Here is a 367,489-nt window from a genome sequence, read left to right as displayed (position 1 = left end):
TGCGCAAAAGTCAACATATTTTTGCAAAAAAGATAAAAAAGTTTCAGACACAGGCCGCGAAGGCGGTGGAGAAGACAGCGTCAGCAGATAGGAAGCCCAGGATTTCGCGGGGATAGGCGTTCAGCCAGTCTTCGACCTTCTGGATTTCCTGGACGCTGACTTTGCTGAAGTCCGTCCCCTTCGGGAACCAGCGGCGGATCAGGCCGTTCGTGTTTTCGTTGGTCCCGCGCTCCCAGGAAGAATAGGGGTGGCAGTAGTAGACCTTCGTCCGCGGCCCCTTCCGGCGACAGCTTCGTTCCATGCCGTCGACGTCGGCAAACTCGGAACCATTGTCGACGGTTATCGACTTGAAGGTGGCGCGGAAGGCCGGCGATCCCATCTTCCGTTCCAGGCGGTCCAGGGCGCGAACCACGCTGGCGGCGGTGTGATCCTGGACCTTGATGATCAGTTCCTTCCTGGACAGACGTTCAGACAGGACCAGAAGGGCCGGCTTCGTCTTCTTCTTTCCCAGAACGGAGTCCATTTCCCAATGACCGACGGTCGTCCTGGCGTTCACTTCCTCCGGCCGGTGTTCAATGCTGGTTCCGGCGGACGCCCTGGCGCCCTTCTTGTGGGTGCGGGTGTAGCCGCGCTTCTTCTTGCCGTGGCGGGGAAGGTCGCGCATTTCAAGCGACAGGAAGACGCCCTTCCGGATATAGGAATACAGGGTCGACTTACAGATCGACGTTTTGAACTTCAGGCCCTGGACCTGGATTTCACCCAGGACCGCCGCCGGCGAATATCCGTCGCCGGCGATCCGCTGTTCAATATAGGCCGCCAGTTCGTGATCGTTGCCGATCTTCAACTGGGGGCCTTTATTCGTGCCGTTGTACTTCTTGACCGCTTCGGCGACGTCACAGCTATAACGGATTTCCTCCGTCAGGTCGGAATTAGTGTGGACATACTGGCCCCGCTTCAGTTCATAATAGACCGTCCGAAGGCTGACACCCAGGGCGTCGGCGATGGCCTGTTTCGTCATGCCCTGGCGCATATACTTTTCGATGTTCAGGCGGTCTGTCCTGGTCAACTGCTTGAATCTGCGACGCTTCATGGTGTTTTCCTCCGTTCGGTAGAATAAAAGGCCCCGTCCTTTCGGACAGGGCCTTTCCGGTCACGCGTTCGACTTTGCGATCTGGGCGTCGATTGCTTCCTTGATGAAGGCGTTCACGCTCATTCCGGCCGCCGCCGCGGCCTGGGCGATGATCTCCCTGTTTCCCTTCGGGACCGTGATTTCGATTCTATCATACGCCTTCAGGTTATAGCGTTTGTTTGCGGCTGTCTGCGCCTTTGACATTGTGAATCACCTTCCTTCTGGTGCTTATTATATACTACCGGTAGTATATTGTCAAGCAGAAAAAAGCGGCCCTCCGGTTCTGGTCCGGAAGGCCGTTCATTCCTCGTCTTCGATCAGGTTTTCAAAGTCCACACCGAAGACCGCCGCGAAGGCGCGGACTTCGTAGTCCGTGACCAGGCGGTCGCCGGATTCAATCTTACTGACGACGTCCTGTTCCATGATCACGCCCTGGGTCTGCATTTTGGCGGCAAGGGCCGCCTGGGACCACCGTCGCGCCGTCCGAAGACAACGGACGCGATTTCCGCAGATATTCTTCCGGCCGTTGTAGTCGAACTTCTTCACGCCTGATCCTCCCGTTATGGTAATATCCCATATTCTAATTGACTTTAGCATAAGATTCCGATATTCTTATGGTAATATCCCATAACTTCGGGGTAAATATCAAAGGGAGGTTCTGGCATGGGTGCGAAGAACTGGGTCCTGGAGGGCGACTATAAACACAAAGCGGTCATTATGCAAGGCGGGAAGGCGGTTTTGAACGTCGGCCTGATGAAAAATCTGAAGCTGGACAGTTCCACGATCGACCAGATCGAAGTCGTGGACGAAGATTCCCAGAAAAGCATGGGTTCCGCCGTGGCGCGCGGCGCCGCCGGCGCTCTGCTTCTTGGTCCCCTGGGCGTCGTGGCGGCCGCGACCGCGAAGACGAAGGGGGTTCATGTGGTGGCGATTCAGTTCAAGGACGGGAAGCGGTCCCTTCTGGAACTGGACGACACACGGTTCAAGGCGATCAAACTCGCGATGTTCTGAAGAAAAAAACGCCCAGGGGTTCGTCCCCTGGGCGTCTTTCTATTTGAAATGCTTCATGTAGCCACGCTTCTTCAGTTCCTGTTCGAAGCGGCGCTGAAGGCGCGCGTTCTGGGTGCGCTTCGTGGCGTTGACGGCCCGTTCCAGGGTGTAGTGACCAGGAATCAGGGAATGGACGAACATTCCCCCTTGCGGGTCCTTCGGCTGGTAGACGAACGACTTCCCGTCCCAATGTCCAGGGACGAAGTGGCCGCGGAAGCCATATTCCAGGGGCTTCGCATAGTCCAGGTTGTTGAAGACGTCGATCTTGTAGGCCGTCCCGATCCGGATCGCCTTCGAACTGCTGTTGAAGTTCCGGCGATAGTCGCCGGTGTTGATGATGTTTTCTTCGGTGCAAATCTTCCTGGCCTGGTCACGGGCGAAGCGGCCTTCGCCGACGACCAGTTTGTCCATGATCTCCGGTATATCGGCCTGAAGGGCGACCAGGGCCTTCCCGAAGTTCGCCAGTCCGTCCAGCTTCATTCCCATCGTCAGACCTTCTTCGTATAGGACAGGCTGATCCAGCCGGCGCCGGACTTCAGGCGGCCCCAGTTGCCCTTCTGCTCGACGATGGTATAGACGCCGCGGTCCTTGATCTGGCCGGTGACGGCGTAGGTCGTGCCAGGGCCTTTTCGGATATTCAGGACGGACGCCGTGATCCGCACCAGGTAGGGGGTGAAGGTGGCGCCGCTGGGCGTCTGGCTGGGCTTCTTCTCCGGCTCCGCCGGCGCGGCCGCGCCCAGGCGTTCGTTCACCTGGGCCGCGATCTGGGGGTGGAGATTATAGAGATAGTCGCCAGGACAGGCCTTGTTCGCGAACCACCGGTGAACGGTCATGTTCTGCTTGTCCACCTGGCCGATCAGGGACTTGTCGCCCTTCCACAGAAGGGCCTTGATCCCATTCCGGCGGCAAATATCCACCAGAAGGTCGATCAGGGCGGCCAGGGCCTGGTCCGTCACCTTGTAGGGGTGCTTCGTGTCGGACGCGACTTCGATCGTGATCGCGCGGTGGTCGTTGGAGCGGGACGAACTGCACCAGGACCGGTCCTGTTCCTCCACGGACAGGCCGATCGAACCGTCCTTCCCGACGACGTAGTTCGCGGAACACTCGCGGCCGGTGGTGGCGAAGTAGTCACAGCCTTGCTTCGCCGTCCATTGTCCGACAATACAATGAATCGTGATGGTGTCGATCTTATGATTCCTGGGGCTGGTCCGGTTCGGGCTGATCCTGGAATACGTCACTAACGGGCTGTTGCTCATGCTCTTTTTCCTCCTTTGCGGGTACGGTGTCCGCCGGCGTGTTCAGGATCGCGACGAACTTTGTGAAGGCTTCCTTGATATACTTACAGGCGACCAGAAGGACCGCGCCGACGATGATCAAATCGGCGAACAGTTCCGCGTATTCGTCAGGAATCGTCCAGCCGACTTCCGTCGCGAAGATCGGAAGGGTGGTGATCGCGATACACAGAAGGGTCAGTCCGACGATGAACGTCAGCGCCTTCAGGCCGCCGGTCGCCAGCTTTTCGCGGCTGAAGGGTTCACAGTTGATCTTGATGTTGTACCACAGGGAGAACACGACGTTCGCCAGGTAGGCACACAGGAAGATCGCCATAGCATAGCCGATCTTGATCAGGTTTCCGATGATGATTTCAAACATGGGTTCATTCCTCCTTGTCGACCAGGTCGCCGTATTGCCGGCGAAGTTTGATCCTGTTTTCAGTTTTTGCCTTGCTGTAATAGAATCCGGTCGCCGTGGCGGCTTCCCCGAAGATGGCCGGTATCAGGTACGCCAGGGCTTCCGTGTTGCTGGTTCTCCACACCATGACACAGGTGAAGACCGTCACGGCGATCGTGACGGCCCCCACGGTGCAAACGATGATTTTGGAGAACTCGCGGCGGGGTTTACTGTGCCTTTTCAAGGTCTTCGATCCGGTGGTTCGCGACCTTGATCCGCTCTTCGATAAGGGCGGCCTGTTCTTCCAGCTTGAAGGTCCGTTCGATCACAGAATTATGCTTGTCGACCTTCTCTTCCAGCTTATCCAGGCGATAGGCAATCAGGGCGGAACTTTTCCGGTTCGCCAGGTAGGCACCGGCCAACGTGCCGACCATAGAAAGAACGGCGATGATGATCCCTTCGGTCATGCCGTCACCTCCGTCCAACCGTAGACGCCAGGTTCCCAGACGTTCGACGCGACGTCGGACGTCCAGTGCTTCCCGTTATGGGACACCTTCGCGCCGGCGTTATAGGCGTCATGGGCGCCGACCGGCTGGGACCATTCCGGCCATTCCTCCGTCGGGTCGCCGATCTTCGACCACAGGGACGCGGCGGCCGCGGGGGTCCAGTCGGCTTGCGAAGTGTGGTCCTGGTTGCACCGGTACAGGTCGGAACCGTAGCGGCGGATATTGCCCTTTTTGTAGGCGATCGGGTAGGCCCAGGGGGCGAACTGCTCGACGTTCTCCGTGGCGGTGACGTCGTCGATCTGGCCGCCCTCCGCCAGGACCACGAAGGCGATGGACGCCGCCGCGATCTGGGTGACGGGGTTGTTCTTTTCCTGTTCCTGGGCTTCCTTCATGCTGACGGTTTCGCAGTCGTGCGAGTTGAAAGACATTTTGCTTCCCTCCTTTCATCAGGCGAAACGGATCGTCGCCTGGGTGATCTCGATTTCCTCCGTTCCCTTCAGCAGATAGAACCGATAGCCCAGGCCATAGCCATTTGCGACGGTGCTGTTCGCGAAGGTGTGGACCAGGCGGTTCGCCTTCTCCGTGATGTCCTCCCAGACGGGGTTCGTGTCGAACGGGTTGTTCGTCACTTCCAGGTGGAGCGTGGAACCGGCCGGACGGTCGGACGGGTACAGGGAAACGAAGACCTTCGTGACCTTCGCGTCGGTGTTGAAGGCGCGGGCCGCGGCGATCCTGGTGACGGTTCGGCTAAAGGTGATGTTCCGGACAGCCGTTCCGCCGGCACCGTCGGACGCGGTGATCTTCAGGACGTGGGTCCCCGCGATCAACCTGATCCAGACGGACGACAGGTCGGCGGTGTTCTGGGCGCCGGCCATGGCCGTGTAGGTGCGAAGGGTGATCGTTTCGGCGCCGTTGGTCAGGGTTTCCGTCACGGTCAGGGCCTGGGTGGCGGACTGGGCGTCGGTGACGGTGTATTTGTAGGTGAAGGGGTCTGTCTTCGCGCCCATGTTCTGGTCGGAACCGCTGATCACGGGCGGGGTGTTGTAGGAAATGGCCTTTCCGGAACCGGTGCAATACGCCGATTCATTCCCGACCGCGTCAACGGCCTTCACGCGCGCGTAGTAGGTTGTTCCGCTGGACGGGACCGTGTCCTGGATCGTCTTCGCGGTGGTGATCCCGATCTGGGTCCAGACGCCGGAATCCACCTTCCGTTCCCAGACGTAGGAAATGGCGTCGCCCTCCGGATCGGTCGATCCGCCGGTCGACAGGGTCAGGTTCTGTCCCGCCTGGGGGGTGCCGTAGGTAATGGAAGACGGGGCTGTGGGCGGCTGGTTCCACAGAAGGATATAAGCGCCGTCTGTGTCGGTTGTATCGGATACCAGATTCGAAGATGCCAAATACAAAGCCGGCCGGACGCCGCGGTAGCCGTTGTACGCGATGTTGTAGTTCAGACTGCCGACCGTGTTGACAAAGCGCGCGTCGCCCGCGTAGCCGGCGAACGGGGTTCTTAACCACCACCACCAATATTGAGAAGCGGACAGGCCGGAATTGGTGTAGGTGGACTTGCTGACGGCTTCCGCCGTGGGGTAGCACTGGCGGCGCGACGCGGAATTGAAGTAGGACCACAGGGTCCCTTCGGCCACGCTGTTTTCGTTGGACAGGCCGACTTCGGTGTTCGACAGCAGAAAGACCTTCCGAACGATGTCTTCGTAGCCGCCGCCGTCGGTGACGGTGTTCTTCGCGACGCGGATCGTGGAATCCAGGATCGCGTTTCTGAAGTCGGCTTCGAAGTTTGCCAGGAAGCCGGCTTCGCTGTCGTAGGGGTTGTAGTTGTTCCAGCAGTTGGCGGACGTGGGCGGGGCGTCGGCGCTGTGCTGGGCGGAATACCAGGCGGAAGCCGCGCTGTTCAGCCACTGGTCGATGTTCGAAACGGAATAACGGTTATTGCCGTAGTTCCGGCGGTCGCTGTTGCTGTTGCCGGACTCCTTCGCGTCGAAGCATTTCAGGCTGATCATCTTTTCCGTCACCAGGCCCGTTCGGCCCTGGGACGTGTCCTGTGTGCCGACGATCCACCTGATCGCCTGTCCGTTGTACTTTGTGTTCGCCGACTTGACGACGCTTCCAACGGGCAAAGCGGATAGAGATTTCGCCATAGGGTTTTCCCTCCATTTCTTTCCTGAACAGGTTGAAGAACAGGTCGTCGATCTCGCTGATCAGGTGATAACTGTTGCCGTGTTCGGCGTGGCCGGTCCAGGAATTATAAGACTGAAGGACCGTGTCGAAGTCGACACGGCCTTCGTCTACCAGGTGGCGGAACTTCGTGATCTTCCGCCTGATCCGGTTCTTGCTCTCACGGCGTACCTTCCGGACGACCTTTCCGCTGTCCGTCAGGTAGGTCCGAAAGCCCAGGAAGTCGATCCCCTGGGATAACGGGAATATGGCCGTCTTCTGGTTCAGTTCCAGGCCCAGGGGGACCAGGAACCGGCGGATTTCTTCAAGGCAGAACTGCAAATAGGCCCTGTCCTCATGTATCAAATAGAAGTCGTCCATGTAGCGGCCATAATACTTGATTCCCAGACGTTCCTTGATCATGTGGTCCATGTCGGACAGGTAGAGGATCGCGAACCATTGTGAAGTGTGGTTCCCGATCGGAATCCCTGGTCCCTCCGTGGAGTCGATGATCATGTCCAGAAGCCACAGGACGTCGCGGTCCTTGATCAGCCGGCGAAGCTGGGTCTTCAGAACGTCGTGATTGATCCGATAGAAATACTTGCGGACGTCGCACTTCAGCACCCAGCCGCCGGCGCCGTTCTTGCGGTAGTAGGCCGCCATGAACGCCTTCAGTCGGTCAAGTCCGAAGTGGGTCCCTTTGCCCTTCTGACTCGCGTAGTTGTCATAGATGAATGTCTTCGAAAGAAGCGGTTCAAGGACCTGTTCACATAAACAATGCTGAACGATCTTGTCGCGGAAGCTGTTATACATGATCAGCCGTTCTTTCGGTTCATGCACGAAGAAGCAGTTGTACGGGGACAGGCGGTATTTGTGGCGCTGAAGCATGACCTGAATGAACAGAAGGTTTTCCAGGACGTTCGCTTCATACTTGCACACGGAATACTTCCACCGTTTCCCTTTGCGCGCTTCTGTAAACGATTGATATAAATTGTTGAAGTCCGTCACGGACGCGAAGTCATGGGCGGGCGTTCCCTGATCCTTCATAAAGAAAAATCCTCCTTGACGCTGATAGTCCGGCCGTCGCTGTTGAAGGCCTTTCGTCGTCAATCATGTATTTACCGAAGGGACTGTCGCGGCCCTTCGGAAGGAAACGATCTCCTTTGTTGGTGATACTCTGTTTTCAGGCTTTCCGCCCTAATCAGTCCCGTTTTCCACCAAATCCGGCCGGACGCCGTTGTTGCCGTTGTACGCGTTGTTGTTGTTCAGACTGCCGTCCGTGTTGACATTGCGCGCGTTGTTCGCGTTGCCGGCGTTCGGGGTGACAGATCGTTCCCTAATGATTTATGATCAGCCTTCAGGGATCGGGCCGGCCGGCTCGACGGGGATTCCCGTCTTCCGTTCGGCGTCGTACCATTTGGCGGTCATACATTTCACGTCGACCGTCAGCTTCGTCCAGTAGTCGAAGGTCCCGCTGTCGATATAGCCGCGGTCCTTCGAAAGCTGGATCATGTGCAAAAGTTTCTTGCACTCCGTCAGCACGGCGCGCTGAAGTTTCAGGCGGTCGGCCTTGTCCTGGTCGTCCATTATGGGGAAGATTTCGTTCGCTTCGACCAGGTAGTCATAGATCGCCAGGGCGTGGCCCTGGATTTTATTCGTCACGGAAAATCTGATCTTCTTCGGAAAACGCTTCGGGTTGTCGGTCGTCGACAAGGTGAAGCCGATCATTTTGTCCGCAACGGGCAGTATATGAAGCGGACTTTCACCCTTGCTGGGCTGGCTCCGCTGGTAGTTTCTTCGCGATCCCATTGATACACCTTCGATTCCGGATATTCTCGACCACAGCGGCGTCGCCGGTAAAGTCGAAGCCGTAGTCCCGAAGGACCACGGCTTCTTCCGTGCCGGCGTAGGTCATGCCGCAAAGAACCACGCTGTCGCCCTCACAGAAGCCGCACACGGGACGAAGTTCCGTGAACAGGTTCGATATAAGGCAAGAGGTTTCCGACGGCGTGGCGGCGATCCTGGTCACAGATACAGGCGGTTCCTTGTCTGGTCCAGAATCCCTTCGGGAACTCCGGTCCCGTCATAGCCCTTCCAGTAGGAAAGCTGCGCGGGGGCGAAGGTGTGGGTCACGGTGGTTCCGGTGAAGCCGGTGTTCAACTGCTCCTTGATCGCTTCGATGTCGCTGTCCTGGCGGCGCTGGACCTGTTCCGTGTTCTCTCCGGTGGTTTCGGTGACGGTGTCCGCGCCCTGGGTGTGGACCAGGGGCGCCGCGTAGGTGGTCATTTGCTCACGGGTGACATAGGAACCAGGGGCCACCTGTACGGACACGGACGCGGCTTCCTGGTTCGTCACGAAGACGGCCAGGTCGTGGATATGGACGGTGTCGGCGTCTTCCTCGAAGGACGTCGCCGGAAGGACGTTGTCGCTGTCGTCGCCGTCCAGCCAGCCATAGCAGAACATGACTTCCGTGTTGTCGATGGTGTTCCCGTAGACGGAGACTTCCCTGATCCAGACAGGGGCGTCCAGGGCTTCGTTCGTCACCTGGACGGGGATTCGCATGATCGCGGGGTCGCCCTCGACCAGGTCCTTTTCGCCCAGGCTCACGGCGACGTTCTCCGGCGTCACCAGGTCCGCCAGGGTGTTCGGGCTGACGGTGGCGACGCCGCTTCCGGCCGCCGCGCGGGTCAGGATCAGCGGCTTTCCGGCCGCGATCAGGGCAGTCAGGGCCGCCGCTCCGGCGTCCGTGACGATAGACTTAAATCTTGCCATGTGGTTTTCCTCCTTATGTGGCCGGTGTGTAGACGTGCCGGTTCATCGTGACCATAGCGGAACAGGCCGCCGTCTGGGCCGGTTCGTCCGCCTGGGGAATGTCCGCCTTCAGCCGAAGGACCAGGTTCGCGGGGATCATCTGGCCCAGGGTGGCGATCAGGGCGTCCCGCTGGGAATAGCCTTCCAGGCGGATTCGAATGAACAGGTCATAGGCGTTTTCGTCCAGGGTGACGGTGAAGTCGTCCGTGATGGTCTTCAGGTACTTCAGAAGGGTCCTGTATGTATAGGGAAGCTGGTCAAGGTATTTGATCAGAATCCGTTCGCGGCGCGCTTCCAGGGTGTCCCCGTCGGCCGCGTGAAGGCCCATGATAGCTTCCCAGCGTTGACACCCATATTCGGATAGGGTCGCCAGGAAGAAGTCGTCAGCGGCCGTCCTGACGTCGTCCAGGGCCGTTTCGAACTCCGGCTGTTCCGCGTTGGCGATCCGCTGGAACTCGACCAAGTCCTGAAGACAGCGCGGCCAGTAGTCTTTAAGTTTCATTCGTGATCCCTCCCATGACGGGGATCGCGTCGGACGCCAGGACGATATTCTGGGTTCCGCCGTTGATCGTCGTCCCCGTGATGTCGATCACGCCGTCCACGGACAGGACCTTCGTTTCCACCTGGGACACGCGGACGGTGATCCCCGACTGGTTCGCCCAGTCTTTCGCCAGGGCCACGAAGTAGTCCTGGATCGCCTTCGTGACGGCGGTCTTCACGGTGTCCCAGGTGTAGCCGGTGGCGAAGGTCAGCTTGAAGGACACGCTGATCGCCGTTCCGGTGACGCCGACGACGGTGACGACATGGCCGATCGGCGCGATCCCGACGCCTTCGCCCTGGTTCTGGGTGGGGTCGACGGCGGTCTGGACGGTGTCGACCAGGGTCGAAGACGGGACGCCCCAGTCGCTGTTCACGAAGACGATCTTCACGGTCCCGCCGCCGTTCCAGACAGGGAACACCTTCACGGCGCCCACGCCATGAAGCAGTTCGACCTTCGTCCGGTAGTCGGCGATATTGCCGCCGTATGCCTGGGATTCCAGGCTTTCCTTGTATCGGGCCAGAAGGTCGGCGTCGCTCTCTTCGTCTTCGCCGTTGATCAGAATGTCGGCCAGACGCGCCGCGCCCAGGCCTTCCACATAGTCGATCGGGAAAAGGTTCCCCTGGTACTGGTTGCCGGCGGCTCCGGCCGTTTCACACAGAAGTTTGAACTGGCCGGTGGCGATCTTCTCTGTCACGACGTAGTTCAGGGCGTCGCCGGAATAGCGGGAACCGATCGGGACGTCCATCGCCCCGCCGTCCCCGTCCTCGAAGTAGCCCTTCCGGACCGCGGCCGTGGCCGGCGTTCGGAAGACGCTTCGTTCCTGACACTTCAGGGTCAGGTCGTCGCCTTCCTCCGTATCGGGGAAGGCACGGTCCAGAAGATAGGCAAGTTCGATATACATGATCGCCAGTTCGGCGGCCGCCGGCGCGATCGCGTCGTAGACGACCGAACCTTCCCGCTTGTCGATGGACGCGGCCACGCGGGAAAGGCACCGGTCCATGATGTTTTCGAAGGTCATGTTCTCATACAGCATTGTCGCCGACCTCTCTTTCGATAGGGATTTCGCCGAAGATGGTTTCGGCGGTGAACTTCACGGACGCCGTCCGCTTGTCGATCTGGGTGACTTCGAAGTCGGTGACGTCGGTGATCCGGCTGTCTGCCAGAAGGGCTTCGGTGATCACGCGCTTGATTTCACTTTCAAACACCTGATAGCTTTTTCCGACGACTGCGTCCAGTTCAATTCCATAGTTCCAGGAATAGATCAGGTAGGCGAACCGCTCCGTCTGAAGGATTTTATAGATCGCTTGCTTCATGGCTTCCGTTTCATCGCAGAAGCCGCCGACACGGCCGGCGCCGAAGTCGATCTTGTAGGTCCGCGAAGGGGCTTCGGCGGCGGTCTGGACTTCCAGGTCTTCGCCGATCTTCACGGTGGTCGCGTTTGGAATCATAGGTCATACCCTCCCCAGGACAAGAAAGGCCTGTCCGCCCTGGTTTCGAAGAAGGATCACCTTGTCGCCGACGGCCAGTCCGTAATAGTATTCCGACGTTTTGTCGGTGTTGGTTTGGTAGTTGTTCTTCAGGACGTAGGAATGGGAAGCGAAGGCCGCTTCGCCGCTCCCGCCGCCCTTCTCTTCGGTGGAAGGGCCGCCCTTCATGCCGGTGTGGTAGTGCGTTGGATAGTAGCCGGCCTGAAGTTCCTTCGGAACGACGATCGCTTCGCCGGATATGTCGAAGCGGTTATCCACGCGGATCGTCAGGGGCGACGTCTTCGTCACCTTCCCGAAGAACCAGGCCGTCGGCGCGCCGGCGGCGTTGGTGTTCTCCGCGACTTTCTTCATCGTGTCTAAAAGGCCCATGTCACACCACCTTCAATTTCAGGGTCATTGTTTCCTTCAACAGGTCATGCGTGGCTTCCTCGATCAGGAAGAAGGACTTCACGCCCACGGCGCCAATCCCGATATACAGGACGCGGCCGGCACGGACGGACAGGTCCGCGATCGCGTTCAGGCTGAAGGACCGCGACGGCCGGTTGTAAAGTTCCAGCATTTTCGCGCCCCGCTCCTTGATCTGGGCTTCGTTCATGCTTTCGTCGACCGTTTCATAGTCCTGAAGGATTCCCCACAGGGTCATGTTCTTCGAATCCTGGTAGATGTAGACGTCGCGCTTGCCGGTGGTCTTATTGTCCTTGACCAGCTTGATTTTGTTGTAGGTGTCGGAGTCTATGTCCTGGTCGTAGGTGTAGCCGGTGGCAAGGCTCCCGTCGCCCACGAACAGGTCCAGCTTCGCCGTTTCGACGTCCGTGATCGCCAGGGAACCGAAGTCGTCCCACAGGACGAACATTTTCCCCGTGTTGATCAGGGTCAGGTCGATCGCCTTCAGGGCGATGTCGAAAAGCGTCTGGCCGTCCTCGATCATGGAGGGGATCGCGTAGCCGGTGTTCGCCAGGGTGCCGGTCTTTAGCTTGAAGTCTTCGGCGATCTGCTTCACGATCTGGTCGGCGCGCTTGCCGGTGAAGACATAGGTTTCCTTGTTCTTCTTCAAATACCAGGTCTGATCGTAGGCCGTGATCTGGACCTGGTCCTTTTCGCTCTGGCTGATCTTCACGACATAGCCATAGAAAAGGCCCGTGGAACCGTTCTTCAGGACCAGAATCCCGCCAGGGTTCCACACCACGGCGCCGTCGACGATCGCGGTCACGGTCAGGGAAGCGGGGGAACCGGACCTTTTTGTCGTCCACTTTGCCGCCGTGATCAGCGTCGTCACGTCATGCGCGGCGCCGGTCACGTTGTTCTGGTAAAGAATAGAGATAGCCATATCAGGGGATCGTGAACGTCTGTCCAGGGTAGATCAGGTTCGGATTTTTCCCGATCGTCCCCTTGTTGGCGTTGTAGATTTTCGTGTAGTCCGCCCCGTTGCCGTACAGCGCCTTCGCGATGTTCCACAGGCAATCCCCAGACTTCACGGTGTAGGTTTTCGGTTTGCTGGCCGGCTGGCCGGCCCTGGTCGGTTCCTGGGCCTTTGCCGGCTCCGACTTCTGGGCGGGAAGGGTGATCCGCTTCGCGGAATAGTCCCGCCATTCATACAGCTTGATCGAATAGTAGAAGTCCCCCAGTTCGCCGGACCGCTCTTCGTACTCGAAGGACTCCACGCCCATTTTGACGTTCATGTCCAGGTCCGTTCCGGTGATCAGGAAGCGAAGGGGCGTCCGGCTGTCCCTGGCGGACTGGATTGCCTGAATAATGGCGGTCGGGTTCCGGACCTGGCCCGTGGTATAGGGGGCGCTGGACTTCGGGAAGAAGCTGTCCCATTCGATAGTCCGAAGCCCCTTCTTCCGAAGAATCAGGACTTCGCCCAGTTCAAGGACGGTCGTCCGCTCGTTCTTGCCAGGGGAAGACACCTTCAGGGAAGCGGGAAGGACGGGAATGTTGATTTCCCGCCCCCCCGCGATCAGGGTCATTCTGTATCGGCTCATTAGTTATACACTCCTTCCGCGGCGGCGATGAACTCACCTTCCAGCTTCCGTTCGATCGCGCTGACGACGTCGTCCAGGTCCACACGTTCGCTGATCTGGGCGTCCATCGCGACGGTCGGGGTCAGGGTGACGAAGTTCTGGACATAGCGCATTTCAGCCACGTCGCGAAGGAACTTCAGGTCTTCGTCGGCGATATTGACGTCGCTGTCAATCTTGCCGACGGAACCGACGCTGTCCAGGTCCCCGCCGTTGATCGCGCCGGTGGCGCGGGACACGTCCCAGGAAGAAGTCAGGCTGTCCAGCTTGCCGGTGATCTGGGAAAGGTTGTTCGCGATCCCCTTCGCGCCGGTGGACCAGGCGGCCGCCGTGCTGGCCGTGTCGATCTTCTCCATACGGTCGTAGCGGACGGCGTTTTCTCCATAACTGGCTTCGATCTTCGCCTGAAGGCCGCTTCGCCAGTTGCCGACGGCGTCCGACAGGCTCGAACCGAAGACCGCGTCGATCGCGTTCGCTATGGTTTCCAGGACGCCCAGGACGGAATCCGCCAGTCCCAGGAACAGGCGTTCAATGGAACCGATCGGATCAACGAAGACGTTCGCGAAGAACTCCGCAAATGTGGCGATGAAGTTCCAAATGTCGGCGATCAGGTTGTAGCCGAAGGCATACAGGCCGCCCAGAAGGCCGCCCACGAAGCCCACGACGTCTTCAATGGTGACGCCGGCGTCCATCGCGGCGGAGATCAGAAGGGCGACCAGGGCGATCATCATAATAAGCGGCGCATTTGCAAGCGCCCAGGCCGCGGCCTGGGCCAGGACAGGCGCCACGGTAGCCCACAGGCGGGAGATCATGGCCGGAAGAAGAACGATCGCGATCGCCGTCAGGATTGCGGACACAGTAGGCCAGTTGTCGACGACCGTCTGGACGATCCAGGACACGCCGTTCGTGACCAGGCCCAGAAGGCCCATGACCACGTTCAGGGTGACACAGACCGCGTCGATCGCGCTGGTGCCGGACAGGGTGTCCAGAAGGCCGTTCACGGCCGTCAGAAGGCGAATGACGCCGCCGACCAGCTTCTGGCCGGCCACTTCATAGAGATCGCCGACCTTGTTTTTGAACTGCTCGATCTTGCCGGCGGGGGTGTTGGCGTAGGACTCGGCCAGTCCCTTCCAGGACTGATTGATCACGTCGTTGATCACAGCGACCTTTTCCATGTCGGTTCCGGTTTCTATGATCTTCTGCTGGGCTTCGGATAACTCGAAGCCCTTCTTCTTCAGACCGTCATAGGTGCCATCTAAGGCCTTGCCAAGCTGGGTCGCGTATTCGACCATCTGGGCCGTGTCGGCGGCTGGACCGCCCATTCCGGCGGCGTAGTTGGTCAGGGTCCCCATGACTTCCGAAAGGGCCTTCGGGTCCTTCAGGTAGGTTCCCAGTTCTGCCGCGCCGGCGATCAGGGCTTCGTCGCCGAAGGTCGTCGTCCCCTGAAGGCCGGACGCGCGCTTCCGGATCGCGTCGAAGGCCGTCTGGTCCATGCCGGCGTTCTTCATAACGACGCCCAGTTGGACTTCGGCGTTGTATTGTGTACTGAAATAGTCAAGGGCCTTTTCAATCTGCCCTTTGATCGCGGCGACCGAAAAGGCCGCCAGGGCTTTCTTGATCAGGCCTTCTGTTCGGGACCAGGCGTCGGAGACTTCTTCCGCCCCGTTGCCGGCGTCCCTCTGCCTGTTGATAAAGGCGTCCAGGCGCTTTCTGGCGCGGTCGATCAAAGACGCGCTGTTTTCCAGGGTCCGGCCAGGGTTCACGGCCTGGGTGGCCTTGTCCGCGGACCTGGCGGCGCGCTCCATCTTCTGAAAGGCGGACGTGATCCGCTTCAGCTTTGCGGACATACCGTCGCGGATCGTCATAGGTGTCGAAACACCAGGCACGGTTCTTCACCGTCCTTTCTTCCCCCGCCGCGCCGCGGCCCGTTTCTGTTCCTTCTTCTCCTTCTCGACCTGAAGGTCGATGGAAGCATAAATGAAGGCCCGTTCCCGAAGGGGAAGGGCCATCAGCGCGCCAGGGAGGATTTTCAGCCGGTGAAGGGCGTAGTGTGCATAGACGGCTTCGCCGTCCGCGTCTTCCTCACGCTCTCCACCGGTGATCAGTTTTTTGCTTCTTCGCGAAGGTCGTTCACGTCGTCGGTGAAGCCGTTGACGTCCTGGATCGCGACCAGAAGGTCGACGAACTGTCCAGGCTTCAGAAGGACGTCGATCAGGGCTTCGGCGCCCATGACGCCATACTTCGCCTGAAGGTCGGCGTCCTTGAAGTTCGGGTCCACACAACAGGCGATCACCAGGCGGTTATTGTAAAGGTCCATATCGGTTTCCGTGGTCTTCTGGTGGGTCTTCTTGTCGAAGTTCACCTTCTGACAGGTCTTCCGAAGGGCCTTGTTTTCGCCCTCTGTGATCGACTTGACGGTGAAGGGGACGGGGAAGCCGCTGATCGCGACTTCCTCCGTCACCTGTGCGCGCTCTTCGCTCTGCATAAGAAATTCCTGAAGTTTACCCATGTGTATTTCCTCCTTCTGAACGGTGGGTGGTTAAATCTGGTTGAAGGCCTTCAGAATGTCGAAGTCCTCGAAGGTGAAGTCGGCGTCTTCGTCCAGGGCGTCGTCGCTGTCGCCGTCCAGCTTCGCCAGGATCACGGAATCCAGGTTGCAGTCGATCAGAAGGACCGTCTGCTTGCCGGCGGCGGACTCTTCGTCGTCGTTCTCGACGACCATGTCGAAGTAGACGTCCACGCCGGTTTCCTTCCACTGGCGGATCAGTTCGCGGAACAGGGGCGTCATGTAGTAAAGGGTCATGGAGCCGGTCCCGTTGGCGCCGGTGGTCTTATGGCCCGTCATGCGCTTCCCGATCGCCTTCACTTCGGACTTGTTTTTCTCGACGGTGGCTTCGATGGTCTTCGCGAAGAACAGTTCTTCGTTGTTGCCGTTGATCTTTGCGTAGGCACGGCCGGCCTTGCCGGAAATGGTATCAGGTGCGTTCAAAGTCTTCATTCTGGGTCACTCCTTTCGTCAGTTCACGACGACGGTCATATACAGCTTTTCCATGCTGTCGTTCGGCTGAAGGGCGCAGTCGACCGCGACGTCGCGTTTGCCGTCGCCCTGCTGAACGGTGATGTCGTCGGACTTGAAGTTGCTGATCGCGTCGATGGACTGGTACTGAAGGGCCAGGGACACCAGGTCAGCCTTGAAAAGCTGGCGGCCGGTGTCGCTGTTCGTTACCAGGCCGATATAGGACTCGCCGAAGATACGGGCGACGTCGTTCGCCCAGCCGTCCATGACGCGGACGACGCGGTTCGACACCCAGTCGGAAGACATATTCTGGCCGATGGTGGTCAGGCTGTTGATGTCCGTCAGGACACGGGCCTTCCCGTAGTCGGCATAGAATACGAACTCGCCGGCCTTGATCGCGGCTTCGAACTGGGACTTCGTGTATTTGATGTCGACGTCCACGGCGTCGTCGTAGGCGGTGTTCGTCAGGGACTCGTTCACTTCCGCGCCGGCGGAAGCGCCAGTCACCCAGGCGACGGCCTTGTCGCCGGTGATGGTGGTCCCGTTGGTCAGGACGACGCCGTTCTTCACGTTGATCAGGCCCATATTGTCGCCGTCGTAGCCATACAGGACGCCGACGATCTTCTTCCCTTCGTCGTCGCGAAGGCGCTTGACGAAGGCCGCATACAGGGACTTGATGTCCTCCACGGTGCCAGGGTAGCCGATCACGTTGAAGGTTTCCACTTCGAAGGCGGTCAGGGCGGCGGTGTGCTTCGCGGCGTTGACCGTGGCGTTCGTGCCGCCGGTCAGGGGGGTCGCGGTGGCGGCCGCCAGGGTGGCGGCGGTGCCGAAGGTGACGAAGTCGTTCGCGGCCAGGGAAGCGGCGCCGCCGGACTTCGCGACGGTCTGGCTGTCCATGACCATATCGTCAAGATAGGTCACGACGTCCGCCTTCGTGGCGTCGTCGACGTTGGTGATCACGGCGACCTTGATCGCGTTTCCGCGGGTGCCGCCATACTTCGCGGTCACGGTCATTCCGCCGACGGTGGCGCTGGCCTTCGTGCCGCCGCCGTTCACGCGGTAGATCAGAAGGGTCTTCGCGCGCTTCATGGCTTCGCGGACCAGAAGGATATTCGCGTCGGTGGGGTCGTAGCCGAAGACCTTCAGACTGGTCGCGTTGAAGTCCGCGGCGTCCAGCTTGAAGACCTGGCCTTCAGGTCCCCAGTTCAGTTCCAGGGGAAGGGCCGCGACGCCGCGTTCCCCCATTTTGGCGTTGGTCCCCATGCTCACGAAGTTGATGTAAGCACCAGGAAGGACCTTGTTCTGTACGGTGAAAGAACCTCCACCAATAGGCATAGTTACACGCTCCTTTCAAGGAAGTCGGTCACAAGGCGGACCGCTTCTTCCCGTGTGTAGGTCTGGCCGTCCTTCAGGATCGCCGCGACGGCGTCCCTGGGGACGCCCAGGGTTTTAGACTTGACCATTTGTTCCTTTGTGAAGACCGGCGCTTCCTGGTCGACGGCGACGGTCTTTTTCTTCTGGGCCATTTGTCAGACCTCCGATTTGATCGTGTTGTTCTGATCCAGATAATACATGGACGGGATCACGTCGGGCGTGATCACGAAGTTCAGTCGGGCGTCGAAGCGGAAGGAAAAGAACCGTTCGTCGCCGTCCTGGTTTGCCGCGATGTTCGTCAGCCGAAGTGACCGGAAGACGTCCGTCCCGTCCTCGGTCTTCTCGAAGACGGAAAGGGTTTCGAAGTCGTCCAGCATAGCTTCCAGCCAGGTATTGAAGGACAGGTTGTCCCTGTCCGCCTGAAGATAACAGACTTCGAACCGCGTCGTCCTGACGCGGCGGCGGTCCAGCTTCTGTTCCTGGGTGGTTTCGATCACGCGGACATAGAAGTTCCCGTCAGCTTCGGCCGGAATCCGGTTGACGAAAACGTGACGGGCGGGCCACCTGGCGATCAGCTTCTTCGCGATCGCTTCCAGGAAGTCGTTCAAGGTCACGACAGATCACCGTCCTTTACTTTGATTTCCTGGTGGGTGGCATACACCGACGGGCGGCCGATCACTTCGAACGTCACTTCCTGGGTGCTGGAAGGGTCGTCGCGACCGAACCGCTTCACGACGATCATGTCGCCAGGAAGAACCTTCAGGTCCGGACCGGCAAAGACGACGGCGTCGTGGTCGATGTTCTGTTGTGCGTTTGTCTGCATACTGCTGTTTGTACCTGAATACGACAGCGCGCAAATGATACCAGAATACACCACGTCGGGGACGCTTGCGGACAGGCAGTTCGCGCCCCTTTTTGGTGCTGTCCGGTAGACGGTGGCGGTGTCTTCATAGGTGCTTTCGATCGCGGCGCGCTCCGCCGCGGGGCTTCCGAAGGCCATTCCGTCACCACCTTAACTTCCGGTATTCGTTCAGGACTGTCTTCCAGCCGAAGAAGTCCCCGTTGTCGTTCCCCAGGTTGAAGGTGCCGGCCGATCCGGAAGAACCGGAACCGACCGCGAAGGACGTCTGGACGTCGCCGCGCTTCACGGAAGACACGGCCCCAGGCGCCGCCGCGGTGGTTCCCAGTCCGGCGGCCTTGTAGTAGCTGACGCACATGACAGCCAGGACGTTTTCCAGTTCCAGGGGGAGTTCGTCCCAGTTGATATAGCGAAGGACCAGGGTCTGAACGGTCTGGATCACATATTCCAGAACGTCGTCCTGGTCCTCCGTGGTGATCCCCAGAAGGGTTTTGACCTTCTGAAGGACCGTCTGTCCGGACATAAGCGTCCGAAGGACTTCGGCCCTTTCAAGGTCGGTCAGGCCTTCCAGGGAAGCAAGGATTTCTTTCAGCATGATAGACCACCTTTCGGCGGCCCCGTCAGTTCTGCTTCAGGGCTTCGATCAGGTCGATGATCTCCGCCTTCTTCGCGCCGTCAGGGACCGCGATTCCGGCTTCCTGGGCCATTTCCAGAAGTTCGTCCTTCGTGAACTTCGACAGGGGCTTGTCGCCGTCGCCAGGGGCGGCGACAGGCTCCGGATCGTCGAAGGGGATCAGGTCAGGGGACTTCTGGAACTGTTCCAGAACGAAGTCGCTATGGGGTTCCAGGATCGCGCCGGTTCTAATGTGCTTGAACTTCACGTTCTGTTCCTCCTTTCAAACGGGCGTCACGCCGATCAGGTGGAAGTGACGCTGGTGGAGTAGGTGAAGATTAGGTCGGGGGTCAGGGCCTTCGTGCCGTAGTCGAAGAACATGGACACGCCGTAGTCGTTGGACAGGGGGATCTTCTCCGGCTCCTTGTAGGGGTAAATGACCGCCGGCTGTGCGATCGCGCCTTCGATCATGGCGACGCCGTGACAGGTGGTGGTCTTCGTCTTCGTGGTTTCCACGGTTTCAGTCTTCACGGGAAGATTGATGGAGGAATAGACGCGGACGCCGTGGAACATGGCGAAGTCCTCCGCCGCGGTGTCGACGTTGGCGTTGTTGGTGTTCTTGTCCAGGTAGTTTCTGGCCTTGCCGTAGGTGACGGGGTCCAGAACCAGGCGGATCAGGTTACGGGGAACGCCGCGGACGTAGTCGTTCTTCACGGTTTCCACGCTCTGGATCAGGCCTTCCAGGATTTCTTCGATCGTGGCGCTGGCGTCGGGGGTGTAGGCGGTGCCGGCGTCGAAGGCGGTCTGGAAGAAGGCGGCGTCGAACTCCGCGGCCACGGTGTCGACGTGGTTGTCGGCGCGGCGCGCCATGATGTTCGTCACGCCGAAGGTGTCCAGGTCGAACTTCGCGGCTTCCTCGACGATCTCGCGGTGGGTGTCCAGGTTGACAGGGGTCGGGGGAACGGTGATCGCGGTTCCCTTGTTCGCGGTGCGCGCGGTGCCGTAGGGCTGGGACGCGCTGTTCTTGAAACGCTTGAACTCGACGGAACCGCTGGCGGGGTTGCCGGTGTAGGCCTGGGACTTCAGGCCCTGGGCCAGGGTGTCCTTCTGAATGTTCGCGATCACCAGGCCGGACAGTTCGGCCAGGTCGGCCTTCGTGGAACCGCTCTGGATCAGGCTGATAGCTTTAGTTCTTGCCATTGTGTATCATTCCTTTCGTTTTTGGTGGTGTGGTTTACAGGCAGACGGGGCCGTCTACCTTGCCGGCCGCCGGCGGCGCCTTCGGGCCAGGATCGGCCGGCGTCGCGCCGTGGACGGGCGGGGTCTTTGCGGGGTCTTCCTTGAACAGGTACGCCTTCGACTCCTTGATCGGCTTCAGAAGGCCTTCCAGGTCGGTTTTCAGGCTTCCGTCGTCGCTGACTTCGATCTTGTCCATGTCCAGAAGGCCGATGATGTCGGAAGGGTCATAGACCTTCCCGTTCAAGGCCATCTGAAGGGCGGACCGCTTGCTGATCTTCGCAAGTTCGGCGGCGTGGGTCGTCTGAAGGGTGTCGAACTTCTCCTTCGCGACCTTGACGTCGTCCGCGATCTTTGCCGGATCGCCGGAACCGCCGACAGCCTTCAGGGCTTCCGCGGCCGCCTTCAGGGCGTTTTCCGCGCTGGCCTTCCCGCTGTTGGCGCCGTTGTACTTTTCGGCCGGAACGAAGGTCCCGTCGTTCCCAATCACCAGGTCGACGTCCTTTCCGTCCTTGCCCTTGCCCTTCAGCGCCGCTTCGACCTGCTTCGCCAGGTCTTCGCCCAGAAGATTTCTGATTCCTTCAATGATCATAGGTGTTCCTTTCTCCGCTGTTTATATGGCGGCTTCCACGCCCTTCGCGGTCCCGCCTGGTCGCCGGACGGGTGCGGCTTGTATTATGAAAAAGGCGCCGCCCGAAGGCGACACCTGTTCCACCTGGAAAAGGGTATAAGAAAACGCCGGCCAGTCGGCCGACGTTTACTTCTTCTTCAGTTGTGACGGAAGGAAGTCCTTGAACAGGGCGTCTTCGATCGTGTCCCCGTTTTCGTCGAAGAACTCGACGGTATAGGCTTCCCCGTTGCCCTGGATATAGACGACGGTCCCTTCCGTGCCGGCCTTGACGCCGGTTTCAGGGTCGTCTTCCAGAAGGACGACGGTGTCATATAATTCAAACATAGGCTGTCACTTCTTCCTTTCCGGCGTTGCCGTGATGAAATGCGGGGCCTTCCCGCCGGTGTCGATCTGCCAGACGGTGTTCAGACGAAGGAACCGGTCCTTCCGGCCATACAGGATCACGGGGACGGTGTATCGTTCACCGAACTGCGTGGACACGGTCTTCGTCACAGGGGACTTCTGGACCTCCGTCAGAAGTTTCTTCTGGAAGGTTTCCCAGTTTTCCACATTGTAGCCCAGGACATGGTTAATCACATGGGCTTTTTCCTTCCCGCGGGGGTGTTCGTGGTTCAGAAGATAGCCCTGAAGTTTGTCCTGGGGCGCCGACGCGGACGCCGCTTCGGGAAGGGTGCCGCGGATAGCGGCGCTGTTGTAAAGGCGGACCTTCGCCTTCATCTGGCGCCATTTCTCCGGATTCGTGTATTTCACGTTCTGGAAGGCGTCCAGGGTGGACGGGACTTCACCGTCCGGAAGGACGCCCAGGAAGGCGTCGAATTGCTCCTGGTCTGCCTTGATATTATACGCTTTCTTCCGTTCGACTTCAACCGAACCTTGACCGTTCGCGGCCGTCTGCCGGCTGTACCATTCCTGATAGGTGGTCCGCTTCGGCATAGGCTCCCCGCTGTTCAGCCAGTCCAGGGCCTCTTCGGGGTCATATTCGACCGTCGTACAGCGGCAGTTCGGGTGAATGGGCGGGTAGTTGACGCCAGGTTCCGCGTCGTCGACCTTGAAACGGCGGCCGTCCAGGGCGCCGCAAGTGTCACAGGTGCGTTCGTTGACCGCGGCCATATATTCATATTCCGCGACGCCGGCTTCCTTGTAGGCCCTTCTGTCGGCTTCTGCGTGGATATGGGCGGTTTCGGTGCGGATCAGGCGTTCGGCGTTTTTGTAGGACTGGCCCATTCGGGAGGAAAGGGCGGACGCCATGACGCCCACGCTTTTTCCCTGGATCAGGCCCTGGGTGATGATCTCCCTGGTGTTGAAGACCAGGGCCTGTTTCGACTGCCACAGGCGATCGGAGAACATGGCGCCGGACCAGGGATAGGACACGGCGTCTTCGACGGCGGAAGCGTCGATCTTCGCAATCTCATTGTAGAAGCCGGCGCGGCTTTGGAGGTCATAGGACTTCTTGTAGTAGCCTTCGACGAAGCCGTCGCCCAGTTCTTCCTTCATCTGCTCGACGCCGCGTTTCCACAGGTCGTTCAGGATCAGGTCGATTTGACCTTGAAGGGCTTCCAGGCGGGAAATGGAACTGTTCGCCGACAGGGCGTCCAGTTGCGCCTTCAGGACCGCCTTCACGCTGGGATCGGTCGTGGCTTCGATGGTGGCGACGTAGTCGCCCAGGGTGGCCTTCCACTCCTGGAACTCCTTCCTGGACAGAAGGCGGACCGCCTGGTCATAGGTCAGGCCGTACTTGCCGGCGTACTTCGAATAGAAGCTGTCGATCTGGCTTCGGATCGACTTCGCCGCGGCTTCGTACTCCCTGAACATTTTCCCCGACAGGTTCGCGCCGCGAAGATAGGCTTCGTTCTCGCGCGTCAGGGCGCGTTCGGCCCAGTAGTCACGGTTATTCGTTGCCATCGGCTCCACCGCCATTCACGGGGTCGCCCTGGCCGTTCTGGCCCTTGCCGGCGCCCAGGGCGTCGCCGAACAGGCCTTCGCCGTATTCCTCCATAGCGGCCTTCTTCTCCGCGTCGATTCGCTCCATTTCTTCGTCAGCGTCCGTCACCCAGGGGTGATTCTGAAGGATCGTCCGCTTCGACAGAAGGCTTTCGCTGGCGACGGCGTTCTGGATCACGTCGGTTTCGTTGACGGGAAGGTCCATGTTGAAGACGATGTCGAAAGTTTCCTTCGAAAAGTCGCCCTTGCCGGCGATCTGAAGGTAAACGTCGATGAACAGTTTCAGGCGCTGGAAGGTGTCCTTCAGTTCGGTCGCCAGGGAATCACAGTCGGACGACAGGTCCATATAGCGGAAATTGATCGCCGTTCCGGACGCGTTCCCCAGGTCAGGGTCCTTCGTGTCGACGGCCGCGGCGAAGTCGTAGACGTCGCGGCGCTGTTTATCCAGGAAGGCCATGACGGCGTCGATATTAAGGTCGGCCTGAAGTTTGTCCACACCGCCGTCGGTGGTGACTTTGATTGCCATGTGTTCCTTCAGGTCCTTGATGAACTCGCCCAAATCCTGGCCGCCGTAGTTCTTCAGGACATAGATGAACTTCGCCACGTCGCGGAGAACGTCGGCGGTCACGGACGTCTGCCAGTTGATGTCGTCGATCAGGTCCTTGATGAAGTAGCAAAGGGGAAGTTCCTCTTCGTTGTACTTCAGCCAGACGATCGGGACGGTGTCCCAGTTGTAGGCCTTGTTGCCGACGGTGAAATGGGGTTCGGTGTAGTCGTTGGCTTCGTCGCCGTGTTCGGTGTCGACGATAAAGTCGCCGGCGATGGTGCCGGCGAAGGCGTCGGTTTTGAAATATTTGACGCCGCCGGTCCACCACAGTTCGGCGTGGGTGATCGTGTGCTTCCTGGTGCCGATGTAGATCACCTGGTCATAGAAGCGAATGAAGGCGTCCAGCTTCGTTCGCTCCGCGTCGCGCCAGATCGGGACCAGTTCCGCGGACGGGATTCGCATGAAGGCCAGTTTCCCGTCGTCGAAGTAGGGCTGAAGCCATGCAATACCGGACTTCACGGCGCCCTTCCCCAGGGACTTGATCTTCCGGCGGAAGGTCTGGTCGAAGACGTCGTTCAGGGCGTCGCCGTAGGAACTGTTCTTCGTGTCCACGGTGAAGGGCTTTCCCAGAAGGTAGTTCGCCTTCTGGTCGACCAGCTTCTTCAGAATCGGGTGTTCGATCCTGGTATTCGACCGGTTCGCGACGTCGTTCGTCTTCCGCTGGACGTCGGTCCGGTTTCTGTAATAGGCTTCGGCCTGGATCATGTTCGCGTACTGCTCGGACGCCTTGAACTCCCTGATCTCTTCGGTCACGATCTGGGCCAGGGTCATTGTCGCGTGGTCCGGATCGGAAATAATCATGTTGATCCGGTCCATGACGGAATATTCGGCCATGTGGTGTCACTCCCTTATTTCAAAACTTCAATAGCGGAACCGCGGCGGAGTCGTTCGACGGAATAGCGAAGGGCCGCCATGGCGTCGTCCATGAACTCCACGGGTTCGTCGATGTAAAGGCCCGTGGTCGGGTCCTTTTTCCACTTCCATTGTTGAACTTCCTTCAGGACGTTCACACAGGAAGGGTGAATGTGGATTTTCCGGCCCTTCAGCCAGTCGATTTGTGCCTTCACGCTTCCAGGCTCTTTCTTCACGGGGTAGGCACGGAAGCCGGCCTTCTGCCAGGTCTTGATCCGGTCCGGCTCCGCAGAATCACAGAACATTTCCACACGCCGGTCGACCTTCGCCTGATTTGCAAGGCCGATGATCTCTTCGGTGTCCTTCTCGAAGACGTAGATTTCGGAACAGATATAGACTTCGCCGTCCTTCCAGCCGACGCCCAGGATCGCGTTCGCGTGGTTGTAGCCGAAGTCCTGGCCGTAGTAGAAGGCGTCGAAGGCGTCCCTGTTGACCTTGAAGTCGTGGACTTCGAAGTTCGTCAGGATCAGGCCGCCCAGTTCGCCCCATTCGCCCAGGCCGTAGACGCGATAGCCTTCAGGGTCTTCTTCCTTGCGGCGCTCCATGCGGCGATAATAGGCGGGGTCTATGAACCGGTTCGTCTTATAGGTGGAATGATGGGCCAGGACGTCCGGATCGGCCTTGTCGAAGTATCTGGCCTTGATCCAATGCGTCGCGCTGACGGGGTTGAAGGTCATTGTGATCTGGTAATACAGGTTCGGATTCATGCCGTCCAGCTTGCCGCGAAGACGGTCGTCCAGAATGTCGACGTCTTCGGAAAGAAGTTCCGTCGCTTCCTCGCACCATATCCAGACCAGTTTTCCGTTTTTGAAGGTGATGGACTTCACCTTCTCCCGCTGGCGCTGGTCCTTCACGCCGCGGAATATGATCCGGTTCCCTGTGATCTTACATTCCAGGGCCAGGGGGTTCAGGTTGACCTTCCAGAAACGTTCGGCATAGGGACCGAACATTCGGTAGATCGCGGCCTGAAGTTCCGCGAAGGTGGAATCGCGGTTCGTTTCCTCGATCTTCCGGACGACCAGAAGGTTCGCGCCGGTATAGGCGGGGTCGGACAGCTTCGCTATGTAGTCCTGGGCGATGTTCACGGACTTCCCAGAACCGGCCGATCCCTTCAAAATGCGGTAGCGGCCGCGCCATTCGTTGACGGGGCGGAAGACGGGGTTGAACTGGGCGGACGCCTTGAACTCAACCTTCGCCGCCGTAGTCATAGTTGATCACCACCGTCACAGGGGCGTTCGCTTCAGGATTGTCCTTGAACATTCCCAGGTGACGGCCGCACAGTTCCAGGGCCTTCAGCTTGTCGGCCATCTTCACTTCGCGTTCGACGCTCGTTCCTAACTCTGTCGGGGTCTGCTTCACCTTGACGCCGGCGATCACGGCCAGGTCGTCTTCGGTGGCGGTGTCCAGGACCTTCGCCGTGTCAAGGTCGATCACGTCCTTCGGGTTCAGGAAGGCAATCCGGCCCAGTTCGCGAAGGACGCGGTCGGCGTTGATCCCCGTCCGCTTCGACCTTTCGGCCATCGCCTGGTCAATGCGCGCGCGAATTTCAGGTTTCTTCAGCAATTCAAATCCAATACTTCCCGCGGAATCCGGAGAATATCCGGCGCGGATCGCGGCCTGGGTCGCGTTCAGGTCGATCAGATATTCTTCACAGAAGACTTCATTCTTCTTCGTGATCTTCGCCATGATTCACACCGTCCTTTCTTCGTGATCCTCTGAAAGCGGGTACAAAAAAGACGCCCCCGAAAGGACGTCTTTCTGTACCCTATTCAAAAGGAGGGGGAACACGCTGTTCCCGACTATAATTCTACCACATGGATTTGCAGATTGAAAGTCTCATGTGTATTCACCTGTATTCATCTTTCAGCGGAAGGAATCGGATTTATACATGGTGGCGAATAGGGAGTCCAGGGCCGTTTTCCTCTGGCGGTAGATCGTGGCCTTCGCCATGTGGAGGAAGTCGGCCGCTTCTTTGTAGGATCGGAAGGGGTAATACAGGGCCAGAAGGACACACTTCGACTGGCTGTCCATGTCCAGGATCGCGGACAGGACGTCTTCGATCTGCTGGGCCTGACGTTCCAGGGCGCCGATCCGGCGGTCGGCGGTGTTCCGGCGCTTCTCCGTCCGTGTGACCATGTTCACCATTCGGGCGTCTGAGTCTGGGGAGGACTGGACGCGGACGCCGGCGTCGGAAAGCTGGCCGGAAGGGAAGGCGGATTCCAGGATTTCCTTCAGGTCTTCGGCCAGGGCGGCCCGCTCCGCCGCGATCTGGGATTCTATGACGCGCGCTTCCTGGTCGTGGTTGCGAAGGACGTCCATGACGCGGAAGCGTACCCAGGCTTTCCGCTTCTCTTCCTTTTCATTCTGATCCATGCGTTTCACCGCCTTTCTTCTGGGGTGTGTCAGAACGGAAGTTCTCCGTCGTCGTCTTCGACCTCCGTGAACTGCTGGTCCGCGGCGGCGGCCATCTGGTCGGCGGCGTAGGAACCGGCGCCCTGGTCCTTGCCGTCGGCGAACTCCACGGAGTCGGCGACCACTTCGACCGTCTTCCGGTCGTTGCCTTCCTTGTCCTTCCACTTTCGGACCTGGATCGAACCGGTCAGGGCGACGCGCTTCCCCTTGCGGAAATACTTGTTCACGAACTCCGCCGTCCCGCGCCACGCCACGCAGTCCACAAAATCCACGGTGTCGCGCTGGAAGCGGCGGTCGACAGCCAGGGCGAAGGACACGACGGGCGTCCCCTTCTCCGTGCGCCTTAATTCCGGTTCACGGGCCATTCGGCCGATCAGTTGAACTTGATTCATGGTGTCGCCGCCTTTCAGAACCGTTTTCCGTGCTTATAGGGGCGGCCGGCGTTGTAGGCCATCTTCTCCGCGATCACGGCGTCCAGGTCGATTCCCAGGTGGCCGCACAGGTCCGCGATCCGGATCACGGCGTCGGCCAGTTCCACGGCCACGCCTTCGGGCTTCTGGTTCCTGTACTGACAGGCGTCTTCGTGGCCGTACTGGAAGCACTCGGTTTCGTCCGCGGGGTCACAGGGAAGGGACGGGTCGCCCTCCGTGCAATGATACCAGACCAGGGGCCGGCCGGCGCGTTCCTCTTCCAGGGCTTCGGAAAGTTCGCTATGGATCAGCGCGATCGCCGTCCCGAATGGAAGGGGCGGGTCCCAGAAGCCGTGCTTGACGGCGTTGTCGTGTGCCTTCTGAACGATGTCTTTGATCTCCATGTCTGTTCTGTTTCCTTTCTGCACGATAGCAAGTCGGACTTCGTCCGCTTGCCCGTGCTATCATTTGATTTCAGTTTCTTTCAGTCGTTCACTATGTAGAATCGGACATTCTGGCGGCCGAACTGAAGGGCGTCGTCGTGGCTCTCGAAGTAGACGTCGATCTTCTGGCCCTGGATCGCTCCGCCGCGGTCCTGGACGACCATTTCGCCCAGGTCTTCCACGAACAGGACGGTCCCTGGCGGGTAGATCGACCAGTCGGCGGCGATCGTCACGCCCTGGACAGCTTCGGCGCCGCTGGCGGTGTAGACGATCCCGTCCGGCCGGTTCAGCGCCCATTCTTCACAGCAGATTTCGCATGAACAGTACGCAGTCGCCACGGCTTCGATCCACTCCGGTTCCGGCTCTGGGTCAGGCTCCGGAACTGTTTCCATTTCGGAAAGGGTTCCAGAAGGCCCCTGGAAGGCCGCTGGCGGCGTTTCCTGGGCTGGGGGTCCGCTTACACTTCCGGCGTCTTCGGAACACGCACCGGCGAAGGACGTCAGCACCAGGGCCGTTCCCGCGACGATGGACAGGACGCCGGTCAGAAAACGCTTCATCATGTGTGTTCACCTTCTTTCTGTTCTTCCTCTTCAGGTTCGGGGATCGGCCGAAAGCAATCGCACCGGACGACGCGGTCGTCGTCGGCGTGGATCGGGTTCGGCCGCCCCTGGTCGAAGGCTTCCACACACGCCACGCAGTAGTCGCCCAGGCGGCCGCGCGCGGGGTCGTCGATGAACTGGATATTGTCGCACTTCCGACAGTTGAAGTCGTAGCGCCACTTCGGCAAGTTCTTACGCCTTCTTCCGATCATGGCTTTGCTTCCTTTCTATGGGTTGTCCGCACTCTGGACACTTGCGCGGGATTCCAGCTTCGGTCCGTGCAAGGTCGGCACAGCAGAAGGGGCAGACGAAGACATCGCCGCCTTCAAATATGGAATACTGGATCGCCGGCGGGACGCCCTGGCGCTTCTTCTGGGCCATTCAGGGCTTCCAGTCCGGACATGGCTTCTGTCCGAAGTAGGGCGGATAGTTCGGAAGGATCAGTTTGTCGTGGGCTACACAGCCGATCAGCGTCCCGCCTATGCGGACCAGGTTCCCGCACGTCACACACGCCTTTTCTTCCTTCTCGACCTTCCGGCGGACCTCTTCAAGGAATGTCATGGCCTTCGCCTCCTTCGTGGTATTTCTGATCGTGGCTCTTCATGGCGTCAGAATAGGGACAGGTTCTTCCCGAAGGCGATTTTTCCGTTCTGACAGGCGGTGTCGCCTTCCTTTCGGTATTCAGGCCAACCGTCACACAGGATCGAACCGTCCGTCATTTCACCGTGCTTTCGGTCGCAGTCGTGGCAATATTCCGGCCGCGTCCAGGTCTTCGGCTCGAAGTGTGGACAGGCCGGCACTTCCGCATAGACACGGGTCTTCGTTCCTGTCCGTGGGCGTTTACAAATCGCGCCGGCGGCTTCATCGAAGCCCAGAAGGGCGGTCCTATACTGCCGGCCGTTTGTCCCTGGGACAGGTTCCCAGGGACCGACGACCGCCTTGTCATAGTCGCCGAAGAACTCGCAGTCGCCGCACAGCGGACAGCGGTCGCGGGCTATTCCTTCCATGCTCCGTCGCCTTTCACAAGTCGGGCTTGCTCCCAGAAGCCACGTTCGCCCTTCGTCCTGGCCCGTGCGGTTTCCAGGGCCTTTTCATAGTCACGATACCGGCCGTGTTTTTCTGTGATGCCTTCCATGATGTCGGCGATCGCCTTGTCCACCATGTCGGGCGGATAATAAAAGCGGGGGTATTCTCCGGACGTTTCTATTCCCAGGCTCTTCAGGGTCGTGATGATATTGAAACGGTAGTTCAGACCGGCTTTCCCTGTATGGTCAGAAAGGCGAAGACTGTTCCCCAGGCCGTAGTCGAACTTCAAGTAGACGCTGTTCGTGGAATAGGCGTCATATCTATGAATCAGGACTTTTCCGGCCAGTTTGTCGCAGACATACGCGGCAATTTCCTTTACTGTTGCCATGCTCCGCCGCCTTCCAGGGCCGCTTCGGCCGCTTCCTTCGTCAGGAAGACCATCTTCCCGATGTCGTGTTCGGTGAACTGCTCGGACGACCAGGCCGTCGTCCCCAGGCGTCCGCGAAGGACGCTGAAGGACGTCAGGCCGTCCGCTCCCGCTCCGACGAACATGACGGTCGCCGACACGACGCGGCGGCGCCGGATCAGCCAGACCGTCCCGTTCGGCTTCACGGGGAGGATCACACCGCCGGCGTCACGGAAGTCGGCCAGAAGGTCCAGGACCAGGGGGTCCATGACGCCCTTCCCGATCTCGTAGGTGTGCCGGTGTTCGTTGGCGTGGAACGCGATCCGGTCCTTCAGGCGCTGGGCCAGGTCTGCGTTCTTGCCGAAAACGCCTTCACTCATGGTCATTATCTCCTTCCACTTCGTCGCCCCAGGCGTCCCAGCCAGGGGCGGTCTTTCTGGCGAAAAGTTCGATCATAGCGCCCCCCCCGCAAGCTGGACGATCCTGTCGCGGGTTTCCGCCGGCTTCTCGCTGTGCCGGCCGATCGGCGCGTCGATCACGCTATGGACGTGCGCGTCTGCGCGCTCCGGCTTCCCCCTGGTCGCCAGAAGGCACACTTCGGGGTTTGATCGCGTCCAGTTACCCAGGCCCCAGAACCAGGACGGGGTTTTCCGGTTTCGCTTTACCCAGACAAAGGCGGCGGTCTTATATCGGAAGCCCCAGCGCCGGATCGTTTCCAGGGCGACGTCCAGGTTCGGGAACGTGGCCCACAGGAACAGAAGGCAGTCGTCCGCGGCGATGTTCTGGACCGGAAGGGAATAGATGTCTTCCGGCTTCATGGTGTGGTAATGCCTTGTCACGTTCCGCGTAGCACCGCCGCCGGAGTAGGACCAGGGCGGGTCCGCGTAGATCACGGAATACTTCTTGTCGGGAAATGGGATCACGCCGTCGCCCTCCTTCCGTCATACCTGGCCGCCAGGGCCATTTCGCGGATCACGTCGGGGATCAGAAGTTCCAGGTATTCGTCGCCGCGGTCCAGGCCCAGGGCTTCGTTCTGGAAGGCCATCTTCCGTCTGGCGTATGCTTCCGCTTCGTCGAAGACCGCCTTCGGCACCTTCACGCCCAGGGTCCGGTCGACGGACGCCCGAAGGCGCCGCCGGCCGATCCACTCACGGGTCGTCACGGTATTATTCATGGCCTTCCACCGCTTCGCCGCCGTCGGATTCCAGAATGATTCCAGATTCCGCGAAGAAAGCCGGCCGGACGCCGTAGTAGCCGATGTACGCGTTGCTGTTGCTCAGACTGCCGCCCGTGTTGACATTGCGCGCGTTGCCCGCGTGGCCGGCGCGCGGGGTCGCAAGCCACCACCAGTCGTCCAGGGACAGAAGGGCCTTGTACTTCAGGAACAGGGCTTCAGGAAGAAGGCTGATCTTCGCCTTCATGTTACCGTAGCCGAAGCCGCCGCGGTGATCTGCCAGGGACCAGTTCGCTTCTACGATGTTCGCGGAACGGATCGGACCGCCGGCGGCGTCGAAGGCCGTCAGGAAGGGGCCGTTCAGTTCGTCCTTCAGATAGGACAGGCTGAAGTCGTTCGGGTAAGGGGTAGGGGCTTCCTCCGGACGGGTCTTCAGGGGTTCCAGGGAGAAGGGGCGCCATGCGGCCGACCTGTCGGCAACCAGAAGGGTCGTTCCGTTGGTCATGTGATCCAGGACGCGGACGTCGATCGGACCGGCGTCGAAGACGCTTCCAGGGGTCTTGTCCTTCAAAGTCTTAATATTTGCCATGTTGTTTTCCTCCTTCGAATATCTCGATAGTCACTTCCACACGGGGGTTCTTCGGGTCCACGGCGAAGTCGTCCGTGAAGCCCTCAATCTGGTTCCAGCCATCGTTCACCAGGACGCCGGCGTGGACCAGGCTGTCCTGAATGAACTTCTTCGCGAAGGCGACGTTGTCCTTGTCGCGGCGGCGGTTCGGCTCGATCCAGCGGTAATGAATGATCACCGGCCGGTCGAAGCGGACGCCGTGAAGCTGGGTCTTCACCATGAAGCCGATCACGTTTTCGGCCTGTTTCTTCATGGCGGCGGCCTTGTACTTGCCCTTGACGGCGCGTTCCGCGTCTATGTACTCATTCAGGCCAGGTAAAAGGCCAGGGATCGTCACTTTCCAGGTTTCCACTTGCGGCCCTCCTTCACATTCCCAGGATTTCCTTCGCCCTGTCGCGGCGCGCGGCCGCGTTGACGGTCCTTCGGGAGTCGCCGGCCAGTTTCAGCTTGATCGGACACATTTCCAGGACGCGGTCATAAATACGGGCGTAGCCCATAGACGACGGGTTCCGAAGGTCGTCCAGGGACAGGTTCGTCGTCACGATCAGGGGCTTCCCTGAACGGGACCTGGCGTCGACGACGTTGTAAATCTGCTCGACGGAATAGGACGTGTCCCGCTCGACGCCCAGGTCGTCGATCACCAGGCAGTCATAGCGGTTCAGCTTGTCCAGGAAGCCTTGCTTGTCCTCTCCGAAGCCCTGAAGGCGGTTCATAATGCGGGGGAAGTTCGTCACGCTGGCCTTCACACAGCGGTCGATCAGGGCGTTCGCGATACAACAGGCCAGGAAGGACTTTCCGGTCCCGACGCCGCCATAGAACAGGATTCCGATGTTGTCGGCCTTCATTTCCTCCCAATGGTCGACGTACTTCCGGCACACGTCCGAAACGGCGGGGTTCCGGTTGTCGTCCTGGGCGAAGGTGTTGACCAAATAGGACGGGTCTGTGATCCCGTCGCGGCGAAGCCGTTCGCAGTCCTGGCGGAACTTGATCCGCTCTTCTTCCTTGCGCTGGGCTTCCTGACGCTCTTCCTCGCACTTGCACATGACCGGCACCGTGACCACCTTCGGCGGGTCGGTGTCCAGTTCCAGGCGGTGTTCCTTCCTGGTGCGGCACCGGCCGCAATACAGAAGGCCGTCTTCGCCGCGGTAGTCGCCGGCGCGCTCATGGCCGCGTCTGGCGTTCTGGGCGATGGTTTCCAGAACGTCGGTAAAGTCATTCATGGTCGTCACCGCCCAGGAAGTCGTCGTCGCCGTAGTCCTTCGCCGCCGGCGGAACGGCGGCCGGCTTCACGCCGTCGGACTCGTTCCAGCGTTCGCCGCGAAGGAAGGTCGCGGGGTAGGGAATGAAGCGGCCTTCGTCCTTCGTCCATTGTTCGGACCGCTTCCAGCGTTCCACGCCGGCCACGATCCGGTCGACCAGGGCGTCGTCAGGACTGATCTTCTTCCAGACGGCCACGGCGTCCTTCTTCCCGACACGTCGGGGATAGGAAGCCCAGAACCGGTCAAAACCGTCCGCCGCCCCGCGCCCCGAATGGGCGCGCTTCTCGTTTTCGTTATCGTTTCCGTTTTCGTTCTCGTTTACGTTTACGGGGACATTTGCAAGCATTTGATTTCCATTCGCCTGTTTGCATTTGCTATCAAACGAAGACGGTTCAGGGTATTTGCTGGACTTCGCCCTGGTCTGTTGGCATTTGCCCCAGTTCAGAAGTTTCAGGTACTTCTTCCCGTCTTCGGGGGCCGTGTAGGTCCCCACCATGTCTTCCCGAACCAGTTCGTTCAGCCAGGACCGGATTTTCTGTTCGGAAGGGGGCTTCTGGGGGAAGCACAGGGAAGCCAGAATACGGGGGTCGCCATAGTACAGGCCGAAGTCGTCGGCCTTCACGACCAGGCGCCAGAAGAACCGTTCGGCTTCGGCGCTGATTGCGGTCAAAGACTCGCTGATGATGATCGTTTCCTTAATGATACGGCTGGGCATTGTCTACACCACCTTTCACGCGTTGCGCTGGCACTTGCGGCACAGTTCGCGGCCGTACTTCCGAAGGGAATAGTCGCGTTCGGCGTCGCTGATCGGGCCGCCGCACACGGGGCAGACAGCACCGCCGACGGGGATAGCGGGAGAAGGGGCGCCCTGTGGCGCTCTCTGGGCCGCCTGGGACGTCTGCGCCGCGGGGGGCGGGGTCTGTGCCTGTCGGCCGCTCTGCGCGCCCTGGCGGCTTCCCTGGCCGCCCTGGTTGACCTTCTTCTGGACACCGCCTTCGCACAGGAAGCGGACGTTCCCGAAGCGGTCGACGATCGTCAGGTCCACGATCTCGCGGCGGTCGTTGTAGCCGATCTTCGTGACGGAGAACTTGACATTCGGATAGGTGCGGTAGACATCGCGGCCCTGGACCTTCTCGACCTTCCATTCACCGTCGTTCAGTTCGACATAGGTGAAAGGGGCGGAATACAGTTCGCGGCCGATCCCGACGTTGAAGCCGGCACGTTTGAAGGCGTCGGACGCCTGTCCCTTTTCCTTCTCCGTGTTGCTCTCGACGCCGACGTCCTGTTTCTTCACCCAGGCCGCCTTTTCGTCGTCCCAGATTTCGATCGTACAGAACAGGTTCCCGTTGATCAGTTCGTGGGTCCTCTGCCAGTTGCCAGGGCCGAAGACCTGGTCCAGGATTCGCATATCGACACGGGCGTCCTTGTAGAGAAGAAGGACCGCGCCGACCGTGCCGTTCTTCGCCTTGCTGACGGACTGGACGCGACAGTCGATGTCTTCAGCCGTCAGAAGGGGAATGTTGAAGTCCTTCACGCTGATTCCTCCTTACTTGATCTGAAGGTTCTGGTTCTCGACCAGGACAGCGCCGGCGACGGCCTGTCCGGCCTGGATCGCCTTCTTGATCGCCGTTTTGTCCGGCTTCGTGGTGACGGTGGTCATCACGAAGTCAGGGGGAAGGGCGCCTTCGTCGTCGATCTGAACCTGGGTGGACTTGCGGAAGCCGATCTTCGTCCTGGCCGTTTCGACCTTGTCGCGGCCGACGGACAGCATGGAGGACGCCAGAAGGTCCTTCAGGCGCTCGACGCGCTTTTCGGCGGTCTTGCGGCGCTCCGCCAGGGCGGCTTCCTCCGCCTTTACGTTGCCGACGAAGGCGGTCAGGTTCTTGATGTAAAGGGCGGTCGCTTCGGCCTTTTCGTCGAAGGCGGCGGAAAGGGCGTCAAGCTGGTCGGCGTTCAGCAGTTCGCCGGTGTCGGGGTCGACCTCCATCGCGTCCAGGGCGGCCAGGAAGTCGGCGCTGATCTCGTACAGTGTGTTCGTCATTTCGTGGCGCCCCCTTCCGTCTTCAGGCTCCCAGTCAGAAGGGCCAGGGCGTCGGTGATCGCCTGGTCGACGTCTTCGGCGGTGACGGTGCCGGCGGAACGTGCGTCCAGGGTGACGGTCAGGGTGGACACCGCGGCGGCAATCTTCGCTTCAGCGGCTTCGGCGCGGCCCTTCTGGGCCTGATACTGGGTGAACCAGGTCTGGGACTGCCGGCGCTCGAAGTCGACGTCTTCGCGGACTTCCTTGTTCTCGACCAGGGTGTTCAGCAGAAACGCCTTCACGGCGTCCGTATCATAAAAATTCAATTTAGGCATTGAAAACCGTTCCTTTCCGTGATATGATTCACTTAACCTTTTTGGAATGGGCCGTTTCGGTTGTTGTGGTGACGACGAAACGGTCCTTTTCTGTTTCTTCGATCGTGATCTTCTTTTCGCCCAGAAGGACCAGGGCCTTCACGGCCTGTCCGACCTGAACGGGCGACAGGGTCGCCGTGTACTTCATCTTCTCCGTTCCCTCCTTCCTTCGGTGGTGTCGAAGGCTCCGGCGACGGCCAGAAGGCCGGCCCAGATCAGAAGGAAGCCGAACATTCGGATCGCGCCAGGGAGAAGGGGGACCAGGTCCTGTTCGACGGCTCCGACGCTTCCCAGAAGCGCCAGGAAGGCCACCAGGGAAAGAAGACTGGCCGCGTTTCGGATTCTCCGGCGCGTTCGCCGTTGCCTTGCTCTGGGGGTCATTCTGCCGGCCCTCCTTTCCTCCGGCCGCACCGGCGAAGGCTTTCCTGGGCGCGCTTCTGGGCCAGGTCCGCGTCGTAGGACGGCCGGAAGTTCTTGTCCAGCTTGTCCCCTTCGCGGCCGCGCTTCAGTTCGGCGTAGATGGTGCGGGGGGCGACGCCGATTTCCTTTGCGATCTGTCCAGCCTTCGCGCCGGCGGCGTAAAGGGCCGCGATCGCCTTTCGGTCCGGATATTCGATCCTTTTGTAACATTCAGCCACGTTTTCACCGTCCTTTCTCTGGGGAAAAATAAAAAAGTGTAACTGCAAAAAGCCTGTCGACTTAATGCAATTACACTATACACGGGGGCATTCTGAAAAAAGTGCTGATTTTGTATTGACTTCAGAAAAATCTTTGGTATAATTATCTCTGCTGCATCGAGCGCAAAGCCTTGGAGAGATGGCTGAGCTGGTCGAAGGCGCACGATTGGAAATCGTGTAGACCCTTAAAAGGTCTCAAGGGTTCGAATCCCTTTCTCTCCGCCAAACCGCCGCAAGCGAACTTACGCTTGCGGCGGTTTTTTTGCAAATGTGCGCTTTGGAGGGCGCTTCCCATATGGTAAGAAGTCGAAGACTGTGATAAACTGAACTTAATTCAACTGAACAGGAAGGGGGAGACGCTGTATGGCACAGCCAAGAAAATGGCGGGAGGAAATCATCGACGCGCTCTGTGAACTGGGGGGACAGGCGCACTACGATGAGATTTTTCAAAAGATTCAAGAGCGCCGGATTATGGATTTTGAAGAGAATCAAAATTGGACGGCAGCCGTAAGAAGTACCATTGAGCGCTTTTCCAGCGATTCGGATGCATTTGCGGGAAAAGAGGATATCTTCTATTCCGCGCAGGGCAAGGGCCGGGGGATCTGGGGGGTCCGGGAGCCCTACAGGCCCAGGGAAAGCCGCCCGCTTCCGCAGGATGTTCTAAGGAGAAAATACAGGGGCGACGAGCGTCGGACAAAGAACCTTTCCGATGCGCAGCTGAGGGAAAAGGCGCTCTCCAAACAGACGAAGCAGCCAAAGGGGCGGACCGTCAGCACCAATGCATACGACCGCAATGCCTTTGTATCAGAATATGCAAAGCGCAGGGCAAAGGGATGCTGTCAGCTCTGCGGAAAGGAAGCCCCTTTTACGGACAGGGAAGGCGCCCCCTATCTGGAGACCCACCATGTGGTATGGCTTTCAAGGGGCGGCAGCGACACGATTGACAACACGGTGGCCCTGTGTCCCAACTGCCACAGGAAAATGCATGTCCTGAACAGGGTGAAAGATCGGGAGGCGTTGAAGGCGGCGGCCGAATCGGGAGAATAGCGTCTGTGCGCATATGCTCCGGCCGCTTTGTGCACCTGACTGAAAAGCGGAGAAAAAACCAGATTGTTTTCTACAAGTTTCCGCAAGTTTTCCGCAAGAAAAGATTTTCCTTTTCCCCATTTTATCGTATAATAAATTTGTATGCGGTTTAACAGGAAATCAAACGGGATGTCCCGGAACAAATGAGAACGCGAGGAGAGCACATGGATATTTTCTCTATTTTTTCCCTCTGCGGAGGGCTGGCGTTTTTCCTGTACGGAATGAACACCATGTCCAACAGCCTGGAAAAAATGGCCGGCGGCCGGCTGGAGCGCACCTTGAAACAGATGACCTCCAACCCATTGAAAAGCCTGCTTTTAGGCGCGGGCATCACCATTGCCATCCAGTCCTCATCCGCCATGACGGTCATGCTGGTGGGTCTGGTCAACTCCGGCGTTATGGAGATAGGGCAGACCATCGGCGTTATCATGGGCTCCAACATCGGAACCACGCTGACGGCGTGGATTTTGTCCCTGACCGGCATCCAAAGTGAAAATATGCTGGTGGAAATGCTCAAGCCGGAGAATTTCTCACCGCTTGTGGCCCTGGCCGGCGTAATTTTGCTCATGTCCTCGAAACAGCAGCGGCGTCGGGACATCGGTCGGATCATGCTGGGCTTTGCCGTGCTCATGTACGGCATGGACCTGATGAAAAACGCGGTCAGCCCGCTGGCCGACATGCCGGAGTTTGCCAGCATCCTGACGGCCTTCCGCAACCCGCTGGTGGGTGTGCTGGTGGGCGCGGTTTTCACCGGCATCATTCAGAGCTCCGCGGCCTCTGTGGGCATTTTGCAGGCGCTGGCCCTGACCGGGAGCATTTCCTACGGCATGGCCATCCCCATTATCATGGGACAGAACATCGGCACCTGCGTCACCGCCCTGCTCTCCTCCATCGGCGTCAACCGCAACGCCCGCCGCGTGGCGGCGGTCCACATCTCCTTCAATGTGATCGGCACAGTGGTTTGTCTGGCGATCTTTTACATTGCCCACGGCATCGTCCGGTTTGAGTTTGTGGACGCGCCCATCGACGCGGTGGGTGTGGCCTTCTGCCACACGGTGTTTAATGTGGCGACGACCGCCATACTGCTGCCCTTTGCCCACCAGCTGGAAAAGCTGGCAACCATCCTGGTGCGCAGCGAGTCCGGCACCGACACGGTGGCCTTCCTGGATCCGCTGCTGATCCGCACTCCCGCCGTTGCCGTGGCCGAGTGCGGCAGCTTGGCCATTCAGATGGGGGAGCTGGCCCGGGACAATGTGCTGATGGCCATTGACCAGCTTTCTGACTATCAGAGTGCCCGGGACGCCACGATTACGGAAAACGAGGACAAATTAGATATCTACGAGGACCGGTTGGGCGGCTATCTGGTGGAGGCGTCCCGAAAGGGCATCTCCGCGGCCGACGGCCGCTCCGCCTCCAAGCTGCTCCATTCCATTGGGGATTTTGAGCGCATCGGCGACCACTCCCTCAACATCATGGAGGCGGGCAGGGAGCTCCATGAAAAGCAGCTCACCTTCTCCGATGAGGCCAACGCGGAGCTGAAGGTGCTCACCGACGCCTTGGTGGAGATTCTCAATTTGACGGTTAAGGCCTTTGAGACCAGCGACTGTGCCATGGCCTCCACAGTGGAGCCGCTGGAAGAGGTGATCGACCAGCTGATCGAGGAGATCCGGATGCGCCACATCAACCGACTCCAGCGGGGAAAATGCACCATACAGTTAGGATTTGTGCTCAACGACCTGCTGACCAATTACGAGCGCATCTCCGACCACTGTTCCAACCTGGCCATCTGTGTGTTGGAGACGGAGCAGACCGGGCTGAATCCCCACGCTTATCTTCAGGATATCAAGACCGGCGAGGAATTCACCACCAACGTCCAGAGCTATCTGAACAAATACAAGCTGCCGGAACTCCCGGCCGTGCACTGAGTGAAGAAAAAGGAGGCCGCGGCCTCCTTTTTTGTATGCATAATGCGGATTAATATTCAATAGATATTCATTTTTGCAGTATAAAACATGGGAAAATACAGAAAAACCCTTGGAATTTATATAGAATGCCACTGGAACGAACTGAATCGATGCAAATATTTATGCATCTTTTTCCGGCAAACTATTGACTTTGCAACCCCGGAATGCTATCCTTAGTTTTGCTCCTAAAGAAAGCGTTCCGACAAGGACGCTTCCTTTTTTAGGCGTACAAATTTGAGTTTTAAAGAAGGAAGATTGAGATGAAAAAGTTTCTTGCAGTTATGGTGGCCGTGCTGACGGTCCTGTCTTTGGCCGCCTGCGGCAGCAGCGGAAGCGGCTCCTCCAGCGCCGGCGGCTCCGCCTCCGGCAGCGGTTCCGCCTCCGGCAGCGGCTCCGCCTCCGGCAGCGGCTCCGCCTCCGGCGGAGCGTCCTTCACCACTGTGGAGTCCGGCAAGCTGATTATGTCCACCAACGCGGCGTTCCCTCCCTATGAGATGACCGACGACAACGGCCAGATCATCGGCATTGACCCGGAGATCGCCGGCGCCATCGCGGAGAAGTTAGGGCTGGAGCTGGTCATTGAGGACATGGAGTTCGATGCCTCTCAGACTGCTGTCCAGCAGGGCAAGAGCGACATCTGCATGGCCGGTCTGACCGTGGATGAGGACCGCTTGGCCGTTATGGACTTCTCCAATTCCTATGCCACCGGCATTCAGGTCATCATTGTCAAAGAGGGCTCCGATGTGACCCTGGACAACCTGGGCGATCAGCTCATCGGCACCCAGCGCGGCACCACCGGCGACATCTACTGCACCGACGACTACGGTGCCGACCATGTGGTGCCCTACGACAACGGCATCACCGCGGTCCAGGCCCTGATGAACGACCAGGTGGACTGCGTGGTCATCGACAACGCCCCCGCCAAGGAGTTTGTAGCCGCCAACGCCGGCCTGACCATTCTGGACACAGAGTACGCCCTTGAGGACTACGCCATCGGCTTCGCCAAGGGCAACACCGCTCTGGTGGAGGCTGTGAACGGCGCGCTGGCCGAGCTCATCGGGGACGGAACCGTCCAGGCCATCCTTGATAAGTACATCGCCGCGGAATAATCGCACCGTAAAAAGGGGCGGCAAAGCGCCGCCCTTTTTCCCATTCCACCAAGGAAAGGAGCAGCCTCATGGAGCAACTCTTCTCGCAGTATTCCGCCATTGCGGCCGGGGACCTCACCGCTTGGCAGGACTTCTTTTTGAAGTTCTACCGGGCCTTTTTGCAGGAGGACCGGTGGCAGCAGTACATAACCGGAGTGGGCACCACTCTCTTGGCCACCGCCCTGGCATTGCTGTTGGGCGTGGCGCTGGGGCTTTTGGTGGCGATCATCCGCACCGCCCATGATCAGCAGCGTCCCGGCCGGCGCAACCCTGTGTTGGGACTCTTTAACGCCGCGGCCAAGGTGTATGTCACGGTGATCCGGGGTACGCCCATGATGCTTCAGCTGATGATCTGGATGTTTGTGGTCTTCACCTGGAGCCGCAACGCCACCGCTGTGGGTGTGTTCGGCCTGGGCATCAACTCCGGCGCCTACGTCTCTGAGATCATCCGGGGCGGGCTGATGGCTGTGGACGGCGGACAGGCGGAGGCCAGCCGCTCCCTGGGGCTGAACTATTTTGACACCATGCGCTTTGTTGTCATTCCCCAGGCCGTCAAAGCCATTCTCCCCTCCTTAGGCAACGAGTTCATTATGCTGCTCAAGGATACCTCGCTGCTCACCGTCATCGGCGGCAAGGAGCTTCTATACGCCGCCAGGGGCATTGCCAACCGCAATTATGAGCAGATGTTCCCCCTCTTCGGGGCGGCCGCCATTTACCTGGTGCTGGTGATGATCTTCACCTACCTGTTGGGCAAGCTGGAAAGGAGGCTGCGTCAAAGTGATCGACGTTAAACACCTCTCCAAGTCCTTTGGGGACCACCTTGTGTTGGATGACATCTCCGAGCACATCGCACCTGGTGAAAAAGTGGTGATCATCGGCCCCTCCGGGTCCGGAAAGTCCACCTTCCTGCGGTGTCTGAACCTGCTGGAGACCCCTACCGCCGGCACCATCACCTTCGACGGCAGCGAGATTACGGATCCCAAGGTCAACATCGACGAAGTGCGCCGCCAGATGGGCATGGTGTTCCAACATTTCAATCTCTTCCCCAATATGACCATCCGGAAAAACATCACCCTGGCCCCGGTCCGTACCGGCCTGATGAAGCCGGAGGAGGCGGACGCCGAGGCGGTGGAACTGCTGGGCCGGGTGGGCCTGTCAGATAAGGCCGACGCCTATCCCAACCAGCTCTCCGGCGGGCAGAAGCAGCGCATCGCCATTGTCCGTGCCCTGGCCATGAAGCCCAAGCTCATGCTCTTTGACGAACCCACCTCGGCCCTTGACCCGGAGATGGTGGGCGAGGTGCTGGAGGTCATGAAGCAGCTGGCCAGGGAGGGCATGACCATGGTGGTGGTGACCCACGAGATGGGCTTTGCCCGCGAGGTGGGCAGCCGGGTCCTCTTTATGGATGAGGGCCACATCGTGGAGCAGAACGAGCCCCGCCAGCTCTTTGACCACCCTGAGAGCGAGCGGCTACGGAGCTTTCTTGCAAAAGTTTTGTAAGGCACATACGATGTATTCCCACGCATAGAATTTCATAAGCGACGCTCCCCTCCGCGCGGCAGCGCGAGGGGAGCGTTTCTCATCCGGACGAAAAATAGTATTCCATCTTTGTTGTTTGAGAGAGAAAATTGTTATATACTGAGCTGTAGTGTGGAGCGGCACAATGTGCTTAGCGGCAGGAGGGAAAGACCTTGGACAAACGGGAGCTGGAACACTTTATCGCCATTGCGGAGGAGGAGAACATCTCCAAGGCGGCGAAAAAGCTGAATATCGCGCAGCCGCACCTGAGCCGTCAGCTGCGGCAGCTGGAAGAGGAGTTGGGTGTGGACCTCTTTGAGCGGAGGAAGAAAAAGCTGTATCTCACCGACGCCGGCCGGTACCTTCTGAACCGGGGTTACGAGATCACCAGGCTTATGGATCAGACGGTGGGGGAGATGCGCCAGATCAGGAACGCCACCAGAGGGACCCTCAGCATCGGCATGCTGGAATCGGTCTCCGTCTCCTTTTTGCCGGGATGGATTGCAGAGTATCGCGGCGAGAACCCGGAGATCATGCTGCACACCTGGAGCGCCGGGACCTCGGCGGAGCTGCTGGAGCGGCTGAACAAGGGCCTTTTGGAGATCGCCTTTGTAAAGGAGCCGGTGTCCATGGCCCTCTACCAGCATGTGGTTTTGGACGCGGAGCCCTGGGTGGTGCTGTTTCCAAGGAGCAGCTCCCTGGCAGAGCGGACGGGGCCGGTCACCCAGGCGGAACTGGCGGACCTGCCATTGCTCCTTCCGGCCAACAACCTCCAGACAGGCGATATCATCCGCTGGCTCAACGCCTGGGGGGTGTCTCCCTGGCTCTCCGCCACCTGGACCACTCTGACCAGCGCCATCTTCCTCATGAGGGCGGCGCAGGGCGTGGTGGTCTGCCCCATATCGGGGATCCAGCTGATCGATCAGGAGGTTTTCAACTATCGGGAAATCCGGTTTGGCCAGGAGGACTACAAATGGGTGATGGTGTGGAACAAGTTTGACTCCTGTACGCCCAATATGGAGAAGTTCATCAATCTGGTGCGCCGGAAAGCCGGGGACGGGTAAGATGCGCCAATTGGAGGCAGGGACACGTGAACTCACGTGTCCCTGCCTCCAAGCACTTATGAGCTCCGGCTGCTGCCGCGCTCCGGCATGGTCAGCGCTGCTCCTTTTCGTTGACGGCAATCCAGATCTCGCAGGTGTAGTTGGGGTCCTGCACTTCGGCGGAAGGATAGACCTCCAGTTCGACTCCGTTGCCATAGACATAGTTGCTCTGGGGGAAAAACTCCGTGCAAATCCGCCGGTAGGCCTCTGTGAACGCGTCGGGCATCCTGCCTCTGCATTGAAAGACCGCATAGGTGTGGGCGGGGATGTCCAAAATGTCCAGCCCCTTGGCACTGGAGGGGACGCCGCCGTACTCCGCGCCAATGCCGTAGGGAAATCCGGACTCCGCCATCTCGCTGGAAAAACAGACTCCAAGAATCCCGCCGAAGGTGTCAAACCGGCCGCACCGGCAGAGCTCCTCGATGGTGCCGTCGGTTTGGCACTGGGCCCAGAAGGGCGAGATATCCGCTGCGGCGGTTTCCCCCTGGGGCTTTGTGACCTGCTTTTTTTTACAGATGAGCTGAAACGGCTCTTTTTTCTCAATTCTGTAGTCCATGGTGCTGCCTCCCGATAGAATTAATTTTACGGACAGCCTGGAAAAGGATTTGACAGTCCCGCCCCGCCGGGCGTCGGTGGGGGAGATGCCGTGGAAGCGCGTGAACGCCCGGGAAAAGCTCTCCGGGGTATCGTAGCCGTACTTGAGGGCGATGTCGACGACCTTGCCGCCGGTGCGTGTCAGCTCCTCCGCCGACAGGGACAGGCGGCGCATCCGGATATAGTCGCCAAGCGAAAACCCGCAGAGCATGGTGAACATCCGCTGGAAGTGAAATGTGGACGAGCAGGCCTGCCTCGCCACCGCGGTGTAGTCGATTTTTTCCGTCAGATGCGCCTCCGTGTAGTCCAGCGCCCGCTGGATCCCTGTAATCCAATCCATATTCCAAGTCCCTCCGTATCAATGAGTCTATCAGCTTCGGTGAAATTGCGCTTGACTTTTTGTGCGCTGTGGTGCGGGTCCGGACACTTGATCCAGCATACCAGGAAAGCTGAGAAAATGCCACCACTGCAGCGGGTGCGCACCAGGCAGGCGCGCCTTTGCGCTCAGTGTGTGAAAAAATTCCCGAATGCAGATGCATTCGGGAATTTTTTTGGAGGCCGCCCCTGAGAGACAAGGGGCGTGAGGGAGAGAGGAGGGGCGAGAGAGACAAGGGGTGTGAGGAAAAAAGAAATCAGTACGCCACAATTTCGACGGGATGCTTGAACCGCTCAATGCTGCAGAATTCCTCAGAGACACAGGTTATCTTCCCGTCCAGGATCAGCTCCGCCAGCGCCTGGCCGCCGATGGGGCCGTGCATAAAAGAGCAGCCCAGGCCCGCGTAGAAGCGATTGGAGCCGATCCGGGAGAGAATGGGCTCCCGGTCCGGCGTCACGTCGTAGAAGCCGGAGAAGTGACGGACAATGTTGACGTTTGCAAAGGAGGGGAAGGCCCGCACCAGGTTCCAGGCGTCGATTTGGGCGTAGGCCTGACTGGTGGTCATGTCATAGGTGGGACGGTCGTCGGTGGCAAACTGGGCGTGGCCCCAGCCGAAGATGACGCCGCCGTTGACGGTGGTCTGGGTCAGCCAGAAGTCGTTGTACCTTGGAGACTTCAGGTTCAGAAGGGGCTTGATAGAGTCCGGCTCCACCGGCTCGGTGACCATGACCTCCTCCACATAGGGGACCACGGGGATCTTTTCGCCCACCATGTCTCCGATCAGACAGCTCCAGGACCCGGAGGTGACGATCAAATTGGCAGCGGTGATCTGCCCCTTGCTGGTTTCAAGAAGCCAGTCCCCGCCCGGCAGCAGCCTGGCGCCTAAGAGCTGGGTGTACTGCATGTACTCCACGCCAAGGCGTCTGCCGCCGATCATATAGGCGCAGAGGGTGCCGAAGGGGTCGGCCTTGCCGTCGGTGGGGCAGTAGGTGGCGGCGATGACGCCCTCCGTGTTGAACAGGGGGACGATCTCCTTGAGATCCTGGGCGGAGATCACCTGGGTGGGAACGTCCAGGGAGCGGTGCATGGCGGCAAAGCCCTTGTAGCGGTCGATCCAGTCCTCATCATAGAGGGCGTAGGCGTATCCGCTCTGGACAAAGCCGCACTCGTGGCCCAGTTCCTCGCTGAGTCCGCACCAGAGCTTTACCGCCTCCCGGCCCATGACCACGCGCTCCGGCCGGCCGTACTGCTGGCGGATACCGGAGCCGTTGCGGCCGGAGGAGCCGTAGCCGATATACTTCTGCTCCAGCAGCACCACGTTTTTCGCGCCTTTTTTCGCCAGGTTGTAGGCAGTGGACATCCCCATGATGCCGCCGCCCACCACAACGTATTCCGCAGTCTTCACTTGGACACCTCCTCTTTGAATGCCAGCAGCTTTGCCGGCATATTGGAAATGGGAGGCCGGACAGTGGGGAAGCCGATCTGATCGATGGGCTTTCCGGTTTCCTCCTGTAAAATCCGCTGAACCATGCTGATGCAGACGCGGCCCTGGCAGGGCCCCATCCCCAGGTGGAGATAGCGGCGCAGAAGCTCCAGCTCGTCAAACCCGCCGCGGATGGCGTCCCGCACGTCCTGCTCGGTGATGTCGTGGCACCGGCAGATGATTACGTCTTTCGAATCCATATTCGCACTCCTTTCTCCGCATCAGGCGAAGGAGATGTCGCGGGCCTCGGCGGCCATGGCGGCATCGACCTCGAACGTGACCGTGGGGGTGTCTCCGATGGACTTCTCCCGGGAGATGGTGCGCAGCACGGTGCCCTTGCAGATTCTCCTGCCCTCGCGGTCCAGCACATCCACGGTGTCGCCTGGGCCGGGGAAGGGGAGAAATTCATAGGGGATGGTGATCTCAGCCTTATCGCCGCTGAGGCGCATCATATAGATGGCAAGGCCGGGACAGATCTGAACGCACATGCCGCAGCCTCTGCATTTTTCGTAGTCAATGACCGGGATGTCCTCCACGGACGCGGTGGTGATGGCGCCGAATTTGCAGACCGTGCTGCATGGATTGCAGGCAATGCAGTCCGGGCATTCCACAATGGCCACGGCGTGGGGGCCGCTCAGTGCATCGAGCGGGGGAAGCGTGCAGTTACTCATGGATGCTCACCTTCTCCAATCCTTTCAAGATGATGGCGCCTTTCTTTCCGGCGCTGCGGAACTCGTGGCCCACGGCGATGAGCTCCTCCTGGCGCGCTTTTGCCGCGTCGGTTCCAAAGCCCAGGGCAATGGCGGCTTGGAGTCCGGCCAGCTCGCCGTCGATCATGGCGGTGGTGGCCTCGCCGATGCCGGAACAGTCGCCGGCGGTGAGGATATCGCCCTTGCTGGTCTCCATCCAGCGGTTGCGCATGGGCACAAAGCCGCACAGCTCCCGGGCATAGGCCACGTCGCACCTGCCCTGGCTGCAGGGGCGGTAGTTGGGCTGAAGGCCAACGGCCAGCGCCACGGTGTCCACCTCAAGGGTCTGTTCCGTGCCGGGGATGGGCTGGAACTTCCCGTCCACTTTGGCGATGGTGGCGGAGCTGACCCGGTCCCCGCCCTTGATGGCCACCACGGAGTGGGAGGTGAGAACGGGGATGCCCCGGCGGCGGATCTTGTTGGCGTGGACGGTGAAGCCGCCGATCTGAGGCGCAGCCTCCACCACCGCCGCCACGTCGATGCCCGCCTGGAGCAGCTGGTAGGCCAGGATCAGTCCCACGTTGCCCGCGCCCACCACCAGCACCCGTTTGCCGATCCGGATGCCGTGGACGTTGACGATGGTCTGGATGGCGCCGGCTCCGTACACACCGGGCAGGTCATTTTTAGGTACGCCCAACATGACCTCGTTGGCGCCGCAGGCCACCACGGTCTTTTTGCAGGAGATGTTGAAGAGCTTGGTCCCGTGACCGGCGTTGACCTGGAGCAGATGGTCCTCAAGGAAGCCGGTGACGGTGCTGTTGAGCATGACCTGGATACGGGGATTCTCCTCCACCCGCTTGATCAGCTCTTTGGCGATATGTACGCCCCGAACCCCGGCGTAGTACTCCACCGAGCCAAAAAACTTGTGGGTCTGCTTGACCAGCTGGCCGCCTAACATGTAGTTTTGATCCACGATCACCACACTGGCCCCTAAGTCGGCGGCGGCAAGAGCCGCCTTCAGCCCGGCGGGCCCTCCGCCGATGACGGCAAGGTCGGCCTCGATGAGCCGGGGTGTGGGGATGGCGGTTTCCAAATCCCGCAGCTTTGTGTCGCCCACCATGGTGTTGACCACCATGCCGGGTTCCGCCGGGGTGATGCAGGTGCGCACGTTGCTGATTCCATTGACCTCCATGGCGCAGGACGAGCAGTCGCCGATGGCGCAGAAGAGCCCTCTGGGCCGGTTGGAGCGGGTGCTGTCGCGAAGCTTGGAAATCCCGGCCGCGCACAGCGCCGCGGCTACGGTCTCCCCCTCTTTGGCCTCGATTTCCCGGCCGTTGTATAAAAAGGTGAAGGACGGCCGCTGAGCGAAGTCCAGAACGGGGTGTGATTCAATTCGCATTGACACAATCAGTTCCTCCGTTGTCCGTTATGATTTGAGATTCGGGATGCTGCCGGCCGGCTGAAAGAACCGGCCGGCAGCTTGCTGTCAGGTGCTGCTTTGGGCGGGAGACTGGGCGGATTCCTTGGGAACGCCGGTGGAGATCATTTTGACGCCTGCAAACAGCACGATAAGGCCGATGACGATGCAGGCCCAGTTGACCCACATGCCGATGCCCACGGAGAGGATCAGGGCGCCGGCGCAGCCCACGATGCCGCCCAGCATGATCCAGGTGTCCTGCTTCAGGCCGCGGACAACCTTCACGTCCTTGCCGTCAAAGCCGGGCAGCAGGTCGCTGGTCTTGTTGCGGATGAGGGAGATGCCTGCGACCAGGATGAGGGAGAGGCCCACGCCCCAGAGGATGGGGAGGGTGAGGCCCATGACCTGAGCCACCACAAAGCCCAGGGCTCCGCCGACCTGACCGACGATCACGGCGTATTCGTCGGACTTTTTCCAGAAGAGGGTGGCCAGCACCGGCGCGCACTCCGCGGCGGCATAGATGCTCAGGCCCAGATTCAAAATGGCCACAATGCCCTGGGAGGTCAGCACCCAGATGACGCAGAACACGGCCAGCAGCAGGGTCATCAGACGGGAGAATTTGATGCTGCCGCCCAAATCCTTCTTTTTGAACAGGGCGGACATGTCGGTGGTGATGGCCACCACGCCCACGTGCAGGTAGGAGTCAAAGGTGGAGATGGTGGTGGCCAGCAGTGCGGCGGCAAAGAGGCCCATCAGGCCGGAGGGCAGAATCGTGTTCAAAAGGGTGTACATGACCTGATCGGTGCTGCTCACCATATCCGGGGTGACGATGATGGCCGCGGCAATGCCGAAGAAGACCACCAGGCCCGCCCAGATGGTGGTGTACAAAAACCCATAGGTGGAGCCGGTGACTGCGGTCCGCTCGTCCTTGGAGGTGATGAAGCGGGTCAGGTAGGTGATATCCACCGTGCAGGAGAGCACACCGGAGATCAGATACCCCAGCCAGGAGATGTCGGGGCGCAGGTCAAAAAACTGGGCTGTATCCAGCGTGGACCGAATGTTCTCCGGGGATGCGCCGTTGAGGACACAGAAGATGGGAATGATGATGAACACCATCGGAGTCATGACGAACCACTGGAAGGTATCCGTCCACACAACCGAGGTCAGGCCGCCGGCGATGGTGCAAAGGAGCACGGCAACGGTGCCGATCACGGCGCCCTGGCCGTAGGTGAGGCCGTATTTGCCGAATGCCATCTGCAGCAGCAGGGCGATGGCGGCGCACTGGCTGGCCATCAATGACAGCGCCAGCCACACGCTGGCAAGGCAGGTGAAGGGCCTGTTCTTCTGTGAATGATAGCGGTGATAGTAGATGTCGCCCAAGCTGGTGATGTGGATGGAGTCGGCGGCTTTTCTCAGCTTTCTGGCAAGACCCAGCAAAATGGCGACCCAGCCGCCGATGTTATAGCACTGGCTGGAAAAGAGCACGCCCACGCCGCTGGTCCAGGCACCGCCCATATAGCCGATCAGCGAGCCGGAGCCTTTCATGGAAGCGCCTTGGGTGGCCATAATGGCCAAGGTGCCGAACTTGTTGTGGCCCAGGTTGAAGTCCTCCGCGCTTTTCGCGCCCCGGGAGCTCAGATAGATGATGCCTGCAAGAATGAAAAAGTAAATACCAAGAACAACGATATCCAATGTAGTGAAATTCAGTGACATATTGCATCCTCACTTTCTGTATAACCACGATAGGAATGTGGATGAACATCGCAAAGATGGAAGCAGATGCAACGGCTATTTTCACTTTTTACGGCAATATGCCCGACAGGAGAAAAATAGAGGGATCATCTCACTTTCCTTTGCAATGTAAATGGGCCGGGTGCGATGGGGATGGAGCTGCCACGCTTGGATCGGATATTACTGATAGAGGTTTTTAAAGACAAGGGTCTTCACCTGAGAGCACTCCTCCAGGGTGATCTTGGCGCCCTCGCGGCCGATGCCCGTCATCTTGTAGCCGCCGAACTGCTGGTCAAAGGTGCGCATGTCGCTGTTGCCGTTGACGATGCACGCGCCGGCCTGAAGCCGTTTGGCCACGTAGAGCATCTCCTGAGGATTGCTGCCGATGACCCCGGAGCTGAGGCCGTAGCAGGTCTGATTGGCAATTTCCAGCGCCTCGTCCAGGGTATCGTAGCCGATGACCGTGTACACCGGGGCGAACAGCTCCAGGTCCTTTGCGGTGTCCGCCGTCTTGGGGACGTCCATGACGGTGACGTCCACGAACGCGCCGTTGCGCCCTCCGCCCAAGAGTAGCTTACCGCCCTGCTCCACAGTGTGCTGGATATGCCGGACCGCCTCTTCCGCCTTTGCCACGGAGATGACGGGGCCGACCTCTGTCTCCTCGCTGGCGGGGTCGCCCACCTTTTTGTCCCTGACCGCCGCAATCAGTTTGCGGAGGTACTCCTCCTTAAGCGTGTTGGGGACCACAAAGCGCTTGGTGGAGCAGCAGGCCTGGCCCGCGTTGATGAGGCTGCGGCCGGTGACGCTCTCCTCCACGGCATAGTCCAAATCGCACTCGGGCAGGATGACCAGAGGATCGTTGCCGCCCAACTCCAGCTGCACATGGGCCAGGTGTTTGGCCGCCTCCTTGGCAATCTCGATGCCCACCTCCGTGCTGCCGGTGAGGCTGACCATGGCCACCCGCGGATCGCCGGAGAGCCAGGGGCCGATCTTGGAACCGCTGCCGGTGACGATCTGGATGGCGTTGGCCGGCACGCCGGCCTCAAGGAACAGCTCCACCATGCGGATCTGGGCCAGAGGCGTCTCCGAGGAGGGCTTCAGGATGACGGAGTTGCCCATCAGCAGGGGGGCCATGGCCTTGTGGGGCACCTGGCTGGCAGGATAGTTGAAGGGTAAGAAGCCCACAAACACGCCAAGAGGCTCCCGAACGGTGGCGATCAGGTGGTTTTCCGTGTTGACCCGGTTGGCCACGGGAACGGTTTCGCCGCCTACAAAGCGGGCGGCCTCGATGTACTCCTCGAAGAACTGCTTGGTGTAGAATTCGATCTCCCGCTTGGAGGCCTTGTAGGGCTTGCCGCACTCGCGGATCAGGTAATCTGTCAGTTCATCCGCGTTTTCCACCCACAGATCCACGAACCTGCGGGCGATTTCGATCCGGCGCCACAGGGGAACCGCCGACCATTCGTGGAAGCCCCGCACGGCGTTGTCTATCGCGCGGTCCACGTCCTCCCGCGTGGCCATGGGAACCGTGTCAATCACCTCCTGCGTGGCGGGATTGATCACGTTCATAGTTTTGCCGTCAGAAGAATCCACCTTCTGGCCCCCGATGATCATTTTCATATGTTCTTCCTCCTTTTCGCTTGTCAGGGCTTGCAAGGCCCTTGCTAAACAGCTGTTTAAACAAATGGTTAATTCAAAATATGCAACTTTTAAAAATAAAATTATCTGGAAAATTAACTTTCCTATAGGATAGTGCAACTTTTTTTGCGTGTCCAATACTTGTTAGGAAGATGGTTCATACCTTTTCCGTATAAGAGGGGGCCGGACATCAAAAAACGCGCGGACCTGACTGAAATCAGGTCCGCGCGTTTTTTGATCGGTATGCCGCCGGCTTGTGACCAGGGGATCACACTGCGGCGCAAATGCTGAACAAGGTGAGTGGCCCAGCCGATTGGGAGCAACCCTGCCCGGCGGCCATGCGAAGTCCGGCCGCGCGGGAGGAAGGTCCCCCAAAACAGTGTATGCGGCGGCTGCAAAAAAAGCGCCTGCCAATTTCGGCGGGCGCTTTTACTGTTACGATTTTCCGTGGATTTTGGCGCCGCACTTGGGGCAGGTGATCTCAATTTTCCCTTTCCCCCTGGGGACACGGCAGATGGTTTTGCAGTTTTTGCAGACAAAATACTTGTGATCCTTGTCCTGGCGGCGCTCTTTTGCGCCACGGAGCGAGGACTTCATACCGAACCAGAAAGAGCACCATTTGCTGTTTTCCTCCTGCCGCTTGTAGACGTTTTTGGAAAACATACGAAAAATGGCAATGCACCAGAGCGCCATGCTGAAATAGTAGAGGATGCCGATGCGCAGCAAACTGGAGAGCAGGCTGGCAATCAGACACATCCACACCAGGGCCAGGTTCAAGTGATCCATGCCGTTGCGGCCATACATGAAGCGGGCGAAGCCGGCGCCGATTTTTTGCAGGAATTTCATGTAAAAAGACCCCTTTTCTCAATTACACCTATTCTACTTGAAAAAAGTTTTACAGTAAACAGCTTTCAGGGTAAATTTACAAATTGGACATTTATTTCGTTCCCCGGGGGTGCTATAATCCTCATTGAACAAAATAAAAGAGAAAAAAGGAGTGTCAATTCATGGCAAAAAGGCAGTTCAAGGCAGAGTCCAGGCGGCTGTTGGATCTGATGATCAACTCAATTTACACCCACAAGGAGATTTTCCTCCGGGAGATCATCTCCAACGCCAGCGACGCCTGTGACAAGCTGTGCTATCGCGGTCTGACCGACGATCAGGTGGGGATGAGCCGGGAGGATTTTCGAATTGAGCTGAGTGTGGACCCGGAGGCGCGCACCATCACCGTGTCGGATAACGGCATCGGCATGAACAAGGAGGACCTGGAGAACAATTTGGGCGTCATCGCCTCCTCCGGCTCCTTCCAGTTTAAGCAGGAGCTTGGAGAGGGCGCGGCGGATACCGATGTGATCGGCCAGTTCGGCGTGGGCTTCTACTCCGCCTTTATGGTAGCGGACCGTATCACAGTGGTCACCAGGAAGTTTGGCGAGGACACGGCTTACCGCTGGCAGTCCTCCGGCGCCGACGGCTATACGATCACCGAATGTGAAAAAGAGGGCCATGGCACCGACATCATTATGCACATCAAGCCCGACGCGGAGGAGGAGCGGTACAGCGAATTTTTGGACAGCTACCGACTCCAGGGCCTGGTGAAAAAGTATTCCGACTACATCCGCTTCCCCATCCGCATGGAAGTGTCCAAGAGTCGCCGCAAGGAGGGCTCCCCGGACGACAAGCCGGAGTATGAGACCTACCGGGAGGTGGAGACCCTCAACTCCATGGTGCCCCTGTGGCAGCGCGGCCGCTCCGAGGTGAGCGAGGAGGAGTACGCAAAGTTCTATCGGGACAAGTTTATGGACTACGCGCCGCCGCTGAAGGTCATCACCGCGGACCTGGAGGGCTCCGTGACCTATAAGGCGCTGCTGTTCATCCCCTCCGCCGCCCCCTACGACTTCTATTCCAAAGAGTTTGAAAAGGGACTGCAGCTCTATTCCAACGGCGTGCTGATTATGGACAAGTGCGCCGACCTGCTGCCGGAGCATTTCCGCTTTGTCCGGGGCGTGGTGGACTCCCCGGACCTGTCGCTGAACATCTCCCGGGAGCTTCTCCAGCATGACCGGCAGCTGAAGATCATTGCCCGGTCCCTGGAGAAGAAGATCCGTTCCGAGCTGGAGAAAATGCTGAAAAACGACCGGGAGGAGTATGAGAAGTTCTTCTCCGTCTTTGGCCGCCAGCTGAAATACGGCGTGGTGGCGGACTACGGCGCCAACAAGGAGAGCCTTCAGGACCTGCTGCTGTTCCACTCCTCCACCCGGGAAAAGCCAATCACTCTGGCTGAATATGTGGAGCGGATGGGAGAGGATCAGAAGCTGATCTACTATGCCGCCGGCGAAACGCTGTCCGCCGTGGACAAGCTGCCCCAGACGGAGCTTCTGAAGGAAAAGAGCTATGAGATGCTCTATTTTGTGGATGAGGTGGACGAGTTTGCCATTCAGATGATCGGCAAGTATCAGGACAAGGAGTTCCGCTCCGTGGTGGATGGTGATCTGGAGCTGGAAGGAGAGGACAAGGAGCCGGAGGATGACTCCGCCCACCGGGAGACCCTTGACTTTGTAAAAGAGGCCCTGGGTGACCGGGTGAAAGAGGTCAAGCTCTCCAAAAAGCTCAAGTCCCATCCTGTGTGTCTCACTGCCGGCCCGGGGCTGAGCTTTGAGATGGAGAAGTATTTTGCCGCCGTGCAGCCGGACCGGCCGCTGAAGGCCGACCGCATACTGGAGCTCAACGCCGCCCATCCCGCATTTGACGCTCTGGAGCAGGCGGTGTCCTCAGACCCGGAAAAAGGGAAAAAGTATGCAAGGCTCCTCTTTGACCAGGCACTGCTCATTGCGGGGCTTCCCCTGGAGGATGCCTCCGCCTATACGGACCTGGTCTGCGAATTGATGAAGTAATTCCTCCCATTTTGACTGCGCCTTCCTGCCGGAAGGCGCAGTTTTTTTCTCATCTCCCAAAATACGGCAGAGAAATAAGGGCTGTGCGGGTACGATAGCAGTATCCCCACAGCTCTTATTTGACGGAAAAAGCCGAATTTCCTGCGTAAATAATCGCTTTGCATCAAAAAATATCTGAAGATTCGCCTGATTTTTGAATGCGAAGAAAGAAAAAATGCAGCAGACAAACGGAATCCTGCATTTGGAGTATTTACTCCAGAATGATGGTCAAATTGCACAAGAAAATGCCGGATTAAACTGGTACATCTTTACAGAGAAGACGGTTTTACATGTCAAATTATACGGCTATGTAGAAAAAGATGGGTTTACTCCGTAAAATGCAAATATTCGGTTGAAAATCTCCAAAACGGCAGTATACTGAAGTTACAGTCGGCTGGAACAACCGACCAAGAAGAAGCAAAGGATGCAAGGAGGAGATACCGATGGAAGATAACAGAATCATTGAATGCGTGGAGCGCGCGGATTACCTGCTCTCAAATTTGATGGCGGTCAAACCCGGCGAGGAGGTTCTCATTGCCATTGATCCCGAAACCGACATGCGCATGGCCAACGCCATGGCGGCGGCCGCGCTGAAATGCGGGGCGGAGTACAACATCAGCATGATGCCCATCCGCGGGAAGGACAAGGCCACCATTTTCCCGAAGACGCTGGAAAAGGCCATGGAGGCCTGTGACGTATTCGTGGGCATGACCACGGCGTCCGGCGCCGCCATTTACAACAACCGCCTGAAGGAACTCATCAACGAAAAGAAACTGCGCGAGGTTTCCATCTGCCTGCGCAGCATCGATAACTTCACCCGAGGCGGCGCCCTGGCGGACTATGAGAAGGTATACGCCGACGGCCAGCGGCTCCAGGCCATCTGGCGTGGACATAAGAAGGCGCACATCACCACCCCGGCCGGCACGGATCTATACATGGAGATGAACGACATGGATCCCATCATCGAGTGCGGCATTGCCCGCAATCCCGGCGACGCCATGGCCTGGTCCGACGGCGAGGTCTCCTTAGGACCCGTGATCGGCACCACCCACGGCAAGCTGGTGATCGACGGCCCCATCTGCTACTACGGATGCCCCATCACGCCGGTGGAGCTGAAGGTTGAGAACGGCCGCATTGTGGAAGTGGTCGGCGGCGACGCCAAGATCTGCCGTGAAATCCGCCGCCAGATCAGCGAGGTCAAGGACTCCGACAACATCGCAGAGATCGGTATTGGCCTGAACCCGGCGTGTTTGTTCAACGGGGACTTTGAAGAGGAGAAAAAGGCCCGTGGCACCTGCCACATCGCAATGGGCAACGGGTTTTATTACGGACAGCCCGCCCGCTCCACGGTGCACATCGACATGGTGCAGTACAATCCCACCATTACCTTTGACGATGAGCTGATCGTGAAGGACGGCCGGATGGTCTGCCTGGGCGAGTAAGAAGCTCAGCGGATCACGCGGACCCTTCCTTGGGAAGGGGATCAGGACAAAGAGCAGTCCGGATTCCGGAACTGCGGGAGGGGGAGGCCATGCTGGCGGAAAAAATACCGATTTCACTGTGGATGCTGGGGTTCGCCCTGATCGGAAGCGGAATCGACTACATCCGGATCAAAAAGATTGACAGACTGGTCCTTTGCTTTTTTGCCCTTGCCGGCCTTGTGACCGGGGCGGTGTTTCATTACGCCGGCATGCGGTGGGGCGATCCGGCGGGAATCGCCGGGGCCCTGGCCGCCGTGGCGCTGATCGGACTGGGGTCCAAACGATTCATTGTGGAACACGTCATCAATCTCGATCGGAAGTCGATTTCCGATGAGGATAAAAAGTGGTATGAAGACTTTCAAAGGGAGGTCGAGGAAGAGAAGTCGACCATGGGAACCACGGAACCGCGCCGTCCGGGCGCGGGACTGAGCAGAAAACGGCGGAAAAAGCGGCCATGAATTAAGGATGCTTTGCAGCCCGCGGACCAAGGTATCTGAATATCAGTGGAGGTAATGTTCAAAGGAGGGAGTACCGATGAAAAATAAGCCCTTTGTCCACCCCTACATCCCAAACTCAGTGGAGGATGTCAGGGAGAGTATGCTGGACACCATTGGAATCAAAAACATTGAAGAGCTCTATGAGGATATTCCGGAGGAGGTCAAGTTCAAAAAGGAGCTGGACCTGCCCGAGCCCTTCCTCTCCGAGTGTGAGCTCAAGCAGCATGTGGAGAAAATCCTGGCAAAAAACAAGACCTGCGGAGAGAACCTAAACTTTTTGGGCGCAGGGTGCTATCAGCACCACGTGCCCGCGGTGTGCAACGAGATTGCCGGACGCGGCGAATTCGTCACCGCCTATGACGCCGGCTACTACGCCGACCAGGGCAAGTATCAGGCCATGTTCGAGTACATGAGCATGATGGCGGAGCTGCTGGACACGGATGTGGTCAGCATCACCTATGATGGCCTGGCTGCGGCAAGCAGCTCTTTGCTGATGGCATCCCGCATCACAGGGCGCAAAGAGGCTCTGATCGCCCGCAGCATCAGCGCTGACAAGCGCTCCCACATGCACAACTTCTGCCGTCCGGCCATGGACCTGAAGGATCTGGCCTATGATCGGGAGAGCGGGCTTCTGGACTTGGAGGACCTGAAATCCAAGCTCACCGGCGATACCGCCTGCGTGTACTTTGAGTGCCCGTCCTATTTCGGCGTCATCGAGACCCAGGGCGCGGAGATTGCCCGCCTGGCCCATGAGAAGGGCGCTCTTGTGGTGGTGGGCGTGAATCCCATCTCCTTGGGCGTGCTTGCAAGCCCCAAATCCTATCAGGCGGATATCATCTGCGGCGACGTGCAGCCGTTGGGCCTTCACATGAACTATGGCGGCGGCCTGTGCGGCTTTATCTCCACCAGCGACGACGAGTGCTTCCTGATTCAGCATCCCTCTCCTCCGCTGAGCGTGTTCCCGGAGGAGAACGGGGACCTCTATTTCGGAAAGCCCACCAAGCAGTTCAGCTCTTACATCAAGCGTGAGACCTCTCCGGACTTCACCGGTAGTCTCCAGACCCTCTCCAGCATCACCGCCGGTGTGTACCTGGCAACCATGGGCCCCCAGGGCATGTACGAGATCGGCAAGACCATGATGGAGCGTGCCCGCTACGGCAAGAAGCTGATCGGAGAGCTTCCCGGCGTGAAGGCAGACGTCTTCTCCGGCCCCATGTTCCACGAATTTGTCGTGGATTTCAACGCCACGGGGAAGAGCGTAAAGGAAATCAACCAGATCCTGTTGGAGCAGGGCGTATTCGGCGGCAAGGACCTGTCCGGCGACTTCCCCGAGTTGGGGCAGTCGGCGCTCTACTGCATCACTGAAGTTCACCGCGCAGCCGACCTGGAACAGCTGGCGGCCGCACTGAAGGAGGCTGTGAAATAAAATGATGTACAATACCAGAATCAATCGGGAGTTTCACGCCGCTTCCTGGCATGAGCCTGTGATCTTCGACCTGTCCTCCCCCGGCGAGCGGGGCATCCTGATCCCCCGGACGGAGGAGAAGGTGGCCCAGGCGGTGGGCGATGTGCTGGCGTCTTTGCCGGAGAACGTGGTGCGCAAGGAAGCGCCCCGCCTGCCGGAGATGTCCCAGCCCCAGGTGATCCGTCACTATATGCGCCTTTCCCAGATGTGCCTGGGCAACGACCTGAACATCGACCTGGGGCAGGGCACCTGCACCATGAAGTACAACCCCAAGATCGACGAGGAGCTGGCGAAGTCTCCCAAGGTCACGGAACTCCATCCCGCCCAGGATGAGTCCACGGTCCAGGGCATGCTGGAGATCGTCCACCGCTCCGAGGAGCTGTTCCACGCCATCTCCGGCATGGATGCCTTCTCCTTCCATCCCAGCGGCGGCACGGCTGGCATTTTCACAAACGCCTGCATCATCCGGGCCTACCATGAGTCAAGGGGCGAGGGCGAGCAGCGCGATGAGATCATCACCACCATCTTCTCCCACCCGGCCGACGCCGCCACGCCAAACGTGGCCGGCTTCAAGGTGATCACCCTGTACCCCGATGAAAACGGCTATCCCAGTGTGGAGGCCCTCAAGGCCGTGCTCTCCGAGCGCACCGCGGGTCTGATGATGACCAACCCGGAGGATACGGGCATTTATAACCCCCATATGAAGGAGTTCACGGACCTGGTCCACTCGGTGGGCGGCCTGTGCGCCTACGATCAGGCCAATACCAACGGCATTCTGGGCATTGCCCGGGCCAGAGAGGCGGGCTTTGATCTGTGTCACTTCAACCTGCACAAGACCTTCGCCGCCCCCCACGGCGGCTCCGGCCCCGCCTGCGGCGTCGTCGGCGTGAAAAAGGAGCTGGAGAAGTTCCTGCCCGCCCCCGTGGTCACCTTTGACGGAGAAAAGTACGGCCTGGACTACGACCGTCCCGACAGCATCGGCAAGATCAAGGGCTTTATGGGCAACGTCAACATCGTCCTCAAGTCCTATGCCTGGATTATGAACCTGGGCGCCGAGGGGATCAAGAAGGTGGGCGAGACCGCCACGCTGAACAACAACTACCTGATGACGCTGATCAGCAAAATCGACGGAGTCACCATTCCCTACTCCGAAGGCCACCACCGGGTGGAGCAGGTCCGCTACAGCATGCAGAAGCTGTTTGAGGAGACGGGTATCACCAGCGACGATCTTTCCCGGCGGATCGTGGACTACGGCGTCACCGATTTCTATACCAGCCACCATCCCTGGCTGGTGCCCCAGCCCTTTACGCTGGAGCCCTCGGAGACCTATTCCAAGCACGATCTGGATGAGTATGCCACCATCTTTGAGACACTCTTCCACGAAGCCCGCACCAATCCGGACATCATCCGCACCGCACCCCACAACAGCACCATCGCCCAGGGAGACGACAGCGGCATGAAGGACGAGAGCAAGTGGGCGTTCACCTGGAAAATGTATCAGAAGAAGGTTGCCAAGACCAGATAAGCAATGGACGAACAGGAGAAGAAAATCGGCGTTATTGTCAATCCCCTTGCCGGCATTGGGGGAAGGGTTGGACTCAAGGGCAGCGACGGCCCTGAAATCCAGCGCTTGGCCTGGGAGCGGGGCGCGAAGCAGGAGTCTCCGCGGCGGGCGCTGACGGCGCTTGAGGCGCTGGCGGCCGGAGCGCGGAAGGCACGGGTGATCACCTGTCCCGGACAGATGGGGCAGAGCGAGTGCCTGAGCGCGGGGCTGAGTCCGGAAGTGCTTCCCCTTTCGGTAAGCGAGCCCACCACGCCCCAGGATACGGAGGCGGCGGCCCGGGCAATGGTGGAGCAGGGCGTGGATTTGCTGCTGTTTGCCGGCGGAGACGGCACGGCCCGCAACATCTACCAGGCCACCGGCGGGAAGATTCCGGCCATCGGGATCCCCGCCGGGGTCAAGATTCACTCCGCCGTGTTTGCCAAAAACCCCCAGAGCGCCGGCCGCCTGGCCGCGCAGTTCATAGAGGGGCGCATCACCGCCCTCCGGGAGCTGGAGGTGATGGACATCGACGAGGAGGCCTACCGCAGCGGACATGTCAGCGCAAAGCTCTATGGATACCTCCCGGTGCCCTTTGCCGAGGAGATGGTGCAAAAGCTCAAGGCCGGCAGCTCCAACGAGCGCTCCGCCCTCAACGCCATCGCCACGGAGATCGTGGAGCACATGGAACCGGACTGCCTGTATATCCTGGGCGCCGGCACCACCACCCGGTGCGTCACCGACTATTTGGGTCTGGAGAAGACGCTTTTGGGCGTGGACGTGATCCAAAACCGAAAAATTGTGGCCCGGGATGTGGGCGAGGAGGAGCTGCTGCGCCTGATAGAGGGCAAGCGCTCTGAGCTGATCATCACTCCCATCGGCGGCCAGGGGTGCCTCTTTGGGCGGGGCAACCAGCAGCTGAGCAGCCGCGTCATTCAGATGGTGGGCCCTGAGCATATCACCGTCATCGCAACTTTGCAGAAAATAGTAGATTTAAACGGTTCGCCCTTTTTTGTCGACCTGGACGATGGGGCGACCAGCCAAAGACTTTCCGGCCATATCCGTGTCATCACGGGATACCGCCAGCAGCTGGTCTATCCCGTTAAGGCATAAGCAGATCCAATCAGATAAAGTGTGCTTTTAGAGGAGGAAAAGAACAATGGCGAAAGAAAAAAAGCAGCGAGTCCGAAGAGACCCAACCCTGCTGGAATCCACGATCGCAATGCTTGCAATGATGGTGATGGTCTCCTATGTCATCATGGCAGGCAAGGGAGACGCCCAGATGCCCTTCATCGCGGCCACGGCCATTGCGGCGATCATCGCCCTGAGAACCGGAATGACCTGGGCTGAGCTGGAGGCCGGCATTGTCAACACCATCTCCGCGGCACTTCAGTCCCTCATTGTCATCATGGTCATCGGCATGGTCATCGGCTCCTGGATTCAGGGCGGCGTTGTGCCCGCCATGATCTACTACGGGCTGAAGATCATCAATCCCAAGTTCTTCCTGCTGACCATCAACATCATCTGCATGATCACCGGCCTTTCCACCGGCAGCACCTACACCACCGCCGGAACCATGGGCATCGCGGCCATGGGCATGGGCTCCGTTTTGGGCATTCCTCCGGGAATGACAGCCGGCGCGGTTATCTGCGGCGCCTACTTCGGCGATAAGATGAGCCCTCTGTCCGACACCACCTGCCTGGCCTCCGGCGTCAACAAGGTCAATATCTTTGTCCATATCCGCCACATGGTCTGGACCGTCACTCCGGCCGTGGTGTTCACTTGGGTGATGTTCACTGTCCTTGGCCTCAGATACGCTCCCACCAGCGCGCTGGAGATGGGTGCCATCGACGCCATGCTGGACGGCATTGCGGGCAGCTTCCAGCTGTCCCCCTGGCTGCTTCTGCCCATGGCGCTGGTGATCCTGATGATCATCTTCCAGGTCCCCGCACTGCCCGGCATCCTGGGCGTCTCCATCCTGGGCGCCATCTGCTCCATCATTCAGGGCCATGGCCTGGCGGATATCATCGACGCGCTCCACTACGGCTATGTCAGCGAGACCGGCATTGAAGCCGTGGATCAGCTGCTGACCCGTGGCGGCATGGATTCCATGATGTGGACCGTGTCCTTCATCATCTGCGTGCTGGCCTTTGGCGGCGTTATGGATGTGTCCGGCATGCTGCGCACCATCATCAACGCGATTTTGAAGCGTGTGCGGCGCGACGGCACTGTGTACCTGTGCGCGGTCCTGACCTGCCTGCTGCTGAACATCGTGGCGGCCGACAACTATGTGGCCATCGTGATGACTGCCAGAATGTACCGCAGACCCTTTGCCGAGCGGGGCATGATGATGCAGAACCTCTCCCGGATCTGCGAGGATGTGGGTTCCATCACATCGCCGCTGGTGCCGTGGAATACCTGCGCCATCATCATGACCGGCTTCCTTGGCGTGGGACCGCTGGTCTACGGTCCATATTGCTTCCTCAACTGGTCCTGCGGAATCTTCTCAATCATCTACGGCTATACGGGCTTTACCATTGCCCGCAAGAATCCTGAGGAGCTGATGAAGGAGATCGACGACCCCGACTTTGTGGAGCCCAGGGAAATTCATAAGCCCTGGATCAGCAAGCCCATCCAGAGTCTGGAGAAGGTATAACAGGTTTCTTACCGGAATAAAAACTGCCCTCACTGGCGATACGGCCGTATCGCCAGTGAGGACTATCAGGGCAGTGCGGCGGCGCTCGAATCAGCCGGACTGGCCGCAAGTCATTGAATCGGGTATAGGAGGAATCGTTTATGTTTCAGGCAATCGTATTTCCCCCCAAGTATATCCAGGGCCAGGGCGCTCTGAAGGAAATTGGCCACTATGTGGAACAGATCGGCAAGCGGGCCCTGCTGGTGGGAGATGAGATTTCCTTCTCCCTGGGTGCCGATACCATCTGCCAGAGCCTGAGCGATCACGGAGTGGACTGCGTCAAAATGATGTTTGGCGGAGAGTGCACCCATCAAGAGATTGCCCGGATTGCCGAACAGGCCAAGGAGGAAAACCGGGACACCATCATCGGCCTGGGCGCCGGCAAAGTGGTGGACGCATCCCGTGCGGCGTCCTTCCAGTGTGACTGCAAGTTGGTGGTGGTGCCCACCGCGGTCAGTAGCACCGCGCCCATCTCCTCCTCCTCTGTGGTCTATACGGAACAGCATACCTTCGATGTGGAGCTGGAATTCCCCGCCAACCCCCATCTGACGCTGGTGGATACGGACCTGATCGTCACCGCGCCCCCGGCTCATCTGATGGCGGGCATCGGCGATGCGCTGGCGGCCTGGTATGAGGGCGAGGCCTGCGATAAGTCCAGAGCCAAGGTGGTGGACGGCGGCGCCCGTACCCATACCATCTCTGTCCTGACCAAGGCGTGCAAGGAAAACCTCTTTACATACAGCCTGGAGGCCCGCCGCTCCTGCGAGACCAAAGTGGTCACACCTGCCTTTGAGCGGGTGGTGGAGGCCATTTTGCTGATGGCCGGCCTGAGCTTTGAAGGTCCCTCCTGCGCAGCGGCTCATGCCATCGATACCGGCATGCTGAACACCTTTGAGGAGCTCCAGTCCTTCAAGCACGGCGAGATCGTGGCCTTTACCACCCTTGGAGAGATCGTTCTGGGTCAGTATCCGGCGGATGAGGTCAAGAACTATGTGGCGCTGACCAACGCGCTGGGCCTGCCTGTCTGCCTGAAGGACTTTGGCATCGACGCCAAGGCGGACCGCGACAGATTGATGCTGGCCGCCGAGCGTGCCTGCGGCCGCAAAATCATGTCCAACGAGCCTTTCAAGGCCACACCGGAACTGATCTATAACGCGATTCTGGCGGCGGATACCTTAGGCAGCTATTACGGCGGAAGAGACTGAGCCAAATAAACAAATCACCCCCTGCAAACAGCATTCAGATAGGCAGCAAAAGCCGGATTCTGCCAGAAACTGATTTTTCCTGTTAACACGATAGACAAAATAGGTATTTGGTGAAAAGAATAGGAGGATTATAAATGGTTAAGAAATACGAGGAATTAAAAGGGAAGAGAGTGGTTGTCACTGGCGGTGCCAGCGGCATCGGCAAGGCAACCGTACAACGCTTTGTGGATGAGGGGGCTAAAGTAGTTGCCTTTGATATCAATGCCAAGGCTCTGGAGACTCTCAAAACAGAAATTTCGGGTTTGGCTGGTACTGCTACTGTAGATGTCAGCAGTGAAGAAAGTGTTGTCAGAGGGTTTGAAACAGTGGATGCGCTGATCGGGGGCATTGATGTTCTGGTCTCCAATGCGGGAATCAGCATCCGCAAGGACTTTATGGAGACTGATTTTGCCCAGTGGCGCAAGGTCATGGGCATCAATTTGGATGGCATGTTCTTATGCTCGATGGAAGCCGCTAAGCGCATGCTGCCTCAGAAGTCCGGCGTTATCCTGATGACTGCCTCCACCAATGGCATGGAAGCCCATCGCTACTATGCAGATTATAACGCATCGAAAGCTGGAGTAATCTTATTCAGCCGTACTTTGGCGCTGGAATTTGCCCCTTACATCCGGGTCAACTCCGTTTGCCCCGGCTATGTGCTGACTCCTATGCAGCGTGCTGAGTACACTGAGGAAATGATGGCTGCGGTCAACGAGGCGATTCCCATGAAACGGCACGCTGCACCCGAGGAGGTGGCCGCGCTGTATGCTTTCCTGGCCTCTGACGAGGCAAAGTATATCACCGGACAGCACATTCCCATCGATGGTGGAGAAACCGCCTGATTGCCGGAATACTGATCTATTTGGGGAGCAATCACAACTGGTGATCTTCAAATTGCAGCAGTGAAAGGTTTTACACGATTTACCAAATACCTATTTCGATATGGCAAGCACTGATCTGAAATATAAAGCTGATACGTAACCCTCAGCAGGAATTGACTGGTTTGGCGTACTCTTGGCGTACACCTATAGATAAACCGTATATCTCTTGAAATCATTTACCAGAAATCACTGATTGAAGATAATGAGAAAAGGAGCGTTATTATGGAAGAAACTAAAACCTCGAATTCCGAGATGGTTAAAAGGCCACCGTTTTGGGTTAGCTTGGCAATTGTTATATTTCTTTCCGTTATTCTTGTGGCGCAGCTGATCGTATATGGATCCCCCGACGTTCATATGACGATGATTTTTGCCATAGTGTTTACTGCGGTAATCCTTATGGCAACAGGCACTAAGTGGGAGACGATTGAAGAGGGTATTGTCCATGGCTCTTCCATCGCGATCATACCGATGCTGATCTTGATGTTTATTGGCATGTTGATCTCAACCCTTATTGCCTGCGGTACAATTCCGACATTGATTTATTATGGTCTGAAAATTATTAATCCCAAATTTTTTCTGGTTACTGCCGCATTGGTTTGCTCTGTATGCTCAATTGTAACCGGATCCAGCTGGACAACAGGCGGTACATTTGGCGTAGCCTTTATGGCGATTGGAGAAGGACTGGGCATTCCGGCTCCTATTACGGCTGGTGCCGTGATTTCCGGTGCAGTAATTGGCGATAAAATGTCGCCCTGCTCTGATTCCACCAATCTTGCGCCGGCGGTTGCCGAATGCAATATTTTTGACCATATTAAGGCAATGATGGTCACAACGTTCCCGGCTTATATTGTGTGCATCATCATTTATTTCTTGATCGGAATGCGCTATTCAGCAGATTCTATCAATGAGGAGGCTTTTGACGCAATCCTGAAAGGCGTTTCTGCAAATTGGAGCGTTTCTGCTGGACATGTGCTTCTTTCATTGATTCCCCTTGCCGTCGTCCTGTTCTTGGCAATCAAAAAGAAAAGTGCCCTTGCGACTATGGTAATCGCGTCTATCGTTGCAATGATCATTGCCATGATTGTCAAGGGATACAGCTTTGGTGAAATGATGAGCACAATGAACTATGGATTCAGCATTGATACGGGAAATGAATTTTTGAATAGGCTGTTGAATCGCGGCGGTATTCAGAACATGCTGTGGACCTGCTCACTGGGGTACATTGCATTGCCCTTTGGCGGAATTCTTGAGAAAACAGGAGTTATGGAGTCTCTGCTTGAAAAACTCAAAAAATTTACGACCACGGCAAAAGGAGTCATTATTTCCCACAATATTTTTGGGATTATTGTGAACTTCCTCTCTGGATCCCAGATGGTTGCAATTCTTCTGCCTGGACGGCTGATGCTTCCTGCTTATAAAAAGCTTCATATCAAAAATCAAATCTGTTCTCGTGTATGTGAAGATGGCGCAACTTGTACAAGCCCGTTAGTGCCTTGGGGACTCTGTGGTGTAACATTTGCATCATGCCTTGGGGTTGCGACAGTTGAGTATATGCCATATGCATTTCTTTGCTATTTGGTTCCAGTTGTCTCTTGCCTCTGGGGATGCTTTGGAATTGGAACACAATATGAGGATGGCTATGGTCCTGTGAAAGGGCAAAAAAAGTAACGTCAATCCGGAATTAAATTCAAAGACACGGTTCAGCTTAATCGGCCCGTCAACAACAAACTGTCGGGCCGATTAAGCAGCAATTGAAAAGGCTGGGTTAGCCATTGTTTCAAATAACGGATAGACAGGGAAAAGGGGGTAAACTGCTAACAGATGGAGACAAAGGTTTTTGAGAGAAGCGCGGTAATAGAATTACTGTCTGACCTGGTAAAGATTCAAAGTCCATATTTTCAAGAGCACGAAGTGATGGAGTACACAAATAAGTGGTTTCAGCGCAATGGTATACCTTCGTCTATCCACAGCTATATAGAGGATAAAGTTACGCATTTTCGTGGTGAAAATGTGGTGACGCAAATACAAGGCAAACGCTTGGGCCCAAAGATTTGTTTTAATGGGCATTTAGATACTGTGGAACTTTGCAATGGGTGGACAAAAAATCCCTGGGGCGAATTAGATGGGGATAGATTTTATGGTGTGGGCTCCGTGGATATGACGGGTGGAGTAGTAGCCCAGATGCTGGCGATAAAAGCCTTTTACGAAAAACATAAAAACGATTTTTGCGGAGAGATTATTGGGACGTTTGTTTCCGACGAGGAAGGCCCATATGGATTGGGAACGGATGCTGTGCTCAACAGCGGCATACTTGACGGGACGGATGCTGTCATAATCTGTGAACCCAATGCCGCTTTTTGTGACGTGGATTTCCCCTCTGTCAGTTTGGGCTGTCACGGTATCTTTTCGCTCAATATTGAATTGCATGGAATGCCCGCACATGCATCGAAGCCCAATGAGGGAGTAAATGCAATAACTGATGCTGCTAAAGTAATTATAGAAATTGAAAAAATAAAGTATCGTATAGACCCACAAATGGGGAAAAGTGTGAGCTGCGTCTTGGGGATAGAAAATAATGGGGAGCCATGCAGCGTACCAGAATACGCAAAAATAAATATCATTCGGCACACAGTTCCGGGTGATACAAAAGAGACGGTTGAAAAAGAAATTGTGGATGCAATCAAATACGCCGATATCAAATGCAAATGGAAGATAAATTTCCGTGAAGCGCCAAGTAAAGATACAGACGGCTTTTTAGCTTACACAGTAGCTGAAGATAATGCTTACACAAAACAGCTGTTGACTTGCGTAAAAGATGGCTGTGGTATGGCTCCAAGCGTCACGTATTTTACAGGTTGCTGTGATGGGTGCTATCTAAGCGACCGTTTAAATGGAGTACCGGTATATCTGTTTGGCCCAACAGGAGAAAAATATCATGGAAGCGATGAATATGTCACCATTTCATCGATAATAGCGACGGCAAAAACCTTGTATGGTTTTTTGGAAAGAACTCTTTTGGCATAAGATAGTGAAGACTACGGCGGAAGAGGTTGAGCCAAATAAACAAATCACCCCCTGCAAACAGCATTCAGATAGGCAGCAAAAGCCGGATCCCGTTTTTGCGGGGTCCGGTTTTTGCTGCCTGCTTCCCAAAGGAAAACCGGCGCGTCCTCTCACAGGACGCGCCGGACGGAGCCACAGGCTCAGATATACATATCAAAGGACTTCCAGAGCTGCTCGTTGCGGGCCAGCATTTCATTGCTGGTGGGCTGGGTGGCCGCGCCGATGGCGTTGAGCAGGGCGGTGATGGTGCTGGCAATGGGGACAATGTTGTCCGAATAGGAGTAAATCTCACTGTTGGCCAGCAGGGAAACCTTGGCGTAGGGGATCAGAGGTGAGGTCTTGGTGTCGGTGATGACAATGGTGGGAATCTCCCGCTCCCATACGAACTGAACAACCTTGGTGGTGGCCTTCAGGTACCGGGGCAGGCTGATGGCCAGGAAAACGTCGTTTTTCGCAATGGTGGACAGGGCGTCCAACTCCTGGGCATGGCCGTTGATGATCACCACGTTGTCCCGGATCCAGCGCAGTTCCAGGCCAAGGAAGTAGACCAGGGCGTAAGAGCTGCGCTGGCCGTACAGAAAGACCCGGTCGGCATGGGCAAGGAGCTCCACCGCGGACTGAAAACTGCTCTCATCCAGGCTCATCATGGTCTCCCGGATGCTGCTGATGTTTTGCAGCATCACATTGTGCATGATGCTGTTGCTGTCGCTGTTGGTCTCCGTGGTCAGCTCCAGCCGCTGGCTCAGAGAGAGACGGCGCTTGAGGATCTCCTGCAGCTCACGCTGCATCTCCGAATAGCCGGAATACCCCAGGGCGGCGGAAAAGCGGATGACGCTGGATTCGCTGACGCCGCACTGCTGGCTCATTTTTGCGGAGGTCAGGAAGGTGGCTTTTTCGTAGTTCTCCAGGATAAAGCGTCCGATTTTTTTGTGGGTCTTACTCAATTGAGGGGTGTAAAAGCGGATGCGATCCAAAGGATTTAAGGAGGCCTCATATTCCGGGGGATAGGTGGGATTGTGATTCATGAACTCCTCCCCACAATGGTTCGACAACACATTGTGATTTTCTATATTTTTATCTCTATAGTAACATAATTTGACAGTTTTGCAAGCAAATTTCACTGCAAGCAGACCAGTTGGAAGCGGCTTTTTCTGCAATGCGGGTGGAATGATCCGGATGTATAACACATTGGGACACAGCGTGGCATTTTGGCCGGAAAACCGCTTTTATGATATGATGATATGAAGTACATGACATGCAAAAATAAGCAGGGATCTGCTTCATTGAAGCAGATCCCTGCTTTATCCAACGTATGAAAGGCTCGGGCTTTGATCCTTGAAATGCCCGTCCGGCCCCATTACAAAATAAGCTGGGACCGCCCGCACAGAATCGCTGTTGACTGCTCCGGTGAACTGGTGCGGGCTGAGCGATGCCGAATGCCTGAGGTCATGGAACCTGATGCGGGGCGGGCGCCCATAAAGTCTATTTTGCCTTCGCAGCCGCTGGGCAGGCAGACCTGCGCAGCAATATAAAGGCGGCAATGCACAAAATGATGCCAACCGCGGAAACCGCGATTGCGGGGATCAACTGACCGACCACGTCTGCGTATGACGCGGTTGAGAGGACCACCCATCCGCTTTCCAGGCCCACCGTTTCGAACGCATAGCAGGTCGGTATAAGCCCGTCAAGAAACCATATGGTTCCGCTGGTCTCGCTTTTAACCCGAAGCAAAGCGGACTCCAGACTTTCGCCTATGATCTTTTTGCCCTCCAGTCTGGACTCCAGGGTGGCGCCCAGGGAGTCTTCATCGTTGCCTGACATGCACTGCTGGCTTTTCCCCAGCAAAATCGTGTGCATCGGTTGGGATGCCAAAATGGCACGCATCTTGCTGTCGTAAATCGCGGCGAATACCGCGCCGTTGTTCTTCGCATCGCCATCAACCGCGACCGCAACCGTATAGTTGAGCGTGGTGCCGTCCGCGCCGGCCAGGAAAACATCTGTAATCTGCGGCTCATTGGTGACCCACAGGGCCTGAATGTATTCCCGGCTGTTCAGATTGGATACCGCCTCTTCGTGGTCGGCGCGGTAGACCCCGCCGCTCGTATCCACTGCCCGGATCATCTGATAGCCCCAGATCTCATTATAATGGTCCAGGTGTTCGGCCTTTTGCTGGTATGGGATGTCTCCTGGCAGCATCCACGGCTCCCCGGATATCACCTTGAGCAGATTCAGGGTGGATTCAAGGTTGTTTTGAATTTGCCCCTGCGCACTGATACAGCTGGACCTGGCCGCCATACTGCAATACCGGGCAAAGCCCGTGCAGGGGCCCAGGAATAAGCAGACCGCCGCACCAAGGCAAAGTATCCGGCTTACTTCCCTTTTCATCTTTCATTCCCCTTTGCATAGGTTTGAATGGTTTCATACAGCAGCTGAACGGAAAGAGGCTTGGAGAGCCGCCTGTTCATCCCGGCGTCTAAAATCTCTTTGTTGTCTCTCTCCAGTCCGTTTGCCGTGAGCGCCAGGATCGGGATGCTTTTGGCGCGTGGGTGGCCGGAGGCGCGTATACGGCGTGTCGCTTCCAATCCGTCCATTACCGGCATCCGGATATCCATCAAAATCAAATCAACAGGCTCGGAAGAGGGATCCAGGAAATAGTCCACCGCCAGCTGGCCGTTTTCCACCGTTTTCACGTCCGCGCCAGCCTGTGTCAACAGTTCCTCCGCGATCATCGAGTTGATTTCATTGTCCTCTGCCATAAGAATGTGAATCCCGGCAAGAGAAGCCTGCGGGGGCGCGGGCTTCGCCGTCTGCACGGTCTGATCGGGATCTGGGCGCAGGGGAAGCACTACCGTAAAAGTTGTCCCTTTGTCCGGCTCCGATTGAACTGAAATCGTGCCCTGCAAAAGGCAGACCAGTTGTGAAATAATCGCCATACCCAGCCCGGTTCCGGTCTGGGTCCGGCCATAGGTCGTATCCTCCTGCGTAAAGGGCTGGAACAGGATTTCCTGGAATTCTTTGGTCATGCCGCAGCCGGTGTCGGAGACAAGAATGCGGATTTCGCCGCTGCGGTCCTCTGACAGCGAAAGGGTAACGGAGCCCTGACTGGTAAACTTCACCGCGTTGGAGAGCAGATTGGTCAGAATCTGCTGAATCTTTCTTGCATCTCCCACATAAAAACGGTTCTCCAGCCCGGAGAGGTCCACATGAAGCGAGATCCCTTTCTCCTGAACGGCGGCGTCAAATATGTGTGATGTTTTCTCGCTCAGCTTGCGCAGGTCAAAGCGCTCCGGCCGCACATCCACACTGCCGTTTTCAATTTTCGCCATGTCCAGCACATCATTTACGATTTCCGTAAGCTGCTGCACCGAGTCCTCCATTCGGAGCAGATATTCCCTTTGTTTGGATGGGTCCGCCCCGCCGTTTTTCAGAAGATGGAGGGTTCCGGAGATGCCGTTGAGCGGTGTGCGGATCTCATGGGAGACATTCGAAAGGAACTGACCTTTGAAAATACTTTCCCGCTGCGCAACGGCCAGCGCCAGCTGCATTTTCCGGTTCTTATAAATGAACCACACGGCAGCGACCACAATGGCAAGGATCCCCGCGGTCAAAACAAGGATCATCTTAACCTCATTTTCCGTATTCAGCACAGAAGCGCGGGGGGTAATGGTCAGTAAAGTCCAGTAATTATAGCCCATCGGCTCGTAAAACATCACCCGCTCATCCCCATACGCCGTGTAGGTTACCAGGCCGGAAAGCTGAAGATTCAGCCGCGTGGCGACTTCCTGAGCCGTGGCGCCGCCAGTCAGATCGTAAACCTCCAGGTCCTGAATGACGTTGTGCCCCTCTTTATTCTCAAGCGTGTTGGAGCTGTTCCACAGATGGTTGCCCTCGTGGTCGACAATGGAGACAAAAGCGCCCGCGTTTCCGTATGTCGTATCTTTAAGAAGATCCGAAATCGTGCTCATCGGCAAATAGCCGTAAATGGCGACGGCGGAGGAATCCCCCTGCCGATCCCACAAGATGCGGAACAGCAGTTCATCCTCGCCGTTCACGGCATTTTGAGACAGCGTAACCGTATAGGGATAATTGTGTACGTCCAGAACATCGATGGGGTGGTCAAACACCTCCATTTCACCGGTATAAGAGCGGGCGGTGCCGTCGTCAAGCACGAAGCCGATTCCTTTCAGGGCGGAGTTGTCAATATAGCGCTGAAAAGTGTGATGAATCTCATCCAACTCCGTAACCTGGCGGTCAATGAGCTCGCTTTTCAGCAAAATCATCTGTTCGGTGTATTTGCTCAGGTGGTCGGAGACCCGATATGTGATCTGCTCTGAAAAACGCTCAAAAGCAAGCAGGCCGCGTTCGGTGGAATTGCTCATAAAATAGGAGACAGCATAGAAAATGCTGATTGTGACGGCTGTCACATAAAGCAACAGCAGCAAAATGGTATGCAGCTGCTTTTTGTTGATCGGTTTCAAGCGGTTCGACTCCTTTCCCGGAAGGGCTGTTCCGTTTCAATTTTATTTCCACAGCGCGCTTCCATCGTAGACCTGCATTGCGACCTCATAATAGCCGAGCCGCCTGCACTCCTCAATCGTCAGCCGGTAGATGCTCTCAAACGCCTGCGCGGTTTTCCGGGAGAAGAGCTCATGAGTGCCGGCGGAAAGAGCCTCAACCGCCTCCGCGCACTGCTCATGGATTTTGCAGTTCACCGGCGTCTTTTCCGTGGTCAGCAGCCCCGGGATGCTGCGGCCGATTCGGAGGTTTTTTTGCAGCAGAGCGTAGATGGTGCCCAAGGCTTTGATCCCAAGATGCTTGGTGATAAAATCCAGGAGGATGGCCGGCGTGCGACCGTACAGATACTCCTCATTCCACAGGCGGCTGATTTCGGCGCTTACCGCCCGGACCTCCGGCAGGGTGATGTTTGCGGCAGCGCAAACGGCGGCGCCCTCCACGGTCAGCGTCAACAATTCCAGCGTGTCCAGATACCGCCGGACATGGTAAGCGATCAAACGGGGCGGAACCTGCACCTTCTGGATATCGTTTTGGTCCATTTCAACATAGATGCCGTCGCCGCGAACCGCCTTTACGACGCCCCATTCCTTCAAGGTCTGTATTGCTTTGGCGGTGGTATCCGCGCTGACGCCATAGATTTTTTGGAGCTCTTTGTGATTTGGAAGCCGATCTCCCCGCCGATAGCGGCCGGCGGCAATCAGTCCGACAATATCCATATATACGGCGGAATATCTTACCTCAGAGGCTTCCATCAGCTTTTCAAGCCGCTTTCTGCCAAGGAGGACAGCGGAGTCGGGCGCAAGATTGAAAGTCGGGGCTGTGCCGTCCTCCATTCCGTACAAGCCGGACATATCGTCAAAATGAACGCTTTCCGGTGCGCCGCCCGCCTCAAGGACCCGCATAAACTCCCGCACCTGCATGCAGTACCTGCTTCTGAGTGCAATGTCGTCGTGCAGCGGCCCCAGGTCGGTAAGCCCCAGGCTGTCAACGGCCTGTAAAATTAAAGAATTCTCGTTTCGGGCGACAAAAAAACGGAAGAACCGCTTGGATAATTTCCAAAACTGCGGTGCGCTGGCGATTTCCATATTGTCCAGAATCCTGCGCGGGATTTTCAGGTCCTCCTGCTTACAAGCCGAGATTCCCTTTTTGATCACCGGATAGCACAGAAGAACACCTGTTTTCAAGACATCGTTTGTGACATCCCTGTCTATTTTTTCAAGAGCAAGCATGGTCGTCCTGTGGCCGGCGGTTCGGCTGGCTCTCACCACGGGGCGTTTCCGCTGAGATGTTTCAATGAGCCCCTCCTTCTCCAGCATGGACAACACCCGGCGGACCGTTTTTTCTGAAGTGCGAAACTTTAGGCACAAATCGGCGCGGGAGGGAAGGCTTGTTCCCTCTGGCAGCAGTCCGCTCTCAATTTTGTTTTTCAGAATCTGGAACACCCTTTCATACATCAGCATCAATGGATCTCCGCCTTTCTCCGCCGCACATTCTGTTGTTAATGCCCGTCACATGGGCAAGGACTTTGCCTGGGTTCTGCCGGCCTTTTCAAAACCGCTGCGTAAGTACCGGTAATGTCATTCATCACAAAGGGCTTTGCTATGTGCGCATTCATGCCGCTGTCCAGGCATTTCTGCACATCCTCATGGAAAGAGTTTGCCGTCATGGCAATAATGATGGTGCTTTTGGCATCGGAACGGGGAAGGGCGCGGATGGCCTGTGTCGCGCTGTAGCCATCCATTACCGGCATCTGGATATCCATCAGAATCAGATGGTAGAAGCCCTCCGGCGCTTCGGAAAACCGTGCGACGGCCTCCTGGCCATTCCGGGCCTTGGTGACAATGGCTCCGGCGTCTTGCAGCAGGGCATCGGTGATTTCCAGATTGATCTCGTTGTCTTCCGCCACCAAAACCTGTGCGCCGGCCAGTATGTCGGACTGCTCCGCCTGCGGCCGGTTATGGTCCTGCCCCGCCAGTTTCGCCATAACCTCCGCAATGCCGGAGTGAAATACGGGCAGACACAAAGTGGCGTCTGCGCCGCAGCCTTCTGCGGCGTCGTCCAGCTCCTCCTGATCCTGTCCCGCCAGAATGATCTTCAGGCCGCCGCTGCCTGTATTTTGCCGGATATTGGCGGTAAACTGCCGCATCTCCCGAAAGACATCCCACGTTACAAAACACAGTTCGTAAGGGGAGCCGCTTCGCGCGGCCGTCTGGACCGCCAGCAGGGCGGCCTCCTCCTCAGATGCACAATCCACCCGGAAGTTTTCTTTCTCCAGCACTTCGGCAAGATGTGCTTTCGGTTCCGCGGCCTGATTTACAACCAAAACACGCTGGCCGCTTCCGCAGCGCTCCGCGCGTTCCCCCGCGCCATCGGGCGCAAAAGGCAAATCGACGGTGAAGACGCTGCCCACACCCACTTCGCTTGTGACGACAATCGATCCGCCCATCAGCTCCGCGAAGCTTTTGGTGATGGGGAGTCCAAGGCCGGTGCCGCCGTATTGACGGACAATCCCGCTGTTTTCCTGGATGAAGGCCTCAAAGATGCGGTCCATATTCTCCGGGGCGATTCCGCGGCCGGTATCCTTGACCTCAAAGCGGAGCCATATCCTGTCCCCATCCCGCCGCAGCTCTTCCACGCACAAATTGACCCGCCCGTGTTCCGGCGTAAATTTCAAGGCATTTGAGATCAGATTGGTCAGGATCTGATTCAGCCGAAGCGAGTCGCCGACCAGGTGCTCTGCAATCTCGCCGCGAAGGAAAATTTTAAAATCAATTTGTTTTTTGACCGACTGTACGTAGAACACAGTGGTCAGCATCTTCAGAAGCTGGCCCAGGTCAAACCGCTCGGAATGCAGCTCAACCTTGCCGCTTTCAATTTTGGACATGTCAAGGATATCGTTGATCAGTGAGAGAAGGTGTTTTGACGAAAGAGTGATCTTGTCCAGGCAGTTGCGCATCCGGCCGGGTTCGTCGATATGGTTTTTCCCGATCTCCACCATCCCAAGAATGCCGTTGAGCGGAGTCCGGATCTCATGGGACATTTGGGACAAAAAGTCGCTTTTCGCCCGGCTTGCCGTCTCCGCCCGCTCCTTTTCCATCATCAGCAGCGCATGGCTGCGCTTTTCGCTGTTCCGCAGCGCGAAAAAGAAGACCAGTACTGTGACAAGCACGATGCAGAAGATTCCCACGCCTACAGCCGCCATGAATTGACTCAAATAGACAATTTGGCTGTTCACTGTCTCATACGCCATGCTGGTCACCATGTACCAATCCGTTCCGGGGATCGGCATATAATACAGGTATACATGATGGGTTCCGATGTTCAACAGCGTCATGCCGCTTTCCCCGGCGTCGATTGCAGCGCGGAAGGACTGCAAATCATAGCCCCTGTCAAAGCTTGCCTGCTGCTCATATATGGTGAACAAATTGGTCCCTTGCAAAACCTCTTCTGAAAAGGCGCTCTTGATCACAAAGTCTCCATCTGAGGTCACGATATTGGTATAGGAGTTTGTCTCTTTCCTGCTGTCCAGACCAAGTTTTAATCCGATATCGGAAGCGTGGATCCCAACGATTACGGCGACCAATTGACTGTCCTGGAACTGCACGGGAGTCAGGGAGGTCCCAAGCAGGATCGTACCGCTTTCCCAAATGGATTCATTGACAGAGATCAGTTCTCCGGAGCCCAGCAGCAATTTGTCAAGATCGGAGATTTTTGACATCGCGGGCACAGCCCCCTCCGGTGAATAGGCAATTCCCTTGTCGCTGATAAAGGCGATATGGGCAAAATCATTGTCTGTGCGCGCCTGTGCCAAGAATTCTCTCAGGCTTGCTTCATCCGCCAGGTCATCCTTTGCAATCGCGCCCGTGATGGTGCGAATCTGGGAAAACTGGCTGCCCAGATTGGTTTGGAAATGGCTGCTGATCTGCGTGGTCATTTCCTGCAGATAAACCCCGCTGATATTTGTCACCGTGCGGTCTGATACGCCCCTGTAAATCGCCGTCGCAAACACGCAAAGGATGGCGACGATCAGAAGCAGCGCGGCAATAAAAACCAGCATGCCGCGCTTTTGATTCTTTTCAGTAAGAGTCTTCAAGGCCCCCATCCTTTCGCGGTCAAGGTTTGATTAGTTTTCCTGTGCCAAATCGCTGATTCTGCCTTCCAGGGCTGCATCCACGGCGGTATCCCGATGCTGTTCAAAATACTGTGACAGGGCGTCCCGGTAATTCAGCCCGGTTTCCTTTACAAGCGTCACAGCGCCCTTCGGGGTGCCGTCGTCATAATAATTGAGCATCGTGTATCCGTCCCCGTTCCCTTCGGCATAGGTTTTGGCGCCTGCCATATAGTCTGTCACCGCGACCCGGTAGACTGCGTTTCGATCCAGGGCCACCCCATCCGGCGTTGTGACAGCTGTAAGCCGGCTGCCGGCCGGTTTGCGGCTGTCAAAGGTATAGCGAAGCCCTGACACCTGCAAAAACCGTCCTCCGGGAAACTCCTCGGTGCAGGTGGATACGCCGTTTTCTATCATATCCCACAGGGTTTGCCCCCTCATTTCCAGCACAATGATCTGGTTATCAAAGGGGCATACCACCGCGAGATCTCCGCCATAGACCACGCCCTGATAGAAGCTGGCCCGGATTCCTCCGCCATTGACCACTGCAATGGGGGCGCCGGAGACGTCGGCAACGCAGTCCGCTATAAAATTGCCAAGTTCAGTTTCTTTACGGCGAACATTGAAACTTTCAAGCAGCAGATCACGGCTCATCATTCCGATAACCGTAAAATCATACTCGGACTCGTCTGTGCCCGCAAGATAGAATTGATCAATTGCCTGCAAGGCCTCCTCCGCCGTACAGCTGCCGGCCATGACGTTTCTTGCATAGCCGCCCAGGTATTCCACGGTTTTGCTTGGAAATAAAACATTGTAAATATAACCCGACTCCACATGCTCCTCCACACCGTTTGGAATCAGCTCCCCCTGCTGCTGATAACCGGTGAGGCAGGACTTGCCCGCTCCCAGATCCGCAATCAGAGCGTCCTGGCCATCCTGCGTCGAAAGCAAATCCAGAATGCGTTTGCAAGCGTCCTGCTTTTCTTCGCTTATGGTCTTATTTACGCCCATAAGGGCGGACGGAGAAAAGAGAAACCATGACGCATTTCCCTTGTCGCTGAGAAGCGGGAGCATGCGGTAGGAATAGGGCGCCGCGGTGCCGGCCTCAGCGGCTTCCCGGTTGCCGGCAATGCTTGCGCAGTATAGGGTGGAATCACCAAAGGCGGCCGCAAGGGTCCCGGTGCTCAAGCGCTGCGGGCAGAGGACAGAATTGCGTTGGCGGGCGATTGCGGCTGGGTCCATCACACCCGCGTCCACAAGGGCGTCTGACAGGGTAAAGCTTTGCTCCCAGGTGCCGGTAAAGGAGGCCTGCTTGCTTTTTAAATCCGCCAGCCACTTTACCCCCTCGACCGTCCCAAGAAAATCAGGCACCATGCTTCCCACATAGAACAGGCCCACCGATGTGTTGTAATCGCTCATGATGGAGAAACTGACGCCGTCTTCCCCCACGCCAAGCCCTTTTTCCTTTAATTTGGAAAGCGAGGCAACCAGCTCCGTGTTATCGCTGGGCAAGGCCAGACCGGCCTGCCTGAACAGCGTCTCATTGACCACATATCCGCTGTACACACCGGGCAGCGGGATCATATACGTTTTTCCATCTATCTTTGCGGAGGACATAATCGTGCCGTCATAGGCCGCGCTGGCCTTTGTATCGCTGATATCCAGCAGATACTTCTGCACCAGATTGGAATCAGGCTGCGGCATGATCACCAGGTCCGGCCCCACGCCTCTGTTGAGGCGCCGGAGCTGCTCGCTGGAATAGGGTGTAATCTCCACTTGCAGGGCAATATCGTCATAGGTGGACTCCACCAGGGTTTTCAGCTGCTGAAAGCTATTGGAATAAAGGACTTTTATCACGGTTTTTCCCTCCGGCGCCTGCCGGCTGCAGCCCGCCAGGGCCAAAAGCAGCAGGGAGACGCTCAGGATAGAGGCGATTCCCCTAACTATACCGGCTTTCATACAGATTCCTCCTCTGCGGCTGCCCCGGAAGGCATCTGAGAATGGGACGACAGGATTCCCCGCATGGAGCCGTCATAAAACCGCCACCGATTCCTCCCGTCCTGCTTACAGGCATACAGCGCCTGGTCCGCACAGAGAAACAGCTCCTCATAGACCGTGCCGTTTTGGGGCGCCAGAGCGACGCCGATACTTACCGAAACCTCAAACCCGCCGTAAGTGCCGGACACCGTATGGAAAATGCGCTCCACCAGCTTTTCGACAGATTCCTTGTATTCCATATAGAGCAAAAATTCATCGCCGCCGATGCGGGCCACAAGATCCGAAGCGCGGACGCTGCTCTTCAGCCGCTCCGCGAAGGCCTTCAGCATTTGGTCCCCATAGGAGTGACCATAGTTGTCGTTCACATTTTTAAAAGTATCCAGATCCAAAACCATCAGGGCGCCGGATTCTGTCTCTTTCAAATTGGAGAGGCGCTGCGCAATCTCGTCGTGCGCATAATTCCTGTTCAAAAGTCCGGTCAGATCATCGTGCCGGGCTTGCAGTGTGAGCATCTCCAGCGCACTTTGCTCTTCCTCGTTATCAACAAATTTGCCAATGATCTGTGTGGGAGGGGCGTCCTCATCCAACCCCCAGATCGGGCGGGCCACCGCTTTGTACCATCTTGGCTCACCCCGGACCGTCAGGCGATAAACCTGGCTGACAATCGGAGACGAGGGAACAGCGGCTTTCAGCCGCTCACAAAGATCGCTGAAATCCTCTTTGGAAAAAATCCGCAGCAGAGCAGGACTGCTCCGCGGATGCGGGATGCTTTCCTTAATGCCAAGATGGGACGCTCCCCATTCTGAGAGGATCAGCACATCAGAACCATAGCTGTATTCGAATTGGATTTCCTTCGTCATCAAGGCATAGAATTGATACTTGGTTCGTTCCTGCTCCAGCAGGTCCAATGTCCGGTCTGAGACGTTATAGCTGTGAATCGCGTCATATGCCAGAGTGTGAATGGAATCCCGGGTTATTTTACCTGCCGAACGGACCCTCACCTCGCGCTTCAAATACTCTCCTGCCGCGTTCAGGCAGTTGAGCAGCAGCGGGTTGAACGCCCCGCATTCTCCGTTCAGGATCATGCACATTGCCTGCTCGTGGGAATAAGCCGGTTTGTACACCCGCCTGCTGGTCAGGGCGTCGTAAACATCCGCTATGGCAACCACCTGTGCTGAAATGGGGATTTCATCGCCTTTGAGCCCGTCGGGATACCCGCTTCCGTCATATCGCTCGTGGTGCCAGCGGCAGATATCCCTTGCCACCTGCACCAGCTCCTCCTCCTGATAATATGTAAGGCCCTCCAGCATCTGCGCACCCAGGGCGCTGTGCGTCTTGACGATTTCAAACTCCTGCTTTGTCAATTTCCCGGGTTTATTGAGAATGTCTTCTGGAATTGAGATTTTGCCGATGTCATGCAGGGAGGAAGCGTTGGTAATTAGGGCGATCCTTGCCGGAGTCAGCTCATACTGGCGGCAGGTTCTGCGCAGCTGCTTGAGCAGTATTTCGGTGACGGTGCGGATGTGGAGCACATGAAGGCCGCTCTCTCCATTGCGGAATTCCACAATGTGACTGAGAATGTCCACCATGACCATATTGCTTTTTTCCTTATCCAGTATCTGCTCGGCAACAATGTTTTCCAGATGCTTCTGCTTTGCGTGGAGCTTGATGGTGCTGTCGACCCGGTGTTGTATTGCGACTTTAAAAAACGGCCGGTTGATATATTCAGAGGCCCCCAGCTGATAGGCGTGGTCGATGTAGGAAGAGGAGGTTTCCGACGAGACAATGATGACGGGGATATTATTGACCCAGCCGTTTCGATTCATGACCGCCAGTACCTCAAAGCCGTCCATGTTGGGCATCACAATGTCCAATATGACAAGAGCGATTTCGCTGTGCCGCTGGTCCAGACAGGCCACGGCCTCTTCGCCGTCGGACGCTTCCAGCACCTCGTAGTCCGGGGCTAAAATGTCCGACAGCATTGCCCGGTTGATCTCAGAATCATCTGCGATAAGAATTTTTGGCTTCTTGTTCATTGCGCGTTGCCTCCCGATGAGACAAGTAATTGGGAAAAGACCGCCTGCATATCCTGATATGCTTGCTCAAATTCAGCAAATGCCGGCCCAATACCGGGGTTATCCCTCCGGCCGCGCAGGGCCTCTGTAAGGGCGCCGGCCTTTTCGGCCAAGGGAGTAAGGCTCATATTGAGCGCGACGCCTTTGATGGTATGCGCTCCCCGGAAAGCGGTTTCGTAATCACGCTGTTCAAGGGCCACGCGGAGGGCCGCATGGTTCGGGTCTCTCAACAGCATGCCGACCAGCCGCAGAATCATCTTTTCGTCAACCCGATAACGCATATCCTCATAATTTCCGCCCAGCGTTTCGTAAGCTTCCCTGACCGTCATAGCCATACCCCTCTCAATTCAGAACGCACCGCCTGGCGCATACAACCAACAGTTCCCGTATTGCTTTTCCTGCCGCTGTTTTCGCCGACGGCATCCGGGGAGGCTGTGCGTGCCCCCTGCAATCTTGGAACCTATGCAGAATATATTATAGCAGATGGGGGGAAGATAATCAATGTTGAATTACAGCTGTCGGGAACGGCAAAAAAATCACTCAAATGCCGGTCCTGAAGACCTGCGTTTGAGTGGTAAGACGAGATGGGTATCAGCTGCTAACAACAAGAGGCGCAGAGCCTTCGCCGGAGACAGAAAAATCGATATATGCTTCCCGTTCCGACCCAAAAGCAAAGAAATTGCCTGTCCAGCCAGGAACCCTTGCCGAAGGCGGGGACTGGTAATGAACAGGCAATTTCTGATATGGCACGCCCGAGAGGATTTGAACCTCCGGCCTACCGCTTAGGAGATATGTTTGTCGAATTGCCTGCGATGTCCTCACATATACCGCTGTGCATTTCGACCATGCTGCGGCTATTATCCATATCTCCTATTGTGCAATACAGTCAACTCTCAGAGCCTTTTATAACCAAAGTAATCGTTAGCAAGAAATTAGCTGCGATATTTCAAACTGCAAATTAGCAGGCCATTAGCAAAAAATGAGGCAGATTTTCCTTGCGCGTGTTCGAATCCGTCACTTATTCTAATGGCAAAAAAAGCATATCACATCATGTATGCAAAAGCAATCATGCTTAGCAAAGGAGGCCACCCATGGCAGACTATCAGCTTGAACTCAGGCAGGTTGTAGATTATCCACGATGCCGAATTTATCGAGAATTTATGCAAACTCTGATTGCAGACCGGAGCATTCGCACAGGCGGATGCTCCGGTCTTTTTTATTATGTCGTTCTTTGCTCCTATGCCAACTTCAGAACCTCTTACCGACGCATAGATGGAATTTCATATACGGTCTATCCTGGTGAATGGGTTTGCTCCATCACCGATGTTGCAGAATGGTTTCGTGTCCGTTTCCATTATCAGGCATTTGCAATTCTAAAATCTTTGCAGGATCGGCAGCTCATTACATTTACCCGCCTCGGCCGCGGGCATATCGTAAAGTTCTCCATTACGGACTGGCGGCGCAATAACACCGCGCTCGATTATAACTGCCCATGCCAAAAAGATTCCGGTTTTTTCTTCATTCCTGTTTCAACGGCAACGGAGTTGATCTCCGCGGGACGCGCATCCGAGATGGATGTCATTCTGGATCTTTGGATCTCTGCGATTTATAAGGATCAGCAAGTACGCGGCTCTGAGATCGGGCCAGTTGTGTATTTCAGAAACGGCACAGGGAATCCGCTCGTCAATTACAGCGAATTATCCGCGCGCTGGGGAATCTCCCGTTCCAGCGTGGGGCGGCTGCTCAAAAAACTGGCCGATTTTGATTATCTTTCTCTGCTGACTTTCCCAGGCCGCAGCGGAACGGTAATTTACCTAAAGAATTATCTCTCAACCATGTTCCAAATTTCGGATGTCATGATAGACAAAGAGGAGGTTGCTATGTGTCTGAACCTTCGCGTATCTGTGCCAGATACCATTTCGCCAGAGTCCGGCTCAATTTCTGATGAGCAGATCTGCGTTTCAACAGAGCTTCCCAGCGTTTCAAAACCTCACATGCTGTACTTCGTTCGGAAAGTGCTGCGAACCCTTGAAGCGCAAGGCATTTCCTGCCTTTCATGCCCAAAATCCAAATATATGTTATATCCATTATCCGACGACTGCACGGTAGGAATAGAGAAAGGCACTATCTCAGCGGGACTTGCGATCTGCTGCGGCGCCGGCAGTCCGTTGTATCGGTTTGAAATGACGATCATCCCAAATGCTGAAGCGGAAGGAGCGTGCGACAATGTCAGGAAAGATGTATGAAAAACGGCCGGAAGAGGATGCCCGCTATCACGACACATGGAGACTGCTCAAAAAATATCGAGATGTAACATGGAGCCTGGAACTGTCTATCCGACAGGTCAAAAATCAGTTTCGCATTGATTATGATTGCAGCATTGAAGATTTTTTGGAGTCCATCTATATGGCAGGCGCGGATCTCGGCGGCACGGACATCGAAAATCATGCCAGGTGCATTGAGCGCAGCTACAAAATGCTGACCCTGCTTGAAAATTCCGTCAACCTTCTCCGCACGCACCACCAGAGCGGAGAGGTGTACTACTGGATTTTGTATTACTCATTTTTATCCCCACAGAAGCTGAAAAATGTGGAGGAGATCATTGAAGCGCTCCACCCGCATATCAGGGACATTAGCTTCAGCACCTACTACCGCCTGCGCAAAGCTGCCGTGGAAGCGTTAAGCTCTGTCCTTTGGGGATTTTCCGCGCAGGACACTTTGAAAACGCTGGACTGCTTTTTCCCGCCAGATGTGTGAGAGTATTTTGAAAGAGAATTGGGAGGAAATTGGAAGGGTTTTGCTATTGAACGCAAAATCGCCGTATGTTAAACTAAGTATGCTCAAAACTATAAACAAACCAAAAGCAGCCGCAGGAGGACGCCATTTTTGATGTGCGTCTTTTTTTATGCCCTTCTGCGGTCAATGAAACAGCATCCGGCTTTCGCTGGGTGCTGTTTCCTGCTTTTGGGCAACACAAGGAGGTAATGCTTTTGAAGCACAAGTGTCCGTCTCCCCGTATTGGGAAAAAGCCGCGTGGCAATATCGGCCGTTGGCTGTATGCAGCGTTTCTGACCGCCACGCTATCCGCGTCTCTCTGTCAGCCGGCTTCTGCCGCAACCGTGTGGGAGAAGGCCAATGAGATCATGCGGGATGTCTATACGCAGATCCTCGGCATCTCCACGATTGCAGCCATCGTTACGGCCGCAGTCGCACTGCTGATGATGAATTTCTCCCGCAGCGGCCGAACCGTCGATGAAAGCCGGGCATGGCTCAAGCGAATCATTATCACTTGGGCCGTGCTGAATGGCCTTGGCTTCATTATGAGCTATGTTACGCCCTTCTTCAGCGGCGGGCAGTGGACCGCCCCGTAAAAGCCATGGGAATTTTAGACGGTATTGTAGAGTGGATCGCGGAGCAGATCATGTACGGTCTGGATATGATCAACACCTCTGTTTTGGGGGCATTGGGCTGTGACATGAACACATTTCTGCGATATTTTCCCGCAGCGGAAACCATGTATAGCCTTCTGGTGGCACTTGCCATCGGGCTGATCCTGTTGGGCTGGGTCTGGAATCTGTTCAAGAACTACGGACTGGGCTTGGGAATTGAAGCTGAAGATCCGGTTAGGCTGACAGCCAAAGCGATCTTGTTTATTGTACTTGCGTACTATGCGGATGAAATCGTAAACATTGCGCTGACGATAGGCGGAACGCCTTATGCGTGGATACTGTCCTCAGAGCTTCCTTCTTTGGACTTTGCCAGCTTCAATTCTGTTCTGCTGACCATCATCGGCGTCTGTGCCAACGGCGGCGTTGCGCTGATTGTTCTGATTCTGACACTGATTCTTGCGTGGAACTACATTAAGCTGCTGTTTGAAGCGGCAGAACGGTATGTGCTGCTTGGCGTCCTGGTCTATACCGCACCGGTAGCCTTTGCCATGGGCGCATCGCAATCCACCGCAAATATTTTTAAGAGCTGGTGCCGGATGTTCGGCGGGCAGATATTCCTGCTGCTGATGAACGCATGGTGTCTTCGGCTGTTTATCACGATGGTCGGCACATTCATCTCAAATCCGCTTTCCATGTAGGAGGTCATTACCACGAAGAAATATCATAGAATCATTCCGCTGCTGGGCACCGTTCTTTTGCTTGCGCTCACCTTGGCGGTACCTGCGTTTGCTCTGGAGGAAAGCGATGTTGAAGCCGCAGTCAGCAGTTCCAGCCGCGAGGCCGTGACGGGGAATGTTCTGGTCTGGTTTCTCTGTGCGGTTGGCTTTCTCAAAGTCTCGCAGAAAATCGACAGCTTCATGGCAAGCATCGGCGTCAACGTGGGGCATACCGGCGGTTCCATGCTGGGTGAGGCGATGGTCGCATTCAAGGGTGTCTCCCTCGCTGCCGGCACGGCTGGAAAAGTTGTCGGGAACTTTGCCGACAGAGCCTCCAGCCGTGCCGGCGCCGCCGCATCCGGATCTTCCAGCTTTCTGCAAGGTGGTCTGGCCGGCGTTGTCAGTCGGAAAATCACCAATGACGCCGTAAGAACTGCGACGCAAACAACACAGAAAGCGTCTTCCGCCACCATGTCCGCCGCGCATCAGGCCACGGAGCGTACTGTAAATGCCGAGCGGCAGGCAGCAAGCGTTGTTCATCAGGCAAAGCAGACGCGCAGAGAAAGCGCTTCTCAAAAGTCGCAGACGGGCGTGACCCATCAGCAAATCGCTTCCAGTACCCGAACTGCCTCGGTTTCCTCACTCCGCAGGGAGTCGCAGCATTCCGTTGGCCTCGGCGGACGTATTTTTACCAACTCCATGCTGGAGGGCGGACGTTTTGCCAACGATGTGATCGGTATGGTCGCAGCCGGAGACCTGCACTCCACCGGCTCCATCACCGGAGAGTTTGCGTCACAGGCGTTGTCCTCCTACATGGGCATTACCGCTCAGGGAGACACCGCACCGCAAATATCCTATTCCGGCATTGAGATCGGCGGTGGGCGCATCACCGGCACAGAGTATTCTCCGGAGCATCCGGAGGGTATTCCCTTTGGAATGTACCATACCGGGCAATATGCCGCGCCGGACGGTGAACACCAGAAGGTCTTCTCTGCCGATGGCGTCCAATGGTACAAGCAGTATGCCGTTGATACCGTAATCAAGAAGCCCTTTACCGCACCGGACGGCGAAATCGACTATCATAAGGAGATCGTCAAGAAGATGCCCGATCCGCCGAAGCGGAAAGACCGGATATAAGGGAGGCTGTCTATGAAACCGGAAGAATTTGAGGTGTATGTGATCCCTCCCAACTTTATGGAGGGCGGCACACTCTTCGGCGGGCTTTTGAAAACCCGCAATACGATTGAGGCGGTCATCCTTGGCCTCGCGGTTGGTGTGCCGGTTTTGCACCTTCCGTTTTCCCTCACCGTCCGCGTTGTGATTTTATGCCTGACAGCTCTTCCGCTGGTGCTTCTCGCTTTGATTGGCGTATCCGGCATGAGCCTGTCCGCTTTTATCCGCCTGTTCTTTTGCTTTCTGCACAACCGCAGAATCCTTTCACGCGATGGGACGCAGGGCGGCAAAAATGGAAAAACGCTGCTGCCCAGCTGGGCGCAGCAGCGGAAAAGCGACTGCGAAGCAGAAGATCCTCCGCTCCCCAAAAGCCGCAGCCGATTTTCTGTTGATCTGAAGCAGCGCAGCGTGACGCAGTTCAAGACCTTCTTGCAGGAGGAAGAAGCCGTTCAGCCGCTCAATGCCCTGGCGGACTATATCCCTATCGAGAAGATTGAGCACGGCGTCATTTATACAAGAGATCACCGCTATGTTAAGGTTGTAGAGGTGGTTCCCGTCAACTTCCTGCTGCGCAGCGCGAGAGAGCAGCGCAGCATCATTTACTCCTTCATTTCCTATCTGAAAATTGCCCCGGTCAAGGTGCAATTCAAGGCATTGACAAAGCGTGCGGACATTAACCGGCATCTGGATACCGTCCGCAGGGAGCTGGAGCATGAGCAGGATCCGCGCTGCCGTGTCCTGCAGGAAGACTACCTGAAGCTCATTCGGCAGCTTGGCTCCCGTGAGGCAATCACAAGGCGCTTTTTCCTTGTTTTCGAGTATGAGCCGCTGCCCGGCACCAAACGCGGCCACGAGGAAGAGGATGCAATCGCTTCTCTGCAAACGGCCGCACGCACGGCGGCAAATTATCTGCGGCAATGCGGCAACGAGGTCATTTCCCCTGAGAACGAGGACGACGCCACGGCAGAGATCCTTTATAACATTCTTTGTCGCAGGGCCAGCAGTGAGCCGTTCTATCAGCGGGTGAAGTCCGTTCTGGCGGACTACATGGCCGCCGGGCGGGACATCAACACTATTCCCGTCAACGAGTTCTATGCCCCTGACAGCATCGACCTTACCCATGGAAACTACCTCTGTGTAGATGGGCTGTATTATGCCTATCTTCTTGTCCCATCAGATGGTTATAAAGCGCGCGTTCCCGCCGGTTGGCTCAGCCTTTTGGTCAACGCCGGCGACGGGATCGATCTGGACGTCTTTCTCGCGCGGCAGCCAAAGGACCGCATGGTCAGAAAGCTGGGGCAGCAGCTCCGTATCAACCGCAGCAAAATCAAGGAAACCAGCGACACCAACACGGATTTTGACGATCTCGACGGTGCGATCCGCAGCGGCTATTTTCTAAAAGACGGTCTTTCCAACAATGAGGATTTTTATTATCTGAACCTGCTTATCACCGTCACAGCCGGCAGCGTGGATGACCTTGAATGGAAGGTCGCGGAAATGAAAAAACTCCTGCTTTCGCAGGACATGGATGTACAGACCTGTTCCTTTTGTCAGGAGCAGGCTTTTTTATCCTCTCTTCCTCTGGTTTCTCTGGAGCGCCAGCTCTATGAGCGGTCTAAGCGGAATGTTCTGACAACGGGAGCCGCCAGCTGTTATCCCTTCACCAGCTATGAGATGTGCGATGACAACGGTATTCTTCTCGGCGTCAATAAACACAACAATTCTCTCATCATCGTGGACATCTTCGATTCCCGCGTCTACAAGAATGCCAATATCGCCATTCTCGGAACCAGCGGAGCCGGAAAAACCTTTACACTTCAGCTGATGGCTCTGCGTATGCGCCGCAAGGGAATTCAGGTCTTTATCATCGCGCCGCTCAAAGGGCATGAGTTTCACCGGGCCTGTTCCAACATCGGCGGACAGTTTATCTCCATATCTCCGGCTTCTCAAAACTGCATCAACATCATGGAGATCCGCAAGGCAGATAAGTCCGTGGACGATCTGCTGGATGGCCCCGGCGCGGAAAAATCTCTGCTGGCAGCCAAAATTCAGCGGCTGCACACGTTTTTCAGTCTCTTAATTCCGGACATGTCCCACGAGGAGCGGCAGCTTCTGGATGATGCCATGATCTGCACCTACGGGGTCAAGGGCATCACACATGACAATGCTTCTCTGGAACAGCCGAAACATCCCGGGCGCTATAAAGAAATGCCGATCCTGGGCGACCTGTATGAAATTCTCGCCGCCTCTCCGGAAACAAAGCGCCTTGCCAACATCCTGAATCGGCTGGTCAACGGCTCTGCCCGCTCTTTCAATCAGCAAACCAATGTGGCGCTGGACAATAAGTACATTGTCCTTGATATTTCTGAGCTGACCGGTGATCTGCTGACGGTGGGGATGTTTGTTGCTCTCGACTTTGTATGGGACAAGGCCAAAGAGAACCGCACGGCGGAAAAAGCCATCTTCGTGGACGAGTGCTGGCAGCTCATCGGCGCCAGCAGCAACCGGCAGGCCGCCGAATCCGTTCTGGAGCTTGCCAAGACGATCCGCGGCTATGGCGGTAGCCTTGTCTGCGCCACACAGGATCTCAACGACTTTTTTGCGCTGGACGACGGTAAATACGGCAAGGGCATCATCAACAACAGCAAAACTAAGATCCTGCTGAATTTGGAGGAGGAAGAAGCCCAGCGTGTCCAAGGTGTCCTGCACCTTTCCGAAGCTGAGCTGATGGAAATTACGCACTTCGAACGCGGCAGCGCTCTCATCAGCACAAATAACAATAATATTGCCGTGGAGATCAAGTGCAGTCAAATGGAAAAGGAATTGATCACCACGGATCGCCGGGAGCTGGCCGAGCTTGCTCAGCGTGCTGCGCCAAAGCAGCATCCATGCTAATCCGTACACAATACGCATTTAGGACGTATAACGCTCCACAATCAACAGCAATACGGCGATTATACGGCTTCAATACGCATAACGAGGAGATGTTTCAATGAAAACGAGGGAACAGATCTATGGGCAGGAAGCAGCCGGTATTTTGCGGGATGTTTCCATGTACCGCGCTCTGACGGAGATGCAGCTTTTGAAGCTCTATCCGCACAAGGAAAGTAAAATCCGAAATCTGCTGTCCTACCTGCAAAAGCAGGGCCGCATTGTGCAGCGCGGCGAGTATTACCGCATTCCCGCTGAGGTGGAGGAAAGCATCGATCATGGGCTTTCAAAGGCTGTTTGGGTTCTTACCGACTTTATGGAGCAGGTGGAATATCATTCTGTCAGTGACTATCCCGCAAAAATCATCTTTTTTGCGGATGGTGAGGTTTACGAGATCATTTACGCGGAGCCGGGTAAAGAGCAGCTTATCAACCAAATGCTCTCCACAGTAAAAGAGGTTCCGCCCAAATACATCGTTCTGATTGAGCAGCCGGAGCAGATCGCCGAGATCCACACACCAAACACCAGCGGCTACTGTACCGTCTCTTCGGGCGGCGATGTGCAGTATTATCAAATCGAATAAGGAGTTTTTTCTTGAACAGGGCCATCATATCACAAAGAATTACATCTATTCTGGCTGAGATCGAACGGCTGAACAATGCGCTCTATGCCATGAACACGACGGATATTCAGCGTTATCCCGACAACTACGAGGTGTTGTCCACGGATGCGGCGCTGCGGGCCGAGCGGATCACCTGCCGGTTGCGCCACCTGATCTATGCCACTACCAGCATCAAAAAAGAGGAATATCTGCGGTCTGCTGAAACCATGCAGGGTATTGAGATCAGCGAAAATGACGGCATTCTGGAGATCAAGCTCCCGTGCCTTCTGCCAAAGCGCAGGCAGCGCCAAAGCACGGAGTTCCTGTTGGATCCGTTTACCTCCGCGCTCTCCGATTACGCCGCCCACCACACCATGCCGCAATTTCAGCATTGTGTGGTCTGTTTTTCCCATATCTATGCGCAGGAGCTGCCAGAGCGGCGTATCCGTGATTATGACAATCTGGAACTGAAGCAGTTTCTGGATGTTGCGGCCTCCTTCATCTTGACGGATGACAATGGGCTGCTGTGCGACGCCTACAACACCACGGAGCTGGGCGAAAAGGATTGCACACGGCTTTTTCTCATGGACAGCACGCAGTTTCCGGCCTGGCTTGCAGAGCGCCAGAATGGTGTAAAAAGCATATCGGATTTTTGACCTTTTATGGGCGCTTATTTTCCAAGGTACAAAAAGCGCCCTGAAAGCGCTGAAAATACTGCGTTTTTTCAAGGCGCTCCAGCCGCAAAATTACCCAAGCTATAAAGCCCTACGGTAAAATATCGTACAAGGAGGCAGCACGGTTTATGCCTCGAAAGCCCCGGCAGCTGCCAGCTCAAAATACGCTGCCCTATCTTCTTTTGACATTAACCGCCCTCTGCGGTGAATACCCCATCCGTCAAATCAGCCACCTGCCGGGTGGTTCCGCATACCTCGAAAATGTCGTTACCGCTCTCCGGCGAGATGGGCTGCTGCGTACCTTCTCCAAAGACGGCCTGCGTGGACTTCGGCTCACCTCGTCAGCCAAACGGCTGCTGTTGGCTGATGCTCCCGAATGGTTTTCAGCCTACCTGACCGGCAGCTCTGAGCCAAACAAGCTCAAAAGCGAAATTCCCAGACGGCTCCGGCTTCACCGGATGGCTGAGATCCTGACCATCATGCACAACGCTGGCATTCCGGCCTTTCCATGGGAAAAGGCTCCTTTTTCCGCTGCCAGCCAAAGTGCGGCAATCCCCGCCTATTACACCTCCAGAGAGGTCAAAGAGATCGGCCCGCAAGGGGTGAAAATCAAAAGTTCACGCGCAACCGGCATCCTGCTGACGGATGGCGGTATTTTTTTGACCTATAACACCGCCAAAGCGCAGATGAAATGGGAGTACAAGGCTGAACTGCGGTTCAAAGCTCTGCTGCAAACCGAAGGGGTCATGCCCGATGCGGAGATTTCCGGGATCGTGTTCGGCTCCACCATGGAACAACTTTCTATCCTGACGCAGCCGGACGCGCACAGCTATTTCCTGCTGGATGGCAGCTTTCCGCATTTCTACTATCTGACCAATGACCGTTATGGCGAAGCGATCCTTCGCCTCTTATGCGACACGCAGCAGCGCAGGACGCTCGATGCAATCCTTGCAGACGGGCTCCATGAGGGGATACCAAATTGGCGCGTCGAGAACGACGCCATTGACAGCGAGGGGAATCCTGTTCTATTCGCCTACACCTGTGATTTTCCTCGCATCCGGCGTTTCGATACCGCGCTGGAGCTGCACGGAATGACGGGGACATTGATCTGCTTCGATTACCAGGAAGAAGCCTTGCGGGAGATCTGCGGGCAGTGTGTGATGCTGCAAAGCATTGATTTTCAACAGTTTGAAAGGAGCGTGCTCTATTCCTAAAAAGAAGCTGATTCAGCTTTTTATTATCATTCCAATCGCTGCGCTGGCGCTGCTCTATGGGAGCGGCTACCTCTCGCAGCTTTTTTCCAATTACCGTGCATGGCAGGAGGCCGGCGCCGTGTTTGGGACGTCTCCCGCATTCCCGGACGCCGGATTCTTTCCCTGCCTTGCGGCAGCCTTCCACTTTCCGTATGGGCTGTATGGCCTCGGCCTCTGCATCGGTGCGCTGGCGCTGCTGATCCTCATGGTCATGCGGATGGGCTACAGCGAAGGCGGCGAATACGACCGGCGGCGCAACCTGGTCTATTCCAACAAGGGAACCTATGGCACCGCAGGGTTTATGTCCCGCAAGGAGCTGGCGGGGGTGCTTGACCTTGTTCCGGATATTCGCAAGCATTCCGGCACGATTCTCGGCGAGCTGGATCATCAGGTCATTTGTATTCCTCCAAAGACTCGATTTAACGGGAATCTTGCGGTTTACGGCGCCAGCGGCTCCAAGAAGACAAGAGCCTTTTGCGTCAACATGATTCTCCAATGCGCAGCGCGGAAGTCAAGCCTTGTGATCTGTGATCCAAAGTCCGAATTATACGAAAAGACCAGCGAATATCTGCGGGATCAGGGCTACACCGTCCGTGTGTTCAATCTGGTCACACCATCAGCCTCCGATTCATGGAATTGTCTTGCGGAGGTCGGCGGTCAGGAATTGATGGCCCAGCTTTTTTGTGACGTCATCATCAAGAATACCGGCGGCGAGGAACGCGACCACTTCTGGGACAGCGCAGAAATGAATCTGCTCAAAGCACTGGTCCTCTATGTTTCCATCAGCTACCCCAAGAAAAAGCAAAATATCGGCGAGGTGTATCAGTTGATTGCCGCCAGCTCCGAACAGGAGTTGAACGCGCTTTTTGGCGTTCTTCCGGTTACGCATCCTGCCAAAGCGCCATACAGCATTTTCAAGCAGGCGTCGGAGAGTGTGCGCGGCGGCGTTATCATCGGGCTCGGCTCCAGACTGCAGGTTTTCCAAAACCGGGATATTCGCAACATCACATCCTACAACGAGATCGATCTGGAACTCCCGGGAAAGCAGCCATGCGCGTATTACTGCATTACCAGCGATCAGGACAGCACTTTTGATTTCCTCTCCTCGCTGTTTCTTTCCTTTGTGTTTATCCGCCTGGTTCGCTATGCGGACGAACATTGTCCTGGCGGGGCGCTCCCGGTTCCTGTTCATGTACTTGGTGAAGAGCTGTGTGCCTGTGGAGTGATCCCAGATCTATCGAGAAAAATTTCGGTCATTCGTTCCAGAAACCTGTCCATGTCATGTGTGTTCCAGAACTTAGCTGGCCTTCAGAACCGCTATCCCTACAACCAGTGGCAGGAAATTCTGGGCAACTGCGATGTGCAGCTTTTTCTTGGCTGTACAGATGCTCTGACGGCGGAATTTATTTCTGACCGGACCGGCGAGGCCAGTATCTCTGTCACCAGTAAAGCCAAACAGCTCGGAACATGGCGTGTATCCAATTACACGCCTGAATACCGGGAAACCAGCGGTGTCGGCCGGCGCAAGCTGATGACCATGGACGAGGTGCTGCGTATGAATATTGATAAAGCCCTGATCCTCATTCGGGGCAAGAATGTACTGGAGGTGGATAAGTACGACTATTCCAAACATCCCGAGGCGAAGAAGCTGCGGTCGAGCAAGGCCGCCTCCCATGTCCCTGCATGGCGGGCAAATCAGCCGCAGGAAAAGCAAACTCCATCGGCGCAGCCATCTCAGGCAGCGGAAAAGAAGCCGGCGCAAAAGAAAAAGCCTGCGTCGGCTGAAAAAGTCGTTGCCGTAACCAAAGAATCCATTATGAAGAAAAAGGAGGATACTTAATGCCCAAGAAAAAAACGATCCCGCCCCCTGATGATTTCTCCTCAGAGTTCATGGAAACCGAATCCGCCAAAGAACTTTCTGAGCAGCAGGTGGAGGCCGCCGGCAGCGACAACACGGAAACTCCGCTGGCAGGACCCCCGGAAGTTGATCTCGGCTCCGGCGATGTGAGCGGCACAGCAGATGTTGAGGAAAACGAGCCGGATGCCGAAAACACCGCTGATGTCGCAGATACTGTCCCTGTTTCCGATGAAAAGGCTGAGGACCCGGAGTACGACAGCATTTTACAGGAGCTGAACAGCAGCACTCCGGCACCCCTTGACAGCAGCGGCGAAAATGCTCTGGATGCGCTTTTGCTGGAAGGAAATGCGGAAAATGCTCCGCTCACTGAAGATGAAACGGAATCCGCAGATGGTGAAGCTGCTCCGCAGTCCACTGCACCTCCCGCACCTGCCGGACGCCGTGACTCCTACATTCTGACCGTTGATGCAAAAGACCGTATCGAAACGGAAGAAGAACGCCGTGAGGTCATCTGGCATGAGATCAAGACCTCGCATATTGCCGGTCGTATTTTGACCGGAACGCTGGATGGCGTGGAGCAGCCCCCTTCCGGCCGTACTATCGTTGTCGTTGACTACAAGGGTTATCGCATTGCGATTCCGCTGAAAGAAATGATGCTCTATTCCGGGCCCGTTCCGTATGGGGCGAAATACAAGCCGTTTATGGAGCGGATGAACAGTATCCTTGCAACCATGCTCACCGCGGAGATTGATTTCATCGTCCGGGGTCTGGATAACACCGCCCGCAGCGTTGTGGCAAGCCGAAAGGCCGCCATGCTCCGTAAGCGTCAGACCTTCTATCTGGACACCAACGAAGATGGCGTCCCCATGATCTATGAAGGGCGCGTCGTACAGGCGCGCGTCATTGGCGTTGCGGAAAAAGTCCTGCGTGTGGAAGTGTTTGGCGTGGAGTGTACGATTTTCGCCCGTGATCTGTCTGCCGCATGGTTCGGTGACGCCCGCGAGTATTACAGCGTCGGCGACCGTGTTCTTGTCCGTGTGCTCACCATTGACCGCGACGACATCAACCATATTTCCATCACAGCAGATATCCGCAGCGTTTCGTCCGCCGCTAACCAGAGCAATCTGGATAAATGCGTCCTGCAGGGCAAATATGCCGGCAGAGTGACCGATGTGCGGCACGGCGTTGTGTTCATCCGGCTCAACAACGGTGTCAACGCGGTTGCCCACACCTGCTATGACCGGCGAATGCCTGGGAAAAAAGACGACGTCAGCTTTGCCGTTACCCGTCTGGATGAGGAACGCGGCATCGCCGTCGGCATCATCACCAGAATCATCAAACAGAATTTGTAAAAAAGGAGAGGCCACCATGAAGAGCTTATCAAAGCTGGCCCTTTGCCTGCTGCTTGCCATGTCGCTGACGGTCAGCGCCTTTGCCGCTCAGGTTCCCGATTCATTGGTAGCGGAAAACCTGAACGGCCAGCAGCGGCTTGTAAAAACCTACACGCTTTCCCCGGAGGTTGACCCAGATGAGCTGAAGGAAGAGGACTTTTCCTACGACGGCTATCTTTATACCTGGGCCTATACCACAAAGGTGGAACACCCGTATCTGGAAAGCAAAACTGTAACGGAAACCGTCACGGTCAACACCGCCAAAAATGACCTTGCGCAGATCCTCGCAGAGCTTTCGCCCAGTATGCCCTATGAAAAAGGCGGCTTCTCCGGCGAGTTGGCGCTGGATCATACCACGCTTTCCACAGAGGCGTCCGGCTACACCACCAAATACAGCAAAACCACCGAGACGAAGGTGATCGGCAATCTGGATCGCAACGATATGTCCTATGTGCCGGCCACGACCGTCAAAAACGGGAAAACGCTCACCCTTGCCAATGTGGAATGGCAGGTCACCGGCACGGCGCTCGTCGGCGAGGCGCTGGTTCCCGCCCAGTATCAGGCGGTCGCCACCTATTCCGCCTCCAGCAGTTATCAGGCCGCCACGGGTTATGTCACCACGGCAGAATATCGTGGGACCGTTACCGCCGAAGGTGTAGGCAGTATCACCTACACCGTGGTTTATACCGGAAGTGAGATCGTCCCCGAGAAAACACATATCTGGGATAACGGAAGCCTTTCCGCTCCGCTGCTGATCCTCACCGCCTTGCTGCTCTGCGCGGGCATCGCCGCCGCTGCACTCATCCTGCTGCGCCGCCGCAAAAATGTCTATGTGTATGTTCCGGACAGCAAGCCCCGAGAGTACCGGCTGATTGCAAAGTTCCGTGTGGAGCCTGACAGCGAGGTTCCCGCTATCGATGCAGGCGCTCTCACACTGAATCCGGGAGATACCGTCGCGGTTGAGGTGAAAAAATCCCTTGCCAGGCATCTGGCTGGGCGCGAGTTCACCGTTTCTTTCCCGCAGAGTGACCATACTTACACGATCCAAGCCAGCAAGCACAATGACTGGCATGAATTTACCGTTCCCGCTGAAGAAGAACAGGAGGCTCCCGTATGAAGAAGTTTTTCTCATTGACTTTGACTCTGGCTGCCATGCTTTCTGCGATGGCGGTCAGCGCACAGGCTGCCGATTATTCCTTTGAAACCGATGGCACCCCGGAATACTACCCCTCCTCTTCCTATGAGGACGTCTACGGCTCCCGCTACAATTACGGTGGAAAAAATGTGGTGGACTACCAGATCCCCGAGCTGGAGTACGGGCAGCTCAGCACCACCCAAACCGGGGTGATGGAGAAAATCATGCTGCATGGTCTTCAGGGCATCTCTGCATCCGGCAGCGGAATTTACGGAATTTCTCCCGGCGGCGGAACTGTCGAGATCCCCGGTTTTCTGCAGGGCGGCTCCACATCTACTCCTGCGATGCCCGCTTTCACAGAGCTGACACAGGATTTTCTGCTCTCCAACGGTGCCGTCGGAAAGATCTCCATTCCTGCCATCGGAGTTAAGAATTACTATCTCTGGGAAGGTGAAACGACTGCCAGCATGAAAAAGGGGCTGGGACATTTCACCAGTACCAGCGTCTGGAACGGCAATGTGGCTGTCTGCGGGCATAATCGCGGCGCCAAATATGTGATCGGCAGCATCAAGGATCTCGATGTGGGTGATAAAATCACCTATACCACATCCATGGGTACCCGCACCTATCTGGTGGAGACTGTGACCAAAATCAGCAGCAGCGATTGGAGCTATTTGTCCTCTACCACGGATAACCGAATGACTCTCCTTACCTGCGTTGCCGGAGATTCCAGTCAGCGCTGGTGTGTGCAGGCTGTTCAGGCCTCTTAAAAATCTTTTGTTGAAAAAGCCGCTTTATGATCGTAAAGGAATAGTAGATCAAAAATAAGGAGGCTTTTCCATGAAGAAGCAGATCCTCACGATGTTTACGGGTCTTTTTATCGGCGCTATTATCACAGGCGGAGCTTCCGCCTATGCTGCGGGAATCCTCGCTGAACGCAGCAACCATCGTATTTTTGTCGATGGGCAGGAGGTGCAAATGGAAGCGTATGGTATTGCTGGACACAACTATGTGAAACTCCGCGACATTGGCAAAGCGGTCGGCTTCAATGTGTTCTGGGATGTGGACAGCGGGTGTGTGCAAATTGAAACCGATGCGCCTTACACCGGCGAAGCCCCCGCGGCTGAATCTGTTCCGCCTGCTGCTGCGCCTTCTGATTTGGCTGCTGTAAAGCAGGATATTGTAGAACGTACCAACGCCCTCCGTGCGGAGCGCAGCATCGCAGCCCTGGCCGCCGACGATCAACTCATGCGGGCCGCACAGGTGCGGGCCGATGAAATGGCTGCCACAGGCACCTATTCTCATACCAGACCGGACGGCAGAAAGTATTACACCGTTACGGACTGTGGGCAGGTCGGGGAAAATATCCACCAGATCCCGCTGCTCTATCTTGCGCAGCAAAAAGCCGCGCTTGCGGAAACGCTCGTATATTCATGGTCAAAATCCGCAGGACACATGGAAAACATGACCGATAAAAGCTATGCGGCTATCGGCGTCGGCCTTGCACGAGGGACTGACGCCAACGGCTTGGAGTGCTGGTACTGTGTCCAACTATTTCTTCGCAGCGGATACAGCATTTCGGCGGTGGACAAGCCGGCAACAAAGTAAATCCTGTTATCCTATATCACAAAGCAGACCGGGGAGCCTCGGTCTGCTTTTTCTTGTGCAATTTTGCAAGGAGGTAGCTCATTGAAAAAATTAAGAACCAGGCTCGTCTCGGCGTTTCTCGTTATCATGACGCTGTTGACGCTGCTCCCGACTTCCGCGCTGGCCGCTTCCAGCACCGGAACAGGGATCAAGCCTACCAGCAACACAAACTACTGGACAACGCGGCTTCTCCATGACGGTACGCCTTACAGCTATAAGCCCCCGATGGCGGCAGGTAAAATGCTCTACTGCCTGGATCGCGGCTATGGCTACCGCTGGGGTACTCCGTCGTTCCTCAACTCTTACACCTATACCTCCGCCACCGGCGCGGACGCGGACGCTGTCCTGAAAACGGCGCTGGCGCAGAGCGGCATGGGTGAACTCGACGCCCAGCAGCTGGAGAACTTCAAATGGATGATGTCATTCATCGTGGACTATAAGGGTGACATCCCCGGCAGTCTTTTTATGGCCGCGCAGACGTATGTGTGGGATCACCAGACCTTCAAGGGTGAGGGCGATGGTGACATCGATGGCGGCGGCTACGCCAACGCCGATACCTACGAAATGTACCTGGGCTATATCGATTGGATGTTGAAAGAAAAGGCCAAGGAAGACGCAGAATTTCAGCGCCAAATTGAAGAATACGCAGAACAGGGCATCATCGCCACTGTGGTAGAAGATGAAGCTGCAAAATGGGCGGTCTACGCGAAATCCAGCGTTAAGGGGCGTCAGGCTTTCTTTAACTATTATGCGCCGAGAAAACTCGTCACCAATACATCCGAGCCGGGAAAGCCGCCAGCTGGGGACGCTGATATTACGCTGCGGAAGGTTGCCGCAGGAACGACCCGTGGTTTGGATGGCGCAAAATTTAATATTTACCGCGACGGTCAGATCGTCGGCAGCGATGTGACCCAAAATGGCGGAATCATTGAGGTCAAGGATGTCACCAAGGGCCTGTGGTCCTTCGTGGAAACCGAGGCCCCGGAGGGCTACTGCGCCGACTCTACGCCCATCAGCGTCTATGTCGATACCACCGATGGCGACAAGCAGTACACGGTCACTGCCGAAAATTACGCACTGCCCGATATGAAGATCACCAAGCGGGACGCCATGAGCGGCAAACCGATTTCCGGCACGGTGTTTTCCATTAAGTCCGTTACCGGCAGCTATTCCACCTCCGTCACGACCGGGACAGACGGCTCCGCAACGCTCTCGGCCATTCCTGCCGGTGTCTATGTTGTGCGTGAGGAATCCGTTCCCGAGCCGTACATCGTAACCAATACCGAGCAGACCGTGGCGCTGCGCCCCGGTAAAACCTCCGAGGTCACTTTCGTTGACTATGAAAAGCCCGGCCTTGAAATCATCAAGAAGAACATTGCCAACGGGGAACCCATCGAGGGCGTGACCTACCGCATCGAGCAGATCGACGGCAGCTATTCCACAACGGCCACCACCGACAGCCACGGCCGCATTTTCCTTGAAAGCATTCCTGTTGGCACTTATCAGGTGACGGAGATCAATGTCCCCAACCATGTCATTCTCAGCCCCATTCCGCAGGAAGTGGCGTTGAAGGCTGGCGAAACCTCTACCGTCACCTTCTTCAACGCCATCAAGCCCAGTCTGGAGATCCGCAAGTTGGATAGCGTCACCGGTGATCCCGTCAAGGGCGCTAAGTTCCAGATCTGGTATGGCAGCAACCATACCGACACCGGCGAGCTGAATGACCTCGGCACTTACTTTTCTGACGCGAGCGGAAAAATCATTCTCCCCGAGATCAAAGATGGCTGGTACAAAGTAACGGAATTGGAACCGGCGTCCGGGTACGCCATCAAGGAGCCTGCCACGCAGGAATGCTTCATCTCCGGTGGCGAGAGCAAGGTGCTGACCTTTGAAAATACGCCCCTTTCCGCCATCATCATCCGCAAGGTGGACAGTGAGAGCGGTCAGCCGTTGGAGGGTGCATGGTTCCGCATCCGCTACCTCGGCGGCACCTCCGGTACAGGCGGCGCTGTGGTTGGCGAGTACAAAACATCCAGCAATGGCACCATCGTTGCAACCGGCCTCAAGGCAGGCACTTATGTCTGCGAGGAGATCTCCGCGCCGGATGGGTACGTCATCACCGACGCCACGGAAACGGTCTATCTCTCCGGTAAGGATCAGGACGTCATTACCGTGACCTTCGGCAACGATAAGATGGGTTCCCTCCTCATCGTCAAAAAGGACGCCGTGACCGGCGCTCCCATTTCCGATGTGGAGTTCCTTGTGACCGACTCGGACGGAAGTGTGATCGGTACGGCGAATGGCCGCTACGTGACCGACAGCGCAGGTACTATCCGTATTGACGGCCTGACACCCGGCATGACGGTCATCGCAAAAGAAGTGCGTGCCAAGGATGGCTACATCCTCGACGATACCCCGCAGAGCATCAAAATCAAGCGCAATTCCGTGATGACGCTGGAGTTCCGCAACCAGCCCAGGGGCGGCGTTTTGGTGAAAAAGGTGGACGCTGTGACGAACGCTCCCATCTCTGACGTGGAGTTCCTTGTCACGGATTCCGACGGCAATCTCATCGGAAACTCCAACGGCAAGTTCGTGACGGACAGCGCAGGCACGTTCACCATTACGGACATCGCCCCCGGCACCACACTTGTCATCAAGGAAACCCGCACGAAGGAGGGGTACATTCTCGATGATACCCCGCAGACGGTTAAGGTCAAGTCCAATGAAGTTGTCACGGTGGAGTTCCGCAACGCCCCCAAGGGCAATCTCATCATCGTAAAGCAGGACTCCGTTACAAAGGAGCCGCTGGAAGGTGTTGAGTTTAAGATCACCTACGCAGATGGCTCGTATGTAGATGCCGAGGGCGGCACGTTGTCCTCCACCGGCCTGTACTGGACGGATAAGGAAGGCAAAATCACCATTTCCGGCATTTCCGGCACCGTGGTGGTCACAGAGGTTCAAACAATTCCCGGCTACACCATCGACGAAAATACCCGCACCCAGACTGTGGTGGTCAATCCCAACGACACACAGACTCTCCACTTCGTGCGCTTTGTTCCTTGACAATCTGCGTGGAAACACGCAACAAAACAAGGCAGATTCCGAAGAATCTGAACTCTATGCTTGATTCGGCAGGGGCAGAACCTGCCTGACCCAGTGTGACGGGTAACAAAAACTCTGAATCTCCGACGTGCAGATTTGTAGTGTCATGCAATCTGTACGAAGCTCGGTAAAGAGCGGTAGCATGGTCTGAGACGGCTATGCCCGCAGGAGGCTATAAATCGGTCATGTCCAGAATGTCTTGTTGCAACCGACAAAAGTCCCGAATGTACGGCTCGTAAAGGCGTAGGATGATTATACAGCCATCCGCTCCCATGTGGAGTGCTGTCGCCGTCGAAATCTGAAGTAGTGGAAAACGGCAGAAAACCAAAAAGGTCGAATGTCTTTGGCAGAATATCACACAGGCCAAAGACGGCAGCCGGGTCAAAGGGACGGGCTAAAACCGATATGTAAAGCTAAGGCATAGGGAACAAAGGAACCGTGGACGGACACATCCCAAGATGTAAACAGAATGACACTTCTGTCCGCACAGGTAGGAAATGACCTGTTAATCCGCGGGACAGCAGCCCGTAGTAGTGATGAAACTCCTGTAATGGGAGTGGAGCGAAGGGGCATAGTCAATGCAGATTTGTATGTGAACAGAAAGTCGAGGAAGCCGTAGGCATACCTGACTAAAACCAGAAACACCAATTCCAGAGAGGAGGCGGTGCGTATGGCACAACAATTCGACTACCCAAAAACCGAAACTCAATTACGCGAAATTCAAGATGCACTGTATCAGCACAGCAAAGAAGTCTATGAGGCTGGCGGCCGTCCGGCATTCAAAGGACTTCTGGAGATTATGTCAGCAGAGTCAACCATTATCACAGCAATCCATAATATCAAAGGCAATCATGGAAGCGAAACCCCTGGTGTAGATTCCAAAACCATGCGCAAAGATTATCTTCAAAAACCATTCCCGTGGGTTGTAGCAGATATTCAACGTGCATTTAAGTATTTTGAACCCCAGCAGATACGGAGAGTATATATCGACAAACCGGGAAAATCAGAAAAGCGGCCTCTGGGCATTCCTGCAATACGGGATAGAATCGTACAAGAATGTATGAGGATAGTGCTGGAACCTATATTAGAAGCACAATTCTTTGCACATTCCTATGGATTCCGCCCCATGCGAGATGCGGCTATGGCCTTGGAACGAGTTGACATTATAATGCACAACACGGGAAATTACTGGATTGTCGAAGGTGACATCAGCAAATGCTTTGACCGTATCGACCACAGCATACTCATAAAGCGGTTGTACCACATGGGTATCAAGGATAGGCGGGTCTTGCAGATTATCAAGGCCATGTTAAAAGCCGGGGTCATGGAAGAACGCGCCGTAAACGAAGAAGGAACACCGCAGGGCGGCCTAATCAGCCCACTACTCGCGAATGTTTATTTAGATATTATGGATGAATGGGTATCAAAACAATGGGAAAATAAACGAACCAGACATCAGTATGTACAGGACCAGAGCAGGTACGCGGTCATGCGCAAGAAAACCACTCTTGTTCCCGGATACCTTGTCAGATACGCGGATGACTTCATCATTGCAACAGACACCCGAGCACATGCGGAAGACTGGAAAGCTCGCTTGCAATCCTTTCTTCAGGAAAAAATGAAATTGACATTATCCCAAGAAAAAACACTGATAACAGACATCAGAAAGAAGTACATCAAATTCTTAGGCTACGAGTTCAAAATGGTTCGGGGGAAATCCCGCAGAGGCTACATCCCAAGAACGATTCCAGACCGTGAGCGATTAAAGCGCAGAGCTGACAAAATCGCGGAAGACATCAAAAAGATTCCCGGTAATTACAGCCGTGAGCAAATGGTTGGTGCAATAAACCGCATCAACAGTCAGATAAGAGGGATTATCCAATATTATCAATGCTGTACATGGGTAAATATTGCCATGCAAAAACACAGCAGAAAATTGCAACTTGCGGCAAGGCGCCGCTTGAAACAGTACAACGGGAAATGGATTCCAGCAAATCAAACCCGGAACCTTCCTCGAGTACACCAACAATACAAACAGAAAATTCCCTCTATCAAATACCGGGACATCTATGTAGGCTTTACAGCGCTTACCTTTTGCAGATGGGAAAGAACTCCACCTAAAAACCAAGCTGAGACACCATACACCGACACTGGGCGGCAGTTGTATTTTGAACGTACGAAAAAGAAGAAAATGCAGGCGCGTCTGGATGAAATGTATTCGGATAGGTCGGCACGGGCAATCAGCTATGGCAAATGGGGGAAGTTCAACAATTTCGAGTTTATTATGAACAGGGCTTACGCTCTCAACCGTGATAAACTCAGGTGCCGGGTCTGTGGAGGTTGGTTAATCGCTAATACGCCATGGGCACACCGGATAAATCCATACCTCCCATTGGATAAGGTGAACCGTGTCAACAATCTGATTTCGCTTCATAAGAAATGCTTCATCGCGGTTAATAATCCGAATCAGGACATTAGTGAGTTTGATGTCAAAGCACAAAAGAAAATTGTCGGTTATAGGGACAAACTGGTTATTTCACATACACGCAACAAATAATTTGCATTGATGGAGCGCCGTGTGCGGTGAAAGTCGCACGCACGGTGCGAAGCGGGGGAAAATCCACCCTGACTGTCCCAGTCCAACTGGGATAAAAGCGGTGGATTACCTATCGCTATTACAACACGCCTATTGGTGGCGTGGAGATCATCAAGGTCAACGAGGATAACCACAGTGAGCGCATCCCCAATACGACCTTTGAGATCCGCAAGGTGGACGATGCCTTGGTGGATACCGTTACGACGGACAAAAATGGCCGTGTGTTCGTGGCTCTGGAGGATGGCAGCTACTATGCAAAAGAGGTCACATCGAACAAATCGTTCCGGCTGGATGACACGCCCCACTATTTTGAGATCAAGGACGGCAAGCGTGTGACGCTTCAGGTGACCAACAAAAAGCTCAGCGGCATCGTCATCCACAAAATTGACAGCGCCACGGGAGAGGGAATCTATGGCGTAAAGTTTGTCCTCTATGATGCGAACAAGAAGCCCATCGGCGAGTACACCTCGGACGATGAGGGCTACATCTACATTGACGAGATCCCTGGCGGGCTGAGCGGCCGCTTTTATCTGAGAGAACTGGAAGCCGCCCCCGGCTACACGCTGGATAAGCAGTATAAGACCGTCTATGTCTCTCCGGGCAAGACCGTGGAGATCGAGTGGGAAAATACCGCTGTCACGGGCCAGATCCAGATTTATAAGTACGCCGCTGAGTATAACGAGGTCACCGGCACCGCCGCAGGCACCCCGCTCAAGGGCGCTGTTTATGAGATCGTCAATGCCCGCAGCGGCAAGGTGGTGGACTACATCACGACGGACGCCCGGGGCGTTGCGGCCAGCAAGCCGCTGCCCCTCACCCGCTATCAGATCCGAGAGGTCACAGCGCCCGCCTATTGGCAGCTCGACCCTACCGTGCATGATGTGACGCTGGAATATCCCGGTCAGATCATCAAGCTCTCTGCCTATGATAAGCCTGCCAGTCTCGGCGTTACCATCACCAAGCGCGGCAACGCACAGGTCATGGCAGGCCAGTCCATGCGCTACGATCTGACAGTGGCGAACACCTCCAACGTGCCGCTGGAATCCTTCTTCTGGCACGATAAAATTCCCTATGATGTGGCTCGTCCCACGACGCTGACCACCGGCACCTACAGCGCGCGGCTCAACTACCGCATCCTCTACAAAACCAACTGCAACACGAGCTATCAGGTGTTGGCGAGCAACCTGCTCACCAGCAACAACTACAGCTTCAGCCTCAACGCCATTCCCATGCAGGCCGGCGAAGTGGTGACCGACATCTATTTTGACTTCGGCAAGGTTCCTGTCGGCTTCCAAAGCGTTGTTAATCCCACGCTGAGCGTGATGGTGAACGGAAACGCGGTCAATGGCTATCAGATGGTCAACCGCGCCGATGTGGGCGGCAAATATCAGGGCACATGGCAGACCGCAACGGCAAGCTGGGTAACGATCATCCGCCGTCTCTGGAATACACCTACACTCCCCAAGACTGGCTACTAAATCCAATCCTTTTCAGGGAAAGCGCCCTATCCGGGGCGCTTTCCCAATTCTAATGTGAGGAGCTGAACTATGAAACACAAAAAAGGATTTGCTGCCGTCCTTTTGACGCTGATCATCAGCGCGCTGCTGTCCGTCTCCGCCTTTGCCGCCTCTGGCCGCTTTTCTGATGTGCCGGAGGCATCTCCGTTTTATGAAAGCGTCACTTACCTTGCTGGGCAGGGCATTACTTACGGTACGGGAAACGGCCGGTATGCACCGGACACACCGATTACGGTACGCCAATGGGCAACAATGATCTGCCGGGCCTTTGATAAAGAAGACGCCCTTTCGGATCCTGCCGGCTATGGCGGTGATGCCTGTATCAACCAGGGCTATGCGGATGGATGGCTGAATCTGCCGGCTATGGCGGCGCCGGACTCCCGCCTGTGCCGCTATGCCATCTATGAAAGCGGCTTTGCTGCCTTTGACATTGCCCTTTACAGTTCTCAGCTCTACCCGGATGGAGAAGCCCTGTCTTCGCAGGACAATGCTTTCCACGCTGCTGTAAGCTTTGGCTTATGCGAAGACACCTGTGCAGGGACGGACATCATCACACGGGGCGAGGCTGCGGATCTTCTCTATGCTCTTTTGACCGGGGAATTTACCGTTGCGCCGCCGCCCATTCTTGAGACGATCCCTCTGAACAATAAAGAGGGCGTCCATCTGAACAGTTATCTGCTGGAACTTCAAAAGATCCCAGAGCCGATCCGGCAGGCATTTGCGGAAAGAGGGTGGCAGTACACCATTGACTATGAATACCTCGCAAGGCTGAGTGAAGAGCGGAATATGAGCTGTATTGGGGCAACCAATTACGGAAGCCGCCAAATCACTGTATCCTCGGCGGGGGCCACCGTCCACGAGTTTGGTCACTTTCTCGATGAGCTGATGGGCTTCCCGTCTCAGACGGAAGGCTTTTATCAGGAGGAGTCCGGAACCGCAGCAGCCCTGCTCCGTCCGTATGCGCTTACCAACGAGCGGGAGTATTTTGCTGACTGCTTCGTGTACTGGCTCACTTACCGTGATAACAGCAAAAAAATGGCGGCGCTTTGCAGCGCCGCACCAAAAACATACGCATATCTTTTGGCATTGGAAAGTCAAAATTGGCAGCCGGCTGCATAGGCCTTCCTGCCTGGCTAGGGCTGTTTGAAACCCCACAACACTGTTATTATACTGTACCGTGTCCTGCATCGTCAATCAAATTAACGGCAATCCGTCTAAAATCAGATGGATGCACAGTTTGGATTATGACTATTTCGTACAATTTGCGGATTGCAAACCAATAGAAAATCTGCTATTTTATAAACACAGAAAGAAAGGTGAGTCCGATGTACCAGTAACCCTCAAATCTGTAGAAATCGGAGGTAACCAATGATGGTAGAGCCCAAGACTTACATAGAATGACCCTTGACTGCGGAACACGAAAGCAGTCAAGGGCCATTCTTATATGCTGGCTCCTGCGTGCAGCAGGGGCTTTTTTCATGTCTGCGGGAAACCTCATTCATCGGAGCGCAGAAGTGCCTGTGTCTTGAGCAGCGCACTCATCAAGGCACGGTGATCTTCCCACTCTTCCCACCAGAGCGGCTTTAGGGCAAGCAGCATTTGTTCGGCCCATTGCAGCTCCGATTTTTGCAAACAGCCCCGTTCCAATCCGACTTGAAACCGTGCGAACGCATCTCGGACATGGTCTGATGCAGAGTCACGATTCAAGTAGCTGCTGAGAAAGCCGCCTAAAACAGCGGATTCTTCCTGCGTATAAAACAATATTCTTCCCCTCCTATCGCACACGAGGGGTATTCTACCACAGACTGTTCGGATTGAGAAGTGTGGATTTTTGAAGGTTCCGATCTGCCACGCAAAAAAAGCCTGCCGCAAATGATGCAGGCGCCACCTTTAGACTGGAAAGGATACGACCATGAGCGAACATAACCATACCGGACTGGATGAGGCAGCTTCTGTTGCATCCAATACCATGCAGGCAGTACGAACCGGCAAGGCCATTTCCGCCGCGGCAAAGGGCGCTGCGGCAGGCGGGCCCTATGGAGCTGCCATAGGAGCAGCATTGTCCGCACGAAAGCATATCGGGAAAATAGCGGTGGCCGCGCTGGTGTTACTGGCGCTGCCGCTGCTTTTTATTTTGCTCCTGCCGGGGATTATCTTTGGAAGCCTGACGGACAGCGGAGTGTCCGGAGCAGCTGGGCAGCCGATCCTTAACGATAATGCGGCCATTACGGAAAATATGAATCAGGCTGCCTTTGCAATCAATCAGATTCTCGGAGAAGGCATTGAGAATGTGCAGGAGCGCATCGCCAACGATTTCGCCGGAACAGGCGGGGATCACTATGAAGTAGTCAATCCCTATGAGGGGGATCTCATCAGCAATGCCAACCTGTTTATCTCTCAATACTGTGCGGCGAAAAATCTGGACTTTGCCGCCATCTCCCTCACCGACATGGAGCAGATCCTGCGTGCGGGCCTCACGCACCTTTACAGCTTCAGCCGAACAATGGAGGTGCGTACTGTCCCTGCGGAGGAGGACGGCGAGGAAGATACGGCGGAGACATGGTACATCTACACGATCCGCTATAATGGTGAAGCCTATTTTGCGGACACCATTTTTGCATTGACTGACGAACAGAAAGGTCTGGCAGAAAATTATGCGGAAAATCTCAGCCTGTTTCTCGGCGACGGCCTGTTCCAATACGCTCCCTCCACCAACACCATTACAGCTCTTGGCGATGTGCGCTTTACCGATGGGGAAACGGAGGTCATCTACTTCAACCAGCTGGATGAACGCTATGCCAATCAGCCTTATGGCACTGACCATATTGGGGGGTATGGCTGCGGGCCAACTTCCATGGCTATTGTGGTTTCCTCGCTGACCAGTGAGACGGTTGACCCGGTCCAAATGGCACGGTGGGCCTATGAGCATGGCTATTGGTGCAGCAAAAGCGGCTCCTACCACACTTTGATCCCCGGCGCAGCACAGGCGTGGGGACTTTCCGTTGAAGGGTGTACCGCTTCGGAACCGCAGCGCATTCTGGATGCCCTGGCAGACGGAAAGCTGGTCGTGGCTCTGATGACCAAGGGGCATTTCACGAAGTCAGGGCATTTTATCGTGCTGCGGGGCGTGCAGGATGAAAAGATCCTCGTGGCCGATCCCGCCAGTTACCGGCGTAGTCAAAAAGTCTGGGAGCTGTCCATCATTCTGAACGAGGCCAGCAGACGTGCCGGCGCCGGCGGGCCGTTTTGGATCATCGGCTGAAACTGCTGACAAATATAGCAAGAGACACCTCATCTCTGAGGTGCCTCTCTAACAATGCCACGATGAAATAATCTAATCAGCGTTCATTTTCGTTCAGGATTTCCAGCATCTCTTTTGGTGTGACCACATAGGGCTTGACCGGGAAATGCTTGATGTTGCCGGTTACAAGATAAGCGTCGGTAGTTTCTCTTGCTTCCATAACCACCTCATAGAAAATTGCATCATCGGGGTCGGGGACATAGTCCTCAATCGTGGCAGCATCCAAAAAGATACCTCGCTTAATCAAGCCTGTCAGCGCAATTTCGATGTCCCGGCGGTCAAACTTAAATTTAGGGCGGTGCAGAACATCGTTGTATTCGTCCAGAATATCCTCATGCAGCAGAGGAATTACACGCCCCGCAAGAGCTTCTTGCAGAATAATACCGGGAACGGAGGAAATGTTAAACAGAGCGGAAACTACTACATTCGTATCAAGCACAACATAGTATTTCATGGTTATGCTCCGTTCCGAGCATTTCTTGACGCCCGGTCAGCCCGGGACGCTGCAATTTCAGCATTGATCTCATCCAGCGACATATCAGCCGTGCCGTTCTGCTGTGCGGCTTCACTCAGGCTTTGCACGGCGCGGATCGCCCGCTCAGCTCTGTATTCCTGCTTGGGCAGCGTCATGGAAAAGGGAACGCCATTTACCACGACAGAGCGTTTCAAAAACATTCGGATAGCGGTGGGAAGATCGATGCCGAGTTCATCGTAGACAGCGGCAGCCTTGGCGCGGAGATCATCGTCAACACGCACCTGCATAACACTTGTAGACATAAAAGCACTCCTTCCAAATATAATTGTATTGGTTTACAATGCAATTGTATTCTATTATACGCAAAAAGTCAAGCGTTAGTCCTTGCGTATTCCCTAATGCGTTTTAATGCGCACAAAAGAAGCAGACTATGCAGGGAAAGCCGTGTGCAGCCGCTTCGGCTATTTATAAAATGTGGTCTTCTTGAATCAGCAGAATATCATCCCGTCCTTCAGCCTGATCGAGCATCCGCTGCGTGAAGCCGCTCTTGGAAAACAGACCGTACAGTATCTTATACCCAGGGAAAGCCGTGCGCAACTCCGCAGACTTTTTTACCTTCTCCTCCAGTTCATAATAGACCGTCGCATCCACCGGCTTATTGTGGTACTTGCACTCCCCGGCGAATACCTGCTTCTTCTGGTGATCCACCGCCATCACATCGATCTCCGTATCGCCGTTGATGTCATTGAGCCAGTAGGAGCCGATGCGGGAGGGCACGAAGTCCACCGCCTTGCTCCGGCACAGGGAGGCAAAGATATCTTTGCAGACGTCCTCGTAGGAGAAGGCAACGAATTTCTGAATAAAGTCCTTCTCCAACTCGTCCAGAACGATCTGCTGATTGTCCAGTTCCAGCTCTCCCTTGTAGGGATAGACATAACGGAACCAGAAGCGGATGAAATTATCTGAAATGAAGTAGAGGCCCTTTCGGGACTTCTCCGGATTCTTCTCTGTGACCGGCGTCGCCTTTTTCAGAAAGTCCAGATCGATCAGCGTGGAGAGGTAGGGCGTCAGCGAAGATGTCTCCATGCTCAGGGCACCCGCGATCTTGCCCAGCTTGTGATTGCCGTCCGCAATAGCGCGAATGATGGAGAAATAGCTGTTGGCGGACTGTACCTCGTCTTTCAGTAGGAAGTTCGGCTCCTCATAGAGAAATCCGTTCTTGGACAGTACAACTTCCTGAATCTGACGGTAGAGGTCTTCCCCGGGCTCAAAAAACTCCAGATATTTCGGGACGCCGCCCGTTACGGAATACTGCTCCACCGCCTGAGAGAACGGCTGTCCCTGCACGGCATAGAGGTCTGTAAACGGCAGCGGCTTCAAGCGGATCTGCGCGCTGCGCCGGCCATAGAGCGGGCTGTCGTGAGAAAGGGCGTGCTTCTGCATCATGCTGATCAGCGACCCGCAGAGGATCAGCATAATATTACTGTCCTTCAGGATCTCGTCCCAGGCATTTTGCAGAATGGACGGAAAGGCCGCGTTCGTCTTAACCAAATACGGAAACTCGTCAATGACCAGCACCTTCTTTTCCTCCGGGCGATAGTTGGCGATCTCCCGGAACAGATCCAGCCAGTCTGTGAAAGTGACCCTCTGCAGCATGGAATTTCCAGTGACCCGGGCTACCACGCCGGCAAGACGCTTCATGCTCTGGGACTCCACTTCCTCCGTCGCAAGGAAATAAAATGCCTGCTTATCTTTGATGAATTCTTTGATCAGCGTTGTCTTTCCGATACGGCGCCGTCCGTAGATCACAACAAAGCTGCCATCCCGGCGGAATTCCTTTTCCAGCGTATTCAATTCTTCTTTTCGTCCGATAAAGTTCACCTGTGCCACCTCCAGCATCTGCGATCGATTTATGATAAATCATATTATGATAATCTTGTTTATATTATACGCAATTTTCTGATACTGTCAAGCGGTCTGCTATATGCGGGCCGCTTTTTCTATTCTTTACAAAAAGTTCAAATTTTAAGGGGACGATACCCCCCTTGAGCGGCGCGTAATACTACGAGGGATTTTTAAGGAGGCTCCCATGGATCAAATCAAACGAAACCTGTATGAACTGCTGTTCAGCTGCAAAGGAAACTGGCGTAACGCCATTTATGTCCCCTGTGGGCCGTGCCCACATCCCTGCAAGGTTGACCGTTCCGGTTGTCTCGCGGCGATCCGACAGGATGGCGCGCCGTTGCTTGTCGGCGTTCGGGAGTTTGAAGAGGAAACCGGGGAGCGGATCGATTCGGGCGATTGCATCGGAACGCTCAGCAAGGACGCCTTCTCATCCCTCTTTTCCAGATACCTGACCTGGGAAATGAGCAGTTCCGAGCAGTGTCCGATGGAATACCTTGCGAGTTCATCACTTTGCACCCTCATTTCCAAACACCAGAAACAGAAAGGAGATCTTGCATGAAACGAATCAATATTACCTGCCCTGCCTGTGGTTCCAGGGCGTATCTTCGCCCGGCCAGCGTGGTCTACGGTGACAAGGCCCCGGACCCCGATGCCAAATACTATGTCTGCGGGCGGTATCCCGCCTGTGACTGCTATGTGGCCGCGCACCGGAAAACGATGCTGCCCATGGGGACGCTGGCGGATAAGGCCCTGCGGAAAAAGCGGCACGATGCGCATGTGGCCCTGGACAGTCTCTGGAAGAATGGCATCATGAGCCGAAAAGAAGCCTACCGCCTGCTGCAGCTGTCTATGGGGCTTCCCGCCGAGGATGCGCATATCGCTAAATTCTCCGCTGCGCGCTGTGACGAGGTCATTGCGCTCAGCCGCAGGTTTCGCGCCGCCGCAGCAAGAGCGGCATAGCAAAATCAAACATAGAAAGAAGGGAAAACATGAGTATGGAATTTACCTTGAACGATCTCCAGCGCCGGAGAGTGGAAGAGCACCTTGCGCTGGTAGAACAGGTGCTTCGCCGCAGCATCAAGACCAATGAGACGGTGGACGGCATGGGACATGATGATCTGTACCAGGAAGGCTGTATCGCGCTTTGCCGCGCGGCGGTTTCTTACCGGGAGGAAATGGGAGCATTTCCCGCTTACGCCAGAACCGTTATCCGAAATTATTTGCTGGATCGCTGCCGTGAGATCCAATCCGCGCGAAAAAATCTGCCGTTGTTGTCGCTGGACGCTTTTGCCGAGATGGGAGCGCCGGAGCCGGTCAGCCCTTTTCATACAGAAGATCTGATCTCTGAGGTTTCCTCCGACGCCCTGCTCTCCCATTTCAGGAACCGCTACCACGGCACCGCCCGGCTTGGGATCGAAGCGATGGAGCTGCGGGTCAGAGGCTACAGCTGCGCGGACATTGCCAAACTGTATCAAAAGAAACCAAACTACATCGGAGCCTGTATCTCACGGGCGGCGGAAAAGCTGCGCCGGGAGCGGATCGTGCGGGAGTTCTATACCGCCTGCACGGAACAGGATATCAAGAGCGCATAAGGAGGAGTTCGTATGGCAGAAAAAACACTTTATACGGCACTGGGACATTTCCGCTGCCGAAACGATGGCGGGGGCCGGCGTTATCCGGTCATTCTCATGGATCACCGTGAGTTCGGAATGGATCCGCAGGAGATGACGCTTTGGACTGCGCTGTGCTGGCGGCTGACAGACCAGCAGCGTGCAGAGGACTTCTATGAACAGCTCTCCAACGGAATGGAGCTTTTCCCCCGGCGCAGCTTTTCAGACTGCCTTGACCGGCTCGTAACACGGGGGCTTGTTGCCAAGGGCAGCGGCACGACGGATTTTGACGCGCTCTATGACCTTCTCGGCGAGCTTTATGTTGTTCCCATCTCAAGCAGCTTTCCCCTGAAGGTGGTGACCTTTCTGAAACTGCTGTGCAGCGGAACGGCTCCTGGGTCGGCTTCAGCGCTCTTTCGGCGGGATCGGCGCACAGAGCCGGAACGGCACATTATGGCCCTCAGCCGCTGCGCGCCGCTTTCCACGGCGGAACTGATTCGATGCGCGGAACGCGATATTTCGGCTACCGTCGGCAGTCAGCAGACGCTTGCGCTGCTGTATGGAGATCAGGAGACGACCAGCGACAACATCGTATCGGAAATGCGGACTGCCGCAGCTTGTCAGTCTGTGACAGCGGCGGTTGCCAATCTCTATCTTCGCAAGCAGGTCATCTTTGAGAGGGCCTGTGCATGAGCGGGTTTGAAAACTGGCCTGCTCCGATCCTGCGGCGGTGGCTCTTATCCGCCGCCGCAGGGCCGGTCATTTTCCTGATAGGGCTGGCAGGCCGCATTGCCCTGCACGACCCAACGCTTCTGACGCTCAGCACCTTATTGGCATCCTGTATGGTCGTTCGATGTATTCTTCTGTTTCAAGCGATTCGTCATGGGGACTATGAAACGGTGGAGGGCGTGTGTGTCGCTATCAGGCGGGCGCCCCTGGGCGGTCACCAGCATATCCGGCTGATGGATGAATCCGGCACTGCGCATGACCTCCTGCTGGATCGTCGTCAAAGATTTCTGATTGGCAGCAGTTACCGCGTCTATCTTCAAAGCCCTCCCGGAGCCGCGCTGCCGGAAGCGAGGATCCCCCATGGCGCACTGTTGGGGCTGGAGGATCTTGGGGAGTGCCGAGTTGAATCGGAGATAGACGGTCAGGCTGCCGCACAGGGAGGCTCAGATATCATAAAAACGGAGAGATTCAATGAGTAAGCGTAAGAAAGTTCCGAATTCCCACGATGGATATGCTGTTGCCTGCAAAAAAACAGCGCACCGTTCCGTATTTACTAAGCAGAAAGGAATCTACAACAATGACTTTTGCAAAAACCTTTGGGCAGCGTCATGTACTCCGTTTTTTAAGCAGTCATATTGATCTTTCTGGCTGCCGTATTACCGCAGCTTCTCCTGTCGGTCTGCGGGTGACCGATGGTGTACACCAGCTCTGCCTGAAAAGCACAGACGGCTGCATTCAGCGTGAAGATAATCCGAACAGCGTAGCGCCGGAGGTCATTGAAGTCTACGGGAGCACAGCGCGCCGAACCGCTGTGACTAAACGCGGGGAATTGAGCCGAATGCCCCGCAGGCTTACGTTGCAGCAAACTGTGGAATTGCCGGAAAGCCTCTTGCGTCACTTTCTCTCACACCCGCAGCTCTCCGATGTTGATGTGCACCGCCTTGTGGATACCGGAAGTGTGGACGATGAAGCCTACACCAGCATACTCCTATGGTTTCTTGCGGCAGGCGGTGATGGGCACCGGCTCGTCTTCGGCGGCTGTGATGAAATAGGCGTCTATATGGAACTGACCCTCTGGCACAACACGCCACATGCGGAATTCTTCCAGTTCTACCTCAGCGATTACCCCTGTCCCGTCTGCACAGAATGAAAGGAGCTTGCTTATGAACACGGAAAAGTTGGGGCAAATTCAGCTGCCCGCCCCGGAGGACTTCGATCCTCACCCCCGTCTGCTGCTCAACGGCCGCGGCATCCACGCCGGTGAGACTTTCTGCGCGCTCTTTCCGGATGGATGGCGGAAGATCACCATAGAAATGAGCTGGGAACCGGAGGGGCCCGGCTGCTGGTACATCTCCACCCCCGGTTTTACCCACATCTGTCCCATCGGTCTGTTCGTAAAAGAATAGGCCGAGACACAATATCTATAAAATACGCCACGAATAAATGCTATATATTGTGTTTCTTGCTTGACACGAGCTATATCCTGTGGTACAATGCCCCTGTAAATGAGTTTTGCGCAATTTCCCTTATCGGGGCATGGACTTAGATCCGTGTGTGGAGCGATCCACCTGCGCACGCTGTCAGGTTTGTACGCAAGTGTCAGTAGGACGACTGTACCCTTATTGGGTATCTGCCGCTTTACTGGCACTTTTTATATATAAGTATTGCCCTCGCGGCAGAAAGGAGTTGTATGGCAGAAGTCCATGTTTTCGGTCGGGTGACCAATGACCTTCAGCTGAAAATGAGTCACAGGCAAGTCCCCTATGTGTCCTTCGGCCTGGTCGAATGGATCGGGCGCAGGGATGCCGGTAACAGACAGTATTTTGAGGTCTGGGCATGGGGAACGGCTGCGCTGTCGCTGGCGGATGCGGAGATTCACAAGGATTCCCGCATCTGGGTCCAAGGCTTTTTGGAGCTGGTGGACTGTACCAGAAACGGCGGAAGCGAAAAGGACAAGCGGCTGAAGCTCAGCCTGACGGGATGGCAGACAAAGCCTCCCCGTACAGCGCAGAGACCCGCACGAAAGCAAAGCCCCGGCGCTGCCCGGCCGCCGCTGCCTCCTGTGGAGGTCGTGGACGGAGATCGGGAACGCCTGCCGGAATAAGCGTATTCCGACAAAGTGAAAAAGAGGAACCGCGTGATGTGTTTTAAGAGATTCTGGACACATACGCGGTTCCTCTTTTTTTGTTTTCCAGATTATTTTTGAAAGGTGGCAACTGAAATGAAAAAAGAATCTCCCTTTTGGAGCAGTATCTCGCTTCTCATCGGTATCGTGATCGCCATTCTCGCGCTCGTCCGCGGGCGGATGCTTCTTCCCCTGCTGCTGGCGGTGTTTGCCCTTTGGCTGCTGTGGTGGCTTTTGACGCAGGCTCTTCCACTCTGGCGCAATAACCGTGCCTACCGCGCAAAAGAGGCTCGGCTCCGCGAGCAGACAGCGGCGGCAAATGGCGGCGGTCAACTGGCAGACGCGCTGCTGTGCCATATAAACTACCGGATCACCGCCATGCTCCACGCCGCATATCCCAACGCCCGTTGGGAATGGCTGGATGAGCCCTCCCGCTTTGCGGTGGAGGGCGGCACGGCCCGTATCCGCGTCTACGGTATTCCGGAGTATGACTACGCCGATGTGGAGCTGGATCGGAAAGCAAACCTCGGCTGTTCCCTCGTCAAGATCTCACCGCTGATGCCCGGCGTTCAGGAGGCCCTGCCGCCCAACCGGCAGCCGGTGAACCCCCGCGTATGGTTTGAGACACGTGGCCGCACCGTATTGGAGGCGCTGGTCACCGATTTGAACTCCAGAGGCCACAGCAGCCTGACCGTGCAGGAAAACGGTGAGGTTTTTGTGCAGGCCAAGGAAAACGAAGCGGAACCGGCAAAGGAAACCTTTCTGGACTTTCCTGAAAAGGTCTACTGGCCGCAGCTGGTCAAGGTTTTGGAGGAGGAAGGCTACGCTGCCGACGCAAGAGACGCGGATATCCTCGTCTCATGGTGAGCGGCGGAGAAAGGATGTGGAACAACAATGAAAACCGGACTTACCATTCAGCAGATGGCGCAGGAGCTTCTGCGTCAGAGCAAGGCCAAGCAGGACTATCTGGTGAACACCGGAAGCCTGTCCCTCTCGGTCACCTCGGACGCGCCGCAGCTCCGTGTCACGGAGAATGGGCTGGATAAGATCACGCCCCTGGATATTCGCCAGACGGCGCACCGCCAGCTGGGAACCTATCTCGGCATTCCGCAGAAGTATTATGAGTTGATGCGCACGGATGCGCCGGAGCTTTTGGCCTATAACGCCAACTACTGGTTCTCCCAGAAAAATGAGCTTCGGACGCTCCGCACGATGGATGGCTGCGCCCGCGCGTTTCTCAGCAACCGCTACCGCCGCATTGACAATCTGGACATTGCCAGTGTAACGCTGCCCGTCATTGGGGAGCTGCCGGAGGCACGGTTCGTCAGCACGCAGATCACCGACGATTTCATGTATATCAAGGTGGTCAATCCCCGCTTGCAGGCGGATGTTGTCCCGGGCGATGTGGTACAGGCCGGCGTCATCATCTCCAACAGTGAGACAGGGCTGGGCTCCGTTACCATCCAGCCGCTGATCTACCGTTTGGTGTGCTCCAATGGCATGGTGATCAACGACGCCAAAACCCGCCGCAATCATGTGGGGCGTGCCGCGACCAGCGAAGAGGACTTTTCCATCTATTCCAACGAAACGCTGTTGGCCGATGACCACGCCTTTGTGCTGAAGATCAAGGACACCGTCCGCGCCGCCATCTCTGAGGCAAGGTTTGCCCAGGTGGTGAGCCGGATGCGGGAGAGTACGGAGGCCATGCTGGATACCAAGCAGCTCCCTGCCATTGTCAAGCTGGCTTCTTCCAGCTTCGGCATTACGGAGGACGAGAGCAACGGCGTTCTGGAGCATCTGATCACCGGCGGCGATTTTTCCCTCTACGGGCTCGCCAATGCCGTGACCCGCTTCAGTCAGGATGTTGAGAGCTATGACCGGGCAACGAAGCTGGAGGAGATCGGGTACAGCGTTATGACGATGTCGCCCGCCCTCTTCCGGCAGATGAACCGAACGGAACTGCTGGCCGCCTGAGCGGTCGGAATATTTTTAAGGAGGATACGATTATGTACGAACAGACCAACACCATGATGGAGACCAAGACCCTTTTCCAGATCCCGCAGCTTCTTGACGGAGACGACTTCACCAGTGAAGACCTTGCGGACGATATGGAGGGCCTGCGCCTGAGCTTCACCCGCATCAAGATCCCCGGCGGCGGGCACCTGCAGTTTGAGATCCCGTCCGGAAACCCGGATGTGCCGGACTATGCGCCCTATCTGGAGGGTGTCATTCTCTACAGCCACAACTCCAACGCCTACTGGCCGGAGGGCAGCGAGTACGATGATGACCAGCCGCCCCTGTGCCAGTCCTTCGATGGGAAGGTCGGCTACGGTGAGCCCGGCGGCACCTGCGCGGACTGCGTTCTCAACCAGTTCGGCAGCGATGGGAACAACAAGGGGAAGGCGTGCAAGAACATGAGAATGCTCTATCTGCTGCGCAGCGGTGAGTATATGCCCATTCAGATCGCGCTGCCGCCTACCAGCCTGATGCCCTATACCCGCTTCGTCAATGAAGCGTTCCTCTCCCGCCGCCGCAAGGTTTGTACCGGCGTGGTGCGGATCGGGCTGAAGAAGGCCGTCAGCGGCAGCCACGAATACTGCGTCGCCACCTTTACTAAGATCGCCGATTTCGCCGGGGAAGACCTGGCGCATATCCGCGCTTATGCGGATGGCTTTGTGGCGCAGATCAAGGACATCAACGCGCAGAGGGCACAGGCGGGTGCCGCGGCCTCCAGCATCATCGGAGACGGCGATGCCTCGCATCTGGAGTTGCCTGACAACGGCGCGCACTTTGCGTTAGGGGCGGTCATTGATGGAGAACGGGAAGAACTTCCCGCCTGATACGATCCCCCGCATTGAGGAAGAAAAACGGGAAACAGGGCCTCCGCCGGAGGCCCCTGTTCCCGTCCCTTTGACCGAAGCGCAGCGCCGCTTTTCCGCTCAGTACCACGCCCTGATCTATGGATTTCTTCTGGAAAAGAAGCTGGAGATCCGGGAGTATTACGATATTGCGGCAATCGGCTATCTTCACGCTGTCCAACGCTATTTTACCGAAAAGAGTCTGCACAGATACCGCTTCTCCACGATTGCGTGGCGCTCCATGAACAGCAGCCTGAATACCTTCCGGCGTCAGGAGCAGCGGCGGCAAAGCCATGAGTTTTCCTATCAGGCTGCGCATCCGCCGCCTGACGACGCCTTTGATGCACTTCGGGCAAGATTGCTGCTGCACGATCTGTTTCTCCTTGCGGATGAAGAGCAGGCTCTTTTGATCCGCCACCGTCTGCACGGGTGCAGTCTGACGGAAACCGCGCGGGTGGAAGGCATGAGCGTCAAGCGGGTACGGCATCGGCTGAAAGCGTTGTACCGCGCCTATTTTGCGCAGAAAGAAACCAAACAGAAGGAGTTGTGACCCATGAAAAAAATCCGTATCGTTCACGGAACCCTGATGTATCCGCTGGAGGTCGGCAGCCGCGCCCTCATCTTTGAAGAGGGGCGGTATCTCCACACCTCTAAGGTAATCGCCATTCATGGCGTGACGCCGCAGCAGATCCGTTTTGAGACGATGAACTCCCATTACTGCCTGCTGGCTCCCTCCTCGCCGGTCGCGGCTGATGTGCCGGTGACGGTCGTGGAGCAGGCGGCGTAACATTTTGGTTGAAAGGCACAGTACCGTTGCGGTGCTGTGCCTTTTCACTTTATCCAAGGAACAGGAGGTCGAAAAATGTATGTGTTAGAGTTTCGGACTGCCAACCGACATCACACTTGGCTGCGCTGTGCGATCTGTGAAACGAAAGCTCCGCTTGAGCGTGTGCGCCGGGGGCAGCCGAATATGACGCGCTGGCGTATTCTGCGCCTTCCCGGAACGGTGCAGGCCGCCTGCGCAAAATGGAGAAGCGTACCGCTGATGCGGTACGGCCAAAAATCCGCATAGTGATTTGAAAGGAGTGTTTACCCAACATGAAATACTGCAATCCGGACACCTGCTCAGAATGCCTCTATATTGGGGAGGGCGACAGCATCTGCGAGATCTCCCATGAACTGGTGTTGGACAACTGGCAGAGCGTCCCCCATACCATTCCCCTGGAGTGTCCGTTTCGCCGGCAGATTATCCGGCAGCGCCGAAAAGCGGTGCGCAGAAGATGAATGAGCCCGCCAAGCAGCCGTTGGAGCTGCCATCTGCGACCTATGAGCCGCAGTTGTCCGCATCCATTGATCTGGAGCGGTGCCTTTCCAGAGAGGTGCTGCTGCATGTATTTGATCTCAGCGGCACCCACGAGGTAAAAACCTGTTACGGTGACATTGTAAAAATCGTCAACGCTCTGCGGGACTACGCAAAGCTGTTAGAGACGGTGTGCGACGAGTGGGAGCTCGGCGGATTTCACCGGGCAACCTATGAATATCAGGCAGAAAAGCTCCGCCAGATCGCGGACAAGTTTCAACGCGGCATCGGCTATGATTACGATGCTGCCGTGAGGAAGTGCCAAAAGCTGCGGGAGAAAAAGTCTCGCAACGCCGATGTGGGAGAGGAGGCAATGGTTCTTGCTGTCAAGCGCGGTTTTGAGCAGGCGCAGGCAAAAGCCAACAAGCCTTCTTCACCCGGTCAGAATGATGATAAGGAAGTGAACCGATATGAATGATATTTTATCCGGCACCTATAAAGGCAACACCTACCGCATTAAGGTGGAATGCTACCCGAATACCCCGGCGATCAAGGTGCAGCTTCTTCCGGTCAACGCCGGAGAGCGCATCACCATGACGCAGAACCTTGGTCAGCCGCTGCCCCGTTATCAGGCATTTCTCTGTGACGAGATGCTGGAGGTGGACAGCACCGCCTTCATGGACTATATGGAGGAAAATGATCTGGGCTACATCGTGGACTACAAGCGTTACGATGCCGATGTATTTACCGGAGTAAACCGCAGGACTGCCGCCGTTTTTCAGTTCCACTCCGCCGCGCTGCGCCGCCTGAACAAAGTCGGCTGCCAGCGTTACGAAGGGGACTATACGCGGCTCAAGCAGAAACACGCCGAGCGCAGAGCCCGGCGCATGGCCGGATAAGAGGTGGTTGTTTATGTCAAAGATTACGGAAAAGATCGCCAAACTCCTTGCGTTGGCGGAAAGCCCCTACGAGGAGGAAGCCAAAGCCGCGCTGCTGCAGGCCCGGCGTCTGATGGCGGAGCATAAGCTCATGCCGGAGGATATTGAGCCGCAGGAGAACAAGAAGGTGATTCAGGAGTGTGTGGGCGTCACCTGCACGAAGCTCTCTTCGCCGTGGACGGTTTACCTCTCCACGCTCATTGCCGCACATTACTGCTGCAGGCCCTATCGGAGTTCCGTACATGGCAGCAAGGTTTCGGAGATCGGATTTATCGGCATGGAGGATGACTTCAAGCTCTGCAAGCTGGCGTTTCTCTATGCCTACGAATGCATCGCAAGCCGATGCAGGCAGATCCGTACCCAAAAGGAATATCCCGCAAAGACGCTTCGGGAGATGTGCAATTCCTATGGCTGGGGCTTCTGCCGCGGGCTGTCTGCCGCTTTCCAAAAGCAGGAGGCCGAACACCAGGAATGGGGATTGGTCATGGTCGTGCCGCAGGCGGTCGAGGATGCCGTTTCCAAAATGAAGCGGAGCAGTTATAAGATCTCGCCCCAAAGCAGTATGAACCATCAATACGCAGCCATGGGCTATGCGGATGGGCAAGAGTTCGATATGCGCCGCCGGCTGGAGCCTTCGGCATAATCCTTTACTCCTGCCCTCACCAATAAAGGGTTTGCGGATGCGTGATCATTGTGGTACAGTAGCTTCGTGAAAGGAGCTGACATTTATGCCACATGTTATCTCTGACTGCGGCTTTGGCAAGCTGACAGAAGCCCATACAGGAAAGCCGCCTATGGAAGATGTCTATGCAAAGCTTGCAGAAGCGGAAACCGACATTCAAACGGGAATGGTGTCCGATGCCATGGAAGAGCTGCGTATGCTGCGGGAAAAATATGGCCTGTAAAACCGAAAATACTGTATATCTCTTACGGTTTTCTTCTATTAGGCAGAACTAAAAGGAACTAACATGAGCAGATAATAGCTTTGATTTGAAACCACTGAAGTAAGGAGAATCGCATCATGTATGTTCTCGATGGAATTGCGTATGCAGGAAAACTGAAACCTGGTATCAAGGTTTGTGGTGTCCGCCCATTAGTAGGTCACAAGCTATGGCTTCGCTTCACAACCGGAGAGGCAAAAGTGTTCGATTTCACACCGCTGCTAAAAGAGCCGGGATTTGCACCGCTGGCAAATGAACACACGTTTGCCGGTGTCTACATTGATTATGGTGTAACCGTCTGGAATGATGGCGATATTGACATTGCTCCGGAGTACCTCTACGAGCACGCAGTAACGAAAGGATCCTCATAACGGCAAAGTGAACGATACGGCGACGCACAGTATTGACATTGTAAATAAAAACGCATATAATGTCAACATAAAATAAAAAGGGGGGTTCGTTATGGCAAGTACGAATATCAATATCCGTATGGATAGTGATCTGAAAAAGCAGTTTGAGGCTTTTTGTGCTGATATGGGAATGACAATGACGACCGCTTTCAATATCTTTGCGAAAAAAGCGGTTCGGGAGTATCGGATTCCCTTTGAAATCGGTGCGGAAATCCCGAATGATGAAACAAAAGAGGCGATTCGGGAAGTGCAGGAAATGAAAGCCGATCCTACGCTTGGCAAAAGCTATACGGATGTGGATGCGATGATGAAGGATCTTCTGGCATGAAATATACCGTAAAGCCATCTACAAAGTTCCAGAAAGATGTAAAGCGCATACAACGCCGTGGGTATGATATTTCTCTGTTAACTGAAATTATCAAAAAACTGGCTAATGGAGAGACTCTGCCTGAGAAAAACAAGGATCACAACTTGGGTGGTGACTACGCTGGTTGCAGAGAATGTCATATTGCTCCGGATTGGCTGTTGATTTACGAAATATCTGGTGAGAGTCTGATTTTATATCTAACCAGGACGGGGACACACAGCGATTTGTTCTGAGGCAGGCAAATCCTATCCGACATGGATCGTGCCATAGTGCGGGACTCTTTGCACGGAGAAGCAAAATGCGACCTATTTTGGAGGCTTGGTATGCCATTACAGGGAGACCAGTTGAGCCGCATGACGATTCGCGGCTTCAAATCCATCAAAAGCTGCGATATTTCTTTTGGGAAAATCAATGTGCTCATTGGTTCTAACGGCGCGGGAAAGAGTAACTTTACTTCGGCCTTTTCCTTTCTCCAGAATATTCTGTCTAAAAATCTTCAGGTGTCTGTGGGACAGAGCGGCTTGAGTTCTCTTTTATATAATGGCCGGAAAGTAACCGATGAGATTGGCTTTGAGGTATTTTTCGGACAGAACTCTTATGGTTTCGTTCTGGTGCCAACCGATGATAACCGGTTGATCTTCCAAAAGGAATACTTCGGTTATCATGATGACTTGGATAATGAGAGCAATATCGGATGCGGGCATAGTGAATCCCAGTGGGAAAACAGCGTCCATAGCGGAATTGACGATTACGTTGTCCAAACCCTGCGCAAGCAAAATTGGCGGGTGTATCATTTCCATGACACAGGTAAGGGTGCCAGAGTCAAGCAGGAGCATAACATTTCCAATAATAAAATGCTGCTGTACGATGCGGCAAACCTTGCTGCATTCCTTTACCGGTTAAAAAACTTCTTCAAGTCGAGCTACGATGAAATTGTGGAATCGATCCGTCTGGTCGCACCTTACTTTGATGACTTCGTTTTGGAGCCCCAGGAGGGTAATGAAGAGCAGATCGTCCTACGGTGGCGTCAGGTCGGCTGCGAAGATGTTTTCAATGCTTCTCAGCTTTCGGATGGTACTCTTCGCTTTATCTGTCTGACAACACTTTTGCTGCAGCCCCATGAGCTGCAGCCGACTACCATCATTGTAGATGAGCCGGAGCTCGGCCTGCATCCCTATGCAATCACGATTTTCTCTGAGATCGTGCGGCAGCTTTCCAATGAAAAGCAGATCATTATATCTACGCAATCTGTAGAGTTGCTGAACGAGTTCGATGTGGAAGATGTCATTGTCGTTGACCGGAGTGATACCGGTTCTGAGTTCAGACGGTTAGATCCGGAGCAGCTCAAGCTGTGGCTGGATGGTGACTACACGCTGGGTGACCTTTGGAAGAAAAATGTTTTGGGAGGTAGACTCACGAAATGAACAAGGAAAATACGGTTCTGCCCGCACAGGAACTACGCCCACTGCCTCCTGAACAGTCCCTTTCCGCCAAATTGCTGGCGGCTCGGAATGACCGGAAGCGCGGTGTGCAATATCTGACGGCGGAACAGGTTCTAACCAGCATGGATCGTGCCGTAGCGCGGGGCTCCTTGCTCTGAGAACTCAGCCTCGTTTGGAAGGAAGCCATTCCTTTCAAACATTTGGGTCGCCTGACCCGTGCAAAAAGGAATCGCTGCCGCATGGCAGCATACTACGATGGACGTACAGACTTGTAAAAAGTCTGTGCGTCCTTTTTCATTTTCAGGAGGACGATATGAAACCCACCTATTCAGACGTCGGGAAACTGGCGTGGTATCCGGACATCGCCTGCCCTGTCTGCGGCGGTGATGTCAACTCATGGGATAAGCGATGCAGCCGTGCGCTGGGCTATCGGCAGATCGTATGCGAGGGCTGTATCTCGGAGGAGTACCAGGTCACGGTGGAAAATCTGCGCTATGTGATGGAAAACCACTTTGGGCTGGTTCCGTGTCCGGGGATATGAGCATGGAACAGAATCAACTGACCCGGGATCTCTACGCCGCAGGCTATACGCGGGAGAATCACCCATCCTTCGTGTATTGGAGTGACTGGCAGAATTTCGGCTATCTCTTTGAGGCTCTATTGAAGTTTACATGGGAAACACCGTGCGGTCTTCTGGTCGCGGGGGAAAGCTCTCTCGGGCGTGGCCTTGCCTGCAGCGACGCCTCGTTCCAAGGCATCGATTACTGCCCGGAAAATGACAACCCGCTGCTGCGCTGTCCCTATGAACGCAAGGACTGTCCACACAGCATCAGCTGCTTTCCTGTCCCTCTCTGCCCCTGCCACACCACCGGTAAGCGATATTCCTACGAGCAAAGCGCCGAGAAGGTGGAAACGGAGAGAAGCGAGAGACAGCACCGGCAATACATGGAGATCACCGGCGGGGCCTACTGCGCCTGCGTGGTAGACTGCAATGGCTATGAAGGTGGCCGTGTCGAAGTCAAATACGATGTGGAGCAGTGCATTCGCTGCCGCTGTCAGAATCCCGTCTGCGTCATTCGCAAGCAGGAGCGAGACTTGAGCCGTGCCAATATCTTTTATGATGTGCGCCGCACATGGATCACCCGCATCGGCTTTCTGGAGGAAAAGAAAGTACAGGTGACCAAGGGCGAGCGTGTGTTTCCCCATCCTGTGGCCCGAACGGACGCGGAGATCTGGCTGGAAATGAAAAAGGCGCGCTTCAACCCGCTTTGGGGCAGCTCTGTGATCGACTCCCCGCACCTGACACCAGAGGATCGGCGGCAGACATTTTTCAGCAAAATGCACCGTCGGTACGGGGAGTATGATTACTTTGAATTTCACTACGATGTGGAGAATATCCGCATTGCCAAAAGTGAGCAAAGAGATCTGCTGCAAGACCTGCGGGATGTGGCGGACGGTTTGGAAGTCATTCATGCAGTCGATCTCAAGAAGGAACAGGCTGCTAAAAAGCGGGAATCCCGGCGGCGGCGCAGGGAGCAAAAGGAGCGGCGGCTGAATAAGCAGCGCTCTCCGGCTCCACCCAAGGAGGAACAACTTACATTACTGACAGAGGAGGATCATTTCAACGATGGCAGTCAAACTGACTGAACAGACAAATGGGCCCCATATCTTTATGAGGCTCCGTCTGGACAGCGGCCGTGTCGAGGAAATTGACGCTTACATCACAGAGAAAGGCTGGCACTATGTCACCAGCGCAGACCGCACCCCGGAGGTGCGGCTGCGGATCATTGCGGCGTTTCATGCGCTGCATTGACCTGCTTTCTATACATTTCAGGGGAGGATGCCGGTTTTCGGCATCCTCCCTCCTATTTGCACAAAGGATGTGATTTGAACATGAAATACGAGTATCACCCACAAAGGCGGACGGAGCAGGAGCGCAGGAATCTGAATAAGCAGATCCTCCGTCTGCTGCAAAGCGGCGCCTGTGAGCAGGCCGGTGTGACCGACGAGGACATTTTCAATCGCTATACCGGCGATGGCGGCCTGCATGGGCTGCAGCGCAGTGACTATGAAAACTACAACGCATTCAGCGCGGCAAAAAAGGAACTGGAAAACGGCCAGTTTTTCACGCCGCCGCCTCTGTGCGAAATGATTGTTTCGGCTCTGCGCCTCTCCGACACGGATCTGGTGGCGGATCTCACCTGCGGCATGGGAAACTTTTTTAACTTCCTGCCAAACGAGAACAACGCCTACGGCTGTGAGGTCGATCCCAATGCTTGCGCCGTTGCCAAAAAGCTCTACCCGCAGGCCCGCATCGTACAGGGTGACATTCGGGACTATGAGCCCCAAACGCATTTTGATTTTGTTCTGGGCAATCCGCCCTTTCACCTGCGCTGGATCATGCCGGACGCCACCGTTATGACTTCCCATCAGTATTACTGCCTGAAGGCGGCAAAGCTGCTCAAGCCCCTCGGTATCCTGGCGGTTATTGTGCCGGCATCCTTTCTTGCTGACAGCTTCTCCGACAAAAGCGCCATCCGCATGATGGAGAGCCGATTCAGCTTCTTAGGGCAGGTGATGCTGCCGGAGCACGCCTTTTCAGACAGCGGCGTGGACGACTTTCCTACCAAGCTGCAATTCTGGCAGAAGAAAAGCACCGCGGTGGAGTGGGCACCCAAACGGTACTCGACGGACTGCGCGGATATCTATATTCCCTCCGGGTATCCGGTCATGGCAGCGACCGCGCTTTACGAGAAGCTTGTCATGGTCGCAAAGGCGGATCTGGCAGGCAATCGGAACAGAGTCTTTCTGGAACTGGCACAGCTCAAAACCACCAAGAGCACTTTTCTCTATCAGGTGAAGAAGTACCTGTATCAGATCCGAAGCCATCCGGCCACGCGGGAAAAATACGACGCCTGCTTTGCCTATGTCCATCGGTTTTATACCCAGCGGCAGCCGGCGGATATGCCCTATGAGGAGTGGCAGCGCGTGCAGCTTACCGAAGCAAAGGTGCTGGCGTATCTGAAGCAGGCGCTATGCCGCCAAAACGCCAAGCCGGAGCGGGACGAAATTCGTCTGGTCAAGCAGAAATACAGCTTTGTCTACAAGGCATACAGCCGGAAGATGGCAAAACTCCTGACGGACGAGATGCGCACGCCGGTGCCGATCCATCAGGCGGTGCTGAACGATGAGCCGGAACGGTTTCCGGGCTATGAGCGGCTGCTGCGCCGGAAACGCCGGGAGTATGACAATCAGGAGCAGCCCTTTTCCGAGATGGCCGAAAACGCGCAGCTTGCTGACTGGATCGACCGGTTTCAATATTGGGACGCCCAGAATCATGCTTACATCCACCTGAACCCGCTCCAGAGCCACGATGTCAACCTGACTCTCCAAAAGCGGTATGCCTTCCTGCAATGGGAGCAGGGCAGCGGCAAAACCCCCGCCGCCATCTTCACAGGGAAATATCGTTGGGACGCAGGACTGGTACACAGCATCTGGGTCATTTCCAGCGCCATATCCATTCGCAACAACTGGGATGTGATTTTGAAGGGCACAGGCTTTTCCTATGTGTTTGTGGAGCGGCTGGCTGATCTGCAGCGCATCCGACGGGGAGATTTTGTGATCCTGACACTGAACAAGGTCAGCCAGTATAAAAAGCAGATCGGACGCTATATCAAGCAGCTTGGCTATAAAATCCAGTTTATTTTTGATGAGAGCGACAACATCTCCAACCCCAGCTCCAAGCAGACGCTTTCCGTGCTGTCCTGCTTTCGCCGCTGCAAATATAAGCTCCTGACTACCGGCACCAGCACGCGGAACAACATCTCCGAATTTGCCCCGCAGTTGGAGCTGCTCTACAACAATTCCATCAATATGATCTCATGGTGTCGAACGCTTTACAGCTACGATAAGCGGTCTGAATATATGGAGCACAAGGAAAACCCCTATTATGGAATGCCGATCCCCGCTTATAAAAAGGGCTACCGCCTGTTCGCAAACTCCCATCTGCCGGAGAAAATCAGCGTCTTTGGCGTGGGACAGCGAAATCAGGACATCTACAACGCCGACGAATTGGATCGACTGTTGGGAAAGACGGTCATCACCCGCACCTTTGAAGAGGTCACGGGAAAGGACATCCGCCGTATCCATCAGATGCCGATTCCGTTTCTCCCGGAGGAGCGGGAGGTCTACAATATCGTGCTGAAGGAGTTTTACCGCATCCAGCGCGAGTATTACAGCTCGACCGGAAACAGCAGAAAGGACGCGCTGATGCGGCTCATTCAGCAGATCACCCTGCTTCTGCGCATCAGTGCCGCTCCGGACTGCATGAAGGAATATGAAGGCGAGACGCCGCTCAAGGAGATGGCCGTTGTGGAAGCCCTTGCCAGATGGCCGGAAGAAGTTGTAGCCATCGGCGTGCGGCATACAACGGTGTTGGACCGTTACGCCGCCGCCATCCGTGAATACCTTCCGGACCGGCCCCTTTTTGTGGTGACGGGCTCCACCGTCACCTTCGCCAAGCGGCGCGCTCTGCGGGATGTATTGCGGGACAGTCAGAACGGCATCCTGCTCTGCACGCAGCAGAGTCTTCCATCCAGCGTCAACTTCGAGTTTGTCAACAAGATCATCATTCCGGAGATGCACTACAACAACGCCGGCATGAGCCAGTTTTATATGCGCTTCGTCCGCTACACCTCCACAGAAAAAAAGGATCTGTATTTCCCCATCTACATTGGAAGTCTGGAATCCAACCTCATGCAGATGGTGCTGGCAAAGGAAAAGCTCACCATGTTTATGAAGGGGCAGGATGCGGATATGGACGAGATCTATGCCAAATTTGGTGTGGATTATGACCTGCTCTCCACGTTGATGACCCGTGAAACGGATGACGAGGGACACCTGCGTATCCGCTGGGGCGAACAGAAGATCGCCTGATTTCAGGAAAGGAACAAAAAATGGATAAGTTTTATATTGAGCTCTATCCAAAAGCTGATTTGGAAAACGAATGGGCAAAGAACAAGCACACGCCCGGCGCCATGCCCTGTATGCGCTGCGGCGGCCCCATGCGGAAATCTCTTGCCGAAAACGCTCTGAGCCGTGCGCTGAACATCTATGTCTGCCCTGCGTGCGGCATGGATGAGGCCCTGCGGGATGCCGCGGGGAAGGTACTCCCCATAAGCGAGTGGTACGCCGTGAAGCAGCACCGTTTTGCGGAGCATAAGGACCCGCAGGCAGTCAAGCTGACGCCTGCCTGTGCGTTCATGGAGATCTTCTCCGGAGTGCGGAAGACGCTGCCGTTGAGCAGCGCCCGGTATCCTGCTTCGCTGGTTGCCTATTCCCGCTCTGACTATGACGGGTGGCGATGGTGGACAACATGGTTCCCGGATGAAGAAATACGCCCAGCTCCGGAGCTTGGGCAGGAGATCGATGCCTTCCAGTCACAGCTTTTTGCCCTGCCGGAATTCAAAAACCTGTGGGCGATGGAGCGGATGTGCCGGCTGTATGCCCAGCCGACAAATGAGCCCACGGAATTTAATCTGTACGCAGAAACGGCGCATTTTCAAATCTGGCTCCGCTTGATTACACGGGAGCGGGACTATAATCTCTACACATATTTCTTTGCAAAATAACCCAGTTGTTCAGACGCAGAAAGCCGGGGCCGCATCGCGGCCTCCGGCTTTTTCTTTGTGTACAGGCATATTTTTTCCGGAACGATCCGATTTTTGTTGCTCTTATGCGTATTACATCCGTATAAGAGAAGTATAGGAGGTACATAGCCATGTTAATTGCTGTCGATCACGGGAACAAACAAATCAAAACCGTCCATACACCGCCGTTTACCTCCGGGCTTATCCAGAGCGACACGCCCGGCTTCGGAACGGACGCATTGGCCTATCGGGGGAAGTATTACACATTGACCGATCAGCGGATCCCCTACCGCAGAGATAAGACAGAGGATGAACGCTTCTTCATTCTGACGCTTTTTGCCATCGCGCATGAGATCGAAGCGATGGGACAGTACAGCGGCAGCCTCATGCGCGTGCAGCTGGCGGTCGGCCTTCCTCCCGCGCATTTTGGCGTGCAGGCAAAGCGGTTTATCAACTATTTCAACGGGCGGGGTGCAGTTGCTTTTCAGTTTAAGGGAAAGCCCTATGCCATTTTCATTGAAAACACAGCCTGTTTCCCGCAGTCCTTTTCTGCCGCTGCTGCCACGGTAAAAAACCTCGCCTCATTCCCCAGAGCGCTGGTGGTCGATATCGGCGGCTTTACGGCAGATTATGTGCGTTTGCGGAACGGCGTGCCGGACATGGCAGCCTGTGATTCTCTGGAAAACGGTGTGATCCTGCTCTATAACCGCATCTGCGCAAAAGCAAATGCCGAGCTGGACATTCTGCTGGAGGAAAGCGAGATCGACCGGATCCTGCGCGGCGAGGATCAGGACGCGGCGCCGGAGGTCATCGCTCTGGCAGAACGGGAGGCACAGGAATTTATCAACGACCTGCTCAGCGGCCTGCGGGAGCGGATGCTGGAACTCAAGTCCGGCAAAGTGATCTTCCTGGGCGGGGGCGCTACTCTGCTGCGCCGGCAGATCGAAGCGTCCGGAAAAATCGGGCAGGCGATTTTTGTGGAGGACATCAATGCCAATGCCAAGGGGTATGAGTATCTTTACCGGCTTCAGCACAGCGGGCGGTGAGTGCTATGACCGACAAGAAGGACCCCGGGAAATTCACGATCCGCTTCAACATCTGTGACCCACAGCATAAAGCGGTGATCGACCTGCTCAACCGGCAAGGCCGCAGCAAAGCGCAGTTTCTTGTCAGCGCTGTCCTGCACTATATCAACTGCAAGGAGACACCGGAGGTATCTGTTCCGGTTCCAAATCAGGCGGCACTGGAGGAGATGATCCTTGCCATCCTGACAAAGAACCAGAGCTACCTGAAAAAGCAGCCCGAGCCGAAGCCGGCCCCCGCACAGCAGGATGCGGCTATCTCCGCTGCGTCTGAACCTATGCCGCCCGCAGACGGAGCAGAATTGGAACAATGGTTTGGCGGGCAGGATGGTGTGACATCGATCCTGAACTCTCTGAAAATGTTCGAACAGGACTAAAAGCAAATGACCGGAGACGGTTTCCCATCTCCGGTCACAGTCCTTATGGTTCCGAATGCTCCAGGGCACTGCTGAGCATGGCGTATATCATGTTCAGCTGCTTCGGCGTTGCCTGCCTGCACAGGTTCATGATCGCGGCGATGTCCTGTGATTCCGCGTTCGGCAGCATATCCGCCAGCAGGTAGGAGGGCGATACGCCCAGCGCTTCGCAGATGGAGACGAACACAGGCAGGCTTGGCATCTTCGCGCCGGATTCGATTTGACGCAGATAAGTCGCGTTGATGCTGCAAGCCTCAGACAGACGCTCACTCGTCCAGTTCCGTTCCTTGCGTGCCATATTGATGCGCTTTCCGAGTGATTTTCTGTCCATGCTCTCGCCTCCGCTTGTATGCCTGCGGCATAGTTTTTGTACTCTATTAGCTTACATTCATGTTGACTTTCTCAAAAGCCGCTTTTAGAATACAAAATGTAAGCCAATGGACTACAAATGAAAGTGAGAGAAGAATGGAAAGACCGTATCGCTGTGCGATCTTCGGTCAGGCCCCCATGCGGTTCCCGTGGGGCTTTGACGAGGAGGACAGCTTCTGCCGGGAACTGAAAACCGAGCTGCTCCAGCAGATCATGGTTCTGCGGCAGCAGGGCGTAACACAGTTCCTTGTGGCGTGTGACTGCGGCATTGGGCTGTATGCCGCCGAGGGGATCAACCTGATGCGGGAAACGGATCCCGACCTGATGCTGCTTTGCACCGTTCCGCACGAGGAGCAGGCTACCAAATGGGCGCCCTATCTCCGGGAACGGTATTTTGATATGCTCACGAAATGCACCTGCATCGACCACGTCGCCAATCCGGGACAAGACCATGCACAGCTGCTGGCGTACCAGCACATCATTGACCTTGCGGATCTGGCGCTGACGGTCTTTGATGAAGCAGCGCTTCGCGCGGGGCGGGACGAGGATCAAGCCATGACCTATGCCATGAACTGCGGAAAGCCCGTTCTGAACATCGACCCTCACACCCTGAAGCTGTGTGTGCTGAAATAATGGAACTGGCAGGCGTAAATTCTGTTGCGGATCAGGGGGCGTATGCTATTCTTACTCAGCGGCCTGCGGGAGCGGATGCCGGAACTCAAGTCCGGCAAAGTGATCTTCCTGGGCGGGGGCGCTACTCTGCTGCGCCGGCAGATCGAAGCGTCCGGAAAAATCGGGCAGGCGATTTTTGTGGAGGACATCAATGCCAATGCCAAGGGGTATGAGTATCTTTACCGGCTTCAGCACAGCGGGCGGTGAGTGCTATGACCGACAAGAAGGACCCCGGGAAATTCACGATCCGCTTCAACATCTGTGACCCACAGCATAAAGCGGTGATCGACCTGCTCAACCGGCAAGGCCGCAGCAAAGCGCAGTTTCTTATCAGCGCTGTCCTGCACTATATCAACTGCAAGGAGACGCCGGAGGTGTCTGTTCCGGTTCCAAATCAGGCGGCGCTGGAGGAGTTGATCCTTGCCATCCTGGCAAAGAACCAGAGCCATTTGAAAAAGCAGCCCCTGTCAGGCTCAACGCTTGACAGGGGCGGATTGTTTCTTGTTCAGTTTTGTGCTTCTCGCTCCTGACGCAGAAGTGCAATGCAGATCTTGAGCTGATAGACTTTGTGGATGCCCAGCTTTCTGTAAATGTTTTTGCGGTGTGTGGCGATGGTGCTCTCCGAGCAGTTCCTTTGTTCGGAAAGCTCCCGGGGACTGCTGCCATCCGCCAGAGCCTCCAAAATCTCTCGTTCCGTCGGCGTCACGCCAAGGGGCAACTATACCTGTTTGCTGGACCGAGGAGGGGTTCAATATGGACCCACCGGAACAGCCCACTCTATCGGAGAATTAGGACAGAGAAAGAACAAGGACAGGAGCAGAAGTGGGGCGCGGGAAAAGTATGCGGCGGCACATCGTCTCGGGGGAGAGATGCGCCGCCGCCATTGCCGTCATGATTCTTTCTGTGTTTCCGACTCCTGCTGTTCCATCCGCATGAGCGCAACGCAGAGCTGCAGCTGCCGCACCCTGTGGATGCCGGTCTTTTCATAAACCCTCTTGCGGTATGTATCTACGGTGCTGGAGGCACAGCCGATCTGCTCCGCACATTGGCGGGTACTCAGGCCGCTGACAAGAGCCTCGCATATTTCGAGCTCCTTGGTGCTCAGCTTGGCGTAGCCCTTTAAGAATTTATCATAGTCAGCCGGTTTCAGCTCCTTCTTTCCGAGGTGAGCCAAACGACGGATCTCCGCAAGGGAATCGTCCAGCTGCCCCTGCATACCCTCTACCTGCTCTTCAAGCCCCAGCTTTTCGCCTAAAAGCTGCTCGGCTCTGTCCTGGGCATCCTGCCGTTCCGCCTTCAGAGCGGTCACAGCCTCCTCATGGGATCGCATCTTCTCGGAGATGGGCAGCAGCTCCTCAAAGATGGGCTTTCCCTTCTCGCCGCCCGCCACGGTGACATGATCAATGTCCTCCAGAATGGGTCTGAGATAGCGGCGGGTATAGAACAGGCAGCAGCCCACGGCAAAAAACACCAGCAGCGTCAGCAGGGCGGCGATCTCTATCCCGCTTTTCAGCATGGCGCGGTCATAGGTGGCTTTTGAAATCAGCACCGTCAGATCGTGAGGCACCTCATCCCCGACAGCCACTGTAAACGGCTCTGAAATGCCGACAAAGGAAAGCTCCGACCCTACAAAGGCGGTCAGCCCACCGCGCAGGCTCCTTTTTTCCAGCAGCTCATCCGGCACAAAACAGAAGTCGCCTGTGGGATAGGTCAGAAGCCCTCTTTGAACATCCAGCCCCTCCGCGGCATCCGACAGAACACAGGCAAGGCTGCCAATGCCGGTCGGCTGCGCGTGGTGCGCCAAGAAGTAGGTCTGATTGACGGAAAAGCCGCACAGACCGTATACCGTGCCATCCGCGCCGATCATGGGGACGGTCAGAAGGATCGCCTGCTCTGTGGTACCCGGCAGGGTGATGAACTTTGTGGTGCGGCAGCTATGCTCTATGGGTGCGGAGGCTTTTTCCAGATGCTCCGCAAAGCCGGGGAAGTTCGATAGGTCAAATTCCTGCGCCCACTTCCGGTGAGGCATTACCTTGTGCCGCCGCCCGATGTCCGCCATGCCGCGATAGAGCAGCAATTCGCCGGTGGTGTGCTCGGCGTTGCCGCGCTGCACATACAGTCCGGCATGGGAATCCACAGCGGGATCGGAGCTGAGTGAGGCGGCCAGCAGGATAAACGCGCCGGAGCAATCCGTCTGCCGCACATACTGGCACAGCGGCTCCAGCATGGCCTCCTGCAGGGCCTCCACGGCGGCCACATTCCCGTTCAGGGAGGAAAAGTCCGAGGTCTGCTCCTCAATGAGGGCTGTCATATCCTCCGAGAGATGTATGCCCATGACGGAGACGTTCCGCCACAGGGAGGCCATATCCGAGCGAAAGGCTCCCATCTGGAAGGTCAGAGCCTTTTCCGTTTCAGCCCGTGGGCTTTTGAGTTGCCCAAGCAGAAGCAGGGCGACCAACAGCACCGCCAGCAGCAGAGCCGCCAATGCGCCCATGTATAGAAACAGCCGACGTCGCATGGAGGGCTGCGCCTGTTTCAGTTTTGCGAGCAAAAAGCTGGGCATGGACCTTCACCCCCCCTTCCGATGTAGTCGTTTTTTTCAGCGAATGGAGCAGAACAACGCCCAAGTTTCCTCCGCCAGCGCGTCAATGTCCTCACCGGCTGCGGCACGCGCAGGCAACTCCTGCTGGAGCTGGCGCAGACCGTCATAGAGGACGCTGACCTTGCCGTAGTAGCCCTCGAAGCGCGGCTCGGACACGGGGACATAGTCCTCACGCATGGTCTTGAGTGCGGCATAGAGACTCTCATAAGCCGCCGCGGGTGCCGGGAAATTGTCGTAATCCGAGATGGCGTCAAAGGCACCGTTCCGCACCGGCATATAGCCGGTCTGCGCCACGAAGTCGAGGTTGCGCTCTGCCTCCGTCAGCCAGCGGACGAACAGCGCGGCGGCCTCCGCCTTCTGCTCGGTGGTCTTGTAGGCGCAAAGCCCCACGCCTGCCTGTGTCATCAGAGCGTCCGCTCCCGCCGTTTTCGGCATAGGCAGCACATGGAGATCCATGGGCTCCTGCGTGTTGTCCGGGTAGGTGACGGTATCATTATAATATAGAATCGCCGCGGAGGAGCCGAGGCCGCACACCACATCGCCGGTCATCACCTGGGTGTTGGAGTAGAGGTCAGAGACCACCACATGGCCCTGCGCGAGAGATCGGGCGAACTGCATCCAGCTCTCCTTAAATACGGCGTTGTCAGTATCGTACCAGCCGTTTTCCGTGTAGAAATCCCCGCTGCCGCGCTCCATGGCGCAGAGCTCCACGGCACGGATGGGATAATCCAGCGCGCAGAAGGGCTTGCCCGACCAGTCATAGAACTTGCCGGCAGCGTCGTAAAAGCCCTCCCATGTGGCGAGGTCATCGTAGCCGACGCCGGTGGCATCGGAAAAGCGGGCGAAGCCGCTGCCGTTGCACATCAGAAGCTGCGTGGACTTGGAAACGGGGAAGATCAGCAGCCGACCGTCCGCCATACCGTCGGAGAGAAAGCCGGGAACGAAGTCGGAGAGTTCCTCCTCCGTAAACCAGTCGTGCCAATCGACAAGGTTCTCCTCACCCAAGGCGGTGGCATCGGAAATGTGGCAGGTAAAGAGGTCGGGCATCTCCTGCACCTCCTGCCCACCGCTCTGCGCCTCCTTCAGGTAGCCGCCGATCTTGGATGCGCTGCTGGTGCCGGTGACCTTCACCTGCACGCCGCGCTCCTGTCCCACGGTGCGGTTGAACTCCTGCACCAAAAGATCCATGGGCGAGCCTGCCTGTTCGCCGTAGACATGCCAGATGGTCAGAGAGACCGGCTCCTTTTTATTCAGCAGGGACTTCTCTCCGCAGCCGGAGATGGTGAAAAGAAGGGCGGATAGCAGCAGAGCCGCCAGCATACGCTTTTTCATGAAACAGACCTCCAAAACAGAACGGGTGTTTGAAAAATCGGGCTGATTTTCGGATTTTTCAAAAATATTTTTTCGCTTTGTCCCCTAAATGAGGGATTTAGGGGACAGACAAAAGAATGAAAATATGGTACAAGAATAGTGTACGGAGCCGGACGCACCGTCCGGCGACCGTCAGGTGGACAGAGAATCGTTAAAGGGGTACCCCTTTAGGTTGGAGCGAAGCTCCAACCTAAAGATCGCTCGACGCTCTATATCCTGTCGAGCCGACCGCCTCTTTAGCCTTTCCATTGTAGCATATTCCACGACAGCTTTACAAGACGAAATTGGAAAAGAGAGGAGGAATGCGGATGGAGCAGGCGAAGAAAACGGCAGCCTATCGGGTCGTTGCCGACTCGGGAGGCAGCAGGGTCTTCCGTTTTTACTGCGACATCTCCGGCGAGCTGTGCTGCGTGACCAAGCCCATCCGGGCGGACACGGAGGAAGCCGCGCTGGAGATCGCGTGGGAGACGGAGGGCAGGTGGGAGTTCAACCATTGCCCCCAATGCGGGAAGTATGTATCCTCCGCTATGTTCAATGTCAACGCGGGGCTGTGTCTGGACTGCGCCCCGTGGGAGGACGAGTACCCCTCGTTCTGTCATCACTGTGGTGCGCGGCTCCGGGAACCGGACGCCTGCTTCTGCCCCACCTGCGGAGCGAAGCTGATAGCGGACGGTATGGACAGAAAGGAGGGGACGCCATGACCGAATACGATCTGCGGACAAGAAGAGCCCTGCGGCAGGTGACGCTGCTGGAATTCGGCTTCGGACCGGAAACCATGCGGCGATGTAAGCTCTGCCCGGAGTGCGGCAGGGCAAACCCCGCGCAGGACACGCACTGCGCCGACTGCGGCGCGGCGCTGCCGGAAAAGACCCTCTATGACTTCTACCTCTCCCGCCACCGCTGCTGCCCCGGCTGCGGTGTGGCTGTCACCGACTACGCGGTGTACTGCCCGGAGTGCGGGACGCGCTTGCCGAAGGCAGGCGTGACACGGAGAAAGGAGACCGCGGTATGAGCTTTTTCCGAAAGCGGGAGCCACCGGCCAGCGGTCCCGGAGCAGAACAGGTCCTGCCCAGAGCAGTAGCCTGCTTCATCACTCCCGCCATGACCCGCCGCGCGGCGGACTGGCTGGGTAATTTGGGCGGCTGCCGTCCGCTGGGTATTCTATCCGACGACTACGACGATGTGGTCTGGCAGTGTACGGCGGAGAGGGCGGATCTTCTGCTGCTGGAGCTGGACTTTTCAAACGGAGTGGAGGATAAGGACGTTTCCTCTCGCTGCGACATCGCCGTCGAGGTACGGCGGAAGCTGCCGGATTGCCGGGTCTACCTCATCTGCGAGGACGGACACCCGGAAAAGCTGGCCGCGCTGGAAAAGGCGGTGGAACTGAAGCTCATCGACGGCTACTGCATCGGAGACCTCGCCGCAGAGCAGATGCGAACGTGGCTCAGCGAAACGGCAGAAACCATCAGCGGGCGGAGCGCCCGATAAAATGGACCGGCGGCCGCGAGCCGGGGACAAAAACGCGGCGCACAACAAATTCTTTCTATGAAGGAGGAAGAAAAAACATGAGAAAACGAATAACCAGTCTGCTTCTGACGCTGGTGATGCTGCTCTCCCTCGTACCCGCCATGGGCGTGACGGCGCTGGCAGCAGGCGGCGACGGCACCGAAGGAAATCCCTTCGTGGTTACCACCTATGAGGACTTGAAGGAAAAGATGGAGCTAACCGGCGATAAATACATCCAGCTGGGCGATGACATCGACACCTCCACGATGTACGGCGGTTATGGATTGGGATCGACTGACTTTGTCAGTGCGATTGGCAGAAACTATCTTGACCTGAACGGCAAAAAACTGACCCTCAAGAAATCGATCATCGAATCCGATGGCGAAATCCAGTTTATCCGAGTTACTGCGGGCGAACTGATCATTAAGGATTCCCAGAGCGGCGGCGAGATCGTCGGCGTGAACAACGTGACGAGGCGCTATATGCGTTTGATCGATGTCGGGGATGGTGCCAAGCTGACACTGAACAGCGGCAAGCTGCATTTGAAATTCAATGCCGATGCCGATTTGGACAACACAACAATCTGGTCCACGGGAACGGTGGAGATCAACGGCGGCACTGTTGCCATTTCGTGCCCTAACACTTGGGATGAACGAGGAAGTAATCTTTATAATCAGGACTACGCACTGAGTTCGTCCGGCAAGGCCGTGATCAACGGCGGCACCCTTGATGGCCGCGTTTTGCTCGCCGTCGTTGCCAAGGCCTCCGGCGTTGCGGACAATGTGATCACCGGCGGCGACTTCAAGAAGTCGATCTATATCCATAAGGATAAAGACGTGACGGGGGATGTGCCTCTGAACGTATCCATTCAGGGCGGCACCTACTACTATACACCCGGGTATTTCACCCGCCCCGCCAATGCCCCGTACTTTCCGGGAAAGAAAGAAAGTGACCCCTCTGAACTATTCCAATTCGCTACGGGGGATTTTACAGAGAAGGATGTACCTCATGACGGCGCTGTTTATCCTGCATTTCCCGGCGAAAGTTCGGGTTTCAATGGTTCCAATTACGATGTGAAAGCATTTGCCTCCATGTTCCCCAAGAACGCGATCATCACTGCCGCGGGGCAGAAGTATGATTACTATGACGTGAGGGAAGATGAGCCGATGCACATCGTCGTTAACGATGCTGCGTTTACCGGCTCCAGCAGTGCCTTAGACCTTGCGCATCTGGTAAACAGCCACTATAAGACCATCACGGTCACAACGCTGCCCGAGGACGCGCTGAAGGACATGAAGCTGACCGTTGGCTCGGATGGCACGCCGCTTCCCGCCAAAGGCACCTCCACCGTTTCCGGCGATGTGACGCTTGGCAGCGACGGCAATCTGACAAAGGATGTCTATATCACCGCCCGCGGCAATCAGCAGCTGAAGGAAATGTATTACAGCAAACCCAGCAAGATCGACTTCGGCTACAGGCTGAATATCTTCAAGGACGGCGAGAGAGTAGACTACACGGGGGTTATTAGCCAGACCTATGCCGCCGTGGGTGACGAGATTTCTGTCAGCGTGCAGCTGCCGAACTTCAAGTTTGAGGAAGGCGTATATACCTTCCGCCTCGGTCTCTATGCCTACCTCCGCGGCTCGGAGGCGCAGATCGGTGAATACCTCGTTGGTCTTTGGAAGCTGACGGCGGAAAAGGAACCCCCCGCACCCGTGGCGCATAGCATCAAGATTGGAAACACCCACGGTACGGCAACCCCCTCCACGGCAATGGCCGGAGAAACCGTCACCGTGAAGGCGAAGGATCGCACCGCCGACAACATGATGTTTACCCAGTGGTATACGGAAACTGCCGGTGTGACTTTTGCGGATGCGACCAAGCAGGAAACAACCTTTGTTATGCCGGACTGCGATGTGGAAGTGAACCCCGGCTACCATGGGGTTTCGTTCACCAATCAGCCTACCGGCAGCTGGCTTTCTTCGGTTGATGACAGCAAGGTTTACTTTGCATTCAGCCAGCCCATCACAAGCTGGAAGCTGGTGAATGAAGATAATACAACGCTTGCCAGCGGCAACGCTGAAAGTGCGAATGCTCTTGTCGCGGCAACTCTGGGTCCAAAGCCTGATAAAACAGAGATGACCTGCCGGGTTATCGTTACCGCCAATGGTCAGAACTTTACAAGCAATGAGTTTACTTTGAAATGGTATAACGTCCCGGGCGCACCGGATGTAACGGTATATCCAGAAGGCGGCAAGTTCGTTGAGACGCTTGATGTAAACCTGGAAACGCCGAATACCTATTGGGAGATTCTCTATACCACGGACGGTTCTGACCCGTATGACAAGAGTGGAACGACCTGGACAAAGAATCCAGCCGCCACAGTATCAAACGATAGTACACAAGTAAAGATTAGCAAGGACACCACCATCAAGGCTTGCCTTTATAACTCTGAGGGTTACAGCAATATGGAGAAATTTGGCGACATCGCAACCTGTGACTTCACTAAGGTTGAACTCACGCCACCTGTTGCCGACCCTCCTTCCGGCACCAGCTTCTATGATAGCCTGAACGTCTCCCTGTCCACTGATATTGTCAATGCAAAGATCATGTTGTCTTATAATGATGGTGATGTAGATGATCTCAGCGATCCCAACCAGTGGAAGGAATATGAACCGGAGAAGGAGAGCATCACTCTTAGCGGTAGTTATGGTATGCACGGATTCGACGCACTCACCGGTATCCGTATGGAGCATCCCGATGGTTATACATATTGGGTGCATAGCGATAAGCAGGAATATTTATATCCTCGCATTTCCTATGCCACTATTGCCGACGCAAGCGTAGTCGGCAAGGTAAATGAAGAAATCAACCCTGTCAACGTAAGCATTACGCTGAGTGGTGACGTATTCGCGGAAGATCTTACGGCAGGCGTGGATGTTTCCAGCTGGTTTACCAATCTGCCCGCAGGTCTGACCGCCAAGGTCAAGGATCGAACCAACTATACAAAGACCTTGGTCATCACCATCAGCGGCACGCCTACGGCGACCTCCGCCGCGGCCATCAGCGTTGAAATGCCGAAGAGCGCGCTGCGTTATACCGGCACCGGCACTGCCATTGAACAGACCGTCCTTCCCAACTCCAAGGCGGTCTACAGCATCGTTGAGGGTGGCACCCATACGCATAACTATAGTGCGTGGGCAAAGCTGGACGACAACTGCCACTATCAGACCTGCTCCGTTGCCGGTTGCGATGAACCCACTAAGTTCGAAGACCACACCTTAGTCGGCAACTGGAAGCTCGACACGGCTGACAACACCAAGCACTACAAGGAGTGCGATGTCTGCAAGGGCAAGGTTGAAGCCCCCCATGTGGAGAGCAGCAAGATCACCGTTATCCCTGCTGGCATCGGCAAAGAGGGCACATGGAAGACAGAATGCGTTGACTGCGGCAAGCCGATGAATACCGGCACGTTCCCCGCGCTGACTGCCATTTCTGCGGTCAACGTGACCGTCACCGCTCCCGTCAAGGGTGAAACTCCGAAAGATGCAACGACGGCTGATGCCACCTACAGCGTCGCTAATACCGCTTGGGACCCCACTGTCAGCGGCACCTTCGCAGGCGGCACTAAGTACACCGTGACGGTTTCTCTGGAGGCCATCGGCAACAACCGTTTCACCAATGCTACCACCTTCCAGATCAACGGCAAAACGGCTGCGGTCGTCGGTACAAAGCCCACTGCCGCTGGTGCGGATAGCACCAAGATTACCCTTGAGTTCCCCGCAACCTCCAGCGGCTCCACCGGTGGCGGTGGCGGCGGCGGTGTCACCACCTATCCCATCACTGTGAAGAGCGCCAAGAACGGCGATGTGACCGCGAGCCACAAGTCCGCCTCCAAGGGCACTGCCGTCACCCTGACGGTCGATCCCGACAAGGGCTATGTGCTCGATACCCTCACCGTTCTGGACGGCAAGGACAAGGAGATCAAGCTGACCGAGAAGAACGGCAAGTATACCTTCACCATGCCCGCCAGCAAGGTCACCGTGGCGGCCACGTTTAAGGCTTCTGCCCCCACCGGCAAGAATCCCTTCATCGACGTGCCCGCTGGCTCCTACTATGAGGACGCTGTTGTCTGGGCGGTTGAGAAGGGCATCACCAGCGGCACCAGCGCTGTGACCTTCGACCCCAACGGCAACTGCACGAGAGCGCAGGCAGTCACCTTCCTGTGGCGTGCTGCCGGTTCCCCCGCCCCCAAGACCAAGGTCATGCCCTTTACTGACGTTCCCTCCGGCAGCTACTACTATGACGCTGTCCTGTGGGCGATGGAGCAGGGCATTACCAAGGGCACCAGCGACACCGCTTTCAGCCCCAATGCTTCCTGCACCCGCGCTCAGATCGTCACCTTCCTGTGGCGTGCCAACGGCAGCCCCGCTGTCAGCGGCAATTCTGCCTTCACCGATGTGGCGGCTGACGCTTACTACGCGGCGGCAGTCACCTGGGCGGAGAAGAACGGCGTCACCGGCGGTATCGGCGGCGGACTGTTCGGCTCCAACAACAACTGCACAAGAGCCCAGATCGTCACCTTCCTCTATCGCAGTGTGAAGTGATCCTCCGGGCATAACGCGCAAGCAAAGCACCGAAAGGCGCGGCGGCCATGCCGCCGCGCCTTTTCCCAAAAATCGAAAACGGGCGGGACCCTTTCCCACCGAGCGAGGAGGCATATCCATGAAAAAACGAATCTTCCTGCTGGCGGCGCTGGCCGCCGGTCTTGTGCTGTGCCTCGCCGCTTGCGGGGAAACCAACGGAGACCCCATCACCGTCACCCTCTGGCATGTTTACGGAGGTGAGGTAAACTCGCCCATGAACGCGCTGGTGGAAGAGTTCAACCGCACCGTCGGGCAGGAGCAGGGCATCCGGGTGCGGGTGGACAGCGTCAGCAACAGCGGCGTTATCCACGAGAGCGTGCTGGCCGCTGCCTACAAGGACCCCGGAGCGCCCGAGCTGCCGGACCTGTTCGTGTCTTACCCAAAGACCGTGCTGGCGCTGCCGGATGAGAACATTCTGGCGGACTACCGGGACTATTTCACCGACGAAGAGCTGGAGGGCTACCTCCCTGAATTTGTTGAGGAAGGAACGATCCATGACCGGCTGGTCATTCTGCCGCTGGCAAAATCCACGGAGATCCTCTTTGTGAACAAAACGGCCTTTGACCGTTTCGCCGCCGAAACCGGCGCAAGCCTGGGCGAACTGGCCACCTGGGAGGGGCTGTACGCCATGGCGGAGCGGTATGCGGACTGGTCGGGCGGCAAGTGCTTCTTCGTTCACGACTACCACTTCAACTATTTCCAGGTGGGGGTGGAGTCGCTGGGCGAGGACTTTTTCGACAAGAACGGCATTGCCTTCGGCCCCAAATTCGCCTACGCATGGGAGCCTTACGCCAGAGCTGCGCTGACCGGCGGGCTGTGGCTGGGCAGCGGCTATGCCACCGAGCCGCTGCGCACCGGCGACGTGATCGCGTCCGTCGCCTCATCCGCCAGCGTGCTGTACTATTCCGACGTTGTGACCTATGAGGACAACCGTACCGAGCAGGTGGAGATCGTCTCGCTGCCCTGTCCCATCTTCGAGGACGGAGAAAAGCTGGTCATGCAGCGGGGCGTGGGAGTCTGCACGGTAAAGTCCACGCCGGAGCGGGAAAAGGCCTGCATGACCTTCCTGAAGTGGCTGACCGAGCCGGAGCGGAATGCGGACTTCGTTACATCCCTTGGATACATGCCGGTGACGAAGGAGGGCTTTGACCGCTACCTGCCTGCCGCCATCGAGACGCTGAGCGATCCCATGTATGTTTCGCTCTATGAAGCCTTTCTGAAAACGCGGCAGGACTACACGTTCTATGTGCCGCCCCAGCGGGAGGATTATCTCAATCTTGAGACCCACTTTGAAAAGGCGGTGCGTCTGCGCCTGGCGGCCGGGCGAGCCCAGTACCTGGAGCAGGGCGCGGACGCACTGGAGCCGCTGCTTCGTACCGTGCGGGAAGAGCTCCAAAAAAGCTATGGCAAGTGACAAAAACGGGAAGGGAGGGATCTCCGTGTTGCTTTTGAGCAGGCGTCTGTCCAAAACTGACAGTTCAGCGGGCAACCGCAGCATCGGCGGCAGTCTGGTGCTGTACTGGCTGTGTATGGTGCTGGCGATGCTGGCTGCCGCGCTGCTACTGCTGAGCGTGACGGGGGTCCTCTCCCGCACAGCACGCCAATTCGGGGAGACGGCGGCTTTGCAGCAGAGCAACACCGCCGCACTTTTTACTGCCCAGATGGATGCCCTCGCCGCGCAGGGCATTGAGCTTTCCGAAACGGTCGGCGGAGAGCTGGAGCGCTTTCTTGCCCGCCGCGGTCTCTCCTTTGACGCGCTGAATGACGATCCGGCGCTTATCGCAGAGCTGGAATCCCTGATGATCCCCGCTCTGGAAACCACCATGGCGGGCAGCACCTGCAGCGGCGTATATTTCTGTCTGGATGCCACAGCCAATACAACGCTGCCGGAATCCAAAACCTCCCGCATGGGGGTGTATCTCCGCTATTCCGGTCTGCGCTCTGCCCATCCCAGCGGCATCACAGCCTATTTCCGGGGAGCGGTGGATGCCGCGCGGGAAAACGGCCTGCAGCTTCATAACCGCTGGAATCCGGAGCTGGACACGTCCCTGATCCCCGGCTACCGGCAGGTCATGGCGTGGGAGGGTGAGCGGCTCTCCGGCGGCTGCCTCTGGACGGGGCGGGTGCCGCTGCTGGATACCTGGGAGAGCGTGACGCTGCTGTGCGTTCCCGTGCGGGATGGGAGTGGAACGGTGCGGGGGGTCTGCGGCATGGAGCTCAGCGAGCTCTACTTTGGCCTCTCCCACAGCACGGTCCCCAGCTCCTACGGCAGCTTTCTGATGCTGCTGGCCCCTATGAACGGGGATACCCTCCTTCTGGATAAGGCCATGCTGGGCAGCACGGAGGGGACGGACCTGTCGGCCTCCGGCGAGATGAGAATCCGAAGCGGCCGGGACTACGATACCTTTATCTGGAACGATACGACCTATCTTGGAAAGTACCAGGTCATCCCCGGACGGCTGGCGGATGGCTATCCGCTGGCGGCGGTAACGCTGATACCGGAGAGCGGCTACCGCCACCGTGCCCAGACCGCCCGCATCAGCTGGATCCTTGGTTCCCTGGGCTTCCTTGCGGGGATGCTGGTGCTGGCCGCCGCCCTTTCCCGCCGCTTTGCCACGCCCATTGCCCAGGGCTTTGCGGCGGCCAGAAGCCAGGCGCAGGACTGGCAGCCCACGGGGATCCGGGAGATCGACGAGCTGACGGCCTACTTCCACAGCCGCCTGCGGGAAAGCCAGCCCGAGGCCGCCCTGCCCCGGCAGGTGGAAAGCCTTGTGTCCGAGCTGATCGACCGGGCAAAGGGACTGACCGGTACAGAGCGCGTGATCCTGCGCTACTATGCCGAGGGCTATGCTGTCAAGGACATCTCCGGCCTGCTGTTCATCAGCGTGGGGACGGTGAAGGGACACAACAGCCACATCTACAGCAAGCTGGGAGTGGATTCCTACGACAGCCTGAAAGCTTACCTGGATGTACTCCGGCGCTGTGATCGGCTGGAGGACCTGCTGCAGGGCGGCGGTAAATGATCGTACCGATGAAAAAGGCTGCCGGTTGGCAGCCTTTTTTCATATCGATAACGGACACAGGGGTGTTTTTCCCGTGCCGCAGTACCTGCCCAAAGGGCGAACATCCCCATCTCTGGACGGAGGACGGAAAAACCGTCCTCCATTTTTGGGTTGTCGAAAATATCCAACATATACCGCTTGCTTTTGTGCGTTTCGTCTATGACTGAGTCCTGTTTTTGCGGGTTTTGCCCCAAAACAGGACGTAGGCCTATATCATTTTACGGAAAGCTATGGTAGAAATAAGCTGAGACATCGGCATTCCCGCCGTCAGGCCGTCCCCCATTCCCGACGGCGGGAAAAGCAATTTTTTTCATGGTTCCGCAGGAACCGGAAAAGGAGGAGAAAAACAAGATGAAACAACGAAATCACGAAGAAGTGTACACTTCTTCCACGAGGAGTTCTCCTCGTGGAAAGAGGCTCCTGTCGTGGCTGCTGAGCATCGTGATGCTGCTCTCGCTGCTGCCGGGCATGGAGCTTCATGTCCACGCCGGCTACGAGGACGGCGCCGAGTGTCCCGCCTGCGGCCACTACCATTGGGACGACTATATGTGCGGCATCTGCGGCGCGTGCAGCGAAAACTGTACCCAGACAGACTGTTGGCTGGAAAACCACCCCTGTCCTTATTGCGACCGCTGTATCCTGGACTACGGCGACGACTTTTTCTGTGACAGCTGCGGCACCTGCTTCCACTGCGTCGACAGCAACGAGGACAGCGGCGAGCACTGCCAGATCTGCTTGGCGGAGGACGTATACTGCTCCGAATGCAGACTGTGTGAGAGTTGCGCGTCCGACCTGGATGGTCACTGCGTCGAGTGTGGGGATTGCTTCCTTCTGGGCGGCACGGCCCAATGCGAGATGGAGCACTCCGCGGATCCCGGCCCTCACTGCACCGGCGAGAGCCTTGTGTGCGAGGAGTGCGACGGGTGCTATTATGATGACGAAGATCTCTACTGCGAAGACTGTCAGAAGTGCATAGAGTGCGCCAAGGGCCAGAGCCACTGCATGGAGTGCGGCGAGTGCTTTGAATCGGAGGAGTACGAATGCGATGCCTCCATGGATGAGTTCACATTCAATGTCTGCCTGACCTGCTGCAAGTCCTACGGCTGGCACTGTGAGGAGTGCGAGGAGCATATCACCGGCGACCGCTGGTGCCCCACCGGCGGCGATGGCACCCACTGCGCCGAATGCGCCGAGGATTACCTCTGCCCCGAGTGCGGCGAGTGCGCTCTGTGCGACGACGACGGTCAGTGCGAGGACTGCGGCATGTGCGCCGATTGCTGCTCCGGCTATCTACGCGCCCAGTACGAGTGCGAATGCGAGGGCGAAAGCGGCTGCCACGACAGCATTGACGCCGATCACATCTGCTCATCGTGCGAGCTTGCCTTCTGCACCCGCGAGCAGTGCGAATACTGCCTTATGTGCACCGAATGCTGCGAGTCCGACAACCAGTGTGAGCACGGCGTCTGCTTCGACAACGAGGAAGAAATGGAAGCCCATACCTGCGTGGAGTGCAGTGAGTGCTTCGATGAAAGCGAGCTGTGCCCCGACTGCTGCGACACCGACGCGGTCCGCTGCTATGACTGCTGCCACAGCCTCAGCGAGAGCGAGGGCTGCGAGCACGAGGTCTGTATGAACGGCCCCGACTGGGAGGATCACTGGTGCGCGGACGGCGACCACTGCATCGAGGAATACTGCGACGTCTGCGGCGGCTGCAAGGCGTGCTGCGACGAGGAGCGCGGCGACTGCGACCACGACTTTACCTGTCCCAACGACGGCGGCTGGGACGACCACTTCTGCGAGGAGTGCGGCGAGTGCTACGATGATTTTGAGCGCTGTTCCGAATGCGGCCTGTGCGTGGTGTGCTGCGCGGCGGCGGCCGAAGAGATGGGCTGTGAGCACGAGATCTGCATCGGCAGCCCTGAATGGCAGGATCACTATTGCTATCAGCACGGCCAGTGCATTGAAGATTGCAATCACGGGCCTTGCCAGCATGAGACCATAAGCGACTGGAAGTCCGACAACAAGGGACACTGGCGTCAGTGCGCCCTCTGCGATGCGAGACTCTACAACTTCCCCAAGCAGGCACATCAGGGCCAGTACTGGACTGTTACCAAGCCTGCCACAACCACAGCCACAGGGGAACGCACACTCTACTGTGATTCCTGTAAGTACCCCATGAAAACGGAACCTATTCCCGTGGTTTCCTCGCACACCTGTGCAGGCACAGGCCCGTTTTTCTATGACGATGACCGCTATCATTTCAGATACTGCGATACCTGCGGCAAAAAAATAAATATTGCTATGCATGACATCAACAACCACTACTGCGCAGACTGCGGCTTCTGTGATGTTGATGCACCTGAAATTCTGGATTACAGCCGTAATCCCAAGGTTCATCCGACCGATTCCACAGCCCCTGTCTACATGAACCTTTATGTTACGGCGGCGGGCGAAAACCTGGAATATCAGTGGTATGAAGAAGCCATCGAAGAAGGCGACGGCGGTGTTCTGCTCACCGGTCAGACCAACGCCCGCCTGCGTATCAAGGTGCAGGACTACTTCGGCAATGACCTTACCACCTGCAAGGACGACAACAAGACATTAAGCCGTTTTGTCTGCGTGGTGAAAAACCCCGCCGGTGAAGTTCCTGTTACCATCGACGTGAACTTCGAGTGCGTCGATCTGTATTGGCAGGATATGGACGAGGGCACGGACACCAACAACGGCCATCTGCTCACCTGCCGCACCTGCGACAAAACCGAGGGTGATATTATTCCGCACCGCTACAACGGCACCCATAAGTGCGCCGACTGCGGCCACGTCAGGCCCCCCGTCATCAAGAGCCACCCCTATAAGACCTCTGTGAAGGTGCGGGACGACGAGCTCGGTCCCATCAAGATGAGCTTCAGCGTCACCGCCATGGGCGATGGCCTGACCTATCAGTGGTATTACGCCGCCTACAAGGACGGCGACCCCGAATCCATCCAGAACTTCTATCGGACGGTTTCTGATGAGGAGGGCGGAAAAACCTCCTCTATCTCCATTGAGATTTGGTCCAACGCCTGCGCCGAGGAGCCGCATTACAAGGTGTACTGCGTGGTCACCGACTCCCAGGGCAACACCAAAACCTCCAACACCGCTGCCGGCGAGGTGCTGCACACGCTGGCCAAGGGCTATACGGTGCAGACCTATCATCCGGACGGCACCCCTGCCAATGAGATCCCCCTTTATAATGACACCTACCACTGGCGCGTCTGTATCGGCAGCGCCCACTCCCTGATTTTTGACGACGATATCAACGTCTTTGAAAAGACCGAGCACAGCAAGGTGCCGCTGATCGTCACGGCCGCCACCACCAGCTCCAAGGCTGTTGTGAAGGACGTCTGCTCCATCTGCGGCTGGGCGAGCGAGGAATACGAGGTGGGCGACATCCTGCCCGAGTGCACCGGCACCGGCGGTGTGGACGGCATGGCAAGCCCTGACGGAAAACACAGATGGATAGACTATTGTCCCCTCTTACCGAAGGGCGCGGCTATGTTCACCATCCCCGAGGAGCTGCAGGCTCTGTATGGCGGCGAGACCGTCATCGACAACACCTATCCTGTGGGCACGTCCAGTCAGCACGCCGCTCAGTGCGGTTACTGCGGCGCAACGGATCTGACCGGCAATCTCAGCGGTGTCAAGCCCGGCCCGCACGAGTTTGACAAGGGCGACGGTTGGAAATATTACAAGGAAATTGAACCTACCGAAGAACACGGCGCTATTATGTACCGCTATGACCAATGCGAGGATTTCTACGAAGCCAAGGTGGTCTCCGCTCTGCCGCATGAGCACAAGGCAGGCGAGATGCAGCATGACAAGACCCAGCACTGGAATGCCTGCACCAAAGCAGAATGTGCAGAAAAGCTGAACACCAAGGGCCACACCTACACGGATTGGACTTGGGTGACTGAGCCTACCGAAACGGTGGAAGGTATCCGCACACGCAGCTGCACGGTTGCCGGCTGTGGCTACGTGCAGACGCAGAACGTGGGCGTAAAGACTTACAGTATCACTGTCAAGGACGGTAAGGCTGACAAGGTTTCTGCCAAGCAGGGCGAGAGCGTAAACATTACCGCTGACAGCCGCACCGATGCCCTTTTCAACGGCTGGGTTTCTGAGGATGTGACCATCAGCGATCCCTCGAAAGAGACCGCCAGCTTTGTGATGCCGGCGCACGCTGTCACCGTGACGGCCAAGTGGACGTATATCGGCGGTGGCTCCGGCGGAGGCGGCTACAGCTACTACACCATCAAGGCCACCGCAGGCGTGAACGGCTCCATCTCTCCCGCCGGCAGTGTCAGTGTCCGTGAGGGCAAGGATCAGACCTTCACCATCACCCCAGACAAGGGTTACGCCATTGCCAGAGTGCTGGTCGATGGCAAGGACGTGGGCGCGGTGACGTCCTATACATTCCAGAATGTGAAGGGGCCCCACAGCATCGAGTCCGTCTTCGTGAAGATGGACGGCAGCACCCAGAGCGGCGTGTTCACCGATGTTCCCGCAGGCTCCTACTATGAGGACGCCGTGATTTGGGCCGTGGAAAAGGGCATCACCACCGGCACTGATGCGACCCACTTCTCCCCCGATGGCATCTGCACCCGCGCGCAGGCCGTCACCTTCCTGTGGCGCGCAGCAGGCAGCCCCGCCGCCAAGTCCGCAGTCATGCCCTTTACCGATGTGAAGGCTGGCAGCTACTGCTATGACGCGGTGCTGTGGGCCGTGGAGCAGGGCATCACCAAGGGCACCAGCGATACCATGTTCAGCCCCGACGCCACCTGCTCCCGCGCGCAGATTGTCACCTTCCTGTGGCGCTCTCAGAAGTCTCCGGCAGCGGGCACGGCCAATCCCTTCACCGATGTGAAGGCAAGCGCCTACTACGCTGACGCGGTGCTGTGGGCCGTCAAGGAGGACGTCACCAAGGGCACCACCAACACCACGTTCAGCCCTGACGCCACCTGCACCCGCGCACAGATCGTCACCTTCATCTATCGCAGCGTGAAGTAAGCTTCATCAAAAGACGGAGGACGGAAAAACCGTCCTCCGTCTTTTGCTTGTTGAAAACGCCCAGCAGATGCCGATGGTTTTTGTATGTTCCGTCTATGACTAAGTCCTGTTTTTGCGGTTCCGCCCGAAAAACAGGACTTAGGCCTATATTTTTTTTCTGCGAAAACTGGTAGAGATAGAGTCAACAGAGCCGCAATCGGGAGAACTGCCGGAGAGGAGGGACTACACATGAAGCAGGTCATAAAGGAGGCGATGGGAGACTGCTCTACCATAGGGGAGTTTCGCTTTCTCCTTCACTGTCAGGAGTGCGGCAGAACATGGCACAGCAGCCCCGTCCGCTTTTCCAAGGCCGGCACAAAGCCGGAGACAGAGGGGATGCGCGCGGTGTTCCGGACGCTCTACGAGCGGGAACGGGCGGCTGCACGGGAAAAGGCCGCGGCGGAAGCCTCAGAGATCTTCAGCCAATGCCCTGTCTGCGGCAGACTGGTGTGCGACCGCTGCTTCCTGATCTGCGAGGATCTGGATCTATGCACTGCCTGCGCGGAAGCATTGCAGGTGCGCGGCGATGTTGTGGCAGGAGAAGCTTCCTCTCCGCGGGAGTTTCCTGCCGAAGCAGCCGGAAGAATTTCAACAGAAGGAGATGAAACGACATGAGAAAACGGAAAAACACTGGGAGGCTCCTGAGCATCCTGCTCTGTCTTGTGATGGTGCTGGGAACGCTTCCCACGACAGCGCTGGCGGATGAGCCGCAACTGGAGGGGGATCCGATACCGGAGTCCATTTCCTTCTCCGTGATCGTGATGAAGAAAGATGACAACGGCAGCCCGCTGAAAGGGGCACATTTTGAGCTGATCCCGATGCCGGGTACTAACGGCGAGGGCAAATTCGCCTACTCCGACGAAAACGGCATTGCCACCTTTGATACCAACATCACCCCCGGTACATACACGCTTGCCGAGACAGAGGCTCCTTTCGGCTATGTCGCAGCCGCGGACCGATACACTGTGGAGGTGTACGGGACGCCGGATGCCGAAGGAAATGTTCTCAGTGTCAAGCCGATCATTCCCAATTCTGTGTGGAACATTGTGGCAACGCCCCACAAGAACGGCGCGACCATCGCCACCTTCTTCAACAAGCCAGTGGAGAAGGTAGAAATCTCCCTTTCCATTGAAAAGACCGTCGTCCAGGGCGGCAATGTCGCCCCAGGCAGCGAGACCTTTACCTTTGAGCTGCTGATGGGCGACGGTGAGGATCAGGATACAACAACTCCCCTCTATCGGCTTCTTGACACTGCGGAGATCTCCACCAACGGCGCAGGGACTACGGAGCATACGCTGAAATTCAAAATTCCGGAGGACCTCAACAGCCAGGACGGCTTCGGGCGGAACGACATTTATCTGCGTGAACGGGCGGGCAGCGCCGCCGGCTGGACGTATGACGACGCGCTGTATCGTGTGAGCTACATGATGAACAATGACGACTCCCACAGTTATATCTTTCATGGCGTAGATCCCACAACGGGAAACTATCTGGAAAAAGCCCCCTTCACCAACATCTACAACGGCACGAGCTATAAGCTCCCCTTCACCAAGACGGTAAAGCTGGGCGGCAACACCGCTCCCGGCCGGGAGACCTTCGAGCTGGAGATCTTTAATGTAGGCAACAGTAATCTGACAAATTACGGCAATCTCTACACCGCCGACGTCACCACCAACGGCGTGGGCGATTACGATGGCAAACTGGTCATTTCCGGCCCGGCGGATCAGGTGCGGGAGCTGGTCTGCGAGGGCTTCTATGTCCGGGAAAAGAACGCCGGTACCGCCAACTGGAGCTACTCCGACGAGGTTTGGTTTGTCTCTCGCGAGCAGGTCCCTTCCGTGCCGGGTGACGGAACCGTTATTCTCCCGGGCGGTTTCCCCGGCAATATAACGCCGACTGATCCCGAGCGGGAGTATACCTTTAAGTTCTACCCCGCCACGGCAGAGGTCAGTGATAATGGCATCTTTTATGACTATAACAGGGAAGATCAGAGAGAGAAAATGACCTTCACCAACACCTATACCTACCATACCAGCGTCATTCCCACCGGCGCGGCCATCACGGCCAACAAGACCGACGCTCAGGGCAAGGCCCTTGCCGGGGCCACCTTTGTGCTGGAGGACAGCCGGGGCCGGGAGGCCTATCAGGCCACCTCCAACACCAGCGGCACTGTGCGCTTTACGGATGTTTCCAGCGGTACCTATACCCTGCTGGAAAAGAAAGCCCCGGAGGGCTATGTGCTCTCCAATGAAACCTACACCCTCACCGTCAGCGGTTCCCGCGTCACGATGAACGACAAGGCCTATTCTCCTGTGACCTTCGTCAACCGCAAGGCCGCGGAGTTGAACCGCACCGACCATTTCATCTTCCTGGTGGGCTACACCGACGGCACCTTCGGACCGGAGCGCGACATGACCCGCGCCGAAGTGACCACCATGTTCGCCCGCCTGCTCACCGAGCGGATCGAGGCGGATAAGACCGATTCCAACACCTTTTCCGATGTGCCGAAGGGCTACTGGGCGGCCAACTACATCGGCTATATGCGGCAGTTCGGCATCATCACCGGCTATTCGGACGGCAGCTTCCGCCCCGACGCCCCTGTGACCCGCGCCGAGTTCGCCGCCATTGCCAGCCGCTTTGAAAAGCTGACTCAGGGCAGCAAGAGCTTCACCGATGTGCCGGATACCTACTGGGCAGCCCGGTACATCAATTTCGCGGCCACCCGCGGCTGGGTCACCGGTTATTCCGACGGGACCTTCAAGCCGGAGAATCCCATCACCCGCGCCGAGGTGGCGGCGGTCACCTGCCGCCTGCTGGAACGCAGCGCGGATCAGAGCTATATCCGCAGCCATCTCAAAGAGCTTCGCACTTTCTCGGACGTGACTGAGAGCCACTGGGCATACTGGTACGCCATGGAAGCCGCCAACGGCCATGACTACACCAAGTCCGGCGGCAGCGAAAACTGGAGCCGCACCTATCGGTAACGGATCACCGGATCCCCCGGCCCCAAATGGGTCGGGGGATACTCTTCCCGCAAAGCAAACGCAAATTATGGGAGAAAGGAAAAGTATCATGCAAGTAACACTCACCCATCTGCCGGATACGGCGGCGGAATTTGAGGCCCTGCCCCGGCAGACGCCCGAGCAGGTCTGCGCATGCTTCCTGTGCGCATTGAACCTATACATAAAGGACAAGGACGCGGGTGTGGCCGCCATGGACATTCTGCGCGGACCGCGCCCCATGACGCCCTACGACACCCAATTCCTGCGGGACCGTCTGCGGGGCAAGGAGTATCTGCCTCTGGCCTACTTTGAGGGCGCAGCGCCGGAAAACAGCTATACCCCCGCGCAGCCCTATGTGCTGAACGTCCTGCCGGATCCCCGCCCCCAGGACATGGAGCCGGGCTATCTCCGGCTATTTCTCAGGACGGCAGGCGCGGATTCTCCCCGTCCCATCAAGCTGCGGCAGAAGCCCTCTACCGGGGAATGGTTTTTGTGGGAGTATTCCAGCCCCTTGAGCGGCATCCGCATCCCCGCCGCGCAGGACCCGTGGGCATGACGCGATGGGAAAGAGATGTTTGACGCTGGTGCTGGCGCTGCTGCTGGCACTCAGCCTGAGCGCCTGCGGCAGCCGGCCGGACCCCACCGATCCCACCTCCAGTGGGGGAGGCAGCAGCTCGCCGCCGATACCTGCGCCGCTTGACACCACTTATTGGACCGCCGTGCGGCACGAGTCCTACAACCCCTCCTTCGGCCGCACGGAGGTCAGCGCCATGCCCACTGAGAAATGGTGGGCGGACCTCTATCTCAATGAGGACGGAACCGCGCTGTTCCGGGAGGTGTTGGGCTTTGGCTACGCCTCCTACCTGATAAACGCCGAATGGTGGCTGGGGGCGGACAATGCCCTGCGGCTGACCGGAGAAGACCTTGACGGAAGCTTTATCTCCATGGACGGACGCAAGGAGAAGGATGGCTCCGTGATGCTGGAAACCCCTTACGGGAACCGCTTCTATTTTGAGCCGGCGGAACGGCCGGCTTCCGGCGGGGAGCTCTGTATGGCGGATCTGGAGGGAACCTGGCGGATGAGCGCCGGTGAAGTGGAGGGCGACGAGTTCAGCCCGGAGGAGATGCACATGGCCTCTTTGCTGGACATTGAGCGCTGGTGGTCCGACGATGAGGGCGGCTATACCCTGCATGCAGACTACCACAACGCCCGGCTTTTGGATACGGACGCTCCGGAATACGAGACAGAGAAGAACCTGCTGACGGAAAAGCTGGATGAGCCGCTGATGTACGGCCTTCCCAACGAGCTTTGGTCCGCTCGGCTCTACGCCGAAGACTCTGAGACGGAGTACTATGTCACCCTGACGGACCGGAACACCCTGTACCTCCGGCAATACTATGAGCTGGACAACGCGCCGGCAGCCCGCACCGCTATCTATACCCGCGAAGAGAGCCTCCTGCCGGAGACGCTGACGCTGGCCCTGGCGGACGAACCCGATAAGTCTCTGATGTTTTACTGGCGCGACCCGCCTGCGGAGGTGGCGCAGCCGCTTGCGGCGATCCCCATGACCGCGCTGGAGAAAGGCGGGCAGAACAAGCTGCTGCTGGTGGGACGCTGGTATGAGACGGATATCCAGTTCTGCACGGGCAGAGCCGAGCAGAATGAGGACGGCACACTGGGTGAGTGGATCACGGATACGGTACTGTATGAGGGAACGATCCGAATCAACGAACCCCAGTGGTTCTCTCTTACGATTCCGGAGGAAACGGCAAAGCTGTGTCTGTTCATGAAGCGGCCCTGGGACGAGAGCTGGTTTACCTGGCCCATTACGGATCAGGATCCGTTTTTTGTCAGCGGAGACACCTTCCTGACGGAGGCAGAATAGTGTCCCGCCGCCCTGACGGCGAAGCGGCAGTCATTGCAAGAAAACCATTTCAAACAAAACCAAACAGAAAAGGAGACAGGAACTATGGGACTCATTAAAGCGGCATTGGGCGCAGCCGGCGGCGTGCTGGCCGACCAGTGGAAAGAATACTTCTATTGCGAAGCCATCCCCTCGGATGTACTGGCGGTCAAGGGCAGGAAAAAGGTCACAGGCCGCTCCAGCAACACCAAGGGCGACGACAACATCATCACCAACGGCAGCGTGATCGCCATTGCGGACGGCCAGTGCATGCTCATCGTGGAGCAGGGCAAGGTGGTCGATGTGTGCGCAGAGCCCGGCGAATACACCTACGATATGTCCACCGAGCCGAGCATCTTCTCCGGTGATCTGGGCGATGGCGTCAAGGACGTGTTCGCCAACATCGGCAAGCGCTTCACCTTTGGCGGCGAAGCCCCCAAGGATCAGCGCATCTACTACTTCAACACCAAGGAGCTGACAGGCAACAAGTACGGCACGCCCAGTCCCGTACCCTTCCGCGTGGTGGACCAGCGCGCGGGCATCGATCTGGATATCGGCATCCGCTGCTTCGGCGAGTACAGCATCCGGCTGAAAAACCCGCTGCTGTTCTACACCAATGTCTGCGGCAACGTCAGCGAGGACTATAAGACCGAAAATATCGCGGGCCAGATGAAAACCGAGCTGCTGACCGCGCTTCAGCCCGCGTTTGCAAAGATCAGCGAAATGGGGATCCGCTACTCCGCCCTGCCCGGCCATACCCTGGAGCTGGCGGACGCCCTCAATGAGCAGCTTTCCGGAAAGTGGCGTGACCTCCGCGGCATGGAGATCGTTTCCTTCGGCGTTTCCAGTGTGAAGGCCAACGAGGAAGACGAGCAGATGATCAAGGAGCTGCAGCGCAACGCGGCCTTCATGGATCCCACCCGCGCGGCGGCGCACCTTGTCGGCTCGCAGGGCGACGCGATGAAAGCGGCAGCCGCCAACACAGGGGCAGGCCCCGCCATGGCCTTTATGGGCATGGGCATGGCAGGTCAGGCGGGCGGCATGAACGCACAGAACCTCTTCCAGATGGGTCAGCAGCAACAGATGCAGCAGCAACAGATGCAGATGCAGCAGCAGGCGGCGCAGCCCGCTCCCGCTCCGGCCCCCGCCGTACAGGGCTGGACTTGCAGCTGCGGCCAGAGCGGCATTACCGGCAACTTCTGCCCCAACTGCGGCAGCAAGAAGCCTGAGCCCAAGCCCGCGGGTGATAGCTGGAAGTGCGCCTGCGGTGCCACCGCCACCGGCAAGTTCTGCCCCGAGTGCGGCAGCCCCAAGCCCGCTGTCACGGACAACGGCTGGACGTGTGCCTGCGGCGCGGTGAACAAGGGCAAGTTCTGCTCTGAGTGCGGCGCGAAAAAGCCCGCCGGCGTCCCCCAGTATAAATGTGACAAGTGCGGCTGGGAGCCTGCCGACCCCAAGCATCCCCCCAAGTTCTGCCCCGAGTGCGGCGATCCCTTTGACGATGGGGACATCGTTGGATGAAGCGCCGGATGATCTGGATCCTTCTGGCGGGGATACTCGTGGGTTTAGCCCTTTCCGGGCTCTATAAGCACTTTGTCACAGACCGGATCATGGATGGGGGCAACGGCATGGAAAATCCGGATGCCGCGTTCCTGCTGGACGGCGACCACACCTATGTGGACAACGACGCACTCTGGCCCGTGCTGGAGGGTACATGGGAAAGTGAAGACGGCCGCTGGCAGGCCGACATCGGCGAAAAGAGCGGCATCGTTCTCAGCGCGGACGGCGAAACCGTCTTGGCGTCCCCCCTCGATTTTACCTATCTCCGGCCGGGCAAGGTCGTCTGGACGGAGCTGGAAGTGGAGAAACACGAGCTTGTGACGCCGGACGGTGTCTCGCTTGGCAGGATCAGGGAATTTGGCCACGAGGCAGCGGACGGCGAGGGCGGCGGAACGCTGGAGCTGAAGCTGGAACGGCCGGACGAGAGCGAAGAAACGGTGACATTCCAAAAAACACAGGAACAGGAGCAATAGATTATGGGCTTATTTGATAAGAAGTACTGCGACATCTGCGGCGAGAAGATCGGCCTTCTCGGCAACCGCAAGTTAGAGGACGGCAATCTCTGCAAGGACTGCGCGAAAAAGCTTTCGCCGTGGTTCAGCGACCGCCGCCGCTCCACGGTGGAGGACATCAAAGGGCAGCTTGCCTACCGCGAGGAAAACCGGGAAAAGGCGGCGCAGTTCCGCACCACCCGCTCATTCGGCGAGGATTGGAAGGTGCTGCTGGACGAGGATCACCGTTGGTTCACCGTCACCCGCGCACGGGATCTGGCGGAGGCCAATCCCGATATTCTGGACTTTGACGCTATCACCGGCTGCCGAATGGACATCGATGAGAGCCGCACGGAGCTGACACGCGAGGATGCAGACGGCAAGGACGTGAGCTACGTTCCGCCCCGCTACGAGTATTCCTACGACTTTTTCCTTGTCATCTCCGTCCGCCACCCCTACTTTGACGAGATGCGTTTTTCGCTCAACAGCAGCTCTGTGTACTATGAACCGCAGAAACTGCCGCAGCGCGTTCCGATGAGTCACGCGCCGATGGATCGGCCCTCGGGACGCCCCAAGATGATCAATGCGAGCCGTGTCGATCCGGAGGACTGCGCGGAGTACCGCAAGTATTGTCAGATGGGCGACGAGATCTGCCAAGCGCTCGAGCAGGCGCGCAGCGGCGGCAAGCAGCCTACCGGCGCTGCACCGGAAGAGAACATCATCATGCGCGAAGCTGCGCAGGACATTCCTGCGGCAGGCCCTTGGACCTGTCCCGCCTGCGGCGGTAACAATCAGGGCAAATTCTGCGAATACTGCGGATCCCCCCGGCCCTGATGAGGGGACGAACGGCGCGCCGCTCTCGGGCGGAACGCCGGAGAAAGCATAAATGAGACCCGCAAAAGCGAGAAAGAGAGGTACCCCTATGCAATACGAACTCAAAGGAGGCGCATTCCCCGTTGTAGTGTGCAGACTCAACAGCGGCGAGAGCATGATTACCGAAAAGGGATCCATGGTGTGGATGACGCCGAACATGGAGATGACCACCACCGGTGGCGGCGGCATCGGAAAGATGTTTTCCAAAGCCCTTACCGGCGAGAGCATGTTCCAGAACATTTACACGGCGCGGGGCGAAGGAATGATCACCTTCGGCTCGAGCTTCCCCGGCCAGATCCTTCCGATGGAGGTCACGCCGGGAAAGAGCTTTATCCTGCAAAAGAGCGCGTTCCTTGCCTCGGAGGCGGGGGTGCAGCTATCGATGCACGTCAACCAAAAGCTGGGCGCGGGCTTTTTCGGCGGCGAAGGCTTCATCATGCAGAAGCTTACCGGCAACGGCATCGCCTTTGCAGAGGTGGACGGCGAACTGGTGGAATACACCCTCGCCCCCGGCGAGCAGATGGTGGTCGATACCGGCTATGTGATGGGCTTTGAATTGAGCGTATCCATGGACATTCAGCAGGTCAAGGGACTCAAAAACATGGTGCTTGGCGGCGAGGGACTGTTCAACACCGTTCTTACCGGCCCCGGCAAGATCTGGCTCCAGACCATGCCCATCTCCGGTGTGGCCGCGGCGATCCAGCCGTTTTTGACCTTTGGCAAGAAGTAAACCGAATACATGGGAGGAACCTGCAAGGGATCAACAATATATAAAATATAAAAGTTTTAGGAGGAAACGATTATGGCGAACCTGACCGGAAATTTGAAGGACTCTATGACCGCGACCTTCCCCCGCGAATTCGATATCCCCAACGCAATGACGATCCAGGAAATCTATGACAAGCTGAACGCCCGCGCTGCGGCGTTCCAGATGCCGTTTTCCGTCAAGGGCGGTATTCCCGGCGAGCGCGTCGTCTTTGAGAAGGAACCAAACCTTGATGTTATCATCTGGCTCCATGTCAAGAACGGCACGCACATCAAGATCACGCCGGTCACGCAGGATAGCAGCGCCAAGATCAACGGCATTGACGTCGGCAAAAACAGCGTGATGCGCAAGGGCGTCAAGGGCGTTGCCAGCAGACCGCTGCTGCAGGGCCAGTACATCGACGGTGTGACCGACACCATCAAGAAGATCCTTGCCGACGAGACGGTTCCCGATTATGTGGCGCCTGCGGTAATGCCCGGCGCGGATAAGCCTCTAAACTGGCTGACGCTCCTGCTGCTGTGCATCTTCGTCGGCGGCGCGGGCATCCACCGCTTCTATGCGGGCAAGATCGGCACGGGTATTCTCTACCTGTTTACCGGCGGCCTGTTCGGGATCGGCTGGCTCATCGACCTCGTCAAGATCGCCACCGGGAAATTCACGGATAAGAATGGCAATGTCGTTCAAAAGGCATAATACCGCCGCTGCAAGCGCAGATCGCGGAACCACAGGATCGATGATAAGGAGTTCACTATGAAAAAAATCGTTTCTCTTGCACTGGCATTGGTGCTGGTGCTCTCCCTTACCGCCTGCGGCGGTAAGGATGGCGGGAAATCCGCCGACCCCAACCTCGGCAAATACATCGGCACAGAGTTCTCCAGCGACGGCGACAGTTGGTATTCCTTAGCCGACCTCTATGACGGCGAGTCCTATATCGAGCTCAAGAGCGGCGGCAAGGGCGTGTTCTGTCTGGGCGGCGAGGCGACCGACATCAAGTGGTCGCTCGAAAGCGACGGCGCTTTGACGCTCAAGCGCGACGGTTTGGAAAGCAATGGCCTTTTACAGGACGGCTGCATCATGCTCGACGATCTCTGGGGCAACGAGGTTTACACCCTCTACGAGAAGGAAGATGCCGACTCCTCGCCGGAAAAGACCGGTGATACGCTGCTGGACTGGTGGAACGGCGACTGGTACGGCTGGTGGAAGATGACCGGCTGCTCGGGCTATTACGAGGACATGGAGGGCGACTGGTGGGATATCTGCGGCAATATTGACATCGGCGCAGATAAGACCGGCGTCGTCCGCCTCTGGGATGAGGACTACTCAAGAGACAGCCTCATGGCGAAGGTGAATGTCACCCTGAGCAGCGCCGGTACCGGCGAGCACGGCACGATGACCTCTGAGGACGGCCAGTTCACGGATATCGCTATCGAGCACGCGGACTGGATCGTTGACCCCGGCCTGGCGGATCGGGATGATCTCATCTGCATCGACGGCTACTACGAAAACGGCGACGATGAGTTCTACTACGAAATCTATCTGCGCCCGTGGGGAACCTACTGGGACGACGCGGATGAGGATTCTCGCCCCAAGTCCTACGACGACTGGTATCTGCCCCTCATCAAGGCGGGCAAGTCCATGCCGGACGCCATCGGCGCGGACGCCCCGGCAAGCAGCGGCGATACGAAGTCCACAGCGCCGAGCGGCAATTCAAATGCGCCCAGCGGTACCGGCCTTGTGAGCGAGGAAGCGGTGCAGAAGGGCTACGTGTGGATGAACGAGGTCAATAACAATATTTTTGACAGCACCTACGAAGACCTCGTCGATTACTTCGGCGTGGAGGGTGAGTTCGTCAAGGAAGAGTACAGCGACCACATGAAGAGGAACCAACGCTACTACAAGTGGGTCTCGAAGGACGATCCCAGCCACTACGTCTACGTCAACTTCGCCGAGGAGGAACCGGGCGTTTATAAGGTCAGCGCCTTCAACACCAGCGGCTTCTCCGGCAAGGAGGCGATTGAAAAGTATCTTGACACCGTGAAGGCTGAGGCGGCTGAGGTGAATAAGGCCGCCACCGCAAACACCAAGATGAAGGACTTCTCCGTAACCGTCACGCAGTTCGCGCACGATGATGTCGCGGTCAAGATCACGACGAAGATCCCTGAGTCCGGCTGGTCGTATGACGAGGGAAAGAAGTGCCTTGTGGAAAACGACGATCCCACAGCCTTCGGCGCGGGTGCCATCAGATTCGAGGTAAGAGCCAATGTGGAGGACTTCGACTACTACAAGGACAGCTTTGAAAACTATCAGGATATCGATGATCGCGTGATCGGCGGTATCACCTTCAAGGGCCGCACCTACAAGCGCATCGGCTACGACTGGATCGAGTACGTCGCGCAGATCGACGATGGGCGTGCGCTGTCCATCGGACTGACAGATATTGACTGCGTTCCGGGTACGATGCCCGACGTTATCCTCAGCGGCATGACGATCAAGTAAGGTCATCGGTATATTTTGCCTGACCACAGCGTATCAAACGGCGCCCGCCCGCAGCGCGGGCGGGCGCTTTCTTGTGAGAAAAAGAAAGAGGTGGAACCATCTATGCCAACACAGGTAACCAACTATCAATGCCCCGGCTGCACCGGTCCGCTGCACTTCGTAGGCGCTTCCGGTAAGCTGGAGTGCGAATACTGCGGTGCGAGTTACGACGTTGCGGAGATCGAGGCGCTCTACGCGGAGAAAGAAGAGAAGGCCGCGGCGGCGCAGCAGGCGGCTGAAGAAAAGGCCGCGGAGCAGAAGAAAGCGTCCGCCGACGGCGGCGATTGGGATACCTCCGGCTTCAGTGACGACTGGGGCGAGGAGGGCGCGCACATGAAAGCGTACAGCTGCCCCAGCTGCGGCGCGGAGCTCATCTGCGATGAGAGCACGGCGGCAACATCCTGCCCCTATTGCGGCAACCCCACGGTGGTGCCGGGGCAGTTTGCCGGTCAGCTGAAACCGGATTTCATTATCCCCTTCAAGTACAGCAAAGAGGACGCCGTCAAGGCGCTGAAAGAGCACTGCGCGGGAAAAATTTTCCTGCCCAAGAGTTTCACCAACGAAAACCATATTCAGAAAATTCAGGGCATTTATGTTCCGTTCTGGATGTTTGACGGCGAGGCGGAGGGCGATGCCCATTATCAGGCAACCCGCTCCCGCACCTACACCTCCGGGGATTATGAAATCACGGAGACAAGACATTTTGACGTTTACCGCGCCGGCAGAGTGACTTTTGAAAAGGTTCCGGTGGATGCGTCCAGTAAAATGCCGGATGACCACATGGATTCTATCGAACCCTATGACTACAAAAAGCTGAAACCCTTCTCCACGGCCTATCTTCCCGGGTATTTGGCGGATAAATTCGACGTCACCGTGGAGCAGAGCCGGGAGCGGGCGGATCAGCGCTGTCAGGGAACCTTGGACGCAGCGCTGCGGAGCAGCGTGAGAGGTTATGATACCTGCATTCAAACCGGCGGCAGCTCCAGTCTACAGCGCGGCAAGGTGCATTATGCCTTGATGCCGGTGTGGATGCTGAACACGAAGTGGCACGGCAAGGACTTTACCTTTGCCATGAACGGACAGACCGGAAAACTGGTGGGCGACCTTCCCATGAGTTGGGGACGGTTTTGGGGGCTGTTTGCCGCCATTGCCGCACCGCTGTCGATTTTGGGAACGATTGTCTCAGTGCTGATGCTGCGATAAGGAGGGGCGGACATGAACAAGAAATTCACAGCTTTGCTGATGGCGCTCCTGTTGGCGCTGACACTGTGTGTTCCTGCCATGGCGGTGTCGGAATACGGTGTGATTTATGACGAGACCGATTCCCTTGGCTCCGTGGAGCTGGATTACATGGGCGAGCATGCCCTGCCGGAGCTTTCGGAAAAATTGCAGATGGACCTGCGGATTGACGTATTTACCGATGAGGACGTATCCGCAGATACCGACGTCATGGACATTGCGGAATACGTCTATGAAAACAGCGGCTATGGTTGGGGCGAGAACCGGGACGGCGTTTCCCTGACGCTGCTGATGCGGGCGCAGCCGGACGGAACCTATGCACTGGCAGAAGACGATTGGAGCATTTATACCTTTTTGAGCCAGACCCGGGGCAGCGCGCAGGATTTGGCGGATACCGTATATGATGCGGTGGCACCTTACATGGCGGAGCGGGCATGGAACGGGGAAGACGTGACCATGAGCGGAACGGCACTGATTCAAGCCACCGATGCCATGATGAATGCCGTGACGGAGTATATCAACGCGAATTGCCCGCCCAGCGAGACGGAACCGGACCCGGAGCCGGCGGCAACGCCCACCACGGCGGTGCCAAATGTGCCCCGGACCTTGAAAAGCGAGAGCATGAGCTATGTGTTCGACCACAGCCACATGCTCACCGATACCCAGCGGGCGGAGCTGGAGGCACAGGCAAAGGAAATTTCCCTGCGCCATCATTGCGGCGTCTACGTTGCGTTTGTAGATGATTACACCGTGTACAGCGACGGCGGCGGTGTTTACAAAACCACGTATCAGCTCTACCACGGAGATCAACTGGGTGTGGGCGATGACCGGGACGGCATTATCATTCTGCTGAGCATGGCGGAGCGGGATTACGCCATGTTTGTTTACGGTACGTATGCGGAAACCGCCTTTAACAGCTACGGTCAGGAAAAATTGGAAAAGGCATTCCTGGGCAACTTCAAGGAAGATGACTGGTATGGCGGCGTTTCCAATTATCTGAGCACTTGCGACGAGTACTTGACCCGGGCTGACGCAGGAAAACCCGTGCGGGAAAGTCCGGCACTGCTGATTGCGATTGCCGTTGTAGCCTCCTGCCTCTTGTCCGGCGCGATTTGTCTGTTCTTAAAGCGCAGCATGAAAACCGTACATCAGAAAGTCGAGGCAAACGAGTATGTTGCACCGGGCGGCTTGCAGCTGAGCAAGCAGTATGACCGCTATACCCACACCACCGAGGTTCGCAGCAAGATTTCCAGCAGCGATGACAGCAGCAGCTCTGGTACCAGCAGCTGCAGCGGAGGCGGCGGCAGTGGCCGCAGCGGAAAGTTTTAAGAAGGAGGCGGACGATGAAGCATTTGTTCCTGCGCAGGTTCCTTCCGGCGCTTCTCTGCCTGGTATTTGCGCTGAGCCTGACTGCCTGCGGCGGAGGGACCGAGCCGCCCGAGACAGAAGGCGGCAGCGGCATGACAGGGGCGCTTTCCGGCGGCAAGGGCAATGTGTCTGAACCAAAGGGCGATCCAGAGAAAGCGGAGGCGGGACTTGTCCTGCTGCGGGCGTGTATGGCAGAGGATGACCAGTTGGCCGGCGCAGTGGCCTACCTCGGTCAGCGCGAGCCAAACGACAGATCGTCGATGACGGAGTGGCTGCTCGAAAACAGCGGCGATCTTGTTTCCGAGCTGCCGTTCCTGCTGGAGATCCCGGCGGAGCGCGTACTCGGCGGAGAGAGCGGCAAGCTCTACTGCATCGTCCCCCGGGACGAGAGCACCAGCCTCGCTGTAAATCATGTGACCTGGGAGTCACAGGGCAACGGAGTGTGGCCAGTGGCGGACGAGGTCCTCTATCGGGAAGAATACGCGCAGCCTGTGCTGGTATTCGTGAATTATGAGGAGTGGCCAGATGAGCCGGACACGGAGGTCAACCTTGTGACCAACAACGGCCTGGAGGTGAAATGGTATCCGCTGACCGATGAGTCCGGCTGCCCCGTCGTGCCCACCGGTGTGAACTACGCCCCCATGCTGATGGATTTTGGAATTTTTGGCGCTATCACAGGTCTTGACTATCCCGAGGATTGGGAGCCGGCGGGCGACGACTGGTGGCTGCCGCCTACGGATATGGGTCTGGCAGACACCACCTGGGTCTGTGATGACTGGCTGATGAGCCTGCACTACGGCGACTGCGACCCTGACTATGCCGGGATCGCCGAGCTCTACCACCGCTTTGAAGACAATACAGAGCTGACACGGGTCTTTTCCGGCGTGTGGCGCATGGAGGATGACTGCCTGCGGCTGGATCTCTCCGCCGGCGTCGGCAGCTCCCTCAGCGGCAGTTTCCCGATCCTCATCTCCCCCTCCGGCGAGGAGATGCATTTCCAGCGTTCGCGCAGCGGCGAAGGGGTCCCCTTCCTGCCGGATGATATGGACTCCATTGATCTGACACGGAGCTATGGCTAAGCCCCTTTCATTTTTCTGAACACTCGCAGTTTGCCCCACATCTATTCTATCGAGAGACGCTGAAACAAAAATGCTCGTATCGCAGTCATAGCTTAGAATGCGTAGTACCAAACATCCCGGCTCTTCAGCCATGTAAAAACGGCTGGCATGGTGGGAGATTTACCGTACATGAAGCAGAGTCCTCCTTTCCAGTCGGGAAGGAGGACTCATGCGTTCCGTGAGAAAAAGAATGCCGCTCAGTTTGAGTACGTCAAAGTAAGATAGGCGCTCAGGGGCACGGAAGTGTTTACGAGAGGCCGAAAACTTCTTTCTACCTCTGGCAAGGGACCATATTGGGGATGAGATGTTTTGGTTCCAAATCCTTGCCGCTTACCAAGCAAAAGCGCACAGACGCCGTGTATGCGTCTGTGCGCTTTTGCTTGCACGCGAGCAACAAGATGGCCTGCTCGCTGCCGTGGCCCGCCTCCGTTATCTGTTTCCCCAAAAACAGATAACGGAGGAACGAAAATGTATTATAGAAACGATGGAAAAGGGGAAAGCAACATCACCCAGAATGGATTTACCGCCTATTTGCTCTCGGCGGTCGCGCGCAGGAAGGCAGACTATCTTCACGCCAAACAGCGCCGACAGGCGAGAGAGGTACTGACAGATCCGGATGATCTGTCAACTGAGGAGTCTCCCGGCATTTCTGATCCGACCGATTTGCTTTGCTGCATTGAAAACGCTGCGCTTGATGAGGCTTTGAATCGCATCAGCGAGAGAGACCGCTATATCTTCTTTTCCCGTGTTTTGCATGGGCGCAGCTTCCATGAACTCGCTTTAGAGCTTGACCTTGGGTATCAGGGAGTTGCGGCTGCATATCATCGTGTCTGCAAAAAAGTCAAGGAGGCTACAGGGAGGGATGTAAAGTGAACTTCAAGGATCTATTGCTCCGTGCAAAAGATGGTGACCAACAGGCGAAGGAAGAGATATTTTTGATGTATCGTCCGCTGCTGTTCAAGGAGTCCTGCGTGAACGGCATCTTTGACGAGGATCTCTTCCAGGAGCTTAGTGCAACGCTGATTCATTGTATCAGGATGTTCAAGCTCTAAGCTGCCCCAAATGGGGGGCAACCGCAGTTCATTACCTAAAAAAGCTGGGCGGCGAGGAAACTCGCTGCCCAGCTTTTGCACTATAATTACCGTCAAATATTCTCTGGATACGCTCTTTCTTTTACCACAGCCTTATATTTTGCTTTTCACCGCAGTACCCCAAGTTCTCTGTATAGTTGCGGGAGACTGTATGCCAGTCTCCCGCTATATCCTTATGCACTTTCTCCTGCCATGCGGAAGAACTCATCTGGCGACAGAATCTTGATTCCAAGCTCCTGTGCCTTTGCCAGCTTGCTTCCGGCGTTCTCGCCGCAGATCAGATAATCTGTCTTGCTGCTCACCGAGCTGCCGGCATGAGCGCCCAGAGATTCAATTTTTCCGTTGATCCCATCGCGGGTGTATGGCTCAACTTTGCCGGTCACCACAAGGGTCTTTCCGACAAAGGGATTGCCCATATCGGTGCTGGCCGCAGGCGGCTGATAGGTCTTAATGCAAACCAACCTCCGCAGCTCCGTCCAGATCGTCCAGTTTTCCTCGCTGTGGAACCATTGATGGATATTCCTGTGCAGCGTTTCTCCGAAGTCCGGGAGCTGTGTAAAATCAAAGCTCTGGCACACGGCCGTTTCAAATTCCGCAAGGTTTCCGCGGAACCTTTGGCAGATAGCTTTGCTGGCTGTGCTGCCCACCATGGGAATATCCATAGCGGTCAGATACTGCTCAAAGGTGGTAATGCGGCTGTGCTGGATGGCGTCCCAAAGATTTTGCCAGGATCTCACCCCAAAGCCCTCCATCTGAACGATCTCCGACCTGTGTTTGTCCAAAAAGAAGATGTCCATATAGGAGTGGAGCCAGCCCTTTCCAATGAATTTTTCCAGAATTGCTTCAGACAATCCCACGATATTCATCGCCTTCTGGCTTGCAAAGTGGACGAACTTGCGCAGCTTCCGCGTTTCGCACTGCTCATTATCGCAGAACAGCGCCGCCGTGACCTTTTCCTCCCCGTTCACAGTGTTTCTGGTCGTATGGATACGGGTAGGATGCCCACAGCATGGGCATCTGGCAGGAACGACCTTCTCTCTGGCGTAGCAGTCTCTGTCCAGATTTTCCTCCACATGGGGAATGATCTGATTGCGCTTGCTCACCTTGATGCGGCACCCCGGCGCCAGCTCCAGATTCTCAATGAAAGAGAGGTTGTGAAGGCTCGCTCTGGATACCGCGCAGCCGTCGATCTCCACCGTGTCAAAGATGGCTACCGGAGCAATTTCCCCTGTGCGGCTGGGCGTCCATTCAATCGAACGTAGGACGGTTTCATAGGTGTCGTCCTCAAACTTGAACGCCAACCCGTCCTTATAGTGATGCCCGGTCCGTCCGCAGGACTTTGCGTAGGATGCATCGTTGTAGGTGACCACGATGCCATCGATAGGTATGTCGGTTTCCTGCGCGTATTTCCGCAGGTGCCGGATACCGGCGTCCATATCGAACTGCGTCAACGCCTGCTTGCTCGCCAGATACTTGCAGATGGGAAAGCCGAGCTGTTCGATGGCTCGAAGCCGCTGCGACTTCCAGGGATATTCCTCAAAGCCCTCCAGCACATTGAAAGCCATAAAGGTCACACGGCGATCCTTGCAGGCGCCGCAGTCCAGCAGTCGGACAGAGCCGGCAGCCAGATTGCGCCCGTTTTTATACGGTTCGCCATTTCCGTCCCGCAGCTTATCCTTTAACGCCTCAAAATCGCTGGGACGGATAAATGCTTCGCCGGTAACGACCAGCCGTTCCTTGTACGGGATCTTATCCGGGATGCCGGAGATCCCCAGCACATTATGAGTAATGTTCTCACCTGTATCTCCATCGCCGCGGGTAGCGGCCTCCATCAAAAGGCCATTTTCATAGGTCAGCTTTACCGTCAGGCCGTCCAGCTTGAGCATCAGCATGACCATCTGCTCTCCCGCAAAGCGCAGAAGCTCCGCACTGCTCTTCGTTTTATCCAACGACAGCAGCGGAATCGGATGCACTGTTTTCACCAAGGCGCTGACAGCGGGATAGCAGCCTACCGTCTGCGTGGGCGAGTTCGTCATGCTGAAGCCGGTTTGCTTTTCCAACGTACTCAGTTCATCAAAAAGCGCGTCATATTCGGCGTCTGTCAGAGACGGTGCGTTGAGATTGTACTATTCATACCGGCAGCGGTTCAGCCGGTCGGTCAATTCCCGTATTCTCTGCTGCATGCTCTGCTCCATTCCTTACACCAGCCTTTCCTTGGAGAATGCTCCGAAGTTCAGTTCATAGATCATCTTTTCGATCCGCGTATCATCGTTCCATGCGGCCTCCATCGCCGCACGGTTTTTTGCCTGTACCAAGACCAGACCGCTCCGGAGCTGCATCAGCAGCTCCGGGCGTTGGGCACAAATAACCGCGAGGTTTCCCAACTGTTTCATTTTCACATGACTCCTTTTATACAGCAATATAGGTTTCCCAGTACGATTCCCGCTGTGCCGCAATCGTGAGCGGAACAATGGTGCTGCCGATATTGGCCGGCGCCTGCGTCAGTCCATAGACAGCCTGCGTACTCCGGATACGAACCATCTCTCGCTTGAGCTGAGAGAGGATGTACTCCTTCAGATACCCTTTACGGGGATCGTAGCTGTTGACTGCCCGGATCAGGCGTACCGCCAAAGACTGGTACACATCATCGGGGTCTACGGGTTCTGTCTGCATAAACGCGGCGTACTGCGCCACGACCGTGTCAATGCACCAAAGATGCTGTTCCACCACAGCGTTGCGCTGCGTGATCGTAAATCCGTTTTTCATTTTCTGTATAGTTTCCTTTCTTTCGTTCAAATATGTTGTATTGCGGCTTAGGCCGCGGTTTCCATGAGATCCGACACCAGAACATCCACCAGCCGCTGACCGGCAAGGTCGCCGGTATGGATACGAATGTCATCCTGCCGCAGCTGCTCGAATTCCTGCAGGCGAAGGACCTTGCTCTTTTCCGCTTTTTCCCGGTCGCTCTCTGTCAAGCGCTCGGAGACAACCTTCTGCCATTCCTTCAGGAACATCTCTGCGTCCTTGAGGTCATCGTTCTGTCGGTCAAAGTAGGTCCGTTTCTGCCGTATTGTGCCGTTTGGCTCCACCTCAAGGGTGTAGTACGGCTTGTCGATCTCTGCGGTCTTGCGTAGGAACAGGATATATGCCTCCTGCTGCTCGATGCGCTCCCAATAGCGGTCTGACTTGCCGACACAGTGGGAAAGCGCATCGCCCTCGCGCATAATATCGCGTACACCTGACGGAACAACGATGGAATACACCTCGCCGGTGTATTCGTATTTCGGTTTGATCAAGCGGCAGATGCCTGCAATTTTCCGATACTTTCTTGCTGTTGCGGCAGCTTCCATGTCCCGTTCTCTTTTCCGCAGCTGTTCCACCAGTTCATCGTGACGCTGGCGCAGCAGCTTGACACGGTATACGATCTCATCGTTGGTGTTGATTCCCAGCTTGTCCGCCATGGAAAGGTAATCCCGCCACGTGGAAATAATCTGCCGCAGGGTATCCCGCGTGCCGCTTTTCTGACGCTGAAGGTAGTTGCAGACCTGCTGCTCCGACATTCGATTCAAAATGAAGTCGATATCGGAAACATGGATCTTCTCCTGCTCCAGCCAGCGCAGCACATGATCCGGGATGATTCTGCCGCTGCATTTCTCACGCTGCAGCCAGTCGAGCATAATGGTGCCGCCGTTGAGTGTCCGGAGCCGCGAAAGCCGGTTCGTATCAAGCGCCAATGCCTTGACAAGACTGGTTTCGGACTCCTGCCGAATACAGCTTTTTACGGCTCCGAAATCTTCCAAGCACTCCGTGGTCAGCCGCGGAAGATTGGCTTTGCAGATCTGCTCAACGCGTGGAAACCACCCCCACGCAAACAGGTACCAGTTGGGGCTTACACAGCCCCGGCAAAGTCTTACATACTCCCTCAATCCGGTTCTTGCAAGAAGTGGGGCAATGCTGGAAAACGTTTTTCCATAGATGCTCCCCGGCTGATAACAATACTCGTTGTAGGAATAGCCCATACCCGTGTAGACGAACTCATCGATGCCCTCCACCCATCGGGTGCGGCGCTGTTTGTACCAGCCCCAGTAATACGAATGTGAAGACAGATCCGCACGGTAGAAAATACGCTGCTTCTCAAAGCTGGAGGTTTTCGATGTGATGGTGTTCTCTTCTTTCCGGTACTGCCTGCTCACCTGAAATTGGCGAATCACAAACCCGTCTCCGCACTTCTGCGCCAGGTATGCGCATTCTGTTGGGGAGTGCAGATAGTCCGTTATTTTCCCTTTCGCCTTGAACGTGATCTTATGACGGCATCTCGGGCACTTTCCCACCGCGTTATGATAGGGCCGCTGTTTCAGTGCGACTTCCTTTTCACAATAGGTGCAGTAGCCGTACCTTGCCCCGCCCTTGCGGTAATCATAGAAGATGTAGTTTTCCTGAATACCCACCTTATTGACCCACCGTTCCCAGTCTTTCGGCAGCGGCGGCGTCTGAGAGAGCTCCGCGTCCCACGGATCGGTTTCCTTTCTATGCCGACGTTCCAGTTCAGCATCACGAACGGCGCGCTGAAATTTCAGAATAGCCCGATATACGTTTTTTTCATCCGACACCAGATATTGCCGGATCTGCGCATCATCCACGGCGCTGATCCATACGTTATTGGATCCCTTCGCCTGCCATTCCAAGTAGTCGATCTTTGCCGTCCTCCATTTGTCATGGGCACGGTCATAGGTGAGAAACTGCTGCTTTTCTTTCTCCATGAAAATCTCATAGACCGGCAGCGTCCCACCAAGGCGCATTGCATCCGGGTCATACAGGGTGACCTTCAAAATGCCGCCCTCTACCGCGCTTCGTGCAAAACCGCTGTATCGGCATCGATAGGAAGTGTTCCAGCCCGAACCGACCTTGACCGGGACATCCTCGCGGGCCACCGCAAGCATTTCTTCAGTCGCAGGCAAATTCTTCATTTTCAGCAAACTGCTTTTTTTCATTTCTGCACCGCCTCTCTTTTCACAAAATCAATGTCATACCATACTCCGGGCTGGATTTTTTCTCCATCTACTTCGGCAACAGCAATCTGACAGATTACTTCGGTTTCACGCCGCTCTCTGGCAAATGCGAGAATATCGCCCAGCTTTCCACACGCAGCGGGTTCCTTGCCTCGAACGATGGCATAGCCGTTGCGGCTGGTGCTGTGCTCACGCTGTACCTTGCCGCTTACCTTGCGGCATGGGTGATCCACCATGTAGGCAAGTGCATGAAGAAAGAATTCTTTCCTCGTCAGCTGCCGCAGGATCGTCAGCTCTGTGCAGGCAATTTTGGAGTCACGATCGTCCTCGTCAATATCCCCGCCGGGCTGCACCAAGCAGTAAATGGAGCGATCCATATCGCTGTAATAGGTGAGACAATCCAGCGGATTCTCCGCACAGTGAAAACCGTTGCTGGCGCAGTTTGCCTCCGGGGTGACATTCTTTCCCATGACGAACCGATAGCCACGGCAGGAGAGATCCGGCTCAAAGCCTTTATAAGCGTACATCAGGCTGCCTCCCCAAAAGAGGAGAGGTCTCCCAGCGAGATCTGCCCATCGTCGGCTTCCGCTTTTTTCGGCGGTTCCTTCTTCTCCGGCTTGTTCTTCTTTTCTTCCTTTTTCTTCTTGGAAACGGACTTGGAAGATGTTTTCCCACGATAGGGCTGCGGGACAAACTTCTCTTCATCCCCCTGATCCTCCTTGGCATCGGGGTCACGGAAATAGTCCTCCGCCCACTGATAGCAGAGATCGTCGGGAATATCGCAGCCGTATGCCTGCTGACCGGGGCCCGGCTGAACGCCGTTTGCCTTCAGCTCGTCCTGCACATAATCCCATGCCTTCCGGCTGATGTATTGGAAACAGTGGATCATGCTTTTGCGTGGGTGCATGGTAAGCCGTGCAAAATCGAGGTCATCAATGCACTTGGTCTGGATAAACTCGGAAACGCTTTCTTTCATGTTGCGCCGTGTCAGCTTTTCCGTATCTGCGGACACGCGCTTTGCGGCAGCCTTGAGCAGTTCAGCCGGGCTCATGGCATCCAACTTTTCCAATGCAGCCTGTTCCGCCCGCTGCTTTTCTGCCTGCCTGGCGTCCCATTCTGCCTTGCGCTTGGCTTCAGCCGCTTCGTGCGCACGGCGGGCCTCGTCCTCACTTTGGGTGTCGGAGACGGCCGACGGTTCGCTGACCGCTGTGGCCGGAGCCAGTTCTGTGTCCGGCGGGAAACTGCCTGTTGCTGGCTCCGCGGGGACCGTCTGCGGCATATCCATATCATCATCTTCCATAAAGGCGTTGGAAACGGCAGCCTCATTATTTTGAAGCTCGTAATCCACATTTGAAAAAGCGCCCATTCGTACATTCCTCCTAAATAAAATTTTGAAAAGGACGCTCCTGTGCCAATGGCACAAGGCGTCCTTTTTACATACTTGGCTCAGACCGTGTAGACCAGTGTGCTGAATGGGTCGAAGCAGTAGCACACAACAGTCGGATACTGAGCAGCCGTTCTTTGAATTTCCTGTTGAATGGCAAGGGCCTCACCCATTCCGCAGGGCGTATCCCAGCCAGTCCAGACCATAGCTGTGAAATAACGGTGTTCCGGATGATACCGTATCTCTGCGCCTAAATTCCCGCAAAGCTGTAATACCGCTTCAAGAGATTCCTTTCTTTGTTTCTCCATCGCAGCATACTCATGCCTTCTTTGCCAGCGCGGGTGAAAATTTCACCTGCACAAATCCGGCCATATCACAGTAAAAATATCTGCGCTCGCTTTCATCATACAATTCCAGCACATCAGAGGGCGCGATGCTGCGGCCGTGATAGTCCGGGGGAAGCGCCTGATTATAGCGTGCAAAAATGCGCTCCAGAATATCACGTTCATCTTGCCCGACGGGGCAGATCAGTTCACCGTCGTAAACGAGTGTGTATTCCGCCGCCGGCGGCTGCTGAAAGCCAGCCTTGTGCAGCGCGTCAATGCCGCCAAAGGCGAATGCGCGCGTCTCGCCATGCTCCAGATCCAACTGATAAACACGAAAGCGCTGCGTTTTGCGCTGACTGTCCAGCAGCTCCTGAAAAGAAACGCCGGGGGTAGTCTGTAAGTACGCATCGTATTCCTGCTCTGTCAGCCCCAGATAGTCCCGTAAGGAAATACTGTCCACCTTCATCGCATGCCATTTTTCCGTACAGGTTTCCAGCATTTCCAGCCCGCATAGGCCATTAAGATATTGCTCCTTAAATGTCATTCCTGGATCCTCCTTCATTTTCTGTTCTTTGCGGCGCAGCGCAAGCTGCCAGTCATCAATGCCCTTGTAATTAGGATTCCACGTGAGCCTGCGGCAGCGCATCCCGTGCCTGGCCGCCAGCGCATAAATCTTCGATGCGCCTTTCTCCACCATTTCATTGCTGTATTTATCCATGTCCTCCGCCTCGATGATCTCCTCCGTTCCGTTTCGGTGCAGGAACGCAAACAGTCCATCCAGCTTGGCGGTATTGTTAACGCCCAGTGTGGCAACAAAAGTCCTGTGCATCAGCGCGTGAGCGACATCCGCCTTGAGGCAGCCTTCCGTCACATATACAACGCGGGAGCAGGGGTCGCCCACAAAATGAATGGGGCTCCCCGAGGTCGTTCCCATGCGCTTTCCCGTGGAGGACAGCGTCAGGTATTTCACGCCCGTTTTCTCCGGTGGATCGTCTTTATCCTTGAGCGGATGATCCAATCGGATCTGTGCGCCGTGGATCAGACCGTCTACACCGAAGATGGGAATGATGATGCCTGATGTCCGCTGGTGGAATTTGACCGTCCAGCAGCCGTTATCATCCACATAGAAGCCGGGAACACCCTGCACCCTGCAGCCCGCCTTGACCAACCGATTGGTCAGGGAGCGGCACAGGAAAGGGGGCGGCGTGCTCTTGAAGCCAAAGCGCGTAATCTCATCGTCGGACAGCCCCCGCACAGACTGAAGGTGTGTGCGGTGCGCCGGAATGAGGGTCAGCATGGACAACAGCATGGAGAGAGTCTGATGCACTTCCTGAACAGAGGCCGCGTCAGACTGCTCGGCCTCCGCAGGCGTCGTCTTCTCTGGAACGGTATAGTCCGGTGAAAAACCGTTTACCGCCAAAGCGTCGCAGATCTCCCGATAAGCGTCAGAATTGCTGACGCCATACACCTTTGCGTAAAGGGACAGCATTCCGCCGCCTTCACCGCAGTAGTTACAGCGCCACAGGTCTTTTCCCGTGTTCAGATTCATTTTCCCCCGGCGGTCACCGCAGATGGGGCAATCCACGTACACCTGACCGGGAGCCCTCCGCCTGATATTCAGGCGGAGGAGCCCGGCCACATCCATAATACCAAAGGGGAGATCATGCTTTTTCCCGTAATGCAAACCAGCATCCCTCCCAAGACGCGAAATTTACGGAAGGAAAGCGGTCAGCTTGCCTTTAACTGCTGCGAACCGCCCATCAGAAGCATGGCGGCGGCTTTCACAATATTGCCGCAGTCCTCACAGAGATAGGCGTAATATTTCAGACTGGAGGGACGCTGCTCAGAAACCTGTGCCATCGTCCAGCCCTTATTGACGCCGGTAGTCACGACCAGCTCCGCAGCTTCCTCTTCCGTCATCAGCGAAAGGATCTCGTCCACCGTCATATCGTCCGAATATTTCGGTGCAGCCGCTGTCGATGCCGCTGCCGGCATATCGACCACGACAGGCTTCAACGTCCGCGCTGTTTCAGCCCGCTCCATGACAGCAGGCTCCGCTGTTTCCGAAGGAACCTCCTGCGCCTTTTGGGGCATAACCGGATCAGGCTCAGAAGCCGCAGTTCCGCCGCTTAACGCCTGCAGCAGACTCATGGCGTCTGAAACGCTTTCCGTCTGCTGGGTGGGGGGAACCACCTGCGGCTTTACGCTGGGCGTCTTTGCCGCCTCCTGCGGTTGAACCTTCTGCGGTGTAGGCACTGCCTGTACCGGATGACTTTCGCCGATAGCATCTTCTCGCTGCGGCGCTGCGGCTCTATTTGCCGCCGGAGCAGTCTCCTGACGATTTACAGCGCCCGTTGCGACTTCCTGTTTTCCATCGACCTGTGCATCTACCGCCGCAGAGGGGTTGATCTCACAAAGCTGGATGCCGAAGCCCGCATTGTCCAGTGCCGTTTTCAGCGCCGCGTCCTGCGCGGCCTGCACATAGCGTCCGGCGGGAGCCTGCGCCTTTTCCACCGCCGCGGTGAAATTGGCGATTGGCTGGTTATCCTCTCTGGACAGAAATACCTGCGCCTCATAAACGGCGATTTGGTCTGTGATCCGCAGCCGGTTCAGCAGCATTTTTCCATCGGGGCAGGCCAATCGGAACCAGAGCCGCTGATAGCGCGGCTCCAGTTCGATTCCGCCACTGGCATTTCTTTTCAGAAAGCGCAGCGGGTCAAAGCCCTGCACCCTGCGAAGCTGCTGTACGGCGGGGATTGCCTGGGTCAGCATGATTCTTTCTCTGGACATGGTTTGATACTCCCTTCATAAAATAAATAAGAGATGACTGTGCGTTTTTTTGCACATTCATCTCACATTAACTGGCACGCTGCCATTCCTCGCCCTCTTCGCTGCGGAGGGCCTTGCGCGTGACCGCCTTATAGTAGAGGGCGATGCGTTCGCCCAGCATGGTATTGCGTTTTCCTTTTCGGCTCCGATGGATCGCCATATACAGCGCCCTTTTTTCACCCACCAGCAGCACCCGCCGCTTGGCACGGGTGATGGCCGTATAGAGAAGATTCCGCGTCAGGAGCACATTATGGGCAGCCAGCAGTGGAATAATGACCGTATCATACTCTGAGCCCATAGATTTGTGGATCGTAATGGCATAGGACAACTCCAAATCATCCAGAAGCACCTGCGGGCAATCCATATAGCGGCCGTCAAACTCGATCACGACATTGGTACCGCTGATCTTGCGGATCGTGCCGATGTCACCGTTGAAAACACCCTCGCCGACCTGCTTGCCGGAGCGGTCATACAGCTTGATGTCGTAATTATTCCGCATCTGCATCACGCGGTCATTGAGGCGGAATATCTTTCCGGCGTACACGATCTCCGGTGTGTCCGGCGATGCGGGGTTGATCTCCTCGCGGATAGCTTCATTCAGGCTGTTGACCGATGCCTCGCCCTCAGAGCGGAACGGCGATAAAATCTCCACCTGCTCGATCCCTTTTGCGGCGATCTGCTCCTGATACAGCTCACGGATGATGCCGGCAGTCTCCTCCTGGCTCTCTGCCTTATGAAAGGCAAAGTCCTCACCATAGTAGAGCGTCGTTTTACCCTCGTTGATAAACCGGGCATTGTGGGCGATCAGGCTGTCCTGTGCCTGACGGAAGATCTCATCCAGCACCGTGACTGGCACAACGCCGGAGCCGATCAGCTCGTGAAATACGTCACCGGCGCCCACACTCTCTAACTGGTCCGCGTCACCGACCAAAAGGACTTTGGTTCCGGGACGCAAACGCGAAAAGAGCTGGTGGATCAGCCACATATCGACCATGGAAGTCTCATCCACGATCAGGAGCCCTGCCTCCAGCGGTTTCCGTTCCCGGTCTTTCTTGGATTCCGAATCACCGTGAAGCCCCAGGATGCTGTGGAGCGTCTGTGCTTCATCGATCCCCGTTGCCTCCGCCATACGCCGGCTCGCCTTACCTGTGGGCGCTCCGAGTACGATCTTCTGCCGTGGATAGAGCTGACGGTACACCTCGATCACCGTTTTCAGAACAGTGGTCTTGCCGGTGCCGGGGCCGCCTGTGATGATGGACAGGTTATGCCGGAACACCATCTCCACGCCTTCTGACTGGCGTTTGGACAGGTTGAGCCCTAAGCTATTCTTTACTCGCTCCAACGGCTGCGTAATGTCCACCACCGTCGGCTTTGCCAGAAACAGCTCTACCGCTTTCTGTGCGGTTTCGCTCTCCTGCAGGAATTGCTTGGGCAGATACACATTGCCGTGGTTCGATACCACCTCATCCTGCCGGATCATGGCAGACAGCTCCTGTTCGACCTGGCTCATGGGGACGCGCATCTGCGGGAGGGGTATCCGCTCATTGAGCAGCTGCATAGCCGCTTTCAGCAAAGCCTCCGCCTCCAGATAGAGATGCCCGTCCTTTGTCCGTGCGTCCTCCAGCGCATAAAAGAGCGCACCGTGGACGCGCTTCGGATCACGCAGATCTCCACCGGATTTTTGCACGATGGCGTCAATACGCTTAAAACCGAATCCCGGCACCTGGCAGAGATTGAAGGGACTCTGTCTCACGATGTCCGCACAGGAAGGGCCGAAATGCTGATAAATCTTCTGCGCGGTCGTCGGCGTGACCTTGAACGGGGCCAGCAGGGTCATCAGGACACGCATCCGGCTGGTTTCCGCATAGGCGTCCTTGATCTCTGCAAGCCGTTCCTTCGTAATGCCGCGAATCTCAAGAAGCCGGTCTGGCTGATGTTCCAGAATCTCCAGAGCATTGATGCCAAACTTTTCAATGATCGCGTCGGCGGTCTTTTCTCCGATGCCCTTCAGCAGACCGGAGGCAAGATAATTGCGGACGCCCTCCAATGTGGGCGGCACGATCTCCTGCCAATGATCGACCTGAAGCTGAAGCCCGTATTTTCCGTCCTTCCACTCTCCATCCATCTCGATCTTCACCGTATCCGTCTGCGGCAATTCGATGCCGACGGCGGTAAAGCGGATCAGGTGGTCGTGATAGCGATAGGGACTCCGGGCCTCTGTGGGTACGCTGCTGTCCTCCGTTTTCATCCGAAGGACAGAATATTTGCTGGACGCATTGAAAAACAGTACCTTGTCCAGTGCTGCAACAATGCTCACAGCACATCACCTCCGTTTCTTTTCACGCTGCCTGCAAAGCAGCTTTTTTCACATGGAATCTTCGCCATTCAGACACCGTGACATACTGATCGTAAATATCAGGGTGTTCGTCCTTCAAACGCTCTAAGGCGTCCTTCGATATGCCTGCGGAGCGTACCGGATTGTAGGTTATGGTGTAGCTCTCCGCAGAACCGTTATACACGGCGGTGCAGCTTGTGCCCATTTTCTCGATGAGCATACCCTTCAGCCGTTTAATGTCCTTTTCCAGCTTGTTCACTTCAGCCGCCAACGTCTTTTTCTTCTCTTGCAGGGAAAGAAGCATGGACAGCTGCCCAAACTGTGTCTGTCCCAACAGCACAGGCGGCGCGTCCTTGTCCGCCGGTCCTATCTTTCGCCGCAGGCTTTCGAGGATCAGGTCACCGTCCGCTTCCACATAGGGAGGCGGCGTTTTTGTGAGGACATGATTCTCCCAGAAGTCCCGTTCCAAAGCAATCAGTTCTTCTTCATAGGCCATGTCACGGTCGATACGGCGGATCATCGCCTCGTCTTCCGAATTTCCGTAAAGGCAGCAGAAGTAGACCCGGTCAATGTTCATGACCGCCATGTAGTGCCGCCCCTGCGATTCGTAGTAGATAGGAACGATTTCCTCGCCGTTGTACCACCAGTTATCCTTGGCGTTATAATTCGTGGTTTTGATCTCAAGGATGGCTGATGTACCGTCCGGCAGCTCCACCATGTAATCCAGATCCGCCAGCATCCAAGGATATTGGGGATGCCGGAACATGAAAGGCCGGCGGTAGATCTTATAGCCCGTCTTATGAGCGAAGATCTTGGCAACCAGTGGCTCCAGCAGAGTTCCAACCTCCAACTGGACCCAGTTTTCGGCATCATCCGCTGTGACGATATTCAGCTTGTCATAGTAGAGATCCCGCCCGGTACGGAATGGTGAAATTCCGAGAACGGCAGCGGCGTCACTTCCGCCGATGCCCTTGCGCCGGTATTCCAGCCATTGTTCACGCGGCAGACCTTCTGTACCGACGAGAATTTGCGGAGCGTAACACTTTGCGTTTTCCATGGATGCATTCCTCCTCGGTTTCATATTTGATACGCGGCTTATTCAAAAGCCGCTTCTCTCTGTACCTGTGGTACGGTCGGAAGGAACGTCTATGATGTCCTCCGGGTTTCCATTTTCGTCTGAATTTCATTTCTTGTTTCCACCTTTCTTGATGATATATCCTCAAAGCCTTTCGGCATTTGGGCGCAAAAAAGCGGGAACAACGATTCTGGTAAAATCCAGTATGTTTGCCTGACAGCAAACTCTCGTCATTCCCGCAGTATGGGACGGTGCCCCGTAAAACAAAAAAGCCAGCAGCAGCCGGCTTTCATGGCACAGCAATACTACTGACAAAAACGTACAAACCTGACAACGTGCGCAGGTGGATTGCTCCACACACAGATCATTGACCTATGCCCAAAGGGAAATTGCGCAAAACTCATTTACGGGCAAAGTGTAACACAATATATTGTATAAGTCAATATAAAAATACTATATTTAGTTTTTCTGGCGTACGTGCAAAAAATACGGACATGGCCCCGTATTTATTTTGTGAACGGTAAAAACCACCTATTGAACCTTGAAAACGCCGCCCCCAAATGCGGCTGCATCGATTTGTCCGGGAGTTATACAGGATCGGCTGACAGTATGCGTTTGCGTACCTGCCGGGGAAGTGCCGCACAGCGGCAGCCTGCAAATACGCGGCCTGAAGCGAGGGCGCAGGAAATGGCCTGGAATTGGGAATCGAACTTGGATTAGAACCTAATGTAATTTACTTGTTGGTGATAGTGGGGAAAATCCGTATAATATATTTGTGAGGACATCACAGGCTCTTTTCCCCAGCCACCAAAGAAAGGAGGCCCTCTGTGGCTGAGATAAATACAAACGGCCTTAAAGCCAACTCTGAAAAAAGAAGCTATTCCGTTATGGAAGTAGCGGAAATTCTCGGTGTCAGCAAAAAATCCGTCTATAACATGTGTGCTAACGGCACCTTCAAATGTGTACGGATTGGAACCAGGCTGAGAATATCAAAGAAGGCTTTCGATGATTGGCTTGATGGCAGAGACAATACCTGAAAGGAGCCATGAGCTATGGCATCAATTCAAAAACGCGGTAAAAAGTATGCCGTCGTATATACCTATACGGATTCTGCCGATGTCAAAAGGCAGAAGTGGGAAACCTATGGAACAAAGAAGGAGGCTGCGGCCAGAAAAGCACAGGTAGAGAATGAAATGAACAACGGAACCTTCATTCCGCCATCCAGCGTAACTGTCCGTGACTTCCTGGCAGATTTTGTTGAACTCTACGGTTCAAAGCGGTGGGGGCTTTCAGCCTACTCTGGAAACACCGGGATCATCAACAATTACATCAATCCAGTCATTGGCGATATGAATGTCCAGGATGTGACAAGGCGTACCGTAGACAGCTTCATCGCCCAACTGCAAAAGATGAAACCCGTCAGCACAACATACCGAAACGCACGCTCGGAATTCTTGCCGCCCAACACGATTGAAAAAGTGTGCAAGGTGCTGCACTGCGCTTTCCGCCAGGCCGTCCGATGGGATATGGTTCCGAAGAATCCGTTTGACGATGTTCTTCTTCCCAAGAAAGAGAAAAATCCTCGCGCTATCTGGACGGCTGACATTATCAGACAGGCTCTGGATAACTGCTCTGAGGGGAAACTGTATGTTGCAATCAACCTTTCGTTCGCCTGTTCACTGCGCATGGGCGAGATCACAGGGCTGACATGGGATTGTGTTCACATTTCCGATTCGGACATTGCAAAAGACGATGCCCATATCATTGTCAACAAGGAATTAGCGCGTGTCGATCAACGTGCGATTGACGCGCTCGGAGAGAAAGACATCATCTTTATGTTCCCGCGGATCGTGAAAGCCAAATCGACAACACGGCTTGTGCTCAAACGACCTAAGACGGAAACCAGTATCCGGAAGGTATGGCTGCCGAAGACCCTTGCGTATATTCTTCGGGACTGGCATCAAAAGCAGGACAAGCTCAAAGAAATTATGGGTGACGAGTATGCCGACTATAATCTTGTTTTAGCTTTGGAAACCGGGCGGCCCTGCGAAGACAGGGTAATCGGGAATCAGTTTGAACGGCTGAAAAAGTCAGCGAACCTCCCGAATGTAGTCTTTCATTCTTTGCGGCACTCAAGCACCACCTATAAGCTGAAGCTCAATCATGGTGACATTAAGGCCACGCAGGGGGATACCGGCCATGCGCAGGCGTCTATGGTTACAGAAGTTTATGCGCATATTCTGGATGAGGAGCGGAAAATCAACGCGCAGAAGTTTGAGGTCGCATTCTATGCGAACCCGGATATGCGGCGCGTGGAGCAGGAACTGAATCCGCCGAAACCGGAACCGGCTCCCGACCTAAACCTCCAGTCGCTTCTTGCACAGCTTCAGGAAAATCCCGAACTTGCCCGCCAACTGAAAGCCCTTTTGCACGCAGGGTAACGGGAGGACTCGAAACGACTATAAAACACCACGGCAGGGTTCATTAGCAGAATCCGAATTTCATTAGCAGATTTCTCGAAAATCGTTCGAGTCCAGCAGGGAACAGTCTGGAAATAAGTTGCATTTCAAATCACAAAGCAGTTGCTTTTTCGGGGTGAGCCAAGAAAAGCAAAAACGCTGAAATCCATTGAGATTACAGCGTTTTTGGCACCCCGGACTGGGCTTGAACCAGCGGCCTACTGCTTAGGAGGCAGTCGCTCTATCCAACTGAGCTACCGAGGCCAGTATTTAGTTTTATGCTCGCAGGGTGAGCGACCACCTCACACTTAGGAGGCGGTCGCTCTATCCAGCTGAGCTACGGGCGCATGGAACCGGAGACCTGGAAAACGCACGCAAAATCCAGGGGCGGAAAATTTTTCGCCTTTTGGATTTTGACGCAGTTTTCAACAAAGCAATCGAATACTTTGTTACTATAGCATAAAAAGCTTGTCATTTCAAGGAAAATCATCGGTTCAGGCAGGAAAATACAGAGATGCGACAAGGTTGACAGAATTTAAACAAATAGAGTATGATACGAGAAAATGCACATAGCGCAAGGCTTTGCTGCCTGTCGGAGCGAGAGCGCCCAAGGATGAAGCAAAGGAGGAGAGAGCATGAAGGCGATTATGGTGGATGATCAGCCCTTGATGGTCCGGTTTTTCGAAGCGGCCTGTGCGAATTTGCCGGGAGTGGAGAGTATGAAGGTATTCACCTCTCCGCTGGAGGCACTGGAGTATGCGCGGAGAAACTTTGTGGAGCTGGCTTTTCTTGACCTGTCGATGCCGCAGATGTCGGGTTTGGAACTGGGTGAAAAACTGAAAACGCTGAATCCGAATTTGATTCTTATCTATTTGACTGCCTATGACGATTGTGCCATCGAAGCACTGCATCAGCGGGCAGGCTATATTTTATGCAAGCCCTATAACCGGCGGGACGTGTTGGATATCCTTGAGAAGGCCCTGGGCCAGTACGGAAATTCGGACAATCTGAGCCGGAAGGTGATGTTCCGCACCTTTGGACGGTTTGACATGTACATAGACGGCCAGCTGGTGGTATTTCACAGCGCTAAAGCCAAAGAGCTTCTGGCGCTTTGCGTCAGCAGAGAAGGGGGCGAGGTTTCCAGCTCAGAGGCCATTGACAAGATTTGGGCCGGTTCCAAAAACCGCAGTTCCACCGCTGCAAACTACCGGATGACCGTTAAAAAGCTGAAGGAATTCCTGCACAAGCTTGGTGTGGAGCGGATTTTTGTCCGGGAGCGGCAGTCCTGCTATATCCGCGTTTCAGAGGTCAGCTGCGATCTCTACGATTTTTGGAGAGGCGATGAGGAAGCGCTTTACCGCTTCCGGGATGAGTTCATGTCGGATTACAGCTGGAGCGAACCGATGATTTTTCAGATGCAGGAGTTTAAGCAGATTAAGCTGATGATGCTGCACCAGAAGGAATAACCTGCCGTCAAAGTATACAAAAATTATAAATTTACGTTTAATTTACGTGCGATTTACGCATATATTCGAGTGGATTTACGCCTCCTTTATTGCCGGCCTGCTATACTCTATCTTGTAAAAGTTTGCCTCATGCCGCAGATGAGGGAAAAAGGAGGGCTGAACCATGGGCACTGAGTATCTGGTGAAACGCGTGGCAGAGAAAACAGATTCCAGCCCGGAGCAGGTGGAGAAGATGATGTCCGCGCTGTTTGACACCATTGCGGAGGCGACCCAGACCGAACGGTTTATTCCGCTGGACAGCTGCCTTGGAAGTCTGGTGGTCAAAGAAAAGCAGGACCGCCGGAAAGAGATTACCTTCCGGCCGTCGGGCACGCTGCGCAAGCGGCTGAAGAATATGGCCGGCAAAGCAAAGATCGCGGGCTGAAAGAGAAGAGGACGGCGACGGGGCGCCGTCCTCTTGTTCTGTTTTGCGGCGCGGCTGAAATAACAGGCATGGCCCGGCACGGGCCATATGCCGTAAAAAATAGCTCTTTAAGCTGTTTTTATCAAACAAACGGAAAAAGGCCGGGATTTTTTCCAAAATGCGGGAATTTATGCTTGAAAAAGTGCGGATAATAGAATATAATATTGCGTCGGTGTTGAGATTTGCGCCGATCCATTGCGGGCCGGACGGACAAGCAGGCCATAGAGAAAGGGGCTTCTATTTTGCAGAACAAACATTTGAGGAATATTGCCATCATTGCCCACGTTGACCATGGAAAAACCACCCTGGTGGACGAGATGCTCAAGCAGGGCGGCGCCTACCGGGAAAACCAGGAGATGGTGGACCGGGTGATGGACTCCGGCGACCTGGAGCGGGAGCGGGGCATTACCATCTTGGCCAAAAACACGGCCATTGCATATAAAGATGTGAAGATCAATGTGGTGGACACCCCGGGCCACGCCGATTTCGGCGGAGAGGTGGAGCGCATCCTGAAGATGGTCAACGGCGTTATTCTGCTGGTGGACGCCGCCGAGGGCCCCATGCCCCAGACCCGCTTTGTGCTCAGCCGAGCCCTGGAACTGGGGCACCGGGTCATCGTGGTGGTCAACAAGATTGACCGCCCGGACCAGCGCATCCATGAGGTGGTGGACGAGGTGCTGGAGCTGCTGATGGACCTGGACGCCACGCCGGAGCAGCTGGATTCCCCCATGCTGTTCTGCTCCGGTCGCAACGGCACGGCCTCCTATTCCCCCGACGTGGCGGGAACGGACCTGGTGCCGCTCTTTGAGACCATCCTTGAGTATATTCCCGGGCCGGAGGCCGATGTGGAACAGCCCTTCCAGATGCTGGTGTCCTCCATCGACTACAACGACTTTGTGGGCCGGATTGCCATCGGCCGTGTGGAGCGGGGCACGCTGAAGCAGAACCAGGAGATCGCAGTGTGCAACTACCATGACCCGGACGCCCCGGCCAAAAAGGCCAAGGCCGTCTCCATGTATGAGTTTGAGGGGCTGGGCCGCAAGCCCGTCACCGAGGCCACCGCCGGCAATATCATCGCCATGAGCGGCATCGGCGATATCACCATCGGCGACACCATCTGCGCGCCGGGCTGTGTGGAGCCGCTGCCTTTTGTGAAGATATCCGCCCCCACCCTTGAGATGACCTTCTCCGTCAACGACTCGCCCTTTGCGGGCCGGGAGGGGAAGTTCGTCACCTCCCGCCAGATCCGGGACCGGCTGCAGCGGGAGACGCTGAAGGATGTCTCGCTGCGGGTCAGCGAGATCGAGGACGCCACCGACTCTTTCAACGTGGCCGGCCGGGGAGAGATGAGCCTGTCCATCCTCATTGAGACCATGCGCCGGGAGGGCTATGAGTTCCAGGTGTCCCCGCCCCGCGTCCTCTATAAGGAGATCGACGGGAAGACCTGCGAGCCCATTGAGCGGCTTGTGGTGGACGTGCCCTCCGAGTATGTGGGCAGCGTCATTGAGAAGTTAGGCTCCCGCAAGGGCGACATGGCGGAGATGACGCCCATTGGCGACCGGATGAAGATTGAGTTTCTGATTCCCGCCCGGGGGCTGTTCGGATACCGCAACGAGTTTCTCACCGACACCAAGGGCGAGGGCATCATGGCCTCGGTGTTCGACTCCTATGCTCCCTACAAGGGGGACATCCAGCGCCGGGGCACCGGCTCTCTCATCTCCTTTGAGACGGGTGAGTCCATCACCTACGGCCTCTACAATGCCCAGGAGCGCGGCACGCTGTTCATCGGCGCTGGCGTGCCGGTCTACGGCGGCATGGTGGTGGGCCAGTCCCCCAAGTCGGATGACATCACGGTGAACGTCTGCAAGAAGAAGCAGTTGACCAATACCCGCGCCTCCGGCTCCGACGACGCGCTGCGTTTGGTTCCACCCAGACAGATGAGCCTGGAGCAGTGCCTGGAGTTTTTGGCGGACGACGAGCTGCTGGAGGTGACGCCCCAGAGCCTGCGGATTCGCAAGCGTATTCTGGATCACGAAAAGCGTATGAAATCCCTCCACGGCGGGAAAAAATAGCAAAAAGACGCGCATCTTACAAAGATGCGCGTCTTTTCCTTTTTCTGACGCCGCATCTCTGGCGCTGCATCCGCGGCGCCGGAGGAGAGCGGTTCCGTCAATCATTCTCATAGCCCAGGTACGTGCGGAACCGGCATTCCAGCGTATCCAGATCGTAATAGGACGCCGTGTTCCAATCCAGCACCTCGATGAGGCCGCCCACCACGGAGACCTGTTCATACCATCTGTTTCCATACAGCGTAAATTGGGGGAGCGGCGTTCCATCCTCCCGGTAATAGATGCGGGGCGCATCGGCCGTTGCATAGTCCGCCACCACCAGCAGCCCCGGCGCGTCATCGCCCAGCAGCTGGTCCCGCAGCCGATCCGCATTGGGCACGGCGGGCCCCGGTTCCTCCGGCATCTCATGGAGTTGGTCCCCCATCCCGATCCACGTCTCCATGGTGAAGACTCTGATTTCTCCGGTGACAAGGTCAAAGGCCCGGAGGGCTTCGCCGCCCCTGTCCTCTTCCCAACCTATCGCCATATAGTCCTCCACCCACTCTCCTCCGATTCCCTCACCCCAGACGACGTCGGAGAGGAGGGAGTCGAACGCCCCCTGGGAGATACCCATCTCCTCCACTGTCCAGACCCGCCGGATTGCGCCATCCGGGGCCATCACCGTGAAGCTGTCCGGCTGGAACAGGAGAAGGCCCTGCGCACCGGCGGACAGGGTGCGGTAGTCAAAGGGCGTGCACCATCTGCCGTCACCGGCGGCCACGGCGCATATGCTTGGATCCCAAGAACCTTCCTCCGCGGAGGGGTCCCCCTGTTCCAGAATCAGCAGGGGAAGAGGCTGCCACCGGCCGGAGGCGTCATAGCCGCCGGGGCGATAGACCGCGCTGTACACGGGGTCGGAGACCACCTTGCCCTCCCGGGTCATCAGACCGTACAGGCAGCCGTCCCGGGCGGGCCAGTCATCCATCAGACGAAGGCCGGCGTAGGGGATCAATTGCCCATAGTCCTCCCGGGGAATCAGATGATCGGTGTATTCGGCATACCAACGGCTCCCAACCGGCTGGGGCAGGTCCCTCCGTTTGTCAAGCTGCGACCAGTCGGTATGCACGCGAAGCCCATCCTGTCCCGGCTCCAGGGGATGACTGGAGCTTCCGGCGGAGCAGGCGGTCAGCAGCAGGCAGAGGGCCGCCGCAAGGGCCGCTTTTTTCATGGCCGCGCCTCCAGAATGGACACATAGCCCTCCTGGGCCACCAACCGCTGCCCTTCCTTGCCGATGAGCCAGTTATAGAGGACGCGGTTGGGGGCGTCCTCCTCCGCGTCGGCGGGGATGACCACATATTTGGGGTTGCGCAGAGGATAGGTTTCCCCCCGGATCGTTTCCGGATTGGGCTCCACGCCCTCCAGCGCCAGCAGCTTGAGGCCCTGGGCCATCTTCATCTCCTCTGCATAGTAGTAAACGCTGTAGCCGATGGCGCCGGGGGAGCCGTCATAGCTCTTCACCGCCTCCATCAGCTGGCCCATGGTGCCCACCACGTATCCGGTGGGGGGCTCCATCATGGGCGTGCCCTTCATCACTAACTTTTCCATCAGGGCCTGGCTCCCCGCTTCGCTGTTGCGCTGGAAGGGGACGATCGCCTGGTCTTCGCCGCCCAATTCTCTCCAGTTGGTGATCTCGCCGGTATAGATGCGCCGCGCCTCCTCCACTGTGATGGAGTCCACAGGGTTCTCTTCGTTGACCACAAACACGAAGGCGTCGGTGGCAAAGGGCGTCTGCTCCCACTGAAAACCAGTGCGTTCCTTCTCAGCCAATATATCCGCGTTGGGTTCGCCTACGATCAGAAGGTCCGCGTTGCCCTCCATCAGGTTGTAGTAGGCATTGGTGGTCTTGGAGAAGCGGACCAGGTCCGATACAGCCTCCCGGCTCTCCCCAAGCAATACGGCGCACACCGCCTCCGCCATGGGCGCGGTGGAGGTGGAGCCGTCCAGCCGGGGAAAATTCTCCCGCGTAAAGATAAACGATTCCGGCGCGTCGTCGGGCTCCTGACCGGAAGCTGATGGGGAAGAGGGGCCGGCACAGGCGCTCAGGCACAGGACCGCCGTCAGCCACGCGGCCAGAGTGTGTTTTGCGGCATGTTTGCGCATCACGGGAAACCTCCTTTTTCAATCTGCAGCCGTGGGCTGCTGCAATATGACGGTTCTGTTTTTCCACTCTCTGATGGCCGCTGCCAAAGTATAAATCAGGTATACGAAGGAAGGATGGTGGTAAATATTCTATCACAGGGCGTGGCGTGCTTCAAGAAACAATTGGGCCCGCCCGCGGCAAGCGGTAAACAGATGAAAGGACAGTCTGCTTATTATCTTGACATATGATATTTATTAGCATATAATATAATTATAAAAACCATATTATTAAGGACCGGTGAAACGCATGGTGAAGCGGCTGCATGACATTCAGGTGGTGGGGGATTCCATTTTGAAAGGGATTCAGGTGGACCCGCGGACTGGAAAATATATCACAAAGAACGAGATGGACAGCCGCCGGATTGCCCGGGACTATGCGCTGGAGATTGAGAATCACTCCCACTTCGGCTGCACGATCATAAAGGGAGCAAAGCTGATAGAGCGGATGCTGGAGCGGGGGATGGCCTGCGACGCGGTGGTGATGGACTTCGGCGGGAACGACTGCGACTACAAATGGGCCGAGATTGCGGAGGACCCGGATGGCGTCCACCTCCCGGCGGTGCCAATGGAAGAATTTGTGGAGCGGTACCGCCGGTTGATCGGCAAGCTGAAGGAGAGGGGCATTGTGCCCATTGTCACCACACTGCCGCCCTTGGAGCCTCAGCGCTTTTTTGACTGGTGGTGCCGGGACCTCAATCAGGAGAATGTCCTGCGCTGGATGGGCGGCGTGGTGAACATCTACGCCCACCAGGAGAACTACTCCCGGGCGGTGGAGGATGTGGCCCGGGCGGAACAGGTGCCGCTGGTGGACGTCCGGCGGACGTTTTTGCACCATGGCCGCATCGGCGATCTGATCTGCGCCGATGGGACCCATCCCAACTCCCGGGGCCAGCAGCTGATCACGGAGGCCTTTGAGGATTTTGCCGCCCGGTACGAAAAGCGGGAGCTGATAGAGGCGTAAACTTTATGTGCCAGGCGGCGGATGCACGCATCGCCGCCTGGCCTGTGAGATTTCCGGAGAAAAAGGCCGTGGACGAAAGTCCACGGCCTTTTCGTATGTTCAGTTCCTGCGGAAAACATGGATGCGAAAGCCGGCCCGGGTGGTCAGCGCGTCTATCGCCAAGAGACGCTCCGCGCCGGATTTCGGCGTTTTCCAGTAATAGGGCGTCATCTGGAAGAGATTGTGAATGTCCCGCTGGCAGGTGAGATGCATTGTGAAGTCCACCGGTACAATGGATTCGTAGGTGAAGCCGGGGTAGGGCGTCTCCTTCTCCTCATTGGGGTAGGGATCGTCGTAGAGAATCTGCTTCATCTCGTAAAGGTGGTGGACGGCGGGAACTACATAGAAAAAGAAGCCGCCGCCGCGCACCACGCGGGTGAACTCCTCCAGAGCCAGGGGGGAGAAGCAGTTCAGCAGCAGGTCCACAGAGCCGTCTGGCAGCGGCAGATGATAGGAGGAGGCCACGGCGAACTCCACGGCCTTCTCTCGCCGGGCGGCGGAACGGAGAATGGATTTGGAGATGTCGATGCCCGCTATGACGGGCGCTTTCCCGGCCTGGACCAGGGCGTGAAAGAGGCCGGAGGTGTAGTAGCCCTCCCCGCAGCCCGCGTCCAACACCCGGGGGGCTTCTCCCGTATGGCGTATGGCCAGGCCGCACAGCGCGTCCAACAGGGGACGGTAGTAGCCCATAGAGAGAAACTCCCGCCGGGCGGCGGCCATGCCCTTGTCGTCTCCGGGATCGGCGGAATGCTTGCGGTTGGCAATCAGCAGGTGGGTGTAGCCCTCCCGGGCGATATCATAGCTGTGGCCCCGGGGGCAGCGGAAAGCGGAGGAACCTCTGGTCAGAGGCAGGCCGCAGACCGGACAGCAGAAAAGGCTCATGACCGGTCCCCTCTTGTGATGTCGTTGATCCACTTCCGGCTCCGCAGCCGCGCCACCCCAAGGGGCATCTTGCTGAAGTTCTCGCTTTGCAGCGAAAGGCACACCAGGGGGATGGGCGCGTTCAGCACAAGGGCCAGCAGGGCGGTCAGGGGGATGGCAAAGCACCACAGGGGCGCAAGGTCGATGACCGAGGCCATCCGGGCATCGCCGCCGGCCCGGAGCAGCCCGGTGATGTTTGAAATGTCAAAGGCCCGCATGGGCATGACCACAATGTAGACGATGCACATGGTGACCGCGATCTCCATGGCGGTCTCGGTGAGCTTGAAGAGCGGATAGAGCACCGGAATAAAGAAGGTGGGCAGCAAGATCCCAAGGGCAACGGCGATCACAAAGCCCACGCCGGTGGCCAGGGCCAGCAGACAGATTCCAAGGCTGTAGACCTCCTCCTTTCCGGCTCCCTCGCCGATGCGCTTGCCCACGATGACGGCGGTGGCGCCGGCCAGACCGAAGCAGGCCACGGTGGAGAACTTGTCGATGTTGCCCATGATGGCGTAAGCGGCCAAAAACTCCGTGCTGACCGCCATGTGGCCCATGATAGCCGTCAGAACCGTGGTGCCCAGGCCCCAGAGGGCCTCGTTGCAGATGACCGGGGTGGCGTAGTGGAGGAAGCTGCGCAGAATCTCGCCGCCCGGGTGGAGCACCCGGGAAAGGCGCAGGGGGATTCTGGAATTGAGAGCGCTGTACACCAACACAATGAGGAACTCCACCACACGGGAGGAGAGGGTGGCGATGGCGGCGCCGGTGATCCCCAGGGCCGGGAAGCCCAACTTGCCGAAGATCAGCAGGTAGTTGAGCCCGGTGTTCACCAGCATGGAGGTGCAGAACACCTTCATGCCGAAGGCGGGGTTTTCGGTGCTGCGCTGCATGGCCACGTATACGGAGCTGATGCTGTTGAAAATATAGGAGATGCCCACGATGCGGATATAGGGGGTGCCTAACACGATCAGGGACTGGTTGTCGGTGACCAGGTTCAGCACGCCGGCGGGAAAGAGCAGCAGCGTGACGGCCACCGCGGAGGATAAAATGACGCCGATGTACAGCGCCACACCCATGCAGCGGTTGATGTTGTCCGCATCGCCCTTGCCCCAGTACTGGCTGACCAGTACGGTGAGGCCGCTCATGAGCCCGAAGATGATGACCTGAACCAGGAAGATGGGGGAGTTGGCGGCGGTGACGGCGGCCATCTCCGCGTTGCCCAACAGTCCCACCATGAAGGTATCCACAAAGCCCAGGGAGGTGGTGATTAAGTTTTGCAGGATCAGCGGCAGGGCCAGGGCCCAGACGCGGCGGTAAAAGCCTTTTTCACGGCGGAGACTCTGAAACATAACGGTCCTTTCCAAAGCCTGCCTTTCATCGGATCAGGCTTTTTTACAGCATGGGAAACCGGGTTTCCCGGTGACGGCGCAGCGCGGCGGCGGCATCGTCGATCTCCTCAAAGGTGGTCTCGGGTCCAAAGCTGAAGCGCAGCACGCCGGCGGCCACCTTTTTCGGCAATTTCAGCGCGGAAATCACATGGCTGGGTCGCCCCTTGTGGCAGGCGGAGCCGGCGGAGAGGCAGATGCCCTGGGCGCCCAGGTCCTCCACCACATTCTGGCTGGGGTAGCCCTCCAGGGACACGCACAGCACGTGGGGCGCGGTTCCGTCCCCCACTACCTGCACGCCGGGGATGGCGGTGAGCCGCTCCCGGGCGTGGCGCCGCAGCCGGTCCAGATGGCTCAGCCGGGAAGGAAGGTCCGTATACCACAGCTCCACCGCCTTGGCGAACCCGGCGATCTGGGCCGTGGCCTCGGTGCCGGAGCGGAGGCCCCCCTCCTGGCCGCCGCCGGGGAGCAGGGGCCGGGGATTGCGCACCCGGCGGCCCAGATAGAGGGCGCCGATGCCCTTGGGGCCTCCGATCTTATGGGCGGAGATGGAGATGAGGTCCGCTCCTGACTCCGCCAGGGGGAATTCCGTCTTCAAAAAGCCCTGGACCGCGTCGGTGTGGAGCAGGGCCCTGCTTTGGGCGCCTTGGAGCAGTCCGGCCACCTCGGCCACAGGGTATACGGTGCCAAGCTCGTTGTTCACAAGCATCATGGAGATCAGCGCCGTGTCCGGCCGCAGGGCCTGGGCCACCTGCTCCGCCGTGATGTTGCCCCGGCGGTCCGGGGAGAGGACGGTGAGCTCATAGCCCTCCTGCGCCAGCCGCTGGCAGGGCTCCAACACGGCGCTGTGCTCCACGGCGGTGGTGATGATGTGCCTGCCCACGTGCCGGTTTTGATAGAGGGCGGCGGAGATGGCCCAGTTATCGGACTCCGTGCCGCAGGAGGTGAAGCGCAGCTGCTCCGGGGCACAGCCCATGGCCTGGGCGATGACCTGCCGGCTCCCGGCCACCCCTGCCGCGGCCTGCCGGCCCAGGGGATATTGAGAGCTGGGGTTTCCATACTCCTCCGTCAGCACCCGGTACATCTCGTCGGCCACGGCCCTGGGCACCGGGGTGGTGGCCGCGTGATCCAGATAAATCATAAAAACCCTCCTGACATCCAACGGTTGAAAAGCACTCCGCCGGGGGACCCGAAGCCTTTTATGAGACTGCTCCGGGTGGAGATCGCGAAAATATCGCGCATAGGTAAAATGCGGCTTGCCCCGGGGGGAAAAGCACAGTATAATGGGATAATTACAGAGGAAACCGGCCGAATGGAAGAAAAAGTGCGGAAAATCTCCGCAATTTCTCTATTATAGAGGAGTTTTTTGAAAATAGCAAGGAGAAAGCATATGAAAGTGGCGATTTACACCTTGGGCTGCAAGGTGAATCAATATGAGACCCAGGCCATGGAGCAGGAGCTCCGGCGCCGGGGCCACACGGTGGTGCCCTTTGCCGCCGACGCCGACGCCTACGTGGTGAATACCTGCTCGGTGACGGCGGTCAGCGACCAGAAGTCCCGCCAGGTCGTCAGCCGGGCCCGGCGGACCCACCCGGAGTCGGTGGTGGCCATCTGCGGCTGCTACGCCCAGACCCACCCGGAGGATGTGCGGGCCCTGCCGGTGGACCTGATCGCCGGGACCGGGGACCGGATGGGATTTCTTGACCTGCTGGAGCAGGAGATGGAGGACCGCCGCCCCATGGAGTCCCTGGACCGGAGCTTCGAGCGCAGAACCTTTGAGCTGCTCAGCGCCGGAGGCCTGCCCAACCGGACCCGGGCCATGCTGAAGGTGGAGGACGGCTGCGTCAACTTCTGCTCCTACTGCATCATCCCCTATGCCCGGGGACCGGTGCGGTCCCTGACGCTGGAGGACGCGGCACGGGAAGCCGCCCGGCTGCAGGAAGAGGGCTACCGGGAGATCGTGCTCACCGGCATTGAGATTTCCTCCTGGGGCCAGGATTTGAAAAACGGAAAGAGCCTCATCGACCTCATCGAGACCGTCTGCACCGCCGCGCCGGAGTGCCGCGTCCGGCTGGGGAGTCTGGAGCCCCGCACCATCACGGAGGAGTTCTGCCGCCGCGCCGTCCGCCTTGAAAACCTGTGCCCCCAGTTCCATCTGTCGCTGCAAAGCGGGTGCGACGATACGCTGCGCCGCATGAACCGCAAGTATGATACCGCACGATACGCGGAGTCGGCGGAGCTGCTCCGCCGCTTCTTCCGCCGGCCCGCCCTCACCACGGATTTGATCGTGGGCTTTCCGGAGGAGACGGAGGAGGAGTTTGCCCGGACCATGGCCTTTATCCGTAGCTGCGGCTTTGCCCAGATGCACATTTTCCCCTACTCCATCCGGCCCGGCACCCCGGCCGCGGCGCGGCCCCAGGTGAGCGCCCGGGTAAAGGAGACAAGGGCGGCGGCCGCCGCCGAAGCGGCGGGGCAGATGCACCGGGAATACCTGGCCGGCTGCGTGGGGGAGCGGTATCCGGTGCTCTTTGAGCAGGAGAAAAACGGGAGGTTCGCGGGCCACGCCCCCAATTACATGGAGGTGTTTGCAAAGGGCGCCGATCTCCACAACAAGGTGCGCATGGTGCGCGTCACCGGCGTGGAGGAAGAGGGACTCACAGGGGAGATAGAAGAATGAAACACTACTTTTTTGCCTATATGTTCCGCATGCGCTTCATTGCCCGCTGGGCGCTGATGCGCAACAGCTTTCCGGAGAACGTGCAGGAGCACAGCCACCAGGTGGCGGTCCTGGCCCACGCCCTGGCCACCATCCGCCGGGACGTGTTCCACAAAAAGGCCGATCCCAACGCCTGCGCGGCGGCGGCGCTGTTCCACGACGCGTCGGAGATACTGACCGGCGATCTGCCCACGCCGGTGAAATACAACAATCCGGCCATTCAGCAGGCCTACAAGGCCCTGGAGGTGGTGGCCCAGGACAAGCTGCTCCAGGGGCTGCCGGAGGAGCTGAAACCGGCGTATACGCCCATCCTCCATGAGGAGGATGAGGAGGTCCGTAAAATTGTCAAGGCGGCGGACAAGCTCTCCGCCTATCTCAAGTGTCAGGAGGAGCTCCATGCCGGCAACCAGGAATTTGAGCAGGCGGCACTGGAGATCATGTCCGCTCTTCAGAGCTACCGGATGCCGGAGGTGGCCTGGTTTTTGGAGAAATTTGGAAATACTTTTGGTGTGACTCTGGACGAACTGAGGTAGTGTTTTACCGTGACAAATTGACAGAAGTTATGACAGATATGGCAAAACCGGGACGCTTCACAGAGAGACTCCACCTCTGAAATTGGAAGAAAATACCAAAATTAGGGGGGGGGGGGGTAGACTGCTGAAGTACTTAAATTACAGGAAAATTGAAAAATTTAAACAGATTTTTGTCTGAAACATTGGATTTGGCACGGATGTTGCTATATGTTATCACAGCAGACCTGTTTGGCTGCAATCCAAAATAGAGAAAGAGGGCACGAAATGAAACTGAAACTCAACAAAAAGTATCTGTCGTTTTACTACGAGGAGATGGCGGACCAGGTTCTGGATTTGAAGTTGGACCTGAAGAAGACCGCTCTGATGGTAGTGGACATGCAGAAGTTTTTCCTTGCAAAGGACGGAGCGGATGCAAGGGCCTTCAAAGAGGCGGGTCAGTGGGCCAGGTGGGAGCCTTATTTTGACCGGATTGAGCAATTGACCGTACCCAACAACAAACGGCTGATCGACTGCTGCCGCAAAAACGGCGTGGAGGTGACCTACGGCCGCATCGCCTGCCTGAAGGACGACGGCTCCGACCGCTGCCTGGTGCAGAGCACGGTGGGCTGGAACAACATCCTGCTGCCCATCAGCAACCCCGAGGTGGCCATGATGGACGAGATCGCCCCGGTGGGAGATGAGATCGTGGTCAATAAGACCACCGACTCCGTCAGCCTGGGCACCAACTATTCTGAGCTGATGCGCAACATGGGCATCGACACCATCATTGTCACCGGCGTGGTGACGGACCAGTGTGTGGCGGGCACGGTGCGAGTGCTGGCCGACCACGGCTTCCGGGTGATCTGCGTGGAGGACTGCTGCGCCGCACCGGACATGGATCTGCACGACATGGAGCTGAAGATCATGAACATCGTCTACTGCAACGTGCTGGAGTGCGATGATGTGATCGCCCTGATCGAAGAGAGCGCCGGGAAAAACTGAGGATTGGAATATTGGAAAGGGAGTTGTGGCCCTTGTCCATTGTAAAAATAAGTGTGTGCGTGAAAGGGGTTTTCAAACATGGGTAATAAACTGAAAAAGGAACTGTCCCTGTCCCAGATCATCGCCATGGCGGCAGGCGGCATGATTGCCGCCTGGATGGTGGAGATCAAGTACTGGTTCGAGATGACCGGTCCCGGCTCGCTGATCTGCCTGTTTGCCTGCGGCGTGATCCTGCTGCCGCTGTGCCTCATCTACACGGAGATGACGGGCATGCTGCCCTATGCCGGCGGCGAGAACATCTGGACCACCAACGCTTTCAACTGGGATCTGGGCTGGGTGGTAGGCTGGTTTTTGTTCCTGCTGTATCTGTCCGCCATGCCCAACGTGACCATCGGCATCTCCACCATGGTGGGATATCTGGTGCCGCTGAATTTCGCGCAGCTGAAGATTCTGGCCTGCGTGATCATCACCGTCTGGTTCATTATGGTAAACCTGGAGATCAAGCATCTGGCGAAAATTCAGAACTTCATGTTCTGGAGCACCCTGGTGGTCTCCGTCGGCGCCTCCCTGATCTTCATCTTCAGCGATCAGTGGAAGTTCTCCAACCTGTCCCCCTGGTTCCCCAAGGGAGCCGCCGGATTTTCCGCCGGCCTTGGGCTGCTGATGTTCAAGTTCATCGGTTTTGACCTGATCCCCCAGCTGGTGGAGGAGTCCAAATTCCCCCGCAAGAAGATCATCTGGGGCTTCATCGGCAGCATGCTGTGCACCTTCCTGGTCTACGGTCTGGCGGTGATCGCCGTGGGCGGCATCGTGTCCAACGAGTGGATCGCCCAGACGGACATCGTGGATCCCCGGGTGGCCGATATCCTTGGGATGCACTGGCTGGCCCTGGTGATCATCATCATGGGCGCCGTGACCTGCATCACCACGCTCTCCGGCTTCTGGCTGGCCGCCTCCCGCACCATCTTCGGCGCCGCCCAGCAGGGCCAGGTGAGCCGGAAACTGGCGGTTCTCAACAAGCACGGCCAGCCCTGGCTGGCCAACACGGTGGTGTTCATCTGCTCTTTGTACTTCTGCCTGATGGCCCCCGATGCGTGGATCAACTACATCTTCACCATCACTGTGGGCGCCGCCGGCGTGGTGTATCTGTGCGTGTCCCTGTCCTTCCTGAAGCTGCGCAAAACTCATCCCGAGTGGCCCAGACCCTATAAGTGCAAGGCCGCCTGGTTCATGGGCATTGAGTCCATTGTTTTCTGCATCTACTGCCTGTACCAGTGCGTCATCGCCATGGACGCCGCCACCTGGGTGGCGCTGGGTGTGTACTTTGCCGTGGGCGCCGTGCTGTACGTCTACGCTAAGGTGCAGCAAAAGCGCGACCCGGCCAATTGGACCACCTTTATCCCCTCTCCCGACACGGTGAAGGAAGAGGCGGAATAAGTTCGCTGCAAACTCCAAAAAGACGCTCCGCCATTTTGGCGGAGCGTCTTTGCGAGTCGGTTATTTGGAGAAGAGCATGGAGGGCCTGATCTCCTTCAGGCTGTGGGCGCCGCACATGGCCATGGTGTCCTTCAGCTCGGCGGTGAGCTTATCCACATAGATCTGAACCCCTTCGGCTCCGCCGCCGTAGACCATGGTGACAAAGGGACGGGCGATGAGCACCGCGTCGGCGCCCAGGGCCAGGGCCTTGAATACGTCCATTCCGGTGCGGATGCCGCCGTCCACAAAAATGGTCATCTTCCCGCCCACCGCGTCGGCGATGGCGGGCAGCACCTCCGCCGTGGCCGGGCACTGGTCCAGCACGCGGCCGCCGTGGTTGGACACCACGATGGCGCTGGCGCCGGCCTTCAGAGCCTTTTTGGCGCCCTCCACCGTCATGATCCCCTTGAGGATGAAGGGAACCCCGGCATAGTCCGCGATCTCTTGCAGCTCCTCCACCGTCTTGCTGCCGGCGGGGGGCTGAAGATTCTTCAGGAAGGGCAGGCCGGCCGCGTCGATGTCCATGGCGATGGCATAGCAGCCGGAGGACTTACAGCCGTCCATCTTCTCCCGGATCAGCTCCATGTTCCAGGGCTTCACCGTGGGGATACCGGCGCCGCCGGCCTCCCGGATGGCCTGGACCGCGCCCTTCATGACGGCGGGATTGGTGCCGTCGCCTGTGAAGGCGGCGATGCCCGCTTTGGCGCAGGCGGAAACCAGAATGTCGTTATATTGCAGATCGTCATACTTGTCGCCGTAGTGGAGCTGCATGGCGCCCACCGGCGCGGCGAACACAGGCAGGGCAAACCGGTGGCCGAAGAGCTCATAGGAAGTGTCCACCTCTCTATTCTCGCAGATGGTGTCCATGTTGACACACAGCTCCTGCCACTTCTGGTAGTTGCGGATAAAGCCGGTGCCGATGCCCTTGGCGCCGGGGCCGGGCATGGTGTTGCGGCAGCCCATTCCGTTGCAGACAGGGCAGGCCTTACAGTAGGGGCCCATACAGGTGCGGGCGTTTTCCAGCACTTCCTGATACGTCATATGTAGATCTCCTTTCATATTCGGGCAGAACAAAGCCGCCCACTTTCCACTTGCCACGATTGTACTCCAATCCCGGGAAAAAAACAAGCCGCCCCGTAAGCGGAGCATATGGCGTGCGGTGCGGGAAAAAGATAGAGAATTCCCGCAGGGGCCTTGGAACCGCCTGCTCCATATGCTACAATACTGCATGCCAGGGCGGGAGAGGGACTGCTGGTCGAATTGGACGACAGTGAGGAGAAGCCCGGTCCAGTCCAAAAGAGAACAGCTTGAATATTGTGCAAAAGCACTAAAATCGAATGCGAAATAGGATGAAATTGTAGAACTTGCCATATTGGATGCAAAAATTGCTTGACAACAGGGAAAAAGAACCATAAAATTTCATTAAAAGGAACATAGTTCCAAGGAGCGGAACATGAACAGAGGAAAGAATCAAACGGCCACGGTACAGAGGGACTCCGTCCGGGCGGTGGACCGGGCAATCGAACTCCTCCAAGTGTTTACATTTGAGGAGCCGGAACATACCCTTGCGCAGATCTGCGCCCAGACCAATCTGCCCAAGACAACGGTGTTCCGGATTCTGGCCACGCTGGAGCAAAACAACTTAATTGTGCAGCATTCGGAGACCGGAAAGTATCGCCTTGGCTATGAGATCATCAAGATGGGGGCCATCGCACAGGAAAGCAATTCCCTCAAGAGAACCGCCGCCGCGGAGATGAAGGAGATTTCCCGTGTCACGGAGCAGACCTGCAACCTCTATGTCCGCGATGGATTTGAACGGCTGTGTATCGCGCAGGTCATGGGCGCCCAATATGTCCGGCGTTACTCCTACCTTGGCGCCCGTCATCCGCTTTACTGCGGGGCAGGCAAGCTGCTGCTGGCCTACGCGGACAGGGAGTTTCAGACCCGCTTTTTTGAATCCGTCAAACTGGAGCGCATCACCGAGCACACGATTACCGACCGGGCCCAGCTGGAGCGGGAACTGGAGCAGATCCGCCGCGATGGATTCTCCGTGACCCGCGGGGAGCGGGACGCTTCGACGGCGATGGTCTCCGTGCCGCTTTTCGATTACACCCAGCATGTGGTGGCCTCCATCACAGTCTCCGGCCCGCTTTACTATTTTGAAGAGCAGAATGTGGCAAGCTACCTGGAGGAGCTTCGGAGCGCGGCCGGCCGCATTTCCCAAAAGTTAGGATACCGGAGCAATCAGCCCATCCAAACCGAATAAGTCACACAACAAAGGCTTCTGTGGGAAGCTTTTGTTGATAGTTGAAAATTGGAATGAAGTTCCGCTATACGGAACAAAAGCGAGGCGCAGTGGAGAAGGGGAGGATGAGAGACAGTGGGTTTTACGTTTGCGGAAAAAATCATAGGGGGCCATGCGGGGCGGGAGGTTCATGCAAACGACTGCGTTGTGGTGAATGTAGACGTCATGATGGCCAGCGACACAACGGGTCCGATGACGATCCGGGCCTTTCAGGACATGGGCGGCGTGCGCTTGGCAAAGCCGGAAAAAACGATCTTTGTCATTGATCACGCGACGCCCTGCCCCAATGAGCGCATCGCGGCGCTGCACAGTATGATCCGCCGCTTCTGCGCCGAACAGGGCTGTGTGCTGTACGACCAGAACAAGGGCGTCTGCCATCAGGTCATGCTTGAAAACCATGAGGTGGGGGAAGGGGACCTTGTGCTGGGAGGCGACTCCCACACCTGCTCCTATGGCGCGGTGGGCGCGTTTTCCACAGGCGTCGGCTCCACGGACCTGGGGGCCGCGCTGCTGACCGGCAAGACCTGGCTCCGCGTGCCGGAGACAAGCCGCATTGAGCTGACCGGACAGTTAACGAAAGGCGTCTTTGCAAAGGACGTGATTCTCCGGATGATCGGGGACCTGCGCAGTGACGGCGTCAGCTATGAATCGGTGGAATTTGCCGGAGACGGCTTTGCATGCTTCACCAGGGAGGAGGCTGCCACGGTCTGTAACATGGTCATCGAGATGGGAGGCAAAAACGGCGTCTTCCTCAGCGCGCTGAAAAGGCCCGACCTGATTCCGGACGAGGACGCGGTCTACAAGAGGGTGCTCCGGTACGACGCCTCCGGCTTCGTCCCCATGGTCTCAAGGCCGCATGCGGTGGACAATGTCTGTACGGCCGCGGAAGCGGCGGACCAGAAGATCGACATGGTCTACATAGGGAGCTGCACCAATGGACGCCTTTCCGATCTGGCGGCCGCGGCGGATATCCTCCGGGGGAAGAAAATCGCGCCGTCGGTCCGCATGACGGTCTGCCCCGCGTCCACAAAGGTGCTCTTAGCGGCCATCGAAAGAGGGTATATCCGGGAATTTCTGGAGGCCGGGGCAACGATTTCCACGCCGGGATGCAGCCTGTGCGTGGGAACGTTAGGCGGCGTGCCTGATGACGGGGAGGTGGTTCTCTCCACCACAAACCGCAACTTCAAGGGGCGGATGGGAAACAAAAACGCACTGATCTATCTGTCCTCTCCCGCCACCGCGGCGGCCTCCGCGCTGACGGGCAGAATCACAGACCCCAGGGAGGTGATCGGGAAATGAGCAAGGCGCTGGTGTATGGAGACAGCATCAACACCGACTTGATTATCGCCGGGAAATATACCAAGACACTGGACTTCAACGACCTGGCCGCCCATTGCATGGAGGATCTGGACCCGGACTTCGTCCGCCGTGTGGAGCAGGGGGACGTTTTGGTGGCCGGCGGCAACTTTGGGTGCGGTTCCTCCCGCGAGCAGGCTCCGATCGCCCTCAAGTATGCGGGAGTGGGCGCGGTCCTGGCAAAATCCTTTGCCCGGATTTTTTACCGCAACGCCATCAACGTGGGGCTTCCCGTCCTGATCTGCGACACCTCATGCATCCGGGAGGGAGACCTGATCCGGATCGATATGGACGGGGGAAAAGTGGTGGTCAACGGCGAACGGGAGCTTGACTGCCAGGCCCTTTCCCCCATTATGCAGCGCATTTTGCAAAGCGGCGGGCTGGCCTCGTATTTAAAGGAAAAAGGCGACTTTGTCCTTTGAATATAAAATTGAGCTTGGGAGGGAGCAGAAGATGAATCGAACAACGCGGCTCAAAGAGTTGATCCGCGCCCGGGAAATCCTTGTCATGCCGGGCGTCTACGACGCGCTGAGCGCAAAGATCGCGGAACGGTGCGGCGTGAAGGCGGTGCAGGTCACCGGCTACGGCCTGGCGGGCAGCAATTTGGGTCTGCCCGACGTGGGGATTATGACCAAGACGCAGATGGTCGAGCTGACCCGCAATATCTGCCGGGCCGTCAGCATCCCCGTCATGGCGGACGGGGACACAGGATTCGGCAATGCAATCAACCTCTATTACGCGGTCAGGGACTTTGAAGCGGCCGGCGCCGCGGGCATCAATCTGGAGGACCAGTTTTTCCCCAAGCGCTGCGGCCACATGGGCGGAAAACAAATCATCCCCTTTGAAGAGGCGGTGAAGAAGATCGAAGCCGCCGCCGCGGCCCGGACGGACCCGGACTTTGTCATCAACGCCCGCACCGACGCCATCGCGGTGGTCGGCGTGGAGGAGGCGATCCGCCGGGGCAACGCATTTGCCAAGGCCGGCGCCGACCTCGTCTTTGTGGAGGCGCCCACAAACCCGGACGACGTGAAGCGGGTGATCGAGTCCATTGAGGCGCCGGTGAGCATCAACATGATCTATGCCAGGGGCGCGAAGACGCCCGCCATCTCCATCAGGCAGTTGGAGGAGTGGGGCGCGGCCCGGGTGAGCGTCCCCGTCATGCCCCTCTTTGCGGCCGCCCGGGCGCTGGAGCGGGCCTATACGGCAGTTGTCAGGGATGATGTGGAGTCCATGGACGGCGAAATTTTCGCATTCAGGGAGTTTACGGACCTGGTCGGCCTGCCGGAGATTCAGGAGCTGGAGCGGAGGTTCCTGGACACGGCCGAGTTGGACGCCCGTTATCACCGCTGAGGTTGCGGACGCGGCAAATGGAGCTGTATTGCAGGCGCCGCAATTGAGAACATCATAAATCTGCCAATGATGAAAGGAAGCAAAATTATGGAAAAGTACGATCTCCTGATCAAAAACGGCGATGTCGTCCTTGCCGACAAGGTGGAAGCGTGCACCATCGCGGTAAAGGACGGCAGGATTGCGGCCGTCAGTACCGTGCCCATTGACGACAGTGAGGCGGCGGAGGTGCTGGACGCCAAGGGGCTCACCGTTATGCCCGGCGCCGTGGACTGCCATACCCACCTTGGCATCTACGCGCCGCTGGATGTGGACACGGCAAGTGAAACCAAGGCGGCGCTGACCGGCGGCGTCACCACGATGATGTCCTATTTCCGCACCGGCGCCCACTACATGAACAAAACCGGCCCCTACCATGAGATATTCAAGGAGGCGCTGGAACTCACCGCCGGCAACGCCTACTGCGACTACTGCTTCCACCTGGCCCCCATGGACGATCTGCAGGTGGGGGAGATGGAGTGGCTCGTTGAGCAGGGCGTTGTCACCTTCAAGTATTTCATGTTCTACAAGGGTCTGAACCTGGGCGCCAACTCCACGGTTTCGCCCACCATGTCCGACTGCTACGACCTTGGACACCTCTACAATATCATGGCCGAGGCCGCCCGGCTGAACACCCTGCTCAAGAACGAGCCGGTTTCCGTCAGCGTCCACTGCGAGGACGATGAGATCATCAAGAGCTTCATCAAACGGGTCAACGCGGCGGGGCTGGAAGGGATGCAGGCCTACTGCGAGGCCCGGCCCCCGCTCTCTGAGCGGATTGCAATCCTGAAGGCCGGCAGCGTGGCCAACGCCACCGGGGCCAAACTGAACGTCCTGCATATCACCAGCGCCGAGGCCATGCAGGCCACCCGGGACCTGCTTAAGATATACCCGGACATCAAGCTCCGCCGGGAGTGCACGCTGCACGCGCTGGGCCTCACATGGGAGATGCTTCAGAACAATACCTGCGCGAAAGTGAACCCGCCGCTGCGCACCGCCGCGGACAACGCGGCGCTCTGGGAGGCTCTGGCAAAGGGCGAGATCAACTGGGTCGGCTCCGACCACGCCAACACGCCCATCGCCCTGAAGCCCAGGGAGGATATGTGGGGCGCCTGCTGCGGCTTTGGCGGCACCTCCCTCATCTATCCCTTCATGATCTCCGAGGGGCACTTTAAGCACGGCCTGTCCCTGCCCCGCATTGCCGAGCTGGTCTCCTCCAACCCGGCCAAGGCCCACGCCGCCTGGCCCAAAAAGGGCAGCATGGAGGTGGGGGCGGACGCGGACTTTGCCCTGATCGACCTGAATCTTGAAAAGACCGTCCACGCCGGAGAGGACTTCTCCGCCCAGGAGTATACCGTGTTTGAGGGCGTGTCCCTCAAGGGCTGGCCCGTTGCCACCATTCTGCGGGGCAGAAAGGTCTATGAAGCCGGCAAGATCCTTGGCGCCGCTGCGGGCGAATATGTCAAGCGCCCCTGCTGAGCGCCCACACCCTGATGTACGGCCGCGCTGCGGCGGCATATCACAAACAGGAAGGAGAAAAACGATGAAAAAGGTTCTGCCCCTGATTCTTGCCCTTGCAATAGCTCTCTCCCTTGGCGCCTGCGGTGGAGGTGGAGCCGCGTCCACTCCCGAAGGCAGCGGAAGCGGCAGCCAATCGGCCGCGGGCGACTATGAGTGGCCCAACATGGTCAAGCTGAGCATCACCGGCAGCGGCACCACCGCCTACGCCGGCACCCTTGCCTGGTCCAACATCCTGGAGGGCACCGGTTACACCAAGGTCCGCCTGCTTCCGGAGGACTCCAACGCCACCAAGTTCCAGCGGGTCAAAAATGGGGAGACCCTCATGACCTATGACAGCATGGGCGACGCCGCCACGCTGGTGAACGCCCGGTTCGGCTATGCGACGGAAGACGGCGGCCCGTATCAGGTGCGCTGGGTCTGGCCTGATTTCGAGTCCATCTTCGTCATGTTTGTCCGGGGCGACTCCAAAATCGAAAAGCCCACGGACATCACCAAGGACACAGCCGTGGCCTGCACGATTGATTCCGCCATGGAGAATGTAAAGGCCGCCCTTGCCGCTGCCACGGGCGTAAGCGGAGATGAAATGAACTGGATCCACTGCTCCTCCTACGGCGAAATGCCCAAGCTGGTCACCACGGGCGCCGCTGAGCTGTGCGGCTACGTCACCCCGGTCTCCAGCTCCATCGTCGAAGCGTCCTCCGCCCCGCAGGGCATCCGGGTCCTGGACTTCAACCCCGAGCTCTATCCCGATTGGTGCAAGGCCTTCCAGTCCAAGATGCCGGTCTACAATTTCAGCAAGATTCCCCTTGGAATAGATGATGCCATCGGAAAATACGGAGTGGGTTCGGACGGCGGCTGGCTCACCTCTGAGGACGCGGATCAGGAATTGATCTACAATATGGTCAAGTTCTTTGCGGAGCATCAGGAGGATATCCAGGGCGCTTTTGACACCTATGCCTACTACTGGTCCGTGGACTATGCCCGGGAAGTCATGAGCCGTGCGTTTATCCCCATTGCCGAGGGCACCATCCAGTACTTTAAGGAGCTTGGAAAGTGGACCGAGGCCGATGACGCCCGCCAGGAATACAACATCAAGGTGATCGACAAGTATGCCGCCGCCTACAGCGAGTGCCTGGACGCGGCCCGCGCCGACGGCATCAAGATCGACACCCAGAACCAGGAGTGGCTGGACTACTGGGAGGAGTTCAAGGCGAACAAGGACCTTCCCCCGGTCGTCATCATGAGCGACGCTGAGATCGCTGAGGCCCTTGCCGCCGGGTTTTAACCGAACATCCTCTCAGACGGAAGAAACAGCAACGCGGGCAGAGCGCAGGCTTTGCGCTCTGCCCCACGCTTCCCTTACAGATCAATGAGGAGGGCTCTCAATGGATTTGGACGATAAAAAACTGCAGGAGGATGAGGTGAGGGATGAAAAACGGAAAATCGAGGCGGAAGAGGAGGTCAACAAGGACAACTCCCGCCTTGCCACCATGCCCCCGCTGGTCAGGCACGGGTTTACCATCCTCTCCATCATCGGAATCCTCATCGCATGCTATTACATGATGCACCTGCGCTGGTTCGGGGTCATGTCCGCGACTACCTATTACTACACCATCTTTGCGGTCTTTGGCTGCAGCGCGTTCCTGCTGACCCCCGCGACGAAAAAATATGCAAACCGCATTCCGTGGTTTGACTATGTGCTGACGCTTTTGGCGCTGGCCATACCGCTGTATTTTGCGGTCCACGGAACGGAAATCAATATGGTGGGCTGGGTTCCGGCTCCCGACAATTTTAAGCTGGCCCTGGCGGTGATCTACTCCCTGATGCTGCTTGAGATGGTCCGCCGGGGAGCAGGACGGGCATTTTTCATCATCTGCATTGTCTTTGGCCTCTATCCGCTGATCTGCGAGCACCTGCCCGGTATGCTGGCGGGCATCGGCTTTGACCTCAAAACGCTGTTCAGCTATTACTGCTACGGCTCGGAGGGGATTTCCGGCCTGCCCGGCAACATCACCGGCACCATCCTGATCGGCTTTTTGATGTTTGCCAACCTGCTCATCTGCTCCGGCGCGGGCCCGTTCTTCATCGATCTGGCCCAGGCCCTGTGCGGCAAGTACCGGGGAGGCACAGCCAAGGTGGCCGTTCTGACCTCCGCCTTTTTCGGCATGCTCTCCGGCTCTCCCATCTCCAACGTCGTCTCCTCCGGCTCCATCACGATTCCCGCCATGAAGAAGTCCGGCTACGACGCGGTCTATGCCGGCGGCATCGAGGCGGTGGCCGCCACAGGCGGCATTCTGATGCCCCCTGTCATGGGTTCCATTGTCTTTGTGATGGTGGCCATGTCCGGCTTCACCTATGCCCAGGTTATGATGGCGGCTGTCTTCCCGGCCCTGTGCTACTACGGCGGGCTGCTGCTTCAGGTCGACGCCTACGCCGCCAACCGGGGCATGAAGGGCCTGCCCGCGGACCAGTGCCTGAAGGTCAGAGAGGTCCTGAAGCGGGGCTGGTATGTGGTCGTTGTGCTGATCTTCCTGTGTGTGGGGCTGGTGTTCTTCCGCTGGGGCGAAATCACGCCTTACTATGCCTCCGGCCTTCTCATCGTCCTGTCCTGGTTTGACAAGAACCCCAAAAACCGCCTCACACCCAAAAACCTCTATAAGGCCTGCGCTCTGATCGGAAAGGCCATCACGCAGATCTGCGCGCTGATGCTGCCCTTTACCTTCATCATTGCCGGACTGATCACCACCGGCATGGCCGCCTCTTTCGCAACCAGCATCACCCGCCTGGGCGGAGAGAACGTTGTGGCCGTGGTGGCGCTGACCATTGTCGCCTGCTATCTCATGGGCATCATGGGCATGGACATTGTGGCCTATATGTTTTTCGCCGTCTCGGTGGCTCCCGCCCTGGTGGGAGCGGGGCTTGACAAAATGGCGGTCCACCTGTTCCTGATCTACTATCCGCTGCTTGCCGTCATCACGCCCCCGGTTGCCACCGTCGCTTTCGTGGCTTCCTCGGTGGCAGGCGCGCCCGCCATGAAGACCGGCTGGAAAGCGTGCCAGTTGGGCTGCGTGGTCTATTTCCTGCCCCTCTATTTTCTCTATGAGCCCGCGATCCTGCTGCAGGGCGGCAACCTGCTGATAAGCCTCTACCATATGGCCTTTGTGGCGCTGGGTACCTTTACCCTTGCCAGCGGGCTGGGCGGGTACATGATTAAGCTTGGCAGGATGTACAACATGTTTGAGAGGCTGCTCTTCTGCCTGGGCGGCATTCTGATCGCCTTCCCACGAACGAACATCACGCTGATCGGCCTTGCCTTCATGATTGCCGGCTTTGTTCTGCACAGAATCAGTGCCAAAAAGTCCGCCGGCGGACCCGGCGCGCCTCAGATCATCCCGTAACACTTTCCGGTATTGAAAGAAAGAGTAGGTGAACCATGGAAATTAACACCCTGGGGATGAAGCCCCGTGAAGACTGTTGTCCCCACGCCATTATTCAGAACTTCATCAATTTCGACTTTACCGTCTCCAACCTGGAGGCCGCGAAGAAGATGTTCCTGCCCGAGCCGCTTGAGCCCAGGAGGGACGAGGACGGGGATGTGATTTTGACCTGCGGCTTTGTGGATTCCGCCTTCCCGCCCATGCGGGAGGTGGACGGCGAAATTCCGGACCCCAACACCACGGAGTTCTCCGAGTGCGCGCTGGGCATGTCCTGCACGGTCGACGGGAAGCCCAACATCATGAACACGTGGATTCTTCTGGACCACTATGCCGGAGCGCTGCGCCGGGGCTTCAACCGCAGCGTGATCGACACCTTTGCACGCACCCGCAACCACCCCATGCTGGAGGGGGAGGAGCACGTCGGCATCGGCAGCAGGATGTTTGCCACCTGCACCAACGACGGCGCCCTGTATGCAAGGGGTTCCTTGGAGGTAAAGGAGGTCCACGACCCCGGCTGGCTGGATGAGCACTTCTTTGACTGGGGACAGCTCCGGTATCTGCCCGACATGGCCCACGGCGACGATGTCAGACCCCTCATCCACCAGGCGTCGCTCTATCACTTCCCCTCCAAATTCGAGGTGAGCAAGGTGTATTCCGGCGACGGCAAACTGGTCTTTGGCGACACGATGTACGGGCTCTTTCAGGACCTTGGAGAGATCCGGGTCAAGCGCGCGTTCTTTGTGACCTTTGCCTATACCTATGGCAGTGAAGAGTTTCTGTGCGACGCAAAGTGAGGAGGGAAATATGCAGAATTTTCGATATGTGCCCTACGAGCCCATTGTGGGAAACGTCCGCAAGGTGGGCGAGACGGTTTTCCTTGCCGAACTTGCCATTGACCCCGCCGAGTTTGCCTCCCGTGTACCGGAGGGCTTTCAGGTCATCTCCGACAAGGCTTACGTAGCCATGACGGAGGCGGTGCTGCGGGATGAAAAGAGCAGGGATTACGACTTCATCAACCCCATTTACTCCCAATATTACTCCGCCGGCATTTTGGTGGAGGCGGAGGCCCGGGGCCACCGGGGCTGGACCTATGCCCTGCGCTATTTTGACAGGGACTGGGCTGTGATGGAGAGCCGCGTCAAGGGCTTTGACGCCTTCTATGCCCATATCCGCACCACCCGCTTCCCCACGGAGATGATGGACTTTTATCACATCCAGGAGGGCAGTCGCCTGAAGGCGGTGGCCACTGACGAGGGGACCAGACCCATCAGCTTGGGCTTTGACGCAGACAAACCCGTTGACGGGATGAACTTTGACTTCCTGTTCGCCAACCGCATCGGACTGCGCAGGGTGGTGCAGCTGGTGGAGGAGCGCAGGGGCGAGAGCGTGTGCGACGACATCACCCGCGAGCTCATCACAAAAACACGTTACGGCGAGTGCTGGCAGGGCAGAGACGTGCAGCTTGCCTTTGACGAAAAGGCGGTCGGCACATTCTCCTATGAGGTAAAAAATGCCTTCTGGTTTATGATGGGCTATCAGGCCGGAGGGATCGAGGTGCTCTGATCCGCGGAGGCTGAAAAGCGGAGAGGACGCAAGAAAGGGAGGAACAACAGATGCCTGAACTGAATACGAAGGTAAACCCGGCGCCGGGCGAGAAGTATGTGATGACCCAGAGCCTCATCATGGTTCCCTTCCGGGCGGATCCAAAAAAACTGCAATCGCGCATGCTGCCCAAGCCCCTGGAGCCGGTGGGGGACGGCGACATCGGCTGGGTGTTCATGGTGGATACGGCGATGCCGGGGCTGCGGGAGGTGGCTGAAGGCGAGCCGCCAGACCCCGACATGACGGAGTTCCACGAGCTGGCCATCGGAATGCCGGCGATTTACAAGGGATATGAGTTTGGCTACATGTCTCAGGTCTGCCTGGACCGGCAGACCGCCGGACTGCGCCGCGGCATCCTGCGCAACATCACCTATACCCAGATAACGGACATCCAGCCGCTGCTGACCGGCCGGAACGAGCTCAAACCAGGCACGAAGCTCTACGGCATTTCCAACCGCCCCCACGGGGAGCTGGTCGCCAAGGCCTCCATTGAGCTGACCGAGCCCTACGATTTTGAAAAACTTCCCGTCGGCTGCCGGAGATTTGCCCACGCCCGGTATCTGAGAGACCCGGCCAGCCACAACGAGCCCTTTATCAAAGACATTCCCCTGTTCGAATTCACCAACGGCCTGGACGGCGTGGACTGCTGGAAGGGAAAAACCACGCTGGAATTCGGCGGAGACTATTACGGCAAATGGAAGGACCTTGGGGAGATTGAGCCGCTGGAGGGCTTCTTCTACAACTTTGGCTACTGCTATGGAAGCGATTCGCAGATCACGCCCATTGAGGAAAAGGGGGATTGGAAATGGTTTTAAAGGAAGAAGGGGCGGCGGCCCGCCGCCATGTGGCGGAGAACATCATCTCCTTGCGGCTGAAGATGGATCCACAAACCATTGCCCGGTATCTTCCGGCTCCCTTTACGCCCAACCGGGAGGGCGAGCTCACGGTGATGCTTGCCGACTATTACGGCCACGACGAGGACATGGTGGAGCAGGCGGAGGCGGCCGCGCAGTTCGTCTACCCCTATTACACCACCATGCAGGAGGGGCTCATCAGCATCCCCTGCAAGTTTGAGGGCAAGCCGGGCAACTACCTTGCAAAGATCTGGCAGGACCGGGATTGGGGCGTTCAGCGCGGCCCGATGCTGGGCTACGACACCGAACTGGCCGAGGTCCACATCAACCGCTTTCCCGGCAGGCTGCGCAAGCTCTACGCGCCCCATGTGGGCAGCAAGATCAAAGGCGTTGTCCGCCAGAACGGCGACAATCTGATCTCCGGATGGATTGAACTGACGGAGGAGGTCAGCTATCCCGAAGAGGAGTACATGGTCTGCTATGGCCGCCGCCAGATCGAGGATATGCTGGACCCAGAGGGAGAAAAGCTCATCGACGATATTCTCATCGAGCACCACGATTCCGAGATCAAGGGCCAGGTGTTCAAGGGAATTGGCCATCTGAAGCTGGGCGGCTTTATGAAGGACTGGGACTATGAGGTCATCGACGCCTACTACTTTGAGATCGGCTTCTCCACGTCGGGCTGGAGGGTGCTGAAGGACCTGAAACAGCAGCGGGAATAGAGTCAAACCCGGTTTTGAGGGCGCGGAGGGCGGATCACCCTCCGCGCTTTTGCAGACGGCGGCCGGAGAAAGGAAAGTCATGAAAAAGCAGGGATCGAACAAGTGGTATTGGATTATTGCCGCCTCCTTATTCCTGGTGATGATGTTCAACTGCGGCGTGGGCTACTACAGCCTGTCGCTGTTTGTGACGCCCATCACAAGGAGCTTTGGAATCAGCAGCGGAGACTTCGCGATTTTGTATGTCTTTTACGGCGTGGGCAGCGCGGCCGCCGCGGCGTTCTTCAACAGGCTGCTCAAGCGCTTTGCGCTGAAGTCCCTGATCGTGTTCGGCGGACTGATCAGCGCGGCGGGATATTTTGTATTCGCCGGGTCCAACCGTCTTGAGGCCATGTTCATCGGAGGCGTGCTGATCGGCGCGTCCACGGTTTTTTCCGGTACGGCCGCCGTACAGATGGCCATTGCCCGCTGGTTTTCCGAGCGCCGCAGTCAGGTTACCGGCCTGGTGGCCTCCGCCAGCGGCATCGGCACGGCGGTGGGGAGTCCCATTGTGGGCTGGATGATCCGCGCGCTGGGCTGGCGGGTCGCCTGCGTGGTCATCGGCGCTTTGGTGGCGGTGTTTGTCTGTGCCCAGATCACGTTGCTGCTCCGGGAGGAGCCGGGCTGCGTCGGACTGATGCCATACGGCGAAAGCTTGGGCGCGGAGGAGGGCGGCATGCGGGGCGGAGCGGTCCCGGGAGACGGCTGCCCGCTGAGCGAGGGAATCAAAAAGCCGTCCTTCTGGCTGTTTGCCGGCGGCATGATCGTGGTGGCGGTGGTCTACCAGATGATCACCCTGTACCAGTCCACGATCCTGATTGAGCGTGGAGTGCCGGAAGCGGTGGCCGCCGCATGCCTCTCCGTCTTTGCGGTGGTGGACATGTGCAGCAAGGCCAGCGCGGGCATCATCGCCGACCGGTTTGGCTTCAGGATCGTGACGCTGTACTGCGCCGGGGCCACGGCGCTTGCGTTTATCCTGATCCGCGTGGTGGACGGGACCGCGGGCGCGGTTTTGTTCTCGGCTCTGCTGGGCTTCTGGCCCACGGTGTGCGTGCTCTACGGCGTCACGGCCTCCATCAGCCTTTTCGGGAAGCGGTATCTCTCTGAGTATATCGGCTTTTCCCAGACGCTGATGTGCTGCTGCTCGCTGGTCGGCATGCCTTTGATCAGAACGCTGTACAACGCCATCGGGTCCTTTGACACGGTGATGAACATTGCCATCGGATTGCTGGCGACCTTTGCCGTCATGATGGTCCGGATGCTGAGGAAATCCAATTTTTTTTCAGGAGAGAAGAGAGGGGAGGGCGCGCCTGGGCGCGGATGAACATGAGAATTTGGGAGGACATGATCACTGATCGGGACCGCATTGTCATTGAACAGGGAGGTTATGGCCGGAGAACGGGCTACGGAGAAAAGCCGCTGCTGCTCTGCATTGACCTGCAGCCCAACTACATCGGCGCCGACGCGCCGATAGAGGAACAGATAGAACAGTGGCCCTCCGGCGGCGGAGCAAAGGCCTGGGAGGGGGTGCGGCACATCCTCTCCCTGCGGGATGCGGCCAGAGAGGCCGGGGTCCCGGTGTTCTACACCAAAAACGTTCAGAGCCGGACGGACGCCTTTGACAACTTTGCGGGAAAGAGGAAGCGGGACAACGCAAAGTTTATCGACGGGCACCCCTGCTCCGACCTGTTGCCCTGCATCGAGCCCCTGCCTGAGGAGATGGTCCTCTCCAAGGGCTATGCCAGCGCGTTTTACGGAACACCGCTGCAGAGCTATCTGATCACCCTTGGCATCGACACGCTCATCCTTGTGGGGGCTCCACCAGCGGATGCTGCCGTGCCACTGCGGTTGACGCCGCCTCAAGGAGCTACCGGCTTATTTATGTGGAGGACTGCCTCTTTGACCGCATCGAAGTATCCCATAAGGCGGCGCTGCTTGATATCTGGATGAAATACGGCGACGTGGTGGACAGCGGCGAGGTGAAGGAGTATTTCAAACGGCTCCGCGCCTCCGGCAAAGCGGGGGCCTTGGAATGAGCGCGCCGGACGGGGCCCGGGTGATGTGCCTGTGCCACGGTGTCACCTGGGCGGATATCCGGACGGCCGTGGACGGCGGGGCGGAGACGTTTGAGGAGGTGCGGCGCCAGACGGGCTGCGGCAAAAGCTGCGCCATGTGTGTGGAGCGGATCAGGGGGGAAGTGGACGCGCTTTTAGGCCAATCGGGCCGACAGGGCGGATAAAGCGGTCCGCCTTGCCGGCGGGCTCCGGCGTGAAAGCCGTCCGCCCGCCCCCAAACCGGCGCGGATACCCGGCGGATTCAGACGCGCAAAATGGAAAACAATATAGATTCTGCAACATTTTGGAAGAATTCTTCGTCTAACCTGATACAAAGCCTGTATAAAGGGAGGATGGAGTATGAAACGAAAACTTTTTGCCCTTGCACTGTCCTGTCTGGCGGTCCTGCCCCTGCTCACGGCCTGCGGAAGCGCCGGAGGTTCCACCGCCGCGTCGGGGAACGGAGAGATGAGAGACGATATGCAGATGGAGAGCACGGCGGGCGGCGACATGGCGCCGGCAGCGCCGCAGAGCTTTCAGGAAGATGCTAAGCGCATCTATACCGCCCAGGTCCAGATGGAGACCACGGAGTTTGACTCCGCCGCGTCGTCGATCGCGGAGCTGGTGGAGGAGCTGGGCGGCTGGTTTGAAAGCAGCAGCGTCAGCAGCTACGGCTCCGGCTACCGCTATGGAAACTACACGGTCCGCGTCCCGGCGGACCAGTACACGCCCTTCCTCTCCCAGGTGGGGACGCTGTGCCACGTGACCTATCAAAGTCAAGGCACGGAGGATGTGACGGAGGTCTATTACGACACCTCAGGGCGGCTGAAGACCCAGCAGGTGAAGTTGGAGCGGCTCCAGGAGCTGCTGCGCCGGGCGGAGACCATGGAGGACATCATCACCGTGGAGTCGGCCATCTCCGAGACGGAAGCCCAGATCGAGGCTCTCTCCGGTGAGCTGCAGCGCTATGACCACTTGGTGGATTACTCCACCGTGTACCTGTCCCTGGACGAGGTGTACCGCCTTTCCAATGTGGAGGAGCCGGTCTCCACCCTGAGCGGACGGCTTGGCGCGGCCTTTTCCTCCGGCTGGAAGGACTTCACCGGCTTCCTTGAATCGCTGGTGGTGGCCCTTGCCTACGGCTGGGTATGGGTGGTGGTGCTCATCGCCGTGGCTGCGGTGGTGCTGCGGCGGCTGCGCCTCCGGCGCGGAAATGCCGGAAGAATCTCCGAAAAACAGAAGAGGGATGACAAAACGGAGTAAATCTGCTACCATGGAGAAAACGGAAAAGGAGCGTGAGCGGATGAACATCACCTGGCTGGGCCATGCCTGTTTCCTCCTGGAGCAGAATGGGTTCCTTGCGCTGATTGACCCCTACCGCGGCGTGGAGGGCTACGGCGACCTCCATGCCCGGGCCCATGCGGTCTACTGCAGCCACGGCCACGACGACCACAGCTACACCGGCGGCGTCACGCTGCTGGGCGGAAAGGAGAACCCCTTTACCGTCCGGGAAATTGAGAGCTTTCACGACGACCAGGGCGGGGCGCTCCGGGGCACCAACAAAATCCGCAGCTTCACCGCCGGCGGCGTCACCGTGGTGCACTTAGGCGATCTGGGCCATCTGCTGAGCCCGGAGCAGGTGGGCGAAATCGGCCCATGCGACGTGCTGCTCCTTCCCGTGGGCGGGGTGTACACCGTGGACGCCCCGGCTGCCAAAGCGGTGGCGGAGCAGATCGCTCCGCGCTGCATCGTGCCCATGCACTACCGCCATGCGCCCTACGGACTCAGTGTGGTGGACGGTGTGGAGCGCTTTGCGGCCCTCTATGGAAAAGGGGAGGTGGAGTGGGCCGGTTCCAACCGCTTTGCCGTCACACGGGAGCCTCTGCCTCCCGTGCTGGTTCTGCGTTACCGGGCTGAATAATCCGGAATTTTCCACATAAACTGAGGATACGGCGTAAAGCCGTATCCTTTTTTTGTGAGGTGTTGGAATGCGGAGGAAACTGATTCGTTGGGAGCTGATGGGCTTCCTGATCACTGTGGCGGCGGGGACGCTGCTGCATTTTCTATATGAGTGGAGCGGCGGCAGCAAGGCGGCGGCCGCCTTTTGCGCGGTCAACGAATCCACCTGGGAACATATGAAGCTGCTGTTCATCCCCCTCTTTTTCTTCTCCCTGGTCCAGGTGATCTTCCTCTGGAAGACCTACCCCAACCTGCCGGCGGCACGGGGCCTTTCCGCGATAGTGGGCACGGCGCTGATCCCGGTGCTCTTCTACACCTACACCGGCGTATGGGGCAATCATGCGATGTGGGCGGACATCGCCGTCTTTGTGCTCTCCGCGGCCGCTGCCTTTCTTCTGGACCACGCCCTGCTGCGCCGGGGGAGGCTGTCCTCTCCCTTCCTCCAGCTTTTGGGGGTGATCGTCCTGTGGGGGCTGCTGTTCGTCTTCATTTTCTTCACCTTTCGCCCCCCGCACCTTGCGGTATTCCAGGATCCGGTGACCCTTCAATACGGCATTGCAAAGCCCTGAAAGCGCCCCTGCGGACATCTGCCGCAGGGGCGGTTTTTCTTGACCGGACTCCCGGGATGCAGTATAATACTACATTAAGATCGTTTTGAAAAATAAGGAGGCCTTGCCATGACCAAGCGCAAACCCGTGGAGCCGTTTTACGCGGCCGCGGTTGTCTTTTTGCTCTATGCGCTGATCTTCCCGCTGTACGCGCCGCTGCACTACGCCATTGCCGCGGCCGCTGCCGCGGCTGTGTTTGCCGTGGCGTTGCTGCTGTGCCGCGGCGGCGCGGTGGGGCAGAGTGAGAAAAAGGCGGAGAAGGCGGCGGAGGAAAAGACCACCGGCGACCCGGAGTTGGACAAGATGCTCAAAAACGGCCGTCTGGCCATCGCCGAGATGAAGCGCCTGGACGGGAACATCGCCGACGAGGAGATTTCCGCCGACATTGTGCGCCTGGAGCAGGTGTCGGAGAAGATTTTCGACCAGGTCCGCCAGGACCCCAGGAAGCTGCCCCAGATCCGCAAGTTCATGGATTACTATCTGCCCACCACGCTGAAGCTGCTCAACGCCTATGACCGGGCGGCGGGCACCGGCGTCAGCGGTGAAAACATCAACGCCACGCTGCACAAGGTAGAGGGGATGATGAAGACCATTGTGTCCGCCTTTGAAAAGCAGTTAGACGCACTCTTCGGCAGCGAGGCCCTGGATATCTCCACCGACATCACCGTGCTGGAGAATATGATGGCCCGGGAGGGGCTGACGGAGAATCCCCTGAAGGCGGAGTCCGTGCCCAAGGAGGACGGGGACATCAAACTGGAACTTTAAGCGTCCGGATAGAGGCGCATGAAAGGACGAACGAATATGGATGAGAGCAACAAAATCCCCAAGCTGACGCTGGAGCCCCAGGCGGCCGCGGCTGCCGCCATGCCGGAGCTGACGCTGGACGGCGCCGCGCCCCAGGAGGCCGCCGCGGAGGAGCCAGGGAAAGAGGCGCCCCCCGTGGAGATGGACGAACGGCTGCTCAGCGAAGAGGAGAAAAAGGCGGTGGAGGAGTTCTCCAAAAAGATTGACATCACCGACTCCAACCTGATTTTACAGTACGGCGCGGCGGCCCAAAAGAATGTGGCCGGTTTTTCGGAAAACGCCCTCAGCTCCGTCCGCAACAAGGACCTGGGCGAGGTGGGCGAGGCCCTGAGCGAGCTGGTAGTGGAGCTGAAGCAGTTCGGCACCGGCGAGGAGGAGAAAAAGGGCCTTTTCGGCATGTTCAAAAAGAGCAGGGACCGTATGGAGGCCATGAAGGCCCAGTACTCCAAGGTGGAGACCAACGTGGACAAGATCGCCCGGGAGCTGGAGCAGCATCAGGTGACGCTGATGAAGGACGTGGCCATGTTTGACCAGATGTACGAGCTGAACCTGAAGTACTACAAGGAGCTGACCATGTATATCCTGGCCGGCAAGAGGAAGCTGAAGAGTGTGCGGGAGAATGAGCTGCCCGCCCTGCGCAGCCAAGCGGAGACCTCCGGCGCCCAAGAGGACGCCCAGAAGTACAACGACATGGTCCAGATGTGCGAGCGGTTTGAAAAGAAGCTCCACGACCTGGAGCTGACCCGGATGATCTCCGTCCAGATGGGACCCCAGACCCGGCTGCTGCAAAATAACGACACGCTGATGGTGGAGAAAATCCAGTCCTCCCTGGTCAATACCATCCCTTTGTGGAAGAGCCAGATGGTGCTGGCCTTGGGCATGGAGCATGCCCGTCAGGCCACCGCCGCACAGAGCGCCGTCACCAACATGACCAATGAGCTGCTGAAAAAGAACGCCGACCTGCTCAAGACCGGTACTGTGGCGGCCGCCAGGGAGGCGGAGCGCAGCGTCGTGGACATCGAGACGCTCCAGCATACCAATGAGCAGCTGATCTCCACTTTGGACGAGGTGCTGAACATCCAGCGGGACGGCGCCCAGAAACGCCGGGCCGCGGAGGTGGAGCTGAGCAAGATTGAGGGCGAGCTGAAGCAAAAGCTGATGGAGCTTCGGAATTAGACCTGCGTGAAAAGTTCCCGGGCCACGCGGAAGGCGGAGCGGAACATGGCCTCCAGTTCCATGCCCTGGGTCTGGAAGCAGGCCTCCCGGTACTGCTCCAGCAGTTTAAGGGCCTGAGGGTCCAGCATAGCCTCCAGCGCGTCAAGGGTTTCTTCCGCGGTGTCGGAGGCCCGCCGGTAGCTGCCCATGCTCAGATAGGGACAGATGCCGGTGGCAAGGGCCTCGTCATAGAGGAGCTGAAGGGGATCGGTCATGAGGATCACTCCTTAAACATTTTTAATGTATAATAACATACATCATTAATATATGTAAAGAGGTGAAACATGCAGATACTGGCACAGCGGCTGAAAGAGCTTCGGGAGGGCCGCAGGCTTTATCAAAAAGAAATGGCGGAGCTGCTGGGGCTTTCCCTGCGGGGGTATCAAAGCTATGAGACGGACCAGAGCGAGCCAAAGCTGAAAACCCTGATCGCCCTTGCGGATTATTTTGACGTATCCATTGATTACCTGGTGGGCCGGACGGACGGCAAATGCACCGGGAAGAGCAAGAAGGAATCAAATCTATGAAATTTTTTCAAAAAAGAAGCGTTGCCGTCCTTGTGCTGGTGATAGCGGTGGCTTTGGGCTGTTTCATCGGCCAGGTGAAAAAGCCGGACGTCACCGAGGAGGCCAGCACAAAAATCGTGGGAACCTACACCTATGCCTACGATTACGCCGGCGTGCTCTCCGACGATACCATGGAGCACATCGATGCCATGAACGCCTCCCTCTTTGCCCAGACCGGCGCCCAGATCATGGTGGTCACGGTGGACGATACCGGCGAAGAGGATATCATCGCTTACGGCGAGAGCATGGGCAACCGCTACGGCATCGGCGACAAGGAGCGCAACAACGGCATTGTGCTGGTGCTGGCGCTGAACAACATCTCCCAGGGCGGCCTGGTGGGCGACTATGCCGAGGTGCCGGGGCTGGGGCTTCACAGATATGAGGACTCCTTGAACAGCATCCTCTCTGCCTATATGGAAGACAGCTTTGCCGCCGGAAACTACGATAAGGGCGTCCGGAAGACGGTGGACGCCTTCATGGCGTGGTTTGCCGATTTTTACAGCGTGACCGTCAAGGAGAACTACATTCCCGTCGTGCCCCAGACCTTTGAGACGGGCACAGGGTACTACACCCAGTCCACCGGCTATTTTGCGCCCACAGCCGGTCAGCTGATCGGGAATGCGATGGTTTTGGTCATCACGCTCTTTGTGGTGTGGATGATCTTGGACGCCTTCCGCTGGAGGAGCTATCGCCGGCGGTACATGCGGCCCGGCATGGGGATTCCCACCGTGCTCTATTACCCTGTCTTCTGGGGACGGCCCAGGCGGCCCCGCCCGCCTCGTCCTCCCCGGCCGCCCCGGGGCCCGGGCCCCGGACCGCGTCCGCCCTCCGGCGGAGGGTTTGGAGGCGGTTCCTTCAATGGCGGCTTCGGTGGTTCCCGGCCCGGCGGCTTCGGGGGCGGCAGCTTTGGCGGCTCCTTTGGCGGAAGCCGGGGCGGCAGTTTCGGCGGCGGAGGGTCCTTTGGCGGCGGTCGAGGCGGTTCCCGCGGCGGTTTCGGCGGAAGCCGGGGCGGCGGCTTCGGCGGTGGAGGGTCCTTTGGCGGCGGTCGAGGCGGCCGCCGGTAATCCGAAGAAAAAGCAGGCAGCATTGCTGCCTGCTTTTTTTGTTTGGGCCGTCAGCTCTCCATGTGGCGGCCCAGGAAGGCCGCGATGGTCTGGGCCAGCTTGAATTCCGTTTCACCGGCCACCTCGCCCGGCTCACCGATGAACAGAACCAGACCCAGCACGTCGCCCTCCGACAAAATGGGGGCTGCTACGGTGGCGCAGAGTTTGTCGCTGCTGTCAGAGACGGGAATGCCCCGCTGCCCCTCCGTGTGCTGCCAGATTTTGCGTTCCTCCATGATCTGCTCCAGGTCGGCGCTGACGGATTTGCCCATCAGCTCCCGCTTGCCGCCGCCGGCCACGGCGATCACCGTGTCCCGGTCGCTGACGGCGCAGATGTGGCCGGTGCTCTTGCTGAGGGTGTCGCAGAATTGAGATGCAAATTCCTCCAGGCCGCCCATCAGGGAATACTTTTTGAAGATGACCTCCCCGTCGCGGCTGGTGTAGATTTCCAGAGGGTCGCCCTCTCTGATACGCATTGTGCGGCGGATTTCCTTGGGGATGACGACTCTTCCAAGGTCGTCAATGCGCCGGACAATTCCTGTGGCTTTCATATATCAAATTCCTCCTGCGGTGCTAATTTTTGTTGACAGGAGATAGTATCCGCAGGATTTGGAACGATATGCAAAATTTGAACTGGGTTTCATTGGCAACTGAAAAATCAATCAAAGTCCGGATTGGTAACTGTGGGTAATACATATAGAATTATTCTATGATAAAACGAAAATTATTTATTTTACAATATATTTTCACCCGCTTATAATGGGAAAAACGACAGGCGGTGATTTCAATCCAAAAGATACAGTACAAATGGGTGATCTGTCTGGCCGGATTTCTGCTGATGTTTTGCAGCGGAATGGTCACCGGCGGGTTTTCCGTGTACCTGCCTTATCTCCGGGAGGAGTACGGCAGCTCCAACACCCAGATCTCCCTGCTGCTCACCGTCCGGTGCGTGGCCTCGACCCTTGCTATGCTGGCGGTGGAGCGGTACTATCAGAGGTTCTCTTTGCGCCTTGGTTCCACTTTGGCCATCCTTATGCTGGCCGCCGGATTCTTCTCCTTTGCCGCTATCCCCGCCTATTGGGGCGGCTGCGTGGGATTTATCCTCTTGGGCGCGGCCTATGGGTTTGGCGCCATGGTGCCGGTGTCTCTTCTGATCCGCCGCTGGTTTGACGGGGGACAGGGCTTTGCCCTGGGGATTTGCACCACGGGGAGCGGACTGGCAACTGTGCTGATTACCCCGCTGCTGGCTTCACTCCTGGAGCGGCACAGCGTCTGCGCCGTCTTTTCCCTGGAGGGGATCGGCACAATGGCAATCGCGGCACTGATCTTTCTCATGGTGCGCGGCGCTCCCAAACCGGACGGCAAGGTGGGATGTCCGGAAGGGGGAGAAGCGAGCCGAGACGCCGGGAGCGGAGAGGCATTTGCAGGGCCGGGATTTTGGTGGATGGCCCTGGCGGTGATGATTTTGGGAAGCGCCGCAGGAAACGGGCCTGCCTATTTTGCCATTCGGTTTCAGGAGAGGGGCTTCAGCCCCACTTTGTCCGCCTACGCCATCTCCACTTGCGGCGGCCTGCTGATGATTGGAAAATGCGTCTACGGACTGCTGACGGACCGTTGGGGCGCCAGGCGCACCAATGCGCTGTTTCTGGTCACGCTGGGGGCGGGCATGGCCGTGTGCGCCCTGCTGCCCGAGGGCAGCGCGTGGATGATGTTCCTGGGTGCCGCCCTGGTGGGGATCGGCTTCCCGCCGGCCACGGTGGGATTGACGGTCTGGGCCATGGATCTGGCCCCAAGGGAGCAGCAGGAGGCCACGATGGAGCGGTTTCAGACCTTTTACGTGGTGGGCAATCTGTTCACTTCGTTTCTGCCCGGCCTCCTTGCGGACTGGTCCGGGAGCTATGCCCTGACCTATGGGATTTACGCGGTCAGCTCCTTGGTGATCCTTGTCATTGTCCAGCGCCAGTATGCGCTCCGGAGAGTGGGGGAGGAGACAGGTGCCTTCTGACCGCCGGACCGCCGCGCTGTGCAAACCGCCGCCGCAAATTTTGCGGCGGCGGTCTTTTTGCGGGAAAGCCATTGAAAAGGCTGCATGGAGGGGCGCGGAAATTTCTTTTCTTGCAGGGCAAACTGTGATAAAATAGCGTAAAAATAAAGTGTATCCGCCCTGACGGTGGGGAAGGAGTGGTGGAAATGAAGAGCCGGACCGGCAGAGAGTGGGAAGACACCTTTGCCCAGCCTTACTTTACGGCCCATCTCAGCCATGCGGCCGGAGGGGAGGCTTTTCGGTGCGCCGACTGGGCGGCGCTGCGCGGCGGACTGGTGAGAAAGGGAAGGCGGCTGCGGTGCGCCGACGTGGTGGAGCGCTGCCTGCCGATACTGGAAAAGATCGCCCCGGAGCCGGAGGGCGGCTGGCTCATCTGCGCCTATCATGTGGCCTGCCAAATCCAGTTTCCCCATCTGAAGACCCCGTACACCCCGGCTCAGCGGGATGGCGCCATGTGCCTGCTCCAGGCCGTCCAGCTTCTGCTGGGGGAGGAGCGAGCGGCCTTTGATCCGATGTGGGACTTTGCCTTCTGCACGGCCGAGGAGATCCACACCAGCGACCGGGGGGAGGAGTACCGGAACTTCCTGCGGTCCTGGCGGGAGGACTACGTCTATGAGCTGATGCGCCTTTCCTGTGAGGCGACGCCCTTTTCCACCCTGCCCCACATCGCCGGGGTGCACCACGTGGCCATGACGGTTTCCCGGGAGCTGGCCGCCGCGGGCGCGCCGGTGGACCCGGCCCTGGTGTCCGCCGCCTCCGCCTGCCACGACATCGGCAAGTTCGGCTGCCGGGCGGGGGAGAAGGTGCCCTATCTGCACTACTACTATACCGACGGCTGGTGCGTCCACCGCGGCCTGGCCGCGGTGGGCCACATCGCCGCCAACCACTCCACCTGGGATTTGGAGCTTGAGAATCTCTCCATGGAGTCATTGTGCCTCATCTACGCCGACTTCCGGGTGAAGGAGGACGGGACTGGACGGATGAAGGTCTTCCCGCTGGAGGAGTCCTTCCAGGTGATTCTGAGCAAGCTTGACAATGTGGATCAGGCCAAGCGCCTGCGCTATGAGTATGTCTATCTGAAGCTCCACGACTTTGAGGACTATATGCGCTCCCTTGGTGTGGACGTGACGCTCTCCGGCCATCCCACGGCGCCCAGGGCTGTTCAGGACACGGCGCTGATGAGCCCGGACGAGGCGGTGGAGGCACTGCGGATGATGGCGGTGGAGCACAATCTCCGATTGATGCACCGCTTCGGCCACGAGCGGCTCTTCGGCAATGTGCTTGAGGCGGCCCGCAGCGAAAAGAGCTGGACCAAGGTCCGGGCCTATGTCAGTATCTTTGAGGAGTATTTCACCTATCTGAACGCCACCCAGAAGGCCCAGACCCTGGGGTTTCTCTATGAGCTGCTGATGTTTCCGGAGGGAGATATCCGCCGCCAGGCGGCGGCGCTGATCGGACGGATCATCGCCCGCTTCAACCTGGGCTATCGAAAGGAGCTTCCGCCGGGGGCCGGCCCCACGGAGGACGAGGAGATTCAGTTCGCCCTCTGGTCCCAGTATCTGATGCTGTTGGTCTCCCCGGATCACAAGCTGACGCCCTGGCAGAAAAAGCACATCCGTTACGCCCTGAAGATCGTGGTGGAGCGGGTGCTGGAGGACTGCCGGAGCCAAGACACGGAGAAGTTCATCGCCGCTCTGGTGCGGCTCTATGAGGAGCCGGAAAAGGATGAGGAGGCGGCCTTTGCCCTGCTGGACGCGCTGTACTTTCTGCCCATGGACCTCTGCGGCGGCGCTGCGGTGGACACGCTGCTGCGCTTTACCGCCGCCCAGCTCCCCCGGGAGAGTCTGACTCTCCGGGCGGCGGCGCTGCGCTTTTTGCTCCATGCCGTACAGGGAGGGGTGGAACGGGCCGCCGAGGTGGCCGAGCGCGCCGAGTGCGGCGGAAGCTGGGCGCTGAAGTATCTGAAGGACGCGGCTCTGGGCCGTTCGGAGCCATGCCCGCCGGAGGTGGCCAGCGAGCTCTTTTTGGACAATTTGAAAAGCTCCACGCCGTGGATACTTAAGGATGTGAACATCCGCCTTCTTGAGACCCAGGCCAAGGGGGATATGCTCCACATCGCCACCCACTATTCCAACCTCATCAAGGTCAGCGAGACCATTGTGGTCCGCTACTCCGCCGGCGAGTCGCTGCTGCGCATCGCCCGGTCGCTGAGCTACGACCAGCGCAACGAGGTGGCGGTGGAGCTGACCAAGGGCCTGGAGGTGGGCCAGTACGAATTTTCAAAATATATCCCCCAGTGTCTGGGCGAGTTTTGCCTGTTTCTGCGGCCGTCGGAGATGGATGAGACCATCGAGCGGCTGAGCCAGCTGCTCTCCAGCCCCAACGACAGCGTGGTCAGCGCCGCGCTGACCACGGTGGGCGTGATTCTTGAACACTACGCCGTCTATCCGGAGCGGTTTTCCGAGCCGGAGCGGACGGTGGAGCTGCGCCGGCGGAAACTGGCGGGAATGCTGCTCAAGGGCCTGGCTTCCTACCGCTCGGCGGTGCGCCAGGAGGCTATGTGGGTCTTTGGCCGTGGGCTGTTCGGCTCCGATGTGCTGTCGGAGGCGGATAAGGAAAAGCTCTTCACACTGGTGGCCAAAAAGCTGCTCTTTTTGCTCAGCGAATACCCCGGCGGGGAACTGACGCTCTTCTACCGGGCGGCGGCGCTGTCCCACCTGTACCGCTTTTTGATCCGGCATCAGATCACGGTGGGTGATTTCCCATTTGAACGGCGGAACAAGGTGGCCTTTTTCCCCGGCACCTTTGACCCCTTTACCCTGTCCCACAAGGGCATTGTCCGGGAAATCCGGGACCTGGGATTTGAGGTGTTTCTGGCGGTGGACGAGTTCTCCTGGTCTAAAAAGACCCAGCCCAGCCTGATCCGGAGGCAGATTGTCAGCCTGTCCGTGGCCGACGAGTTCCATGTGCATCTCTTCCCCCACGACATTCCGGTGAACATCGCCAACCCCGATGACCTGCATCGGCTGCGCCAGCTGTTCGCCGGGCGGGAGCTGTATCTTGCCGTGGGCTCCGATGTGATCGCCGGCGCCTCCTCCTACCGGGCGGAGCCGGTGGCGGATTCGGTCCATTCGCTGAACCACATCGTATTCCGGCGCCAGAGCAGCCTCCATGGCTCCGGCGGCGAGGCGGACCTCTCCCGGCTCACGGGAAAGGTGGTGGAGCTGCAGCTGCCCACCCACCTGGAGGATATCAGCTCCACCCAGATCCGGGAGAACATCGATCTCAACCGGGACATCTCCAACCTCATCGATCCGGCGGTGCAGGAGTTCATCTACCAAAACGGCCTCTATCTGCGGGAGCCCCAGTACAAGCCGCTGATGCATGCCAACCCCCTGCGATTTGACTATGTGGAGCACCCGGCAAGGGAGCTTCTGGAGGAGCTGGCCCAGGCTGTGGAGGCCGGTCCCTACCAGCGCGGCGTCATCTGCCGGGAACTCTTTGACGACGACGATGCGGTGATGGTCCTGCGCACGGGGACGCAGGAGCGCGTCCTGGGCTTCGCGGCGCTGCGGAGCATCCGGGTGGCGGAGCTCTACTCCGCTCTGGGCAGCCGGGAACAGGCGGATTACATCCGCAACCAGGCGGCGGGCCGGCTGCTGCTGCTCACGGGGCTCTACGAGGGCCGGGAGGGCTGCGACACGGAGCAGCTGCTGCTGACGGAGGTGCTGGCCAGGGCGCTGAACGAGGAGTGCAGCTATGCCCTTTTCTGCCCCCGGGACGGGGTTTTGCGTTCAGCCTCCATAGAGACCATGCAGCGCCAGGGCTTTGTCCGTATCCCGGACATAGAGGGGGCAAGGCCCGCCATGCTGGTGGATATGCGCTCCCCGGTGGTGCTGCTGCAGAATATGGAGACCGCCATCAAGGCGCCGTTTTCCACCAACGAGCGGGTGCTGGAGGCGGTGCGCATGGCCCACAGGCGGCTTCAGACCGCGGTGACGGGCCTGTACCCCGGCACGCTGGTGCTGAGCCTCAACGCCCGGGTGATCCACCACCGGCTGGTGGAGAAGATCACGGCCATCAACGGCGTGAGCGCCGTGCCGGAAACGCCCCGAAAATTGGGGGAGAATATGTGCGTGCCCTTCGGAAAGCTGCTGCGGGGCAGCGCCGTGCCCAACACAGTGACCAAGACCATTCACACGGACAAGGTCTACACCCCGGACCTGAAGAGCATGACCATCGAGGCCTTCCCCTATTACGCGCCCCTGCCCAGCCAGGTGCGCACGGTGAAATCCTTTGGCCGCCCGGTGATCCTGGTGGACGACCTGCTCCACTCCGGCGACCGCATCCGGGTGCTGGACCCGCTGATCCGGGCGGAGCGGCTTCAGATACGGGAGGTGCTGGTGGGCTTTTTATCCGGCCGGGGCAGGGACCTGATGGAGACCCGGGGTCGGCCGGTGGACTGCATCTACTTTGTGCCCAATTTACAGGCCTGGTTCGTGGAGTCCACCCTCTACCCCTTCATCGGCGGCGATACGGTCCGGCGGGAGGGGCGGCCGGGTCTGGTGCCCTCCATCAACATGATCCTGCCCTACACCTACCCGGCCTTCCACCAGACATGCGGAAAGCGCTCCACTTTTGAATTCTCCCGGGTCTGTCTTGAGAATTCCAGGGACATTCTGCTGACCATTGAGAGCGAGTACCGCGCCCAGTTTGGAAAGAACCTGACCCTCTCCCGGCTCAGCGAGGCGGTGATCCTGCCCCTGTGCCCGGACAAGGGCGGCTGCATGCACTACGACCCGGCCCTGGCCGCGTCCGAATATCTGGAAAACGACCTTGCTCAGCTGATGCGGCTGCGAAAGCTCTTTGACTGACCGGGGCGGCGGGCCGCCCATAGACTGGGACAAATGAAGAAAAGAGGGATTCCCATGGTGTATTACCGGCAAAACGGAAGCTTTTACTGCGCGTTTGAGGAGGACCTGCCCCTGCCCCGGGTGGAGCCTCCGGAGGAGGGGGTGCCCATGGCGTTTTTGTTCCGCCGCGACCCCCTGAGCTGCCGGGCATCCTTCTCCGCCACCGACCCCAGGCAGCTGATTGCGGACCAGGGATTGGGCTTTTTGGATTTGAGCCGCCTGGGCCCGGCGCCGGAGATTCCGGGACCGGCGGCCCGGCGCATGGCGGACGGAACCCTGCGGGCCGTGAACTTTGACCATCCCCGGTGGCGCTTTGCGGCGGAGGCGGGGCGCGCCGGGAAAAGGCGGCTCCACATCCTGGCCCTTGGCGACGTGGGAAGCACGCTGCTGACCGCTCTGAAGCTGTTGGGCGCTGATGTGCTCTCCACAATCGGCATCTGCGATCTGAACGAGAAGACCACCCGGCGCTGGGAGTTTGAGATGAACCAGGTGGCCTACCCCTGGGACTACGGCACCCTGCCAGAGGTGGAGGTGGTGGACCAGGAGCACATCTTTGACTGCGACGTGTTTGTCTTTGTGGCCACCCGGGGGATTCCGCCGGTGGGCAGCGGCGTGCAGGATGTGCGCATGGCCCAGTTCGAGGCCAACCGGGGACTGGTGGAGCACTTTGCCCGCAGGGCCCGGGTGGCTAAGTTCCGCGGGCTCTTCGCCGTGGTCTCCGACCCTGTGGACCCTCTGGCCAGGGCCGCGCTCCTTGAGAGCAACCGGGGAGAGGACGGCCTTTTGGACGGACGGGGCCTGCTGCCTGAGCAGATTCAGGGCTACGGCCTGGGGGTGATGAACGCCCGGGCGGCCTACTATGCCAAAAAGGATCCCCGCTTTGCCTCCTTCCTCACCGAGGGGAGGGCCTTTGGGCCCCATGGGGAGGACCTGGTCATCGCCAACTCCATCGCCGGATACGACGACGCCCTGTCCCGGGAGCTGACCCATCTGACGGTGACGGCCAATTTGAAGATGCGGGAGATGGGCTTCAAGCCCTATGTGGCCCCGGCCCTCTCCTCGGCGGCCATCTCGCTGCTGTTGACGCTGCGGGGGGAGTGGCACTATGGCTCCGTGTACCTGGACGGCGTATACCTTGGAGTCAAAAACCGCTATACGCCCTTTGGCCAGGAGGTGGAGAGCCTGCCCCTGCCGGAGCAGCTCTTCCAGCGCATATCGATAGCGGCGGAGCATCTGAAAAACGTCATCTGAAAAGGGAGGTTCCCGGTGGAAAAGCTGCTTGTAATCGTTCCCCGGGACGGGGAGAACCTCAGGATGGACTCCGTGCTCCGCTTGGCGCTGTCCGGCGTTCCCCATGAGCGGGCGGAGTCGCTGGAGGGACCGGTGGAGCGCCGGCGCATCCTATTTGCCCTCTCGGCGGGCGGGGATGGGGTGAATGCGGGGTATACCGCCCTGCTGCGGCGCCTGCGCCGGGGGTATGTCACGCTGGAGGGCTGTGTGGGCGGGCTGATTGTGGATGGAGAAAGTGAGCTCTACACAAAGTCCATGGCCACGGAGATGGTTTTTGCCGCCAACCGGGCGGGCTGCGCTTTTGTGGGCCGGCCCCTGGTGGAGGCCACCGGGTCGCTGTCCAATTTCACCGTGCTGGCCCGGCTGGGCAGTCTGAACCTTTTGGAGGCCTACCGGGAGAGCGCCGGGCAGCTGATCGGCCGCATCCTATCCTTTGCCCCGCCCCGCCAGTCCCACCCGGAGCTGCTGACGCTCCACGCCTCCAGCCATAAGACCTCCAACACGGTGGCTCTTTGGGAATCGCTGAAGGGGCGGCTGGGGGAGAAGATGGCGTGGAAGGAGGTGGGCCTTCGAAACGGCTCCGTGGTGGACTGCTCCGGCTGCCCCTACACCATGTGCCTCCACTTTGGGGAGCGTGGCGGCTGCTTCTACGGCGGCGTTATGGTGGAGGAGGTCTATCCCGCCCTGCGCCGGGCGGACGCGCTGGTGATGCTCTGCCCCAACTACAACGACGCCCTCTCAGCCAATCTCACCGCCAGCATCAACCGGATGACCGCCCTGTACCGCACCGTGCAGTTTTATGATAAGGCCCTCTACGCCGTCGTGGTCTCCGGCTATTCCGGCGGGGACATAGTGGCCCGGCAGCTGATCTCCGCGCTGTGCATGAATAAGTCCTTTTACCTGCCGCCCCGCTTCGCTCTGCTGGAGACGGCCAACGACGCCGGAACCGCGCTGAGCCTGCCGGGGATCGAACGGCGGCTGGACGGATTTGCGGAGGGCATGGCCGCGCAGCTTCTGCCCTGAACGCAAAAAAGCCGGCGGCTCAATGCCGCCGGCTTTTGCCGGAAAGTCTGTCGCCTCATAAACCGGTATACTCCGCTGAAAGCCATTCCCACGGTGAAAACCGTGGGAATGGCTTGTTTTATTCCGCCCACTGGCTGTGAACGAGGCCCCGCAGATACCAGGTGTTCTCCACCTGGCGCAGCACCAGCGTCAGGGAGAAGGAGTCGGCGCCGTCGGAGCCGGCAAAACAGTAGTCCACAAAGGCGCAGTCCGGATAGACGTCGGACAAATCCTGCTCCCCGCCATGCGTCAATTTGCCCTCTTCCACCGTATCCGGTGTAAAATAGTCTCCGTCCTCATCCCAGACGAACCGGGTCCAGTAGTCGCCGCCGGTGAGGGAGACGGCCTGGTTGTCAAGACTCCCCCAGGTGTAGAGCTCCTTGTCGGAAAAGAAGGTGGAGAACTCCTCCGCAGTCACGGTGCGGTTGCTCTCAGAGACCGGGAGGCAGGGGGTGAAGGTCAGCCCCCGCTCCGGGTCGATAAAGTCCTTCAGCTCTCCCGGGTTCAGACGCAGCAGGTCGAAGAGGGAGTCCGCCGCCTCCCGGGCGGTCCGGGGCTCTGCGGAGACGCTGCCTCCGGCGGGGCTGTCCGGCAGGTACTCCTGCATGATGCTGCCATCTAAGGAGACGATGTAGTTGGTCAGGTAGGAAAGGTGGTCGCCGTCCACCAGCCATGAGACGCGGAAGTTGTAGCAGTCGGCGCCGTCCACGTTCACCATGTTTTCAAAGCCGATGGAAAATAGGTTCCCGGTGGTTTCGTCCCGTTCACCGAAATGCTCCTGCACCCTGGCCAGCGCCTCCTCCTTGGTGAGCACCGCCGCCTCGGAGCCAGGGGAGATAGGCGCCGAACCGGAGGCGGAAGGGTCGCCGGCCGAGCCGCCGCGGGCGGCCAAAAACAGCAATAGGACAAGCAAAGCGGCCGCTGCCGCCAAAACCAATCGCCTCATTCAAACACTCGCTTTCCATGGAAAATTACAGTAGGGACGGTATCACAAAACAGGGGGCCTGTCAAGGAACAGAGTGTGAACAAAACACGCAGAGCGTTGTTTGGAAAAAAATGAAACTTTTTATGTGGAGGAGCCGTCTAACTATTATTCCGGACTTCTTTTCCGCTTGGAAGAAGTTGTTACGGATTTGTAAGTTGATTTCATAGGAAAACTGTATTATTATAAATAATACAGTTTCATACATCGGAAGTGAAAGGACGGAAAAAGACATGGCAGAAGTGATGGATCCCGTTTTGGAAAAGAAGGACGAGGCTCTGGTGCCGCCGGAATCCGCAGCCCCTCCCGCCCCGCAGAAGCCCAAGAAGAAAAAGAAGAAGAAAATCGTCTCTTGGGTGATTCTGGCCGTGGTTCTTGGAGGCATTGCCTTTGGTATGTATAAATTGCTGGCGCCCAAAGAAGAGGCGGGGCAGGTGATCACGGATATGGTGCAGTACGGTTCCATCACCTCCACCGTGCAGGGCAGCGGCATCACCAAGCCCAAAAACAGCGAGACCATTACCCTGACCACCACGGGAACGGTGGCGGACGTGTACGTCACCGAGGGTCAGCAGGTCACCGCGGGAACGCCCCTGTTCACCATCGACAGCGAAACGGCCCGGGATGCGGTGGAGAAGGCCCGCAAGGACGCCAACGGCTATCAGAAGCAGTTAGACGCCCTCTACAAGGACATTGCCGGGCTGAACCTGACCCCCGCCTATGGCGGCAAACTGCTGGACGTGGTGAAGCTGACCGCCGGGGACACCATCTCCAAGGACCAGGTGGTGGCCAAGCTGGTGGACGACAGTACGCTGCGCCTGAAGCAGTATTACAGCTACGCCTATGCGGACAGCATTAAAGTGGGCCAGAGCGCCAATGTGTCCGTTCCCGCGCTGATGAGCAGCGGCATCGCCGGCAGAGTGGACGCCGTACATATGGTGGAGCGCATCAGCGCCGAGGGCTCCAAGCTCTTTGAGGTGGAGGTCACGCTGCAAAACCCGGGTACCCTGACGGCGGACATGGAGGCCTCCGCGGTGATCACCGTGGGCGGCGAAACCGTGTATCCCTATGAGTCCGCCAAACTGGAGTACAACCGCTCCACCGACCTCAAGTCCACTGTCAACGGCACCGTAATCTCCAGCAGCCTTCTGAACTACATGGAAGTGACGCCGGGCCAGGTGCTGGTGAAGATCGACGGCGAGGACAGCGAAAACGAGATTTTCTCCCTTGAGCAGTCCCTGGCCACGGCCCAGAAGGACCTTGAGACCGCCCAGAAGAATCTTGCCAACTGCAGCGCCGTGGCGCCCATCGACGGCACGGTCATCGGCCTGGCCATCTCGCCGGGCGACGAGGTGGCGGCCAATACCACCGTAATCTCCATTGCCGACACCACCACCGTCATCATCGACGCCACGGTGGACGAGCGGAACATCTCCTATGTCCAGCAGGGCATGATGGTGGACCTGGACCAGTGGGGCACGCCTTATACCGGCATGGTGGAGTCGGTCAGCCTCTCCAGCAAGGTGGAAAACGGTGTGGCCTCCTATCCCATGGTCATCTCTGTGGACAACATCGACGGCTCCATGATGACCGGCAGTAACGTCACCTATTCCCTGATTGCCAGCGAGAACGACAACTGCCTGCTGCTGCCCATCCAGGCGGTGAAGTCCGTGCCCATGGAGGACGGCACCACCGGCTCTGTGGTCTTTGTCAAGGCGGACAGCAAGCCTGAAAACGCAATCGAGCTCACCGTCCCTGTGGAAGAAGTGCCTGAGGGCTTTTATGCCGTGCCGGTGGAGACCGGCATCTCCGACAACTACAACGTGGAGATCATCAGCGGCGTGGAAGAGGGCACAGAGGTATTTACAACAGTCCAGAAAGAGAATTCCTGGTATTAAGGGGGACGACATGTTAGCTGAATTGCGCAACGTCTACAAGATATACGGCGAGGGGCTGGAGAGCGAGGTGCGGGCGCTGGACGGCGTATCGCTTGCCATTGACCGCGGCGAGTTCGTGGCGGTGGTGGGCGCTTCCGGCTCCGGAAAGTCCACCATGATGAACCTCCTGGGCTGTCTGGATGTCCCCACCTACGGCGACTACTTCTTAGATGGTGTGGATGTGAAGGAGCTTACGGACCGGGAACTATCCCACATCCGCAACAAGCAGATCGGGTTCATCTTCCAGGGCTTCAATCTGATCCCCGCTCTCTCCGCCAAGGAAAATGTGGAGCTTCCGCTGATCTACCAGGGCATCAACGGCGAGCGCCGCCACGACCTGGCTCAGGCGGCGCTGGAGCGGGTGGGTCTGGGAAACCGCGGCGGCCACAAGCCGACGGAGATGTCCGGCGGCCAGCAGCAGCGCGTGGCCATCGCCCGGGCCATTGCCACCAGCCCGCCCATCATCATGGCCGACGAACCCACGGGCGCCCTGGATTCCAAGACCGGACACGAGGTGCTTGGCTTTTTGCAGCAGCTCAACCGGGAGGGCAGCACCGTGATCCTCATCACCCATGACAACAGCATTGCCGCCACCGCCAAACGGGTCGTCCGCATCAGCGACGGAAAGATCGTGGACGATCATCAGCAGGAGGTGGACTGGGCATGAATATTACACAGGCCATTAAAATGGCCATCAAATCCATCCTCTCCAACCGGGGCCGTTCCATGCTGACCATGTTGGGCATCATCATCGGCATCGCCTCGGTGATGACCATCGTGTCCACGGTCAACGGCTCCAACATTGAGATGCAGAAGTACTATGACAGCCTGGGCACCAACAAGATCAATGTCAGCGCCTACCAGTGGAACAACAACGACATCTTTGACGAGCTCTACGACTACTGCAACAGCCTCACGGACTATGTCCTGGGCGTGACGCCCAATGCCTACTTCAACGCCACCGTGGTCTACGGAAACAAGAGCAGCGCCAAGATGGGCGGCGGAGGCATGTACTACGGCGGCGGGATGTCCGTTTCCATGAGCGGCGGCGGTGGAATGACCAACACCTATCCGCCGGAGCTGTATTTCGGCAGCGACCAGTATGCCATCTGCAACAACTTCCAGATCGCCGAGGGACGGGACCTGAGCAAGATTGACATCGATGCCTATGCCCAGGTCTGCGTCTTAGGCGCCCGGGCGGCCCAGACCTTTTTTGACTATGCGGACCCCGTGGGCAAGGAGATACAGGTCAACGGAAACCCCTTCCAGGTAATCGGGGTCTACGCGGAAAAGGACCCGGACAGCGACTGGTCCATGGACAACATCATCGTCTTCCCCTATTCCGCCAGCCGCCTGCTGGCCCCGGACCAGCAGATGAGCGAGTTCGTGGTCAAGGCTGCCAGCAAGGAGGCCACCACACAGGCCATCAGCCGGATCGACGCCTTTTTGGGCGGCATCATCGACATGAACCAGGGCTGGAAGCAGGTCTACAGTGAGAACCAGTGGCAGGAGAGCAACAACCAGGCCACCATGATGATGTCCCTGGTGTTGGGCGGCATCGCCTTCATCTCCCTGCTGGTGGGCGGCATCGGCATCATGAACATCATGCTGGTCACGGTCACCGAGCGGACCCGGGAAATCGGTATCCGCCGGGCCATCGGCGCTGAGCGGCGCTCCATTGTGACCCAGTTCCTTATCGAGGCGGCCATGATCTGCGGCGTGGGCGGCGTGCTGGGTATCATCCTTGGCATTCTCTGCACGCTGATCGCCGGCAAGCTGCTGTTGCAGCTGATCCTGTTTCCGCCGGCGTGGATCACGCTGTCCGCGTTTATCCTGTCCGTTGCACTGGGCATTATTTTCGGTATTTATCCCGCCATGAAGGCTTCCCGGCTCCAGCCGGTGGAAGCGCTGCGCGCGGAGTAAAGAAAGAAGTGGTATGAATATGAGAAAGACAAAACGCATTTCCCTCCTGCTGGCGCTGGCCCTGCTGGTCTCCTGCCTGACGCCCTTTTCCGCCCTGGCGGCGGAGAACACGTTTTCCGACCTGAACGATCCGGACACCGCATCCAATGTGGAGGTGCTCCGGATGATGGGCGTGCTGGACGGCTACGCCGACGGCACCTTCCGGCCCAACGCCACGCTGACCCGGGCGCAGTTTTGCAAAATGGCGGTGCTGATGACCAAAAACGGCGCGGACCAGGTGGGCCAGTATAAAAACTACACCATCTTCCCGGATGTGAAGGCCAGCCACTGGGCCTCCGGCTATATCAACATGGCCGTCCGCGGCGAGAAGGCCACGGAGGAGACGGCGGCCCGGCCCGGCATCATTGCCGGCTATCCCGACGGCACCTTCCGCCCGGACAGCATCGTCACCTACGGCCAGGCGGTCACCATTTTGATGCGCCTTCTGGGCTATGCGGACAAAGATGTGGGCGCCGTTTGGCCCGACGGCTATCTGAACGCCGCGTCCACCATCGGCCTCACCGACGGACTGAAGCTCACCGGCTCCGCCTCCATCACCCGGGGCAAGGCGGCCCAGCTCTTTGTGAATCTGCTCAACACCAACATGAAGGACTCCACCTCCACCTACGCCGCCTCCATCGCCAACTCCCTGGTGGCGGATACCGTGCTGCTGTCCTGCTCCGCCACCGCTTCCGACGGCACCTCCGGGGCCCTGCAGACCTCCGACGGCACCTATAAGCCGGCCCGGAACAGCGGCTCGGGCCTTCTCAACGGCCGCAAGGGCACGGTACTCTTAGACGCCTCCGGCAAGGCGCTGACCTTTGTGCCCGTCAAGGCCGGCAGCTCGGAGACCTTCAACCTGTCCGTGGCCAAGGCCGGCTACCTCCAGGACAATGCCGGCCACCGCTATGAGGTCACCGCCAAGACTGTGGCCTACCACAACGGTGAGAAGACCACCTACGGTGAGATGTATACCTACCTGCGCTCGGGCAGCTCCGTGACGGTCTACTTCAACGCCGCGGGCACGGCGGAGTATGTCTTCTCCGGCAGCGAGTCCACCACCGACGCGGTGGTGGTGCCGGCCAAGGGGTCCACCAACGGCTTCACCTCCCTGACCGGCGGAAGCACCAACTACAAGCTGAGCAAAAACGGCCTGACCATCACCTCCTCCGACCTGCGTGCCAACGACGTGGCCACCTACAACGCAGCCACCAACACCATCCAGGTCTGTGACACCCGGCTCACCGGCGTCATCGAGAATGTGTACCCCAACTTTGAGGCGCCCACCAGCCTGACGGTGATCGGCCATGAGTTCGAGGTGCTGCCCAGCGCCGGAGAGATGCTGTCCGGGTTTAAGGTGAACGACAGCGTGTCGCTGCTGCTCACCGTGGACAACAAGGTGGCTGGCGCTGTGGCCAATACCGCCGCTACCCGCTCCAATGCCATCGGCATGGTGACCGCCGCCTCCGGAACCTCCGCCACGGTGCAGCTGCTCAGCGGCCTGGAGCTGACCGGAAACACGGACACCAGCGCAGAGTACAACTCCAAGCTTCAGGGCCAGCTGGTGCGGGTATCCTCCTCCCGCCGGGGGACTATCTCCCTGGCCACCCTCAGCGGAGGCAGCTACAACACCCTGGACATGTCCACCCGCAAGATAGGCAATGCGGAGCTGGCGGACAACGTGATGGTCTATGAAAAGGCCCACGCCAACGCCCCGGTGCAGCCCATCGTTCTGAGTCAGATCGTTCAAAATAAGATCAACGGCTCCAACATCGCCTTTGCCGAGTACGACTGGGCGGGCCGGGTGAGCCTGCTGATCCTCAACAACGTCACCGGCGACACCTTCACCTACGGCCGGGTTCGGATGGACGAAGGCAGCCTCACCGTCAGCTATGACAACGGCAAGTCCGTCAGCGCAACCTCCGCCTACAAGTTCGCCGACGGTTCCTTTGCGGGCGTCGCCGTCAACTCCGCCGGCAGTCAGGTGGTGGCCGTGATGAGCCTGAAGCAGCTGGACAATGTGCCCAACAACGCGTGGAAGTCCAGCGAGTATGTGACGGTGGGCGGTGTGACCTATCCCGTCAGCGAGGATGTGGTCTGTTACAACCGGACCACCGGGAAGTTCCTGACCCTCAGCGCGGCGCGGGCCTTCGCCTCCACGGCGACGCTCTATTATGACCGTACCGTGGACGAGGGCGGAAAGATCCGCGTTGTCGAAGTGCGATGAATTAAAACGAAACTGTGGCGCTGCTGACAGAATTGTCTGTCGGCAGCGCTGCTTTTTGTGACATTCGCGTCCTTGACGCTGTCCTGGGGGAAGCCTATAATATAAAGTGTAAATACAAGATGAATTTCTGCCCAGGAGATGGTAATTTATTCCTTATTTTGGAAAGGATACCCTGTGCGGAATTCGGAGAGAGGGAACCATATGGAATTGGGAGATCTGACCATTGCCAGAGACTACGACGTATACGGCGCCCATCCGGAAGAGAAAGACGGACGGGCAGGATGGCGCTTCCGGGTCTGGGCCCCCCAGGCGCGCGGCGTTTCCGTGGTGGGAGAATTCAACGGGTGGGATCCCTTGACAAACCCAATGGAGAGAGAGGGCCAGGACTGGGAGACGTTCATCCCCGGCCTCGCCCAATACGACACGTACAAATATGCCGTTGTGGGACAGAGCGGGCAGGAGGTGTGGAAAAGCGATCCCTATGCCTTCCACGCGGAGACCCGCCCCGGAACGGCCAGCAAGCTCTACGATCTTTCCGGCTACCAGTGGAAGGACGGCCACTGGAAGCCCAAAGAACTCTACAACCGGCCGCTGAACATCTATGAGGTGCACCTTGGATCCTGGAGGCGGCGGGAGGACGGGGCCTTTTATGACTACCGGAGCCTGGCGGAGGAGCTGTCCTGCTATGTGAGCGGCATGGGCTATACCCACGTGGAGCTGCTGCCGGTGACGGAGCACCCCCTGGACGACTCCTGGGGCTATCAATGCACCGGATATTTCGCCCCCACCTCCCGGTTCGGCACGCCCCACGACTTCATGTATTTCGTGGAGTGCATGCACCGCCATGGCTTGGGCGTCATACTGGACTGGGTGCCCGCCCACTTCTGCAAGGATGAGCAGGGGCTCTATGAGTTTGACGGCGGGTGCTGCTATGAGTACGCCGATCCCAACAAGCGGGAGCACGCGCTGTGGGGCACCCGGGTCTTTGACTACGGAAGGCGGGAGGTCCGGGATTTCCTGCTCGCCTCGGCGGCCTTCTGGCTGCGGGAATACCACATCGACGGATTGCGGGTGGACGCGGTGGCCTCCATGCTGTACCTGGACTATGACCGGCCCGACGGCGCATGGACGCCCAACCGCCACGGCGGGAAGGAGAACCTGGAGGCCATCGATTTCCTGCGGGACCTGAACCGCACTGCCTTTGCCGTCAACCCCCACGCGCTGATGGTGGCGGAGGAGTCCACCGCCTGGCCTCTGGTGACCTATCCGCCGGAGGAGGGGGGACTGGGCTTCAACCTGAAGTGGAACATGGGCTGGATGAACGACATGTGCCACTATCTGAAGTTAGACCCCTATTTCCGCCAGCACCACCATAGGGACCTGACCTTCTCCATGATGTACGCCTTTTCTGAGAACTATATCCTTCCCATGTCCCACGATGAGGTGGTCCACATGAAGGGCTCGGTGGTGGGGAAGATGCCCGGGGACTACCGGACCCAACTTCAGTGCCTGAGGGGATTTTACGCCTATATGATGGCCCATCCCGGCAAGAAGCTGATGTTTATGGGCGCGGAGATAGGCCAGTGGCATGAGTGGGACGCGGACGGAGGGCTGGACTGGTATCTGCTGGAGCATCCTGAAAACCAGCAGATTCAGCAGTTTTTCCGGGATATGAACCACTTTTACCTCCATCAGAGCCCGCTGTGGGAGGTGGATCGGGACTGGGCCGGCTTTGAATGGCTGGTGGCCGATGACAACCAGAACAATGTGGCTGTGTTTGCGCGCCGGGACAAGGCGGGCAGGGAAGTGGTCTGCGCCGTCAACTTTTCCCCCAACACCTATGAGAACTACCGCTTCGGCGTGAGCGACAAAGCGCGCTACAGAGAGATCTTCAACACGGACGACCCCGCCTACGGCGGAAGCGGCGTTTCCAATGAGACGGCCATAGCGGTGGAGCAGATTCCCTCCCACGGGAAGCTCCAGTCTATCGCCATCCGCATCCCGCCCTTTGGCGCCGTATTCTTCCGGGGAGAGGCCCGCCGTGGAAGCAAACGCAGTTCTTCACTCCAGGGCAAGGAAAGGAAAGGGATGGTGTAAAAATGAAAAAAGAGTGCATCGCCATGCTGCTGGCAGGCGGACAGGGAAGCCGGCTCTACGTGCTCACCGGGGAGATGGCAAAGCCGGCAGTCCCCTTTGGAGGGAAATTCCGCATTATCGATTTCCCGCTGTCCAACTGCGCCAATTCGGGGATCGACACGGTGGGCGTCCTGACTCAGTACCGGCCGCTGGAGCTCAATAGCTACATCGGCAACGGCCAGCCCTGGGACCTGGACCACACCGACGGCGGCGTCCACATCCTGCCGCCCTATCAGTCCGCCACCGGCGGGACCTGGTACAAGGGCACCGCCAACGCCATCTATCAGAACATGGGCTTCATCGACCTCTATGACCCGGACTATGTGGTGATCCTCTCCGGCGACCACATCTACAAGATGGACTACTCCCTGATGGTCAGGCGCCATAAGGAGAGCGCCGCCGCCTGCACCATCTCCGTCATGGAGGTGCCCTGGGACGAAGCGCCCCGGTTCGGCATCATGAACGTGGATGAGTCCGACCGCATCACCGAGTTTGAGGAAAAGCCGAAAGCGCCCAAGAGCAACCTGGCCTCCATGGGCATCTATGTCTTCTCCTGGCAGACCCTGCGCCGCTATCTCATCGAGGATGAGGCGGACAATGATTCCAGCAACGACTTCGGCAAGAACATCATCCCCGCCATGCTGAAGGCGGGAGAGAAGATGGCCGCCTACCGCTTTTCCGGCTACTGGAAGGACGTGGGTACGCTGGAATCCCTGTGGGACGCCAATATGGATATGCTGGCCCGGGACACGGGGCTGGACCTGCTGGACCCCGACTGGCCCATCTATGCCAGGACCACCTCGCTGCCCCCGGCCTTTTTGGGTCCTCAGGTGGAAATATCCAACAGCGCCATCAGCCGGGGCTGCGACCTTCAGGGCACGGTGAAAAACTCCGTGCTGTCTCAGGATGTCACGGTGGAGGAGGGGGCGGAGGTCTCCTATTCCGTGCTGATGCCCGGAGTCACGGTGGAGCGGGGCGCCGTGGTGCGCTACGCGATTTTGGGTGAAAACTGCCGCATCCGCGCCGGGGCCAGGGTCGGAGACCACCCGGAGCGGGTGGAGCCGGTGAACTGGGGGCTGGCGGTGTTAGGCCCGGGCACGGAGGTGGAAGCGGACCGGGTAATTGCCCCCAAGACCATTCTGGATCGAAACGGCGAGGAGGTGTCAAGATGAACGGGATGCATGGAATCATATTCTCCTATGAAAAGCGGAACAACCTGCGGGAACTCAGTGAAATCCGTTCCCCGTCCTCCATTCCCTTCGGCGGGCGCTACCGGGCGGTGGACTTCAGCCTCTCCAATCTGATCAACGCCGGCGTCACCGACGTGGGGGTGGTGCTCCATGGCCGCTACCAGAGCCTTCTGGACCACCTGGGCACCGGAAAGAACTGGGACCTGAGCCGCAAGCGGGGCGGACTGAAGATTCTCCCGCCCTTTGCCTTTACCCAGCAGTGGGGGGACAGAGCCTTCCGGGGAAAGATGGAGGCACTGGCCGGCGTCCGCTCCTACCTGGATGAAATCCGCCAGGACTACGTGGTGATGATGGACGGGGACCTGGTGGTGAACCTGCCGCTGGACCAGGTGCTGGAGCACCACATGAGCTCCGGCGCGGACATTACGGTGGTGTGCGGCAACGACTGCTTTGAGGTGGACGACGGCACCTATTTTCAGATTGACGACTCGGGCCGTGTGATCGACACGGTCTATCACACCAATTGTCCCCGGGGCAACCGATCCCTTGAGGTCTATGTCATCTCCACCCGTCTGCTCACCGATCTGGTGGACTACTGCGCCAGCCACGACCAGTATAGCCTGCGCCGGGATGTGCTGCAGGCCCAGGGGGAAACGCTGAACATCCGGGCCTTCATCTGGGGCGGGTTCGCCGCACAGATCCGCTCTGTGAAGGAGTATTACGACCGCAGCATGCAGCTGCTGGACCCGGCAATACGGAAGGACCTCTTCTGTGAGGAGCGGCCGATCCGGGCCAAGAGCAGCGACGAAGCCTCCGCCTATATCGATCCCCGGCCAAGCTGCCGCAACTCCCTGGTGGCAGACGGCTGCTGCGTGGAGGGTACGGTGGAGAATTCCATCCTCTTCCCCGGGGTCACGGTGGAGCGGGGCGCGGAGGTGCGCAACTGTGTGCTGTTCAAGGGCGCTGTGGTGCGCCGCGACGCGGTGCTGCACTATGTCATCGCGGATAAGAAAGTGGAGATTCTGGAAGGGCGCCATCTGATGGGCCATGAAACCTACCCCGTGGTGGTATCAAAAGGAGCGATCGTGTAATGACAACGAAAAAAGGAAACGAAGGACCCGGAAAGACCGCCAAGCCCGCTGAGAAAAAGACCGCAAAGGCGCCGGCTGCAAAAACAACGCCACAAAAACCGGCTCCCCGTGCGGGTGGGAAACCGGCGGGGAAAAAGGCAGCCGCCCCTATTGAGAAAACCGCGCCCATTGAGAAGACCCTCCCGGTGCGGAGCCCTGCCTCCGCTGCCGCGGAGACGGCGCCGGCCTCGGCGGCAGCTCCGGAGCCCCGGCGGATTCTGTACGTGACCAGCGAGGCGGTGCCCTTTTGCAAGACCGGGGGCCTGGCTGATGTGGCGGGCTCCCTGCCCCAGGCCCTGGCCGAGGCGGGGAACCGGGTGGCGGTGATCCTGCCGCTGTACCAGAAGGTGAAGGACGCCTTCGGAGACAAGCTGGAGTATGTGAAGTACATCTACGTCCGTCTGGCCTGGCGCAGCCTGTACTGCGGGCTGTTCCGCATGGAGAAGGACGGCGTCACCTGGTACTTTGTGGACAACGAGCAGTATTTTAAGCGCCCGGAGCTCTACGGCTATTATGACGACGGCGAGCGGTTCGCCTATTTTTGCCGCGCGGTGGTGGAACTGCTGCCCCATCTGGATTTCCGGCCCGAGGTGATCCACTGTAACGACTGGCAAAGCGCCCTTGTTCCCGTGTATTTGAAGGACGACGGCGTCCGGGAGGAGGAGCTCCGGGGGATTCGCACGGTGATTACGGTGCATAATATTGAATACCAGGGCCGCTACGGCAAGGAGACCCTGGGAGACCTTTTCGGCCTGAACGCCGGCTGGCTCCGGGACGGCACGCTGGAAATGGACGGGGACATCAATCTGATCAAGGGCGCCATGCTCTGCGCCGACGCGGTGACCGCCGTATCCCCCTCCTATGCCCAGGAACTGAAGTTCGCCTACTTTGCCCATGGGCTGGAGAGCATAGTCAGCAATTGCGGCGACAAGCTCTACGGCGTGCTCAACGGGCTGGACATGGAGCGCTACAATCCGGCGGAGGATCACACCATTGCCGCCGCCTACAGCGCGGAGGACCTCTCCGGTAAGGTGAGGGACAAATCGGAGCTGCAGCGGCTGCTGGGACTGCGGGAGGAGGCGGACACTCCGGTGATCGGCATGGTCTCCCGGCTGGTTTCCCACAAGGGACTGGATTTGGTGCAGCAATCGCTCCAGGCCCTGATGGAGCTGCCGGTCCAGGTGGTCCTGGTGGGCAAGGGCGACTACAAGTACGAGGAATTCTTCCGCTGGGCCCAGCAGCGCTACCCCGGCCGCCTGTGCGCCTATATCGGCTACAGCGAGGCCATGAGCATGAACGTCTACGCCGGGGCGGACCTCTTCCTGATGCCCTCGCGCAGCGAGCCCTGCGGGCTGAGTCAGATGATCGCCATGCGCTACGGCACCGTGCCCATCGTCCGGGAGACCGGGGGACTGAAAGATACGGTCCAGCCCTATGAGGCATGGCGGGACAGCGGAAACGGCTTCACCTTTGCCAACTACGACAGCGCCGATATGCTCAGCGTCATCGGCCAGGCGGTGGAGCTGTACCGCGGCGATCGGGAGGCATTCCGCCGCCTCCAGAAGCGCGGCATGACCGGCGACTACAGCTGGCGGCGGAGCGCGGAGGAATACCGGCGCATCTATGACAAAATCCTGGGCTGAAGGCCCGGGTGCAGAAAGGAAACGCAACGTAAATGGCAACTGTGACGAGCAAGACATTGGAGGGAGCGCTGGAGGCCAAGCTGCGCCTGAATTTCGGCAGTACGGTGGAAGAGGCCACCGACGCCCAGATGATGAAGGCCTGCGCCCTGGTGCTGCGGGATATGATGGCGATCCGTGAGGTGGAGACCAAGCAGATGGTCCGCCGGGAGGAAAAGCGCCAGGTGCACTATATGTCCCTGGAATTTCTCATGGGCCGCAGCCTGATGAAAAACGCGTACAACCTGGGGCTTCTGCCCCAGCTGCGCCAGGCCCTGGAGAATTTGGGATTCCGGGCGGCGGATATCTTTGAGTTAGAGCCGGACGCCGCCCTTGGAAACGGCGGCCTTGGCCGCTTGGCCGCCTGCTACCTGGACAGCATGACCACCCTGGAGATTCCGGCCACCGGCTACTCCATCTGCTATGAGTTAGGGCTCTTCCGCCAGAAGATCATCGAGGGGCAGCAGGTGGAGCTGCCGGACAACTGGAAGGACCTGGGCGACGCGTGGCTGATGCCAAAGCCCCAGGAGACGGAGGAGGTCCACTTCGGCGGAAACATCCGGGAGTTCTGGGCGGACGGACACCACCATGTGGTCCACGAGAACTACCAGACCGTGCTGGCCATCCCCTGCGACATGGAGATCGCCGGCTATGAGACGCGCCATACCAATACCCTGCGGCTGTGGGACGCCAAGTCCCCGGCCCCTGTGGACATGTCCCTTTTCTCCCAGGGCGAGTACCTGAAGGCCACCGAGGCCCACGCCATGGCGGAGGTCATTGCCAAGGTGCTCTACCCGGAGGACAACCACATTGAGGGCAAGTCCCTGCGCTTAAAGCAGCAGTACTTCTTTGTCTCCGCCACGGTGCAGAGCGTGGCGCGCCGCCACCTCGAGACCTATGGCACACTGAAGAACTTCCACGAGAAAAACGTGTTCCAGGTCAACGACACCCACCCGGCCCTGGTGATCCCGGAGCTGATGCGCCTGCTCATCGACGACGCGGGCCTGGGATGGGATGAGGCGTGGTACATCACCACCCACTCCGTGGCCTACACCAACCACACGGTGCTCTCCGAGGCATTAGAGCGCTGGCCTCAGGACCTGATTCAGCGGAACCTTCCCAGGATCTGGCAGATCCTGATGGAGATATCCGGCCGCTGGCAGGAGAGAGTGGAGGACTTTTATCACGACAGCGCCAAGACCGAGGACATGGCCATCATCTGGGGCGGCCAGGTCCGCATGGCGAATCTCTGCATCGCCGGGGGCATGGCCGTCAACGGCGTCAGCGGCCTCCACTCCGGCATTTTGAAAAAGGAGCTCTTCCGCAACGCCTGCGGCATGGAGCCCTGGAAGTTCCAAAACGTCACCAACGGCATCGACCACCGCCGCTGGCTCTCTGAAATCAACCCCGGACTGGACCGGATGATCCGGGATCTGACCGGGGGAGACGAGTATCTGCTCCACCCCGGGGCGCTGAAAAAGTTGGACGATTACGCGGACGACCCGGAGGTGCTTCAGCGTCTGGCGGAGATCAAGCGGAAGAATAAGGAGGCCTTTTCCGGCTATGTCCGCAGAACGCAGGATGTGGTGCTCAACCCGGACGCCATCTTCGACGTGCAGGTCAAGCGGCTCCACGAATACAAGCGTCAGCTTCTCAACGCGCTGCATATCATCATCCTGTACCAGCAGCTTCAGGACGATCCCGGCCGGACCATGCAGCCCCAGACCTTCCTCTTCGGCGCCAAGGCGGCGCCGGGCTATGCGGTTGCCAAGCGGATCATCCACCTCATCAACTCCCTGGCGGACCAGATCAACCACGATCCCATCTGCAAAGATAAGCTCCAGGTGGTGTTTCTGGAGAACTACCGGGTGTCCCTGGCGGAGCGGCTGATCCCCGCCAGCGAGGTCAGCCAGCAGATTTCCACCGCGGGCAAGGAGGCCAGCGGCACCGGCAACATGAAGTTCATGATGAACGGCGCGTTGACGGTGGGGACCCTGGACGGCGCCAACGTGGAGATGCACGACGTGTTAGGCGATGAGAACATGTTCCTCTTCGGCCTCCACGCCGATGAGGTGGCGGAGCTCAGGGTTAGTGGCTACCTGCCCCAGCGGCTCTATGCACGGGACCCCATCCTCCGCCGGGCGCTGGATCAGCTGAAAACCGGATTCCGGGACGGGGTGAGCTATGAGGACCTCTTTGCCCGGCTGGTGACCGGGAGCAACAGCGCGGCGGACGAATATCTGCTGCTGGCGGACTTTGCCGCCTACTGCGCGGCGGAGAAGCGGATGGTGGAAGCCTACGCCGATCCGGCGGCTTGGAACCGGATGAGCCTGCACAACATCGCCCGCTCCGGCATATTTGCCGCCGATCGGGCCGTGGCGGAGTACGCTGACCGCATCTGGCACGTGGACCACAGGTGATCCAACAATCCGATAAAAGGACGCGGCGTATCGGCGCCGCGTCTTTTTATCGGATGGAAGGCGCCTTTTCACTCAAAAAGCTGATTTTACTTGCATTTTGGCCGAAAATCCGGTATGATCTAAAGTGACGGAGTATTTCCGTCACTTTTTTGCAAATCGCGCACCATGCGGGATAGAATAGAGGATAAGAGGAACAAGCTATGGAAATTACACAGGGCGTGCGCTTTGACTCCCTGGGCCTGACGCCGGAGATCATGCGCGCCATTGAGAAAAAAGGGATTGAGATGTCCACTCCGGTGCAGGCCGGGTGCATCCCGCCCATGCGGGAGTGGAAGGACGTCATTGCCAAGGCGCCCACCGGGACGGGCAAGACCTTTGCCTTCGGCATCCCCATTATCGAGCATATCGACCCGGCCAATGAGGAGGTGCAGGCGGTGATCCTGGCCCCCACACGGGAGCTGGCCATGCAGACCGCCGGGGAGCTGCGGGACCTGGCCGCCTTCCGGAACGGCGTGCGGATCGTCTGCCTTTACGGCGGACAGCCCATCGGCAAGCAGATCGACGCGCTGAAGAAAAAGCCTCAGATCGTGGTGGCCACGCCGGGGCGGCTGGCCGACCACATGAAGCGCCGCACCGTCCGGGTGGACACGGCCCAGACCGTGGTGCTGGACGAGGCGGACCGGATGCTGGACATGGGCTTTATCCACGATGTGACCAAGCTGCTGGACCGGATGGACAAGCGGCGGAACTTAGGACTCTTTTCCGCCACCATCTCTCGGGAGGTCATGGACATCGCCTGGGTCTATCAGCGGGACGCAGTGGAGATCGAGGTACGCCCCGACGAGGAGAACAAGCCGGACATCCTCCAGTTCCGCATGGAACTGCCCCAGAGCGAAAAGACCGACGCCATTGTGAAGCTCATCAAGAACGGGGAGCTGGAGCGGGTGATGGTCTTTTGCAACACCAAGGGCTCAACGGAGCGGATCACCAAGTTTTTGCAGATGCGGGGCGTGGACGCGGAGTGCATCCACGGCGACATCCCGCAGCGCAAGCGGGAGCAGGTGATGGACCGGTTCCGCAAGGGCGAGCTGCGGGTGTTTGTGGCCACGGATGTGGCGGCCCGGGGCATTGACGTGGACGATGTGGACGCGGTGTTCAACTGCGATGTGCCGGATGAAAACCAGGACTACATCCACCGCATCGGTCGCACGGGCCGGGCCAGACGCCACGGCGTGGCGGTGACCTTTGTCTCCGACTATCCCTCCAAAATGCGGATGGACGACATTGCCAAGTTTACCAAAAACCACATCATCAACGTGTGCTTCAACGAGGACGGCACGCTGACGGAGGTCGAATAGGCCAGGCGCGGAGCAGAGCTGCTCCGCGCTTTTGCGCATATGGGCGGAGAGGCCAAATGTAAACAATTCTTTAATTTGTAATTATTTGTTACTTATTTGTTGCCATTGGCTTTACAAACCGGAGTAAAGCAAGTATAATTACGGGTACTTTCCCGGATGGAACTGTTGTATGGATCAAGAAAAGAGGGATTTTCTGATGAAGAGACGAATGGTGCTGTGCGCGCTGATGAGCCTGTTGCTGCTGACCGGATGCGGAGCGGGGCAGGGGAGCGCGTTTTCCCTCAACGCATCCATTGCAGGACAAGTGGATACCCTGGACCCGGCCATGGCCGTGGGCCAGGCCAACGAGACAGTGGTGCTGCATCTCTATGAGAACCTGATGCGCACCGTTCTTACACCGTCGGAGGAGACAGAGCTTGCCGGCGGCGCGGCAAAAAGCTATAACGAGGAAACCAACCACGACGGAACGGTGACCTATACGTTTCAGCTCCGCCCGGAGGCCAGGTGGTCCGACGGGGAGCGGGTGACGGCCCAGGACTTTGTCTACGCCTGGCAGCGCCTGGTGGACCCGGCCCAGGGTTCCCCAAACCACACCCTGCTGGAGATGGTACAGGGGTATCAGCAGGTCCGCGCCGGCGCCGGTGTGTCGGAACTGGGTGTGGAGGCAAGGGACGAGGACACGCTGATCGTCACGCTGGGTTACAAGTGCCCCTACTTTATCACCGAGGTGTGTACGGCAGCCGCCACCATGCCGGTCCGGGAGGATCTGGTCCGGGAGGGATGGGGTCAGGACTGGGAGAGCTCCGTCACCAACGGAGCCTATCAGGTGGGTGCGCTCCGGGAGGGAGAGTACCTGACGGTCGAGGCGAATGAGCAGTACCATGAGAGCAGGTCCGGCGGGCCGGAGAGCATCAGGTTCTATCTGGCCGATACGGTGGAGGACGCCTACGCCCTGTTTCTGGACAATACGGCGGACTTTGTGTCGCCCATACCGGACCAGCGGCTGGCAGAGCGTCTGGAAAACAAGCTGTATGTCCAGCCCCAGGGGCTGTCCACCTATACGGTGCTGATGAACAACGCCAACGAGGCCTTTGCCGACCCACAGGTGCGCCGGGCCTTTTCCCTGTCGATTGACCGCGCCGCCCTGAGTGAGATAGCAGGTCCGGGGGCGGTCGCCGCCCGGGGGCTTGTGCCCGGCGGCGTGATGGAGACAAAGGAGGAGAGCTTCCGCTCCTGCGGAGGGGATTTGTTGAGCACGGACCGGGCGTACGGGGACAACTGCGAGGCCGCCCGGGAGAGTTTGGCCCAGGCCGGGTACGCTGACGGCGCTTCCTTCCCGGCTGTGGAGTACCTCTATGTGGACGAGGGGGATGCTGCGGAGGTGGCCCAGGCCGTGGTGCAGATGTGGAAGGAGCAGCTTGGGGTCCAGGTGAGCGCCCGGGCGGTCTCCGGCCAGGAGATGGAGGAGGCTTTGGCCAACGGGACCTATGGACTGGCCGCGGTGGAGATTACCTCGCCGGTGGCCGACGCCATGGGATTTTTGGAGCGCTGGGAAAGCGGCAATGAGCACAATTTTGCCGGCTACAGCAACAGCGCCTTTGACACGCTGATGACGGTGGTGCGCAGCGCAACAGATGAGTTGGCCCGGGTGGCCTGCCTCCATGACGCGGAAACGCTGCTGCTGGAGGACGCGGCTCTGGCGCCGCTCTACAGCGTGGGCAGCGACGGGGAGTCGCAGTACGGCTTTTCCGGATTTTATCAGGACAGCATGGGCCACTGGTATTTGGGCAGTGTGGCGCTCACATTGACCTGAAGCGCCGTTCGGCGCGGCAGTTGCCAGCGTTAGGGAACAAGGAGGGGAGGCGGTGCCGCCCCTCTTTGCTTTTTTTAAAAAACGAGCGCAGGCCGATGGTCAGACCCGGGAAAAGGTGGGAACCATGAGGGCTTCTATGAGCTGAACCTCCAATCTGGCGGGTTGTCAAAGGACCGGGAACCGTATATAATAAACACGACATTTGCCCGGAAGGAGACGCCTATGCCCGACGTGACCCGATATATGGAAACCCATTCCAAGGACCCCGCCTACAACCTGGCGCTGGAGGAATATGTGCTGACCCATCGCACCAGGGGAAACTACCTGATGCTGTGGCAGAACGACAACACCATCGTCATCGGCCAGAATCAAAACGCCGAGGCGGAGATCAACCGCGCCTTTGTGGAGGAGCATGGCATCCATGTGGTGCGCCGCACCACCGGCGGCGGGGCGGTCTATCATGACCTGGGAAATCTGAATTACTCCTTTATCACCGACGCGGCGGAAAACGACCGCATGGCCCAGCGCTTTACGGCCCCCGTGGTGCGGGCGCTCCGGGAGCTGGGGGTGGAGGCGGAGGCATCCGGCCGCAACGACATCCTTGCGGAGGGGAAGAAGGTCTCCGGAACCGCCCAGCGGCTCACGGGAGGACGGATTCTCCACCACGGCACGCTGCTCTTTGACGCAAACCCCGGCATGGTGGCCGGGGCGCTGAACGCGGATCCCCTGAAGTTCCAGTCCAAAAGCGCCAAGTCCGTCCGCAGCCGGATCGGGAATATCCGGCCCATGCTGAAAAAGGACATGACGCTGCGGGAATTCTGGGACTATCTGAAGGGCGCTTTGGCCGCCGGAGGACTGGAGGAAGAGGCACTCACGGAGGGGGAGCTGGCGGAGGTCCGCCGGCTGAAGGAGACAAAGTACGACACCTGGGAGTGGAACTTCGGCGCCTCGCCCCGCTATGGGCTGGAAAACCGCCGCAAATGGGACGGCGGTATTCTGGAGGTCAGGATGGCGGTGGAGCAGGGACATATTGCCCACGCGGTCTTTTACGGGGATTTTTTGGCCCTGTGCCCCCTGGACGACCTGCGGCAGGCCCTTTGCGGAGTTCCTTTCCGCCGGGAGGACGTGGCCGCGGTGATAGACCGGTTCCCGCTGGAGCGCTGCTTTGGAGGAATTGCCCGGGAGGAAATCCTGGATACGATATTTGACCTGCGGAAGATTGAGAAGGAGGAAACGAAATGAGCAATACATCCATTCTTGTGGTGGGCGGCGGTCCCGGCGGATATGTAGCGGCCATCCGCGCGGCCCAGTTAGGCGCCGACGTGACCCTGATCGAGCGGGAGCATCTGGGGGGAACCTGCCTGAATGTGGGATGCATCCCCACCAAATGCCTGCTGCACAGCGCGGAGCTTCTCTCCCAGATCCGGGAGCAGGGCGCGGAGATCGGCGTGAAGGTCACCGGAGCGGAGGTCGACTTCCCCCAGGTCATCGCCCACAAGGACGCCGTATCAAAAAAACTGACCGGCGGCATCGCCAATCTGCTGAAAACCAATAAGGTGGCCCGGGTGGACGGCACGGCCGAATTCACCGGCCCCCGTAAACTGCTGGTGAAAAAGAGCGACGGCACGGAGGAGGAGATGACCGCGGACAAGATCATCTTAGCCACCGGATCCGTCAACGCGGTGCCTCCCATTCCCGGCATCCGGGAGAACGAAAACTGCATCGACTCCACCGGGGCGCTGAGTCTGGATCACCTGCCCGCCAGCATGATCGTCATCGGCGGCGGCGTCATCGGCCTGGAGATCGCCTGCGCCTATGCGGCTTTCGGCACCAGGATCACTGTGGTGGAGATGATGCCCTCCATGCTGCCTATGATGGACGGCGAGCTGACCCGCCTGGGCCAGCGCCACATGCGCAGGATGGGCATTGAGTTCCATCTTGAGACCCCTGTACAGTCCGTGGAGGCCGCGGAGGGCGGCGTGCGGGTCAACTGCAAGGACAAAAAGGGCGAAGACGTTTTCTTTGAGGCGGAGAAGGTGCTGGTGGCGGTGGGCCGCCGGGCCAATACCGAGAGATTGAATCTGGCCGCCGGAGGCATTGAGAACGACCGGGGCCGCATCCTGGTCAACGACCGGATGGAGACCAATGTTCCCGGCGTCTACGCCGTCGGTGATTGTGTGTTCGGCCGGGCCCAGCTGGCCCACACCGCCTCCGCCATGGGCGAGGTGGCCGTGGAGAATGCCATGGGCCTGGACGCGGCCTACGATGAGTCCACCAACCCCACCTGCGTCTACATCGAGCCGGAGTGCGCCGGCGTGGGCCTCACCGAGGAGCAGGCCAAGGCCCGGGAACTGGACTACATCGTGGGCAAGTTCCCCATGGCCGCCAACGGCAAGGCTCTGATTCTCAACGGCGGCGAGGGACTGGTGAAGATCATCGCCAACCGCTCCGACAACAAGGTGATCGGCATGCACATCATCGGTCCCCGGGCCACGGACCTTATCTCCGAGGGAGCCCTGGCCATCCGCGTGGGCGCCACCGTGGACGACATCATCGGGACCATCCACTCCCACCCCACCGTCACCGAGGCGGTGCGGGAGGCGGCCCTGAATGTGGAGAAACGTGCCATTCACAGCCGCAATTGACGTCGTTTTCCGGCTGTTTTCCCAGAGAACAGAGAGAACAATTTTGTCCGAAAACTTATGAAAATTCCGTCAGAATGGAAGCATCCGGGAAAAAACAGATATTTGAAAAAACAAAATCGCAAGATACCGCAATTTTTTAGCGCTTCCTTCTATTTACTAACTGCTCTTGTGTGCTATGCTTAGGGTAGCCTAAGAGAGGTATGATCAGCGTTTCCGCCCCGAACAAGCGGCGCCGCGGCGCCGGGGGAGGAGACAGGAAAGGGATTTTTCAGCATGTATACAATGGGAATCGATGTGGGGTCCACCGCCTCCAAGTGCATTGTACTGAAGGATGGGCAGGAGATCGTGGGTAAGTCCCTGGTCTCGGTGGGCGCCGGCACCAGCGGTCCGGCCCGGGCCATCCGCGAGGTGTTGGAGAACTGCAATATGAAGCGTGAGGACATGGGCTATGTGCTGGCCACCGGCTATGGCCGCAATTCGCTGGAGGGCATTGCCGACCAGCAGATGAGCGAGCTGAGCTGCCACGCCCGCGGAGCCTATTTCCTCTTTCCGAAGGTGCGTACGGTCATCGATATCGGCGGCCAGGATGTGAAAATCCTGGAGATTGAAAACGGCATGATGGTGAACTTTGCCATGAACGACAAGTGCGCCGCCGGAACCGGCCGCTTTTTGGATGTGATGGCCCGGGTGCTGGAGGTGAAGGTGGAGGACCTGGCTCCCCTGGGCGCCCAGTCCACCGTGGAGGTGGGCATCAGCTCCACCTGCACCGTCTTCGCCGAGAGCGAGGTCATCAGCCAGCTGGCCAAGGGCACCGACAAGCGGGATATCATCAACGGCATCCACCGCAGCGTGGCCAGCCGCGTGGTGGGTCTGGCCCACCGCATCGGCGTCCGGGATGAGGTGGTCATGACCGGCGGCGTGGCCCAGAACTACGGCGTGGTCAACGCGCTGCAAAAAGAGTTAGGGCACGAGATTTACACCTCGCCCCTGACCCAGTACAACGGCGCGCTGGGGGCCGCACTGTTCGCCTATCAGCGCTACCAAAAGGAGCAGAAGGCCTGAGCGCCCTCTGCATGACAATATGGCAATTTTGAAAAAGAGTAGGGAGGAAAACGATCATGGCAAAAACAGTTAGCCCCGGCGTAGCTGCGCTGCGCAAGGTGGTGGATGACGTTCATGCGGACGCCCGCAAAGCCCATGCAGAGGGCAAGCTGGTGGGCTGGTCCAGCTCCAAGTTCCCCTGTGAGCTGGCGGAGGCCTTTGACCTGAACGTCATGTATCCGGAGAATCAGGCCGCCGGCATCGCCGCCAACCGCGACGGCGAGCTCATGTGCCAGGCCGCCGAGGACCTGGGCTTTGACAACGACATCTGCGGCTACGCCCGCATCTCTCTGGCCTATGCCGCCGGAAAGCGCGCGTCCCGCAAGGTGGACCTGGAGACAGGCGAGTACGTCATCAATCCCAACAGCGGCAAGCCCCTCAAGGATGAAAACGGCAACGTGGTCATCGATCCCGAGACCGGCAAGCCCAAGAAGGACCCCAAGACCATGCAGCCCTATACCGTGCTGGACGACATCTATGAGATCGAGGCGCTGCCCGAGGGCCGGGAGAAGGAGCTGCGCAAGGCGGCCATCAAGCCCTATCGCCAGATGCAGATTCCCCAGCCTGATTTCGTGCTCTGCTGCAACAACATCTGCAACTGCATGACCAAGTGGTATGAAAACATCGCCCGGATGCGCAACATCCCCCTGATCATGATCGATATCCCCTATAACAACACCGTGGATGTACATGATTCTAACGTGGCCTATGTCCGCGCCCAGTTCGACAACGCCATTCACGAGCTGGAGAAGCTGACCGGCAAAAAGTTCGACGAAAAGAAGTTTGAGCAGGCCTGCGCCAACGCCAACCGCACCGCCAGCGCCTGGCTGCGGGTGTGCGACTACCTGCAGTACAAGCCCGCTCCCTACAGTGGATTCGACCTCTTCAACCATATGGCGGACATCGTCACCGCCCGCGGCAAGGTGGAGGCCGCCGAGGCTTTTGAACTGCTGGAGAAGGATTTGGCCGAGGCGGTCAAGACCGGGGCAACCACCACGCCTTTCCCCGAGAAGTACCGCGTCATGTTTGAGGGCATCCCCTGCTGGCCCAAGCTGCCCAACCTGTTCAAGCCCCTGAAGGCCCATGGCGTCAACGTCACCGCCGTGGTGTACGCTCCGGCCTTCGGCTTTGTCTACAACAACATCGACGAGATGGCCCGTGCCTACTACAAAGCCCCCAACAGCGTCTGCATCGAGCAGGGTGTGGATTGGCGTGAGGGCATCTGCCGGGACAACAAGGTGGACGGCGTTCTGGTCCACTACAACCGCTCCTGCAAGCCTTGGTCCGGCTACATGGCCGAAATGCAGCGCCGCTTCACCGCGGACCTGGGCGTGCCCTGCGCCGGTTTTGACGGCGACCAGGCCGACCCCCGCAACTTCAACGAAGCCCAGTACGAGACCCGCGTGCAGGGCCTGGTGGAGGCCATGGAAGCCATGAAAGACAAGAAAGCCAAGGAGGAGAACGCGTGATGAGTATTGAGACTTTGGTTCAGGAGTTCAGCCGGATTGCGGCCAATCCCAAGGCCCAGCTGGAAGAGTATAAAAAGCAGGGCAAAAAGTGCATCGGCGTGATGCCCTACTATGCCCCCGAGGAACTGGTGGATGCTGCCGGTATGGTGCCCTTTGGCATGTGGGGCAGCAACGACAAGACCATCAGCCGCGCCAAGGAATACTGCGCCACCTTCTACTGCACTATCGCCCAGCTGGATTTGGAGATGCTGCTGGACGGCACCATGGACCTTTTGGACGGCGTCATCACCCCCACCATCTGCGATACCCTGCGCCCCATGAGCCAGAACATCCGCGTGGCCATGAGCGAGAAGCTGCCCTGCATTTTCCTGGCCCATCCCCAGTACCGCAGACCCGCCTTCGGCCTGAAGTTCTGCGTGGACCAGTACACCAACGTCCGCACCGAGCTGGAGAAGATCGCCGGCGCCCCCATTGCGGACGAGGCGATTTTGAACTCCATCAAGGTCTATAACAAGAGCCGTGCCGCCCGCCGTGAGTTTACCAGGCTGGCCAACGAGCACTGCGACGTCATCACCCCCACCAAGCGCAGCGCCGTACTGAAGGCCGCCTGGTTCATGCCCAAGGCGGAGTATACAGAGAAGCTTCAGCAGCTCAACGGCGAGCTGAAGGCTCTGAGCGTGTGCGATTGGAAGGGCGCCAAGGTGGTGACTTCCGGCATCGTGTGCGACAACCCCAAGCTGCTGGAGATTTTTGAGGAAAACAACATCGCCATCGCCGCCGACGACGTGGCCCACGAGAGCCGTGCCTTCCGTGTGGACGCCCCCGAGACCGGCGACCCCATCCAGGCGCTGGCGCAGCAGTTTGCCGATCAGGACTATGACGTGCTGCTCTACGATGAGCAATCCAGCGAGAACCGCCGTGGCGAGTTTGTGGCCAACCTGGTCAGGGAGAGCGGGGCCCAGGGACTGGTGCTGTTCATGCAGCAGTTCTGCGATCCCGAGGAGATGGAGTACCCCTACCTGAAGAAGGCTCTGGACAACGCGGGCATCCCCCACATCAAGTTGGGTGTGGACCAGCAGATGCGCGATTTCGGCCAGGCCAGGACCGCCATCCAGGCGTTTGCCGACGTGATCTCCCTGTGATTCCGGGGCGTGTCCCCTTCATCAGAAACGATAAATTTATATAAGGTGGTATTTTATGAGCACATTCGGTTACTCGATGCCCTCCTATTTTCAGAACATGCCGCAGATCGGCACGGCTCTGAACGCGGTGAATGAGGAGAACGCAAAATCCCTGAAGGACATTGAAGGTGAGCTGGAAGCCAAGTCTGAGGCGGCCCTGAGCGCGGGCCGCTCGGACGAGTCCCTCAACGCCGCCGGCCAGATGACCGCCAGCCAGCGCATCAAGCTGCTGGTGGACGAGGGCACCTGGTGCCCCCTGAACAGCCTCTATAACCCCGGCGACAACAAGGACGGCAGCACCGGCGTCATCACGGGTCTCGGCAAGATCCATGACAAGTGGGCCGTTGTCATTGCCTCCGACAACAAGAAGCTGGCCGGCGCCTGGGTGCCTGGCCAGGCGCTGAAGCTGACCCGGGCAACCGACATTGCCAAGCAGTTGCGTATCCCCTTGGTTTACGTCCTCAACTGCTCCGGCGTGAAGCTTGATGAGCAGGAGAAGGTCTACGCCGGCCGTGTGGGCGGCGGTACCCCCTTCTACCGTCACGCCGAGCTGGAGCAGATGGGCATTCCCGTCATCGTCGGCATCTACGGCACCAACCCCGCCGGCGGCGGCTACCACTCCATCAGCCCCACCATCCTGATTGCCCATGAAAAGGCCAACATGGCAGTGGGCGGCGCCGGCATCGTGGGCGGCATGAACCCCAAGGGCTATGTGGATCAGGAGGCCGCGCAGGCCCTGATCGACGCCACCGTCAACGCCGGCAAGGTGGATCCTCCCGGAGCAGTACATATCCACTTTGGCGAGACCGGCTTCTTCCGCGAGGTCTATGCCGAGGAAGAGGGCGTCTTGGGCGCCATCAAGAAGTACATGGATGCCATCCCCGCTTACAACGAGAATTTCTTCCGCGTGGATGAGCCCAAGCAGCCCGCCCACAGCGGTGAGGAGCTGTACTCCCGCGTGCCTCTGAACCAGCGCCGGGCCTACGATGTCCGTGAAGTGCTGGCCTGCCTCTTTGACAACAGCGAGTTCCTTGAGTACAAAAACGGCTACGGCCCCGAGATCGTCTGCGGCATAGCCAAGGTCAACGGACTTTTGACCGGCGTGATCACCAACTATCAGGGCCTGATCCCCAACTACCCCGACTACCGCGGCGAGGGCGCCATGGGCGTGGGCGGCAAGCTGTACCGCCAGGGCCTCATCAAGATGAACGAGTTCGTCACCATGTGCGGCCGTGACCGCCTGCCCATTGTGTGGCTCCAGGATACCACCGGCATCGACGTGGGCGATCCCGCCGAGAAGGCTGAGCTGCTGGGCCTGGGCCAGTCCCTGATCTACTCCATTGAGAACTCCAAGGTGCCTCAGCTGGAGATCACCCTGCGCAAGGGCACCGCTGCCGCCCACTATGTCATGGGCGGCCCTCAGGGCAACAACACCAACGTGTTCAGCCTGGGCACCGCTGCCACCGAGGTCTACGTCATGCACGGCGAGACCGCCGCGGCCGCCATGTATGCGCGCCGCCTGGTGAAGGATCAGAAGGAGGGCAAGGACATAGAGCCCACCATCGAGAAGATGAATAAGCTGATCCAGGATTACACCAAGAATTCCCGCCCCGACTTCTGCGCCAAGGTGGGCTTTGTGGATGAGATCGTGAAGATGGATGAGCTGCGCCGCTATATCTGCGCCTTCGTCGGCTCCGCCTATCAGAACCCCCAGTCCATCTGCCCCTTCCACCAGATGATGACGCCCCGCATTCTCCGGGACTGGGATAATCTGAAGAAATAAGCTGAGGTGAGTATATGTCCGGTATAGAGTCACTGGGCGTATCTCTCGTCAGTATGGGTATCGTTTTTTCCGGCCTGATCATGCTGATGGTCATTTTGAAGCTGTTCCCGCTGCTGCTCCGCATCAAGACGGAGCCGGAGCAGACCGGGAAGACGGATACCGACGACGGTGAGCTGATTGCGATCCTGACGGCCGCGATCTACGCCTTTGAGCAAAAAAGAAAAGCCAACCCCATGGTCCGCAGCGGCGGAGATACCTATCGCGCTGTTGCAACCGACATTGTTGTAACCGATCCTATGGTGCGTGACTGTGTGCACGTGAATCAGGACTAAGGAGAGAATCGAACTATGAGAGCTTATACCATTACTGTCAATGGCAAGACCTACGACGTCGAGGTGGCTGAGAAGGAAGTCGACGGCGGCGTCCAGATCCAGAAGGTGACCCCCGTGGCTGCCGCCCCCAAGGCCGCGGCTCCTGCTCCCGCTGCGGCTCCCGCCCCCGCGGCTGCCCCTGCCGCTCCCAAGGCCGCCGCTCCCGCCGGCGGCGCCGGCGTCCTGACCGCCCCCATGGTGGGTAAGGTGCTGAGCATTCCCGTCAAGGAGGGTGACGCGGTGAAGGCCGGCCAGGTGGTGCTGACCTTCGAGGCCATGAAGATGGAGAACGAGGTCATGGCCCCCGCCGCCGGAACCGTGCAGAAGATCTTTGTCAGCGTTGGCTCCGACCTGGAGGCCGGCCAGCAGCTGGTGCAGATCGGCTGAGTTCATCGTTTCTCAATTTCTTTCATAAACGGCATGCGCCGCCCCGCTCAACCGGGGCGGCGCATGCCGTTTTCTTATTCAGACAGCGGAAAAAGATCAGTCCGGCCTCAAAAAGGCCGGACTGATCGGATAAAAAAGCTTATTTCTTCTTCGGCAGCTTGATGAAGACCTGGCCGGGGTCGATCTCCTCGCGGATGACGCGGATGATCTCCTCGCTGGGGCCGTCCATCAGCTGGGCGCGGGAGACGTCCACCTCGAACCCGGTGTTCTCCTGGACCATCTCGGGGGAGGAGAACGGATAGTAGTAGGCCAGATACATGCGCTTGGTGGCCTCGTCAAACTTCATGATGCCAAGGTCGGTGACCACCATCTGGGGACCGCGGTTGCCGGGCAGGCCCGCGCGCTCACGGCCGCCGGGGCCGTCCATCCAGCCGCAGCTGGTGATGTAGTCGATCTTATCCATGAAGCGGCGCTTCTGGTGCTGCATCATGATGATGGTGTTGCAGTATGTGGCGATGCCGTTGGCGCCGCCGGAGCCGGTGAAACGGGTCTTGGGGTTGTTGTAGTCGCCGATGCTGGTGGAGTTCACGTTGCCATAGGGGTCGATCTGGGCGCCGCCGATAAAGGCGATCAGACGGTCCTCGTCGTGGAGCCACTCATTGGCCTCAAAGCCGATGAAGCGGATGTTGGGCCACTGCACGGCACAGTGGGCCATGAAGCGGTTGTCGCCCACACTGCGGGGCACTTCGATGGGAGCGCAGTCCATCAGACCGCTCTCCACGATAGGATGGCAGGAGGGGCAAACCACCCGCTTGGCCAAAGAGGCGCCGATCAGGGGCAGGCCGGTGCCGACGATGACGATCTGGTTCTCCTGGATATTCTTGGCAATGGCGTACGCCTGCATTTCCTGTTTTGTATAATTGCTGTATTCAGACATGATTGATGCCCTCCCTTTACTGAATCTTGCCGGCATAACCCAGGCCGGGGACGTTCTTCAGCTTCATCAGCCGGGAACCGCCGATTTTATCTAACAGCTCGTCATGATCCTTCGCACTGTAAACCCACTTGTTCAGGAAATCCTGGAAGGTCTCAGGGATGGCGGTGCCTTCGGCGGCGGCCTGAGCCGCGGCTCTGGCGCGCTTGGCGGTCTCAGCGGCCTTGGCGTCGTCGGGGTTCTTGGCGGCGGCCTTTTCCGCCTTGTCCGCGGCTTTGGCCAGCTGGGCCTTGGCATCCTCGGCATCCTGATACTTGGAGGCCTTGTCGTACTCAATCAGGGCGTCGGGATCGTCGTCATAGTAGCCGTAGCACTGGGCGGGCCATGCGCCGTAGGGGGCGTGGACCACGGCGCATACGCACTCGCCGAAGATGCGGGTCAGCGTGGGGTCGCGGCGGATGTACTCGTCGGAGACCAGCTCCTCGCAGGTGACGATCGTCTTCTTGGCGGCAATGGCGATGTCCACATCGTGGAACTCGTCGCCCTCGATGATGCAGGTGCCGTCGGGAGAGGCCTTCTGAACGTGGATGATGGCGGTGTCTAACTTGGGCACAGGCACGGCCACGACCTTCTCACCGGGGTTGAAGGGGTTGTCGACCATGACAAACTTGTCGTTGTCCACGGTGTCCAGTTCAGCGCGCTTTTCCTTGCTGATGCCCCAGAACTCCGTCAGACCGGAGCCCTGCATCAGGCGCACAGGCAGGAAGGGCAGGCCCAAAGACGCGGCGTGCAGCTGAAGCATCAGCACGTCCTGGCTGTAGTCCTCATAGGTCAGCTTGCCGGACTCAATGGCCGCGCGGAACCGGCGGGACACGTTGGTAAAGCCGGAGTTGGCGGTGTAGCAGTTGATGTATGCCTTGACGCGGTCCTCGCCGATCAGCATATCCCAGTCACCGCCGGCAGGACCGGCCCAGACAGTGAAGTCCTTCTGTCCCTGGCGGAGAATTTCGTAGACCGCCGCATAGGGCTTGCGGTTCGTGGTGAAACCGCCGAAGCTAATGGTGTCGCCGCTGTTGACGTACTTTGCGATTGCTTCGGAAAGTGTGCATACTTTTCCCATAAAAAAGCCTCCAACCATTATTTTCTGTTGCTGTGAGTTCTTTTTTCAGCAAATTCAGACAAACCTCTTGTATTTTCTCATAGACTCAGATACTATAAGAATACCACACAAGCAAAGTTAGTAAATGTCTTGTTGCGCTAAAAAATTAACGTTTCTTGCGTTTTATTGTTTTTGTGCAGATACAAGAGGAAGGAGCAGCGGTATGATGCAACTGCCGGCCTTTTATCTGAAGATGAGCCGGGACGACTCCTGGTACATGGATCGGCCGCATTTCCATGAAAGCGTGGAATTTCTGCTGCCGGTGTCCAGCGGAGATCAGCTGTTCGTGGAGAATGAGGCCTACCCGCTGCGGCCGTCGGTGCTGTTTGTCCTGCCGGACGCCACGCTTCATAAAACGCTGGCCTCAAGGCCCTATAAGCGGTTTGTGCTCCATGTGCCGGTGCAGACCCTGGACTTTTTGTCCACCACCCAAACCAACCTCAGCGAGCGCATCCACAACGCCCAGTATATGGTGGAATTAGGAGACCGGACGGAGTACTTCCGGGACCTCTTAGGACAGTTAGAGAGGCGCTGCGAGGCCCACAGCACGGAGTTCGGCGCGGACATCGAGGAGCTCTTTTTGCTGACCAAGTTTTTGATTGAGGTGCTGAGTTTGGCAAAACCCCGGAAAAAGGAACCGGAGCTGCCCAAGCACAGCATGAAGAGCAACTCCCTCCAGATCAGCGCGGTGCTGGACTACCTCCAGGAGCATATGACGGAGAAGCTGACGCTGGACCAGATCGCCTCGGAATTCTATATCAGCAAGTACCACCTGAGCCACTGCTTCAAGGCGGCTACCGGGTTCTCCGTCATGGAGTACCTCATCAGCAGCCGGATCCTCAAGGCGCGGCTGCTCCTCCAGGACGGCGTCCGGGTCCAGGCGGCCGGGGAGGCGGTGGGCTTCCAGAGCAACGAGCACTTTATCCGGACCTTTACCTCCATGACCGGGATTTCTCCCAAGCAGTACGCCCGGCAGTTCTCCGAGGGAGACAAACAGTAGAAAGGGACAGCGATGAAAAGAACGTGGATAGGAACGGTTTTGATTCTTGCACTGGTGCTGCCTCTGCTGTCCATCCCCGTCCGTGCCTCCGGCCGTGTCCTGCTGGCCCTTGGGGACAGCATCACCACCGGGTATGGGCTGGCCGATGACGCGGAGCAGTGCCGCCAACTGTCCTTTGCCGCCCGTGCGGCGGAGGAACTGGGCCTCGATTGGGACAATCGGGCCGTGAACGGCGCGGACACCTCAGATCTGAGGGCGCTGGTGGAGGGCGGAACGATAGATGACGCGGTGGAAGGCGCCGCCGCCATCTCCATCACAATCGGCGGGAACGATCTGGCCAAGCTCTTGATGGAACGGGTGGCAGCCGGCCTGGGAGAAACGTTCTGGGAGGCACAGGCCCGGCTGATGGGCGGGGACGCCCAGGCCATACAGATCGCAGCTGCGATCCTGCTCAACTTCGTCCGTCTGGAGGACAATGCGGATCAGCAGGCCCTCCATTCGGCGCTGGAGCGCTGCCGGGAGAATCTGTCCGCCACTGTGACCGCGCTGCGGGCAAAGAATCCGGAGGCCGTCCTGGTGGTGGCAACCCAGTACCACCCGTATCAGTGGATGGAGCAGGGGTTTTTTCTTCAGCTGGCCCGAGAGGCGGGGCTGTGTGTCCAGCGCCTCAACGAGGTGATCCGGAGCGTGGACGGCGTATGGATCGCCGATGTGTACAGTGCTTTTGGCGGGTCGGCGGAGCGGTTGTGCAACGCCTCGCTCAGCCCCCTGAACCTGGATTTCCATCCCAATGACGCGGGCCATCAGGTGTTGGCGGAGCAGCTTGTGAGTGTGCTGCGCCCCTTTTCTGACGTGGCGTTTGACGCCTGGTGCGCCGGAGAGGTCCGCTTTGTCAGCGCTCAGGGCTGGATGAACGGCAGGGCGGACGGGACCTTTGGCCCCGGGGATTCGGTGACCCGGGCCCAGATGGCCGTGGTATTGTGGCGGATGTCGGGCACACCGGCTCCCCGGAGCAAGGCGGTATTTTCCGATTTGCCGGCCTGGTGCACCGATGCCGTCTCCTGGGCCGTGGAGCGGGGAATCGTCACCGGCTGCGCAGACGGCTCCTTCCGGCCGGATCAGAACCTCACCCGGGAGCAGCTTTCGGCCATGCTGTACCGATGGGCGGGCGCTGGAGAGGCCCAGGCAGACCTGAGCGGCTTTTCGGACGGGACAGCGGCCTCGCCTTACGCTGTGCCCGCCCTGAGCTGGGCCGCGGAAGAGGGAATCCTGCGGGGCGATGAACAGGGGATGCTCCGTCCGGGGGAATTGGTTCGGCGGAGCCAATTGGCGGTGATTCTGTTCCGCTGCGCCCAATAGGGTGCGGTTTCATAAAGATTCAAGGGAAGAGACCTGTGGGAATGCACAGGTCTCTTTTTGCGGCCTTTTGCGTGAGCAGAGTTTATATCATCGTCAAAAACGATGATATAAACTCTTATGAGAGAAAAGTTCAATTGGACTTTCCGGAGGAAGGACGGTAGAGTCAGTATACATGAAACAGGACAGGATGGAGGAGTTTGGTGACGCTGCTGACGCTCAAGGGAATCAGGAAACATTTCGGCCCGATCCGGGCCCTGGACGGCGTGGACACGGAGATCGTCAGCGGATTGATCACCGCCATCGTGGGCGACAACGGCTCCGGCAAGTCCACGCTGATCAAAATTCTGTCCGGGAACCTGGAACCCGACGGCGGGACCATCCGTACCCGGGAGGGCGATTATCCCCGGCTGAGTATCCGCCAGTCCATTGACCTTGGCATCCGGACCGTGTACCAGGACCTTTCACTGGACAACTATAAAAACAGCTATGAAAACGTCTTTTTGGGCTGTGAGCCCATGCGCTGCGGCGTGCTGATCGACCGGCAGGCCATGCGGAGGGAGACCAGGCGGCTGATAGATCAGCTGGAGATTCACATCCCGGACCTGGAGCTGCCGGTGCGGAACCTCTCCGGCGGCCAGCGCCAGGGGCTGGCCATTGCCAGGGCCCTGCGCACGCCGGGAAAGATCCTTTTGTTAGACGAGCCCACGGCGGCCATGGGCATCCGGGAATCCCACAACACGCTGGAGTTGCTGCGCCGCCTGCGCGGCCAGGGCATGACCCAGGTGCTGGTCAGCCACAACCTCTACCAGGTGTTCGACGTGGCGGACCGGGTGGTGGTGATGCGGGCGGGGCGCTGCATTGCCGACGTGATGACCGCCTCCTCCAGCCCCGAGGCGATCCACGCCATGATTTTGCGCCAGGAGAGCGAAGAGAGATGAAAAAACACTTTGCCCGCCATGCCTCCGTCTGGATTTTAGTGGCTTTCTGCCTGCTTCTGGCAGGATTTTTAAGTTTGCGCACCGGTTCCTTTTTTTCCTGGAAAAACGTGGTCAACATCCTGGAGGCCAACTCCTACCGGATGATTCTGGCCGTCGGCATGACCTTTGTGGTGGCCTCCGGGGCCATCGACCTTTCCGTGGGGTCCATCCTCTCTCTCAGCGCCATTGTAATGGCCCAGGCCATGCACGGCGGGTGGAGCGCGGCGCCGTCCGTGGCGGCGGGGATTATTGTGGGCGGGGCCTTAGGCGCGGTCAACGGGACGCTGATCCACCTGAGTCGGATCAACGCGCTGATTATCACCCTGGCCACCTCCTTTCTCTACCGGGGGCTGGCGCTGATGCTGACGCTGGGCGCGCCGGTGACTAAGTTTTCCCAGGCGTTCCGGAGCTTTGGCTGCGGGGACCTCTTTGGCATGGAATCCGGCGTGACCATGGCGGTTTTGCTGATCGCCGCATCCTTTCCCCTGATGTATAAGATGCGCTGGGGCCACTACCTGACGGCGTTGGGAGGCAATCCGGAGGCGCTGAGGCGCAGCGGCGTGGACACGGGGAGATACCGCATCGGCTGCTTTGCCGCCATGGGCGCGCTGGCTGCTTTGGCGGGGATCATCATCACCGCCCGTCTCAATTCCGCCGAGCCCAACGCGGGGCTGGATATGGAGATGGACGCCATCACGGCGGTCATCATGGGCGGCACGCCCCTCTCCGGCGGCAGTGCCTCTTTGGCTGGTACGGTGGTGGCGGTATTCCTGCTGGGCATGATCCGAAACGGCCTCACGCTGATGAGCGTCTCGTCCTATTACCAGCAGTTCATCACCGGAGCGATCCTGCTGTGCGCGGTGGTATCGGCGGAGCTGCGCCAGCGGCGTCAGCGGATCGCCTGAGTAAATGGTTATGAGGGGATTCCCCCGCATAATAGATTACATTCAAATTTTGGAGGAAAAGAACATGAAAAGGATATGGACTCTCCTGCTGTCCCTTGTAATGGTGGTGGCCCTGTTGGGCGGCTGCGGAAATGGCGGAGCATCCGGCTCCGGCAGCGCATCCGGCTCCGGCAGCGCCGCGTCCGGAAGCCAGACTCCGTCCGGAGACGGCATGGTGAGCCAGCTCTACGACTCCGTGGACCAGGCCCTCTCCGCGCAGCTGGGCCAGATTCCCGCCGCCAGCGGCGAGGAGAAGTTCGGCGCGGTCATCATCTCCCTCACGAACCCGTTTTGGGTGACCATGAAGGACTGCTATGAATCGGCTGCTCAGGAGCTGGGCGTCACCATCGACGTTCAGACCGGCACCACCGAAGGCGATACCCAGTCCCAGCTGGATGTGCTGATGACCATGGCCGATATGGACTACGATGTGATTTTGGTCTCTCCCATCGACGGCACCAACCTGATCCCCGGCATTGTGAAGTGCAATGAAAACGGCGTCAAGGTCATCAACCTGGGTCCCGGCGTGGACACGGACGCCCTGGCGGAGGCCGGCGGCCACCTGGACGGCAAGATCACCGTCAACTTTAAAGAGCAGGGTCAGACCGTGGCAAACGACATCATTGCCCGCCTGAGCTCCGGCGGCGAGGTCGCCATTTTGCAGGGCCTGACCGGCGCCGGTCAGTCTGAGGGCCGCACCGCCGGCGCCACCGAGGTGCTGGAAGCCGCCGAGGGCATTGACCTGGTGGCCTCGGTCCCCTGCGACTGGGATGCCACAAAGGCCTATGACGCTACCAAGGACATCCTCACCGAACACCCGGAGCTGAAAGCCATTTTTGCCTGCAACGACGTGATGGCGCTGGCCGCGGTGGAGGCGCTGGGCGCTGAGGGCCGCAGCGATGTGCTGGTGTACGGAGTGGACTTCACGGAGGACTCCCGTGCTGCCATGAAGGAGGGAACCATGACCGGTTCCATGTCCTACTCCAGCGTCAAGTACACCGAGGCCGCCCTGAAGATGGCCGTTGCCATGGCCCAGGGAACGGAGTACGCCGATCCCATCTACCTGCCTCTGACGCTGGTGAGCGTGGATAACGTCAGAGAGATGGACGACTGGAAATAATGGACTTTCTGGCGGAAACGGCCCTGCTGACCCACGGGCTGCGGTCCATCTCCAATGAGGAGCTGCGGGCGGCCTGGACCGTCGAGGGGTCCTGCCTTGCTTGGGTGGACCGCGGAGCGCTTCAAGTGGGCACCATGGAGGAGTACCTGCCCTTCCGGACCAGGGGGAAAGAGGTGGGTCGCATCGACTGCGATCACCTGGAGGATGCCCTGAAAAGCGGTGCCTCCGGAGCGCTGACGGCCTCCGGCACCATGGCCGCATGCCATCGCCTGGGCGTCTTTCTTGCGGTGAGCTGCGGCATCGGCGGCATCGGGGACATCCGGGGCGAAGAGCTGTGCCCGGACCTTCCGGCGCTGGTGCGCTATCCGGTGGCCCTGCTGGCCACGGCGCCCAAGGACATGTTGGATGTGCCGGCCACCTTCGGCTGGCTGTGGCAGCACGGCGTCCACGTGGCGGGGAGCGAGTGCACGGGTTACCTCTTCCACAGCACATGCGTGGCGATGGACGAGAGCTTTGCCGACTACGGGACGGCGGAAGCGGTCAGACGCGCCGCGGAGCGCGGCCTTCTGCTGCTCCGGCCCATCCCGGAGGAGGAGCGGGTCGTGGACCTCTCCATCCTGCACGCGGCCATCTCCGCCGGAAAGCAGGCGGAGGCCGCGGGGAAGTACTATCACCCGGCGGCCAACGGCGAAATCGACCGGCGCACCGGAGGGGAGTCCTCCTGGATGCAGCTGCGGTCCTTTCTGGCCAATGTCCGGCTGGCCCAGGAGCTGAAATAGAAAAAGAGACTGCCGGTTTGCCGGCAGTCTCTTTTTTGCCCTCAGTGCCTTTCAGCGCGCGTCACTGCGGGATGGCGCCTGATCCGCACCATGCGGGCCAGGTACAGGATCAGTAGCACCCCCCAGGAAAAGGCCTCGGCGTAGGCGATGATCCTGCTGCCGAAATACGCTGCCAGAGCATAGGAGGCGGCAATGCGGGCGGTCAGCGACACAATGCCCGCCACGCTGGAGTAGAGCACATCCCCAAGCCCCTCCAGAAAGCCGCGGACCGCGGTCGCAAGGCCGAAGACCACATAGAAGCAGGCGATGTGCAGGAAGAAGTCCCGCCCGATTTCCGTGGCCTCCGGGCCCACGCCGAACATGGCGATCAGATATCCTCCCGTGGAATGACCAGGGCGGTCATCCCAAGGGACACAATGGTCATCAGCCCCGTGCCCACGGAAAGAATGCTCCGGGTCCGCTGCGCCTCTCCCGCGCCATGGTTTTGGGCCACAATGGTGGAGATGCCGGACCCAAGGTTGATGATGGGCAGCAGGATGATGGTGTCCACCCGATACGCCGTGGTGATCGCCGCCACGGTCTGGGTTCCAAAGCCGTTCATAAAGTTCTGGAGCAGCAGACTGCCGAAGGCGCTGACGCTGGACTGGATCATGGGAGGAACACCCAGGCGGACGCCCTGTACCAACGCCTCGCGGTCCAGCGCTTTCCGGCTGAAGCGAAAGCGCAGCAGCGGCTGCTTTTTTACGCTGTAAACCACAAGGAAGGCAGTCATCGCCGCCTGGGAGAGCACCGTTGCGGCAGCGGCCCCGCCGACGCCACAGCGCAAAAGCGCCACAAGCAGAATGTCCAGGACCACATTGACCACGGAGGAGAAGACAATGGCAAGAAAAGGGGCCCGGCTGTCCCCAATGCCCCGCAGCGCCGCAGAATATACGTTGTAAACCGCAAGAAAGGGGATGCCTGACAGGATGATGCGCAGATAGGATTCCGCCAGGGCCACTGTGTCCCGGGTGGTGTGCATCAGCCGCAGCAGTGAGCCGGACGTTCCGATACCCACGGCCGCCAGTATCAGGAAGATGGAGCCAAGGAGCAGGGAGAAGGTGGAGAGCACCCTGGGGATGAACTCCGTCTGCCCGCTGCCGAATACCTGGGCAAACACAATGGAGAGGCCCAGGGCAAAGCCGGTGATGGTCATCAGATAGAAGTTGACCACCGTGCCGGTGGCTCCGATGGCGGCCAGAGCCAGCTCACCCTCCACATTGCCCACGATAAACGCATCCGCCCAGTTGTAAAGCTGCTGCAGGATACCGCTGAGGATGAGCGGAAGGCTGAATTGTATCAGCGTCCGGGCAATGGCGCCGGACTGGCCGGGGCGGATGTTCTCTGATTTTTGCATGGCGTCACCTCAAGTCATTGGCGTGTTCCGACAGCCGGGAAAAGGCGGGGCATAATAAACTACCGTATGCAAGAACAGCCTTGCATACGGTAGGTGCTCACCCGATAGATTTTACTTTACGGGTCACAGTATAGCAATAGTTGGACGGAAAGTCAAGGCAATCAGGTGATGGCGCCCCCGTCCACATGGAGGACCGAGCCGGTGATATAGCTGGCCATGTCGCTGGCCAGAAACAGGTAGGCGTTGGCCACCTCTTCCGGCTCGCCCATGCGGCCCAGGGGGATGGAGGGCAGCAACCGGTCCACCATGGCCTGGGGGAGGTTTGACACCATGTCCGTCCGGGTGACGCCGGGCGCCACGGCGTTGACGCGGATGTGGTGGGGTCCTAACTCTCTTGCAAGGGAACGGGTCAGACCGTTGATGGCGTACTTGGATGTGGGATATCCGCAGCCGGCGCTCTGACCGTTGCGGGTGACCATGGAGCTGGCGTTGAGAATCACGCCGCCGCCCTGCTGGCGCATATAGGCGGCCGCCACCTTGGAGCAGTTGAATACAGCGGTCACATTCAGGCTGATGATCCGCTCAAAGTCCTCGGACTTGTAGTCAAAAATGCTCTCCCGGGCAGAGATTCCGGCGTTGTTGACCAGAATGTCGATCCTGCCGAACCGGTCCTTGACCTGGCGAAAGGCTTCCTCCACGGAGGATAGATCGGATAAGTCCGGATACAGGCCCATGACAGGCGCGTTGGGATATTTCTCTGCAAGCTTTTGCAGGGCCTTGTCCACCGACTCCCGGCGGGAGGCAAACAGTGCAACGGACGCGCCGTTTGCCAGATAGTTTTCCACCACCGCGTATCCGATTCCACGGCTGCCGCCGGTGACAATAGCCACTTTTCCATGCAACACGGAAAGACCTCCTCGTTCTTTTGTGATTTGCCTGTTTTTAATATGCCCATCTTAGCAAGAGAACATGCGCCTGTCAATATAGACGCAAATGTGATCAAAAGCGCCGCACAGTTCCCTCTTTGCAGCGCGGGAAAAAAGTAGTATACTACCTTCAAAAAGGAGGGATCGGCAGTGCGGATGCAGGGCGCGATTTTTGACTGGAACAGCACGTTTTTGGACGATGGGGGCGCGGTTCGCCCGTCGGTACGGGAGTTTTTGACCCTGATGAAGTTAGAGGATGTGTGGATGTACCTGATTACGGACCAGCGCCTTGAGACGGTGCGGCGGCTGGATGAGCTGGACCTGTCGGATTACTTCCGGGGGATCGTGGCCGGCGATGAGGCCGAGGGAGACAGCGGAGAGCTGTGCTGGAAGGCGGCCAGAAGGATGAAGCTGCCGAAGTCCATGCTGGCGGTTTTCTCCGGGGACCCGGAGGTCCTGCGCTCCGCTAAAGCGGCAAAATTCCGGACAGTTGGGATTTTGGGCCGGGCCGCGGAAGAGGAGGTGCGCTCCGCTGCCGATGAGGTGATGGAGGACTTCTCCTCCATGGTGCGGCGGTGAATGAAAGTCAAAAGGGAGCAGTGCGCGTACAGCGCACTGCTCCCTTTTTCGCCGCGTGGCCGGGTCTGCGCGCTCCTGGCAGCGGTGTGCGCCGCCGTCGCTTGCTCTCGTCGCGCCGCCATTGGATGTGGGGGCGCGGTTGCGGCGCTCCTCGGGACGGGGGACGCTGGGATTCCGCCGCCTGCGGGCGGCGGGGCTCCGGCTGTGCCGCTTGGCGCACCTTTGGGCGTTCTTTGCATAGAATGGTGTATCCAACAGGAGTGTGTTGTTATATGGCTTATTCAGATCGTGAATTATTGGCGCGTCTGATTGAATGCGAGGCGGGAGGAGAGGGCGATAACGGGATGAAGGCGGTGGCGGGCGTGGTGATGAACCGGGTGAACGCCACTGGCGGAGAGTATGCCCGCATTGGGCAGGGCAGCATCCGCAATATCATTTTTCAACCGGGACAATTTGTCTGTGCCAGCGAGACGGAAGGCGGGGCGTATAACCCGCAGAATATCTACAATATGCGCCCGCAGCAGATACACTATGACATTGCTGATTGGGCCATTGCGGGAAACCGTCTGCCGGATGTGGCGGAGTCCCTGTGGTTTTACAATCCATTCTCCTCCAAATGCCGCTCCCAGTTCCCCTCCAATGTGGGATATTGGCAGACGCGCATCGGCGACCATTGCTTTTACAATCCGACAAACGCTTACTACAAGACTTAAGAGGTGTCATTATGTATATGAATTCCAACAGCGCCCCGGGCTATTCCAATGTGGGAACCGGGAGTTGGGCCCAGGAGATGCGCCGGCTGGAGAATGCCGGGCAAAATGTGGTTCCTTTTACAGCCGGAACCCCGCTTCCCCGCACGGACGCGTCCATGCCAATGAGCACCGGAACAGAGTCCGGAATGGCAAACCTGGAGACCGGCGCCGGGACTACCGGCAATACGCTTCAAATGAGAAACAACCTGCCCGCAGATGTTGTTGAGGCGCCGGTCTCAAGAGAAGAGGTTTACAAGGGCTCCCTGAAGGCGATGCTGGCCCAAAATAAGGGCAACTATATTGTGGCTACGTTTTTGGTGGGGACCCAGAATATGGTGTCCTGGGAGGGCATCCTCTACGATGTGGGCAATGACTACGTCACCATCTATCAGGAGCCCCGGGACCGTTACATCGTCAGCGACATCTACTCACTGAAATTTATGGAGTTTTATGACACGCAGCGGCGGGACGCCTGCAACGAAATTCTGCAGCGAAACGGATGGAGACAGTCCTGATCCGCAGCAGGCAAAACAGCGCGGGGATTGCCCCGCGCTGTTTTTTTGAGTACCGGGGCATTCGGATTGCAGAAAGAAAAGAACTGTGCTACGATAACCGGAGAGATTCAGGCGGCCGGAGAGAAATCGCACCGCCGCACCATATTCTGAATAAGGAAGTGAATGACGATGGAGTTTGCAGAACTGGTGAAAGAGCGCTACTCCCTGCGGAAGTTCAGCTCCCGCCCCGTCGAGCAGGAGAAGTTAGACTTGCTGCTGGAGGCGGCGCAGGCTTCTCCCACGGCGAAGAACCTACAGCCTCAGCGCATCTTCGTCCTGCGCAGCCGGTCGGCGATAGAAAAGGTGAACCAGTGCACGCCCTGTCACTTTGGGGCGCCGGTCATTCTGGCGGTGGGCTATGATGCGTCCGCGGCCTGGGTGCGCAGCGATGGAAAAAACCACGGGGAAATTGACGCGGCCATCACGACGGCCCATATCATGCTTCAGGCCGCCGCCCTGGGCTTGGGCACCACCTATGTGGGGATGTTCGACCCGGTGGAACTGGAGCGGGAGCTTCCGCAGCTCCAGGGGGTGAAGGTCATTGCCCTGCTGCCGGTGGGCTACGCGGCGGAGGGGGCGCATCCGGCCCATCTGCACAGCCAGCGAAATCCACTGGAGGACATGGTTACGTACCTATGATGAGAGAAGATCAGAGGCGGCCCATGCGGGCCGCCTCTGATCTTTATGGCGCGGTGGGATAGAGAAGTCCTCCGATGGAGATGGAGCCGTAAAAATTCCGCAGCTCTCCGTCCACCAGGATCTGGACGCTGTCCACGGAGTCCAGGGAGCAGAGGGAGTTGACCAGTGCGGCCACGGTGAGGGCCTGCTGGTCCGGCGACTGCGTATTGTCCGTCAGCAGGGCAGAGGGCAGGTTTAAATAGCAGATGCCCTCTTCCAGCCAGACAGACAGCACGGAGAAGTTCTCCGGCAGAGCAGAGGTGAGCCCCTTGCCATGAGGCCCGGACACCAATGCGTTGGCGAGGGCCAGGGCCTGGGTGTCGCCCTCATAGAGCTCCAGGGTGCGCTGCTCCGGGACAAGGCCGCCGGCGCTGTCTAAGAAGTACAGCGAAACATCAAGGGTCCGAATGACATCCGCAGTGCTGGAGAGCAGCACGTCGTGGGCGGTGAAGTTTTGGCTGTTGCGATAGGCCAGGGGCTGACCCTCCACGGTGATGGAGACCACGGTGATTTCCGGCAGCTGAGTCAGCGTCAGCGTGATGCAGTAATCCGCGATGGTCAGGGCAATGCCGGAGAGGGCACCGTAGGAGGCGGACAGGTCCACGTGGGCGTGCTGCCCGCTGATGGTCAGGTCCAAAAGCTTTGTGCCGGAGGGAATGGGGCTTCGCAGGGTGGTGGTGTTCGGCCCGTCCAGCAGCACGGTGAGAAGCGCTTCCGCCATCTCACGGGTGGGAAGGGGATCGATCTGAGTCACGGGAATGGTTTCAGCGCTGATTGCGTCCCCGCCCTGCACCATCTCAAGGTCCTTCACGGCGTAGTAGAGCTGATAGACATCCTCGTCGGAGGATTGGGACTGCCTGACCGCATAGGCGCAGCCGGAGGTCAGCAGTACCAAAGAGCACAAAAGACATGTCAGCAGGCTTTTCATTCGCTTTGCCCCCCTTCCCCGGCGGCGGGCCAGCGGACGGTGAACACCGTCCCGCCGCCCGAACGGTTGGCCGCGGTGATGGAGCCGCCCCGCCTGCGCACCGTGTCGCTGACAATGGCCAGTCCCAGGCCGGTGCCGCCGGCCGCCCGGGACCGGGCCTTGTCCACCCGGTAGAAGCGTTCAAAAATCCGGGGCAGGTCCTCCTCCGGGATGCCGATGCCGTTGTCCTCCACCGCCAAGACCACCTGCTCCGCCTCTTTTCCCAGCCGCAGCTGGACCCAGCCGCCTTCGCCGCTGTATTTGACGGCGTTGTCCAGCAGGTTGTAAATCACCTGATGGATTTCATCCCGGGTGGAGAGGACGAAACAGGGGAAGTCGGGAGCCTGATAGGTCAGGCTGATGTTCTTTTCCGTGGCCACCAGCTCCATCATCCGCACCACCTGCCGCACCACCGGCAGCAGCTCCACCTCCACGGCGGGGGCCAGCAGGTCGCCGTCCAGGCGGGTCAGCTGCAAAAGGTCCTCGGTGATGCGGCTGAGGCGCTCCGCCTCCCGTTCGATGTCGGCCACGAACTCCCGGGTGGTGTCCGGGTCAATGTTTTCCGTCTGCAGGATGGAGTCGGACAGCAGCCGGATGGCCGCAAGGGGCGTCTTCAGTTCGTGGGAGGCGTCGGAGACAAACCTCCGCCGGGCCGTCTCCGTGGTCTGGAGCCGGTCGGTGAGGCTGTTGAACTCTGTGGCGATCTGGGCGATCTCATCGTGGCCGTGGATCTCGGCCCGGTGGCTGTAGGCGCCCTCCCGGACCTTCCGGATGGCGGAGAGCAGATCGCTGATCTGGCGGGTCAGGGCCCGGGACAAGATGGCCGAGAGAGCCAGCACCAACAGCCCCACCACCATGGAGAGGCTGCGCAGGTTGCTCTGGAAGCCCCGCAGGAGGCTGGCCTGCGCCGTGTCGTACTCATAGGCGTAGACCGAACCGATGATCTGGTTCTGATAGAGCACAGGGGAGGAGGCCCGGCTGCGGAAGGCATCGTCGCTGAAGCTGCAATAAAAGGTGTCATTGCCGTCCAGAGCCTGGACAATCTCCGTGTAAAGGGCATAGGAACCCACGGCACCGCCGGTTTCCCGGGTGTCGTAGAGGACCTTGCCTTTGGCGTCGGTGACCAGGATGCGGGAGATTCCCGTCTCCTCCACCACCGTCATGGCCGCGGTCACGTTTTCCTCGGTCAGCCGGTCCAGACCGCTGAGGGCCGAGACCATCACCGTCACGTTGTTTTGCAGCGTGCTCTGTTTGGACTGGAACACCAGGTTTTCCGAGACGATCAGAGGATAGGTGTTCAGCAGGATCAGCACGGCGATGATGACAAGAATGTAGGACAGGCCGAACTTGTACTGTAAGCTATGCCTTGAAATAGTAGCCAACTCCCCACTTGGTCAGAATGTGCTCCGGCTCCGCAGGTACCTTCTCAAGCTTTTCCCGGAGCCTGCGGATGTGGACGTCCACCGTCCGGTAGTCTCCGGCATAGGAGTAGCCCCACACCACGTTCATCAGGTTTTCCCGGCTGTAGACCCGGCGGGGGTTGCGCATCAGCAGCTCGATGAGGTCGTACTCCTTGGCGGTGAGGTCCACGGTCCGGCCCTCCCGGACGGCCACCCGCTGCTCCGTATCCAGCGTGATGTCCCCAACGGTCAGCGTGCCGCCGCCGGCGCGCTGGACGCCGGTGCTGCGCCGCAGCAGGGCCCTGACCCGGGCCTTCAGCTCCAGAATGTTGAAGGGCTTGGTGATATAGTCGTCGGCGCCGCACTCAAAGCCGATGATCTTGTCTGTATCCTCACTTTTGGCGGTGAGCATGATGACGGGCACGTTGGAGAACTCCCGGATGCGCATGCAGGCCTCCAGGCCGTCCACCTCCGGCATCATCACGTCCAGGATGATGAGGTCGAACCGGCCGTCCCGGGCCAGCTCCACCGCCGCCGCGCCGTCGTAAGCGCACTCCACCTCATACCCTTCGTTCTCCAGGTTGAATTTCATCCCCTTGACCAGGAGCTTTTCGTCGTCCACGACCAGTATCCGCAAGGTCTTGTCCTCCTTTTTCCAGTTAAGCCGCCTCAGGGCGCTTTTCGCATCGGGAAGAAGGCCCCTTCTTCCAGCTTGTCTGCACGGTGATCTGCTCTTTGATGTCCGCGAATGTGGCCTCGCCGATGCCGCTGACGTTCATAATCTCCTCAATGGACTGGAACGGGCCGTGCTCCTCCCGGTAGCTGATGATCCGCCGGGCAATGACTTCCCCAATGCCGGGCAGGAGCATCAGCTCATCCAGGCCTCCGGTGTTGAGGTTGATGGGCTGGACCTGAGGCGCGGTGGGCTCCGGCGCTGCGTGGGCGGTGGTAATGGTGTAGGTCATCGCGTCACGGCCGCCCTGATCGCGGCTGTACATGGCGGTCAGTATCAGAACAAAGGAGACGGTGACGGCCAGCAGGGCCCAGTCGGTTTTTGTCATCTGTAAATTCCTTCTCACAGTTGAACTCAAGAAAATTATTTGATATACTACTATAAAGTCGAAACATGGGGCAGAGTGTCGTCCCCGCTCTGCCGCGGCAGATTCATCTGGATTTCAGCATAATAGCCGCTTTGCAGCTATTATAGCATAGATTATGGGAGTGTACCATGAAAATGAAACGGTTCCTGTCTGTTTTTTTCATACTGGCCCTAATGCTGAGCCTGGTGGCCATACCCTTTGCCGCGCCCGCGGAGGAAGGGGACGCCGTCCCGGTGATGGAGGTCGCGGCCAAGGCCGCGCTGCTGGTGGACGGGGACACGGGGGAGGTCCTCTATGCCAAAAATGAGCACGATGAGCTCTACCCGGCCAGCATCACCAAGGTGATGACGGCCCTGCTGGTGCTGGAGGCGGTGGACAGCGGAAAGCTCTCCATGGACGAGCAGATCACCGTAACCGCCTCCGCTCTTGAGGGGCTGGCGGACGACGGCAGCTCCGCCAACATCAAAGAGGGGGAGATCATGACCGTGGAGAACCTCCTCTACTGCATGCTGGTGGTTTCGGCCAACGAGGCCTGCAACATCTTGGGCGAGCGGGTCAGCGGCAGTGTGGAGGCGTTTGTGGAGCGAATGAACCAGCGCGGAGAGGAGCTTGGTTGTACCAACACCCACTTTGTCAACGCCACGGGCCTTCACGACGCCAAGCACTACACCTCCGCCTGGGATATCTATCTCATCACAAGGGAGGCCATGGGACATCCGGATTTCATGACCATCTGCAACACCGCCCAGATCACCGTGCCGGCCACCAATCTGTCGGAGGCGCGGGTGCTGCACACCACCAACTATCTGCTGTCCAACTGGCGGGCCATCGGCTACACTTATTCCGCGGCCCGGGGCATCAAGACCGGGTCCACCTCTGACGCCGGCTACTGTCTGGTGTCCTCCGCGGTGGAGGGAAGCCGGTCCCTCATCAGCGTGGTGTTGGGGGCGGAGCGGGTTTCCCTGACCGACGGAAAGACCCAGACCCAGAGCTTTTCCGAGACAAAGCGCCTCTTTGAGTGGGGCTTCAACAACTTCTCACGAAAGACCCTCCTGACCCAGGCCGATATGATCCAGGAGGTGCCTGTGTCGCTGTCCAAGGACGTGAACTATGTGGTGGCCCATCCGGCGTCGGATGTGGAGGCCCTGCTGCCCAACAGCCTGGAGCCGGAGAGCCTGAAGCGGAGGGTGACGCTTTATCAGGATTCGGTGGAGGCGCCGGTGGAGAAGGGCGACGTGTTGGGGGAGGTCACCCTCAGCTATGAGGACCACGATTACGCCACGGTGAAGCTGCTGGCCTATGACAGCATCGAGGCGTCCAAGCTGCTGGTGTTCCAGAAAAACGTCAGGAACTTCTTCTCGAGGACCATCGTCAAGGTGATTTTGGTGATCCTTTTGCTGCTGGTCCTTCTGATGGTGGGCTGGAGGCTGACGGTGGGCCGGCGGCGTTATCGCTACGGCAGAAAAGTGGGCCGGGGCCGCAATTACCGGGGAAGACGGAGATAATAAAAAAGCCGTGGAAGAAATTCCACGGCTTTTTTATTTGGGCAATGGCATTCAGCGGATAAAGCGGAAATAGACGAATAAACCAAGGGGAATCACGATCTGGAGAACCAGGATCAGCGGAATGCCGATGGTGAAGGTCTTGTGCAGCGTCTTGTGGTGAAAGGCCTTCATCCCCATAAGCGCCCCCAAACTGCCGCCTATCGCCGCAAGCAAAAAGAGGGTCTTCTCCGGCACCCGGCGAATGGATTCATGGGTCTTTTTTCGCCTGGCCTTCCATTTGTCCACGCCGAATATCAGAAAGGCGATCAGATTGATCGCAAGCAGGTAGCCGGCCAGCAGCCCCCAGGGGGAGCCAAGGAAGGTGAGAAAGAAATCATTTTGCGCCTCGGGTAAAGGGGCGGTCAAGAAGAAAGCCATGGGAATCCCCCTGTCGTAAAGGAAATTGGCCGGACTTCCGGCCAGTTCAGTTTAGCAGATGCCTCCGCCTTTTGCAAGGGCGCAGACGGCCGTGGGGATTTTTGGCCGCCAGGATAGTGCAGTTATAAAGCTGGGAGTTGGATTCCGGACTACTGCCGCCGGGTGTATCCATGCCGTAGACGGCAGAACAGATGAAGCGTATTATACCCGGGTATCCTGCAATTCCTCCCCAGCTTTTCCGCTCAGTTGTCAGGACCTCCCGCCGTATTTAGGCAGGAGGTCCTGGCATGATGTAAAACTAAGTAAAACGTATTGTATAGGAAGAGTTACCCTCATACGGATCGTTGGAAAAACACGTTGTTGATTATTTTGCACTACCTGCTTTTTTGAAAAGATTTCCACAGACAACTAATAAGATAGCAAGAACAATTACCTGAGCTATACAGACCAAGGCGGCGCTCACCGCTCCGTGATTGATCACATAGGGCATAATGAATACAAACAATGGCAAAGCGTACAAATTATGGATTGCATACGCAAGAGAAAAATCCTCAAGTGCACTGGACTTCATATTGGGATCCACCATTTTGATCAGCAAAACACCGGTGATGAAGTCACCGTGGTTCATTCCGATAGGCCCCATAATCTTTTCCGCCCAGTCTTTTACAAGGAATTTCTTTGCGCCGAACCAAAGGATAAGCGGTGTAAAAAGCAAGCCCAGCACACATGTGACAAGGATGGGGAGCCAGTACTCCATCACAAGTTTTAACGGAATGCTCACAATTGCTGCGACAATAATGAACTCTGTAATGGTGCCGGTGATCTTGCTTTTTGTTTCAGCGTTAAAATGCCGGTCCAGTTTAAGTTTACAAATAATCGGCCAAACAATATACATTACGATCAGCATATAGACCCATGCAGCAAACTCTTTAAATACGGGGACTTGGTATTTTTGAACAAGATCATTGATGATATAGCCAGCGCCCACCACAGGGAGAATCAGAGCAAGGTGGAAAGCAAACGAGTCAATAGAGGCGGAATTTGTGGTCTGCTTTCCGATCCAAGGCTGATCCTCAACGGATTTATACAAACCGACCCGCATTTCTTCAGGAATGGAAGAAGGTTTATCAATATAATTTGTGTATCCTTTGCGGACCGCTATATTAATCAGAATGACGCCCCAGACAATTCCCGCAATGATACCTACAGTGGCAACAGTAATAGTAACACCCCGAGCTGTTTCCCAATAGGGCTGATTAAGGGACTGGAGCATCGAACCGTGCATGGGAGCAATTGAGTGCCCACCGGTAAAACCTTGCGCGAGTTCTGCACCGAATGCAGCGTATGTTGGCCTGCCGGCTGCTGTAAAAGCTGCATTTACTCCAAAGCCGATCGCAAACTGCAGGCAGAAAATTATTGTGATTAAAATTGCAAGCGACCACACATCTCCTTTGCCCCGCAGTGACTTTCGGGAGAGCGATGCCGAGCACATCGGCATCGCCGCCATAATCAGCATAAACAATACAGACGGGATGTTCGAAAGGATGGCGTTGGTCTCCGCTGAGATATTTAAAATTGCATGATTCCCCATTACAGTGGGGCTAAGCAACAAACCGATAAATCCGCCGATCACACAAGCGGGGAGGTAGAAATTTTGAAACAGTTTTACTTTCGCTCGTAAAAATGTGCCAACCAGCAGAAGACCTCCGCAAATGCAGAATGCCTTCAATATCTCTGTCATCAGAGAACCATACTGTGATGTATCCATACATTTCCTCCCAATCCATGTTCAGACTTTCCAACGGCCGTCTGAAAGCAAGTCTTCATACATACGTTTATACATTGCAGGTCTAAAATCCGGTTCGTGGATGGCGGGATTTACCGCAAAAAACGGTGTATCTGTTCCCGCGTCCGCTATACTCAAGTCAACCGCCCCCATGAATATCCCCGGGGTATTGCTGTTAGCCGCATCGAACATTTTGCCAACATATGTGTGGGCTTCACCCCAACCTCTTTCAGTTCTGTGCGGGCCGGTCACATTGGATCCCCCAATGAACCAGCTTGTCCTATCCCGCCCTGCAAGGTTGGCAGATGCAATGAACAGATAGTTGATTCCGGCATATGCGGGAATTGCCGTCCTTGCAGAAACACGCGTACACTCTGAATCAGGACAGGCTGTCACATTAAGGCATAGCCGTGCCCCTTTTGCCCGGTAATATCGGATCAATTCAGGGAAGCAGTAGGTATCATAGCAGATAGATACGCCGACAGGGCCCCACTGCGTGTCGATCATTACAGGATAGTCCCCCCGAACAGCCCAGTTCCCCTCGGAAAAAGGCAGATGCAGTTTGCGATAGGAATCCACTTTTCCATCCGGGTAAAGAATTGCCGCCGAATTGTATATTTTTTTCGCATCATTCAAATCGCGTTCAGGCATTCCAAAAATAATGTATATGCCATACCTTTGAGCGATCTCAGTCAAAACATCCGTTGAAGGACCCGGTATTGTTTCGGCTAACACAGTGTGCATTTTTTCACCCCTGTCGATATGCGCACTGTCATCATCGTAGCCTGAAAGGGCAGTTTCCGGGAAAACAATCATTTCCACACCGTTTTTACCAGCAATATCCGTATATTCAATGATCCGGCTTAAATTTTGCTGTTTATTGCCCCACAGCGCGTTGAAATTTACGACCGCTATATTGATGATGTCCTTACTCATAGTTTCTCCTTATCCGCGGCAATCGCTTATTTGTTCAGGAGTTTCAAAAAATCTGTTTCACTGAAATCAGCTGAGCGCGTTTACAACTGCCATCATATAAACCTTGATAAAGTCCAGATAACCCTGCACGTTCACCCTCTCGTCGGGCCTGCCGCTTCCGCCTTCTCCCCGATCCTCGGCAACACCGAAGTTCGGGATTGGCATTCCGGTGCTTTCCCTGATAAAAGAAGCGTCAGAGCCTCCCGCGCGGCGGAATATCTCAACTGGCTTCCCCATGATTTGTTCATAAGACTTTTGTAAAAGCTGGATAAATGGATCGTCTTCCGGGATATCGAGGTAGGGGCTCATCGAAGAAATCTCAAACTGATAATCGAATTCCGCATCATCTTCCTTCAGTCGATCAAGCGTATCCGTTATCTCCTTTAGAGCGGCATACCGATCTTCACCGGGAACTAAACGGCGATCAATCGTAAAGGTTGCCTGCGCGGGATGCACATTCGCTGCCGTTCCCGCATGCAAAAGATTGATGGACATACAGGGCTGGTCAAAGTTTTCCGGATACACAGTTCCCAGCCGATCGTCTATTTTATAGAGCTCATTGATCGCCACGGCCGCTTTCCGCAAAGCGTTTTTCCCAGGATAGCGAATGCTTGAATGCCGAGGCTCTGAAGTATAGGTACAGGATGCGCGGATGCCGCCGCCATGAGTCACCAGAAGCTTTCCGGCAGAACAGTCCATGCAGATGCCGAAGTCCCCCTGTAACTTATTTTTCTTCAGCAGATACTGTACTCCATGAGTTCCTCCATTTTCTTCGTCCACCATATAACTGAGCAGAACACTGCCTTTAGGATCAAAACCCATTCGCCGCAGGAAAGCAACTGCCATCAAAGCTGCGCAGTCTCCGCTTTTCATATCTGCCGCGCCGCGCCCAAAAAGCCAGCCGTCGGAAATTGTCCCCGCCCATGGGCCGAACGGTCCGGGATCGACTGTATCAGGTGGAAATACATCCATATGGCCGTTAAACACAAACCGCTTGCCGGGCCGCGTTCCCTGCCAGTCCGCCAGCAGGTTCGGGCGCCCTTCCACCTCAGCATCCGTTTCGACGGTTAGTCCGTTCTCTTCCATCCGACGTTTCAAAACCTTGCTGAAAGCGAGCTCGTCTCCGGTGACACTGGGGATCTGAACCGCTTCGACCAGACACGCTATCGCTTCGTCTCGATTTGATTCAACATAATTATCAATAACAGTCGGTGTAAAGTCCATAAAGAAGGTCTCCTCTCTGTTTTAAAAGCCTGCCTGTGTGATCAGGCCGCTGATTTTATCTGCGGTTTGAGCCAACGCACTTTTTTGCGTTGGAGTCAGCTGAGGATCAAGAACCGCCTGAATTCCGCCTGTTCCAAGCTTACAGGGCATTCCCATAGACACATGCTCATATCCAAACTGTTCGGCAAGAACTGTTGAGCAGGGAAAAACCTTTCCGCTGTTTTTAACAATGGCCTCAATATAAGCAGTCATCATTACAGCAGAAGTCCATCCCGTGGTTCTCCCGCTTTCCAGCGCCTGCCACCGGGCAAACCAATTGGCGGTTTCTTCTTCGATTCTTTCATGCTCAGATTCGGTCAGGACAAGCGGGCGCCCATCGTATTCCATCTGATCATAGAGTCTGACCTGGCCATCCCCGTGCTCACCAACACACAGGGCGTCCAATTTATCAAAGTGCTTTCCCGTTACCAACTCAGTCGCCCACTTGAACCGCAGCGTGTCATTTGCACAGAACCCAATAAATTTGCGCTTGTCCCATTTGAGAGAGTCCCATAAAACATAAGTCAGCACATCAATCGGCGCGGCTGAAGTGATTACAACAGCATCTTTTCTGCAGTATTTATCCAGTTGTTCGCAAATGGGAAGAAGCAGGTTGACATTTTTCCTAAGGCTTTCATTTCTGTCTGCAATTTTCCCTTCCGGGACTGCAGCGGCGCACAGGAGGATTTCGCAATCTCCAAGATCTTCATAATGCGCTGGCGTCACCTTGGTCCCACCCAAGGGCAAAAAAGCTTGGGTGAGATCCATTGCATGACTGGTTACCATATTCTCCCGGATATCAATCAATTTGATTTCATCTACAAGATTTTTACAACCGACGCAAAATGCAGTCGTAGAACCCAGCAATCCCGCGCCGCCAATAACACCCATTTTCAAGTTTTTCCACCCCATTACTATTTCTCAGATTGTTGCAGTCCCATAACTTCGCTGCTGAAAATTCGAGAGTCCATGCTGCGTAGGGTTTCCGAGACGATTGGCCTGAAGTTCATACGACGGAGGATATCCCGTTCCAAATCGATGCCGGGCGCTATTTCGGTAAGCAGCAGCCCCTGCTTTGTCAATTGAAAAACGGCTCTTTCCGTAATATAGGTTATTTGCTGCCCTGTCTTTACTGCATGATCTCCTGAAAAAGTGATTTGCTGAACCTGCTCCACAAACTTTATGCCCGTTCCATCCTGAAGAATTTTGAGTTTCCCGTCTTCTACCAAAATATCCGACATACCTGATGTGAAGTTCATCATGAAAAACACCCTGGGCGTATTTTGTGATATATTGATGAAGCCTCCTGGTCCAGTGCAGCGTGTCCCGAACTTTGAGACGTTAACATTGCCATGAACATCAACTTCAGCCGCGCCCAGAAAAGTCATATCAAGAATACCGCCGTTATAAAAGTCAAATGTGTCAGGAGCGTTGCAGATCGCTTCAGGGTTAATTGCTCCGCCAAAGCCTTTCCCTGGTACGGGAACGCCTCCAAAAACCCCGGACTCTAACGATAGGGTTGCCTGATCTGCAATTCCCTCTTCATTTGCAATAGTTCCGACGCCTGATGGCAGACCGATCCCAAGGTTGATCAGACAGTTCGGCCTCAATTCCATCGCGCCGCGGCGGGCGATAACCTTCCGTACATCCAGCGGCATGGAAGAAATCGCATCTGTGGGACAACGGAGTTCTCCTGTCATTTCCGGATGATATCCTGCATTTGCGTAATACTGCATATGAAATTTGCTTTCGGCTTTTACAACGTAGTCTACCATGGCGCGGGGAATCCGCACCTCACGGGCGGGCAGATTTCCAGTTTCGACGATATCTTCCACTTGTACGATCACAATACCGCCGTTGTTATGTACAGCCGCCGCCATTTGCAGTTGTGCCTCATCCAGAGCCTCGTGGCGCATGGAGATATTGCCCGCGGTATCGGCATATGTTCCTCGAATAAAACAACAGTCAATCGGAAAAGCGGGATAAAACAAGTATTCCTGCCCACAGATGCTTATCAGCTCAACAATATCTCTATCCTGACGCTTTGCCAGGTCATTGGCTTTGCACCCCTCATGACGAGGATCGGCAAACGTTCCGAGACCGACTGAAGTAAGAACGCCAGGTTCTTTGCCCGCGATTGCACGAAGCAAATGCATAACAACTCCGAGGGGAAGCAAATATCCTGCAGCTCTGTTTTCCCCCACAATGGCTGAGATTTCCGGGGAGTTCCCCAAATGTCCGGCGATAAGGGTGCTTAGTAAGCCTTCCGCCTTTAAGCGGCTCAGTCCCGCCCCGTTCTCCTTTTGAAAGTCGCCGGGGCTTACCCCTGTCACGATTGTTAAATTTTTGGGATGGCCTTCCTGTTCGTAACGATCCGCCGTGGCCTGCAGGAGTGCGTCCGGACTGCTATACGAACCGAATCCGCCAACAGCAACCGTCATGTGATCACGGATTAGCGATGCAGCCTCCTGTGCAGTAATTTCCTTTGACATGGCCCTCTCCTGTTATATCTTTTCCAATTCCTGAAGATATCTGTAGCGTTCGACAATATTTTTTTTGACTTGCCGCAGCTGGCCGGCCGTAATATTCCGAAATCGCTTTTGGGCTTTTATATATTTGTCAGCCTCGCCCAGGGCCGCCGGCTTCGGCGCCAAGCGGACCTTTCCGTCCTCATACTCCATTAGCACCCATGCGCCGCAATTGACGCCTTCGCGCGCAACCTCTATTGATTTTGCAAAGGGAATTCCCCAACCCGTCGGGCAGGGACAGTGAATATGCAGTACACGGCACCCTTTGACGCATTTCGCCTTACCGACCTTCCTCCGCAGATCGGGCAGATTGGCCACAGAGGCTGTTGCCGCATAGGGAACATTGTGCGCCATAATGATCCGCATCAGATCCTTGCTGCCCACTGTTTTCCCGGCAGGGGTTGTTGTAGACGACGCCCCCAGGGGCGTAGAACTGCTGCCCTGAATGCCGGTATTCATATAAGCTTCATTGTCATAGCAGATATACAGAATGTTTTCATTGCGTTCCATCGCGCCGCTCAGCGCTTGAATCCCAATATCCACTGTGGCTCCATCCCCTGCAAAGGCGGTTACCACGGTGTGTTCATTGCCCTGGTGCCTGAAGCCGGCTGCAATTCCTGTTGCAATTGCGGCGGAATTTTCAAGATTACCCTGAACACCCGCTACTTTTAATGCGGCTTCCGGTCCCGTTCCCGAAAAAAGCGCCGCGCATCCGGGAGGAATGACAAAAACCGTATCGCTTCCGAGAATTTCCAGAACATTGCGAATAATAAGTTCAATACCGCATCCGTGGCATGAGCTGACACCATGTGTGACAGCGCCACGGGCTTCAGTCTCTATTTTCAGCATACCACGTCAACCTCTCTCAGCCCCATCGGGTTTTCCTTCAAGTCAAACCATGAATCAATATCGGTTTTCTCACCTCTGGATACCGCAGATAATCTTTCAAAAATCTGTCGGAAAGTCCGGTCTGAGATATCCCTGCCTGCCAGGCCGCCGATCAAGCTGAAAATTTTCGCATCTGTCTGGTACATGGCGGATTTGACCTCAGAAGCCACTGGTGCCCCTGCGCCGCCCAGTCCGGCTGAGCGGTCGATTACTCCGATAACCTTTACATTTTTGAGAGTCTCCATGATCTCTCCCGCAGGGAAGGGGCGGAACATACAAATCCTGAGTGCCCCTGCTTTTACTCCATTTGCCCTTAACTCATTGACCACGTACTTTGCCGTGCCGGACATGGATCCAATTGTTACAACCGCGACCTCTGCATCTTCCAGCATATAGGGTTCCACCGTATGCAGCCTGCGGCCGAACCTTTGCTCATATTCCTGAAAGACATCCCTTGTTACTTCTGCCGCACGGTCAAAACCGATCTTCTGCTGGTAACGCATCTCTGTATACTCGGAAGTAGGACACAAATCGTTAATAAACATGACGTCTTCCGGGTCTATGTACATATTTTTTCGAGCATATGGACGGACAAAATCCCATGCCTCATCGTCCGTGGGTGTAGTGACCTTCTGCATGGAGTGAGAGAGGTAGAAGCCATCCAGACAAACCATGGACGGAGTCATAACTTCCGCATGCTCGCTGATACGGTAGGCACACAGCATCAGATCCAACACCTCCTGCACAGTGCCGCAGTAATACTGCAGCCAGCCGGTATCACGCTCTGCCATAGTGTCTTGATGGTCACACCAAAGACTCCACGGAGCAACAAGAGACCGATTGACAACCGGCATAACAATAGGGACGCGACATCCGCTTGCCACGCCGCACACTTCATGCATCAGCGCAAGCCCGACGGACGCGGTTGCTGTTGCAACACGAACTCCGGTGAGCTGTGCGCCGATACAAGCGGACATGGCGGAATGTTCAGACTCGACCCGAATATATTCTGCGTCGATGCTTCCGTTGGCCACGCAATCAGCCAGCTTTTCTGCAATTGAGCTCTGCGGAGTAATTGGATAAGCCGCAATAACGCCCGGCCGCGCCAAACGGATCGCCTCTACTGCCGCCCCGTTGCCATCGAACATTTTGATCGGCATCAATTGTTCCCCCTTTCCTCAATAAGCCGGATTGCATGCTTGGGGCACTCATTTGCACAAATGCCGCACCCCTTACAGTAGTTCCAATCAAATTCGATTTTTGCCTCCGCCTTGTTTACTCTGATACAATCCACGGGGCAATATTGCGAGCAAATTCCGCAGTGCACACATTTGTCCGTGTCTACATCAGGCCGTTCTAAGCGCCAGCTTCCGGTATTTGCCGCAGTAAATACCGTTGCGCAAGGCCCCAAAATTCTACGCTTCATAGGTCCTTTCATAAGCGTCTCTTGCTGCGTTGACATTTTTTTCTCCAACCTTTCCAAAGCCGTCCTGGATTGCGCGTTCCATGGCTTCAATTGTTACAATCCCCGTTTTTGCTAAAGCTCCCAACATCGCACTGTTGGGGATATTCATATTTAAAATATTTTTTGCAACAGTGGTCCCGTCGCAAGCATAAACTCGTTTAAAACCATAGGTGTCCTTATACCGCTGAATCATCTCTTTGCTGCCGCTGTTGAGTACGAGAACGGTTTTTTCTGTACATCCTTCGCCAACGTCAACGTCTTTGTCAATCAGTGTATCATCCATGACAAGAATGACGTCTGGCTCATAGACGTAGCAATTTAATAAAACAGGATTCTCATCTACAATGATATGTGCGTACACAGGCGCGCCTCTGCGCTCGTGACCATAGGCGGGAACGGTGATGGCGTATTCATTTTGATAAAGCGAAACAGCCTCGGAAAAAATTTTTGCAGCCGTTACTGCGCCCTGCCCCCCTATGCCGTAGAATTTTATTTTCTTCATGATACCCCTCCTTAAAAGGCAGATTTCCCACAGCTCTTGACAATCAGAAAGAACGATTATCGGATGAGTATTCCTTATTTCGATCTTTTTGAGATTATAATAATATTACACAAACTAAAAGTCAAGTGCTTTTCTAATTTAAACAGGCATTTTATTACCTTTTAAAGGCTTTCTATTAATAAATTTACTTGACTTTCATGAAGATAAAATAGTATAATACGAGTTGTCCGATTATCGGAATTTAGGAAGCGGTATTGTAAAAGCGAGTAAAACTTCCGTACAGCAGCTTATGGAAACACCAAAGCGGCTTTTCCGCCCCGGCGGATTTGTTGCTTCCGAGAGTTTGGCCATTCAACAGCATGGTTATTTGGGTAAACAAAATTGGAGCATCACGGGGGCTGCCTATGCAATCAACTTGCTGGGGAAATCATACTGTTTTCGCTAAGCCCCCGGCTCGGCGGTGATAGAGAAGCTTTCAATTGCCCCCGGCATTGTTTTCATCAAAATCAATTCAGAAGAAAGGCGGTCGACTGTCCGCGCAGTTCCTTTTGTGCGGCTGCATAATGGCCGAATGGTTGCCTCATATGAAAAAAGAAACAAGCCAAACCGTTGATCGGGCGCTGGCTTTGCTGAGCTTATTCTCTGAGGAGGAGGAGCTTGGCATTTCTGAAATTTCCCTTGCAATGGGGATCGACCGGACTTCTATATCCAGACTGGTCAGCAGTTTGGAAAAAGCGGATTTCCTGCAGAAAAATGAAGAAACACGGAAATACCGGCTGGGGATGAGGCTCCTGTATTTGGGGATGCTTGTAGAGGAGCGAAATGAACTTGCGATGCAGGCTCTTCCTTTCATGAAGCAATTGAGTGAACAATTTCAGGTAACTTCTCTGCTTTCCACCCTTGAAAACAACCAGGTGAGAGTTTTGCATAAAGTATCCGCCGGACCCGTGGTTTACATGAGTGCACGTGTGGGGCTGTTGCTTCCCGCCTACTGTATGGCGTCTGGCAAGCTTTTGCTGGCATATAGCGGAACAGAAAATATACAGTCATATCTCTCCAATACTCCCCTTTCTGCAATGACAAGAAATACCATTGTCGATCCCGCTCTTTTATCAGAGGAGTTTCAGCGTATTTTGCTGCAGGGATTTGCTGAAGATAATGGAGAAGCCACCATAGGATTATCTTGTATTTCTGTCCCTGTTTATGGCCCTCAGCGCCGAGTAATTGCCGCTTTTTCCCTCAGTGGACAGAGTGAGATAGTCCAAAGCAACCGTTTGGCAATGCTCAACAGCCTAAAAAATGTTTCTTTGCAACTGAGCAATTAGATTCCTGCTGTAATATGCCTGGATGAAATACCGAACAGCCGGCAAGATTTTCTTTCGGTTGTTTTGCAGAGTATATATTTCTGACGAGAGATGCCCATAAAAGAGAGAAGCAGGCAAATATGCGCTATCAGGAAAAAGAAAATGCGCTGAAACCAGTGGTTTCAACGCATTTTTGGCTGTATCAACCCAGCGCCCAGTTTCAGGTGGGCGCAGCCGGCGCGGCGGCGCTGCTTGGCAACCTTGCGGACACGGCCATCAGGCGATATCAAAAGAGGGGCTCCGCATGATGGAACCAATCGGTCGCCAAAGCCGTCACAATCTCAAAAGGAGGTCGATGTTTATGAAACGACTGGTTTGCGCTCTTTTGGGATTGACACTGTGCATGGGAGTTCTGGCGTCCTGCGCGCAGGGGGGCCCTTCCGGCGGGGGGAGTTCTTCCGGCGCCGGCGCTCCCCCGGACGGCAGCGGCGGCTCCAGGGAAGGCGCCGTGGCGGTCTGCCGGGTCATTGACGAGGACGACGGCACGCTTCTTCTGGCAAAGCAGGATGGAGGAAGCGGCGACGTATACCGTTTGGATGCCTCCGGACTGCCGGTTACGCTGGAGGGCGAGTCCTTTTCCGCGGATGAGATAGAGAGCGGCATGATAGTGGAGGTCTGCTACGGCGGGGACATCATGGAGTCCTTTCCGGCCCAGTTGGGCGGCGTCACCAGCATCAATGCACGCTCCGATGGATTTGACGATCTGGCGGAGCTGTACCTGGAGGTGCTGGAGGACCTTTGGGAGGTGGACGGCGGCCTCAATGAGAACATCACGAAGCTGGGTGTGGACCTCTCCGGCACACGGCTGAGCGGGGCGGAGCAGTCCGCCGTGGCCTGGGCCTTTGGGGAGGAGCACGGCCTCGCGCCCATCCAGGGCACGTATGAGGAGCTTCTGGAGCAGGGCTATATCACCGGCGAGCCTCTTGAGGGCAGCGACGCCAAGTACTACCAGTGGACCGACGGCTGCCTCTTCTCCATCAGAGAGAAGGAGGACACGGCTTCGTTCAATCTGCCCGCCGCCAAGGAGGGAGAGGATCCGTCGCTGAAGGACTACCATGTCGGCGGCACCGTGACCTTTGACGCGCAGAAGTGGCGCAGCGGCACCGGGGCCTATTTCTTCTCAGACTGCACGTCTGTGCGCAGCACCAGCGGAGAGTGGTCGGACTATCAGGTGGGCAGTGAAGCCATCTCCTGAGCGTCCGCGCTGACGGCAAAATCCGCCGGACCTTCGCCTGGCTGATCAAAAAGCCCGTTTCCTCTTGTAATATAGGAAAAAATAGGGTACAATACCATATAATTTGTGTGCCATAGGCAAAAACAAGAAAAACGGGTGAAAAAGATGAGTTACACGAAAGTAGCGGCCATTTATGCCGACAGCGAAGCCCTGTCCGGCAAAGAGGTCCAGGTGGGCGGCTGGGTCCGCACCATCCGGGACATGAAGACCTTCGGCTTCATTGAGTTGAACGACGGCTCCTGCTTCCGCAATCTGCAGGTGGTGTTTGCGGACGGCGAGGTGGCGAATTATAAGGAAATCGCCGGACAAAACGTGGGTGCGGCTCTGGTGGTCACCGGCACCGTGGTGCTGACCCCGGAGGCGAAGCAGCCGCTGGAGCTGCGAGCGTCCTCCATCCGTGTGGAGGGGATCTCCAGCCCCGAGTACCCGCTGCAGAAAAAGCGCCACAGCGTGGAGTACCTCAGGACCATCCAGCATCTGCGGCCCCGGACCAACCTGTTCTCCGCGGTTTTCCGGGTGCGGAGCGCGGCCGCCTATGCCATCCACGAGTTTTTCCAGGAGCGCGGCTTTGTCTATGTTCATACGCCCATCATCACCGCCAGCGACTGCGAGGGCGCCGGCGAGATGTTCCGGGTGACCACGCTGGATATGGAGAACCTGCCCCGCACCGATGACGGCGCGGTGGACTACAGTGAGGACTTTTTCGGCAAGAGCGCCAACCTGACGGTCTCCGGCCAGCTCAACGCCGAGAATTTCGCCATGGCGTTCGGCGACGTCTACACCTTCGGACCTACCTTCCGGGCGGAGAACTCCAATACCCAGCGCCATGCGGCTGAGTTCTGGATGATCGAGCCGGAGATGGCCTTCACGGACCTCAGGGGCGACATGGATGTGGCGGAGGCCATGATCAAGCACATCATCCGGCGGGTCATGGAGCGCTGCCCCGACGATATGAGCTTTTTCAACAGCTTTGTGGATAAGGGCCTCATTGAGCGGCTGAACCACGTGGCGTCCTCCGACTTTGCCCGGGTGAGCTACACCGAGGCGGTGGAACTCCTCAAACAGCACAACGACAAGTTCGACTACAAGGTGGAGTGGGGCTGCGATCTCCAGACGGAGCACGAGCGCTACCTCACCGAGCAGATCTACAAAAAACCGGTGTTTGTCACAGACTATCCCAAGGAGATCAAGGCCTTCTATATGCGCCTCAACGACGACGGCAAGACCGTGGCCGCCTCGGACTGCCTGGTGCCCGGCATCGGCGAGATCATCGGCGGCAGCCAGCGCGAGGAGCGGCTGGACGTGCTGGAGCGCCGCATCCGGGAGCTGGGGATGAAGCCGGAGGATTACTGGTGGTATCTGGACCTGCGGCGCTACGGCAGCTGCACCCACGCGGGCTTCGGACTGGGCTTTGAGCGCATGGTGATGTATCTCACCGGCGTCAGCAATATCCGCGACGTTCTGCCCCATCCCCGCACGGTGGGCAACGCCGAGTTTTAAAAGAGAAAAAGAGCAGCGGACGAAAGTCCGCTGCTCTTTTTTGCGCCATTGGCGTCCGTGCCGCGGTTCAGGCGATGTGAAAAATTGGCTTCAATCGAAAATACCAGTTGACAAACGGCGCGGGTAGTGGTATGTTAGTTACACGGTTGATTACTTCACTAATTAACTAAGAAGAAAGGGAGGTGACGCCGTGCAGTTCAACGACGAGCGGCCCATATTCCTTCAGCTGGCGGAGCAGCTGGAGGAAGCGATCTTGACGGGCGTCTACGAAGAGGAGACGCCGGTTCCCTCCATCACGGAGTATTCCGTGGCATATCAAATCAATCCGGCCACAGCGCTGAAGGGAATCAACCTGCTGGTGGACGGAGGACTTTTGTACAAGAAGCGGGGGGTCGGCATGTTTGTGGCGCCGGGAGCAAGAGAGAAGCTGCGCAGGGTGCGGCGGGAGCGGTTTTACACCGACTATGTGGAGAAATTGGTCGGCGAGGCCAGGAGGCTGGAGATGACCCGGGAGGAACTGGCCGGATTGATTGAGAGAGGATTTGAAGACAATGGCAATTGAGATCACACATATTTCCAAGTCCTTTAAGGAGACGCGGGCGCTGCGTGACGTGTCGCTGACGCTGGAGGGCAATCACATCTACGGGCTGTTGGGCAACAACGGGGCCGGCAAGTCCACGCTGCTGAGCATCATCACCGACCGCGTCCGCGCCGACGAGGGAACGGTGCGCATCGACGGAAAGGAAAACCGGTCCGATGAGGCGCTGGCCAGGGTCTTCCTGGTGGGGGAGCAGAACTTTTTTCCCGAGGATATGCGGGTAAAGAAGGCGCTGCGGACGGCGGCGTCCTTTTATCCGGACTTTGACATAGCCCTTGCGGAGCGGACAGCGGAGCAGTTCGGCCTGAACCTGAAACAGAAGATCACGTCCCTCTCCACCGGCTACGGCTCCATTTTCCGCATTGTGCTGGGGCTGGCGGTAAACACGCCCTATCTCTTTTTTGACGAGCCGGTCCTTGGGCTGGACGCCCAGCACAGAGAGCTCTTTTACCGGCTGCTGCTGGAGAAGTACGCGGAGCGCCCCTGCGCGGTGGTGCTCTCCACTCACCTGATCGCGGAGGCCGCCAACCTGATTGACTATGCGTTCATCATCCGTTCCGGCGCCATACTGCGCCAGGGCCCAACAGAGGATCTGATGGAGGGCGCCTACACGGTGTCCGGTCCGGCGGCGGCCATGGAGCAATACCTGTCAGGCCGCCATGTGCTGTCCGAAACCACTCTGGGCGGACTGAAGACCGCCTGCGTCCAAGGGCAGCCGGGCCATATGCCCGACGGGCTGGAGATCACAGGGATGAACCTGCAGGACTACTTCATCAGCCTGATGAAAGAGGAGGACCGGAAATGAAAGCACTGATTCGTTACCGCTACACAGATATGATGAAAGGCGTGGCGGCCTTTTGGGGGGTCATGTTGCTGATTACGACAGCGGTCGTCTGCATTGAGACGGGCGGTCAGCGGGTCAGCTTCAGCGCCTACGGCTTCAGCACGGTCATCATGCTCTTCGTCCTGGGCGTCTGCACCATCCGGGAGGACGTCCGGCTGGCCGCCCAATGCGGCGTGGGCCGCCGCTCCGCCTTTTGGGGGAACCTGATCACCCTGCTGACGGTGGCCGGGACCATGGCTGCGGCAGGAGAGGTCTTTGTGGGCGCCGCCCAGGCAATGGCAAACGGCCGCACAAATGTATTCTTTCTGGATCTGTACAAGATGCTCTATGTGGGAGCGGACCGGCCGGGGCTTACGATGGGCCAGCACGCCATGAGCGCGGTTTTGGTCCTGATGCTGGGCCTTTGCGCCGCCGTCTGGGGCGGATTCTTCTCCCTGCTGTTCTGGCGGCTCAGCAAGTTCTGGACCGTGGTGGTGGCGGTGGCCATTCCGGTGCTTGCAAACGGCATTCCCTGGCTTATCGTCTATCTGGCGGGGGAAGAGGCCGTGGCGCGGCTGGTTTTCCAGGTGGGAGAATTTCTGCTGTCGTCTCCCTGGAACCTCATCGCCGTGCTGGCGGTTTTATCAGCCGTGGGGATCGGGGTGAACTGGCTGCTGCTGCGCCGGGCGACGGTCAAGGCTGCCAAATAATAAAAAAGGCGGTGGACGAAAGTCCGCCGCCTTTTTTCGTCAAACGCTTCTGGCCGCCAGGCGGAGAATGGCCTCCACGTCGGCGTCGCCCAGAGGAACAAAGCGGCCCTCATGGACCTCTCCTTTGAGCCGCTCGTGCTCCATGATCTTTGGGATGTCCTCCTCCCGGGCGCCCAACTCCCGGAAGTTGGTGGGCATGCCGATGGAGCGGAGGAAGGAGCGGAAACGGGCGATTCCCTCCCGGGCGGTGCACTCAGGGTGGGAGAAGTCCATCTCGCAGCCCCAGACCCGGACGGCGAACTGGGCAAAGCGGGCCGTGTCGTGGGGCAGGACATACTCCATCCAGGCGGGCATGATGACCGCGAGGCCCGCGCCGTGGGCGCAGTCGTAGACGGCGGAGAGCTCATGCTCGATGCGGTGGCTGGCCCAATCCTGCTCCCGGCCTGCGCCGCAGAGGTTGTTGTGTGCCAGCATCCCCGCCCACATGAGGTCGGAGCGGGCGCTGTAGCTCAGAGGATCGGCCATCACCTTGCCGGCCGCGCGGACAATCGCCTTCATCAGGCCCTCGCACAGCCGGTCCGTGACCTCCACCTCCGGCGTGTTGGTGAAGTAGCGCTCAAGGATGTGGGCCATCATGTCCGTGATGCCGCAGGCGGTCTGGTAGGGGGGCAGGGAACAGGTAAAGCGGGGGTTCAGGATGGAGAACTTGGGACGCAGCAGGTCATTTCCCGGAAAGGCCCACTTGAGCATGCCCTCGTCCTTTGTGATGACGCAGCTGTTGGAGCCCTCGCTGCCTGCGGCGGAGATGGTCAGCACCGCGCCCACGGGGAGCGTGGCGGTCAGCCGGGCCCTGCCGGTGACAAAGTCCCAGAAGTCCCCGTCATAGAGGACGCCAGCGGCAATGGCCTTGGACGAGTCGATGGCGCTGCCGCCGCCTAAGGCCAGGACGAAGTCCACCCCCTCGGCGCGGCAGAGCTTGATGCCCTCGTAGACCAGGCTGGAGCGGGGGTTGGGCTGCACGCCGCCCAACGATACAAAGGGGATGTTTCCGGCGGAGAGGGCGGAGGTCACTTTATCGTATACACCGTTGCGCATCACGGAGCCGCCGCCGTAGTGGATCAGCACTTTGGAGCCGCCGAAGCGGCGGACCAGATCGGCCGCCTGGGATTCAGCTCCGTCGCCGAAGGTGAAGTACGTAGGGGAGTAGAATGTAAAGTTTTCCATAGAAGGCTCCTTTTAATAGCCCAGCGTCCGGTCCACCGCGTGGATCAGGGGACGTCCGGTGCAGTAGTTCTCAATGTCCTCGCAGAACATATCCACATTTTTATCGCAGGTCCAGCCCAGGGTCATGTCGCCGGAAATGTGGGGCGTCAGCAGCACGTTCCGGGCGGACCACAGGGGGTGGTCTGCGGGGAGGGGCTCCGGCGTCATCACGTCCAATGCCGCCCCGGCGATGCGGCCCTCGTTCAGCGCCTCGACGAGGGCCTCCTGATCAATGGCGGAGCCGCGGCCCACATTGATGACAAGGGCGTTTCGGGGCAGCAGCGCGATCCGCTCCCGGGAGAGGATGCCCGCGGTCTGGGATGTGGAGGGCATGGCCATGGCCAGCACCTCCGTCTGGGGCAGCACCTCCTCCAGCCGGGCGGAGGGGTAGACCGCGTCATAGGCGGGCTCCCCGGAACCGCCGCTGCGGTTGACGCCGACCACCTTTCCCGCGCCCATGGCCTTGACCCGGCGGGCGTAGTTGCTGCCGATGTCGCCGGTGCCTAACACGGTGATGCGGCTGCCTAAGATGGAGCGGATGGGCAGCTCCTGAATCCACTCCCGCCGGGCCATGGAGGACTGGTACTCCATGATCCGCCGCATCAGCATGAGCGTCACCATGACCATGTGCTCGGCGATGGTGACGCCGTAGGCGCCCGAGGAATTGGTCAGCAGGCACTCCTCGTTAGGGAAAATTCCGGGCTGCATATAGGGTTCCACCCCGGCAAAGGAGCAGCAGTACCACTTCAGCTCCGGCGCCTGCCGGAGGAGCCCGGGAAAGTGGCTGTACAGGATTTCGCATTGGCCCAGCTGACCTTCGGCGGCCTCGGGGGTTTGGAAAAAGCGGACGGTATAGCCGTGCCGCTCCGCCGCGGCGCAGAGCTTTTCCCTGTGGGCGGCGGTGAGAAAATCATTGACCACACAGATTTCATGCTTCATGTTGGAGTACCTCCCAAATTTGTTCCGCGCATTTCATACCGTCGGCGGCCGCGGATAAGATGCCGCCGGCGTAACCGGCTCCCTCGCCGCAGGGGTACAGGCCCCGGAGGGAGGATTGGTACGTTTCGTCCCGCACAATGCGCACCGGAGACGAGCTGCGGCTCTCCACCGCCGTCAAAAGCGCGTCCGGCGCGTCATAGCCCCGGACCTTCCGGCCCAGAAGGGGCAGGGCCTGGGCGATGGCGTCGGCCACAAAGGGCGGCAGGCACCGGTGCAGGTCGGTGTAGGTGACGCCGGGGCGGTAGGAGGGGAGCACCGCGCCATGACCGGTGGAGGGCCGCCCGGCCAGAAAATCCTCCACCCGCTGGGCCGGCGCCCGGTATCCGCCTCCGCCCAGAGCGTAGGCCCCCTCCTCCAGACGGCGCTGGAAGGTGATGCCCGCCAGCGCGTCCCGGTCGCCGCCGTAGTCCTCCGGCGTCACACTGACCAGCAGGCCGCCGTTGATGTTTTCACCGTCCCGGGCAAATTCGCTCATGCCGTTGGTGACCACGCGGCCCTCCTCCGACGCGGCGGCGACAACCTGCCCGCCGGGGCAGACGCAGAAAGAGTAGACCGCTCTGCCGCTGTTTAAGTGGCAGGAGAGCTTGTAGCTGGAGGCGGGGAGGCAGGGGTGGCCGGCGTAGCGCTTGTACTGGGCCGCGTCCATGTCTGACTGGCGGTGTTCGATGCGCACGCCCACAGAGAAGGATTTGGCCTCCAGACGGACCCCCAGGTCCCGCAGCAGAAAAAAGGTGTCCCGGGCGCTGTGGCCGGGGGCCAGCACCACTTTGCTGGCCGGCAGGGAGTAAAGGCCATCGGGGCCCTCCACCTCCAGGGAGGAAACAGCGCCGTTCCGGCTGCGGATCCCCACCAGGGTGTGCCCGAAGCGGATGTCGCAGCCTGCGCTTAAAAGCGTCCGGCGCATCCCCTGCAGAGCGATATGGAGCTTGTCCGTACCCACATGGGGCTTGGCGTCGATGAGGATGTCCTCCGGAGCACCGCAGGAGACCAGCTGGCGCAGAATCCAGCGGTGGCGGATATCCCGGGTGCCGGTGTTGAGCTTGCCGTCGGAAAAGGCCCCGGCGCCGCCCTCGCCAAACTGGACGTTGGAGCGCGTATTTAACTCGCCGCTGCGCCAGAAGCGCTCTACGTCCTGCTGGCGCCGCTCCACGCTCTGCCCCTGCTCCAGCAGAATGGGCCTGGTCCCGGCGCGGGCCAGGAGCAATGCGCAAAAGAGCCCTGCCGGTCCGGCGCCCACCACCACCGGCGGCTCCACGGCGCGGTCAAGAGGCGCCGGCGGAAGGTAGAGCGGCTCTTCATAGCGGGTAAGGCGGGGGTGGCGGCGCAGCACAGCCGCCTCGTCCTGCACTGACACGGCCACCGAATAGACAAAATACAGGCCGTCTCTTGCGTCAATGGAGCGGCGCAGGACACGCAGCGACTCCACGGCGGGGACATGCAGTTCCCGGGCCGCCTTTTTCCACAGCGCGGACTCCGGCTGGCCGGGAGCTATCTTCAGCCCTTCTAATTTCAGCAAGCGGTTCACCAGCTTTCCCTCCGCCCCTGCGGAGAAGACAATGAGGTTCAGGCGCCCCTTTTCCTTACAGGGCGTGAAAGTTCACAATAAGTATATCATAAGATGGAGGCGCTGTCTGCAAGGGCGCTTTATTTTTTTGCGCTGGGCTGAACCTGTATGCCCGATACCCGGATACGTTTCTCCTTTAAAATGCTATACGATTCCAGAAAAAACCAACGGTAATATGAAGAAATGTTCACAAAACGGCTATAATTTGACACCTGATTTTAAAGTCCATTTAAGATACCCCGGCTATACTGCACTCAAAGATGCGGGGGACGCATCCGGGAGGAAGTGAAGCGAAAGCCTCTTGACCAGCGGCTGAAAATTCAAATAATCCCCCAACATTTTTCATACTTTGGACATAAAGAGCCGATATACTGAGTTCCATCGCAAGGGACTCGTTACACAAGGAGGAATCATCTATGTATAACGACGAACACAACCTGTACCATTACACTTATCGCAAGGACGGTACCGAACATACCGATCCCGCCCCCACCGCTGGCCCGGCGGTTTACCGGGAGCCCTGGGAGGCAAAACCCGAACGCAGGAAGAACCGCACCGGACTGAAGATCGCGGCCCTGGCCCTGAGCTGTGCCCTGATGGGCGGCGCCGCCGGCGCGGGCGTGATGTGGGGCGTCAACCGCGGCGGCGATGAAGTCAATGTCCAGATGAGCGCCCGCACCCCGGTGAAGGTCAATCAGGTGGCGGTGGACGGGCAGAAGCTCCTGTCCGACGCGGAGAACTACGCCGCCAACGTCAACAGCGCCGTGTCCATCAACTCCTCCGCCGCCAGCACCAACATCTTCGGACAGACGGTGCAGAGCGCATCCTCCGGCAGCGGCTTCATCATCTCCCAGGACGGATACATCGTCACCAACCACCATGTGATCAACGGAGCCACCTCTGTAAAGGTGACGCTGTACTCCGGCGAAACCTATGATGCCGCGGTCATCGGCGGCGATGAGGACTACGACATCGCCGTGCTGAAGATCAACGCCACGGGTTTGCAGAGCGTGGTCCTGGGCGACAGCGACAGCCTGAATGTGGGCGACCACGTGCTGGCCGTGGGCAACCCCCTCGGTGAGCTGACCTTCTCCATGAGCGGCGGCATGGTGTCCAGCGTGAACCGCGCCATCAACGTGGACGGCACGCCCTTCAACATGATCCAGACTGACGCCTCCATCAACCCCGGCAACTCCGGAGGCCCCCTGTTCAATGAGTACGGCGAGGTGGTGGGCATTGTCTCCGCCAAATACTCCTCCTACTCCTCCGAGTCCGTGGAAGGTCTGGGCTTTGCCATTCCCATCAACGACGTGTGGGCCATGATCGAGGACATCATGACCAACGGCTATGTGACCAACAAGCCCTATCTCGGCGCCACCGTGGGCACCATGAACGCGGCCATGGCCCAGCAGACCAATCTGACCGAGGGCGTTTACGTCTATTCCGTGGAATCCGGCGGCGCCGCTGAGAAGGCCGGGCTGCGGGTGGGCGACGTCATCACCGCCATCGACAACAAGACCATCTCCTCCCTGGAGGACCTGACCGCCGCAAAGAAGGGCTATTCCGCCGGCGACACCGCCGCCGTGACAGTGTTCCGGGGCGGGGAGAACGTCGAGATCCAGCTGACCTTCGGCACCATGCCGGACAATCAGGACAATCAGCAAGACGCCGCCACCGGCGCCACCCAGGATCAGACCGGCGTTTATCCCGGCGATCTGTTTGACTACTTCTTCGGCTCCCGCCCCGGCAGCGGGACAGCGGCATAACGCGCACTCCGGCCGTACCTCTGAATGAGCGGTCTCGCGGCAGCAGCTGCGAACAGGCAGATACCGCTCCTTGCCACGGGGCGTACCGGCGGTACACATAGATAAGAAAAGGCACACCGCCTCGGCGGTGTGCCTTTTTTGCGCCTCGTCCCGGCAAGGGGAAGAGCTCCTCCACGTAGGCCCGGCAGCCGGGCCAGGCGCTCCACCTGTGAGGGAAACACGCTCAGACACTGTAAAACAGTATGAAACCGACTGTATTGATGGCAAAATTGGCAAACATATGGATCAGCCAGGAGAGGTATATGTTTCCGCTTTTTTCGTTGCACAAATTAAAAAGAATGCCTCCTGTGGTCAGCCCCGCAATCGCCAGAGAAGTCAGTTCCATTCCAAACCAGCCAATCATCATGGACACATGGTACAGAGCAAATGCGGCAGAACTGAAAATATAGCTGAACATACGGGATGATACGTCTTTTAAGGTAAAAAATGCAAATCCCCGAAAGAAAAATTCTTCCAATAGTGAATTGACAAAAGAGATGTATAGAGCGACCCAGATGAAATTTGATTTGGTTACCCCTGTGCTGCTGCTCAGGCTTGTTATAACCGCTGAAAAATCAAATACATCTCTTAGGATTAAAAATGCAGACAGAATGATGGCATAGACCCCGACTCCGGACAGCACGGCTATTTTTACTCCCTTTTTCGGCGTCAGCAATCCTTTTAAATTGCATTCCCCATCGAAATGTGCATACAGAATGGGTGAAAACAAAAAGAGGAGTATTTTTATAGCGGATTTGATGACATAGCCCGGCTGAATTATGGCGTCGACAAACCCCATAATGGAACATGCCAATACGACAAGAAATACAATGCTGTGTTTTTTGCGTTTCATTTGCATGACCTCACAAACTTCCCCATAGCTGGAGTGCAAAAGTATGATATGATTATTTTATGTTGCAGGGCAAATTTTTTCAACAATGAATTAAACCGCCGGCAATTTGACGGTTCATCAATAGAACCTATAAGGAGCCTGCATTTTATCTCCTTGCACTTTTTCTGTGCGGATGATACAATTATAAGTCGAAAATACGGCAAAGGAGATTTGCTTCTATGAAACTTGGAATCGTGGGCCTGCCCAACGTGGGCAAGAGCACCCTGTTCAACGCCATTACCAACGCCGGGGCGGAGAGCGCCAACTACCCCTTCTGCACCATTGACCCCAATGTGGGCATGGTGGCGGTGCCCGACGAGCGGCTGGACAAGCTGGCGGAGATGTATCAGCCGGACAAGAAGACTCCGGCGGTCATTGAGTTTGTGGACATCGCGGGCCTTGTGAAGGGCGCCTCCAGGGGCGAGGGCCTGGGCAACAAGTTCCTGGCCAACATCCGGGAGACCGATGCCATCATCCACGTGGTGCGCTGCTTTGACGATGAAAACGTGATTCATGTGGAGGGCGCCACAGACCCCCGCCGGGACGTCGACATCATCAATATGGAGCTGGTAATGGCAGATCTGGAGATGGTGCAGCGCCGGGTGGATAAGGCGGCGAAAGCCATGAAGGGCGACAAGAAGTTCGCCCATGAGGTGGAGCTGTTCACCGCGCTGCAAAAGCACCTGGACGGGGGCAGCCTGGCACGGACGTTCCAGTGCGGCGATGACGACAGGGCGCTGCTGGCCACCTCGGACCTTCTCACGCTTAAGCCTGTGATCTACGCTGCCAACACCGACGAGGAGGGCTTCACCCACCTGGAGGAGAACAGCTACTATCAGCAGGTGCGGGAGATCGCCCAGGCCGAGGGCGCTCAGGTGCTGCCCATCTGCGCCAAGTTAGAGCAGGACATCGCCGAGTTGGAGGGCGAGGAAAAACAGCTCTTTTTGGAGGAGATAGGAGTGGAGGAGTCCGGCCTGGACCGGCTCATCAAGTGCTCCTACGCCCTGCTGGGACTGATCTCCTTTTTGACCTACGGCAAGGACGAGTGCCGGGCCTGGACCATCCGCAAGGGCACCAAGGCGCCCCAGGCTGCGGGGAAGATACACTCCGACATTGAGCGGGGATTCATCCGGGCGGAGGTCATCGCCTATACCGACATGCTCCAGTGCGGCAGCGTCAACGCCGCCAAGGAGAAGGGCCTGCTGCGCAGTGAGGGCAAGGAGTATGTGGTGCAGGACGGCGATATGATCTACTTCCGCTTCAACGTCTGATGGGAGGCGCTATGGAGCAGAGCGATCTGGAGCGGCTGGAGCGCTATGACCGGATGTACCGGGACCTGTTGAAGGAGCGGGACGGAATCCTCCGCCAGATAGAGGAGCTGAAGGCGGCCGGGCGAGTCAAGTCCGTCACCTATCAGCAGCTTTTGGCCAATAAGCTCACCGTGCAGAATCTGATTGGCCGCTTTCAGGTCTACGGCATTGGGAACTGACAAAGAGGCTCCGCTGACGGCGGAGCCTCTTTCAAAAACAGGGGGAGAGAAGCATGACTGAGAAAGAACGGATGATTGCGGGGCTGCCCTATCGGCCCAGCATAGGCGGACTGGCGGAGGACCGCTTGGCCTGCAAGGAGGTGATCCATCGGTTCAACCACATGGAGCCCGCCCAGCGGAGTGAGGCCATGGAGCTGCTGAAGGGCCTCTTTGCCCAGGCAGGGGAACACTTTACGGTGGAGGCGCCCTTCCACTGCGACTACGGGTACAATATCCATGTGGGCGACCACTTTTTTGCCAACTACAATCTGGTGATCCTGGATGTCGCGCCCGTCACCATCGGCAGCCATGTGCTGATGGGTCCCAACGTGGCCCTCTATACCGCCGGGCATCCCATCCACCCGGAGAGCCGGAACACCGGCTATGAGTACGGCGCGCCCATCACCGTGTGGGACAATGTGTGGATCGGCGGAAACACGGTGCTCCTGCCCGGCGTCACCATCGGCGAGGGAGCGGTGATCGGGGCCGGCAGCGTGGTTGGCAGGGACATTCCCGCCCGCACCATCGCCGTGGGCAACCCCTGCCGGGTAGTACGGCAGATCACGGAGGAGGACCGGAAGTACTGCTGCCGGGACAGGGAGTTTGACGTTCCGCTGGATTGACAAAGGAGTCCGTCCCATATGGGGAACGGACTCCTTTCAATTTAATCAAATTAATATTCAGTATTGACTTTTATAAAATTAAAGGGTATATTTAATATTATGAAAGAGGGTGAACGAATGGAGCTGCTGCCCGATTGGATGACAAACCTGGAGGACGAGGATCTGACGTTTATCAAAAAATTTATTCTCAGCTCAGGGTCCCTGAAGGAGATGGCGTCGCTCTATGGCGTCACCTATCCTACCGTGCGGCTGCGGCTGGACCGGCTGATCCAGAAGATCCACCTGAGCGAGCAGGCGGAGGAGGAGCCCTATGTGGCCCTGGTCAAGCGGCTGGCGGTGGATGACAGGCTGGATTTCGACACGGCCAAGCTGCTGGTAACGGAATACCGCAGGACAAAGGAGGATGCGTGATATGGAAATTGCAACAAGGATGATGTGGGTTGTCCTCGTATTTTTGCTTGTGTTTGGGGCGGGCGTCATCCTGCTTCAGGTGTTTTTGTCCAGGCGGGAGAGCAGGTGGCCGGGGTTGATCCTGCCGGGCATAAGCTTTTTGTGGTCGCTGGTGTACCTGCTGAACCTGATGCCCGGGGAAAGCCCCCTCCAGACCGCGCTGATGGCGCTGTTCACGGCGCTGCTGAGCAACATACCCACCTTTGTCCTGCTGGCCGTCTACTTTGCCTGCCGGGAGAGGCGGCGGAAAAAGGACGCGGTGGAGAAAATGAATATTCAGGACCTGTAAAAGAAGCCGCCGGGAAGCTCCCGGCGGCTTTTTGCATTAGTTTCCGGCCTTGACCAGGGCCATGAACCGCTCTGCGGCGGCGGTGGGGGACACGGACTTCAGCGTGCACATGTCCACGGAGCGGGCGGGGATCTGGAAGTTGGTCTTCAGCAGCCGGATGGCGCCGGAGTCCAGCGCGGGCTGCACAAATTCCCGGGTGACGCCGGCCACGCCCAGGCCGATCCGGGCCAGCTTGATGAGCAGGCCCCGGGAACTGAGCTCAATCTCCGGATGGAGGGACAGGCCGTTCTGCAGGAAGAACTGCTCCAAAAACACCCGGGAGCTGGCCTTTCTCTCCAGCAGGATCAGGGGGAAGCGGGCGATCTCCTCCAGGGTGTAGACATGGTCAAAGTCGCAGGGATAGTTGGCCGAGGCCACGAACACCGCATGGGTGTCGAAGCAGGGCCAGGTGCTCAGGTTGGCCGGGTCGGAGGGGGAGGAGGCAAAGGCGATGTCCACCTTGCCGGACTTGAGAAGTCCAAGCACCTTCTGGCTCCGGCCGCTGGTGATCTGCAGCCGGATGGCCGGATACTCCTTGTGAAAGGACTCCAGATAGGGCAGCAGAAACCAGCTGGTGACCGTGTCGCTGGCTCCGATGACCAGGTCGCCCATCAAAAGCTCCCTGGTCTGGGAGATTTTGTCCTCACCGGTCTCCAACAGGCTGATGGCGCTGCGGACATACTCGTAGAGCAGCTGCCCCTCACTGGTCAGCGTCACGCCCCGGGGACTGCGGGAAAAGAGCCGCACCTGCAGCTCGTTCTCCAGCTGCTTCACCGACTGGCTGACCGCGGACTGGGAGATATAGAGGTTCCGGGCGGCCACGGAGATATTTCCGGCCTCCGCCACCTCTTTGAATATTCGGTAGAGTTCCAGCTTGACTGACATGGCCGACCTCCTCATGTGAAAATCAAGCTTTATTATAAAGGAGCGTGTCGAAAAAGGCAAGGTTTAAACTTGGCCAAAACCTGCCATACTGAATTGCATCTACAAAGGGGGGAAGGCTGTGGGAAAAGTGAGGCTGCGCCGTCTGGACGCGCTGCGGGGCCTGTCGGTGGCGCTGATGGTGATTCACCACCTGCTCTACGACCTGGTGCTGCTTTTCGACGCGCCCCGGTGGCTTTTTTGGAACCCGCTGTTTGCGGCGGGACACTATCTGTTCGCCGGGGTTTTTGTGGCGCTGTCCGGCATGAGCTGCCGCTTTTCAAGGAGCAACGGCCGCCGGGGCGCCCGGCTTTTGGCCGTGGCCATGGCCCTTACCGCTGTGACCCGGGCCGCCGGATTTCCCATCCATTTCGGCATTTTACACCTGCTGTCCGTATGCATGCTCCTCTACGCATTGGTGGGGAGATGGACCGATTGCCTGCCGGCGGCGGTCCACGCCGGAGCCTTCTTCTTGTCGCTGCTTTGGCTGAAGACCACCCCGCTGCGCGGCCCTTTGCTCTGGGTGATGGGTCTTCCCTGGCCCGGAATGGCCTCCTATGACTACTTCCCACTGGTCCCATGGATGTTTTTGTTCTTTGCCGGCGCGCGGATAGGCGGCTGGGCCCGGCGCTTTCAGTTTGCGGAGCTCCGCCCCACGGCGCTTTCACGGCTGGGCCGTCAGGCGCTTCCGGTGTACCTGCTCCACCAGCCGGTGTTTTTCGCTCTGCTGGTGCCCCTGCGGCTGATGGTGAGATAAAAGCGGCCTTTCATCCGGCTGCGGCAGGCCGGGGAGGCGTCTTATAAAATCGCCATGTATTTTCATAAAAATAGTTTGTCAATTCTTAAAATCTTCCAAAAATAAAAAGTATATCCCCAAAAAGGTTGCAAAATTTGCACGGAGGAGACCGAAGAGAATCTGGAGAAAATGCACAGAGCAGGGACAAATTTTTATGAAATGTGCGCTTGACAGCGGGGGAGAGGCGTGCTAACATAAGGTGCATTGATAGGAAAAGGCTTGGAAAAGGACGCTGTCCGGGGAAGTCGACAGAGAGGGGCCGCAGATGCTGGAAGCGGCCCTTGACGGAGTCGGAACAGCCACCGCCTTGGAGCCGCCCGCTGAACGGGGAAACCTCAGTAAACCGGGACGGGACCTCCCGTTACAGAGGACACGAGCGGCGCTTTTAAAGAGCGCAAGCAGGGTGGAACCGTGGAATACGTCTTTTGTATCCCACCCCTGAGTTTCAGGGGTGGGATTTTTATTTGCCTGCCCCGCAGTGCAAAGGAGGAAACTGCAATGTCTGATCTGTACACATTTGAAAATGAGCAGTACCGGAAAACCTACTGGCACACCTGCTCCCACGTCCTGGCCCAGGCGGTGAAGCGCCTCTGGCCGGAGACTAAGCTGGCCATCGGCCCCAGCATCGACAACGGCTTTTACTACGACCTGGACGCCAAGGAGACCTTCACCCCCGAGGACCTGGAGAAGATCGAGGCGGAAATGCGCAAGATCTGCAAGGAGAAGCTGAAGCTGGAGCGCTTTGAGCTGCCCCGGGAAGAGGCTGTCAAATTTATGGAGGAAAAGGGCGAGCCGTACAAGGTGGAGCTGATCCGCGACCTGCCTGAGGACGCGGTCATCAGCTTCTACAAGCAGGGCGACTTCACCGACCTGTGCGCGGGCCCTCACCTGGACTCCACCGGCCGCATCAAGGGCAATGCCATCAAGCTCACCGCCTGCAACGCCGCCTACTGGCGGGGCGACTCCTCCCGCAAGCAGCTCCAGCGCATTTACGGCGTGGCCTTCCCCAAGAAGGAGGAGCTGGACGAGTACCTCAGGCAGCAGGAGGAGGCGCTCAAGCGGGACCACAACAAGATTGGCCGGGAGCTGGAGTATTTCACCACCGTAGACGTCATCGGCCAGGGCCTGCCCATCCTGCTGCCCAAGGGCGCCCGCACCATCCAGACGCTCCAGCGCTGGGTGGAGGACGAGGAGCAAAAGCGGGGCTACCTTCTGACCAAGACCCCCTATATGGCCAAGCGGGAGCTCTACAAGATCTCCGGCCACTGGGATCACTACCTGGATGGCATGTTCGTGTTGGGTGATCCTGACGATTACACCAAGGAGTGCTTTGCCCTGCGCCCCATGACCTGTCCCTTCCAGTACCAGGTCTTTCTGAACCGGGGCCGCAGCTACCGCGATCTGCCCATGCGCCTGGGAGAGACCTCCACCCTCTTCCGCAACGAGGATTCCGGTGAGATGCACGGCCTGATCCGCGTCCGCCAGTTCACCATTTCCGAGGGCCATCTGGTGCTCCGCCCCGAGCAGCTGGAGGAGGAGTTCAAAGGATGCCTGGACCTGGCCAAGTACTGTCTGGGCACCGTGGGACTGCTGGACAAGTGCACCTTCCGCTTCTCCCAGTGGGACCCCGCCAACCCCAACAACAAGTACGAGGGTACCGCCGAACAGTGGGACGAGGCCCAGCGGGTCATGGGCCAGATTTTGGATGATCTGGATGTCCACTACACCGTGGGCATTGACGAGGCCGCCTTCTACGGCCCCAAGTTGGATATCCAGTACAAGAACGTCTTCGGCAAGGAGGACACGCTGGTCACCATCCAGATCGATATGCTGCTGGCCAAGCAGTTCGGCATGGAGTATGTGGATGCGGATGGCCAGAAAAAGATTCCGTATATCATTCACCGGACCAGCCTTGGCTGCTATGAGCGGACGCTGGCCTACCTGCTGGAGGAGTACGCCGGCGCTCTGCCCACCTGGATGGCGCCGGAGCAGGTTCGCATTCTGCCCATCACCGACCGGGCTGCCGAGTACAGCGTCAAGCTGCAAAAGGAGCTCTCTGAGCAGGGCTTCCGGGTGGAAGTGGACGAGCGCAATGAAAAAATCGGCAAGAAGATCCGTGAAGCTCAGCTGGAGAAAGTGCCCTATATGCTGGTGGTGGGCGACAAGGAGGTAGAGAACGGAGAGGTGGCGGTCCGCCATCGCGCCGAAGGCGATTTAGGCGTCATGAGCCTTCCCAAGTTTGCCGCGCTGCTGAAAAATGTGGTAGATACCAAAGCGAAGAAGTAAAAGAATATAGAATTTGTGCAAAAAAGCAACTCTGCCTTTTGGCAGGGTTGCTTTTTTATACAGGAAAAGACAAACTGACCAAAAAGCAAATGATAATTTGCAAAAATACTGTACAAAATATGCAAAAACAGGCAAAAATTCAGGGAAAGTCAGCTGATATTGCAAGTTAATGTAATAAAAAATTCAAAATCATGTCAAGCAAAAATTGTGCCAAGATTTTCATATTTGCAAAAAATGTCGTAAAAAATAAAATATAGCGGAGATAAATTTGGGATATTTGCAATAAAAATATCCAAAAAGAAGAAAAGTGGAGGGCGAAGGAGAATGCAGAAATGCAAAATAGAGAAATGATACTTGCAAAATGGAACAAAATGGGTTACAATATGCTCCAGGGAAGATCCTGAGCTTCCAAATTTTTTGGGTAAAGGAGAAGTAACATGAAAAAGTTTTTGTCTCTGATTCTGGCGCTGGTCATGGTCGCCTCTTTGCTGGCCGGCTGCGGTAACTCCGGCGGTGGCGGAGGAGGGGCTGCTTCCGGTTCCGGTTCCGCCTCCGGCAGCGGCGCATCCTCCGGCGGAGCGTCCGGCACCCCCACCTCGCTGTCCATGGCCACCGGCGGCACCTCCGGTACATACTACGGATTCTCCGGCGTTCTGGCCCAGGTGCTCAATGAGAAGTTAGGCAGCGTGCTGGATATCGCCGTGGTCTCCACTGGTGCCTCCAAGGCCAACATCCAGCTGGTGGATGCCGGCGAGAACCAGTTGGCCATTGTACAGAACGACGTGATGTACTACGCCTACACCGGAACCGACATGTTTGACGGGGAAGACGCCTGCACCTCCTTCTCCGCCGTGGCATCCTGCTATCCTGAAGAGGTTCAGGTGATCGCCAACTCCTCCATCACCTCCATCGACCAGCTCAAGGGCAAGAAGGTCTCCGTGGGCGACGCGGGTTCCGGCGTGGAGTTCAACGCCCGCCAGATTCTGGCCGCCTATGGCCTGAGCTTTGACGACATCACCGTCAACAACCAGTCCTTCGCCGACAGCGCCGACTCTCTGAAAAACGGCACCATCGACGCGGCCTTTGTCACCGCCGGCGCGCCGACCACCGCTGTGACCGAGCTCTCTTCCACCTACACCTTCAATGTGCTGCCCATCGACGACGAGCACCTGGCGGCCCTGCAGAAGGACTATGGCTTCTACACCGCGGTCACCATTCCCGGCGGCACCTACTCCTGCGTGGCGGATGACGTGCAGACTGTGGCCGTCATGGCGACCATCGTTGCAAGGAACGACGTGTCCGAGGATGTGATCTATGAGTTCACCAAGGGTATGTTTGAGTACCAGAGCGACATCGCCGCGGGCCATTCCAAGGGCGAGCTGCTCAATACCGAGACCGGCGTCTCCGGCATTTCCATCCCCTTCCACGCCGGTGCTGAGAAGTACTACAAGGAAGTTGGCGCAATGTAAGTGAGCCGAACGCAGTCACTTCAGAAACTGTTTGCAGCCGCGGCGCTTTTAGTCGCCGCGGCTGCAATGCTCCTCCTGTTCGGAAGCCCGGGGTACCACCTGGTTCTCCAAAATTCCAGGACAGGGCAGATTTATGAGGAATATCCCATACGGGAGGGGGGCCGCTTCAGCGTGGAGTTTGTCCACTCTGTGAACAAGTCCCCGGTGCGGGATATCTACGAGGTGCGGGACAAAACCGACCTCTATGTGGTGGAGACAGATTATTTCGCCTTTGGCGCCGGCGTACAGACGGAGCTCAATCCCGGCGAGACGCTGAGCTACGGCGAGGACGGCTCCATGCAGGTAAAAAACATCAATATCAGGATAGAACCGCTGACGTATATGGTGGGAACCGTGTCCGACCATATCCTGCGGATTGGAGAGAGGGAAGTCAGCCTGCGGACATTGTGCGGGCGCAACAGCAGCGTGACCTTTGCGGTACAATGGCGTCCTTTCTAAGGAATTTCAGACGGGAGGTACGAGAGCCTTGTCAATTTTTAAGAAGAAAGAAGATACCCGGCCGGCCGCCGAACAGGATAGACCGCTGAGTCCCGAAGAGGAACTCCGGGCGGAAGATGCGGCAGCGGCGGAGGCCCAGGCGGTTCTGGAAAAGTTTGACCGTGAATCCAACGTCCGAATCTGGGAGGGCGTGCCCCGAAGCATTGTGCGCTATCTGATGGTGGCCTTTGCGGTGTACAGCGTCCTGATCAACCTGGTGTTCAACTGGGAGACCCGCATTGAACGCGCCTCCTTTGTGGGAGGGCTGGTCTTCCTGATCTTCCTGATCTTCCCGGCAACGAAAAAGGGCAAGAAAAAACCGAACCACATCCCCTGGTACGACCTCCTGTTAGGCGTTGTAGGCGGTGGGACCTATTTCTACTTCGTCTTCAACTGCCAGGCCATTATCAAGCAGGGCATCAAGCTGGAGAGCTATCAGGTGATCCTGGGCGCCATCGGCGTGCTCATCACGCTGGAGGCCTGCCGCCGAGCCACAGGCATCCCGATTGTGGTCGTGGCCAGCTGCTTCATCATCTATGCGATGACTCAAAAATCACTGGCGCTGAATGTTTACAATCTGTTCTATACGACGGAGGGCGTCATCGGAACGCCAATCCGGGCCTGCTCCACGTTCATAGTCCTCTTCGTGATCTTCGGCGCATTTTTGGAAAAGACAGGGATTTCCAATTTCTTCATCCAGTTGGCAAACTCCATCGCCGGCGGCTCCTCCGGCGGCCCGGCCAAGGTGGCGGTCATCTCCAGCGCCCTGTGCGGCATGGTGTCCGGTTCCTCCGTGGGCAACACCGTGACCACCGGCGCCGTGACCATCCCCCTGATGAAGAGCAACGGCTATAAGGGCGAATTTGCGGGAGCGGTGGAAGCGGCCGCCTCCACCGGCGGGCAGATTATGCCGCCCATCATGGGCGCCGCCGCCTTTTTGATGGTGGAGTACGCCAATGTGGCTTACGGTTCCATTGCGGTCCGGGCCATTTTGCCCGCGGCGCTGTACTTTGCCGGCATCTTTATCACCGTGCATCTTGAGGCTAAGAAGCTGGGTCTGAAGGGACTGCCCCGGGACCAGCTGCCTCAGTTCGGCAGGCTGATTGTAGCCCAGGGCTACCTGCTGCTTCCTCTTTTGCTGCTGGTGTATCTGATCATCACCCGCACCATGGCCATGGCGGCCGTTCTTGCAACGGTTCTTGCCATTGTTGTCAGCATGTTCCGCAAGGAGACCCGGCTGAACCTGAGCCGTTTCCTGGACGCGCTGGAAAACGGCGCCAAGAGCACCCTGACTGTGGGCATTGCCTGCGCGGTGGCCGGTATCATCGCCTGCGTCATCACCACCACCGGCATCGGCACCAAGCTCATCACCCTGATCGTCAATGCCTCCGGCGGGTATCTGATTGTGGCGCTGCTGCTGACCATGGTGACCTGCATCATCCTGGGCATGGGCGTTCCCACCACCGCGAACTATGTCATCATGGCCACCACCTGCGCGCCTATCCTGATCAAAATGGGCGTCCCCACCCTGGCTGCCCACATGTTCGTATTCTATTTCGGCATCGTGGCGGATATCACGCCTCCCGTGGCGCTGGCAGCCTATGCCGGATCGGCCATTGCAAAGTCCAAGCCCATGAAGACGGCGCTGAATGCCTCCAAGCTGGCCATCGCCGCGTTCATTGTCCCCTATGTCTTTGCGCTCAATCCGGCCATGCTGTTCATTGAAACCCATTGGTATGAGGTGGTGCTGATCATCCTGACCTCGCTTCTTGGTATCTTCGGCGTGGCGCTGGGCACGGAGGGATTCATCTATAAAAAAGTGCCCTGGCTGCTTCGGATTGTGGCCATCGTGGGCGGTCTGACGCTTCTGTATCCCGGAATCGTCACCGACGTCGTCGGCCTGGTGTTGGTGGGCGGCATCATTCTCTATCAGCGCATGAGCGCAAAAAGAGAGGGCCAGCTGGCCAGGTAGCCTCCATAAATTTTAGGAGACCCGCGGAATGTTCCGCGGGTCTCCTTTTTCGTGAACTTGGCTACACCACCTGAAAGAGATAGAACTTGAGGTAGCTGGTTTCCTCCACGCCCCAGAGGATGGGGTGGTCGCGGCACTGCTGGCGCGCCTCGATCTGGCGCAGCTGCACACCGGCGTCGTGGGCCGCCTGGCGCAGCATCCGGCAAAAGAGCTCCTCGGTTGCAAAGTGGGAGCAGGAGCAGGTGGCCAGATATCCGCCCCGGGGCAGCAGCCGCATGGCCCGGTAGTTGATCTCCTTATAACCGGCCATGGCGTTGCGGAGGGTTTTGCGGCTTTTGGTGAAGGCCGGCGGATCCAGAATGATAAAGTCATAGAGGCGGGGTTTGGACTCCAGTTCAGGGAGGAGGTCAAAAACATCGGCTGTCTGAAAATCCATCCGCTCCTCCAGGCTGTTGCGCCGGGCATTCTCCCGGGCCATGGCAATGGCGCTATCAGACACATCCACGGCGGTGACGTGGGCCGCGCCGCCCCTGGCGGCGTTGAGGGCAAAGGAGCCGGTGTGGGTGAAGCAGTCCAGCACCGTGCGGCCTTTGGCCAGCCGGCTTACCGCCGCCCGGTTGTCCTTCTGATCCAGGAAAAAGCCGGTCTTCTGTCCGTTTTCCACGTCCACGGCGTAGCGGATGCCATTTTCCACGATCTCCACCACCGGCGACGCGGGAGGCGTTTCACCTGCCGGGAGGTACCAGCCCTTGCCCTGCTTCAGTCCCTCAAGCTCCCGAATGGGAACGTCGTTGCGCTCAAAAAGCCCGTCGATCTGTTCTCCGTCCTCCCGCAGGAGCTTGACCAGCAGACGGAAGATCAGGTCCTTGCGCAGCTCCATCCCCAGCGACAGCACCTGCGTCACCAGGAGGGGACCAAAGCGGTCCACCGTCAGCCCCGGGAAGGTGTCCGCCTCTCCGAAAATGATGCGGCAGCAGGAGAGGTCCTCCGGCCGCATCACCGCCTTGCGGTAGTCCCAAGCATAGCGCAGCCGCCGCTCCCAGAACGCTTCGTCAAACGTATCGTTGGCGTTGCGGGAGATGAGCCGCACCCGGATTTTGGACTGCTCCGACAAAAAACCGGTGCCCAGATACCGGCCCTTCCGGCTGAGCACGTCCACCAGAGCGCCGTTTGGCGCCTCGCCGCTGTGGGAGAGAATCTCCTCGCCATAGACCCAGGGGTGCCCTCCGATAATGGCGTTTTCCGCCTTGGGGCTCACCGTGACGCTTGGAAAGTTTCGTTCTATTTTCAAATCCAATCACCAAAATTCCGCCGCCTGTCCGGCGGCTATTTTTTCGATTTTATCACATAGAGGATGGGAATTCCACATAAACATCTGAAAAGAGACTGATATGACGGGAGGAACCCAGTATGCCAATCATCTACCTGAGCCCATCCACCCAGGAGAGCAACCCTTACATCACCGGCAGCGGCTCGGAGGAGTACAATATGAACCTGCTGGCCGACGCCATGGTGCCCTATCTACTGTCCAACGGCATCCGGTGGAACAGAAATACACCGGATATGACGGCGGCCTCCTCCATCCGCCAGGCGAACAAAGGCTATTACGACTTCTACCTTGCGCTGCACTCCAACGCCTCCGGCCAGGGGGAGGCCAGTCCCGTGCGCGGGGTCATTGCCTTTTACTACCCGGGCAGCGCCGATGGGGAGCGGGCGGCCAATATCTTTGTTGACAACCTGCGCAATATCTATCCCCTGCCCGACAAGGTCCGCACCCAGGCCACCACCACATTGGGAGAGGTGCGCCAGCCCCGGTTTCCCGCGGTGCTTCTTGAATTGGGATATCACGACAACTGGAGCGACGCCTATTGGATCGAGAACAATATGGATGAGATTGCCCAGAACCTGGTGCTGTCCCTGACGGAGTACTTCGGCCTGCCCTTCATCTATCCCATGGAGCCCCGCGCCGGCACAGTGCGGGTGAGCTACGGGACGCTGACGCTGCGGAGCTACCCCTCCACCTACGGCACGGTGATCGCCAATATGCCCAATGGAAGCGCGGTCACCGTTTACGGCCAGTGGCAGGGCTGGTATGTGGTTCACTACGGAGACCTGGTGGGCTATGCCTCGGGAGATTATATCCAGCTGAGCTGAGGAGCTTCCAGAGACTTACAGTAAAATTGGGATTTCCCTTGACAGTGAAGGCGGAAACGATTAAAATTAGATAGGATTATTGCTGAAAGATATAGGGGTATCTTTCAATGGTATCTATCAAAGGGCGCAAGCCTACTGTTCGCATAATTCATATGATACAAGGAGGAAGAACCAATCGTGATACCGGAAGTGATCATTGGCGTAATCGCGCTGGTGGTCGGCTGTGTGATTGGCTTCCCTCTCGGCATTCGCTATCGGAAAAACGTCTCTGAAAAGGAAATCTCGAGCGCGGAAGAAGAAGGAAAACGGATCATCAACGAAGCGATCAAGAGCGCGGAGGGCAAAAAGCGGGAAGCTTTGCTGGAAGCGAAAGAGGAGATTTTAAAAAATCGCAGCGAGTATGAGAAGGAAGTCAAAGAGCGCAGAAACGACCTGCAGCGCCAGGAGCATCGTCTTCAGCAGAAAGAGGAGAACCTGGATAAGAAGACCGACGCAATAGAGAAAAAGGAAGAGCAGCTTCAGCAAAAGCATGAGGCGCTGGACAAGGAAAACGAGCAGATTCAAATCATCAAACGCAGTCAGACGGAGATGCTGGAACGCATTTCCGGCTTTACCGCGGAGGAAGCGAAAAAGTACCTGATTGCTCAGGTGGAGACCGAAGTCACCCACGAGGCCGCCATGAAGATCAAGGAGATCGAGACCCGTGCCAAGGACGAGGCGGACCAGAAGGCCCGCGAAATTGTTGCAACTGCGATCCAGCGGTGCGCCGCGGATCATGTGGCCGAGATTACCGTCAGTGTGGTTCCCCTGCCCAATGACGAGATGAAGGGCCGCATCATTGGCCGCGAAGGCCGCAACATCCGCACCATAGAGACGCTGACGGGCGTCGACCTGATTATCGACGATACGCCGGAGGCCATTACGGTTTCCTGCTTTGAGCCGGTCCGCCGGGAGATTGCGCGGCTGGCATTGGAAAAGTTAATCGCCGACGGGCGCATCCATCCCACTCACATTGAAGAGATGGTGGAAAAGGCCAAGCGCGAGGTGGAGGCCACCATCAAGGCCGAGGGCGAACGCGCCACCTTCGAGACCGGCGTCCGCGGATTGCATCCGGAGCTGGTAAAGATGCTGGGCCGGCTCCACTACCGGACCAGCTACGGCCAGAACGTGCTGCAGCACTCCATTGAGGTATCCCAGTTAGCTGGCCTGATGGCCGCCGAGCTTGGCGCCGATGTCACCGCCGCAAAGCGGGCGGGCCTGCTCCACGACCTGGGCAAGTCCGTGGACCATGAGATGGAGGGGACCCATGTGGCACTGGGCGTGGAGTTCGCCCGGAAGTACAGGGAAAAAGAAGAGATTATCCATGCCATCCAGGCCCACCACGGCGATGTGGAGTGCAAGACGCTGGTTGCCTGCCTGGTGCAGGCGGCAGACGCCATCTCCGCCGCCCGGCCCGGCGCCCGGCGCGAGAATCTGGAGAACTACATCAAGCGCCTGGAGCAGCTGGAGGAGATCACCGGGAACTATCCCGGTGTGGATAAGGCCTTTGCTATCCAGGCCGGCCGCGAGGTCCGCGTGATGGTGAAGCCGGAGCAGGTCTCTGAGGACCAGATGGTCATCCTGGCAAGAGATCTTGCCAAGAAGATCGAAAGCGAGATGGAGTATCCCGGCCAGATCAAAGTCCACGTGCTGCGGGAAACCAAAGTGGTGGAGTACGCAAAATAGCAAAGAGGAGCGGAACGCATCTGCGTCCCGCTCCCTTTTTGTCTCTATTTTGTATGATACGGTCTGTGCGCCGCAGTCCAGAAGCAGAGGACCAAGGGGTAGAGAGAGGATACCAGTAGATGAAGCGACACATTGGGCCAGGTGAAGTTACAGACATTGGATATCTCGCCGAACTCCAGCAGAAACCGGCATCCCACACCAAGCCCAGCCAGCCCAAGATTGAGAAAGACAATAGGGAGAATGGAAACACGGTCGAATAAAGCGCCCAGCCAGTTTCCAATCTCGTAATATGCGGCGCATGCAATCAAAAGATTGACGGGCAAAAAAGAGGGCCATTCCCCCGTCAGGGGGAGGATGGGAAATGTGCAGCATCCGATGAGAATCGAGAAGCAGCCAGCCAAAATGAAGTTCAGCCGTCTGTGACGCCGTATGGCCGTATAGAATGCCTCCATAAAACTCTCCTGACATGGTGATATGGATATCGTATCATTTGGGACGGCGGATTGCAAGGTTTTCAGTTTGCTGTGGAAAAGGAGAAAGAGCGATAGTGACGAGCCGTCTTGCATTCCGGACAAGGTCTGGGTATAATACAGGGTACGGCCCTTGATTGCAGGGGACGGTTTTGTAAAACGACAGCTCCCCTGGGAGCTTGGGAAAGAGGAACCGCATGGAGTATCACGTGCTTGCTGTGGGAGATGTGGTGGGGGAGGCCGGCATCCGCCATTTGCGATGCCACCTCCGCGCCCTGAAAAAATGGAAGGAAATCGCCTTCACCGTGGTGAACGGGGAAAATGCCGCCGGCGTGGGGCTGACGCCGGACCAGGCGGACGACCTCTTTGCCGCCGGCGCGGACGTGATCACCCTGGGCAACCACACCTGGGGCAAGGCGCAGATCGCATCGTATCTGGAGGACAGCCCCTACCTGCTCCGGCCCGCCAACTACACCGGCCGGGCGCCGGGAAAGGGGGAGGCGATCTGGGATTTGGGGGCCGCCACCTTCCGTGTGGTAAACCTGATCGGCCGCTGCGGGCTGGACTTTCACGCGGACAACCCCTTTTTTACCATGGACCGGATTTTGAAAGGGGAGAAGACCACCTTTACTCTGGTGGATTTCCACGCAGAGGCCACCAGTGAAAAGATAGCCATGGCCTATTATCTGGACGGGCGGGTTTCGGCGCTGTGGGGGACCCACACCCATGTTCCCACGGCGGATGAGCGTGTCTTCCCAAAGGGCACCGGATACCTGACGGACCTGGGGATGACCGGACCGGTGGAGTCGGTGCTGGGCATCCGGCCGGAGCAGTCGGTGGAGACCTTTTTGGGCGGCCTGCCCGGCAGATACCAGGTGGCCTCCGGCGAATGCAAGCTCCAGGGCGCCATTTTTACCCTGGACAGTACAAGCGGACTTTGCACCGCGGTGGAGCGGATCGACATCAGATAAAAGAGGGGATCGCAATGTCTATTGAAAAAGTGCGCGCTTATATGAAAGAGCGGGGCCTTGAGGAACGCATCCGGGAGTTCGACGTGTCCAGCGCCACGGTGGAGCTGGCGGCCCTTGCCGTGGGCGTGGAGGGCGCGCGGATCGCAAAAACCCTGAGCTTCAGGCTGGGGGACCGGGTGGTGCTGGTGGTGACGGCCGGAGACGCCAAGGTGGACAACCGAAAATACAAGGATACCTTTGGCGGAAAGGCCACCATGCTGGGCCACGACGAGGCGTCGGAGCGGATCGGCCACGCCGTGGGCGGCGTATGCCCCTTCGCCCTGCCCGAGGGCGTGGAGGTGTACTTAGATGTCTCCATGAAGCGGTTTGAAACGGTGTTTCCGGCCGCGGGCAGCGACAACTCCGCCATTGAGATGACCATGGAGGAGCTGGAGCGCCATTCCTCCAACTTTGTCAAGTGGGTGGATGTGTGCAAGAACTGGCAGGGGGAATGAGGATGGTGGAGTTCCTTCACGCGGCGGACTTCCATCTGGACAGCCCATTTGCCGGCCTTTCGCCGGAGCGGGCGGTGGAGCGCCGCCGGGAGAGCAGGGCGCTCCTGGGCCGCATGGCGGAGTACGTGCGGCGCAGCAATATCGATCTGGTGCTGCTCTCCGGAGACCTCTTTGACAGCGGCAGCGTGTATCAGGAGACCTGGGAACAGCTGTCCCGGGCCCTGGGGGATATGGGCTGCCCCGTGTTCATTGCCCCGGGCAACCACGATTTCTGGAGCTCCGCCAGCCCCTATGCCCGGGGAAGCTGGCCGGACAATGTCCATATCTTCTCCTCCCCCCGGGTGGAACAGGTGCCTTTGCCGGAGTTGGGCGTGTCGGTCTATGGCGCGGCCTTTACTGCTCCGGAGCAGACGTCGCCGCTTCTGGAGGGCTTTCGCGCGGAGGAGGACGGCCTCGTGCCGCTGATGGTGCTCCACGCCGACCTGGGCGCCGCCGCATCGCCCTACAACCCAATCTCCCATGAGCAGGTATCCATGAGCGGCCTTGCTTATCTGGCCTTGGGCCATATCCACCAGCGCAGCGAACCGGTGCGGCTTGGCGCGACCTGGTGCGCCTATCCCGGCTGCTCGGAGGGACGCGGATTTGACGAGTTGGGGGAGAAGGGCTTCTATCACGGGACGATAGACGGCGGGGAGGTTTCTCTCCGGTTTGTCCCCTTTGCCCAGCGGCGCTACGAGAGTCTGACGGTGGATGTCTCGGACCGGGAGCCGGCGGCCGCGGTGGAGGCATCGCTGCGCCGGTCCGCGGAGAGGGATTTATACCGCATCACACTCACCGGTGAGACCGATGAGCGGGGCATAGACCTGAACGCCTTGAAAGAAGCGCTGAGTCCCCGCTTTTACGATCTGGAGCTCCGGGACCGCACCCGCATCCGGGAGGATGTGTGGGCCCGGGCGGAGGAGGACTCCCTCCGGGGGCTTTTTTTGCGGGAGCTGCGGGAAAAGTGGGACAAAGCCTCAAGTGATGAGGAAAGAGAAACGGTGACCCGGGCGGTCCGCTTTGGACTGGCGGCCATAGACCGCCGGGATTTGGTGTGAGGAGGGACTTATGAAAAAGATTTTGATGATCGGCACCGGTGGAACCATCGCCTCCGAGGTGACGCAGGACGGTCTGGCGCCGGAGCTCACCTCCCGGCAGCTGCTTGAGCATATCCCGGCAATTTCTGAAATCTGCGAGGTGGACTGCATCCAGCTGATGAACCTGGACAGCACCAACATTACGCCGGGCCACTGGCGGCTGATGGCCAGGTGCCTGCGGGACCACTACGCCGCCTACGACGGCTTTGTCATCACCCACGGCACGGACACCATGGCCTACACGGCGGCGGCATTGAGCTATCTGGTGCAGGGGAGCCCCAAGCCCATTATCCTCACCGGGGCCCAGAAGCCCATCGGCTTTGACTCCACCGACTCCAAAATCAACCTGACGGACAGCTTCCGCTGCGCCACGGAGGACCTGCCCGGCGTATCCATTGTGTTCAACAACAAGGTGATCTTAGGGACCCGGGCCAAAAAGACCCATTCCAAGAGCTTTCAGGCCTTTTCCAGCATCAACTACCCCCTTCTTGGCGTGCTGCGGGATGGGTGCCTGATGCGCTACATACGTCAGGACTGCGGCGCCGCGCCCATCTTCTACGACCTGCTGGACACGAAGGTGAGCCTTTTGAAGCTGATCCCCGGCACGGACGGGGAGCTGCTGGACTATGTGCTCCAGCGCAGCGACGCGGTCATCATCGAGAGCTTCGGCGTGGGCGGCCTGCCCTCTTACGAGGGGACGGACTTCTACAGCAGCGTCTGCGCCGCCATGGAGCGGGGCAAGACCGTGGTGCTGACCACCCAGGTGCAGAACGAAGGCAGCGACCTTCTGGTCTACAATGTGGGCCACAGCCTAAAGGAGCGGCTTGGCGTGCTGGAGGCGTATGACATGACCACGGAGGCCGTGGTGGCAAAGCTCATGTGGATTTTGGGACGGACCCGGGACCGGCGGGAGATTGAGCGGATGTTCTACATGCCCGTGGCCCACGACATCCTGTGGCGGGCGTAATCGACCGGAAAAAAGAGACAGCGGCTGCAGACCGCTGTCTCTTTTTCTGCCCACACCCTGAAGGACGTGGACCGTTTGGCCGGATTTTCACAGATTGAAGGGTGAGAAAATGGCCGAATTCTAAAAACAGCAGAGCTGTTTTTATGCTGAAATTCACTTCAGGCGGAAGTAGACGATCTTTCCGGTGTCATTTTCCTTGGGTGAGTACTTGCGGGACTCAAAGATGCCAAGGGATTCGATGAAGGGAACGAACTTCTTATATTTGAAGTTGCGCACGTCGAAGTCCGGGAACTTCTTCACCAGCAGGTCCCGCAGCTGGGAGGAGAAAATCCATCCCTCGTCGTCGGAGTTTTCCTCCGCCAGCTCCCGCAGGGCCGGTTTTACGGCCTCCAGGCTGGAGCCGGAGCGCTCCTCGTCCTTGTCGGCCTTTTTCTTTGCCGTCCGTTTAGCGCCGGACGCTGGGGCCTGATGCGGCGTCGGGGCGGCGCTGCCGTCCGAGTACAAAAGGTCCAGATAGGAGAACTTGTTGCAGGCAGAGATGAAGGACTGGGGTGTCTTCTGCTCTCCCATGCCCAGCACGAACATCTCCGACTCCCGCAGCCGGGAGGCCAGACGGGTGAAGTCGCTGTCCGAGGAGACGATGCAAAAGCCGTCCAGCCTGCCCTGGTATAAAAGGTCCATGGCGTCGATGATCAGCGAGGAGTCGGAGGAGTTTTTCCCGCTGACATTGCTGTATTGCTGGATGGGCTGGATGCAGTTGTCTAAGATGACGTTTTTCCAGCCGCTCATGTTGCTTGAGGTCCAGTTGCCGTAGATCCGCTTGTAGATAATGGTGCCTAAGTTGTTGGCCTCGTTGAGGATGATGCTGATATATTTGCTGGCAATGTTCTCCGCGTCGATGAGCAGCGCCAGTTTCCGTTCTTTTTCCATTCCTGATCCCCCGTTTTCCTGTATCCTGCGTCAAAAACGCCGATGCCATACAGTGGTTCCATTAGCTTATCACGCTTTTTCAGCAAAAACAAGAGAAAGGGCTGTTAAGAAGTCAAATTTGGATGGGAAAACCCTTCGCCTCCCAGCGGAAGACGGCGTCAGGGAGGCGGAAACAGTTGACAATTTACAGGGAAAACGGTACAATAAACGATCAGTGAAATACCATATAATCACAGTTATGTTGGAAACGTAAAGGAATGGAGAGCTATGGAGAAAAAACAGGTTGAAGCCATCACCGCCCGGGATGTGGACTTTGCCCAGTGGTTCACGGATGTCGTCAAAAAGGCGGGGCTGATTGATTACAGCAGCGTCAAGGGCATGTTCATCCTGCGGCCTTACGGCTACGCCATCTGGGAGAACATGCAGGCCGTACTGGACGCGGAGTTCAAGAAGCTGGGTCACGAGAACGTGTATATGCCCATGCTGATTCCGGAGTCCCTGCTCCAGAAGGAGAAGGATCACGTGGAGGGCTTTGCCCCCGAGTGCGCCTGGGTCACTTACGGCGGCAGCGAGAAGTTAGAGGAGCGGCTGTGCATCCGCCCCACCTCCGAGACGCTCTTCTGCGAGCACTATGCCAACATCATCCACTCCTACCGGGACCTGCCCAAGCTCTACAACCAGTGGTGCAGCGTGCTGCGCTGGGAGAAGACCAGCCGCCCCTTCCTGCGCCACCGGGAATTCCTCTGGCAGGAGGGTCACACCATGCACGCCACCGCCGAGGAGGCCATGGAGGAGACCGTCCGGATGCTCAACTGCTACGCCGACTTCTGCGAGAACGTGCTGGCCATGCCGGTGGTTCGGGGCGTCAAGACCGAGAAGGAGAAGTTCAAGGGCGCGGAGAAGACCTACACCGTGGAGTGCATGATGCACGATAAGAAGGCGCTCCAGGCCGGCACCAGCCACTATTTCGGCGACGGCTTTGCCAGGGCGTTCGGCATCACCTTTACCGATAAGAACAACCAGCAGGCCTATCCCCATCAGACCTCCTGGGGTGTGTCCACCCGCCTCATCGGCGGCATCATCATGACCCACGGCGACGACAACGGCCTGATCCTGCCGCCCCGCATCGCCCCCACTCAGGTGATGGTCATCCCCGTGGCCCAGCACAAGAGCGGCGTTCTTGAGGCCGCCGGCGCCCTGCGCTCCCGCCTGGCCAATGCCGGCTTCCGGGTGAAGATGGACGAGAGCGAACAGAGCTTTGGATGGAAGGCCGCCGAGTATGAGATGCGCGGCGTACCCCTGCGGCTGGAGATCGGCCCCAAGGATATGGAGAAGGGCCAGTGCTGCATCGCCCGCCGGGACACCGGGGAGAAAACCTTTGTGCTTCTTGACCAGGTGGAGGAGACGGTGAGGCGGCTGCTGGACGAGGTCCATCAGAACATGTATGACCAGGCCAAGAAGAATCTGGAGGACAACACCTGCGAGGCTCAGACCCTGGAAGAGGTCAAGACCATCGTCAACTCCAGGGGCGGCTTTGTGAAGACCAAGTGGTGCGGCCAGCTGGAGTGCGAGCTGAAGATGAAGGAGGACGCCGGCGTCTCCTCCCGCTGCATGCCGCTGAGCCAAAGCGGCACCAAGGGCGTGTGCCCAGTGTGCGGCAAGCTCTGCACCACTGATATCTATTGGGGCGTGGCCTATTGATGCGCTTTGCGCCGCATAATCGGGAAGTATTCTGAAAAACGAGAAATTCTCCGATATAGCAGAAAAAATACAAAAAAATTTATGAAAAATAGAGAAATCCCCCTTGACAGCAAGGGGGATTTCTTATATTATAGTTAAGCGCGCTGTGTGGGCGGATTCTGCCCAAACCGCGCAAACTGCGATGAACCGGGAGATTGCGGGCGTTTGCCCGGTAACTTCCGGGGAGTATGTCCGAAAATCGGGCGGCTGAGAAGAATCTGTACGTTGCGTAGATCGCTGCGCCAATGAGCAGTACCGGCCGACATGTCTCGCCGGTATTTCTTATGAGTCGGAATGATACGCACGGATAAGCGTATAGAAAAAATGCTTCTCGCCGTACGGCTGAGGGTCAAGTAAAACCGTACGAAATCAGGAGGAATTGAAAATGGCAGCACAGAAAGAAATGATCCGCATTCGTCTGAAGGCCTATGACCACCAGGTCATTGACCAGAGCGCAGAGAAGATCGTGGAGACCGCCAAGCGCACCGGCGCCGAGGTATCCGGACCGATCCCCCTGCCCACCAAGAAGGAGATCGTCACCATCCTGCGTGCAGTGCACAAATATAAGGACAGCCGCGAGCAGTTCGAGCGCCGCACCCACAAGAGACTGATCGACATCACCAAGTCCACCCCCAAGACCGTCGAGGCCCTGATGGCCCTTGACCTGCCCGCCGGTGTGGAGATCGAGATCAAGCTGTAAGGCTTCTCTCATCCTGTTTAGTTCGTTTGCTCAACCCATAGTCCGTCAACTTGCGGGACGGGCGGGGTCAAGTCGGCAGAGCAATGAGCCATGCAATACATTATTTAATGTAGCGCTCAACTAAGCCGACCAATAACCTTTAAGGAGGAACATACATGAAAGCAATCATCGGCAAGAAAGTCGGTATGACCCAGGTCTTCGATGAAAACGGCCATGTGATCCCGGTCACCGTGATCGAGGCCGGTCCCTGCGTCGTGACGCAGAAGAAGACCGCCGAGAAGGACGGCTACAGCGCTGTCCAGTTGGGTTATGAGGACATTCCCGAGCGCAAGCTCACCAAGCCTGAGATGGGCCATCTGAACAAGGCTGGCGTCGCCCCCAAGAAGCACCTGCGGGAGTTTGACCTGGAGAACGCCGCCGAGCTGAACGTGGGCGATATCGTCAAGGCCGACGCGTTCAAGGCCGGCGATTTCGTGGACATCACCGGCACCAGCAAGGGTAAGGGCTACGCCGGCGTCATCAAGCGCTGGAACGCGGGCCGCACCCCCACCACCCACGGCGGCGGCCCCGTTCACCGTCACGCCGGCTCCATGGGCTCCACCACCGATCCCTCCCGTATCTTCAAGGGCAAGATCGGCGCCGGCCACATGGGCGTTGAGCAGGTCACGGTCCAGAACCTGGACATCGTGAAGGTGGATCCGGAGCTGAATATGATCGTTGTCCGCGGCGCCATTCCCGGCCCCAAGGGCGGCCTTGTGACCGTCAAGTCCACTGTCAAGACCCACCGCGTCAAGAACGTGGAGAGCGGCATCAGCAACAACCCGCAGAAGGCGTCCGGCCGTAATCCCCAGAAGGCCTCTGCCAAGAACAAGTAAGGAAAGGGGTGCTTAAGAAATGGCTACTATGAAAGTATTGAACATGGCCGGCGCGGAAGTCGGCACTGTTGAGCTGAACGACTCCATTTTCGGCATCGAGCCCAATGAAGTTGTCGTTCATGAAGTTGTGAAAAACCACCTTGCCAACTGCAGACAGGGTACCCAGAGCGCCCTGACCCGGGCCGAGGTCTCCGGCGGCGGCAAGAAGCCCTGGCGCCAGAAGGGCACCGGTCACGCCCGCCAGGGCAGCACCCGTGCCCCCCAGTGGACCCACGGCGGCATTGTGTTTGCCCCCAAGCCCCGCAGCTATTCCTATGTCCTGAACAAGAAGGTCAAGCGTCTGGCTCTGAAGTCCGTGCTGTCCGCCAAGGCCGCCGACGGCGAGCTGATCGTGATCGACCGTATTGCGATGGATTCCATCAAGACCAAGGACTTCCGGAATTTCCTGAGCGCCGTCAAGTGCGACGGCAAAGCGGTTGTGGTGACTCCCGAGGTGCGGGAAAACGTGGTGAAGAGCGCCCGGAACATCCCCGGCGTCCAGACCACCACCGCCACCATCCTCAGTGTCTATGACCTCCTGAACGCCAAGTATCTGGTGCTGGATCAGGAAGCCCTCGCAAAAATCGAGGAGGTGTACGCATAATGGCTAACACGTATGACATCATCATCCGCCCCATCATCACCGAGCGTGCCATGGCCGGCGCTGCCGACAAGAAGTACGTCTTTGAGGTGGCTAAAAACGCGGGTAAGATTGAGATTAAGGACGCTGTGGAAAAAATCTTCGGCGTGAAGGTCGTTTCCGTCAACACCCTGATCGTCCGCGGCAAGGAGAAGCGCATGGGCGCGGGCCGCCCCGGCATGACCAAGACCTGGAAGAAGGCCTATGTGCAGCTGAGCGATGATTCCAAGACCATTGAATTCTTTGAGGGAATGGTGTAAGACCGTAACCCGATCTAACTGAAGGAGTGTTAAGCGAATGTCTATTAAAACTTTCAAGCCGACGACACCTTCCAGAAGACAAATGACGGTCTCCGGGTTCGACGGCATTGACAAGCACGCCAAGCCGGAGCCCAGCCTCACCGAGTCTCTGAAGAAGAACGCCGGCCGCAACAGCTACGGCAGGATCACCGTCCGCCACCGCGGCGGCGGCAATAAGCGCAAGTACCGTATCATCGACTTCAAGCGCGACAAGAAGGACATGGAAGCCACCGTCGTCCGCCTGGAGTACGATCCCAACCGCAGCGCCAATATCGCCCTGGTTCAGTATGCCGACGGCGAGAAGCGCTACATTCTGGCCCCCGTTGGTCTGAACCCCGGCGACAAGGTGATTTCCTCCGCCGAGGCCGACATCAAGGTGGGCAACTGCCTGCCCATCGAGAGAATCCCCGTGGGCACCGTGATCCACAACATCGAGCTCCATCCCGGCAACGGCGCCCAGCTGGTGCGCTCCGCCGGCACCGCCGCCCAGCTGATGGCCAAGGAGGGCAAGGACGCCCAGATCCGCATGCCTTCCGGCGAGGTGCGGGTGGTGCGTACCAACTGCCTGGCCACCATCGGGCAGGTGGGCAACATCGAGCACGAGAATATCAACATCGGCAAGGCCGGCCGCAAGCGTCACATGGGCTGGCGTCCCACCGTCCGCGGCAGCGTCATGAACCCCTGCGACCACCCCCACGGCGGCGGCGAGGGCCGCGCCCCCATCGGCCGCAGCGGCCCTGTTACTCCTTGGGGTAAGCCCGCTCTGGGCTATAAGACCCGCAAGGGTAAGAATCCGACCAACAAGTTCATTGTGAAGCGTCGGAATGAGAAGTAAGGGAGGCAAGAAAGTATGAGCAGATCCATTAAAAAAGGCCCGTATGTTGCCCCTGAGCTCCTCAAGCGGGTCGATGAGATGAACAAGAACAACGAGAAGAAGGTCCTGAAGACCTGGAGCCGCAGCTCCACCATCTTCCCCTCCTTCGTCGGTCACACCATCGCCGTCCACGACGGCCGCAAGCATGTCCCCGTCTATATTCAGGAGGACATGGTGGGCCACAAGCTGGGTGAGTTCGCTCCCACCCGCACCTTCCGTGGCCACGCGAAAGACAAATAAGAAGGAGGATGCAGAATAATATGGAAGCCAAGGCTTATCTGAGATATATCCGCATCTCTCCCCGCAAGGTTCAGATTGTCTGCGATCTGATCCGCGGCAAGGATGTGGGTACCGCGATGGCGATTCTGATGCAGACCCCCAAGGCTGCGTCCGAGCCTCTGATGAAGCTCCTCAAGAGCGCCGCCGCCAACGCCGAAAACAACTTCGGCATGGACCCCGCCAAGCTCTACGTCAGCGAAGTGTTCGCCACCCCCGGCCCCATCCTGAAGCGGATGATGCCCCGGGCCCAGGGCAGAGCGTACCGCATCAACAAGAGAACTTCTCACGTCACCCTTGCTGTGGCGGAAAAGGCATAAGAGGGAGGAGGCAGTTTTATGGGACAGAAAGTAAATCCCCACGGCATGCGCGTGGGTGTCATCAAAGACTGGGATTCCCGTTGGTATGCCAGTGATGAGAAGGTCGGCGATCTGCTGGTCGAGGACAAGAAGATCCGCGACTATCTGAAAAAGACCCTGTACAGCGCCGGTGTGCCCAAGATCGAGATTGAGCGCAGCAACGACGTTGTCACCATCTTCCTGCACTGCTCCCGCCCCGGTGTCGTCATCGGCAAGGGCGGCGAGCAGATCGAGCAGTACCGCCTCGCGGTGGAGAAGATGATCGGCAAGAAGGTGAAGCTGAACATCGTCGAGGTCCGCAACCCCGACATGGACGCCCAGCTGGTAGCCGAGAACATCGCCCAGCAGCTGGAGAAGCGTATCTCCTTCCGCCGGGCCATGAAGAACTCCATGGCCCGCGCCATGCGCGCCGGCGCCAAGGGCATCAAGGTCTCCTGCGGCGGTCGTCTGGGCGGCGCTGAGATCGCCCGTACCGAGCACTATCACGAGGGCACCATCCCCCTGCAGACCATCCGTGCCGACATTGAGTACGGCTTTGCCGAGGCTGCCACCACCTTTGGCCGCATTGGCGTCAAGGTCTGGGTCTACAAGGGCGAGGTTCTCTCTCAGACCCTGCGCACCACTCCCCGCACCATGGACACCTCCAAGCCCTATCAGGAGCGCCGTGAGCGCCGTCCCCGCCGGGATGGCGACCGCCGTGGCGGCGGTTTCAACCGCGGCGGCCAGGGCGGCTTTAACCGCGGTGGTCAGGGCGGCGGTTTCAACCGCGGCGGCCAGGGTGGTTTCAACCGCAACAACAATAACAGCCGTCCCAACGGTGGCTTCAACAGAGGCCCCGCACCCACGGCTCCTGCTGCTCCCGCAGCGCCCGCTAAGGAAGGAGGCGCAAACTAATGCTTCTGCCTAAGAGAGTCAAGTACCGCAGAGTACACCGTGGCCGCCTGACCGGCAAGGCCATGAGAGGCAATACCATCACCTATGGTGAGTATGGCCTCGTCGCGCTGGAGCCCTCCTGGATCACCAGCAATCAGATCGAAGCCGCCCGTATCGCCATGACCCGTTACACCAAGCGCGGCGGCCAGGTCTGGATCAAGATTTTCCCCGATAAGCCCGTCACTCAGAAGCCCGCCGAAACCCGCATGGGTTCCGGTAAGGGTTCCCCCGAGTATTGGGTTGCAGTCGTTAAGCCCGGCCGTGTTATGTTTGAGATCGCCGGCGTCTCTGAAGAGACCGCGCGTGAGGCCCTGCGTCTGGCCAGCCACAAGCTGCCCATCAAGACCAAGATTGTCAAGCGCAGCGATCTGGAAGCTCAGGAAGTAGGTGAATAAGATGAAGGCAAGTGAGGTTCGTAGCATGAGTGCCGACCAGCTCAATGAGAAGCTGGCGGGCCTGAAAAAGGACTTGTTCTTCCTGCGTATGCAGCACGCGACCAACCAGCTTGACAACCCCCTGAAGATTCAGGAGACCAAGCGTGATATTGCCCGAGTCAAGACCATGTTGCGTGAAAAGGAGCTCCACAGCGGAGCTTCCGACAAGCAGTGAGAAGGAGGTAAGCGAAGATGAACGACGAAATGAGAACTTCCTCCCGTAAGACGAGGGTTGGTAAGGTCGTGTCCGACAAGATGGACAAGACTGTTGTTGTGGCCATTGAAGACCGCGTGGCCCATCCCCTGTACAAGAAGATCGTTGGCCGCACCTACAAGCTGAAAGCTCACGATGAGCAGAACGCCTGCGGTGTCGGCGACAAGGTCAAGGTCATGGAGACCCGTCCCCTGTCCAAGGACAAGAGATGGCGCGTGGTCGAGATCATTGAGAAAGCAAAGTAAGGAGGTGCCGGAACATGATTCAGCAGGAAACATACCTGAAGGTAGCCGATAACACCGGCGCCAAGGAAATCAAGTGCATCCGCGTTCTGGGCGGATCCAAGCGTAAGTACGGCAACATCGGCGATGTGATTGTGGCCTCTGTCCGCAAGAGCGCTCCCGGCGGAACCGTGAAAAAGGGCGAAGTCGTCAAGGCCGTGATCGTCCGCAGCGCCAAGGGCGTGCGTCGTGCCGACGGCACCTATGTCCGCTTTGACGACAACGCGGCCGTCCTCATCAAGGACGACAAGAACCCCAGAGGTACCCGTATCTTTGGGCCGGTTGCAAGAGAGCTGCGCGATAAGGATTATATGAAGATCCTGTCCCTCGCTCCCGAAGTCATTTAAGGAGGCGCGGAGATGACGAGTTTGAATGTCAAGAAGGGCGACACCGTCGTCGTTCTGTCCGGCAAGGACAAGGGCAAGCAGGGCAAGGTGCTGGGCACCGTGCCCGCCGAGCGCAAAGTGGTCGTGGAGGGCATCAACATGGTGACCTGCCACGTCAAGCCCCGCAAGCAGGGCGAGGAGGGCGGCATTGTCAAGCGGGAAGCCGCCATGTACGCCTCCAAGGTGCAGGTGGTCTGCCCCAAGTGCGGCAAGGGCACCCGGATTGCCCATAAGATTGAAAACGGCAAGAAGAGCCGCGTGTGCAAGCACTGCGGCGCTGAGCTGTAAGAAAGGGGAGTAGACCGAAATGGCAAGATTGAAAGAGAAATACAAGGCTGAAGTCGCTCCCGCTTTGATGAAGAAGTTCAACTATAAGAGCGTCATGCAGATTCCCAAGATCGACAAGATCGTTGTCAATGTGGGCTGCGGCGAGGCCCGTGAAAACGCCAAGATTCTGGAGAACGTGGTGGGCGATCTCAGCACCATCACCGGCCAGAAGGCCGTCATCACCAAGGCCAAGAAGTCCGTGGCAAACTTCAAGCTGCGTGAGGGCATGCCCGTGGGCGCCAAAGTGACGCTGCGCGGCGAGAAGATGTGGGAGTTCCTGGACCGCCTGTTCAACGTGGCCCTGCCCCGTGTCCGCGACTTCCGCGGCATCAACCCCAACAGCTTTGACGGACGCGGCAACTATGCCCTGGGCATCAAGGAGCAGTTGATCTTCCCCGAGATCGAGTACGACAAGATCGACAAGATCCGCGGCATGGATGTCATCATCTGCACCACCGCCCAGACCGACGAAGAGGCCCGTACGCTCCTGGAGCTGGTCGGCGCCCCCTTTGAGCGCTAAGGAGGAGAAACGAAATGGCTAAGAAGTCTATGATTCTGAAGCAGCAGGCGGAGCCGAAGTTCTCCAGCCGCAAGTACAACCGCTGCAAGATCTGCGGCCGCCCCCATGCTTACCTGCGCAACTACGGCGTGTGCCGTATCTGCTTCCGTGAGCTGGCTTACAAGGGCGAGATCCCCGGCGTGAGAAAGGCATCCTTCTAAGGAGAAGGGAAGCCTTTGCGCAACTTGGACCAAGGGCCTGTGCCTTTGGATAGATAGGATGGCGAAAGGTCACTGCCAATTACGCGCCATATCGAGCGGGTGCTCCAAATTGGTAGTGATACCTCGCTGCCTGAACGACTTAGATGAGTCGTAACTCTAATATTAGGAGGAAAATAGTATGCACATCACAGATCCCGTCGCAGATATGCTGACCCGTATCCGCAATGCGAACAGCGCCAAGCATGATACCGTTGATGTCCCCGCCTCCAACATGAAAAAGAGCATTGCTCAGATTCTGCTGGACGAGGGCTACATCAAGAGCTTCCAGATTGTGGATGACGGTACCCAGGGGATCATCCGCATTACGCTCAAGTACAACGCCGGCAAGGAAAAGGTCATCACTGGCCTGCGCCGTGTCAGCAAACCCGGCCTGCGCGTCTATGTGGGCGCCGACGAGCTGCCCCGCGTGCTCCGTGGCCTGGGCATTGCAATTGTTTCCACGTCCAAGGGCGTCATGACCGACAAGAAGGCCCGCGAGGCCCATGTCGGCGGTGAAGTCCTGGCATTTGTTTGGTAAGGAGGGTATTTGAACGTATGTCAAGAATTGGTAGAATGCCCATTACCGTCCCCGCAGGCGTCACCGTCACGGTCGCCGAGGGTAATGTGGTTACCGTCAAGGGACCCAAGGGCGAGCTGAGCCAGGCTCTGCGCCCCGAAATGATCATCAAGCAGGACGCCGGTGTGCTCACCGTGGAGCGTCCTTCCGACGACAAGCTGCACCGCAGCCTGCACGGCCTGACCCGCACGCTGCTCAGCAACATGGTTGTGGGCGTCAGCGAGGGCTACAAGAAGGAACTGGACGTCAACGGCGTGGGCTACAGAGTGGCGAAAGACGGCAAAAACCTGGTTATGAATATCGGATTTTCCCATCAGGTGATCGTCTCTGAAATTGAAGGCATCACCATTGATGTTCCCGCTCCCAACAAAATTGTGATCAGTGGATGCGACAAGCAGAAGGTGGGCCAGTTCGCCGCCGAAGTCCGCGAGAAGCGTCCTCCCGAGCCTTATAAGGGCAAGGGCATCAAGTACGCCGATGAGGTCATCCGCCGTAAGGTTGGTAAGACCGGCGCCAAGAAGTAAGGAGGTGTGCCGAAATGATTAAAAGACCTGACACCAACGCACAGCGTTTGAAGCGCCACAAGAGGGTGCGTGCCAAAATTTCCGGCACCCCCGAGCAGCCCCGTCTGAATGTGTTCCGCAGCGAAAAGAACATCTACGCCCAGGTGATTGACGATGTCAACGGCGTCACCTTGTGCAGCGCTTCCTCCCTGGATCAGTCCATCGAAGGGTACGGCGGAAACAAGGCCGCGGCCCGCGGTGTGGGCAAGCTGGTGGCTGAGCGCGCCCTGGCAAAGGGCATTGAAACCGTGGTCTTTGACCGCGGCGGATACCTGTACCACGGCCGTGTGGCGGAACTGGCTGAAGGCGCCCGTGAGGGCGGCCTCAAATTCTGATCGGAGGGAGGAACAACAAAATGGCAAGATTTGAAAGAGAGCCCAGTGAGTTTTCCGAGAAAGTTGTGTCCTTGAACCGAGTGTCCAAAACCGTCAAGGGCGGCCGTATCTTCAAGTTCGCGGCGCTGGTTGTCGTGGGTGACGGCAAGGGCCGCGTGGGCTATGGCCTGGGCAAGGCCGCCGAAGTTCCCGAGGCAATCCGCAAGGGAATTGAGGATGCAAAGAAGAACCTGGTGACCGTGACGCTGTCCGGCACCACCATTCCCCATGAGATCATCGGTGAGTTCGGCGCCGGCAGAGTGCTGCTCAAGCCCGCAGCTCCCGGTACCGGCGTGATCGCCGGCGGCGCAGTGCGTGCCGTCGTCGAGGCCGCCGGCATCAAGGACATCCGCACCAAGTGTCTGCGCTCCAACAATGCCAACAACGTTGTGGCTGCCACTTTCGAAGGCCTGAAAGCAATGAGAGGTCCTGAGGAAGTCGCCCGCATCCGTAGCAAGAGCGTAGAAGAGATTGTGGGTTAAGGAGGAGCTTAAGATGGCAAACTTAAATATTAAGCTCGTCAAGAGCCTGAACGGCAGACTGCAAAAGCAGATTGCAACCGCCAACTCCATGGGTCTGCGCAAGATCGGTGATACTACCGTGCAGCCCGACAATGAACAGACCCGGGGCAAGATCGCCAAGATCGGCTATCTGCTTCAGGTTGAAGAAGCCAACTAAGGGGGTGCGAGACTATGAAACTGAATGAACTGTCTCCCGCTGCCGGCTCCACCCGTGAGGCCTATCGCAAGGGCCGCGGCAACGGCTCCGGCAATGGCAAGACCGGTGGCCGCGGCCACAAGGGCCAGAAGGCCCGCAGCGGCGGCGGAGTCCGCATCGGCTTCGAAGGCGGCCAGATGCCCCTTTCCCGCCGTGTCCCGAAGCGCGGCTTCAACAACATCTTTGCCAAGCCGCTGGAGATCATCAACCTCAGCGCGCTGAACGCTTTTGAGGACGGCGAGACCGTCACCAGCGAGGCGCTGCTTGCCAAGGGAATCCTCAGCAAGTGCGAATATGGATACAAAGTCCTTGGCAACGGAAAGGTGAACCGCAAAGTCACTGTACAGGCATCTGCTTTTTCCAAGTCTGCCAAGGAGGCAATCGAGGCGGCAGGTGGAAAGGCAGAGGTGATGTAACGTGATCCAAACAGTACGCAAAGCGTGGGCTATCCCCGAGCTGCGGAAGAAGATCATCTTTACACTGCTGATTCTGCTGATTTTCCGTATTGGTAATGCGATTACAGTTCCGTATGTCAACGTGAAGCTCCTGGGAGCCTATCTGGACTCCATGAGCGCCACTGTGTTAGGACTCTACAACGTGATGTCCGGCGGTGCATTTGCCTCCGCCACGGTCTTTGCGCTGAGCATCCAGCCCTATATCAACAGCTCCATCATCATCCAGCTGCTCACCGTGGCCATTCCCGCCCTGGAGCGGATGGCCAAGGAGGGCGGCGAGGAAGGCCGCAAGAAGATCCAGTCCATCACCCGCTACGCCACCGTGGCCATTGCCATTTTGCAGGGCTTCGGTTACTATATGCTGATGAAGAACAACGGACTTCTGAGCGTGTCCGATCCCACGATCTGGACTGCTCTGGTGATCATTGTCACCTTTGTGGCAGGTTCCTCCTTTGTGATGTGGATGGGTGAGCAGGTGACGGAGTTCGGCATTGGCAACGGTATCTCCATCATCCTGTTCGCGGGCATTCTCTCCCGTGTTCCGGCCATGGTCTCCAGCATGATCGACAGTGTGAAGATCTGGTCCGGTATCCAGGGCGGAACGCTGACCGTAGAGAGCGTAATGAGTGCCTACAACTATACCGAAGCCCAGGCCCAGTCCTATCTGAATCAGGCGCTTGCCCCTTGGGGCATCGCGCTGATCCTGGTGGGCATGCTGGCGCTGGTGGTCTTCATCGTGTTCATCAACGACGCCGAGCGCCGCATTCCCGTGCAGTATGCCAAGCGTCAGGTGGGCCGGAAAATGTACGGCGGCCAGAGCACCCACCTTCCCATGAAGGTCAACATGGCCGGCGTGCTGCCCATCATCTTTGCCCAGAGCATCGCGTCCCTGCCGGCCACCATCGCCGCCTTCTTCAAGGCGCCGAAGGAGGGCACCTTCACGTATTCTCTGCTCAATGCCATTGACACCAAGTCCATCCTCTATATGGTGATCTACTTCCTGATGATCATTGGCTTCAGCTATTTCTATGCCACCATTCAGTTCAACCCGGTGGAGATTTCCAACAACCTGAAGAAACAGGGCGGCTTCATCCCCGGCTTCCGTCCGGGCAAGCCCACCACTGACTTCATCAGCAAGGTCCTCTCCAAGATCACGCTCTTTGGTGCCATCTACCTGGGTATCGTGGCCATCTGCCCGCTGATTGTCGGCAAGATTATGGGCAATTTCTCCCTTTCCATCGGCGGAACCTCCGTCATCATCGTGGTCGGTGTTGCGCTGGAAACCGTCAAGGCTCTGGAATCCCAGATGCTGATGCGTCAGTACAAGGGTTTCCTGGAATAAGAAGGGAAGCGCAATGAAACTGATTTTGCTGGGTGCTCCCGGCGCCGGCAAGGGCACACAGGCGGAAGTCCTGTGCAGGGAGCTGCAAGTTCCCGCGATCTCCACCGGCAACATCCTCCGCGCGGCCATCAAAAACGGAACGCCCACCGGCCAGGAGGCCAAGGGGTATATGGACGGCGGCAACCTGGTGCCGGATGACATCATCATCCGCATCGTCACTGAGCGTCTAAGGGAGGAAGATTGCAAAAACGGCTATATCCTGGACGGGGTGCCCCGCACCATCGCCCAGGCTGAGGCCCTGGAGAAAGCCGGAATTCAATTCGACGCTGTCCTCTCCATTGAGATCTCCGACGAGGCTATCATGGAGCGCATGAGCGGCCGCCGTGTATGCGAATCCTGCGGGGCCAGCTACCATCTGGTAGCTGTGCCTCCCAAGGTTCCCGGCGTGTGTGACAAGTGCGGAGGCAAGATAGTACAGCGCAAGGATGATAAGCCCGAGACGGTGAAAGAACGTCTCCAGGTCTATCATAAAGAGACAGAACCGCTGAAGGGCTTCTATGAGGCCCGGGGCATTCTGAAGTCTGTGGAGACCCGGCCTACCCTGGCCGAGACCTCTCAGGCCATCCTTCATGCGGTAGGGAGATAAGATATGATTACCTTGAAATCCCCGCATGAAATCGAAGCGATGCGCCAGGCTGGAAAACTTACCGCGGCTGCCCGTGCCTTGGCAGGGGAAATGGTAAGGCCCGGCGTAACAACCCAGGAAATTGACGAAGAGGTATACCGGTTTATCACAAAGCACGGCGCCGTCCCGTCCTTTCTGCACTACAACGGCTTTCCCGCGTCCGTCTGCATTTCAGTGAATGATGAGATCATTCACGGGATTCCCGGCAAGAGAATCCTCCAGGAGGGCGACATTGTCAGCGTGGATGTAGGAGCTTACATCGGCGGATACCACGGCGACTGTGCGGCAACTTTCCCCTGTGGAAAGATCTCGCCTGAGGCCCAGCGTCTGATCGACGTGACCCGGCAGAGCTTTTTTGAGGGGATCGCCTATGCCAGGGAGGGACATCGCCTGGGAGATATCTCCTCGGCGATCCAAGCCTATGCGGAGGCAAACGGATTCTCCATCGTGCGCGAGTATGTCGGTCACGGCATCGGCACCAAGATGCACGAATCACCGGAGGTGCCCAACTACGGGCATCCCGGCCGGGGGCCGCGGCTTTTGCGGGGCATGACTCTGGCAATCGAACCCATGGTGAACGCTGGCAGCGCTGCCATCTGCCAAATGCCGGACGGCTGGACGGTAAAGACGGCGGACGGAGCCTATGCGGCCCACTATGAAAATACGATACTCATCACGGACGGGGCTCCGGAGCTTCTGACGGACCCGGTGTGACGCAGGTGTGAAACGTATGGACATTGCAAAATCAAATATTGTGAAAGCATCCGCCGGCAGAGACCGGGGCAAGCTCTTCTACGTCCTTTGCGTGGAAGGGGAGTACCTGCTGCTGGCGGACGGGAAGGGCCGCAGGGTGGAAGCCCCGAAACGAAAAAAGCGCAGGCATGTGCAGTTTGTTTCAGCGGAGCAGACCCGTCTTTCCGACAAGATCAGAAGCGATGAAAAAATCACAAACAGCGAGCTTCGCAGAGCCCTCGCGAGTTTTCGCGAGACAAGTAATCTGGACCAGGAGGGATAACCTTTGGCAAAATCCGACATGATTGAAGTGGAGGGCGTGGTGGTCGAGTCCCTGCCCAACACGACGTTCCAGGTCGACATTGGAAATGGACACACGATCTTAGCGCATATTTCCGGAAAACTAAGGATGAACTTCATCAGGATTCTGCCCGGTGATAAGGTGACGGTGGAGATGTCTCCCTATGACCTGACCCGTGGCCGGATTACCTGGCGCAGCAAATAGGAGGTTTATTAGTATGAAAGTAAGACCGTCCGTGAAGCCCATGTGCGAAAAGTGCAAAGTGATCCGCCGCAAAGGCCGGGTCATGGTGATTTGTGAGAATCCCAAGCACAAGCAGAGACAGGGCTAACTTTAATTGGAGGTGCTGAAACAGTATGGCAAGAATTGCCGGCATTGACCTGCCGAAGGATAAGCGGATCGAAATTGGCCTGACTTATATCTATGGAATCGGCAGAAAGAGCGCCAAGGACATCCTGGCGCGCACAGGCATCAACCCTGACACCCGCGTGAAGGATCTGACCGACGCCGACGAGGCCAAGCTTCGTGAGGCGATTGACAAGGATTATACCGTGGAAGGCGACCTGCGCCGCAATGTGGCGCTGGATATCAAGCGTCTCACGGAAATCGGCTGCTATCGCGGCATGCGGCACCGCAGAGGTCTGCCCGTCCGCGGCCAGCGCAGCAAGACCAACGCAAGAACCCGTAAGGGCCCCAAGAAGACCATTGCGAACAAGAAGAAGTAAGGAGGGAGATTGAACGATGGCAACAGCGAAAGCAGGAGCCGGTAAGAAGGTCATCCGCCGGCGTCGCGAAAAGAAGAACATTGAGAAGGGCCAGGTGCATATCCGTTCCTCCTTCAACAACACCATGGTGACTGTCACCGATACACAGGGCAATGCAATCTCCTGGGCCTCCTCCGGTGGACAGGGATTCCGCGGCAGCAAGAAGTCCACTCCCTTTGCGGCCCAGACCGCGGCGGAGGTGGCCGCCCGCGCCGCTATGGAGCACGGCCTGAAGACCGTTGAGGTCTTCGTCAAGGGCCCCGGCCAGGGCCGCGAGGCCGCCATCCGCGCGCTGCAGGCAGTTGGTCTTGAGGTGACCATGATCAAGGACGTCACCCCCATCCCCCACAACGGCTGCCGCCCCCCCAAGCGTCGCCGCGTCTAATCGAAAGTAGGAGGTATAAAGCATTATGGCAAGATATACCGGAGCAGTCTGCCGCCTGTGCCGCAGAGAAGGCCAAAAGCTCTTCCTGAAGGGCGACCGCTGCTATACGGATAAGTGCTCCATCGAGCGCCGTGGCTATGCCCCTGGCATGCATGGCAACGCAAGAAACAAGAAGCTGTCCGAATATGGCGTGCAGCTGCGTGAAAAGCAGAAGGCCAAGCGCTATTACGGCGTTCTGGAGAATCAGTTCCACGAGTATTTTGAAATGGCCAACAAGCGTCAGGGCATGACCGGCGAGAACCTGCTGTCCATCCTTGAAACCCGTCTGGACAACGTAGTCTATCGTCTGGGCTTTGCCATGAGCCGCGCCGAGGCCCGCCAGCTGGTCCGCCACGCCCACTTCACCGTCAACGGCCGGAAGGTCAACATCCCTTCCTACCTGGTGAAGCCCGGCGAGGTCATTGCGCTGGCTGAGAATTCCCGCAGCATTGAAAAGTTCAAGGGTTCTCTGGAAGCCAATGGTTCCCGCGTGATTCCCAAGTGGCTGGAGATGGATAAGAACAACAATGTGGCAAAAGTCATTGCAGTACCCGCGAGAGAGGATATTGATCTTCCCATCGAGGAACACCTCATCGTTGAGTTGTACTCCAAGTAATAGGAGGAAACCCTCGATCATTAAAACCATTCTTAACGGCGCAGTGCCGTATTGCGCCGTCATGCGAAGAAGGAGGGTAACTGCATGATTGAAATTGAGAAGCCCCAAATCGAGTGCATCGAGACTCCGGGTGATGCAACCTATGGCAAGTACGTGGTGGAACCGCTGGAGCGCGGCTACGGCACGACGCTGGGCAACGCGCTGCGCCGCGTAATGCTCTCGTCCCTGCCCGGAACCGCGGCCACATCCATCAAGATCGCCGGGGTGCAGCATGAGTTCTCCACCATCCCCGGCGTCAAGGAGGATGTGACGGAGATCGTCCTGAACATCAAGGGCCTGCTGACCAAGCTTCACAGCGAGGGCGGCAAGACAGTCTATATTGAGGCAGTTGGCCCTTGTGAAGTGACTGCCGGCGACATCAAGAGTGACGGCGAGGTGGAGGTGCTCAACCCCGACATGCATATCGCCACGCTGGACAACGGCGCCACGCTGAACATGGAGATCACCTTGTCCCATGGCCGCGGCTATGTTTCCGCCGATCACAACAAGCCCCAGCAGCCGGTGATCGGCGTGATCCCCGTGGACTCGATCTATACCCCTGTGTATAAGGTCAACTACACGGTGGAGCCCACTCGCGTTGGGAGTCTGACCGACTTCGATAAGCTGACTTTGGAAGTGTGGACCGACGGTACCATCTCCGCCAGGGACGCCGTGTCCCTTGGAGCCAAGATCCTCTGCGACCACTTCACCCTCTTCACTGACCTCAGTGAGAGCGTGGGCAGCAAGCCCACCGTGGTGGAAAAGGCCGAGACTCAGCGGGATAAGGTGCTGGAGCTGACCATCGAAGAGCTGGATCTCAGCGTCCGCAGCTTCAACTGCCTCAAGCGCGCCAATATCAACACCGTGGAGGACCTGATTTCCAAGACGGAGGACGAGATGATGAAGGTGCGCAACCTGGGCCGCAAGTCACTGGAAGAGGTCATCAACAAACTGGCCATGATGGGCTTGTCCCTGGCCGACGACGACAATAACTGAGCATCAGGGGACGCCCTGATGAAGCCACAAAATTCCTGATAAGGAGGGAACTCAAATGCCCGGAACCCGTAAGCTTGGCAAAACCACCGACCAGCGCAGGGCCATGCTCCGCCAGCAGGTCACCGACTTCCTGGACAACGGCAAGATGGAGACCACCGTCACCCGCGCCAAGGAGATCAAGCCCATGGCTGAAAAGATGATTACGCTGGGTAAGAAAAACGACCTGGCCGCCTATCGCCAGGCGCTGAGCTTTATCACCCGCGAGGATGTCTGCAAGAAGCTATTCAAGGAGATTGCTCCTACCTATGCGGAGCGCAACGGCGGCTATACCCGCATTGTGCGCACCGGTGTGCGCCGCGGCGACGCCGCTGAAACCGCCATCATTGAGCTGGTGAAGTAAGTCCATTTAACAAAAAGCCCTTTGCTATGTGACATGGAGCGCATAGCAAAGGGCTTTTGTTTTATGATTTGAGACCATGCAAAGGGAGGAGCGGCCATGCCGCCCCCTCCTCCGCCATGGAACGCTTTCCGTCCGCCATGCCGCAAAACGGCCGCGAGAGCCCGCTCCACCTTTTGCGGCGTCACCACAAACTGAGATCGTCGTTGGGAATCCGGGCATCTCAGGTGTATTCTGTGCAACTGAGAGATGCCTTCCTATCCAAATAGTATTTTTTAAATAAAAAATCCAATTTGTATTTACTTTTTGCCTGTATGCGGAGCCCCAGCCCGCAATGGAAGGGAGAATCCGACGTCTTGGGGGAGTGGATGGATTTTACAGAACTATTACTGTTCAAAATTAAAATGAAATGGTATGATAAAGGAAAAAGGAGGTGCGGCTATGCGGGAAGTGTACTGTGAAGAGTGCGGGAAACGCTACGACTATGATGTGGATGACTTCTGTCCCCGCTGCGGCGCTTATAACGCGCCCCATAGAAGCAGCACATCCGCTGTTCGGGTGGATGGACTGAACGAGCGGAATCATGCGGATTCTTTTGTACATACCGAGCTGCACAAGGAGGAAAAGGTGCGCCGGAGGGTGGGACTGGAACAGCCGGACCGCCGGATCAAAAAGCAGCCGGCGCCCCAAAAACCGACACCCCAAAAGGAGACTGGTAAAAAAGAAAAGCAGCCGGGCACCGCGGCGGTTATAGTAGCGGTTCTGGTGATTCTCCAGGCCCTGCTGAAGATGTGCGCCGCGTGATCGCATATTTTTCCAGATTCCATAAAACATAGAAAAACCGGGAGATTTTTGCTGAAATCTCCCGGTTTATTTATATGCCGCCGTCACAAACTACGAAAGCCGAATTTGTGAGGAGGTCTTGTCATGCGCCGTATCTTGATGATTGTTTTTCTGCTGTTTGTGCTGATGTTTCCCAGCCCGGAGCCCGACGCCGTCGTCTCCGCAGAGGCGGATGTGGAGATCACCCACTATGTGGCGCTGACATTTGACGACGGACCCCGGCGCGTCACCACGGAACGGCTCTTGGACGGACTGCGCCAGCGGGGGGCCAGCGCCACCTTTTTCCTGATCGGCCAACAGATCGAAGAGAACGCGGATGTGGTGCAGCGGATGAAGGCGGAGGGCCATCAGGTGGGCAATCACACCTGGTCCCATGTGAAAATTGAGGGGATGAAGCAGGGCGAGGCGCAGGAGGAGATCCGTCTCACGGACCAGTTGCTGAAAGAGCTGCTGGGGGAGGATACGTACTGGCTCCGTCCGCCCTACGGCCTGATTGAGCAGCGGGAGCGGCCCTGGATCACCGTGCCCATGGTGCAGTGGTCCGTGGACCCGGAGGACTGGAAGTACCAGAACGCGGACCGGGTGGTCTCTTCGGTTTTAAACCATGTGGAGCCCGGGTCCATCATCCTGCTTCACGACACCTATCCCACCTCTGTGGACGCGGCGCTGCGGATTGTGGACACCTTGCAGGGCCAGGGCTATGAGTTTGTCACCGTGGAGGAGCTCCTTGCCCTAAGCGGCGTGGCGCCTCAGGCGGGCACCATGTACCTCTCCGCTGACCAGTCCCACTAAAAGCAGAAGAAGTGGTCGGGATAATGGACAAAGCACCAGGCCATGGTGTAGAGGCCAAGAGCGGTACAGACGATCAAAACACAGAGCAGCATGCCCACCCAATCGTACTTGATCCGGCTGCGGCGCCCCGCGGCCAGAAGTGTCTCCACCCCCAGGCTCACAAGGGCCAGGGGCGCCGCCTGAAGAACCCAGCGCAGGTCAAGGTTTGGAAAGAACATGGAGATCAGCATGCAGACTCCGGAGACCACCAGAACCAATCCCATGGTGATCGTGCCAACCCGGCGGACGCCGGGCTCCTTCTCCGGAACGGGAGTGGGCTCATTCATCCTGATTTGCCTCCTTGTCACTGCCTTGGGTCAGCGTGATGACCGACGGGCCGTCCGGCTGGCCCGACGGATCGTCGCTCTGCCGGGGATCGTTCTGCTCCGGAGGGACAAAGGAGTAGTCCTCCTCGTCCTCTTTTGGCTTGGGGCCGCGGATGAACCAGATGCCAAGGCAGATGATCAAAATGGTGACTACGGCCCTGGGCAGGGTGTACATCACAAGGCTCCGGACCCACCAGAAGCCATCCCAGTAATTGGTGAGCAGGTCCATCAGCTGGTCCATCACCGTATTGTAGAACACATAGATGCCAAGAGCCACCAGTCCCCAGCCGATGATGCTGTGGCGCCGCATGCACAGGGCGCTGAGGCGCTGACTGTCCAGCTCGGAAAGGCCGAACAGGTACTCATCGCTCTGCATGTCGTCTTCCGGCTGGTTGCGCAGGTTGTAGCTGTCAAAGAAGGCGTAAATCCAGATCACCGGCAGCAAAATGGCCAGCTCGCCGATGTTGAGAAAGGACGCGATGCCGATGATGGCGCAGCACATTCCCAGCAGGGATACGCCGCGTTTCATATACCCCTGAAACATCTGGCCGCAGCCGGGGATACAGGCGCAGAGAAATAAGAGGATCCCACTTTTACGATTCATGATTTAATTCCCTCCAATTGTGATTGCTGTTTCCGGAAAAGGCGCTGAACGCGCCGTCCAATTTATCGAAGATGGTATTGAGCGAGTCGCTCCATTGCTGAGGCCAGCTGCCCAGGTTCTGCGTAAAAGCCGTATCCGCCTGGGAGAGCTGGCTGGAACGCTCCACTATGCCTCCAAAGATACCGAACCCCCAGAGGGAGAACACGATGATGAGCGCGGCCGCCGCCGTGGCGTAGCGGCTGGTCAGGATGCGGATGGAGCGCAGACGGATCCGGTGCCACAGCCCGCCGTGGCAGGAGCACACCGGCGTCTCCAATTCAGTCTCCGCCAGAAGGTCGGTGTATCGCATCAGACACACGTCGCAGTAGGAAAGATGCTCTGCGATTTCCAGCCGGGAGAGGTCACTGAGTGTTTTTTCACCTTGTAAAGCGAACAGTGCCTCATCCGTCAGATGCCCGTTTTCATGAAACAGGTCCATTGCGCTCCCTCCTTTCCAGTTCTTCCCGCAGGAGCCGCTTGCCGCGGGACAGCTGCGTATGTACGGTTTTAACGGGTCTGCCCAGCGTTAGGGCGATTTCCTCAGGTCTTTTTTCCTCCAACAGGGCCAGAACGCAGACCCGGCGGTATGGCTCCTTCATCGCCCGGATCATGCTGGCGATGGCGGCCGCCTCGCTGCGGGCAATGGCCTGGGCTTCCAGAGGAGGAGCGGCGGCCAGGGGAAGTGCGTCGTCGCCGGGCAGGACCGTGCGGCGGCGGTAGGCGCTTTGCAGGTAGTCCTTTGCCTTGTTGACGGCAATTCGGACCAGCCACTGCTTTGCGTACCCTTTCGGACAGCTGTCACGATGGGTGTAGGCGGAGAGGAACGTCTCCTGGGTCAGGTCCTCCGCCGCGGCGCTGTCCTGCACCATCTGGCGGCAGACGGTGTAGACAAGCCGTTCGTATTGGATGACCAGCTGGTCAAAGGATTCATTTGTCGTAGCCGGCCACCTCCCTGCTGCGCTGCGCTGTCTATGATACGATGCGCCGGGCTGTGTTTCTTCAAAAAAACAGAAGAAATTTTTAAGTCCGGACACGCAGCCCCGCAAGCAGAGCGGACAGAAGCCGGTCATTTGGTGAAACTGGCCGCTCTGAAGACATTCAGACCCACGCAAGCCGGAGAATTATGCTTGCCTCTCCAAAAGGCCTGTGTTAAAATGGTAATAAATCTATCCAAATTCTCTGCACAGCTTAATTATTATGACCATTATACCACAGGACGATGAAAACGGAGGGTGCAAATGAATGATTTGCTGACAAAAATACAGGATAAACTGGATCTGATGCCCAGAAGGCAGAGAACGCTGTGCGAGTATATCTGCAAAAATCTGTTCGAATGCAGTGCCCTGACCATCGTGGAGATGGCGGAGAAGGCGCGGGTGGGAACCACCACCGTGATCCGGACCATCCAGGCCCTGGGCTACGAAAGCTATGTGCAGTTTAAAAATGACCTGCACGAGGTGGCGGTGGAACAGGCAAAGACCTCCTATGCAGGATATTGGGACCTGACCAGGAGACAGTTGGAGCAGGGGAGGGATGGAGAAGGGGTATCCACCCTGCTGACGGAATGCGAAATCGTTTCCAAGCGGCTGAACCAGCGGGAGTTCATCGGGAAGATTGAGGAGGGCGCCGGCATGATCCTGCGCGCGCGGCGGATCTTCATCATCGGGCTGCGGTCCTCCTACCCCCTGGGACTGTATCTGGGCAGCCTGCTGACGCGCCATGGCCTGTCCGTCTGCCAGCTCAGCGACTCGGCCGATTATATGTATGACGTTCTGGCGGGGATGACTGGTGAGGATGTGCTGATCGCGGTGGCTTCCGCCCATCTCATTGTCAAACGGACGGTGGAAGTGGTGCGAATCTGCCATGACCGGAATATCCCCACCATCATTTTGACGGATTCCTCCGATACCATTTTATATAAGGAGGCAACCCTGGCGATCAATACGGAGTGTACGGATTGGAACATGACCATGACTGCGGTCTCGATTTTCATTGCAATAGAGCTCCTGTGCCAGGAGGTGGGCGCCAGGACCGTCAGCATTACGCAGGGAAGGCTCAAGCAGATAGAGGATTTCCTGCGGACATATCAGCTTGAAATATGGGACAGCGGCAGCATTGGGACCGGAGGAGATCAATAGGAAAAAGGACGCAATTTACCTCCGCTTTATGGGCGACAAGTTTTATTACCAAAATTGGTATGAAAAATCACCAAAAATAGAATTCGAAACATAGATAAAAGAGAGAAAAGGTTAAAAATTATATCTTTATTCTTGACGGAGGAAAAGAGCGATTATATACTGGGAGTAACAAGGAGAAAACAGCGGCGGAATCCGAAAAAATTGACTGGGGCGGCGTGATTGCCGTCAGGGCCAGGGGAGAGTGCGTATGGAGAGTTATTTTGACGCAATGCCCGATCGTAAGGGCACCAATTGCTATAAATGGGATGGATTGAAAAGCACGTACGGCGACGGGAACCTGATGCCCTTCTGGATTGCCGACATGGAGTTTGCCACCCCTCCGCAGATCCGGCGGGCGGTTGAGAGGCGGCTGGAGTGTCCTGCGTACAGCTATACCTTTGCGGATGACGGATATTTTGAGAGCATTGTCGGCTGGTATCTCTGTAGACACGGCCTCCGGGTGGAAAAAGAGGAGATTCTCCCCCTGCCGGGCGTGGTGATGGGCATTGCCCATGCGCTGAATGTGGTGACAAAACCTGGGGACCGGGTCATTGTCAATACACCGGTCTATGACCCCTTTATGGATGTAATTGTGCGCTTGGGCCGGGTGGTGGCGGATGTGCCGCTGGTACGGGGAGAGACACGGTATACGCTGGATCTCCGCGGCATTGAGGAGCGGCTGAAACAGGGGGCAAAGGCCTACATTCTGTGCAGTCCTCACAATCCTGTGGGCCGGGTTTGGGAGCGGGAGGAACTTGCCGCCGTGGCAGAGCTGTGCCAGCGGTATGGGGCGGTGCTGATCGCGGATGAAATCCACAGCGATCTGGCGTTCAGCGGGCATACCCATATCCCTGTCCTGTCGGTTTCAAAGGAGGCGGAGCAATGCGCCCTGCTGCTCAATTCCCCGGCGAAGACCTTCAACCTGTCCAGCTTTAAGTCCGGCTATCTGCTGACAAAGAACCGGGAGCTGATGTCCCGTCTTCGGGAGGAGATTACGAAATACCACATGGGGGTGTGTTTTTTGGGGTATCTGTCCACCAAAACAGCCTACGGGGAGTGCGCCGGCTGGGTGGATGAGCTTGTGGCATATCTGGAGGAAAACGCCCGGTACGCCTGCTTGTACCTCCGGGAAAACCTTCCGAAGGTCCAGGTGCACATGCCGGAGGGCACGTTCTTGATGTGGCTGGACTTCAGCCGGTATCACCTGCCCCAGCGGCAGCTGATGGAGCGGATGGCTAAAGAGGCCCGCCTGGCGGTGAGCGACGGAGCGGAGTACGGCCCCGGGGGAGAGGGGTTCATCCGATTCAACATAGGAGCACCCAGGTCATACCTGCGCTATGGATTGGAGCAATTGAGAACTGCGTTCGCGTTTTGAAAAAATAAAAAGAAAGGGAGACCAGAAGATGAAAAAGCGCATTTTATCCGCGATGATGGCCATTGCAATGACGGCGGGGCTGCTCAGTGCCTGCGGCGGGAGCGGAGGATATGCCTCCGGCGGAGCTGCGTCCAGCGGCGCAGAGAAGACCGTGAAGGACAGCGTAACCGTTGTGCTGAACAGCGAGCCCAACGGAATCGATCCACAGCAAACCAATCAGATCAACGCATTTGTCATTCAGGCCCAGGTGTTCGACACCCTTGTGACCATTGGCGGGGACGGCACTCCCCAGCCCTGCCTGGCCGAGTCCTGGGAGACGGTGGATGAGTGCACGGTACGCTTCCACCTGCGGGATGACGTCACGTTCCACAACGGAGAAAAGATGACCGCGGAAGACGTGCGCTACAGCATTGAACGCGCCACCCTCAACGCCAACTCCGCCACAATGTTTTCCGCCTTTGACGGGGAAAAAACCGCGGTGGTGGACGAGACCACGGTGGACATTGTGACCAAGGAGCCCTTTGCCGCCATTTTTACATATCTCTCCATGAGCCGCGCAGGCATTGTCTGCAAAAGCGCTGTGGAGGAGATGGGCGATGATGAGGCCAAGCGGACGCCCATCGGCACCGGCGCCTTTCAATTTGTGGATTGGAGCGCCGGAACCCAGGTGACTTTGGAGCGCAACGAGAATTTCTGGGGTGAAAAGCCCGCCTATACGACCCTGACCTTCAAGTTTGTCACCGAGGCGGCCAGCCGGGCCATTGAAGTGGAGACCGGCAATGCCGACATCGCCTTCAATCCCGACGCCAGCGATGTGGATCGTCTGTCCGGCAGCGGGGATGTGACCACGGTGATCACTCCGGCCTTTGGCGCCACCAGCATTTATCTGAACCCTTCAGATCCGGTCCTGAGCGATTTAAAGGTTCGACAGGCCATGGCCTATGCCCTGGATTTGGAGGCCATTGCGGAATCTGTTTACGGCGCCATGGGCTCCGCCCCCGGCGGGATCTGCGCGCAGTCCTTTACCTCCGCCGCGAAGCTGGACCTTTGCCCGTATGACCCGGACAAGGCCAGGCAGCTGCTGAGCGAGGCCGGCTATGGGGAAGGCGAGGCGGAGATCACCGTGCTGGCCTATACCGCCAGCGATGTGCAGAGCATTGCTGAAATCTGCCAGAACATGTGGAAGGCGGCCGGGTTCAAGGTCAATCTGGTGCAGGCGGATATGTCTGCGGTCCTAAGCGACGTCCGTGAGTATAAGGGCAGCTGCTGGATCTGCGGCTGGAGCTATGCAGCGGACGACGGCGGGTTCTTCATCGGGGACTTTGACCCCACCTACACCGGAAACTTTACCTATGCCTTTGAAAGCCGTATTACAGACCTGAAGAACCAGGCCGCCTCCTGCATGGACCCGGAAGAGCGCAATGAGCTCTACCGTCAGGCCCAGGAAATCCTCTACTATGAGGATATGGCCATCATCACCGTCGCGGATAAAAATATCGCATACCTGACCACGCCCAATGTGACCGGCTTCGTCGGCGCCGCCAGCGGCGCCCCCTATCTGGGCGACATTGTTGTCTATCAATAATCCCGGCAGAGCTCTGGGGACTGCGGGGCGCGGTGGGCGCCCCGCGCAGACCCGGATATGGGCGATGGTCAGCAGATGTAAAAAGGGAGGCAATAATGGCTAAGTACATATTCAAGAGAATCCTGATGATGATTCCCGTTTTGCTGGCGGTGTCCTTTGTTGTATTTACATTGCTCTATATCACGCCCGGCAATCCGGCGGAATACATGCTGGGCGTGGAGGCCACGGATGAGACGGTGGCCCAGCTGGAAGAGGAACTGGGGCTGGACCAGCCCTTCTTTGTCCGGTACTTCAACTATCTCAAGGGGATCGTGACCGAGTTTGACTTCGGCATTTCCTATACCACCCGCCGTTCGGTCAGTGTGGAGCTGATAGACCGCCTGCCGAATACCATTATCCTGGCGGCGCTGGGGGTGCTGGTTTCGGCGGTCGTTGGCATTACGGCTGGCATCATCGCGGCCACAAAGCAGTACACCATTTTCGACAACCTGGCCACGGTGGTTGCCCTGACCGGCGTATCCATGCCGACTTTCTGGCTGGGCCTGATGCTGATGATTTTGTTCTCGCTCAATCTGAAATGGCTGCCCCCATCGGGGTTTGACACGCCCCTTCACTGGATCTTGCCGGTATGCACGATCGGCCTTTGCTCCTCTGCCAATATCATGCGTCAGACCCGCTCCGCCATGCTGGAGGTCATCCGCCAGGACTACATCACCACGGCCAGGGCGAAAGGACAGTCTGAGCGCGTGATCATTATAAAGCACGCGCTGAAAAACGCGATGATCCCGGTGCTGACGGTCCTGGGGCTTTCGTTTGGGTCCTTGTTAGGCGGAGCCATCATGGTGGAATCCATTTTCTCCATTCCGGGACTTGGCAAGCTGATGCTGGACGCGCTGACCGCGAAGAACTACCCGATGGTCCAGGGAGGCGTGCTGCTCATCGCCCTGTGCTTTGCGGTGGTCAATCTGCTGGTGGATATCCTCTACGCCTTTGTGGACCCCCGCATCCGCTCCCAGTACAGCGGCGGCAAGAAGAAAAAAACCGCGCAGGAGGTGCCCTATGATGAGGAGTAGTACTGTGGAAAAGCCCAGAGAGGAAGAAGTGCTGCGCCGCGTCAGTTTTCTGGAGGAAACCTGGAAGAGCCTGAGAAAGAACCGGATGGCGATGCTTGGCCTGGTCATTATTGCGCTTGTGGTGCTCAGCTCCATCTTTGCGGGGGTCATAGCTCCTTACGGCGTGGACGATCAGAACCTGAAGGAGAAGTTTTTGTCCCCCTCTTTCCAGCACCTGTTCGGCACAGACAATTACGGCCGGGATATTTTCAGCCGCATTCTCTACGGCGGACGGATCTCCGTGGTGATCGGCGTGCTCTCCGCTATCCTCTCCGCTATTTTTGGCGCGCTGCTGGGGTCTTTGGCAGGCTATTACGGAGGGAAAACGGACAATATCGTGATGCGCTGCGTGGATGTGGTCATGGCAATCCCCAGCATGCTGCTGTCCATCGCCATTGTGGCGGCCCTGGGGAATACGGTGCAAAATGTGATCATTGCCGTTGCCATCGGCGCGGCCCCCTCCTGTGCCCGGGTGGTGCGGGCGTCCATTCTGTCCATCAAGGACCAGGAGTTTGTGGAGGCCGCCCACTCCATTGGGGGCAGCAACTACCGGATCATCCTGCACCATATCCTGCCCAACTGTATGGCTCCGCTGATCGTCAACACCACCATGAGCGTGGCCAATGCCATCCTCTGCGCGGCCTCGCTGAGCTTCGTGGGCCTGGGTGTGCAGCCGCCGTCCCCGGAGTGGGGCGCAATGCTGTCCGCAGCCCGTCCCTTTATCCGGGAGCATTGGTTCGTGGTGATTTTTCCCGGCCTTGCCATCATGGTGACGATTTTTGGTCTGAACCTGCTGGGCGATGGGCTGCGGGACGCGCTGGATCCCAGACTGAAGAAATGAGGGATAGGGTATGAACGGAGAGTATATGCTTTCCATCCGCGATCTGAGCGTGCGGTATGTGAAGGATAAGGACGTCATCTGTGCCGTCAACGAGCTGTCCCTGGACTTGCGGGCGGGGCAGACCCTGGGTCTGGTGGGAGAAACCGGCGCCGGGAAGACCACGACGGCCAAGGCGGTGATGGGCATCATCCCCAACCCCCCGGGCCAGGTGAGCAGCGGGGAAATCCTGTTTGAAGGGGAAGACCTGCTAAAAAAGAACAACCACCAGATGCGGAAGATCCGGGGCAAGGACATTGCCATGATCTTCCAGGACCCCATGACCGCCCTGAATCCGGTCATCGTGGTCGGAGAGCAGATCGCCGAGGTCATACGCCTCCACGACAAAGTGTCCAAGGCCGAGGCCAACAGGCGCGCGGTGGATATGCTCAAGCTGGTCGGTATCCCCGCAGAGCGCTTCAGCGAGTATCCCCACCAGTTTTCCGGCGGCATGAAACAGCGCGTGGTGATTGCCATTGCCCTGGCCTGCAACCCCAAGCTGCTGATTGCCGACGAGCCCACCACCGCCCTGGACGTGACCATTCAGGCCCAGGTTCTGGAGATGATGGCCGGGCTGAAAAAGAAGTTCAATACCTCCATGATCCTGATTACCCACGACTTGGGCGTGGTGGCCGAGGTCTGCGACCGAGTGGCCATCACCTATGCCGGCCGGGTTGTGGAGTCGGGCACACTGGAGGACATCTACGATCACGCAAAGCATCCCTACACCTTGGGGCTGTTTGGGTCCATCCCAAGTCTGGAGGAGGAGACGGAGCGGCTCCAGCCGATTGAGGGGCTGATGCCCGATCCGGCCCATCTGCCGCAAGGATGCGAATTCCACCCCAGATGCAGCCGCTGCATGGAGCAGTGCAGGACCATCCGGCCCGCGAATGTGGAAATTGCACCGGGGCATATGGTGAGATGCCACCTGTTCGACGGACAAGAGTAGGAGGAAGACGCGGTGGGTAGTATATTGTTGGAGGCGGTTGGCCTCAAAAAGTATTTTCAAACGCCCGGCGGACTGCTTCACGCGGTGGACAACGTCAGCTTCCAGCTGGAGAAGGGAAAGACTTTGGGCGTGGTCGGAGAGTCCGGCTGCGGCAAATCCACGCTGGGCCGGCTGCTGCTGCATCTGCTGCCGGCGACCGAAGGACGGATCCTGTATGAGGGCAGGGATGTTACCAGTCCGGCGCCGGCGGAGCTCCATGACCTGCGCCGGAAGATGCAGATGATTTTCCAGGACCCTTACTCGTCCCTGAACCCCAGGATGACGGTTGGACAGACCATTGGCGAGCCGCTGAAGATCTATCGCGTGCCGGGAGAGCAGCTGACCCAGGTTGAGCGGCTGATGGAGACGGTGGGGCTGGCCAGACGGTTTTACAACGCCTATCCCCATGAGCTGGACGGAGGGCGCAGGCAGCGCATCGGCATCGCCCGGGCTCTGGCGCTCAACCCCCAGTTCGTCGTCTGTGATGAGCCGGTCTCGGCTCTGGATGTGTCCATTCAGGCCCAGATATTAAACCTGATGCAGGACCTGCAGGCGGAGCGGGAACTGACGTATGTGTTCATCACCCACGACCTTTCCGTGGTGAAGCATATCTCAGATGATATCGTGGTGATGTACCTTGGACAGATTGTGGAGCGATGCCCCACCAAAGAGCTGTTCAAGACCCAGCTCCATCCCTATACCAAGGCGCTGCTGTCCGCGATCCCCCGGGCCAGCATCCATAAAAAAAGCGAGCGGATCCTGCTGAAGGGAGAGATTTCCTCCCCCATCAATCCCGGCAAAAAGTGCCGCTTTGCGGCGCGGTGCAACTATGCGACTGAGGAATGCTTTGACAAGGAGCCCAGGACTGAGGAGATCACCCCGGGCCACTTTGTGGCCTGCCACCATTGCCGGAGAATCAATGGCCTGCCCTGCGGATGCAGATAGGCGGCAGAATAAACAGAAAGGGCGGAGAAAACATGGCACAGTGCTTTTTAAAACAGGCCCGCATTGTGGACGGCACCGGAGCAAACGCGGTGGAGGACGGCATTCTGGTCTATGAGAAGCCGGAGGGAAAGCGGAGAGACGGAAAGATTCTCTACGCCGGTAAAGAAGCCGGCTGCCCCTTTCAGCCCCAGTCCGGGGACGAGGTTATGGACCTGCCGGGCTACACGCTCCTTCCGGGACTGTTTAACGTACATACCCATCTCTATTCCATGGACAGCGGCGGGTATGAAACACCCAGCCTCACGCTGCTGTACTTCCGCCATTTGGCGGAGTCCCTCTTTGCCGGCGTCACGACGGTGCGCACGGTGGGCGGGTCCGACAACATCGACGTCTGCCTGCGGGACGCCATACAGGCCGGCATGGTCTGGGGCCCCAGGCTGATCACCTGCGGCTCGCCCATTCTGCCCCACGGGGGCCACTGCTTCCGCACCAGAGGCGGCGTATGCTGCAGCGGGCCGGACGAGTTTGTGCGCGCCGCCCGCACGGAAATGAGCAGAGGCGTGGATCAAATCAAGCTTTACTACTCAGGCGGCGCCGGCGGAACGGCCCGGGAGGGCATGTTCAATAAGCACATTCTGGACGCGGAAGGACAGGCGGTGTGCGAGGTCAGCCATATGAATGGAAAGATCGTCTCCGCCCATTTGAGCAATGACGCGGCGGTGCGCTCCGCCGTAAGGTGCGGTGTGGATTCCGTGGAGCACGCCTACCGGATCGACCGGGAGACGGCCCGGATGATGGCGGAGCACAATGTGTTTTATGTACCGACGCTGACCATCACGGACGTGGAGTCCTTTGAGGAGTACAGTGAGATTTTGAGCAAGGGCGTGACAGAGCGGCTGGCGGCCGCTCACCCGGCCCATATGGAAAGCGCCCGGTACGCGGTGGAGGCCGGTGTGAAAAAAATCTGCACAGGGACGGACACCCTGCCCTCCGACCGGTTTGGCGGCACGTTTGCCATCACCCACGAGGTGGAGCTGCTGACACAGGTGGGGCTGACCCCGCTGGAGGCCATCCGGGCGGCAACCGCCACCAGTGCGGAGCTGTGCGGGGTGGAGGGTGAGACCGGGGCGCTGAAAGCGGGGCTGGCCGGGGACATTCTTGCGGTCCGGGGAAAGCCCGACCAGCGGATTTCCGATCTGCGGAATCTGGAGATGGTCATTCATGAGTGCCGCACGGTATGGAGCAAGGTTCCCGGATTTGAAAAGGAGAAGGCCTTCTGGCCCGGGGTGCCCGGGGAAACGGAGCCCATGGGGCTGGGCGTCAACTGGAGCGTAGAGTGAAAACGGGAGGGAACGCCAATGACAATGACTCAGGCGGTGGAGCGGCTGTATCGCATTCAGCGGGAATTGCAGGCCTATCGCAATGTCCGCGGCCTGCTTTATCATGACGCCTCCACAGCGGCGCCGGGTAAATCGGCGGCCAGCCGGGGCCAGACCCTTGCAGTGATGGAACAGGCCAGCGCGCGCATTCTGTGTTCAGGGGAGTGCAGGGAGCTTTTGGCCTATCTGACCCCCAGGGCGGAGGAACTCCCGCGGCGGGAGCGGCGGATGGTCCAGCTCATGGACCGGGAGCGGCGCTGGCGCGACGCGGTTCCGGAGGAGGAATATCTGTCGTTTCAAAAGCTGCTGGCGGTCTCCTTTGAGATCTGGGCCCATGCCAAGGAAGCCGATGACTTCTCCATGCTGGAACCCTTTCTGGAACAGGTATTTGCTGCCTGCCGCCGCATTTCCGCCTGGGCTGCGCCGGATCGGCCCCCGCTGGACGTCTGGCTGGACCGGTATGAGGCCGGACTGACCGTGGAGCGCTGCGACCGCTTTTTCGATGTGCTGCGCACCGGACTGGTGCCGCTTTTAAAGCGGATATCCGCAGCGGAGCCGGAGGGCCCGGAGGCGGAGTATCCGCTGGAGGCGCAGAGGCTGCTGTCCCACCGGATCATGGACTTGATGGGAATTGACCGGAACCACTGCGCATTGTCTGAATCGGCGCATCCCGGGACCACGGGCTTGACAAAGTATGATGTGCGGATCACGACCAGATACCAGAAAAACCAATTTGCACCGGGCCTGTTCATGGTGATGCACGAGGGCGGCCACGCCCTCTACGAGCTGCACACAGCGGATGAAGACGCCTTCACCTGCCTTGGCGCCTTTGCCTCCATGGCTGTTCACGAGAGCCAATCCCGGTTTTACGAGAACCTGGTGGGCCACAGCCGCCCGTTTCTGACTTTCCTCGCCCCTGTTTTGCAGGAGTATTTTCCGCAGCAGCTTGGGGGAATGGACGAGGAACAGATTTACCGCTCCGTCAACTGCGTGCGGAAAACGCCCATCCGCATGGAGGCGGACGAACTGACCTACCCGCTCCATATTATGATCCGCCATGAGATAGAAAAACGGATCTTCAGCGGCGAGCTGCGGGTAAAGGAGCTGCCGCAGGCTTGGAACGACCTCTACAGGGAGTACCTTGGGGTTGAGGTCCGCTCAGACCGAGAGGGAGTTTTGCAGGACTGCCACTGGGCCTATGGTTCGATTGGATACTTCCCTTCCTACGCCCTGGGCAATGCCTACGGAGCGCAGCTGATGCAGGCGATGAAGCGGGAGATCGATGTGGACCGCTGCCTGCGGGAGGGGGACCTGGTTCCTGTCAACGGCTGGCTTGAGGAGAAGATCTGGCGCCACGGGGCCAGATATGAACCGGAGCAGCTGCTGGAATCGGCGTGGGGCGGGACATTCGACCCCGGTGTCTACCTGCGGTATTTGGAACAGAAGTACTTGAATCTCTCCTGTGCACAGTGAGCCGCTGGACGTGATGGGAAATCCATCAACTAAATTGGTTAAAAATCATATCTAATTTATATCAAAATCCCCAAAAATGATAAAATAGGTAACATATATAATTAAAATAGAAAGGAAGCAGCAAAAATGAAAACAAGAGAAGTAGCGTTTTATTCCATGGGAGAAAAAGTTTTGGGTACGATTTACCTGCCGGATTCAATTGAGGAGGGGGAAAAGCTCCCCTGCGTGATCCCCTGCTCCGGTATCACTGGACTCAACGCACTGTATCCGGCGCTGATCGCACGGCTTCTGACGAAGAGCGGCTACGCCTGCCTGGGGTTTGACTATCGGGGTTGGGGCCCCAGCGAGGGAAAGCCTGGCTATACGACCTATTGTGGGGAATATGAGGACATCGTTGCGTCGTACGTCTTTGCCCGGCAGCAGCCGGAGATTGACGGGAACAACATCAGCCTGTTCGGATGGGGCATGGCGGCCCCCATCTGCATCCGCGTGGCGGCGGACATCCCGCAGATCAAAAGTGTGGCCTGTGGAAACGGATACTATAACGGTGAGCGTATGCTGCGGGTGTCCCTGTCCCGCACAGAGATGGAGGAGCGGCTGAAAAAGGCGGAGGAAGAGCGTGTCAAACGGGCTTTGACCGGAACAGGGGAGATGACAAACATCTACAACTTCTCCACCCCTGCTGAGGACAGCGGTGCGCGTTCGGGCTACTTTGAAGATACGCTGAGCATCACAAGGGAATTGACAGATGTTTTGGAAAAATGCTATGGAGAGGGCGGCAAAAACTATCCGCCTGCCCACAGCTGGCATTTCTTTGACCAGACGCTGCGGCTGGACGCGGAGGAGTATGTAAAAAAGGTGGCGCCCAGAGGATTGTTTATCGCGGGAAGCGTGAGGGATGCGGCCTATTCCTACTATGAGAGCGAATGCATTTACAAGGCGGCGGGTGAGGGAAGGGTGCTTTACACCGTGGATGGCACCCATAACGACTGGATGTTTGACGACCATCCGGAATTTTTGAAATTCGGCGATGCGCTGGTCAGGTTCTATGACGCCTATATGAAGTGATCCCTTAAGATGAGTATGCTCCAAATAGCGGCCCTAACCGGCGCGCCGGACAGCAGATACGCGGAGGCGGCGCGCCGGCTGGTCCGGGGCGCATACGATCTCCACGTGCATACCAGCCCCTCCCATTTCCCCCGGGCTCTGGATGATTTTGCGTTGATTGAAGAGGCGGAAGAGATTGGTATGGCGGGCGTATTGATCAAAAGCCACTATGAACCCACGGCGGCCCGGGCAGAGATAGTAAACCGGCACAGCGGGAAACAGGTGACAGCATTCGGCGGCGTGGCGCTGAATTGGCCGGTTGGGGGCTTAAACCCCTACGCTGCGCAGAGCGCCCTTGCAATGGGAGCCGCCGTGGTCTGGATGCCCACCCGGGACGCGGAGAATTGCCTGCGGTTTGGAAACATGCCCGGTGACTTTTTCACCCGTCCCGGCATCACCATTTTGGAGGAGACTGGTAAGATCCGGCCGGAAGTATATGCGATTCTGGAGACGGTCAGGTCATATGACGCCTGCCTGGCGACAGGCCATCTGTCCGCGGAGGAGTCGGCCCGGCTGTGCCGGGAGGGGATTGCCATGGGCGTGCGGATGGTGCTGACCCATCCGGAGTGGCGCCGCACGACTGTGCCCATTGAAACACAGATAGAAATGGCCCAGCTGGGCGTGCTGATCGAAAAAAACTGGTATAACGCAGTGGATGGCTCCGTTTCCGTGGAACAGTTGGCGGCACATCTGGACGCCCTTCCCTGTGGAAGCGTCTTCCTTGCAACCGACCGGGGACAGGCAGATGGGGGTCGGCCTGCCAAGGAGTTCCTGTCCGCCTTGGAGCATATGCTCCGGTGCGGTGTGGAAGAGGCGCGGCTTGAGGCCGCGGTTCGGCTCACGCCCAGGCTTGTATTGGGGCCCATGGGCGATGGCACGGAGAGAGGGCGGGCCGCTGGCGAAAGAAACGGATAGGCGAATCTTCGGCCAGGTAATCATAGCGCAATGGAAAAGCGGACCGGGGGGCAAAATGCCCTCCGGTCCGCTTTCTGAAAAAGAAAACGCCGTCCGCCTGCCAAGAGCAGGCGGACGGCCGAAAAGACCGCGGCAGCAAGACTTACTGGAGAATATTCAGCACCAGGGTCAGCACGATAAAGACGGCGCCCACCCACTTGGTGGCGCGGGCCAGTTTGGCGTCCATGGTCTTTGCCTGGTTTTTTGCCATGAAGGAATCGGCCACACCGCCGATGCTGCCGGACAGGCCGGCACTCTTACCGGACTGGAACAGGACAATCAGAGTAATGGCCAGGCCGCAGAGCAATTGAAGAATCGTAATTGCCAAAGTCATAATGGATAACCCTCCAAAAATTTTAATCCATGCGCGAACGCAGACATATCACAGACTTAAATGTTACCATAGAAAACCTTGATTTTCAAGTGGGAAAAGCAGTTTTTTTCAGATTTTTGGGAACAGGCTGAAAAGTTTCTTGCCTCACATGAAACAAATGTTTGCTTTTTTGGCGCGGCTGTGGTACACTGAAAAAAAAGATACGGGAGGTAGTCGGATGCCGGTGCTTTCTAAGATGCAGCAGAAGATTTACGATTTTATAGAAACCTTTGTTCAGGACCAGGGCTATCCACCCTCCGTGCGGGAGATTGGCGACGCCGTTGGTTTAAAGTCACCCTCCACGGTCCACTTTCATCTGAAGCATCTGGAGGAATTAGGAGTCCTGCAAAAAAGCGCGGGCAAGGGACGGGCCCTGACGCTGGTCGCCCCTCCGAAAAAGAAAGAGGAGCCCCCGGCCCTGGAGGCAGCCATGCGCCTCCGGGAGGAACCGGAAAACCAGATTCCCATTGTGGGCAATGTGGCGGCCGGCAGCCCGATTTTGGCGGAGCAGTGCATTGAGGATTATTTAACCTTTGACACCGGCGGCCGGGGCGATGCGTGCTTTGCCCTGCGGGTGCGGGGTGAATCCATGATCAATGCCGGCATATTAGACGGGGATCTGGTGGTGGTACGCCAGCAGCCGGACGCCGCCAATGGGGAGATCGTGGTGGCGCTCCTGGAGGATGAGGCCACGGTCAAGCGGCTGAGCCGGAAGAACGGACAGACCTGGCTGCTGCCGGAAAATGAGGCCTATCAGCCCATTGACGGGACATATGCCCGGATTTTGGGCAAGGTCACGGCGGTTGTGCGCCGGTATTGATTGAGAAAAAGAGACAGGGGAGTCCCCCTGTCTCTTTTGCGCTCTCTTGACCCGGCAAGCGGCTATTGAGCCAGGTGGATGGTCCACTCCTCCAGGCCGTAGAAGGGATCGGAGGCGGTGGGCGAGAGGCCCTCCACCACATCGGCCTGCGTCAGGACGGAGGTGGTTTTGAAGCACACCGGCAGGATCGGGGCCTGATATTGGAGGTGGCGGCAGAGGGCCTCCATGGCGCTCTGGCGGTCGGCAGCCGCGCCGTAGGCGCTCAGCATCTGGTCTGTCGTAATGTCGCTGTAGCGGCCGTAGTTCAGTGTGCCGCCTGTCCCTATCAGGGAGGAGAGGTCCCAGTCCGGGCTGAGGCGGACCTCCCCATAGTAGAGATCGAACTGTCCGGCCGAGAGGGCCGCGGTAAACTCCTCCCAGGGCAGCGCTTCCACCTCCACGGTCAGATCGTGGACGGACAGTGAGGTGGCGATATACCTGGCCACCGACACCTTAAAGGGATTCTCCCCGTTGACCAGCATGGTCAGCGTGTGGTGGTTTCCGCTGTTCAATCCGGCCGTATTCAGGGCCGACTCAAAGTCCTCATAGGAGTAGGAGCGTTCTAAGTTGGTAGGATAGAGGCTGGAAACCGGGGAGATGGGGAACTGGGCCGGTGTGCCGTGGCCGGACAAAAAGGCGCTGACCGCCGTGGAGCGGTTGATTCCAAGGCCCAGCGCCCGGCGCACAGCCGCGTTGGAGAGCAGGGTATGGGCGGTATTCAGCCCCACATACTGAAAGATAGTGGTGTCGGCGCTGCTGAAAGTGATGCTGCCCGTGGTGCTGATGGTCTTGGAGCCGGTGAGATCGGCGGTAATGAGCTGAATCTCGTGGGAGGTGAACTGATAGAGCGTGGTGTCCATGTCCGGGGACTCCACCAGTTCAATCCGCTCCACCGGAGCGGATTTACCACCCCACCAGGCGGGATTCGCCCGGAGATAGGGGCCGTTTTCATCGGTCATATAGTGGTAGGGCCCGGTGCCCAAGGGTACTGTGTTCTCTTCCGTGCCATGCTTGACGATGGGGATGTCCAACAACGAGGGCAGGGAGGTGTTGGCGGAGGAGAGCACCACCGTCACCACGCTGCCGCTGCCCGTGATGGAGGCGACATCGTCAAAGCGGGCGGCGTAGCGGGCCGAGGTGCGGGCGCGGTTCAGCTGGGCGGCCACATCCGCGCCGGTGAGCTCGGAGCCGTCGCTGAAGGTCACCCCGGTACGCAGGGTAAAGGTAAAGGTCAGCTTTTCGGCATTGTAGCTGAACTCGTCGCAGAGGGATTTCTGGGGCGAGAAGGTCTCGTCCAGGCGAAAAAGCCCCTCGTACAGCAAAGAACCCACCGTCTGCTGGATTCCGTCGGCGCATGTGATGGGATCCAGTGTCTGATCCGGAAGATAGGGCAGCGCGAACTGCTCCGGCAGGGCCGCGGGTTCCTCCGTCTCCGGAGGTTCCTCGCTGGAGTCAATGACAGTGGTGTCGCCGGGCAGCACCTCTCCTTCGCTCCAGCAGCCGCTGAGCAAAAGAACCACTGCCAGAGCGACGGCGCTCAGACGGATTCGTCTCATGATATTCCTCCAAAGAAAGGGCGGCAGGAGAAAAGACTCCCTGCCGCCCGGCTTGTCAATTCAGCGCGATCATGGCCGCCTGAGCGCCCCGGACGTTTCCAACCTTGCGGTAAGACCAGAAGAGGTCTGTCCGGCACGCGGTGCACAGATCGCAGATGTCCACCTGGCCGGAGGGCACGCCCAGGTCCAGAAGCCACCTGGCGTTGAGTCCCTTCAGGTCCACATGCCACTTTGGGCCCCGGCGCTGGAAAAAGGACTCGGCCTCCATGCCAAAGGCAGAGCGCATGGCCTGGGGGACGTCGTCGTCGGTTTCAAAGCAACACTGGCCGATGGAGGGGCCGAAGGCGGCGCGCAGATTCTCCGGCTTTGCGCCGTAGACGCGGCCCAGCTCCAAAGCGGTTTTGCGGAGGATTCCGTTGGCCACGCCCCGCCATCCGGCGTGGACGGCGCCCACGCATCTTGTGACGGGGTCATAGAGGAGGGCGGTGCCGCAATCGGCGGAGAAGACCGCCAGTGCAAGGCCCGGCACATTGGTGATGATGGCGTCGGTGAGGTAGTCCCGCTCCCGGAACAGCCCCTTGCCCGCGTCCTCCTCCGAGGCGATCAGCACATGGTCCTCGTGGACCTGGCGGGAGAGGACCGTGCGTCCGGCGTCCACGCCGATGGTGCCGCAGAACCGGCGGTAATTTTCCAGCACATGGCCCATGTCGTCGCCCCGGCCCACCCCTAAGTTCAGGCTGTCCCAGGGCGGAACGCTGACGCCGCCCAGGCGGGTGGAAAAGCCGTGGGCGATTCCGCCGCAGCGGTCCAACAGGGGAGAGGTGAGATAGGTGAGCTGCCCCACCGTGCGATTGGTAAAGGTCATAGGCGCCTCCTGATCGAAGTCTGCGCCCAGGATCACCGGCCGCAGCAGTTCTTGTACTTCTTGCCGCTGCCGCAGGGGCAGGGATCGTTGCGTCCAATCTTCTGGACCTTGCGGGGCTGCTTCTTGGGCGCGGTGCCGTCGCCGCCCACATTTTCCACCATGCCCTTGGCCACGCGCTCACGCTTGACCTCCTCGTTGCTCTTGAGGCGCACGGAGTAGAGGCGCCGCACCGTCTCCTCCTGAATGGCGGCGATCATCTCCTCGAACATGCTGAGGGACTCCTGCTTGTAGGCGATGACCGGGTCCACGTTGCCGTAAGCCCGCAGGCGGATGCCCTGCTTCAGGTCGTCCATGGCGTCGATGTGCTCCATCCAGTACTCATCCACCACACGGAGCATGACCACGCGCTCCAGCTCCCGCATGATGGGAGAGGTGATCTCCTGCTCCTTTTGCTCGTAGTAGCGGGCGGCCTCCGACTGGAAGAGCTCGATGAAGTCCTGGGCGGTCTTGTCGGCGATGTCCTCCTCGCCCAGCTTCACGGCGTACTTGGGGAAGTAGGTGCCCTCCAGGCCGCGGAGCATCTCCCGGTAGCCGGCGATGTCCAGGGCGGACTGCTCGCCGAAGGCGTGGTTGACGTGATTTTCAATGGCGGTGGAGACCATGCCCTGGATGATGGGTTGGATGTCCATGCCGTCCAGGACCTTCTGACGCTGAGAGTATATGATCTCACGCTGCTTGTTCATGACATCGTCGTACTCCAGCACCGACTTACGGGACTGGAAGTTGCGGGACTCCACGGTGGTCTGGGCGTTTTCAATGGCGCGGGTGAGCATCTTGCTCTCAATGGGGGTATCCTCGTCCAGGTCCACCTTCTCCATCATGGCCTGGATGCGCTCACCGCCGAACAGGCGCATCAGGTCGTCCTCCAGGGAGATATAGAACCGGGTCTCACCGGGGTCGCCCTGGCGGCCGGCGCGGCCGCGGAGCTGGTTGTCGATGCGGCGGGAGTCGTGGCGCTCCGTGCCGATGATGAAGAGTCCGCCCGCGGCCCGGACCTGGTCCGCCTCCGCGTCGATCTCCTGCTTGTGGGCGGCCATGCGCTCGGAATAGAGCTTGCGGGCCTCCAGAATCTCTTCGTTGTCGGTCTCGGCGTAGCCGGTGGCATCGGCAATTACCTCGTCGCTGAAGCCGGCCTTGCGCAGGTCCGCCTTGGAAAGGTACTCGGCGTTGCCGCCCAGCATGATGTCGGTGCCGCGGCCGGCCATGTTGGTGGCCACGGTGACGGCGCCGAACTTGCCGGCCTGGGCCACGATCTCCGCTTCCTTCTCATGGTTTTTGGCGTTGAGCAGATTGTGGGGGATGCCCTCTTTGACCAGCATCTTGGAGAGATTTTCGTTTTTCTCAATGGACACGGTGCCCACCAGAACGGGCTGGCCCTTGGCGTGGCATTCCTTGATCTGGCTGATGACCGCCCGGTATTTGCCGTTTTCGGTCTTATAGACCACATCCTCATTGTCCACGCGGGCGTTGGGACGGTTGGTGGGCACCTCGATGATGTCTAAGTTGTAGATGGTGGCGAACTCCTCCTGCTCCGTGAGGGCCGTACCGGTCATACCGGAGAGCTTGCGGTAGAGGCGGAAGTAGTTCTGGAAGGTGATGGTGGCCAGGGTCTTGCTCTCCCGTGCCACGGTGACGTGCTCCTTGGCCTCGATGGCCTGGTGCAGTCCCTCGGAGTAGCGGCGGCCGAACATCAGACGGCCGGTGAACTCATCGACGATGATGACCTCGCCGTCCTTCACCACATAGTCGATGTCCTTCTTCATCACGCCATGGGCCTTGATGGCCTGGTTGACGTGGTGGGCCAGGGTGGAATTCTCCGGGTCGGAGAGGTTGTCCACATGGAAAAACTCCTCCGCCTTGGAGATGCCCCGGGCGGTGAGCATGGCGGTGCGGGCCTTTTCATCCACGATGTAGTCGGCGTCGATGTCGGAGGCTTCCTCCTCCTTGTTGTCCACCTCGGTGACCACCTGCTTTTTCAGCCGGGCCACAAACATCTCCGCCATGTCGTAGAGCTGGGTGGACTTGTCGCCCATGCCGGAGATGATCAGCGGGGTGCGGGCTTCATCGATGAGGATGGAGTCCACCTCGTCCACGATGGCAAAGGAGTGGCCGCGCTGGACCTGCTCCTGGGCATAGATGGCCATGTTGTCCCGGAGGTAGTCGAAGCCCATCTCGTTGTTGGTGCCATAGGTGATGTCGGCGTCGTAGGCGGCTTTGCGCTGCTTGTTGTCCAGACCATGGATGATGAGGCCCACCTTGAGCCCCAAGAAGCGGTGGACTTTCCCCATCCACTCGCTGTCGCGCTTGGCCAGGTAGTCGTTGACGGTGACGATATGGACGCCGTTTCCGGACAGGGCGTTCAGATAAGCTGGCAGTGTGGCCACCAGAGTCTTGCCTTCACCGGTCTTCATCTCGGCGATGCGGCCCTGGTGCAAAACGATACCGCCCACCAGCTGTACCCGGTAGGGCCGCAGCCCCAGTACGCGGTCGGCGGCCTCGCGGACAGTGGCAAAGGCCTCGGGCAGAATATCGTCCAGCGTTTCCCCATTCTGGAGGCGCTCTTTGAACTGCGCGGTTTTTGCGCTGAGCTGTGCGTCGGTCAGGCCGCGGTATTCGTCTGCCATGGCCTCGATTTTATCCACAATGGGATAGATCTGCTTCAGCTCGCGGTCGCTGTAGGTGCCGAAGACTTTCCTGAAAAGACCCATTTTATGAAAACATCCTTTCCAATCCCGCTTGCGCGGGACAGAGTAATCAACAAATTTACTATTTTAATAGGTATCCGATAAAATAGCAAGTGTAGCATATCACAAGTTCCTGTAGAATGCAAAGAAAAATCGGGCATGGAGGAAAAAGTTCACAATTGAGAAAAGAATCCGTTCAGGGGCAGGGCCAGACTGCCGCTCTCGCCCCTGCGTACCTCGCCGGTAATGGTCAGCGTGTCCACCCGGCCGTCCTTCCACCCCGCGCGCACCTCGATGATGCCGCCCGGCTGGCGCAGGGCCACGGTATAGGGCGCGCCGGTGCGCTGGGCCAGATAGCAGCCGATGGCGGCGCTGCCGCTGCCGCAGCCGCGCTCCCACACAGAGGTATGGGTGGCGGCCACATAGACCAGTGGGGAGAATGAGAAGGCTTCCTCGTCAAAGAGCAGGATGCCGGCGGCGTCAGCCTTCAAAGCGGCGCACAGCAGCGCCGCGGCCTCCTCCGCCTGGGGGCGGGTGAACGCGCCGGCAGGCACGATGCAGTGAACGATGCCGGGGAAGAAGGCGGCGGGGCAGGAGAGCATCCGGTCCCCGGCCACCACGTCGATCTCCCGGATGTTCTCCGGCAGAGGCATGTCCACCGTGCCCAGACAGCACTCGGTCCCCATCTGCACATGGCAGGTCAGAATCCCGGATTCACCGGAGACCTCCATGGGGATATCCGCCGCGCCGCCGGGGGCCAAACCGTCCTCCCAGGCCAGCAGCGCGGCCAGGGCCATGGCGGCGTTGCCGCAGAACTCTCCGCCCATCATCTGCAGCCGGGCCCGGGCACCGCGCGCCGAAGCGCTCTCAAGGAATCCCACCTGCTCCGCGTCGGGGTTGCTGCGCAGCAGCAGCTGCGCCACCGCGGGCTGAGCGGAGCGGGGTACGGCGGTTCGGACCAGCAGCGTGGTGTTCTTGGTGGGGTCAAGGGTGATATAGGAAATCTCCATGGTGATCAGCGTCCTCCAGACATGCCTGTGGGGACCAGGCGAATTCGACTCTCTTTTCCAATATTTGCAGGAATTTTAAAATTATACTATAAGAGGGGAAAAAAGTCACGTACTCTTTCCGGAGGTCCCTTTTACCTTTTGTGTTGCTGAGATGCAACTTTGTCGATTTCACCAATAATCCTTATTGTGGACAGTTCAGTGGTATAGTAAAATAGAATTTGAAAGGAAGGATATTCAAATGAAAAAATATGAATATAAGGTAATCACGATTGCAACAGTTCTGGCTATGACTACAAAACAGTTTGAAAAGACGGCTCAGGAGTTTGAAACACATCTAAACGAGCTGGGGGCGGATGGCTGGGAGCTGGTTCAACGCATGGATAGTTTCTTTTTCTTTAAGAGAGCCGTTGAATAAATTTTAGAGTTATCGGGGAGCCACCAGTTTTAAGGCGACTCTCCTTTTTTGTCTATTTTAACAAATGATTTGGGGAATCGGACAGTAACAACACCAAAGGTAAAAGGGAGTTCCGGAGCGGCTGTGGCAAGCTGTAACTGTTTTTGGGAAGATTGTAACCGGATGTCGATTGAATTGTCTTTTGGAACATGGTACCATGGGCGCAAATCAAACCATAGAAAAAGATTTGGGGTGCATTGCGTTGACGATCAGAGGACATGGAAAGCGCGCGCTGCTCATGCTGATGGGATTAACCCTCTGCCTGACCTGTTTGAGCGGGTGCGGAACAGCCGGGCAGACGCCGCCCGGGGAGGAAAGCGGCTCCGCATCAGGTGAGACGCTGCCCGGGGAGGAGCCGGAGGATCAGGAGAAGACGCTCCCGGACGCGCTGCCATTGCAGTTCGTGTTTGCCAGCGGCGCCGGCGCGTGGGGAACCGCCCTTACGCTGGACCGGGACGGCTCCTTTGCAGGTGAGTACCGCGATTCCGATATGGGGGTGAGCGGCGGAGGGTATCCCAACGGCACGGTCTATATCTGTACGTTCAGCGGCCGGTTTGAAGAGATCGAACAGGTGGACGACACAACATACTCCATGAAGTTAGGTGAGATCAGCCTTGAAGACGAGCCGGGCAGGGAGTGGATCGAGGAGGGATTCCGGTATGTGGCCTCAGCCCCCTACGGAATAGAGGGCGGGGAGACCTTTTTCCTCTACACGCCGGATACGCCCCTTGACGATCTTCCGGAGGAGTTTCTGAGCTGGTGGCCCGACAACTGGCGGAAGGAGACGGACGGCTTGGACACCCTGGGCTGCTATGGAATTCACAACCAGGAGACGGATGACGGGTTCTTTGCCGCCGAATCAGGCAAAGGGCGTCCGACAGCGGCATACGACGCCAATGGGGACGGCGTCCTCCAGACATCAGAGTTTCCGGTGCCAACCGGCGAGGCCTTCGGGCTGGAGGGAGAGGACGCGGCGCTCTACAGCGCGGTGGCAGCTTACGCCATTGAACAGACGCCGGTTGATCCCAGGGACACCATGCTCATCCTGCCCTCTTTAAGGGTCTTTGGGGAATATGAGGGGGAAAACGGGGAAAAGAACTATGTCTGCGGCTTTTTAAAGCGGTATTACTATGACCTGGGAGCAGGCTTGGAAGACCCCCAAAATCCGGTATACAGCAGCAGCGGCGGGGCGGGAAACCCGGCCCGCGTCACACTCTCAGCGGATGGGATGCTGACGGACTTTCAGGAGACCTATGACGGCGCGGACAACACAGGGCGCATTGAGGAGCTGTGCGGCCCGCTCAGCGGCCTGGCGGACGCGCTGAACAGCGGGACGGAGCTGCCGGAGGGGGAGCGGGAGCTGACGCCAAGGGACGACACGCTGCTGCGGATGTATCTAAACTACTATTTTTCTGAAAATTGACGGGAACGGGGGAGGGGAGCCTCTCCCGTTTTCCATCGGCTGTGCAAACCGCGGGGCGGTCGGAGAGGGAGGCTTGCCCGGCGGAGTTTTTCCGCCGCTGCGGCGGGAATCCGCCCCGCTTTTTTGGACCGGACGGGAAAAGAGCGGTGGAAGGGGGGCGTCATCCGCACCCTGAGGGATGCGATCGAGATCGTTTTGACCGAATGAGATGCAATCTCACTTGCCCTCGTCCGGGAAAGGTGTTACACTGTGGAAAAACAGTGCGGGATGCTGTTTTCCACCATGGCTGTCCAGCCTGGACGACTGCCGCCGGCCGAGCCGGAGGCCAGCGGTCCGGTTTTGGGCGTGTCCGGGAGAAATCAGGACCGCGGCCACAGACCGCGGTTCCATCAAAATAAGGAGGACGACCCATGAAGCTGAGTTTTTACGGAGCAGATCAATGCGTGACCGGCAGCTGTCACTGCCTGGAGGTAAACGGCAAGAAGATTCTTGTGGATTGCGGACTGCAGCAGGGACGGGACGAGGTGGACAACCAGAGCCTGCCCTTCGCCCCGGGGAACATCGACTATCTGCTTGTAACCCACGCCCACATCGACCATTCGGGACGCATCCCCATGCTGGTCAAGCAGGGGTTCCAGGGCCGAATCCTGACCACCCGGTTGACCGCGGAGCTGTTGAACATCATGCTGCTGGACTCCGCCCACATTCAGGAGCAGGACGCCGAGTGGAAAAACCGCAAGGGCGAGCGCTCCGGCGCGGCCCATGTGGAGCCGCTCTACACCATCGAGGACGCCCAGCGGGTGCAGGAATATGTGACCACCTGTGAGTACGGCCAGGTGGTGGAGCTGTGCGAGGGCGTTGAGGTGGAGTTTGTGGACGCCGGCCACCTGTTAGGCTCGGCCTGCGTGGCCATGGACCTGAAGGAGGGGGATGTAAAAAAGCGCATCGTCTTCTCCGGCGACTTAGGCAACATCAAGCAGCCCATCATCCGCGATCCGGTCCATTTCCAGGGCGCCGACTACGTGGTGATGGAGTCCACCTACGGCGACCGCAACCACACGGAGGTGTGGAGCTACACCGACGATCTGGCGAAGATCATCGACGAGACCATGGCCCGGGGCGGCAACGTCATCATCCCCTCCTTTGCCGTGGGCCGCACCCAGGAGCTTTTGTATTTTATCCGGGAGATCAAGGATCAGCATATGGTCAAGTCCAACCCGGACTTTGCGGTGTACATCGATTCGCCTCTGGCCAAGCGGGCCACCACCATTTTCACCGGAGACCTTCAGGGCTATCTGGACGACGACGCGCTGAAGCTGGTGAAGGACGGCACCCACATGTTCAACTTCACCAACCTCCGCATGACGGAGACCAGCGAGGAGTCCAAGGCCCTCAATGAGGACCGGACGCCCAAGGTCATCATCTCCGCCTCCGGCATGTGCGACGCGGGCCGCATCCGCCATCACTTAAAGCACAACCTGTGGCGGTCGGAGTGTACGGTGGTGTTTGTGGGCTATCAGGGCGAGGGAACCCTGGGCCGCCACCTGCTGGAGGGGGCGGAAAGCGTCAAGCTCTTCGGCGAGGAGATCGCTGTCAGGGCCCAGATCGTCAACTTCCACGGCCTCAGCTCCCACGCCGACCGGGACCATCTGCTCAGCTGGATTCAGGACTTCAAGGCGCCAAAGCCGGAGCACGTGTTCGTGGTCCACGGCGACCGGGAGGTGGCTCCCTTCTTCGCCCAGACACTCTGCGGCCTGGGCTTTGAGGCCCATGCGCCCCAGTACACCGAGGTCTACGATCTGGCGGCCAACCGCCAGCTGGAGGTGGGCTACCTGCCCGAGCGGAAGGCAAAGCCCTTCGACGGCGCACCCAAGACCTCCTCGGCCTACCAGAGCCTTGTGTCCGTGGGCGAGATGCTCATGGAGCTCATCCGCCGCAGCCGGGGACGGGACAACAAGAGCCTTGCCTCCTTTGCGGATTCGCTGCGTAAGCTGATTGAGAAATGGGACGTTTGATCAAAAACTCCATCCACCGCGTCCGCATCGAGGGCTACACCAGCGAGGGGCTGGGGGTGGCCCGGATCGACGGCCTGGCGGTCTTTGTCCGCGCCGCTCTGGCGGGGGAGACCTGTGAGGTCCAGATTCTCAAGGTGCTGAAAAACTGTGCCTTTGCCAGAGTGGTGGCGGTGGAGGAGCCCTCCTCCCACCGCCGGGAGCCGGACTGCCCCTTGTACGGCCGCTGCGGCGGCTGTGATTTCCGCCACATGGACTACGAAGAAGAGCTTCGGGCCAAGCGCCAGCGGGTCCAGGACGCGCTGAATCGCTTGGGCGGCCTAAATGTGGAGGTGGAGGAAATCCTTGGGGCGGAGGAGCCTCTGCACTACCGCAACAAGAGCCAGTACCCGGTCTCCGCTCAAGGCAGCGTGGGGTTTTATCGCTCCCGCAGCCATGACGTGGTCCCGGTGGAGCGCTGCCTGATCCAGCACCCGGCGGCGGACGACACCGCCGGCGCCGTCCGTGCCTGGATGGAGTGCTGGGGCGTTTCCGGGTATGATGAATCAGCGGGCACGGGGCTGGTGCGCCATGTTTACGTGCGGGTCAACCGCCGGGGCGAAAGCCTCTGCTGCCTGCTGGTCAACGGGGAGAAGCTGCCTCATGAAGCGGAGCTGGTGGAGGAAGTGCGCTCCGCCGTTCCCGCCACGGTGGGCGTGGTGCTGGGCGTCAACAAACGCCGGGGGAACGTGATCCTGGGCCAGAGCTACCGTACGCTGTGGGGCTCGGCGGTCCTGACGGACACCATGTGCGGCCTCATCTTCCAGCTGTCCGTGCCCTCTTTCTACCAGGTGAATACGCCACAGGCGGAGCGGCTCTATGACAAGGCGCTGGAATTCGCCGCCCTCACCCGGGAGGAGACGGCTCTGGATTTGTACTGCGGCATTGGCACCATCACGCTGTGCCTGGCCGGCCGGGCCAAGCGGGTCATCGGGGCGGAGATCGTGCCCGAGGCCGTTGAGGACGCCCGGGAGAACGCACGGCGCAATGGCGTGGATAACGCGGAGTTTTTCTGCGGCGACGCCTCGGATGTGGCGGAGCGGCTGCGCGAAGAGGGGCTGCGGCCCGATGTGATCTGCGTGGACCCGCCACGCAAGGGCCTGGCGGCGGATGTGGTGGACACGGTGGCGGGCATGAAGCCCGGGCGGATCGTCTATGTCTCCTGTGACCCGGCCACGCTGGCCAGGGATGCAAGGCGGTTCAAAGAGTTGGGCTACCCCATGGCCCGCGCCGCCTCGGTGGACCTGTTCCCCGGAACGGCCCATGTGGAGACGGTGGCGCTTCTGGCGCCGGAGTAATGGAATCAAAAGGCCGCGGCCCGTAAGGGCCGCGGCCTTTTTTTGTCAGCCCTGTCCGGCCGCGCGCCTGAGGATAAAGTCGGCGAACTGCCGGGCGGCATAGGGCATGGTCTTCCTGTTTTTCCAGGCAAGGGCCACGATCCGTTTCGGCGTCTCCCGGACCGGGCGGATTTCCAGTCCCTGCTCAAACCCCTCCACCACCCGCTGGTAGACCAGAGAGACGCCGAGCCCCTGCCTTGTCATGGCAAGAATAGTGTAGTCGTCATATACTTTGTATTTGACCTGAGGGGTGAGCCGCTGCCATGCAAAAGCGGTCAGCGGCACACTGTATTCCCCTTCATCCAGCAGGATAAAGGACTCCGCCGCCAGTTCGCCAAGGGAGACAACATCCCGTTTTGCCAGCAGATGACCCGGCGGCAGCGCGGCCATCATCTCGTCCTCATACAGTACGGACAGCTCTACTCCCTCCACCGCGTCCCGATTGACAAACCCAAAATCCACACTGCCCTCCCGGATCCACTTTCCAATGCTGTTGTAGTCGCCCTGGCGCAGCACAAAGGTGGCCGCCGGGTAGCGCTGCTGGAAGGACTTCATGAGGGAGGGGAGCAGCGTCCGGCTGATGCTGGTGAAGGTGCCGATGGTGATGGTGCTGTTTTGCAGCCCAGCCATTTCATTTTGCTTTTGCACCAGCGCGTTTTCCGCCGTGTGGATGGCCAGCAGGTACGGATAGTACTGCGCGCCGTCCGGCGTCAGCCGGACCCCGTCTTTCCTGCGCTCGATCAGCGTGACGCCGACCTCCTGCTCCAAAACCCTGACTGTCTGGCTGACTGAGCTTTGGGAATAGCCCAAAAGCTCGGCGGCCCTGGTGAAGCTGTTCAGCTCCACCACCTTGCAGAAAATGCCATACCGGGAAATCATCTCATATGCTCCCTTCTGAGAAATCGAATTTGCTTATACAAATATTATAAACATTAATTTTACCGATGTAAAGAGTTGGGTTATACTGGATCAGCAAGCCGATCAAACGGAAGAAAGAGTGGGTGGAAGATGAGCGGGAACAGTGAGTGCTATTCATTGCGGGCGCGGGACAATCTGGAGGTGTTCCGGGAGGGGATGCGGGACGGTTTTCCCATTGGGCTTGGCTATTTTGCCGTCGCCTTTTCCCTGGGAATTGCCGCGAGGGGAGCGGGACTGACGCCGTTTCAGGGGTTTTTGGCAAGCATCCTCTGCAATGCGTCCGCCGGGGAGTATGCCGGATTTGCCCTGATCGGGGCGGGAGCCACCTATCTGGAGGTGGCGGTGATGACCTTTATTGCAAACGCCAGATACCTTTTGATGAGCGCGGCCATAAGCCAGCGGGTGGAGAGCGGGATGAGCTGGCCCCACCGCATGCTGATGGCGTTTGATATTACGGATGAGCTGTTCGCCATTTCCATCGCGCGGCCGGGGAAGCTCAATCCGAACTACTCGTATGGGTCCGTGGTCGTGGCGTCGCCCCTTTGGGCGGTGGGGACGGCGCTTGGATGCATTGCGGGCAGCCTGATGCCGCCGGGGCTGGTCAGCGCCCTGAGCGTGGCTCTGTTCGGGATGTTTTTGGCTGTCATCATCCCGCCTGCCAGAACGAACAAGGTGATTGCCGGACTGGTGGGCGTGTGCTTTTTGTTCAGCTATGCTGGGGCGCGCCTGCCTCTGGTCTCGGAAGTCTCCGGCGGAACGCGTACCATTGTGCTGACGGTGCTGCTCTCGGCCGGCGCAGCGCTCCTGTTTCCAAGGAAGGAGGAAGAGGCATGACCCGCAATCCCTATCTCTATATTTTGGTCATGGCGGCGGTCAGCTATGGGATCCGGGCGCTGCCGCTGACCCTTCTGCGCAGGCAGATCAGCAGCCGTTTTCTCCAGTCATTTTTATACTACGTCCCATACGTCACGCTGGCGGTCATGACCTTTCCGGCCATTTTGGAGGCAACACAAAGCCCCATCTCCGGCGGGGCCGCGCTGATCGCCGGTATCCTGGCGGCCTGGTTTGGATGGAGCCTCTTTCGGGTCGCCGTCTCCTGCTGCGCGGTGGTGCTGCTTTTGGAGACGCTGGTGCTGTAAGGGGCAGAAGAGGAGATAGGACGGCCCTGCCGAAAAACAAGCGTGCCGCCTTTTGGCGGCACGCTTGTTTTGCATGGGCATCTTCCATCTATCCCGGAAAGGGACAGCTTTGCAGACCGTGTTTTGTGCAGTAGAGATACAGCGTTCCGCCCCGTTCGGCCATGGGCAGACGGACCTCCGCGCCCTGTTCCGGATAGAGCCGCACCAGTATTACCCGGTTGTCGCGGACGTGGGCCGCAAAGGCGATGAAGTGGTCCTTTTCCATGGGATGGGAGAAGGTGACATAGTACTCGACGTCTAAATCCTGCACGGCGGGGCGGTGCCGCTCGTCGCACAGGGCGCTGGTCAGGGGGCTGAGCTTTCGGCCGCAGCAGGAGAGGGAGGCCCGGCCCGTGCTGGTCAGGATGTTGCCGCAGACGGGGCAGACATAGAACCGGGTCCGGTCTAACTTTCCCACATCGGGCCGGTTTGGCGACAACTCCCCTTGAAGCAGCTTGTGGAGATCCGCGCCCAACTGGGCACAGAGGCTGTCCCACAAAGAGAGGTCCGGGCACCCCTGGCCGCATTCCCATTTGGAGACCGTCTTGTTGCTGATGTGGAGCTGCTCCGCCAGCTGGCGCTGGGTCAGTCCCTTTTCTCTGCGCAGCTGGGCAATTACCTGCCCGACTTTTTTATAATCCATTTCTGTCCTTTCCGGCGGACGCTACTTCCAGAGCAGCGACGCCTGGGGGTCCTCGGCAAGGCATTGGTCCAGAAGCTTTTTGAGCTCCGGCATATGGTCCTTGCGGGGGTCGTCGTATTCCAGCGTGCGCATCACCAAGCGCTCGAATCCGGCCTCGCCGTACTGGCTCCACAGCGACTGGAGGCGCCGGTTGGGATATCCTCCGGAGGACAGCTTGAAGCAGACGCTGTTGAACCCCGAAGGGATGTCTTTGGAAATCCCAAGGAAGGACTCCCCGGTGGCGGTGCAGCGCAGGGAGATCACGCCCATGTCTGGGCAGCGGTTTTTATATGCGTCCAAAAGCTCTTTTTTTCGCTTTGCATCCATTTGATTCACCTCTTGCCTGATTGTATCGGAAGACGGCTGCAAAATCAATCCACGCTTCGTGGACAAAAAAAGCGGGCCATGCTATACTGAAAAAAACGCGGCAAAGCCGCGAAGGGAGGCTGCAATGGGAGACGATCGGGAAAAGCGGGACGGGGAGATGCTGCCGGAATCCGGCCGGTGTGCGCCGGAGGCGGGAAGTGAGGGCGCGCTCTGCTGCCCAAAGTGCGGCAGCGCGTGTGTGGAACCCATCGATCCAGCGGTGCGGGGCATGAGGTCTTTTTTCTTCGGCTATGCCAGCACAAAGGGGCAGGCCCGGTTTCAGTGTAAAAATTGCAGGCATAAATGGTGAGCCGGGTGCGCGTCCCGCGGCCTGTCCGCCGCAGCCTTTTGGCAGTTAGCGATGGCGCAGGATGTTGTTTTTGCAGTTGATTTTCGTTCGCCGCCAAGGGGCGGATCAGACGTGGAAAAAGAAAAGCCGCCCGGCCGGGGCGGCTTTTTGCTCAGGAGTCCAGTACCGGCGGCTCCGGCTCGTTCGGATCATCCGGCTGGGCGGCGCGGCGCTCCAGACGGCGCATGGCCCACAGGAAGCAGAGGATGTGGGCGGTCAAGGTGATGGCCCAGGTGATGGGATAGGAGATATACACGGTTTCAATGGTGTGATACTGGGGAATCTGGAAGATTGTGGAGATCCACACCAGCCGCAGCAGGCACGATCCCACCAGAGAGACGATCATGGGCATGACGGAGTAGCCGATGCCCCGCAGGCAGCCAACCATCACATCCATCATTCCGCCCAGCGCATAGGTCCTTGAGATGATCTTCATGCGGTCCAGTCCCGCGGCGATGACAGCGGGGCTCTTGCTGTAAATCTGAAGCAGCGGCGTGCCGCAGAGATACACCAAATTTCCAAACACCACGCCAAGGATCACCACAAAGGCCTGGGAGGCAAGCAGAATCCGGTAGATCCGCTTATACTGCCCGGCGCCGAAATTCTGGCCCGTGAAGGAGATGGAGGCCTGATAAAAGGCGTTCATGGCAAAGTAGACGAAATTTTCAATGTTGTTGGCCGCGGAGTTGCCGGCCATTACCACCTCGCCGAAGGTGTTGATGGAGGATTGGATGACCACGTTGGAAACGGAGAACAATATCCCCTGGAACCCGGCGGGCAGTCCGATCTTGATGATCTGAAGAAAGCTCCTCTTGTGGATGCGCAGCAGCTTGAGATCCAGGCGGATGCCGCCGCTCTCCCGCATCAGGCAGCGCATCACCAAAAAGGCGGAGATGCACTGGGAGACCACGGTGGCGATGGCCACGCCCGCGACGTCCAGATGCAGCGCAATGACGAAGAACAGGTTCAGCACCACGTTGACCACGCCGGCCACCGTCAGATAGTTCAGCGGCCGCTTGGTGTCGCCCACCGCCCGGAGCAGAGCGCTGCCGAAGTTGTAGATCATGGTGGCGGGCATGCCCAAAAAGTAAATCCGGAGGTAGAGGGCGGCCAGGCCCAGCACCTCATCCGGCGTCTTCATCCACACCAGCACCTGCCGGGCGCCAAGGGAGCCCACCAGAGCCAGAAAGAGGCCGCTGACAATGCTCATGAGCATGGCCGTGTGGACAACCTCGCCCAGCGTTTTGTCGTCGTGGGAGCCAAAGGAGCGGGCGGCCAGCACATTGGCGCCCACGGAGAGACCCACGAAGAGGTTGATGAGCAGGTGAATCAAAGAGGAGTTGGAGCCCACCGCCGCCAGCGAGTTGTCGCCGGCGAACCGGCCCACCACCACAATGTCCGCCGCGTTGAACAGCAGCTGCAACACGTTGGAACACACCAGGGGAAATGCGAACACCAGCATCTTTTTCCAGACAACGCCGGTGCACATATCCATTTCGTAAGTTTTTACCTTCTCTTCCTTTTCCATCTTCTTATCCTTTTTATTTTTTCTTTCAGTTTACCACCCTTTTACAAATGATGCAATTCACTCTGCAAGAAAAATAGCGGCTCACGCTGTTTTTACGCGCATGATTCCGGCTCTGCCGGAGACGCGTGAAGAGGAAGAAGCGATTTGGATTGAAAAGGGCCGCTTGATTTGATATGATGAAAAGCAATGCTTGAAGCTGCTTTTACGGCATGGGTCGGGGCGGTCCGTGCCTCGAAATACAGAGGCCGGCGTTCTGCCGGCTGATTGACGCAAACCAATGAGGGAAAGGGTGAGGAGCTTGCTGAAACGCCAGATTGGACACTTTGTGCTGACCGTGGCCGCTGTGGGCGTTTTCATGCACTTTTTCGGCGAGTCGCTTCCCCGGGACCGGTTTCACTATGACCGGTTCCCCTACCGCAGTTATAGCTGGGAGGAAAATGGGAAATTCTATACGAGGCTGAAGATTGAAAAATGGAAGGACCGCCTGCCCGACAAGAGCAGGTTCGTCAAATCCACCGTGCGGAAAAAGTTAGGCGGGGACCGCTCCGCCGCCCATCTTCTGCGGCTGGTCCAGGAGACCTGCGTGGCGGAGCTGACCCACTGGCTGCTTCTTGTGGTGAGCCCGGTGATGCTTGTGACCATGGAGCCGCCGCTGAGCATCTGGGCGGCGGCGCTCTACGGCATTTCCAACCTGCCCTTCATCATGATTCAGCGCTATAACCGGCCGCGCCTGGCGCGGCTTTATCAAACCGCCCGGAGACGGGAGGGAGGAACTTCATGAAGCTTTTGATTTTATCAAGCAACAACGGCGCAGGGCACAATTCCGCGGGACGCGCCATATTGGAGGAGGCCCGCCGCCGGGGGATTGAAGGGGATATGGTGGATGCACTTTCCCTTGACGCGCCCTGGAAGTCCCGGGCCATCTCTGAAATCCACATCCAGGGCGCCCTTCATGCGCCTTATCTCTTTGAGGTTGGAAACTACCTGGCAGAGAAGGACGCCTGGCGGGAAAAACCCTCCGGCTGCTACCGGGCCAACGCCAGATACGCGGACAAGCTGTGGATATACCTGAGCGAGCGCCGCTACGACGCGGTCATCGCCACCCATGTGTTTCCGGCGCTGACCATGACCCACCTCAAAAGGCACATCTGCCGCGACTTACCGGCCTATTTTGTGGCCACGGACTACAGCTGCGCCCCCTATGTCCACGAGACGGAGATGGACGGATACTTTATCCCCCATGTGGCGCTGCGGGGAAAGTTTCTTGCGGCCGGTGCGCCCTTTTCCCGCATCGTGCCCACGGGCATCCCGGTGGTGGAGCAGTTCGTGACCCGCCTCCCCCAGGCGGAGGCCAGGCGCA

At 57.9% G+C, this 367,489-nt stretch carries 380 protein-coding genes, 2 tRNA genes and 2 pseudogenes (1 of these 384 cut by a window edge); 241 read left to right on the top strand and 143 right to left on the bottom strand.

Annotated elements, in window-relative coordinates; translation table 11 throughout:
* Positions 1 to 43: 43 nt before the first annotated feature.
* From KQI82_RS15495 to KQI82_RS15485, 3 genes are all read right to left on the bottom strand, one after another.
* A complete protein-coding gene (locus tag KQI82_RS15495) occupies positions 44 to 1,090 on the bottom strand; it encodes an IS30 family transposase (RefSeq protein ID WP_216633572.1) in 1,047 nt (348 codons plus the stop codon).
* A gap of 60 nt (positions 1,091 to 1,150) precedes the next feature.
* Positions 1,151 to 1,333, bottom strand: coding sequence for an antitoxin (locus tag KQI82_RS15490; protein WP_216633571.1), 183 nt, complete (start codon positions 1,331 to 1,333; stop codon positions 1,151 to 1,153).
* Positions 1,334 to 1,429: 96 nt separating this feature from the next.
* Entirely contained in the window at positions 1,430 to 1,675 is a 246-nt protein-coding gene (locus KQI82_RS15485) for a helix-turn-helix domain-containing protein (RefSeq protein ID WP_216633570.1), read from the bottom strand.
* Positions 1,676 to 1,792: 117 nt separating this feature from the next.
* Between KQI82_RS15485 and KQI82_RS15480 the strand changes: the two genes are divergently transcribed.
* Positions 1,793 to 2,140 (top strand): hypothetical protein, encoded by a 348-nt coding sequence (locus KQI82_RS15480; RefSeq protein WP_021751056.1) that lies wholly within the window; start codon positions 1,793 to 1,795, stop codon positions 2,138 to 2,140.
* A 39-nt stretch (positions 2,141 to 2,179) separates the two neighbouring features.
* Here the strand turns inward: KQI82_RS15480 and KQI82_RS15475 are convergent, their stop codons facing one another.
* The 55 genes from KQI82_RS15475 to KQI82_RS15210 form a co-directional block, all read right to left on the bottom strand.
* On the bottom strand, positions 2,180 to 2,665 hold the full coding sequence (locus tag KQI82_RS15475; RefSeq protein WP_216633569.1) for an HK97 gp10 family phage protein: 486 nt from the start codon (positions 2,663 to 2,665) through the stop codon (positions 2,180 to 2,182).
* A gap of 2 nt (positions 2,666 to 2,667) precedes the next feature.
* Positions 2,668 to 3,435, bottom strand: a complete 768-nt coding sequence (locus KQI82_RS15470) for an N-acetylmuramoyl-L-alanine amidase (protein WP_216633568.1) — start codon at positions 3,433 to 3,435, stop codon at positions 2,668 to 2,670.
* Positions 3,368 to 3,832 (bottom strand): hypothetical protein, encoded by a 465-nt coding sequence (locus KQI82_RS15465; RefSeq protein ID WP_216633567.1) that lies wholly within the window; start codon positions 3,830 to 3,832, stop codon positions 3,368 to 3,370. Before KQI82_RS15465 ends, KQI82_RS15470 begins: the two co-directional genes overlap by 68 nt.
* A 4-nt stretch (positions 3,833 to 3,836) precedes the next feature.
* Positions 3,837 to 4,094 carry a hypothetical protein gene (locus tag KQI82_RS15460; RefSeq protein WP_216633566.1) on the bottom strand — a complete coding sequence of 86 codons (258 nt, stop codon included), beginning with the start codon at positions 4,092 to 4,094 and terminating at the stop codon, positions 3,837 to 3,839.
* Positions 4,078 to 4,317 (bottom strand): hypothetical protein, encoded by a 240-nt coding sequence (locus KQI82_RS15455; protein WP_021751061.1) that lies wholly within the window; start codon positions 4,315 to 4,317, stop codon positions 4,078 to 4,080. Before KQI82_RS15455 ends, KQI82_RS15460 begins: the two co-directional genes overlap by 17 nt.
* Positions 4,314 to 4,784 carry a carbohydrate-binding protein gene (locus KQI82_RS15450; RefSeq protein WP_216633565.1) on the bottom strand — a complete coding sequence of 157 codons (471 nt, stop codon included), beginning with the start codon at positions 4,782 to 4,784 and terminating at the stop codon, positions 4,314 to 4,316. The genes KQI82_RS15455 and KQI82_RS15450 overlap by 4 nt, the downstream gene beginning before the upstream one ends.
* Positions 4,785 to 4,802: 18 nt before the next feature.
* Positions 4,803 to 6,371 (bottom strand): DUF6273 domain-containing protein, encoded by a 1,569-nt coding sequence (locus KQI82_RS15445; protein WP_216633564.1) that lies wholly within the window; start codon positions 6,369 to 6,371, stop codon positions 4,803 to 4,805.
* The gene (locus KQI82_RS15440; RefSeq protein ID WP_216633563.1) at positions 6,298 to 7,572 is read right to left on the bottom strand and encodes an RNA-directed DNA polymerase; all 1,275 of its coding nucleotides are present in this window, start codon (positions 7,570 to 7,572) and stop codon (positions 6,298 to 6,300) included. Before KQI82_RS15440 ends, KQI82_RS15445 begins: the two co-directional genes overlap by 74 nt.
* A gap of 150 nt (positions 7,573 to 7,722) precedes the next feature.
* On the bottom strand, positions 7,723 to 7,866 hold the full coding sequence (locus KQI82_RS15975; protein ID WP_478213756.1) for a DUF6273 domain-containing protein: 144 nt from the start codon (positions 7,864 to 7,866) through the stop codon (positions 7,723 to 7,725).
* Positions 7,867 to 7,875: 9 nt separating this feature from the next.
* Positions 7,876 to 8,253, bottom strand: a complete 378-nt coding sequence (locus tag KQI82_RS15435; RefSeq protein WP_216633562.1) for a four helix bundle protein — start codon at positions 8,251 to 8,253, stop codon at positions 7,876 to 7,878.
* Positions 8,254 to 8,287: 34 nt separating this feature from the next.
* The gene (locus KQI82_RS15430; protein ID WP_216633561.1) at positions 8,288 to 8,482 is read right to left on the bottom strand and encodes a hypothetical protein; all 195 of its coding nucleotides are present in this window, start codon (positions 8,480 to 8,482) and stop codon (positions 8,288 to 8,290) included.
* Between the two features lie 68 nt (positions 8,483 to 8,550).
* Positions 8,551 to 9,297 (bottom strand): hypothetical protein, encoded by a 747-nt coding sequence (locus KQI82_RS15425; protein ID WP_216633560.1) that lies wholly within the window; start codon positions 9,295 to 9,297, stop codon positions 8,551 to 8,553.
* 13 nt (positions 9,298 to 9,310) lie between these two features.
* The gene (locus KQI82_RS15420) at positions 9,311 to 9,838 is read right to left on the bottom strand and encodes a putative phage tail protein (RefSeq protein ID WP_216633559.1); all 528 of its coding nucleotides are present in this window, start codon (positions 9,836 to 9,838) and stop codon (positions 9,311 to 9,313) included.
* On the bottom strand, positions 9,828 to 10,895 hold the full coding sequence (locus KQI82_RS15415; RefSeq protein ID WP_241426736.1) for a baseplate J/gp47 family protein: 1,068 nt from the start codon (positions 10,893 to 10,895) through the stop codon (positions 9,828 to 9,830). Before KQI82_RS15415 ends, KQI82_RS15420 begins: the two co-directional genes overlap by 11 nt.
* 4 nt (positions 10,896 to 10,899) lie before the next feature.
* Positions 10,900 to 11,325, bottom strand: coding sequence for a DUF2634 domain-containing protein (locus KQI82_RS15410; RefSeq protein WP_216633558.1), 426 nt, complete (start codon positions 11,323 to 11,325; stop codon positions 10,900 to 10,902).
* Positions 11,326 to 11,328: 3 nt separating this feature from the next.
* The gene (locus KQI82_RS15405) at positions 11,329 to 11,733 is read right to left on the bottom strand and encodes a DUF2577 domain-containing protein (protein ID WP_216633557.1); all 405 of its coding nucleotides are present in this window, start codon (positions 11,731 to 11,733) and stop codon (positions 11,329 to 11,331) included.
* A 1-nt stretch (position 11,734) separates the two neighbouring features.
* A complete protein-coding gene (locus KQI82_RS15400) occupies positions 11,735 to 12,691 on the bottom strand; it encodes an XkdQ/YqbQ family protein (RefSeq protein WP_216633556.1) in 957 nt (318 codons plus the stop codon).
* Position 12,692: 1 nt separating this feature from the next.
* Positions 12,693 to 13,349, bottom strand: a complete 657-nt coding sequence (locus KQI82_RS15395) for a LysM peptidoglycan-binding domain-containing protein (RefSeq protein WP_216633555.1) — start codon at positions 13,347 to 13,349, stop codon at positions 12,693 to 12,695.
* A complete protein-coding gene (locus tag KQI82_RS15390; RefSeq protein WP_216633554.1) occupies positions 13,349 to 15,250 on the bottom strand; it encodes a hypothetical protein in 1,902 nt (633 codons plus the stop codon). Before KQI82_RS15390 ends, KQI82_RS15395 begins: the two co-directional genes overlap by 1 nt.
* 236 nt (positions 15,251 to 15,486) lie before the next feature.
* The gene (locus KQI82_RS15385) at positions 15,487 to 15,894 is read right to left on the bottom strand and encodes a phage tail assembly chaperone (protein WP_021751075.1); all 408 of its coding nucleotides are present in this window, start codon (positions 15,892 to 15,894) and stop codon (positions 15,487 to 15,489) included.
* Positions 15,895 to 15,924: 30 nt separating this feature from the next.
* Complete coding sequence (locus KQI82_RS15380) at positions 15,925 to 16,383, bottom strand: phage tail tube protein (RefSeq protein ID WP_216633553.1); 459 nt, start codon at positions 16,381 to 16,383, stop codon at positions 15,925 to 15,927.
* Between the two features lie 18 nt (positions 16,384 to 16,401).
* The gene (locus KQI82_RS15375) at positions 16,402 to 17,736 is read right to left on the bottom strand and encodes a phage tail sheath family protein (protein WP_216633552.1); all 1,335 of its coding nucleotides are present in this window, start codon (positions 17,734 to 17,736) and stop codon (positions 16,402 to 16,404) included.
* Positions 17,737 to 17,738: 2 nt separating this feature from the next.
* Positions 17,739 to 17,927 carry a YqzN/YkzM domain-containing protein gene (locus KQI82_RS15370; RefSeq protein ID WP_216633551.1) on the bottom strand — a complete coding sequence of 63 codons (189 nt, stop codon included), beginning with the start codon at positions 17,925 to 17,927 and terminating at the stop codon, positions 17,739 to 17,741.
* A 3-nt stretch (positions 17,928 to 17,930) separates the two neighbouring features.
* On the bottom strand, positions 17,931 to 18,389 hold the full coding sequence (locus tag KQI82_RS15365) for a phage tail terminator family protein (RefSeq protein ID WP_216633550.1): 459 nt from the start codon (positions 18,387 to 18,389) through the stop codon (positions 17,931 to 17,933).
* Positions 18,386 to 18,775: a hypothetical protein gene (locus KQI82_RS15360; RefSeq protein ID WP_216633549.1), complete on the bottom strand. Its 390-nt coding sequence runs from the start codon at positions 18,773 to 18,775 to the stop codon at positions 18,386 to 18,388. Before KQI82_RS15360 ends, KQI82_RS15365 begins: the two co-directional genes overlap by 4 nt.
* A 4-nt stretch (positions 18,776 to 18,779) precedes the next feature.
* On the bottom strand, positions 18,780 to 19,229 hold the full coding sequence (locus KQI82_RS15355; protein ID WP_216633548.1) for a phage head-tail connector protein: 450 nt from the start codon (positions 19,227 to 19,229) through the stop codon (positions 18,780 to 18,782).
* A gap of 25 nt (positions 19,230 to 19,254) precedes the next feature.
* A complete protein-coding gene (locus KQI82_RS15350; protein ID WP_021751082.1) occupies positions 19,255 to 19,515 on the bottom strand; it encodes a hypothetical protein in 261 nt (86 codons plus the stop codon).
* A gap of 35 nt (positions 19,516 to 19,550) precedes the next feature.
* A complete protein-coding gene (locus KQI82_RS15345; protein ID WP_216633547.1) occupies positions 19,551 to 20,447 on the bottom strand; it encodes a hypothetical protein in 897 nt (298 codons plus the stop codon).
* Between the two features lie 34 nt (positions 20,448 to 20,481).
* Positions 20,482 to 21,075 (bottom strand): phage scaffolding protein, encoded by a 594-nt coding sequence (locus KQI82_RS15340; RefSeq protein WP_216633546.1) that lies wholly within the window; start codon positions 21,073 to 21,075, stop codon positions 20,482 to 20,484.
* Between the two features lie 165 nt (positions 21,076 to 21,240).
* Complete coding sequence (locus KQI82_RS15335) at positions 21,241 to 21,438, bottom strand: DUF4926 domain-containing protein (RefSeq protein ID WP_216633545.1); 198 nt, start codon at positions 21,436 to 21,438, stop codon at positions 21,241 to 21,243.
* 6 nt (positions 21,439 to 21,444) lie between these two features.
* The gene (locus KQI82_RS15330; RefSeq protein ID WP_216633544.1) at positions 21,445 to 23,016 is read right to left on the bottom strand and encodes a minor capsid protein; all 1,572 of its coding nucleotides are present in this window, start codon (positions 23,014 to 23,016) and stop codon (positions 21,445 to 21,447) included.
* Positions 23,003 to 24,496 carry a phage portal protein gene (locus tag KQI82_RS15325; protein WP_216633543.1) on the bottom strand — a complete coding sequence of 498 codons (1,494 nt, stop codon included), beginning with the start codon at positions 24,494 to 24,496 and terminating at the stop codon, positions 23,003 to 23,005. Before KQI82_RS15325 ends, KQI82_RS15330 begins: the two co-directional genes overlap by 14 nt.
* A gap of 14 nt (positions 24,497 to 24,510) precedes the next feature.
* The gene (locus tag KQI82_RS15320; RefSeq protein WP_216633542.1) at positions 24,511 to 25,782 is read right to left on the bottom strand and encodes a PBSX family phage terminase large subunit; all 1,272 of its coding nucleotides are present in this window, start codon (positions 25,780 to 25,782) and stop codon (positions 24,511 to 24,513) included.
* The gene (locus KQI82_RS15315) at positions 25,760 to 26,260 is read right to left on the bottom strand and encodes a terminase small subunit (protein WP_021751090.1); all 501 of its coding nucleotides are present in this window, start codon (positions 26,258 to 26,260) and stop codon (positions 25,760 to 25,762) included. The genes KQI82_RS15320 and KQI82_RS15315 overlap by 23 nt, the downstream gene beginning before the upstream one ends.
* 177 nt (positions 26,261 to 26,437) lie before the next feature.
* Positions 26,438 to 26,947: a hypothetical protein gene (locus KQI82_RS15310; RefSeq protein WP_216633541.1), complete on the bottom strand. Its 510-nt coding sequence runs from the start codon at positions 26,945 to 26,947 to the stop codon at positions 26,438 to 26,440.
* Positions 26,948 to 26,976: 29 nt separating this feature from the next.
* On the bottom strand, positions 26,977 to 27,378 hold the full coding sequence (locus KQI82_RS15305) for a single-stranded DNA-binding protein (RefSeq protein WP_021751093.1): 402 nt from the start codon (positions 27,376 to 27,378) through the stop codon (positions 26,977 to 26,979).
* Between the two features lie 14 nt (positions 27,379 to 27,392).
* Entirely contained in the window at positions 27,393 to 27,800 is a 408-nt protein-coding gene (locus KQI82_RS15300; RefSeq protein WP_216633540.1) for a nucleoside triphosphate pyrophosphohydrolase family protein, read from the bottom strand.
* A gap of 80 nt (positions 27,801 to 27,880) precedes the next feature.
* Positions 27,881 to 28,399, bottom strand: coding sequence for a 3D domain-containing protein (locus KQI82_RS15295; RefSeq protein ID WP_241426735.1), 519 nt, complete (start codon positions 28,397 to 28,399; stop codon positions 27,881 to 27,883).
* Positions 28,396 to 28,650 (bottom strand): hypothetical protein, encoded by a 255-nt coding sequence (locus KQI82_RS15290; protein ID WP_216633539.1) that lies wholly within the window; start codon positions 28,648 to 28,650, stop codon positions 28,396 to 28,398. Before KQI82_RS15290 ends, KQI82_RS15295 begins: the two co-directional genes overlap by 4 nt.
* Before the next feature lie 169 nt (positions 28,651 to 28,819).
* Positions 28,820 to 28,999 carry a hypothetical protein gene (locus tag KQI82_RS15285; protein ID WP_216633538.1) on the bottom strand — a complete coding sequence of 60 codons (180 nt, stop codon included), beginning with the start codon at positions 28,997 to 28,999 and terminating at the stop codon, positions 28,820 to 28,822.
* Between the two features lie 47 nt (positions 29,000 to 29,046).
* Positions 29,047 to 29,445: a hypothetical protein gene (locus KQI82_RS15280; protein ID WP_216633537.1), complete on the bottom strand. Its 399-nt coding sequence runs from the start codon at positions 29,443 to 29,445 to the stop codon at positions 29,047 to 29,049.
* Complete coding sequence (locus tag KQI82_RS15275) at positions 29,433 to 29,852, bottom strand: hypothetical protein (RefSeq protein ID WP_216633536.1); 420 nt, start codon at positions 29,850 to 29,852, stop codon at positions 29,433 to 29,435. Before KQI82_RS15275 ends, KQI82_RS15280 begins: the two co-directional genes overlap by 13 nt.
* Positions 29,840 to 30,250, bottom strand: coding sequence for a hypothetical protein (locus KQI82_RS15270; RefSeq protein WP_216633535.1), 411 nt, complete (start codon positions 30,248 to 30,250; stop codon positions 29,840 to 29,842). Before KQI82_RS15270 ends, KQI82_RS15275 begins: the two co-directional genes overlap by 13 nt.
* Positions 30,251 to 30,322: 72 nt before the next feature.
* Positions 30,323 to 30,793 carry an MT-A70 family methyltransferase gene (locus tag KQI82_RS15265; RefSeq protein ID WP_478213754.1) on the bottom strand — a complete coding sequence of 157 codons (471 nt, stop codon included), beginning with the start codon at positions 30,791 to 30,793 and terminating at the stop codon, positions 30,323 to 30,325.
* Positions 30,790 to 31,044, bottom strand: coding sequence for a hypothetical protein (locus tag KQI82_RS15260; protein WP_216633534.1), 255 nt, complete (start codon positions 31,042 to 31,044; stop codon positions 30,790 to 30,792). Before KQI82_RS15260 ends, KQI82_RS15265 begins: the two co-directional genes overlap by 4 nt.
* The gene (locus KQI82_RS15255) at positions 31,037 to 31,633 is read right to left on the bottom strand and encodes a DUF6273 domain-containing protein (RefSeq protein ID WP_216633533.1); all 597 of its coding nucleotides are present in this window, start codon (positions 31,631 to 31,633) and stop codon (positions 31,037 to 31,039) included. The genes KQI82_RS15260 and KQI82_RS15255 overlap by 8 nt, the downstream gene beginning before the upstream one ends.
* Positions 31,620 to 32,024, bottom strand: a complete 405-nt coding sequence (locus KQI82_RS15250; RefSeq protein WP_216633532.1) for a RusA family crossover junction endodeoxyribonuclease — start codon at positions 32,022 to 32,024, stop codon at positions 31,620 to 31,622. The genes KQI82_RS15255 and KQI82_RS15250 overlap by 14 nt, the downstream gene beginning before the upstream one ends.
* Before the next feature lie 13 nt (positions 32,025 to 32,037).
* Entirely contained in the window at positions 32,038 to 32,892 is an 855-nt protein-coding gene (locus tag KQI82_RS15245; protein WP_216633531.1) for an ATP-binding protein, read from the bottom strand.
* On the bottom strand, positions 32,885 to 33,646 hold the full coding sequence (locus KQI82_RS15240; RefSeq protein WP_216633530.1) for a hypothetical protein: 762 nt from the start codon (positions 33,644 to 33,646) through the stop codon (positions 32,885 to 32,887). The genes KQI82_RS15245 and KQI82_RS15240 overlap by 8 nt, the downstream gene beginning before the upstream one ends.
* Positions 33,647 to 33,661: 15 nt before the next feature.
* A complete protein-coding gene (locus KQI82_RS15235; protein ID WP_216633529.1) occupies positions 33,662 to 34,465 on the bottom strand; it encodes a hypothetical protein in 804 nt (267 codons plus the stop codon).
* 12 nt (positions 34,466 to 34,477) lie between these two features.
* A complete protein-coding gene (locus KQI82_RS15230; RefSeq protein ID WP_216633528.1) occupies positions 34,478 to 34,972 on the bottom strand; it encodes a siphovirus Gp157 family protein in 495 nt (164 codons plus the stop codon).
* The gene (locus tag KQI82_RS15225; protein ID WP_216633527.1) at positions 34,969 to 35,286 is read right to left on the bottom strand and encodes a hypothetical protein; all 318 of its coding nucleotides are present in this window, start codon (positions 35,284 to 35,286) and stop codon (positions 34,969 to 34,971) included. The genes KQI82_RS15230 and KQI82_RS15225 overlap by 4 nt, the downstream gene beginning before the upstream one ends.
* A gap of 28 nt (positions 35,287 to 35,314) precedes the next feature.
* Complete coding sequence (locus KQI82_RS15220) at positions 35,315 to 35,473, bottom strand: hypothetical protein (RefSeq protein ID WP_021751110.1); 159 nt, start codon at positions 35,471 to 35,473, stop codon at positions 35,315 to 35,317.
* Positions 35,470 to 35,706 carry a hypothetical protein gene (locus KQI82_RS15215; RefSeq protein ID WP_216633526.1) on the bottom strand — a complete coding sequence of 79 codons (237 nt, stop codon included), beginning with the start codon at positions 35,704 to 35,706 and terminating at the stop codon, positions 35,470 to 35,472. The genes KQI82_RS15220 and KQI82_RS15215 overlap by 4 nt, the downstream gene beginning before the upstream one ends.
* On the bottom strand, positions 35,703 to 35,963 hold the full coding sequence (locus KQI82_RS15210) for a helix-turn-helix domain-containing protein (RefSeq protein ID WP_338148995.1): 261 nt from the start codon (positions 35,961 to 35,963) through the stop codon (positions 35,703 to 35,705). The genes KQI82_RS15215 and KQI82_RS15210 overlap by 4 nt, the downstream gene beginning before the upstream one ends.
* 172 nt (positions 35,964 to 36,135) lie before the next feature.
* Between KQI82_RS15210 and KQI82_RS15205 the strand changes: the two genes are divergently transcribed.
* The 7 genes from KQI82_RS15205 to KQI82_RS15175 all read left to right on the top strand — a co-directional run bounded on the left by KQI82_RS15205 (position 36,136) and on the right by KQI82_RS15175 (position 42,782).
* Positions 36,136 to 36,227 (top strand) — tRNA-Ser (locus tag KQI82_RS15205).
* 138 nt (positions 36,228 to 36,365) lie between these two features.
* The gene (locus KQI82_RS15825) at positions 36,366 to 37,049 is read left to right on the top strand and encodes an HNH endonuclease (RefSeq protein ID WP_216633525.1); all 684 of its coding nucleotides are present in this window, start codon (positions 36,366 to 36,368) and stop codon (positions 37,047 to 37,049) included.
* 203 nt (positions 37,050 to 37,252) lie between these two features.
* Positions 37,253 to 39,013, top strand: coding sequence for a Na/Pi cotransporter family protein (locus KQI82_RS15195; protein ID WP_216633524.1), 1,761 nt, complete (start codon positions 37,253 to 37,255; stop codon positions 39,011 to 39,013).
* A 299-nt stretch (positions 39,014 to 39,312) separates the two neighbouring features.
* Positions 39,313 to 40,161 (top strand): ABC transporter substrate-binding protein, encoded by an 849-nt coding sequence (locus tag KQI82_RS15190; RefSeq protein ID WP_216633523.1) that lies wholly within the window; start codon positions 39,313 to 39,315, stop codon positions 40,159 to 40,161.
* A 68-nt stretch (positions 40,162 to 40,229) separates the two neighbouring features.
* Complete coding sequence (locus tag KQI82_RS15185) at positions 40,230 to 40,991, top strand: amino acid ABC transporter permease (RefSeq protein WP_216633522.1); 762 nt, start codon at positions 40,230 to 40,232, stop codon at positions 40,989 to 40,991.
* Positions 40,978 to 41,700 (top strand): amino acid ABC transporter ATP-binding protein, encoded by a 723-nt coding sequence (locus KQI82_RS15180; protein WP_216633521.1) that lies wholly within the window; start codon positions 40,978 to 40,980, stop codon positions 41,698 to 41,700. The genes KQI82_RS15185 and KQI82_RS15180 overlap by 14 nt, the downstream gene beginning before the upstream one ends.
* A gap of 191 nt (positions 41,701 to 41,891) precedes the next feature.
* Positions 41,892 to 42,782: a LysR family transcriptional regulator gene (locus KQI82_RS15175; protein WP_216633520.1), complete on the top strand. Its 891-nt coding sequence runs from the start codon at positions 41,892 to 41,894 to the stop codon at positions 42,780 to 42,782.
* A 91-nt stretch (positions 42,783 to 42,873) separates the two neighbouring features.
* On the opposite strand, the gene KQI82_RS15170 is transcribed toward KQI82_RS15175, so the two are convergent.
* The 8 genes from KQI82_RS15170 to KQI82_RS15135 all read right to left on the bottom strand — a co-directional run bounded on the left by KQI82_RS15170 (position 42,874) and on the right by KQI82_RS15135 (position 51,595).
* Positions 42,874 to 43,755, bottom strand: a complete 882-nt coding sequence (locus KQI82_RS15170; RefSeq protein WP_216633519.1) for an AraC family transcriptional regulator — start codon at positions 43,753 to 43,755, stop codon at positions 42,874 to 42,876.
* 292 nt (positions 43,756 to 44,047) lie between these two features.
* Positions 44,048 to 45,196: an NAD(P)/FAD-dependent oxidoreductase gene (locus tag KQI82_RS15165; RefSeq protein WP_216633518.1), complete on the bottom strand. Its 1,149-nt coding sequence runs from the start codon at positions 45,194 to 45,196 to the stop codon at positions 44,048 to 44,050.
* Positions 45,193 to 45,474, bottom strand: a complete 282-nt coding sequence (locus KQI82_RS15160) for a (2Fe-2S)-binding protein (protein ID WP_216633517.1) — start codon at positions 45,472 to 45,474, stop codon at positions 45,193 to 45,195. Before KQI82_RS15160 ends, KQI82_RS15165 begins: the two co-directional genes overlap by 4 nt.
* Positions 45,475 to 45,495: 21 nt before the next feature.
* Positions 45,496 to 45,945 carry a 4Fe-4S binding protein gene (locus tag KQI82_RS15155; RefSeq protein ID WP_216633516.1) on the bottom strand — a complete coding sequence of 150 codons (450 nt, stop codon included), beginning with the start codon at positions 45,943 to 45,945 and terminating at the stop codon, positions 45,496 to 45,498.
* Entirely contained in the window at positions 45,938 to 47,362 is a 1,425-nt protein-coding gene (locus tag KQI82_RS15150; RefSeq protein ID WP_216633515.1) for an FAD-dependent oxidoreductase, read from the bottom strand. Before KQI82_RS15150 ends, KQI82_RS15155 begins: the two co-directional genes overlap by 8 nt.
* 87 nt (positions 47,363 to 47,449) lie before the next feature.
* Positions 47,450 to 49,072, bottom strand: a complete 1,623-nt coding sequence (locus KQI82_RS15145) for a sodium:solute symporter family protein (RefSeq protein ID WP_216633514.1) — start codon at positions 49,070 to 49,072, stop codon at positions 47,450 to 47,452.
* A gap of 219 nt (positions 49,073 to 49,291) precedes the next feature.
* Positions 49,292 to 50,731 carry an aldehyde dehydrogenase family protein gene (locus KQI82_RS15140; protein ID WP_216633513.1) on the bottom strand — a complete coding sequence of 480 codons (1,440 nt, stop codon included), beginning with the start codon at positions 50,729 to 50,731 and terminating at the stop codon, positions 49,292 to 49,294.
* A 453-nt stretch (positions 50,732 to 51,184) separates the two neighbouring features.
* Positions 51,185 to 51,595 carry a hypothetical protein gene (locus KQI82_RS15135; RefSeq protein WP_216633512.1) on the bottom strand — a complete coding sequence of 137 codons (411 nt, stop codon included), beginning with the start codon at positions 51,593 to 51,595 and terminating at the stop codon, positions 51,185 to 51,187.
* 161 nt (positions 51,596 to 51,756) lie between these two features.
* On the opposite strand from KQI82_RS15135, the gene htpG reads away from it, so the two are divergent.
* The 12 genes from htpG to KQI82_RS15075 all read left to right on the top strand — a co-directional run bounded on the left by htpG (position 51,757) and on the right by KQI82_RS15075 (position 66,506).
* Entirely contained in the window at positions 51,757 to 53,640 is a 1,884-nt protein-coding gene (gene htpG, locus KQI82_RS15130; RefSeq protein ID WP_216633511.1) for a molecular chaperone HtpG, read from the top strand.
* A 193-nt stretch (positions 53,641 to 53,833) separates the two neighbouring features.
* Positions 53,834 to 54,016 (top strand): hypothetical protein, encoded by a 183-nt coding sequence (locus tag KQI82_RS15125; RefSeq protein ID WP_216633510.1) that lies wholly within the window; start codon positions 53,834 to 53,836, stop codon positions 54,014 to 54,016.
* Between the two features lie 106 nt (positions 54,017 to 54,122).
* The gene (locus tag KQI82_RS15120; protein WP_216633509.1) at positions 54,123 to 55,121 is read left to right on the top strand and encodes an aminopeptidase; all 999 of its coding nucleotides are present in this window, start codon (positions 54,123 to 54,125) and stop codon (positions 55,119 to 55,121) included.
* A gap of 89 nt (positions 55,122 to 55,210) precedes the next feature.
* Positions 55,211 to 55,618 (top strand): hypothetical protein, encoded by a 408-nt coding sequence (locus tag KQI82_RS15115; protein WP_216633508.1) that lies wholly within the window; start codon positions 55,211 to 55,213, stop codon positions 55,616 to 55,618.
* A 76-nt stretch (positions 55,619 to 55,694) separates the two neighbouring features.
* Positions 55,695 to 57,083 (top strand): aminomethyl-transferring glycine dehydrogenase subunit GcvPA, encoded by a 1,389-nt coding sequence (gene gcvPA / locus KQI82_RS15110; RefSeq protein ID WP_216633507.1) that lies wholly within the window; start codon positions 55,695 to 55,697, stop codon positions 57,081 to 57,083.
* 1 nt (position 57,084) lies between these two features.
* Positions 57,085 to 58,647 (top strand): aminomethyl-transferring glycine dehydrogenase subunit GcvPB, encoded by a 1,563-nt coding sequence (gene gcvPB, locus KQI82_RS15105; protein ID WP_241426733.1) that lies wholly within the window; start codon positions 57,085 to 57,087, stop codon positions 58,645 to 58,647.
* Positions 58,648 to 58,650: 3 nt separating this feature from the next.
* Positions 58,651 to 59,775, top strand: a complete 1,125-nt coding sequence (locus tag KQI82_RS15100; RefSeq protein ID WP_216633506.1) for an ATP-NAD kinase family protein — start codon at positions 58,651 to 58,653, stop codon at positions 59,773 to 59,775.
* 46 nt (positions 59,776 to 59,821) lie between these two features.
* Positions 59,822 to 61,318: a Na+/H+ antiporter NhaC gene (gene nhaC, locus KQI82_RS15095; RefSeq protein WP_216633505.1), complete on the top strand. Its 1,497-nt coding sequence runs from the start codon at positions 59,822 to 59,824 to the stop codon at positions 61,316 to 61,318.
* A 140-nt stretch (positions 61,319 to 61,458) separates the two neighbouring features.
* Positions 61,459 to 62,562 carry a glycerol dehydrogenase gene (locus tag KQI82_RS15090; RefSeq protein ID WP_216633504.1) on the top strand — a complete coding sequence of 368 codons (1,104 nt, stop codon included), beginning with the start codon at positions 61,459 to 61,461 and terminating at the stop codon, positions 62,560 to 62,562.
* Positions 62,563 to 62,696: 134 nt separating this feature from the next.
* Positions 62,697 to 63,443 carry an SDR family NAD(P)-dependent oxidoreductase gene (locus KQI82_RS15085; RefSeq protein ID WP_216633503.1) on the top strand — a complete coding sequence of 249 codons (747 nt, stop codon included), beginning with the start codon at positions 62,697 to 62,699 and terminating at the stop codon, positions 63,441 to 63,443.
* A 261-nt stretch (positions 63,444 to 63,704) separates the two neighbouring features.
* Positions 63,705 to 65,150, top strand: coding sequence for a Na+/H+ antiporter NhaC (nhaC, locus tag KQI82_RS15080; RefSeq protein WP_216633502.1), 1,446 nt, complete (start codon positions 63,705 to 63,707; stop codon positions 65,148 to 65,150).
* A gap of 153 nt (positions 65,151 to 65,303) precedes the next feature.
* A complete protein-coding gene (locus KQI82_RS15075) occupies positions 65,304 to 66,506 on the top strand; it encodes a M20 family metallopeptidase (protein ID WP_216633501.1) in 1,203 nt (400 codons plus the stop codon).
* Positions 66,507 to 66,685: 179 nt separating this feature from the next.
* On the opposite strand, the gene KQI82_RS15070 is transcribed toward KQI82_RS15075, so the two are convergent.
* The 8 genes from KQI82_RS15070 to KQI82_RS15035 form a co-directional block, all read right to left on the bottom strand.
* Positions 66,686 to 67,570, bottom strand: coding sequence for a MurR/RpiR family transcriptional regulator (locus KQI82_RS15070; RefSeq protein ID WP_216633500.1), 885 nt, complete (start codon positions 67,568 to 67,570; stop codon positions 66,686 to 66,688).
* A 457-nt stretch (positions 67,571 to 68,027) separates the two neighbouring features.
* Positions 68,028 to 68,930, bottom strand: coding sequence for a hypothetical protein (locus tag KQI82_RS15065; protein WP_216633499.1), 903 nt, complete (start codon positions 68,928 to 68,930; stop codon positions 68,028 to 68,030).
* Positions 68,927 to 71,023, bottom strand: a complete 2,097-nt coding sequence (locus KQI82_RS15060; protein WP_216633498.1) for an ATP-binding protein — start codon at positions 71,021 to 71,023, stop codon at positions 68,927 to 68,929. Before KQI82_RS15060 ends, KQI82_RS15065 begins: the two co-directional genes overlap by 4 nt.
* Before the next feature lie 42 nt (positions 71,024 to 71,065).
* Complete coding sequence (locus tag KQI82_RS15055; RefSeq protein WP_216633497.1) at positions 71,066 to 72,520, bottom strand: GntR family transcriptional regulator; 1,455 nt, start codon at positions 72,518 to 72,520, stop codon at positions 71,066 to 71,068.
* Positions 72,521 to 72,558: 38 nt separating this feature from the next.
* Complete coding sequence (locus KQI82_RS15050; protein ID WP_241426732.1) at positions 72,559 to 75,117, bottom strand: hybrid sensor histidine kinase/response regulator; 2,559 nt, start codon at positions 75,115 to 75,117, stop codon at positions 72,559 to 72,561.
* Between the two features lie 66 nt (positions 75,118 to 75,183).
* Positions 75,184 to 77,127 carry a 5'-nucleotidase C-terminal domain-containing protein gene (locus KQI82_RS15045; protein WP_216633495.1) on the bottom strand — a complete coding sequence of 648 codons (1,944 nt, stop codon included), beginning with the start codon at positions 77,125 to 77,127 and terminating at the stop codon, positions 75,184 to 75,186.
* Positions 77,124 to 79,202, bottom strand: coding sequence for a diguanylate cyclase (locus KQI82_RS15040; protein ID WP_216633494.1), 2,079 nt, complete (start codon positions 79,200 to 79,202; stop codon positions 77,124 to 77,126). The genes KQI82_RS15045 and KQI82_RS15040 overlap by 4 nt, the downstream gene beginning before the upstream one ends.
* Entirely contained in the window at positions 79,199 to 79,570 is a 372-nt protein-coding gene (locus tag KQI82_RS15035; RefSeq protein WP_216633493.1) for an Hpt domain-containing protein, read from the bottom strand. The genes KQI82_RS15040 and KQI82_RS15035 overlap by 4 nt, the downstream gene beginning before the upstream one ends.
* 762 nt (positions 79,571 to 80,332) lie before the next feature.
* On the opposite strand from KQI82_RS15035, the gene KQI82_RS15030 reads away from it, so the two are divergent.
* The 18 genes from KQI82_RS15030 to KQI82_RS14945 all read left to right on the top strand — a co-directional run bounded on the left by KQI82_RS15030 (position 80,333) and on the right by KQI82_RS14945 (position 104,343).
* Positions 80,333 to 81,487, top strand: coding sequence for a MarR family transcriptional regulator (locus KQI82_RS15030; RefSeq protein ID WP_216633492.1), 1,155 nt, complete (start codon positions 80,333 to 80,335; stop codon positions 81,485 to 81,487).
* Positions 81,468 to 81,998, top strand: coding sequence for a hypothetical protein (locus KQI82_RS15025; protein ID WP_238074267.1), 531 nt, complete (start codon positions 81,468 to 81,470; stop codon positions 81,996 to 81,998). Before KQI82_RS15030 ends, KQI82_RS15025 begins: the two co-directional genes overlap by 20 nt.
* 233 nt (positions 81,999 to 82,231) lie before the next feature.
* Positions 82,232 to 82,612, top strand: a complete 381-nt coding sequence (locus KQI82_RS15020) for a fimbrial protein (protein WP_368042492.1) — start codon at positions 82,232 to 82,234, stop codon at positions 82,610 to 82,612.
* A gap of 5 nt (positions 82,613 to 82,617) precedes the next feature.
* Entirely contained in the window at positions 82,618 to 83,328 is a 711-nt protein-coding gene (locus KQI82_RS15015; protein ID WP_216633491.1) for a hypothetical protein, read from the top strand.
* Between the two features lie 57 nt (positions 83,329 to 83,385).
* The gene (locus KQI82_RS15010; RefSeq protein ID WP_216633490.1) at positions 83,386 to 84,483 is read left to right on the top strand and encodes a hypothetical protein; all 1,098 of its coding nucleotides are present in this window, start codon (positions 83,386 to 83,388) and stop codon (positions 84,481 to 84,483) included.
* Between the two features lie 12 nt (positions 84,484 to 84,495).
* Positions 84,496 to 87,414: a VirB4 family type IV secretion system protein gene (locus KQI82_RS15005; protein WP_420908117.1), complete on the top strand. Its 2,919-nt coding sequence runs from the start codon at positions 84,496 to 84,498 to the stop codon at positions 87,412 to 87,414.
* Positions 87,415 to 87,511: 97 nt separating this feature from the next.
* On the top strand, positions 87,512 to 88,033 hold the full coding sequence (locus KQI82_RS15000) for a DUF5697 family protein (protein ID WP_216633489.1): 522 nt from the start codon (positions 87,512 to 87,514) through the stop codon (positions 88,031 to 88,033).
* A gap of 11 nt (positions 88,034 to 88,044) precedes the next feature.
* Positions 88,045 to 88,707, top strand: coding sequence for a DUF6100 family protein (locus KQI82_RS14995; RefSeq protein ID WP_216633488.1), 663 nt, complete (start codon positions 88,045 to 88,047; stop codon positions 88,705 to 88,707).
* Positions 88,708 to 88,853: 146 nt separating this feature from the next.
* Positions 88,854 to 89,939, top strand: coding sequence for a hypothetical protein (locus KQI82_RS14990; protein ID WP_241426731.1), 1,086 nt, complete (start codon positions 88,854 to 88,856; stop codon positions 89,937 to 89,939).
* Complete coding sequence (locus tag KQI82_RS14985) at positions 89,899 to 91,818, top strand: VirD4-like conjugal transfer protein, CD1115 family (RefSeq protein ID WP_420908116.1); 1,920 nt, start codon at positions 89,899 to 89,901, stop codon at positions 91,816 to 91,818. Before KQI82_RS14990 ends, KQI82_RS14985 begins: the two co-directional genes overlap by 41 nt.
* Entirely contained in the window at positions 91,818 to 93,188 is a 1,371-nt protein-coding gene (locus KQI82_RS14980; RefSeq protein ID WP_216633487.1) for a S1 RNA-binding domain-containing protein, read from the top strand. The genes KQI82_RS14985 and KQI82_RS14980 overlap by 1 nt, the downstream gene beginning before the upstream one ends.
* 16 nt (positions 93,189 to 93,204) lie before the next feature.
* Positions 93,205 to 94,344: a hypothetical protein gene (locus tag KQI82_RS14975; RefSeq protein ID WP_216633486.1), complete on the top strand. Its 1,140-nt coding sequence runs from the start codon at positions 93,205 to 93,207 to the stop codon at positions 94,342 to 94,344.
* Positions 94,341 to 95,132, top strand: coding sequence for a class D sortase (locus KQI82_RS14970; RefSeq protein ID WP_216633485.1), 792 nt, complete (start codon positions 94,341 to 94,343; stop codon positions 95,130 to 95,132). Before KQI82_RS14975 ends, KQI82_RS14970 begins: the two co-directional genes overlap by 4 nt.
* 70 nt (positions 95,133 to 95,202) lie before the next feature.
* Entirely contained in the window at positions 95,203 to 95,970 is a 768-nt protein-coding gene (locus KQI82_RS14965; RefSeq protein ID WP_216633484.1) for a CAP domain-containing protein, read from the top strand.
* A gap of 81 nt (positions 95,971 to 96,051) precedes the next feature.
* Positions 96,052 to 99,072, top strand: a complete 3,021-nt coding sequence (locus KQI82_RS14960; RefSeq protein ID WP_216633483.1) for a SpaA isopeptide-forming pilin-related protein — start codon at positions 96,052 to 96,054, stop codon at positions 99,070 to 99,072.
* A gap of 709 nt (positions 99,073 to 99,781) precedes the next feature.
* Positions 99,782 to 101,668, top strand: coding sequence for a group II intron reverse transcriptase/maturase (gene ltrA / locus KQI82_RS14955; RefSeq protein ID WP_216633482.1), 1,887 nt, complete (start codon positions 99,782 to 99,784; stop codon positions 101,666 to 101,668).
* A 140-nt stretch (positions 101,669 to 101,808) separates the two neighbouring features.
* Entirely contained in the window at positions 101,809 to 103,185 is a 1,377-nt protein-coding gene (locus KQI82_RS14950) for an MSCRAMM family protein (RefSeq protein WP_338148994.1), read from the top strand.
* Positions 103,186 to 103,254: 69 nt separating this feature from the next.
* A complete protein-coding gene (locus tag KQI82_RS14945; protein WP_216633481.1) occupies positions 103,255 to 104,343 on the top strand; it encodes an anthrax toxin lethal factor-related metalloendopeptidase in 1,089 nt (362 codons plus the stop codon).
* A gap of 375 nt (positions 104,344 to 104,718) precedes the next feature.
* On the opposite strand, the gene KQI82_RS14940 is transcribed toward KQI82_RS14945, so the two are convergent.
* Positions 104,719 to 104,985 (bottom strand): hypothetical protein, encoded by a 267-nt coding sequence (locus tag KQI82_RS14940; protein WP_216633480.1) that lies wholly within the window; start codon positions 104,983 to 104,985, stop codon positions 104,719 to 104,721.
* Positions 104,986 to 105,136: 151 nt separating this feature from the next.
* Between KQI82_RS14940 and KQI82_RS14935 the strand changes: the two genes are divergently transcribed.
* The gene (locus tag KQI82_RS14935) at positions 105,137 to 106,486 is read left to right on the top strand and encodes a C39 family peptidase (RefSeq protein WP_216633479.1); all 1,350 of its coding nucleotides are present in this window, start codon (positions 105,137 to 105,139) and stop codon (positions 106,484 to 106,486) included.
* A gap of 76 nt (positions 106,487 to 106,562) precedes the next feature.
* Here the strand turns inward: KQI82_RS14935 and KQI82_RS14930 are convergent, their stop codons facing one another.
* The 3 genes from KQI82_RS14930 to KQI82_RS14920 all read right to left on the bottom strand — a co-directional run bounded on the left by KQI82_RS14930 (position 106,563) and on the right by KQI82_RS14920 (position 108,881).
* Complete coding sequence (locus tag KQI82_RS14930) at positions 106,563 to 106,979, bottom strand: putative toxin-antitoxin system toxin component, PIN family (RefSeq protein WP_216633478.1); 417 nt, start codon at positions 106,977 to 106,979, stop codon at positions 106,563 to 106,565.
* A 2-nt stretch (positions 106,980 to 106,981) separates the two neighbouring features.
* Positions 106,982 to 107,302, bottom strand: coding sequence for a type II toxin-antitoxin system RelB/DinJ family antitoxin (locus KQI82_RS14925; protein ID WP_130848650.1), 321 nt, complete (start codon positions 107,300 to 107,302; stop codon positions 106,982 to 106,984).
* Between the two features lie 163 nt (positions 107,303 to 107,465).
* Positions 107,466 to 108,881, bottom strand: a complete 1,416-nt coding sequence (locus tag KQI82_RS14920) for an ATP-binding protein (RefSeq protein ID WP_216633477.1) — start codon at positions 108,879 to 108,881, stop codon at positions 107,466 to 107,468.
* 208 nt (positions 108,882 to 109,089) lie between these two features.
* Here KQI82_RS14920 and KQI82_RS14915 point away from each other — a divergent pair, with 208 nt between their 5' ends.
* The 29 genes from KQI82_RS14915 (at position 109,090) to KQI82_RS14775 (ending at position 128,732) form a co-directional block, all read left to right on the top strand.
* Positions 109,090 to 109,464: a hypothetical protein gene (locus KQI82_RS14915; RefSeq protein ID WP_216633476.1), complete on the top strand. Its 375-nt coding sequence runs from the start codon at positions 109,090 to 109,092 to the stop codon at positions 109,462 to 109,464.
* Positions 109,461 to 109,865, top strand: a complete 405-nt coding sequence (locus KQI82_RS14910) for a zinc-finger-containing protein (RefSeq protein WP_216633475.1) — start codon at positions 109,461 to 109,463, stop codon at positions 109,863 to 109,865. Before KQI82_RS14915 ends, KQI82_RS14910 begins: the two co-directional genes overlap by 4 nt.
* Positions 109,866 to 109,900: 35 nt before the next feature.
* Positions 109,901 to 110,497 carry a sigma-70 family RNA polymerase sigma factor gene (locus tag KQI82_RS14905; RefSeq protein ID WP_216633474.1) on the top strand — a complete coding sequence of 199 codons (597 nt, stop codon included), beginning with the start codon at positions 109,901 to 109,903 and terminating at the stop codon, positions 110,495 to 110,497.
* Between the two features lie 12 nt (positions 110,498 to 110,509).
* The gene (locus KQI82_RS14900) at positions 110,510 to 111,208 is read left to right on the top strand and encodes a hypothetical protein (protein ID WP_216633473.1); all 699 of its coding nucleotides are present in this window, start codon (positions 110,510 to 110,512) and stop codon (positions 111,206 to 111,208) included.
* Positions 111,205 to 111,723 carry a hypothetical protein gene (locus KQI82_RS14895; RefSeq protein ID WP_216633472.1) on the top strand — a complete coding sequence of 173 codons (519 nt, stop codon included), beginning with the start codon at positions 111,205 to 111,207 and terminating at the stop codon, positions 111,721 to 111,723. The genes KQI82_RS14900 and KQI82_RS14895 overlap by 4 nt, the downstream gene beginning before the upstream one ends.
* Before the next feature lie 26 nt (positions 111,724 to 111,749).
* Positions 111,750 to 112,394, top strand: coding sequence for a hypothetical protein (locus tag KQI82_RS14890; RefSeq protein WP_216633471.1), 645 nt, complete (start codon positions 111,750 to 111,752; stop codon positions 112,392 to 112,394).
* Between the two features lie 13 nt (positions 112,395 to 112,407).
* Positions 112,408 to 112,650 (top strand): hypothetical protein, encoded by a 243-nt coding sequence (locus KQI82_RS14885; RefSeq protein ID WP_241426729.1) that lies wholly within the window; start codon positions 112,408 to 112,410, stop codon positions 112,648 to 112,650.
* A gap of 284 nt (positions 112,651 to 112,934) precedes the next feature.
* Entirely contained in the window at positions 112,935 to 113,348 is a 414-nt protein-coding gene (locus KQI82_RS14880) for a single-stranded DNA-binding protein (protein WP_216633469.1), read from the top strand.
* A 117-nt stretch (positions 113,349 to 113,465) separates the two neighbouring features.
* The gene (locus KQI82_RS14875; RefSeq protein ID WP_216633468.1) at positions 113,466 to 114,236 is read left to right on the top strand and encodes a hypothetical protein; all 771 of its coding nucleotides are present in this window, start codon (positions 113,466 to 113,468) and stop codon (positions 114,234 to 114,236) included.
* A 27-nt stretch (positions 114,237 to 114,263) separates the two neighbouring features.
* Positions 114,264 to 115,343: a DUF932 domain-containing protein gene (locus tag KQI82_RS14870; protein WP_216633467.1), complete on the top strand. Its 1,080-nt coding sequence runs from the start codon at positions 114,264 to 114,266 to the stop codon at positions 115,341 to 115,343.
* Between the two features lie 32 nt (positions 115,344 to 115,375).
* Entirely contained in the window at positions 115,376 to 116,209 is an 834-nt protein-coding gene (locus tag KQI82_RS14865; RefSeq protein WP_216633466.1) for a hypothetical protein, read from the top strand.
* Complete coding sequence (locus KQI82_RS14860) at positions 116,181 to 116,777, top strand: sigma-70 RNA polymerase sigma factor region 4 domain-containing protein (RefSeq protein WP_216633465.1); 597 nt, start codon at positions 116,181 to 116,183, stop codon at positions 116,775 to 116,777. The genes KQI82_RS14865 and KQI82_RS14860 overlap by 29 nt, the downstream gene beginning before the upstream one ends.
* Before the next feature lie 3 nt (positions 116,778 to 116,780).
* Positions 116,781 to 117,014 carry a hypothetical protein gene (locus KQI82_RS14855; protein ID WP_216633464.1) on the top strand — a complete coding sequence of 78 codons (234 nt, stop codon included), beginning with the start codon at positions 116,781 to 116,783 and terminating at the stop codon, positions 117,012 to 117,014.
* 311 nt (positions 117,015 to 117,325) lie between these two features.
* Positions 117,326 to 117,511 carry a hypothetical protein gene (locus tag KQI82_RS14850; protein ID WP_216633463.1) on the top strand — a complete coding sequence of 62 codons (186 nt, stop codon included), beginning with the start codon at positions 117,326 to 117,328 and terminating at the stop codon, positions 117,509 to 117,511.
* A complete protein-coding gene (locus tag KQI82_RS14845) occupies positions 117,508 to 118,005 on the top strand; it encodes a hypothetical protein (protein WP_216633462.1) in 498 nt (165 codons plus the stop codon). The genes KQI82_RS14850 and KQI82_RS14845 overlap by 4 nt, the downstream gene beginning before the upstream one ends.
* Positions 117,998 to 118,426, top strand: coding sequence for a hypothetical protein (locus tag KQI82_RS14840; RefSeq protein ID WP_216633461.1), 429 nt, complete (start codon positions 117,998 to 118,000; stop codon positions 118,424 to 118,426). The genes KQI82_RS14845 and KQI82_RS14840 overlap by 8 nt, the downstream gene beginning before the upstream one ends.
* 13 nt (positions 118,427 to 118,439) lie before the next feature.
* Complete coding sequence (locus tag KQI82_RS14835) at positions 118,440 to 119,108, top strand: DUF2786 domain-containing protein (RefSeq protein WP_216633460.1); 669 nt, start codon at positions 118,440 to 118,442, stop codon at positions 119,106 to 119,108.
* 85 nt (positions 119,109 to 119,193) lie between these two features.
* Positions 119,194 to 119,370: a hypothetical protein gene (locus KQI82_RS14830; protein ID WP_216633459.1), complete on the top strand. Its 177-nt coding sequence runs from the start codon at positions 119,194 to 119,196 to the stop codon at positions 119,368 to 119,370.
* A gap of 116 nt (positions 119,371 to 119,486) precedes the next feature.
* Positions 119,487 to 119,777: a DUF2442 domain-containing protein gene (locus tag KQI82_RS14825; protein ID WP_216633458.1), complete on the top strand. Its 291-nt coding sequence runs from the start codon at positions 119,487 to 119,489 to the stop codon at positions 119,775 to 119,777.
* Between the two features lie 91 nt (positions 119,778 to 119,868).
* Positions 119,869 to 120,144 (top strand): type II toxin-antitoxin system RelB/DinJ family antitoxin, encoded by a 276-nt coding sequence (locus tag KQI82_RS14820; protein ID WP_178264776.1) that lies wholly within the window; start codon positions 119,869 to 119,871, stop codon positions 120,142 to 120,144.
* Positions 120,141 to 120,416 carry a type II toxin-antitoxin system YafQ family toxin gene (locus KQI82_RS14815; protein WP_216633457.1) on the top strand — a complete coding sequence of 92 codons (276 nt, stop codon included), beginning with the start codon at positions 120,141 to 120,143 and terminating at the stop codon, positions 120,414 to 120,416. Before KQI82_RS14820 ends, KQI82_RS14815 begins: the two co-directional genes overlap by 4 nt.
* A gap of 90 nt (positions 120,417 to 120,506) precedes the next feature.
* Positions 120,507 to 121,607 (top strand): AAA family ATPase, encoded by a 1,101-nt coding sequence (locus tag KQI82_RS14810; RefSeq protein ID WP_216633456.1) that lies wholly within the window; start codon positions 120,507 to 120,509, stop codon positions 121,605 to 121,607.
* A 331-nt stretch (positions 121,608 to 121,938) separates the two neighbouring features.
* Entirely contained in the window at positions 121,939 to 122,166 is a 228-nt protein-coding gene (locus tag KQI82_RS14805; protein WP_241426728.1) for a hypothetical protein, read from the top strand.
* Between the two features lie 2 nt (positions 122,167 to 122,168).
* Positions 122,169 to 123,272 (top strand): hypothetical protein, encoded by a 1,104-nt coding sequence (locus KQI82_RS14800; RefSeq protein ID WP_216633455.1) that lies wholly within the window; start codon positions 122,169 to 122,171, stop codon positions 123,270 to 123,272.
* A complete protein-coding gene (locus tag KQI82_RS14795) occupies positions 123,253 to 123,438 on the top strand; it encodes a hypothetical protein (RefSeq protein ID WP_216633454.1) in 186 nt (61 codons plus the stop codon). Before KQI82_RS14800 ends, KQI82_RS14795 begins: the two co-directional genes overlap by 20 nt.
* Before the next feature lie 80 nt (positions 123,439 to 123,518).
* On the top strand, positions 123,519 to 126,560 hold the full coding sequence (locus KQI82_RS14790; protein WP_216633453.1) for a class I SAM-dependent methyltransferase: 3,042 nt from the start codon (positions 123,519 to 123,521) through the stop codon (positions 126,558 to 126,560).
* Positions 126,561 to 126,580: 20 nt separating this feature from the next.
* On the top strand, positions 126,581 to 127,255 hold the full coding sequence (locus KQI82_RS14785; RefSeq protein WP_241426727.1) for a hypothetical protein: 675 nt from the start codon (positions 126,581 to 126,583) through the stop codon (positions 127,253 to 127,255).
* 149 nt (positions 127,256 to 127,404) lie between these two features.
* Positions 127,405 to 128,319, top strand: coding sequence for a ParM/StbA family protein (locus tag KQI82_RS14780; protein ID WP_216633452.1), 915 nt, complete (start codon positions 127,405 to 127,407; stop codon positions 128,317 to 128,319).
* A gap of 5 nt (positions 128,320 to 128,324) precedes the next feature.
* On the top strand, positions 128,325 to 128,732 hold the full coding sequence (locus tag KQI82_RS14775) for a hypothetical protein (protein WP_216633451.1): 408 nt from the start codon (positions 128,325 to 128,327) through the stop codon (positions 128,730 to 128,732).
* Between the two features lie 43 nt (positions 128,733 to 128,775).
* Here the strand turns inward: KQI82_RS14775 and KQI82_RS14770 are convergent, their stop codons facing one another.
* Complete coding sequence (locus KQI82_RS14770) at positions 128,776 to 129,102, bottom strand: helix-turn-helix domain-containing protein (RefSeq protein WP_216633450.1); 327 nt, start codon at positions 129,100 to 129,102, stop codon at positions 128,776 to 128,778.
* A gap of 134 nt (positions 129,103 to 129,236) precedes the next feature.
* Here KQI82_RS14770 and KQI82_RS14765 point away from each other — a divergent pair, with 134 nt between their 5' ends.
* The 3 genes from KQI82_RS14765 to KQI82_RS14755 are packed head-to-tail and all read left to right on the top strand — an operon-like array spanning position 129,237 to position 130,342.
* Complete coding sequence (locus tag KQI82_RS14765) at positions 129,237 to 129,773, top strand: SLOG family protein (RefSeq protein WP_216633449.1); 537 nt, start codon at positions 129,237 to 129,239, stop codon at positions 129,771 to 129,773.
* A 42-nt stretch (positions 129,774 to 129,815) separates the two neighbouring features.
* Positions 129,816 to 130,019, top strand: a complete 204-nt coding sequence (locus tag KQI82_RS14760) for a hypothetical protein (RefSeq protein ID WP_338148993.1) — start codon at positions 129,816 to 129,818, stop codon at positions 130,017 to 130,019.
* 5 nt (positions 130,020 to 130,024) lie between these two features.
* Positions 130,025 to 130,342: a hypothetical protein gene (locus tag KQI82_RS14755; protein WP_216633448.1), complete on the top strand. Its 318-nt coding sequence runs from the start codon at positions 130,025 to 130,027 to the stop codon at positions 130,340 to 130,342.
* On the opposite strand, the gene KQI82_RS15965 is transcribed toward KQI82_RS14755, so the two are convergent.
* The 3 genes from KQI82_RS15965 to KQI82_RS14740 form a co-directional block, all read right to left on the bottom strand.
* On the bottom strand, positions 130,318 to 130,518 hold the full coding sequence (locus tag KQI82_RS15965) for a response regulator transcription factor (RefSeq protein WP_216633447.1): 201 nt from the start codon (positions 130,516 to 130,518) through the stop codon (positions 130,318 to 130,320). The two genes, KQI82_RS14755 and KQI82_RS15965, sit on opposite strands and share 25 nt — an antisense overlap.
* 183 nt (positions 130,519 to 130,701) lie before the next feature.
* Positions 130,702 to 132,330, bottom strand: a complete 1,629-nt coding sequence (locus KQI82_RS14745) for a helix-turn-helix transcriptional regulator (RefSeq protein WP_216633446.1) — start codon at positions 132,328 to 132,330, stop codon at positions 130,702 to 130,704.
* Between the two features lie 81 nt (positions 132,331 to 132,411).
* Complete coding sequence (locus tag KQI82_RS14740) at positions 132,412 to 133,746, bottom strand: ABC transporter substrate-binding protein (RefSeq protein ID WP_216633445.1); 1,335 nt, start codon at positions 133,744 to 133,746, stop codon at positions 132,412 to 132,414.
* Between the two features lie 347 nt (positions 133,747 to 134,093).
* On the opposite strand from KQI82_RS14740, the gene KQI82_RS14735 reads away from it, so the two are divergent.
* From KQI82_RS14735 to KQI82_RS14630, 22 genes are all read left to right on the top strand, one after another.
* Positions 134,094 to 134,486 carry a hypothetical protein gene (locus KQI82_RS14735; protein WP_216633444.1) on the top strand — a complete coding sequence of 131 codons (393 nt, stop codon included), beginning with the start codon at positions 134,094 to 134,096 and terminating at the stop codon, positions 134,484 to 134,486.
* Complete coding sequence (locus KQI82_RS14730; RefSeq protein ID WP_216633443.1) at positions 134,483 to 134,797, top strand: double zinc ribbon domain-containing protein; 315 nt, start codon at positions 134,483 to 134,485, stop codon at positions 134,795 to 134,797. The genes KQI82_RS14735 and KQI82_RS14730 overlap by 4 nt, the downstream gene beginning before the upstream one ends.
* Positions 134,794 to 135,273, top strand: a complete 480-nt coding sequence (locus tag KQI82_RS14725; protein WP_216633442.1) for a hypothetical protein — start codon at positions 134,794 to 134,796, stop codon at positions 135,271 to 135,273. Before KQI82_RS14730 ends, KQI82_RS14725 begins: the two co-directional genes overlap by 4 nt.
* 500 nt (positions 135,274 to 135,773) lie before the next feature.
* Positions 135,774 to 139,898: an S-layer homology domain-containing protein gene (locus KQI82_RS14720; protein ID WP_216633441.1), complete on the top strand. Its 4,125-nt coding sequence runs from the start codon at positions 135,774 to 135,776 to the stop codon at positions 139,896 to 139,898.
* Between the two features lie 118 nt (positions 139,899 to 140,016).
* The gene (locus tag KQI82_RS14715; RefSeq protein WP_216633440.1) at positions 140,017 to 141,351 is read left to right on the top strand and encodes an extracellular solute-binding protein; all 1,335 of its coding nucleotides are present in this window, start codon (positions 140,017 to 140,019) and stop codon (positions 141,349 to 141,351) included.
* Positions 141,341 to 142,960 carry a helix-turn-helix transcriptional regulator gene (locus tag KQI82_RS14710; protein ID WP_216633439.1) on the top strand — a complete coding sequence of 540 codons (1,620 nt, stop codon included), beginning with the start codon at positions 141,341 to 141,343 and terminating at the stop codon, positions 142,958 to 142,960. The genes KQI82_RS14715 and KQI82_RS14710 overlap by 11 nt, the downstream gene beginning before the upstream one ends.
* A gap of 390 nt (positions 142,961 to 143,350) precedes the next feature.
* Positions 143,351 to 148,045: an S-layer homology domain-containing protein gene (locus KQI82_RS14705; protein ID WP_216633438.1), complete on the top strand. Its 4,695-nt coding sequence runs from the start codon at positions 143,351 to 143,353 to the stop codon at positions 148,043 to 148,045.
* A gap of 228 nt (positions 148,046 to 148,273) precedes the next feature.
* A complete protein-coding gene (locus KQI82_RS14700) occupies positions 148,274 to 148,699 on the top strand; it encodes a hypothetical protein (RefSeq protein WP_216633437.1) in 426 nt (141 codons plus the stop codon).
* A complete protein-coding gene (locus tag KQI82_RS14695; protein WP_216633436.1) occupies positions 148,696 to 151,068 on the top strand; it encodes an S-layer homology domain-containing protein in 2,373 nt (790 codons plus the stop codon). The genes KQI82_RS14700 and KQI82_RS14695 overlap by 4 nt, the downstream gene beginning before the upstream one ends.
* Before the next feature lie 88 nt (positions 151,069 to 151,156).
* Positions 151,157 to 151,642, top strand: coding sequence for a DUF6935 domain-containing protein (locus tag KQI82_RS14690; RefSeq protein ID WP_216633435.1), 486 nt, complete (start codon positions 151,157 to 151,159; stop codon positions 151,640 to 151,642).
* Between the two features lie 4 nt (positions 151,643 to 151,646).
* Positions 151,647 to 152,972 (top strand): hypothetical protein, encoded by a 1,326-nt coding sequence (locus tag KQI82_RS14685; RefSeq protein ID WP_216631898.1) that lies wholly within the window; start codon positions 151,647 to 151,649, stop codon positions 152,970 to 152,972.
* A gap of 84 nt (positions 152,973 to 153,056) precedes the next feature.
* A complete protein-coding gene (locus tag KQI82_RS14680; protein WP_216633434.1) occupies positions 153,057 to 154,511 on the top strand; it encodes an SPFH domain-containing protein in 1,455 nt (484 codons plus the stop codon).
* A complete protein-coding gene (locus tag KQI82_RS14675; RefSeq protein WP_216633433.1) occupies positions 154,508 to 155,023 on the top strand; it encodes a hypothetical protein in 516 nt (171 codons plus the stop codon). The genes KQI82_RS14680 and KQI82_RS14675 overlap by 4 nt, the downstream gene beginning before the upstream one ends.
* Before the next feature lie 3 nt (positions 155,024 to 155,026).
* The gene (locus KQI82_RS14670) at positions 155,027 to 155,875 is read left to right on the top strand and encodes a DUF4428 domain-containing protein (RefSeq protein WP_216633432.1); all 849 of its coding nucleotides are present in this window, start codon (positions 155,027 to 155,029) and stop codon (positions 155,873 to 155,875) included.
* 88 nt (positions 155,876 to 155,963) lie between these two features.
* The gene (locus KQI82_RS14665) at positions 155,964 to 156,644 is read left to right on the top strand and encodes a TIGR00266 family protein (RefSeq protein ID WP_216633431.1); all 681 of its coding nucleotides are present in this window, start codon (positions 155,964 to 155,966) and stop codon (positions 156,642 to 156,644) included.
* Positions 156,645 to 156,716: 72 nt separating this feature from the next.
* Positions 156,717 to 157,373 (top strand): TM2 domain-containing protein, encoded by a 657-nt coding sequence (locus tag KQI82_RS14660; RefSeq protein ID WP_241426726.1) that lies wholly within the window; start codon positions 156,717 to 156,719, stop codon positions 157,371 to 157,373.
* Between the two features lie 57 nt (positions 157,374 to 157,430).
* Positions 157,431 to 159,176 carry a hypothetical protein gene (locus KQI82_RS14655; RefSeq protein WP_216633430.1) on the top strand — a complete coding sequence of 582 codons (1,746 nt, stop codon included), beginning with the start codon at positions 157,431 to 157,433 and terminating at the stop codon, positions 159,174 to 159,176.
* 102 nt (positions 159,177 to 159,278) lie between these two features.
* On the top strand, positions 159,279 to 160,418 hold the full coding sequence (locus KQI82_RS14650) for an Rpo12/RPC10 RNA polymerase subunit family protein (RefSeq protein ID WP_216631904.1): 1,140 nt from the start codon (positions 159,279 to 159,281) through the stop codon (positions 160,416 to 160,418).
* A 12-nt stretch (positions 160,419 to 160,430) separates the two neighbouring features.
* Positions 160,431 to 161,783, top strand: coding sequence for a TPM domain-containing protein (locus KQI82_RS14645; protein WP_216631905.1), 1,353 nt, complete (start codon positions 160,431 to 160,433; stop codon positions 161,781 to 161,783).
* A gap of 14 nt (positions 161,784 to 161,797) precedes the next feature.
* Positions 161,798 to 162,901, top strand: a complete 1,104-nt coding sequence (locus KQI82_RS14640) for a hypothetical protein (protein ID WP_216633429.1) — start codon at positions 161,798 to 161,800, stop codon at positions 162,899 to 162,901.
* Positions 162,902 to 163,408: 507 nt separating this feature from the next.
* Positions 163,409 to 163,813, top strand: coding sequence for a sigma factor-like helix-turn-helix DNA-binding protein (locus KQI82_RS14635; RefSeq protein ID WP_216633428.1), 405 nt, complete (start codon positions 163,409 to 163,411; stop codon positions 163,811 to 163,813).
* Entirely contained in the window at positions 163,810 to 163,992 is a 183-nt protein-coding gene (locus tag KQI82_RS14630; RefSeq protein WP_178763185.1) for a helix-turn-helix domain-containing protein, read from the top strand. The genes KQI82_RS14635 and KQI82_RS14630 overlap by 4 nt, the downstream gene beginning before the upstream one ends.
* 212 nt (positions 163,993 to 164,204) lie before the next feature.
* Here the strand turns inward: KQI82_RS14630 and ligA are convergent.
* From ligA to KQI82_RS14575, 11 genes and pseudogenes are all read right to left on the bottom strand, one after another.
* A pseudogene (ligA, locus tag KQI82_RS14625) lies at positions 164,205 to 166,145 on the bottom strand (NAD-dependent DNA ligase LigA); the annotation flags it as partial.
* A gap of 84 nt (positions 166,146 to 166,229) precedes the next feature.
* Positions 166,230 to 166,424, bottom strand: coding sequence for a hypothetical protein (locus KQI82_RS14620; RefSeq protein ID WP_216633427.1), 195 nt, complete (start codon positions 166,422 to 166,424; stop codon positions 166,230 to 166,232).
* Positions 166,425 to 166,440: 16 nt separating this feature from the next.
* Positions 166,441 to 166,797: a sigma factor gene (locus KQI82_RS14615; RefSeq protein ID WP_216633426.1), complete on the bottom strand. Its 357-nt coding sequence runs from the start codon at positions 166,795 to 166,797 to the stop codon at positions 166,441 to 166,443.
* A gap of 47 nt (positions 166,798 to 166,844) precedes the next feature.
* The gene (locus KQI82_RS14610; RefSeq protein ID WP_216633425.1) at positions 166,845 to 168,998 is read right to left on the bottom strand and encodes a PcfJ domain-containing protein; all 2,154 of its coding nucleotides are present in this window, start codon (positions 168,996 to 168,998) and stop codon (positions 166,845 to 166,847) included.
* Between the two features lie 20 nt (positions 168,999 to 169,018).
* Positions 169,019 to 169,567: a DUF7666 domain-containing protein gene (locus KQI82_RS14605; protein WP_216633424.1), complete on the bottom strand. Its 549-nt coding sequence runs from the start codon at positions 169,565 to 169,567 to the stop codon at positions 169,019 to 169,021.
* A complete protein-coding gene (locus KQI82_RS14600) occupies positions 169,567 to 170,406 on the bottom strand; it encodes a Cas9 inhibitor AcrIIA9 family protein (protein ID WP_216633423.1) in 840 nt (279 codons plus the stop codon). Before KQI82_RS14600 ends, KQI82_RS14605 begins: the two co-directional genes overlap by 1 nt.
* Positions 170,407 to 170,486: 80 nt before the next feature.
* The gene (locus KQI82_RS14595) at positions 170,487 to 170,732 is read right to left on the bottom strand and encodes a hypothetical protein (protein ID WP_216633422.1); all 246 of its coding nucleotides are present in this window, start codon (positions 170,730 to 170,732) and stop codon (positions 170,487 to 170,489) included.
* A gap of 10 nt (positions 170,733 to 170,742) precedes the next feature.
* Positions 170,743 to 172,434, bottom strand: coding sequence for a YodL domain-containing protein (locus tag KQI82_RS14590; protein ID WP_338148992.1), 1,692 nt, complete (start codon positions 172,432 to 172,434; stop codon positions 170,743 to 170,745).
* A gap of 44 nt (positions 172,435 to 172,478) precedes the next feature.
* Positions 172,479 to 173,540 (bottom strand): hypothetical protein, encoded by a 1,062-nt coding sequence (locus tag KQI82_RS14585; RefSeq protein WP_216633421.1) that lies wholly within the window; start codon positions 173,538 to 173,540, stop codon positions 172,479 to 172,481.
* A gap of 67 nt (positions 173,541 to 173,607) precedes the next feature.
* Positions 173,608 to 175,896: an SF1B family DNA helicase RecD2 gene (gene recD2, locus KQI82_RS14580; protein ID WP_216633420.1), complete on the bottom strand. Its 2,289-nt coding sequence runs from the start codon at positions 175,894 to 175,896 to the stop codon at positions 173,608 to 173,610.
* 22 nt (positions 175,897 to 175,918) lie between these two features.
* Positions 175,919 to 176,971 (bottom strand): YqaJ viral recombinase family nuclease, encoded by a 1,053-nt coding sequence (locus tag KQI82_RS14575; protein WP_241426725.1) that lies wholly within the window; start codon positions 176,969 to 176,971, stop codon positions 175,919 to 175,921.
* 845 nt (positions 176,972 to 177,816) lie between these two features.
* Between KQI82_RS14575 and KQI82_RS14570 the strand changes: the two genes are divergently transcribed.
* Both KQI82_RS14570 and KQI82_RS14565 read left to right on the top strand, forming a co-directional pair.
* The gene (locus KQI82_RS14570) at positions 177,817 to 178,026 is read left to right on the top strand and encodes a helix-turn-helix domain-containing protein (protein WP_256319054.1); all 210 of its coding nucleotides are present in this window, start codon (positions 177,817 to 177,819) and stop codon (positions 178,024 to 178,026) included.
* Positions 178,027 to 178,041: 15 nt separating this feature from the next.
* Entirely contained in the window at positions 178,042 to 179,430 is a 1,389-nt protein-coding gene (locus tag KQI82_RS14565; RefSeq protein ID WP_216633418.1) for a site-specific integrase, read from the top strand.
* A 205-nt stretch (positions 179,431 to 179,635) separates the two neighbouring features.
* Here the strand turns inward: KQI82_RS14565 and KQI82_RS14560 are convergent.
* Positions 179,636 to 179,712: transfer RNA gene (locus KQI82_RS14560), tRNA-Arg, on the bottom strand.
* 371 nt (positions 179,713 to 180,083) lie between these two features.
* Here KQI82_RS14560 and KQI82_RS14555 point away from each other — a divergent pair.
* The 3 genes from KQI82_RS14555 to typA all read left to right on the top strand — a co-directional run bounded on the left by KQI82_RS14555 (position 180,084) and on the right by typA (position 183,449).
* Entirely contained in the window at positions 180,084 to 180,914 is an 831-nt protein-coding gene (locus KQI82_RS14555; protein WP_216633417.1) for a response regulator, read from the top strand.
* Between the two features lie 163 nt (positions 180,915 to 181,077).
* Positions 181,078 to 181,338, top strand: a complete 261-nt coding sequence (locus KQI82_RS14550) for an HU family DNA-binding protein (RefSeq protein ID WP_216633416.1) — start codon at positions 181,078 to 181,080, stop codon at positions 181,336 to 181,338.
* 281 nt (positions 181,339 to 181,619) lie between these two features.
* Positions 181,620 to 183,449: a translational GTPase TypA gene (gene typA, locus KQI82_RS14545; protein ID WP_216633415.1), complete on the top strand. Its 1,830-nt coding sequence runs from the start codon at positions 181,620 to 181,622 to the stop codon at positions 183,447 to 183,449.
* A gap of 97 nt (positions 183,450 to 183,546) precedes the next feature.
* On the opposite strand, the gene KQI82_RS14540 is transcribed toward typA, so the two are convergent.
* Positions 183,547 to 184,653 (bottom strand): hypothetical protein, encoded by a 1,107-nt coding sequence (locus tag KQI82_RS14540; RefSeq protein ID WP_216633414.1) that lies wholly within the window; start codon positions 184,651 to 184,653, stop codon positions 183,547 to 183,549.
* Positions 184,650 to 185,585: a PstS family phosphate ABC transporter substrate-binding protein gene (locus KQI82_RS14535; protein WP_216633413.1), complete on the bottom strand. Its 936-nt coding sequence runs from the start codon at positions 185,583 to 185,585 to the stop codon at positions 184,650 to 184,652. The genes KQI82_RS14540 and KQI82_RS14535 overlap by 4 nt, the downstream gene beginning before the upstream one ends.
* A 286-nt stretch (positions 185,586 to 185,871) precedes the next feature.
* Here KQI82_RS14535 and KQI82_RS14530 point away from each other — a divergent pair, with 286 nt between their 5' ends.
* Positions 185,872 to 186,585, top strand: coding sequence for an SGNH/GDSL hydrolase family protein (locus KQI82_RS14530; protein ID WP_216633412.1), 714 nt, complete (start codon positions 185,872 to 185,874; stop codon positions 186,583 to 186,585).
* Between the two features lie 99 nt (positions 186,586 to 186,684).
* Here KQI82_RS14530 and KQI82_RS14525 read toward each other — a convergent pair whose 3' ends face one another.
* From KQI82_RS14525 to KQI82_RS14515, 3 genes are read right to left on the bottom strand one after another with little or no spacing between them, the layout of a single operon-like run.
* Positions 186,685 to 187,506 carry a putative RNA methyltransferase gene (locus KQI82_RS14525; protein WP_216633411.1) on the bottom strand — a complete coding sequence of 274 codons (822 nt, stop codon included), beginning with the start codon at positions 187,504 to 187,506 and terminating at the stop codon, positions 186,685 to 186,687.
* On the bottom strand, positions 187,503 to 188,891 hold the full coding sequence (locus KQI82_RS14520) for an MATE family efflux transporter (protein ID WP_216633410.1): 1,389 nt from the start codon (positions 188,889 to 188,891) through the stop codon (positions 187,503 to 187,505). The genes KQI82_RS14525 and KQI82_RS14520 overlap by 4 nt, the downstream gene beginning before the upstream one ends.
* 43 nt (positions 188,892 to 188,934) lie before the next feature.
* Positions 188,935 to 190,068: a cysteine desulfurase family protein gene (locus tag KQI82_RS14515; protein WP_216633409.1), complete on the bottom strand. Its 1,134-nt coding sequence runs from the start codon at positions 190,066 to 190,068 to the stop codon at positions 188,935 to 188,937.
* 249 nt (positions 190,069 to 190,317) lie between these two features.
* Here KQI82_RS14515 and mtaB point away from each other — a divergent pair, with 249 nt between their 5' ends.
* The 4 genes from mtaB (at position 190,318) to KQI82_RS14495 (ending at position 194,594) form a co-directional block, all read left to right on the top strand.
* On the top strand, positions 190,318 to 191,604 hold the full coding sequence (gene mtaB / locus KQI82_RS14510; protein WP_216633408.1) for a tRNA (N(6)-L-threonylcarbamoyladenosine(37)-C(2))-methylthiotransferase MtaB: 1,287 nt from the start codon (positions 190,318 to 190,320) through the stop codon (positions 191,602 to 191,604).
* Positions 191,601 to 192,176, top strand: coding sequence for a 5'-deoxynucleotidase (gene yfbR / locus KQI82_RS14505; RefSeq protein WP_216633407.1), 576 nt, complete (start codon positions 191,601 to 191,603; stop codon positions 192,174 to 192,176). Before mtaB ends, yfbR begins: the two co-directional genes overlap by 4 nt.
* 264 nt (positions 192,177 to 192,440) lie before the next feature.
* Positions 192,441 to 193,157, top strand: coding sequence for a cysteine hydrolase family protein (locus KQI82_RS14500; protein WP_241426724.1), 717 nt, complete (start codon positions 192,441 to 192,443; stop codon positions 193,155 to 193,157).
* 78 nt (positions 193,158 to 193,235) lie between these two features.
* Complete coding sequence (locus KQI82_RS14495) at positions 193,236 to 194,594, top strand: APC family permease (protein WP_216633406.1); 1,359 nt, start codon at positions 193,236 to 193,238, stop codon at positions 194,592 to 194,594.
* 60 nt (positions 194,595 to 194,654) lie between these two features.
* On the opposite strand, the gene KQI82_RS14490 is transcribed toward KQI82_RS14495, so the two are convergent.
* Positions 194,655 to 195,674 (bottom strand): alpha-hydroxy-acid oxidizing protein, encoded by a 1,020-nt coding sequence (locus KQI82_RS14490; RefSeq protein WP_216633405.1) that lies wholly within the window; start codon positions 195,672 to 195,674, stop codon positions 194,655 to 194,657.
* Between the two features lie 412 nt (positions 195,675 to 196,086).
* On the opposite strand from KQI82_RS14490, the gene KQI82_RS14485 reads away from it, so the two are divergent.
* From KQI82_RS14485 to KQI82_RS14395, 19 genes and pseudogenes are all read left to right on the top strand, one after another.
* On the top strand, positions 196,087 to 196,899 hold the full coding sequence (locus tag KQI82_RS14485) for an IclR family transcriptional regulator (protein WP_216633404.1): 813 nt from the start codon (positions 196,087 to 196,089) through the stop codon (positions 196,897 to 196,899).
* A 114-nt stretch (positions 196,900 to 197,013) separates the two neighbouring features.
* Positions 197,014 to 198,237, top strand: a complete 1,224-nt coding sequence (locus KQI82_RS14480; RefSeq protein WP_216633403.1) for an aconitase/3-isopropylmalate dehydratase large subunit family protein — start codon at positions 197,014 to 197,016, stop codon at positions 198,235 to 198,237.
* The gene (locus KQI82_RS14475; RefSeq protein ID WP_216633402.1) at positions 198,234 to 198,716 is read left to right on the top strand and encodes a 3-isopropylmalate dehydratase small subunit; all 483 of its coding nucleotides are present in this window, start codon (positions 198,234 to 198,236) and stop codon (positions 198,714 to 198,716) included. The genes KQI82_RS14480 and KQI82_RS14475 overlap by 4 nt, the downstream gene beginning before the upstream one ends.
* Positions 198,717 to 198,747: 31 nt before the next feature.
* Positions 198,748 to 199,644: an isocitrate lyase/PEP mutase family protein gene (locus KQI82_RS14470; RefSeq protein ID WP_216633401.1), complete on the top strand. Its 897-nt coding sequence runs from the start codon at positions 198,748 to 198,750 to the stop codon at positions 199,642 to 199,644.
* 87 nt (positions 199,645 to 199,731) lie between these two features.
* Positions 199,732 to 201,159, top strand: a complete 1,428-nt coding sequence (locus tag KQI82_RS14465) for a dihydroorotase (protein WP_216633400.1) — start codon at positions 199,732 to 199,734, stop codon at positions 201,157 to 201,159.
* A 64-nt stretch (positions 201,160 to 201,223) separates the two neighbouring features.
* The gene (locus tag KQI82_RS14460; protein ID WP_216633399.1) at positions 201,224 to 202,486 is read left to right on the top strand and encodes a TAXI family TRAP transporter solute-binding subunit; all 1,263 of its coding nucleotides are present in this window, start codon (positions 201,224 to 201,226) and stop codon (positions 202,484 to 202,486) included.
* A gap of 100 nt (positions 202,487 to 202,586) precedes the next feature.
* Positions 202,587 to 204,599 carry a TRAP transporter permease gene (locus KQI82_RS14455; protein ID WP_216633398.1) on the top strand — a complete coding sequence of 671 codons (2,013 nt, stop codon included), beginning with the start codon at positions 202,587 to 202,589 and terminating at the stop codon, positions 204,597 to 204,599.
* 35 nt (positions 204,600 to 204,634) lie between these two features.
* The gene (locus KQI82_RS14450) at positions 204,635 to 205,432 is read left to right on the top strand and encodes a hypothetical protein (protein ID WP_216633397.1); all 798 of its coding nucleotides are present in this window, start codon (positions 204,635 to 204,637) and stop codon (positions 205,430 to 205,432) included.
* Between the two features lie 10 nt (positions 205,433 to 205,442).
* The gene (locus tag KQI82_RS14445; RefSeq protein WP_216633396.1) at positions 205,443 to 206,201 is read left to right on the top strand and encodes an acetoacetate decarboxylase family protein; all 759 of its coding nucleotides are present in this window, start codon (positions 205,443 to 205,445) and stop codon (positions 206,199 to 206,201) included.
* Between the two features lie 50 nt (positions 206,202 to 206,251).
* Positions 206,252 to 207,055 (top strand): acetoacetate decarboxylase family protein, encoded by an 804-nt coding sequence (locus KQI82_RS14440; protein WP_216633395.1) that lies wholly within the window; start codon positions 206,252 to 206,254, stop codon positions 207,053 to 207,055.
* A complete protein-coding gene (locus tag KQI82_RS14435) occupies positions 207,046 to 207,816 on the top strand; it encodes an acetoacetate decarboxylase family protein (RefSeq protein WP_216633394.1) in 771 nt (256 codons plus the stop codon). Before KQI82_RS14440 ends, KQI82_RS14435 begins: the two co-directional genes overlap by 10 nt.
* Before the next feature lie 79 nt (positions 207,817 to 207,895).
* The gene (locus tag KQI82_RS14430) at positions 207,896 to 209,176 is read left to right on the top strand and encodes an MFS transporter (protein ID WP_216633393.1); all 1,281 of its coding nucleotides are present in this window, start codon (positions 207,896 to 207,898) and stop codon (positions 209,174 to 209,176) included.
* A pseudogene (locus KQI82_RS14425) lies at positions 209,173 to 209,762 on the top strand (isochorismatase family protein); the annotation flags it as partial. The gene KQI82_RS14430 and the pseudogene KQI82_RS14425, both read left to right, overlap by 4 nt.
* A 122-nt stretch (positions 209,763 to 209,884) precedes the next feature.
* The gene (locus KQI82_RS14420; protein ID WP_216633391.1) at positions 209,885 to 210,091 is read left to right on the top strand and encodes a (2Fe-2S)-binding protein; all 207 of its coding nucleotides are present in this window, start codon (positions 209,885 to 209,887) and stop codon (positions 210,089 to 210,091) included.
* Positions 210,092 to 210,266: 175 nt separating this feature from the next.
* Positions 210,267 to 211,169, top strand: a complete 903-nt coding sequence (locus tag KQI82_RS14415) for a DUF4349 domain-containing protein (protein WP_216633390.1) — start codon at positions 210,267 to 210,269, stop codon at positions 211,167 to 211,169.
* Positions 211,170 to 211,179: 10 nt separating this feature from the next.
* Complete coding sequence (locus tag KQI82_RS14410) at positions 211,180 to 211,827, top strand: MBL fold metallo-hydrolase (protein WP_241426723.1); 648 nt, start codon at positions 211,180 to 211,182, stop codon at positions 211,825 to 211,827.
* Positions 211,828 to 211,894: 67 nt separating this feature from the next.
* Positions 211,895 to 212,434 (top strand): DUF6512 family protein, encoded by a 540-nt coding sequence (locus KQI82_RS14405; RefSeq protein ID WP_216633389.1) that lies wholly within the window; start codon positions 211,895 to 211,897, stop codon positions 212,432 to 212,434.
* Positions 212,435 to 212,542: 108 nt separating this feature from the next.
* Positions 212,543 to 213,238, top strand: a complete 696-nt coding sequence (locus KQI82_RS14400; RefSeq protein ID WP_216633388.1) for a 5-bromo-4-chloroindolyl phosphate hydrolysis family protein — start codon at positions 212,543 to 212,545, stop codon at positions 213,236 to 213,238.
* Between the two features lie 36 nt (positions 213,239 to 213,274).
* Positions 213,275 to 214,453 carry a toxic anion resistance protein gene (locus KQI82_RS14395; protein WP_216633387.1) on the top strand — a complete coding sequence of 393 codons (1,179 nt, stop codon included), beginning with the start codon at positions 213,275 to 213,277 and terminating at the stop codon, positions 214,451 to 214,453.
* Here KQI82_RS14395 and KQI82_RS14390 read toward each other — a convergent pair.
* Positions 214,450 to 214,707, bottom strand: a complete 258-nt coding sequence (locus tag KQI82_RS14390; RefSeq protein ID WP_216633386.1) for a DUF6809 family protein — start codon at positions 214,705 to 214,707, stop codon at positions 214,450 to 214,452. The two genes, KQI82_RS14395 and KQI82_RS14390, sit on opposite strands and share 4 nt — an antisense overlap.
* A gap of 69 nt (positions 214,708 to 214,776) precedes the next feature.
* On the opposite strand from KQI82_RS14390, the gene KQI82_RS14385 reads away from it, so the two are divergent.
* Positions 214,777 to 215,019, top strand: coding sequence for a helix-turn-helix domain-containing protein (locus KQI82_RS14385; protein ID WP_187333216.1), 243 nt, complete (start codon positions 214,777 to 214,779; stop codon positions 215,017 to 215,019).
* The gene (locus KQI82_RS14380) at positions 215,016 to 216,122 is read left to right on the top strand and encodes a TPM domain-containing protein (protein WP_216633385.1); all 1,107 of its coding nucleotides are present in this window, start codon (positions 215,016 to 215,018) and stop codon (positions 216,120 to 216,122) included. Before KQI82_RS14385 ends, KQI82_RS14380 begins: the two co-directional genes overlap by 4 nt.
* A 50-nt stretch (positions 216,123 to 216,172) precedes the next feature.
* Here the strand turns inward: KQI82_RS14380 and KQI82_RS14375 are convergent, their stop codons facing one another.
* Entirely contained in the window at positions 216,173 to 216,712 is a 540-nt protein-coding gene (locus KQI82_RS14375; RefSeq protein WP_216633384.1) for a stage V sporulation T C-terminal domain-containing protein, read from the bottom strand.
* Between the two features lie 227 nt (positions 216,713 to 216,939).
* Here KQI82_RS14375 and KQI82_RS14370 point away from each other — a divergent pair, with 227 nt between their 5' ends.
* The 4 genes from KQI82_RS14370 (at position 216,940) to KQI82_RS14355 (ending at position 225,431) form a co-directional block, all read left to right on the top strand.
* Positions 216,940 to 218,166, top strand: a complete 1,227-nt coding sequence (locus KQI82_RS14370) for an MFS transporter (protein WP_216633383.1) — start codon at positions 216,940 to 216,942, stop codon at positions 218,164 to 218,166.
* A 185-nt stretch (positions 218,167 to 218,351) separates the two neighbouring features.
* The gene (locus KQI82_RS14365; RefSeq protein WP_216633382.1) at positions 218,352 to 223,079 is read left to right on the top strand and encodes a nicotinate-nicotinamide nucleotide adenylyltransferase; all 4,728 of its coding nucleotides are present in this window, start codon (positions 218,352 to 218,354) and stop codon (positions 223,077 to 223,079) included.
* A gap of 54 nt (positions 223,080 to 223,133) precedes the next feature.
* The gene (locus tag KQI82_RS14360) at positions 223,134 to 224,369 is read left to right on the top strand and encodes a Rossmann-fold NAD(P)-binding domain-containing protein (RefSeq protein WP_216633381.1); all 1,236 of its coding nucleotides are present in this window, start codon (positions 223,134 to 223,136) and stop codon (positions 224,367 to 224,369) included.
* A gap of 15 nt (positions 224,370 to 224,384) precedes the next feature.
* On the top strand, positions 224,385 to 225,431 hold the full coding sequence (locus KQI82_RS14355; protein ID WP_338148991.1) for an NAD(P)H-dependent oxidoreductase: 1,047 nt from the start codon (positions 224,385 to 224,387) through the stop codon (positions 225,429 to 225,431).
* A gap of 118 nt (positions 225,432 to 225,549) precedes the next feature.
* On the opposite strand, the gene KQI82_RS14350 is transcribed toward KQI82_RS14355, so the two are convergent.
* A complete protein-coding gene (locus KQI82_RS14350; RefSeq protein ID WP_216633380.1) occupies positions 225,550 to 226,416 on the bottom strand; it encodes a hypothetical protein in 867 nt (288 codons plus the stop codon).
* 269 nt (positions 226,417 to 226,685) lie between these two features.
* On the opposite strand from KQI82_RS14350, the gene KQI82_RS14345 reads away from it, so the two are divergent.
* The 19 genes from KQI82_RS14345 (at position 226,686) to KQI82_RS14255 (ending at position 253,241) form a co-directional block, all read left to right on the top strand.
* The gene (locus tag KQI82_RS14345; RefSeq protein WP_241426722.1) at positions 226,686 to 228,350 is read left to right on the top strand and encodes an efflux RND transporter periplasmic adaptor subunit; all 1,665 of its coding nucleotides are present in this window, start codon (positions 226,686 to 226,688) and stop codon (positions 228,348 to 228,350) included.
* A gap of 10 nt (positions 228,351 to 228,360) precedes the next feature.
* The gene (locus KQI82_RS14340) at positions 228,361 to 229,056 is read left to right on the top strand and encodes an ABC transporter ATP-binding protein (protein ID WP_216633379.1); all 696 of its coding nucleotides are present in this window, start codon (positions 228,361 to 228,363) and stop codon (positions 229,054 to 229,056) included.
* Positions 229,053 to 230,312 carry an ABC transporter permease gene (locus tag KQI82_RS14335; RefSeq protein WP_216633378.1) on the top strand — a complete coding sequence of 420 codons (1,260 nt, stop codon included), beginning with the start codon at positions 229,053 to 229,055 and terminating at the stop codon, positions 230,310 to 230,312. Before KQI82_RS14340 ends, KQI82_RS14335 begins: the two co-directional genes overlap by 4 nt.
* 19 nt (positions 230,313 to 230,331) lie before the next feature.
* Positions 230,332 to 232,578 (top strand): S-layer homology domain-containing protein, encoded by a 2,247-nt coding sequence (locus KQI82_RS15815; protein WP_216633377.1) that lies wholly within the window; start codon positions 230,332 to 230,334, stop codon positions 232,576 to 232,578.
* Between the two features lie 201 nt (positions 232,579 to 232,779).
* A complete protein-coding gene (gene glgB, locus KQI82_RS14325; protein ID WP_216633376.1) occupies positions 232,780 to 234,675 on the top strand; it encodes a 1,4-alpha-glucan branching protein GlgB in 1,896 nt (631 codons plus the stop codon).
* Positions 234,676 to 234,677: 2 nt separating this feature from the next.
* Entirely contained in the window at positions 234,678 to 235,886 is a 1,209-nt protein-coding gene (locus KQI82_RS14320; RefSeq protein WP_216633375.1) for a glucose-1-phosphate adenylyltransferase, read from the top strand.
* On the top strand, positions 235,883 to 236,995 hold the full coding sequence (gene glgD / locus KQI82_RS14315) for a glucose-1-phosphate adenylyltransferase subunit GlgD (RefSeq protein WP_216633374.1): 1,113 nt from the start codon (positions 235,883 to 235,885) through the stop codon (positions 236,993 to 236,995). Before KQI82_RS14320 ends, glgD begins: the two co-directional genes overlap by 4 nt.
* On the top strand, positions 236,995 to 238,677 hold the full coding sequence (gene glgA / locus KQI82_RS14310) for a glycogen synthase GlgA (protein WP_216633373.1): 1,683 nt from the start codon (positions 236,995 to 236,997) through the stop codon (positions 238,675 to 238,677). The genes glgD and glgA overlap by 1 nt, the downstream gene beginning before the upstream one ends.
* A gap of 32 nt (positions 238,678 to 238,709) precedes the next feature.
* Positions 238,710 to 241,133, top strand: coding sequence for a glycogen/starch/alpha-glucan phosphorylase (locus tag KQI82_RS14305; RefSeq protein ID WP_216633372.1), 2,424 nt, complete (start codon positions 238,710 to 238,712; stop codon positions 241,131 to 241,133).
* A gap of 200 nt (positions 241,134 to 241,333) precedes the next feature.
* Positions 241,334 to 242,491: a DEAD/DEAH box helicase gene (locus KQI82_RS14300; protein ID WP_216633371.1), complete on the top strand. Its 1,158-nt coding sequence runs from the start codon at positions 241,334 to 241,336 to the stop codon at positions 242,489 to 242,491.
* Between the two features lie 196 nt (positions 242,492 to 242,687).
* Positions 242,688 to 244,304, top strand: a complete 1,617-nt coding sequence (locus KQI82_RS14295; RefSeq protein ID WP_216633370.1) for a peptide ABC transporter substrate-binding protein — start codon at positions 242,688 to 242,690, stop codon at positions 244,302 to 244,304.
* Positions 244,305 to 244,526: 222 nt separating this feature from the next.
* Positions 244,527 to 245,546 (top strand): lipoate--protein ligase, encoded by a 1,020-nt coding sequence (locus KQI82_RS14290; protein ID WP_216633369.1) that lies wholly within the window; start codon positions 244,527 to 244,529, stop codon positions 245,544 to 245,546.
* Positions 245,543 to 246,949 (top strand): dihydrolipoyl dehydrogenase, encoded by a 1,407-nt coding sequence (gene lpdA / locus KQI82_RS14285; RefSeq protein WP_216633368.1) that lies wholly within the window; start codon positions 245,543 to 245,545, stop codon positions 246,947 to 246,949. The genes KQI82_RS14290 and lpdA overlap by 4 nt, the downstream gene beginning before the upstream one ends.
* A 273-nt stretch (positions 246,950 to 247,222) precedes the next feature.
* On the top strand, positions 247,223 to 248,011 hold the full coding sequence (hgdC, locus tag KQI82_RS14280; RefSeq protein WP_216633367.1) for a (R)-2-hydroxyglutaryl-CoA dehydratase activase HgdC: 789 nt from the start codon (positions 247,223 to 247,225) through the stop codon (positions 248,009 to 248,011).
* Positions 248,012 to 248,067: 56 nt separating this feature from the next.
* Positions 248,068 to 249,519, top strand: a complete 1,452-nt coding sequence (gene hgdA, locus KQI82_RS14275; RefSeq protein ID WP_216633366.1) for a (R)-2-hydroxyglutaryl-CoA dehydratase subunit alpha — start codon at positions 248,068 to 248,070, stop codon at positions 249,517 to 249,519.
* The gene (gene hgdB / locus KQI82_RS14270; protein ID WP_216633365.1) at positions 249,519 to 250,661 is read left to right on the top strand and encodes a (R)-2-hydroxyglutaryl-CoA dehydratase subunit beta; all 1,143 of its coding nucleotides are present in this window, start codon (positions 249,519 to 249,521) and stop codon (positions 250,659 to 250,661) included. Before hgdA ends, hgdB begins: the two co-directional genes overlap by 1 nt.
* 55 nt (positions 250,662 to 250,716) lie before the next feature.
* Complete coding sequence (locus KQI82_RS14265) at positions 250,717 to 252,483, top strand: acyl-CoA carboxylase subunit beta (protein ID WP_216633364.1); 1,767 nt, start codon at positions 250,717 to 250,719, stop codon at positions 252,481 to 252,483.
* Positions 252,484 to 252,497: 14 nt separating this feature from the next.
* Entirely contained in the window at positions 252,498 to 252,815 is a 318-nt protein-coding gene (locus tag KQI82_RS14260) for an OadG family protein (RefSeq protein WP_277602930.1), read from the top strand.
* 15 nt (positions 252,816 to 252,830) lie between these two features.
* Positions 252,831 to 253,241, top strand: a complete 411-nt coding sequence (locus KQI82_RS14255; protein ID WP_216633362.1) for a biotin/lipoyl-containing protein — start codon at positions 252,831 to 252,833, stop codon at positions 253,239 to 253,241.
* 139 nt (positions 253,242 to 253,380) lie between these two features.
* Here KQI82_RS14255 and gctB read toward each other — a convergent pair whose 3' ends face one another.
* Entirely contained in the window at positions 253,381 to 254,178 is a 798-nt protein-coding gene (gene gctB, locus KQI82_RS14250; RefSeq protein ID WP_216633361.1) for a glutaconate CoA-transferase subunit B, read from the bottom strand.
* 16 nt (positions 254,179 to 254,194) lie between these two features.
* Positions 254,195 to 255,295 carry a CoA transferase subunit A gene (locus KQI82_RS14245; RefSeq protein ID WP_216633360.1) on the bottom strand — a complete coding sequence of 367 codons (1,101 nt, stop codon included), beginning with the start codon at positions 255,293 to 255,295 and terminating at the stop codon, positions 254,195 to 254,197.
* A 202-nt stretch (positions 255,296 to 255,497) separates the two neighbouring features.
* Between KQI82_RS14245 and KQI82_RS14240 the strand changes: the two genes are divergently transcribed.
* The 6 genes from KQI82_RS14240 (at position 255,498) to KQI82_RS14215 (ending at position 261,513) form a co-directional block, all read left to right on the top strand.
* The gene (locus KQI82_RS14240; protein ID WP_216633359.1) at positions 255,498 to 256,334 is read left to right on the top strand and encodes a helix-turn-helix transcriptional regulator; all 837 of its coding nucleotides are present in this window, start codon (positions 255,498 to 255,500) and stop codon (positions 256,332 to 256,334) included.
* A gap of 12 nt (positions 256,335 to 256,346) precedes the next feature.
* Positions 256,347 to 257,693 carry an S-layer homology domain-containing protein gene (locus KQI82_RS14235; protein WP_216633358.1) on the top strand — a complete coding sequence of 449 codons (1,347 nt, stop codon included), beginning with the start codon at positions 256,347 to 256,349 and terminating at the stop codon, positions 257,691 to 257,693.
* A 200-nt stretch (positions 257,694 to 257,893) separates the two neighbouring features.
* Positions 257,894 to 258,631 (top strand): ATP-binding cassette domain-containing protein, encoded by a 738-nt coding sequence (locus KQI82_RS14230; RefSeq protein WP_216633357.1) that lies wholly within the window; start codon positions 257,894 to 257,896, stop codon positions 258,629 to 258,631.
* Positions 258,628 to 259,575 (top strand): ABC transporter permease, encoded by a 948-nt coding sequence (locus KQI82_RS14225; RefSeq protein ID WP_216633356.1) that lies wholly within the window; start codon positions 258,628 to 258,630, stop codon positions 259,573 to 259,575. Before KQI82_RS14230 ends, KQI82_RS14225 begins: the two co-directional genes overlap by 4 nt.
* Before the next feature lie 64 nt (positions 259,576 to 259,639).
* Positions 259,640 to 260,734: a sugar ABC transporter substrate-binding protein gene (locus KQI82_RS14220; protein WP_216633355.1), complete on the top strand. Its 1,095-nt coding sequence runs from the start codon at positions 259,640 to 259,642 to the stop codon at positions 260,732 to 260,734.
* Positions 260,734 to 261,513 carry a pseudouridine-5'-phosphate glycosidase gene (locus KQI82_RS14215; RefSeq protein WP_216633354.1) on the top strand — a complete coding sequence of 260 codons (780 nt, stop codon included), beginning with the start codon at positions 260,734 to 260,736 and terminating at the stop codon, positions 261,511 to 261,513. The genes KQI82_RS14220 and KQI82_RS14215 overlap by 1 nt, the downstream gene beginning before the upstream one ends.
* Positions 261,514 to 261,554: 41 nt before the next feature.
* On the opposite strand, the gene KQI82_RS15915 is transcribed toward KQI82_RS14215, so the two are convergent.
* From KQI82_RS15915 to KQI82_RS14205, 3 genes are all read right to left on the bottom strand, one after another.
* Positions 261,555 to 261,875, bottom strand: a complete 321-nt coding sequence (locus KQI82_RS15915; protein WP_338148990.1) for an MATE family efflux transporter — start codon at positions 261,873 to 261,875, stop codon at positions 261,555 to 261,557.
* Positions 261,876 to 261,880: 5 nt separating this feature from the next.
* Positions 261,881 to 262,909, bottom strand: a complete 1,029-nt coding sequence (locus tag KQI82_RS14210) for an MATE family efflux transporter (protein ID WP_338148989.1) — start codon at positions 262,907 to 262,909, stop codon at positions 261,881 to 261,883.
* 161 nt (positions 262,910 to 263,070) lie between these two features.
* Positions 263,071 to 263,814: an SDR family NAD(P)-dependent oxidoreductase gene (locus KQI82_RS14205; protein WP_216633353.1), complete on the bottom strand. Its 744-nt coding sequence runs from the start codon at positions 263,812 to 263,814 to the stop codon at positions 263,071 to 263,073.
* Positions 263,815 to 263,985: 171 nt separating this feature from the next.
* On the opposite strand from KQI82_RS14205, the gene KQI82_RS14200 reads away from it, so the two are divergent.
* The 4 genes from KQI82_RS14200 (at position 263,986) to KQI82_RS14185 (ending at position 266,359) form a co-directional block, all read left to right on the top strand.
* Positions 263,986 to 264,414 (top strand): HAD family hydrolase, encoded by a 429-nt coding sequence (locus KQI82_RS14200; protein WP_216633352.1) that lies wholly within the window; start codon positions 263,986 to 263,988, stop codon positions 264,412 to 264,414.
* 272 nt (positions 264,415 to 264,686) lie between these two features.
* Complete coding sequence (locus tag KQI82_RS14195; RefSeq protein WP_216633351.1) at positions 264,687 to 265,127, top strand: cell wall hydrolase; 441 nt, start codon at positions 264,687 to 264,689, stop codon at positions 265,125 to 265,127.
* 11 nt (positions 265,128 to 265,138) lie between these two features.
* On the top strand, positions 265,139 to 265,681 hold the full coding sequence (locus tag KQI82_RS14190) for a hypothetical protein (RefSeq protein ID WP_216633350.1): 543 nt from the start codon (positions 265,139 to 265,141) through the stop codon (positions 265,679 to 265,681).
* Between the two features lie 168 nt (positions 265,682 to 265,849).
* Positions 265,850 to 266,359: a nitroreductase family protein gene (locus KQI82_RS14185; protein WP_216633349.1), complete on the top strand. Its 510-nt coding sequence runs from the start codon at positions 265,850 to 265,852 to the stop codon at positions 266,357 to 266,359.
* 43 nt (positions 266,360 to 266,402) lie between these two features.
* Here the strand turns inward: KQI82_RS14185 and KQI82_RS14180 are convergent, their stop codons facing one another.
* Genes KQI82_RS14180 through KQI82_RS14165 form a run of 4 tightly spaced genes read right to left on the bottom strand, consistent with a single transcriptional unit; the run spans position 266,403 to position 269,826 of the window.
* Positions 266,403 to 267,326, bottom strand: a complete 924-nt coding sequence (locus tag KQI82_RS14180) for a GerMN domain-containing protein (protein ID WP_216633348.1) — start codon at positions 267,324 to 267,326, stop codon at positions 266,403 to 266,405.
* Positions 267,323 to 268,747, bottom strand: a complete 1,425-nt coding sequence (locus tag KQI82_RS14175; protein WP_241426721.1) for a sensor histidine kinase — start codon at positions 268,745 to 268,747, stop codon at positions 267,323 to 267,325. The genes KQI82_RS14180 and KQI82_RS14175 overlap by 4 nt, the downstream gene beginning before the upstream one ends.
* Entirely contained in the window at positions 268,725 to 269,402 is a 678-nt protein-coding gene (locus KQI82_RS14170) for a response regulator transcription factor (protein WP_216633347.1), read from the bottom strand. Before KQI82_RS14170 ends, KQI82_RS14175 begins: the two co-directional genes overlap by 23 nt.
* Before the next feature lie 22 nt (positions 269,403 to 269,424).
* Entirely contained in the window at positions 269,425 to 269,826 is a 402-nt protein-coding gene (locus KQI82_RS14165) for a ComEA family DNA-binding protein (RefSeq protein ID WP_216633346.1), read from the bottom strand.
* Between the two features lie 167 nt (positions 269,827 to 269,993).
* On the opposite strand from KQI82_RS14165, the gene KQI82_RS14160 reads away from it, so the two are divergent.
* Positions 269,994 to 271,370 carry a D-alanyl-D-alanine carboxypeptidase family protein gene (locus KQI82_RS14160; protein ID WP_216633345.1) on the top strand — a complete coding sequence of 459 codons (1,377 nt, stop codon included), beginning with the start codon at positions 269,994 to 269,996 and terminating at the stop codon, positions 271,368 to 271,370.
* A 51-nt stretch (positions 271,371 to 271,421) separates the two neighbouring features.
* Here KQI82_RS14160 and KQI82_RS14155 read toward each other — a convergent pair whose 3' ends face one another.
* The 10 genes from KQI82_RS14155 to KQI82_RS14110 form a co-directional block, all read right to left on the bottom strand.
* On the bottom strand, positions 271,422 to 271,787 hold the full coding sequence (locus KQI82_RS14155) for a DUF1294 domain-containing protein (protein ID WP_216633344.1): 366 nt from the start codon (positions 271,785 to 271,787) through the stop codon (positions 271,422 to 271,424).
* A 364-nt stretch (positions 271,788 to 272,151) separates the two neighbouring features.
* A complete protein-coding gene (locus KQI82_RS14150; RefSeq protein ID WP_216633343.1) occupies positions 272,152 to 273,555 on the bottom strand; it encodes a sodium/glutamate symporter in 1,404 nt (467 codons plus the stop codon).
* Positions 273,556 to 273,576: 21 nt separating this feature from the next.
* Positions 273,577 to 274,509 (bottom strand): carbon-nitrogen hydrolase family protein, encoded by a 933-nt coding sequence (locus KQI82_RS14145; protein ID WP_216633342.1) that lies wholly within the window; start codon positions 274,507 to 274,509, stop codon positions 273,577 to 273,579.
* A gap of 66 nt (positions 274,510 to 274,575) precedes the next feature.
* The gene (locus KQI82_RS14140; protein ID WP_216633341.1) at positions 274,576 to 275,772 is read right to left on the bottom strand and encodes a M20 family metallopeptidase; all 1,197 of its coding nucleotides are present in this window, start codon (positions 275,770 to 275,772) and stop codon (positions 274,576 to 274,578) included.
* A gap of 21 nt (positions 275,773 to 275,793) precedes the next feature.
* On the bottom strand, positions 275,794 to 276,702 hold the full coding sequence (locus tag KQI82_RS14135; RefSeq protein WP_241426889.1) for a malate dehydrogenase: 909 nt from the start codon (positions 276,700 to 276,702) through the stop codon (positions 275,794 to 275,796).
* A gap of 23 nt (positions 276,703 to 276,725) precedes the next feature.
* Positions 276,726 to 278,303, bottom strand: coding sequence for an acyl CoA:acetate/3-ketoacid CoA transferase (locus KQI82_RS14130; protein WP_216633339.1), 1,578 nt, complete (start codon positions 278,301 to 278,303; stop codon positions 276,726 to 276,728).
* 12 nt (positions 278,304 to 278,315) lie between these two features.
* A complete protein-coding gene (locus tag KQI82_RS14125; protein WP_216633338.1) occupies positions 278,316 to 279,188 on the bottom strand; it encodes a thiamine pyrophosphate-dependent enzyme in 873 nt (290 codons plus the stop codon).
* Positions 279,182 to 280,387, bottom strand: coding sequence for a pyruvate ferredoxin oxidoreductase (porA, locus tag KQI82_RS14120; protein WP_216633337.1), 1,206 nt, complete (start codon positions 280,385 to 280,387; stop codon positions 279,182 to 279,184). Before porA ends, KQI82_RS14125 begins: the two co-directional genes overlap by 7 nt.
* Positions 280,387 to 280,653 carry a 4Fe-4S binding protein gene (locus KQI82_RS14115; protein ID WP_338148988.1) on the bottom strand — a complete coding sequence of 89 codons (267 nt, stop codon included), beginning with the start codon at positions 280,651 to 280,653 and terminating at the stop codon, positions 280,387 to 280,389. Before KQI82_RS14115 ends, porA begins: the two co-directional genes overlap by 1 nt.
* The gene (locus tag KQI82_RS14110) at positions 280,643 to 281,194 is read right to left on the bottom strand and encodes a 2-oxoacid:acceptor oxidoreductase family protein (protein ID WP_216633335.1); all 552 of its coding nucleotides are present in this window, start codon (positions 281,192 to 281,194) and stop codon (positions 280,643 to 280,645) included. The genes KQI82_RS14115 and KQI82_RS14110 overlap by 11 nt, the downstream gene beginning before the upstream one ends.
* Positions 281,195 to 281,483: 289 nt before the next feature.
* On the opposite strand from KQI82_RS14110, the gene KQI82_RS14105 reads away from it, so the two are divergent.
* The 8 genes from KQI82_RS14105 to KQI82_RS14070 all read left to right on the top strand — a co-directional run bounded on the left by KQI82_RS14105 (position 281,484) and on the right by KQI82_RS14070 (position 287,423).
* A complete protein-coding gene (locus KQI82_RS14105) occupies positions 281,484 to 281,639 on the top strand; it encodes a hypothetical protein (protein WP_216633334.1) in 156 nt (51 codons plus the stop codon).
* 118 nt (positions 281,640 to 281,757) lie between these two features.
* On the top strand, positions 281,758 to 282,519 hold the full coding sequence (locus tag KQI82_RS14100; RefSeq protein ID WP_216633333.1) for an IclR family transcriptional regulator: 762 nt from the start codon (positions 281,758 to 281,760) through the stop codon (positions 282,517 to 282,519).
* 119 nt (positions 282,520 to 282,638) lie between these two features.
* Positions 282,639 to 282,806 (top strand): hypothetical protein, encoded by a 168-nt coding sequence (locus tag KQI82_RS14095; RefSeq protein ID WP_216633332.1) that lies wholly within the window; start codon positions 282,639 to 282,641, stop codon positions 282,804 to 282,806.
* A gap of 53 nt (positions 282,807 to 282,859) precedes the next feature.
* Positions 282,860 to 283,753, top strand: a complete 894-nt coding sequence (locus tag KQI82_RS14090; RefSeq protein WP_216633331.1) for a hypothetical protein — start codon at positions 282,860 to 282,862, stop codon at positions 283,751 to 283,753.
* Between the two features lie 144 nt (positions 283,754 to 283,897).
* Positions 283,898 to 285,292: an asparagine--tRNA ligase gene (asnS, locus tag KQI82_RS14085; RefSeq protein ID WP_216633330.1), complete on the top strand. Its 1,395-nt coding sequence runs from the start codon at positions 283,898 to 283,900 to the stop codon at positions 285,290 to 285,292.
* Positions 285,293 to 285,482: 190 nt separating this feature from the next.
* On the top strand, positions 285,483 to 285,854 hold the full coding sequence (locus KQI82_RS14080) for a GntR family transcriptional regulator (RefSeq protein WP_216633329.1): 372 nt from the start codon (positions 285,483 to 285,485) through the stop codon (positions 285,852 to 285,854).
* Complete coding sequence (locus tag KQI82_RS14075) at positions 285,844 to 286,695, top strand: ABC transporter ATP-binding protein (protein ID WP_216633328.1); 852 nt, start codon at positions 285,844 to 285,846, stop codon at positions 286,693 to 286,695. Before KQI82_RS14080 ends, KQI82_RS14075 begins: the two co-directional genes overlap by 11 nt.
* Positions 286,692 to 287,423 carry a hypothetical protein gene (locus KQI82_RS14070; RefSeq protein WP_216633327.1) on the top strand — a complete coding sequence of 244 codons (732 nt, stop codon included), beginning with the start codon at positions 286,692 to 286,694 and terminating at the stop codon, positions 287,421 to 287,423. The genes KQI82_RS14075 and KQI82_RS14070 overlap by 4 nt, the downstream gene beginning before the upstream one ends.
* Before the next feature lie 39 nt (positions 287,424 to 287,462).
* Here the strand turns inward: KQI82_RS14070 and KQI82_RS14065 are convergent, their stop codons facing one another.
* From KQI82_RS14065 to KQI82_RS14055, 3 genes are read right to left on the bottom strand one after another with little or no spacing between them, the layout of a single operon-like run.
* Complete coding sequence (locus KQI82_RS14065; protein WP_216633326.1) at positions 287,463 to 288,647, bottom strand: iron-containing alcohol dehydrogenase; 1,185 nt, start codon at positions 288,645 to 288,647, stop codon at positions 287,463 to 287,465.
* Positions 288,648 to 288,659: 12 nt separating this feature from the next.
* Positions 288,660 to 289,625, bottom strand: a complete 966-nt coding sequence (locus KQI82_RS14060; protein ID WP_216633325.1) for a D-2-hydroxyacid dehydrogenase — start codon at positions 289,623 to 289,625, stop codon at positions 288,660 to 288,662.
* Positions 289,615 to 291,210, bottom strand: a complete 1,596-nt coding sequence (locus KQI82_RS14055) for an NAD(P)/FAD-dependent oxidoreductase (RefSeq protein ID WP_338148987.1) — start codon at positions 291,208 to 291,210, stop codon at positions 289,615 to 289,617. Before KQI82_RS14055 ends, KQI82_RS14060 begins: the two co-directional genes overlap by 11 nt.
* Before the next feature lie 455 nt (positions 291,211 to 291,665).
* On the opposite strand from KQI82_RS14055, the gene KQI82_RS14050 reads away from it, so the two are divergent.
* A complete protein-coding gene (locus KQI82_RS14050) occupies positions 291,666 to 293,015 on the top strand; it encodes a S1C family serine protease (protein WP_216633324.1) in 1,350 nt (449 codons plus the stop codon).
* Between the two features lie 223 nt (positions 293,016 to 293,238).
* Here the strand turns inward: KQI82_RS14050 and KQI82_RS14045 are convergent, their stop codons facing one another.
* A complete protein-coding gene (locus KQI82_RS14045; protein ID WP_241426720.1) occupies positions 293,239 to 293,907 on the bottom strand; it encodes a CPBP family intramembrane glutamic endopeptidase in 669 nt (222 codons plus the stop codon).
* Between the two features lie 218 nt (positions 293,908 to 294,125).
* On the opposite strand from KQI82_RS14045, the gene ychF reads away from it, so the two are divergent.
* The 5 genes from ychF to KQI82_RS14020 all read left to right on the top strand — a co-directional run bounded on the left by ychF (position 294,126) and on the right by KQI82_RS14020 (position 296,836).
* Positions 294,126 to 295,217, top strand: coding sequence for a redox-regulated ATPase YchF (gene ychF, locus KQI82_RS14040; protein ID WP_216633322.1), 1,092 nt, complete (start codon positions 294,126 to 294,128; stop codon positions 295,215 to 295,217).
* A gap of 11 nt (positions 295,218 to 295,228) precedes the next feature.
* Positions 295,229 to 295,435, top strand: coding sequence for a hypothetical protein (locus KQI82_RS14035; RefSeq protein ID WP_216633321.1), 207 nt, complete (start codon positions 295,229 to 295,231; stop codon positions 295,433 to 295,435).
* Between the two features lie 53 nt (positions 295,436 to 295,488).
* Positions 295,489 to 296,097, top strand: a complete 609-nt coding sequence (locus KQI82_RS14030) for a sugar O-acetyltransferase (RefSeq protein WP_216633320.1) — start codon at positions 295,489 to 295,491, stop codon at positions 296,095 to 296,097.
* 117 nt (positions 296,098 to 296,214) lie between these two features.
* Positions 296,215 to 296,508, top strand: coding sequence for a DUF2089 family protein (locus KQI82_RS14025; protein ID WP_216633319.1), 294 nt, complete (start codon positions 296,215 to 296,217; stop codon positions 296,506 to 296,508).
* A 1-nt stretch (position 296,509) separates the two neighbouring features.
* A complete protein-coding gene (locus tag KQI82_RS14020) occupies positions 296,510 to 296,836 on the top strand; it encodes a hypothetical protein (protein ID WP_216633318.1) in 327 nt (108 codons plus the stop codon).
* Positions 296,837 to 296,872: 36 nt separating this feature from the next.
* On the opposite strand, the gene KQI82_RS14015 is transcribed toward KQI82_RS14020, so the two are convergent.
* Positions 296,873 to 297,760 (bottom strand): LysR family transcriptional regulator, encoded by an 888-nt coding sequence (locus tag KQI82_RS14015; RefSeq protein ID WP_216633317.1) that lies wholly within the window; start codon positions 297,758 to 297,760, stop codon positions 296,873 to 296,875.
* A 118-nt stretch (positions 297,761 to 297,878) separates the two neighbouring features.
* Between KQI82_RS14015 and KQI82_RS14010 the strand changes: the two genes are divergently transcribed.
* The 6 genes from KQI82_RS14010 to KQI82_RS13990 all read left to right on the top strand — a co-directional run bounded on the left by KQI82_RS14010 (position 297,879) and on the right by KQI82_RS13990 (position 304,856).
* Positions 297,879 to 298,553: a heparan-alpha-glucosaminide N-acetyltransferase domain-containing protein gene (locus tag KQI82_RS14010; RefSeq protein WP_216633316.1), complete on the top strand. Its 675-nt coding sequence runs from the start codon at positions 297,879 to 297,881 to the stop codon at positions 298,551 to 298,553.
* A gap of 537 nt (positions 298,554 to 299,090) precedes the next feature.
* Positions 299,091 to 300,878 carry a threonine--tRNA ligase gene (gene thrS / locus KQI82_RS14005; protein WP_216633315.1) on the top strand — a complete coding sequence of 596 codons (1,788 nt, stop codon included), beginning with the start codon at positions 299,091 to 299,093 and terminating at the stop codon, positions 300,876 to 300,878.
* 38 nt (positions 300,879 to 300,916) lie between these two features.
* Positions 300,917 to 301,048 (top strand): hypothetical protein, encoded by a 132-nt coding sequence (locus KQI82_RS15810; protein WP_277602929.1) that lies wholly within the window; start codon positions 300,917 to 300,919, stop codon positions 301,046 to 301,048.
* Positions 301,049 to 301,315: 267 nt separating this feature from the next.
* Positions 301,316 to 302,347: a TAXI family TRAP transporter solute-binding subunit gene (locus KQI82_RS14000; protein ID WP_216633314.1), complete on the top strand. Its 1,032-nt coding sequence runs from the start codon at positions 301,316 to 301,318 to the stop codon at positions 302,345 to 302,347.
* The gene (locus tag KQI82_RS13995) at positions 302,348 to 302,845 is read left to right on the top strand and encodes a DUF1850 domain-containing protein (protein WP_216633313.1); all 498 of its coding nucleotides are present in this window, start codon (positions 302,348 to 302,350) and stop codon (positions 302,843 to 302,845) included.
* A 28-nt stretch (positions 302,846 to 302,873) separates the two neighbouring features.
* On the top strand, positions 302,874 to 304,856 hold the full coding sequence (locus KQI82_RS13990; protein ID WP_338148986.1) for a TRAP transporter permease: 1,983 nt from the start codon (positions 302,874 to 302,876) through the stop codon (positions 304,854 to 304,856).
* 61 nt (positions 304,857 to 304,917) lie between these two features.
* On the opposite strand, the gene KQI82_RS13985 is transcribed toward KQI82_RS13990, so the two are convergent.
* Positions 304,918 to 306,147 carry a class I SAM-dependent rRNA methyltransferase gene (locus KQI82_RS13985; RefSeq protein WP_216633725.1) on the bottom strand — a complete coding sequence of 410 codons (1,230 nt, stop codon included), beginning with the start codon at positions 306,145 to 306,147 and terminating at the stop codon, positions 304,918 to 304,920.
* Between the two features lie 119 nt (positions 306,148 to 306,266).
* Between KQI82_RS13985 and KQI82_RS13980 the strand changes: the two genes are divergently transcribed.
* Positions 306,267 to 307,010 (top strand): N-acetylmuramoyl-L-alanine amidase, encoded by a 744-nt coding sequence (locus KQI82_RS13980; RefSeq protein WP_216633312.1) that lies wholly within the window; start codon positions 306,267 to 306,269, stop codon positions 307,008 to 307,010.
* Between the two features lie 177 nt (positions 307,011 to 307,187).
* Positions 307,188 to 308,735: a ribonuclease Y gene (gene rny / locus KQI82_RS13975; RefSeq protein ID WP_216633311.1), complete on the top strand. Its 1,548-nt coding sequence runs from the start codon at positions 307,188 to 307,190 to the stop codon at positions 308,733 to 308,735.
* A 44-nt stretch (positions 308,736 to 308,779) separates the two neighbouring features.
* On the opposite strand, the gene KQI82_RS13970 is transcribed toward rny, so the two are convergent.
* Entirely contained in the window at positions 308,780 to 309,187 is a 408-nt protein-coding gene (locus tag KQI82_RS13970; RefSeq protein ID WP_216633310.1) for a hypothetical protein, read from the bottom strand.
* A gap of 215 nt (positions 309,188 to 309,402) precedes the next feature.
* Between KQI82_RS13970 and KQI82_RS13965 the strand changes: the two genes are divergently transcribed.
* From KQI82_RS13965 to KQI82_RS13950, 4 genes are read left to right on the top strand one after another with little or no spacing between them, the layout of a single operon-like run.
* A complete protein-coding gene (locus KQI82_RS13965) occupies positions 309,403 to 310,176 on the top strand; it encodes a TIGR00282 family metallophosphoesterase (RefSeq protein WP_216633309.1) in 774 nt (257 codons plus the stop codon).
* Positions 310,177 to 310,190: 14 nt separating this feature from the next.
* On the top strand, positions 310,191 to 310,670 hold the full coding sequence (locus KQI82_RS13960; protein ID WP_216633308.1) for a YbaK/EbsC family protein: 480 nt from the start codon (positions 310,191 to 310,193) through the stop codon (positions 310,668 to 310,670).
* 2 nt (positions 310,671 to 310,672) lie between these two features.
* A complete protein-coding gene (locus KQI82_RS13955) occupies positions 310,673 to 311,767 on the top strand; it encodes a metallophosphoesterase family protein (RefSeq protein WP_216633307.1) in 1,095 nt (364 codons plus the stop codon).
* 10 nt (positions 311,768 to 311,777) lie between these two features.
* Positions 311,778 to 312,773: an asparaginase gene (locus KQI82_RS13950; RefSeq protein WP_216633306.1), complete on the top strand. Its 996-nt coding sequence runs from the start codon at positions 311,778 to 311,780 to the stop codon at positions 312,771 to 312,773.
* Positions 312,774 to 312,926: 153 nt separating this feature from the next.
* On the opposite strand, the gene KQI82_RS13945 is transcribed toward KQI82_RS13950, so the two are convergent.
* A complete protein-coding gene (locus tag KQI82_RS13945) occupies positions 312,927 to 313,703 on the bottom strand; it encodes an NYN domain-containing protein (protein ID WP_216633305.1) in 777 nt (258 codons plus the stop codon).
* A 267-nt stretch (positions 313,704 to 313,970) separates the two neighbouring features.
* Between KQI82_RS13945 and proS the strand changes: the two genes are divergently transcribed.
* From proS to KQI82_RS13770, 35 genes are all read left to right on the top strand, one after another.
* Positions 313,971 to 315,404, top strand: coding sequence for a proline--tRNA ligase (gene proS / locus KQI82_RS13940; RefSeq protein WP_216633304.1), 1,434 nt, complete (start codon positions 313,971 to 313,973; stop codon positions 315,402 to 315,404).
* 424 nt (positions 315,405 to 315,828) lie between these two features.
* Positions 315,829 to 316,143 carry a 30S ribosomal protein S10 gene (rpsJ, locus tag KQI82_RS13935; protein ID WP_187333304.1) on the top strand — a complete coding sequence of 105 codons (315 nt, stop codon included), beginning with the start codon at positions 315,829 to 315,831 and terminating at the stop codon, positions 316,141 to 316,143.
* A gap of 155 nt (positions 316,144 to 316,298) precedes the next feature.
* Entirely contained in the window at positions 316,299 to 317,018 is a 720-nt protein-coding gene (gene rplC, locus KQI82_RS13930; protein WP_216633303.1) for a 50S ribosomal protein L3, read from the top strand.
* A 19-nt stretch (positions 317,019 to 317,037) separates the two neighbouring features.
* Complete coding sequence (rplD, locus tag KQI82_RS13925; protein WP_216633302.1) at positions 317,038 to 317,661, top strand: 50S ribosomal protein L4; 624 nt, start codon at positions 317,038 to 317,040, stop codon at positions 317,659 to 317,661.
* The gene (gene rplW, locus KQI82_RS13920) at positions 317,661 to 317,957 is read left to right on the top strand and encodes a 50S ribosomal protein L23 (protein ID WP_216633301.1); all 297 of its coding nucleotides are present in this window, start codon (positions 317,661 to 317,663) and stop codon (positions 317,955 to 317,957) included. Before rplD ends, rplW begins: the two co-directional genes overlap by 1 nt.
* 37 nt (positions 317,958 to 317,994) lie before the next feature.
* Complete coding sequence (gene rplB / locus KQI82_RS13915; RefSeq protein ID WP_216633300.1) at positions 317,995 to 318,831, top strand: 50S ribosomal protein L2; 837 nt, start codon at positions 317,995 to 317,997, stop codon at positions 318,829 to 318,831.
* A 15-nt stretch (positions 318,832 to 318,846) separates the two neighbouring features.
* The gene (rpsS, locus tag KQI82_RS13910; RefSeq protein WP_187333309.1) at positions 318,847 to 319,110 is read left to right on the top strand and encodes a 30S ribosomal protein S19; all 264 of its coding nucleotides are present in this window, start codon (positions 318,847 to 318,849) and stop codon (positions 319,108 to 319,110) included.
* 20 nt (positions 319,111 to 319,130) lie between these two features.
* Positions 319,131 to 319,466, top strand: a complete 336-nt coding sequence (gene rplV, locus KQI82_RS13905; RefSeq protein WP_187333310.1) for a 50S ribosomal protein L22 — start codon at positions 319,131 to 319,133, stop codon at positions 319,464 to 319,466.
* 18 nt (positions 319,467 to 319,484) lie between these two features.
* Positions 319,485 to 320,399 (top strand): 30S ribosomal protein S3, encoded by a 915-nt coding sequence (gene rpsC, locus KQI82_RS13900; RefSeq protein WP_216633299.1) that lies wholly within the window; start codon positions 319,485 to 319,487, stop codon positions 320,397 to 320,399.
* The gene (gene rplP, locus KQI82_RS13895) at positions 320,399 to 320,833 is read left to right on the top strand and encodes a 50S ribosomal protein L16 (RefSeq protein ID WP_187333312.1); all 435 of its coding nucleotides are present in this window, start codon (positions 320,399 to 320,401) and stop codon (positions 320,831 to 320,833) included. Before rpsC ends, rplP begins: the two co-directional genes overlap by 1 nt.
* Before the next feature lies 1 nt (position 320,834).
* Positions 320,835 to 321,047 carry a 50S ribosomal protein L29 gene (gene rpmC / locus KQI82_RS13890; RefSeq protein ID WP_187333313.1) on the top strand — a complete coding sequence of 71 codons (213 nt, stop codon included), beginning with the start codon at positions 320,835 to 320,837 and terminating at the stop codon, positions 321,045 to 321,047.
* Positions 321,048 to 321,064: 17 nt separating this feature from the next.
* A complete protein-coding gene (rpsQ, locus tag KQI82_RS13885) occupies positions 321,065 to 321,331 on the top strand; it encodes a 30S ribosomal protein S17 (protein ID WP_449866952.1) in 267 nt (88 codons plus the stop codon).
* A 14-nt stretch (positions 321,332 to 321,345) separates the two neighbouring features.
* Complete coding sequence (gene rplN / locus KQI82_RS13880) at positions 321,346 to 321,714, top strand: 50S ribosomal protein L14 (protein WP_187333314.1); 369 nt, start codon at positions 321,346 to 321,348, stop codon at positions 321,712 to 321,714.
* A 12-nt stretch (positions 321,715 to 321,726) separates the two neighbouring features.
* A complete protein-coding gene (rplX, locus tag KQI82_RS13875) occupies positions 321,727 to 322,041 on the top strand; it encodes a 50S ribosomal protein L24 (protein ID WP_187333315.1) in 315 nt (104 codons plus the stop codon).
* A 19-nt stretch (positions 322,042 to 322,060) separates the two neighbouring features.
* The gene (rplE, locus tag KQI82_RS13870; protein ID WP_216633298.1) at positions 322,061 to 322,600 is read left to right on the top strand and encodes a 50S ribosomal protein L5; all 540 of its coding nucleotides are present in this window, start codon (positions 322,061 to 322,063) and stop codon (positions 322,598 to 322,600) included.
* Positions 322,601 to 322,614: 14 nt separating this feature from the next.
* Positions 322,615 to 322,800, top strand: a complete 186-nt coding sequence (locus KQI82_RS13865; RefSeq protein WP_187333317.1) for a type Z 30S ribosomal protein S14 — start codon at positions 322,615 to 322,617, stop codon at positions 322,798 to 322,800.
* A 178-nt stretch (positions 322,801 to 322,978) separates the two neighbouring features.
* Positions 322,979 to 323,377: a 30S ribosomal protein S8 gene (gene rpsH / locus KQI82_RS13860; protein WP_216633297.1), complete on the top strand. Its 399-nt coding sequence runs from the start codon at positions 322,979 to 322,981 to the stop codon at positions 323,375 to 323,377.
* A 17-nt stretch (positions 323,378 to 323,394) separates the two neighbouring features.
* Entirely contained in the window at positions 323,395 to 323,940 is a 546-nt protein-coding gene (gene rplF / locus KQI82_RS13855; protein WP_216633296.1) for a 50S ribosomal protein L6, read from the top strand.
* Positions 323,941 to 323,954: 14 nt separating this feature from the next.
* Complete coding sequence (gene rplR, locus KQI82_RS13850) at positions 323,955 to 324,314, top strand: 50S ribosomal protein L18 (protein ID WP_216633295.1); 360 nt, start codon at positions 323,955 to 323,957, stop codon at positions 324,312 to 324,314.
* 20 nt (positions 324,315 to 324,334) lie between these two features.
* Positions 324,335 to 324,835: a 30S ribosomal protein S5 gene (gene rpsE, locus KQI82_RS13845; protein ID WP_216633294.1), complete on the top strand. Its 501-nt coding sequence runs from the start codon at positions 324,335 to 324,337 to the stop codon at positions 324,833 to 324,835.
* A gap of 13 nt (positions 324,836 to 324,848) precedes the next feature.
* Positions 324,849 to 325,031: a 50S ribosomal protein L30 gene (gene rpmD / locus KQI82_RS13840; RefSeq protein ID WP_187333322.1), complete on the top strand. Its 183-nt coding sequence runs from the start codon at positions 324,849 to 324,851 to the stop codon at positions 325,029 to 325,031.
* Positions 325,032 to 325,045: 14 nt separating this feature from the next.
* On the top strand, positions 325,046 to 325,486 hold the full coding sequence (rplO, locus tag KQI82_RS13835) for a 50S ribosomal protein L15 (protein WP_216633293.1): 441 nt from the start codon (positions 325,046 to 325,048) through the stop codon (positions 325,484 to 325,486).
* Position 325,487: 1 nt separating this feature from the next.
* Positions 325,488 to 326,867, top strand: a complete 1,380-nt coding sequence (secY, locus tag KQI82_RS13830) for a preprotein translocase subunit SecY (RefSeq protein ID WP_216633292.1) — start codon at positions 325,488 to 325,490, stop codon at positions 326,865 to 326,867.
* A gap of 13 nt (positions 326,868 to 326,880) precedes the next feature.
* Positions 326,881 to 327,513, top strand: coding sequence for an adenylate kinase (locus KQI82_RS13825; protein WP_216633291.1), 633 nt, complete (start codon positions 326,881 to 326,883; stop codon positions 327,511 to 327,513).
* A gap of 3 nt (positions 327,514 to 327,516) precedes the next feature.
* A complete protein-coding gene (gene map, locus KQI82_RS13820) occupies positions 327,517 to 328,266 on the top strand; it encodes a type I methionyl aminopeptidase (protein ID WP_216633290.1) in 750 nt (249 codons plus the stop codon).
* A 16-nt stretch (positions 328,267 to 328,282) separates the two neighbouring features.
* Positions 328,283 to 328,567, top strand: coding sequence for a KOW domain-containing RNA-binding protein (locus KQI82_RS13815; RefSeq protein ID WP_216633289.1), 285 nt, complete (start codon positions 328,283 to 328,285; stop codon positions 328,565 to 328,567).
* 3 nt (positions 328,568 to 328,570) lie between these two features.
* The gene (gene infA / locus KQI82_RS13810) at positions 328,571 to 328,789 is read left to right on the top strand and encodes a translation initiation factor IF-1 (RefSeq protein ID WP_021858709.1); all 219 of its coding nucleotides are present in this window, start codon (positions 328,571 to 328,573) and stop codon (positions 328,787 to 328,789) included.
* Positions 328,790 to 328,802: 13 nt separating this feature from the next.
* Positions 328,803 to 328,916 (top strand): 50S ribosomal protein L36, encoded by a 114-nt coding sequence (gene rpmJ, locus KQI82_RS13805; RefSeq protein ID WP_014116882.1) that lies wholly within the window; start codon positions 328,803 to 328,805, stop codon positions 328,914 to 328,916.
* A gap of 25 nt (positions 328,917 to 328,941) precedes the next feature.
* On the top strand, positions 328,942 to 329,310 hold the full coding sequence (gene rpsM, locus KQI82_RS13800) for a 30S ribosomal protein S13 (protein ID WP_187333328.1): 369 nt from the start codon (positions 328,942 to 328,944) through the stop codon (positions 329,308 to 329,310).
* Positions 329,311 to 329,326: 16 nt separating this feature from the next.
* Positions 329,327 to 329,734 carry a 30S ribosomal protein S11 gene (gene rpsK / locus KQI82_RS13795; RefSeq protein ID WP_187333329.1) on the top strand — a complete coding sequence of 136 codons (408 nt, stop codon included), beginning with the start codon at positions 329,327 to 329,329 and terminating at the stop codon, positions 329,732 to 329,734.
* A 25-nt stretch (positions 329,735 to 329,759) separates the two neighbouring features.
* Positions 329,760 to 330,389, top strand: a complete 630-nt coding sequence (rpsD, locus tag KQI82_RS13790) for a 30S ribosomal protein S4 (protein WP_187333330.1) — start codon at positions 329,760 to 329,762, stop codon at positions 330,387 to 330,389.
* Positions 330,390 to 330,473: 84 nt separating this feature from the next.
* A complete protein-coding gene (locus KQI82_RS13785) occupies positions 330,474 to 331,424 on the top strand; it encodes a DNA-directed RNA polymerase subunit alpha (protein ID WP_216633288.1) in 951 nt (316 codons plus the stop codon).
* A gap of 55 nt (positions 331,425 to 331,479) precedes the next feature.
* Complete coding sequence (gene rplQ / locus KQI82_RS13780; protein ID WP_187333332.1) at positions 331,480 to 331,824, top strand: 50S ribosomal protein L17; 345 nt, start codon at positions 331,480 to 331,482, stop codon at positions 331,822 to 331,824.
* A 438-nt stretch (positions 331,825 to 332,262) separates the two neighbouring features.
* A complete protein-coding gene (locus KQI82_RS13775; protein ID WP_216633287.1) occupies positions 332,263 to 332,625 on the top strand; it encodes a hydrogenase maturation nickel metallochaperone HypA in 363 nt (120 codons plus the stop codon).
* 123 nt (positions 332,626 to 332,748) lie between these two features.
* Positions 332,749 to 333,456, top strand: a complete 708-nt coding sequence (locus KQI82_RS13770) for a polysaccharide deacetylase family protein (RefSeq protein ID WP_216633286.1) — start codon at positions 332,749 to 332,751, stop codon at positions 333,454 to 333,456.
* On the opposite strand, the gene KQI82_RS13765 is transcribed toward KQI82_RS13770, so the two are convergent.
* From KQI82_RS13765 to KQI82_RS13750, 4 genes are read right to left on the bottom strand one after another with little or no spacing between them, the layout of a single operon-like run.
* The gene (locus tag KQI82_RS13765; RefSeq protein WP_216633285.1) at positions 333,453 to 333,782 is read right to left on the bottom strand and encodes a hypothetical protein; all 330 of its coding nucleotides are present in this window, start codon (positions 333,780 to 333,782) and stop codon (positions 333,453 to 333,455) included. The two genes, KQI82_RS13770 and KQI82_RS13765, sit on opposite strands and share 4 nt — an antisense overlap.
* A complete protein-coding gene (locus tag KQI82_RS13760; RefSeq protein WP_216633284.1) occupies positions 333,775 to 334,425 on the bottom strand; it encodes a hypothetical protein in 651 nt (216 codons plus the stop codon). The genes KQI82_RS13765 and KQI82_RS13760 overlap by 8 nt, the downstream gene beginning before the upstream one ends.
* On the bottom strand, positions 334,415 to 334,903 hold the full coding sequence (locus KQI82_RS13755; protein WP_216633283.1) for a hypothetical protein: 489 nt from the start codon (positions 334,901 to 334,903) through the stop codon (positions 334,415 to 334,417). The genes KQI82_RS13760 and KQI82_RS13755 overlap by 11 nt, the downstream gene beginning before the upstream one ends.
* The gene (locus KQI82_RS13750) at positions 334,887 to 335,498 is read right to left on the bottom strand and encodes an RNA polymerase sigma factor (protein WP_338148985.1); all 612 of its coding nucleotides are present in this window, start codon (positions 335,496 to 335,498) and stop codon (positions 334,887 to 334,889) included. Before KQI82_RS13750 ends, KQI82_RS13755 begins: the two co-directional genes overlap by 17 nt.
* A 204-nt stretch (positions 335,499 to 335,702) precedes the next feature.
* Here KQI82_RS13750 and KQI82_RS13745 point away from each other — a divergent pair, with 204 nt between their 5' ends.
* From KQI82_RS13745 to KQI82_RS13695, 11 genes are all read left to right on the top strand, one after another.
* Entirely contained in the window at positions 335,703 to 336,602 is a 900-nt protein-coding gene (locus KQI82_RS13745; protein ID WP_216633281.1) for a MurR/RpiR family transcriptional regulator, read from the top strand.
* A 247-nt stretch (positions 336,603 to 336,849) separates the two neighbouring features.
* Positions 336,850 to 338,016 carry a MalY/PatB family protein gene (locus tag KQI82_RS13740; protein WP_216633280.1) on the top strand — a complete coding sequence of 389 codons (1,167 nt, stop codon included), beginning with the start codon at positions 336,850 to 336,852 and terminating at the stop codon, positions 338,014 to 338,016.
* Between the two features lie 28 nt (positions 338,017 to 338,044).
* Positions 338,045 to 339,601 carry an ABC transporter substrate-binding protein gene (locus tag KQI82_RS13735; protein ID WP_216633279.1) on the top strand — a complete coding sequence of 519 codons (1,557 nt, stop codon included), beginning with the start codon at positions 338,045 to 338,047 and terminating at the stop codon, positions 339,599 to 339,601.
* Between the two features lie 95 nt (positions 339,602 to 339,696).
* Positions 339,697 to 340,674 (top strand): nickel ABC transporter permease, encoded by a 978-nt coding sequence (gene nikB / locus KQI82_RS13730; RefSeq protein ID WP_216633278.1) that lies wholly within the window; start codon positions 339,697 to 339,699, stop codon positions 340,672 to 340,674.
* A 4-nt stretch (positions 340,675 to 340,678) separates the two neighbouring features.
* Positions 340,679 to 341,554: an ABC transporter permease gene (locus KQI82_RS13725; protein WP_338148984.1), complete on the top strand. Its 876-nt coding sequence runs from the start codon at positions 340,679 to 340,681 to the stop codon at positions 341,552 to 341,554.
* A gap of 10 nt (positions 341,555 to 341,564) precedes the next feature.
* Entirely contained in the window at positions 341,565 to 342,539 is a 975-nt protein-coding gene (locus tag KQI82_RS13720; protein WP_216633276.1) for an ABC transporter ATP-binding protein, read from the top strand.
* 12 nt (positions 342,540 to 342,551) lie between these two features.
* Entirely contained in the window at positions 342,552 to 343,523 is a 972-nt protein-coding gene (locus tag KQI82_RS13715) for an ABC transporter ATP-binding protein (protein WP_216633275.1), read from the top strand.
* A 32-nt stretch (positions 343,524 to 343,555) separates the two neighbouring features.
* Positions 343,556 to 344,863 carry a metal-dependent hydrolase family protein gene (locus KQI82_RS13710; RefSeq protein WP_216633274.1) on the top strand — a complete coding sequence of 436 codons (1,308 nt, stop codon included), beginning with the start codon at positions 343,556 to 343,558 and terminating at the stop codon, positions 344,861 to 344,863.
* A gap of 18 nt (positions 344,864 to 344,881) precedes the next feature.
* Positions 344,882 to 346,375, top strand: coding sequence for a carboxypeptidase M32 (locus KQI82_RS13705; protein ID WP_216633273.1), 1,494 nt, complete (start codon positions 344,882 to 344,884; stop codon positions 346,373 to 346,375).
* A 156-nt stretch (positions 346,376 to 346,531) separates the two neighbouring features.
* The gene (locus KQI82_RS13700; protein ID WP_216633272.1) at positions 346,532 to 347,443 is read left to right on the top strand and encodes an alpha/beta hydrolase; all 912 of its coding nucleotides are present in this window, start codon (positions 346,532 to 346,534) and stop codon (positions 347,441 to 347,443) included.
* A 9-nt stretch (positions 347,444 to 347,452) separates the two neighbouring features.
* On the top strand, positions 347,453 to 348,397 hold the full coding sequence (locus KQI82_RS13695) for a DUF6282 family protein (RefSeq protein ID WP_216633271.1): 945 nt from the start codon (positions 347,453 to 347,455) through the stop codon (positions 348,395 to 348,397).
* A 142-nt stretch (positions 348,398 to 348,539) separates the two neighbouring features.
* Here the strand turns inward: KQI82_RS13695 and secG are convergent, their stop codons facing one another.
* A complete protein-coding gene (gene secG, locus KQI82_RS13690) occupies positions 348,540 to 348,770 on the bottom strand; it encodes a preprotein translocase subunit SecG (protein WP_187333339.1) in 231 nt (76 codons plus the stop codon).
* A gap of 217 nt (positions 348,771 to 348,987) precedes the next feature.
* Here secG and lexA point away from each other — a divergent pair, with 217 nt between their 5' ends.
* Complete coding sequence (gene lexA / locus KQI82_RS13685; protein WP_216633270.1) at positions 348,988 to 349,629, top strand: transcriptional repressor LexA; 642 nt, start codon at positions 348,988 to 348,990, stop codon at positions 349,627 to 349,629.
* 62 nt (positions 349,630 to 349,691) lie between these two features.
* Here lexA and KQI82_RS13680 read toward each other — a convergent pair whose 3' ends face one another.
* The 4 genes from KQI82_RS13680 to KQI82_RS13665 form a co-directional block, all read right to left on the bottom strand.
* Positions 349,692 to 351,224, bottom strand: a complete 1,533-nt coding sequence (locus KQI82_RS13680; RefSeq protein ID WP_216633269.1) for an ABC transporter substrate-binding protein — start codon at positions 351,222 to 351,224, stop codon at positions 349,692 to 349,694.
* Positions 351,225 to 351,279: 55 nt separating this feature from the next.
* Positions 351,280 to 352,089, bottom strand: coding sequence for a peptidoglycan editing factor PgeF (gene pgeF, locus KQI82_RS13675; RefSeq protein ID WP_216633268.1), 810 nt, complete (start codon positions 352,087 to 352,089; stop codon positions 351,280 to 351,282).
* A 32-nt stretch (positions 352,090 to 352,121) separates the two neighbouring features.
* Complete coding sequence (secA, locus tag KQI82_RS13670; RefSeq protein WP_216633267.1) at positions 352,122 to 354,857, bottom strand: preprotein translocase subunit SecA; 2,736 nt, start codon at positions 354,855 to 354,857, stop codon at positions 352,122 to 352,124.
* Positions 354,858 to 355,006: 149 nt separating this feature from the next.
* Positions 355,007 to 355,843, bottom strand: a complete 837-nt coding sequence (locus KQI82_RS13665; protein ID WP_216633266.1) for a histidine racemase CntK family protein — start codon at positions 355,841 to 355,843, stop codon at positions 355,007 to 355,009.
* Positions 355,844 to 356,081: 238 nt separating this feature from the next.
* Here KQI82_RS13665 and KQI82_RS13660 point away from each other — a divergent pair, with 238 nt between their 5' ends.
* From KQI82_RS13660 to rlmD, 5 genes are all read left to right on the top strand, one after another.
* A complete protein-coding gene (locus KQI82_RS13660) occupies positions 356,082 to 356,258 on the top strand; it encodes a DUF4177 domain-containing protein (protein ID WP_216633265.1) in 177 nt (58 codons plus the stop codon).
* 277 nt (positions 356,259 to 356,535) lie between these two features.
* A complete protein-coding gene (locus KQI82_RS13655) occupies positions 356,536 to 357,720 on the top strand; it encodes a hypothetical protein (protein WP_216633264.1) in 1,185 nt (394 codons plus the stop codon).
* A gap of 249 nt (positions 357,721 to 357,969) precedes the next feature.
* Positions 357,970 to 358,134, top strand: a complete 165-nt coding sequence (locus tag KQI82_RS13650) for a hypothetical protein (RefSeq protein WP_216633263.1) — start codon at positions 357,970 to 357,972, stop codon at positions 358,132 to 358,134.
* Entirely contained in the window at positions 358,131 to 359,735 is a 1,605-nt protein-coding gene (locus tag KQI82_RS13645; RefSeq protein WP_216633262.1) for an MBL fold metallo-hydrolase RNA specificity domain-containing protein, read from the top strand. The genes KQI82_RS13650 and KQI82_RS13645 overlap by 4 nt, the downstream gene beginning before the upstream one ends.
* The gene (rlmD, locus tag KQI82_RS13640; RefSeq protein WP_216633261.1) at positions 359,723 to 361,069 is read left to right on the top strand and encodes a 23S rRNA (uracil(1939)-C(5))-methyltransferase RlmD; all 1,347 of its coding nucleotides are present in this window, start codon (positions 359,723 to 359,725) and stop codon (positions 361,067 to 361,069) included. The genes KQI82_RS13645 and rlmD overlap by 13 nt, the downstream gene beginning before the upstream one ends.
* A gap of 45 nt (positions 361,070 to 361,114) precedes the next feature.
* On the opposite strand, the gene KQI82_RS13635 is transcribed toward rlmD, so the two are convergent.
* Positions 361,115 to 361,987, bottom strand: coding sequence for a LysR family transcriptional regulator (locus KQI82_RS13635; protein WP_216633260.1), 873 nt, complete (start codon positions 361,985 to 361,987; stop codon positions 361,115 to 361,117).
* Positions 361,988 to 362,116: 129 nt separating this feature from the next.
* On the opposite strand from KQI82_RS13635, the gene KQI82_RS13630 reads away from it, so the two are divergent.
* Together KQI82_RS13630 and KQI82_RS13625 are read left to right on the top strand one after the other, a co-directional pair.
* The gene (locus KQI82_RS13630) at positions 362,117 to 362,860 is read left to right on the top strand and encodes an AzlC family ABC transporter permease (RefSeq protein WP_216633259.1); all 744 of its coding nucleotides are present in this window, start codon (positions 362,117 to 362,119) and stop codon (positions 362,858 to 362,860) included.
* A complete protein-coding gene (locus KQI82_RS13625) occupies positions 362,857 to 363,165 on the top strand; it encodes an AzlD domain-containing protein (protein ID WP_216633258.1) in 309 nt (102 codons plus the stop codon). Before KQI82_RS13630 ends, KQI82_RS13625 begins: the two co-directional genes overlap by 4 nt.
* Before the next feature lie 88 nt (positions 363,166 to 363,253).
* Here KQI82_RS13625 and KQI82_RS13620 read toward each other — a convergent pair whose 3' ends face one another.
* Positions 363,254 to 363,847 (bottom strand): helix-turn-helix domain-containing protein, encoded by a 594-nt coding sequence (locus tag KQI82_RS13620; protein WP_216633257.1) that lies wholly within the window; start codon positions 363,845 to 363,847, stop codon positions 363,254 to 363,256.
* 21 nt (positions 363,848 to 363,868) lie between these two features.
* Positions 363,869 to 364,213: a GIY-YIG nuclease family protein gene (locus KQI82_RS13615; RefSeq protein ID WP_216633256.1), complete on the bottom strand. Its 345-nt coding sequence runs from the start codon at positions 364,211 to 364,213 to the stop codon at positions 363,869 to 363,871.
* A gap of 124 nt (positions 364,214 to 364,337) precedes the next feature.
* Here KQI82_RS13615 and KQI82_RS13610 point away from each other — a divergent pair, with 124 nt between their 5' ends.
* Complete coding sequence (locus KQI82_RS13610) at positions 364,338 to 364,562, top strand: hypothetical protein (protein WP_216633255.1); 225 nt, start codon at positions 364,338 to 364,340, stop codon at positions 364,560 to 364,562.
* Between the two features lie 151 nt (positions 364,563 to 364,713).
* Here the strand turns inward: KQI82_RS13610 and KQI82_RS13605 are convergent, their stop codons facing one another.
* Positions 364,714 to 366,129, bottom strand: a complete 1,416-nt coding sequence (locus KQI82_RS13605) for an MATE family efflux transporter (protein WP_216633254.1) — start codon at positions 366,127 to 366,129, stop codon at positions 364,714 to 364,716.
* Between the two features lie 289 nt (positions 366,130 to 366,418).
* Between KQI82_RS13605 and KQI82_RS13600 the strand changes: the two genes are divergently transcribed.
* Entirely contained in the window at positions 366,419 to 366,910 is a 492-nt protein-coding gene (locus KQI82_RS13600) for a glycosyl-4,4'-diaponeurosporenoate acyltransferase CrtO family protein (RefSeq protein WP_216633253.1), read from the top strand.
* A protein-coding gene (locus tag KQI82_RS13595) for an MGDG synthase family glycosyltransferase (protein ID WP_216633252.1) crosses the window boundary here: on the top strand, positions 366,907 to 367,489 show its 5' portion. Its footprint extends 533 nt past the window's final position; only the first 583 of its 1,116 coding nucleotides appear in the window; it begins with the start codon at positions 366,907 to 366,909; its stop codon lies beyond the right edge, outside the window. The genes KQI82_RS13600 and KQI82_RS13595 overlap by 4 nt, the downstream gene beginning before the upstream one ends.

It is taken from the genome of Dysosmobacter acutus, from assembly GCF_018919205.1.
In the GTDB taxonomy this organism is placed as follows: Bacteria; Bacillota; Clostridia; order Oscillospirales; family Oscillospiraceae; genus Oscillibacter; species Oscillibacter acutus.
The sequence above is the reverse complement of the archived record's forward strand: the minus strand, read 5'-3'. Positions and strand labels throughout refer to the sequence as shown.

Coding starts and splice junctions, on each gene's coding strand:
- KQI82_RS15495 (WP_216633572.1), bottom strand. CDS start 1,090: ATGAAGCGTCGCAGATTCAAGCAGTTGACCAGGACAGACCGCCTGAAC.
- KQI82_RS15490 (WP_216633571.1), bottom strand. CDS start 1,333: ATGTCAAAGGCGCAGACAGCCGCAAACAAACGCTATAACCTGAAGGCG.
- KQI82_RS15480 (WP_021751056.1), top strand. CDS start 1,793: ATGGGTGCGAAGAACTGGGTCCTGGAGGGCGACTATAAACACAAAGCG.
- KQI82_RS15475 (WP_216633569.1), bottom strand. CDS start 2,665: ATGGGAATGAAGCTGGACGGACTGGCGAACTTCGGGAAGGCCCTGGTC.
- KQI82_RS15470 (WP_216633568.1), bottom strand. CDS start 3,435: ATGAGCAACAGCCCGTTAGTGACGTATTCCAGGATCAGCCCGAACCGG.
- KQI82_RS15465 (WP_216633567.1), bottom strand. CDS start 3,832: ATGTTTGAAATCATCATCGGAAACCTGATCAAGATCGGCTATGCTATG.
- KQI82_RS15455 (WP_021751061.1), bottom strand. CDS start 4,317: ATGACCGAAGGGATCATCATCGCCGTTCTTTCTATGGTCGGCACGTTG.
- KQI82_RS15450 (WP_216633565.1), bottom strand. CDS start 4,784: ATGTCTTTCAACTCGCACGACTGCGAAACCGTCAGCATGAAGGAAGCC.
- KQI82_RS15445 (WP_216633564.1), bottom strand. CDS start 6,371: ATGATCAGCCTGAAATGCTTCGACGCGAAGGAGTCCGGCAACAGCAAC.
- KQI82_RS15440 (WP_216633563.1), bottom strand. CDS start 7,572: ATGAAGGATCAGGGAACGCCCGCCCATGACTTCGCGTCCGTGACGGAC.
- KQI82_RS15435 (WP_216633562.1), bottom strand. CDS start 8,253: ATGATCGGCTTCACCTTGTCGACGACCGACAACCCGAAGCGTTTTCCG.
- KQI82_RS15425 (WP_216633560.1), bottom strand. CDS start 9,297: ATGGCAAGATTTAAGTCTATCGTCACGGACGCCGGAGCGGCGGCCCTG.
- KQI82_RS15420 (WP_216633559.1), bottom strand. CDS start 9,838: ATGAAACTTAAAGACTACTGGCCGCGCTGTCTTCAGGACTTGGTCGAG.
- KQI82_RS15415 (WP_241426736.1), bottom strand. CDS start 10,895: ATGACCTTCGAAAACATCATGGACCGGTGCCTTTCCCGCGTGGCCGCG.
- KQI82_RS15410 (WP_216633558.1), bottom strand. CDS start 11,325: ATGATTCCAAACGCGACCACCGTGAAGATCGGCGAAGACCTGGAAGTC.
- KQI82_RS15405 (WP_216633557.1), bottom strand. CDS start 11,733: ATGGGCCTTTTAGACACGATGAAGAAAGTCGCGGAGAACACCAACGCC.
- KQI82_RS15400 (WP_216633556.1), bottom strand. CDS start 12,691: ATGGCTATCTCTATTCTTTACCAGAACAACGTGACCGGCGCCGCGCAT.
- KQI82_RS15395 (WP_216633555.1), bottom strand. CDS start 13,349: ATGAGCCGATACAGAATGACCCTGATCGCGGGGGGGCGGGAAATCAAC.
- KQI82_RS15390 (WP_216633554.1), bottom strand. CDS start 15,250: ATGACGATCCGCGACGGTATGTCCGCAAAGCTGAAGCGGATCACGTCC.
- KQI82_RS15385 (WP_021751075.1), bottom strand. CDS start 15,894: ATGGGTAAACTTCAGGAATTTCTTATGCAGAGCGAAGAGCGCGCACAG.
- KQI82_RS15380 (WP_216633553.1), bottom strand. CDS start 16,383: ATGAAGACTTTGAACGCACCTGATACCATTTCCGGCAAGGCCGGCCGT.
- KQI82_RS15375 (WP_216633552.1), bottom strand. CDS start 17,736: ATGCCTATTGGTGGAGGTTCTTTCACCGTACAGAACAAGGTCCTTCCT.
- KQI82_RS15370 (WP_216633551.1), bottom strand. CDS start 17,927: ATGGCCCAGAAGAAAAAGACCGTCGCCGTCGACCAGGAAGCGCCGGTC.
- KQI82_RS15360 (WP_216633549.1), bottom strand. CDS start 18,775: ATGGCCTTCGGAAGCCCCGCGGCGGAGCGCGCCGCGATCGAAAGCACC.
- KQI82_RS15355 (WP_216633548.1), bottom strand. CDS start 19,229: ATGCTGAAAGAAATCCTTGCTTCCCTGGAAGGCCTGACCGACCTTGAA.
- KQI82_RS15345 (WP_216633547.1), bottom strand. CDS start 20,447: ATGGCAAGAACTAAAGCTATCAGCCTGATCCAGAGCGGTTCCACGAAG.
- KQI82_RS15340 (WP_216633546.1), bottom strand. CDS start 21,075: ATGATCATTGAAGGAATCAGAAATCTTCTGGGCGAAGACCTGGCGAAG.
- KQI82_RS15335 (WP_216633545.1), bottom strand. CDS start 21,438: ATGTTTGAATTATATGACACCGTCGTCCTTCTGGAAGACGACCCTGAA.
- KQI82_RS15330 (WP_216633544.1), bottom strand. CDS start 23,016: ATGGCAACGAATAACCGTGACTACTGGGCCGAACGCGCCCTGACGCGC.
- KQI82_RS15325 (WP_216633543.1), bottom strand. CDS start 24,496: ATGGCCGAATATTCCGTCATGGACCGGATCAACATGATTATTTCCGAT.
- KQI82_RS15320 (WP_216633542.1), bottom strand. CDS start 25,782: ATGACTACGGCGGCGAAGGTTGAGTTCAAGGCGTCCGCCCAGTTCAAC.
- KQI82_RS15315 (WP_021751090.1), bottom strand. CDS start 26,260: ATGGCGAAGATCACGAAGAAGAATGAAGTCTTCTGTGAAGAATATCTG.
- KQI82_RS15310 (WP_216633541.1), bottom strand. CDS start 26,947: ATGGATCAGAATGAAAAGGAAGAGAAGCGGAAAGCCTGGGTACGCTTC.
- KQI82_RS15305 (WP_021751093.1), bottom strand. CDS start 27,378: ATGAATCAAGTTCAACTGATCGGCCGAATGGCCCGTGAACCGGAATTA.
- KQI82_RS15300 (WP_216633540.1), bottom strand. CDS start 27,800: ATGGAGATCAAAGACATCGTTCAGAAGGCACACGACAACGCCGTCAAG.
- KQI82_RS15295 (WP_241426735.1), bottom strand. CDS start 28,399: ATGATGAAGCGTTTTCTGACCGGCGTCCTGTCCATCGTCGCGGGAACG.
- KQI82_RS15290 (WP_216633539.1), bottom strand. CDS start 28,650: ATGATCGGAAGAAGGCGTAAGAACTTGCCGAAGTGGCGCTACGACTTC.
- KQI82_RS15285 (WP_216633538.1), bottom strand. CDS start 28,999: ATGACATTCCTTGAAGAGGTCCGCCGGAAGGTCGAGAAGGAAGAAAAG.
- KQI82_RS15280 (WP_216633537.1), bottom strand. CDS start 29,445: ATGGAAGGAATAGCCCGCGACCGCTGTCCGCTGTGCGGCGACTGCGAG.
- KQI82_RS15275 (WP_216633536.1), bottom strand. CDS start 29,852: ATGGCAACAGTAAAGGAAATTGCCGCGTATGTCTGCGACAAACTGGCC.
- KQI82_RS15270 (WP_216633535.1), bottom strand. CDS start 30,250: ATGAGTGAAGGCGTTTTCGGCAAGAACGCAGACCTGGCCCAGCGCCTG.
- KQI82_RS15260 (WP_216633534.1), bottom strand. CDS start 31,044: ATGAATAATACCGTGACGACCCGTGAGTGGATCGGCCGGCGGCGCCTT.
- KQI82_RS15255 (WP_216633533.1), bottom strand. CDS start 31,633: ATGGCAAATATTAAGACTTTGAAGGACAAGACCCCTGGAAGCGTCTTC.
- KQI82_RS15245 (WP_216633531.1), bottom strand. CDS start 32,892: ATGAATGACTTTACCGACGTTCTGGAAACCATCGCCCAGAACGCCAGA.
- KQI82_RS15240 (WP_216633530.1), bottom strand. CDS start 33,646: ATGCCCAGCCGTATCATTAAGGAAACGATCATCATCAGCGAGTCTTTG.
- KQI82_RS15230 (WP_216633528.1), bottom strand. CDS start 34,972: ATGACGAACACACTGTACGAGATCAGCGCCGACTTCCTGGCCGCCCTG.
- KQI82_RS15225 (WP_216633527.1), bottom strand. CDS start 35,286: ATGCCTAAATTGAATTTTTATGATACGGACGCCGTGAAGGCGTTTCTG.
- KQI82_RS15220 (WP_021751110.1), bottom strand. CDS start 35,473: ATGAAGTACACGGCGACCCTGTCGCCCGTTCAGGTCGGACAGGCCGTG.
- KQI82_RS15215 (WP_216633526.1), bottom strand. CDS start 35,706: ATGACCCCCAGAGCAAGGCAACGGCGAACGCGCCGGAGAATCCGAAAC.
- KQI82_RS15825 (WP_216633525.1), top strand. CDS start 36,366: ATGGCACAGCCAAGAAAATGGCGGGAGGAAATCATCGACGCGCTCTGT.
- KQI82_RS15195 (WP_216633524.1), top strand. CDS start 37,253: ATGGATATTTTCTCTATTTTTTCCCTCTGCGGAGGGCTGGCGTTTTTC.
- KQI82_RS15190 (WP_216633523.1), top strand. CDS start 39,313: ATGAAAAAGTTTCTTGCAGTTATGGTGGCCGTGCTGACGGTCCTGTCT.
- KQI82_RS15185 (WP_216633522.1), top strand. CDS start 40,230: ATGGAGCAACTCTTCTCGCAGTATTCCGCCATTGCGGCCGGGGACCTC.
- KQI82_RS15170 (WP_216633519.1), bottom strand. CDS start 43,755: ATGGATTGGATTACAGGGATCCAGCGGGCGCTGGACTACACGGAGGCG.
- KQI82_RS15160 (WP_216633517.1), bottom strand. CDS start 45,474: ATGGATTCGAAAGACGTAATCATCTGCCGGTGCCACGACATCACCGAG.
- KQI82_RS15155 (WP_216633516.1), bottom strand. CDS start 45,945: ATGAGTAACTGCACGCTTCCCCCGCTCGATGCACTGAGCGGCCCCCAC.
- KQI82_RS15150 (WP_216633515.1), bottom strand. CDS start 47,362: ATGCGAATTGAATCACACCCCGTTCTGGACTTCGCTCAGCGGCCGTCC.
- KQI82_RS15140 (WP_216633513.1), bottom strand. CDS start 50,731: ATGAAAATGATCATCGGGGGCCAGAAGGTGGATTCTTCTGACGGCAAA.
- KQI82_RS15135 (WP_216633512.1), bottom strand. CDS start 51,595: ATGAAATTCCTGCAAAAAATCGGCGCCGGCTTCGCCCGCTTCATGTAT.
- htpG (WP_216633511.1), top strand. CDS start 51,757: ATGGCAAAAAGGCAGTTCAAGGCAGAGTCCAGGCGGCTGTTGGATCTG.
- KQI82_RS15120 (WP_216633509.1), top strand. CDS start 54,123: ATGGAAGATAACAGAATCATTGAATGCGTGGAGCGCGCGGATTACCTG.
- KQI82_RS15115 (WP_216633508.1), top strand. CDS start 55,211: ATGCTGGCGGAAAAAATACCGATTTCACTGTGGATGCTGGGGTTCGCC.
- gcvPA (WP_216633507.1), top strand. CDS start 55,695: ATGAAAAATAAGCCCTTTGTCCACCCCTACATCCCAAACTCAGTGGAG.
- gcvPB (WP_241426733.1), top strand. CDS start 57,085: ATGATGTACAATACCAGAATCAATCGGGAGTTTCACGCCGCTTCCTGG.
- KQI82_RS15100 (WP_216633506.1), top strand. CDS start 58,651: ATGGACGAACAGGAGAAGAAAATCGGCGTTATTGTCAATCCCCTTGCC.
- nhaC (WP_216633505.1), top strand. CDS start 59,822: ATGGCGAAAGAAAAAAAGCAGCGAGTCCGAAGAGACCCAACCCTGCTG.
- KQI82_RS15090 (WP_216633504.1), top strand. CDS start 61,459: ATGTTTCAGGCAATCGTATTTCCCCCCAAGTATATCCAGGGCCAGGGC.
- KQI82_RS15085 (WP_216633503.1), top strand. CDS start 62,697: ATGGTTAAGAAATACGAGGAATTAAAAGGGAAGAGAGTGGTTGTCACT.
- nhaC (WP_216633502.1), top strand. CDS start 63,705: ATGGAAGAAACTAAAACCTCGAATTCCGAGATGGTTAAAAGGCCACCG.
- KQI82_RS15075 (WP_216633501.1), top strand. CDS start 65,304: ATGGAGACAAAGGTTTTTGAGAGAAGCGCGGTAATAGAATTACTGTCT.
- KQI82_RS15070 (WP_216633500.1), bottom strand. CDS start 67,570: ATGAATCACAATCCCACCTATCCCCCGGAATATGAGGCCTCCTTAAAT.
- KQI82_RS15065 (WP_216633499.1), bottom strand. CDS start 68,930: ATGAAAAGGGAAGTAAGCCGGATACTTTGCCTTGGTGCGGCGGTCTGC.
- KQI82_RS15055 (WP_216633497.1), bottom strand. CDS start 72,520: ATGCTGATGTATGAAAGGGTGTTCCAGATTCTGAAAAACAAAATTGAG.
- KQI82_RS15050 (WP_241426732.1), bottom strand. CDS start 75,117: ATGCTGGTTTTTATTGCCGCGCTGCTTCTGATCGTCGCCATCCTTTGC.
- KQI82_RS15045 (WP_216633495.1), bottom strand. CDS start 77,127: ATGAAAGCCGGTATAGTTAGGGGAATCGCCTCTATCCTGAGCGTCTCC.
- KQI82_RS15040 (WP_216633494.1), bottom strand. CDS start 79,202: ATGAACAAGAAGCCAAAAATTCTTATCGCAGATGATTCTGAGATCAAC.
- KQI82_RS15035 (WP_216633493.1), bottom strand. CDS start 79,570: ATGACGGTCAGGGAAGCTTACGAAACGCTGGGCGGAAATTATGAGGAT.
- KQI82_RS15030 (WP_216633492.1), top strand. CDS start 80,333: ATGGCAGACTATCAGCTTGAACTCAGGCAGGTTGTAGATTATCCACGA.
- KQI82_RS15025 (WP_238074267.1), top strand. CDS start 81,468: ATGTCAGGAAAGATGTATGAAAAACGGCCGGAAGAGGATGCCCGCTAT.
- KQI82_RS15015 (WP_216633491.1), top strand. CDS start 82,618: ATGGGAATTTTAGACGGTATTGTAGAGTGGATCGCGGAGCAGATCATG.
- KQI82_RS15005 (WP_420908117.1), top strand. CDS start 84,496: ATGAAACCGGAAGAATTTGAGGTGTATGTGATCCCTCCCAACTTTATG.
- KQI82_RS15000 (WP_216633489.1), top strand. CDS start 87,512: ATGAAAACGAGGGAACAGATCTATGGGCAGGAAGCAGCCGGTATTTTG.
- KQI82_RS14990 (WP_241426731.1), top strand. CDS start 88,854: ATGCCTCGAAAGCCCCGGCAGCTGCCAGCTCAAAATACGCTGCCCTAT.
- KQI82_RS14980 (WP_216633487.1), top strand. CDS start 91,818: ATGCCCAAGAAAAAAACGATCCCGCCCCCTGATGATTTCTCCTCAGAG.
- KQI82_RS14975 (WP_216633486.1), top strand. CDS start 93,205: ATGAAGAGCTTATCAAAGCTGGCCCTTTGCCTGCTGCTTGCCATGTCG.
- KQI82_RS14970 (WP_216633485.1), top strand. CDS start 94,341: ATGAAGAAGTTTTTCTCATTGACTTTGACTCTGGCTGCCATGCTTTCT.
- KQI82_RS14965 (WP_216633484.1), top strand. CDS start 95,203: ATGAAGAAGCAGATCCTCACGATGTTTACGGGTCTTTTTATCGGCGCT.
- ltrA (WP_216633482.1), top strand. CDS start 99,782: ATGGCACAACAATTCGACTACCCAAAAACCGAAACTCAATTACGCGAA.
- KQI82_RS14945 (WP_216633481.1), top strand. CDS start 103,255: ATGAAACACAAAAAAGGATTTGCTGCCGTCCTTTTGACGCTGATCATC.
- KQI82_RS14935 (WP_216633479.1), top strand. CDS start 105,137: ATGAGCGAACATAACCATACCGGACTGGATGAGGCAGCTTCTGTTGCA.
- KQI82_RS14930 (WP_216633478.1), bottom strand. CDS start 106,979: ATGAAATACTATGTTGTGCTTGATACGAATGTAGTAGTTTCCGCTCTG.
- KQI82_RS14925 (WP_130848650.1), bottom strand. CDS start 107,302: ATGTCTACAAGTGTTATGCAGGTGCGTGTTGACGATGATCTCCGCGCC.
- KQI82_RS14915 (WP_216633476.1), top strand. CDS start 109,090: ATGGATCAAATCAAACGAAACCTGTATGAACTGCTGTTCAGCTGCAAA.
- KQI82_RS14910 (WP_216633475.1), top strand. CDS start 109,461: ATGAAACGAATCAATATTACCTGCCCTGCCTGTGGTTCCAGGGCGTAT.
- KQI82_RS14905 (WP_216633474.1), top strand. CDS start 109,901: ATGGAATTTACCTTGAACGATCTCCAGCGCCGGAGAGTGGAAGAGCAC.
- KQI82_RS14900 (WP_216633473.1), top strand. CDS start 110,510: ATGGCAGAAAAAACACTTTATACGGCACTGGGACATTTCCGCTGCCGA.
- KQI82_RS14895 (WP_216633472.1), top strand. CDS start 111,205: ATGAGCGGGTTTGAAAACTGGCCTGCTCCGATCCTGCGGCGGTGGCTC.
- KQI82_RS14890 (WP_216633471.1), top strand. CDS start 111,750: ATGGATATGCTGTTGCCTGCAAAAAAACAGCGCACCGTTCCGTATTTA.
- KQI82_RS14885 (WP_241426729.1), top strand. CDS start 112,408: ATGAACACGGAAAAGTTGGGGCAAATTCAGCTGCCCGCCCCGGAGGAC.
- KQI82_RS14880 (WP_216633469.1), top strand. CDS start 112,935: ATGGCAGAAGTCCATGTTTTCGGTCGGGTGACCAATGACCTTCAGCTG.
- KQI82_RS14875 (WP_216633468.1), top strand. CDS start 113,466: ATGAAAAAAGAATCTCCCTTTTGGAGCAGTATCTCGCTTCTCATCGGT.
- KQI82_RS14870 (WP_216633467.1), top strand. CDS start 114,264: ATGAAAACCGGACTTACCATTCAGCAGATGGCGCAGGAGCTTCTGCGT.
- KQI82_RS14865 (WP_216633466.1), top strand. CDS start 115,376: ATGTACGAACAGACCAACACCATGATGGAGACCAAGACCCTTTTCCAG.
- KQI82_RS14860 (WP_216633465.1), top strand. CDS start 116,181: ATGGAGAACGGGAAGAACTTCCCGCCTGATACGATCCCCCGCATTGAG.
- KQI82_RS14855 (WP_216633464.1), top strand. CDS start 116,781: ATGAAAAAAATCCGTATCGTTCACGGAACCCTGATGTATCCGCTGGAG.
- KQI82_RS14850 (WP_216633463.1), top strand. CDS start 117,326: ATGAAATACTGCAATCCGGACACCTGCTCAGAATGCCTCTATATTGGG.
- KQI82_RS14845 (WP_216633462.1), top strand. CDS start 117,508: ATGAATGAGCCCGCCAAGCAGCCGTTGGAGCTGCCATCTGCGACCTAT.
- KQI82_RS14840 (WP_216633461.1), top strand. CDS start 117,998: ATGAATGATATTTTATCCGGCACCTATAAAGGCAACACCTACCGCATT.
- KQI82_RS14835 (WP_216633460.1), top strand. CDS start 118,440: ATGTCAAAGATTACGGAAAAGATCGCCAAACTCCTTGCGTTGGCGGAA.
- KQI82_RS14830 (WP_216633459.1), top strand. CDS start 119,194: ATGCCACATGTTATCTCTGACTGCGGCTTTGGCAAGCTGACAGAAGCC.
- KQI82_RS14825 (WP_216633458.1), top strand. CDS start 119,487: ATGTATGTTCTCGATGGAATTGCGTATGCAGGAAAACTGAAACCTGGT.
- KQI82_RS14820 (WP_178264776.1), top strand. CDS start 119,869: ATGGCAAGTACGAATATCAATATCCGTATGGATAGTGATCTGAAAAAG.
- KQI82_RS14815 (WP_216633457.1), top strand. CDS start 120,141: ATGAAATATACCGTAAAGCCATCTACAAAGTTCCAGAAAGATGTAAAG.
- KQI82_RS14810 (WP_216633456.1), top strand. CDS start 120,507: ATGCCATTACAGGGAGACCAGTTGAGCCGCATGACGATTCGCGGCTTC.
- KQI82_RS14805 (WP_241426728.1), top strand. CDS start 121,939: ATGAAACCCACCTATTCAGACGTCGGGAAACTGGCGTGGTATCCGGAC.
- KQI82_RS14800 (WP_216633455.1), top strand. CDS start 122,169: ATGGAACAGAATCAACTGACCCGGGATCTCTACGCCGCAGGCTATACG.
- KQI82_RS14795 (WP_216633454.1), top strand. CDS start 123,253: ATGGCAGTCAAACTGACTGAACAGACAAATGGGCCCCATATCTTTATG.
- KQI82_RS14790 (WP_216633453.1), top strand. CDS start 123,519: ATGAAATACGAGTATCACCCACAAAGGCGGACGGAGCAGGAGCGCAGG.
- KQI82_RS14785 (WP_241426727.1), top strand. CDS start 126,581: ATGGATAAGTTTTATATTGAGCTCTATCCAAAAGCTGATTTGGAAAAC.
- KQI82_RS14780 (WP_216633452.1), top strand. CDS start 127,405: ATGTTAATTGCTGTCGATCACGGGAACAAACAAATCAAAACCGTCCAT.
- KQI82_RS14775 (WP_216633451.1), top strand. CDS start 128,325: ATGACCGACAAGAAGGACCCCGGGAAATTCACGATCCGCTTCAACATC.
- KQI82_RS14770 (WP_216633450.1), bottom strand. CDS start 129,102: ATGGACAGAAAATCACTCGGAAAGCGCATCAATATGGCACGCAAGGAA.
- KQI82_RS14765 (WP_216633449.1), top strand. CDS start 129,237: ATGGAAAGACCGTATCGCTGTGCGATCTTCGGTCAGGCCCCCATGCGG.
- KQI82_RS14760 (WP_338148993.1), top strand. CDS start 129,816: ATGCTATTCTTACTCAGCGGCCTGCGGGAGCGGATGCCGGAACTCAAG.
- KQI82_RS14755 (WP_216633448.1), top strand. CDS start 130,025: ATGACCGACAAGAAGGACCCCGGGAAATTCACGATCCGCTTCAACATC.
- KQI82_RS14745 (WP_216633446.1), bottom strand. CDS start 132,330: ATGCGACGTCGGCTGTTTCTATACATGGGCGCATTGGCGGCTCTGCTG.
- KQI82_RS14740 (WP_216633445.1), bottom strand. CDS start 133,746: ATGAAAAAGCGTATGCTGGCGGCTCTGCTGCTATCCGCCCTTCTTTTC.
- KQI82_RS14735 (WP_216633444.1), top strand. CDS start 134,094: ATGGAGCAGGCGAAGAAAACGGCAGCCTATCGGGTCGTTGCCGACTCG.
- KQI82_RS14730 (WP_216633443.1), top strand. CDS start 134,483: ATGACCGAATACGATCTGCGGACAAGAAGAGCCCTGCGGCAGGTGACG.
- KQI82_RS14725 (WP_216633442.1), top strand. CDS start 134,794: ATGAGCTTTTTCCGAAAGCGGGAGCCACCGGCCAGCGGTCCCGGAGCA.
- KQI82_RS14720 (WP_216633441.1), top strand. CDS start 135,774: ATGCGTTTGATCGATGTCGGGGATGGTGCCAAGCTGACACTGAACAGC.
- KQI82_RS14715 (WP_216633440.1), top strand. CDS start 140,017: ATGAAAAAACGAATCTTCCTGCTGGCGGCGCTGGCCGCCGGTCTTGTG.
- KQI82_RS14710 (WP_216633439.1), top strand. CDS start 141,341: ATGGCAAGTGACAAAAACGGGAAGGGAGGGATCTCCGTGTTGCTTTTG.
- KQI82_RS14705 (WP_216633438.1), top strand. CDS start 143,351: ATGAAACAACGAAATCACGAAGAAGTGTACACTTCTTCCACGAGGAGT.
- KQI82_RS14700 (WP_216633437.1), top strand. CDS start 148,274: ATGAAGCAGGTCATAAAGGAGGCGATGGGAGACTGCTCTACCATAGGG.
- KQI82_RS14695 (WP_216633436.1), top strand. CDS start 148,696: ATGAGAAAACGGAAAAACACTGGGAGGCTCCTGAGCATCCTGCTCTGT.
- KQI82_RS14690 (WP_216633435.1), top strand. CDS start 151,157: ATGCAAGTAACACTCACCCATCTGCCGGATACGGCGGCGGAATTTGAG.
- KQI82_RS14685 (WP_216631898.1), top strand. CDS start 151,647: ATGGGAAAGAGATGTTTGACGCTGGTGCTGGCGCTGCTGCTGGCACTC.
- KQI82_RS14680 (WP_216633434.1), top strand. CDS start 153,057: ATGGGACTCATTAAAGCGGCATTGGGCGCAGCCGGCGGCGTGCTGGCC.
- KQI82_RS14675 (WP_216633433.1), top strand. CDS start 154,508: ATGAAGCGCCGGATGATCTGGATCCTTCTGGCGGGGATACTCGTGGGT.
- KQI82_RS14670 (WP_216633432.1), top strand. CDS start 155,027: ATGGGCTTATTTGATAAGAAGTACTGCGACATCTGCGGCGAGAAGATC.
- KQI82_RS14665 (WP_216633431.1), top strand. CDS start 155,964: ATGCAATACGAACTCAAAGGAGGCGCATTCCCCGTTGTAGTGTGCAGA.
- KQI82_RS14660 (WP_241426726.1), top strand. CDS start 156,717: ATGGCGAACCTGACCGGAAATTTGAAGGACTCTATGACCGCGACCTTC.
- KQI82_RS14655 (WP_216633430.1), top strand. CDS start 157,431: ATGAAAAAAATCGTTTCTCTTGCACTGGCATTGGTGCTGGTGCTCTCC.
- KQI82_RS14650 (WP_216631904.1), top strand. CDS start 159,279: ATGCCAACACAGGTAACCAACTATCAATGCCCCGGCTGCACCGGTCCG.
- KQI82_RS14645 (WP_216631905.1), top strand. CDS start 160,431: ATGAACAAGAAATTCACAGCTTTGCTGATGGCGCTCCTGTTGGCGCTG.
- KQI82_RS14640 (WP_216633429.1), top strand. CDS start 161,798: ATGAAGCATTTGTTCCTGCGCAGGTTCCTTCCGGCGCTTCTCTGCCTG.
- KQI82_RS14635 (WP_216633428.1), top strand. CDS start 163,409: ATGTATTATAGAAACGATGGAAAAGGGGAAAGCAACATCACCCAGAAT.
- KQI82_RS14620 (WP_216633427.1), bottom strand. CDS start 166,424: ATGAAACAGTTGGGAAACCTCGCGGTTATTTGTGCCCAACGCCCGGAG.
- KQI82_RS14615 (WP_216633426.1), bottom strand. CDS start 166,797: ATGAAAAACGGATTTACGATCACGCAGCGCAACGCTGTGGTGGAACAG.
- KQI82_RS14610 (WP_216633425.1), bottom strand. CDS start 168,998: ATGAAGAATTTGCCTGCGACTGAAGAAATGCTTGCGGTGGCCCGCGAG.
- KQI82_RS14605 (WP_216633424.1), bottom strand. CDS start 169,567: ATGTACGCTTATAAAGGCTTTGAGCCGGATCTCTCCTGCCGTGGCTAT.
- KQI82_RS14600 (WP_216633423.1), bottom strand. CDS start 170,406: ATGGGCGCTTTTTCAAATGTGGATTACGAGCTTCAAAATAATGAGGCT.
- KQI82_RS14595 (WP_216633422.1), bottom strand. CDS start 170,732: ATGGAGAAACAAAGAAAGGAATCTCTTGAAGCGGTATTACAGCTTTGC.
- KQI82_RS14585 (WP_216633421.1), bottom strand. CDS start 173,540: ATGTCCAGAGAAAGAATCATGCTGACCCAGGCAATCCCCGCCGTACAG.
- KQI82_RS14575 (WP_241426725.1), bottom strand. CDS start 176,971: ATGGAAAACGCAAAGTGTTACGCTCCGCAAATTCTCGTCGGTACAGAA.
- KQI82_RS14565 (WP_216633418.1), top strand. CDS start 178,042: ATGGCATCAATTCAAAAACGCGGTAAAAAGTATGCCGTCGTATATACC.
- KQI82_RS14555 (WP_216633417.1), top strand. CDS start 180,084: ATGAAGGCGATTATGGTGGATGATCAGCCCTTGATGGTCCGGTTTTTC.
- KQI82_RS14550 (WP_216633416.1), top strand. CDS start 181,078: ATGGGCACTGAGTATCTGGTGAAACGCGTGGCAGAGAAAACAGATTCC.
- KQI82_RS14540 (WP_216633414.1), bottom strand. CDS start 184,653: ATGAAAAAAGCGGCCCTTGCGGCGGCCCTCTGCCTGCTGCTGACCGCC.
- KQI82_RS14535 (WP_216633413.1), bottom strand. CDS start 185,585: ATGCGCAAACATGCCGCAAAACACACTCTGGCCGCGTGGCTGACGGCG.
- KQI82_RS14530 (WP_216633412.1), top strand. CDS start 185,872: ATGGTGAAGCGGCTGCATGACATTCAGGTGGTGGGGGATTCCATTTTG.
- KQI82_RS14525 (WP_216633411.1), bottom strand. CDS start 187,506: ATGAGCCTTTTCTGCTGTCCGGTCTGCGGCCTGCCTCTGACCAGAGGT.
- KQI82_RS14520 (WP_216633410.1), bottom strand. CDS start 188,891: ATGTTTCAGAGTCTCCGCCGTGAAAAAGGCTTTTACCGCCGCGTCTGG.
- KQI82_RS14515 (WP_216633409.1), bottom strand. CDS start 190,068: ATGATTTATCTGGATCACGCGGCCACCACCCCGGTGCCCAGGGCCGTG.
- mtaB (WP_216633408.1), top strand. CDS start 190,318: ATGAAAGTGGCGATTTACACCTTGGGCTGCAAGGTGAATCAATATGAG.
- yfbR (WP_216633407.1), top strand. CDS start 191,601: ATGAAACACTACTTTTTTGCCTATATGTTCCGCATGCGCTTCATTGCC.
- KQI82_RS14500 (WP_241426724.1), top strand. CDS start 192,441: ATGAAACTGAAACTCAACAAAAAGTATCTGTCGTTTTACTACGAGGAG.
- KQI82_RS14495 (WP_216633406.1), top strand. CDS start 193,236: ATGGGTAATAAACTGAAAAAGGAACTGTCCCTGTCCCAGATCATCGCC.
- KQI82_RS14490 (WP_216633405.1), bottom strand. CDS start 195,674: ATGACGTATCAGGAAGTGCTGGAAAACGCCCGCACCTGTATGGGCCCC.
- KQI82_RS14485 (WP_216633404.1), top strand. CDS start 196,087: ATGAACAGAGGAAAGAATCAAACGGCCACGGTACAGAGGGACTCCGTC.
- KQI82_RS14475 (WP_216633402.1), top strand. CDS start 198,234: ATGAGCAAGGCGCTGGTGTATGGAGACAGCATCAACACCGACTTGATT.
- KQI82_RS14470 (WP_216633401.1), top strand. CDS start 198,748: ATGAATCGAACAACGCGGCTCAAAGAGTTGATCCGCGCCCGGGAAATC.
- KQI82_RS14465 (WP_216633400.1), top strand. CDS start 199,732: ATGGAAAAGTACGATCTCCTGATCAAAAACGGCGATGTCGTCCTTGCC.
- KQI82_RS14460 (WP_216633399.1), top strand. CDS start 201,224: ATGAAAAAGGTTCTGCCCCTGATTCTTGCCCTTGCAATAGCTCTCTCC.
- KQI82_RS14455 (WP_216633398.1), top strand. CDS start 202,587: ATGGATTTGGACGATAAAAAACTGCAGGAGGATGAGGTGAGGGATGAA.
- KQI82_RS14450 (WP_216633397.1), top strand. CDS start 204,635: ATGGAAATTAACACCCTGGGGATGAAGCCCCGTGAAGACTGTTGTCCC.
- KQI82_RS14445 (WP_216633396.1), top strand. CDS start 205,443: ATGCAGAATTTTCGATATGTGCCCTACGAGCCCATTGTGGGAAACGTC.
- KQI82_RS14440 (WP_216633395.1), top strand. CDS start 206,252: ATGCCTGAACTGAATACGAAGGTAAACCCGGCGCCGGGCGAGAAGTAT.
- KQI82_RS14435 (WP_216633394.1), top strand. CDS start 207,046: ATGGTTTTAAAGGAAGAAGGGGCGGCGGCCCGCCGCCATGTGGCGGAG.
- KQI82_RS14430 (WP_216633393.1), top strand. CDS start 207,896: ATGAAAAAGCAGGGATCGAACAAGTGGTATTGGATTATTGCCGCCTCC.
- KQI82_RS14420 (WP_216633391.1), top strand. CDS start 209,885: ATGAGCGCGCCGGACGGGGCCCGGGTGATGTGCCTGTGCCACGGTGTC.
- KQI82_RS14415 (WP_216633390.1), top strand. CDS start 210,267: ATGAAACGAAAACTTTTTGCCCTTGCACTGTCCTGTCTGGCGGTCCTG.
- KQI82_RS14410 (WP_241426723.1), top strand. CDS start 211,180: ATGGAGAAAACGGAAAAGGAGCGTGAGCGGATGAACATCACCTGGCTG.
- KQI82_RS14405 (WP_216633389.1), top strand. CDS start 211,895: ATGCGGAGGAAACTGATTCGTTGGGAGCTGATGGGCTTCCTGATCACT.
- KQI82_RS14400 (WP_216633388.1), top strand. CDS start 212,543: ATGACCAAGCGCAAACCCGTGGAGCCGTTTTACGCGGCCGCGGTTGTC.
- KQI82_RS14395 (WP_216633387.1), top strand. CDS start 213,275: ATGGATGAGAGCAACAAAATCCCCAAGCTGACGCTGGAGCCCCAGGCG.
- KQI82_RS14390 (WP_216633386.1), bottom strand. CDS start 214,707: ATGACCGATCCCCTTCAGCTCCTCTATGACGAGGCCCTTGCCACCGGC.
- KQI82_RS14385 (WP_187333216.1), top strand. CDS start 214,777: ATGCAGATACTGGCACAGCGGCTGAAAGAGCTTCGGGAGGGCCGCAGG.
- KQI82_RS14380 (WP_216633385.1), top strand. CDS start 215,016: ATGAAATTTTTTCAAAAAAGAAGCGTTGCCGTCCTTGTGCTGGTGATA.
- KQI82_RS14375 (WP_216633384.1), bottom strand. CDS start 216,712: ATGAAAGCCACAGGAATTGTCCGGCGCATTGACGACCTTGGAAGAGTC.
- KQI82_RS14365 (WP_216633382.1), top strand. CDS start 218,352: ATGAAGAGCCGGACCGGCAGAGAGTGGGAAGACACCTTTGCCCAGCCT.
- KQI82_RS14360 (WP_216633381.1), top strand. CDS start 223,134: ATGGTGTATTACCGGCAAAACGGAAGCTTTTACTGCGCGTTTGAGGAG.
- KQI82_RS14350 (WP_216633380.1), bottom strand. CDS start 226,416: ATGAGGCGATTGGTTTTGGCGGCAGCGGCCGCTTTGCTTGTCCTATTG.
- KQI82_RS14345 (WP_241426722.1), top strand. CDS start 226,686: ATGGCAGAAGTGATGGATCCCGTTTTGGAAAAGAAGGACGAGGCTCTG.
- KQI82_RS14340 (WP_216633379.1), top strand. CDS start 228,361: ATGTTAGCTGAATTGCGCAACGTCTACAAGATATACGGCGAGGGGCTG.
- KQI82_RS14335 (WP_216633378.1), top strand. CDS start 229,053: ATGAATATTACACAGGCCATTAAAATGGCCATCAAATCCATCCTCTCC.
- KQI82_RS15815 (WP_216633377.1), top strand. CDS start 230,332: ATGAGAAAGACAAAACGCATTTCCCTCCTGCTGGCGCTGGCCCTGCTG.
- glgB (WP_216633376.1), top strand. CDS start 232,780: ATGGAATTGGGAGATCTGACCATTGCCAGAGACTACGACGTATACGGC.
- KQI82_RS14320 (WP_216633375.1), top strand. CDS start 234,678: ATGAAAAAAGAGTGCATCGCCATGCTGCTGGCAGGCGGACAGGGAAGC.
- glgD (WP_216633374.1), top strand. CDS start 235,883: ATGAACGGGATGCATGGAATCATATTCTCCTATGAAAAGCGGAACAAC.
- glgA (WP_216633373.1), top strand. CDS start 236,995: ATGACAACGAAAAAAGGAAACGAAGGACCCGGAAAGACCGCCAAGCCC.
- KQI82_RS14305 (WP_216633372.1), top strand. CDS start 238,710: ATGGCAACTGTGACGAGCAAGACATTGGAGGGAGCGCTGGAGGCCAAG.
- KQI82_RS14300 (WP_216633371.1), top strand. CDS start 241,334: ATGGAAATTACACAGGGCGTGCGCTTTGACTCCCTGGGCCTGACGCCG.
- KQI82_RS14295 (WP_216633370.1), top strand. CDS start 242,688: ATGAAGAGACGAATGGTGCTGTGCGCGCTGATGAGCCTGTTGCTGCTG.
- KQI82_RS14290 (WP_216633369.1), top strand. CDS start 244,527: ATGCCCGACGTGACCCGATATATGGAAACCCATTCCAAGGACCCCGCC.
- lpdA (WP_216633368.1), top strand. CDS start 245,543: ATGAGCAATACATCCATTCTTGTGGTGGGCGGCGGTCCCGGCGGATAT.
- hgdC (WP_216633367.1), top strand. CDS start 247,223: ATGTATACAATGGGAATCGATGTGGGGTCCACCGCCTCCAAGTGCATT.
- hgdA (WP_216633366.1), top strand. CDS start 248,068: ATGGCAAAAACAGTTAGCCCCGGCGTAGCTGCGCTGCGCAAGGTGGTG.
- hgdB (WP_216633365.1), top strand. CDS start 249,519: ATGAGTATTGAGACTTTGGTTCAGGAGTTCAGCCGGATTGCGGCCAAT.
- KQI82_RS14265 (WP_216633364.1), top strand. CDS start 250,717: ATGAGCACATTCGGTTACTCGATGCCCTCCTATTTTCAGAACATGCCG.
- KQI82_RS14260 (WP_277602930.1), top strand. CDS start 252,498: ATGTCCGGTATAGAGTCACTGGGCGTATCTCTCGTCAGTATGGGTATC.
- KQI82_RS14255 (WP_216633362.1), top strand. CDS start 252,831: ATGAGAGCTTATACCATTACTGTCAATGGCAAGACCTACGACGTCGAG.
- gctB (WP_216633361.1), bottom strand. CDS start 254,178: ATGTCTGAATACAGCAATTATACAAAACAGGAAATGCAGGCGTACGCC.
- KQI82_RS14245 (WP_216633360.1), bottom strand. CDS start 255,295: ATGGGAAAAGTATGCACACTTTCCGAAGCAATCGCAAAGTACGTCAAC.
- KQI82_RS14240 (WP_216633359.1), top strand. CDS start 255,498: ATGATGCAACTGCCGGCCTTTTATCTGAAGATGAGCCGGGACGACTCC.
- KQI82_RS14235 (WP_216633358.1), top strand. CDS start 256,347: ATGAAAAGAACGTGGATAGGAACGGTTTTGATTCTTGCACTGGTGCTG.
- KQI82_RS14225 (WP_216633356.1), top strand. CDS start 258,628: ATGAAAAAACACTTTGCCCGCCATGCCTCCGTCTGGATTTTAGTGGCT.
- KQI82_RS14220 (WP_216633355.1), top strand. CDS start 259,640: ATGAAAAGGATATGGACTCTCCTGCTGTCCCTTGTAATGGTGGTGGCC.
- KQI82_RS14215 (WP_216633354.1), top strand. CDS start 260,734: ATGGACTTTCTGGCGGAAACGGCCCTGCTGACCCACGGGCTGCGGTCC.
- KQI82_RS15915 (WP_338148990.1), bottom strand. CDS start 261,875: ATGTTCGGCGTGGGCCCGGAGGCCACGGAAATCGGGCGGGACTTCTTC.
- KQI82_RS14210 (WP_338148989.1), bottom strand. CDS start 262,909: ATGCAAAAATCAGAGAACATCCGCCCCGGCCAGTCCGGCGCCATTGCC.
- KQI82_RS14195 (WP_216633351.1), top strand. CDS start 264,687: ATGGCTTATTCAGATCGTGAATTATTGGCGCGTCTGATTGAATGCGAG.
- KQI82_RS14190 (WP_216633350.1), top strand. CDS start 265,139: ATGTATATGAATTCCAACAGCGCCCCGGGCTATTCCAATGTGGGAACC.
- KQI82_RS14185 (WP_216633349.1), top strand. CDS start 265,850: ATGGAGTTTGCAGAACTGGTGAAAGAGCGCTACTCCCTGCGGAAGTTC.
- KQI82_RS14180 (WP_216633348.1), bottom strand. CDS start 267,326: ATGAAAAGCCTGCTGACATGTCTTTTGTGCTCTTTGGTACTGCTGACC.
- KQI82_RS14165 (WP_216633346.1), bottom strand. CDS start 269,826: ATGACAAAAACCGACTGGGCCCTGCTGGCCGTCACCGTCTCCTTTGTT.
- KQI82_RS14160 (WP_216633345.1), top strand. CDS start 269,994: ATGAAAATGAAACGGTTCCTGTCTGTTTTTTTCATACTGGCCCTAATG.
- KQI82_RS14155 (WP_216633344.1), bottom strand. CDS start 271,787: ATGGCTTTCTTCTTGACCGCCCCTTTACCCGAGGCGCAAAATGATTTC.
- KQI82_RS14150 (WP_216633343.1), bottom strand. CDS start 273,555: ATGGATACATCACAGTATGGTTCTCTGATGACAGAGATATTGAAGGCA.
- KQI82_RS14145 (WP_216633342.1), bottom strand. CDS start 274,509: ATGAGTAAGGACATCATCAATATAGCGGTCGTAAATTTCAACGCGCTG.
- KQI82_RS14140 (WP_216633341.1), bottom strand. CDS start 275,772: ATGGACTTTACACCGACTGTTATTGATAATTATGTTGAATCAAATCGA.
- KQI82_RS14135 (WP_241426889.1), bottom strand. CDS start 276,702: ATGGGTGTTATTGGCGGCGCGGGATTGCTGGGTTCTACGACTGCATTT.
- KQI82_RS14130 (WP_216633339.1), bottom strand. CDS start 278,303: ATGTCAAAGGAAATTACTGCACAGGAGGCTGCATCGCTAATCCGTGAT.
- KQI82_RS14125 (WP_216633338.1), bottom strand. CDS start 279,188: ATGCTGAAAATAGAGACTGAAGCCCGTGGCGCTGTCACACATGGTGTC.
- porA (WP_216633337.1), bottom strand. CDS start 280,387: ATGCCGATCAAAATGTTCGATGGCAACGGGGCGGCAGTAGAGGCGATC.
- KQI82_RS14115 (WP_338148988.1), bottom strand. CDS start 280,653: ATGAAGCGTAGAATTTTGGGGCCTTGCGCAACGGTATTTACTGCGGCA.
- KQI82_RS14110 (WP_216633335.1), bottom strand. CDS start 281,194: ATGAAGAAAATAAAATTCTACGGCATAGGGGGGCAGGGCGCAGTAACG.
- KQI82_RS14105 (WP_216633334.1), top strand. CDS start 281,484: ATGGAAACACCAAAGCGGCTTTTCCGCCCCGGCGGATTTGTTGCTTCC.
- KQI82_RS14100 (WP_216633333.1), top strand. CDS start 281,758: ATGGCCGAATGGTTGCCTCATATGAAAAAAGAAACAAGCCAAACCGTT.
- KQI82_RS14095 (WP_216633332.1), top strand. CDS start 282,639: ATGCGCTATCAGGAAAAAGAAAATGCGCTGAAACCAGTGGTTTCAACG.
- KQI82_RS14090 (WP_216633331.1), top strand. CDS start 282,860: ATGAAACGACTGGTTTGCGCTCTTTTGGGATTGACACTGTGCATGGGA.
- asnS (WP_216633330.1), top strand. CDS start 283,898: ATGAGTTACACGAAAGTAGCGGCCATTTATGCCGACAGCGAAGCCCTG.
- KQI82_RS14075 (WP_216633328.1), top strand. CDS start 285,844: ATGGCAATTGAGATCACACATATTTCCAAGTCCTTTAAGGAGACGCGG.
- KQI82_RS14070 (WP_216633327.1), top strand. CDS start 286,692: ATGAAAGCACTGATTCGTTACCGCTACACAGATATGATGAAAGGCGTG.
- KQI82_RS14065 (WP_216633326.1), bottom strand. CDS start 288,647: ATGGAAAACTTTACATTCTACTCCCCTACGTACTTCACCTTCGGCGAC.
- KQI82_RS14060 (WP_216633325.1), bottom strand. CDS start 289,625: ATGAAGCATGAAATCTGTGTGGTCAATGATTTTCTCACCGCCGCCCAC.
- KQI82_RS14050 (WP_216633324.1), top strand. CDS start 291,666: ATGTATAACGACGAACACAACCTGTACCATTACACTTATCGCAAGGAC.
- KQI82_RS14045 (WP_241426720.1), bottom strand. CDS start 293,907: ATGAAACGCAAAAAACACAGCATTGTATTTCTTGTCGTATTGGCATGT.
- ychF (WP_216633322.1), top strand. CDS start 294,126: ATGAAACTTGGAATCGTGGGCCTGCCCAACGTGGGCAAGAGCACCCTG.
- KQI82_RS14035 (WP_216633321.1), top strand. CDS start 295,229: ATGGAGCAGAGCGATCTGGAGCGGCTGGAGCGCTATGACCGGATGTAC.
- KQI82_RS14030 (WP_216633320.1), top strand. CDS start 295,489: ATGACTGAGAAAGAACGGATGATTGCGGGGCTGCCCTATCGGCCCAGC.
- KQI82_RS14025 (WP_216633319.1), top strand. CDS start 296,215: ATGGAGCTGCTGCCCGATTGGATGACAAACCTGGAGGACGAGGATCTG.
- KQI82_RS14020 (WP_216633318.1), top strand. CDS start 296,510: ATGGAAATTGCAACAAGGATGATGTGGGTTGTCCTCGTATTTTTGCTT.
- KQI82_RS14015 (WP_216633317.1), bottom strand. CDS start 297,760: ATGTCAGTCAAGCTGGAACTCTACCGAATATTCAAAGAGGTGGCGGAG.
- thrS (WP_216633315.1), top strand. CDS start 299,091: ATGTCTGATCTGTACACATTTGAAAATGAGCAGTACCGGAAAACCTAC.
- KQI82_RS14000 (WP_216633314.1), top strand. CDS start 301,316: ATGAAAAAGTTTTTGTCTCTGATTCTGGCGCTGGTCATGGTCGCCTCT.
- KQI82_RS13980 (WP_216633312.1), top strand. CDS start 306,267: ATGCCAATCATCTACCTGAGCCCATCCACCCAGGAGAGCAACCCTTAC.
- KQI82_RS13970 (WP_216633310.1), bottom strand. CDS start 309,187: ATGGAGGCATTCTATACGGCCATACGGCGTCACAGACGGCTGAACTTC.
- KQI82_RS13965 (WP_216633309.1), top strand. CDS start 309,403: ATGGAGTATCACGTGCTTGCTGTGGGAGATGTGGTGGGGGAGGCCGGC.
- KQI82_RS13960 (WP_216633308.1), top strand. CDS start 310,191: ATGTCTATTGAAAAAGTGCGCGCTTATATGAAAGAGCGGGGCCTTGAG.
- KQI82_RS13955 (WP_216633307.1), top strand. CDS start 310,673: ATGGTGGAGTTCCTTCACGCGGCGGACTTCCATCTGGACAGCCCATTT.
- KQI82_RS13950 (WP_216633306.1), top strand. CDS start 311,778: ATGAAAAAGATTTTGATGATCGGCACCGGTGGAACCATCGCCTCCGAG.
- KQI82_RS13945 (WP_216633305.1), bottom strand. CDS start 313,703: ATGGAAAAAGAACGGAAACTGGCGCTGCTCATCGACGCGGAGAACATT.
- proS (WP_216633304.1), top strand. CDS start 313,971: ATGGAGAAAAAACAGGTTGAAGCCATCACCGCCCGGGATGTGGACTTT.
- rpsJ (WP_187333304.1), top strand. CDS start 315,829: ATGGCAGCACAGAAAGAAATGATCCGCATTCGTCTGAAGGCCTATGAC.
- rplC (WP_216633303.1), top strand. CDS start 316,299: ATGAAAGCAATCATCGGCAAGAAAGTCGGTATGACCCAGGTCTTCGAT.
- rplD (WP_216633302.1), top strand. CDS start 317,038: ATGGCTACTATGAAAGTATTGAACATGGCCGGCGCGGAAGTCGGCACT.
- rplW (WP_216633301.1), top strand. CDS start 317,661: ATGGCTAACACGTATGACATCATCATCCGCCCCATCATCACCGAGCGT.
- rplB (WP_216633300.1), top strand. CDS start 317,995: ATGTCTATTAAAACTTTCAAGCCGACGACACCTTCCAGAAGACAAATG.
- rpsS (WP_187333309.1), top strand. CDS start 318,847: ATGAGCAGATCCATTAAAAAAGGCCCGTATGTTGCCCCTGAGCTCCTC.
- rplV (WP_187333310.1), top strand. CDS start 319,131: ATGGAAGCCAAGGCTTATCTGAGATATATCCGCATCTCTCCCCGCAAG.
- rpsC (WP_216633299.1), top strand. CDS start 319,485: ATGGGACAGAAAGTAAATCCCCACGGCATGCGCGTGGGTGTCATCAAA.
- rplP (WP_187333312.1), top strand. CDS start 320,399: ATGCTTCTGCCTAAGAGAGTCAAGTACCGCAGAGTACACCGTGGCCGC.
- rpmC (WP_187333313.1), top strand. CDS start 320,835: ATGAAGGCAAGTGAGGTTCGTAGCATGAGTGCCGACCAGCTCAATGAG.
- rpsQ (WP_449866952.1), top strand. CDS start 321,065: ATGAACGACGAAATGAGAACTTCCTCCCGTAAGACGAGGGTTGGTAAG.
- rplN (WP_187333314.1), top strand. CDS start 321,346: ATGATTCAGCAGGAAACATACCTGAAGGTAGCCGATAACACCGGCGCC.
- rplX (WP_187333315.1), top strand. CDS start 321,727: ATGACGAGTTTGAATGTCAAGAAGGGCGACACCGTCGTCGTTCTGTCC.
- rplE (WP_216633298.1), top strand. CDS start 322,061: ATGGCAAGATTGAAAGAGAAATACAAGGCTGAAGTCGCTCCCGCTTTG.
- KQI82_RS13865 (WP_187333317.1), top strand. CDS start 322,615: ATGGCTAAGAAGTCTATGATTCTGAAGCAGCAGGCGGAGCCGAAGTTC.
- rpsH (WP_216633297.1), top strand. CDS start 322,979: ATGCACATCACAGATCCCGTCGCAGATATGCTGACCCGTATCCGCAAT.
- rplF (WP_216633296.1), top strand. CDS start 323,395: ATGTCAAGAATTGGTAGAATGCCCATTACCGTCCCCGCAGGCGTCACC.
- rplR (WP_216633295.1), top strand. CDS start 323,955: ATGATTAAAAGACCTGACACCAACGCACAGCGTTTGAAGCGCCACAAG.
- rpsE (WP_216633294.1), top strand. CDS start 324,335: ATGGCAAGATTTGAAAGAGAGCCCAGTGAGTTTTCCGAGAAAGTTGTG.
- rpmD (WP_187333322.1), top strand. CDS start 324,849: ATGGCAAACTTAAATATTAAGCTCGTCAAGAGCCTGAACGGCAGACTG.
- rplO (WP_216633293.1), top strand. CDS start 325,046: ATGAAACTGAATGAACTGTCTCCCGCTGCCGGCTCCACCCGTGAGGCC.
- KQI82_RS13825 (WP_216633291.1), top strand. CDS start 326,881: ATGAAACTGATTTTGCTGGGTGCTCCCGGCGCCGGCAAGGGCACACAG.
- map (WP_216633290.1), top strand. CDS start 327,517: ATGATTACCTTGAAATCCCCGCATGAAATCGAAGCGATGCGCCAGGCT.
- KQI82_RS13815 (WP_216633289.1), top strand. CDS start 328,283: ATGGACATTGCAAAATCAAATATTGTGAAAGCATCCGCCGGCAGAGAC.
- rpmJ (WP_014116882.1), top strand. CDS start 328,803: ATGAAAGTAAGACCGTCCGTGAAGCCCATGTGCGAAAAGTGCAAAGTG.
- rpsM (WP_187333328.1), top strand. CDS start 328,942: ATGGCAAGAATTGCCGGCATTGACCTGCCGAAGGATAAGCGGATCGAA.
- rpsK (WP_187333329.1), top strand. CDS start 329,327: ATGGCAACAGCGAAAGCAGGAGCCGGTAAGAAGGTCATCCGCCGGCGT.
- rpsD (WP_187333330.1), top strand. CDS start 329,760: ATGGCAAGATATACCGGAGCAGTCTGCCGCCTGTGCCGCAGAGAAGGC.
- KQI82_RS13785 (WP_216633288.1), top strand. CDS start 330,474: ATGATTGAAATTGAGAAGCCCCAAATCGAGTGCATCGAGACTCCGGGT.
- rplQ (WP_187333332.1), top strand. CDS start 331,480: ATGCCCGGAACCCGTAAGCTTGGCAAAACCACCGACCAGCGCAGGGCC.
- KQI82_RS13775 (WP_216633287.1), top strand. CDS start 332,263: ATGCGGGAAGTGTACTGTGAAGAGTGCGGGAAACGCTACGACTATGAT.
- KQI82_RS13770 (WP_216633286.1), top strand. CDS start 332,749: ATGCGCCGTATCTTGATGATTGTTTTTCTGCTGTTTGTGCTGATGTTT.
- KQI82_RS13765 (WP_216633285.1), bottom strand. CDS start 333,782: ATGAATGAGCCCACTCCCGTTCCGGAGAAGGAGCCCGGCGTCCGCCGG.
- KQI82_RS13760 (WP_216633284.1), bottom strand. CDS start 334,425: ATGAATCGTAAAAGTGGGATCCTCTTATTTCTCTGCGCCTGTATCCCC.
- KQI82_RS13755 (WP_216633283.1), bottom strand. CDS start 334,903: ATGGACCTGTTTCATGAAAACGGGCATCTGACGGATGAGGCACTGTTC.
- KQI82_RS13745 (WP_216633281.1), top strand. CDS start 335,703: ATGAATGATTTGCTGACAAAAATACAGGATAAACTGGATCTGATGCCC.
- KQI82_RS13740 (WP_216633280.1), top strand. CDS start 336,850: ATGGAGAGTTATTTTGACGCAATGCCCGATCGTAAGGGCACCAATTGC.
- KQI82_RS13735 (WP_216633279.1), top strand. CDS start 338,045: ATGAAAAAGCGCATTTTATCCGCGATGATGGCCATTGCAATGACGGCG.
- nikB (WP_216633278.1), top strand. CDS start 339,697: ATGGCTAAGTACATATTCAAGAGAATCCTGATGATGATTCCCGTTTTG.
- KQI82_RS13720 (WP_216633276.1), top strand. CDS start 341,565: ATGAACGGAGAGTATATGCTTTCCATCCGCGATCTGAGCGTGCGGTAT.
- KQI82_RS13710 (WP_216633274.1), top strand. CDS start 343,556: ATGGCACAGTGCTTTTTAAAACAGGCCCGCATTGTGGACGGCACCGGA.
- KQI82_RS13705 (WP_216633273.1), top strand. CDS start 344,882: ATGACAATGACTCAGGCGGTGGAGCGGCTGTATCGCATTCAGCGGGAA.
- KQI82_RS13700 (WP_216633272.1), top strand. CDS start 346,532: ATGGGAGAAAAAGTTTTGGGTACGATTTACCTGCCGGATTCAATTGAG.
- KQI82_RS13695 (WP_216633271.1), top strand. CDS start 347,453: ATGAGTATGCTCCAAATAGCGGCCCTAACCGGCGCGCCGGACAGCAGA.
- secG (WP_187333339.1), bottom strand. CDS start 348,770: ATGACTTTGGCAATTACGATTCTTCAATTGCTCTGCGGCCTGGCCATT.
- lexA (WP_216633270.1), top strand. CDS start 348,988: ATGCCGGTGCTTTCTAAGATGCAGCAGAAGATTTACGATTTTATAGAA.
- KQI82_RS13680 (WP_216633269.1), bottom strand. CDS start 351,224: ATGAGACGAATCCGTCTGAGCGCCGTCGCTCTGGCAGTGGTTCTTTTG.
- pgeF (WP_216633268.1), bottom strand. CDS start 352,089: ATGACCTTTACCAATCGCACGGTGGGGCAGCTCACCTATCTCACCTCT.
- secA (WP_216633267.1), bottom strand. CDS start 354,857: ATGGGTCTTTTCAGGAAAGTCTTCGGCACCTACAGCGACCGCGAGCTG.
- KQI82_RS13665 (WP_216633266.1), bottom strand. CDS start 355,843: ATGGAGATTTCCTATATCACCCTTGACCCCACCAAGAACACCACGCTG.
- KQI82_RS13660 (WP_216633265.1), top strand. CDS start 356,082: ATGAAAAAATATGAATATAAGGTAATCACGATTGCAACAGTTCTGGCT.
- KQI82_RS13655 (WP_216633264.1), top strand. CDS start 356,536: ATGCTGATGGGATTAACCCTCTGCCTGACCTGTTTGAGCGGGTGCGGA.
- KQI82_RS13645 (WP_216633262.1), top strand. CDS start 358,131: ATGAAGCTGAGTTTTTACGGAGCAGATCAATGCGTGACCGGCAGCTGT.
- rlmD (WP_216633261.1), top strand. CDS start 359,723: ATGGGACGTTTGATCAAAAACTCCATCCACCGCGTCCGCATCGAGGGC.
- KQI82_RS13635 (WP_216633260.1), bottom strand. CDS start 361,987: ATGATTTCCCGGTATGGCATTTTCTGCAAGGTGGTGGAGCTGAACAGC.
- KQI82_RS13630 (WP_216633259.1), top strand. CDS start 362,117: ATGAGCGGGAACAGTGAGTGCTATTCATTGCGGGCGCGGGACAATCTG.
- KQI82_RS13625 (WP_216633258.1), top strand. CDS start 362,857: ATGACCCGCAATCCCTATCTCTATATTTTGGTCATGGCGGCGGTCAGC.
- KQI82_RS13620 (WP_216633257.1), bottom strand. CDS start 363,847: ATGGATTATAAAAAAGTCGGGCAGGTAATTGCCCAGCTGCGCAGAGAA.
- KQI82_RS13615 (WP_216633256.1), bottom strand. CDS start 364,213: ATGGATGCAAAGCGAAAAAAAGAGCTTTTGGACGCATATAAAAACCGC.
- KQI82_RS13610 (WP_216633255.1), top strand. CDS start 364,338: ATGGGAGACGATCGGGAAAAGCGGGACGGGGAGATGCTGCCGGAATCC.
- KQI82_RS13605 (WP_216633254.1), bottom strand. CDS start 366,129: ATGGAAAAGGAAGAGAAGGTAAAAACTTACGAAATGGATATGTGCACC.